Source organism: Roseisolibacter agri (assembly GCF_030159095.1).
GTDB lineage: Bacteria > Gemmatimonadota > Gemmatimonadetes > Gemmatimonadales > Gemmatimonadaceae > Roseisolibacter > Roseisolibacter agri.
The window spans coordinates 1-461373 of sequence record NZ_BRXS01000004.1; the positions used below are offsets into that span (position 1 = coordinate 1).

Genomic DNA, 461373 nt, shown 5'->3' on the forward strand with positions numbered 1-461373 from the left:
CCGGGGCCTTGAGCCCCCTGAAGGGCCGGAGGAGACCACTCCGTCGATAGGGCGCCCGTGGACGGCCAGCAATGGCTTCCAAGCGTAGCGCTCCTAATCGCCCGTGCGGCTTGACTACTCCCCCATACTGCGGGGAAGTACCTCATCTTCGCACAACACGCAGAATCACACCGATCGCGGCGCACTGGCGCCCGATCGATCCCAAACCCTCGTCTGTTCACTCTGTCGTGTCGCACCTCCGGGTGCGTCCACGAGAGAATGCCCGGCGGTCGTGCGCCTCGCGCGCACGACGGCTGGAGACAACTGAAATTCGCTGGCGACTAGAGCGTCAGGGCCACACCCGTTCCCATCCCGAACACGGTCGTTAAGCCTGACAGCGCCGATGGTACTCCGCTCGAGAGAGCGCGGGAGAGTAGGCCGTCGCCGGCACCCCCTTACGAAAGCCCCGCTCAGCACGAGCGGGGCTTTCGTGCGTTCCACCCACGTCGCCTCGGCCGCAGCAGGGCTTCCTGCGCGCGGCCACGGGCGCCGTACGCTTCTTGCCCGAGCGCAGCCGCGTGATGAGAACCGATACCTCACGCATTCCCTCCGTGCTGGCTCCGGCGCTCGCCGCCGTCGGCACCGCCGCGGTCTGGGGCTTCGCCCGCGCGCGACGCCGCACCGCCGAGCGCCTCGCCGCCGCCACGCTCGAGACGCTGCTCAACGCCATCGACGCCAACGATCACGAGACGGGTGCCCACGTGCGGCGCGTCGCCGACTACGCGTTGCTGCTCGCGCGGGCGGCCGGGCTCGACGAGCGTGCACAGCGCGAGGTCGAGCGCGTGGCGCTCTTCCACGACGTGGGGAAGATCCACGAGGCGCTCTTCGACATCGTCCACGACGACGACAAGCTCACACCGGAGGAGCGCGACGCCATCGCCACGCACCCCGGACGCGGCGCCGAGGTGCTCGCCCCGCTCTGCGCGTTCTATCCGGAGCTGCCGGACGGCGTGATCGCGCACCACGAGCGGTGGGACGGCGGCGGGTATCCCAACGGGCTACGCGGTGAGCAGATCCCCCGCGTCGCGCGCATCGTCGCCATCGCCGACACCTTCGACGCCGTGACGCACTCGCGCCGCTACCGCGCCGGCGCCGACCCCGCGCGCGGCGCGCAGGTGATCGCGGAGGGGCGTGGCCGGCAGTTCGACCCCGAGCTGGCCGATCTCTTCCTCTCACCCCGGGTGTACGCGCAGGTGGTGAAGCGCCTCAAGGCGGCGCAGCGCGAGGCCGACCGGCCGCAAGCACCGCGAGCGGCGAGCGCCGAGCGGCGCGAGCGGAAGCGCGAGTCCGGCGTGCCGAGCGTCAGCTTCCGCTGGCGCGGCCGCGGCGCGGCGCGGGGGCAGCCGGCGCGCTAGGCATCGGCCGCGCGAGCGAGTCCTGGCGCGCGGCCTGATCGCGCAGCCGACGCGCCTCGCGCACCGCCTGCGAGTGCTCGGCGAACGTCGTGCGGAACTCGTGGTGGCCGTCGGGATGCGCCACGAAGAATAGGTACGGCACCGCCGCCGGTGAGGCGGCGGCCGCGATGCTCGGCGCGCCCGGCGAGCCGATCGGACCCGGCGGCAGCCCCTTCACGCGGTACGTGTTGTACGGCGACTCGACCTCGAGGTCGCGGTAGAACATCCGCATCCCGCGGCGGCGCAGCGCGTATTCGACCGTCGGATCGGCCTCCAGCCGCATCCCCTTTCGCAGCCGGTTGTAGTAGACCGCCGCGATCACCGGCCGCTCCTCGGGCTTGCGCGCCTCGCGCTCGACGATCGACGCCAGCGTCACGACGGCGTGCCGGTCGAGCGCCATCTCCTGCAGGCGCGCATCCCACTCGGGCCTCCACGCCTTTTCGAAGCGCGCGACCATCTGATGTACCGCGTCGCGCGCGCTCGTCCCCGCGCCGAACGAGTACGTGGCCGGAAAGAGGTAGCCCTCGAGCGTCTCCGTCGGCACGTCGAGCCGGTGCAGCAGCGCGGTGTCGCGCACCGCCGCCTGCACCGAGTCGAGCGGCACCTCGAGCACGCGTGCGAGCTGCGGGACGATCTGCCGCAGCTCCCAGCCCTCGACGACGGTCATCACGCGCACGACGCCCTTGCCGCTCTCCAGCGCGTCGACGAGCGAGGCGTACGACTGCCCCGGGCGGAACTCGTACGTGCCCGGCTTGATCGCGCGGTCACGCCCCTTCCACTTCGCCCACAGCCGCAGCCCGGTCGCGGAGCCGATGACGCCCTTGCTGGCGAGCGAGTCGGCCGCGGCCCCGAACGCGGCGCCGCGCGGGATGACCACGCGGACGGGAGGTCCGTCCGGCGTGCCACCGCACGCCGCGAGCGTCGCCAGCGCCGTCGCCGCGAGGAGGCGGTTACGCATCGTCGGGCAGGGTCAGGGCGTGCTGCAGCAGGACCGTCGCCGCCAGTGCGTCGACGTCGCCCTTCCGGCCGCGGGTCGAGCCGCCCATCTCGTGGATCGCGCGCAGCGCCGCGGCGGTCGTGAAGCGCTCGTCCACCAGGCGCACGGGCAGCCCGGTGCGCTTCCCCAGCTCCTCCGCCACGTGCCGCGCCTCGAGCGCGCGCGGCGTGTCCTCGCCGGCCGCGTCGAGCGGCAGCCCGACGACGAAGCCGCGTGCGCCGAGCGCCTCCGCGCGGCGCACGAGCTCCGCGATGGGGGGACGCTTGCCGGCGCGGCGCTCCACGACGCCGGCGGGCGACGCGATCATCCCCAGCTCGTCGCTCAGCGCGAGCCCGATGCGCCGGTCGCCCCAGTCCACGGCCAGCAGGCGCGCGCGGCCGGGCGGCGTCTGCGTGCTGCCGCTCACCCCTGCGCCATCGAGGTGAAGAACTCGCGGTTGTTCTTCGTGCGCCCCATGCGCTGCAGCAGGAAGAGCATCGCCTCGTCGCCCGGCATCGGCGCGAGGAAGCTGCGCAGCAGGATCACGCGGTTGCCCTCGTCCTTGTCGAACAGCAGCTCCTCGCGGCGCGTCCCCGAGCGATTGATGTCGAGCGCGGGGAAGATGCGCCGGTCGGCGATCTTGCGGTCGAGGATGAGCTCCATGTTGCCGGTGCCCTTGAACTCCTCGAAGATCACCTCGTCCATGCGCGAGCCCGTCTCGACGAGCGCGGTGGCGACGATCGTGAGCGAGCCGCCGCCGTCGATCTTGCGCGCCGAGCCGAAGAAGCGCTTGGGCTTCTCCATCGCCTTCGCGTCGACGCCGCCCGAGAGCACCTTCCCCGAGCTGGGCACGACCGTGTTGTGCGCGCGCGCGAGCCGCGTGATGGAGTCGAGCAGGATGACCACGTCGCGCCCGTGCTCGACCAGGCGCTTGGCCTTCTCGAGCACCATGTCGGCGACCTGCACGTGCCGGTCGGCCGCCTCGTCGAACGTCGACGAGATCACCTCGGCCTTCGGCACGCTCGACTGCATGTCGGTGACCTCCTCCGGCCGCTCGTCGATGAGCAGCATGATCAGCACGACCTCGGGATGGTTCTCCGCGATCGCGTTGGCCAGCTTCTGCATCAGGACGGTCTTGCCGGCGCGCGGCGGCGCCACGATCAGCCCGCGCTGTCCCTTGCCGAGGGGGGCGATGATGTCGCAGAGGCGCGTGCTGACGTCGCCGCTCGCCGTCTCCAGCCGGATCCGCTCGTCGGGATAGCGCGGCTTGAGGTTGTCGAACGCGACGCGCTGCTTCGCCTTCTCGGGCTCGTCGCCGTTGATGCGCTCGACCTTGAGGAGCGCGAGGTACTTCTCCCACTCCTTCGGGGGGCGCACCTGGCCGACGACCGTGTCGCCCGTGCGCAGGTCGAAGCGCTTGATCTGCGACGGCGAGACGTAGATGTCGTCCGGGCCGTAGAGGTAGTTCCAGTCCTGGCTGCGCAGGAAGCCGTAGCCCTCCGGCAGCACCTCGAGCACGCCGTCGCCGCGCAGGAGCACGTCCGCGTCGAGCAGCGACTGCTCGATGCGGAAGATCAGCTCCTGCTTCCGCAGGCCCGTGTAGTTCGAGATGGACAGCTCCTCGGCGAGCGCGTGCAGCTCGGGGAGCGACTTGCGCTTGAGCTCGACGATGTCGACGAGCGGGGCGTCGGCCCCTGGAACTACGTCTCCGGGCACGGCGGGCGAGGCGGGGAGTGAACGACGGGTGGGCGGAGGCGGGACATGCTGGAGGCGCCACGACGCGTCGCGCACCCATCGGGGCGGGGCAGTGGGGAGGACCCGCCCGCGGAGCGGCGCCAGCGCGGTCGCGAGGGACCGCCGGCGCATCGCCCGACGTGTTGCGCGAAACTAACGGACGTCCCGAAAAGGGGGCAAGCGAGGAACGGACGGCCGAACGAGGCGGGGCGCGCCGCGTGACGGCGAGGGATCAGAAGGAGATGTAGCGGAGCGGGTTGCGTCGCAGATCACTGGCCAGTGCTTCCATCTCGGCACGAGTCTGCCCCACCTGACGCACGAGGGCGGAATCGTGCTGCAGCCGGCCGGCCGTTCCCCGCGGCTCGATGAGCGCCGCCTGCACGCGCGCCAGGTCGCGGGTCAGCGCGTCGACGGTGCGGAGCAGGGTCGAGTCGCGGCGGAGGCGGCCGATCGAGGTGGAGGGTCCATCGAGGAGCTGGCGCACCGAGTCCGCGAGCGCCATGGCGTGGCGCACGTTGCCCATCGGCTCGCCGCGGCGCATCAGCCGCCCGACGCTGCCGTCACCGGTGGTGACGCGGCTGACGAAGGACGCGGCCGCGGCCCCGGTGGCGCCGATCTGCTCGGGTCCCTCGATGCCGAACGCGCCGAGGGTGCTGCGGGCCGACTTGAGCTGCGCCGCGAGGACGCGGAGGTTGTCGACGATCTGCGGGACCTCGGCGGTCGCGGCGGCCATGTCCGCGCGCGCCTGGTCGAGCTCCGGCGACCGGTGCGCGACGAGCGTGTCGCCCTCGCGCAGCCGGGGACCGCCGGCCACGTCGCTGGCGATCGCCACCACCGGAGAGCCGATCAGGCTCCCGCCGGCGCGCACCTCGATGGCGGCGTCGCGTCCGATGAGCGGGAGGACCTCCTCCAGCACCTCGAGCCCGAGCAGCACGCGCGCGGTGGTGTCCGCGCTCGGCGGCCGGAACCCGACCTCGCGGACGAGCCCCACCTTGCGGCCGTCGAGCCAGACCTCGCTGCCTGGCAGGATGCCGCGGCCGTGCGGGGTGGCGGCATGGACGCGGACGGTGGCGCCGTGGAGCGCGCCCACGCGCGCGTAGCGCAGCACGCCGAAGACGCCCGCCGCGAGCGCGAGCAGCGCGACGACGCCGATCCGCAGGTCCCGCCAGGAGGTCGCTCGCGCCATACGGTTGAGGTCCGCAAGTGACGGACCACGCGTCCGGCCGCGGCGATGCGCCCCGATGCACGAGCCGGCGCCGCGGGATCGCGGCGCCGGCTCGGGATGACTCTGGATGATCTGGACGCGCGTGGCAGGATTCGAACCTGCGACCTTCGCCTCCGGAGGGCGACGCTCTATCCAACTGAGCTACACGCGCAATCACGACGCAAACGCGAACGGGCGCCGGAGCGCCCGTGGTGGCGTCGAGGGATCGCCGGCTGGCGCCGACCATCCGTCCGCACCCGTGGGGACGGGCACGTCGTAGGGTAACCCGGGCCCCGGAACGGAGCAAGAGGCCCGACCGCGGCATGGCGCTGCACGCGCCGCGGCCCGAGGTTGACGGTTTCCGAACGTTGCGCGCCGCCCCATGCGCGAACCCGCCTGCGAGGATGGGGTAGGGCGCGAACGTGGTGCCCGGTCCCAACGCCGGGACGCGTCCGCGCGTTGGTCGAAGAGCTGGTGCAGTGCTGGTCGCCGTGCAGGTCGAAGAGCGTTCGTTCGCGTCCCCGTCCGCGAGACCTCCATGCTCGCCGCCATCGACTCCGTGCTCGAGCTGCTGCTCAAGTACCGGCCGGCGCTCTTCGCGCAGGGGCGGCTCGCGTTCGACGCGCCGCACCGCGTCGCGATCGCGCTGACGATCGGGGGCGTGCTGCTGGCCGCGCTCGTCGCGTGGACCTACGCACGCGCGCGCGGCGGGGCGACGCGGCGCGACCGGGCGCTGCTCACGGGGCTGCGCGTCGCGGCGCTCGCGGTGCTGGTCGCCTGCCTCCTGCGGCCCGTGCTCGTGCTGGCGGCCGCGGTGCCGCGCCGCAACACGGTCGCGATCCTCGTCGACGACTCGCGGAGCATGCGCGTGCGCGACTGGGACGGCCGCGCGCGCGCCGACGCCGCCGCGCGGCTGTTCGCGCCCGACGCGCCGCTGCGCCGCGCCCTCGAGGCCCAGTTCGGCGTCCGCGTCTACCGCTTCGCGGAGCAGGCCGCGCGCGTCGACAGCCTCGGCGCCATGACCTTCGCCGGCGACCGCACGCGGCTCGGCGCGGCGCTCGACCGGCTGCGCGAGGACCTGGACGGCGTGCCGCTCGCCGGCGTCGTCGTGCTCACCGACGGTGCGGACGGCGCCCCCACCGCGCTCGGCGACGCGGTGCTCTCGCTCCGTGCGCGCGGCGCGCCGGTGTTCACGATCGGCGTCGGCGCACCAGCCGCGACGCGCGACGTCGAGGTGGCGCGCGTGGAGGCGCCGCGCTCCGTGCTGCAGGGCTCCGCGCTGACGCTGAACGTCGTGCTCGAGCACCGCGGCCTGGCCGGCACCACCGTCCCGGTGACCGTGGAGGCCGAGGGCGGGCACCTGATCGCGCGGCGCGAGGTGACGCTGCCCGCGTCGGGCGACGCGCTGCCCGTCCAGCTCAACGTGCCGATGGCCGATGCGGGCGCGCGGCGTCTTACGGTGCGCGTGCCCCGGCAGCGCGACGAGACGCTGGCCGAGAACAACGAGCGCACGCTGCTGGTGGACGTGCGCGACGCGCCGGAGCGCATCCTCTACTTCGAGGGCGAGCCACGCTTCGAGGCGAAGTTCGTGCGCCGCGCCGTCGCGGACGACGAGCGCCTGCGCGTCACCGTCCTCCAGCGCACCGCCGAAGGGAAGTACCTGCGACTCGGCGTCACGGACAGCCTGGACCTGATCGGCGGCTTCCCGACGACGCGCGAGGCGCTGTTCGCGTACCGCGGCGTCATCCTGGGCAGCGTCGAGGCGAGCGCGTTCACCGCGGAGCAGCAGCGCATGCTGGTGGACTTCGTGAACGTGCGCGGCGGCGGGCTGCTCTTCCTGGGCGGGCGCCGCGCGTTCGCCGAGGGCGGCTACGCGGGGACGCCGCTGGAGGAGGCGATGCCGGTGGTGCTCGGCGCGCGTACGCCAGCGTCGGACGACGCGCCGGTGCCCGCGGTCGAGGTGACGGTGCGCCCGACGCCCGCGGGGCTCGCGCACGCGCCGCTGCAGCTGGCCGCCGACGAGAAGGCGTCGGTGGCGCGCTGGGGCACGCTGCCGCCGCTGACGGCCGTCAACACGGTGCGTAGCGTGCGACCCGGCGCGTCGGTGCTGCTGACCGGAACGACGCGCGACGGCGAGCGCCGCGTGGTGCTGGCGACGCAGCGCTTCGGCCGCGGGCGCACGGCGGCGCTGGCGGTGCAGGACTCGTGGCTCTGGCAGATGCATGCCAGCATTCCCGTCGAGGATCAGACGCACGAGCTGCTGTGGCGGCAGATGCTGCGCTGGCTGACGGCCGACGTGCCGGATGCGCTGGAGCTCGCGTCGTCGATCGAGCGGCCGGCGCCGGGCGAGGAGACGGTGCTGCACGCGACGGTGCGCGACTCGCTCTTCGTGCCGGTGAACGGCGCGACGGTGGTGGCGGAGGTCGTGGCGCCGTCGGGCGCGCGCAGCGAGCTGCCGCTGGAGTGGGGCGTGTCGCGCGACGGCGAGTACCGCGCGGCCTTCACGCCGCGCGAGACGGGCGTGCACCAGCTGCGCGTGCTGCATCGCGCGGGCAGCGTGGAACGCGCATCGCGCATCTCCTACGTCGAGTCGGCGCCATCGCGCGAGGAGTATTTCGGGGCCGGCCTGCGCGCCGACCTGCTGCGGCGCATCGCGGCCGAGACCCGCGGACGCTACTACACGCCCGAGACGGCGGGCACGCTCGCCGAGGATCTGCGCTACGCGCGCGCCGGCGTCACGGTGGCGGAGCGGAAGGAGCTGTGGGACATGCCGCTGACGTTCCTGCTGCTGGGCGGGCTCCTCGCAGGCGAGTGGGCGTACCGTCGACACCGGGGGCTCGCATGAGCGCGTGGGCGTTCGCCCGGCGTGCGGCCCTCGCGGCCGCGGGGCTCGCGAGTGCGGCGGCGCTGGCGTCGGCGCAGCGCGCGCCGCGCACGCACGTCGTCGTGATCGCGGGTGCCGCGGGCGAGCCGGCGTACGCCGCGTCGTTCCAGGAGGCGGCGCTGGCGGTGGTAGACGCGGCGCGCACGCGCTTCGGCGTGGCGGCCGAGGACGTCGCGTACCTCGCGGAGGATCCGGCGCGCGCGCCGGGACGCGTCACCGCGCGCTCGACGCGCGAGGAGGTCGCGCGCACGCTCGGCCGCGTGGCGGCGCGCGCGACGCCGGGCGACCAGGTGTGGATCGTCCTCATCGGCCACGGCAGCGCGCAGGGCGAGGTGTCGCGCTTCAACCTGCCGGGCCCCGATCTCACGGCGTCGGACTTCGCGCGCATGCTGGAGCCGCTGGCGCGACAGCGGGTGGCGTTCGTGAACGCGTCGAGCGCGAGCGGCGACTTCGTGAAGGCGCTGGCCGGTCCCGGACGCGCGATCGTGACCGCGACCAAGTCGCCCACCGAGCGCAACGCGACGCGCTTCGCCCACCACTTCGCGACGGCGCTCGCGACGCCGGGGGCGGACGTGGACAAGGACGGCGGCGTCTCGCTCCTGGAGGCGTTCGCGTTCGCGAAGCGCGAGGTCGCGCGCGCCTACGAGACGGAGAACCGGCTGCTCACCGAGCACGCGCAGCTGGACGACGACGGCGACGGCGTCGGGAGCGCGGACCCGACCGTGACCGCCCGCGACGGAAAGCTCGCGGCGGCGCTGGTGCTCGGCGTCGCGGGCGCAGGAGGTGGCGGCGTGCTGTCCGACCGCGAGCGCGCGCTGGAGCAGCGGGTGACGGCGCTGCGCGCCCGTCGTGCGTCGCTCGACTCCGCGGCGTACTGGACGCAGATGGAGGCGGCGCTGGTGGAGCTGGCGCGCGCCTCGCGCGCCGCGCGCAGCGGTGCGGGAGCACGGCCATGAGAAAGCGTGTGCGGTGGACGGTGGAAGGCGCGGTGCTGGCGCTGGGCGTGCTGGCCGCACCGGTGGCGCTGAACGCGCAGGGCGACGCGCTCGCCCGCGGCACCGCCGCGCTGCGCGCGGGCCGGTACGACGAGGCGATCAACACGCTGTCGGGCGTCGCGAGCCGCGACGCCGCGCCCACCGCGCGGCGACTGCACGTGCGCGCGCTGCTCGAGGTAGGGCGTGACGCGGAGGCCGAGGCGGCGGCGCGCCGCTATGCCGCGGATCCTGGCACCGGCGACGCGTTGCAGGGAACCCTGGGCGACGTGCTGGCGCATCGCGGCGCGGTGCGCGACGCGCGCGCGGCCTACGAGCGCGCGCTGGCGCAGCGGGCGTCCGACTCGCTGGAGGTGCGCGTCGCGCTCGCGGCGCTGCTGGACGAGGCCGGCGACCGCGCGGCCGCGCGCACGCACTGGCTGCGCGTGGCGTCTGCGGGCGAGAGCGGGCGGCCGAGCGCGTCGCAGTGGGTGGCGATCGGCGAGGCGCAGCACCGGCTGTCGCGCACCGAGCCGGCGCGCGTGCGCCAGGCGCTGCGTGCGTTCGCCGCCGGGGAGGCCGCCGACGGGGGCGATCCCGAGCCGCGGCTGCGCGCTGGCGCGCTCTTCCTGGAGAAGTTCAATGCGCCCGACGCGCGAACGTCGTTCGAGAGCGTGCTGCGCGCGAACCCGCGCGATCCGCGCGCGCTGCTGGGAATGGCGCGCATCCGGCAGTTCGACGGTGCCCCGGGGGGCGCCGCGCTGGCCGATTCCGCGCTGAAGACCAACCCGCGGCTGCCCGAGGCGCACCTGCTGCTCGCGGGCACGCACCTGGAGGCCGAGGACTACACGCGCGCCGATGCGGCGGTGCGCAGTGCACTGGCGGTGGACTCGACGGCGCCCGACGCGCTGACGATGCTCGCCGCCGTGCGGCGCCTGCAGGGCGACGCCCCGGGCTTCGAGTCGGCGCGGCGGCGCGTGCTGGCGCGCGCGCCGCGCCACGCCGCGCTCTACGCGACGCTCGCGGACCTCGCGGCCAAGCACCGCCAGTACGCGACCGCGGCGCGGTTGGGCGCCGAGGGCGTCGCACTGGACTCGACCTCGTGGCGCAGCCACGCGGTGCGTGGCATCAACCAGCTGCGACTGGGGCACGCCGACTCCGCGCGCGCGAGCCTGGAGCGCGCGTTCGCGGGCGACCCGTACGACGTCTGGACGAAGAACACGCTCGACCTGCTGGACGCGACGCGCGGCTACCGCACCACGCGCACGGCGCGCTTCACGCTGCTGGCCGACAGCACCGAGTCGGCGCTCCTCACGCTGTACCTGGGCGAGCTGCTGGAGGACGGCTACGACAAGCTGTCGCGGCGCTACGGCTACCGTCCGCCGCCCATCCGCATGGAGCTGTACCGGTCCCACGCCGACTTCTCGGTGCGCACGGTCGGCCTCGCGGGGCTCGGCGCGCTCGGCGTCAGCTTCGGTCCCGTGCTGGCGATGGACGCACCGTCGGCGCGCAGCGCGGGTGACTTCCACTGGGGCGCGACGGCGTGGCACGAGCTGGCGCACACGTTCACGCTCGGCGTCACGGACAACCGGGTGCCACGCTGGCTGTCCGAGGGGCTGTCGGTGCTGGAGGAGCGGCGCGCGCGACCGGGCTGGGGCGATGGGCCGTCGCCCGCGTTCCTCTCCGCGTGGCGCGAGGGGCGCGTGCCACCGCCGAGCCGGCTGAACGACGGCTTCGTGCGTCCCGCGTTCCCGCAGCAGGTGATCCTCTCGTACTACGCCGCGTCGCTGGTGTGCGAGATGATCGAGCGCGACTTCGGCGCGGCTGCGGTGCCCGCGCTGCTGGCCGCGTACAAGCAGGGGCTCGGCACCGAGGCCGCGATCGCGCGCGCGTTGCGCCTCGACCTGCCGACGCTCGACCGCCGCTTCGATGCCTACGTGCGCGAGCGCTTCGGTCGGGCGATGGAGGCGGTGGCCGGCGGCACGGGTGGCCAGTACGGCCGCCTGATGGTCGCGGGTGACTCGGCGGCGCGCGCGGGGCGGACCGACGTGGCGATCGCCGCGTTCACGGGCGCGAAGGCGCTCTTCCCCGAGTACGCGGAGGGCGAGAGCCCGTACTGGCGGCTCGCGCAGCTGTACCAGGCGCGCGGCGACCGCGCGCGCGCCGCCGCCGAGCTGCGTGAGCTGACGGCGCGCAACGGTGGCCACCTGCAGGCGCAGCTCGCGCTGGCGCAGCTGCGCGAGCAGCTGGGCGACACCGCGGGCGCGGCGGCCGCGCTGGAGCAGGCGATCTGGATCTGGCCGTACGACCCGCAGGTGCACGCGCGCCTGGCGGCGCACGCCGAGCGGCTCGGCGACACGCGGAAGGTCGTGCGCGAACGCCGCGCGGTCGTCGCGCTGGCGCCGGTGGACCTGGCGGATGCACGCTTCCAGCTGGCGCGCGCGCTGGTGGCGGCCGGCGACCGCGCCGCCGCGAAGCACGAGGTGCTGCGCGCGCTGGAGTCGGCGCCGACGTTCGCGCCCGCGCAGGAGCTGCTGCTCACCCTGGTGGACGGAGGTGCGCGATGATCGGGAGGCGCGGTATCGCGCTGGCGACGGCGCTGACGGTCGCCGCGGTGGCCGGCGGCATGGTCACGGCCCGCGAGGTCGCGGCGAAGCAGCGCCAGGAGTACCTCACCGAGCCGCTGAAGAACACGCCGTACGACGGACGCTACACCTTCGCGCGCATCCGCTTCGCGCCGCGCGGCGGCGGCTCCGACTTCTTCGGGCGCGGCGATCCGAAGTGGAGCCACGACTACCCGACGGCCGAGCACAACTTCGCGAAGATCATCGTCGAGCTGAGCACGATCCGTCCGTACATGGAGGGCGGCAACGTCTTCACGCTCGACGACCCGGAGCTGTTCAGGTACCCGATCGCGTACCTGTGCGAGCCCGGCTTCTGGAACCCGACCGAGGCCGAGGCGGCGGGGCTGCGCGCGTACCTGCAGAAGGGCGGCTTCATCATCTTCGACGACTTCTTCGGGCGCCACTGGCAGAACTTCGAGGCGCAGATGCAGCGCGTGCTGCCGCAGGGCCGCCTGGTGAAGGTGGACCGGTCGCACCCGATCTTCGACGCGTTCTTCCACGTGGACCAGCCGGACCACGGCTTCGGCTCGGGCGGCGGGCGCGGCGCGCCGGAGTTCTGGGGGATCTTCGAGGACAACGATCCCGACAAGCGGCTGCTCGCGATCGTGAACTTCAACAACGACATCGGCGAGAGCTGGGAGTACTCGGACACGGGGATGATCCCGGTGGACGTCACCAGCACGTCGTACAAGCTGGGCATGAACTACCTCGTGTACGGGATGACGCACTAGGGCGCGCGCCCTTCACCTCAACGACGGACTCTCTGGTGACGACGCTGTCGGCCGAGCGCTCGACGCTCGAATCGCAGGACGACGTGGCGCTGGCCGAGCGGCTGCGCGCGGGGCGCGACGCCATCGTCGCCGAGCTGCGGCACCGCATCGTGGGGCAGGATGCCGTGATCGAGCAGGCGCTGGTGGCGCTCTTCTCGGGCGGGAACTGCCTGATCGTGGGCGTGCCCGGGCTGGCGAAGACGCTGCTCGTGTCGACGCTGGCGCGCGTGCTCGACCTGAGCTTCTCGCGCATCCAGTTCACGCCCGACCTGATGCCGAGCGACATCACCGGCACCGAGATCCTGCAGGTGGACGCGGTGAGCGGGCAGCGCGCGATGAGCTTCGTGCCGGGGCCGATCTTCGCCAACGTGGTGCTCGCCGACGAGATCAACCGCACGCCGCCCAAGACGCAGGCGGCGCTGCTGGAGGTCATGCAGGAGCATCGCGTGACGGTGCAGGGGAAGAGCTATCCGCTCGACCCGCCGTTCTTCGTCTTCGCGACGCAGAACCCGATCGAGCTGGAGGGCACGTATCCCCTCCCCGAGGCGCAGCTCGACCGCTTCATGTTCGAGATCGTCGTGGACTACCTCTCGGAGGACGACGAGGTGGCGGTCGTGCGCCAGACGACGGCGGCGCCGACGCACCGGCTGCGGCCGGTGGTGACGGCTGAGGAGCTGGTGGCGTTCCACGCGCTGGTGCGCCGCGTGCCCGTGTCGGATGCCGTCGCGCGCTATGCGGTGGCACTCGCACGCGCGAGCCGCCCGTCGTCGCCCAACGCGCCCGACGAGGTGAAGCGCTTCGTCGCGTTCGGGGCGAGCGTGCGCGCGCCGCAGCAGCTGATCCTCGCCTGCAAGGCGCGCGCGCTGATGCACGGCCGCTACCACGTCGGGTTCGAGGACGTGCGCGCGCTCGTGCGACCCGCGCTGCGGCACCGCGTGATCCTCAACTTCCACGCGCAGTCCGAGCGCGTGACCGTCGACCAGCTGGTGGACCGGCTGCTGCAGGCGGTGCCGGTGCCGTCGGCGCGGATGTGACGATGGCCACCTCCGCCACTCCCGCGCGCGCCGGAGGCGCCGCCACGCTCCTGGATCCCGCGGTGCTCGCGCGCATCGGGAGCCTGGACCTCGTCGCGCGCACGGTGGTGGACGGATTCCTGGGTGGGCTGCACCGCGCGCCGGCGCTGGGCGCGAGCACCGACTTCGCGGAGCACCGCGCGTACCTGCCCGGCGACGACCCGCGGCGCGTGGACTGGCGGCTGTACGCGCGCAGCGACCGCCTGCACGTGAAGGAGTTCGAGGCCGACACGAACGCCAGCGTCACCGTGCTGCTCGACGTCTCGAAGTCGATGGACTTCGCGCGCGGCGGCCGGCCGACGAAGCTGCGCTACGCGAAGATGCTGGCCGCGTCGCTGCTCTGGCTCGCGCGCCAGCAGCGCGACCGCGTGGGGCTGATCACCTTCGACTCCGCCGTGCGCGACTTCGTGCCGGCGAGCGGCAAGCACCTGCCGATGGCGCTGCACGCGCTCGACCGCGCGCAGCCCGGCGGCGCGGGCGAGCTGACGGCGCCGCTGCGCGCGTCGGCGGAGCACTTCCGGCGGCGCGGCATCGTGGTGGTGATCTCGGACCTGTACGTAGAGCCCGAGGCAGCGGTGGACGCGGTGCTGCAGCTGCGCAACCGCGGCAACGAGCTGCTCCTGCTGCACGTGCTCGATCCGGCGGAGCGCGACCTGCCGCTGGACGACGCGACGGGCTTCCGCGACCTGGAGACGGGCGACGCGCTGCCCGTGGTGCCCAAGACCGCGCGCGCCCAGTACCGCGCGCTGCTCGACGCGCATCTCGCCGCGCTGGCCGAGGTGACGAACAAGCGCGGCGTGCTCTACGGGCTGTTCGACACGGGCGAGCCGCTGGAGGCGGCGCTCTTCCGCTACCTGGCCGCGCGGCAGCGGCTGGAGCACCGGCGGTAGCGCGATGGGCTTCCTGACTCCGTGGTTCCTGGGCGGGCTGGCGCTGCTCGCGGTGCCGCTGCTGATCCACCTGACGCGGCGCGACCGCGCGACGCCGGTGCCGTTCCCGTCGCTGATGTTCGTGCGTCGCGTGCCACAGCCGTCGACGGCGCGCCACCGGCTGCGCGACCTGCCCCTGCTGCTCCTGCGCGCGCTGGCGCTGGCGCTGCTGGCGTTCGCGTTCGCGCGGCCGCTGCTCGACCGTGCGCGTGCGGCGGTGGCGGCGCCCGTCGGCGGCCGCGAGCTGGTGCTGCTCCTCGATCGCTCGGCCAGCATGGCGTCGCCCGACCGGTGGTCGCGCGCGCAGGCGGCGGCGCGCCGCGCGCTGGACGCGATCGGCCCGCGCGACCGCGTCACCGTCGTGTACTTCGACGGCGCGCCGACGGTCGCGGCACCGGCGGGCAACATGGTCGCGGCGCGGACCGCGGTGGACACCGCGCGTGCTGGTGCGGGCTCGACGCGCTACGCACCCGCGCTGGCGCTGGCGTCGCGCCTGCTGGCCAACTCGGCGCTGCCGCGGCGCGAGGCGCAGGTCATCAGCGACTTCCAGCGCGCGGGCTGGCGCGACGCACCCGAGGCGCGGCTCCCGGCCGGCGCGTCGCTGACGTGGGTGGACGTCGGCGGCGACGCGGCGCCGGACGTCGGCGTGGTGGGCGTGGACCTGCGCCGCGAGGAAGGCGCGAACGGCGCGACGGTGCTGCACGTCGCGGCGCGGCTGGTCACGAACGGCGGCGCGGCGCGCACGGTGCCGGTGTCGCTGGCGATCGGCGGGCGCGCGACGCGCAGCGTGCGCGCGAACGTCACGCCCGGCCAGCCCGCCATCGTCACCTTCGACTCGATCCCGCTGCCCGCCGGGTGGAGCACGGCGGCGGTGAGCGTGCCGAGCGACGCGCACCCGGCCAACGACCGCCACCACTTCGTCGCCGCGCGCGAGCAGGCGCTGCGCGTGCTGCTCGTCGACGGCCCGTCGCGCCGCGAGGACGCGGGCCTCTACCTCCGGCGCGCGCTCGGCGTCGGCGCGTCGTCGCCGTTCCGCGTGGACGTGGTGAACCGCGACGCGCTGCGCGCGGGCGACCTGGCGGGACACGGGCTGGTGGTGCTGCACGACGCGCCGCTGCGGGGCGCGGTGGGCCGCGCGCTCGCGGAGCACGTGCGCAACGGCGCGGGGCTGCTCGTCGCCCTCGGCGAGACGAGCGCGCCCGAGGCGTGGGAGCCCGCGCTCGGTGCGCTGCTGCCGGGCGCGCCCGGGCCCGTGGTGGACCGCACGGAGGCGGGGGGCGCGCGACTCGCGTCGACGGAGCGCGGGCATCCGGTGTTCGCGCCGTTCGCCGACACGCACAGCGGCGACCTCACCGCGCCGCGCGTGCTGCGTCGCCGCGGGCTGCGCCTGGCGTCGGATGCGCAGGTGCTGGCGCGCTTCGACGACGGCGCGCCGGCGCTGGCCGAGCGCGCCGAGGGGCAGGGGCGCGTGGTGGTGTGGACGTCGACGCTGGACGACTGGTGGACCGACGTCGCGCTGCAGCCGGTGTTCGTGCCGTTCGTGCACCAGCTGGCGGCGCATACGGCGCGCTATGCGCCGTCGCCGGCGTCGTACGTCGTGGGGCAGAGCGTCGATCCCGCGCGGCTGCCCGGGCTGACGGGCAGCGAGTGGGTCGCGCAGGCGCCGTCCGGGCGTCGCGTGCGGCTCGGCGGTGCGGGCGCGGCGAGCGTGCTCGCACTGGACGAGGCGGGCGTGCACCAGCTGCGCGCGACCAGCGCGGCGCCCGGCTCCGGGATTCCGCTGGCGGCGAACGCGGACGCGGCCGAATCGGACGTCGCGCGCATCGAGCCGGCGGCGATGGCGGCCGCGGTGGTCGACAGCGCACGGACCGGCGCGCAGGCCGCCATCGCGCCGCCGATCGAGACGCGCGCCGAACGCGAGGCGCGGCAGGGCTTCTGGTGGTGGTTCCTCGCGGGCGCGCTGCTGCTGCTCGCCGGCGAGACGCTGCTGTCCAACCGGCGCGCGCCCATCGCGCGCTGACCGAATCGGGGAGGACCCCATGACGACCACGCGCGCGCCCGCACGGCCGGCGCACGACGAGCTGCTCGGCATGCTGCGCCAGGTCCGGCGCCGCTGGCGCCTGCGGCTGCTCCTGCAGGGCATCGCCATCGTCGTCGTCGCGACGCTCGTAGCGCTGCTCGTGGGCGCGTGGGCCATGGATCGGCTGCGCTTCACCGAGGCGGCGGTGCTGACCACGCGCGTCGTCGTCTGGCTGGCGCTCGTGGGCGCGGCGGCGCGCTGGCTGGTGCTCCCGCTGGCCCGCCGCGTCACCGACGAGCGCGTGGCGCTCTACGTGGAGGAGCACGAGCCGTCGCTGGACGCGTCGCTGCTGAGCGCCCTGGAGGCGCGCCGCGCGCTCGCGGACGGCGGTTCGCCCTCGATGGCGAACGCACTCGCGGCGCAGGCCGCGGCGCGCGCGCGCGCGGTGGAGTACGGTGCGCGCGTCGAGCGGCCGCGCCTGCGACGTGGTGCCGCGGGCGCGTTCGCGGCGCTGGCCGTCGCGATCGGGCTCGTCGCGCTCGGGCCGACCTTCGTGCGCTCGGGCGCGCGGCTGGTGTTCTGGCCGTGGGGCGGCGCGGCCGCGGAGGCGGCGCCGGTGCTCGCGATCGCGGTGAAGCCCGGCGACATCACGGTCGCGCGCGGCGCCGACCTCGCGATCGAGGCGACGCTGCGCGGCTTCACGGCCGAGGGCGCGGCGCTGCTGGTGCGCCGCGGCGGCGCGACGACGTGGTCGCCCGTGCCGATGACGGCGGGCGCGCGCGCGGGCATCTTCGCCGCGCGCCTGTTCGATCTCGACTCGGCCGCCCAGTACGTCATCGAGGCCGACGGCATCCGCTCGGCCGTGCACGACATCCGCGTGGTGGACCGGCCGACGGTGCGCACGCTCGCCGTCAGGCTGCGCTATCCCGCGTACACCGGGCTCGCGCCGGTCGACGTCGAGGACGGCGGCGACGTCGCGGCGCCGCGCGGGACGCTGGTGCGCGTGCACGCCACGCCGACGCTGCCCGTGCGCGGCGGCCGGCTGGTGATCGAGGGTGGCGCGCCGGTGCCGCTGACCGTCGACAGCACGGGCGCGCTGGTGGGCGCGTTCCGCATCGACAAGCAGGGCTTCTACCGCGTCGAGCTGACGGACACCCAGGGCAACGTCGTCCCGGGATCGCTGGACTACGTCATCGACGTGCTGCCCGACCGCGCGCCGACCATCACCGTCGCGGAGCCCGGGCGCGACATGCAGGCGACGCGGCTGGAGGAGGTCTTCACCTCGATCGAGGCCGAGGATGACTACGGCGTGTCGCGCGTGGAGCTCGTGTACTCGGTGAACGGTGGGCCCGAGCAGACGGTCGTGATGCACGACGGCGGCGCGCGGCGGACGCCGGCGGTGACCGCGGGCCACACGTTCTTCCTGGAGGAGCTGCCGCTCAAGCCGGGTGACGTGGTCTCGTACTTCGCTCGCGCGCGCGACAACGACGCGGTGAGCGGCGCGCACACGGCGGCGACGGACATCTACTTCCTGCGCATCCGTCCGTTCGACCGCACGTACCGCCAGGCGGAGCAGGGCGGCGGCGGCCAGGGCGGCGAGGAGCGCGGCGAGTCGCCGAGCGCACTGTCGGACCGCCAGCGGGAGATCGTGGCGGCCACGTTCAAGCTGACGCGCGACACGGCGGCGGCGACGGCGGCTGGCGCACGGCAGCGGCGCGAGGACCTGGCGACGCTCGCACTGGCGCAGGGCCGGCTGCGCGAGCAGACGGAGGCGCTGGCCGAGCGCGTGAGGCAGCGCGGCGGCGCGATCCCGGATTCGGCGGTGCAGGAGATCGCCGCGGCGCTGCCGCTGGCCGCGGCCGCGATGCGCGAGGCCGAGGAGCGACTCGGCCGGCGTGTGCCCGGTGAGGCGCTGTCGCCCGAGCAGCGCGCGCTGCAGCAGCTGCAGCGCGCCGAGGCCGCGCTGCGCGAGGTGCAGGTGAGCCTCGATCAGCAGGGCGGAGGTGGCGGCGGCGGCGGCGAGCGCAGCCCCGAGGAGCTCGCGGACCTGTTCGGGCTGCAGACCGACCGGCTGCGGAACCAGTACGAGAGCATCCAGCGCTCGGACGCGCAGCGGCAGGCCGCGAGCGCGGAGGTCGATCGCACGCTGGAGCGGCTCCGCGAGCTGGCCGCGCGCCAGCAGCGCGAGTCGGAGCGGCTGCGTCGCGAGGCCGAGGCGCTGCAGCGGCGGCTGCCGCAGTCGTCGCAGCAGCAGGGCGGCGGTGGCGGCGGGTCGTCGTCCTCGTCGTCGCAGAGTGGACAGCAGGGCGGCCAGCAGCAGGGCCAGCAGCAGAACGCGTCTGGCACCGGTGACGCGCAGCGCCAGCTCGCGCAGGAGGCCGAGCAGATGGCGCGCACGCTGGAGCGCCTGGCGCGCGAGAACCCGTCGCCCGAGCTGCAGCGCAGCGCGCGGCAGCTGCAGGAGGCGGCGGACGCGATGCGGCGTGCGGGCGCGTCGGGCAGCGAGCAGGCGGCCGAGAGCGCGGCGAATGCGCGCGAGCGGCTGGAGGCGGCGCGTCGCGCGCTCTCCGAGGCTCGTGCGGGACGCACGGGTGAGGACGCGCGGTCGCTGCAGCGTCGAGCGGACGCGCTCGCGGAGGCGCAGCGGCGCATCGGCGCGGAGGCCGAGCGCGTCGCGCGGGGCGAGGGGCGCGGCACGCCCGCGGAGGCCGCACTCGGCGCGCAGAAGGACTCGCTCGCGGCGGCGGTGAGCGCGCTGGAGCGCGACCTCGATCGCGCGGCGCGCGACGCGCGCTCGACCGCGCCGGACGCGTCGCGGCGGCTGCAGGAGGGCGCGAACGCGATCCGCGACACGCGCGTGCTCGACAAGCTGCGCTTCTCGAAGAACCTCGTGCGGTCGGGCGCCCCGGACTACGTGCGCAGCTTCGAGGAGCAGATCGGCGCCAACCTGGACGACGTGCGGCAGCGCGTGGCCGCGGCGGCGAGCGCCGCGCGTGACGGCGCCAGTGCACGTCCGTCGCAGACGCTGGAGCAGGCCCGCCAGCTGGCGCAGGGGATGTCGTCGCTGGGCGAGCGGCTGCGGCAGCGGCGCGAGGCGCAGTGGCGCCCGGGCGAGGGCACCGACCCGCGCGGCAACGCGTCCGCGCCGTCACGGAACGGGCAGGGGCAGCAGGGGCAGCAGGGGCAGCAGGGGCAGCCGGGCCAGGGTCAGCGGGGGCAGCAGGGGCAGGGACAGAGCCCCGGTCAGCAGGGGCAGGGGCAGGGGCGGGGCGGCCAGGGACAGGGCAACGGTCAGGGCGGCGAGGGCGGACAGAACGCCAACGCGCAGCGCGGCGGCTCGCTGCAGGGCGGCGGCGGCAACGGCTTCGGCGGCGCGCCGACCGGCATGGCCGGCGGCCTGACCGCGGAAGACGTGCGGCAGTTCAGCCGCGAGGCCCGCGAGCGGCGCGCCGACGCCGAGGAGCTGCGACGCTCGCTCGCGCAGCAGGGGATGGGCACGCGTGAGCTGGACGCGCTGATCGAGCGGATGCGCGCGCTCGAGGCGGCGAAGGCGTACGGCAATCCCGAGGCGCTGGAGCGGCTGCAGGCCGACGTCGCGGACGGGCTCAAGGCGCTCGAGTTCGCGTTGCGGCGGCGCCTCGCCGGCGAGACGGGCGACGCCCCACGCCAGGGTGGCGGCAACGACGTGCCGGCCGGCTTCCGTGCGCTCGTCGACGAGTACTTCCGGTCGCTCGCGCGGGCGCGCCGCTAGATCGACGGCGATCCGCGGCCGCGCTCAGTGCGGCCGCGGATCGATCGCGTCGCGGGTCACCAGCTCCGAGTACGTCGGCATCGCGCCCTCGATCTGCGCGGCCGCGAACGCGTCGATCGTCTGCAGCAGCTGCGTGCTCGGATAGCCCGGCACCGCGAAGGGATGCGCGCCGCGGAAGCCCCCGAAGTAGCTGCGGATGATGACGCTCTTCGGATCGCGCGGCAGCTTCGCGACGGTCTGCGCGAAGCGCGCGAACGCGCCGTCGCGCATCAGGTAGTCCTCCGCGTTCGACGTGTAGAGCACCGACACGCGCTCACCGCGCGACGCGACGAGCCGCCCGACGGCCGCCAGCGCCTGCTCGCCACCCAGGTTGCCCGTCACGGGAATCACCAGGTCGCGCGCCTGCAGCGCCTTCACGAACTGGAAGTCCTCGTCGCGCGCGAGGTAGCTGGAGCGCTCGCCCTCCAGGTCGCGCTCCAGCATCAGGTCGCGCAGCGTCGGATAGAACGCACGCGACGGTCGGCCGCGGCTCGTGTAGCGCAGCTCCAGCCCGTTGGCGATGAACTCGCCGTGGAAGCGCGCGAACGTCGCGACGTCCGACTCGCTGAGCGGCACGCGCGTCCGCTCCGCGCCACGACGTGCGATCTCGCGCGCGGCGGCCTCGCTCGCCGGCGTGGCCTGCGTGGAGTCGAGGTAGGCGACGATGGACTCGAGCGACCGCTCGCGCCACGCGTCCACGTCGGCCGGCACGGGCCGCCCGGTGAGCAGCGCGAGGTACTCCAGCCGGTTGCGCGACGCGGCGAACAGCGCCTTGAACAGCAGGTGCTCGATCAGGTTGTCGCGGCGCACGTCGAACATGAAGGCGATGCTCGGCCGCACGTGCGCGATGTACGAGAAGTTCTGGTCCGGGCCGACCCCGATGTACGCGCCGCCGCGCACGCCCAGGCGGCGCAGCGCGCCGATGACGTGCAGGTACGAGCGCTCGTTGGAGATGAGGTTGTCCGAGTCGAAGTAGCCGCCGGGCTCGGACAGGGCTGCCACCTGCGCCGCGAAGTCGATGCGCGGCGGCGCGGTCGCGGTCGCGGTCGGCTCGGCGCCCGGTGCGGCGCGGCAGGCCAGCGTCGCCATCGGCGCCGCCAGCGCCAGCGCGAGGGCGAGCGTCGCGGCGTGGCCGCGGACGAGCGATCGTGAGGGCGATCGTGTGGGGCGGAGCACGGGTCCCTCGCGGGCGGAGGACGGGACGTCGCGCGTGCGGCGCGCGACCAGACGGTACGGCGCGAACGCGCGCCCGGTCAAGACGGATCTGCGATGGTCGAATCGCTCGCGCCCGCTGCAAGCCGCGCGGCGTCGGACGGCGTGTCCACGTCCATCGCGGCCGCGGGCATCGGCACGCGCACGACGTGGTCGCCCAGGCTCCGCAGCCACGCGCCGGCGCCGCGGTCGCCCGACAGTCCGAGCAGCGCGTCCACGTGCTCGCGCGCCACGACCGCGGGCACGCCGACGATCCCGGCATACTCGGCCGCGACGATGCCCCGCGAGTCGGTGAGTCGCGCGACGAGCGCGGCCAGCTCGGGCGCACCGACGAGCGGCTGGTCGGCGAGCGTCAGGAGCACCGCGTCCACCAGCGCTATCGCGAGCAGCGTGCGCACGCCGGACGTCAGCGACGTCGCGAGACCATCCGACCAACGCTCGTTGACCAGGAGCTCGATGCCCGCGAGGCCGTCGAGCGCGGTGCGCACGCGCTCCGATTCCGCGCCCAGCACGACGACGACCGGAGTCGCGCCGGCCTCCAGCACCGCGCGCGCCGCACGTCGCACCAGCGGCTCGCCCTCGTGCAGCAACAGCTGCTTCGGTGTGCCGAGCCGCGTCGACGCGCCGGCCGCGAGCACGACGGCGCCGACGCGCACCGGTGGCCGGTCGCTCACGCGCCGTGCGGCGCCGACCGGGCCGGCGCGGCCGACGCGTGCAGCGGCGCCGTGCGGTCGCGCAGCGAGCCTCCCGTGCGGCCCGCGGTGACCGCGGCCACCTCGCTCACGATCGCGAGCGCGATCGCCTCCGGGCCATCGCCGCCGAGGTCGAGGCCGATGGGTCCGTACAGACGCGCACCCATCGTGTCGGGCACGCGGCCGCGCGTCGCCAGCTCGGCGAGCATGCGATCGGAGCGCGAGCGCGGGCCCAGCACGCCGACGTAGGCGACGTCGGTCGAGAGAAGCGCGCCCACGTACGCCGTGTCGCGCCCGAAGTGGTGCGACATCACGACCACCGCCGTGCGCGCCGTCAACGCGACCGACGCGCCGAGCCGCGACGCGTCCGCGCACTCGACGAGTGCGGCACCGGAGAAGCGCTCGGGGTGCGCGTGCGCGACCGGTCGGTGATCGACCACCGTCACGTCCCAGCCGAGCTGCGTCGCGAGCCGCACCACCGGCACCGCGTCGGGGCCGCTGCCGCACACGACCAGCCGCGTCACCGGTCGCACGAGCTCGAACGCGACGTCGCACGCGCCGACGGTGGCGACCAGCCCGCGTCGCCCCGCGTCGCGCGCGGCGTCCGCATGCGCCTCGAGCCCGGGCAGCGTGGCGTCGTCGCCGAGCAGCGTCTGCCAGCCGACGGGAGGCGCCTCCGCCGAGTCGTCCGTGCGCACGACGGTCGCCAGAATCCGCGGTTCGTCCGCGTGCAGGGCCCGGCGCAGCAGCGTGGCCGTCGCCTGCGCTGCCGCGGGCACCAGCGGCTGCAGCAGGATCTCGATGAGCCCGTTGCAGCCGAGCCCCAGGCCCCACACCGCATCGTCGTCGGCGCGCGTGTCGTACGCGACCAGCTCCGCGCGCCCGCTGGCGTGCACGCGCCGTGCATGCAGCGCCAGGTCCGATTCGAGGCAGCCGCCGCTCACCAGGCCGACCGTCGTGCCGTCGACGCGCACGAGCATGCGCGCACCGACGCCGCCGTAGCTGGAGCCGACGACGCGTACGACCGTCGCCAGCACCACCGACTCGCCAGCGGCCGCCGCGCGCGACAGCGCGTCGACGATCTGCAGCAGCGTGCTCACGCCTGCCTCACGTCCAGCGCAGGTCGGCCTTCGAGAGCGGGAGCGAGCGCACCCGCTTGCCCGTCGCCGCGAACACCGCGTTCACGAGCGCCGGCACAGCCGGCGGCAGCGCGGGCTCACCGAGTCCCGTCGGCGGGAAGTCCGTCTTCTTCCAGAACACCTCGACCGGCGGCGCCTGCCGCATGCGCAGCAGCTGGAAGTCGTGGAAGTTGCTCTGCACCACGCGGCCCTTCGCGATCGTGATCTCCTGCTGCAGCGCCTGCGCGAGCCCGTCGAGCACCGCGCCCTGCACCTGCGTCTCGGCGCCGCTGAGGTTGATGATCTCGCTGCCCACGTCGCCGGCGGCCCACACCTTCTCGACCGTCACCTGGCCGGCGCGCGACACGCGCGCGCGAACCACCTCGGCGAAGTAGCCGCGGTGGCTGAAGTAGAAGGCGACGCCCATGCCGGTGCCCTTCGGCAGCTTCGTCTTCCCCCAGCCCGACTTCTCGGCTACCAGCTCCAGCACGCCGCGCATGCGCTCCGCGTCGAAGACGACCGGACGTGGCCCGTTGGCGGGCGCCGGCGGTCCCTGGTCCACCGGCGTCGCGGCGAGCAGGTCGAGTCGGAACTGGAGCGGGTCCTTGCCGGCCGCGTGTGCGAGCTCGTCGAGGAAGCACTGCGTCGCGAACGCGATGCCGTTGCTGCCCGGCGCGCGCAGCGGGCCGGTCGTGACGCCGAGCGGCATCACCGACGAGTCGACGGTGTAGTTGGCGACGAAGCGCGCCGGGAACTCGCTGCCCGAGCGGCCTGCGCTGGCGTTGAAGCGCTCGCCCTCGCCGAACGACACGAAGTGGTCCCGCCACGCCGTCAGCTTCCCGTCGGCGTCGACGCCGCCCGTGAGGTGGTGGAAGCCCGCGGGACGCAGGAAGTCGTGGCGGATGTCGTCCTCGCGCGTCCACAGCAGCTTCACCGGCACGCCGGCCTGCTTCGCGATCCACGCCGCCTCGACCATGTAGTCGTTGTGCAGCCGGCGCCCGAAGCCGCCGCCGCCGCGCGTGAGGTGGATCGTGACGTCCGTCTCGGCGATGCCGAGCGCCTTCGCGACGAGGCCGCGCCCCTGCTGCGGCGCCTGCGACGGTGCCCACACCTCGAGCTTGCCGTCGCGGAAGTGCGCGGTGCAGTTCTGCGGCTCCAGGGGCGCGTGCGCGATGAAGGGGTAGAAGTAGTCCGCCTTCACCGTCCTCGCCGCGCTGGCGAGCGCCGCGGCGACGTCGCCGTCCTTGCGCAGCGTGCGCTGCGGCGCGCCCTTCGCGAGCTCCGCCGCCTGCCGCGCGAAGCCGGCGCTGCTCTGCGTCGCGGCCGGTCCCTCGGTCCAGGAGACCTTCAGCGCCTTGCGCGCCTTGTTGGCCGCCCACCAGCTGTCGGCGACGATCGCCACGCCCTCCAGCGACCAGCCGTCGATGCCCGTGCCGATGCTGCTCCCCTGCGAGACGACGAACGCGTCGCGCACGCCGGGCTGCCGCTTCACGACGTCGAGGTTCGCGCTCGCGACCTTCCCGCCGAACACGCCGCACTTCTCGAACACGGCGTACTTCATCCCCGGCACCGTGACGTCGATGCCGTAGAGCGGCTTGCCGGTGACGATGGCGCGGTTGTCGACGCCGCGCACGCGCGTGCCGACGATCCTGAAGTCCTTCGCGTCCTTCAGGCGCACCGTCTCCAGCGCGGGCGCGGTCACCGTCGCTGCCTTCTCGACCAGCGCGCCGTACGCGAGCTGCCGCCCGCTCGCGCGGTGGTGCACGACGCCGGCGCTGGTCTCACACTCGGACTCGGGCACGCCCCACGTCTGCGCGGCCGCCGTCACCAGCATCGCGCGCGCGGCCGCGCCCACGCGGCGCATCGGCAGCCAGTGGGTCGGCGTGGCAGTGCTGCCGCCGGCGAACTGGTTGGTGAACTTCGTCGTGTCGAGCCCCGCCTGCTCCACGCGCACCGTCTGCCAGTCGACGTCCAGCTCCTCGGCGATCAGCATCGGGAGCATCGTCTTGATGCCCTGGCCGACCTCGGGGTTCTTGGCGATGATCGTGATCGCGCCGTCGGGCGTGATGCGGATGAAGGCGTTCGGCACGAAGTCCGCCGCCGCAGCGCCCGTCGCGCCGGCGGTGCCGGGCGTCGCGGCCACCGCTTCGGCCACGCCGCCGAGCGGATCGAGGTACGTCGCGAGCAGCATCCCGCCGCCGGCGATCGCGGTGACGCGCAGGAAGTCGCGGCGGCTGACGCCCGTCGTGGTGTGAGTCATGGCGTCGCTCCTCAGTCCTCGCGCGTGCCGGCGGCACGCGTGCGTCCGGCGGAGGTGTCCTCCTGCTTCAGCTCCGCGGCGCGGTGGATCGCCTGGCGGATGCGCAGGTAGGTGGCGCAGCGGCAGAGGTTCCCGCTCATCGCCGCGTCGATGTCGGCGTCGGTCGGCTTCGCGTTGCGCGCGAGCAGGCCCGCGGCGGACATCAGCTGGCCCGCCTGGCAGTAGCCGCACTGCGGCACGTCCAGCTCCTCCCACGCGCGCTGCAGCGCGTGCGTGCCGTCCGGCGACAGCCCCTCGATCGTCGTCACGCTCATGCCCTGCACGGCCGAGACGGGAAGGATGCACGAGCGCGTCGCCGTGCCGCCCAGGTGGACCGTGCACGCGCCGCACTGCGCCGCGCCGCAGCCGAACTTCGTCCCCTTCAGATCGAGCTCGTCGCGGAGCACCCAGAGCAGGGGCATGTCGGCCGGCACGTCCACCGTGCGCGGCGTTCCGTTCACCTTGAAGGTGACCTTCATCGGGATCCTCGTGTCGTGCGACGGCTCGGCGGGTGCGCCGGGTGGGGCGCGAAGGGGCAGGGAGCGGGGGCGCGCTGTCGGCGCAGCGCTCGTGAAATGTGGGCGCCGGCCAGGGCCCGGTCCAGCGATCCGGGAATACCGCGGGCGCTGGGGACGTCAGGGCTTCGTGAACCCGTCGGGGCGCCGCGCTGCCCCGGGCGCGTGCTCGCTTCTTGCCGCCCTGACCGCCATGCCCAGCACCCGCCGCCGTGCACGCGGCGCCCTCGCGCTCGTGATCGCCGCCGCCGGCTGCGGCGCCTCGGCCCGGCTCCGCGTGGAGGATGGCACCGGCCCGCGCCCCACGCTTCCCGCGCCCTCATCGTCGCTGATCCCGACCGTGCACGTGGCCGCGGCGCGCAGCTGGCCCGCCGGCGCCACGCCGACGGCGGCCGAGGGGACGACGGTGCGCGCGTTCGCGACGGGCCTCGACCATCCGCGATGGCTGCACGTGCTGCCCAACGGCGACGTGCTGGTGGCCGAGACGAACGCGCCGCCGCGGCCGGACGACGCGCGGGGGATCCGCGGGTGGCTCTTCAAGCGCTTCCAGAAGAAGGCCGGCGGCGCGGTGCCGAGCGCGGACCGCATCACGCTGCTCCGCGACGCGGACGGCGACGGCGTCGCGGAGGTGCGCTCGGTCCTGCTCGCGGGGCTGCACTCGCCGTTCGGGATGGCGCTCGTCGGCGACGCGCTCCACGTCGCGAACACCGACGCCGTCGTGCGCTTCCCGTATGCCACGGGACAGTTGAAGATCTCGGCCGCGCCCGTGATGGTGACCGCGCTGCCGGCCGGCCGCATCAACCACCACTGGACCAAGAGCCTGATCGCGAGCCCGGATGGCACGCGGCTCTACGTCGGCGTCGGCTCGAACAGCAACGTCGCGGAGAACGGCATGGCGGCCGAGGAGGGGCGTGCGGCGGTGTGGGAGATCGACGCGCGCACCGGCGCGCACCGCGTGTTCGCGTCGGGGCTGCGCAACCCGGTCGGCCTCGCGTGGGAGCCCGTGCGCGGCGCGCTCTGGGTCGCGGTGAACGAGCGCGACGAGCTGGGAAGCGATCTGGTGCCGGACTTCATCACGTCCGTGCGCGACGGCGCGTTCTACGGCTGGCCGTACAGCTACTACGGCGCGCACGTCGACGCGCGCGTTCGGCCCGCGCGTCCCGACCTCGTCGCGAAGGCCGTCGCGCCGGACTACGCGCTCGGCCCGCACACGGCGTCGCTGGGCCTTGCTGCGGCGCGCGGCGGCGACGCACTGCCCGCGCGCTTCGCGAGCGGGATGTTCGTCGGGCAGCACGGCTCCTGGAACCGCCGCCCGCGCTCGGGCTATCGCGTCGTGTTCGTGCCGTTCGTCGACGGCGTGCCGAACGGCATGCCGCTCGACGTGCTGACCGACTTCGTGGACGGCGACGGCCGGGCGCGCGGCCGGCCGGTCGGCGTCGCGGTCGATGCGCGCGGCGCGCTGCTCGTCGCCGACGACGTCGGCAACGTGGTCTGGCGCGTCACCCGGTCGGATGGCGCGCGGTGATGCGGCTCGCGATCAGCGTCGCCACCGCCATGATCGTCTCCTGCGGGTTCACGCCGAGCGCGGTCGGGAGCACGCTGCCGTCGGCGACGTAGAGCCCGGGGACGCCGCGCACCTGGCCGTCGGGCGTGCACGTGCTGCGCCGCGGGTCGGTGCCGAATCGGCACGTGCCGTTCACGTGCGCCGACAGCACCGTGAGCTGGTTCGGCCCGCAGGGCAGCGTCTCGAACAGCGACAGGTCGGCCGCGCTGCGGATGCGATGCTCGCGCGGATGCAGCGCCGTGACCTCGCGCGCGCCCGCGGCGAGGTGCAGCCGCGCGGTCGCGGCCAGCCCGCGCCGCATCGTGCGGAGGTCCGCGTCGCCCAGGCGGTAGTCGATCACCGGACGCCCGCGCCGGTCCACGCGCACCGCGCCGTTCGAGACGCCGGTGTCGGCGCCGTCGCGCACGAGCACGATCATCGCGCCCATGCGCGCGAAGTCCCGCATGCGCGCGCGGTGCGTCGCGCCGAACCCCGGCAGCGCGACCGACGCGATTGCCGGATAGAGCGGCGGGCACTCGACCCAGAAGCCGTAGCCGTCGTCGCCGCGCTGGAACTCGTCGCAGACGCTCGAGAGCGGGATTCCGGCCGCGCCGTACATCTCGCGGTCGTACGTGCCGATCAGCGCGGTCGTCGGATGCAGCCGCAGCCAGCGCCCCACGGCGGCGGCGCCGAGCGCGGAGCGGAGCAGGATCGACGGCGTGCCGACGGCACCGCCGGCGAGCACCACGAGCGGCGCCTCGATGGTCACGCGCCCGCGCGCCGCCCGCGTGTCGCGATCGACGACGGTCGCGTGCACGCGCTTGAGCGGCGCGATTCCGCCGCGCTCCGCCACCTCGACGCGATCGACGCGCACGTCGGTGTACAGCCGCGCGCCGGCGCGCAGCGCGCGTGGGAGGTAGACCGCCTGCGCCCCCTGTCGCGCGCCGTAGCGGCAGCCCAGCCCGCACGTGCCGGCACGCACGCAGCCGCGCGTGTTGATGCGCGCCGCCTGGGCGCTCCACCCCAGCGCTCGCGCGCCGTCCAGCAGCGCGCGGTTGCCCGGCGAGTGCGCGTCGTCGGGCACGCAGCGCGTGTGCGTCTCGCGCTCGATCTGGGCGAACAGCGGCGCCATCTCGTGCGGGCGCATCCCGTCCGCGCCATGGTCGCGCGTCCACTCGTCCAGCACCCATTCGGGCGTCCGCAGCATGACGAGCCAGTTGACCGTCGTGCCGCCGCCCACCGCGCGCCCCTGCAGGATCGAGATCGAGAGATCGGCGGTCGCGCGCGTCGCCGCGTCCGCGTACAGGCGCGGCGTCATCTCGGCCTCGCGCTCGCTGAAGTCGGACGGCTGCCACCACGCGCCCTCCTCCAGCAGCACGACGTCGTGGCCGGCCTCCGCGAGGCGCGCGGCGACCACCGCGCCGCCGGCGCCCGTGCCGACGACGCACACGCCCACGCGCAGCACCGTGTCGGGCGCCAGCCGTGCGCCTGGCGTCACACCGTCGGGGAGGTGCGTGGGCTCCGCCGTGCGTCGCGCGACCGCGTCCCACGGCGCCTCCGTGCGCAGCACCGGCTCGTCGTCCGACGTCACGCCGGGCAGCGGGCCCTCCCACGGCAGCGCCGGCGCGCGGCGGTGCAGGGGACCGTGCACGCCGATCCCCGCGGCTCCCTCGTCGCGCGCGTAGTAGGTCGAGAGGATCAGCCGGCGGAACGCCTGGAACGCGGTGCGCTGCAGCCCCACGCCGCTCGACTCCCACGCACGCAGCACGGCGTCCTGCGTCGCGGCGTCGCATGCGCTGAAGCGGCGCGGCCGTGCCGCCGTGAGCACGCCCGTCAGCGCGCTGTCGAACGCCGTCAGCAGCGTGGCGACGCGACCGGCATCCACCGCGTCGCCGGCGGCGAGGCGCTCCTCCACCGCCGCCGCGAGATCCACACGCGCGTCGGCGTCGCCGTCGTAGGCGGACGGCGCGATGCGGCGGCACAGCGCGTCGAGCGCGCGTCGCTGTCCCGCGGAGAGTGCGAAGGCGGTCATGACGCGGCGGAAGGTGCGCTCCGCGCGCGCCGACGCGCAACGGCGAGCGCCGCTCAGCGGCGCTCGCCGGTCTCCTGGACGCCGTTCCCGTTCTTCGCCGCGCGCTGTGCCGCGGGGCGCAGCCGCGCCGGCATCGCGCGCGCGAGGTTGAACGCCGTCCCCACGACGCCGACGTGCGAGAACGCCTGCGGGAAGTTGCCGACCTGCCGCCGCAGGCGTGGATCGTACTCCTCCGCCAGCAGCCCCACGTCGTTGCGCAGCGCGAGCAGTCGCTCGAACATCGCGCGCGCGTCGTCGTGGCGGCCCTGCAGCACGTAGTTGTCCGCGAGCCAGAAGCTGCACGCGAGGAAGGCGCCCTCGCCCGGCGGCAGGCCGTCGTCGGTCTCGCGCGTGTCGTAGCGCATCACCAGCCCGTCGAGCATCAGGCGCTGCTCGATCGCCGCCACGGTGCCGCGCACGCGCGGGTCGTCGGGCGGCAGGAAGCCGACGAGCGGGATGAGCAGCAGGCTCGCGTCGAGCTGCTGCGAGCCGTACGCCTGCACGAACGTGTTGCGCGACGCGTCGAACGCGCGCTCGCAGACGTCGGCGTGCACGCGCCGGCGCAGCGCGCGCCACCGGTCCACGGGCCCCTCGACCTCGAAGTGCTCGACGGCGCGGATCACGCGGTCCAGCGCCACCCACGTCATGACCTTCGAGTGCGTGAAGTGCTGGCGGCCGCCGCGCACCTCCCACAGCCCCTCGTCCGGGCGGTCCCACACGGTCTCCAGGTGGCCGAGCATCGAGCAGGCGAGCTGCCAGGCCTCGGGGCTCCCGGGCAGACCGCCGCGCCGCGCCTGGAAGAGCGCGTCCAGCACCTCGCCGTAGACGTCGAGCTGCAGCTGGTCGGCCGCGGCGTTCCCCACGCGCACGGGGCGCGAGCCCTCGTAGCCCGGCAGCCACGGCACCTCCCACTCGCGCAGCAGCCGCTCGCCGGCCAGCCCGTAGAGGATCTGCAGCTGCGACGGGCTCCCTGCGGCGGCGCGCAGCAGCCAGTCGCGCCACGCGCCCGCCTCGTCGTAGTAGCCCGCGTCCATGAGCGCGAGCAGCGTCAGCGTCGCGTCGCGCAGCCAGCAGTAGCGGTAGTCCCAGTTGCGCGTGCCGCCGATCTGCTCGGGGAGCGACGTCGTGGGCGCGGCGACGATGCCGCCGGTCGGCTGGTAGGTGAGCGCCTTGAGCGTCAGCAGCGAGCGCATCACCGCGTCGCGCCACTCGCCCTCGTAGCGGCAGCGCGCGGCCCACGTCGTCCAGAACGTCTCGGTGTCCGCGAGCGCGGCGAGCGGGTCGACGGGCGTCGGCGCCACGAGGTGCGACGGGGCGTGCGTCATCACGAAGGCGACCGTCTCGCCCGCGCCCACCGTGAACTCGCCGACGGTGGTCAGGTGCTCGCCGTGCAGCGGCACGTCGGTGCGCAGCACGATCATGTCCGGGCCTGCGATCGCGCGCAGCGCGCCGTGCGGCGAGCCGTCGTTCATCTGCGTCACCCACGGGACCGTCGTGCCGTAGTCGAAGCGCAGCACCAGCTCCGTGCGCATCGCGACGCGGCCGCGCCGGCCGATCACCAGCCGCACGAGGTCCGACTGGCGGCCGCGCAGCGGCATGAAGTCGATCACCGTGACGGCGCCGTCGCCCGTGACCCAGTCGGTCTCGAGGATCAGCGTGTCGCCGCGGTAGCGCCGCCAGCTCCGCGCGTCGGGGTCACGCGGCGCCACCAGCCAGCGTCCGTGCTCCGGGCCACCCAACAGCGCGGCGAAGGCCGCGCCCGAGTCGAAGCGCGGCCAGCAGAGCCAGTCGATCGAGCCGTCGGCGCCCACCAGCGCCGCGGTCTCGCAGTCCCCGAGCAGCGCGTAGTCCTCGATGCGGCCGGCCATGCCTCGTGGGCGAGAGTGGACCCGCCGGCCGCCCGCGGGCGGTCAGGCGCCCCCGAGGCTCCCGAGCGGGGAGGCGCCGCCGCCCGCGACGGGCGACGTACGCGTCCCACGCCAACGCACGATCACGACCATCGCGCCGGCGAGCACGGCGGCGAGCACGGCGGCGAGCGCACCCCCGAGCCCGGTCGACGCGGGGAAGCGAGCCTCCGGCGTCGCCGGCGCGACCACCGTCGCCGGCGCGACCGCCGCGACGGTCACCGGGGCATGCACCTCGGGCTCGGCGCGCGCCGGGGCGGGCGCCGGCTTCGCGGCGTCCAGCTTCGCGACGTACGCCCGGTACGCGGCCGGGAAGACCGCCACGTGGTAGTGCGGGGGGCGCTGCTCGCGCGTCACGTCGAGCACTCCCGCACGCTCCAGCGCCAGCAGCGTGCGCTCCAGCCAGCGGCGGCTCTCGGCGTTCGCGGGGACGCGGAGGTCCATGGCGATGCCGGCGGGGTGCACGGAGAGGCGGTGCGCGTTCGCGGGCTGCTCGTCCAGCGGGCGCACGAGGCTCGTGACGACGAGCGGGTCGCCGGTCGCGGCGCGGTACTGCGCGGCCAGCCGCTCGACGAGCAGGCGCACCTCGGGACGCGCGACCTTGTGGCCGACGCTCTCGAGGACGATGTAGTCCGCGTTCCCGGGCACCGGCTCGAGCGCGCCGTCGGCGACGAGCCGGTCGACGCGCGCCTCGGTGCGCGAGAAGGCGAGCCCCTCCGACTCGGCCACCCGGTGCTGGCGGACCATCGACGCCATCGAGCCGCCGAGGGCGGTCGGGTTCGCCGACGCCACGGCCGGCGCGAGGGCGAGCGCGAGGGCGAGCGCGAGCAGCAGGGCAGGGCCTGCACGGCGGGTGCGGGTCATGGCGGGCGTCGCTCGGAGTCGGGACCCGGCGTCACGGGGCGTGACGCGGATCACATGTTTATACCCGCGGCGGCCGTGGCGTTCCGCCCCGACTTGGTGAAGCGGAGGACGGAACGGCGGAGGACGATGCAGCGGAGGACGGAGGAGCGTGAGACGATACGGCGGCTTCTTCCGGCTTGACGCTGCAGGCCATGGGGGCCGCCGCTCCGTTCCACGCCCCATCGTCCTCCGCCGTTCCGTCCTCCGCGGTTCCGTTCTCCGCCGCAACGAAAAAGTCCCCGCCGACTGCGCAGTCGGCGGGGACTTTTTCGTGTGGTAGTCGGGGCGACTGGATTTGAACCAGCGACCTCCTGCTCCCGAAGCAGGCGCTCTACCGGGCTAAGCTACGCCCCGATCCTGCATGTCCGAAAAGGACAGCGGTGATCGTTCCCCGCGAAGAGAAGATCACCGCAGCGCGCCCGTCAGGACTCGAACCTGAAACCTTCTGATCCGTAGTCAGATGCTCTATCCAATTGAGCTACGGGCGCTCGAACCGTCGTCGGCGCGGAACGCCGGGACGATCGTCGTACGGTGCTGCGACCTGCGGCAGAGGCCGGCGTCAGCCGGTTGCTCCGAGCGACAGAAGCTAGCCGGTCGCCGGGTCGCGCGTCAAGGCGACCGAGTGCAGCACACCGCGGCGCGCCCGGAGGCGCGTGCGGTCGAGTGGGCCGTACAAGACTCGAACTTGTGACCTCCACGATGTCAACGTGGCGCTCTAACCAACTGAGCTAACGGCCCGAATTGTCAAACCCTCGACCCGCGCAGCTGACGGGGAGGGGCAGAGCGGGAAACGGGACTCGAACCCGCGACCCCAACCTTGGCAAGGTTGTGCTCTACCAACTGAGCTATTCCCGCGAACGCCGCTGCCTGGAACAACAAAGGCCTTGGAACCCAAGGCCCAGGCGAGCGGGCGACTCCGCAATCGTTCGGCGCCTCACGCACGGTGCTTGCGACGTACCGTGGGTGACCTGCGACGCCGTGCCGGGTATGGAGGCGAGGGGAATCGAACCCCTGACCTCTTGAATGCCATTCAAGCGCTCTCCCAACTGAGCTACGCCCCCGGCGTCCCGGTAGCGCATGGTGCGGCGAACCGCGCCGATGCGGCGTCCCAGGAACGAAGGATCGTAGTCGCGTGTATCCCTGATGTCAAGCGATCGGCAGGCGTCCTCGGGCTAGCGGAACCGTCAAGGGCAGGTAATTTGCAGCGCCCGCGGATACGTGTTCGTAACGGCTGTGTCGGCCGTTCGTCCCCTGCGGCGAAGGCCGGCGAGTGGCGCGACGGAACGCGCGTGCTGGATGCGAGGAAGACCGCATCGCCGGCCGGCGGAACATCGCGTGAAGGTGCGTCCGCAGCACCGCTGGGCCCAGCGGCGACGTTCCGTCCGATCGGTGTTCGCCACCGGTCGCGATGGATGCCGCACGACCGGGCAACGCTCGACCCGCGCCGTGCGCCACACGGCACAGGCGCGGCTGGTCGATTGGCATTGGTTCGGCTGCTGAACCGTCGCCTCCGCGACGGCCGGCGGCAGGTTCGCGTCCGACTCGAGCGTCCCGGCCCTCGTGCCGCCCCTCGATCCCACGCGCCCGCCGCCGGTCGTGCACCGGAGACCGACGGCTCCCACGCGCCGCGGCGCGCCCCCTGCGGGCGCGACGCACGCTCCCAACACACTTCCTCACGCGAACGCGTCTCAGGATACGCACGATGACTGAAGTCAAGCGGAAGCGCCGCCGGGCCGCCGCGCCCGCGGGCATCGCGCCCAGCGAGCCGGAGCGCGACATCCTCGACCAGTACCTCTACGAGGTCAGCACCTATCCCCTGCTCAAGGGGGACGAGGAGATCCAGCTCGCGCGCAAGATCCGCAGCGGCGACCAGGACGCGCTCCAGGAGCTCGTGAAGCGGAACCTCCGCTTCGTCATCTCCGTCGCCAAGAAGTACCAGAACCGCGGCCTCCCGCTCATCGACCTGATCGGCGAGGGGAACGTCGGCCTGCTCACCGCCGCCCGGAAGTTCGATCCCGACCAGGGCGTGAAGTTCATCTCGTACGCGGTGTGGTGGATCCGCCAGGCGATCCTGTCGTCGCTCGCGCGCCAGGGCCGCACGGTCCGCGTGCCGCTCAACCGCACGGCCGACCTCTCGCGCATCATCAAGGCGAGCGAGATCCTCCGGCAGAAGCTCCGCCGCGAGCCCTCGCCCGAGGAGCTGGCGCAGCTCACCGGCCTCTCGGTCGACGTCGTGCAGTCGCTCGCCGCGCTCAACACCGGCGACGTCCGCCTCGACGCGCCGATGGACCCCGAGGGCGATCGCTCGCTCATCGAGCGCTTCGTCGCCGACGAGATGCCCGACACGGAGGAGGAGGCGATGAACCGCTTCCTCACCGACGAAATCGAGACGGCGCTCAACACGCTGCCGCCGCGCGACGCCAAGGTCCTCCGCCTGTACTTCGGGCTCGAGGGCGGGCGCGAGCACACGCTCGAGGAGATCGGCTCGATGCTCGGCGTCACCCGCGAGCGCGTCCGCCAGCTCCGCGACCGTGCGCTCAAGCGGCTCCGCGAGGGCGACGTCGGCCGCGCGCTCGGCAGCTTCGCCGCCTGAGGCGGCCCGACCGCACGCGCAGTCGCGCGAGACACGCGGGGCCCCGGGACGACGTCCCGGGGCCCCGCGTGCGTTCCGCCCCCTCGGTCGGGCGGTGTGTCGAGCGACCGCCACAGTTGACACGTTACGGCTCGTTCACATTTTGTGGCGTCCGTCACGGTCCCCCGCCGCGACGGCGTCACCGCTCACGTCGAGGGCTTCCGGTCATGCACCGCCGTCTCCTGCAGGGTCTCGCCACCGCCGCCGCCGCATTCGCCATCGCCGCCGCGCCCGCGAGCGCCGAGGCGCAGTGCAGCGCCGGGTTCACGCTCACCAGCTACGCGGGCGGCTCGAGCTGCTTCCGCATCACCTCCGGGTCGACCAGCTGGTCGATCGCCAACGCCGAGGCGACCTCGCTCGGCGGCTGGCTCGCCGCGATCGGCTCGGCGGCGGAGAACGCGGCCGCGCGCAGCTTCATGGACGGCCTCATCGGCGGCAGCCAGTTCCACATCGGCTTCACGGACGCCGCGTCCGAGGGCGCGTTCGTCTGGTCCAACGGGCAGGCGGTGACCTACACGAACTGGAACCTGGGCGAGCCGAACGACGTCAACAACGAGGACGTCACCGAGATGCTGAGCACCGGGGCGTGGAACGACATCCAGGACTCGCCCAACACGATTCGCTATGGCCTCATCGAGACGGCCGCGGTGAGCACCGTCCCCGAGCCGGCGACCGTCGGCCTGCTCGGCGCCGGCCTGGCCGTCCTCGGCGTCGCGGCCCGCCGTCGCCGCCGCGCGGTGGCCTGAGCGACGCTGCTCGACCGACGGAGTGCGGGCCGCGGATTCCACCGCGGCCCGCATTTCGTATCGGGGTGGGCTGTCCGGTGATAAGTTGCCGCGGGGTCATCCGCAGCCCGCAGTCCGCCGCCCAGTCATGATCCAGCTGAAAAACGTTCACAAGGCGTTCGGCCCGAAGAAGGTCCTCCAGGGCTTCACGCTCGACGTGCCCGAGGGGGAGACGATGGTCATCATCGGCTACTCCGGCACGGGCAAGAGCGTCGCCATCAAGCACATCGTGGGGCTGCTGGAGCCCGACGCGGGCGAGGTGTGGGTGGACGGGCAGCGCGTCGACGAGCTGCCGCGGCGCGACCTCTACGCGCTGCGCGCGCGCATCGGCTACGTCTTCCAGTTCGCCGCGCTGTTCGACTCGATGAACATCGGCGAGAACGTCGCGATGGGGCTGCGCAAGCAGGGCGGGCTCTCCGAGGCCGAGATCCGCTCGCGCGTGGCCGAGGCGCTCGACCTCGTGGACCTGCCGGGCGTGGAGGCGCGCTTCCCGGCCGAGCTGTCCGGCGGCATGCGCAAGCGCGTCGGCATCGCGCGCGCGATCGCGCTGCGTCCCAAGTACATCCTCTACGACGAGCCGACGACGGGCCTCGACCCGGTGACGAGCGCGGTGATCGACCAGCTGATGGTGCGCATGCGCGAGAAGCTGGGGGTCACGGGCGTCGTCATCACGCACGACATGCGCAGCGCCTACACGGTGGGGACGCGCATCGCGATGCTGTACGAGGGCCGCGTGCGCTGGCAGGGCACGATCGAGGAGATCCACGAGACGACGGATCCGATCGTGCGCCAGTTCGTCGAGGGGCGCGCCGAGATCGAGGGCGGGCACACCGACGAGTTCCCGGCGGTGCGCGAGCCGACGCCCGGGGCCGCGGCGTGAGCCCGCGAGGCCGCGCGCGCGAGGAGGTGTCGGCCGGCGGCGTCGTGTTCCGTTACGGCGCGGCCGCGGACGGCGCGCGCGAGCCGCTCTTCCTCCTGATCCGGGACAGCTACCGCAACTGGGGCTTCCCGAAGGGCCATCTCGAGGACGGCGAGGGCCCCGAGTGCGCCGCGCTGCGCGAGGTGGCGGAGGAGACCGGGCTCGGCGAGCTGGCGGTGGCGGGCGTGATCGAGACCATCGACTGGTACTTCCGCTTCCGCGGGCGGCTGATCCACAAGGTCTGCCACTTCTACCTCATGCGGACGGACCGGGCGTCGACCTGTCCGCAGCGGTCGGAGGGGATCACGGCCTGCCGCTGGGCGCCGTTCGACGAGGCGGTCGCGCTGGTGTCGTACGCGAACGCGCGCGAGGTGCTGCGGCGCGCGCACGCGATGGTGTGCAGCCTGGACGGAGCGCCCGCGGCGGACGACGGAGTCCCGGACGCCGGGGGCACGGCGGATGCGGCGCCCACCGCCGTCGCCGCGGGCGACGCGGCCGTGGCCCTTTCCCGTGCCGGACGGGCGGACGGGAGCGGCGGGGGCGGTGCCCGGGCAGGCCGGCCGTTGCTGGGGAGTCCCGAGCCGGGGCCCGCCCGCTAGGCTTCCCGGCGGCCCCCGCCGAGGGCTCGCGCGCCCGCCGCGGCGGCGCGGCGGACCCCCGTCCGTTGTGTAAATCGGCGACTTGTGATTATTTTCACAAGCTCTCCTCGACACGACCCACCGCCGCCGGCGTTCGCGGCTTTTTCCCTTCCTGCGCTATGGCTAGCGAAACCACCCTCCGTCCGGGCGAGATCAAGGACATCCTCCTCCGCGAGATCGAGTCGGCCGACCTGCATGCCCTCGACGTCGAGGAAGTGGGGACGGTCCTCGAGGTGAAGGACGGGATCGCGCGCATCTACGGGCTCCAGCAGGCGATGGCCGGCGAGATGCTCGAGTTCACCGCGTCCGAGACCGGCGACGTCATCACGGGCCTCGCGCTGAACCTCGAGGAGGACAACATCGGCGCCGTCATCCTGGGGGACTACCTCGGGCTGAAGGAGGGCGACGACGTCCGCCGCACCTCGCGCGTGCTCGAGGTGCCGGTGGGCCAGGCGCTCGTCGGCCGCGTCGTCGATCCGCTCGGCCGTCCGATCGACGGGCTGGGCGAGATCCGCGCGACCACGACGCGCAAGGTCGAGAGCGCGGCGCCCGGCATCATCGTGCGCCAGCCCGTGAAGGAGCCGCTCCAGACGGGCATCAAGGCCATCGACTCGATGATCCCGATCGGCCGCGGCCAGCGCGAGCTGATCATCGGCGACCGCGGTACCGGCAAGACGGCGATCGCGATCGACACGATCATCAACCAGAAGGGCCAGGGCGTCATCTGCGTCTACGTCGCGATCGGCCAGAAGGCCTCGACGATCGCCGGCGTCGTGCAGCGCCTGAAGGACGCGGGCGCGCTGGACTACACGATCATCGTCGCCGCCGCCGCGTCGGACCCGGCGCCCATGCAGTACATCGCGCCCTACTCCGGCGCCGCGATGGCCGAGTACTTCATGTACAACGAGGGCCGTCCGACGCTGTGCGTCTACGACGACCTCACCAAGCAGGCCGCCGCGTACCGCCAGATCTCGCTCGTGCTGCGCCGCCCGCCGGGCCGCGAGGCGTACCCGGGCGACGTGTTCTACCTCCACTCGCGTCTCCTCGAGCGCGCGGCCAAGCTGCGCGAGGACGACGGCATCGTGGACGGCAAGACGATCCTCAAGCCGGGCGGCTCGCTGACCGCGCTGCCGATCATCGAGACGCAGGCCGGCGACGTGTCGGCGTACATCCCGACGAACGTCATCTCGATCACCGACGGCCAGATCTTCCTCGAGTCCGACCTGTTCAACGCCGGCGTGCGCCCGGCCGTGAACGTCGGCATCTCGGTGAGCCGCGTGGGCGGCTCGGCGCAGACGAAGGCGATGAAGAGCGTCGCCGGCCGCCTGCGCCTCGACCTGGCGCAGTTCCGCGAGCTGGAGGCGTTCGCCGCCTTCGCCTCGGACCTCGACCAGGCGACGCGCCGCCAGCTCGATCGCGGCGCCCGCACCGTCGAGATCCTCAAGCAGCCGCAGTACTCGCCGCTGTCGGTGGAGGAGCAGGTGATGGTCATCTACGCGGTGACCAACGGCTACCTCGACGCGATCCCGGTGAACCGGATCCGCGAGTGGGAGCGCGGCTTCCTCGACTACGCGCGCACGCAGTACCCGCAGGTCGGCGACACCATCCGCACCTCGAAGGCGCTGGGCAAGGACGTCGAGGCCGATCTGAAGCGCGCCATCGAGGCGTTCACGCAGCTCTTCGGCGCCGCGAAGTAACCCGCCATGGCCAAGGGTCGCGAGCTCAAGGGTCGCATCAAGTCCGTCGAGAACACGCGCAAGATCACGCGCACGATGGAGATGGTGGCGACCTCCAAGATGAAGCGCGCGCAGGATCGCGTGGTGGCCGCGCGCCCCTACGCGACGGCGCTCGGGGAGGTGCTCTCGCGCCTCTACTCGCCCGAGCTGGCCGAGCGCTTCCCGCTGCTGCGCCAGCCGGCGCGGCAGCGCCGCGTCGCGGTGGTCCTGCTGACGTCGAACCGCGGCCTCGCCGGCGCGTTCAACGCGAACCTCATCAAGGAGGCGCGCGCGCGCATCGCCGAGCTGGAGGCGCGCGGCGCGCAGGTCGACCTGCACGTGGTCGGCCGCAAGGGCATCGGCTTCTTCAAGTACGTGAACCGCGCGATGCTCACGCAGCGCACGGACATCACCGACCGCCCCACCGCGGACGACGCGGCGTCGCTGGTCGAGGGGCTGATGCAGGACTTCATCGCCGGGACGCTGGACGGCGTGTACGTCGTGTACGCCCAGTTCCGCAGCGCGCTCTCCACGCCGCCGACGACGACGCAGGTGCTGCCCGTGCAGCCGCCCGCGAAGACGGAGGCCGGCATGCAGCGCGACTACCTGCTGTACCCCTCGGCGGAGGAGCTCCTCACCGAGCTGCTCCCCTCGTACGTGCGCAACAGCGTCTACCGCGCGCTCGCCGAGACCGCCGCCGCCGAACAGGGCGCGCGCCGGACGGCGATGAAGAGCGCGACGGACAACGCGAGCGAGATGCTCAACCTGCTGAAGCGCACCTACAACCGTGCCCGCCAGGCCCAGATCACGCAGGAGATCGCGGAGATCGTCGGCGGCGCGGCGGCCCTCTAAACCACACCGGCTTCCATCATGGCTACCGCCGTCGCCACCAAGAACATCGGCAAGGTCGTGCAGGTCATCGGCCCGGTCCTCGACGTCGAGTTCGAGGCCGAGCACCTGCCCGAGATCTACAACGCGCTGCGCATCACCGGCACGGCGCCGGACGGGTCGCAGATCAACGTCGTGGCCGAGGTGCAGCAGCACGTCGGGCGCAACCAGGTGCGCGCCGTCGCCATGTCCACCACCGACGCCGTGGTGCGCGGGATGGACGTGATCGACACGGGCGCCGCGATCTCGGTGCCGGTCGGCGCGCCCGCGCTCGGCCGCATCCTGAACGTGCTCGGCGAGCCGGTGGACAACGGCGCCGAGATCCCCGCCGACGCGCTGCGCTGGCCGATCCACCGCGGGTCGCCGGAGTTCGTGTCGCTCGAGCCTAAGACCGAGGTCTTCGAGACGGGCATCAAGGTCATCGACCTGATCGCCCCGTTCGTGAAGGGCGGCAAGATCGGGCTCTTCGGCGGCGCCGGCGTCGGCAAGACGGTCGTCATCCAGGAGCTGATCAACAACGTGGCGAAGGGCCACGGCGGCAAGTCGGTGTTCTGCGGCGTGGGCGAGCGCACGCGCGAGGGCAATGACCTCTACCTGGAGTTCCAGGAGGCGGGCATCCTCGACAAGGTGGCGCTGATCTACGGCCAGATGAACGAGCCGCCGGGAGCGCGCCTGCGCGTCGGCCTCGCGGGTCTGACGGTCGCCGAGTACTTCCGCGACGAGGAGAACGCGGACGTGCTGGTGTTCATCGACAACATCTTCCGCTTCACGCAGGCCGGCTCCGAGGTGTCCGCACTGCTCGGCCGCATGCCGAGCGCCGTGGGCTACCAGCCGACGCTGGCGACGGAGATGGGCGAGCTGCAGGAGCGCATCACGTCGACGCGCAACGGCTCGATCACGTCGGTGCAGGCGATCTATGTCCCTGCAGACGATCTGACCGACCCTGCTCCGGCGACCGCGTTCGCCCACCTGGACGCCACGGTCGTGCTCAACCGCAAGATCACGGAGCTCGGCATCTACCCGGCCGTCGATCCGCTCGACTCGACGTCGCGCATCCTCGACGCGCAGTACCTGGGCGAGCGCCACTACCGCGTGGCCACCGAGGTGCAGCGCATCCTGCAGCGCTACAAGGAGCTCCAGGACATCATCGCCATCCTCGGCATGGACGAGCTGTCCGAGGACGACAAGCGCATCGTGGCGCGGGCGCGCCGCATCCAGCGCTTCATGTCGCAGCCGTTCCACGTCGCCGAGCAGTTCACGGGCATCCCGGGCAAGTACGTGAAGCTCGAGGAGACCATCAGCTCGTTCGAGCGCCTCACGCAGGGCGAGTTCGACCACCTGCCGGAGCAGGCGTTCTTCATGGCGGGCGGCGTCGAGGACGTGATCGCCAACGCCGAGAAGCTCAAGGGCTGAGGCCAGCCGTGATCAAGGTCTCGGTGATCTCGCCGGAGCGCGTCCTGTTCGAGGGCGAGGTGGACGCGCTCGTGGCGCCGGCGTTCGACGGCGAGGTGGGGATCCTCAGCGGCCACGCGCCGATGATGACCCTCCTCGGCCGCGGCGAGCTGCGGCTCGGCGCGGGAGCGGCGGCGCGCCGCTTCAGCGTCGCCGGCGGCTTCCTGCAGGTGGTGGACGACCAGGTGCGCGTGGTCACCGAGCAGGCGTCGGAGCTGACCGCCGCGCGCTGAGCCGGCGCACGACAGCAGGACGGAACGGAGCGGGGCCCGGGCGCGTTGCGCGCCCGGGCCCCGCGTGCGTTGCGGATGCGTCGTGGCGCGCGTGCAGGGACGAACGGTTCGGCGCGCACATCTTCCGTACGAATACGGAACTTGCGCGCGATGCCGGGGGCTGGCGAGCTTGCGCGCCCGCTCGACATCCCGCCGTTCCTCCGGCCGCCATCGGCAGCAACCTGGCGCCGGATCCCGCCGCCTGTGGCACGTACAGCGCCCGTACCGGGCCGCTCGTAAACCATTCACTGCTGAGATGTGACCGGTCGCCGCGACCACGGGTCCACCCGTAAGCCGCGTGCGTCTCGTCATCGTTTCCGCACGCCGCATCCCGGTCCGCCCTCGTGCGGATCCTTCAAGACCGAGTCGTTCCGCTCTCCGCCCACCGATGGGCTCGAGGGCGGTGACACACGCCGGACCGCGCGCGCGCCCACCGGGGCCCGCGGGGTCGCGGCGCTATAGAAGGACAGGACTTTCTCCTGTCCGGTTCCGCCTTCCGATTTGGGGTGCACGGAGGATGAAGACATGATGCGTGGTACGAAGTGGGCGTTCGCGCTGGTGCTCGGCGCGGCGACCGCACCGACGATGGTCGCGGCGCAGGACGCGTCCACCGGGATCGTCACCGGCAAGGTGACCGATGCCGCCAACGGCCGCCCGATTCCGTCGGCGCAGGTGCAGATCGTCGGCACGTCGCTCGGCGCCCTCACGAACGACCAGGGCACGTACACCATCCGCGCCGTGCCGGCGCGCACGGTGACGGTGCGCGCGCTCCGCGTCGGCTATGCCGAGCGCTCGGGCACCGTCGCGGTGACGGGCGGGCAGACGGCGACGCTGAACCTCGTCATGAGCTCCTCGGCGGTCTCGCTGACGCCGGTCGTGACGACGGCGACGGGCGAGCAGCGCCGCGTCGAGGTGGGCAACGCCGTCGCGACGGTCGATGCCGCCAAGGTCGTCGAGCAGTCGCCGGTCGCGAACATCAACGACCTGCTGAACTCGCGCGCTCCCGGCGTGCAGCTCCAGACGAGCGGCGCGACGGGCGCCGGCGCCCGTATCCGCATCCGCGGCACGAACTCGCTGTCGCTGTCGAACGATCCGGTCTACATCGTCGACGGCGTGCGCATCGAGGCCTCCTCGAACGGTGGCCGCGCGCAGTCCCTCGGCGTCGGCGGCACGGTGACGAGCCGTCTGAACGACATCAACCCCGAGGAGATCGAGAACATCGAGGTGATCAAGGGCCCGTCGGCGGCGACGCTGTACGGCACCGACGCCGCCAACGGCGTCATCGTGATCACCACGAAGAAGGGCCGCGCCGGCCGTCCGCAGTGGACGGCGTACACCGAGCAGGGCGGGATCCGCTACCTCCAGGACTTCCCGACCAACTTCTCGGCGTTCGGGACGAACATCGCGACGGCGGCCAACGGCACCGTGACGCGCACGCCGACCACGACGTGCTTCCTGACCGCGGTCGCGGCCGGCACCTGCACGCGCGACAGCCTGACGACGCTGAACATCCTGAAGGACAAGGATCTCACGATCTTCGGCACGGGCTACCGCAACCAGTACGGCCTGCAGCTCGGTGGCGGCAGCGAGGCGGTGCGCTACTTCGTCGCCGGTGAGCTCGAGGGCGAGCGCAGCCCGCTGCAGCTCCCCGAGTTCGAGCGCACGCGCCTGAACCAGCTCGGCCGCGGGATCGCGGAGATCGTCGACCGGCCGAACCAGATGGAGAAGAAGTCGGCGCGCATCAACCTGAACGCGTCGCCGACCTCCAAGCTCGACTTCGGCCTCCAGACGTCGTACATCGACCTGGATCAGCGGCTGCCGAACCTGGACAACAACCTGTTCAGCCCCTTCGCGCAGGCGCTCTTCGGCTTCGGCTACCGCACGACGGGCGTGACGACGACGGGCGCGACGCTGAACGGCTACCGCAACTTCACGCCGGCCGACATCTTCGAGGAGTCGTACACGCAGGCCGTCAACCGCGTGCTGACGGCGGCGAACGCGAACTTCCGCCCGACGGACTGGCTCTCGTCGCGCGCGAACGTCGGCGTCGACTACATCGGCCGCCGCGAGACCGACATCTGCCGCTTCGCGACCTGCCCGGACAACGGCACGACGCGCCTCGGCTACTCGGTCGACAGCCGCAGCGAGATCTTCCAGTACACGAGCGACGTCAACGCGACGGCCTCGTTCCAGCCGCTCGAGACGCTCGGCTCGAAGACGACGTTCGGCGGCCAGTACATCCGCAACGTGTACACGCGCGGGCAGTCGACGGGCGTGACGCTGCCGCCGGGTGGCGTGACGCCGCCGGCCGGCTCGGTGCAGTCGGTCGCCGCGACGAACGACGAGACGCGCACGCTCGGCTTCTTCGTCGAGCAGGCGCTGGCCTGGCGCGAGCGGCTGTTCATCACGGCCGCGATGCGCTACGACGACAACAGCGCGTTCGGCGCCGACTTCAGCGGCGTGGTCTACCCGAAGGCGAGCTTCTCGTGGCTCGTGTCCGACGAGTCGTTCTTCCCGAAGCCGGCGTGGCTGGACAACCTGCGCATCCGTTCGGCCCTCGGTGAGTCGGGCGTCCGCCCGGGCACCAACGACGCGCTGCAGTTCCTGACGGGCGGCCGTGAGGCGACCGCGCGTCTGGCCGCGGCCGACCTGCCGGGCCTGACGCTCAACGCGCCGGGCAACCCGAACCTCAAGCCCGAGACGACCCGCGAGTTCGAGGGCGGCCTCGAGGCCTCGTTCTTCGGCAACCGCCTGAACACCGAGCTGACGTACTACAACAAGGAGTCGCGCAACGCCCTCATCGCGCGCATCCTGCCGCCGTCGCTCGGCACCGGCGCGACGACGCGCTTCGAGAACCTCGGCTCGGTGACGAACAAGGGCCTGGAGGCGCTGATCAACGCGCAGCTCGTGCAGCGTCGCGCGTTCGGCTGGGACCTGACGATCAGCGGCTCGCAGAACTCGAACAAGCTCGTCGACCTGGGCGGCGTGCCGCCGCAGATCGGCGCGACGATCCAGCAGCGCGCGGGCTTCCCGCTGAACGGCTACTGGCAGCGCCCGTACACGTACTCGGACGCGAACGGCGACAACATCATCGTCGCCAGCGAGGTCACGGTCGCCGACTCCGCGCAGTTCATCGGCTACTCGATCCCGAAGCGCGAGATCACGTTCACGAACGGGTTCGACCTGTTCAACCGCCGCTTCCGCATCCAGGCGCTCGTCGACTACAAGGGCGGCCACTACCTGTACAACAACACCGAGCGGTTCAAGTGCGGTGACGCCACGAACTGCCGCGGGCGCCTCGATCCGACCGCGTCGCTGGCCGAGCAGGCCCGCGCCGTCGCCGGCTTCACGGTCCCGGCCGCGCAGCGCACGCTGGTGGGCTACATGGAGAAGGCGGACTTCGTCCGCTTCCGCGAGCTCTCGGCCACGTTCACCGCGCCGGACGCGTGGGCCTCGCGCTTCCTGCGGGCGCGCGGCCTGAGCGCCACGCTCGCGGCCCGCAACCTCGCGCTCTTCACGGACTACACGGGCATGGACCCGGAGAGCTCGTACGGCCAGACGGACGCCCCGAACGACTTCCTGACGGTTCCGCCGCCGTCGTACCTGTCCCTGCGGCTGAACGTCCGGTTCTGAGGTGTCTTCCGTGCCTATTCCCGCATTCCAGATGAAGAATCGCATGCTGCATCACCGCGCCAGCCAGCTGGCCCGCCGGTTCGCGGTCGTCGCGACCGTCTGCGCCAGCGGCGTGGCGGCCGCCTGCAACCCGAGCGAGGTCCTCGATGTCGTCGATCCCGACATCATCGCTCCCGAGCAGGTGAACGACTCGGCCGGCGCCGAGGCGCTCCGCATCGGCGCGCTCGCGCGCTTCAACGGCGCGACCAGCGGCCTCGCCCTCTCGGGCAACGAGGGGCTGTTCATCCTCAGCGGCACGCTGGCCGACGAGCTCCGCTCGTCGGACACGTTCGTGCAGCGTGACGAGACCGACGCGCGCGGCATCTCGCTCAGCAACGCGAACCTGAACACGGCGATCCGCGACGCCCAGCGCGCGCGGCTCTCCGCGGCACAGGCCAAGCGGGCGCTCCTCAAGTACGCCGTCAGCCGGAAGTCGCAGGCCGCCGAGATGCTGTTCGTCGAGGCGTACATGGAGAACCTGATGGCGGAGACGCTCTGCAGCGGCCTCACCTTCAGCGACTTCATCGAGGGCGCCGAGTCGCTGGGTGAGCGCAACACGACCGTGCAGGCGCTGCAGCGCGCGCTCGCGCACGCCGACTCGGCGATCGCGCTGGCGACCGGCACCGACGCCCTCGCGGGCACGGTGCGCAACGCCGCCGCGGTCACGAAGGGGCGCATCCTGATCAACCTCGGCCGGTTCGCGGAGGCCGCCACGGCGGTCGCCTCGGTGCCGACGACCTTCGTGCTGACCGCGGAGCAGTCGCAGACGAGCCGTGACAACGCCGCCTGGTCGTGGATCAACAACCAGCGCCGCTTCACGGTCGTCGACAAGGAAGGGACGAACGGCCTGGACTTCATCACGGCCAACGACCCGCGCGTCCCGGTCGCGGCGCGCGTCGCGAACGGCGGGTTCGACGCCAACGTCGACCTGTACCGCCAGAACCTGTACCCGACGCGCGAGACGAGCTTCCCGCTCATCACGGGCATCGAGGCGCGGCTGATCGAGGCCGAGGCGGCGCTGCAGGCCAACAACCCGACGCTCTTCCTGAGCAAGCTCAACGACCCCCGCTCGGCCAACCGCACCCTGGGCGCGGTGACGGTCACGCCGGCGCAGCTGCCGGCGCTGGCGGACCCGGGCAACCAGACGGCGCGCGTGGACCTGCTGTTCCGCGAGCGAGCGTTCTGGATGTACCTCACCGGCCACCGCCTGGGCGACCTGCGCCGCCTCGTGCGCCAGTACAACCGCCCGGCGAACTCGGTCTATCCGACCGGGGCGTGGCTCGCGGGCACCGGCAACTACGGGACGGACGTGAACCTCCCCGTCACGCAGGCCGAGGAGAACAACCCGAACTTCACCGGTTGCATCGACCGCAACGCGTGAGGACGGGCCGGGCCGTGGGACGAGTCGGACGCTTCGTCCCACGCCCCCACGTCTGGACCCTGGAAGCGGGGGCGAGCCACGGCTCGCCCCCGCTTCGCGTTCGTCCCGTCCCGCAACGCGTGGACACCGATTCTTCACAAGTTGCCCGTGACCTCCGCGCCTCACGCGTGGGTCTGCATCCTCGGGAACGCAGCCCTTGCCGAACGTCGTGCACGGCTAGAGACTGGCTGCGTTCCGGTCCGGCGCCCGCCTCCTGAGGCTGGTGCCACCCGGCCATCGGTGACGTCCAGCATCCGCGTCGCCGACACGCCAGTCGCGGGCGCCCGCCAGGGCACCCACTCGGGGCGCCGACCGTCGGCGTCCGCACCATCGGTCACCCGTCGTGCGGGGAGCGCGGAGGAAAGTGAGATGAGACGTGTAATGCAGTGGCTGTTCGGGCTGCTGGTGGTCGGCGCTGCGCCGCTCTCCGCCCAGCAGACCGGCGTCATCTCGGGACGCGTGACCGACGCTGCCAGCGCCGCGCCCGTCCCGTCGGCGCAGGTGCAGGTCGTCGGCACCAACCTCGGCGCACTGACCGACGCGCAGGGGCGCTACACGATCCGCGCGGTCCCGGCGCGCGCCGTCACCGTGCGCGTGCTGCGCGTCGGCTACCAGGAGCAGTCGCGGCCGGCGACGGTCGGCGCGGGGGCCACGCTGACCGTCGACATCGCGCTGCGGCAGGCATCGGTCAGCCTGACGCCGGTCGTGACCACGGCCACGGGAGAGATCCGGCGCGTCGAGATCGGCAACGCCGTCGCGACGATCGACGCGGCGAAGGTGGCCGAGACGGCGCCGATCTCCAGCCTGTCCGACATGCTCAACTCGCGCGCGCCCGGCGTGTCGGTGCAGAGCGGGACGCAGGCGGGGACCGGTGCCCGCGTCCGCATCCGCGGCAACAACAGCCTGTCGCTGAACAACGACCCGATCTACGTCATCGACGGCGTCCGGATGACGAGCAACCAGGGGAGCATCAGCTTCGGCACGAACGGCAACAACCCGAGCCGGGTGCAGGACCTCAACCCGGACGAGGTCGAGAACATCGAGATCGTGAAGGGGCCGTCGGCGGCGACGCTCTACGGCACCGACGCGGCCAACGGCGTCATCGTCATCACCACGAAGAAGGGCCGCGCCGGCGCGCCGCGGTGGACGGTGTACGGCGAGGGGGGCCTGATCAAGGACCTGAACAACTACACCACGAACTACACGATCGCCGGCCACTCGCCGGGCTCGACGGCGTACCGTGAGTGCGCCCTGCCGCTCATCTCGGCGGGGACGTGCATCATGGACAGCGTCCGCGTGTACAGCCCGCTGCACGATCCCGACGCGACGCCGCTCGGCACCGGTCATCGGAGCCAGGTCGGCGGCCAGGTGTCCGGCGGCAGCGAGATGGTCCGCTACTTCATCTCGGCAGAGCGCGAGGACGAGACCGGGCTGCTCGAGCTGCCGGACTTCGAGCGCCGCCGCATCGACTCGATCGGCGCGACGCTGCACGAGTGGACCGAGCGTCCGAACGTGCTCGGGAAGAACAGCGTCCGCACGAACCTGAACGCCGCGCTGACGCCGAAGCTCGACGTCGGGCTGAACGTCGGGTTCGTGAACAGCCAGGCGCGCTTCTCGCTCGAGTCGAACGCGACCGCCGGGCTCGGGTCGCACCTGTTCGGTGGTCCGGGCTACAAGAACAACGGCACCATCTCGACCAGCGGCAACATCCCCGTGCCGGCCGGCACGCCGCTGAACGGCTACCGCGCGTGGACGCCGGCGTTCTCGTGGGCCGAGAAGCGCGGGCAGGAGATCAATCGCCTGATCGGCGCGGCGAACATCCAGTTCCGGCCGACGACCTGGCTCTCCACGCGGGCGAACATCGGCAACGACTTCACGGCGCGCACCGACGAGAACATCCGGTACCGCGGCGACGGGCCGCCGATCACCGCGATCTACCGCGACGGCTTCAAGGGGAACGCGCGCACGAGCCTGCGCAACCTCTCCGCCGACCTGGCGGCGACCGCGTCGGCGAACCTGACGTCGTGGGCGAACTCGAAGACGACGCTCGGCACGCAGTACGTCAACTACAAGCTGGACCAGAACAGCGCGACCGGCACCCAGCTCTCGCCGGGCGGCCAGACGGCAGGCTCCGGCGCGACGCCGAACGCCACGGAAGCCACGACGATCCAGAAGACGCTCGGCATCTTCCTCGAGGAGGCCGTGGCGATCCGTGAGCGGCTGTTCCTGACGGCTGCCGTGCGCACGGACCAGAACAGCGCGTTCGGGACGAACTTCCAGCGCGTCTTCTATCCGAAGGCGAGCGTGTCGTGGATCCTCTCCGACGAGTCGTTCTTCCCGCAGATCGACTTCATGGACCTGTTCCGGATCCGCGCCGCGTACGGCGCCTCCGGCGTGCAGCCTGGGTCGAACGACGCGCTGCGCACGTTCGCGACGCAGACGCCGAACGTCCGCCTCGTCGACCAGCCCGGCCTCACCTACGACGCCGTCGGCAACACGAACCTGCGCCCCGAGCGGACCAGCGAGTTCGAGGGCGGGTTCGAGGCGCGCCTCTTCAACAGCCGCGCGACGATCGACCTGACGTACTACCGGAAGCGCACCAAGGACGCGCTCATCGACGCCATCGTCCCGCCGTCGGTCGGCGCGGCGGCGGACGTGCGCCAGAACCTCGGCGCGGTGCGCAACAGCGGCTGGGAGATGCTGCTGACGGGCCAGCTGATCGACCGCCGCGCGGTGGCGTTCGACATCACGCTGAACGGCTCGATCAACGACAACGAGCTGGTGAGCCTCGGGAACACGCCGCCGCAGATCGGCACGTCCACGCGCGCGGTGGAGGGCTACCCGCTGTTCGGCTTCTGGGCGCAGCCGATCACCGGCTGGGACGACAAGAACAAGGACGGCATCCTCACGTACAACGCGAACCCGGCGCTCAACGAGGTGTTCGTCGGCGACTCGGCGATCTTCCGCGCCTACAGCTCGCCGCGCTACATGGCGACGCTGACGCCCGGGCTCGACCTGTTCAACCGGCGCTTCCGCCTGCAGGGGCTGTTCGACTACCGCGGTGGGAACCGGTACTACAACAACACCGAGCGCATCCGGTGCGTCAGCCGCCAGAACTGCAACGGCCTGATGAACCCGAAGGCGTCGTTCGAGGAGCAGGCGATGGTCGTCGCGACGCGCGACCACCCGTCGAAGACGCTCGACGGCTTCTACCAGCCCGGCGCGTTCGTCAAGCTGCGCGAGGTCGCGGCGACCTTCACGGCCTCCCCGGAGTTCGCCCGTCGCTTCGTCCGTGGGCGCACGTTCAGCGTCACCGCCTCGGGGCGTAACCTGGCCCTGTGGACGAACTACCGTGGTGCCGATCCGGAGACCGACTACACGGCGAGCGAGGCGGGCGAGAACACGCCGTCCGACTTCCAGACGGTCGCCCCGCCGAGCTACTTCGTCATCCGCCTCAACGTCGGCTTCTGACGCCGAATCGTAAGGAGCCCAACGAGATGAGATCTATTTTCAACGGGCGCCGTCGGCGCGCGACCGCCACGCTGACGGCGGTCGCGGCCGCGACGGTCCTGCACGGCTGCAGCGACACGGCCGACACGCTGCTCGAGGCGATCGACCCCGACGTCATCAACCCGGCCGCCACGCAGTCGTCGGAAGGCGCGCAGGCGCTCTACATCGGGTCGTTCCACCGGCTGCGCGTCGCCCTCCTCGGCAACACCGACACGAGCGGCGACTACGTGTGGAGCGGCCTCCTCGCCGACGAGTGGTCGACCAGCTCGACGTTCATCCAGAACGACGAGTTCGACCAGCGGAAGATCGTCGACAACAACTCGGCGGCGACGGCTCTCTACCGGAACCTCAACCGCGTCCGCACGGCCGCCAACCAGGCGATCCCCGTGCTGCGCGAGTTCCGGCCGGCGGAGCAGTGGAAGATCGCCGAGATGTACCTGCACCGCGGGCTGGCCGAGATGCAGATGGCGCAGGACTTCTGCAACGGGATGCCGATCAGCGACGGCACGCTCCCCGAGTACGTCGAGGGCCTCGGCCAGCCGCAGTCCGTGGCCCAGGTGTTCCAGCGCGCCGTCGCGTCGTTCGACTCGGCGCTCGCGCTGGCGTCGGGTACCGACGCGAACAACCTGCTCGTGGCGCGCGGGGCGCGCGTCGGGAAGGCGCGCGCGCTCCTCGGCCTCGGCAACGACAAGGCTGCCGAGGCGGCGGCGCTCGTCACCGCGGCCAACGTGCCGACGAACTACGCGTACGAGCAGACGTTCACGCTGACGGCGGGCACGAACAACATCTGGGGGCAGAACGCGAGCAGCCGCCGCTTCACCGTCGGCGACAGCCTCGAGGGCAATGCGCGGAACCTGCGCGTGGCCAACGCCATCCCGTTCTTCTCGGCGCGCGACCCGCGGCTCCCGGTGGTGTACACGGTCTCCTCGAACGGGCGCGACACCACCAAGGCGCAGGACGGCTTCACCTTCTCGCGGACGACCAACCTGTACGGGCAGCTCACGACCGTGCACCTGCTGAGCGGGCTCGACGCGCGACTGGTCGAGGCTGAGGCGCGACTGATCGCGAACGATTTCGCGGGGATGACGACGATCCTCAACGCCCTCCGCGCGGCGCCGCCGCAGTATGGCGCGTTCGGTCAGCAGGGCGGGCCGGCGGCGCTCACGGCCGCACAGCTGCCGCCGCTCACGGCGCCGACCACCCGCGACGCCGCCATCGATCTGTACTTCCGCGAGAAGGCGTTCTGGACGTTCAGCCGCGGCCAGCGGCTGGGCGACCTGCGTCGGCTCATCCGCTTCTACGGGCGCACGGCGGCGAACACGTTCCCGACGGGCACGCACTACCGCGGCGGCGTGTACGGGACCGACGTCAACATCCCGATCACGACGCAGGAGCTGACGAACCCGAACTTCAAGGGCTGCACCGACCGCAACGCCTGACGGCAGTGAGCCCGCGCGCCCGGCGCGCGGGAAGCGACGGGGAGGGCGCACACGACGTGCGCCCTCCCCGTCGCGCGTTCGGGCCGATCGTCGCCGCGGACCGCGCACCCCGCGGGTCGCACGGCCCTTGCACGAGCGCACGGCGCGTCGCCCCACGATCCGCGGACGGCGTACCGACCCGCGTTCCACACCATGCCCGATCGCACGTCCCGCTTCACGGCCGCCGCCGCCGTGCTGCTCGCGCTCGTCGCCGGCGACCCCCTCGGCGCGCAGCTGCCCGGCATTCCCACGGCGCCGGGCGCCTTCATCCGCCCCGGCGTCGCGCTGGCGGCCAACCTCGGCTTCGAGCAGCGCGCCATCCTCGAGGTGGGCGCGGGAGGCACCAGCCGGCGCACGCGCGCGACGTACGGGGGCGCGGCGGCGTTCGCGCCCGCGGCCGGGCGCTGGCAGCTCGCCGGCGGCTTCGCGGCGCAGACGTGGGGGGACGGCTACCGCGATCCGGCGACTGCCTTCGGCGGGCGCGCGTCCTGGGCCGTCGTGCGCGGCGCGCGGCTTGGCGTCGCGGCGATCGGCGGCATCGGCTTCGCCCGCGCCCGGCTCGACGCACCCGCGGACCCGGCGGTCGCCGACAGCGACGACGTGGTCCTCATGCGGCAGGTGCCGCTGGGCGCCGCGGTCGGGGTGCGCGGCGCGTTCGGCGCCCGGGCGTGGGCGCTCTCGCTGGCGCCGCAGTACGTCTGGTACCGGCTCTCGTACGGCGAGGACGCGGTGAGCGCCTCGCGCGCCCGCGTCGGCGTCGTGGCCGAGGCGGCCCTCACGCCGCGGCTCGGTGTGTCCCTAGCTTTGGAGGACGGCGCGCGCGCGGCCGGTGGCGAGCCGGGGCCGCGCGGCACCACCGTCGGCGTCGCGGTGTCGTTCGCGCTGGGCGGACGCTAGCGCGCGGGCGCGCGCCGGCGCGCGAGCGCGCGGACCCGACGCACGTCACGTCGCGTCCGCGCGCGCCCGATCAGGTTGCACGGCCTCCTGCGCCACCCGCGACGCGGGGGCGCGTTTCCGTATCCTCACGTTCACCGCACCACGCCATGTCCGTTCGTCCTCCGTCGTCCGTCCCCGCGTCCCGCCGCCGTGGCGGCGTCGCCGTGCTGGCTGCCCTCGCGGCGCTCGTCGCGTCGCCCGCCGCGCGCACGGCGGCCGCGCAGAGCTGGTTCACGCCGTCGTTCCAGCCGCCGCAGGTCTCGACGCGCGACTTCACGCTGGGGGTGTCCGCCAACGCCGGCACGGCGGCGCTCTTCCAGTGGCGCGAGGGGATCGACGCGAACTCGCACTTCGGGCTCGAGGGCGGGCTCGTGGACTCGGACGGCAGCGGCGGCACGAAGCTGCTGGTGGGCGGCTCGTACGCGTACCAGCTGACGCGCGCGACGGCCGACCAGCCGCTCGCGCTCCTGTTCACGGCGGGTGCGGGGCTGGCGGTCGGTGACGGGCCGGACCTGTTCCGCATCCCGGTCGGCGTCTCGGTCGGCCACCGCTTCGCCCTCGACGGCGGCATGGCGATCACGCCGTACGTGCATCCGCGCCTGTCGCTCGACCTGGTGACGGGCGTGGACGACGACGCCGACAACACCGACCTGTCGATCGACTTCGACATCGGCGCCAGCTTCGAGATCACGCGGCAGCTCGCGCTGCGCGGCAGCCTGGTCGTGAGCGGCGGCCGCTTCTCGGACGACGTGGGCTTCGGGCTGGGCCTGACGATCACGCCGCAGGGCCTCCGCAGCGCCGGGCTGCGCACCGCGCGCCGCTGAGACACAGCCTTCGCGGCGTCACCGGCCATCGCGCCCGCGCGGGCCGTCGTCGCGCCGGGGGATGGCGTACTCCTTGCCCCGGTCGCGGTCGGCGGCCCTCCGCCCGTCCCACTCCTCAGCCGCCTCGTCCGATGTCCGACGCTGCGCCACGTCCGCCGATCCTGGTCGTGGACGACAACCACGACAACACGGAGATCATCGCGCGCTACCTCGGCGTGCGTGGATATCCGATCACCGTCGCGCACTCGGGCGACGAGGCGCTGGCGCTGTTCGAGCAGGTGCGGCCGTCGCTCGTGCTGCTGGACGTGATGATGCCGGGGCGCGACGGCTGGGACGTCTGCCGGCTGATGAAGCAGCATCCCGTGCTCGGCCGCCGCGTGCGGGTCATCATGGTGACCGCGCTGGACGAGTGGGACGACAAGCGGCAGGCGATCCAGACCGGGGCGGACGACTACGTCACCAAGCCGTTCGACCTGCCGGGGCTGGCGGCGAAGGTGGAGCGGAACGCCGCGCTGGTGGCGGCCGCGAGCTGACCCCCACGTCGCGCGGCGTCGCAGAACGGGGCAGGGCCGGTGCGCGCGGGTGCGCGCACCGGCCCTTTTCGCGTGCCGGACTCCGGTCGATCCGGGGCGGCTGTGACGGTCCGGACGCCGCTGTCGACTCCGCCGCGCCGCCTGTTTCGGACGGCAAGGCCGCAGGGGTGAGCCGCAGCAGGGCGGGGCAGGCCGTGGTGGAAGCGTGACGAGAACGTATGACGACTTGCCAACCGCTGTTCCGCGACTAATGTGACCCCGGCGCGCATGCGCGGGTCTGCACCCCCGGCGACCCACATGCCCGACCGCCGTCCGTCCGCCCTCCCGACGCCGGCGTCGACCGCACCCTCGTCATTCCGCTCGTTCGGCTGCGACCCATCGGGGGCGCGCCGCGGGCATTCGTTCAGGTAGTGATCCGTCCTCCTCGATCCTTCGCGATCGAGCGACGGGTGGTCCGATAGAGCGCGATCGCCATTCGCACGCCGCGAGGTGCCCACTTGTGGGCGCGCTACGCGGGGCGTGTGGACGCGCACGCACACACCCTGAACACCGAGGTGCCGCAGTGCGGCCCCGCGGTCGTCTGGTCCATCGTCGCGCGTCGCGCGGCGGGATCCGCGCCGCGTGCCGCCGTCGTGAATGCTCGTTCCGTCCGCTGTGCGTCCCGCGCGACCGGTGCTGGCTCTCCCGGTCGGTGGGTGCTCGAGACGTCGCGGCCCGCGAGGACGCCGCCGGGGCTCCCCAACGCCCCGCGCACGACCGGTTCGACACACGGTTCGACACCGGTCTCCCGCCTACGGTTGCCTCGACGTTCGAGTTTCACGCTGGCTCCGGGGAGCGCCCCCATCTCGCTCCCGATCGCCGGCCGTCGCGGGTTCGCGGTCCCGCGTCACTCCGAGCTCGTCGCCCTTCCCCGGGGCGGCGCCCCAACCGCCGTTCGTTTCGTCGAACCCTCAGGCCCCGAGGATCCCCCATGATGAGGACGAGTTGGTCCCGAGGAGTCGTGACGCTCAGTGCAGCGGCATGTCTCCTCACCCTCGCCGCCGGTACCGCGCACGCGCAGGCAGCAGCCGGCGCCGCGATCGTCACCGGCCGCGTGACCACCGAGGATGGCACGCCGCTCCAGGGCGCCAACGTTTACATCACCGAGATGGCGCTGTCGGTGGGGACGGGCCCCTCGGGCGTCTACACCATCAACGTCCCGGCGGCGCGCGTCAGCGGGCAGGCGGTCCAGCTCCGGGTGCGCTCGGTCGGCTTCGCGCCGCAGGCGCGCGCGCTGACCCTCACGGCGGGCACGCAGACGGTCAACTTCTCGCTCAAGCGCGACGCCCTCCGCCTGACCGAGGTCGTCGTCACGGGCGTCTCCGAGGCCACGGAGCAGGTCCGCACGCCGTTCACCGTGCAGCGCGTCGACACCGCGCAGATGCCGGTCGTCGGCCAGAGCGCGATCTCGCAGCTGCAGGGCAAGGTGCCGGGCGCGAACATCGTCGCCAACACGGGCCGCCCCGGCGCCGCCCCGGTCGTGCTGATGCGCGGCCCGACGTCGATCAACGCCTCCGGCCGCAGCCAGCAGCCGCTCTACATCGTCGACGGCATCCAGCTCAACGGCTCCATCGCCGACATCAACCCGGCGGACATCGAGTCGGTCGAGATCGTGAAGGGTGCCGCGGCCGCGAACCTGTACGGCGCGCGCGCCGGCTCGGGCGTCATCAACATCACGACCAAGAGCGGCAAGAACGCCCGCGACGGCATCAAGTTCGGCTTCCGCACGGAGCTCGGCGCCGGCGAGATCCCGCGCGAGTTCTCGATCGCCAAGCGCCACAACCTGGCGATGGATCCGTCGTCGACGCTCTTCTGCTCGCGCGTCACGACCAACGGCTCGTCGTGCACGCAGCTGATCGACCTCGAGAAGGAGGTCCAGCGCGTCAACGAGGTGGCCGCGCCCAGCTCGCTCACGCCGCAGCTGTTCCTCAACGACGGCGGCATCGGCCTCACGCCGAGCTTCGGCATCCTGAGCGGCCAGTTCCAGACGAACCGCTGGAACGTCACGCGCAACGTCTTTGACGACTTCGTGACGCCGAACGCGTTCGCGAACACGAACGTCGACGTCCGCGGCCGCATCAACAACACGGGCGTGTACGGCAGCGTCGCGAACCTGACCAACCAGGGCTCGCTCCGCTACCTCGGCGGCTACTACCGCAACTCGGTCCGCGCCAACATCGACCAGCGGTGGCGCGACAACCTGAGCCTCGCGCTGCAGACGTTCTACAGCACGCAGCGCTCGCAGGGCGACAACCAGGACTTCGGCGGCGGCAACGGCTTCTTCCGCATCACGCGCATGCCGGCGTTCGCGCAGCTGACGCAGCGCGACGCGCTCGGCCGCCTCTACATCCGCACGGCGATCACGCAGCAGGGCGAGCAGAACGGCAACCCGCTCTACGACTTCGAGAACGCCAGCCAGACGTCCAAGGGCTCGCGCTTCCTCGGCGGCGCGACGCTCAAGTACGATCCGGTCGAGTGGGCGACGCTGGAGGGCAACTTCAGCTACGACCGCAACGTCGGCGACGCGGCGCAGGTCAACGACCTGGGCTTCCGCACCACGCTGCCCGGCCCCGCGAACCTCGGCTCGCTCGGCATGTCGTCCGGTGACGACCAGTCGATGAACTCGAGCGTCACGGGCACCGTGCGCAAGGCGTTCGGCGACCTGCGCACGTCGTTCAGCGCGCGCTACCTCTACGAGCAGCAGTACTCGACGGGCCTGAGCCTGAGCGGCAGCAACCTGGTCGTGCCGGGCCTCATCACGGCGGCCGCGGTCACCGACCAGAACTCGAAGGGCATCGGCTACGGCGAGTCGATCGTGCGCGGCCAGGCCGTCATGGGGTCGCTGCAGCTCGACTTCAAGGACCGCTACCTCCTGCAGGCGAACCTGCGCCGCGACGGCAGCTCGCTCTTCGGCGCCGACCAGCGCTGGGCGAACTTCCCCGGCGTGTCCGGCAGCTGGATCGTGTCGCGCGAGCCGTGGTGGTTCGCGGAGAACGCCCTGTCGCTGTTCAAGCTGCGCGCGGCCTACGGCCAGACGGGCCAGCGCCCGCGCTTCGACGCGCAGTACGCGACGTTCTCGATCGGCGCCGGCGGCGTGCTCTCCCCGACCACGCTCGGCAACCCGAACCTGAAGCCCGAGGTCCGCGCCGAGACCGAGGTGGGCATCGACCTCGAGTTCTTCAGCAAGGTCGGCCTGAACCTGACGTACGCGGTGAACAACATCACCGACCAGATCCTGCCGGTGCCGCTCACCACGGCGACGGGCTTCACGACCCAGTGGCAGAACGCGGGCACGCTGCAGAACAAGTCGTTCGAGGCGTCGCTCGACATCCCGTGGGTGAACCGCTCGAACTTCACGTGGTCGTCGCGCGTGATCTACGACCGGCTGCAGTCGAAGATCACGAAGCTCGGCGTCGCGCCGTTCACGGGCGGCCCGGGCCAGCAGGGCACCGAGGTGATGTTCAAGTTCGCCGAGGGCGAGCGCCTGGGCACGATCTACGGGCGCGACTTCGTGCGGAACTGCAACCAGCTGCCCGCGCCGTTCAACACGCAGTGCGGCGCCGGCCAGCCGTACCAGAAGAACGACGAGGGCTACATCGTGTGGGTCGGCGCCGGCAACACGCCGGGTGACGGCATCACGAAGAACCTCTGGCGCGCGCAGCTCCCGGGCGCGCAGGCGCCGTGGGGCAACATCCCGGGCACGGGCTCGACGTACCGCCTGAGCTGGGGCATGCCGATCCTGCTCCGTGACTCGGTCGGCGCGCCGGCCATCCTGCCGCTCGGCCAGACGCTGCCGAAGTACCGCTTCGGCATCACGCAGAACGTCCGCTACGGCAAGCTGACGCTGTACGGCCTGCTCGACGCGTCGATGGGCACGAGCATCTGGAACCAGGGCTATCACTGGTCGCTCGGCGACCTGCTCACGGGCGACGTCGACATGACGGGCAAGAGCCTCGAGGAGGCGAAGCCGGTGGGCTACTACTGGCGCGCGGGCCCGGGCACGGGCGGCAACGCCAGCGGCCTGGGTGGCTTCTACGACATCCTCGGGCCGAACGGCGAGACGGTGGAGGACGGGAGCTACATGAAGCTGCGCGAGCTGAGCCTGTCGTACCGTCTGGGCCGCGTGCTCAACACGGGCGACTGGACGGTCGGCGTGGTCGGCCGCAACCTCGCGATGTGGACGAAGGACTACCGCGGCTTCGACCCCGAGGTCGGCCTGCCGGGTGGGCCCCTGAACAACGCGGCGCTCAACGGCGTCGACCGGTTCACCTACCCGAACCAGCGCCAGGTCACGTTCTCGATCTCGAGCGCGTTCTGACGCCGACCGCCGCCTAGTCCTGGCGGCCCCCAGGTCCCGGTCCGTCCGGCCGCCCCGCGCGGCCGGACGCCACCGGAGGCCGGCCGCCTTCCGCCTCCGACCCATCCCAGACGAATGCGTCGCCGATTTCTTCCCCTCACGCTCCTCGGTGCGACGGCCCTCGCGGGCTGCGCGTCCGATCCCCTGAGCGTCGGCAACACCAGCGCCCCGACGGTCGAGTCGCTCCTCGGCTCCGCCTCGGGCACCGAGACGCTGATCTCGAAGCTCATGCAGAACGCCTTCGTGGGGCAGTACAACTCCACGGACGCCATGTGGCCGCAGATGCTCGTGATGTCGGGCGAGAGCGAGGCCACGGTCGCGAACTTCGGCATGCTCGCGCGCGGCGGCCTGCCGCGCGCGCTCATCGACAACACGCTCGGCAACGCGGTCGCCATCGGCAACAACCGCGACTTCTCGTTCCTCACGCGCGCCACGCGCATCGCGTCGCAGTCCATCAACGCGCTCGACGAGGCGAAGGCCAGCTTCCCGGTCGCCGACTACACGCGCACGCGCTCCTTCGCGTTCTTCGCGCTCGGCTACTCGCTGGGCCACATGGCGCTCGTGTACGAGAAGGCCGCGATCATCACGCCCGCGACCAAGGACGACGAGATCCCGGAGCTCTCGCCGGCGAGCGCCGTCTACACGACGGCGATGGCGATGCTCGACACGGCGCAGGCGCTCGCGTCCAGCGCCGCGGTCACCAGCGGCGCCGGCACGAGCATCCCGAACACGTGGCTCGCGACGTCGAGCGCGATCTCGATGCCGGACTTCGTCCGCATCGTGCGCAGCTACAAGGCGCGCCTGCGCGCCAACATGCCGCGCACGCCGGGCGAGATGAGCCAGGTCAACTGGACGGCGGTGCGCGACGACGCCACGAACGGCATCCGCACGAACCTCGTGGTGAACCTGTCGCCGGGCACGGGCTGGCAGGTGTCGTGGCTCAACCAGGCCGCGGTCGGCAGCTCGTGGCACCAGATGCCCTACTGGGTCATCGGCATGGCCGACACGACCGGCGCGTACGGCACGTGGCTGTCGACGGGCGTGACCTCGCGCGCGCCCTTTCTGATCCGCACGCCCGACAAGCGCTTCCCGCAGGGCGAGACGCGCGCGGCGCAGCAGTCGTTCCAGGACCCGATCATCCCGAAGGACACCGTCGTCTACTTCCGCAACCGCCCGACGGGCGCGGACGCGGTGGGCGGGCCGACCGGCGGGTCGCAGTACGACTTCTTCCGCTTCTACGACTACCGTCGCAACAACTCGACGGGATCGTGGCCGCTGCTCACGACGGCGGAGATCGATCTGCTGGCCGCCGAGGCGCACATCCGCCTGGGCAACATCGCCGCCGCGATCCCGCTGGTCGACAAGTACCGCGTGCGCGCCGGCCTGCCGGCGATCGGCGGGACGATCACGGCGCTCGGCCAGCCGGTGCCGGGTGGCAACGCCTGCGTGCCGCGGGTGATGATCGGCGGCTCGCTGCGCTGCGGCGACCTGCTGGAGGCGTTGAAGTACGAGAAGCGCCTGGAGACGACCTTCACGGGCTACGGCGTCTGGTACCTGGACGCGCGTCGCTGGAACGACCTCATCGTCGGCACGCCGCTCGAGTGGCCGGTGCCGTACCAGGAGACGGACGCCCGCAAGATGCCGACCGAGCGCAACACGCGTCAGGCGGCGGCGGGCAACACCTACGGCTGGTGACGTGACCGCCTCCGTCGGGGCCGGCCGCGAGGCCGGCCCCGCGGGGGGCGCGCACCCGATGTGACGATGTCGATGATTCGAAACGCTGCACGCTCCACCACTCCGTCCGCCGCACGCGTCGCGACGACCGCCCGCCTGGTGCGGGCGGGCACGCTCGCCGGCGCGCTGGGGCTGTCGACCGGCTGCTACACGACGCGCCCGATCCTGGGGATCCCCGACGCCGGCACGCCGGTGGTGGCGGCCCTCAACGACCGCGGCCGCGTCGCGATGGCCGACAGCCTCGGGCAGAACGTCGACCGGGTGGAGGGCACCGCGGTGCGCCGAGAGGGGGACAGCACGGTCATCCTCGCGGTCAACCGCGTGCGCTTCATCTCGGGCAACGAGAACCGGTGGAACGGCGAGCAGCTGACCTTCCGCGTCTCGTCGCTGCGCGGGTTCGAGGAGCGTCGCCTGTCGCGCGCGCGCACCGGTGCGCTGGTCGGCCTCTCGGTCGGCGCGCTCGTCGCCTTCATCGTCACCCGACAGCTGGTGTCGGGCGGCTCGGGTGGGGACCGCGATGGCGGCGGCACCCCCCAGCCACCCGCCGGCTCCTGATCCTCCTCGCTGGCCCGGCCCGTCGGCGCCCCGCGCGCCGCCCGGCCTCCTCGGCTTCTCCCATCTCGCTCATGGAGTTCGCTCGCATGCGCTTCCCTCGCTTCACGCTCCTCTCGCTCACCTTCGCTGCCGCGGCGCTCGCCGGGTGCGGCAAGGACGGGGCGGTGACGGAGGTCCGCCCGCCGCTGGCCGGCGTGCGCTACATCCACGCGGTGCCCGACACGGGGCGCCTCGACTTCAAGATGGTCGACCAGCTGGAGTACTCGGCCAACACGGTCGAGGGCTCGGGCGGCCTCACCTTCCGCACCGGCTCGCGCTACTACCCGACCGAGGCGAAGGCCCGGAAGATCAAGGTGTTCTCGTTCCAGGACTCGGCCGTCACGACGGTCCAGCAGGTGCTGACCGACACGACGATCACGTTCGAGGCGAACAAGAACTACACGCTGCTGTACGTCGGCAGCGCGCGCGGCACCGGCGCGGCGAAGGCCCGCTTCGTCGTCATCGAGGACACGCCGCCGGCCTCGGACGCGACCAACATCCACTACCGCTTCTTCAACGCCAGCGACGCGCCGATCAGCGGCTACGTGGGCGCGACGGCGGCGGTCAGCGGCACGCCGACCGTGGCCAGCGTCGCGGCGCGGACGGCGAGCGCGTACACGGCCCGCCCGGCGGGCGCCCTCGGCTTCGGCGTCTCGGCGGTCGGCAGCACGACGTCGCTCGGCACGATGGCGGCGGCGGCCGGCGCGGCCGGCACGGCCACGATCAACCCGCAGGCCGGCGCCACGGTGCCCGGCACCGCGTTCAGCGTCTACGCCTTCCCCGGCGCGGTCGCAGGCAGCGGCGCGGTCCGTGGCCTGTCGGCGGCGAACGCGACCGCGCTGCAGGCGCCAGCGATCAACATCTTCGTCGATCGCCTCCCGCCCAACACGGTGCAGTAAGCCACCGGCGAGCACGTGAAACGGGGGCCGGTCTCGTGAGAGACCGGCCCCCGTTCGCATGTCCGGAGCGCCCGGCTACTTCGCGAGCTTCGCGCGCACGGCCGTCGCGATGCGCTCCTCCAGCCGGCCCGTGGACGCGCAGCGCACGGGCTCCCCGCTGGTGAACACGGGCTTCGCGAGCCCCGAGACGACGGTCTTCACCTGCGTCCCCTGGCCGTCGGGCGCCGGCACGGCGACGGTCGCGATGTCGAGCGTGAGCTCGTAGCTGTCGGCGGCGTCGCGGCCATCGGCGGCGGTGCCGCAGGAGACGCTGCGCGCGGCGCGCTCCCCGCCCACCCGGTCGCGGAAGCGGGCGTTCTGACTGGCGATGCGCCGCTCGCTGGACACCAGCGTCGCCACCGGCAGCTTGAACTCCTCGTAGACCGCGGGGAGCACCGCGAACACGGCGTCGGGCGTGCCCGCGACGGTCGTGGCGCGCGCGAAGTCCTCGGTGACCGAGCGCAGCTGCATGCCCTGCACCCCGCCCGCGCCGGTGTCCACGGGGCGCGTGGTCTGGACGACCTCGGGGGAGGCGGACCGGCCGCTGGAGGCGCAGGCTGTGGTCAGGAGGACGAGCGCGAGCAGCGGGCGGTGGTGGGACGTCGGCATGCGGGGAGGGCAGGGCTGGAGGGTCGGGCCGGGAACATCGCGCGGGTCCGCGACGTCCTCCTGTGATCCAGGTGGTCGCGCGCGGTGCGTGTCGCCACTAGCGTGCAGCACGACCGCCGCGTGCGCCAGGGGGCCGGCCGCGGCCGCACCGACGCGGAGCGGGGCGCACGACTTGCTGCTCGTTCCCGGACCTTCCGACCCGCATGCCCGTCCACCCTCCGACGCCCCTCGCCTCGCCGTCCGCTCCGACGCCGCCACGCGCGACCGCCCGCTCCGCCCGCCGACCGGCGGCAGGCGCGAGGTGCCAGGTCCGCCCGTACACCCCGCGTTCGTGAGCGCGACGCCCAGCGGGTCCGCGGAGGCGGTGGCCGGCGAGCGCATGGCGCGGACGACGGCGGCGGCGTCGCCCCGCGCCGCCAGGTCGTCGGAGTACCGGCCGCTGCTGCTGACGGACAGCCAGGACCCCGCGGTCGCGCAGGCGGCGGAGCTGCTGGGCGGCTGGGGCGTCGCGAGCCGCCCGGCGCGCGAGCTGGTGGACGGGCTCTCCGAGCTGCCCGACGCGCGCTGCGTGGTCGTGACCACCGAGAACCCGAACGCGCTGCGGGACGTGTTCGCGGAGGCACGGCGCGGCGGCGTGCCGGTGGTGGTGGGCTGCGTCGACGAGACGATGCGGCGGCGCGCGGCCGAGCTGCGCGCGGACGACTGGTACCGCGTCCCCGCCGACGCCGAGGAGATCGCGGCGCGCGTGCGCACGGCGATCGCGCGCGCGCAGCCCAACGGCGCCGCGCTCGCCGACCGCATCGAGCGCGCGGAGTACGAGCACATGCTCTACGACGCGCGCACCGGCCTGCCGACGCTGCCGGTCGCGATCGAGCGATCGCGCGCGCTGATCAAGGAGCGCGGCGAGGTCGTGGTGCTGTACCTCAACTTCGTGCGCTACTCGAAGCTCGAGGAGATCTACGGCTGGGAGAAGCTGGACGCGGTGCTGGAGACAACGGCCGAGGCGGTGCGCGAGATCCTCGCGGGCAGCTCGCTGTCGGGATCGCGCGCGCTGGTGTCGTTCACGAACGATGCGGACCTCGTGCTGCTCCACGTGCCCACGGCGGGCGGCCGCTCGGCCACCGACACGGAGATCCACGAGCTGGCGTCGCGGCTGGAGGCGCACGTCGCGCAGCGGCTGGAGGCCGCGCACGGCGAGGACGTGGGCGCGCTGTTCGACATCTACGTCGGCGTGGCGCACGTGTACTACAACCCGAAGATGCGCCTCGAGCGGCTCATCTACCGCGGGATCCGCGAGGCGGCCATCGCGGCGAAGAGCGTGGAGGAGCGCGAGCGCGCGCGGAAGGTCGCGGACCTGCGCGTCAGCCTCCGCGACCGGCTGGTGTACGTCGACTACCACCCGATCGTCGAGACGGAGTCGCGCCGCATCTTCGGCTACGAGGCGCTGGCGCGCGGGAACCTGCGGTCGCTGCGCAGCCCCGAGGTCATGTTCGAGGTGGCGGCGGAGGCGGACCTGCTGTGGGAGCTGGGGCGCCTGTGCCGCAGCCGCGCGATCGAGGAGATGCCGCGCCGCCTCAAGCCCGACGAGCTGCTCTTCCTGAACGTCGATCCGCACGACTTCGCGGACCCGCAGTTCAGCGACGTCGCGATCGGCGTCGAGGACCCGCGGCGCGTGGTCATCGAGATCACGGAGCGCACGGCGATCAAGGACTACCCCAAGTTCCGCGAGCGCCTGCGCGCGTTCCGCGACGCGGGCTTCCGGTTCGCCGTGGACGACGCGGGGAGCGGCTACGCGGGGCTGGGCTCGATCGCGAACCTCGAGCCGGACTTCATCAAGCTCGACATGTCGCTCATCAACTGCATCGACACGAACTTCATCAAGCAGAACCTCGTCGAGACGATGGTGAAGTTCGCGAACGACCAGAACGCGATGGTGATCGCGGAGGGCGTCGAGCGGGTGGAGGAGTTCGAGACGGTGCGCGGGTTGGGCGTGCATCTCGTGCAGGGCTTCTACCTGCACCGGCCGCGGTGAGGCGCTGCGTGCGGCGTTGCCAGCATCGGGGCGCCGCACCGGAACGGCGAACTGCTTCGACAGGATGACAGGATGACCAGGAGGCTCCGCGGTGCGCGATGTCCCACGTGCCGGTGCGGAGCCTCCTCGTCATCCTGTCCGATGCCGTTCAGGGGCAGGCGCGCCGGAACTCGTCCTCCGTGCCGCGATGCAGCACGAGGCGCGCGGGCCGGCCGGTGTCGGGATCGCCGCCGTCCCTGATGGCGGAGACGCCGCGGCGGAGCACGAAGCCCGCGTCCGCCTCGATGGTGTCGGCGCCGTCCCAGCGCGCCTCGACGGAGCCGAGCGTGAGCCCGTCGACAGACGGCGAGTCGGCGGGCACCAGCAGGAGCCGGAAGCGTGAGCCGTCGCGTGCGAGCGGCCAGCCCGTGACCGTCAGCGTGCGCGCGCGCCGCGTGGCGTCGCACGTCATCGCCAGGCCGTCGATCGCCTCGCACGGGCCCGCGCCGCAGCGCGTCGGCAGCCCTTCCTGGCGTCCCGATTCGCGGAGCTTCCGCTCGAGCTCCAGGTAGACCGTCTGCGTGCGGCCGCCGCCCGACGTCACGCGGCCCGTCCACTGGCCGGCCAGCGGCCGGTCGCCGTAGGCCCACGGGTGCTCCACCCGGTCCCACAGCCGCAGCAGCGCGCGCGTGCCGCCGATGAGCACGGCGACGAGTGCCGCCAGCGCCACCAGGGAGAACAGCTGCGCCGAACGCGACGGGCGGGGCACGGCTCCTCGGCGAGCGGGGGAGGAAGCGGTGGTGTGACCGCTCCCATTCTCTGGCTCGCCGCGGCGGCGCGCCAGGGCAGCGCTGTTGACGGCGGGTGTCGCCGCTCCTATCGTGGACGCCCCGCGCAAACATCTGATTGTGACCCGCGTCCGGAGAGCCCGCCGGTGTCGAACCCGACCTCGCACGCCACGCGCGGCGCAGCCGTGGCCGTCGCCCTGATCGTGCTGGGCGTGGCGTGCCGCGATCTGCCCGTCCAGGTGGACACGATCCGGCAGTCGCCGTCGCGAGCGCTCGCCGCCGACGCCGCGCCCGGATGCGCGGCGCGCACCCCCGCCGAGCGCGTGCGCGCGCTTCGCGAGATGGTGGGCACGCTGCCGCCAGCCGCCGCGCCTGTGGCCGACGCGCGGCTGCTGCCCGCGATCGCCGACGTGCAGGCGGCGCTGGGGACCGGCAGGGGCGCCGCGGTCGCCGCCGCGGTGCGTGGCTTCGTCGCCGACGTGGAGTCGCTGCGGCTGCGCGCCCCGTTCGAGCAGCGCGAGGCGCTGGCCGCGGAGGCCGAATGCCTGCTCGGCGCCTCCGACGGAGGGCCGTCCGCATGAGCCGCCTCGTGCGCACGCTCGGCGCGCTCGCGCTGGCGGCGACGGTCGTCGCATCGGCGAACGCGCAGGACCCCGTCGGGGTGATCACGCACCAGATGGACGCCAACAGCGTCACGCTGCTGCGCAACGCGAACGTGCGGCACGCGAAGACGACGCTGTACTGGAACGACTGGGTGGCCGACACGGCGTACCGCACCGCGTTCGCGGCCGGGATCCAGCGGCTCGCGGCGGCGAAGCTCGAGATCACCGTCGTCGTGCACGCGCCGCCGCCCGGCAGCTCGTACGACACGCGCGACCAGGTGTACCGCGCGTTCGCCGACTTCATGGCGGCGCGCGCCGCGCAGTTCACCACCGTGCGCAACTGGCAGCTCTGGAACGAGCAGGACGCGCCGGGGTGGACCGACGTGTTCGGCGCGGGGCGCGTGCCGCTGCGCGAGCAGGGGCGCAACTACGCCACCATGCTCAACCTCGCGTCGCCGCGCATCAAGCAGGCGAACCGCCGCGCGAACGTCGTCGTCGGCGGGCTGGCCGGACCGGACGACAGCACGCGCGTCTTCCTGCAGGGGATCTACGACGGCCGCGGGTCGTTCGACGTGCTGGCCGTGCACGCGTACGGGCCGCCCGTCGTCACGGCGGCGCGCGCGCGCGGGAAGATCCTGCGCGACGCGATGGCGGCGGCGAACGACAACCGCCCGCTCTGGCTCACGGAGTTCGGCATCACGGGCGAGGTGATGTCGAGCCTGTGGGGGATGAGCGACCCCGTGGACCAAGACCTCCGCCAGCGCGACGAGTGGCGCGACGTCGCCACGTGGAACGACGCGAGCCGCACCTACCAGCGCATCGTCGGCTACGTGCTCTACGACGTGAGCGACTACGGCTACGGCATCGTGCGGAAGGACAAGGTCACCGTGCGGCCCGCGTACACCTGGCTGCAGCAGCGCAACCGTTAGCCGAGCAGCTCCTGCACGAGCGTCCACGCACGGACGTCGGCGCCGAGCCCGTCGCGCACGACCTGCCGCGCGGACTCGCCGGAGCGCTGCAGCAGCGTCTCGCTCGTCCGCCACCGGCGCAGCAGCTCGGCCAGCGTGCGCGGCGTCGCCACCGTGCTCGCGCCGCCGGCCGCCAGCAGCAGTCCCGCGTCGCGGCTGTCCGTGTGCTGCGGCCCGAACACCACCGGCAGCGCGAACGCCGCCGGCTCCAGCACCGAGTGCAGCCCCGCGTCGTGGAAGCCGCCGCCGACGAACGCCGCGTCGCCGATCGCGTACAGGTCGCCCAGCACGCCCACGCGGTCCACCAGCACGACGTCCACGTCGCCCGAGGCCGAGCCCTCCTCGACGGCCGAGAGGCGCGCCAGCGTGGCGCGCTGCGCGCGCGCCCACTCCTCGATGGGGGCGAGGTGCGCCGGCGTCGGCTCGTGCGGCGCGACGACCAGCCGCGCGCGCGCGTCCTGCCGCCGCATCGTCTGCCACGCTTCGAGCAGCACGCGCTCGTCGGCCGGCCAGGTGGAGCCCGCGACGAGCGTGAAGCGGCCGCCCGAGCGCTCGCGGGCGAGCGGCGCGAGCAGCGCGCTCGCGCGATCCGCCGACTCGGCGCGGCGCCACACCTGGTCGTAGCGCGTGTCGCCGGTGACGCGCACGCGGTCGGGACGCACGCCCAGCGCGACCAGCCGCTCGGCGTCCTGCTCGCTGATCGCGCCCACGAGGTCGAGCCGCGCGTAGGCCTCGCGCAGCAGCCCGCCCGCCAGCCCGCCGCGGCGCGACGAGCCCTCGGCCAGCGTCGCGCTCACGAGGCCCAGCTTCACGCGCCGACGTGCGGCCTCGGCGGCCAGCACGGGCCACACGTCCAGCTTGCTGAACACGAGCGCCTTCGGCTTCAGCGCGTCGAGCAGCGCCGCGGCGTCGCCGCCCGTGTCGAACGGGAGGTAGTCGGCGACGTCGACGTCGAGGCCGCGGCCAAAGCGCTCCGCGCTGGGCGAGTAGAACGAGTAGGCGAGCTGCAGGTCGGGGCGCTCGCGGCGGGCGAGCTCCAGCACCGGGCGCGCCTGCAGCCCCTCGCCCACCGACGGCGCGTGCATCCAGAGCAGCGGACGCGACGCATCGCGATGGTCGCGGGCCCACCCCGTCCAGCGCGCCCGCAGGCCGCGGCGCGCGCGCAGCGTGCGGCGGAGCTTCCCGCTGCCGTCGGGCGTGAGGGCGGCGGCGGCGCGGGCCGCCTGTCCGACGACGGCGTACAGGGTGCGGGCGAGCGGGTTCATGACGGCGCGGGGCGGGCGTGCGATCGGGGGCGCGGAACGATACCCGAGCGCGCCCCCGAACGGGCGAGGGCGCGGTGACTCCGGTCACCGCGCCCTCGTCCCGCCACGCGCGACCCGCTCAGCGGGCCTTCTTCAGCTCCGCCTCGATCGCCTCGCGGAAGACACCCACCGGCTGTGCGCCGGCGATCCCCTGCTGGCCGACGAAGAAGCTCGGCGTGCTGCGGACGCCCGCGCGCGCCATGCGGTCGCGGTCCGCCTCGACGATCGCGCGCATGACGTGCGACTTCGTGCAGGCGCGGAAGCGCGTCATGTCGAGGCCCTGCCCCTGCGCGAGCGAGTCGTAGACGGCGCTCTGGTCGCCGGCCTGGCCCCAGCGCGCGACGGTGCCGAAGAGGGCCGACTGGTACTCCCAGAACTTCCGCTGCACCGAGGCGCACATCGCCGCCTCCGCGGACGGCACCGCCTGCTCGTGCTGGTCGAGGGGATAGTGCAGGTACGCCATGCGCACCTTGCCGGTGGCGACGTACTCGCGGCGCAGCGCCTCGAACGACTGGTCGTGCCACATCTTGCAGTAGGGGCACTGGAAGTCGCTCACCATCAGCACCCAGACCTTCGCGGTCGAGTCGCCGAGGATGCGCCCGCGGTCGGCGGCGGCGCGCATGGCGGTGCTGTCGGCGGGCGTGGCCAGCGCCTCTCCGGTCGCGGCCTCGCCGCCCGCGGTGGCCGTGGTCGTGGCAGTCGTGGCGCCGGCGGACGCGGGCGCCGCCGCCGCGGCACGCTCCTCGCCCGAGGCACGGCAGGCCGCCAGCGCGACGACGGTCGCGAGGGTGGCGAGGAGCGCTGCGCCCCGGGGCAGGGCACGCGTGGCAGGACGGGGCGCGGAGCGAGGCGGCATGAGGACAGGGGAGGGAAGGGCCGCGCGCGGACGCCGGTGACACCCGGTCCGCGAGGGGCGCGTATTAACATACACCGTCAATGATCAGCTTCGCTTCCGCGGTCCTCCTGGCGCTCCTGGCGCTGCTGCAGCAGCTCGACCTGCCGGCGCCGCGCGGCCACCTGAGCGACTTCGCGGGGGTGGTGCCAGCAGACCGCGCGGCGCGCATCGAGGCCGTCGCGCGGGAGGTGCGCGAGAAGTCGGGCGGCGAGATCGCGATCGCCGTGCTGGCGGACATCGCCGGCCGCGCGCCGAACGACGTCGCGACGCAGATCGGCCGCCAATGGAAGGTGGGCGCCGCGACCCAGATCGGCGACCGCACGCGCAACGCGGGCACGGTGATCCTGCTCGTGCCGCGCGAGAGCAGCACGGACGGGCGCGGGCACGTGTTCATCGCCCCCGGCATGGGCGCCGAGGGGTTCATGACCGACGCGCAGGTCGGCGCCATCCAGGACGAGGCGCTGCCGGCGCTGCGGCAGGGGGACTACGGCGCCGCGCTGGAGCTGATGACGCGCCGCGTCGCCGAGCACTACGCGCAGGAGTTCGGCTTCACGCTGTCCGCGCCGGGCGAGTTCGCGCAGCCGCCGCCGCAGTACGAGCGCCGGCGCGTGCCGCAGTCGGGCGGCATCAACCCGATCCTGCTGATCATCATCGTCTTCGTCGTCCTGAGCCTGTTCGGCGGGTTCGGGCGGCGGCGCGGCGGGTGCGGCGGGTGCATCCCGATCCCGATCGTGTTCCCGACCGGCGGTGGCTTCGGCGGCGGGGGCTGGGGCGGTGGTGGCGGCTGGGGTGGGGGGGGCGGCTGGGGCGGCGGCGGCGGAGGTGGCTTCGGCGGCTTCGGCGGCGGGGGCGGCTTCAGCGGCGGCGGCGCGGGGCGCGACTTCTGAGCGCCGGCATCTACTCGAGAACCATCATGGCTCGGATGACCCTGGAGGACCTGGTCGATCAGCTGCGGAAGGCGTACGGCGACGCGCTGCGGGCGGTCGTGCTGTACGGCTCCGCGGCGGCGACGGACCACGTGCCGGAGCGCGCGGATTACAACGTCCTCGTGGTGACGGACGCGCTGGGGATGCCGCAGCTGCGGGCCGTCGCGGCCACCGCGCGCGCGTGGGGCGAGGCCGGCCATCCGCCGCCGCTGACGCTGACGACGGCCGAGTGGCGCGCGTCGGCCGACGTCTTCCCGATGGAGTACGCGGACCTGCTGGAGCGCCACCGCGTGCTGCACGGCGCGCTGCCGCTGGACGGCATCGCGGTCGACCTGCGCGACCTGCGCGTCGAGGTCGAGCAGCAGACCCTGGGCAAGCTGCTGCAGCTGCGGTCGGCCATCATGGCGACCGGCTGGGAGCCCAAGCGTCAGCTGGCGCTGCTGGAGGCCAGCCTGGGGACGTTCATGACCGTGTTCCGCGCCGTGCTGCGGCTGCACGGCGAGCGCCCGCCGGCCGACCGCGAGGCGCTCGCCACCGCGGTGGGCGCGCGGGCCGGCTTCGACGCGGCGCCGTTCGTGCGCGTGGTGCGCCACGCGCGCGGGCAGGCGCGCCTGTCGCCCGACGCCGCGGCGGACGTCCTCGCCGGCTACCTGGCCGGCATGGAGCGCCTGGCCGCGCACGTGAACGGCTTCACGCACGCCTGACGGCGTGCGCCCGATCTTCGCTGGACCTGCCGCACCACACCAACACCAAGAGAGAGGACACGCATGCGTGACCGCATCACGCGCCGTTCGCTGACGCGCCGCGCCCTGGTGGGCGCCCTGGCGGCCGGGCTCGCGCTGAGCACTTCGGGCTGTGGCTACAACCGCATCCAGACGCTCGACGAGCAGGCCGCGCAGGCGAAGCAGCAGATCGAGGTGCAGCTGCAGCGCCGCGCCGACCTGATCCCGAACCTGGTGGCGACGGTGAAGGGCTACGCGCAGCAGGAGGAGACGATCTTCACGCGCGTCGCCGAGGCGCAGCGCGGGCTCACGGGCGCGCTGGCGCGGCCGGGCGGCGGCGACCCGCAGGAGCTGGCGAACGCGAACGACAACCTGTCGCGCGCGCTGATCCCGATGATGACGCTCGTCACCTCGTATCCGCAGCTGCAGTCGAACCAGCAGTTCATGCGGCTGCAGGACGAGCTGACCGGGACGGAGAACCGCATCGCGACGTCGCGCTCGGACTACAACGGCGCGGTGCGCGAGTACAACACGCTGATCCGCACCTTCCCGACGGCGATCACCGCGAAGGTGACGGGCGCGAAGCAGCGGCCGTACTTCGAGGTCACGAACGCCGGCGCGCGCGAGGCGCCCACGGTCGACTTCTCGCGGCCGGGCGCGACCACGCCGGCTCCGGCTCCGGCGCCCGCGCCGGGCGCGCCGACGCCGGCGCCGCGCTGAGCGGACGAGCGCGAGGCACACAGGACGCCCACGCGTGACGAGGGGCCGCCGAGCAACTGCTCGGCGGCCCCTCGTCACGCGTGGGAACGCGGTGCCGGCTCAGTAGCCGGCGTTCTGCGTCAGCCCCGGCGCGACGTCGCGGTCGCGCTGCGGCACTGGATACAGCGCCTGCGTCGTCTTGGCGCCCTTGGCGGCGAGGAAGCTCGTCGCGAGCCCCGTGCGCACCATGTCCGGCCAGCGGTCGCCCTCGAACGCCAGCTCCAGCCGGCGCTCCAGGATGATCGCGTCGATGACGGCCTGCTGCGTCGTCGCCGCCACCGGCGCGACGCCCGCGCGCGTGCGCACCTTGTTCAGCTGCACGACCGCCTCCGCGAGGCGGTTCAGGCGTGCCAGCGCCTCGGCCTCGATCAGCACCACCTCGGCGTAGCGGATGACGTGCATGTGCTCCGTGCCCGAGACGCTGCGGAACTTGGCGCCGTACACGCGCGTGCCGCTCGTCTGGATGTTCCAGGCGAGGCGCGTGTCCGTGGCCGCGTAGGCGCTGCGCAGGTCGGTCGTCGGCGCCACCTCGTACCGCCCGCCGAGCGTCTTCGGGAAGTAGTAGTAGCTCTCGCTGTTCTGGTCCGTGTCGCTGAAGCGCAGGCGGAAGATGTCCTCCGCCGTCGCCGAGCCGGTGAGCGAGAAGAGGTCCGAGTACGTCGGCACGAGCGTGTAGCCCATCGCGTCGACCGACTGCGCGGCGGCGAGCGCGCCCGCCCAGTCGGCGCGGTAGAGCTTCACGCGCGCCCGCAGCGCGCGCACGGCGCCGAGCGAGGCCGTCGTGGTGCGCTTGCCGGAGCCGATGTACTTCTCGGCCGAGTCGAGGTCGGCGAGGATCTGCCGATAGACCGTCGCGGTGTCGGCGCGGGCGACCTGGCCGGCCTCCTCGGCGCTCGTCGTCGGCTGGGTGACGACCGGCACGGCGCCCCAGAGCTTGGTGGCGTTGTGGTGCCCCAGCGCGCGGAGGAAGTAGGCCTCGCCCTTGTACTGGTCGCGCAGCGCCGTCGTGAGGTACGTCGCGTCGGGCATGCGGGCCAGCACGTTGTTGGCCGTGTTGATGCCCGTGTAGATCTGCCGCCAGATGCCGGCCGTCGTGGTGTTGTCGGCGAGCAGCGCGTTCTGGTCGGCGTTGCGGTAGGTGGAGAACGTGCCGCTGTGCGACGTGTTGTCGCTGGACAGGTCGCCGAAGATGACGAAATCGGTGCCGTAGTAGCGGCCGCTTCCGAGGGCGTCGTACATGCCGGCGACGGCGGCGGCCGCGCTCACCGGATCGGTGATCGCGGTGGTGGCGGCGACGGCGGTCGTCGGCGGGGTGGTCAGGATGTCGTCGGCGCTGCAGCCCACCGCCGCGAGGGCGAGGAGGGCGCCGGAGGCCCACTGTCGGATGCGCATGATGGCGTTGGTTTGGATCGCTCGGGTCACGGAGACGTGGGCCGCGCTCAGAAGGCGCCGCTGAGGCCGATCGAGATCGTGCGCGCGCGCGGGTAGGCGTAGAAGTCCTGGCCCAGCGCGGTGTTCGCGTTCGATCCGTTGCTGTTCACGTCCGGATCGTAGCCGAGATAGTCCGTCCACAGCTTCAGGTTGCTGCCGGTCACGAACAGGCGCGCGTTCGACACGCCGCCGCGCCCCACGATCGCGCTCGGGAGGCGGACGCCGAACGTCACGTCCTGCAGGCGCACGTAGGAGCCGTCCTCGACGTAGCGGCTGGAGACGAAGTCCGCGCCGGAGGTGCCGTTGTAGCTGGCGCGCGGCACGTCGGTGACGTCGCCCGGCTTCTGCCAGCGCTTCAGGACGTTCGCGATCTTGTTGTCCGTGTTGTAGCCGGCGTCGTCGGAGTACTCGCGGAACAGGTTGAAGACCTTCGCGCCCTGCGAGAACTGCACGAACGCGTTCAGGTCGAAGGCCTTCCACGTGAAGGAGTTCCGCAGGCCGCCGTAGTACTGCGGATGCGGGCTGCCGACGTACTGACGGTCGGCGGCCACCGGCGACGTGGTGAGCGTGCCGTCCGCCTTGCGGAACTGCGCGTCGCCGGTCTGCGGATCGACGCCGGCGAACTTGTACGTGAAGAAGACGCCGATCGGCTGCCCGACCGCGACGTAGTTCACCGCGCCGATGCCGCTGGCGAAGGGCTGGTTCTGGTACAGGCCCACGACCTTGTTCGCGTTGTGCGAGACGTTGAAGTCCGTGGTCCAGTCGAAGCCGCCCTTCTCGCGCGCGCGGAAGTTCTGCGTCGTCACCTGGAGCTCGACGCCCGCGTTCTTCACGCTGCCGACGTTGTCGAAGATCGTCGTGAAGCCGCTGGTCGTGGGCACGGGGCGCGACACGAGCAGGTCGGTCGTCAGCTTGCTGTAGTAGTCCGCGATGACCGTCACGCGGCCGTCGAGGAAGCCGAGGTCGATGCCGACGTCGCTCTCGCGCGTGGACTCCCAGCGCAGGTCCTCGTTGCCCAGCGCGTCCGGCGCGATGCCCGCCGTGCCCGCGTAGTTGGCGCGCGCGTACGACGTCAGGTAGCCGTAGAGCGTGGGGATCGCCTGGTTGCCGGTCACGCCGTAGCTGCCGCGCAGCTTCATCGTCGCGAAGCGGCGCATGCCCGACAGCAGCGACTCGTCGCTCACGTTCCAGCCCAGCGACACGGCCGGGAAGACGCCGTAGCGGCGGTCCTTGCCGAAGCGCGACGAGCCGTCGGTGCGCAGGCTGGCCGTCACCAGGTACCGGCCGTTGAGCGAGTAGCTCGCGCGCGAGAACGCGGAGAGCAGGTTGGCCTGCGTCGCGCGCCCGTCGTACGTCACGATCTTGCCGGCGGAGCCCGGGTACTGGAACTGGTCGCTCCCGAAGCCCTCGCCGCGCAGGAAGAGGATCTCGTTGTGGTTGAACTCCGCGCTCGAGCCGACGGTGAGCGTCAGCTTCTGCGCCTCGGAGCGGAGCAGGTCCGCGTCGGCGTACGCCTCGCTGACGAACTTCGTCGACGTCGTGGTGCCCTGCTGCGCGACGCCGGTGGCGCCCACGGCGTAGGTGTCCGCGACGCGCGGCGAGTCCCAGCGGCGCTCGTTCAGATCGTACACGTCGGCGCCGAAGCGGCCGTTGATGCGCAGGCGGTCCGTCGCCTCGAACGCCGCCTCGACGCTGCCGAGGGCGCGCAGCGAGTTGCCCGGCGCCTTGTTGTAGGTCGCCAGCGCGACCGAGTTGGCGTACGCCAGCCCGTCGGCCGACGAGGAGAACGTCGTCGTGCCCTCCTTGTAGATCGGCACGTTCGGCTGGTTCGCCTGCGCGTTCGCCTGCGGGCCGACGATCGTGTTGTCGTTCTCCGTGCGGTCGAAGTGCTCGCGCGTGAGCGCCAGCGACGAGCGCAGCGTGAGCTTCGACGTGGCGGTCGCGTCCAGGTTCACGCGCCCGCTGCCGCGGTTGTAGCCGCTGCCCATCACGATGCCGTCCTGCCCGAAGCGCGAGCCCGAGATCAGGTACTGGAACCGGTCGCCGCCGCCGCTCGCCGTGAGGTTGAAGTTCGACACGGGCGCGGTGCGCAGCACGGCGCTCTGCCAGTCGGTGTCGATCGCGTCGTCGGTGCCCGGCGTGAAGAGCGGGTCCTCGCCGTCGTTCGTCGCGGCCTCGTTCATGAAGGCGACGTACTGCTGCGCGTTGAGCATCGGCAGCCGGCGCGCGGACTTCTGCTGCCCGTAGTAGGCGTTGAACGTGAAGCGCGGGCCGGAGATCGCGCCGCGCTTCGTCGTGATCAGGATGACGCCGTTCGAGGCGCGCGAGCCGTAGATCGCGGCGGCCGCGGCGTCCTTCAGCACGTCGATGCGGTCGATCTCGTCCGGGTTGAGGCCCGTGACGGCGGTCATGCCCTGGCCGCCGAAGCCGATCTGCGAGGCGTTCTCCTGGATCAGCGGCACGCCGTCGATGACGTAGAGCGGCTGGTTGCTCGCCGAGATCGACGAGGCGCCGCGGACGCGCACCGTGATGCCGTTGCCGGGGTTGCCGGCGTTCTGCGTGACCTGCACGCCCGGCGCCTTGCCCTGGAGCGCGGCGTCCACGCCGGCCACCGGGGTGTTCCGCACCTGCTCGCCGCCGACCTGCGCGACGGAGCTGCTGACCTCCGCGCGGCTGCGCGTGCCGTAGCCGACGACGACCACGTCGGAGAGCACGGCGGCCTGCGTCGCGAGCGCGATCTCGAGCTCCGCGCCGCTGCCGGACACCGTGACCTGGCGGGTCTGCGGCCGGAAGCCGATGCGCTGGACGCGCACGGTGACGGTGCCCGGCCGCGTGTTGCGCACGACCAGGCGGCCCGCGGCGTCGGTCGTGCCGCGCGCCGCGCCGCCGACGAGGATCTGCGCGTTCGGGACGGGCTGGCGCGTCGCCGAGTCGACGACCGTGACGCGGATGCTCGGTGCATCCTGCGCGTGGGCGGCACGGGCGCCGGCGAGCGCCACCACGGCGCTCGCGAGCACGACGGACGAGGCGCGGCTGCGACCTCTCATGAACGAACCTCCGAAAGGAGAAGGGGCAGCGACCGGTACGGAACGTAGGGTCGCTGGGACGGACCGGGCCCACGTGCACGCAGGCCGTCCCACCAGGAGGTGGGACGTGCGCGCTGCCGCGGAGCACCTCAAAGTGAGCCGGCCCGGGCGAATACACAAATGGCTCGGCCGCCCGGCAGGACGCCGGGCGGCCGAGCCAGTGGCGCGCCGCGCCGGGTGCGGCGCGGCAGGGCGCGTCAGGCCGTCGCGGGCTTCGGCTCCGGCCGCGGGAAGAGGCCCGCGCCCTTCGTCACCGACCATCCCGTCGGGTCGATCGACGGCAGCGTCGCGAACGCGACGCGCGCGGCCGCCTCGTGCCCCGCCGCCGGCGCGCCGAGCGTGGCCCACAGCTCCTCGGCCTTCGCGGGCATGAAGGGGGCGAGCGCGACGCTCACCGTCACGAGCTGGCGCACCAGCGTGCCGAGCACCGCCTCGAGCGCGGCCCGCTGCGCCGGATCCTTGGCCAGCGTCCACGGCTGGCGCTCCTGCACGAAGGCGTTGGCGCGAAAGACGATCTGCCAGATCGCCTCCAGCCCCTGGTGCAGCAGGTAGCCGCGCGATCCGTCCATCGCCGCGTGGTACGCGGCCAGGTCCGCGGCGTCGGCCGCGAGGATGGCGGCGTCGAAGGTCGCGGGCACCACGCCGGCGCAGTACTTCTCGACCATCGCGACCGTGCGGCTCGCGAGGTTGCCGAGCGCGTTCGCGAGGTCCGCGGTGTAGCGCTCCTCGAAGCGCTCCCACGAGAAGTTGCCGTCGCCGTCGAACGGCACCTCGCGCAGCAGGAAGTAGCGGAAGGCGTCGGCGCCGAAGCGGTCGATCGCCTCGCCCAGCTCCAGCTTCACGCCGGCGCTCTTGCTGAACCGCTCGCCGCCCAGGTTGACGAAGCCGTGCGCCCACACGCGCTCGGGGAGCGGCAGCCCGGCCGCCTGCAGCATCGCGGGCCAGATCACGCAGTGGAAGCGCGTGATGTCCTTGCCGATGACGTGCAGCTGCGCGGGCCAGCGCGCCTCGTAGCCCGCCTCGGGGAAGCCCGTCGCGGTGAGGTAGTTGGGCAGCGCGTCGAACCAGACGTACGTCGTCTGCGTCTCGCCGTCGCCGGTGGGGCGGGGGAAGGGCACGCCCCACGCGAAGCGCGAGCGGCTCGCCGAGACGTCCTCCAGCCCCTGCGCGAGCAGGCCGAGGATCTCGTTGCGGCGGCTCTCGGGCTGGCAGAAGTCGGGGCGCTCGCGCAGCAGCGTCTCGAGGAACTGCTGGTAGCGCGAGAGGCGGAAGAACCAGTTGGTCTCCCGCGTCCACTGCAGCTCGCGCGTCGGATGCAGCGGACACTTCCCGTCGACGATCTCGCCCTCGCTCTTGAACGCCTCGCAGCCGACGCAGTACCAGCCCTCGTACGCCTTCTCGTAGAAGTCGTCGGGGCTGCGCTCGAAGATGCGCGCGATGAGCGCGCGCACGCCCGCCTGGTGCGTCGCGGTCGTCGTGCGGATGAACTGGTCGTACGAGATGCCGAGCCGCGCCCACATCGCGAGGAAGCTCTCGGCCACCTGGTCGACAAGCGCCTGCGGCGTGACGCCGCGGTCGGCGGCGGTCTGCGCGACCTTCTGCCCGTGCTCGTCCATCCCGATGAGGAAGTGGACGGCGCGCCCGGCCTGCCGCTGATAGCGGGCGATGGTGTCCGCGCCGATCTTCTCGAACGCGTGGCCCAGGTGGGGCTCGCCGTTCGCGTAGTCGATGGCAGTGGTCAGGTAGAACGGGGCGTCAGGCAATCGGTCGGACCTCAGGCGTGGTGCGGGATGGTGCGGAGCGCTCCCGAAATGTCGCACCCCCCACAAGCCGCGGGCGGCGGTCAGGGCTCGCCGTCGTCGTGCGCGTCGTCCGGCCCGTCGTCGTGCCCCTCGTCGAGGGACTCGTCGTGCTGCGCGTCGGCGCCCTCGTGCCCCTCGTCGCCCGCGCGGCGCCCGCCCCGGTTGCGACGACCGCCGCGCCGCCCGCGACGGCGGCGTGGACGCACCTCGGTGCCGTCGGCCGGTGCCTCGCCACCTTCGGGGACGGGCTGGCCCGGCGCGCCGACCGGCAGGCGCATGATCGGCATCTCCTGCGTGACGCCGTCGAGCGAGACGCCTTCCAGGTCGCCGATGACCAGCGGCGGCGGCATCAGGCGCGGCGCGGCCGGGCGCGCGGGGATCTCGCGCCGCTCGGCCGGGCGGTCGTCGCGGCGCTCACCCTCGCGCCGGTCGCCCTCGCGGCGGTCGGGGCCGCGCCGGTCGCCGCTTCGCGGTTCGCTCCGCGGCTCACCTCGCGGTGCCCGCGACGGCGCTTCGGCAACGTGCCCCTCCTCGAGGTGCGCCGCGTCGTGCGCCGTGTCGTCCCCGTCGTCCCCGCCCGGGCCGGCCGGCGACGCGAACGGGCCGCCCAGCGCCTCCAGCTCGCGCCGCAGGTCGCCCAACGGCACGACGCGCAGCTCGCCGTCGAGGGCGCGCAGCGTCACGCGCTCGCGGAAGATGTCGTTGGCGAGCACCTTCTCCTCGCCCTTCGACGTCGTCAGCACCTTCCCCTCCTTGGGGAAGCGCTTGCGCTGCTGCACGTAGAAGTCGTGCTCGTAGCGCAGGGAGCACATGAGGCGCCCGCACGCGCCGGAGATCTGCGTCGGGTTCAGCGACAGGCGCTGGTCCTTGGCGACGCTGAGGTTCACCGGCCGCAGCTCCGGGAGCCAGGCGGCGGAGCAGTACTGGCGCCCGCAGCGTCCGACGCCGTCGAGCCGCTTGGCCTCGTCGCGCACGCCGATCTGCTTCAGCTCGATGCGCGTGCGGAAGAGCGACGCGAGGTCGCGCACGAGCGCGCGGAAGTCGACGCGCTTCTCGGCCGTGAAGTAGAGCGTGAGCTTGCGGCGGTCCCACTGCCAGTCGGCGTCGGAGATCTTCATCACGAGGCCGTGCGTGCGCACGCGCTCCATCGCCTTGCGGCGCGCCTCCTCGTTCAGCGCCTCCAGCTCGCCCGCGCGCCGCACGTCCTCGACGGCCGCGAGGCGCAGCGCGCGGCGCTGCGGCTGCGTGCCCGCGCCCAGCAGCGCCTCGCCGTGCGCGACGCCGGCCCAGCGCTTGGCGGCCAGCTCGCCGGTCGCGTGCACCTCGCCCAGGTCCTCGCCGCGGTCGCCCTCGACGATGATGGCCGCGTGCGCCTTCGGCGGGTCGTCACCGTCCCAGAGGAAGAACTCCTTGCGGTTGCCCTTGAAGGCGATCTCGACGAGGTGCGACATCAGGTGCGCGGACTCTCCGATCAGCCGACGAAGCGGCCCATCTTGAGGAACTTCTCGCGGCGACGGCGCACGAGCTTCTCGGGCTTCAGGCGCCGCAGCTCGTCGAGGTGCTTGAGCAGCACCTCGCGGACGTTCTTCGCCGTCGCCTCGTGGTCGGCGTGCGCGCCGCCCGTGGGCTCGGGGATCACCTCGTCCACCACGCGCAGCTCGAACAGCTCGGGCGCGGTGATGCGCAGCGCGCCGGCGGCCTTCTCGCGCATCTCGGGGCTCTTGCCGTCCTTCCAGAGGATGGCGGCGCACCCCTCGACCGAGATCACGGAGTAGACCGAGTTCTCGAGCATCAGCAGGCGGTCCGCGACGCCCAGCGCGAGCGCGCCGCCCGAGCCGCCCTCGCCAATGACGGTGGCGATGATCGGCACCTGCAGCGCCGCCATCTCGATCAGGTTGCGCGCGATCGCCTCGCTCTGCCCACGCTCCTCGGCGCCGATGCCGGGCCACGCGCCCGGCGTGTCGATGAGCGTGATGATGGGGACCTGGAACTTCTCGGCGAGCTTCATCAGGCGCAGCGCCTTGCGGTAGCCCTCGGGGTGCGGCATCCCGAAGTTGCGGCGCAGGTTCTCCTTGGTGTCGCGGCCGCGCTGCTGGCCGATCACCATCACCGTCTCGTCGTCCAGGCGCGCCCACCCGGCGACGATCGCGCCGTCGTCGCGGAACTGGCGGTCGCCGTGCAGCTCGATCCAGTCGGTGAAGCAGCGGTCGATGTAGTCCTGCGTGAACGGACGCCGCGCGGAGCGCGCGACCTGCACGCGCTGCAGGGGCGTCAGGTTGCGATAGATCTCGCTGCGCATGTCCGCGAGCTTGCGCTCGAGCGGCTCCAGCTCCGCCTGCACGTCGAAGTCGCGGTCGTCGGCGAGCTGTCGCAGCTCGTCGATGCGACGCTCCAGCTCGACCAGCGGCTTCTCGAAATCGAGGGACGCGGTGGCCATGGGTTTCAACCCCCTCGAACCAGCTTGACGCGCTCGTCGCCGAGCAGCGCGCGCAGTTCGTTCAGGGCGGCGTTGGACGCCGCGACGGTGAGGGAACGCGACCGGAAGCGCGCGGTCTGGCCGGCGCGGGGATCGCGCCAGCGCAGCTCGAGCGCCGCCGTGCCAGGGTAGGCGTCACACGTCGCGCGCACGTCGCGCATGACGCTCGGCGTCAGATCGGCGCCCGCGGCGAGCTCGATGGCGACCGCCACCTGCCCGTTCACGCGCTTCTCCGCCAGGCGGGTCACCTTCTCGACGATGAACGTCGGGCTCTCCGCCCCCTGGTCGCGCTTGGAGTACCCGCCCTCGACGAGCACGGGGACGTCCGTCTTGACCTGGTCGGCGAGCACCGCCCAGGCCTCGGGGAACACCAGCACCTCGGAAGATCCCGAGAAATCCTCCAGTGTCAACCGGGCGAACTCGGCCCCGCTGCGCTTGGAGATCTGTCGGCGAGCCGCCGTGATGACGCACGCGAGCGCGATCGGCGTGGGCGTCCACGTGCCCAGCTCCGAGATCTTGTGCGTCGCGAACAGCTCCGCCTCGGCCCGGAAGGGCTCCAGCGGATGCCCCGACACGTAGAAGCCGAGGATCGCCTTCTCGTTCGCCAGGCGGTCGCTCTCGCTCCACGCGGGCACGTGCGGGAGCGTCGGCTTGGCCTGCGCGGGCGCGCCGCCGCCCAGCACGTCGCCGAACAGCGAGACCTGCCCCAGCTCGCGCTCCTCCTGCTTGAGCAGCGCCTCGCTGATCGCGTGGTCGAGCGCCGTCACGTACTGCGCGCGGTGCCCGCCCAGCCCGTCCAGCGCGCCGGCGGCGATGAGCGCCTCGAACACGCGCTTGTTGCAGGCGCGCAGGTCCACGCGCTCGACGAAGTCGAAGAAGTCCTTGTAGACGCCCTCGGCGAAGCGCGCGGCGATGATGCTGTCGACCGCGCCCTGGCCGACGTTGCGCACGGCGCCGAGGCCGAAGCGGATCCGCTTCTCGCCGACGACCGTGAACTTGTAGCCCGACTCGTTGACGTCCGGCGGCAGCACCTCGATGCCCATCTCGCGCGCCTCGGCCACGTACTTCACGACGCTGTCCGTGTCGCCGATGCAGGCCGACAGCAGCGCGGCCATGAAGTCGGCCGGGTAGTTCGCCTTGAGGTAGGCCGTGTGGTAGCTGACGACCGAGTAGGCGACCGAGTGCGACTTGTTGAAGCCGTAGCGGCCGAACGTCTCGATCTGCCCCGCGAGGTCCTTGATGATGCTCTTGTCGTGGCCCTGCGCGATCGCCTTCGTCTCGAACTTCCCGAGCTCCGCCTTGATGAGCTCCGCGTCCTTCTTGCCCACGGCCTTGCGGAGCACGTCGGCTTCGGCGAGCGAGATGCCGGCCAGGCGCTGGGCGATACGCATCACCTGCTCCTGGTAGGTGATGACGCCCTGCGTCTCGCGCAGGATCGGCTCCAGCTCGGGGAGCGCGTAGCTGACCGGCTCCTCGCCGCGCTTACGGCGGATGTAGACCTTGTGCATCCCGCTGTCGAGCGGGCCCGGACGCAGCAGCGCGTTCGACGCCACGAGGTCGTCGAAGCGGTCGCAGCGCATCTGCCGGAGCACGTCGGTGGCCAGCGGCGACTCGAACTGGAAGACGCCCGCCGTGCGCCCGGAGCGCAGCATCTGGTACGTCTTCTCGTCGTCGAAGCCCATGCCGTCGAGGTCGAGCCACTCGCCGGTGCGCTGCTTGATGGACGTGAGCGCGTCGAAGATGACCGTCAGCGTGGTCAGCCCGAGGAAGTCCATCTTCAGCATGCCTGCCTTCTCGAGGCAGTTCATGTCGTACTGCGCGACCGTGATCTTCTCGTCGCCCCCCTCGCCGCCGGAGCCCTTGGAGCTCTGCGTGCAGACGGGCACGAACTCGTGCACCGGCCCCGGCGCGATGACGACGCCGGCGGCGTGCACGCCCGTGTGGCGCGACAGCCCCTCGAGCGCCGACGCGTAGTCGAGCAGCTCGCGGTAGCGCGCGTCGGTCTCGTAGAAGCGCTTGACGTCGGGGACCTGCTCGATCGCCTCGTCGATGGAGAGCGAGAAGTTCGGCGCGTTGGGGATCAGCTTCGCCAGCGCGTCGGTCTCCGCCGGCGTGAAGCCGAGCACCCGCCCGACGTCCTTGACGACGGCGCGCGACTTCATCGTCCCGAACGTCACGATCTGGCAGACGGACTCCTTGCCGTACTTCTGCCGGACGTACTCGATGACCTCCCCGCGCCGCTCGAAGCAGAAGTCCACGTCCACGTCGGGCATGGACACGCGCTCCGGGTTCAGGAAGCGCTCGAACAGGAGGTCGAACTCCAGCGGGCAGACGTTCGTGATGCCGAGCGCGTACGCGACCAGCGAGCCGGCGGCCGAGCCGCGGCCCGGGCCCACGGGAATCCCGCGGTCGCGCGCGGCCTTGATGAAGTCCGCGACGATGAGGAAGTAGCCGGCGTAGCCGGTCTGCAGGATGACGCCCAGCTCGTAGTCGAGGCGCTCCTGCACCTCGGCCGCCAGCTCGCCGGGCGCGGCGCCGCGCTTGCCGGCGTAGCGCTCCAGCGCGCCCTCCTTCGACAGCTTCACCAGCAGGTCGTTCTCGGTCGCGACGTCGGGCGGGAGCGGGAAGCTCGGGACGTTGTACTTCTTCCCGAACTGCACGTCCACCTCGTCGGCGATCTTCAGCGTGTTCTCGAGGACGTCCGTGCGCCCCGGGAACCGCTCGCCCATCTCGAGGTGGTTCTTGAAGTAGAGGCCCCGGTCGTAGTGCATGCGGTCGGGGTCCTTCAGGTCCTTCCCCAGGCCGATGCACAGCAGCACGTCGTGCGCGGCGTGGTCGTTCGCCTTCAGGAAGTGCGCGTCGTTGGTGGCGACGACGGGCAGCCCCATGTCGGCCGAGAGCTTGAAGATCCTGTCGTTCAGCTCCTTCTGGCCGCCCGAGTCGTGCGCCTGGACCTCGAGGTAGTAGCGGTCCTTGAACAGCTCCGCGTACCAGGCGGCGGCCTCGCGGGCCTGCTCCCAGCGGTCGTCCATGAGGTGGCCCGCCACCTCGCCCGCGAGGCAGGCGGAGGTCACGATCAGCCCCTCGCTGTGGGCCGCGAGCAGCTCGCGGTCCACGCGCGGCTTCACGTAGAAGCCCTCGGTGTACGCCAGCGACGAGAGCTTGACCAGGTTCTTGTAACCGGTCAGGTCCCTCGCGAGTAGGACGAGGTGGTGGTAAGGTTTGGCGCCCGGGGCCGGCCGGGCACGCTCGAGTCGGGAGCCGGGGGCCACGTACGCCTCCATCCCCAGGATCGGCTTCAGCTTCGCCTTCTTCGCCTTCTCCTGGAACTCCCACGCGGCGTGCATGTTACCGTGGTCGGTAATCGCCAGCGCAGGCTGCTCGAGCTCCTGGGCGCGCCGGATCAGGTCCTCGATCCGGTTGGCGCCATCCAGAAGCGAGTACTCGGAGTGGCAATGGAGATGTACGAACGACATTGGACGAGTACGATAGCCACCGCGGGCAGCCCGCGTCAATTCGCGCCGGGAGGCGCGGAGTGCGCGTAAGTCGCGCGGGTGCAATAATTTGGGCCCTGCTCTGGGCCGCCGGTCCGGCCGCCTGCCGGAATCCCGGCGGCCCGGACACGCCCTTCGTCTCGTACACCCTCCAGCCGCGCACGACCGAGGTGCGCAGCGCGCCGGCCGGCGGCGTCCTGGCGGAGCCGCTCGTCGTCCAGGTCACCGACTCGCTGGGGCGCGCGGCCCGCGGGGTGCCGGTCCAGTTCCGCGTCGCCGCCGGCCGCGGCGCCGCCCTGCTCGACTCGCTGGTCGTCTCCGACGCGACGGGCGCCGCGGCCACCCGGCTCCGGCTCGGGCTCGAGGGGGACACGGTGGTCGTCGTCGCCTCGGTCGCCGGCCGCGACGGGGACGCGGTGCGCTTCGCCGTCGTCGCGGGCGCGCCGGCCGCGCTCGTCGAGGTCTTCCCGGTCCGCGTCACCGCCGGCGACACGGTCCTCGTGCGGGGGCGCGGGCTCGCCGGCACCACGAGCGGCGGGGTGCTCGTCGGCGCGGCGCGGGCGCGGGTGCTGGCGGTGGTGGGCGACACGCTGGTGCGGGTGATCGTCCCGCACTGCCTGCCGTCGGGCGACCTGATGGTCGCGGTGCAGGCGGGGGCGACCCTCACCAACGCGCTGCCGGTCACGCTCACCGAGGCGTCGCGCGGGCTGGGGCTACAGCCGTTCGAGGCGTTCACGGTCGCCGGCAGCGACGCGGCCGGGTGCGCGCGCCTCGGCACCGAGGGCGGCCGCTACCTCCTCTTCCCGCAGCTCGCGTCGGCCGAAGACCCGTCGGGGGCGCGGAGCTACCTCCTGACCGCCGAGGCCACGGCCGCCACCACCGCGGACGCCCTGCCGTCGCCGACGCCGAGCCTCACGCGCCGCCCGATCTCCCCGCGCGAGTCGCTGGAGCGCCTGCTGCGCGCGACCGAGCGCGGGCTGGCACGGGCCGGCATCGCCGAGGAGGCCGCGGCGCTCACGCGCGAGGCGCTGGCACGCCGGAGCATGCGGAGCGCCGCCGACCCCGCGCCGCTCGCCGGCCTGCCCGTGCCCGAGCCGCCCGCGCTCGGCACCGAGCGGACGTTCCGCGTGCTCTCGCGCGTGGACGGCACCGCCTACTCCAACAGCACCGCGCGGCTGCGCTACGTCGGCGCCAACGTGCTGGTCTACGAGGACCGCGCAGCGCCGGCGCCCATCGACTCGCTCGCGATGCGGCGCTTCGGCGACCTGCTCGACCGCACGCTGCACCCGCTGGACGTCGAGATCTTCGGCGCCGAGTCGGACATCGACGGGAACGGGCGCGTGATCGTGCTGCTGACGCCCATCGTCAACGGGCTGACGACGGCCGCGCAGTGCAGCGCGGACGGCTTCGTGCGCGGCTTCTTCAACGGCACGGACCTCGGCACGCGCAGCCAGAACTCGAACCGCGCCGAGATCCTCTACGCGCTGGTGCCGGATCCCGCGGGGACGCGGAGCTGCGCGCACTTCGCGACCGACGTCGTGCGCCAGCTGCCGTCGACGTTCCTGCACGAGTTCCAGCACATGATCTCGTACAACCAGCACGTGCTGGTGCGGCGCGGGTCCGACGAGACGACGTGGTTGAACGAGGGCCTGAGCCACATGGCCGAGGAGATGGGCGGGCGCCTGTTCGAGAAGCGCTTCCCGGCGCCGCTGGGCCGCGGGCTGTCGACGCAGCTGCTGCCCGACTCCGCGATCGCGTTCTACCGCGGCGACATCGAGAACGCGCTGCTCTACCTCGGCGCGCCCAGCACGCACTCGGTGAGCGCGTTCGACGCGCTCGGCTCGCTCGAGGAGCGAGGCGCCGCGTGGCTCTTCCTGCGCTGGCTGATGGTGCAGAAGGGGGACGGCATCCTCGCGCGGCTGGTGCAGACCCCGCGCACGGGCAGGCGCAACGTCGAGGAGGTCGCGGGCGAGACGTTCCCGGCGCTGTTCGGCGACTTCGTGATCGCGCTCGCCGCCGACAGCATCAACCTGGTGCCGCGGTCGCGCATCCCCGCGCGCTACCGCTTCGGGGAGCGCGCGCTGCGCCGCCTGCTGACGCAGGGGCTGGGACGCGACTCGCGCTGGCCGCTGCCGGTGCGCAGCGGGCCGTTCGTCGGCGCGCAGCCGGCGATCGGGACGCTGCTGCCGGGATCGTTCGAGGTGTACGACACGCAGCTCCCGCGCGGCATCGGGACCGCGCTCCGCTTCGCAGCGCCGCAGGGCGGGCCGTTCGCCGCGAACGCCGAGGCGCAGCTGGGCATCATTCGCATCTCGCCGTAGGGGGATGCGCGCTAGGTTGCGAGGCATGCTTCCCGTCCGCACCCTGGCCGTCGCGTCGCTGCTGGCCGCCGTCGCCGCACCCGCGCGCGCGCAGGACGGCGGACGCCACGCCGCCGCGGTGCTGTCGCTGCCTGCCGCGCCGCGCGCCGCCGCGCTGGCGGATGCGTTCACGGCCGTCGGTGGCGACGAGGCGTCGCTCTTCTACTCGCCCGCGCAGCTGGCGACCGTGCGCGGCCGCGGCGTCAGCGCGTCCGTCGAGCGCTTCCTGGCCACCACGCTGCTCGGCGCCGCGGTGGGCGCGGTGCGCGTCGCGGGCGGGACGGCCGCCGTCGGCGTGCGCTCGCTGCAGTATCCCGACGCGCCCGAGGCGCAGGAGTACGAGCCGACGGGGCGCACGGTCACGGGCGGCGAGCTGGCGGTGACCGCGGGCTTCGCGCGTGCGCTGTGGGGCGTGCGCGCGGGCGCGTCGGCGACGCTCGTGCGGCAGCGCGTGGCCGAGGCGTCGGGGCAGACGATCGCGGGCGACGTGGGACTCGCGTGGACGGTGCCCGCGGCGTCCGCGACGTCGCCGCTGCCGCGCCGCGCGCTCGCGGGCCTCACCGTCGCGGGCGCGCTGCAGCACCTGGGCGGCGAGCTGTCGCTGCTCGGACGCGCGAGCCCGCTGCCACGACGCATGCGCGTCGGCATCGCGCGGCCGACGACGCTCACGCCGACGCTGTCGCTGCTGACGACCGCCGAAGTCGTGCAGCTGGACGGCGAGGCGGCGCGGCCCGCGGCGGGCGCGGAGCTGCGCTGGCAGCGCGGACACCTCTCCCTCGACGCGCGCGGCGGCGTGCGACGCCGGCTGCTGCGCGACGAGGCGATGCCCGCGCACACCGTGGGCGCCGGGCTCGGCTTCCGCGCGGTGGGGCTGGACTACGCCTACCAGGGCTACGCGGCCCTCGGCGCCACGCACCGGCTGGGCGTGCGGTGGGCGCCATGAACGCGCTGAATGCCATGAACGCCACGGGCGCGCCCCGCCGTCCGCGCCGCCGCCTGCGCCTGGCTGCCGCGCTGGCGGCCGGCCTCGTGCTGCTGGCGCTCACGCCGACGGGCTGCTTCCTCAGCCGCGCGGGCTACGAGCAGGGGCGCATCCTCGCGCGACGCAAGCCGATCGCGCAGCTGGTGGAGCAGGGCGGGGTGGACGCGCGCACGCGCGACAAGCTGCGGCTGGTGCTGGACGCGCGCCGCTTCGCGGTGGACTCGCTCGGGCTGGACGCGGGGCGCAGCTTCACGCGCTACACCGACATCGGGCGCGACACGCTGGTGCTCGTGCTGTCGGCGGCGCACCGCGACCGGCTGGAGGCGTACAGCTGGTGGTTCCCGATCGTCGGCCGCGTGCCGTACAAGGGCTACTTCGACTTCGGGGCGGCGCGGCGCGCGGCGCGCGGGCTGCGCGCGCGCGGCTTCGACGTCTACCTGCGGCCGTCGTCCGCGTACTCCACGCTCGGCTGGTTCGACGACCCGCTGCTGAACACGACGCTGCAGGAGGACTCGGTCGACCTCGCGAACACGGTGGTGCACGAGCTGACGCACAACACCTTCTACGCGCCGGGGCAGGCGGTCTTCAACGAGAGCTTCGCGAGCTTCGTCGGCGCGTACGGTAGCGGGCGGTACTTCGCGGTGCGCGGCGACACGGCGTCGGCGCGTCGGGCCGAGTCGCGCTGGGCGGACGACCAGCTGCTCGCCGGGTTCTGGCAGGCGCTCGCGTCGCGCATCGACTCGGCGTACGCGGCGCATCCGGGGCGCACGTCCGCCGACAGCGCGGCGCGCGTCGTGGCGCGCGACACGGTCTACGCGCGCGCGCGGCAGCTGCTCGCGGACTCGATCGGGCCGCGGCTCTCGGCGCTCGGGCCCACGCGCGCCGCGGCGTGGGCCGCGCGCGTGCAGCTCGACAACGCGTCGCTGCTGGCGCGCCGCACCTACGCGCGAGAGCTGGGGCTGTTCGAGGAGGTGCTGCGTCGCGAGGGCGGCGACGTGCGCCACGCGATCGCGCGCATCGTCGCGGTGGCGAAGGCGTCGCCGAAGGATCCGTACGCCGGGCTGCGGGCGTGGCTCACCGCGCCGCCGGAGCCGCGGCCGCTGCGGTAGGCGGCTGCGTGATCGGGAACTGCAGGACAGGATGACAGGATGACCAGGAGGCTCCATGGAGCGCGACATCCCATGCGCTGCGCGGAGCCTCCTGGTCATCCTGTCATCCTGTCAAAGCAGTTCGTCGTTCAGGGGGCGGCGCGCGCGAGCCCTTTGGCTTCTGGGGGCGATACGGATACTCCGGATGAAGCGGATGCTCCGGATCGCCCCGCCTGACGGCGATGTCCCATGCGCCGGAGCGGAGCGATCCGTTCGATCCGCTCGATCCGGAGCATCCGCGTCCCTCCAAGAGGCAATGTGGCCCGGCGTGTTGGCAGGTGAGCCGTCCGACTATCCCGGCGACTGTCCACGCGACTCCTCGCGCTCGCGCGCCACGCGGGTGGACTCCGCCAGCCAGGCCAGCGAGTCGGCACGACGGCGCACGCGCGCCTGCGTCCGCTCGAACATCGCGCGCACCTCGGCGTCGCTCACCGCCGGTGGGCGCGGTCCGCCGAACGACAGGCGCCGCGAGATCGTGAGCGCGGGGCGCCGTCCCTTCTCCTGCACCTGAGCCGCGGCATCCCGCCGCTGCCAGTCCACGATCGCGGCGCGCGCGAGGTCGCGCCGCCCGTCGGCGGACAGCCCCGTCGCGCCGACCGGGGCGAGCGCCTTGCCCGCGTCGTCGCTGCCGACGGGGATCCGCCCGCGCAACGCGTGCTCCGAGAGGTCGGCGCGCATCGCCGCGAGCGCGGAGTCGCGCCGCGCGCTGTCGAGCGGCGCGTGGTCCGGCCGCGGCGTGCCGAGTCGGAGTGCTCGCGCATCGACGCCGGGCGGGACGTAGCCACGCGGGCGCGCCAGACGCGAGTCCACGCCCGCGCGCGACGCGATGGGCAGGCGGGGTACTGCCGGGAGCGTCCCTGTCGGCGTGGCGCCGGTCGGCGGTTCGGAGGTCGGACCCACGATCGGCGCGGGCGGCGCGACGGCGCCTGATCCCTCCGCGGGACCGTCGGTCGTCGCGCGCGGCGGTGCTGCGGTCGGCGCGGTCGCGTCGGACGAACGCGGCGCCACGAACACAACGCGCTCGCCCGGGATCGGCGCGCGAGGCCCCGGCAACAGCCAGCCGCCGCGCGAGCGCGCGCTCGCCACCACGGCGAGGAGCATGGCGGCCGTGAGCAGCGCGCCGGGCGCCACGCCCGCCGCCCGCGCCAGCCACGGATGGCGTCCTCGCTGCTGCGTCTCGACGTTGGGCATGCGGCACGCGTGGGCGACGGCCGACGCGAGCCCGTCCCGCGTCCGACCACGCGTTGGACACGCGCCGGCGCCGCGGGGATGCCGCCTACGCCGCGCATCCTCCGGTCAGCCCGCGAACTTCCCGCGGAGCAGCGCGCGCAGGTCCAGCCCCGCCGCGGCCGCGGGCGGCGCGGCGGGCTGCGGCTCGCCGGCGGCGTGGCCCACCACGACGCGCTGCATCGTCGCGCGCACGCCGCGGTCGAGGAAGCGCGACAGCTGGTCGATCGAGTAGTCGGCGCCCATGCGCGAGTTGTACGCGTTGAGCGGATAGGTCACGTACAGCTCGTGCCGCGCGCGCGTCAGCGCGACGTAGAGCAGCCGGCGCTCCTCCTCCAGCTGGTCCGGATCGCCCGCCGCGCGCGCGAGCGGGAACATCCCGTCCGCCGCCCAGATCACGAACACGGCGTCCCACTCCTTGCCCTTGGCCGAGTGCACGGTGCTGAGCACGAGCGCGTCGTCCTCGCCTGGCTCGTCCGCGCCCGCGAGGTCCTGCGTCGCGCTCGGCGGCTCCAGCGCGAGCGCGGAGAGGAAGGCGGCGCGGTCCGCGTACCCCGCCGCGATCGTCTGCAGCTGCTCGAGGTCCGCCAGCCGCGGCTCCGCGTTGTCGTAGCGCTCGCGCAGCAGCGCGTCGTACATGCGGCGGATCATCCCGATCTCGGCGCCGAGGTCGGGCGTCGCGCGCCGCACCGCGCGCGTCAGCTCCGCGAGCAGCGTCGCCAGCCGGCCGTGCCACTCGCGCGCCTTGGGCGGCGGCGTGAAGCGCGACAGCCCCGACGCCTCCCACCCCGCTTCGGCCACGGCGTCGATCGCCGCGCGTGCGGTCACGTCGCCCACGCCGGGGAGCAGCAGGAGCAGGCGATACCAGCTCACCTCGTCGCGCGGGTTCTCCAGCACGCGCAGGAACGCCAGCACGTCCTTCACGTGCGCGGCCTCCAGGAACTTCAGCCCGCCCCACTTCTCGTACGGGATGTTGCGGGCGGTGAGCTCGATCTCGAGGTCGGCCGAGAGGTAGCCCGCGCGGAAGAGCACCGCCATCTCGCGCAGCGGCATCCCCTCCTCGTGCAGCTCCAGCACGCGGTCCACGACGAAGCGCGTCTGCTCGCCCTCGTCCTTCGCGCTCACCAGCCACGGCGCCTCGCCGCCCGCGCGCTCGGTCCACAGCCGCTTGCTGAAGCGCTCCTCGGCGCGGGCGATCAGCTCGTTCGACGTGTCGAGGATGGCCTGCGTGGAGCGGTAGTTCTGCTCGAGCGTGACCATCCGCGTGCCGGGGAACTGCTGCGGGAAGTCGAGGATGTTGCGGAAGTGCGCGCCGCGGAACGAGTAGATGCTCTGCGCATCGTCGCCGACGACGGTGAGGTTGCGGTGCAGCTTCGTCATCCCGCGGAGGATGCGCGCCTGCAGCACGTTCGTGTCCTGGTACTCGTCGACGAGGACGTGGTCGTACAGCCCCGCGATCGTCGCGCCCAGCTGCGGCGCGTCGAGCATCCCCGCCCAGAAGAGCAGGAGGTCGTCGTAGTCCACGAGGTTGCGCTGCGCCTTGCGGTCCACGTAGTCGGCGTAGACGCGCTTGAAGTCGTCCACGCGCTCCGCGAAGTGCGGGTAGTCGCGGCCGAGGATGTGCTCCAGCTCGAGGCCCGTGTTGACGTGGCGCGAGTAGACCGCCTGCAGCGTCTCCTTCTTCGCGAAGCGCTTCGTGGGCGGGTCGCCGGCGCGCCGCTTCTGGTCCGCCAGCCCCAGCGCCGCGCGCGAGAGCTGCATCAGGTCCTCGGCGTCGCCCTGGTCCATGATCGTGAAGTCCTGCGCGATGCCGGCCGCCTGACCGTAGCGCCGCAGCAGGCGGTGCGCGGTGGCGTGGAACGTCCCGCCGTGCACGCGCTGGCTCACCGAGCCCACCAGCCGCTCCACGCGCTGCAGCATCTCCTGCGCGGCGCGGCGCGTGAACGTCAGCAGGAGGATGCGCTCCGGCGGCACGCCGCGGGCGATCAGCTGCGCGACGCGGTGGATGAGCGTGCGCGTCTTGCCCGTGCCGGCGCCGGCGATGACGAGCAGCGGCCCGTCGCCGTGCGCGGCGGCCGCGTGCTGCGCGGGGTTGAGCTCCGCGGAGAGGTCGCGCGTCTCGGGCGCGGGGACGGCGCGTGGGCGCGGGACGTAGACGCGGGGCGAGTCCGACATGGCCCCGGAATATAGACCGAAGCCGAGGCCGGGATGAGCCGCGGTGGGGTGGAGCACGCTTGCACCGCACCTCGCATCGTCCCACTGTGGGGCCGACTGCACCCGAGAGGTGGCATGCGACCGCTCACGCTGGTCCTCGCCGCGCTCGCGCTGGCCCCGACGGCACGCGTCCACGCGCCGTCGCTCCCCCGCGATCCGACGCCCACGCCTCCGGCCGTCGCCGAGGCGGCCATCAACCGCAACCTGCGCCCCGCGGGCACGCTGCGCGACGGCGTGCTGACGCTGCGGCTGGAGGCGCGGCGCGCGACCTGGCACCCGGAGGCGGACGACGGCATCGGCATCGTCGTACATGCGTTCGGCGAGGCCGGCCGGCCCACCGAGATCCCCGGGCCGCTGGTGCGCGTGCCGGTCGGCACCGAGGTGCGGCTCTCGGTGCGCAACACGCTCGACTCGACGCTCGTGCTGCGTGGGCTGCACGCGCGTCCCGCCGCGACGGGCGACACGATAGCCGTCGCGCCCGGCGCCACGCGCGAGGTCGCGTTCGCGCTGCGCGAGGTGGGCACCTTCCTCTACTGGGCGCGCACGGGCAGCGACACCTCGCTCGCCGCGCGCGAGGGCGCCGACAGCCAGCTCTCGGGCGCGATCGTCGTGGACGCCGAGGGTGCGCGCACGACCGACCGCGTGCTGGTGGTGGGCGTCTGGGCGCGCACGCGCCTCGACCCGGCCGCCGCCGACGCGCCGTGGGGGCTGGCGACGGTGATGAACGGCAAGTCGTGGCCGCACACCGAGCGCCTGACGTACGACGTGGGCGACACGGTGCGCTGGCGCGTCGTGAACGCCAGCCCGCGCGCGCACCCGATGCACCTGCACGGCTTCTACTTCCACGTCGAGAGCCGCGGCGACGGGATGCGCGACTCGACGTACGCGCCCGCGCGTCAGCGCATGGCGGTGACGGAGTTCCTGCTCTCGCGCAGCACGATGGCGGTGCGCTGGGTGCCGGAGCGGGCGGGGAACTGGCTCTTCCACTGCCACCTGGCGGCGCACGTCGGGAGCAACGCGCGCCTGCACCCGCCGCTCGGCGGCGCATCGGTCGCGGCCGTGCGTGCGGAGGCGGGGGGCGAGGTCGTCCGCGCGGACGCGATGGGCGGGCACGCCGACCACGGCATGTTCGGGCTCGCGGTGGGGCTGCACGTCCGCCCGGCGCCCACGGTTGGGGGCCAGGTCACCGCGGTGCAGCAGCGGGAGCCGCGTCGGCTGCGGCTGCTCGTCACCGAGCGGCCCGCGGTCTACGGCGCGGCGCCGGGGCTGGCGTTCGTGCTGCAGCGCGGCGACGTGGCGCCGGCGGACGACTCGGTAGCGGTGCCCGGCTCCATGCTGGTGCTGGAGCGCGGCGAGCCGGTGCGCATCACCGTCGTCAACCGCACCCGCGAGGCGACCGCGGTCCACTGGCACGGGCTGGAGATCGAGAGCTTTCCCGACGGCGTGCCCGGATGGAGCGGCGCGCCCGGCCGCCTGATGCCGCCCATCGCGCCGCGCGACTCGTTCGTGGCGGAGTTCACGCCGCCGCGCGCGGGGACCTTCATGTACCACGCGCACCTGGACGAGGCGCGGCAGATCGGGACCGGGCTCTATGGCGCGCTGCTGGTGCTGGAGCCCGGGCAGTCGCTCGACCCGGCCACGGACCGCATCCTGGTGTTCAGCCGCGGCGGGCCGCCGGAGCTGGGCGACACCGCGCCGATGCTGGTGAACGGCCGCTCGCCCGCCGACACGGTGGAGCTGACCTCGGGCGTCGCGCACCGCGTCCGGCTGGTGTTCATCCAGCCGAACGGCGCCGCGCGGCTGCGCGTCGTCGGCGCCGGACCCGCGGACACGTCGCTCGTGGTCTGGCGGCCACTGGCGAAGGACGGGGCGGACCTGCCGGCCGCCTACGCGCGGCCGCGCAGCGCGCTCGCGATCGTGGCAGTGGGTGAGACGTACGACTTCGCGCTCACGCCGCGCGCGCCGGGCCTCTACCGCATGGAGCTGTTCGCGCCGCGCGACGGCACGACGCGGACGGTGATGCTGCGCGCGCGCTGACGGCGCGCGTCTACGCGGAGACCGCCGCCGGCACCTCAGCGTCGGCGGGGAGTCGCGCGCGCAGCTCGTCGGGCGTGAGGAACACGGGCACGAGGTCGAACACGCGGCCGAAGCCGCGCGCGACCTCGCGTCCCACGCGCTCGACGCTCGCCTCGCGCCCCGCGCCCAGCTCGCGCGCCACGGACGTCATGTCGACGCCCGCGATCCCGCACGGCACGATGAGGTCGAAGAAGCGCAGCGGCTCCATCGTCACGTTGAGCGCGAAGCCGTGCCACGTGACCCAGTCGCGCGCGTGCACGCCGATCGACGCGAGCTTGCGCGACACGACGGCGCCGGCTGCGTCGCGCGACTCGACCCAGACGCCCGTGTAGCCCGCGCTCCGCGTGCCCGCGAGGCCGAACGGCGCGATCCCCTCGATCAGCGCCTCCTCGACCTGCCGCAGGTACCAGTGCAGGTCCTTGCGGTGCCGCTTGAGGTCGACGATCGGATAGCCGACGAGCTGGCCCGGCCCGTGGAAGGTGACGTCGCCGCCGCGCTCGATCTCGTGCACCTCGATCCCGCGCGCGCGCAGCGCCTCGGCCGGCAGCGGCAGGCTGCTCGCCTTCGTCGAGCGGCCGAGCGTGAACACCGGCGGGTGCTCGACGAGGAGCAGCACGTCCTCGGCGATGGCGCCGGTGATGCGCGCGCGTGCCACAGCGCGCTGCAGCGCGAGCCCCTCGGCGTACGGCATGGTGCCGAGCGCGACGACGAACAGACGGCGGGGAGGCGAGGACATGCGCGGAAATTAACCGAACGCGGATGGCCGGCGCACCGATCGGCGTTTGACAGCCCGCCCGGAAATTCCTAGCGTGCCGGCACATACCGCTTTCACCGCCGGCCGGACGCCAACCCCGTGAACCGGGAGGGTCTCGTGTCGAGAGTGCTCGCGTACGCCATCGCCGCCGTGGCCGCGCTGTCCTCCATCGCGCAGGCCCAGCGCCGCGTGACGGGCCGCGTGACCGATCGCGCCACCGGGGAGCCGCTGCCCGCCGTCTCCGTGACCGTCGGCGGAACGGCCATCCGCACCGTCACCGACGAGCGCGGCGCGTTCGTCCTCCGCCTGCCGACGTCGGCGCCCGCGACGCTCCTGGTGCGCCGCATCGGCTACGGCCGCGTCGACACACCGGTCGGCGCCGCCGACACGAGCGTCGTCATCACGCTCGCGCGCGACGTGCTGCGGCTGGAGAACGTCGTCGTCACGGGCGCCGCGACGCAGGTGTCGCGTCGCAACGCCGCCAACGACATCGCGCAGGTGAGCGCGGAGCAGATGGCGGCCGTGCCCGCGGCCAGCCTCGAGAACGCGCTCGCGGGGCGCATCGCCGGCGCGCAGGTGGTCGCCAACTCGGGCGCACCCGGCGGCGGCAACCAGGTGCGGCTGCGCGGCGTGACCTCCGTCTTCGGCTCGGCCGACCCGCTGTACGTGGTGGACGGCGTCATCGTCAGCAACGACGTCACGCAGACCGGCACGAACGCCATCTCCGTGGCGACGCGCACCGCGGTCGGCTCCAACGCGTCGAACCAGGACAACGGCGTCAACCGGATCGCGGACCTCAACCCGAACGACATCGAGAGCATCGACGTGCTCAAGGGCGCGTCGGCGTCGGCGATCTACGGCTCGAAGGCGTCGAACGGCGTCATCGTCATCCGCACCAAGCGCGGCAGCGGCGCGCGCGCCGGCGGCGACCTGGTGCAGCGCTTCGGCACGCGGCAGCTCTCGGGCAAGTTCGGCGCGCGGCGCTTCACGCTGGAGGAGGCGCGCGCCTTCGGCACGGCGCGCGGCCTCAGCGCCGCCGAGGTCGAGGAGAACTACGCCCGGTGCAACGGCTTCTGCGACTTCGAGGAGCAGCTGTTCGGCGAGACGCCCTTCAACTTCGAGACGAGCCTCGCCGTGCGCGGCGGCACCGAGGGCGGCACGACGTACTACGCGTCGGGGCTGGCGCTGCACGACGGCGGCATCCAGAAGAACACCGGCTACGAGAAGCAGAACGTCCGCCTCAGCCTCGGGCAGACGCTCGGCTCGCGTGCGGTGCTGCAGGTGGGCGCGACGCTGGTGCGCACGCTGACGCGCCGGGGCATCAGCAACAACGACAACGCGAACATCACGCCGTACTTCGTCTTCGCGGGGACGCCGAGCTTCTTCGACATGCGGCCGCGCGACGGCGTGTATCCGCACAACCCGTTCGCGGTCACGAACCTGTTCCAGAACCGCGACCTGATCCGGACGCCGGACGAAGTGTATCGCCTGATTCCGAACGCGCGGCTGTCGTACGGCCTGATGCGCCGCCCGACGCAGACGCTGGAGCTGCGGGCGGACGGCGGGCTCGATCGCTACAACGAGCAGGTGAACGTCGTCTCGCCGCGCGCCCTCTACTTCGAGGCCAACGACGGCCTGCCCGGGACGCTCACCGCGCTGAGCGCGAACTCGCTGGCGGCCAACGTGAACCTGAGCGCGGTGCACGGGTGGACGCCGGCGGACCTCGGCTTCACGGCCACGACCGCCGTCGGCGTGCAGCGCGAGGTGACGCAGCGCCGCTCCACCAACGTCGTGACGCGCGACGTCGTGGCGGGGCAGGAGAACGTGAATCGCGGCTCCGCCTCCGAGGTCTTCGCCGACCGCACGGCGGTGCGCGGGCTCGCGCTCTACGCGCAGGAGGAGGTGCTGGCGCTCAAGGAGCGGCTGCTGGCGACCGTCGGCGCGCGCGCGGAGCGGAGCACGGTCAACGGGGACATCGACAAGTTCTACGTCTTCCCCAAGGCGTCGCTCGCCTACCGCATCCCGGCGCCGCTCGCCTTCGTCGACGAGATCAAGCCGCGCGTGGCGGTGGGGCAGTCGGGGAACCAGCCGCTCTACATCCAGAAGTACTCGCCGGCGCTCGCCAACACGTACCAGGGGCAGAACGCGCTGCAGCCCGGGCCCATCAACGGCAACACCGCGATCCAGCCCGAGCGGCAGACGGAGATCGAGGGCGGCGTCGACCTCTCGCTCGGCGGCGGGCGCGCGTTCCTCGCGCTCACCGGCTACCAGAAGACCATCGACGACGTGATCCTGCACTTCGTGACCGCGCCGTCGCTCGGATACCAGGTCGACATCCGCAACGGCGGCACGATCCGGAACCGCGGCTTCGAGGCGGCGCTCGACCTCACGCCGCTGCGGAGCAACACCGTGACCTGGGTGTCGCGGACGACGTTCGCGCGCAACGTCGGCGTCGTGACCGCGCTGCCGGCCGGCGTGACCGCGTTCAACATCGAGCGCGACGCGACGGGCCAGCGCGTCGCCTTCGGGGCGGGCTACGGCATCGGGCGGCTGGAGGTGGGGAAGCGCGTGACGCAGATCGTCGCCAGCGGCTGCAACGGCGGCTGCGTGGAGCAGAAGGGCGACGCCGCGCCGTCGTTCACGCTCGGCGTCAGCAACGACGTCACGTGGCGGCGGCTGCGCCTCTCGGCGCTGGTGGACTGGCAGCCGGGCGCGGACCTCGTGAACATCACGCAGAACGTCTACGACGGTGGCGGCCTCGCACCCGACCGGCCGGACGGCGGGGCAGGGCGCGCCCGCGAGAACGACGCGGTGGGCAACGCGCAGTACGTGCAGGACGCGTCGTTCGCCAAGCTGCGCGAGGTGGTGGCGTCGCTGGAGCTGCCGGCCGGCCTGACCCGCCGCGCGTTCGGCGGCGCGGTGCGCGTGGCGCGCGTGGAGCTGAGCGGCCGCAACCTCGTCACGTGGACCAAGTACGCGGGCGTCGATCCGGAGGTCAGCAACTTCGGGAGCCAGCAGATCAGCCGCTTCATCGACCTCGCGCCGTTCCCGCCCAGCCGGACGTTCTACCTCACCGTCAGCGCGGGGTTCTGACATGCCCACCATGTCCCGCGTCCGCCGCGCGCTCGTCGCGCTCGCGGCGTCCGTACCGCTCGGCATCGCGTGCTCCGACCCGTTCGTCCCCGACTACAACAACCCCACCATCGGCGATGTGGTGAACGACGCCGCGCAGCTGCAGGGGCAGGCGTCGGGGCTGCTGGCGGGCGACCGCGAGCGCCACGCCTTCCAGATCCTCGTGCTCGAGACGATGGGGCGCGACGCGTACCGCATCGACGTCGCGGATCCACGCTACCTGCTGCAGCCGCTCGGGCAGTTCAGCCCTGGCGCCTTCCTGGTGGACTTCACCTGGAACTCGCTCTACCAGACGATCCGCGGCGCGCAGCTGCTGACGCGCGGCGTCGACGCCTCGACGTCGCTATCGGCGACCGAGAAGGCCGCCGCGCGCGGCTACGCGCGCACGCTGCAGGCGCTCGAGTACATCCGCCTCATCGAGACGCGCGACACGCTGGGCGTGCCGATCCTGAGTGGCTCCGGCACGCTCGATCCCGTGCGCTGCAAGCCGGCCGTGCTCGCGTACGCGGTGGCGCTGCTCGACTCGGCCGCGGCGGACCTGGCCGCGGGCGGCACGGCGTTCCCGTTCACGCTCTCCAGCGGCTTCACGGGCAACGGCACCTTCAACACGCCGACGACGTTCCGCCGCTTCAACCGCGGGCTCGCTGCCAAGGCGCTGACCTACCTGGGCTTCATCGACTACGCACGCAACGGCTCCGTGGGCACCGCGGCGCTGCAGTCGGCGCTGACCGCGCTCGGCGAGTCGTTCGCGAGCGAGACCGGCACGCTGCGCGACGGCGTGTACCACGTCTACAGCACGGCGTCGGGCGACCTCGCGAACGCCAACTACGACCCGTCGGTCTACCGCGCCAACCCCAAGGTGCTGGCGGACGCCGAGGCGGGCGACCTGCGGCTGTCGAAGGTCCGGCGCGACGCGACGGCGCGGAAGGAGAACTCGGACGGCACGATCGCGTCCGACATCCTCTTCACCAACATCACCGGCCCCACCACGCCGCTGCCGATCCTCACGAACGAGGAGCTGCTGCTGATCCGCGCCGAGGTGCTGTGGGGGCTGCAGCGCGACGCGGAGGCGCTGGCGCTGGTGAACACGGTCCGCTCGCGCGCCGGCGGGCTGCCCGCGCGCACCGCCGCGAGCCTCGCCACGCGCACCGACCTGCTGCGGGAGATCCTGCGGCAGAAGCGCTACTCGCTGCTGTTCGAGAGCGGCGCGCGCTTCGTGGACATGCGGATGTTCGGCTTCTTCAACGAGCTGGGCTCGGAGCTCGGCGGCGGCCAGCTGGGCCCGCGCGTGATCCCGTTCCCACAGGCCGAGATCGACGCGCGCGGCGGGATCCTAACCTGTAGCTGACGCGGCGTGCACGCGGACGGGGAAGCGCAGCGTCGCCTCGTGCCCGTCCGTGAAGCGCAGCCGGGCGACGAACGCCCACGCGGTGCGCGGCGCCTCGTCCGCGCGCGTCGACGAGGCGATCGCGTGCGCGGGCAGCACGTACGTCGCCGCGGACGTCGCCTCGGTCGCGCCGCCGCCGGCGTCGAGCGGCGCGTGCGCGTCGCGATGCCGCACCTTGCCCGACGGCATCTCGCGCGTCTCGTGCTCCAGCGTCAGCGTGGCGTCGCGCAGCGCGGCCCGCTCGCTCGCGAACATCGGCTGCAGCGCCGCGCTCACCGCGCTGCCGATGCGCACCGCGGGCTGGTCGAGCAGCACCCGCGCGCCGCGCACGCGTGCTGCCGTCCGCGCCGCGGCCCGCCGCCGCCGCGCGACGTACCACCACGCGCCCGCCAGCACCGCGACGTCGAAGACGAAGAAGCCGTCGCCGAAGGTCGCGCGCCACGCGGCGGCGAGCGTCTCGCGCATCCCCGGCTCGTCGGCCGCGCACCACGCCACCAGCACCACGTGCGCGCCGATGACCGCCAGCGCGGCGGGCCGCCATCGGCCGGCGGCGCGCGCGACCGCATTCGCCTCGCGCGCGGGCGGATCGCGCAGCGCGACCACCCAGCTGCCCGGTCCCGCGGGCGCGGGATCGGGCGGCGGCATCGGATCGTCCCGCGATCCGACCGACCCGTCCACGAGCAGCAGCCCGATGACGGCCAGCGGCGCCGCGATCATCAGCAGCACGCCGGCGCTGGGCTGCCGAACGAGGTACGCGTTCGACGGATCGCGCGGATCGACCCACGCCGTCGTCGAGTCGTTCGGGACGTAGCGCGCGGCGATGCGCTCGGCCCACCCGCGGCCGCGCCCCTCTCCTCGCCCGGGCAGCACCGCGGTGCCGACGTACTCCGAGTCGCCGACGACGTAGCGGTACTCCACCGCCGGCCGGTAGGACGTGCCGCTGCGCCCGCTCGACCGGTCGACCGTCGAGGACACGACGACGGCGGGGGTGGCCCGCCCGCGCACGAGGCGCCAGGCGTTCCACCCCCACAGCGCGATCCCGACGAGCATGAACAGCCCGAGCGGGACCGCGAAGCCGCCGACGCGGCCCGATCGGCTCACGCGCGGCTCACGCGTGGATCATCTTGCCGAGCGAGTCGAGCGCCGCCTCGGCCACCGCCTCGGAGAGCGTCGGGTGCGCGTGCACCGCGAGGTCGATCTCCTCCACCGTGAACTCGTTCTCGCGCGCGACGGCCAGCTCGTGGATCATCTCGGTGGCGTGGGCGCCGACGATGTGCGCGCCCAGGATCTCGCCGTACTTCGCGTCGCGGATGATCTTCACGAAGCCGTCCGTCTCGCCCGCCGTGCGCGCGCGGCCGTTCGCGCTGAACGGGAACTTCCCGATCTTGTAGTCCAGCTTCTGCTCCTTGCACTGCGCCTCGGTGAGGCCGATCGACGCGACCTCCGGGTGGCAGTAGGTGCAGCTCGGGATGTTCTTGTAGTTGACCGGGTGCGTGTGCGCACCGGCCAGCAGCTCGGCCAGCACGTGGCCCTCGCGCGAGCCCTTGTGGGCCAGCATCTGGTTCCCCGCGACGTCGCCGATCGCGTAGACGCCCTTCACGCTGGTCTCGAAGCGGTCGTCGATCTTCACGAAGCCGCGCTCGGTGAGCTGGACGTTCAGCTCCTTGAGGCCGACCTCCTCGACGTTGGGCGCGCGGCCCGCCGCCACCAGCACCTTCTCGACCGCCAGCTGCTGCTTGGCGCCGTTGACCTCGACGCTCATGGTCGCGCCGTCGGCACCGACCTTCACGTCGCTGATCTTGGCGCTGGTCAGCACGTCCATGCCGCGCTTCTTGAACGACTTGGCCACCTCGGCCGAGCAGTCGGCGTCCTCCAGCGGGAGGATCTGGGGCAGCACCTCGATCAGCGTGACCTTGGTGCCGAAGGCGTTGAAGACGTCGGCGAACTCGCAGCCCACCGCGCCGGCGCCGATGACGGCCATCGTCTTGGGCGCCTGCTCGAGGACGAGCACCTCGTCGGACGACAGCACGACCTTCTTGTCGAGGGCGAGGCCGATCTGCGGCAGCCCGCGCACGCGCGAGCCGGTGGCGACGACGATGGCCTTCTTGGCCTCGTGGCGCTCCGACTTGCCGTCGGCGCCGGTGAGCGTGACGCTCTTCGGGCCGGCCAGCTTCGCGGTCCCCTTGAGGTAGGTGACCTTGTTCTTCTTCATGAGGAACTCGACGCCCTTCGAGTTCTGCGTGCTGACGGCGCGCGAGCGCTTCATGGCCGTGCCGTAGTGGAACGACACGTCGCCGACGGTGATGCCGAAGTCGTTGGCGTGGCGGATCTTGTTGGCCAGGGCCGCGCTCTCCAGGAGCGCCTTGGCGGGGATGCACCCCCAGAGCACGCACGTGCCGCCGAGCGCCTCGCGCTCGATGATGGCCGTGGAGAGGCCGAGCTGGGCGCAGCGGATGGCGCACACGTAGCCGGCCGGGCCGCCGCCCAGGATGATGACGTCGTACGAAGCCATGGTCGCGGATCGAGTGGGTGGGCGCGCCCCTCGCGGCCGGCAGGGCCAGCGTGGTCGCGCAGCCGACGAATCTAGGCGGGGCGCGCGGGCGCCCGCCACGTCGCGTCCCGTGTGCGACTCGTCCCACCGGGGCCGTGGGACCTGTGACGATCGGTCGGGACAAGACGCATGTTTGCCGACGCAGGGCGTGCGCAATGTCAGGATTTGTGACGGAACTCGTCATGAGCGTGTGACCGGCGGTTGGCACGCAGGGTCTGAACGCGTTGTGCCGGGTTCCGTCGATGCATCCGGCCGCACGCCCCCGCGCGGCGTCCCTCCCCGGGACGATCCCCCCGCCCGTGGGTGGCCATCCGTGTCGCGACGTCCCCCACCGGCGTCGCGCTGCCGCTGCGGCGCCTGCCCGGGCCACCGCGGCTTGCAGCCGTCCCGCCCCGGGACGGTGCTGATCACCACCCTGTAGGAGGAATTGTGAATCGACTTCGTGCGACGCTCCCCGCGGTCGTCGCGCTCGCCGTCGTGGCGCAGGACGCCGCGGCGCAGCGCCGGATCACCGGGCGCGTCACCGCCTCGACCGGCGAGCCGCTGAGCGCGGTCACCGTCCAGGTCCTCGGGACGACCGCCGGTGCGCTGACGAACGAGCAGGGGCAGTTCACGGTCGTCGTGCCGCAGGCGGGCGCCACGCTCCGCTTCCGCCGCATCGGGTACCAGCAGCGCGAGGTCGCCCTCGCGGCGGGCCAGGCCGAGGTGAACGTGGCCCTCACGCGCGACGTGCTCCAGCTGGAGCAGGTCACGATCACGGGCAACACGACCTCGCTCTCGACGCGCAACGCGACGACGGCGGTGAGCGTCGTCAACGCGCAGGAGGTCACGCGCGCGCCCTCGCAGTCCATCGAGCAGGCGCTCCAGGGCAAGGTCCTCGGCGCCAAGATCGACATGAACTCGGGCGCCCCGGGTGGCGGCGGCCAGATCCAGATCCGCGGCGTGACGTCGGTGCTCGGCAACGGCCAGCCGCTGATCGTCGTCGACGGCGTGATCTTCTCGAACGAGGGCTACTCCTCGGGCGCCAACTCGCTGACCGGCGCCGGGGCCGGCATCGCGACGTCGCAGGACGCCGTCGTGAACCGCCTCGCCGACCTGAACCCGAACGAGATCGAGAGCGTCGAGGTCCTGAAGTCGGCCGCCGCGACCGCCCTCTACGGCTCGCGCGCCTCCAACGGCGTGGTCGTGATCCGCACCAAGCGCGGCATCGCCGGCGCGACGAAGGTCAACCTCGTGCAGCGCGTCGGCACGCAGGGCATGCTGCGCAAGCTCGGGCAGCGGCAGTTCACGAGCGTCGAGCAGATCGTCGACCTGCCGTACGGCAACGGCGAGAGCGCGGAGGACGCGCTCAAGGCGCTCTTCCCCAGCGGCACCATCCCGGCGTCGGCGAACCGCGACATCGAGAGCGAGTTCTACGACAACAAGAGCCCGTCGTACGCGACCATCCTGTCGCTGACCGGCGGCAACGAGCGGACGCAGTTCTTCTCGTCGCTGACGAACGACCACGAGACCGGCCTCGCGCCGCGCACGGGCCGCGACCTGCAGGCCGGCCGCTTCAACGTCGACCAGCAGTTCAGCCAGCGCTTCCGCGCGTCCCTCGGCATCAACGTCACGCGCAACGACCTGAACCGCGGCCTGTCGAACAACGACAACGCGGCGGTCAGCCCGATCTACAACTTCGCCTACTCGCCGTGGGTCATCCCCTACGGCCAGAAGGACGCGAACGGCAACTACCCCGAGAACCCGTTCAATGGCGGCGGCGCGTCGACGTCGAACCCGTTCCAGACGTTCGAGTACGTGAAGGTGAACGAGCAGGTCTACCGCTCGACTGGCTCGGCCAACGTCACGTACAACGCGGTGGAGACGGACAAGAACCGCCTCGCGCTGAACGTCCAGGGCGGCTTCGACCGCTTCCAGCAGGAGGGCGACATCCGCTCGCCCGCGTTCCTGCAGTTCGAGCCGAACGACAACCTCCTCGGCACGCTGGCGTACTCGGACATCCGCCAGCTGAACTACAACTTCAACACCAACCTGACGCACACGTTCACCCCGGGCGCCATCGCGTCGTTCACGACGGCGGTGGGCACCGGCTACGAGCGGCAGGGTGGCAACGTGGGCCGCGTGCGCGCCCGCGGCGTGCAGCCGGGCATCACGAACCCGTTCGTGACGGGCGCCGCGCAGCAGCTGGACGTGGCGGCCGACGGCTTCATCTTCCGCGACCAGTTCGCGACGGTGACCGAGCAGATCCTCGCCTTCGGCGAGAAGCTGGCGATCAACGGCGGCGTGCGCTTCGACCGCTCCAGCTCCTACGGCGAGCGCTCCAAGTGGTACGCGTTCCCGCGCGTCGCGGGATCGTACCTGCTCGAGACGCCGATGGTGACGCAGCTCGACAACATCAAGGTGCGCGCGAGCCTCGGCTTCACCGGCAACCGCCCGCGCTTCGCCGACCGCTTCCTCGTCCTCGGCTCGGGCACGGCCATCGGCGGGCAGACGAGCCTCACGCGCCCGGCCACGGTGAACAACCCGGACATCAAGCCGGAGCGCCTGCGCGAGACCGAGTTCGGCGCCGACCTGCAGGGCTTCGGTGGCCGCGCGGTGCTCGAGGCCACGGTCTACGACCGCACGATCACCGACCTGCTGTTCACGGCACCGGCCGCGCCGTCGAGCGGCTTCACGAACCTCGTCCTGAACACCGGCGAGCTGACCAACAAGGGCCTCGAGCTCGGCCTGCAGCTGCTGCCGATCCAGACGCGCACCACCACCTGGACGTCGCGCATCAACTTCCAGACGAACCGTCAGGAAGTGAACGACCTGCCGGCCAGCATCCCGCGCTTCACGGTGCCGGGGTCGTTCGGCGTCTCGTGGGGCCGCAACTCGCTCGCCTCGGGCTACCGCACGACCTACATCTGGGGCAACGCGCCGCTCAACCCGACGACGCTCCTGCCGCTCGAGGACGGGTACTTCGCCAAGAACCCGAACGCGAAGAGCGGGACGGACTACGTGGTCCGCGACACCGTCATCGGCGACGCGAACCCCGACTTCCTGATGAACTTCAACAACTCGGTGCAGTTCGGGCGCTTCACGGTGTCCGCGCTGGTCGATTGGCGGAAGGGCGGGATGGTCGCGAACATGACGCACACGCTCTATGACGAGGGCGGCACGTCGCGCGACTACGACGATCCGTCGCCGGTCGCCGGCATGCCGAAGGGCGAGTACAACTACGCGGCGTGGAACGGCGGCAACGACGCCCGCGCGTACCTCGAGGACGGCAGCAACGTGCGCCTCCGCGAGGTGCAGGTGGCGTTCGACGCGCCGCAGTCGTTCGCGCGCCGTGTGCGCGCCAACTCGCTCCGCGTCAGCCTGCAGGGCCGCAACCTGCTCATGGCGACCGACTACTGGGGCTACGACCCCGAGTTCAACAACTTCGCGAACACGAACCTGAACCGGTTCATCGACCTGGCGCCGTTCCCGGCGGTGCGCCAGTTCTCGATCCAGTTCGACCTCGGCTTCTAACCGATGCGCGCGACATACATGACCTCCAATCTCACGACGGGCGCCGTGCGCCCGCGCGCCTCGGCGTGGGCCCGCCGGGCCGGCGCGATGCTCGCCTGCGGCGTCCTCGCCGCGTGCAGCGACAAGCAGCTCGTCACGGCCAACCCGATCAGCGTGACGCCGGAGGCCGCCGGGTCCAACCCGCTCGGCGCCCTCCAGCTGCAGGCCACGGGCATCCTCGCGACGGACCGCGACAACACGGACGACTACGTCCGCGACGTCGCGATCTTCGGCCGCGAGGGGTACTTCTTCCAGCTGCAGGACTCGCGCTGGGTCACGGGCTACCTCCGTGACTACAACGACAACGCGAGCTTCGGCACCGGCAACTGGGCGGGCCGCTACAGCAACCTGCGCAACATCGCCAACTTCTACACGGCGGTGGACGCCTCCGCGGCGACGCTCGGCACGCAGCAGGCGGCGGCGGCGCGCGGGTTCGCGCAGACGATGGAGGCGCTCCAGCTCCTCTATCTCATCAACACGCGCCACGACCTCGGCATCGCCGTGCAGGTGCTGCCCGACCCGCAGGCGGTGGCGCCGTTCGTCTCGCGCGACTCGGCCTTCCGCTACATCACCAACACGCTCGACGCGGGCCTCACGAACCTGCGCGCCGGCGGGTCGGCGTTCCCGTTCACGCTGCCGACGGCGGGTGGCGGCTTCACGGGCTTCACGACGCCGACCACCTTCGCGCAGTTCAACCGCGCCCTCAAGGCGCGCGTCGAGGCCTACCGCGGCTCGCTCGGCTGCGGTCAGGCGTGCTACACGGCCGCGCTGGCGGCGCTCGGGCAGAGCTTCATCACCCCGACGCTCTCCAGCAGCAACCTGAACACGGGCGTGTTCAACACGTTCTCGTCGGCGGCTGGCGACCAGGTGAACCTCCTGTGGACGGAGCGCACGAACATCTACGCGCACATGTCCATCACGACCGACGCGTCGGTGCCGCAGAACGACACGCGCCTGTCGAAGATCACGACGGCGCCGTCCCGCTCGCAGGCGGGGTCGGACGCCAGCACTCGCGTCTTCGCGCAGTACCCGGCCAGCAGCACGCCCATCCCGATCATCGACAACGAGGAGCTGTGGCTCCTCAAGGCCGAGGCCCAGTGGTTCACGGGCGATCGCACGGGCGCGCTGACGACGCTGAACACGGTCGCGCAGGTCGCCGGCGGCGCCACGGGCAGCCGCTATGCGGCGCCGGCCAACGACGCGGCCTTCCTGGACGCGCTGCTCGTCGAGCGCCGCCTGTCCCTGCTGCTCGAGGGGCACCGGTGGATCGACGTGCGCCGCTTCGGCCGCCTGGCCTCGCTGCCCCTGGGCGGCACGGGCTTCACGGTCGCGCGCCAGCAGGTCGTCCCGCAGGCCGAGTGCATCTACCGCGACCGCACCGGTGACGCGGCGCTCAAGGGGCCGGGCTGCCCGTGAGTTGCCGCGGCGTCACGGCGACGTGACGACGCACTGACGTGGAGGTGACGGCCGGCCGGTCCCGCTCTGGGGCCGGCCGGCTGTCGTTCCGTCCCATCCGCGCGCATCTTCGCGACGTGTCGATCTCCCGCGCACTCCGCGTGGCGCGCGCCGTCCTGGCGATGGTCGCTCCCTGGGCCCCGCTCGGCGCCCAGTCGCCTCCGGCCGCTGTGCCGACCGGCCCAGGCACGCTCGGCGGCGTCGTGTACGACAGCCTGCTCACCGACGCCGCGCTGCCGGACGTCGAGGTCTGGCTCGACGGCACGACGCTGACGGCGCGGACCGACCGGGCGGGCCGCTTCCGCTTCGACTCGGTTCCGCCCGGGCGGCACCGCGTCGCGTTCCTGCATCCGGCGCTCGACGCACAGCGCATCGGGACGCCGGTCGCGACGGTCGACGTGACGCCCGGCGCGCACGCCGAGGTGCGGCTCGCGACGCCGGCCGCGTCGGCGGTGCACGCGGCCCTCTGTCCCGCGGCTGGCGAGACGCACACCGGCCTGCTGCTCGGCCTCGTCGCCCCACCGGGCGCCCCGGGCGCGGTCGCCGACGTCACGGCGAGCTGGGTCGTGTGGACGATCGGGCAGGGCGGCGTGCGCCAGGCGCCGCGCGAGGTCGCGGTCCGCACGGGCCACGACGGCGCGTTCCGCCTCTGCGGCGTGCCGACCGACGTGCCGTTGCAGCTGCGCGCGCAGGGAGCCGACGGCGCGGTGGCCGTCTCCGAGGTCGCCTTCGGCACGCGCGTCGTCGCGCTGGCGCTGGTGCCGCTTCCGGCCGCTGGAGCCCCGGGCGCGTCGCCGGAGACCGGCGCGCCGGAGGAGAGCGTGCCCGCGCCGACGCACGCCGTGCTGCGCGGCACCGTGCGCACCGCCGCCGGCCTGCCGGTCGCCGGGGCCGAGGTGCGCGTGGTCGACGCCAGCGCGGCCACCGTCACCGCGGTCACGCGCGAGGACGGTGGCTTCGTGCTGCGCGGGCTGCCGCCGGGCGTGCGCAACGTCGAGGCGCGTGCGATCGGCTTCCGCCCCGTGCGCACGCGCGTCGTGCTGGCCGGCGGCCGCGTCACGCCCGTGGCGCTGGCGCTCGGTGCCGACGCGACGGTGCTGGCGACGACGCGCGTGACCGCGCGCCGCGCCTCCGCGATGGCCGAGGGCTTCGAGCGGCGCCTGGCGTCGGGCGCGGGGCACTTCGTGACGCGCGCGGACCTGGAGAGGTGGCGGCCGACGTCGACGCTGGAAGCCGTGGCGATGGTGCCGGGCGTGCGGCTCGTCCCGAACGGCACCGGCACGCAGTTCGGCGCGACGCAGATCGCCATCCCACGCGCGCTCACCGGCCCGCTCACGAACGCCACCTGCCGCGCCGCGATCTACGTGGACGGCGTCCGCTGGATCGCCGACGCCGGGCAGCCGCTCGAGACGCTGGTCCGCCCGGCGGAGCTCTACGGCATCGAGGTGCACACCACGCTCGCGTCGATCCCGCTCGAGTACATGGCGCCCGACGCCGGCTGCGGGGTGGTCCTGCTCTGGACGCGCCGCTCGCGGGACCGCTGACGCCTCGCCCCACGCCTCGCCCCACGCCTCGCCCCACGCCTCGCCCCACGTCCCACCCCGCGCTGGACCGGATCCGGCGCGTGGCGAGCCGAGCGTTGCGCGGGATGAAACGGCCTTCATCTGTGGCGAGACGTGACGAACAGGTGACGATGCACTATTTAGCGGGGTCCAGCAGCGTTGAGCGCATTCCGTTCGCGCGTGTCGCCCCGTCGGGGCGCGCGCCGGCGAACGGGGTTCGCCCGTAGCAGCCCGCTGCGTTCGCCGTGGAGCCATGGTGCCGCGCCTCGCGCCCCGCCGATGTCGGCCGGGCGGACGTCGGGCCCCTCCCCGCGGCGACGCGCGATGCCGGTGTTCTGCCGGCCCCGCGCGGGTCGTTCGGTCCCCAGCACGTCGTCGGCCCGCCCTGGCCCGCGGCGCGCACGCAATTCCACGATGCAGCCACCCCATCTTCACATGCATCGCACTCTGGTCAGGTCGCTGGTCGCCAGCGCCGCTCTCGCCGGCGCGCCGGCGGCGGTGTACGCGCAGGCGCCGATCACCGTCACCGGCCGGGTGACCGTCGAGGGCGGAGAGCCCCTCACGGCCGCCCAGGTCTTCGTCCCCGCGTACAGCGTCGGTGCGTCGACGCGCGACGACGGCCGCTACACGCTGACGCTCCCCGCACGCGCCGTCGGCCAGACGGTCGTCGTCACGGCGCGCCGCATCGGCTTCCAGTCGCAGTCGCGGTCGATCGCCGTGACGGGCCCCAGCATCACCGCCAACTTCACGCTCACGCAGGCGGCCGCGCAGCTGACCGGCGTCGTCGTCTCCGCGCTCGGCATCGAGCGCGAGAAGAGCACGCTCGGCACCGCGCAGCAGCAGGTCACGAACACCGAGCTGACGCAGACCAAGGCGCAGAACCTGGTCAACCAGCTGCAGGGCAAGGTCTCGGGCGTGCAGATCACGGGCGCCGGCACCCCGGGCGGCTCGACCAACATCATCATCCGCGGCCAGAACTCGCTCGCCGGCAACAACCAGCCGCTGTTCGTCGTCGACGGCATCCCGGTGTCGAACGCCAGCCGCGGCGGCACGCTCGGCAACGGCTACGACTACGGCAACGCGATCAGCGATCTGAACCCGGACGACATCGAGAGCCTGACGATCCTGAAGGGCCCGAACGCGGCGGCCCTCTACGGCTCGCGCGCCTCGAACGGCGTCGTCGTCATCACGACGAAGAAGGGGCTCGCCAGCGACGGCCGCATGCGGACCGAGTTCAACTCGTTCCTGCAGTTCGACAAGCCGTCGATCCTCCCCGAGTGGCAGAACCAGTACGGCCAGGGCGCCGGCGGCGCGTTCCGCTACGTGAACGGCGCCGGCCGCGGCACCTGCGACGGCTGCGACCAGAGCTGGGGCCCGAAGCTCGACGGCCGCCTGATCGACCAGTTCACCGGCCCGCAGCAGCCGTGGGTCGCGCACCCGGACAACGTCGACCAGTTCTTCGAGACCGGCCGCACGTTCTCGTCGACGCTCGCCGTCAGCGGCGGCACCGAGCGCGCCAACGCGCGCCTCTCGCTCGGCACCGACCAGATCAAGGGCTTCGTCCCGAACAACGCGTTCCGCAAGGTCTCGTCGCTGCTGAGCGGCAACCTGCAGGTGAACCCGAGGATCGCGACGACGGCGACGCTGCAGTACATCCGCAACAGCGCCATCAACCGCGTCGGCACGGGCTACAGCAACTCGATCCTCGAGCAGTTCTTCTGGTTCGGCCGCCAGGTCGACATGAGCGCGCTCAAGGACTACGCGCAGACCGGCCGCGCCAACGGCGGCCCGACGTCGCGCGAGTACAACTGGAACTACAACTACCACAACAACCCGTACTGGATCCAGTACGAGAACCCGCGCCGCGACAACCGCGACCGCTTCCAGGGCTCCGTCAGCGCGACGTACCAGATCGCCGACGGCATCAGCCTCCTGGCGCGCACCGGCTCGGACATCTACCGGCTCGAGGGCAACCAGAACTTCTCGCCGGGCTACATCAACGGCACGTACGTCAACCAGTCGTACCAGGGCGGGTTCCTCTCGTTCGATGACTACCGCAACGAGAACAACTCGGACCTGATCCTGACGGCCGACCGCACGTTCCTCGACAAGCTGAACGTGCAGACGACGCTCGGCGGCAACCTGCGCCGCGAGCAGTTCAACCAGAAGTCGCAGCAGACGACCGGCCTGCTCGTCTCGGGCATCTACAACATCTCCAACACGGCCGTCGACCCGACGCTCGCGCAGGAGGTGACGCGCCGCCAGGTGAACGGCGTGTATGGCTCGGCCGCCTTCACGTGGGACGGCTGGTGGACCGTCGAGGGCACCGCCCGCAACGACTGGTCGTCGACGCTGCCGAAGGGCGAGAACTCGTACTTCTATCCCTCGGTGAACACGTCCGTCGTCCTCACGGACGCCGTGCCGGCGCTGAAGGACAACAAGTGGCTGTCGTTCGCGAAGATCCGCGGCGGCATCGCGCAGGTGGGCGCGGACGCGAACCCGTACCTGCTGGCGACGACCTTCACGGGCAACTCGGTGAAGTTCGGCACGCTGCCGCAGTACTCGCTCGGCAACACGCTGGCGAACGCGCAGCTGAAGCCCGAGATCACGCGCTCGAACGAGGTCGGTCTCGAGCTCGGCCTGCTCAACGGCCGCGTGACGCTCGACGGCACCGTGTACGACCGCTACACGAAGAACCAGATCTTCAACGTCACGATCTCGCCCGCGTCGGGCTTCACGAGCAAGGCGATCAACGCCGGCCGCCTGAGCAACAAGGGCGTCGAGGCGCTGCTCTCCGTGATCCCGATCCGCCAGCAGGGCGGGCTGACGTGGACCAGCACGTTCAACTACGGCCGCAACCGCAACCGCGTCGACGAGCTGACCGAGGGCGTCTCCTCGATCACGCTCAGCCAGGGCCTCTTCGGTGACATCGCCGTCGAGAACCGCCTCGGTGAGCCGGCCGGCGTGATCCGCACCTACGCGCTCGCGCGCGACGAGCAGGGCCGCCTCATCACGAGCGGCGGTCTGCCGGTGCACGACGACACGCTCTCGACGTTCGGGAACATCCAGGCCGACTGGATCGGCGGCTGGAACAACACCTTCCAGTGGAAGGGCTTCACCGTCAACGCGCTGCTCGACATCCGCCGCGGCGGCAAGATGGTGAGCTACACGAACTACATCGGCGACTACTCGGGCGTCCTCCAGAGCTCCCTCAAGGGCCGCGAGGTGGACTTCGACAACCCGGGCATCACGGTGCAGGGCGTCAACGAGAACGGCACGCCGAACACGACGAAGGTCACGGCGGAGGAGTACTACCAGTCGCTCTTCGGCTCGCTCGAGTACTACATCTACGACGCCAGCTACACGCGCCTGCGTGAGGTCCGCGTCGGCTTCGACCTGCCGAACCGCCTGGCCAGCCGCCTGAACGCGCAGAGCATCAGCGTCGCGCTCACCGGCCGCAACCTGGCGATCTGGAAGAACGTCCCGAACGTCGACCCGGAGTTCGCCTACAACACGGGCAACTTCCAGGGCGTCGAGTACGCGCTCCCGTCCAACCCGCGGAGCATCGGTTTCAGCCTCCGCGTCACGCCGTGATCCGCGGCCCAGGAGAACTCATGACGAAGCTCGCTTCCAAGCGGATCACCGCCGGCGTCGTCGCCGCCCTCGCCCTCGCGGCGACGGCGTGCGACCCCGACAAGCTGACGGAGATCAACACCAATCCGAACAGCCCGACCACCGCGCCGTCCGGCCCGGTGTTCACCAGCGCCGTGCGCAACGCGGCCGTGCGCTGGCTGGGCTCCGACTACAGCCTGCGCGCGACCGAGCTGGTCGCGCAGCACCTGGCCGAGGTGCAGTACCCGGAGAGCGACCAGTACCGCCGCCTCACGGCCAACAGCACGTCGGGCTTCTTCGACGGCGCGTACACGAACGAGCTCAAGGACTTCTCGGAGGTCGTGAAGGTCGGCCTCGAGCTCAAGGAGCCGGGCATCTACGGCCCCGCGATGGCGATGCGCGTGTGGAGCTTCGGCTACCTCACGGACACGTACGGCGACATCCCGTACAGCGCGGCCCTCGCCGGCGACTCCGCCGAGTCGGTCATCTCGCCCGCGTACGACACGCAGCAGGCGATCTACGCCGACTTCTTCAAGACGCTCGAGAAGGTCACGACGGACCTGGCCGCGGCGCCCACCGGCGGCCGTACGCTCGGCACGGCGGACCCGATCTACTCGGGCAACTCGACGCGGTGGCGCCAGTTCGCCAACTCGCTGCGGGCGCGTGCCGCCATGCGCCTGGCGAACGTCGACGCGGCGACCGCCCGCACGCAGTTCGCGGCCGCGATGGCCGCCTCGGGCGGGCTCCTGGCCTCGAACGCCGACAACGCGCGCATCGTCTGGCCGGGCGGCGTCAACGCCAACAGCAACCCGTGGTCGGTGAACTTCCAGAGCCGCGACGACCATCGCATCTCGGACAAGCTGATGACGGTGCTGCGCGACAACGCGGACCCGCGCATCGCGGTGTTCGCCCAGCGCGCCGACAAGGACACGACGTCGAACAAGATCGTGAAGTACTGCACGGCGTCCGCGCCGTGCTACGCGGGGCTGACGAACGCGCTGACGCACGCCGAGGCGGCGCCGCACGTGCCGTACACGTCGCGTCCGGGCCTCATCCTGTACCCGGCGTCGACGACGTACGGCGTCACGGGCGGCACGGGTTCCACGACCCCGTCCTACCTGCTCACCTACGCCGAGGTCTCGTTCCTGAAGGCCGAGGCGGCGGAGCGCGGCTGGATCACGGGCAGCGCGAAGACGTTCTACGAGGACGGCATCCGCGCCTCGATGAACCAGTGGGGCATCACCGACGCGGCGGCGATCAACGCCTTCATCGCGCAGCCGAGCGTGGCCTACACGCCGGGTGCCGCGGGTCTGCGCCAGATCGCGACGCAGAAGTGGGTGGCGCTGTTCACCGACGGCGGGCAGGCGTGGGCCGAGTGGCGCCGCACGTGCCAGCCGGCGACGATCAAGCCGGGTCCGGCCGCGATCATCGCGACGGTGCCGCGCCGCTTCCAGTACTCCACGACGGAGAACCTGACGAACAAGACGAACGTCGATCCGGCGATCGCGCGTCAGGGCGCCGACGACTTCGCGACGCGGATGTACTGGGACAAGAGCCCGACGACGGCTCCGACCTACGTGGCGGGCTGCGGCGCGCGCTGAGCGCCCGCGTCTCCATCGCACGAAACGAAGCGCCCCCCGGCCTCAGGCCGGGGGGCGCTTCGTTCGTACGCCGTGCGCGTCAGGTCAGCGCGTCCACACGATGACCGCGCCGCACGGCTGGCGCATGTCGCGGAACTGCGCGGGCACCGTGCCCGGTGCGATGTAGACCTCCATCGCCTCGACGTCGCCGAGCGCGATCGCGGCGTCCAGCTCGTCGCCGACGTTGCGCACCGCATCGACCCAGACCAGCGGCTGGCAGCCGCGGAAGCGCACCGCCGTCACCGAGCTGTTGGACGACGGCATGAGGCGCACGCCCGGCAGGTCGCGGATCACCTCGCTCAGCCGCTTGCCCGTGCTCGCGTCGAGCTGCTGCCGGTCGATGTAGTGCCCGCGCTTGGAGGCGCGCCGCTCGTAGAAGCCGCGGAGCTTGAGCGGCACCTCGGTCGGCTCGGTGGCCGCGATCGCGAGCGTGTCGCCGGTGGTGCCGGGCGCGGGCGCCGGTGCAGGGGCGGGCGCCGGCTGCTGCGCGCGCGCCTCGTGCGCGACGCCGACCGAGAGGAGGCCGCCGGCGAGGCAGGCGGCGAGGATGGGACGGGAGGTGCGGTTGGCGGTGCGGCTGGCGGTGCGCATGTCGTCTCCTGAGGGGCCGTCGAGAGAATGGACCCATGCAACACGGCCGTCAAGCGAATGCCTGACGGCCGTGTGACGGGCAACCCCCAAGGTCCCTCGCTGCGCTCGGGACTACAGCAGCATCAGCGGGTTCTCGATCAGCCGGCGCAGCGTCTGCAGGAACTTCGCGCCGAGCGCGCCGTCGATGATGCGGTGGTCGCAGCTCATCGTGACGCGCATGCGGCGGCGGATCTGCACCGCGCCGTCCACCACGACCGGCTTCTCCTCGATCCCGCCCACGGCCAGGATCGCGGCCTCGGGCGGGTTGATGATCGCGGTGAACTGGTCGATGCCGAACATGCCGAGGTTCGACACCGAGAACGTCGAGCCGGTGAACTCCTCGGGCTTGAGCTTGCGCTCGCGCGCCCGCCCGGCGAGCGACTTGGCCTCCTTGGAGATCTGGCCCAGGCGCTTCTTGTCGGCGTCGAAGATCACCGGCGTGATGAGCCCCTCGTCGATGGCCACGGCCATGCCGACGTGCACGCGGCTGAACGTGCGGATCCGGTCGCCGAGCCAGTGCGCGTTGACCTCCGGGTGCATCGAGAGCGCGACGGCGGTCGCCTTGATCACGATGTCGTTGAACGACGCCTTGAACTCGTCGCCCATGGCGGCGAGCTGCGTGCGCAGCTCGGCCGCCTTCTCCATGTCGAACTCCGCCGTCAGGTAGAACGTCGGGATCGGCCCGATGCTCTCCGACAGGCGCCGCGCGATCGTCTTGCGGATGTTGGTGAGCGGGACGTCGGTGAAGTCGCCCGGCGCGCCGGCCGGCGCGGGCGCCGCGGCTGGCGCCGGCGCGGCGGCCGCAGGCGTCGCTTCCGCGGCCGCGGCGGGGCGCGGCGCGCTGGCCGCGGCCTCCACGTCCTTGCGGATGATGCGGCCGTTCGGGCCCGAGCCGCGGATGCCGTCCAGCTCCAGCCCGCGCTCGCTCGCCATGCGGCGCGCCAGCGGCGACGACAGCACGCGCCCGCCGGTGTCCGCGGCGTGCGGCGCCTGCTCGCTCTCGTGCGCGTCCACGCTCGGCATCGCGGTGCGCGGGGCGTGCGCGCCGTCCACCTTCTCCTGCGGCGGCGTCGAGGCCTCGCCCTGCGCCTGCGCGGGCGTCTGCGGCACCGACGACGGGCCGCTGGCGGCCGCGCCGATGCTCTCGGGCGAGAGCTGCACCGCGCCGCCGGCCGGCGCGCCGGCCGGCGCGCTCGCAGGCGCGGCCGGGGCGGGCGCCTTGGCACCGCCGGTGAGCGACGAGATGTCCTCGTCGGCCGCGGCGATGACGCCGATCAGCTGGCCGATCGGCGCGCCGTCGCCCTCGTTCAGCAGGCGCGCGCGCAGCACGCCGTCGCCGCGCGCGACGAGCTCCATGATCGCCTTGTCGGTCTCGACCTCGGCGAGCGTGTCGCCCGACTTCACCGCGTCGCCCTCGTTCTTCAGCCACTTCACGAGGCGGCCCTCCTCCATCGTCGGGGAGAGCGCCTCCATCATCACCTTGGTCGCCATGGTCGTGTCGTGTGGAGGGCGCGTCAGTCGCGGTACATGACCTTCTTCACCGCCGCGATCGTCTTCGGCACGTCCGGCTTCGCGGCGCGCTCCAGCTGCTTCGCGTAGGGCATCGGGACGTCCTCCTGGTGCACGCGCAGCACCGGCGCGTCCAGGTGGTCGAAGCAGTCGCGCTGCACGTTGTCGACCACCTGCGCGCCGACGCCGGCCAGCTCCCAGCCCTCCTCGAGGACCACGCAGCGGTTCGTCTTGCGCACGCTGGCGTAGATCGCCTCGGTGTCCATCGGGCGCAGCGTCCGCAGGTCGACGACGTCGGCGCGGATCCCCTCCTTCGCCAGCTGGTCGGCGGCCTGCATCGCCACCAGCGCCATCTTCCCCCACGTGATGATCGACACGTGGTCCCCCTCGCGCTTCAGGTCCGCCTTGCCGAGCGGGATGACGTACTCCTCCTCGGGCACCTCGCCCTTGGTGTTGTACAGCATCTCGCCCTCGAGGAAGCACACCGGGTTGTCGTCGCGGATGGAGGCCTTGAGCAGCCCCTTCGCGTCGTACGGCGTGCCCGGCGCGACGACCTTGAGCCCCGGGATGTGGGCGAGCCAGCTCTCCCACGCGGTCGAGTGCTGCGCCGCGAGCTGCAGCGCGGCGCCGTTGGGCCCGCGGAACACCATCGGGCAGTTGAACTGCCCGCCGGACATGTAGAGCGACTTGGCGGCGACGTTCACCACCTGGTCGATCGCCAGCAGGGCGAAGTTCCAGGTCATGAACTCGATGACGGGGCGCAGCCCCACCATCGCGGCGCCGACGCCGACGCCCGCGAAGCCGAGCTCCGTGATGGGCGTGTCGACGACGCGCATCTCGCCGAACTCCTGCAGCAGGCCCTTCGAGACCTTGTACGCGCCGTTGTAGACGGCGACCTCCTCGCCCATCAGGAAGACGCGGTCGTCGCGCTGCAGCTCCTCGCGCAGCGCCTGGTTCAGCGCGTCGCGGTACGTGATGACTGGCATGAGTGCGTCCGGCGGGTCAGGAGGTGGTGTCGACGTACACGTCCTCGTACAGCGCCTCGAGCGGCGGCTCCGGGCTCGCGTCCGCGAAGTCCCACGAGTCCTGCACGATGGCCTTGATCTCGTCGTCGAGCGCGTGCACCTCGTCGTCCGTGATCTGCCCGGCGTCCTGCATGTGCGCGCGCAGCAGCGCGATCGGGTCGCGCTTCAGGTACTCGTCCAGCTCCGCCTTGGTGCGGTAGGTGCCGCTGACCGCGTCGGACATCGAGTGGCCCATGAAGCGGTACGTGCGCACGTCGATGAGCGTCGGCAGCTGCTCCTTGCGCGCGCGCTCGATCGCCTCGCCGACCGTCTTGCGCACGGCGAAGATGTCCTGCCCGTCGCAGAAGTCGCGGTGCATGTTGTACGCGGCGCCGCGCTCGTGGATGTCGTGGATCGCGCTCGCGCGCTCCAGCGCCGTGCCCATGCCGTAGCGGTTGTTCTCGATCAGGAACACGCACGGCAGCTTCCACAGCGACGCCATGTTCAGCGCCTCGTGGAAGGCGCCGGTGTTCACGACCGACTCGCCCATGAAGCAGACGATGACCTGGTCGCCGCCGCGGTACTTGATCGCGAAGCCGACGCCGGTCGCGATGGGCACGTGCCCGCCCACGATCCCGTGGCCGCCGAGGAAGTTCGTGTTGCGGTCGAAGATGTGCATCGACCCGCCCTTGCCGCGCGAGCACCCGTCGATGCGCCCGAACAGCTCGGCCATCACGCTGCGCGGCGTCATGCCGCGCGCCAGCGCCTGGCCGTGGTCGCGGTACGTCGTGATGACGTAGTCGTCGGGGCGCAGCAGCGAGAGGCTGCCGGTGCTGACCGCCTCCTGCCCGATGTAGAGGTGGCAGAAGCCACCGATCTTGCCGATGGCGTACGCCTCGGCGCACCGCTCCTCGAAGCGGCGCTGCAGCAGCATCGAGCGCAGGAGCTCGCGGTTCAGCGCCGTCTCGTCGTCGGCGGGCCCGTTGGCGACGGCGGTGGCGCCGTTCTGCCCGGGGGCCGCGGGCCGCGCGTCGGCCTTCTTCTTGGTGGCCATGGGGAAGGGAGAGAGGAGCGGGAGCAGCAGGTGGTCGGGAGGTCGCAGAGACCCCTCACGGGCGAATGCCCGCTCGGGGGGCAGGCGGCGGCGTCACACGCCCGCGGCCTGCACCTGCTCCCACGCGTGATAGCTGGAGCGCACGAGCGGGCCGCTCTCGACGTGCCGGAAGCCGAGCGCCATGCCGATCTCGTAGAACCAGCGGAACTCGGCGGGGGTGACGTAGCGGTCCAGCGCCACGTGCCCGTCGGACGGGCGCAGGTACTGGCCCAGGGTGAGGATGTCCACGTCCACCGCGCGCAGGTCCTTCATCACCTGCACGACCTCCTCGTTCGTCTCGCCCATGCCGAGGATGATCCCCGTCTTGGTCGGGATGTGCGGGGCGAGGCGCTTGGCGGTGCGGAAGATCTCCATCACGCGCGCGTACCGGCCGCCGGGGCGGCACTTCTTGTACAGGCGCGGGACGGTCTCGGTGTTGTGGTTGTAGATGTCCGGCTCCGCCTCCAGCACGGCGCGGATCGAGTCCTCCTTCCCCTGGAAGTCGGGGACGAGCACCTCGACCGACGCGTCCGGGAGCCGGCCCTTGATCTGCCGGATGGTCTCCGCGAACGCCCACGCCCCGTAGTCGGGGAGGTCGTCGCGGTCGACGGAGGTCAGCACGACGTGGCGCAGCTGCATCTGGGCGCACGCCTCGGCCACGCGCTCGGGCTCCGCGGGGTCGAACTTGGGCGGGCGGCCGTGGGCGACGGCGCAGTAGGCGCAGTTCCGCGTGCAGACGTCGCCGAGGATCATGAACGTCGCGGTGCCGTGCTCCCAGCACTCGCCGACGTTCGGGCAGTGGGCTTCCTCGCAGACCGTGTGCAGGTCCAGCTCGCGCATCATCTGCTTGAGCCGGAGGTAGTTCGGGCCGCCGGGCGCCTTCACCTTGAGCCACGACGGCTTCCGCTGGGGCAGCGGCTCCGCGCGGTGGCGACCCATGATCTGGTAGAGCGTCTCGGCCATCGGTGGGGCGGGGCAGGGGACGGCCGGTCACCCGCGACAGGAAACGCGAGAGGGGATCGGCGCGAGAAAGGTAGGCGGCGGGCTAGCAGGGGGGTAGCGGACGTAACCGTTCATCGCCAGATAACCGGAACGCGCAACGCCCCGGCCCGCCGCGCGTACTCCGCGCGTACGCGCGGCTGGAGACGCCGCACCTCGTCCGTTCCGGGCGAAACCCTCGCCCCGCCCGCGCCGTAGAGTCGCCAGCACCCCACCCGGCTCACTCGGAGACCCGCCCCATGCTGCGTACCGTCTTCACCATCGGCCTCTTCGCCGTCCTCGGCGTCATCGCCCTGAAGCTGGTCTTCGGCGCCTTCGGCACGCTCGTCGGCCTCTTCCTCTGGCTCGCCTGGCTCGCCCTCAAGGTCGCTCTCGTCGGCTTCGTGATCTACTTCATCGTCCGGCTCGTCAGCCCGGACACCGCGCGCCGCTGGCGCGAGCGCTTCGGGAACGACGTCTGAGCGCGGCGGGGGAGCGGCGCGCCGGTCGCGCCGCTCCCCCGCACGCGGGGTGCCCAGGACTCACGAAACGAACGCACGCGGGGGGCGGAAGCCAGATCGGCTTCCGCCCCCCGCGTGCGTTCTGGCCTGCGCTCGCCGCGCCCGTCCGTCAGCGGCCGGCCGCCTCGGCGCCCCCGGCGGCGTGCGACTTCAGGTACATGTTCAGCGACCCGAACGAGAGCGACGACTTCATCTGCAGCACCACGCGCCGCTCGTCGTCCGACAGCCACACCTCGGCCTTCCCGTTCTCCGAGAAGATCCCCTTCGTCTTGAACGACGGCTGCACGACGATCGCGTCGAACGTCCCCGCCGGCACCTTCACCTTCTCGCGGCGCAGCACGCGGATCCGCACGGGGTTCCGGTCCGGCTTGAAGTAGCGGTGCAGCTCGTACACGTCGCCGACCTTCAGCGGCAGCGTGCGCACGAAGAAGAGGAAGGAGCCGTCGTCCAGCGGCTGCGCCACGGAGGGCTGCTCCTCGCCGTCGGCCTCGCGGTAGACCGTGCGCTCGGGGAAGATCTCGTAGCGCACCTCGCGGTCGCTGCGCCCCTCCTCCTGGTCCTTCACGAAGCGCAGCGACGCCAGGGTCCGCGCGTCGAACCAGCTCTCGAGGACGTCGTTCACCTTGTAGAAGAAGGTGCCGCCGGTCACCCGGAAGCGGGTGTGCCACGCCTCGCGGCCACGGACGTTGTCGAGCTGCACGACCTCGATCGAGCCGTTGCCGACCTTCAGCTTCCCGAAGCGCACCTCGTACTGCGAGCGCTCGCCCACGCGCCACGGCACCTCGGCCCGCTCACCCGCCTCCGCCGGCTGCTGCCCGCCGGCCGCGCGCGTCGCCACGGCCGGCACCGGCGCCGCCGGCGTCTGCACGGCCGCCGCGGGGACGGCAATCAGCGCCGCGCCGACCAGCACGCCCCGCGCGAGGGCGAGCGGGGGCGAGAGCAACCGGGACGGACGCGGGGACACGCGAGGGGCACTCCTCAGTCGGCGGCACGGTCGGGCTCCGGCGCACGCGGGGCCGCCACGCCCACGCCCGTCGCGGCTTGTGCTACCCCGCTCGACGGCTCCGTTCCGCCCTCGGAACCGCCCGGCCCCTCGCCAGCGCCGTCGCCGGCCCCCTCACCACCCGCGCGCTCGCCCCGGCCGCGCCCCCGGCGCCGGCGCCGACTGCGCTTCCGCGCGCGCCCCTCGGTCGCGCCCTCGGCGCCCTCGAGCTCGCCGTCGCCGCCCTCGTCGCTCCCCCCGTCGCCGCCAGCTTCGCCCGCGTCGTCGCGCTCGCTGCCCGGCGCCTCGCTCTCCGGCTCCGCGCCGTTCGCATCGAACGCCTCGGTCTCGCCCGCCGCCGCGGCGGCGCCGCCACCAGCCTTCTTCCGCCGGCGCCGGCGCGACCGCTTCCGTGTCCCCGCCGCCAGCGCCTCGTCGGCCGCATCTTCGGCCGCCTCGATGGCCGCCACGACGGGCGACACGCGCGGCTCCTCGACCTCCGACGCCATGTCCGCCCCCACCGACGTCTCCTCCGCGGCGGGGGCCGCCTCGCGCGGCGGCCGCTCCGGGCGCGCCGGACGCTCCCGACGCGGACGGGGCGGCTTCTCTGCCGCCGGCGCGGCAGCGGCGGCCTCCCCGGTCGCGGCCACCGCGGGCTCCGCCGGCCGCGCACTCTCGTCCCGCTTCGGCTTCGTGCGCTTGCGGGGCTCCGTCTCCGGCGCCCCCGCCGTCTCCCGCTTCGGGCGCTCGGGCCGCTCGGCACGCGCCGGCCGTTCGCCGCGCTCGGCGCGCTCCGGACGCTCGGGCCGCTCGGGCCGACGCTTGTCACGCGCCGGTCGCCCGCCGCGCTCCTCGTCCCCGCGCGCGCCGCGCCCCGGCTCGGCGAGCGTCAGCGCGGAGACCGACCCGATCACGGCGACCTCGCGGTCGGGCATCCGCTCCGGCCCACGCTCGGCCGGCCGCTCGGGCCCCTTCTCGCCCACCCGCTCGCCCGCCGTCACCCGGCGCCCGCGCCGCCGCCACGCGTACCCCGCCAGCTCGCGCAGCTCGCGCCACAGGTCGAGGCGTGAGGCGCGGGGGCGCAGGTCGTAGCGGCCGGGGAGATCGACGACGTCCACGCGGCGCGCGTACGGCGTCACCGCCAGCGTGAAGTCCACGGTGGCGGACCACCCGGCGCCCTCGGCCAGCAGCGCGTCGCCGCGTGCCCGCGCCAGGTCGCGCAGCACCGACACGCGCACCAGGCGGAAGCCGGTCACGAGGTCCTCGACCTCCGCCACCTTCACGAACGGCCGCAGCACCCACGGCGCCATCTGCCGCAGCCGGCGCTCGACCGCGGGCTGCTCCGCGCTCGCGGGGCGGCGCCCCACGACGAGGTCCGCGCCGCCCTCGAAGCGCTTCGCCAGCTCCGGCAGGTCCTCGGGCCGGTCGGTGAAGTCGCCCTGCATCAGCACCACCGCGTCGCGCCTCGGATAGCGCGTGTGGGACACCACGTGGCGGCACAGCGCATCGACGGCGGCCGCGGTGCCACGCCGCCGCGGCGCGCGCAGCACGGTCAGCGGCAGCACGCGCCGGTAGGGCTCGAGCACCTCGGCCGTCTCGTCGTCGCTCCCGTCGTCGTACACGACCACCTCGTACTCGCGCGTGTACTCCTGCAGCACCGTGCGGATGCGCCAGAGGAGCACGCCGATCGTGGTCGCTTCGTTGTGGACGGGAATGCAGACGTAGAGCACGACTCTCCGGGGGTTCGCGCGCGTTCGCGCGTCCGGAAAGGGCCGGCGCGCGCGCGAAAGCTAGGGCGCGTCGGGTGGCCGCCGCCACCCGCGCCGACACCCCTCGTGCCGCCTTGTTGGCACTCGAGCCCGGTGAGTGCCAGCAACGCGTTGGGGCGCAAGCACTTGGCGCTTTCGTTGCGTTGGGATGCGGTCGATACTGGAAGTGGAGAGCACCGCGCCCGGCGCGCATGCCGCGCCGGAGCCGGAGGACCAGTCGCGATTTGCGGAGGCCTGCATGATCGTCGCGAACGTTCGGAGTCGGCTCGACCGGAAGGACGCCCAGCTCGCGGTGCGCCTGATCGCCCGCGACGACCGGGCCGCGCACGAGGAGGCCGAGCGGACGCTCGGCGACCGCGGGCTCGATCCGCTGCTCGACGACCCGCGCCTGCTGCGCGCCCTCATCGGGACCCGCTACGGCGTCTGCGCCTCGCTCCCCCTCTTCTGCTACGTCGTCGTGCGGCAGGCGCTGCGCGAGGTGGGCGAGGACGACCGCGCGCTGGCCGACTACGTCGCCGCGATCGTGCTGCACTTCGGGATGCGCGACCGCGCGATGCGCGTCGGCGAGGTGGACGACGAGCGCTACGACACCCTCGCGGCGCTGCTCGGCGCGGTCGACACGGTGGACGCGCGGCGCAGCTTCCTGGTGCGCGCGCACCTCGGCAACTACGCGCTCTGGCTCAGCGGGCTGTTCCCCGATCGCGTGGAGCACCTGCGCTGGCGGCGCGGCGGCCCGGACCTCGAGTACTACGAGGCGATGGGACGGCGCGGCTTCCAGCTGGCGGCAGACCATCGCCTCGCGGCGGAGCACGGGCTGCGCGGATTGTATGCCGCAGTCGGCGAGCGCTTCGGCGTGGTGCGATGCGCGCTCAACCGCGTGAGCGACCGGCTGCTCTTCCCCCATCACCACACGCCCGAGCGGCTGATGCGGCAGGTGCGCGACGACGTGCGCTACCGGCTCGCGAGCTGACGGCGCGCGACACGCGCGGCGGGCTTGCGGTGCGCGTGGCGGCGGGGTCGATTCCGTGAGCGGGTCAACCGTTGTGGAACGGCTCTTGTCATACGGGAGCCGTCACCTCAGCCGTTGCCCGCGTGCCCGCCGCCGCCCTAACGTACGTCGCCCGCCCCATCCCGCCTCACGCTCCGCGCGCTCGCGCCGCGGATCGCTCCGGGCCCCGCGCGCCCTCCCGCCGCCCGCCGATGTTCGAACAGCTCCGCGCCTCGTTCCGCGCGATGCTCGATGCCGCCCGCTCGCCCGACGACCGGCGCGCCGTGCTCGCCGACATGAAGGACTCCGTCGTGCGCGCGCGCATGGGCATCGACGACCTGAAGCAGGGCGTCGCGCTCGCGCAGCGCCGCCTGGACGAGGGCCGCGCGGAGCTGGAGACGATCCGCCGCCGGCGCACGCTGGCCGCGAACGTCGGCGACACCGAGACGGTGAGCGTCGCGGACCGCTTCGAGGCGCTGCAGGCCGAGCGGGTGGGGGTGCTGGAGCGAAAGCTCGAGACGCAGCAGGCGGAGCTCGCCCTCGTCGAGCGCGAGGTGGCGGAGATGACGACGGACCTGCGGCGCGCGATGGACGGCGTGCCGCTGCGCGCGCCGGGCGAGCCGTCCGCGCGTGCGACCGAGGCGGCCGCGGCGGCGGAGGTGGACGACCTGCTCGACCCCCATGCCGGGCTGCGCGACGAGATCGACGCGCTGGGACGGCAGCAGACGCGCGTCTCCCGCGAGGCCGACGCCGACGCGCGGCTGGCGGAGCTCAAGCGCCGGCTGGGGAAGTAGGGATGCAGGGCACGCGACGCCGCGGCGCCCTCGCGACTCGGGTGGGACTGGGCGCCGCGTGCGCGTGCCTCTGCACGCGCGGGCTCGCGGCGCAGGCCGACTCGAACACGACGGGCCGCGGCATGGCGCTGCGCGACAGCGCCTCGCGCATCACCAGCGACAGCACGCTGCGCGAGTGGGCGGCGCGCCTGCGCGTCGACACGACCCAGCGCAGCGGCGCGCCGCGGGCGCCCGTGCGCTGCGCCGGCCAGCCGATCAGCGACATCGTGGTCGTCACGCAGCCGCCGTACGCGAACGGGCTGCTGGGCCGCTTCCAGTTCGTCGCGCGCGCGGTGCGCCAGCTGCACTCGACGACGCGCTCGGAGGTCGTGCGGCGCTTCATGATCCTCAATCCCGGCGACCGCTGCGACGAGCTGCGGCGCGCCGAGAGCGAGCGCATCCTGCGCGCGCAGCCGTACCTCGTGGACGCGCGCGTGGTGCCCTACGACAACGGCGAGGGCGGCGTGCGCCTCGAGGTCGAGACGCGCGACGAGTTCTCGGGGATCCTCGCGGTCGCCGCGCAGACGGCCGCGCCGCCGGTGACGCGGCTGCGCATCGGGGAGGCGAACCTCGCGGGCGCCGGCATGCACGCGGTCGCGGACTGGTACGACGGCGGCATCGGCTACCGCGACGGCATCGGCGGTCGGTTCACGCACTACCAGTTCCTGGGGCGTCCGTACCAGCTGAACTTCCAGGGGCTGCGCCGCGACGTCGGCAGCCACTGGGACATGGACGTCAGCCACCCGTTCTACACGGACCTGCAGCGCGTCGCGTGGCGCACCTCCGCCGGCGGCGCGGACGAGTACCTCGAACTGCTGCGGCCGCACGCGACGCCCAACACGCTGTTCTACCGGCGCCGCTACGCCGACGTGGGCGGCATCCTCCGCATCGGCGTGCCGGGCCGCCTGAGCCTCTTCGGCGCGTCGATCTCGTCGGAGCTGGCGTCCACGAGCGACCGCGTCGCGGTGCTGAGCGACACGGGGCTGGTGAGGGACGAGGGCCCCGAGCTGGGCTTCGTGCCGAGCGAGCGGTTCCGCGGCCAGCGGACGGCGCGCGTGAACGCGCTGTGGGGCGTGCGCAGCGTGCGCTTCATGCGCGTGACGGGCTTCGACGCGCTCACGGGCGCGCAGGACGTGCGGCGCGGCATCCAGCTCGGCACGATGATCGGTCGCACGATGGGCCTCCTCGGCTCGCACGACGACGACGTGTTCGTCGGCGCGGACGCGTACCTGGGCGTCGGCAGCGCGCGGTCGTTCGCCGCGCTGGAGGTGAAGGGCGAGGGGCGCCAGGACAACGACCGCAACGAGTGGAACGGCATCGTCGGCAGCGGGCGCGCCGCGTGGTACATGGTGCCCGACGACCGCCACCGGGTCGTCGTCGATCTGGAGTACAGCGGCGCGTGGCGCCCGCGCGTGCCGATCCAGCTCGCGCTCGGTGCCAAGGAGGGCGGCGCGCGCGGCTTCGCCGACGCGGAGGTGGCGGGCGCGCGCCGCCTGGTCGCGCGCCTGGAGCACCGATTCGTCGTCGGCCGCCCGTTCAACCTCGGCGACATCGGCCTGGCGACGTTCGCCGACGCGGGCCGCGTGTGGGCGGGCGACGCGCCCTACGGCGTGACGACGCCGATGCGCGCCTCGCTCGGCCTCGGCCTGCTGGCCGCCGTGCCGCCCAACTCGCGGCGCCTGTGGCGCGTGGACGTCGCGTATCCGCTGACCCGCGAGCGCGGCGCCGGCTTCCAGCTGATCCTCAGCAACCGCGACCTGACGCGCACGTTCTGGCGGGAGCCGCGGGACGTGAAGATGGCGCGGGAGAGAGCCGTTCCTGCCTCCGTGTTCTCCTGGCCGTAAAGCGGAACGGCGGAGGACGGAACGGCGGAGAGCGAAGAGGCGGAAGACGATGGAGCGTGAAACGAAGAGGCGGACCCTTCGAGCTTGAAGCATCAAGCCGGGAGGTCCGCCCTATCGTTTCACGCCGTATCGGTTTCCGCCGTTCCGTTCTGCGCCGTATCGTCCTACGCAGTCTTGCTGGTAGTCGCCATCATCTTCCGGATCGGGATCACCATCAGCAGCAGCACGCCCGCCGCCACGAACAGGTAGATCGTCGTCGCGGTGAAGAGCTGCGGCATCTGGTCCAGCTTCTCCGGGTCGACGTGGCCGCCCACCAGGCCGCCGATCAGGTTCCCGAGCGCGGAGGCCGTGAACCAGATGCCCATCATCTGGCCGACGTACTTCCGCGGCGAGAGCTTCGTCATCGACGACAGGCCGACGGGTGAGAGGCAGAGCTCACCGACCGTCTGGAAGAAGTAGCTGCCGACCAGCCACCACGGCGAGACGAGCGCGGTGCCGCCGCTGGCGACGACCCTGTTGGCAGCGACGATCATCAGCGCGAAGCCGACGCCCGCGAGCGCCAGGCCGACCGCGAACTTGCCCGGGCTGGAGAGCTCGCGCCCCGACCGCGCCATCGACACCCAGAGCGCCGCGAACACCGGTGCGAGCGCGATCACGAAGAACGAGTTCACCGACTGGAACCACGTCGCCGGGATCTCGAAGCCGCCGAGGTTGCGGTCCGTGAAGTCGCGCGCGAACAGGTTGAGCGACGTCGGGGCCTGCTCGAACGCGCCCCAGAAGACGATCGCGAACAGGAAGAGCACGAAGATCACGCCGACGCGCTTCTTCTCGTCGGAGCTCAGCTTCCCGGCGACGAACACGAAGGCGAAGAAGGCGACCACCATCGCCAGCGTGATGTTCACCATCGACCGGCCGACCACCTGTGCGTCGATCGTCAGCGCGCCCGACGCCGCGAGCGCGAACACCAGCGCCACGAGCCCGAGGCCGCCGAACACGGCCAGCTTGCCGATGCGCTCCTGCTTCGCCTGGACGGCGGGGTCGGGATTGCGCGTGGGCTCGGTGCCGATGCCGCGCAGCGTCTTGCCGCGCGTCAGCCAGAACACGACGAGGCCGAAGAACATGCCGATGCCGGCGGCGCCGAAGCCCCAGTGCCAGCCCACCTTCTCGCCCAGGATGCCGGTGATCAGCTGGCCGAAGAAGGCGCCGAAGTTGATCCCCATGTAGAAGATCGAGAAGCCGGCGTCGCGGCGCGCGCCGCCCTCGGGGTACAGGTCGCCGACGATGGCCGAGATGTTCGGCTTCAGCAGGCCGGTGCCGAGGACGATCAGGACGAGGCCGAGGAAGAACGGGATCTTGCCCGCGCCCGGGCCGGCCAGCCCCGAGAGGCCGATCGCCAGGTGCCCCGACGTGATGAGGCAGGCGCCGAGGAAGATCGCGCGCTGCAGGCCGAGCAGGCGGTCGGCGACCCAACCGCCCGGCAGCGACGCCAGGTAGACGCTGAAGCCGTAGATGCCGACGATCGCCGACGCCTGGTCGCGGCTGAAGCCGAAGCCGCCCTCCGACAGCGCGGCCGCCATGAACAGCACGAGCAGGGGGCGCAACCCGTAGTACGAGAAGCGCTCCCACATCTCCGTGAAGAACAGCGTCGCGAGGCCGCGCGGGTGGCCGAAGAAGCCGCGGTCGCTGGACGGCGCCTGGCCCGGCCCGGTGCCGGCGGAGCCCCTGGCAGGCGCGGGAGCGATGGTGGATGACAAGGGCGGTCCTCGCGTGAGGGGAGGGGAGGGAACGGCGGGCGAGCCGGGCGGCTCGGGAGGATCAGACCGTCGTGGCGCCGAGGACGGGCAGGTAGCGCGTCGGCGGGTTGGTACCCCCCGCCGCCTGCTGCTGTGCCCAGTCGACGGCCGTCGGCGCCTGCTTGATGCACGCCGCCCAGTGCCCGGGCGCCTTCTCCTCCAGCGGCGGGACGAGGCGCGTGCACGCCGCGTCCCGGGCCGGATGGTGGCACCGCGGATGGAAGACGCACCCGCTGGGCGGGTTGGCCGGCGAGGGGACGTCGCCGGCGAGTACGATGCGCTGCCGCGCGGCGCCCGGCGAGGGGACCGGGATGGCCGACAGCAGCGCCTGCGTGTACGGCATCAGCGGCTCGCGGTACAGCGCCTCGCTCGCCGCCAGCTCGACGATGCGGCCCAGATACATCACGGCCACGCGGTCGGCCATGTGCTCGACCACGCTCAGGTCGTGCGCGATGAACAGGTAGGCGAGGCCGCGCTGCTTCTGGAGGTCCTGCAGCAGGTTGACGACCTGCGCCTGCACCGACACGTCGAGCGCGGACACCGGCTCGTCGCAGACGATCAGCTTCGGCTCCACCGCGAGCGCGCGCGCGATGCCGATGCGCTGCCGCTGTCCGCCGGAGAACTCGTGCGGGTAGCGCGACGCGTACTCGGGGCGCAGCCCGACCTCGTCCAGCAGCGCCCGCACGCGTGCGTCGGCCGCCGCACCTTCCGCCAGGCGATGGATCGTCAGCCCCTCGCGGATCGTCGCGCCGACGGTCATGCGCGGGTTGAGCGACGAGAACGGATCCTGGAAGACGATCTGCAGGTGGCGGCGCAGCGCGCGCAGCTCGCGCGGGCTCTGCGCGCGCACGTCCACGCCGTCGAACGTCACCTCGCCCGCCGTCGGCTCGACGAGGCGCAGGATGGCGCGCCCGGTGGTCGTCTTGCCGCAGCCGCTCTCGCCCACGAGGCCGAGCGTCTCGCCGGGCGCGACGTCGAAGGAGACGCCGTCGACCGCGCGCACGGCGCCGACCTGGCGGCCGAAGAGGCCCTTCGTGATCGGGTAGTGCTTCTTGAGATCACGAACGGCGAGCAATGGTGCGGCGGCAGCGTGAGCGCCGAGCGCCGAGCGCCGAGCGGAGGTCGTCTCGGTCACGGGATCACCTCGGGTCGCACGTTGCCGGCCGCATCGCCTTCTTCCGCGTCGCGAAGCGGAGACTCGCTCGGCGCTCGGCGCTCGGCGCTCGCCACGCCGCCGGGCCCGAAAGCCGCCTCGCTCGCCGGCACGTGCGCCACGCGGCGCTCCGGCTCCTCCGCCAGATGGCATCGGCTCACCCGTCCCTCGCCGATCCGGTAGAGCGGGGGATGCTCCCTCGCGCAGCGCTCCCACGCGTACGGGCAGCGGTCGCGGAAGCGGCAGCCCGTCGGCCACGCGGTCGCGGGCGGGACGGAGCCGGGGATCGTCGTCAGCCGCTCGCGTCGCTCGCCGAGGCGGGGCACCGCCGACAGCAGCCCTTCGGCGTAGGGATGGTGCGGCGCGGCGAACAGCGCCTCGACCGGCGACTCCTCGACCACCTCGCCGGCGTACATCACCACGACGCGGCGCGCGACCTCCGCGATCACGCCCAGGTCGTGCGTGATCAGCACGATCGCGGTGCCCAGGCGGCGCTGCATCTCGGCCAGCAGCTCGAGGATCTGCGCCTGGATCGTGACGTCGAGCGCGGTCGTCGGCTCGTCGGCGATGACGACGGCGGGATTGAGCACGAGCGCCATCGCGATCATCACGCGCTGCCGCATCCCGCCCGAGAGCTGGTGCGGATACTCCTTCGCGCGGCGCTCCGGGTCGGGGATGCCGACCGCCTCCAGCATCGCGACCGCGCGCACCCATGCCTGCTTCGCGCTCGTGCTCTCGTGCACCCGCACCACCTCGGCGATCTGGTCGCCGACCGTGAAGACCGGGTTGAGCGCGGTCATCGGCTCCTGGAAGATCATCGCGATCCGGTTGCCGCGGATCGCGCGCAGCTCGCGGTCGGGGAGCGCCAGCAGGTCGCGGCCCTCGAACAGGACCTGGCTGCCCGCCTCGATGCGGCCGGGCGGGCGGATGAGGCGCAGCACCGACAGCGCGGTGACCGACTTGCCGCAGCCGCTCTCGCCGACGACGCCCAGCGTCTCGCCCGGGTGGACGTCGAGCGACACGCCGTCCACGGAGCGGGCGGTCCCCTGCTCGGTGTGGAACCAGGTGCGCAGGTCGCGGATCGAGAGGATGGGATCGGTCACGCCGCGCAACTTAGGACCGGGGAGCGGGGCGCAGAAGCGGCGGACGCCCACCCGGCGCCCCCCTGCGTGTCAGAAGGGCGCCAGAGGGAGGTCCGACGTCGGTGGACGCCATTCCCGCGACGGTCGCCGCGTCCGAGGTTGCGCCGTCCCTGCCAGCGACCGCCCCTTCCCGACGCGCCGATGACCGCCACCCTCTCGCCGCGCGCGATCAGCACGGTGCCCCGCGCCGCCGCGACCGCCCGTCGGCTGGCAGCCGTGGACGCGCTGCGCGGCGTGGCGATGGTCCTCATGACGCTGGACCACGTGCGCGACTACTTCGGCGACGCGTCCGTGAACCCGACGACCGCCGCGACGACGAGCGTCGCGCTGTTCCTCACGCGCTGGGTCACCCACCTCTGCGCGCCGACCTTCTTCCTGCTCACCGGCACCGGGGCGTACCTGTCGGCGAGGCGGCGCGACCCGGCGGCGCTGTCGCGCTTCCTCGCGTCGCGGGGACTCTGGCTGCTGGTCCTCGACACGGTGGTGCTGCGCTGCCTCGGGTGGCAGTTCAACGTCGACTTCCAGGTGACGCTGCTGCTCGTGCTCTGGGCGCTCGGATGGGCGATGCTCGTGCTCGCGGTGCTGGTGCGCTGGCCGGCGCGCGTGGCGGGCGCGTTCGGCGTCGCGATGATCGTCGGCCACAACCTGCTCGACGGCGTGCGCGCGGAGTCGCTCGGCGCCCTCGGGCCGCTGTGGATGGTGCTGCACCAGCCCGGGCTCCTGTTGCCGCCGCCGCATGCGGTGCTCGTCGCGTACCCGCTCGTGCCCTGGGTGGGCGTGGCGGCGGCGGGCTACGCGCTCGGGGCGGTGTTCGCGTGGGAGCCGGCGCGGCGGCGCGCCTTCCTCGCGCGGCTCGGCGCGGCGTGCGCGCTCGCGTTCCTCGTGCTCCGCGCGGCGAACGTCTACGGCGACCCGCGCCCGTGGAGCGTGCAGGCGGCGCCCTGGCGCACCGTGCTCTCGTTCCTCGACACCACCAAGTATCCGCCGTCGCTGCTCTTCCTGCTCATGACGCTGGGGCCCGCGCTGCTGCTGCTCGCCGCGCTCGACCGCCGCGTGCCGCGATGGCTCCGCCCGGTCGAGGTGCTGGGGCGCGTACCGCTCTTCTACTTCGCGATGCACGTCGTCCTGATCCACCTGCTCGCGGTGGCGGCGTGCTGGTGGCGCTACGGCGCCGTGCACTGGATGTTCGAGTCGCCCACGCCGGATCGCTATCCGTTCACGCAGCCGCCCGGCTGGCCGTCGCCGCTGCCGGTCGTGTACGCGGTATGGGCGCTCGTGGTGGTCGCCCTCTGGCCGCTCTGCCGCTGGTTCGCCGCGGTGAAGGCGCGGCGCCGCGACTGGTGGCTCGGCTACCTCTAGCGGCCGGCGTCGCCGCGCGGGTCGAAGCGGTCGCGGAGCGCGTCGCCCAGCGTGCTGGCCGCGAGCACCGTCGCCACCACGCACGCGATCGCCACCGCAGCGGTCCAGGGCGCGTCGAGCAGGACGGGCGCGCCGTCCATGATCATGCTCCCCCAGCTGGCGCGCGGCGGCCGCACGCCCAGCCCGAGATACGAGAGCCCGGCCTCGAGCGCGATCACGTCGCCGAAGATCATCGAGCCGGCGATGGCGAGCGTGCCGAAGGCGTGCGGCGCGACGTGGCGCAGCAGCACGCGCGTGCGCGACGCGCCCAGCGCGGTGGCGGCGAGCGCGAAGTCGCGGCCGTGCATCGCGCGCACCTGCGTGCGCACCAGGCGGCTGGTGCCGAACCAGCTCACCGCGCCCACGACGGCGGCGAGCATCGGCGGCGAGAGGTTGCCCCACAGCGCGACGATGACGAGCAGCAGGAGCAGGCGCGGGACGCCGAGCGCGACGTCCACGAGGCGCATCATGAGCGCGTCGACGCGCCGGCCCGCCGAGCCGGCGAGCCCGCCCCACGCGGCGCCGAGCGTCACCGCGACCAGCGCCGCGAGCCCGCCGACCGAGAGCGAGACGCGCGCGGCGTGGAGCGTGCGACTGAGCACGTCGCGCGAGAAGGCGTCGGTGCCCAGCGGGTGCGCGGTCGAGGGCCCCTGGTTCTGCAGCGCGACGAGGTCGAACTGCCGCGACGGGTCATGGGGCGCGAGCACCGGCGCGAGCAGCGCGATCACGACCAGCACGAGCAGCGCGGCGAGCGGCACCGCGATCGCCGAGCGCGCGGCGCGCGTCCGTGCCGTCGTCGTCATGCGCGCTCCCGCTGCCGCGGGTCCACGAGCGCGACCAGCACGTCGGCGAGCAGCGAGCCGAGGGCGACCGCCGCGCTGCCGACGATCACCGCGCCGGTCACGAGCGCGTAGTCGCGCGCGGCGACGGCGCGCGTGGCGACGAGCCCCATGCCCGGCCACGCGAACACGGACTCGGTGACGACCGCGCCGCCCACCAGCGCCGGCAGCGCGAGGCCGAGCAGCGTGACGGTGGGCGCGAGCGACGCGCGCAGCGCGTGGCGGAAGAGGACGCGCCGCTCGGAGGCGCCCTTCGCGCGCGCGGTGCGCACGAAGTCGTCGTCGGCGACGTCGCGCAGCGCGCCGCGCTGGTGGCGCGCGACGATGGCGGTCCAGCCGAGCGCCAGCGCGACCGCGGGCAGCACGAGATGGCGCGCGCGGTCCACCACGCGCTCCCACGGCCCCGCGAACGAGTCGAGCACCGGGTCCGCGATGCCGCCCGACGGCAGCAGCGCGAGCTTGAGCGCGAACAGGGTCACGAGCGCGAGCCCGAGCGCGAACTCCGGCGCGGCGTGCAGCGCGACCGCCAGCCCGCCGAGCGAGCGCGCGACGCGTGCGCGCGGCCGCCAGGCCTGCCAGGCGCCGAGCGCGATCCCCGCCACGAGCGAGAGCAGCAGCGCGGTGCCCACGAGCAGCACGGAGCGCGGCAGCGCGTCGCCCAGGACCTCGCGCACGGGGCGCTGCTCGGTGAACGACCATCCGAGGTCGCCGCGCACGGCGGCGCCCACGTAGCGCACGAACTGCTCGGAGGCCGGGCGATCGAGGCCGTACTTCGCGCGCCACGCCGCGCGCACCGACTCGCTGACCGTCGGGTGGTCGAGCGTCGCGGCGATCGGATCGCCGGGCGCGGCGTGCAGCAGCGCGAAGGTCACCGTCGCCGCGAGGGCGACGACGGCCAGCGCGTGGAGCAGGCGTCGGAAGACGAGGGCGAGCACGCGGATCGACGGTCGGTCAGCGCACGCCGATCCGGTCGCGCCCGATCCGCTCGCCGAGCGGGATGGACCACCGGTCGAGCTCCGCCCACCAGCCGTCGGCGCGCAGCCCCTGCAGCCGGATGCGGCGGTGCGCGCCGGCGACCAGCCGCGGCTCGAACAGCCAGATCGCCGGTGCGTCGTCGACGATCGTCTGGTAGGCGCGCAGCCAGTGCGCGCGGCTCCTGGCGGGCGCGCTCGCGTTCAGCGCGCTGTCCACCGCGGCGTCGAAGACGGTGCTCTCGTAGCTGCCGTAGTTCGAGCCGCCCGTCGTGCGGGCGCCGATCATCCCCCACGTCTGGCGGATGTTCGCCGGGCTCGGGTCGGTCTTCCAGCCGCCCATCGCGGCGTCGAAGCGGCGGTCGTTCAGGCGCTCGACGAACACGCCGATGTCGAGCGGCTCGACGGTCACGCGCGCGCCGAGGGCGCGCAGCTGGTCCTGCACCTGGCTCGCGAGGCGCTGGCGGATCTGGCTCGACGTCGGCACCACGACCGAGAACGCCAGCGGCACCCCGCCGCGCTCGCGCACGCCGTCGCCGTCCGCGTCGCTCCAGCCGAGCGAGTCGAGCAGCGTGCGCGCGCGCCCGACGTCGTAGGGGATCTGCTTCAGCTGCTTCCAGTCGGGGAAGATCGCGCGGGGCACCGGGCCGACCGCCGCGTACGCGAGCGAGTCGAAGACGTTGCGCACCACGCGCTCGCGGTCCACGCCCATGGTCAGCGCGCGGCGCAGCTCGCGGTCGGCGAACAGCGGATGCGCCGCGCCCGAGCCGTCGGCCGCGCGCAGGTTGAACTGGAGGAAGCCGTAGTCGAGCGACGGATACGGCACGAGGCGCAGCGCGCGGTTGCGCGACATCTCGCCCAGCGTCTCGGGGCGCAGGTTCTCGAGGAAGTCGGCGTCGCCGCCGAGCAGGCGGATCGTCGCCGTGCCGAAGTCGGGCGCGAACGCCCACACCAGGCGGTCGAGCGACGGACGCCCGCGCCAGTGGTCGGACACCGCCTCCAGCTCGACGCGCTGCGCGCGCTCCCAGCGCCCGAAGCGGAAGCGGCCGCTCCCCACCGGCTGGCGCGCGAACGCGCTGGTCGCGAGCTGGCCCGGCGCCACGCCGCGCAGCAGGTGCTCGGGCAGCACGTACAGGTGGTAGACCGCGTCGAAGAACTGCTGCGGGCTGCGGCGCGCGAACCAGAGCACCGCGGTCGCGCTGTCGGGCGCCGAGATCGAGTCGACGTTGGCGAGCAGCGGCGCGACGGGGCTGTCGAGCCGTGGGTCGGTCGTGAGCCGGAAGCTGAACGCGACGTCGCGCGCGGTGACGGGCTTCCCGTCGTGCCAGCGCGCGCGCGGGTCGAGCGCGAAGCGCACCGAGAGCGAGTCGCGCGCCCACTCCCAGCTCTTCGCGAGCCGCGGCTGGAAGCCTGCGTCGCCGACCGTGTTGAGCGTGCTGTCCAGCTCCGCCAGCCGGTCGAACAGCTGCGTGTAGATCGCGGCGGCCTGCGGCAGCGTCGAGAGCACCGGGAGCAGGCTGCTGGGCTCCGCGGCGGCCGCGATGACGACCGTGCCGCCGGTCGCGGCGTCGCCGCCGGACGGGGCCGCGCGCTCGCAGCCGGCGAGCGGCAGGAGGGCGAGACACGCCGCGCCGGCGGCGCGTGCGAGACGGAACGACCGGGAGGGCCGGGAGGAGAGCGGCGACACGACGGGGCGACGGGCGGCGAGCGGTGGCGGGGCGCGGCGCGCCCTCGCAGGCAGGACGACTGACGGGCCGAACGGCACCGCGCGCAAGCTGCGCGGGCCGCCGGCCCGCCGGTAGTGTGCCGGAGGCGTGCCGTCCAGGTGGGCGTGCGCGGCGATTATCTGCGCCAGGTCCAGCGGCCGTCGCGGTAGTGCGCCGCCCGCGCGCCCGCCGCGGCGTCGAGGGCCGCCAGTTCGCGATCGTCCAGCAGCGTCGCGTCCGGGTCGAGCAGTGCGCGGGCGGCATCGAAGAGGGCGGCCGTCACCTCGTCCAGCGGCGGCATGCGGCCCAGCGCCTCGCCGAGCGTCGCGGGCGGTGGGACCGGAGGCAGCGGGCGCGTCGCCAGCGTGCCCACCGTCGTCTGGTCGTCGGCCAGCAGGATGGAGCCGTGCTGCAGCAGCGCCCCTTCCTCCCGCCACTGGGCGCTGCCGACCAGCTTCCGCGCCCCGTCGGGACCGTCGAGCACCAGCTCGCCGCCGGTCGGGACCTCGAAGCAGGGCGCGCCGTCCGGAAGCGGGGCGCGGCCCGCGGGCACCGCCTCGCGCGCCGGCACGCCCATCGCCCGGAGCGCCGCCAGCAGCACGGCATTGATGCGCGCGTAGGCGGCCTTGAGCGGCGCGTCGGCCGGCGCCAGCACGCCCAGCGGCGCGGTCACGGCGTACGTCACCTCGCGCCAGTGGAGGATCGCGCGGCCGCCCGTGGGCCGGCGCACGACGTCGATCCCGCGCTCGGCCAGCCGGTCGGGATCGTAGAGCCCCGCGGCGCGCTGATTCCGCCCGAGCGAGAGCGTCGGCCGCGCCCACGCGTAGGCGCGCACGTGGACCTCGCCCGTCTCGCGCGCGCGGGCGAGCAGCGCGTCGTCGAGCGCCATGTTCAGCGCGCCCGGCAGGGGTGGGGAGGGGAGGAGGCGGACGCGCACGGACGGGAATCAAGGCGGCGCAGTCGCTTCGCGGAACCTTCGGGCGCCCGTTAGCTTTCCATGCTGTCGCGCCCGACGCCTCGGTCCCCTCGGTCCGCCGAACGGTCTGCCGCTGGCGCGGCGCGCGCTTCCGCGCGATCCCGTCCACCCGGGGCCCAGCGCCCTCGAGCCTTCGCATGACGTCGACCCGCCCCCTGGCCGCCGCACTCGAGCCCGACACGTTCGTCAGCCGCCACGTCGGCCCGAGCGCGGCCGAGCAGCAGGCCATGCTCGCCGCCCTCGGCTACGACTCGCTCGACGCGTTCATCGACGCCGTCGTCCCCGCGAACATCCGCTTCCGCCGCACGCTCGACATCGGGCCCGCGCGCACCGAGCACGACGTGCTCGCCGAGCTGCGCACGATCGCCGACCGCAACATGGTCTGGCGCTCGTACCTCGGCATGGGCTACCACGGCACGCTCACGCCGCCCGTCATCCAGCGCAACGTGCTGGAGAACCCGGGCTGGTACACCGCCTACACGCCCTACCAGGCCGAGATCGCGCAGGGGCGCCTGGAGGCGCTGCTGAACTTCCAGACCATGGTCATGGACCTGACCGGGCTGGAGATCGCGAACGCGTCGCTGCTGGACGAGGGCACCGCGGCCGCCGAGGCGATGGCGATGAGCTACGCCGCGAAGGGGAAGCCGGGGAAGGAGACGTACTTCGTCGCGAAGGACTGCCACCCGCAGACGATCGAGGTCGTGCGCACGCGCGCCGCGGCGCGCGGCGTGACGGTGGTGGTGGGCGACGCGGCGACCTTCACGTTCGGGCCCGAGGTGTTCGGCGCGCTGGTGCAGTATCCGGCGACCGACGGCGCGGTGCGCGACTACCGCGCGTTCTGCGAGCAGGCGCACGCGGCCGGCGCGGTCGTCACCGCCGCCTGCGACCTGCTGTCGCTGACGCTGCTGGTGCCGCCCGGCGAGTGGGGCGCGGACGTGGCGGTCGGCAACTCGCAGCGCTTCGGCGTGCCGATGGGCTACGGCGGCCCGCACGCCGCGTTCCTGGCGACGAAGGACGAGTACAAGCGCATGCTGCCGGGCCGCATCATCGGCGTCAGCCGCGACGCGGACGGCAAGCCGGCGCTGCGCATGGCGCTGCAGACGCGCGAGCAGCACATCCGCCGCGAGAAGGCGACCAGCAACGTCTGCACGGCGCAGGTGCTGCTGGCGGTGATGGCGGGCATGTACGCGGTCTGGCACGGCCCCGAGGGGCTGACGCGGATCGCGCGCCGCGTGCACGGCTACGCCAAGGCGCTGCAGGCGGGGCTCGAGCGGCTCGGCTTCCACGTCACGCACGAGGAGTACTTCGACACCGTCTGCGTCGAGGTCGGGACGCACGGGCAGCAGGACATCCTCGACGCCGCCGCGGCGCGCCGCATCAACCTGCGCGTCGTCGAGCCGGGCGTGCTGGCCATCGCGCTGGACGAGACGGTGGGCGCGCAGGACGTGCTCGACGTGCTGTCGGCGTTCAACGGCGGCGCCGACGTGGACGCGACGGTCGACGCGCTGCTGGAGGAGGCCGACCCGCGCTTCGACGAGCGGTTCGCGCGCACGAGCGCGTTCCTCACGCACCCGGTGTTCTCGACGCACCACAGCGAGACCGAGATGCTGCGCTACCTCCGCAAGCTGGAGGGCCGCGACCTGTCGCTCGCGCACTCGATGATCCCGCTCGGCAGCTGCACGATGAAGCTCAACGCCACCGCGGAGATGATCCCGGTGACGTGGCCGCAGTTCGGCCAGCTGCACCCATTCGTGCCGCCCGCGCAGGCCGCGGGCTACCGCGAGATGTTCACGCAGCTGGAGCACGACCTGGCCGAGATCACCGGCTTCGCGGCCGTGTCGCTGCAGCCCAACGCCGGCTCGCAGGGCGAGTACGCCGGGCTGCTGGTGATCCGCGAGTACCACCGCGCGCGCGGCGAGGCGCACCGCGACGTGTGCCTGATCCCGCAGAGCGCGCACGGCACCAACCCGGCGAGCGCCGTGATGGCCGGGATGAAGGTCGTGGTGGTGGGCACCGACCAGCACGGGAACGTGGACGTCGCCGACCTGCGCAAGAAGGCGGCGGAGCACTCGTCGCAGCTGGCGGCGCTCATGATCACGTATCCGTCCACGCACGGCGTGTTCGAGGAGGCCGTGAAGGACATCTGCGCCATCGTGCACGAGCACGGCGGGCAGGTGTACATGGACGGCGCGAACATGAACGCGATGGTCGGGCTGGCGCGCCCGGGCGACATCGGCGCCGACGTCTGCCACCTGAACCTGCACAAGACGTTCTGCATCCCGCACGGCGGCGGCGGCCCGGGCATGGGCCCGATCGGCGTCGCGCCGCAGCTGGTGCCCTTCCTGCCGGGCCACCCGGTGGTGGACGTCGGCCACGCGCAGGCGATCGGCCCGATCTCGGCCGCGCCGTGGGGGAGCGCGAGCATCCTCCCGATCAGCTGGGTCTACGTCAAGCTGATGGGCGGCGAGGGGCTGGCGACGGCGACGAAGGTCGCGATCCTCAACGCGAACTACACGGCGCACCGCCTGCGCGACGCGTTCCCGGTGCTCTACCGCGCGCAGAACGGCACGGTGGCGCACGAGTGCATCGTCGACACGCGCGTGGTGAAGGCGGCCAGCGGCGTCGAGGTCGAGGACATCGCGAAGCGCCTGATGGACTACGGCTTCCACGCGCCGACGGTCAGCTTCCCGGTGGCGGGCACGCTGATGATCGAGCCGACGGAGAGCGAGTCGAAGGAGGAGATCGACCGCTTCTGCGACGCGCTGATCCAGATCCGCGAGGAGATCCGCGAGATCGAGGCGGGGACGCTGGACCGCGCCGACAACCCGCTGAAGAACGCGCCGCACCCGATGACGCGCGTGATCTCGGACGCGTGGGCGCACGGCTACTCGCGCGAGCGCGCGGCGTTCCCGAGCGAGTTCACGCGCGAGCGGAAGTTCTGGCCGTTCGTCGGCCGCGTGGAGAGCGCGTACGGCGACCGGAACCTCGTGTGCAGCTGCCTGCCGATCGAGACCTACCAGCTGGAAGGCGCGGCGGCGTCGCTGGCGCAGGACACGAACTGACGCGGCGGTTCCGCGAACGGCGAAGGGGGGCTCCGCGCGATGCGGAGCCCCCCTTCGCGTATCCGGTCACCCGCTCTGCTCAGCCGATCAGCGACGAGTACGCGCCGGCGTCCATGAGCGCCGAGCGGTCGGCGTCGGCGGCGACGCGCACCTTGATCATCCACCCGTCGCCGTACGGGTCCGTGTTCACGAGCGCGGGCTCGCCGTCGAGGCGCGGGTTGACCTCGACGACCTCGCCGGCGACGGGCGCGTAGAGCTCGGACACCGCCTTCACCGCCTCGATCGTCCCGAAGACGTCGTGCGCGCCGAAGCTGGTGCCGGGCTTGGGCAGGTCGACGTAGACGATGTCGCCGAGCTCTCCCTGGGCGTAGTCCGTGATGCCGATGACGACGACGTTCGGGTCGTCGGTCGCCTTCACGTACTCGTGCTCCTTGGTGAACTGCAGCTCCTGCGGGATGTTGGCCACGGCGTGCTCCTGGCGGGGATGGCGGGGGGACGATCGCGCGTCAGTCTAGGCGGGACGCGCGGGCGGCGTCAAGGAAGCGCGCGCCTGCTGCGCTCCTGCAGCGCCTCCCACACGGCGTCCACGCGCGCGGCCAGCTCGGCCCGCGTGCCGTCGTTGTCGATGACGTAGTCGGCGCGCGCGCGCTTGAGCTCCGCGGGCATCTGCGCGGCGAGCATCGCCATCGCCTCGGGCTCGCGCAGGCCGCGGTCGTGCACCAGCCGCTCCAGGCGCACCGTGCGCGGCGCGTCCACGAGCACGATGGCGTCGAACTCGCCGGCGAGGTCCTTCTCGAACAGCAGCGGGATGTCGCAGACGACGATGGCGTCGCCGCGCGCGCGCGCGGCCGCGACCGCGGCGTCGCGCAGGCGCCCGACCTCGGGGTGCACGATCCCGTTCAGCGCCTCGAGCTCCCGCGGGTCGCCGAAGACTCGGGCGCGCAGGACGCCGCGGTCCAGGACGCCGTCGGGGGCGAGGACGTCCGCGCCCCACCGCGCGACGATGCGGGCGAGGCCGGGCGTGCCGGGCCGGACGGCCTGCCGGGCGAGGACGTCGGCGTCGACCAGCGTCGCGCCGTGCGCCGCGAGCTGGCGCGCGACGGTAGACTTGCCGCTGGCGATGTTGCCGGTCAGCCCGACGAGCAGCATGCGATCAACATGGTCGTGCACGGAGCGGGAGAGCGCGGGCGGCGGCGCGCGCGAGAAGCTACCGAGCGCCCCCGGGACGTCAACGGCCGAGCGGGCCCGGCGACGTCCGGAGCGTCCCTTGCAGCCCGTGGTGGTACACCGCCGTCCACGAGACCGTCATCCCTCATGTCCGACGACTCCGCATCCGACGCCAGCACCCTCCCGTCCGACCGCACGGCCGAGCTGGAGCGGACCACACGGCGCATGCTCGCGCTGCTGGGGGAGGACCCCGACCGCGACGGGCTGCTCCGCACGCCCCACCGGGTGGCCGAGTCGCTGCAGTGGCTCACGCGCGGGGCGCACTTCGAGGTCGCGGACGCGGTGGGCGACGCGCAGTTCGACGTCGCGCACGACCAGATGGTGCTCGTGCGCGACGTCGAGTTCTACTCGCTGTGCGAGCACCACATGCTGCCGTTCTACGGCCGGGCGCACGTGGCCTACGTGCCCGACGGCCGCATCGTGGGGCTGTCGAAGATCGCGCGCGTCGTCGAGCTGTACGCGCGGCGCCTGCAGGTGCAGGAGCGACTCGGCGAGCAGGTTGCGGACGCGTTGGAGGAGGCGCTGCGGCCGCGCGGCGTGGGCGTGGTGCTGGACGCCGTGCACCTGTGCATGATGATGCGCGGCGTCGAGAAGCAGAACTCGCGCACCGTCACGAGCGCGCTGCGCGGCGAGTTCCGCGACGACGCGCGCACGCGCGACGAGTTCCTGCGGCTGGCGCACGGCGCGCGCTGAGCACGCTCAGCGCGCTCAGCGCGCGCGCCGCGCATGCAGGGTCAGCTCGCGAAGGTCAGCGGCTCGTCGTCCGGCGCCGGCCACGCGCTCGCGGCGAGCGCATCGTCGGGGCGGTGGTCGGACGCCAGCGTCAGCTCGTCGTCCGCGCCCTCCTCGCCGCCGTCGTCGGCACCGTCGTCCGGCCCGTCGTCGATGCCCTCCTCGCCCGTGACCTCGCTCGCGATGCCCGACGCGTCGCGGCGCGCGAACAGCTGCTCGATGACGTACGACGCGCCGCCGCGGGCGCGGATCTCGAGCGGCGTCGCGCCGACGTAGCGGCGGCAGACGTTGCGGAAGGCGCTGCCCGAGGGGAAGTCGAGCGCCAGCGCGACGCCGTCGGCGCTGCGGCCGCCGTCCTCCAGCAGGTGCGCGGCCACGACGAGACGGCCCCACGTCAGCAGCTGGTGCGGCGGCGGCAGCTCCGCCTCCGAGAGGCGGCGGGTGAGCGCGCGGCGCGAGACGGCGATGAGGCGCGCGAGGCGCTCGGGCGTCAGCCGCTCGTGCGCGCGCGTGACGGCCAGCAGCACCGCGTCGCGCACGGCGCGTCGCAGGCCGTTGACGCGCGGGCGCACGAGCGCCGCGGCGCCGCGCGCGGTGGCGCGCGCGATCAGGCCGGCCAGCGCCTCGGGGGCGTCGTTCTCGTCGAGGACGACGAGCGCCTCGAGCCCGCAGCGGCCGGCGTCGAACATGTCGCGCGGCTTCGCGCGCGACGGGTCCACGTAGGCGACGAGGGCGGCGCGCGGCGCGACGCTGCGGAGCTGGCGGATGCGCTCGAAGTCCGGCGCGCCGTCGGCATACAGGTCGAAGATGACGAGCAGCGCGGCGCCCCGGGCGCACTCACGCGCCAGGTCGCTCCAGCCGTCGCACACGACGAGCGCCCGCGCCGCGGGGAGCGCGGAGCGCACGCGCTGCAGGCGTACGTCGGAGGGGAGAAGGGCGGCGATCATGTCGGCAGGGTTGGGGCTGGCTGCATGATGGACGCGCGACCGGCAGAGTGTGTCACGGGCTGGACCAGCAGCTCCGTCCCTGTGACGATCGGGGCCGGGACCGAAACCCGAGATCGGAGGACGAAACGGCGGAGGACGATAGAGCGGAGGACGGAGAAGCGGAGGACGAAAGGGCGTGAAACGAAGAGGCGGACCTTCCAGGCTTGATGCTTCAAGCTCGAAGGGTCCGCCCCATCGTTTCACGCCGTTCCGTCCTCCGCCTCTCCGTCCTCCGCCGTTCCGTCTTCCGCCTTTTCGGTCAGAGTAACCGGGTTTGCGCTGCGTCCCGCGCCGGCACTTCGTGACAAGCCCGGCACCGCGCCTCGTACGCCTCCGTCGCGCCCACCATGATCGTCGGCGAGTCGTAGGGCGCCGGGCGGCCCTGCAGCAGCCGCTGGTTGCGGCTCGCCGGCGCGCCGCACAGCACGCAGATCGCGTGCAGCTTGTCCACCACCTCCGCCACCGCCATCAGGTGCGGCATCGGGCCGAACGGCTCGCCGCGGAAGTCGGTGTCGAGCCCCGCGAGGATCACGCGACGCCCGCGCTCCGCCAGCATCGTCGCCGCCGCGATCACGCCGTCGTCGAGGAACTGCGCCTCGTCCACCGCCACCACCTGCGCCGTCGGGTCGAGCCGCGAGACCAGCTGCGCGGACGAGTCCACCGGCACCGCCTGCACCGTGCGCTGGTCGTGGCTGGAGACCGCGAACAGGCCCGCGTACCGCGCGTCCAGGTGCGACTTGAAGACCTGGACGCGCTTCTTGGCGATCATCGCGCGGCGCACGCGCCGCATCAGCTCCTCGCTCTTCCCGCTGAACATCACGCCGGCGATCACCTCGATCCAACCGCCGGCGGTCTGGAAGCCGTCGGGCATCTCGCCTCAGGTCTCGAGGTCCGCGCCGCCCGCGTCGGGCGCGCCCGCATCCGACGCGCCCGTGTCGGGCGCACCCGGCGCGCGGCGCTTCGCGCGCTGCAGCCGCTCCGCGCGCTCCGCCCACTCGCCGCGCTGCTCGGCGCGCTCGCGCACCGGGCGGTCGTCGGCCGCGCCGAAGCCGCGCGGACCGTCGCGCTGCGCGTCGAACGTGCGGCCACGCGGCCCGCCGCTGCCGCCGGCGCCACCCGGACGCGGCCCGCGCTCCGGACGGTCGCCGAAGGTGCGACGCTCGGGCCCACGGCGCTCGCCGCCGTCGCGCCGCTCGCGCGGGCCGCCACGGTCGCCGCCGCGCTCCGGGCGCGTCTCGCGCTCCGCGCGCACCGCCGCCTTGCGGCCGCGGATCATGATCCCGTTCACCTTCTCGATCACGCGCTCCGCGTCGGCGCTCGCGACCTCCACCAGCGCGAACGACTCGCGCAGCTCGATCTTGCCGATGCGCTCCGAGGTGATGCCCGCCTCGTTGCTGATCGCGCCTACCAGGTCGCCGGGGCGCACGTTGTCGCGCGTGCCCACGGTGATGAAGAGCTTCGTCATCCCGCTCGCCGGCGCGCCCGCGGCCGGCGCCGCGGCGCCCGCCGCCTGCGTCGGCGCGGCCGTCGCGCTCAGCCGGCGCGCGCGCTCGCGCTCCAGCAGCCGCAGCGCGGCCGCGGCCAGCTCGACGCCGTCGTGCGTCTCCAGCAGCTCCTCCAGCACGCGCAGCTCGCGCGCGGGCAGCCCGCGCTGCACCTCGGCGCGCAGCTCGGCGCGCAGCGCGGTGTCGCGCGCCTCCTCGCGCCGGCCCAGGTCGCGCAGCACGAGCGGACGCACCGCGCCGCCGGCCAGCGCGCGCAGCGCCGGCAGCTGCCGCGGCTGCAGCAGCGCGACCAGCTGGACCGCGCGCGCGGCGGCGACGCGATCGCGCTCCTCGCGGCTCGTCGGCAGGTCGTACAGCACCACGAGCGCCTGCTGCGTCGGCAGCGGCGCGGCGTCGTCGGCGCGCACGATGCGCACCTGCGGACCCGTGTTCGCCGTCGGCGTGCCGAGCGCGCGCTGCGCCGCGGCGATCGCGTCGTCGTCGGTCGCGTCGTCGATCGCGTCGGCCGTCGGCACCGCGTAGCCGAGCGCGCGCACCGCGCGCCGCGCCTCGGCCTCCGAGGTGCCGGAGGCGACGATCACCGTCGCCGTGGCGGGATCCAGCTCGTCGAGCACGCGGCGCAGCGTCGCGGGGCGCGCCGACGGCGCCGTGGCGACGTACGAGACGGCGAACGGCGCCGGCGTCGCGGCGGCTGGCGGCGCGATGCGGCGCGGGCGGCGCAGCGCGCGCTCGATCAGCGCCTCGACGTCGTCCGTCATCGTCGCGGCGACGAGCGTGCGCGCGGCCTCCTTCGGCACCTCGGTCAGGACGGCGTCCAGCTCCTCGGCGTCGGGCGAGTCGAGGATGTCGTCGGCCCACGCCAGCACCAGCGTGCGCACCGTGTCCAGCTTGAGGGCCGAGGCGCGGATCAACGCGGTGAGCGCGGCGGGATCGGCGGCGATGGCGGCGGCCGGGCGCGCCTTCAGCTGGCGCACGGCGCGGTCCACGCGCGTCACGGCGAGCACCGGGGAGGCCTCACCCGAGCGGGCGGTACCGCGGCCGGCGTCGCGCAGGGCGAGGGCGGCGTCGGCGACGGCGAGCGCCGTCTCGGCGTCGGGCGTCACGATCACGAGCTGCGTCTCGGGCGCGTCGGCCTCAAGGCGCTCCAGGGCGGAGCCGAGGAACTGGGGGATCGTGCCCCAGTCGTGCGGCAGCGTGTAGACCACGTGCTGGCTGCGCGTGGTCGCGGCCTGCGCCTCGCCGGCCGGCGTGGTGCCCGTCGTGCCGGGCGCGCCGGCGGCGCCACCCGTCTGACCGGCCCCGAGGCCGGCGTCCCGTTCGTCCTGATCCACTGCGCTCTCCGCCGGCCCGGCCGGCTCCATGTGCTCGCGCGGCCGCCGGCGCGCTCGCCGGCGGGCGCCGAGCGCCCTGTCGTTCGTGATGATCAAATAGTTCGCGCGGACATGCGGGCCGCCGGTGCCAGCGCCGTGCCGTGGGCGGACGCGCCGCGCGAGGCGGGAAGTATAGCCGGCCCGCCCCCGGCGCGCGTGATGCGGCCGGGGCCGCGTGTCGGGAGAACCCTTATGTCGCGTGCGCATCCCCGAGCGAATGATTTGGCGCGTCCCTCCCACCCGGAGCGCCCCGGTGCGTGATCCCGACCCGCTCGCCCCGCGCGGGCAGAGCGTCGACGCCGCGCGCGGCCCGTCTCTCGGACCGTCCCTCGACCCGTCGCCGGTCGCCCGCGGCCGGCGCCGCTGGACGCGCGTCGGCGTCGCCGTCGAGCCGCCGGGCGACGGCCCGCCGTCCCGCGTGCGCTACCAGTGGGACGCCGACACGGAGCTCCTGGTGGCGAGCATCGGCGACCGCCGGAACGGCGGCGCAGCCGCGGCCTCGCTGGAGCTGGAGGGGGCAGACGGCTCGTGGCTCACGATCGAGCTGCGCGCGGGGCGCTTCTGCGGGCTGGAGGTGGCGGTGTGGCCGCCCGTGCGCCTGCGTACCGCGGTCGAGCCGCCGCTCGCCACGGAGCCGGGCCACGTCAGCGTCCCCGAGCTGCTGGCGCTGGGCGCGACGACGGACGTGGAGGTGGACACGCAGCTGGTGGTGGAGGCGGACCGGCAGCGGCGGACCTACCACTTCCGTCTCGGGCGGTCGCGGCCGACGCGCGCGGTGCGCGTGGGACGTGATATCTTGCTCGACGTCGACGAGGACGGCGACCTGGCCGGCCTCTGGCTGCTGAACGTCCCCGCGCAGCCCCTCCCGCACTGACGTCGCCGTGATCACCACCATCGTCCTCATCAAGGCGGAACCGAAGTCGATCACGCAGGCCGCCACGCGCATCGCGGGCGTCGAGGGCGTGCACGAGGTGTACTCCGTGTCGGGCGAGTGGGACCTGGTGGCGATCGTGCGCGTGGCGGAGTACGAGCAGATCGCGCAGGTGGTGACCGAGCAGATCGCGGGCGTGCCGGGGATCAACCGGACGCAGACGCTGACGGCCTTCCGCTCGTACTCGAAGCAGGACCTCGAGCAGGCCTGGGACATCGGCGTCGAGTGAGCGAGGCGCGGCACGGCGAGACCGCGCCCGCGCCGCCGGCAGCGCAGCCGGCAGCGCCACCGGCCGCGTCGCTGCACGTCGTCCGCCGCCGGCTGCGCGAGCTGCTGCAGGGCGGGCTGGGTGACGAGGCGGGCGCGCCGCTGGAAGCGCAGTCCCTCGGCACGCCCGAGGCGCCGCGGCTCGTCTCGGCCCAGCCGATCGAGGGTCACGCGCTGCGCGCGGTGCGCACGGACACGGCGCCCGACGCGGCGCCCGCGGTGCTCGTGGCGTTCCTCGACGGCACGCAGGCGAGCCACGTCGCGCACTACGACGACGGCCTGCCGATCGTCCTCGGGCGCGTCGCCGCAGTGGTGCGTGCGCGACGCGGGCGGACGCTGCACACGTGGGCGCGTCCGATCGTCGAGCACCGCCTGTACGCGCCGTGCGCGCACCTGTCGCCGGCAACGCGTGCCGTGCTCGCGTCGGCCGGCGTGCCGGTCGTCGACACGACGGAGCCAGGGCCCGACGGCACGGTGCCCGCGCCGCATCCGCTCGCGCTCCTCGAGCGCGCCGTGCACTTCGTGCAGGCGGACCGCGAGCGGGCCGAGCGCGATCTCGCCGAGCGCTGGTGCCGGCGCGACGGTGACGGGCTGCGCGCCGCGCTGTGCGTCGACGGCAGCATCCAGGGGAGCGAGCAGCTCGCGGCCGCGCCGTGCGTCATCGGCATCGTCAAGAGCCACCGGACGATGTACGCCGAGGGCGCGGCGCTGCGCACCGTGCTGGCGCTCGCGCGCGGGGAGCGGTCGACGGTGTTTCGCGTCAGCGTCGGTCGCCGGCAGCCGGTCGCGAGTTGGTACCTGCGGCTGCGCGATCCCGCGGGCCGCGATCCGATGTGGGGCCTCGTGCGTCTCGAGGCGGCGCTGCCCGACCGCGGCGACGCGCCCGCGGCGCTGACGCAGCGCGCCGACGCGATCTCACGCGCGGTGCTGGCCGAAGTGTCGCCGCTGTCGCTGCCCGACGCGCGGTGGGACAAGCTCGTGTACCCAATCCGCGACTGCGAGCAGTTCCTGCGCGCCGTCTGCTAGCCGCATTCATGATTGCATCGTCGCCCGCTCCGTTCGGCCGCGTCGTCGCCACCGAGCGGCGCCCCAACACGGCGTTCGAGTTCCACTTCTGGACGTCGCTCGACACGCCCATCGGCATCGGCACCATCGTGCGCGTGGTGGGCGACGTGCCGGTCGGCGGCGCACGTCCGACAGTGTATGGCGTGGTGACGGAGGGCTTCGCGTACACGGACCTCCAGACGCCGCTGCACGACGTGCTGGGACACGACGGCTCGCCGGAGAACCCGGGCTACGCCGCCACCGCGCGCGCCGAGATCCGCCTCTACACCGCGGCCGTGCTGCGCCAGATCCCAGAGGAGCCGCTGCAGCCCGTCCCCATGGGCGAGGTCTTCCTGGCCGACGATGCCGACGTCGCCGTCGCGCTGCGCATGGACGGCTACCTCAAGGAGGGCGCGCGCACCGGCGTCCCGGTCGGCGTCTACCGCGCGGGCGGGATGGAGTCGCCCATCTACCTCGACGCCGACTTCCTCGTCGGGCCCGAGGCCGCGCACCTGAACATCAGCGGCGTGTCGGGACTCGCCACCAAGACCAGCGCCGTCGAGTGGCTGCTGGCGTCGCTGTTCGCGCACTTCCCGGCGGAGAAGGGCTCGGTGGCGGCGATCTGCTTCAACGTGAAGGGGCCGGATCTCCTCTTCCTCGACCAGCCCGGGAAGCTCGACGAGGCCGACCTCGCGCTGTACGAGCGGCTGGAGGTTCCGGCGCGGCCGTTCGACCGCGTGCACTACTACGCGCCGTACAGCGCCAAGGGCTACTCGCTGGCCACGCTGCGCACGCACGACGCGCTGCAGCACAACGTGCGGCCGCTGCAGTGGGGGCTCAACGAGGTGCTGCAGTACGCCGAGGTGCTGCTGAACAAGGACGACGTGGACGCGAAGGCGGACGCGCTCATCGACTTCATCGTGGAGCGCGTCGTCAACAAGTCGTTCAGCGACCCGCTGCTGAAGCGCGCCTATCAGGTGAGGACGTTCGCGGAGCTCGAGGAGTGGTTCCGCGACCTGCTGATGGCGGTCGAGGGGAAGGGAAGCGGCGACACCTGGCGGACACACCACGTGGCGACCATCCGCAAGGTGCGGAACCGGCTCACCAACATCGCCCTCCGCTGCCAGGGGCTGGTGACCGACGGCACCAGCACCAGCGACCTCCCGTGGGGCACCTTCGAGGACCGGGCGGTGTACGTGGTGGACGTCGCCAACCTCGAGGAGGACGCGCAGGACCTGATCTTCGCCCGCGTGGTCTCCAAGCTCCGCGAGCACCTCGAGCGCCGCGACCTGGGCGTCAAGCACGTCGTCGTCTTCGTGGACGAGCTGAACAAGTATGCGCCCGGCGACGGCCAGGAGACGTACGTCCGCAAGATGCTGCTCGACATCGCGGAGCGCGGCCGGTACCTGGGGCTCGTGCTCTTCGGGGCCCAGCAGTTCCGCAGCCAGGTGCACCGCCGCGTCGTCGGCAACTCGGGGACGGCGCTCTACGGCCGCATGGACGCCGACGAGCTGGCGACGCCCGGGTACGCGGTGCTCAGCCCGGCCGTGAAGACCAAGCTCGCCACGCTCGCCAAGGGACAGCTGATGGTCCGCCACCCGCACTTCACCCAGCCCGTCTTCGTGCGCTTCCCGCGCCCCGCCGTGATGACGGGCCGCGAGGGCGTCGAGCGCTTCCCGCAGGCGGCCGAGCCGACGCTGGAGGCGGCGGTGACGCGCGCGCTGCGGACGCTCGATCCGGCGGTGACGCTGGCGTGGGTGCAGCAGACGATCGCGCTGCAGGACGAGCGCGCGGTGCTGGCGGCGCGCGACCGCACGCTGCTGACGCGCCCCGACGACGTGCGCGCGTACTTCGCGGCGCAGTTCCGCGGCATCGTCACGCCGCGGGTGGTGCCCACCGCGCCCGCCGCGCCGCCGCTGCGCGCGGTGCCGGCCGACGACCCGTACGGCTTCTGAGCCGCGGCCCGCGCCCGACGCACCGATGATCCGCCGCGTGTCCCGCCCGCTCCGGGGATGGCCGTGATCGCGCGCCACGCGCTCGCCGGGCTGTCCGGTCTGGCCGCGCTGGTGGCGCCCGCCGGCGTGCTGCGCGCGCAGACGGCGACCGCGCCCGGGAGCGCGATGGTGACGCTGCGCCTGCGCCCGCGCGCCGGCGATACGCTGCACCTGCGCTTCGAGCAGACCGTCTCGGGCGCCGCCAAGGCGTCGAAGCCGACGCGGCTGCTCAGCAGCATGATGGTGATCTCGCGCTCGATCGTCGAGTCGAGCGACGCGGCGGGGAGCGTAGTGGTCGCGCACACCGACTCGGTCGAGCTGCGGATGCCCGGCGCGCCGCCCGAGGCGCTGGCGCGCGCGCGGAAGGGCATGCAGGGGCGTGCGACCCGCATGCGCGTGGCGCCCGACGGCGCGATGCGCTGGCTCCCCGAGGGCGGGACCGGCGGCCGCGCGGACGCCGCCAGTGGCGCCTCCACGGGCACCGCGCTCGGGCTCCCCGGTGCGCTGCCCGCGATGCCCGTGGCCATCGGTGCCACCTGGACGCGCACGATGCCGCTGCCCTGGGCCGAAGGGACGCCCGCGCGCGCCGAGGGGGAGGCGCCGCGGCTGGAGGTCGTCTTCCGCCTCGACTCGGTGGGGCGGGGCGGCACGCTCGCGTTCGTGTCGATGCGCGGGCGCCTGCTGGCGGCCCGCGGCGCACCCGTCCGCGTGGGCGGCGCCGCCGTCGACGGCGGAACGGCCGCCGGCCAGCTCCGCCTCGACCTCGGCCGCGGCTGGATCGTCGACTCGCGCGTCGACTTCGCGCTCGACCTCGTGCCGCCGTCGGCCGCGAGCGCCGCGCCGGGCACGCCGCCCGCGCCGCCGATGCGTGTCGTCGTCTCGCAGCGGCTGGTCGCGCGCTGAGCGTTTGCTGCTGAGCGCTCGCGGGGCGCATTGCCGCGTGCCCCGGTCGGGTCTGGCGCTTACCTTCCCCGCATGCGCCTCGTCCACCTGTCCGACCTCCACCTCGGATTCCGCCAGTACCAGCGGCTGACGCCCGCGGGCGCCAACCAGCGGGAGGTGGACGTCGCGCGCACGTTCGAGCGCACGATCGAGCGGGTGATCGCGCGGCGCCCCGACCTGGTGCTGATCGCGGGCGACGTGTTCCACGCGGTGCGCCCGTCGAACCCGGCGATCCTGCACGCCTTCCGCCAGTTCACGCGGCTGCGCGTCGCGCTCCCGGACACGTTGGTGGTGATGGTCGCCGGCAACCACGACGCGCCCAAGACGAGCGAGACGGGGTGCATCCTGCGCCTCTTCACCGAGCTCGGGGTCCACGTCGTCGACGCCGTCGCCGACCGGCTGCACTTCCCCGAGCGCGACCTCTCGATCCTCGCGGTGCCCGACGCGCCCACGGCGACGCGGCCGGTGTTCGCGCCCGACGGGACGGCGCGCTGGAACGTGCTGCTCGTGCACGGGGAGGTGGAGGGCATCCTCCCCAAGGAGGCCGTCGCCACCGACCGCGCGTCGATCGAGATCACGCGCGAGGAGCTGCGCGCGCCCGAGTGGTCGTACGTCGCGCTGGGCCACTACCACGTCTATCGCGCCGTCGCGCCCAACGCGTTCTACTCGGGCTCCATCGACTACACGAGCGCGAACGCGTGGGGCGAGGTGCACGAGGAGCGTGCGGCCGGCATCTCGGGCAAGGGCTTCATCGAGCGCGACCTGGTCACGGGCGAGCACACCTTCCACCCGATCGAGCCCTCGCGCCCGCTGCTGGAGCTGCCCGAGATCGTGGCGAAGGGGATGTCGTCGGCGGAGCTGGACGCGGCCATCCGCGCGACGGTCGAGCAGGCGCCGGGAGGCATCGACGACAAGATCGTGCGGCTCGTGGTGCGCGACGTCCCGCGGCACATCGCGCGCGAGCTCGATCACAAGGCGCTGCGCGAGTTCAAGCGGCGCGCGCTGCACTTCCACCTGCTGACGTACAAGCCCGACGTGCAGCGCGAGGGCGTCGGCGGCGCGCCCGGCCGGCGGCCGTCGCTGCCCGACATCGTGCGCGAGAAGCTGCGCACGCGCCTCCTGCCGAGCGACGTCGACCGCGACGCGCTCGTCGCCCTGGGCCTCCGCTACCTCGAGGAGGCCGACGCGCTGGTCGCCACCGAGCCCGCGCTGGTGACGACGGCGGAGGAGGTCGAGTGAGGCTCGTCGGGCTGCGCATGGTCAACTTCCGTCAGCACGCCGACAGCGCGCTGACGTTCGGCTCGGGGCTCACCGGGATCATCGGCGCCAACGGGTCCGGCAAGACGACCGTGCTGGAGGCGATCGCGTGGGCGCTGTACGGCAACGCGGCCGCGCGCGGCACGCGCGACTCCATCCGCTTCGTGCGCGCGCAGCCGCGCGCCGCGGTGCGCGTCGAGCTGGAGTTCGACCTCGCGGGGCACCGCTACCGCGTGGTGCGCGGGCTCACGAGCGCGGAGCTCTACCTCGACGGCGCGGCGGCGCCGATCGCGAACTCGATCACCGGCGTCGGCGAGCTGCTGCAGCGCCGGCTCGGGATGACGCGGTCGGAGTTCTTCAACACGTACTTCACCGGGCAGAAGGAGCTGAACGTGATGGCGGCCATGGGGCCGTCGGAGCGGGCGCAGTTCCTCTCGCGCGTGCTGGGGTACGAGCGGCTGCGCGCCGCGCAGAACCTCGCCCGGGAGCGCCGCAAGCTGGTCGTCGCCGAGCAGGCGGGGCTGCGCGCGGGCATGCCGGACGCCGACGCGGTCTGGCGCCAGCTCTCCGAGGCCGAGTCGCGCCTCGCCGCCGCGCGCACGCTGGCCGAGGCGACCGAGCGACGCCGCGACGAGTCGTCGGCGCGGCTGGCGCGCGTCGCGCCCGAGTGGGAGCGCGCCCAGGGGGAGCGCGAGCGCCTGCAGGAGATCCTCGGCGAGCTGCGCGTGGCGGAGGGCGAGGAGCAGGCGCTGCTGCGCGAGATGGATCGCGCGGGGCGCGAGCTGGCCGACGTCGCGGGCGCGCGCGCGGACCTCGAGCGGCTGGCGCAGCGTCTCGCGCCGCTCCCCACGCTGCGCGAGACGCTGGCGCGGCTGGACGAGCTGGCGACGGCGGAGGGCCGACGCGAAGCGCTGCGCGACTCGGAGCGCGCGCTCGTCGAGGACCTGTCGCGCCTCGACGAGCGCCGCACGCGGCTGGCGTCGGCCGCCGACTTCGAGCGCGAGACGCTCGCGCAGCTGGAGGTGCGCCGCACCGAGTCGGAGGCCGCGCAGGCAGAGCACGATCGCGAGCGCACGGCGTGGGTGCGCGACCAGCAGGAAGCGCAGACCAAGCGCGAGGCGCTGCGCGCGCAGTTCGCCGACGTGCAGCAGCAGCGCGACCAGCTCGAGAAGCTCGGGCCCGAGAGCCCGTGCCCGACCTGCACGCGCCCGCTCGGCGCGAGCTTCCAGACGGTGCTCGATTCGCTCGACGAGCAGCTCGCGACGCTGTTCAGCACCGGGAAGTACTTTCGCAGCCGCGTCGAGGAGCTGGAGGCGGAGCCCGCGGCCGTGACGCAGCTCGGCCAGCGCCGCCGCGCGCTCGCGACCGAGGTGCAGCAGCTGGAGCGTCGGCTGGCGAAGTGCCAGGCGGCCGTGCAGGAGCTGGCGCAGATCGACCGGGAGCTGGGCCAGCGACGCGAGCGGCTGGACGCCGTGCGCGCCGACCTCGCGGAGCTGCCCACCGGCTACGACGCCGCGCGCCACGCGCTGGTGCGCGACGAGGTGGCGGAGCTGGCGCCGCTGGAGCAGCAGAAGGCGCGCGCGGAGGCGCTGGTGTCGCGCGAGGCGCAGACGCAGGCCGTGCGCGATCGCGTCACCGCCGCGCTGGCGCAGGTGCGCGACCGCATCGCCGCGCTCGGCGAGCGCCGGCTCGGCGTCGCGATCACGGAGGAGCAGTACGCGGAGCTGCGCGGCGCGCACGAGCGTGCGGAGGCGGAGGCGCGCGCGGCGGAGCTGGCGGCGGTGCAGGCGCACGGCGAGGCGCGCGGCGCGCGCGAGGCGCTGGAGACGGCGGAGACCGCGCGCCGCGAGCTGGCCAAGGTGCAGGCGCGGCTCGATGCGCTGCAGGCCGAGAAGCGCCTGCACGACGAGCTGGATCGCGCGTACTCGGACCTGCGCACGGACCTCAACTTCCAGCTGCGCCCCGAGCTGTCCGAGCTCGCCAGCCAGTTCCTCGACGACCTCACCGACGCGCGCTACTCCGCGATGGAGCTCGACGACCAGTACAACGTCGTCGTGCAGGAGGACGGCGTGCCGAAGCCGGTGATCTCGGGCGGCGAGGAGGACCTCGCGAATCTCGTGCTGCGCCTCGCGATCTCGCAGATGATCGCCGACCGCGCGGGGCAGAGCTTCTCGCTGCTGATCCTCGACGAGGTGTTCGGGTCGCTCGACGAGACGCGCCGCGCGAACGTCGTGGAGCTGCTGCGGCGCCTGCACGACCGCTTCGAGCAGGTCATCGTCATCACGCACATCGAGGACGTGCGCGAGGGGCTCGACCAGGTGATCCGCGTGCGCTACGACGAGGCGCGCGGCGCGTCGGTGGTGGAGCAGGACGACGGCGACGAGTCGGACGCGCTGCTCGACTCGGATGCGCCGCTGCTGCTGGAGGCGTCATGACCAACCACACACGCATCATCGAGTTCGGCGCTCCGCGCTCGGCGCTCGCTCCGTCGGACCTCGGAGCGAGCGCCCGGGTGCCCGCCGAAGGTGGGCAGGTCGGAGCGCCGACTACCGCGGAGGCCTGGTAGGGTGGCCGGGCTGCGCACCTGGCGCGCGCCGCGCAGTGCCGAGGGGCCGTTCCCGGCGTCGGTGGACGACATCCCGGCGCTGAACGACGTCTTCAGCGACGCGTTCACGGAGCGGTACCGCCGTGACGGGATGGTGGGCGTGCGCGTGCCCGCGCTCAACCCGCAGATCTGGCGCTACGCGATCGAGGACGCGCAGGACGGCGCGATGCTCTGGCGCGGCGACCGCGGCGAGGTGGCGGCGTTCAACATCGCGCACCGCTCGGGGCGCGAGGGGTGGATGGGTCCCCTGGCCGTGCGTCCGGAGATGCAGGGGCACGGGCTGGGGAAGGAGGTCGTGCGCGCGGGGATCGACTGGCTGCGGCGGCAGGACTCGCGGACCATCGGCCTCGAGACGATGCCGCGCACGATGGACAACATCGGCTTCTACTCGCACCTCGGCTTCGTGCCGGGGCGGCTGACGCTGACGCTGACGCTCGACGCCGCGCCCGCCGACCAGCCGGCGGTGCTCATGGGCCGGCTGCCGAACCGCGACCGCGACGACGCGCTGGCGGAGTGCCGCGCGCTGACGGAGGCGCTGCAGCCGGGCCTCGACTTCACGCGCGAGCTCGCGCTCACCGAGCAGCTCGCGCTCGGCGACACGGTGCTGGTGCGCGGCGCGGACGGCGCGCTGGCGGGCTTCGCGCTCTGCCACTCGGTGCCGCTGGTGGAGGGGCGCGTGCGCGAGGAACTGCGCGTGCTGAAGCTCGCGCTCACGGACCTGTCGGTGCTGCCGGCGCTGGCGCGCGCCGTGACCGACTTCGCGCGGCGGAGCGGGACGCGGCGCGCGGCGTTCCGCGTGCAGGGGACGTACGAGGCGATGTACGGCGCGCTGGTGGCGATGCGCGCGCGCGTGCGCTGGTCGGACCTGCGGATGACGCTCGACGGCTATCCGGAGCCGCCGGTGCGCGCGGGCGCGGTGGTGCTGTCGAACTGGGAGATCTAGGGGCGCCGCCGCATCACCGGCACGCCGGGATCACCGGGCGATTGCCGAGGCAGAAGCCGAACGGGTGCTCGAGCCGCTGCGAGACCTTCCGTCCCTGCCGCTCCGCCGGCATGACGCGCGCGTGTCACGGCCGCTCGAACTCCAGCCGCGCGACCGGCATGCGCACCGTGATCCGCCGCTGCGTGATCGTGCCGGTGAGCACCTGTCGGTCGGGCTCTGTCGTCAGCGTCAGCGTCGTGTCGCTCGCCGTCAGCGCGTAGCGCCCGTTCAGGAACTCGAACTGCGGCCCCGTGACGGAGCCGACGTACGTCTTCTCGAGGCCGAGCGCGAAGCGGCCGTCCGCGTGCAGCTGCATCGTGCCGCGCTGGAGGAAGACCCCGCCGCCGGGCACGGTCTGGACGCCGGCCGGGATCTCGCGGCCGTCCACCGTCGCCAGCGTGTAGAAGCCGGCGGCGCGGTCGTACGCGCTCTTCTCGTCGCCGCACGCGGCGAGCAGGGGGGCCGCGAGCGTGGCGGCGAGCAGCGTGGGAAGCGGTCGGAGGACGCGCATGGACGGGAGCACACGGGTTCGGCGGAGTGACCCTCGCGAGCGCGGCCAAGATGCGCCGGCGCCGGCCGGCTCGACAGGGGAGACCGGAGGCCGCGGCGTGGTACCGCTCGCCGTGCCCGCGGGTACCTTCCCCTGCACGCCCGCCGACGTGGGCGAGCCCATCCCGACCGTCTCACCCCGACACCGATGCGCCGCTCCGTGAAGCCCCTCACGACCCGCGCGACGCCGCTGCTGCGCGCGCTGCCGCTCCTCGCCGCCGCCGCGTGCGCCTCGGGCGGAGCGTCCACCGCCGCCCCACCGGTGGAGGCGACGCGTACCGTGGTCACGTCTACCACGCCCACCATCCCCGACATCGAGCTCAATCGGGACACGCGGCTCGCCGTACACCGCACGACCTCGACGCCGGACCGGGTGTGGGCGGCGCTGCCCGCCGCGCTCGCGGACGTCGGGCTCTCGGGCGGCCCGATGGCGGGCCAGGCGCGCACGTACATCGCGTTGATGCCCAGCGTGCGCCGCCAGCTCAACAAGGTCGCGCTCTCGCGCTACCTGGACTGCGGCACGACCGCGTCCGGCGAGCGCGGGGCGGACACGCACCTGATCCGCCTGCAGGTGACCAACATCGTCGAGCCGGATCCCCAGGGCGCGCGCGTGCGCTTCCAGGTGCTGGCGCGCGCGACGTCCACCGAGGGCTCGGGCGGCACCACCGACTGCGCGACGACGGGCGTGCTCGAGTCGCGCATCGGCGAGGCGCTGGAGGCGCGCCTGCGGAACCCCTGACGCGCCCGCGCCGTCAGCGGCGGTCGGGGTCGCGCGGGTCGGGCGTCGCGCGCACCACGGTGCGCCAGATGAGAATGAAGACTCCCGCCGTCAGCAGCAGGTGGACCCAGCCGGGCGCCGGGAAGGCGAAGGTGCCCGCCGCCCACACGGCGAGCAGCAGCAGGGCGGCGATGGTCCAGAGATCCATGGCGAGGGTGGAGGGAGGCGAGGTCGGTCGGCGCGTGCTCGGGTGCGCGGCGCGGCCGGCGGCGTGAATCTAGCCGGACGACCCCCTGTCCCGCGCGGCGTGCGCGCCGCGGTGGGAACGGGGCGCCGGATCGTGCGTTGACCCCGGGCGAGCGCCGCGGTGCGGCCCTTCTTTCATGGTGACATGCCCCACGTGACCGTCACGCGACGGCTCCGCTTCAACGCGGCGCATCGCGTGCACAACCCCGAGCTGTCGGACGAGGAGAACCGCCGGCTGTTCGGGAAGTGCAACAACCCCAACTGGCACGGGCACAACTACGTGCTCGAGGTGTCGGTGGCGGGCGAGATCGATCCGCGCACCGGCTACGTCGTCGACCTCGGCGAGCTGGCGCGGCTGGTGGAGCGCGAGTTCGTGGATCGCGTCGACCACAAGAACCTGAACCTCGACGTGGCGTTCATGCAGGGCGTGAACCCCACGTCGGAGAACATCGTCGTCCAGGCCTGGCGCGTGATCGAGCCGCACGTCGCGCCCGCCCGCCTGACGCGCCTCCGGCTCTGGGAGACCGAGAACAACTATGTCGAATACGAGGGGGCGTGAGGCCGCGGCGCGCCGCGGCGCGCACGAGACGGACGACGACGAGCCGGTGGTGAAGCTCTTCCCGTGCGACCGGTCGGGCTTCGCGACGCGCGGCGACGGCGACGGCGCCGCGGCCGGCGTCCTGGGCAGCGCCGAGGAGCGCCAGCGCGAGTTCGAGACGCTCGTGCGGCGCCAGCTGGAGCTGCTCGGCGAGGACCCGGAGCGCGACGGCCTGCTGAAGACGCCGAGCCGCGTGGCGAAGTCGATGGCGTGGCTGACGCGCGGCTACGACCTCGACGCGCGCGACGTCATCGGCGACGCGCTGTTCGAGGTGGACAGCGAGGGGATGGTGATGGTGCGCGACATCGAGCTGTACTCGCTGTGCGAGCACCACCTGCTGCCGTTCTACGGCAAGGCGCACATCGCCTACATCCCGGACGGCCGCGTGGTGGGGCTCTCGAAGCTGGCGCGCGTGGTGGAGGTGTTCGCGCGGCGGCTGCAGGTGCAGGAGCGGCTCACCGAGCAGATCGCGCTCGCGCTGGAGGAGGCGCTACGCCCCAAGGGCGTCGGCGTCGTCGTCGAGGCCGCACACCTGTGCATGATGATGCGCGGCGTCGAGAAGCAGAACTCGATGACCGTCACGAGCGCGCTGCGCGGCGCGTTCAAGGACGACGCGCGCACCCGCGACGAGTTCCTGCGGCTCGCGCACGGCAACGCCGCCTGGAGCCGGTGAGCGCGCTCACGAGCGCGCTCGCCGGCCGCACGGCGCTCGTCACCGGGGCGTCGCGCGGGATCGGGCTGGCGGCGGCGCGCGCGCTGGCCGCGGCCGGCGCGCGCGTGGCGCTCCTCGCGCGCACCGCCGACGTGCTGGAGCGCGCGGCCGCCGACATCGCGCGCGACACGGGCGGCGACGCGCTCGCGGTGCCGTGCGACGTGCGCGACGCGGCGGGCGTGGACGCGGCGCTGGCGCGGGTGCGCGCGGCGTTCGGCGGTGCGCCCGACGTCCTGGTGAACAATGCCGGCGCCTTCACGCTCGCGCCGGTCGCCGCGACGTCGCCCGCGGACTTCGCCGCCGCGCTCGATGCCAACCTCGTGGCGCCGTTCCGCCTGGTGCGCGCGCTGCTGCCGGAGATGCTCGCGCGCGGCCACGGGCACGTGGTCACCGTCGGCTCCATCGCCGACCGCTTCGCCTTCCCCGAGAACGGCGCCTACGCGGCGAGCAAGTTCGGGCTGCGCGGCCTGCACGAGGTGCTGCGCGCGGAGCTGCGCGGCAGCGGCGTGCGCGCGTCGCTCGTGTCGCCGGGCCCCGTGGACACGCCGATCTGGGATCCCATCGGCCCCGACGACCGACCGGGCTTCACGCCGCGGGCGCAGATGCTGAGCGCCGACGCGGTGGCGGGCGCGATCGTGTTCGTGGTGGGGGCGCCGGGGGAGCTGAACGTGGACGAACTCCGGCTGTCGCGCGCATAGAATGCGGAGGACGGAACGGCGGAGGACGATGGAGCGGAGGACGGAAGGGCGTGAAACGGGAGGGCGGACCTTCGGCTGACGGGCTTGAAGCGCGATGGTGCCGCCGTATCGTTTCACGCTTCTTCGTCTTCCGCCGTTCCGTTCTCCGCCGTTCCGTCTTCCGCACCATCGCGTGTTCATCGATCTCGTCGACGCCCTCCGCTGTCCCCGCCCGCACGACGCCACCTGGCTCGTCGCCGCGGCGCTCGAGACGCGCGGCCGCTGCCTCGTCCGCGGAACGCTCGGGTGCCCGGTGTGCGAGGCGGAGTTCGCGATCGCGGGTGGGGTCGCGCTGTTCGACGGGGCGGGCGATGCACCGCGCGCGGCGGACGCGACGTCGCCGGCGGGCGACCCCGCCGAGCTGGCGATGCGCCTCGCCGCGCTGCTCGACCTCACCACGCCGGGCGGGATCGTCGCCGTGGGCGGCGCCTGGGAGCCCGCGCTCGATCCGCTGCTCGACGTCACGGACCTGCACGCGCTCGTCGTCGAGCCGGTGGGGCAGTGGGTCCCGCGCGAGCCGTTCGGGGCGATGCGCGGCGACGGGCTGCCGGTGGCCGCCGGCGCCCTGCGCGGCGTGGCGCTCGACGCGCGCACCGCGAGCGCCGACCGCGTCGCGGCGGCGGTGCGCGCCCTGCGCCCGCGCGGCCGCCTCGTCGCGCCCGCCGCGACGCCCGTGCCCGACGGCGTGCGCGAGCTCGCGCGCGACGAGCGGCACTGGGTGGGGGAGCGCGGCGCGGGTGTCATCAGCGAGACGATCCCGCTACGGCGACGCCGATGAAGCGGAGAACGATGAAGCGGAGGACGGTGGGGCGTGAAACGGTGAGGCGGACCCTTCGAGCTTGAAGCATCAAGCCGGAAGGTCCGCCTTCTCGTTGCACGCCGTATCGTCTTCCGCCCTTCCGTTCTCCGCCGTTCCGTTCTCCGTGATCCCTCGCCTATTCGGCGTACAGCTCGTCGATCACGCTCTTGTACGCCGTATCGATCACCTTCCGCTTCACGGACAGCTTCGGCGTCAGCTCGCCGCGCTCGATCGAGAAGTCGTGCTCCAGCAGCGCGATCTTCTTCGGCGCCTCGAACGACGCCAGCCCGGTCAGCTTCCCGCGGACCTCCGCCTCCATCTTCGCGCGCACCTCGGCGCGCGCCAGGAGGTCGCGGCGCTCGATCCACGTCAGCTTCTGCTCGCGCGCCCATTTCTCCAGCGAGTCCCAGTTCGGCACCACCAGCAGCGCCGGGAACTTGCGCTTGTCCCCGATCATCACCGCCTGCGACACGAACTTGTTCGTCTTCACCGCGTTCTCGATCGGCTGCGGCGCGATGTTCTTGCCGCCCGCGGTGACGATGATGTCCTTCTTGCGGTCGGTGATGCGGAGGAAGCCGTCCTCCAGCATGCCGATGTCGCCCGTGTGGAACCAGCCGTCGGCGTCGATCGCCTCCTGCGTCGCCTCGGGCTTGTTGTAGTAGCCCTTCATGATGTTCGGCCCGCGCGCCAGGATCTCGCCGTCGGGCGCGATCTTCACCTCGACGCCCGGGATCGGGCGGCCCACCGTGCCGATGCGGAACGCCTCCGGCGTGTTCACCGCGATCACCGGCGACGTCTCGGTGAGGCCGTAGCCCTCGAGGATCACGATGCCGGCCGCGTAGAAGAACTTGTTGATCTCCGGCGCCAGCGGCGCGCCGCCCGACACGAAGTAGCGCAGGCGGCCGCCCGTGCGCTCCTTCAGCTTCGAGAACACGAGCTTCTGCGCCAGCCCGTACTGCCACGCCAGCGCGCCGCCCGGCGTGCGCCCCGCCAGCTTCTCGTCCGCCCACCGGTTCGCGACGCCGAGGGCCCAGAAGAAGATGCGCTTCTTCAGGCCGCCGCCGGAGACGGCGTTCTCGAACACGCGCGCGTACATCTTCTCGTACAGGCGCGGCACGCCCATCGCGAAGGTGGGCTTCACCTCCTGCAGCGACACCGGCACGTCGTCGATCGAGGCCACGTACGCGATCGTGGTGCCGCACGCCCAGTACATGTAGTCGCCCTCGCGCTCGAACACGTGCGAGAGCGGGAGGAAGCTGAGCGCGACGTCCGTGTCGGTGAACGGCACGCCGCGGCGCGCGGCCGCGACGTTCGAGAAGAAGTTGTCGTGCGTCAGCATCACGCCCTTCGGCGTGCCCGTCGTGCCCGACGTGTAGATCAGCGTCGCCAGGTCGTCCGGCTGCACGGCCAGCGCCTCGCGCTCCCAGCGCGCGTTGCGCTCCGCGCTCTCCACCGCCGCGCCCCTCGCCTCCAGCTCGGCCAGCGTCAGGTCGCAGCCGTCGGCCGCGCCCGCGTCCATGCCGATGACGTGCTGCACGCCCGGGCACTCGGCGCGGATCGACCGCAGCTTGGCCGCCTGCGTGGGCGTCGAGACGAACACCGCCACCGCGCCCGAGTCGTTCAGCAGGTGCGGGATCTGCTCGGCCGGCAGCGTGGGGTAGATCGGCACGCTCGCGACGCCGATCGTGAGGCAGCCGTAGTCGGCCATCGCCCACTCGGGGCGGTTCTCCGACAGGATGGCGACGCGCGCGCCGCGCGGCACGCCCAGCTCCTGCAGGCCGAGCGCGATGCGGCGCACCCGCTCGAGCACCGTCTTGTGCGCGATCGGGCGCCATTCACCGTTCGCCTTGTACAGCATGGCGTTCGGCTTGTCGTACGCGCGCACCGCGTCGAGGAAGAGCCGCGTCAGCGTGCCGGGCTCGGGCCGCGGGCCGCCATGCGCGAACTGCGTGGTCGAGCCGGTCGGCGCCGCGGACGCGGTCCGGCCCTGCGGGTCCTGCACGAGCATCGACGCCTCCGATGCTGGAGTGGATCGTTGGGCCGCGGCGAGGGCGGCGGTGGCGGGGCGCTCGCCGACCGCGACGCGCAGCGGCGGCGTCTCGCGCGGCCCACGCTGCGCGCGCCGGAAGGGGCGCACGCGGGCAAGGTAGGAGCCGGACCGCGAGCCCGACAGGGCGCCGACGGCGCCGTCGTCAGCTCAGGGGCAGCTGCCGGTGCTCGGCGCGCGGCGGGTCAGGAAGACGCGGAAGGGCACGGAATCGCCGACCTGCCTGCCCGCCACGAAGACCCGCGCCTCCACGCGCACGACCGACGGTGCGTTCTGGCTCGTGAGCAGCGTCGGCACCACCCGGAGGGCCGTCGCCGTCTGCCCCGACGCATTGGTCGTATCGTGGCCGATGGGCCGGTCCACGCGGCCGTTCGTCAGGTACAGCGCGGGCCGCACGTCGCCGTACGGTGACTGGCCGCTCGGCACCGTCGCGGGTGCCACGATGCGGTAGCGCACCAGGTAGCTCGGCACTGCCACCGCGCCCCCCGCGCTGTCGCCCGTGAGCCTGACCGCGAGAGCGGAGGACGCGGTCACGAGCGTCGAGTCGGTGCCGCTGCGCAACTCGGCGGAGGCGTCGTTGCACAGGTACGTCATGCGCAGCGAGTCGGTCGTCGCGACGCGCTCCAGCCGCGTCGGACGCCGGACGATCGCGAGCGTGTCCAGGATCTGCAGCCGGTTGCCGAAGCGCGCGCTCACGCGCGCCTGCGCCACGCCCGGCAGCGAGTCCGCGCGCACCAGCCCCGTCGTCGGATCGACCACGAGCGCGGGCCGCGCGTTGGTCGCCGTGTCGCGCCCCAGCGCGAGATAGCCGTACTCGAATGCCGCGCCCGCGATGCTGTCGCCCGACTCGCCGAACGCCACGCCGCGCAGCCGCTGCACGCGGCCCAGCGAGTCGCGCAGCGTGTCGCCCGCGATGATCGACGGCAGGATCGGGTCGAGGCGGATCGCCTGCACGCCGTTCTCGGCGCTCGCGATCTCGACGCACGCGGCGGCCGTGAGCCCCATCGCCGCCAGCGCGCCCAGTCGGAGCGCGGCGGCCCGGCGCGCGCTCACCGGAACCGCTCCGCGAGCTGCGTCGCCAGGTTCACGTACGCCTGGCTCGCCGGGTCGGCCGGGTCGCGCAGCACGACCGGCTGGCCCGCCGCGAACGCGTCCGCCGTCGCCGGCGTGCGCGGCACGACGATGTCGAACACCATGTGCGCCGGCAGGTGGCGTCGCACGTACTGCGACGTGCGCTCGGCGGCGGGGTTGCCCGACTCGAACATCGTCAGCAGGATGCCGTCGAGCGTCAGCTCCTCGTTCACGCGCACGACGTCCTGGATGCCGCGCAGGATCTGCGGCGTCGTCTGCAGCGCCAGCGGCTCCGCCTGCAGCGGCACGATGACGTGCTGGCTCGCCTCCAGCGCGCGCCGCGTGATGGAGCCGAGCCCCGGCGGCGTGTCGACGATGACGACGTGGCACCGCTCGCGCGCCGTCTGCAGCAGGTCCTTCAGGATCGCCGTCTCGGCCACCAGCTGCTGGTAGTGCGCGTGCTCGGCCTCGTCGCTCACCGTGCCGGCGAGGATCACGCGCAGCCAGGGCAGGGCGGTCGGGAGGATGACCTCGCGCAGCGCGCGCTCGCCGTTCAGGTAGTCGGCGAAGCCCCACGACTCGTGGCCACGGCGCAGCCCGACGCCGTAGCGGACGGAGCCCTGCGGGTCGGTGTCGACGAGCAGGGTCTTCAGGCCGCGGCGGGCGAAGGCGGCGGCGAGGTTGACCGCCGTCGTCGTCTTGCCGACTCCGCCCTTCTGGCTGACGATGGAGAGGACGTGTCCCACGCGCGGGGCCCGGTCGCTCAGCCGCGCCCGCCCGGCGCGGTCGGACCGGAGGCGCCGGGCGGCACGTCGGTGCCGACGGACGCGTCCGCGCCGCCGTCCAGGCCACCCGGCGAGCGCATCGCCTCCAGCGTCTGCTGCGCGTGGCGCACCCAGCGCTCGGCGTCGGGGGAGTGGGGCGGCCGCGCGAGGAAGGCCTGCAGGTGCTCCGCCGCGCCCTCGTGGTCGCCCCGCTTCAGCAGCAGGAAGGCGAGCCCGTAGTGCGCGCCGCCGAGGCCGGGATCCAGCTCGAGCGCGCGCCGGTAGCAGCGGATGGCCTCCTCCAGCTGGCCGAGCCGGCTGAAGGCGATCGCCATGTTCTGGAGGACGCGCTGGTCGTTCGGGCGGTCGCGGAGCGCCAGCCGGTACGACGTCAGCGCCGCGTCGTAGTCGCCCTGCCGTTCGAGGGCGAGCGCCTCGCTCAGGTAGTCGACGCGACCGGCCTTGGACTCGCTCTCGGACTTGCCGCCCGTGAGGCGGCTCCACCAGGACATGCGATCGGGGCGGGCTGGATGCGGGCCAACCGGCGCGAGGCGCGGGTCGCGGGACGCGGGCTGGGAGGGGCAAGCTATCCGGGCGGCGGAACGCCTACAAGCCGCGCACGGCCGCACGGGGTGACGGCGCGCACCCGCACGCGTACGCACGCTGTGGGCGTGCTGGCGGCCTCCGTCGCCGCGGCTAGCTTCCTGCGCTGGCGTCCGGCGCCGCAGCGGGACGTCCGCCGCGCAGGTTTCTGACGGTCCTCGACGGTCCTCGACCCCTCGCCGACACCGCCCATGTCCCCGCGTCAGTACGCCCTCGACCCGGCCAAGGGGCTGCTCGTCGTCGAGTGGCCGCTCTTCGGTGAGCTCTCGCGCGCGCTCGCGCTGAAGGTGGCGCGCGCCTACGACCCGGAGATCGTCGTCGGCGTCGCGACGGCCGGCGTCGTGCCCGGCGCGGTGATCGCCGCGATCCTCGACCGCCCGTTCGCCGCGATCACGGTGAGCCGCCGCTTCCGCGCCGAGACGGTGCGCGAGACGCCCGCGGTCATCGGGGCGGCGCCGCAGGACGTGCGCGGCCGGCGCGTGCTGGTGGTGGACGAGACGTGCGACTCCGGCGACACGCTGCGCCTCGCGCGGAGCGCGATCGTCAACGCCGGCGCGCACACGGTGCGCACGGCGGTCGGCTTCAAGACGGGCAGCTACGAGCCCGACTTCCACGCCCTCGCCACCGAGAGCGGCATCGTGCTGCCGTGGGACCGCGAGGTGCTGGTGGGCGGCGAGCTGCTGCCGAATCCGACGTACGCGGGGCGTATCTGAACGCTGCGTGTTTCGTGCTGCGTGCTGCGTGTGGCTCCGTGCCCCCGGCGGCCGACGTCGCACCGAGCCTACACCAACTTCTCGGGGAGGATACGGATCCTTCGGATGAGCCGGATCACGCGGATCGCTCCGCGTGGCGGCGACGTCCGATGCGCCGGTGCGGAGCGATCCGGGGCATCCGTCTCATCCGGAGCATCCGTATCCTCACCAACAGGCGAAAGGATCCGGCGCACCGGCGCGTGCCGAGCGGCCGGACACGCAGCACGCAGCACGCAGCACGCAGCGGCTATCGTCCGAACCGCTCCGCGAACAAGCGCGTCAGCGCCGCCTCGCCGCCCACGACGAACCGGCACGCCGCGTCGCCCGTCGACGCGCACTCGAGCTCCAGCACCGCCAGCGGCTGGCCCGCGAGGCGGCTCAGGAAGCCGGCGAGCAGGCCGGTCGTGAACAGGCAGCTCGGGTAGGGCGCACGCGCGCCGTCCGCGCCGCGCTCGACCTCGAACCAGCCGATCGCGCGCAGCGTCGGCAGGCCGTCGGTGTCGGCGCCGTCGCCCGCCTCCAGCGCCAGCGTCCCCCAGCCGTGCGCGGCGGCGTACGCGCCCAGCGCCTCGCCGAACGCGCCGAGCGAGGCGATCGCGGGATCGGCGACACCCGCGCGCGCGGCCATCCACGCCGCGAAGTCATCGTACAGCGCGCGCCCCGCGTCGAAGCCCGCGTCGCGCAGGCGCGTCTCGCCGTCGTCGGTGGCCAGCACCGCGGCGCGCAGCGCGTGCACGATCGACGGCGGGAGCGAGACCGGCCCCGGCGCCGTGCGCCCCGGGCCCGTCATGCGCCGCCCTCCGCACGCCGCACCAGCTCCGCCTCGTCGATCACGGTGATGCCCAGCTCGCGCGCCTTCGCGAGCTTGCTCCCCGCGTCCTCGCCCGCGACGACGACGCTCGTCTTCTTGGACACGCTGCTCGTCACGCGGCCGCCGTGCTGCTCCACCAGCGCCGTCGCCTGGTCGCGCGACAGGTTGGGGAAGGTGCCGGTGAGCACGAACGTCTGCCCCGCGAACGCCGTCCCCGAGGCGGCGTTCGGCTCGGTCAGGTTGACGCCGCGGTCGCGCAGCCGCTGCACCAGCGCGCGCGCGTCCTCGTTCGCGAACCAGCGCGCCACCGAGTGCGCGATCACGTCGCCGACGCCGCGCACCGCGCCGATCTCCTCCTCGGTCGCGTCCAGCAGGCGGTCCATCGTGCCGAAGTGCCGCGCCAGCAGCCGCGCGGCGATCTCGCCCACGTGGTCGATGCCGAGCCCGAACAGCAGGCGCGAGAGCGGCTGCGCCTTCGACGCCTCGATGGCCTGCACGAGGTTCTCCGCGCTCTTGTCGGCGAACCGCTCCAGCCGCAGCAGGTCCTCCACCGTCAGCGTGTAGAGGTCCGACGCGTCGCGCACCAGCGGATGCAGCTCGTCCTCGCGGTGCTCCGACGTCAGCTGCTCGATGCGCGCGTACGAGAGCCCGCGGATGTCCATCGCGCCGCGCGACGCGAAGTGCACCAGCCCTTCCAGCTGCCGCGCCGGGCACTGGAAGTTGGGGCAGTAGAGCATCCCGCGGTCCTCGCCCGCCTCCAGCGGCGACCGGCACGCGTAGCAGTTCGTCGGCGGCACGTACGGCGCCGGCGGATGCTCGGTGTCGCGCCGCTCGGGGATCGGGCCGATGACCTGCGGGATCACCTCGCCGGCGCGCTTCACCTGCACGCGGTCGCCCACGCGCAGGTCCTTGTCGGCGATCAGCGCGAAGTTGTGCAGCGTCGCCAGCTTCACCGTCGCGCCGCCGATCTCCACCGGCTCCAGCATCGCGAACGGATTCACGGAGCCGGTGCGCCCGATGTTGACCTCGATCGCCGTCAGCGTCGTCTCGGCGATGTCCGGCGCGAACTTGCGCGCCACGGCCCACCGCGGCTCGCGGCCCACGTCGCCCAGCTCCGCCTGCAGGCGCAGCGGGTCCACCTTCACCACCGCGCCGTCGATGGCGAAGTCGAGCTGCGCGCGCACGTTGCGCTCGATCTCGCTCGCCCACGCGTGCACCTCGTCCAGCGTGTCGCACCGCTTCCGGCTCGGCGCCACCGGGATGCCCCACGCCGCCAGCGTCTCCAGCAGCTCCCACTGCGTGCGGAAGGGCAGCGGCGCGAGGTGCGCCGGGCGCACGACGCTGTAGCCGAAGAAGCGCAGCGGGCGCGACGCCGTGATGCGCGGATCGAGCTGGCGCAGCGCGCCGGCGGCGGCGTTGCGCGGGTTCGCGAACACCGGCTCGCCCGCCTGCACGCGCGCCTCGTTCATCTGCTCGAAGCGCGAGAAGGGCATGTACACCTCGCCGCGGATCTCCAGCACGCCCGTCGGCGCCGGGACTCCGTTGGTCGCGTGCAGCCGCAGCGGGATGTCGCGGATCGTGCGCAGGTTCGGCGTCACCACCTCGCCGATCGTGCCGTTGCCGCGCGTCGCGCCGGTCACCAGCACGCCGTCCTCGTACGTCAGGCTCACCGCGGCGCCGTCGATCTTCAGCTCCGCCGTGTAGCCCGCGCGGCGCACGTCCTCGCCCGCCAGCCGCACCGCGCGCTCCTCCCACGCGGTCAGCTCCTCGTCCGAGAACGCGTTGCCCAGCGACAGCATCGGCACCAGGTGCTGGTGCTTGGGCAGCGCGGACTGCGGCTCGGCGCCCACGCGCTGCGTCGGCGAGTCCGGCGTGCGCAGCGACGGATGCTCGGCCTCCAGCGTCTGCAGCTCGCGGAACAGCCGGTCGTACTCCGCGTCGGCGAGCGACGGCCGGTCGAGCACGTAGTACTCGTGCGAGGCGCGCTCGAGCTGCTCGCGCAGGGTGGCCGCCCGTGCGGCCAGGGCCGCGGGCGGGGCGGTCGGGCTGGAGGCGGGGGCGTTCATGCCCGCAAAGCTAACGCGGCGACGCGGACGCGCGACGGTGCAGGCGGTCGCCGGCGCGTCTTTGGCGCGCGGCGTTACGGCGTGGGCACGGCGGCCGTTGCCGCCGTCGCGCGCGCGGCGCCGTCCGGCCGCTCGTGCGCGACGAACTCCGGCGAGCCGTACGCGACCACGCGGTTGCGGCCCGACTCCTTGGCCACGTACAGCGCGTCGTCGGCCGCCTTCACGAGCGCCTCCTGGTGGCGCACGTCGGAGTGCGGCCACGCGGCCACGCCCGCGCTCAGCGTGCGCCGCACGGTGCCGCCGTCGTAGGCGAACTCGCGCGCGTCGATCGCCTGCCGCACCCGCTCGGCGAAGGCCACGGCATCGTGCACGTTGGCGCCCGGCAGGATGACGAGGAACTCCTCGCCGCCGTAGCGGCCCACGCGGTCGATCTCGCGCGCCGTGTCGCGCAGCACGTCGGCCACCTGGCGGAGCACCGCGTCGCCGGCCTGGTGGCCGTGCGTGTCGTTGACGCTCTTGAAGTGGTCCACGTCGCACATCACGACCGCCAGCGGCTCGTTGAGGCGGGCCGAGTGGTCGAACATCTCGGTCAGCCGCTCCTCGATGTGGCGGCGGTTGTCGACGCCCGTGAGGCCGTCGATCTGCGACATGCGCAGCAGCGACTCGTTGGCCTTCGCCAGCTCCTCCTGCAGCGCCTTGATGCGCAGCAGCGACCGCACGCGCGCCTCGAGCTCCGCGAAGTCGATGGGCTTCGTGATGTAGTCGTCGGCGCCCGCGTCGAGCCCCTCGACCTTGTCCTCGGTCAGCTCGAGCGCGGTCTGCATGATGATGGGGATGAAGGGCAGCTTCGGGTTGCCCTTGATCCGCCGCACCACCTCGAAGCCGTCGAGCTTCGGCATCATCACGTCGAGCAGGATGAGGTCGGGCGGCCGCGCGTCGACGCGCTCGAGCGCCTCGAGCCCGTCGCGCGCGGCCTCCACCTGGTAGCCTCGCGCCTCGAGCCGCGCGCGGAGCAGCTCGACGTTGTCCTCGTGGTCGTCGACGACGAGGATGCGCGTCATTGCCGGCGACGGAATCGCGGTCAAGCGCGGCTCGACGCCGCGGACCCCGCGCTCGCGGTGGCGCCCGCGGCGCTCGGCTCGCCCTTGCCGAGGAAGCGCTGCACCTCGGCCACGACGGCGCGCGGCTCGCACGGCTTCGCGAGGTAGCCGTCGCACCCGACCTCCATCGCCTTCTCACGGTCGCTCGCCAGGGCGTGCGCCGTCAGCGCGATGATCGGGATCGCGCGCGTCTCGGGATCGTGCTTGAGGACCTGCGTCGCCTCCCAGCCGTCGATGATCGGGATGGAGATGTCCATCAGGATCAGGTCGGGCTTCTCGCTCTTGGCCTTCGCGATCCCCTCCTCGCCGTTCAGCGCCTCGGTGACCTGATAGCCGAAGTGGCGCAGGATGGTGGAATAGACGATGCGGTTGTCCTCGTTGTCTTCCACGAGGAGGACGGTCTTGCCTGTCGCGCTCATGAGTCCCTCGACGGGGCGGGCGGGCGGTGAAATCGGGGCGGGTGGAAACGGGCCGGAAAGATGCACGATCGAACGCCCGGGGGCGCGCCTCGTCGGACGGGCCGCCTGGACGACGCAGCACCCCCCGCGCCAGCCGAGCCCTCCCGCGACGACTGCCCGAGCCGACGGTACGCGTCGACCGGGCACAGCGCTGACGCATGAGCACGGCAATTTCCTTACCACGACCGATCCAGGAGTCCTTCCCGATGGCCAACCGCTCCAGCTCCTCCGGCGCCCGCGCGCCCGGGGCGACCTCCCGATCCGCCGTCCGCCCCACGCCGCGCACCACGGGGGCCTCCGCCGGCACGTCCGGGCCCCGCGCGGCCGGCGGGAGCCCGCGCTTCGAGTCCGCGACCGCGCGCGCCGCCGTCGTCGCCGGCCGGCTGAGCGCCCTGCCGCGCCTCGCCGCCGCCCGGGCGCGCGACGTCGGCGAGGGCGTCCGCGGCGGGGTGCAGGGCGTGCGCGACGGCGTGCGGGACGGGGTGCACAGCGTCCGCGAGCGCCTCGCCGCCCGCCGGAGCACCAACCGTGAGGAGGGCGAGGGCGGCAGCGGCACCGACTGGCGCCGCGTCGGGGCGTTCGGCGCCGGCCTGGCGATCGGCGCCCTCCTCGGCGCCGGCACCGCGCTGCTGATGGCGCCCACCAGCGGCTTCGAGACGCGCGTCCGCCTCGCGCGCGGCGCCCGCCGCGCCGGCACGCGCGTCGCCGACCGCTTCGACGACTGGAGCGACGCGATGCGCCAGACGGCCCATGCCGGCCGCACGACGATCGAGCGCAAGCTCACGCGAGGGCGCTGGGCGGCCGAGGACGCGTGGGAGGCCCGGCGCCGCGAGGCGCGGGAGCGCGCGCGGGCCCGGATGTACGGGTGAGCCGATTCAGACTCCAGAAATGCCAACTGCTCTGCAAGGATAAGATCTGACAAGGTCGGATAACGACGGATGGCTCCGTGGGGCGGCGAGGGATCTCGCACTCCACCGGAGCCATCCGTCGTTATCAGATCTGTTCAGATTTCATCCTTGCCGCTGTTGGTCCTTCGGGCCCGGCACGATCAGAGCCGCTTCTGCAGCGCCTCCGCCAGCCGCTTGTACCGCGCGTCGTTCAGCTCCGTCGCCGGCGCCTTCAGGATGAACTCCACCTGCTCGCGCGCCTTCGCGGTGTTCTTGCGGTCCGCGTAGACCTCCGCCAGGTCGATGCGGTGCACGAGGCGGTTCGGCTCCGCCGCGACCGCCTGCTCCAGGTAGCGCTGCGCGTCGTTCCAGTTCGCGGAGTCGAAGACCTTCCCGCCCAGGAAGTTCTTCGCCATGAAGCGCGTCACGCCGCTGAGGCGCATGATCTCCGCGTTCCACATCCCCATCACGTGCAGCGCGCCGGGGTGCTTCGGGTCGAGCTTCAGCGCCTCCATGGCGTGCGTGCGCACGTCGCCCGCGTACTTCACCCGCTCGCGCGAGCCGAGCGTCTGCGCGGTGCGCCCCAGCGCGCGCGCGAGCGCGAAGTGGCCCTCGGCGTCGCCGGGCCGCGCCTCGACGGCGCGGCGCGCGTACTGCTCGCCGCTCTTGTACAGCGCCGTGCGGCGCGCGGCATCCGGGCTCGCCTCGCCGGCGTCGATCGCCGTCCCCGACGCCTTCACCAGCGCGTCGTAGCTGCGCGCCTCGGCCGCGAGGGCGGCCTCGTAGTGCTTCAGCGCCGACGCCGGATTGCTGGCGCGCTCGCGGTCGCCCATCGCCACGTGCTCCGCGGCGGGTGCCTGCGAAGCGGGCAGCTGGGCACGCGCGGAGGGGGCGGCCACGGCGAGACCCGCGACGGCCAGCGTCGCGGCGGCGGCCAGAGAACGAAACGTCATGATGCTGCTGCTCCAGTCAGGCGGTGGTAACTTGCGGCCGGTCTCATCAACGGTACCCCGCAACCCGAGCAATGATCGTACTCCCCCTCATCGAGCGGAAGCGCGACGGCGGCCGCATCACGCCCGACGAGTGGCGCGCGCTCGCCGACGCGTACGCCGCCGGCGCGGTGCCCGACTACCAGATGGCCGCGCTGCTGATGGCCATCTATTTCCGCGGGCTCGATCGCGCGGAGACGGGCGCGCTGACGGACGCGATGCTGCGCAGCGGCGCCACGCTGCGCCTCGACCACCTGCGCGTCGGCCGCGTCGACAAGCACTCCACGGGCGGCGTCGGCGACAAGGTCTCGCTGATCCTCGCGCCGCTCGTCGCGTCGCTCGGCGTCGCGGTGCCGATGATGTCGGGGCGCGGGCTCGGACACACCGGCGGCACGCTCGACAAGCTGGAGGCGATCCCCGGCTTCCGCACCGACCTCTCGCTCGCCGACGCGGCGCGGCAGGTCGAGGCGCTGGGCTGCGCGCTGATCGGGCAGACGGGCGAGATCGCGCCGGCGGATCGCAAGATGTACGCGCTGCGCGACGTCACCGGCACCGTCGAGGCGATCCCGCTCATCTCCGCCAGCATCATGAGCAAGAAGCTCGCGGAGGGGCTCACGGGCCTCGTGCTCGACGTGAAGCGCGGCTCGGGCGCGTTCCTCCCGGAGCTGGAGCGCGGCCTCGAGCTCGCGCGCACGATGATCGCGCTCGGCGCGGACCACGGCTGTCCCACCGTCGCGCTCATCACCGCGATGGACCGGCCGCTCGGCCGCGCGTGCGGCAACGCGCTGGAGGTCGAGGAGTCGGTGCTCGCGCTGCGCGGCGAGGGCCCGGACGACCTCATGGCCGTGACGTACGCGCTCGGCGCGGAGATGCTGCTGCTGGGCGGCGCGAGCGCGACGCGCGCGGAGGCGCACGCCGCGATGCGTGCCGCCATCGCCGACGGACGCGCGGCGCGCAAGCTCGAGGAGATCATCGAGGCGCAGGGCGGGAACCCCGGCGTGGTCGCGGACCCCGCGGTGCTGCCGCAGGCCCCGCACACGGCGGTGTGGCGCGCGCCGCGCGGCGGCGTCGTCGCGCAGGTCGAGCCGCGCGCGATCGGGAAGGGGATCATCGCGCTCGGCGGTGGGCGCCGCACGGTCGCGGATCGCGTGGACCCGGCCGTCGGCTTCGTGATCACCGCGCGCCCGGGCCACGCGGTGGCCGCGGGCGAGCCGCTGGCCACGATCCACGCGCGCGACGCCGCGGGGCTGGAGGCGGGGCGTCAGGCGCTGGAGGCGGCCGTCCGCATCGCCGACGAGGCGCCGGCGCCGCTCCCGCTCGTGTCGCACCGCGTCTCCGCGGCGGGAGTCGAGGAGCTCGCCGGCGGCGCGGCGGCCTGACCGCGCGAAGGCGGCGGCGCCGGTTCGCTCCTTGCCATCCGCGCGGGCGGTGCCGGCGCGTCCCGGTTCGGCGCGCTGATCCGGACGTCCCTTCTCCCGCTCCGCTCCAATGGCCGACAAGATCACGAAGGACCAGCTCATCGCGCTGCTCAACGAGGACCTCGCGCGCGAGTACCAGGCGGTCATCACCTACCGCACCTACGCGAGCGCCGTCCCGGGCCGCTTCCGTCAGGAGCTGCGCGAGTTCTTCACGGCCGAGATCACCGACGAGCTGGGACACGCGCAGATCCTCGCCGACAAGATCGTGCACATGGGCGGCAGGCCCGAGACGGTGCCGGCGAAGGTGAAGTACACGGAGGACCCGAAGGAGATGCTGCAGAACGCGCTCGCGGACGAGACGGAGACGGTCGAGCGCTACGTGCAGCGGCGCGAGCAGGCCGAGGCGTGCGGCGAGTACGGGCTGGCGGTGGACTTCGACGACCTGATCGCCGACGAGACCCGCCACCGCGACGAGCTGCGGATGATGCTCAAGCGCTGGGACTGATCGGCGCGTCCCACCGCGTGACGGCCGCACCCGTGGCGCGGCGGCGGCGGCCCGGTCAGATTTCGCGCGCCGCGCCACGCGCTCTCCTGGCCGCCGGGTCGTCCGGCGGCCGCGTCGCCCACTCGCACTTCCGCATCGAGGTCCGTCGTCGCATGCCGTCTCCGCGTCTCGCTCCGAAGGTGGCCCGCCTGCTCTCCCTCCAGATGCTGGTGGTGATCGCGGGGCTCATCGCCGTCTACGCCCTCGTGCTGTGGGGCACGCGGCCGCAGCATCCGGGGCAGACCGGCGGGATCGACACGATCCACTCGCTCATCACGCGCATCGCGTTCACGGGCGTGTTCGTCGCGCTGGGCTACATCCACTTCAACTTCGGGCGGCAGCTGCGCAGCGAGGCGAAGGGCGTGCGCCGCGGCGTGGAGTCGTGGTGAGCTGACGCGCACGGCGCGACGTGGCGACTCCGTGACGGGTCGCTGACACGGGGCGGACGTTCTTCGGGACGTTCGCCCCGTAGTGTGTGCATCGAGGCGTGCTTCGAGGTGTGCTTCGAGGTCGGGCGGGCAAACCATCCGGAGGGATGCCGTGTCAGACCTGGTGCGGGCGCTCCGGCCCCGCCTCGCCGTCCGCCGCCGTCCGTCGTGAGAGGGAGCCATGTTGTACGCCGCCAGCGACATCGCCGACACCACCACCTTCGTGAGCGCCGCCTCGCCCGTGCTGGCGTCGCGCGTCTCCGGTGGCGCGCGCGTCGACGTCGCGCAGCGCCTGCGCGCCTCGCGCGAGCGGCTGCGTGAGGTCGTGCGTGGCGTCGCGCCGGCCGCGTGGGCCGCGCGCCCCGATGCCGGCCGGTGGACCGCGTGCGAGATCCTCGAGCACCTCGCGCTGACCGAGTGGTCGGTCGTCGAGTTCGTGCGCGGCACGCTGCTCACCTGGCCGCGCGCCGGCACGCCGCCCACGCGCACGCCCGACGCCGAGGTGCTGCGCGCGGCCGCCGACCGCACGGTGCGCCTCGAGGCGCCCGAGCGCCTGCAGCCCCTCGGTCGCTCGATCCGGCCGGGCGTGGTGTGCGCCAGCATCGAGGCGGCGCGCGACGAGGCGATCGCGCTCGCGACGACGTCCGCCGAGGCGCTGCGCGGCCGCTTCGCGCCGCACCCGCACTTCGGCATGCTGGACGGGGCCCAGTGGCTGCTCTTCCTGGCCGGCCACACCGAGCGGCACGCGGCGCAGCTCCAGGCGATGGTCGCGGGGCGCCGGGGGGCGTCGATCGCGGCCTGAGCGCGGGTCCCGAAGGGGGAGGGAAGGAGGGGCCGTTCCGCACCGCGGGACGGCCCCTCTCGCATGCGCCCACCGGCCGACGCCGCCTGCCCGGGCACGACGGCGGGCACGGTTCGCGCAACCGTCCGCGCCGTCGCGCCACTCGCCGCCATCGGCCGGGCGCCCCGCCAGAGGAGGAGCCACCGGGTGCAGCATCGCGGATCCACGTCTGCCAGCGCCGCCACGGCGGCCACCCCGACCGACCTTCCCCACCTGCTCGCGCACGCCACCGAGGAGTTCGCGACGCTCGTCGAGCGCGCGCTCCAGCTGCCGGAGCCGGCGGACAGCTGGTGGCACCGCCCCGGCGTCTCGCCGCGCGCCGAGCGCTGGTTGGAGGTCGTGTCGTCGCTCGTCATGGGCACCCTCGCCATCGCCTGGATCTGGAGCCTGGCGGCCGAGCGCGGCGGCCGCTTCTCCCAGGGCGGCGAGGTGGAGCCCGGCCTCACCCCGACCACGCGCGCCGTGAGCGCCGCGCTGACCCGCGCCGACGCGCCGAGCACCGCGTTCCTGACCGACGCGGCGCTGGAGGCCTTCGTGCCGCTGCGGGGCGCGAGCGGCAAGGTGCGGCTGGTGCAGCAGGCGCCGGGCGACTCGCTCCCCGCCGCGCTGCCGGAGGGGGCCACCGTCAGCGTCACCGCCGCCGACACGGTGAGCGGGCTGGCGCGCCTCGCGGTGCGCGTGGGCAACGCGCTGCGCCCGGTGGCCGACCTCGACGTCGTCACGCTGACCCCGCTCTCCGAGCGCAAGGGCGGGCGGATCGGCGGCTACTTCATCGGCCGCTGGCCCACCGAGGGACGCGCCGCCTCGGGCGCCGCCGCGCGCGGCAACTACGCACCGCCGAAGGGGCTGATCGAGGTGACGCCGCAGAACCAGGACACGCGCATCTCGGAGCACTTCCGCCTGCGCGACTTCCTGACGCACGACCAGCAGAACGTGTGGCCGAAGTATCTCGTCGTGCAGACGAAGCTGGTGGACAAGCTGGAGCTGGTGCTGGCGGAGCTCGCGTCCCGCGGCGTGGGCACGCGCGGCGTGCACGTGATGAGCGGCTTCCGCACGCCGCAGTACAACACGGGTGGCGGCGATCCGCGCGGGCGTGCGGGGCTCAGCCGCCACATGTTCGGCGACGCGGCCGACATCTGGATCGACAACGACGGCGACGGGCGCATGGACGACCTGAACGGCGACCGCCGCATCGACATCCGCGACTCGGAGGCGCTGCGCGCGATCGTCGATCGCGTCGAGCAGGCGCATCCCGAGCTGGTGGGCGGCGTCGGCATCTACCCGGGAAACGCGGCGCACGGCCCGTTCACCCACATCGACACCCGCGGATACCGCGCCCGCTGGACGGGCACAGGAGACGGTGGATGACCGAACGAGACGCGACCACGCCCGCCGACCGCGCGGTGACGACCGCGCGCCGCGCCACCCCCTCGGGGACCGACGACGGCGGCGCGCACCGCCGCGCGGGGGCCGATCCGCTCTTCCAGGTGCGCGACGCGGACCTCGAGCCGTACGTCGGGCTGCGCTACCTCTCCAAGCTGTTTCGCCTGATCGCGATCATCCTGGTGCTGTTGCTGGTCGCCGAGGTGGTGACGGGGCTGCTGCAGCAGGGGCTGGACGCGGTGCCGACGCTCGTCGGCGAGAGCAGCCGCCTGATCGTGCTCGCGGGCCTGCTGTGGGGCATCGGCGACCTCGCGCTGGTGCTGATCGACGTCGGCCACGACGTGCGGGCCTCGCGCATCCTCCTCGGGCGGCAGGTCGCGCACCTCGTGCAGCGCGCGCCCGACGCGACGACGGCGACGACGGCGACGGCGGCGACGCCGGCGACCGGGGGCGACTGAGCTGCCACCGGCCCGGACGGCCGAGCCCGGCTAGCTTTCGAGGCTCCGGACCGCGCGACGCGGTCCCGCCTCCCGGTCCCGCCGCTCGCCATGTCGTTCCCACCGTTCCGTGCCGCGCGCCGTCTCGCGCGCGCGGCGCGCCTGCCGTTCTGCGCGCTCGTCCTCGCGCTGCCGCTGCGCGCGCAGCCGGCCGCACCGCCGTCGACGCTCACCTGGGCGCAGCTCGCTGCGGCGCCGGGCGCGTCGTCGCAGGAGGTGGCATGGCTGAAGGCGCACCTCTCGGACGCCGAGCGTGCGGAGGTGTCGGCGCTCGTGGGCGCGCTGTCGGCGCCGGCGGCCGCGCAGGTCATGGGCTCGTACCTGTTCGCGGATGGCAGCGTCCACGTCCCGTTCACGGGTGCGCGCGCGCTCGCGGACAGTCTCTACCTGCGGCCGGCGGACGGCCTCGCGGGGCGCGTCCGCGTCGCGTACCTCGCCGCACGGCTGCGCGTCGCGACGCGCGAGGGCTGGGAACGGCTCGGCGTGTTCGCGACCGAGTTCCGCGGGGCACCGGGCGACGCGCTCGCGAAGGCTCCGACGCTCGACGCGCGCGTGCGCCCGGCGCGTGGCGTCACGCTCGACCTGCGCCTCGACTTCGCGCCGGCCGAGTCGCTGCTCGCGGTCGTGGGGACGCCCGACGTCGCGCCCACGGTCGCGGCGGCGCGGCTGCGCGGCCCCGCGTTCGACGCGCTCGTGGCGCACCGCAACCAGCGCTTCTACTCGCTGCCGTGGACGCGCGAGCTGATGGCGCTCAACGTCGCGCGCGCGGCGAGCACGCTGCCGGTCGATCGCCTGTACGCGTGGGCGAATCCCAAGGGCTTCCTCGACTATGCCGACGTCGCGCGCCATGGCGCGCGGTACCGCGCGCTGCTCGACACGCTGCACGTGCGGGGGCCCGCGCTGCTCGACGGCGTGGTCGCGCGCATCGCGCCCTACCTCCCGGCGGGCACGCGGCTCGATCGCACGGTCTCGCTTTTCTTCGCCGACGGCGCGGACGGCTGGGCGAGCAGCGGCGTCGCCGCCGTCGACCTGGAGTGGTTCAAGGACGACTGGCCGCGGCTGCGCGGGACGCTGACGCACGAGACCTTCCACGCGGCGCAGGCTGCGGTGCGGCGGCCCTCCGCCGTCGCGGTGACGGCGCGCGACTCGGTGCTGCGCCGCGCGGCGGAGGCGCTGTTCAGCGAGGGGACGGCGAACTGGATCGCGCCTGCGCGCGACATGCCCGCCGAGGAGCGCGCGGCCGCCGTGCGGCTCGGCAGCGCGAGAGTCGACTCGGTCGTCGCCGCCGTGGCGCGTGGCGACGTGGCGGGCGCGCACGCGCTGGTCGATCGCGGCATCTCGGGCGCGGGTCCGTTCTACGCGCTCGGCGAGGCGATGACGGCGACGATCGTCGAGGCGCTCGGCCCGTCGGCGCTGGCGGACGTGCTGCCGCGCGGAGGCGTGGCGTTCGTGAAGCGTTATTCACGTGCCGTATCGCAGCGCGGCGGGACGGCGGCGCTGCTGACCACGCGCTCGGTCTCGGCGATCGCGGCGCTGCGCGACTGAGCGGCGTGCTCTGGCGTACGGGGCGCCAACGCGTGCTTGCCAGAGCGTCCTGAGAGCCACAATGTGAGCCACGGCTCTCCGGAGCCACCGAGCGGAACGGCCGCGACGTCGTCACGGCGGCCGTGCGCGCATGATGCGCGTCTGCCAGGCAGGGGACTCCGTCGCTGGCGAGGCAGCTCCAGAGCTGGATGCACCGCAGGACGCTTGCATCGCTCGCGCCGTCGCCGTGCGCGCTGCGCACAACTCCCGAACGCCAGGAGCCGCCATGCGTCGTGGTCTCGCGTTGGTCGCCGCACTCGTGTTCGTCGCGGAGCCGGGCTCCGCGCAGACCCTGAGCCAGCGGGTGCAGGATCTCTTCCGCTTCGGCAGCTGCGGCCAGCCGCTCTGCCTGACGCTTACCGGGAGCCTCGCCATCCACGGCAGCCACTTCACCGGCGCGGCCGTGCAGGCGAACGAGAACCTGCTCGGCTTCCTCACGGGCGCGATCGGCGCGACGCTCGGCAGCATCCCGATCAGCTCCACGACCAGCGGCGCGACCTTCCGCTTCGTCGAGGGCGCGCCCGTCAGCACCGCGACGTCGGCCGGCCCGATCTTCGCCGAGCGCGCGCAGACGCTGGGGCGCGGCCGCATGCTGCTCGGCGTGAACACGACGCGTCTCGCGTTCGACCGCGTGCGCGGCACCGATCTCGAGGACCTGAGCTTCAACTTCTCGCATCAGGACGTGCAGCAGCCAGGCCTGGGCGACGTCGCGGGCGAGTACGACTACATCAACGTGCAGCCGTCGCTGAAGCTCACGCTGCTTTCCAGCGCGGTGTTCGCCACGTACGGCCTCACCGACCGCGTCGACGTCGGCGTGGCGATCCCCGTGGTGCACGCGTCGCTCGACGGATCGAGCACCGCCACCATCCGCAACGTGAACGGCACGCTGAGCGGCTCGCACTCGTTCGGCGCCGAGGTGGGCGGCGGGAACACGGCGACGGCACGCGCGGACGGCAGCAAGACGGGGATCGGCGACGTGGCGATCCGCGCGAAGGCCAACCTGAGTCAGACCGATCGCATGGGGCTCGCGATCCTCGGCGACGCGCGCCTCCCCACGGGCGACGCGGACAACTTCACCGGCACCGGCGAGTTCGCGCTGCGCGCGCTCGGCATCGTGTCGGGGCGCTTCGGCGCGTTCTCGCCGCACGCGAACGGCGGCTTCGCGCTGCGCAGCGGCGACCAGCAGACCAACGCGGTGCTGTTCACCGCGGGCTTCGACCAGCTGCTCTCGCCGCGCGCGACGCTCGCCATCGATGCCATCACCGAGTGGCAGATGGGGGACAGCAAGCTGACGCTGCCGCGGACGATCCAGTTCGCCGGCGCGAACGCGAGCACGCTGCCGGCGACCGACATCCCCGACAGGAAGGACAACATCATCAACCTGTCCGCGGGCGCGAAGTTCACCTTCTCGGGAGCGACCATCATCATCAACGGCATCCTGCCGCTCGGCGACGGCGGCATGCAGTCCAAGACCGGGATGTACACGCTCGGCGTCGAGCGGACGTTCCGCTGAAGCCGCGCTGACCGACGCACGCGACGCGGGCGCCCCGAAGAGTCGGGGCGCCCGCGTCGTCACGTCGAAGGTCAGCCCTGACAGCCGGAGCTGCTGGAGCTGCTCAGCTGCTGGATGGAATTGATCTGCCAGGTCGCGCCGCTGCGCACGAGGCGCATGCGCACGCGCGTGACCTGCGTGCACGGCCGCTTGTTCGCGGGATTGTTGTAGCTCACGGAGAGCGACATCTCGCCGCTGCCCGTCTCGCCGTCGATGGGCGTCACCTGCACGTCGCTCGCCTGCGCGTTCAGGTTGCCGACGGCGCCGAACATCGCCTCCCATCCGCGGCGCACGTTGGTCGGCATCGACGGGAACGCGCGCTGCAGCTCGCCGATGCTCCGCGCGCCGATGGCGCTCACGTACGCGGACATCGCGCGCTGCATCCCGGCACGGGACTCGTTCGCGGCAGCGGCGTTGACGAGCGGCGAGTCCGTGGTGGGCACGCGCGGCGGCGCGGCGGGTGTCGGCGTGGGCGCCGGAAGCGTGGCGGTGGGCGCCGGGCGTGCCGCGGCCGCGGCGAGCGCCGCGCGCCGCGTCGAGTCGGCCACACGTCGGGCTTCGGCCTCGCGCCGTGCGTCCTCCTCGCGGCGTGCCTCGGCTTCACGCTGCGCCTCCGCCCGGCGACGCTCCTGCTCCTCGCGGCGCGTCTCGGCCGCCGACTTGGCCGGCGGCTCCTCCTTCGCCTTCGGTGGGGCCGCGGGCGTGGGCGCCGTGGCGACCGGCGCCGGCGCTGGCGGCGGTGTGGGTGCCGGCGACGCGGCCGGCGCCACGATCGAGTCCGCGGTTGGCGGCGACGCGCTGTCCGCCGTCGCGACCATTCCCGACTGACCTTGCGGCGCCGAGGCGTTCACGGGCGCCTCCGGCTCGCCGCTCGCGAGCCACCAGGCGATGATGGCGACGAGCGCCGCGGCGACCCCGGCGCCGATCAGCCGCGGCGACAGCGGACGCGCGGGCACCGGCGCCTCCACCGTGGTCGGCGGGAGCGACGCGGCGACCGGCTCCGCGACGGGCGCGGGCGGTGTCGGTGCCGGCTCTCGCGGCGCGACCGGCGCCGGCGGCGCGACGGGCATCGACTCGCGCGGCGTCAGGCGCGGCATCACCTGGAACTGCGTGACGTCGAGCTTGTGCGTCGGGCGCGGCGGCGGCTCGTCGGGCACGACGGGCGCCGGCGCGGGCGACGCGGCGACCGGCTCCTCCACGGCCGGCGTCTCGAGGACGGGCGCGGGCGCGACCGGCTCCGGCTCCGGCGTCAGCGCCGCGACCTCCACCGGCACCGTCGGCGGCTCGGGCGTGCGGACGGGCGGGGCGGCGGGTGGCGCGGGCGGTGGCGGCGGGGGCGGGAACAGCTCCGTCACCGACGAGACCATCACGCCCACCTCGGCCGTCGCCTGCTGGCCCTCGCACTCCACCGTGACGACGCCGACGCCGAGCCCGCGCGCCTCGACCTCGCCGTCGGGCGTCACGGTGAGGACCTTCGGGTCGAGCGTCGTCCAGCGCAGCGGGCGGTCGAGCGTCGCACCGCGCCGGTCGCGCACGATCGCCGACAGGCGCGCGCGCTCGCCGACGTGCAGCGCGCCGATCGGCGACGAGAGCGTGAGCGACGCGACCGCGGCCGGGCGCACCTGCAGCGCGACGGTCGCGTCATGGCCCGAGGACTCCGCGCGGATGGTCGCGCTGCCGGCGGCGAGCGCGCTCACCACGCCCTCACGGTTCACGGTCGCGACGTCGGGCGCGCTGGACCGCCAGCCAACCATCGCGTCGTGCAGCACGCGTCCGCGCCCGTCGAGCGCGCGCGCCGTGAGGTGCGAGCGCTCGCCCACCTCCAGCGACGCGTCCGGCGCGGTCACCTCGACCGACGCAACGGCGGCCGGTGCGACGCGCAGCGGCACCTCGTGCGTCAGCGCATCCACCGTGACGCGCAGCGTCGTCGTGCCCGGGTTGACCGCGTCCACGGCGCCGTCCGCGACGACGGCGACGTCGGCATCGTCCACGCTCAGCGTCACGGGCACGTCCATCGCCGCGCCGCGCCGGTCGCGCACGGTCACCACCGGGCGCCACGACTCGCACGCGCGCAGCCGTGCCGGCGGTGCGTCGATCTCGATGCGGTCGGGGCGCGGCGCCTCGACGTCGAGCGCCGTCTCGCCCGTCGCGTCGCCGGCCGTCGCGCGCACCATCGCGCGCCCCGGCGCGAGCAGCGTCACGCTGCCCGTCTCCGCATCCACGCGCAGCACACCGGTGTCGTCCGTCGCCCACTGCACCGCGACGTCGGGCATCGGCTGCTCGTCGCTTCCGATCACGATCGCGGACGCCTGCAGCGCGTCGCCCGCCTCCCAGCGGCCATCGGGCAGCGTCACCTGCACGCTGGCCGGGACCGGAGCCGGCGGCTTGGGCGGCACCGCGCCCGCCATCACCGCGAGCGTCGCACGCAGCGGATCGTCCTCGCCCAGCGGGCCGCCGCCGAGCGCGGCGACCGCCTGCGCGATGCTCGGGAAGCGGTCGACGGGGTCCTTCGCGAGCATGCGCATCACCGCCGCCGCGACTTCCGGCGGACAGTCCGGCGCGAGCTCCTCGAGCGGCGTCGGCGTCTGGCTGATCTGCGCCTGCAGCACGACGAGGCTCGGCCCCGTGAACGGCAGCTGGCCCGCGAGCAGCTCGTACGCCACGAGGCCGAGCGCGTACTGGTCCGCCGACGCCGTCACCTTGACGCCGAGGCACTGCTCGGGGCTCATGTACGACGGCGTGCCGATGAGCACACCCGTCTGCGTGTGCCCCGTCGCCTCCGCGACCTTGGCGATGCCGAAGTCGGTGACGATCGCGTCGCCGTTCGTGTCGATGAGGATGTTCGCCGGCTTGATGTCGCGGTGGATCACGCCGCGGCGGTGCGCGTACGACAGCGCGCTCCCCACCTGGAAGAGCGCCGACTGCACCGCGGCGAGCGGCAGGCGGCGCACCTCGTGGAGGATGCGGTCGAGCGCGCGCCCCTCGACGTACTGCATCACGAAGCAGTGCAGGTCGTCGACGTCGCGCACCGAGTGGATGGTGACGATGTTCGCGTGCGACAGGTTCGCGACCGTCACCGCCTCCTGCTGGAAGCGCTCCACCATGCCGTGGCCGCTCAGCAGCGACGGCGACATCACCTTGAGCGCGACCCAGCGGTCGAGGCGCAGCTCGCGCGCGAGGTACACCGCCGCCATGCCGCCGCGTCCGATCTCGCGCTCGATCGTGAACTCGCCGCGCAGCGCGGCCTGGAGGTGCGCCGCGACGTGGCGCCAGCTCGTGTGCCGTGCGGAATCGGCCGCCGTGTCGGGCGTCGGAGATCGGTCGCTGGTCGCGGGCGTGCTGCCGGCGCCGTAGGCCGGCGTGGACGGGCCGGAGCGCACCGCGACGGGCACGCCGCAGCGCGGGCAGAAGCGCGCTTCCGGGGTGACGGGCGCGCCGCACGACGCGCACTCCGTGACCACGGGTGTGCCGCATTCGCTGCAGAACCGCTGGCCGGGCTGGATGGCCGTCCCGCAGCGGGTGCATCCCAGTGCCGTTCTCATGCGCGCGCACTCTCCCGCCGACCAGTGCGGCCTCGCGACGCGGCTTCGAGGCGATGTGCCGGCGCGTGAAAGGCCCGGGCGCCCGCCCGGTCCCCTCGTCGCGCCGGTCGGACCGTCGCGGACGGCCCTCGCAGATGCTTGCATCCGCACCACGGTTCGGCAAGAGCCGGGTTGCGGCCCACCCGCGGCGGGCCGCGCGGATTACGGTGTCGTCAGCCTCGGCGCGTTCGGGTCGCGGCGCGCTCGCGCCTGTCTTGCCGCCCGGGTCGGAGGCACGTACCGTGGCGCGGTCGACCATCCGGCCACCATCCAGATACGAGGAGCGTGTCGCATGCGCGTCATCCGCCCACTGCTCGCATGTGCGGCACTCGTACTGTCCACCGCGCGTCCGGCCCGGGCGCAGACCCTCACCCTGGTGCTCGAGCAGCCGCTCGTGACGGGCGTGGTCGCGCCCTCCGCGGTGTCGTTCGTCGGCACGCTGACCAATACGGGCACGACGACGCTGTTCCTCAACGGCACGACCGTCACGTCGTCGCTCTCCGTGGACGTCACGCCGTTCCTCGCCAACGCGCCGACGAGCATCGCGCCGGGCGCGATCTTCACGACCGAGCTGTTCCGGGCGCTGGTTCCCGGCGGCACCGCGTCCGGCAGCTACGGTGGGACGTTCTACGTGCTCGGCGGCCCCAGCAACACGGCGTCGAGCGTCCTCGCCAGCGCGTCGTTCGACGTCGGTGTCGGCGCGGCGACCAGTACCGTCCCCGAGCCGGGCACCACGGCGCTGGTGGCGAGCGGCGTGGCCGCGCTCGCGCTGGCACGCGCGCGACGCCGCGCGAGACGCCGCGGCGCCTGACCGCGCAGGCACGACGACGAAGGGCCGGGGAGATTCCCCGGCCCTTCACGTTCTCGATGCCCGTGGCCGCTCAGGGCAGCTTCGCGTTCGGATAGCGGCCCTTCACGTTCGCGAGCGGGCCGAAGCTCGCCCGCTCGACGACCTTCGTGGTCGGCGAGTATGCGACGACGAAGGCGCCCGGCTCCGGCGCCTGCGCGAAGCGCATCGCCACGATGTAGACCTTCAGGTCGCCCTCGGCGAACTGCACCTCGGCGTCGGTGCCCTGCATCTCGCCGAAGCGCGTCAGGATCCGCCCCGACATCTGATTCACCCCGTCGGCCGACTGCATGCTCTCGCGCAGCCGCGGGCCGGCATGGGCGAAGGCGCTGTCGCCCCGGGTCGTGAAGATCCAGTCGACGAACTGCCGCGGGAAGGCGAGCGAGTCCGGCGCGGCGTCCTTCGAGACGGCGATCTTCGAGGCGGCGGCGGGCGCGGCCTGCGCCCGGAGCGCGGCGGGGGCGAGGGGCAGCGCGGCGAGCACGCCGGCGGCGAGGGCGAGGCGGAGGGTTCCGGCCATGGGGCGGGGCGGTGGGGAGGGTGCGACGGTGCGCGTCACCGTGGCGCGCGGAGCCCCTACGGCGGCTGTTGTTCATCCGTTTCGTGTCGGGCGACCGGACGCGACGAGGGGGCGGACCGCATGGCGGTCCGCCCCCTCGCTCACCCCGCCTGGTGCGTCCTCAGACGTCCAGGTTCGACACGAAGCGCGCGTTGGCCTCGATGAACTCGCGCCGCGGGTCGACGTTGTCGCCCATCAGCGTCGAGAAGATCTGGTCGGCCAGCACCGCGTCCTCCATCGTGACCTGCAGCAGCGTGCGGGTCTCCGGGTCCATCGTGGTCTCCCACAGCTGGTCCGGGTTCATCTCGCCCAGCCCCTTGTAGCGCTGGATGTTGATGTTCTTCCCGTCGTTGCCGCCGAGTCGCGTCATGTACTCGTCGCGCTCCTTCTCGGCGTAGGCGTAGTACACCTCCTTCCCCTTGGCCACCCGGTAGAGCGGCGGCTGGGCGATGTACATGTAGCCCGCCTCGATCAGCTCCGGCATCTGCCGGAAGAAGAACGTCAGGAGCAGCGTGCGGATGTGGGCGCCGTCGACGTCGGCGTCCGTCATGATGACGATCTTGTGGTAGCGCGTCTTCGTGAGGTCGAACTCGTCCTTGATCCCCGAGCCGATCGCCGTGATGATCGTCCGGATCTCCTCGTTCGACAGCACCTTGTCGATGCGCGCCTTCTCGACGTTGATGATCTTGCCGCGCAGCGGCAGGATCGCCTGGTACGCGCGGTTGCGCCCCATCTTCGCCGAGCCGCCGGCGGAGTCGCCCTCGACCAGGTAGAGCTCCGAGCGCGACGGATCGTCGATCGAGCAGTCGGCCAGCTTGCCCGGCAGGTTGCCGACGTCGAGCGCGCTCTTCTTGCGCGTGAGGTCGCGCGCCTTGCGCGCCGCCTCACGCGCACGCGCCGCGCTGACCGCCTTCTCGATGATCGCGTTGGCGACCTTCGGCGTCTCGTCCAGGTACTGCGTCAGCAGCTCGTTGACCACCGAGCGCACCGCGCCCTCGGCCTCCGAGTTGCCCAGCTTCGTCTTCGTCTGGCCCTCGAACTGCGGCTCGCGGACCTTCACCGAGAGCACCGCCACCAGCCCCTCGCGGACGTCGTCGCCGGTGAGGCGGATGTCCTTGTCCTTCTTGTTGAGGGCCGACGACTTCTCGATGTACTTGTTGATGACGGTCGTGAGCGCGCTCTTCAACCCCGTGAGGTGCGTGCCGCCCTCGTGGGTGTTGATGTTGTTCACGAACGAGAACACCGACTCGGCGTAGCTGTCGTTGTACTGCATCGCCAGCTCGATCCCGATGTTGTCGCGCTCCGTCTCGATGTAGACGACCTGGGCGTGCAGCGGCTTCTTGTTCGCCGCCTGCGTCAGGTGCGCCACCATCTCGCGCAGGCCGCCCTCGGCGTGGAACGTCTCCTCCTTCTCCTCGCCCGGCCGCTCGTCCTTGAGCGTGATGGTCACGCCCTTGTTCAGGAACGAGAGCTCGCGCAGGCGCGCCTGGAGCGTGCCGTAGTCGTAGATCGTCGACTCGGTGAAGATCACGGGGTCCGGCTTGAACCAGACCTTGGTGCCCGTGTCCTTCTTGGCCACGTCGCGGAGCGTCTTGAGCTTCGTCGTCGTGTCGCCACGCGCGAAGTCCATGTAGTGCTCCTTGCCGTCGCGCTTCACCCAGACCTTGAGCGTCTCGGAGAGCGCGTTGACGCACGACACGCCGACGCCGTGCAGGCCGCCGGAGACCTTGTAGCTGTTCTTGTCGAACTTGCCGCCGGCGTGCAGCACGGTCATCGCCAGCTCGACGCCGGGCAGCTTCTCCACGGGGTGCACGTCCACCGGGATGCCGCGGCCGTTGTCGGTGACGCTGATCGAGTTGTCGGCGTGGATCACGACGTCGACGCGGTTGGCGTAGCCGGCCAGCGCCTCGTCGATCGAGTTGTCGACGACCTCGTAGACGAGGTGGTGCAGGCCGCGGGGGCCCGTCGAGCCGATGTACATGCCGGGGCGTTTCCGGACCGCCTCCAGCCCCTTGAGCACCTGAATCGAGCCCGCGCCGTACTCGGTCGGCGTCGGCTTGTCCGTCGTCTTGGTCATCCGCAACCCCAGTGGTCGAACCGCACCGCGGCACCCCCACGCCGACGCCCCTCGGACGAGGGCGCGCGGGCGCTTGCCGGACGGTACGGGAAGCCTCGAAATGTACCCCGCGGGCGGCCCGAACGCAACCCGATGGTCCCGGCCTAACTGCTTGTTCCCCAACGCATTACCGGCAGCCTCCAGCGGCCGCCGCGAGGCCCCGGGAACGTGACCTCAGTCGCGCTTGAGCGTCAGCCGGATCCGCTGCACGGGCGGCCGCTCCGGGTGCGTGTTCAGCGCCCGCAGGAGCTCCGGCTCCAGCAGCGACAGCTCGGTCATCCAGGCGTGGCTCTGCACCGCCACCCACAGCGTCCCGTCCACGCTCACCGACAGCGGCTCGGTCACCGCGGCGATCTGCGCCCCCACCAGCGTCGGCCACTCGGGGACCACGGACGCCTGCGCCACGCGCTGCTCGATCCCCGCATCGGCGAGCACGCCGGCCAGGAGGTCGCCGAGGAGGGAGGGGCGGGGATTGCGGGAGTTCGGCTGCGACATTACGGCGACTTCGGGACTGCGGGGCGGGAAGGGTCCGGGAAGATACGGCCGCGGCCGGCTCAGAGCGACAGGACGCCGTCCTGGATCCCGGCCCGCGGCAGCCGGGTCAGCTCGGGCGGGACGTCGCTCGCCCGCGGCACCACCAGCAGCACCTGTCCCAGCCCGGCGTCCCCCAGCAGGGCGAGGATCCGGTGGGCGCGGCGGGCGTCCAGCTCCGCGAACGGGTCGTCCAGCAGGAAGAGCGGCGCGCTGCCCACGTGGTCGCGCAGCGTCGCCGCCTCCAGCATCCGGAGCGCGATGGCCGCCGTCCGCTGCTGCCCGGCCGACCCGAACAGCCGCAGGTCGCGGCCGCCCATCGCCAGCTCCAGGTCGTCGCGGTGCGGGCCGGCGTGCGTGAGCCCGCGCTTGAGGTCGAGCGGGCGCTTGTCGGCCAGCGCGCGCTTCAGCGCCTCGCGCGCGCCGTCCACCGAGTCGTCGTCACCCGCGACGTGCGGCACGTCGAGCGCGGTCGCGTAGCGCAGCCGCATCGGCGACCGCTCGCCGATCGCCGCGCACAGCTGCGCGAACGCCTCCGCGTGCTGCCGCACCCAGCGCCGCCGCTCGGTCCAGAGCACGGCGCCGTGCTCCGCGAGCTGCGGCTCCCACACCGACGCCCGCCCCTCGCCGCGGCCGCTGCGCATCGCGTCGCGCAGCGCGGCGTTGCGGCGCACGAGCGCGCCGCGGTAGGCCTGCAGCGCCGACAGGTAGCGGCGCGACGTCAGCGCGAGCGCGACGTCCAGGTAGCGCCGCCGCTCGCTCGGGCTGCCCGCCACCAGCACGACGTCGCCCGGCGAGAAGATCACGCTCGGGACCGCGCCCAGCGCGTCGCTCAGGCGCGGCACCTCGGCGCCGTCGATGCGCACGCGCTTGCGCTTGGTCGCGCGCTCGAAGCCGACGCCGACCTCGCGGTCGATCACGCGGTCGGCGCGCGCGGTGCCCGCCTCGCCCGCGGGCACCGCGACCTCCGCCGACACGTGGAAGCCGACCGCGCCGAAGCGCACGAGGTCCGCGTCGCGCGCGCCGCGCACGGAGCGCAGCAGCTCCAGGTAGTAGACCGACTCCAGCAGGTTCGTCTTGCCGTGGCCGTTCTCGCCGACGATGGTCAGCCCGTCCGGCGGCACCGCGAGGTCGACGCGCTCGAGGTTGCGGAAGTCGCGCACCACCAGCCGCCGCAGCTCCACGCGCGGCACGCGCACGGGCGCGGTGGGCGACGGCGCGTCCTCCACGCGCGGTGCGGCGTCGCCCACGACGGCGGTCAGCGCCCGCGGAACTGCGGCGCGCGCTTGGCCAGGAACGCCGACGTCCCCTCGGCGCGGTCCTCGGTCGCCGCCGCGAGCCCGAACGCGTTGGCCTCGAACTGCTGCGCCTCGTCGAACGCGAGGTCGTAGCCCGCGTTCACCGCCTCGATGCAGAGCGCGAGCGCGAGCGGCGCGTTCGCCGTCATCGCCGTCGCCATCGCGCGCGCGCGGTCCAGCAGCTCGGCCGCGGGCACGATGGCGTTCGCGAGCCCGATGCGGTGCGCCTCGGTGGCGTCGATCATCTCGCCGGTCAGCAGCAGCTGCAGCGCGCGCCCGCGGCCCACCAGGCGCGCCAGCCGCTGCGTGCCGCCGTAGCCGGGGATCAGGCCGAGCTTCACCTCGGGCTGCCCGAACTTCGCGTGCTCCGACGCGAGGCGGACGTGGCAGGCCATCGCCAGCTCGCAGCCGCCGCCGAGCGCGAAGCCGTTGACCGCGGCGATGGTGGGCTTGGGCGACGTCTCGAACTTCCGGAACACCTCCTGGCCGAGGCGCGCGCGCCGCTTGGCGTCGAGCGGGTCGGCCTGGCCGATCTCGGAGATGTCGGCGCCCGCGATGAACGCGCGCCCCGCGCCCGTGAGGATGACCGCGCCCACGTCCTCGCGCTCGCGCAGCTCGTCGATCGCCTGGCCCAGCTCGCGGATCACGAGGTCGGCGAGCGCGTTGAGCTTGTCCGGCCGGTTGACCGTGAGCACGGCGATGCGGTCGGCGACGTCGAGGGTCAGCGTCTGGAAGGCCATGGCGGGGAGTGCGGTCGAGGGGCGCGGGGCGTCCGGCCGGACGCCGATTCTCGGGGGCGGAAAGCTACGCAGGCGGACCGCAATTTGCTTCGGTCCGCCTAAGTCATGGCGCACCAATGGATTCTGCGCAGAGGCACGAAGCGGAGCGGCTTCCGCTACGTGGCGCCGGGCGGGAAGCCGGCGTCGGCGGCCGCGCGCGCGCGCGCCGAGGCGCTGGCCATCCCGCCCGCGTGGACCGACGTGCACGTGGCAACGTCGCCATCGGCCGCGGTGCAGGCGTGGGGCTACGACGCGAAGGGGCGCAAGCAGTACCGCTACCACGAGCGGGCGGCCGAGCGTGGCCAGCTGCGGAAGTACTACCGCGTGCGGCAGATGGCGCGCGACCTCCCGGCGATCCGCGATGCGCTGTCGCGCGACGTCGGAAGCGCCCGCCGCCGGAGCGCCACCGCGCTCACCAAGCAGCGCGTCGCGGCGGGCGTCGTGCGGCTCATCGGCGAGGCGTTCTTCCGCGTCGGCAACGAGCGCTACGCGCAGGAGAACCGCACCTTCGGCATCGCCACGCTGCGCAAGCGGCACGTGAAGCGGCTCGCCGACCGCGTGGTGTTCGACTACGTCGGCAAGGAGTCGATCCGCCAGCGCCAGACGGTGTGCGACCCGACGCTGGTGGCGCTCGTCGACGCGTTGCTCGAGACGCCGGGGCCGCGCCTCTTCCGCTATCGGGACGAGTCGGGTGCGTGGGTGGATCTGAGCGCGCGCGACGTGAACGAGTACCTGCACGACGTGCTCGCGGTGCCGTACACGGCGAAGGACTTCCGCACCTGGGGCGGCACGCTGCGGCTGGCGACGATCCTGGCCGACATCGGGCCCGCCGGCACGGAGCGCGAGGCGAAGCGGAACGTGAACCTCGCGCTGCGGCTGGTGGCCGCGGAGCTGGGCAACACGCCGACCGTCTGCCGGCAGTCGTACGTGCATCCGATGGTGGTCGCACGCTACCTGGACGAGGGCGTGACGATCGCGCCCTTCCTGCCGCGGCGCACCGCGAGTCGCGCCGGCGCGCAGTCGCCCGAGGAGCGCGCGCTCATCGGCTTCCTCGATCGCTACTTCCCGGAGCGGCGCACGACGAAGCGCGAGCGACGGCGCGCGCGGCGTGAGGAGGCGAGCGACCGGCGCGAGCTCGCGGTGTGACGGCGGCCTGCGGACTGCGGACTGCGAATCGTCTCCCGGGGCCCGTCGGCGCGGCGGACCCCGTTGCCCATTGGAGGGACGCGGATGCTCCGGATGCGGCGGATGCTGCGGATCGTTCCGTGTGGCGGCGACGTCCCATGTGCTACAGGGAGCGATCCGCATGATCCGTTTCATCCGGAGCATCCGTATCCTCTCCAACAGTCGAAGGGCCCGGGCGCGACGTCGGCCGCCTAGGTCGTGGAGAATAACCCGCAGTCCGCAGTCCGCAGTCCGCAGTCCGCAGCGCCCGCCTCGCCGAACGCCCGCCCCGCGCGCTAGACTAGCCCGCGTGTCCACCGTCCAATCCATCGGCTGGTCGCCCGCGTGCGACGCCCTCCGCATCCTCGACCAGCGCGAGCTGCCGCACGCGTGCGTCGAGCGCGACCTGCGCACCGTCGACGAGGTGTGCGACGCGATCCGCACGCTCGCCGTGCGCGGTGCGCCCGCCATCGGTGCCGCGGGCGCGATGGGGCTGGCCGCGGCGATGACGCCGCGCGCGGACGAGGCGCGCGACGCGTGGACCGCGCGCCTGCGCGATTCGGCGGCGCGCATCCGCGCCGCGCGGCCCACGGCGGTCAATCTGCCCTGGGCCGTCGACCGCGTGCTGGCGGCCGTCGCGGCGGCGGACACCGACGGCGCAGCCAGTGCGGCGACGCTCGCGGCCGCGCTGCGCGACGCGGCCGACGCGATCCTCGTCGAGGACCGCGCGATGTGTCGCGCCATCGGCGAGCATGGCGTCGCGCTCCTCCGCGACGGCGCGCGCGTGCTGACGCACTGCAACGCCGGCGCGCTCGCGACGTGCGGCATCGGCACCGCGCTCGCGCCGGTGTACGTCGCGCACGAGCGCGGGCAGCGCGTCGCCGTCTGGGCCGACGAGACGCGGCCGCTCCTCCAGGGCAGCCGGCTGACCGCGTGGGAGCTGGCGCAGGCCGGCGTGCCCGTGACCGTGATCGCCGACGGGATGGCCGCGGCGCTGCTGCGTACCGGCACCATCGACGCGGTGCTCGTGGGCGCGGACCGCATCGCCGCCAACGGCGACGCCGCGAACAAGATCGGCACCTATGCGCTGGCGCTCGCGGCGCGCGCGCACGGCGTGCCGTTCTACGTGCTCGCGCCCTCGTCGACCGTCGACGTCGCGACGCCCGACGGCGCGCGCATCCCGATCGAGGAGCGCGATCCGGACGAGGTGCGCGCGCCGATGGGCCGCGCCGCCGCGCCAGCGGGCGTCGCCGTCTGGAACCCCGCGTTCGACGTCACGCCGGCGCACCTCATAACGGGCATCGTCACCGAGTCCGGCGTCGTCCACCCGCCCTACGACTTCTCGACGCTCGGCGCTCCGCGCTCGGCGCTCACTCCGTCGGGCGAACGGGCCGAGCGCCGAGCACCGAGCGCCGAGCGACACGGAGCACAGTCGTGACCACCATTCTCGCCATCGACCAGGGCACCACCGGCACCACCTGCCTCGTCGTCGATGCGGCGGGGCGCGTGCGCGGGCGCGGCTACCGCGAGCTGGCGCAGTCGTATCCCGCGCCGGGACTCGTGGAGCACGACCCGCTGGAGATCCTCGCCACGGTGCGCGCGGCGGCGCGCGAGGCCATCGCCGCCGCGGGCGCGCCGCCGGCCGCGATCGGCATCACGAACCAGCGCGAGACGGTCGTGCTCTGGGAGCGCGACACGGGACGTCCCATGCATCCCGCGCTCGTGTGGCAGGACCGGCGCACGGCGGCGCGCTGCGCGGAGCTCGCATCGCGCGCGGCGTTCATCGGCGAGCGCACGGGCCTCGTCGTCGATCCATACTTCAGCGCCACGAAGCTCGAATGGCTGCTCTCACGCGACGACGCGCTGCGCGCGCGGGCCGAGCGGGGCGAGCTGGCCGCGGGGACGATCGACACGTGGCTGATCTGGCAGCTCACCGGCGGCCGCGTGCACGCCACCGAGCCCACCAACGCGTCGCGCACGATGCTCTACGACCTGGAGCGCCGCGCGTGGAGCGACGAGCTGTGCGCGCTCTTCGGCGTCCCGCGGGGGATCCTCCCCGAGGTGCGGCCGTCGCTCGGCGACTTCGGAACCGCCGTACCGGACGTGCTGGGCTTCGCGGCACCGATCCTCGGCGTCGCGGGCGACCAGCAGGCCGCGCTGTTCGGGCAGGGCGGGTGGGAGACGGGCGTCGCGAAGAACACGTACGGCACCGGCGCGTTCCTCCTGCGCAACTGCGGCGGCGTGCGGCCGGCGGGCGGCGGCGGGCTGCTCACCACCATCGCCTGCGGTCCGACGGGCGAGCCGGTCTACGCGCTCGAGGCGTCGATCTTCATCGCCGGGGCGGCGGTGCAGTGGCTGCGCGACGGCCTCGGGATCCTCGACTCGGCCGGCGAGAGCGAGGCGCTCGCCCGCTCGGTGGCGTCCACCGACGGCGTCTACTTCGTGCCGGCGCTCACCGGCCTCGGCGCGCCCGACTGGGAGCCCGCGGCGCGCGGGACGATCGTCGGGCTGACGCGCGGCACCACGCGCGCGCACCTCGCCCGCGCCGCGCTCGAGGCGATGGCCTACGCCACCGCCGACGTGCTGGACGCGATGCGCGCCGCGGCCGCGGGCGACGGCGCGGTCGACGGCGCGCCGCTGCGCGTGGACGGCGGCGCGACCACCAACGAGTGGCTGGTGCAGTTCCAGGCGGACGTCCTCGGCGCCGTCGTCGAGCGGCCGGCGCAGGTCGAGTCGACCGGGATGGGCGCCGCCGGACTGGCCGGGATCGCGGCGGGCATCTGGCCGGACGCGCCGGCGTTCCTGGCGTCGCGCCGATTCGCCCGCTTCGCGCCAGGCGAGGGGCGGGCGGCCGCGCAGGCCGGGCGTGCAGGCTGGCGGCGCGCCGTGCGCGCGGCGCTCGCCTGGGCGCGCGACGACGCCTGATCCGGGCGGAACCCGCGAGGGGCCGGCGGGGTCTGCCTCGGGCCGCACCACCGCCTCGCATGCCGTCCCTGCCGATCCTCTCCGCCCAGCTCCCCGCCGCGCTCGACGCGCACCGCGACGCCCTGTCCGCCTGCCGGCGCTGCACCGCCACGCTTCCGCTCGGTGCCCGCCCCGTGCTCTCGCACGCCGTCGCGCCGCGCGTGATGCTGGTCGGGCAGGCGCCGGGGCCGAGCGAGGCCGGCGGCGGGCGCCCGTTCATCGGACGCTCGGGGCGGACGCTCTTCCGGTGGATCGCCTCGGCCGGACTGCCGGAAGAGGAGGCGCGCCGCGCGCTCTACATCGCCGCCGTCACGCGCTGCTATCCCGGACCGCACCCCGGCGGCCGCGGCGACCGCGTGCCGTCGCCGGCCGAGCGAGCGGCGTGTGCCCCGTGGCTGGCGGGCGAGCTGGCCATCGTGCGGCCGGCGCTGGTGGTGCCCATCGGCCGGCTGGCGATCGACCGGTTCCTCGGCGGCGAGGCGCTGTCGGCGGTCGTGGGCGAGGTCCACGACGTGGAGGTCGACGGCATCCCGACGCGGGTGCTGCCGCTGCCGCACCCATCGGGCGCCAGCGGCTGGCTGAACGCCCCCGCCCACCGTGCGCTGCTCGACCGCGCCCTGCTGCACCTGGGCGACGCGTTCCGCGCGCTCGGCCTCGTCGCGAACGCGCCGATGCAGGCGCCGGCCGGCGTGGCGGCCTGATGAGTTCGGTCGCGCGGATCGCGATGCTCGCGGTGGGCGTGGCCGGCATCGCGTCCGTGGGAATCGCCCAGCCGCCGACCGACTCCGCGCGCGTCGCTGCGGTGGTGTCGCCGCCCGCGCCGGCACCGTCTGGCGCGCCGGACCCGTGGCTCGGCAGCGACAAGGCGAAGCACTTCGTGCTCGCCGGGATGGTGCAGGGCACCGCGTTCGGCGTCGCGACGGCCGCCGGCGTCGAGGGACGGCCCGCTCTGGTCGCGGCGTCGATCGCCACAGCGGTCGTCTCGGTCGGGAAGGAGGTGCACGACCGGCGGCGCGGCGGCCGCTTCAGCGCGCGCGACCTGGCGTGGGACGCGCTCGGCGGCACCCTCTGGGGCGTCCTGGTGGCGCGCAGCGGGCGCTGACGATCGCCGACGAACGCTGACGAACGCTGACGTGGGCATCATGCCCGACGCCCTCGGGAACGCTCTATATTGTCGGGGCACGACCGGCGCCGCGTTCGGGGCCGGCCCCTCAACACTCGTTATCGGCCGCCCGCGGCCGACGGACGGGGGTCTCAGGTCATGAAAGCGCGCAACAAGTTCCTGATCGGCGGTGCCCTCGTCCTGGGCAGCGCCAGCTATCTGATGGCGAGCTCCATCGAGGACACGGGCCAGTACTTCCTCACGCCGACCGAGCTGCAGGCGAAGGTGGCGAAGGACCCGTCGTTCCGCGACCAGGGCGTGAAGGTCGGCGCCCGCGCGGTGCCGGGCACGATCGTGCGCGACCCCAGCGGGCGCTCGCTGACGTTCGTGATGGCCGACCTGCTCGACTCGACGAGGACGTATCCGGTCGTGTACCGCGGCATCGCGCCCGACACGTTCACGGACGGCGTCGAGGTCGTGGTCGAGGGGCGCCTCGGCCCCGACGGAACGTTCCGCGCGACGACGCTGCTCGCGAAGTGCGCGTCGCGGTACGAGAACGCGCCCGACAAGGACGCGCCCGGCTACAAGGAGTACCGGCAGTACAAGGGCAAGCACCCCGACGGCGTCCCGAAGACCGCCGCTCCCTCGCCACAGACGTGACCCGTGGGTGACTCGATCTCCTCGGGGCTGATCCTCGTCGGTGAGCTGTCGCTCTGGGTGGCCATGCTGATGGCCGCCTGGAGCGCCACCGTGTCGTTCGCCGGCGCCCGCGACGCGCGCGCGGACCTCGTGCACTCGGGCGAGCGCGCGCTGTACGCGACGTTCGGCTTCGTCGTGCTGGCGTCCATCGGGCTGTGGACCGCGCTGTTCACGCACGACTTCTCGATCAAGTTCGTCGCCAGCTACACGAGCGCGAACCTGCCGAAGATCTACACGTTCACCGCCTTCTGGGCGGGGCAGGCGGGCTCGCTGCTGTTCTGGACGCTGATCCTCGCCGGCTACGCGGCGGCCGCGGTGGCCAGCGGGCGCGGCGAGCGCACGCGCGCCTTCCTGCCGTACGTCACCGGGACGCTGAGCGTCGTCACGCTCTTCTTCCTGGCGACGATGTGCTTCGGCGCCAATCCGTACGAGCGCCTCGACTGGACGCCGGCCGACGGGCGCGGGATGAACCCGCAGCTGCAGAACCCGGGCATGGCGATCCATCCGCCGATGCTCTACCTCGGCTACGTCGCCACCGTCGTGCCGTTCGCCTACGCGATCGCCGCGCTGGTGACGCGCAAGCTGGACGCCGAGTGGCTGGTGCCGGTGCGCCGCTGGTCGCTCATCTCCTGGTTCTTCCTCACCATCGGCATCACGCTCGGCATGTGGTGGGCGTACGTCGAGCTGGGCTGGGGCGGCTACTGGGCGTGGGATCCGGTCGAGAACGCGTCGCTGCTCCCGTGGCTCACGGGCACGGCGTTCCTGCACTCGATCATGATCCAGGAGAAGCGGGGGATGCTCCGCAAGTGGAACGTCGTGCTGGTGGCGACGACCTTCCTCCTGTCGATCTTCGGCACGTTCATCACGCGCTCGGGCATCATCCAGAGCGTGCACTCGTTCGCGCAGTCGCCGGTCGGCAACTGGTTCGCGGGCTTCCTCGCGCTCAGCGTCGCGGTGACCGCGTACCTGATCGCGACGCGCCTCAAGGACCTCTCGTCGAAGGCCGAGCTGGAGAGCATGGTGAGCCGCGAGGCCGCCTTCCTCTACAACAACCTGGTGCTCGTCGGGATCTCGTTCTCCGTGCTCTGGGGGACGCTCTTCCCGATCCTCAGCGAGTGGGTGAAGGGCGAGAAGATCACGGTCGGCCCGCCCTTCTTCAACACGGTCAACGTCCCGCTCGGGCTCCTGCTGCTGGCGCTGACAGGCATCGGGCCGCTCATCGCGTGGCGCCGCGCGTCCGTGCAGAACCTCCGCCGCCAGTTCACCGTCCCGGTCGCGGTCGGTCTCGCGACGGGCGCCGCGCTCGTGGCGCTCGGGATGCGCGACTTCTACGCGGTGGTCTGCTACACGCTGGCGGGCTTCGTCTTCGGCACCATCGGGCAGGAGTTCTGGAAGGGGACGCGCGCCCGCATGGCGATGCACGGCGAGCACGCGGCCGCCGCGCTGACGCGCCTGATCGCGCGCAACCGCCGGCGCTACGGCGGCTACGTGGTGCACTTCGGCATGGTGACGATGTTCGCCGCCTTCGCCGGGATGGCGTTCAAGAAGGAGTTCGACGTCACGCTCACCAGCGGCCAGTCGTACGCGGCCACGGATCCGTGGGGCCACCGCTGGACCTTCACGAGCCAGGGCGTCTCGTCGTACAAGGCACTGAACCGCTACGTGACCGCGGTCGGCCTCGACGCCACGCGCGACGGGATGCGGGTCGGGATCATCACGTCGGAGAAGCGCCAGCACGTCGACAGCCGCGACCAGCCCACCTTCGAGCCGTCCACCGAGGTCGGCATCCTCGAGGGCGGGAAGCAGGACGTCTACGTCGTGCTCGCGGGCGTCACGGGTACCGACAAGGCCGAGGTCCGCATTGCCTTCAACCCGCTCGTCTGGTGGGTCTGGTTCGGCGGCATCGTCATGGGCGTGGGTGGGCTGATCGTCATGTGGCCGCAGGCCGAGCGTCGCACCGCGCGCCGCGAGAGCGGCTACGTGGCGGTGCTGCAGCCGGCCGCCGCCGGCGCGCCGCCCGAGCCGGTGGGCGCGCGATGAGTAGCCAACACCCGATGGCAGCGCCGCACTACGTGATCGGCGGCTACGCGCTGTCGCGCCGCCGCTTCCTCGCCGCGCTCGGCGCGGGCTGGGCGACGGCGACGGTCACCGCCGCCGCGACGGCGATCGCGCAGCAGGAGGCGCAGCCGCAGACGCAGCAGTCGGCCGCGTCGAACGTCGCGATGGACCAGGGCGCGGCGAAGACGGTGCGCCGTCCGCCCAAGCCGGGCGCGACGCCGGTCGTCGACGACGCCGCGCGCGACGCGCTGGAGCACCAGATCAAGTGCCAGTGCGGCTGCACGCTCGACGTGTACACGTGCCGCACGACGGACTTCAGCTGCCAGGTGTCGCCCGCGATGCATCGCGACGTGCTGTCGCTCGTGGAGGGCGGCTACTCGGCCGACGAGATCATCGCCGCGTTCACCGACACGTACGGGCAGCAGGTGCTGATGGCGCCCAAGCGCGAGGGCTTCAACCTCGCGGGCTACGCGATGCCCTTCGCGGCGCTTGGCACGGGCGCGGTGGTGGTCGCGGCACTGATCCGGAAGTGGGGCCGCCGCGCGGCGGTGGTGCAGGCGGCGCACGACGCGCGGCTCGCGAGCGCCACGGCCAGCAACGGCGCGTCGCCCATCGGCATCGACGCCAGCGCCGACGAGCTGGCGCGCCTTGAGGCCGCGGTGCGCGGGGACGCGCGATGATGCTGCTCGCGATTCCCGACGGCGCGCTCGCGCTGGGCCTCGGCACCGCGCTCGCGCTGGGCGCCGCGGCGGTCGTGCTGCGGCCGCTGCTGGGCGACATGGTGGCCGAGCCGCCGCGGCCGCCCGCGCCGCCGCGCGCCGATGCCGCGCAGGCCGGTGCGATCGAGGCGCTCCGCGAGATCGAGTTCGACCGCGCCACCGGCAAGCTCTCCGACGCGGACTACGCCGCGCTGCGCGCCACGTACACACGCGAGGCCCTGTCGGAGATGCGCGCCCGTGACGCCGCCGCCGCGGTGGCGACGCTCCCCGCGGGCGCCGAGGACGCGGTGGAGGCGGCGCTGCGCGACTTCCGCGCGCGCGCGGCCCGCTGCCCCGAGCACGGCGCCCGCCCCGAGGCCGATGCCCGCTTCTGCTCGGAGTGTGGACGCTTCCTGGGCGGGCGCTGCCCGGGATGTGGTGCGTCGTGCGACGAGCCCGGTCAGCGCTTCTGCGGCGACTGCGGGACGGCGCTGGCCGCCTGACGACCGTCGCACCGTGAACGAGGAAGGGGCCGGCTCGCGATCGCGGGCCGGCCCCTTCTCACGACGCGATCCGCGCGCAGCTCAGGCGCGTCGCCGCCGCGCCGCGATCCCGGCCATGCCCACGAGGCCGACGCCAAGCAGCGCGACCGTCGCCGGCTCCGGCACGGTGGCCTGCGTGACGCTGAAGCCGTAGCTCAGGATGCGCTGGTCGGCGGCGTTGGCTCCGGTTCCGCCGGTGAACCCGACGTACGCCTGCGGGCCGAGCACGCTGGCCAGGTTCACGTTGCCGCTCACCGTGTAGCTCTCGGCCGCGTCGACGGCGTTGATGGCCGTCGCGGTCAGCACGCCACCGCCATAGCTCAGCACGACGTCGAAGATGTTGCTCGACCGGCTGCCGAGGTTGCCCATCTGCGTGCTCGCGATGTTGCCGATCTGGCCGTTGGTGCCGATCGCGAGATCGTTGTTGAAGTACGTCTGGAGGGTCAGGGCGACGCTCGGCGTGATCGCGCCCGAGCTGGAGTAGCCGATCGCACCGCCGCCAGCGCCCAGCGCGGCCGTCCCGCGCGGGTCGCTCTGCAGGACGAGCGCGATGCCGTCCGCCTGGGTCGGCGTGCCCTGGAGCGACACGCGGAAGCCCGCCGTGAAGGCGGTGCCGGCGTCGAGCGCGAGCGGCGTCGTGAAGAAGGCGGAGCCGGCCTGACTGCCCAGGTTCGGCGTCAGCTGGAGCGTGCTGCCGCCGTCCAGGACGGCGGCGCTTCCGTTGGTGGCGATGCCGGTGAACTGGGCGGCGGCATCGCGCGCGCTCAGGAGCGTGATCGCACCGAGGGCGAGGGCGGCGCTCCGGAGCACGGCGGACGATCTCGACATGGGACGGGTGGCGTGGGTAGACGGTCCCGGCCTGAGGGCGCCGGGGTCGGTCGCGGCGCCACGTTACACATCGTTCATCGAAGGTGCAACGTGGCGCACGCACCACACCCTGACTGCGGGCGAGCCGTCCACTCAGCTCGCGCCGGCGTTCTCGCCCGTCGCCTCCGCCGCGATCCAGCCGAGGTAGCGTGGCAGCCCCGCGTGCACCGGGAGCGCCAGCAGCTCGGGCGTGTCGTACGGGTGCAGGCGGTCGAACGCCTCCTTGAGCCCGTCGAGCCGCTCGCGCCGCGTCTTCAGCAGCACGACGACCTCACGCTCGTCGGCCATCTTCCCCTCCCACCGGTAGAACGACCGCGCCGGCGGGAGGATCGTCCCGCAGGCGATCAGCCGCAGGTCGAGCAGGGTCCGGACGAACGGGACCGCCTCCTCCTCGGAGGCGAGGGTCGTGAGGACCACGACGGTGGCGTCGGGCATGGCGGCGGCGGGGACGGGAAGCCTGCGGGCACGCGCTCGTCGGCAACCTCGCCGGTGGGCCGATCCATCGCTACGGGCACTTCTCGCGGCCGCCCGAAGATTCCCCGATCCCGCCGCTTGTCTGGAGCCCGCCGGGCGGTGAGCTTACGCAGGTTATGGCAGAAGAAGCCCTGATCGTGCGCGGCGCGCGCGCGCACAACCTCAAGAACGTCGACGTCACCATCCCGCGCGACAAGCTCACCGTCATCACGGGCTTGTCGGGCTCCGGGAAGTCGTCGCTCGCCTTCGACACCATCTACGCCGAGGGGCAGCGGCGCTACGTGGAGTCGCTCTCGGCCTACGCGCGCCAGTTCCTCGGGCTGATGGAGAAGCCCGACGTCGACGTCATCGAGGGGCTCTCGCCGGCGATCTCGATCGAGCAGAAGAACACGGGCAACAACCCGCGCTCGACGGTCGGCACGGTCACCGAGATCTACGACTACCTGCGCCTGCTGTACGCGCGCGCCGGTACGCCGCACTGCCCCAACTGCGGGCGCGCCGTGCAGCGCCAGAGCCCCGTCCAGATCGCCGAGACGGTGCTGACGTGGGAGGAGGGGACGCGGCTCGAGATCCGCGCGCCGCTCGTGCAGGGCCGCAAGGGCGAGTTCCGCGAGCTGTTCGAGGGCGCGCGCAAGCAGGGCTTCGTGCGCGCCGTCGTCGACGGGGAGCTGATCGAGCTCGCCGATCCGCCGAAGCTCAACAAGCGCCAGAACCACAGCATCTCGGTCGTCGTCGACCGCCTGGTGGTGCGCGCCGAGGATCGCGGCCGCCTGACCGACTCGCTCGAGACCGCGCTGCGGCTCGCCGACGGGCTCGTGGAGGTCGTCGAGTATTCGGCCGAGGGCGCGCAGCCCGACGTGCACCTGTTCTCGGAGCGCTACGGCTGCCCGGTGTGCGGCATCTCGCTGCCGGAGCTGGAGCCGCGGCAGTTCTCGTTCAACTCCCCGTTCGGCGCCTGCCCGTCGTGCGGCGGCCTGGGCACGCGCAAGGAAGTCAGCGCGCAGCTGGTCCTCGGCGATCCGAGCATCAGCATCCTCGAGGGCGTGGTGCTGCCGTGGGGTGAGCCGGACGGCTACCTGAAGAAGGTGATCCTGCCGGGGCTCGCGAAGGCGCTCGACTTCAACCTCAACACCGAGTGGGGGAAGCTGCCCGCGCGCGTGCAGCACGCGCTGCTGCACGGCGCGGGCGACGCGCCCGCACCCGCGCGCAAGACGGCGGCGAAGGGACGCACGGCCGCGAAGGCCGCGACGACGACCGAGGTGCAGTGGGAGGGCATCCTCCGCAACGTGCAGCGCCGCTACGAGGAGACCTCGAGCGACGCGATCCGCATGGAGCTGGAGGAGTACATGGTGGCGACGCCGTGCTCCTCGTGCGCGGGGCGCCGCCTGAAGCCCGAGTCGCTCGCGGTCACCGTGAACGGCTTCAACATCGGCGAGGTCGTCGAGCAGTCGATCTCGGCCGCGCGCGACTTCTTCGCGTCGGTGCCGGTGCGCGGCGACGGGCGGCCGGGGCTCGACCCCGAGATCGCGGGCCCGATCCTCAAGGAGGTGCGCGAGCGCCTCTCGTTCCTCGTCGACGTGGGGCTCGACTACCTGACGCTCAACCGCTCGGCCGAGTCGCTGTCGGGCGGCGAGGCGCAGCGCATCCGACTGGCGACGCAGATCGGGTCGCGGCTGGTGGGCGTGCTGTACATCCTCGACGAGCCGTCGATCGGGCTGCACCAGCGCGACAACGGGCGCCTGCTGGCGACGCTGAAGCAGCTGCGCGACCTCGGCAACACCGTCATCGTCGTCGAGCACGACGAGGAGACGATGCGCGAGGCGGACCACCTGATCGACCTCGGGCCCGGGGCGGGGAAGCACGGCGGCGAGGTGATCGCGGCCGGCACCGTGAAGGAGGTGCTGCGCAACCCGAAGTCGGTGACCGCGCAGTACCTGAACGGGAAGCGCGAGATCCCGGTGCGGCCGGAGCGCCGCCCGCGCGACGCGCAGCGCGTGATCCGCGTCGAGAACGCGCGCGAGCACAACCTGCGTGGCGTCGACTTCGAGATCCCGCTCGGCTGCTTCGTGTCGGTGACCGGCGTGTCCGGCTCCGGGAAGTCCACGCTCGTCGAGGACATCCTGCATCGCGCGCTGGCGCGGCACTTCTACCGCGCGCGCACGATCCCGGGCGTGCACGACCGGATCGTCGGGCTGGAGCACATCGACAAGGTCATCGACATCGACCAGAGCCCGATCGGCCGCACGCCGCGCTCCAACCCGGCGACGTACACCGGGCTGTTCACGCCCATCCGCGAGCTGTTCGCCGAGATGCCCGAGGCGAAGATCCGCGGCTACGGGCCGGGGCGCTTCTCGTTCAACGTGAAGGGCGGGCGCTGCGAGGCGTGCCAGGGCGACGGCCTGGTGAAGATCGAGATGCACTTCCTCCCCGACGTCTTCGTGCCGTGCGACGTCTGCAAGGGGAAGCGCTTCAACCGCGAGACGCTGGAGGTGCGCTTCCGCGGGCTCTCCATCGCCGACGTGCTCGACCTGACCGTCGAGGACGCGTGCGGGATCTTCGAGAACCAGCCGCGCATCGCGCAGAAGCTCGAGACGCTGCGCGACGTGGGGCTCGGCTACATCCACCTGGGGCAGAGCGCGACGACGCTCTCGGGCGGCGAGGCGCAGCGCGTGAAGCTGGCGACCGAGCTGTCGAAGCGCGACACGGGCCGCACGCTCTACATCCTCGACGAGCCCACTACGGGCCTGCACTTCGAGGACGTGCGCCTGCTGCTCGACGTCCTGCACCGCCTGGTCGACCGCGGAAACACGGTGCTCGTGATCGAGCACTCGCTGGACGTCATCAAGACGGCGGACTGGGTGATCGACCTCGGGCCCGAGGGCGGCACGCGCGGCGGACAGATCGTCGCCGCGGGCACGCCCGAGACGGTCGCCCAGATCGACGCCAGCCACACGGGCCACTACCTGCGGCCGCTGCTGCCGGCGCTGCGCAAGCGCAAGGCGGGCTGACGCCGCAGCGGCTGTCGCGCGTGACGCACGAGGGGCCCGCATCGCGCGATGCGGGCCCCTCGTGCATGCGGTGGCGTCGGAAGCTCAGGGCACGATGCGCAGCACCTGTCCGCGGCCGGCGACGTTCCCGTTGATCGCGACGTAGAACGCGCCGTCGTCGCCGATGGCGATCGCCGTCGCGGCGGGGAGGTTCTCCGCGACGGTGGTGCGCGTGCCGTCGCGCGCGACGCGCCACAGCTTGCCGGGTCCGGCGAAGAACGGGTCGCCCGTCGCGAACTGCAGCACGTACAGGCTGCCGTCCGGGCCGAAGGCGAGGTCGGTGATGGTCTTGAAGCCCGGCGCGAACACCGTGCGTGTGCCGTCCTCCGTGACGCGGTAGACGATCGCCGTACCGGTGGTGAACGGGGCGCCGCTGAGCGTGCTCACGTACAGCGCGCCGTCGGGGCCGCGCACGACCTCGGTCGGCACCGCCTGCGTGGACCCGCCGAACGTCGGCGGCGCGGGGACGCGCGGGAACACGGCGACGAGCAACACGTCGCCCTGCATGTCGACGTGGAGCAGGTCGTTGCCGCCGGCGTCGGTCACGTACTGCCCGCCGCCTTCGGCGAGCAGACCGTACGGGTTGGAGTCGAACACCTCGCCGTCCGGATTGTGGTCCTGCTCGAAGGCGGCGATGTCCGCCACGCGCGTCCAGGCGCCGCTCGGGCGCAGGACGTTGAGCGTCCCGAATGCCGCGCCGAACGGCGCGAGGCCCAGGCGTCCCAGCGGCGGGCCGCCCCAGCCGATGGTGAAGTACAGGCTGCCCATGCCCTGGAAGTCGAGGTGCTGCGGGCCGGTGATGTCCTGCATGTCGGCGTTGTAGTACGATGGCAGGCCGCTCACGACGCGCTCCTGGCCACCACGCCCCCGCCGGCTGATCGCCCCGGTGCCGCTGTAGCAGTACCGCCCGCGGGGCAGCGGCGTGCACGTCGACGTCACCGTCGTGTTGCCGGCCTCCGTCACGTACAGCGCGCCATCGGGCGCGAACGCCAGCCCGCGCGGCGCATCCAGGTGGTCCATCCACACGGTCCGCCCGGGCGCGGGCGGCGCCTTCGCGGCGCGCAGCGCATCGGGACGCGGAGCGGCCACGCGCGCGGCGGGATCCTGGCAGGCGGCGAGCAGCAGGGCGGTTGCGAGCAGGGGAGGGAGCGGAATGCGCATCGGATGGTCCGGGTCGAGGTGGACCTGCCGTGCGCCGCGACCCCCGCGGCGCACGTGCGACCGTCCTGCAGCCGTCCGGCGTCGGATCACGGCACCACCAGATCGCCCGACTCGTCCAGCCGCAGGACCTCCCAGTCGTCGCTGGCCACGATCTGCGCGTCGATGCCCGTCAGCGCCCACCCGACGCGGTACAGCGCGCCCGACCGGGGGAAGGTCGCCGTGCCGATGGCGGTCCATGCGCTGCCGTTCCAGAGGCGGAGCGTCGCGGTGCCGGTGGTGCTGCTGCTCGAGCCGTCCCCGTCCAGGTCGATGACCAGCTCGAAGCGCTGCTTCACGTTCCGGGTCCAGGTCGCGGTCGTGAGCGGAAGGTCGTTCTGGTCGACCGGGACGCCGAACTGGATGGGACCGGAGAATGCGTTGACGCCGTTCGCGAACCGCACGCGCACGAGCGTGTCCGCGAGCACGCCGGTCGACGACGCGGAGTAGAGGTCGAAGTTGACCTTGAACGCACGGGGGCTGGTGATCGCCGACGTCCACCGGACCCGGTACGTGCCCACCGACGAGAGGGGCGTGGCGCCGCTCGTGCCACCGTAGACGAACAGGTTGCCCAGCAGCGAGAGACCCACACGCCCGCCAGCCGCGCCGCCTGCCTGGTTGATCACCACCACCTTGTTCGTCGCTCCGAAGTTCGCGATGCCCTGCTGGACCGTGATCTCGCCGGGTGACTGCTGCGTCGGGAACCAGCTGCCGCGGTTCCGATCGGGGGTGTCGGGCGCCGACCCGATCACGTCGTCCTCGAAGGTGGCCTGGAAGGCGTACGGATCGGTGGGGCCGAACAGCGAGATCTCTTCGGCGAACCCGGGCAGCGTGCCGAGGCCACCATGGCCGGCGTACGCGACCGGCACGGTGAAGGCGCGCCGTGCCGCCTGCGCCAGGCGCGTGAACCAGTTGCCGGAGGCCGCACCGACGCTCGTCTCGTAGCTGTCGATCGGCGCCGTCAGCGCCTTGTCGCAGTCCGCCATGAAGAACCCATTCGGGCCGTAGACGTCGGCACCGTAGCGCGGCATGCGACGCTGCTTCGCGAACGTCTGCGCGCCCGAGAGCTGTGCGAGCTTGCCACGGCGCGTGACGATGGTGCTCGGCGGCGGTCCGGGGATGGTGAGCGACACGGAGTCCGTCAGGTACTCGACCTGGTCGGCGAGCACGTCGTCATCCGCGATGCACACCTGCACGAGCGCTCGTGGGCCGCCAGTCGCCGCGAACTGGAACGACGATCCGGCCTTGGGGTCCACCGAGATCTCGACGCACTGGCCCAGCACGTCCTGCGCGTTCGCCGCGCCGAAGGGTTCGCAGTTGGCGGGGAATCCCGAGACGACGTACCGGGAATCATCCCCGGTCCGCGGCGGCAGCGCGTTCGGGTAGATCTTGATCCCGCTGGTGCGATCGGACGCCATCAGCTCGCACCCGCTCGCGTCGCAGACGCCGAAGAAGCCCTGGCGCTCGAACACGTCGCTCGCGTAGATGCCCGTCGCGAGCGTGCGACCGAGGTAGGGCAGCAGATAGCCGGTGTACCGGAACACCGTCACGAGATGCGCGTGCAGCGCCTTGCTCCGCACCCGGTTGGCGGCGCTCGGTACGACGAAGCCGCGCGCGCGGTAGTCCTCCACCGCGACGACGTAGTTCATCAGCCGGCGCGTGCGCTCGGCGGGAACGTCCGGGGCGGGCGTGGTCGTCGTGCAGACGGCCCGGATGTCCGCGAGGAGCCGCTTCGCCGCCGACTGCACCCGGCTCGCGAACAGCGCCTCCACCTGCGCGACGGCCGTCGCGTAGTCGCTGGCCGCGCATGCGGGCTGGACGTCCGCGGCGGTGAGCCGACGAGGTGGGCCGAGCGTCGTCGCGTCACGCGGCGGAGTGGTGGTGCGCGGCTGGTCGCCGCACGCGGCGGCCAGCAGGAGGACGAAGGCGGCGGCGATCCGCTGGGACGAGGGTCGGGACACGAGGTCTCTCCGCGCTACGAGGTTCGCGGCGGACAGGGTGTCCGCCGTGCGCTCCGAGCGTGCCGCGCCCCGACGTCGGTGGCGCGCTATCGAGCAGCGCCGACCAGCGCGGTGAAGCGCGGGTCGGCGCGCATGCCGCGCCACCACCACGAGCCCTGCGGCGACGCGAAGCCGCCGCGGTGCTCGGGGTGCGCCAGCAGGTACTGCTTCAGCAGATCGAGCGCAACGTCGCGCTCGCCCAGCAGGTCGCGCACGAACGCCTCGACGGTGAGCAGCTCGCGGTCCGGATCGACGTGCGCGTCGGCGCGCGCGGCCCGCAGCACGCGGTCGGCGCTGTCGCGCAGCCCTGCGCGGCCGATCGCCGCACCCACCAGCATCTGCGCCTCGCGCCCGACGTAGCTCCACTGGCCCTCGGGCGTCAGGCGCTGCAGGTCGGCGCGCAGCCGCCACGCCGCCGCGGCGTCGGGCGTGCGCGCGTCCGTCGTGAACAGCCACAGCTGGCAGCGCACGAACAGGTGGCTGTCCGGGAACCGCCGACGCCCCTCGTCGCACCAGTGCGCCGCGTCCACGAAGCTCTCGCCGTCGTACGCCGTCGTGTACAGGCGCCAGAGGATGCGGTCCGCGTCCGCGAGGTAGGCGTCCTCCTCGTAGGCGCGGCGCGCGGCCAGCGTCGCCTCGATGAGGTTCGGCTTCTGGTAGTAGACGCTGGCCAGCGCGCTCCACGCCGCCGCGTCGTGCGGGTCGAGCTCCGTCGCCTGCTTCAGGTCGCGCTCCGCATCGGTGAGCAGCGCGCGCGCGGCGCGCGCGTCGGGCTCCAGATGCCGCGCCCACCGTTCGAGCCGGAGCTGGCCGCGCAGCGCGAGCGCGGCGGGGTGCCGCGCGTCGAGCGCGAGCGCCTCGTCGGCCAGCCGAAGCCCGGCGTCGGTCCAGCGCACGGCCGCGACCGCGCTGCCGAGGCGCGACAGCCGCAGCGCCGTCTGGCCGCGCTGCACCACGGGCTCGGGCCACGCTGCGTCGCGCGTCGCGGCGTTCGCCAGGAGCGAGTCCGCGCGCAGGTACGCCGCCGTCGCGCCCACGGTGTCGCCGCCGCGCGAGAGCTCCGTTCCGCGCTTCGCCAGCCGCTCGGCCTGCAGCGCCATCGTCCACGCGCCCTCGTCGGCGGTGCCGCGCTGCACGGCGCGCACGCGCACCTCCTCGCCCACGCGCGAGCGCAGGAAGCGCGCGACCTGCTCCACCAGGCTGTCGCGCGCCGCGAGCGCGCGCGCCGCCGGCACCGTGAAGCTCGCGCGCTTGGTGTCCGCGCCGCTCGCGCCGTCCACCAGCCGCACGGTCACGCGCAGCGATCCACCGCGCGACTCGACGGCGCCGAGGACCAGCGTGCCCGCCTTCAGCGCCGCGGCGACCGAGTCGGGCGCCGCCGTCGCGCCGCGGAACGCCGCCACGCCGTTGCGCGACACGACGTCGAGCGCCGCGACGCCGCGCAGCTGGTCGATCAGCGACTCGGTGAGGCCGTCCGCGACCGCGCCGAGCGAGCCGTCCGGGCTCAGGTCGTCGAAGTACAGCACGCCGAGCCGCTGCGGGGGCAGCGCGTCGGCCGTCGTCGCCCCGAGCGCGCGCGCGTCGCCGTTGGCGAGCAGCCACCACGCGCCGGCGGCACCCGCGGCGGCGAGGATGCCGACCAGCGCGACGGCGGCCGCCATGCGCAGCGTCCGCACCTTCCGGCCGACCGGCTTCCGCCGGCGCGACCGGTTGCGGCGGTCCGCGCGGCCGAGCGAGCGCCCCGCCGTGGCCAGCGAGTGCTCCAGCGCCTCCGCGAACTCGAGCGCGCTCGCGAACCGGTCCGCCGGCACCTTCGCGAGCGCGCGCAGCACGGCGTCCTCGATCTCGTCGGGCACCGTGCCGCGCACGACGGTGATGGACGGGACGTCGCCGAGCATCTGCCGCGCGATGATCGCCTGCGCGGTCGGGCCCGCGAACGGCGGCTGGCCCACCAGCATCTCGTACAGCACGCAGCCCAGGCTGTACACGTCGCTGCGGCCGTCGAGCGTGCGGTCGGCCATCGCCTGCTCGGGGCTCATGTAGACCGGCGTGCCGAGCGTGACGCCCGTCTGCGTGAGCCGCCGCTCCTCGGCGCCGCTGATCGCGTGCGCGATGCCGAAGTCCGCGAGCCGCGCCTCGCCGTCCTCGAGCAGGATGTTGTCGGGCTTCACGTCGCGATGGATCACGCCGTGCCGGTGGGCGTGGTCGAGCGCGCGCGCCACCTGGCAGGTGATCCGCACCGCCTCCTCGACGCCCAGCATGCCGACCGCGTGGAGCTTCGCGGCGAGCGTCTCGCCGGCGACGTACGGCATGACGAAGAACAGCGTCCCGTCCGCGCCGCCGAAGTCGTCGATCGGCAGGATGTGCGGGTGGCTGAGCCGCGACGCGATGTCGATCTCACGGCGGAAGCGCTCGATGCCCAGCGCGGCGCCCAGCTCCGGGTGCAGCACCTTCACGGCCACGTCGCGTCCCAGGCGCACGTCGTGCGCGAGGTACACGGTCGCCATGCCGCCGCGCCCCAGCTCGCGATCGAGCTGATAGCGCTCGCCCAGTGCCGTCTGCAGATCCGCGGCGCCCGTCGTCATGCCGACTCCTGGCTGCGGGCCGGAGCCCCAGCGGCGCGCGCGGGACGCGTCGGGCGTCGGGCCGCGGCGCGCGGTGAGGCTCGGTGATCGCCGCACCAAACAGGGGGCGGCCTTGCGAAGGTAGGAAGCGTGCGAGAGCCTGTCCATAGCGCGAACGCCCGCGGTGCGCACGCGCTAGATTCGTGAACGAACCGTTCGCCTCGATCCCGCGCCACGCTGCACCACGCTGCAGCACGCCGTCACACGCTGCATCACGCCGCGCCACGCATGGTCTCGCTCCTCGACATCATCGGCCCCGTCATGGTGGGGCCATCCAGCAGTCACACCGCCGGCGCCTGTCGGCTCGGGCTCCTCGCGCGCTGCCTCGTGGGCGGCACTCCCGAGCACGCGCGGATCGAGCTGCACGGCTCGTTCGCGCGCACCGGTGAGGGCCACGGCACCGACAAGGCGATCGTCGGCGGCCTGATGGGCTTCCGCCCCGACGACGAGCGCCTGCGCACGGCGCTCGACATCGCCGATCGCGAGGGCCTCGACTTCCGCTTCGAGAAGACGACGCTCGGCGAGGAGAGCGAGGTGCACCCGAACACGGTGCGCTTCACCGTCGCGCGCGGCCAACGCGAGAGCGTGATGGTCGGCTCGTCGCTCGGCGCGGGGCGCGTGCTCGTCACCGAGATCGACGGCTACCCGGTCGAGGTCACCGGCAACTACCACACGATCGTGCTCGTGGCCGAGGACGTGAAGGGCTCCATCGCGCGCATCGCGACCATCCTGTCCGAGCACAGCCTGAACATCGCGACGCTCAAGGTCTCGCGGCGGCAGCGCGGCGGCGACGCGTTCATGGTGTTCGAGATCGACGAGGCGCCCGACGAGCGCGTGCGCGACGAGATCCGCACGCTGCCCTGGGTGCGCTGGGCGTTCCGGCTGGACAAGGTCGGGGCCTGAGGCCGGCGGCACGGGCGCGCGGTCTGCGCAGCTCGGGACGGCCCGCGTCGATCGACGCGGGCCGTCCGCGTTCCGAGCCTGCCCGCATGCCCGATCGCGCCCCACGCGTGTCCGTCGTCGTCGCCGCCTTCGTCGCCACCGCGCGGCAGGCGCGGCTGCTGGACGAGACGCTCGCCACCGTCGACGCGCAGGAGCATCGCCCGCACGAGCTGCTCGTCGTGGACGACGGGTCGCCGCTGCCGGTGGCGCCCCTCGTCGCGCGCCACGCGCGGGCGCGCTGCCTGCGCCAGGACAACGCCGGGCCGGCGGTCGCGCGCAACGTGGGCGTGCGGGAGAGCGCGGGAGATCTCCTCGTGTTCCTGGATGCCGACGACCATCTGCATCCGCACGCGCTCACGGCGGGGCTGCGCGCCCTCGACGCGCGCCCCGAGTGCGTGATGGTGGTCGGCCCGCGCGACGAGATGTGCCACGACGGTCGGCCGACCGACTTCGTGCCCGTCCTGCCTCCGGTCGACCGCGACCTGTACGCGGTGCTGCTCGACTTCACGTGGTACGTCATCCCGCCGTCCAGCTGCATGGTGCGCCGCGCGGCGTTCGACGCGGTGGGCGGCTTCCGCGATCCGTGGGGCGCGGACGACCTGGACTTCTACCTGCGCGTGGTGCGGCACGGGCCGGTCTGGTGCTACGGTGGTCCGCCCGTCACGCGCTACCGTCGGTATCCCGAGAGCTCGTCGCGCGACGGCGCCCGCATGCTCCACAGCGTGCGCGTGGTGTACGAGCGGCAGCGGCCGATCGTGGCCGGTGACCCGGTGCTGGAGGCGGCCTTCGCGCGCGGGCTCGCGCGGCTGACCGACATCTTCCAGCGCGCGCTGATCGAGAACGTCGCCGTTCGCCTGGCCGCCGGGGACCGCGACGCGGCGCTCGCCAGCGCGCGGCTGCTGGAGCAGGAGAACCCCGCGCTGGCCGCCGCGGCGCTGGACCCGGCGCTCCGTCGCGCGGCAGGCGCGCGCGCCACTGGCTGACCGCCCCGCCGTCGCGCGCGTCCACGATTACCATTCGGGCATGTATCGCTCCCTCGCCGAAGCCGTCCGCGACGCCGAAGCGCGCGGCGTCTCGCTCTCGCACGTCGCGCTCGAGTCCGAGAGCGCCGACTCCGGACGCTCCGTGGCCGACATCCGCGACGCGCTGTCGCGCGCGCTGGCCGTCATGCGCGGCGCCGTCGCGCAGGGGATGACGGGCGACCTGCGTTCCAGCTCGGGTCTCGTCGGCGGCGACGCGGCCAAGCTGCGCACCGGTCCCGATGGCCCGCTCGCCGGCACGCCGTTCCGCGACGTGCTCGCGCGCGCCCTCGCGGTGCAGGAGGTCAACGCCGCCATGGGCGTGATCGTCGCCGCGCCGACCGCCGGCGGCGCGGGCGTGCTGCCCGCGGTGCTCACCGGGCTGGCGGACGCGCGTGGCATCCCCGACGAGCGCGTGATCGACGCGCTGGCGACGGCGGGCCTCGTCGGCGCGGTGGTCGCCGACCGCGCGTCGCTCTCGGGCGCGGAGGGCGGCTGTCAGGCGGAGACGGGCGCCGCCGCCGGCATGGCCGCGGGCGCCGCGGTCGAGATGCTCGGCGGCACGCCACGGCAGGCGCTGCACGCGGTCGCGCTGGCGCAGCAGGGGACGCTGGGCCTCGTCTGCGATCCGCTCGGCGGCCTGGTCGAGCTGCCGTGCGTCTTCCGCAACGCCACGGGCGCGGCGATCGCGATGGCGGCGATCGAGATGGCGCTCGCGGGCATCGAGTTCGCGATCCCCGCCGACGAGGTCATCGACACGATGGGTGAGATCGGCCGCTCGATGGACGTCCGCTATCGCGAGACGGCGGGCGGCGGGCTGGCCGCGACGCCGACGGGCCGACGCCTGGCCCGCGAGCGGCTCGTGCAGATCAAGAAGAGCGCGGACTGAGTCGCGCCGTCACACGAAGCGACGCGGGGCCGGCGGTGAGATCCGCCGGCCCCGCGTAGTCTGGCGATCGTCGCGCGTGTCAGTCGCCGCTGGTCTCGCTCACCGGCTGCGCGGCCGCCACCTGCGCGGTCGGCGACGCGGGCGTCGCGACCGTCGGCGGCACCACGGCAGGCGGCGTCACGCCGTCGCCCTGCATCGTGCCCAGGAAGCCCGGCACCTCCACGCCCGCGATGTCGCGCAGCACCTGCATCATCGGCGGCATCGAGCGCGCGAGGTTCTGGATGAAGCCGGCCGAGCCGCCCACCGCGGCACCGTTGCCGCTCGCGTTGCCGCCCTCCCACACCACGACCTTGTCGAACCGGATGTTCGAGATCGCCCTCGCCGCCGTCTCCGCCAGCTGCGGGAGCTGCTCGACCATCATCAGCTGGAACGCCGCCTTCGGGTCGCCGCCGGCCGCCTCCACCATCCGCGCCATCGCCTCGGCCTTCTTGCTCATGATCTCGTACTGGCCCTTCGCCTCGGCCTCCAGCGTCGCGTAGCGCGCGGCCGCCTCGGCCAGCGCGGCGATGCGCGCCTTCTCGGCCTCGGCCTCCGCCTCGACGATCGTGCGCGCCTTCTCGGCCTTCGCGGGCGCCTCCAGGCGCGCGCGCTGCTCGGCCTCCACGCGCTCCGCCTCGGCCAGCGCGGCGCGCGCCATCGCGCGGTTCTGTGCCTCCTGCACGGCCGCCTCCGCCTCACGCTTGCGCGTCTCCGAGGTCTGGTAGGCCTCGGCGTTCGTCACCGCGAGCGCGGCGTTGGTCGTCGCGATGCGCCCCTGCGCATCCGCCTCGCCGGCGATCGCCTGCGCGTTCGCCTCGGCGATCGCGACGCGCTTCTTCTGGTCGGCCGCGGCCACCGCCGCCTCGCGCTCGAAGCCCGCGGTCTGCTCGGCGATGCGCTGCTCCTTGTCCAGCTGCGCGATGCGGATGGCCTGCGTGCGCTGCGCCTCCTTCACCTGCGCGTCGCGCTCCAGCCCCGCCGTCTGCTCGCCGACCGCCTGCTCCTTGTCCAGCTCCGCCAGGCGCACCGCCTGCTCGCGCAGCGTCTCGCGGAGCGAGATCTCGCGCTCCTTCTCGGCCTGCGCGACCGCGGTCACCTTCTCACGGTCGGCCTGCGCCACGCGGATCTCTCCGAGCTTCTCCTGCTCCGCCACGTCGCCGCGCGCCTGCTGGATGGCCTGCTGCGCCGCCTGCTTGCCGAGCGCCTCCAGGTAGCCCGAGGCGTCGCGCAGGTCCTTGATGTTCACGTTCAGCAGCACGAGGCCGATCTTGCGCAGCTCGGGCTCCAGCTGGTGCTGCACCTTGTGCAGGAAGCCGTCGCGGTCGCGGTTGATCTCGTCGATCTTCATCGACGCGATGACGGCGCGCAGCTGGCCGACGATGATGTCGTGCGCCGTCCCCTCGATCGCCTCGTGCGTCATGTTGAGCAGGCGGATCGCGGCGTTCTGCCGCACCTCCGGCTCGGTGCCGATGGCGACGGTGAACACGGCCGGCACGCTGATGCGGATGTTCTCCAGCGACAGCGCGTCGCCGAGCGGCACGTCCATGCGGATCGGGTCGAGCCCGAGGTACGCGTACTCCTGGATCACCGGCCACACGAAGGCGCCGCCGCCCGAGATGCACTTGGCCGCGTTGCCGCTGCCCACGCTCCCCGAGATGACGAGGATCTTGTTCGCCGGGCACCGCTTGTAGCGGCTGGCGAACAGCACGAGCATGCCGAACACCAGCAGCGCCGCCAGCGCGCCGCCACCGAGGGCGAACGCGTTCTTCGGCAGGGAATCGGCGAGCTGCAACAGGGCCAGGATCACGGGGACTGCTCCGGGTGAGGAAAGGAGGACGCGCGCCGGTCAGCGCGCGGGACCAGCTGTCGGATCGGGGGCGACGACCAGCGTGTCGCCGTCGGTGACGTCCACCACGACGACGGCCTGACCGCTCGCCAGCGGCTGCGGATCGGCGGCGACGGCCGCGCAGTCGACGATGCGCCCCTGCAGCGCGAGCTGCACCTTGCCCGCGCCGCCGCCCGCGGCAGGGATCGCGACGTACACGGTGGCGGGCAGCCCCACCGCGTGCGCCAGCTGCACGACGCCGTCGCTCTCGAAGCGCAACAGCACGCGCGTCAGCGCCGCGACGGCCACGCCGGCGGCGACGCCGGTGCCCACCGCCGCGGCGAGCGACACGCCGCTCCCCGCGCCCGCGGCCAGCAGCCCCGCGCCCGCGAGCCCGAACGCCGCCAGCGCGGCCGCGACGGTGCGCAGGCTCGGGAGCTGGAGCAGCCCCTCGTGTCCGAGCAGCCCTGGCCCGTCGTGGTGGTCGCCGCCGACGTCGTGGTGGCCGGCCTCCGCGCCCATGACGCCGCCCAGCAGCTGGAGGACGAGCAGCAGGCCGCCGAAGACGGCGCACGCGAGATAGAGGGGCATCGGGAGGGGGCGGGGGGACGAGCAGGGGCGGCGGCAAGATGCGACGCCGCGCACGTGGCGGCCAGACGTTTCCTCCGCCGCTCGCCCCTGCTGTCCGCCCTCGCGACGGGCCCTTAACTTCGACGTCGCGCTCGTCGCCCCCGGCGAAACCGCGGTCCCCGGCTCGACCGTAGGGCGAGCGACCCCCCAACTACAGGTGCCCGCATGGTCTCTCGGGAAGAACTCGAGCGCTTTCTGGACCGCCTCAGCGCCGAGGGCGTGACCTACACCGAGGTCGCGCCGGGACTCTGGCGCGTCCGCCCCGGTGGCGCCCTCGACTTCGACATCGCCGTCACCTACGCGCCGCCGGTGGTCGTGCTCCGGGCCAACGTCACCGAGCTCCCCGACGACGACGACCACTGCAACAAGCTCACGCGGCGCCTGCTCGAGCTGAACGCCACCGACCTGCTGCACGGTGCCTACGGCATCGAGCGCGACACCGTGGTGCTCAGCGAGGCCCTGGAGCTCTCGCACCTCGACTACGAGGAGTTCCAGGCCAGCTTCGAGAGCATGACCATCGCGCTCGCCTCGCACCTGCGGGAGCTCGTCGCCATCCGCGACGGCCAGGTGCACACCGGCACCCACCGCGCCGTCTCGCCCGACGCCATCCACGAGGCCCGCTGACGCATGGGCATCTTCGACCGCTTTTCCCGCCTGGTCCGGTCCAACATCAACGATCTCATCTCCTCGGCCGAAGATCCCGAGAAGATGCTGAACACGCTGATCACGGACATGAACGATCAGCTGATCAAGGCCAAGCAGCAGGTCGCCGTCGCGATCGCCGACGAGCGGAAGCTGCGCGACCAGTTCGAGAAGGAGCGGCAGCAGGCCGCCGAGTGGGAGTCGAAGGCGGAGCTGGCCGTGCGCAGCGACCGCGACGACCTCGCGCGGCAGGCCCTCCTGCGGCAGCAGGAGTACGCCGAACGCACCGAGGCGTACTTCAGCGAGTGGCAGGCGCAGCTCGCGCAGACCGAGCAGCTCAAGGTCCAGCTGCGCGACCTCGCCGACAAGATCGAGGAGGCCAAGCGCAAGCGGAACCTGCTGCTCGCCAAGCAGCGCCGCGCCGAGGCGCAGCGCCGCATCCAGCAGACGATGTCCTCGCTGTCCGAGAAGAGCGCCTTCGAGGCGTTCGCGCGGATGGAGGAGAAGATCGAGACGAACGTCCGCATGATCGCCGCCGAGGCGACGCTCGACTCCGAGTTCCAGGGCGACAAGCTGGAGTCGGAGTTCAAGCAGCTCGCGCGCGGCGCCGTCGGCTCGGACGCCGACACGCGCCTGCTCGCGCTCAAGCAGAAGATGGGGATGCTGCCCGCTTCCTCGGCCTCGGCCGATCGCCAGCTGGCGGCAGGTGCCGGCAACGCCACCGCGCGCCCCGCGCTCTCCGCGGGCAGCCAGTCGGCGCCGAACGGCGCGCCCGTGCCGCCGATGAACGCGCAGCAGCAGGGCGGGCCGCAGCAGGGCGGAGCGCCCGCGCCGGGTCAGCCCAACCAGACCACCGAGGCCGAGCTGCTGGCGGAGTTCGAGGAGCTCTCGCACGGTAGGCCCAAGGGGTGACCGCTCCCGCAGTACCCGAGGGCGCGACGCGGCGGTTCCGCTTCGCGCCCCTCCTCGCCGCGACCGTCCTGACAGTCCTGCTCCTCTGGCTGTTCGGGACGGTCGCGGACGTGTTGCTGCTGCTCTTCCTCGCTGTCCTGCTGTCGCTCTACCTCGGCGCGGTGGCCGACGCCATCACGCGCCGCACGCGGCTGCCGCGGCGCGGCTCGCTGCTGATCGCGGTGCTGCTGACGGTCGCCGGCGTCGGAGGCCTCGTCTACCTGCTCGTGCCGCCCGTCGTCGAGCAGACGCAGGCGCTGCTGCGCGTCTTCCCGGCGTACGTGGGCGCGTGGGAGCGCGGCATCTACGAGGCGGTGCGGCGCGTGCCCGGCGTGGCCGAGACGTGGCGTCCGGAGAACCACAAGCTGCTGGTGGCGATCTACGAGCAGGGCGCGGCGCTGTTCGCCGACGTCGTGCCGAAGGTCATCTCGATCGGCCACGCCGGCATCAACGTCGTCTCGGTCGGCGTGATGGCGCTCTACCTCGCGCTGCAGCCCGAGTTCTACCGCGAGTGGCTGATCGCGCTCTTCCCGCCGGTGCACCGCGACCTCGTGCGCGACGTGCTCGGGGACCTCGGCGTGACGCTGCGGTCGTGGATCGTCGGGCAGCTGCTGGGGATGTTCATCCTCGCCGCGCTGACGGCGGTCGGCCTCTACGTGCTCGGCGTGCCGTACTGGCTGACGTTCGGCGTCTTCACCGGCGCGGTGGCGATCATCCCGTTCTTCGGCACGCTGATCTCCACCATCGTGCCGGCGCTCTTCGTGCTCGCGGGCCCGAACGGCGGCACGCGCGCGATGGCGGTGATCGCGCTCGGCGTCATCATCCACGTGATCGAGGGGCAGTTCGTGCTGCCGCTCATCACGGCGCGGCGCATCCGCCGCGTGTCGGTGCCGCCGGTGCTGTCGATCATGGCCGTGCTGGTGGTCGGCAAGGTGATGGGGCCCGCGGGCCTGCTCGTCGCCGTGCCGACGCTGGCGTCGATCCTCGTCGTGATCCGCCGCATCCTCAGCAACCGGATCTACGAGGGGCAGGGCTTCCGCCGCGCCACGCGCGACCAGCCGCTCGTGCTGCGCGTGCCGCCCGCGGACGGCGAGGGCGTGCTCGTCGCGCCCACGCCGCGCGTCGATCTCATCGCGCTCGCCGAGCGCGCGCGGATGCGCCGGACCGCCTAGCTTTCGGGCGCGCCGGCGCACCGGGCCGGCGCCGGCACGCCGCGCGTCGGATCGTCAGGCTCCGCGCGGCGGCGCGCCGCGTCCGCTCATCGACCGCTCGCCGCCATGTCCGTCGATTCCGCCGCCGCTGCTGCCGGCGCGTATGCCCTCGCCGACGACCGTCCCGTGCGCTTCCTCGTGCTCGCGGACGGCCACTTCGGCCCGATGACCTCCAAGACCGCCAACGCGTGCATCCGCTACTCGCCGGATCGCGTCGTCGGCGTCGTCGATTCGGTGACCGCCGGCCGGACCACGGAGCAGGTGCTCGGCTTCGGCGGCGCGATTCCCGTCGTCGCGACGCTCGAGGAAGGGCTCGCGCTCGGGCCGACCGCGGTGCTCGTGGGCATCGCGCCCGCGGGCGGCCAGCTCCCGCAGCCGTGGCGCGAGACGATCGCCGCCGCGGCGCGCCGTGGCCTCGACGTGTGGAGCGGGCTGCACTACTTCCTGAGCGACGACCCGATGCTCGCCGACGCGGCGGCCGCCGGCGGCGCGCGCATCCTCGACCTGCGCCGTCCGCCTGCGGACCTCGTGGTGTCGACCGGCCGCGTGCGCGACGTCGCGTCGACGGTGATCCTGACCGTCGGCTCCGACTGCAACATCGGGAAGATGACGACGCAGCTGCAGCTGCGCGACGCGATGCGCGCGCGCGGCCAGCGCGTGGCGTTCGCGCCCACCGGGCAGACGGGCATCCTCGTCGAGGGGTGGGGCATCGGCGTCGACGCGGTCGTCGCCGACTTCATCGGCGGGGCGGCCGAGCGGCTGACGCTGCAGGGCGCGACGCAGGGCGACATCGTGCTCGTGGAGGGCCAGGGCTCGATCGTCCACCCCAGCTACTCGGGGGTGACGTACGGGCTGCTCCACGGCTCGCTGCCGCACGCGATGGTGCTCTGCCACCAGCCGTCGCGCACGACCATCTACCGCAACGACTGGGTGCCCATCCCGCCGCTGAAGGACCTGATCACGCTGCACGAGGCGGTCGCGGCGCCGCTGCGCCCCGCGCCGGTGATCGCGATCGGGTTGAACACCTTCGACCTGTCGGATGAGGATGCGCGCGCGGCGGTCGAGCGCGCGCAGGACGAGACGGGGCTGCCCGCGACGGACCCGGTGCGCTTCGATCCCGCGCCGCTGGTGGACGCGATCACGCGCTTCCACGAGGCCCGCATCGCGGCGCGCGGCTGATCCGCGCATTCGCGCGCCGGCACGCGCGACGGTGGTACGGCCAGGAGGCACGCCCCACGCGATCGTGGAGCGTGCCTTCTCGTTCGTGCGTCACGACCCGATCCAGCGCCGCGCCCGGGATGCGGCTGCCCCGCGCGCCCCGCGCGCCCGCGCTGCTCGACGCGCGCGGCGTCTGGGTGCCCGGTCCCGACGGCGCGTGGCGGCTGCGCGGCGCCACGCTCGCGGCGTGGGGCGGGGAGGTGGTGTGCATCGCCGGCGCGGATGCCGGCGCGCTGCGGGCGCTGCTCGCCTGCCTGCGCGGCGCGCCGACGTGGGGCGGCGTCGTGCGCGCCCGGCCGGGGTGGTGGCGCGCCGGCCGCGCGCTCGGGCCGCTCGACGTGCGCGGCCGCTCCGCCGCCTGGCTCGCGCGGGCGGTGCGCGCCCGCGCACGACGCACGCTCGGCGGCGCGCTGGTGCTCGCGCTCACCATCGACGACCGCGCGGAGTGCTCGGCCACGGTGCATCAGGCGGTGGCGCTCGCGGCGCGGCACGTGCCGGTACGCTGCGTCGCGCTCGTCGGCGGGCGCATCGTGCCGCCGCCGCGTTCCGTTGACCCCCCTCCGGGGCGGTCCTAGCTTCCGGGACCCCGCCGCCCAGGCGTGGGCCCGCACGTCCTTCCCGCGCCGATGACCAACGCCACGCCGTCCGCACTGCCGGAGACCCGGATGCCGGAGTTCCGGCTGTACAACACGCTCACCCGCAGCGTCGAGCCGTTCGTGCCGACGGACGGGCGCACCGTGCGCATGTACACCTGCGGGCCGACGGTCTACAACCCGGCGCACCTCGGCAACTTCCGCACGTTCCTGTTCGAGGACCTGTTCCGCCGCGCCATCGCCCTGCAGGGCTGGACGGTGCAGCAGGTCATGAACCTCACCGACGTCGACGACAAGATCATCAAGCGCGCGCTGGAGCGCGGGCTGACGATCCAGGCGCTCACCGACCCGGTCGTCGAGACGTTCCACGCGGACCGGAAGTACCTGCGCATCCAGGACGCGGAGTCGTATCCGCGCGCGACGGAGTACATCCCGCAGATGATCGCGCTCGTCGAGCGCCTGATCGCCAACGGCGTCGCGTACCAGGCCGACGACCAGTCGGTGTACTTCGCGATCGACCGCTTCCCGGGCTACGGCAAGCTGTCGCGCCTCGACCGCCGCGAGGTGAAGAGCGGCGCGCGCGTCGCGCAGGACGAGTACTCCAAGGAGAACGCGCAGGACTTCGCGCTCTGGAAGGCGGCCAAGGAGGAGGACGAGCGCACGGGCGCCGCGTGGGACTCGCCGTGGGGCCGCGGGCGCCCGGGCTGGCACCTCGAGTGCTCCGCCATGGCGATGGAGCTGCTCGGCGAGACGCTCGACGTGCACTGCGGCGGCGTGGACCTCGTCTTCCCGCACCACGAGGACGAGATCGCGCAGAGCGAGGGCGCGACGGGGAAGGAGTTCTCGCGCTTCTGGTGCCACGGCGCGTTCCTGCTCACCGAGGGCCAGAAGATGGCCAAGCGGCTCGGAAACGTGAGCAACGTGCAGGGGCTGCGCGACGAGGGCGTGACGGGCGCGGCCTACCGCCACGTCGTCTTCTCGACGCACTACCGCAAGGAGCTCAACCTCTCCGCCGACGCGCTGGAGGCGAGCCTCACGGCGGTGCGCCGCGTGGGCGAGTTCGCGGCCCGGCTGGCGTCGGCGACCGGTGGCACGCCCGAGCTGGCGCAGGCGGCCGCGGAGGCCGAGCGCGAGTTCCGCGCGGCGCTGGCGGACGACCTGAACGCCCCCGAGGCGATGGCGGCGCTGTTCGTCTTCATCAAGCGCGCGAACGCGGAGCTCGACCGCCACGGCGACGACGCCGCGGCGCTGGAGGCGGCGCGGCGCGTCTTCGGGATCATCGACGGCGTGCTGGACCTCGTGCCCGAGCGCGGGGACACGGACGCCGAGCTGGCGGCGTGGGTGGACGAGCGGCTGGCGGCGCGGAAGGCGGCGCGCGCGGCGCGCGACTTCGCCGGCGCTGACGCGATCCGCGACGAGCTGCTGGCGCGCGGCATCGAGCTCAAGGACACGCCGCAGGGCACGACCTGGCAGCGCCGGTAGGCGCGCTACGGTAGAATCAGGCAGGGAAGCGCTGGCGTAGCTCAGTTGGCAGAGCAGCCGCCTTGTAAGCGGCAGGCCGTGGGTTCGATCCCCACCGCCAGCTTCCGCCGCCACGCCCGGCCGGGCTTCGGAGCGCCGGCGTGGCGGTCGCGGCTTGAACGAGGCGCCGGGCGCGGTTACACTCCGCGTCTCGCGCGGTGACACGCAATGGCGCGCGACTGGGTGGGGTACCCAAGTGGCCAACGGGAGCAGACTGTAAATCTGCCGGCGACAGCCTTCGAAGGTTCGAATCCTTCCCCCACCACTCCAGGACATTCGAGCAGGGCACGGCCCCGGCAGGCGGCACGCCGGGTGACGCGGGAGTAGCTCAGTTGGTAGAGCGCGAGCCTTCCAAGCTTGATGTCGCGGGTTCGAGTCCCGTCTCCCGCTCTCGATGATCGACGAAGCCCGCCGGCGCTGATGCGCCGGCGGGCTTCGTCGTTCGACCACCCACGTTGTCGTCGTTGTGGTCTGGGGCCGGTCTACCGGCGCGCCCGACGCCCGCGCGCGAGCGCGCCGACGCCCGCCAGCCCGAGCCCGAGCAGCGTGACCGTCGTCGGCTCCGGCACCGTCGTCGGCGTCGGCGACGCCACGCCCACCACGCCGACCGTGAATCCGTGCCAGGTCTCCGGGGTCGGCACGGTCCAGCTGATCGACGAGAACGTCCCCTGGAACTGGATCACGCCGTTCCCCTCGACGCCGGTGAGCACGTTCGGCTGCAGCTGGCTCAGCGTCCCCGGGCCGCCGAACGCGCCCGGCCCGAAGCTCAGGATGTTGAACGGCTGGTTGAAGTTGTACGTGATGACGGTCGACGGCTGGCCGAGGCTCAGGATCGCCATCACCGGGTTCACGATCGCCTGCGAGAAGGTCACCGTGTTGGTGCCGAACGTCGGCCCGCCGGTGAGCGCGATCATGTCGCACGGCGGCGGAGCGTTGGGCACCGTCGCGCTCTGGTACGTCGCGACCGGGAGCCAGTACGACGCGCCGCACCCCAACTGCGACGTCGTGTACACCTGGCCGCTGTACGACACGCCCACCGGACCGCTCGGCGCCGCGATCGTCCCCGTCGCCGAGCCCACGTTCCCGAGCGTGAGGCTGGTCCAGTCGGTCCACAGGATCTGCGCGTGCGCCATCGCCGGCAGCCCGACGCCGCCCAGCGCGCCCGCCACCAGCAGTGCGGCCCATCTCGGCACCCTGCGTCTCCGAATCATCGGAACGACCCTCCCCGATAGAGGTGAGTGCCCGTGGCGTCCTGTCGTCACGCCACGGCGCCGGAGCGCGGACGGATGACGGCCGCGCCCGGCTGGAGCGCGGCATCCGGTCGGTGGCACCGGCCGGCTGCCGTCGCAGCATCAGACGCGCCAGCGCGAAGCGTACGGAAGCGCACGCATGGCGAACGCCGCCGTCCTCCGGCGCACGCGCGCATGCCACGAGTCACCAACTGCTACTTGCACGACCACGGCTCGCGCTGCATGTCGGGACGTGCGCACGCGTCGCGCGTTCGCGGACGGGAGCTCAGCGTGTTCCCTGATACCGCACGCGCGCGCGGCCCTGCACCATTCGTCGAGCGCTGTTCCGCCGAGACCGGAGGAAGTCATGAGTCCATTCCCGCCCGATCGCCCCGACGCGTTCGCGTCCAATGCGTTCGCCACGGACCGACCGATCGATCCGCGGCCGTACACGCTCGCCGACGTGAGCCCCGGCGACACGGTCGTCGTCCGCAACGTCTCGCCTGCGATGCGCGACCTGCTCGCGGACTTCGGCGTGCGCGAGGGAGAGCGGCTGCTCTGCGAGTCGACGATGGAGCACGTCGTCGTGCGGACCGCGGACGGCAGCGTCCCGCTCGAGCGCGGCGTGCTGCCTTCGGTGTCCGTCAGCCGCGTCGACGACGCTCCGGCCGCGGGCGCCTGACCCGCGGCCGCTCGCCGATCACGCGGCGGCGCTCCTGGGCGTCGCGGCGTCGCGCGACGTCTCGCGGCGCAGTCGCCCGTCGGCGACCCACGCTTCGACGAGCGCGGGCGACATCGTCGCCGAGGCCGGCGGCTCTCCCGCGCCGGCGACGTGGCCGACCCATGCGTCGCGCCCCAGCTGCTTGGCGGCGTACGTGCCGTGGTCCGCGAGCGCGACCAGCGACTCCCAGCTCCACGGCCGGCCGTCGCCGGGCGCCGCCGCCAGCGCGAAGCCGAGCGAGCACGTCACGGACAGCGCGCGCCCGTCGTCGAGGCGCGTGACGTGCGCCGCGACCGCGGCGCGGATCCGATCGGCCAGCTCGCGCACCTCCGCGCTGGTGCTGCAGCGGGCCACGACGAGGAACTCCTCGCCGCCCCAGCGCACGACGACGTCCGAGGGTCCGCAGGTGCGCTCCAGCAGCCGCGCGAGGTCGGTCAGCAGGCGATCGCCGGCCGCGTGGCCGTAGTCGTCGTTGACGCACTTGAAGTGGTCGACGTCCAGCAGCAGGAACCCCGGCCCGCTCCCGCCCGCGCCGGTCGGCCGGCGGCGATCGCCGAGCTGCAGCACGCGATCGTCCTCCATCGTGCGCGCGACGATCTCGCGGACGTAGCGGCGGTTCCGCGCGCCCGTCAGCGGATCGGTGAGGCTGAGCGCTTCGGCGCGCCGCGCGTCGCGCACGCGGCGGCGATAGGCGGCCGCCCCGGCGATGCCCGCCAGTAGCGCCACGCCCGCGATCGCGTTGCGCTGCGTCGCGCGCTGTCGCGCCTGGAGCGCGCTCATCGCCTGCGCGCTCCACAGCCGCTCGATCTCGCGCTCGCGGCGCTCGGCGGCCCGGCGCTCCTCGAGTCCCGCGATGCGCCGCGATGTCGTCTCGTCGAAGATCGAATCGCTCTCGGCCTTGAACTGTCGGTACGACGCCAGCGCGTCGGCCGGGCGCCCGTCGGCCTCCTGCGCGCCCGCGATCGCCTCCCACGAGCGCCGCACCAGCTCGCGCGCGCCCATCGCGCTGGCGACGGCCAGCGCGCCGCGCGCCGCCGACTCGGCCGCCGCGGGACGGCCGCGTGCCCGCTCGACCGCCGCCTGCGCGAGCAGGTTGCGGACGGTCAGGCCCCGGTTGCCGGTCCCGGCGCCGAACTGCATCGCGGTCGCCAGCTCGCGCTGCGCTGCTTCGGGGCGGCCCATGGCCAGCTGCGCGAGCGCGAGGTTGCGGTGCGCCAGCGAGAGCGACCAGCGGTCGCCGACGCGCTCCCGGATCGCCAGCGAGGCGCGGTGCCGCTCGAGCGCACCCGCGGCGTCGCCCTGCGCCAGCAGCTCGTCACCCATGTTGCTGAGCGTGGAGGCGGCACGCGCGTCCGCCCCCACGCGCCTGTACTGCGCGAGCGCGCGCTCGAACAGCTGCATCGCGCGCGCGCCCTGCCGCAGCCTCCCGTAGATGACGCCGAGGCTGTTGAGCGTGGACGCCAGCGCCTCGGCGTCGCTGCCGATGCGCTCGTGGATCTCCAGCGACTCCAGCTGGTAGGCGAGCGCCCGATCGTACTCGGCGAAGTCCGTCGCGTAGACGAAGCCGAGGAGGTTGAGCGTGAAGGCGACCGCGCTGTCGCGGCGCAGCGCACGCTGTCGGGCGAGCGCGTCCTCCAGCAGCGCCGCGGCGCGCCCCGGGTCGCCCCGCCGCTGCGCGAGCGCGCCCTCCCGCGTGAGCATGGTGGCGAGCCCGGCGCGATCGCCTGTCCGCTCGGCCTCCTGCCGACCCGCGGCCACGGCGGCCGCCGCGCTGTCGTAGCGCCCCATGGCCGTGTACGCGGCCGCCAGCGCCGCGTGCCCCGCGACGCGGGCCGGTGCCTCTGTGGGCGGCCGGCGCAGCGCGGCGCTCGCCAGCTCGACCGCGCGGGCGGGGTGCTCCAGCTGCGCCAGCGTCGCCTCGCGCACCAGCGTCGCCGCGTCGGCGTCCCGTGCCGGGGGCTGCGCCGCGAGCCGGCCGGAGGCGGCGATCGCCAGCAGCAGACCCGCGAGCATGCGAGTCAGGCCGGTGCAGGGAAGTCGGCGGTCCCGCGCCCTGGGCGCGGCGGGCGTACGACGGGGGAACGACATGCGGAGGGGGCTGCGGGAGGCTGCACCGCCTAGACGACGCAGTTCGGCGCAGGTCAATCGATGCGCGGCCTCGGAGCGCGGCCGACGAGGGCGCGCCGGGCAGGGTCGCCATGACTCAACCGTCGGTGGGGCGCGGGCTTGCATCCCCCCAGAGCCGCCGCTAGGTTGGTGGTCTGCCCGCGCCAGCCTGCCTTGGTGTCGCGGGCGTCTGTCAGGGCCCGCTCGCGTAGCTCAGTTGGTAGAGCACATCCTTGGTAAGGATGAGGTCACCGGTTCAATCCCGGTCGCGAGCTCTTCGACGCGCCGTCCGCGCAGTTGCAGAACGCGTCCCGTCGGTGGGACGGCGGCAGCTCCGTCGACCCGCACCGCCCGCCGGCCTCGCGCCGGGCCGCGGTGACGGACAACTCCACGTGCAGCGCCCGGTGACACGACGGCGCGCCGCGCGATCTGCGGGACGACGGTGCCCCGGGCAGCAGTGTGCCCGCGGGCGCCGCCAGTGCTGACCAACCCTCTCAGCTTTCGAACGGGCATCTCATGGGCAAGGCAAAGTTCGAGCGGACGAAGCCGCATGTGAACGTGGGGACGATCGGCCACGTCGACCATGGCAAGACGACGCTGACCGCGGCCATCACCACGATCCAGGCGCAGAAGGGGTTGGCGCAGAAGATCGCGTTCGACCAGATCGACAAGGCGCCCGAGGAGCGCGAGCGCGGCATCACGATCTCGACGGCCCACGTCGAGTACGAGAGCCCGCTGCGTCACTACGCGCACGTCGACTGCCCCGGCCACGCCGACTACGTGAAGAACATGATCACGGGCGCCGCGCAGATGGACGGCGCGATCCTGGTCGTGTCCGCGGCCGACGGCCCGATGCCCCAGACGCGTGAGCACATCCTGCTCGCCCGCCAGGTGAACGTGCCCTACGTCGTCGTGTTCATGAACAAGGTGGACATGGTCGACGACCCCGAGCTCCTCGACCTCGTCGAGCTCGAGGTGCGCGAGCTCCTGAGCCAGTACGACTATCCCGGCGACGACACGCCGATCATCCGCGGCTCGGCCCTCAAGGCGCTCGAGTCGATGGATCCCAACTCGCAGTACGGTCTCAAGATCGGCGAGCTGATGGACGCGCTGGACAGCTACATCCCGCAGCCGCAGCGCGAGATCGACAAGCCGTTCCTGATGCCGGTCGAGGACGTGTTCTCGATCACGGGCCGCGGCACGGTGGCGACGGGCCGCATCGAGCGCGGCGTGGTGAAGGTGCAGGAGGAAGTGCAGCTGGTCGGCTTCGGCGCCGAGAAGAAGACGGTCGTCACGGGCGTCGAGATGTTCCGCAAGCTGCTCGACCAGGGCGAGGCCGGCGACAACGTCGGTCTGCTGCTCCGCGGCGTGGCGAAGGAGGAGATCGAGCGCGGGATGGTGCTGGCGAAGCCCGGCAGCATCAAGCCGCACACCAAGTTCGCCGCCGAGGTGTACGTCCTCACGAAGGAGGAGGGCGGCCGTCACACGCCGTTCTTCAAGGGCTACCGCCCGCAGTTCTACTTCCGCACGACCGACGTGACGGGAACCGTGGAGCTGCCCGAGGGGATGGAGATGGTGATGCCGGGCGACAACGTCCAGATGGTGATCGAGCTGATCATCCCGGTCGCCATGGACGAGGGCCTGCGCTTCGCGATCCGCGAGGGCGGCCGCACGGTCGGCGCCGGCGTCGTCGCCAAGATCATCCAGTAACTTCAGCGCGCAGCGATGAGCGCGGAGCGTCGGGCTGCAGGTCGGCCGCCGACGCTCCGCGCATCACATCGGAGCTCCGCGCCGCTACGACTCGCAGGCGCGACTCCGCGCTCCTCGCTTCACGCTTTCCCGTAGAGCACCATGCCGCGCGACAAGATCATCCTCGGCTGCACCGAGTGTAAGAGCCGGAACTACTTCACCACGAAGAACAAGCGCCTCCACCCGGAGCGCGTCGAGTGGAAGAAGTACTGCCCGCGCTGCAACAAGCATCAGCTCCACAAGGAAACGAAGTGACCATGGCGACTCCCGTCGCCCCTCAGCCTTCGTTTCCGGCCAAGGTCACGCGGTTCTACCACGACGTGACGGCGGAGATGAAGCGGGTCACGTGGCCCGACCGCGCGCAGCTCCAGGACGCGACGATCAAGATCATCGTCTTCGTCCTGGCGCTCGGCGCGGTGATCGCGCTGCTCGACCTCGCCCTGCAGTTCGTCCTGGTGCAGCTCCCCGCGCTGCTGCTCGGGCGCTGACCGAACCATCGGAGAGCGCAATACCGTGGAGCACCGCTGGTACGCCATCCAGACGACGTCCGGGCACGAGAACAAGGTCCGCAATCTCATCCAGCGGAAGATCGACGCCGACGGCAAGGCCCCCGAAGAGCGGGCCATCCGCCAGGCGCTCGTCCCGACGCAGGAAGTGGTCGAGCTGAAGAACGGGAAGAAGGTCGCCGTCGAGCGGAAGATCTATCCCGGATACGTGCTCGTGGAGATGGTGATGAACCAGGACACCATCCACGTCATCAACGGCATCCAGGGCGTGATCAAGTTCGTCGGGCACGAGCGCTTCCCGATGCCGCTGCGCCCCGACGAGGTCAATCGCCTCCTCGGCGTCGCCGAGGAGGCGGAGCAGGCGCCGAAGGAGGAGATCCCGTTCCTCGTCGGCCAGGCGGTCCAGATCACCGAGGGGCCCTTCACCGACTTCAACGGCACGGTGGAGGAGGTCATCGCCGACAAGGGCAAGGTGCGCGTGAGCGTGTCGCTCTTCGGCCGCCCGACCTCGGTGGAGCTCGACTACCTGCAGCTCAAGGGGTACTGAAAAAGTCTGCGGACAGCGGGCGGCGGATTCACCGCACGGCCCGAAGTCCGCAGTCCGCAGCGATCCGCGAGGATCGCCCGATATCGTCGCCGACCGCTGCGACGCGAAACAATCAGCGGGAGTGACGGGGGCGCGACGGTTCCCCCACCACGACAGGAGAGTGCATGGCCAAAAAGGTAACCGGGTTCGTCAAGCTCCAGATCCCGGCCGGGAAGGCGACGCCTGCCCCGCCGGTCGGTACGGCGCTCGGCCCCCAGGGGATCAACATCATGGCCTTCGTCAAGGAGTTCAACGCCAGGACGCAGGGCCAGGACACGATCCTTCCGGTCGAAGTCACGATCTACGCGGACAAGTCCTTCACCTTCATCCTCAAGACGCCGCCGACGGCGGAGCTCATCAAGAAAGAGCTCGGTCTCGCCAGCGGCTCGGGGACGCCGAACAAGACCAAGGTCGGGGCGGTGACGAAGGCGCAGGTTCGGAAGATCGCGGAGATCAAGATGCCCGACCTCAACTGCGACAGCATCGAGAGCGCGATGGCCATGGTGGCCGGCGCCGCTCGTTCGATGGGTGTGACGGTGAGCGACTGATGCGCACGCACGGGAAGAAGTATCGCGCGGCCGCGCAGAAGCTCGACCAGACGACCGCCCAGCCGGCGCGTCAGGCGATCGAGGCGGTCAAGGGCGCCGCGTTCGCCAAGTTCGATGAGACGGTCGAGGTGGCGGTCCGCCTCGGCGTCGACCCGCGTCACGCCGACCAGGTCGTCCGCGGCACCGTGGTGCTGCCGGCCGGCACGGGCAAGAGCGTCCGCGTGCTCGTGATCGCCCAGGGCCCCAAGGTCGCCGAGGCCGAGCAGGCCGGGGCGGACTTCGTGGGCGTCGAGTACGTCCAGCGCATCAAGGACGGCTTCCTCGACTTCGACGTGATGATCGCCACCCCGGATCTCATGGGGCAGGTCGGTCAGCTCGGGCGCGTGCTCGGCCCCCGCGGCCTGATGCCGAACCCGAAGGCCGGCACGGTGACGTTCGACGTCGGCCGCGCGGTCCGCGAGGTCAAGGCCGGTAAGATCGAGTTCCGCGTCGACAAGGGCGGCAACGTGCACGCCCCGATCGGCAAGGTCTCGTTCGCCGCCGACGCGCTGGAGTCGAACTTCGCGGCGCTGATGGATCAGATCGTCCGCTCGAAGCCGTCGGCCTCGAAGGGCGTGTACGTGCGGAACGTCGCGATCTCGAGCTCCATGGGGCCCGGGGTCACCGTCGACACCACGCCCTACCGGTAAGGGGTCGCCGAGATGAAGCGTACCGAGAAGGAGCAGCTCGTCACCGAGCTGACCGACAAGATCAAGGGCGCGCAGGCGCTCTACTACACCGACTTCACGGGCCTCAACGTGAAGCGGATGACCGAGCTGCGCCGCCAGCTCCGTCGTGCGGGCGTGGAGTACGTGGTCATCAAGAACACGCTCGCCCTCCGCGCGGTGAACGAGAGCGGCCTGGTCGCCGATCGCCTCAAGGGGCCGACGGGGATCGTGGTCGCCGCGGACGCCCTCGCGGGCGCCAAGGTGCTGTCCGACTTCGCGAAGGCGAACGACCAGAAGCCCGCCATCAAGGGTGGGATGTTCGACGGTCGCCAGATCGATGCGGATCAGGTCAAGGCGCTGGCCAACATGCCCTCGCGCGAGCAGATGCTCGCCGAGCTCGGCGCGGGCCTCATGGCGCCGCTCGCCCAGATGGCGGGCGTCATGAACGGCATGCTCACGATGATGGTCGGCGCGCTCGAGGCCCTGCGGGTCCAGAAGGAAGGCGCGCAGTAACCCCAGGCGGTTAGCCTGTTCAACCTGCCCCAGCGGTTCAGCCGCCTGGGTTTCCTACGGAGAATCACGGTACCATGGCTATGAGCAACGACGAGATCCTCGACGCGATCGGCAACAAGACGGTCTTCGAGCTGGCCGAGCTGATCGAGGCGTTCAAGACCAAGTTCAACGTCACGATCGCGGCCGCCCCGGTGGGCGGTGGCGCCCCGGCGGGCGGCGCGGCGGCTCCGGCGGCTGCGGCCGAGGAGAAGACCGAGTTCGACGTCATGCTGAAGGACGCCGGCGCGAAGAAGATCCAGGTCATCAAGGTCGTGCGCGAGATCACCGGTCTCGGCCTCAAGGAGGCGAAGGACCTGGTGGACGGCGCGCCGAGCGCGGTCAAGTCGGGCGTCTCGAAGGACGAGGCGAACACGATCAAGACCAAGCTCGAGGCCGAGGGCGCCGCGGTCGAGGTGAAGTAAGGTCCGGGCGGGGCGGTGGCCGGATGCGTCCGGCCATCGCCTTCGCCGCGGCCCTCACTTCCACCTCGGCGCGCCTGTGAGTACAGTACGTCTACACAACAACTGAGCAGCTCCATCGCTCCGCCCCGCCCCGCAGCATTTTTGCGCGGGAGCCGGGGGCGGGGCTGTTTTCGCCTGTTCGCGGGTGATCCCCCTCTGCGGGTGAGTCATGGCTGAGACGATAAAGGAAATCTCGTTCGGGAAGCTCGACGCAGGCATGGGCATGCCCCACCTGCTCGACATCCAGACGCGCGCGTTCGAAGCGCTGCTCCAGACCGACGCCGCCGCGCACGAGCGCGAGGACGTGGGCCTCGAGCGCGTGTTCAAGGACCTGTTCCCCATCACGGACGTCCACGAGAACTTCTCGCTGGAGTTCGTCCGCTACTCGCTCGGTGAGCCGAAGTACTCCGTCGAGGAGTGCATCGAGCGCGACATGACCTTCTCGGCTCCCCTCAAGGCGACCCTGCAGCTGGTCATCTTCGAGGAGATCAACGGCGAGAAGCGGCCGCGCAACATCATCGAGAAGGAGGTCTATCTCGGCGAGCTGCCGCTCATCACGAACCTGGGGACGTTCGTGATCAACGGCGCCGAGCGCGTCATCGTCTCGCAGCTGCACCGCTCCCCCGGCGTGGTCTTCGAGGAGTCGACGCACCCCAACGGGCAGCGCCTGATCTCCGCGCGCATCATCCCGTTCCGCGGGTCGTGGGTCGAGTTCACCGTGGACATCCACGATGTGATCTACGTCCACATCGACAAGAAGAAGAAGTTCCCGGCCACGGCGCTGCTGCGCGCGTTCGGCTACGGCGAGAACCGCGACATCCTGCGGCTCTTCTTCGCGGAGCGTGACCTCGACCTGACCAAGGCGCGCGAGACGCGCTCCGACCAGCGCGAGGTCCTCGGCGCCGTCATCGCGCAGGACATCACGCTCGCCGGCGAGGCGACCGACCCCGACGCGCCCAAGGCCAAGACCAAGAAGGCGCGCGCGGAGCAGGAGCGCCGCGAGAGCGAGCTCCTGGTCAAGGAAGGCGACGAGCTGACGGAGGAGGTGTACAACCGCCTCCGCCGCCAGGGCGTCGAGAGCGTCAAGGTCTTCGCCAGCTACACCACGATCGACCTCCGCGACGAGCTCGATGCGATCGAGCGCGGCGAGCGCCCCGAGCGCCGCGCGCTCTCGCACGACGTCGTGTCCGAGGACGGCGAGGTGATCGCCGAGGCGGGCCAGCTCCTGACCGACGCGCTGATCAAGAAGATCCGCAAGGCGGAGATGAACAAGGTGCAGGTGTTCGTCGCCAGCGGTCGCGCCGAGTCGCTGCTGATCAAGAACACGCTCGCCAAGGATCCGACCAAGCACGAGGACGAGGCCCTCAAGCAGATCTACGCGCTCCTCCGTCCGGGCGACGCCCCGAACAAGGAGACGGCGAAGCAGGCGCTCGAGCGCCTGTTCTTCAGCCCGAAGCGCTACGACCTGGGCCGCGTGGGGCGCTACAAGATCAACCAGCGCCTCAGCCTCAACACGCCCGCCGGCACCACGGTGCTCACGAAGGAGGACTTCGTGGCCATCGTGCGCTACCTCGTGGAGCTGCACGAGGGCCGTGGGCACACGGACGACATCGACCATCTCGGCAACCGCCGCATCCGCTCGGTCGGTGAGCTGATCGCGAACCAGTTCTCCGTCGGTCTGTCCCGCATGGCGCGCCTGGTGAAGGAGCGCATGTCGATCAACACCGACCCGGAGAAGATCTCGCTCGACGACCTGGTGAACGCGCGCACCGTGAGCGCCGTCATCCAGGCGTTCTTTGGCAGCTCGCAGCTCTCGCAGTTCATGGATCAGACCAACCCCCTCGCCGAGCTGACGCACAAGCGTCGCCTCTCGGCGCTCGGGCCGGGCGGTCTGACGCGCGAGCGCGCCGGCTTCGAGGTGCGCGACGTGCACTACTCGCAGTACGCGCGCATGTGCCCCATCGAGACGCCGGAAGGCCCGAACATCGGCCTCATCACGTCGCTCGCCTGCTACGCGCGCGTGAACGATCTCGGCTTCATCGAGACGCCGTACTTCGTCGTGAAGGGCGGCCGCGTGACGGGCGACCTCGCGTGGCTCGACGCCAACCGCGAGGAGGGAGCGATCATCGCGCAGGCGAACGCGAAGCTCAACCCGGACGGCACCTTCATGGAGGAGCTGGTGCTCTGCCGTGACGGCGGCGACGTCCCGCTCGTGCCGACGGACCGCATCGACTACATGGACGTGGCGCCGGAGCAGATGGTCTCCATCGCCGCGGCGCTCATCCCGTTCCTCGAGCACGACGACGCCAACCGCGCCCTCATGGGCTCGAACATGCAGCGTCAGGCCGTGCCGCTCCTCAACCCGCGCACGCCGCTCGTCGGCACGGGGCTGGAGAGCGTCGTGGCGCGCGACTCGGGCGCGGTCATCATCGCCAAGCGCGCGGGCGTCGTGACGCACGTGACGGCCGACGAGATCATCGTCGACGCCGGCCCGGCGGAGCGTCTGGGCAGCGAGGACCGCCGCGCGGCCAGCCGGCCGCTGCAGCGCCTCACGCAGCTCGACCGCTACCGCGTGAAGAAGTACTGGCGCACCAACCAGGACACGGCGATCAACCAGCGCCCGCTGGTCCGCCTCGGGCAGCGCGTCAAGCAGGGCGACGTGCTCGCCGACGGCGCGGCGACGGAGATGGGGCAGCTCGCCCTGGGCTCCAACGTCACCGTGGCGTTCATGACCTGGTACGGGCACAACTTCGAGGACGCCATCGTCCTCAGCGAGCGCCTGGTGAAGGACGACGTCTACTCGTCGATCCACATCCAGGAGCTCGAGCTCCACGTGCGCGACACCAAGCGCGGCCAGGAGGAGATCACGCGCGAGATCCCGAACGTGTCCGAGGACGCGCTCGTGGACCTCGACGAGCGCGGCATCGTGCGCATCGGCGCGCACGTGAAGCCGGGCGACATCCTGGTCGGCAAGATCACGCCGAAGGGCGAGACGGAGCTCTCCCCCGAGGAGAAGCTCCTCACCGCGATCTTCGGTGAGAAGGCGAAGGACGTGAAGGACAGCTCGCTCAAGGTCCCGCCGGGGATGGAGGGCGTGGTCATCGACGTGAAGATCTTCTCGCGCATCGAGGACCAGGTCGTCGAGAAGGACCGCGGCGAGCGAATCGGCGAGGTGCGCCGGCTCGAGGGCGAGGAGAAGATCCGCGTCAACGACGTGCGCGACGAGGAGCTGCGCGACGCGCTCGAGGGCGAGGTCGTGGCGCTGGCGCTGAAGGCCGGCACCGTCGAGGAGGCGATCGCCGCCGGCACCGCGCTCACGCGCGACGTGCTGCGGGGCGTCAAGTTCGCGACGCTCGACCTGAAGACGTTCCGCGTCGAGAGCAAGGCCGCCAACGACCGCGTGCGCGCGATCATCGAGGCCGCCAACGAGGAGAAGGCGCGCCTCGAGGAGCGGGCCGAGGAGCGCATCGACCGCATCCTCCAGCCGGACGAGCTGCCCCCGGGCGTCATCCAGCTGGTGAAGGTCTACCTGGCCGAGAAGCGCAAGATCTCGGTCGGCGACAAGATGGCCGGCCGCCACGGCAACAAGGGTATCGTCGCCCGCATCGTGCCCGAGGAGGACATGCCGTTCCTCCCCGACGGCCGTCCGGTCGACATCGTGCTCAACCCGCTGGGCGTGCCGTCGCGCATGAACGTCGGGCAGATCCTCGAGACGCACCTCGGGTGGGCCGCGCGCATCCTCGGCTTCTACGCCAAGACGCCGGTCTTCCAGGGCGCCAACGAGCGCGAGATCGGCCTGCTGCTGAAGTTCGCCGGCCTCACGACGGTCTCGAAGACGCTCAACCTCACGCACCCGGCCCCCGAGGTCGGGCAGGCGGAGGTCGTGCAGCTCGTGTCCGACCTCAAGCCGTCGCTCGAGGAGCGCGACAAGGTGTTCCTGCTCGCCGACGCGTCGTTCGCCGACCTGTCGAGCAAGAAGATGTCGGAGGGGACGCGCGCGCTCGGCCAGAAGGTGCGCGACTTCCTCGTCGCCGCGGCGAAGGAGCTCGTGCAGCGCGAGCTGACGGAGCTCGATCACCAGATCGCCGTGCACAAGGGCGAGGCGTCGCAGCACGTCGCCGACCGCGAGTCGGTCGTGGCGGAGCTGGAGGCGCTGAAGGCGCGGCCGGCGGCCGACCACCTGCTGCGCCAGGAGCTGCCGGCGCTCGGCGCGCTGGTGGGCGGGAAGAAGGGTGAGGGCGACCTCGATGCCGCGGCGGCGGAGCTGGCGCGCCTCGCGGGCATCACGACCTCGGGCAAGATCCGCGTCCGCGACGGCCGCTCGGGCGAGCCGTTCGCCAACCCGGTGACGGTGGGCGAGATCTACATGCTCAAGCTCAGCCACCTGGTCGACGACAAGATCCACGCGCGGTCCATCGGGCCGTACTCGCTCGTGACGCAGCAGCCGCTCGCCGGCAAGGCGCAGTTCGGCGGCCAGCGTTTCGGAGAGATGGAGGTGTGGGCGCTGGAGGCGTACGGCGCCGCGCACGTCCTGCAGGAGATCCTCACGGTCAAGTCGGACGACGTGAACGGCCGCAGCCGCGTCTACGAGGCGATCGTGAAGGGCCAGAACCTGCCGGAGCCGGGCATCCCCGAGTCGTTCAACGTGCTCGTGAAGGAGCTGCAGGCGCTGGGCATCAAGGTCACGCTCGGCTCGACCCACGACCACGGGTTCGGCGGGCTGGGCGACCCCAACGCGGCGATCAGCGGGATCCTGCCGGATCCGGGCTCCGGGCATGCCGGACCCGCGACGGCGGTGGATGGCGGCCTTCCGGGGCTGCGTGCCGACCTGCTGGCCGACCGGCTGGGGGACCTTCGTGACGCTGGCGGGCGCGACGCCCGCGGCGGCAACGACGACGAGGAGTAATCCATGATCGACTTCCGCTCGACGCGCGAGACGCGCGCCTCGGCGTTCGACTACATCTCGGTCCGCATCGCCTCGCCGGAGGAGATCCGCGGCCCCAAGGACCCCAAGGAGCGCGAGCGGCTGGAGATGGCCGGCCTGCGCACCTGGTGGTCGTGGGGCGAGGTCCTCAAGCCGGAGACGATCAACTACCGGTCGTTCAAGCCGGAGAAGGATGGGCTCTTCTGCGAGCGCATCTTCGGCCCGGTGAAGGACTGGGAGTGCCACTGCGGCAAGTACAAGCGCATCCGCTACCGCGGGGTCATCTGCGACCGCTGCGGCGTGGAGGTCACGCTCTCGAAGGTCCGGCGCGAGCGCATGGGCCACATCGAGCTGGCCGTGCCGGTGGCGCACATCTGGTTCTTCAAGACCCTGCCCAGCCCCATGGGCAACCTCCTCGACCTCACGCTCCGTGATCTCGAGAAGGTCATCTACTACTCGAACTACGTCGTCGTCGACCCGGGCAACCAGGACGTCCGGGTCAACCAGCTGCTGGACGAGGACGAGTACCTCGCGCTGCGCCAGAAGTCGCGCGAGGAGGGCGACAGCGCCTTCCTCGCCGACATCGGCGCGCCCGCGGTGCGCGAGCTCCTCAAGCGCCTGGACGTCGACAAGCTGGCCGACGAGCTGCGCGCGGCGGTGGTGACGGAGAACAGCCAGCACCGCAAGAAGCAGCAGCTCAAGCGCCTCAAGATCGTCGACGCGTTCCGGAACTCGGGGCAGGGCGGGGAGATCCGCAACCGCCCGGAGTGGATGATCCTGGACGTCATCCCGGTCATCCCGCCCGACCTGCGGCCGCTCGTGCCGCTCGACGGCGGGCGCTTCGCGACGTCCGACCTCAACGACCTGTACCGCCGCGTCATCAACCGCAACAACCGGTTGATGAAGCTCATCATGCACCGTGCGCCGGAGGTCATCCTCCGCAACGAGAAGCGCATGCTGCAGGAGGCGGTCGACGCGCTGTTCGACAACGGCCGTCGCTCGAAGGCGATCCGCGGCCGCGGCAAGCGTCCGCTCAAGTCGCTGTCGGACATGCTGAAGGGCAAGCAGGGCCGGTTCCGTCAGAACCTGCTCGGCAAGCGCGTGGACTACTCGGGCCGTTCGGTCATCGTCGTCGGCCCGGAGCTCCGCCTGCACCAGTGCGGCCTGCCAAAGGCGATGGCGCTGGAGCTGTTCAAGCCCTTCATCATCCACAAGCTGGTCGACAAGGGCATCGCGGAGACCGTCAAGCGCGCGAAGAAGATCGTCGAGCGCGAGAGCCCCGAGGTCTACGAGATCCTCGAGGAGATCATCAAGGACCACCCGGTCCTCCTCAACCGCGCGCCGACGCTGCACCGCCTGGGCATCCAGGCGTTCGAGCCGGTGCTGGTCGAGGGCAAGGCCATCCGCATCCACCCGCTCGTCTGCGCGGCGTTCAACGCCGACTTCGACGGCGACCAGATGGCCGTGCACGTGCCGCTCTCGTTCGAGGCGCAGACCGAGGCGCGCGTCCTCATGCTGTCCAGCAACAACGTGCTCAAGCCGTCGGACGGGCGTCCGGTGGCCGAGCCGTCGCAGGACATCGTGCTGGGCTGCTACTTCGCGACCAAGGCCCCGGCCGACTTCGACACGTACCTCAAGGACCCGGTGAAGGCGCGCGCGCTCAAGGCGTTCGGCACCGTCGGCGAGGTCGAGATGGCGATGGCGCTCGGCCGCCTGAAGTACGCGTCGGTCATCCGCTTCATGATGGACGACGAGGGCGGGCGTCGCTGGGAGCCCACGACGGCGGGGCGCGTGCTGTTCAACGCGATCATCCCGTCGGCGCTGCCGTTCCAGAACCGCGACATGAAGAAGAAGGCCCTCGGGGAGCTCGTGTTCCAGAGCTACCGTCGGGCCGGGCTCGCGGAGACGGTCCAGTTCCTCGACCGCCTGAAGGCGTTCGGCTTCGCGAACTCCACGCGCGGCGGCGTCTCGATCGGCATCGAGGACCTGCACATCCCGGCCGAGAAGGAGGTCCTGCTGCGCGAGGCCGAGGAGCGCGTCGAGCGCTTCCAGCGCGCGTACTCGACCGGCAACATCACGAACGGTGAGCGCTACAACAAGGTGATCGACACCTGGACGCACGCGAACACGGACATCGCGGACGCCATGGTGAAGTCGCTCCGGCAGGACAAGGGCGGCTTCAACCCGGTGTTCATGATGTTCGACTCCGGCGCCCGTGGTAGCCGCGACCAGATCCGCCAGCTCGCCGGGATGCGCGGCCTCATGGCCAAGCCCCAGAAGAAGCTGACGGGTGGCATCGGCGAGATCATCGAGAACCCGATCAAGTCGAACTTCCGCGAGGGCCTCTCGGTCCTCGAGTACTTCTCGTCGACGCACGGCGCCCGGAAGGGGCTGGCCGATACGGCACTGAAGACGGCCGACGCCGGCTACCTGACGCGCCGCCTCGTGGACGTCGCGCAGGACGTGACGATCACCGAGGAGGACTGCGGCACGATCATGGGCCTCGAGGTCGCCGCCCTGAAGGAGGGCGAGGACATCATCGAGGCGCTGAGCGAGCGCATCGTCGGCAACGTCGCCGCCGAGGAGGTCTACGATCCGCAGATGACCGACGAGAGCGGCCGTCCGCGCCTGCTGGCCGAGGCGGGGCAGCTGCTCGACGAGGACACGGCGCACGAGATCGAGGAGGCGGGGATCGAGACGATCCGCATCCGCTCGGTGCTGACGTGCGAGGCGAAGCGCGGGCTGTGCCGGATGTGCTACGGCCGCAACCTGGCGACGATGGCGATGGTGGACCTCGGCGAGGCGGTGGGCATCATCGCCGCCCAGTCGATCGGCGAGCCGGGCACGCAGCTGACGCTGCGCACCTTCCACATCGGTGGTACGGCCTCCCGTATCGCCGAGCAGACGGCGCGCAAGTCGAAGGTCGCGGGCACCATCGAGTTCGGCGACCGCCTCGTGTTCGTGAAGAACCCGGAGGGGCAGCGCATCGTGACGTCGTACGAGGGCGAGATCATCATCCGCACCTCGAACGACCCGAACGCCGCGGTGGGCGCGCGCCTGCAGGTGCCGCTCGGCGCGATCCTGATGGTCGAGGACAAGCAGCCGGTCACGCGCGACGAGGTGATCTTCAGCTGGGATCCGTACTCGAACCCGATCATCGCCGACGTGTCCGGGACCATCCGGTTCGTCGACCTGGTCGAGGACGAGACGGTGTCCGAGGAGCTCGACGAGCTCACGGGCCTGCGCCAGCGCGCGGTCATCGAGGACCGCGAGAAAAAGCTCCACCCGCACATCGAGATCTGGCAGGACGTGGGCGGGAAGGAGAAGCGCGTGCGCGACTTCGTCATCCCGGTGGGCGCCGTGCTCACCGTCGACGACGGGGAGCAGATCTCGGCCGGCACCATCATGGCCAAGATCAGCCGCGAGGCCTACAAGACGCGCGACATCACGGGCGGTCTGCCGCGCGTGGCCGAGCTCTTCGAGGCGCGCAAGCCGAAGGATCCGGCGACCATCTCCGAGATCGACGGCGTGGTGCGGTTCGGCGACATCAAGCGCGGCAAGCGCGAGATCTACGTGCACCCGATCGAGGCCAACGGCGCCACGATCGAGGGCGCGGAGGCGCACCTGTACGAGGTGGCGTCGGGCAAGCACCTGCGCGTGCACGAGGGCGACCGCGTGCGCGCCGGCGACCGTCTGTCCGAGGGGCCGGTGAACCCGCACGACATCCTGCGGATCAAGGGCCCGCGCGCCGTGCAGGAGTACCTCCTGAACGAGGTGCAGGAGGTCTACCGCCTGCAGGGCGTGAAGATCAACGACAAGCACATCGGCGTGATCGTGCGCCAGATGCTCCAGAAGATCCGCATCGTCGAGAGCGGGCAGACGGAGTTCCTGGAGGCGGAGCACGTCGACAAGGGCACGTTCCGCGAGGTCAACGAGCAGTCGAAGACGGAGGGGCTGGAGCCCGCGACGTCGGAGCCGCTGCTCCTCGGGATCACGAAGGCGTCGCTCACGACGCAGTCGTTCGTCTCGGCGGCCTCGTTCCAGGAGACCACGCGCGTGCTGACCGACGCGGCCATCCGCGGCGCGAAGGACGACCTGCTGGGCCTCAAGGAGAACATCATCATCGGCCACCTCATCCCGGCGGGCACGGGGATGTACCGGTACAACGACATCGACGTGGAGAGCGGGTCGCTGCCCGAGCTCCCGGCCGAAGTCGGGGCGCCCGCCGATGGGGCGGGGATGCTCGACGCCCTCGGGCTCCCGAGCTTCGCGGCCGAGAAGGACTGAGCACCGCCTGCGGCTCTGATCGCGGGAGACACGAGGGGCCGGCGAGACGATGTCTCGCCGGCCCCTCGTGCGTCCGGTCGTGCGTCCGGTCGTGCGTCCGGTCGTGCGTTGCGCGCGTGTGACACATGTCTCACGACGGCCCGACGTTTGCTGCTGTGTCGGCCGACCCGCGGCACAGGGCGGATCGAGGATTGAGGCAGCAGGTGTTGCAGCAACGCCACGGAAGTTGGCGCGACGGCGCTGCACTCCGGCCTCGATCGAGGCGCGATCGCGTCACGCAGCGGGCGGCACGGGAACGGCGGTTTGGTCGCTAACTCGATGTCTGGTTGCGAGTTAGGACCTACCGATGACACGCGTCTCACGGCTGTGGTCGCGTGTCTTGCAATAGGAGTTTTGCACGGCGTAAGTTGGTCGCGCGTTGGGGGAAACCTGAAACCAAGGACGAGGGAGACATGAAGAACATGGTGCGAAAGATCGCTTCGGCGCTGGGCGTCGTTGCGATGAGCGCGTCGATGGCCGGCGCGCAGGTTGGTAGCATCGCGGCCACCTGCGGCGTCGCCACGATCGCCGACACGGACGTGTGCTACAGCACGCAGTTCAGCTTCGACGGCGTCACGTTCAGCAACGAGGTGTTCAAGGTCTTCTCGAACGCGACGGCGTCGTACGAGCTGCGCTTCGCGGGTCAGCCGACGACGACCGTCTCGGGCGTGCCGTTCTCGTTCATCGACTACGGCACCGTGACGGCGAGCGGCACGAGCAGCGCCAGCCTGAATCTGTCGGGCCAGCAGGTCTGGATGCGCATCATCCAGTCGTCGCCGACCACGGGCACGGGCGACGTCGGTGGTCTGTTCGGCGGCACGATCAGCGGCACGGCGTCGCAGGCGTTCATCAACTGGAACAACCCGGACCGCTTCGAGGTCATCGGCCCGGTGACGTACGAGGTCGAGCGCTTCGGCCAGGGCTTCACGTCGATCAACGCGCCGTCGACCGGCGCGCAGACGATCCGCGGCGCGGTCGTCAACAGCGTCGTCCCGGAGCCGTCGACCTACATGCTGCTCGCCACGGGCATGGGCGCGCTGGGCCTCGTCGCCCGTCGCCGCCGCACCAACGTCTGAGCGACCGGACGCTGATCGACGCCTGACGCGCGGCACGCCGCGCTGCAGGAGGCAGGAAAGGGCGGGGCGGCACCTCCGGGTGCCGCCCCCTCGTGCGTTCTGGTCCCCCCGACCGCTGCCCCCGCAGGCGGCCCCGCCGGGCAAGTCCTCACATCCATCGGCGGCACCGGCATTTACGGGACGGGGCCCGGTTGACCGGCCCTTCCGGATGGGCTACCTTCATCGGTCTGAGGCGCCCCAGCTCTGGGGGCGTCAGAATCCGTTGTCGATCCATCTCCATGCCGACAATCAACCAGCTGGTCCGGCGCGCCCGTCAGGGCGTCGTCGACAAGTCCAAGTCGCCCGCGCTCAAGAACAACCCGTTCAAGCGTGGCGTCTGCACGCGCGTCTACACCACGACGCCCAAGAAGCCGAACTCCGCGCTCCGCAAGGTCGCCAAGGTCCGCCTCACGAACGGGTTCGAGGTCATCGCCTACATCCCCGGCGAGGGCCACAACCTGCAGGAGCACTCGATCGTGCTCGTGCGCGGCGGCCGTGTGAAGGATCTGCCGGGCGTGCGCTACCACATCGTGCGCGGCACCCTCGACGCCTCGGGCGTCAACGGCCGCAACCGCAGCCGCTCCAAGTACGGCACCAAGAAGCCGAAGCCGGGCCAGGCCGCCGCGGCCGGCAAGGGAGGGAAGAAGAAGTGAGCCGCCGCAAGAGCGCCGTGAAGCGTCCCGTCCTGGCGGACGCCCGGTACGACAGCCAGACCGTCTCGAAGTTCATCAACTCCCTGATGTACCAGGGGAAGAAGTCCACCGCCGAGCGCATCTTCTACGGCGCGATGGACCTCGTCGAGGCGCGCACCAGCCAGCCCGGCGTGAACGTCTTCAAGCAGGCGCTCGCCAACCTCAAGCCGGTGGTCGAGGTCAAGAGCCGCCGCGTCGGCGGCGCGACCTACCAGGTCCCCGTCGAGGTGCGCCCGGAGCGCCGCAACGCGCTCGCGATGCGCTGGCTGATCTCCTACTCGCGCGACCGCAACGAGAAGTCGATGCCCGAGAAGCTGGCGGCCGAGGTGATCGCGGCCTCGCGCGGCGAGGGCAACGCGGTCAAGAAGAAGGAGGACACGCACCGCATGGCCGAGGCGAACAAGGCCTTCGCGCACTACCGCTGGTGAGCCGACGGCGCGTCGCGCCGTCTCGCACCACGCAGCAGACACGAACGGGCGCCCGCATCGCGGGCGCCCGTTCGGCGTTCCGGATCTGACGGCCCTCGAGAGGTCGTCTCAGGCCGCGGTCTGGCGCCGCGTCGCCGCACGCGTCCCGGGGGCCTCCACCGCGCCGTCCGCCGTGTTGATGGCGCCGTGCACGGTGACGCCCGGTGCGAGCCGCACGCGCGGCGCCGCGATGGTCGCCGGCCGGTCGGGGCAGCCCACCTGCACGCGTGCCGCCAGCTCCACCGCACCCTCCGCGATCACCACGCCCAGCAGCCGCGCGCCGGCGTCCACGTGCACCTCGCGCTGCGCGACCACCGCGCCGTCCACCACGACGTCGCGCCCGACCGTCACCGAGCCGTGCGCCTTCACCGCGCCCTGCACGCGGCTGCCCGCCTCCAGACGGAGGTCGCCGCGGACGATCAGGTTCGCGCGCACCAGGGAACAGGGCGGCACGACGAGCGAGCCATCCACGCGCAGGTAGCCGTCGCCCAGGCGCGTTGCACCCGTCGGCACGAAGGGCGTGAGCGCCGTGTGCTCCTCCGCCGGCAGCGGCGGCAACGGCTCCAGGCCCGAAGCACCCTCCGAGGCGATGCGCGGCGCACGTAGGCGCGCGAAGCGCACACCCGGGCGGAGCTCGATCGCCTCGTGCGACGTCGCCCGACCATGCAGCGTCGCGTCCACACCCGCACGCAACACTCCCTCGGCGTGCACCCACCGCAGCACGTCCGAGCCGTCTCCGAGCTCGCACGCACCGTCGGCGAGCAGCGCGCGCACGACCGTCCGCGCGCCGCAGGTCAGGTCGCCGCGCGCGAACAGCTCCATCGTGTACACGCCGTCGGACGGCAGCCACGTGTCCGGATCCGCCAGCACGACCGCGTCGACGCGCGCGGCCGCCGACCCGTGCTCGGCGAGCGGCATCCGCACCCACGACGTGCCGTCGGCGAAGCGCCCCGTGGCCGCGGTCGACGCGTCGGCGGAGCGCGCGAGCTGCTCCTGCAGGTAGCCGCGGAACCGGTCAGCGAAGTAGGTCAGCTCTCCCGCATCCTGGCCGACCATCGCCAGCGGCGTCGCGTCGGTGGGGCGCAGCAGCTCCAGCAGCGCCGGGATGAGCGGCAGCAGCATCCACGCGACGAATGCGAGCAGCAGCAGGGCGGCGGCCAGTCCCTCGCTCACGACGGCACCCCGCCGAGATCGGGCACGCCAGCCGGGATCTCGTCCACGCGCGGCCCGGCCGGCGATGCGTCCCGCGTGCTCGCGAGCAGCGTCGCGAGGTCGGCGGACGGATCGCGATAGCGCTCCGTCTTGTCCCACTGGATGGGCCCGTGCCGCCGACGCCACGAGCCGCGCGAGAACGTCGCACGCAGCGACGCCGCGAAGCTGACGAGGAAGCCCATGAACAGCAGTGGCAGCAGGCGCACGCGATGGCGCGAGCCGTCGAGTCGCACCGCGGCCGCCACCTCGAAGAAGGCGGCGAAGTTGCCGATGGTGTTGAACGACGAGACGACGAGGAACGCGAGCGGCAGGTAGCCCGGCGGATGGCCGGCGTAGAAGAGCAGCAGCGTGCACACCCAGCCGAGCAGCATCACGACGGGCACGAGGTACACGCCGAGCAGCAGCAGGCCATCGACGACCGTCCACCACGGCAGGCGGCTCGGATTGCGCAGCAGGCGACCCGCGTAGCGCGCGAAGGCCTGCGTGTGCCCACTCGCCCAGCGGCGGATCTGCCGCTCGCGCGCCGGCCACGACTCGGGCACCTCCTCGTAGCACTCCGAGCGGTTCTGGTAGACGACGCTCCACCCTTCGAGCACGAGGCGCAGCGTCATGTCCGTGTCCTCGGCCAGCGTGTCGGTGCGCCATCCGCCGACCTGTCGCAGGGCGGCCACGCGCACGCCGCCGACCGTACCGCCGTACTGCGGCACCAGGCCGAGGTTCATGCGTGCCTGCTGGTCCACCTGGTAGCCCGCGGAGCGCTCCAGGTCGAGAAGCCGTGGCAGCAGCGCGTCGCCGACGTTGAGCGGCACCACGCGCCCCATCACCGCGCCCACCTCGGGATCGAGGAAGGGCGCGGCGAGCTGCCGCAGCAGGCGCGGGCCGGGCACGTAGTCCGCGTCGAAGACGATGTGCACGTCGCCGCCGGCCTCGCGGCTGACCTCCTCCAGCCCGGCGGCCTTCCCGGGCATGCTGCCGGTCGTGCGCCGCCGCGGCAGCACGCGCCCCGGAAAGCGCGCGGCGTAGTCCTCGAGGATCGGCCACGTGCCGTCCGTCGACCGATCGTCGATCGGCACGACGACGAAGCGATCGGCCGGGTACTCCGAGGCGAGCAGCGCGTCGAGCGCGTGCCCGATGACGCGCTCCTCGTTGTGCGCCGGGACCAGCACCGTGAGCACGGGCCAGTCCGCGAACGCGATGTCGATGTACGGCTGCCGGTGGCGGCCGAAGAGACGATTGAGCGTGAAGAGGTAGTGCCGCACGGTGTAGACCGCGAGCACCATGAGGCAGACGAACAGCCCGAACGACGCCGCGCGGACGATCACGGCTGCACCTGCCGCCCGAGCAGGACCCGTCCGCCGCGCGGACCGCGGCGCCGCTCGGCGCTCGAGAGCCAGCTCATGCCCCACCCGTAGAGCGCGACGAACACCGTCACGTCGAGCAGCAGCCCGAACGCGATGAAGAGCAGCGGCAGCATCACCAGCGACGCACGCGCCGCGATGTAGACGTGCAGCATCAGCTGCAACGGGAGCAGCACCGCCAGATGCGCGAGCAGCAGCACCGAGAGCAGCAGCTTCTCCACCAGCGGCACGCCGAAGATGAAGAACGTCAGACCGAGGAGGAACGGCGCGACGGTCAGCACCACCAGGCCGCAGAGCAGGAAGTCGGTGGCGTACTGCGCGAGCGGATACGGGAACGGACGCGTGCCGAGCAGGAAGAACGTGACCGACGTGGCGTGGAGGATGGCGAGCGCGCGCAGCAGCAACGCGGCAGGATAGAGGCGGCGCGGCAGCGCGAACGACATCAGCGCGATGCCGACGACGAGCCCCGCGTGCCCCAGCAGCTGCATTCGCGTGGGCCACGCGGCCTCGATCGTGAACTGCGGCAGCGCGACGGTGAGCCCGCCGAACAGTGTGACGACGCTCGTCTCCACCTGGCCGGGCAGGCCCAGCGCGCGCGTGCCGAAGCGGAAGAAGTCCTGCCAGAGCGCGAGCAGCTCCGGGAAGAGGAGCAGCACCGCGCCCGCGACGAGGGCGGGCACCAGCAGCAGCTCGAACGCGATGGTGGGCGTGAGCCGCAGCCGGATCATCGCGCGGTGCTGCGGGATCAGCCCGCCGCGAACGCCCCGGCGGCGCAGATCGTCGACGAGCTGGGCACGGCGCGCGTCGCGCGGCGGCGCGAGCGCCGCCTCACCAGAAGCGGAGCGCGCCGACACGGACACCGGTCCTCGTGTAGTACGGATTGTGGTACGACTCGGCCTGCAGCGACGCGCCCCACGCCTCCGACGCGCGGTGGCGGAGGCCGGCGGCGACGAGCGTGCTCCCGAAGTCGCGCGCGACCGGCGACGCACCGGCCAGCAGCTGGTACGCCTCGGTGCCGACGTCGGCGCGCAGCGTCAGCGCCTGACGACCGCCGTTGAGCAGCCGCGTCAGCGACGGCGCGATGCGGAACGACCGCACGTCGCCCGGCGTGCTGGCATTCACGCGTCCAGCGAGCTCCGCGACCACGTTCGGCGATGCATACCACGCGACGGTGGCGACCGCGGCGCGGTCGGCGTACAGCGCCTGGGCGTCGACGTAGCTGGCGCCGACGCCCACTACCACCGCGCGCCGCGCGCCCAGCGCGCGGCCGACGAGGATGTCGGCGCGCGCCTGCGGCAGCGCGAAGCGGCCGGACCCGGCGCCACCCGACGCGACGACGAAGAGCGACGGCGTGAGCTCGTGGCGCAGGGAGAGCGCCGCGTACTGCCCCTCATCGCGGAACGCGCGCTGCGCGACGAGGTCGAACGCCAGCTGGTCGCGGCGGCCGGCGGGCGTCAGGGCACGCACGTAGCCGCCCTGCCAGCCGCCGAAGCCGCCAGTCACGGCATGCGCGAAGCCACCCACCTCCAGCGAGCGCTCGCGCGCCGGGAGCGCTCCCGGCGCGCGCACGTCGGACTGCGCGGCGAGGTGCGCGGGACGCGCGACCAGCGTCGTGGCGGCGAGGACGAAGGCCGCCGCTCGAGGGATGTGCGCGCTCACGGGTGCGTGATGCCGCGCAGCGAGCGCGGCGTGCGACGCGACAGCGTCGGCGGCATGACGCGCGTCGACAGCCGGCGGCCGAGCGCCGCGGCGATGCGCACGCTCGCGCGGCCGTCGCCGAACGGGTTGCGGCCGCCCAGCATCGCGGCGTACGCGTCGTCGGAGGTCAGGAGACGCGACGCGGCGTCGACGATGGTGCGCGTGTCGGTGCCGACCAGCACGCCGAAGCCCGACGTGAGCACCTCGGGGCGCTCGGTGCACTCCCGGAGGATCAGGATCGGCTTCGCGAAGCTCGGTGCCTCCTCCTGCAGGCCGCCCGAGTCGGAGAGCACCAGATGACACCGGCGCAGCACCTCCAGCAGGTCGCCGTACTCCAGCGGCTCCAGCAGGCGCACGCCGCGCACCCCGCCGAGGCGCGCGCGCACCACGCGGCCGACCATCGGATTGCGGTGCACCGGGACGAGCAGCTCGAGATCGGGGAAGCGCGCGGCCAGCTGCACCAGCGCGTCGCATACGTCGGGGAGGCGTCGCCAGTTCTCGCGGCGGTGGGCGGTCACGAGGACGATGCGGCGTGCGGCCCAGTCCACGTCGTGGAGCGACGGATCGGCGAAGCGCTCGCGGGCCGGCATCATGCGCAGCGCGTCGACCACGGTGTTGCCGGTCACGAGGACGTCCTCGGCGCCCACCCCTTCGCGCAGCAGGTTCTCAGCCGCGCGCTGGGTGGGCGCGAAGTGCAGGTCGGCGACGCAGCCGATCATGCGCCGGTTCAGCTCCTCGGGAAACGGCTCCTGCAGCGATCCCGAGCGGAGTCCGGCCTCGACGTGTCCGAGCAGGAGCGACGAGCCGTAGGCCGAGACGGCGGCGGCGGCGGCGGAGGTGGTGTCGCCCTGCACGAGCACGGCGGCGGGGCGCACCTCGTGGAAGCAGGAGCCGAGGGCCTCCGCGACGCGGTCGAACAGGGTGCCGATGCCGGCGGCGGTGTGCGCGACGCCGAGCTGCACGTCGGGACGGAGGCCAAAGCTGCGGAGCGCCTGGTCCACCATCTCCCCGTGCTGGCCCGTCGTGACGACGAACGGCGACAGCTCCCCGCCCGTCGCGCGGAGGGCGGCGGCGACGGGCGCGAGCTTGATCACCTCGGGGCGCGTGCCGAGGACCAGGCAGACGCGGCGCGGGGGCATACGGGGAGGGAGGCGGAGCGGGGACGGCGGGCGGCCGCGTGGCGCGGGCCCGATACCGGTCACAGCCGACGACCATGCACCGCGCGCCGTCACCGAGAAACGGTGACGGCGCGCGGTGAAACGGCGACCGGGTCGAGCAGCCGCTGCCGGCCGCGGTGCTCAGTCGGCCTTGACGGCGCGACGTCGACGACGGGCGATGCCGGACAGACCGGCCAGGCCGCCGAGCATCAGCGTGACAGTGGTCGGCTCGGGCACGACGTTCTGGGCGGGCAGCTCGAAGTTCGCGCTCACGGCGGGCCGTCCGTCCTCGCCAGCGAAGGCGAGGTTCACGTTGTCGACGAAGCCCGTGTACTCGAGGGGCCAGTTGCTGCCGACGCCGATGCTGAGCCCCCACACCTGTGCGTTGGGGGAGCCCATGCAGAGCGCGTTGCTGGCCCAGTCCGCCGTCGAGCCGACGAGCAGCGGCTTGGCGGGGTCGATGACACCGGCGGTGCAGTCGGTCGCGGCGTACGTGCGGCCGTCCGCGTTGGCGCCGACGCCCGTCCCCGGCACCGCGGCGCCGTAGACGCGCCAGAGCTGGGTGTAGTCGCCGTTCACCAGATCTTCATGGACCCAGGTGTCGGTCTGGACAGGGAGGTTGGAGCTGTACCAGCGCTCCCAGATCAGCTCGCTGTAGATCGGGGCGCCGTCGCCCGTGTCCTCGCGCAGGTGAAGCCGGAGCACCGGCGTCTGAGCGAGCCAGGGGGCGTCCGCGCCGTCCATCGACGGCTCGCCGCTGCGGCGCCAGTCGAAGCCGAGGGAGGCGACGTCGATCAGGCGTCCCCAGCTCTGCGTGGCCGGGTCGGCGACGGCCGTCAGCCAGAACGCCCAGTCCGTCATCCCGCCCGACGTCGAGAGCTCCAGGGAGCCGTTGCCGAGGCGGGGCGCGGTGGCCGTGATCGCGCCCGTGCCGCCGGCGCGGCTGTCGTTGTACCAGGCGGGGTCGCCAGGGTAGACCGTCGTCTGGGCACCAGCGGGGGCGGCCACCGCCAGGGCGAGCGCTGCCGCGGTGGCGACCCGGAAGAGGGTCATCCGGGCCGGAGTCGATCGGGGGAGGCGCATGAGGGCTCTCGAGCGTCGGGGACGACGCGAAGCTGGCAGGTGGGTCGGCCGCCCGAACGAGCGGCCGCAGGCAGGAGCAGGGCACCGCGCATGCCATGCGGCCGAGCCCGGTGTCGCGACGGCTGCGTGGGGGAGCAGCGGCCAGGGCGCCGGCACCTGTGGCGCGCCCGCCACCCTCGGGTGTGGGGCCGGTGCGACAGCCACAGTAGGGGTCGCCGACGCTCCAGTCCAGACCGGCAGGCCGAAAAGTTACGCCTCTGACAGCTTCGTCACGGCATCCGGGACCCTGCAGCGACCGATCGGCGCCAGCCTCAGCCCCTGCCCGGCGGCGATTTGCGCCCAGCTGGTGCCGGCGGCCCGGCGCCTGCTGCACCCCGCGCGGCCGCGACACCTCGGGTGTTCCGCGGTGCCGCTCCACGCAGCGCTCCCGTCGTCGACACGCCGCGTCGCGGGCGCCGGCGGAGGGCTAAGTCCGCGCCGCGCGACCACTTCCCGTTGACATCAGGGCACGGCGGGTTAGCTTTGACAGGCTACAGGCGACCCAGCGCATCCGATCTCCGGACGGGGCGGGCCGGTCGCGGACAACTCGACGTCGAGGCACCGGGCGTTCGCGCCCCCGCTTTCCCGAGCGGCCCCGACGCGCCATGGGTCCCCGTTCGCGCAGCAGTGGCGAGCGTACCCGGCGAGGGCGGATGGATACCAGTCCCGTTTGGGGCGTCGGTCCACCCGCATTTTTGCTGTCTGGCCGGTCGCGTGCCGTTGCGCGACGGGCCCTCCAAGAAACCGGATTACGCGACGACGCGGCGCGAGGCCTCACGGCCACCGCGCGCGACCAGAGCAGACGAGCCCCGATCATGCCACGGACGACCCCGCTCGAGCACTATCGCAACATCGGCATCATGGCGCACATCGATGCCGGGAAGACGACGACGACCGAGCGCATCCTCTACTATACCGGCAAGTCGCACAAGATCGGCGAGGTGCACGACGGCGCCGCGACGATGGACTGGATGGAGCAGGAGCAGGAGCGCGGCATCACGATCACGTCGGCCGCGACGACCTGCTTCTGGCAGCGCCACGGCCAGAGCGACAAGCAGGGCGAGGGGCCGGAGTACCGGATCAACATCATCGACACGCCGGGCCACGTCGACTTCACCGTCGAGGTGGAGCGCTCGCTGCGCGTGCTCGACGGCGCGGTGACGCTGCTGGACTCCGTCGCCGGCGTCGAGCCGCAGACGGAGACCGTGTGGCGCCAGGCCGACCGGTACCGCGTGCCGCGCATGATCTTCTCGAACAAGATGGACCGCACCGGCGCGAACTTCGAGCGCTGCATGCAGATGATCAAGGATCGGCTGAGCCGGAAGGCGTTCGCGCTCCAGCTGCCGGTCGGCTCGGGTGAGCTCTTCACGGGCCACATCGACGTCATCGAGCGGAAGCAGTACATCTTCGACGAGGCCACCCTCGGCAAGACGTTCACCGTGGTGGACGTGCCCGAGGAGTTCCGCGACGCCATGGAGCAGGCGCGCCACGACGCCATCGACGCGGCCGTGGAGCACGACGAGGCGCTGCTCGAGAAGTACCTCGCCGGCGAGGAGCTGACGATCCCCGAGATCCGCCAGGCGATCCGCAAGGCGACGATCGCGATGGAGTTCGTCCCCGTCTTCTGCGGCGCCTCGTTCAAGAACAAGGGCGTGCAGGCGCTGCTCGACGCGGTGATCGACTACCTGCCGGCGCCGATCGACGTGCCCGCGATCCAGGGTCACCTGCCGCACCACGACGAGACGTTCGTCGAGTGCCCGGTGACCGACGACGCGGCGTTCGCCGGCCTGGCGTTCAAGATCGCGACCGACCCGTTCGTCGGTAAGCTGACGTTCTTCCGCGTCTACTCGGGCGTGCTGAACTCGGGTTCCTACGTCTACAACTCGACGAAGGACAAGCGCGAGCGCGTCGGCCGCCTGCTGCAGATGCACGCGAACAAGCGCGAGGAGATCACCGAGGTGCGCGCCGGCGACATCGCCGCCGCCATCGGCCTCAAGGACACGCGCACCGGCGACACGCTCTGCTCCGAGGACAACCCGCTGATCCTCGAGGCGATGAAGTTCCCGGCGCCCGTGATCGACGTCGCCATCGAGCCGAAGACGAAGGCCGACCAGGACAAGCTGGCGATCGCGCTGCAGAAGCTGGCCGAGGAGGATCCGACCTTCCGCGTGCACACGGACGCGGAGACGGGCCAGACGATCATCTCGGGCATGGGCGAGCTGCACCTCGAGATCATCGTCGACCGCATGATGCGCGAGTTCAAGGTGGACGCGAACGTCGGCCGCCCGCAGGTGGCCTACCGCGAGACCATCAAGCGCCGCGTGGAGAAGGTCGAGGGCAAGTTCATCCGCCAGTCGGGCGGCAAGGGCCAGTACGGGCACTGCGTGATCAACATGCAGCCGTCCGACGCGGGCCAGGGCTTTGTCTTCGAGGACAAGATCGTCGGCGGCGTGATCCCGCGTGAGTACATCGGGCCGATCGAGCAGGGCATCAAGGAGGCCCTCGAGAACGGCGTGCTGGCGGGCTACCCGATGGTCGATGTGAAGGTCGAGCTGGTGTTCGGCTCGTACCACGACGTCGACTCGAGCGAGATGGCGTTCAAGATCGCCGGCTCGATGGCCTTCAAGGAGGCCGCGGCCAAGGCGTCGCCCGTCCTGCTCGAGCCGGTGATGAAGGTCGAGGTGGTCTGCCCCGAGGCCTACATGGGCGACGTGCTCGGCGACATCTCGAGCCGCCGCGGCAAGATCGGCGGCATGATGCAGCGTGGCGAGGCGCAGGTGATCGCCGCCAACGTCCCGCTCTCCGAGATGTTCGGCTACTCGACCAAGCTGCGCTCGATGTCGCAGGGCCGTGCGGTGTACTCGATGGAGTTCTCGCACTACGAGGAAGTGCCGAAGTCGAAGGCGGACGAGATCATCAACAAGGTCAAGGCGTGAGTTCGCGCCCGGACTGCCCGCCACCCGGCGGGCGGCCCGGGCTCACCACGACGTTCATTACAGCACGAGAGACGCGACCATGGGCAAGGCGAAATTCGAGCGGACGAAGCCGCACGTGAACGTGGGCACGATCGGCCACGTCGACCACGGCAAGACGACGCTGACGGCGGCGATCACGACCATCCAGGCCAACAAGGGCCTGGCGCAGAAGATCGCGTTCGACCAGATCGACAAGGCGCCCGAGGAGCGCGAGCGCGGCATCACGATCTCGACGGCCCACGTCGAGTACGAGAGCCCCAAGCGCCACTACGCGCACGTCGACTGCCCCGGCCACGCCGACTACGTGAAGAACATGATCACGGGTGCGGCGCAGATGGACGGCGCCATCCTCGTGGTCTCGGCCGCGGACGGCCCGATGCCGCAGACGCGTGAGCACATCCTGCTCGCCCGCCAGGTGAACGTGCCGTACGTGCTGGTCTTCATGAACAAGGTCGACATGGTCGACGACCCCGAGCTCCTCGACCTCGTCGAGCTCGAGGTGCGTGAGCTGCTCTCGCAGTACAACTACCCGGGCGACGACACGCCGATCATCCGCGGCTCGGCCCTCAAGGCGCTCGAGAGCGGCGATCCGAACTCGGAGTGGGGCCAGAAGATCGGTGAGCTGATGGACGCTCTCGACTCGTACATCCCGCAGCCCGAGCGCGACATCGACAAGCCGTTCCTGATGCCGGTCGAGGACGTGTTCTCGATCACCGGGCGCGGCACGGTGGCGACGGGCCGCATCGAGCGCGGCGTCGTGAAGGTGCAGGAGGAGGTCCAGCTGGTCGGCTTCGGCGCCGAGAAGAAGACGGTCGTCACGGGCGTCGAGATGTTCCGCAAGCTGCTCGACCAGGGCGAGGCCGGTGACAACGTCGGCCTGCTGCTCCGCGGCGTCGCCAAGGAGGAGATCGAGCGCGGGATGGTCCTCGCGAAGCCGAACTCGATCAAGCCGCACACGAAGTTCACCGCCGAGGTGTACGTCCTCACGAAGGAGGAGGGCGGCCGTCATACGCCGTTCTTCAAGGGCTACCGCCCGCAGTTCTACTTCCGCACGACCGACGTGACGGGCACGATCGAGCTGCCCGAGGGGATGGAGATGGTGATGCCGGGCGACAACGTCCAGATGACCATCGAGCTGATCATCCCGGTCGCCATGGACGAGGGCCTGCGCTTCGCGATCCGCGAGGGCGGCCGCACGGTCGGCGCCGGCGTCGTCGCCAAGATCATCCAGTAAGCGTCGAGTGCCGAGCGACGGGCGACGAGGGCGTTCCTCGGGATGCTCTCGTCGCTCGCCCCTCGCTGCTCCACTCTCCTCTCAGAAACTGACATGGCTGGCCGCATTCGCATCCGCCTAAAGGCGTTCGACCACGCGGTGATCGACCAGGCGTCGGCGGACATCGTCCGCACCGCCGAGAAGACCGGCGCCCAGGTGTCGGGCCCGATCCCGCTCCCGACGAAGACCCAGCGCTGGACCGTCCTCCGCTCGCCGCACGTCGACAAGAAGTCGCGCGAGCAGTTCGAGCTGAAGACGCACAAGCGCGTGATCGACATCCTCGACAGCCGCGCGCAGACGGTGGACGCGCTGACGAAGCTCGATCTGCCCGCTGGCGTGGACGTCGAGATCAAGGTCGAGTAGTCCGCACGGCAGGATGCGCCCCTTCGGGGGCCCTCCCGGGCGCGAGGGCCGCGGCGACGCGGCGAGCGCCCAGCGGGTGCGGGACATCGGGGCCGCTGACAGCCGCTGACAGAGCGGGATGGGTCAAGCCCCGGCGTACGCGCCCACAGTCCAACGGCCAGGAACGCACGGTGCGCACAGGGGCCACCGGCGGGCCGCGACTACACTGAGGTTCGCTTCATGATCGGCATCATCGGGAAGAAGCTGGGCATGACCCAGATCTTCAACGAGCAGGGGCAGCAGATCCCCGTGACGGTGATCGAGGCCGAGCCGAATCCCGTCACGAAGGTGGTCGACAAGGCCGCCGCGGGGTTCGCCGCCATCGAGCTGGGCTACGGGAAGCAGCGCACCGCGCGCGAGAACGCGAAGGGTGAGCGCACGCCGAAGGGCGCGCGCGCCACGAAGGCCGCGCTGGGCCACGCCGCGAAGGCGGGGCTGGACGCCGCGCCGCGCGTGCTCCGCAGCTTCCGCCTGGACGACGCGCCCGGCAAGGGCGCCGAGATCCCGTCGTACGCGGTCGGCCAGACGATCGGCGTCGACATCTTCGCCGCCGGCGAGCGCGTGAAGGTGACGGGCACGACGAAGGGCCGCGGGTTCCAGGGCGTGGTGAAGCGCTGGGGCTTCGGCGGCGGCGCGAACACGCACGGCAACACGAAGCACCGCAAGCCGGGCTCCATCGGCCCCGGCACGGATCCGTCGCGCGTGATCAAGGGCAAGAAGATGCCCGGTCACTACGGCGCCGAGCGGCACACGCAGGCCGGTCTCCGCGTCGAGAAGATCGACACGGAGCGCAACCTGATCTACATCCGCGGCAGCGTGGCCGGCCCGACCAACGGGATCGTCCTCGTCCGCAAGCAGGGCTGATCCCATGGCCGAGACGACGAATTCGATGCAGGCGGCGGCGTTCGGACCCGATGGGTCGGCCCGTGCGCGCGTGACGCTGCCGGGCGGGGTGTTCGACGGCACGGTGAACGTGCCGGTGATGCACCAGGCCGTGAAGGCGTTCCTGGCCAATCAGCGCCAGGGCACGCACGCGACCAAGGGCCGCTCGATGGTGACCGGCGGCAACCAGAAGCCGTGGCGCCAGAAGGGCACGGGCCGCGCCCGCCAGGGCTCGACCCGCGCGCCGCACTGGCCGGGCGGTGGCACCTACGGCGGTCCGCAGCCGAACCGCGACTACAGTGAGAAGCTCCCGCGCAAGGTGAAGGCGCTGGCGCGCAAGAGCGCGCTGAACGCCCGCGCGCGCGAGGATGCGCTCCTGGTCGTGGACGCGATCACCATGGACGCGCCGAAGACGGCCACGCTGCTCGCGCTGCTGGGCAAGCTGGGCGTCGCCGAGCGCAAGGTGCTCATTCTGACGGACGGGACGAAGGAGGCGGTCTTCATGAGCGCCCGCAACCTGCCGGCCGTCCACGTGATGCCGTACACGGACGCGTCGACGTACCACATCCTGTGGTCGGACGTGGTCCTCGTCGAGTCGGGCGCGCTCAACAGCGCGACGGCCGACGCCAGCGAGGGGGACGCCTAAGATGCCGACGCTGCACCGCGTCATCGTGCGTCCGGTCATCACCGAGCAGACGTCGCTCGCCTATCAGGAGAAGGGCGAGTACGTGTTCGAGGTGCACCCGGACGCGAACAAGCAGGAGATCAAGCAGGCCATCGAGCGCCTCTTCAACGTGAAGGTGGGCCAGGTCTGGACGATGAACGTTCGCGGCAAGACGCGCCGGGTGGGCACGTCGATCGGCCGTCGACCGCACTGGAAGAAGGCGATCGTCACCCTCAAGGAGGGCACGATCGACACCTTCGGGTTCGAGGGCTAAGCCGCCATGGGCATCCGTCAATTCAAGCCCGTCTCCAAGGGCACGCGCTTCCGCACGGTCTCCGACTTCTCGGAGATCACGCGCACGACGCCGGAGAAGTCGCTGACCGAGCCGCTCAAGAAGAGCGGCGGGCGCGACAACCACGGCCACATCTCGATGCGCCGCATCGGCGGTGGCGAGAAGCGGAAGTACCGCATCATCGACTTCAAGCGGAACAAGCACGGCGTCGCCGCCGTGGTCCGCCACATCGAGTACGATCCGAACCGCTCGTCGCGCATCGCGCTGGTCGAGTACGCGGACGGCGAGAAGCGCTACATCCTGCACCCGAAGGGCCTCGCGGTGGGTGACACCGTGATGGCCGGCCCGGGCTCGGACGTGCGCCTCGGCAACGCGCTGCCGCTGGGCGAGATCCCGCTCGGCACGGCGGTGCACAACGTGGAGCTGAAGCCGGGGAAGGGCGGCCAGATGGCGCGCTCGGCCGGCACGTCGCTCCAGGTGGTCGCGAAGGAGGGCGAGTACGTGACGCTCCGCCTGCCGTCGACCGAGATGCGCATGATCCACCGCCGCTGCCTGGCGACGATCGGCGAGGTCGGCAACGCCGAGCACGAGCTGATCTCGTGGGGCAAGGCCGGCAAGACGCGCTGGATGGGCAAGCGCCCGAAGGTGCGCGGCGAGGTGATGAACCCCGTCGACCACCCGCACGGCGGTCGCACGCGCGGCGGACGCAACGTCGTCAGCCCGTGGGGCAAGAAGGAGGGCGTCAAGACGCGCAACACGAAGAAGGCGTCGCAGCGTCTGATCGTCCGTGGCCGCAAGCGCGGCCGCGCCACGACGTAACCGCCTGGACGAGGACTAGGAGACTATGGCTCGCAGCATCAAGAAGGGGCCGTTCGTCCAGGACGCCCTGCTGGACAAGGTCACCGCGATGAACGGTCGCAACGAGAAGAAGGTCATGAAGACCTGGTCTCGCGCGTCGACCATCCTGCCCGAGTTCGTGGGGCACACGTTCGCGGTGCACAACGGCAACAAGTTCGTCCCGGTCTACGTGACCGAGAACATGGTCGGCCACAAGCTCGGCGAGTTCTCGCCGACGCGTCTGTTCCGCGGCCACGTGGCCGCGAAGTCGGACAAGAAGGCCGGCGGCGTGGGCAAGAAGTGAGAGCTGACAACATGCCGACCAATCTTCCGACCCACCGGCTGCCGACGCACCGGAAGCCCGGCCTCGCCGGCTCGCTGAGCGCCGAGCGCGCCCTCGGGCTGCCGAACGCCGCGCGGGCGATCCAGCGCACGACGCGCCAGTCGCCCTACAAGGTGCGCCTGGTGATCGACCAGATCCGCGGCCTGAGCGTGAACGAGGCGCTCGCGCTGCTCAAGTTCAGCAAGAAGCACGCGGCCGACGAGATCGAGAAGGTGCTCTCGAGCGCCGTGGCGAACGCGGAGGACGCGGCGCGTCGCAACAACGCGCACGTCGACGTCGACCGCCTGTACGTCGCGCACGCGATCGTGAACGAGGGGCCGAAGCTCAAGCGCTTCACCCCCGCCGCGATGGGCCGCGCGACCCCCGTCCACAAGCGCACGAGCCACATCGAGATCGTCGTGGCCGAGAAGGAAGGGCGATAATGGGACAGAAGACCAATCCGATCGGCTTCCGCCTCGGGATCTCGAAGGCGCACCGCTCCAACTGGTACGCGGGCGCGAAGGACATGCCGGGCCTCCTGAAGGAGGACGCGCTGCTCCGGAAGTACCTGAAGCAGCGCATGGGCCACGCGGCGATCGCGGACATCACGATCGAGCGCAAGCCGGGCAAGGTCGTCGTGACGATCCATACGGGTCGCCCCGGCGTCGTGATCGGCAAGAAGGGCGCGGAAGTCGACAAGCTCCGTGACGAGCTGGCGCAGCTGACCGGGAAGGAGGTCGGCGTCAACGTCGAGGAGATCAAGCGCCCCGAGATCGAGTCGCAGCTGGTCGCGGACTCGATCGCCCAGCAGCTGGCGGGCCGCGTGTCGTTCCGCCGCGCGATGAAGCGCGCGGTGCAGAGCGCGATGCGGTCGGGCGCGCAGGGCATCAAGGTGAAGGCGGGTGGCCGTCTGGGCGGCGCGGAGATCGCGCGCGTCGAGGGCTACCACGAGGGCCGCGTGCCCCTTCACACGCTGCGCGCGGACATCGACTACGCCACGTCCACGGCGAAGACCACCTACGGCACCATCGGTGTGAAGGTGTGGATCTTCAAGGGCGAGGTCGTCGAGAGCCGCCGCAACAACACGTACTCGACCGGCGCCTGAGGCACTGACCCATGCTGAGTCCGAAGCGCGTCAAGTTCCGCAAGATGTTCAAGGGCCGGATGACCGGCCTGGCCCACCGTGGCTCCGAGGTCTCGTTCGGCCATTTCGGCCTGCAGGCGATGGAGCCGGGCTGGGTGTCGAACCGTCAGATCGAGGCCTGCCGCGTGGCCATCAGCCGCAGCGTGAAGCGCGGCGGCAAGATCTGGATCCGCATCTTCCCCGACAAGCCGATCACGAAGAAGCCGGCCGAGACGCGAATGGGGAAGGGCAAGGGCTCGCCCGAGCAGTGGGTGGCGGTGGTGAAGCCCGGTCGCATGATGTTCGAGCTCGAGGGCGTGCCCCGCGACGTGGCCGAGAAGGCGATGGCGCTGGCGGCGGCCAAGCTGAGCGTGAAGAGCAAGTTCGTGGTCCGTGAGGAGGCGCACACCAATGAAGGCTGACGAATTCCGGAGCCTGAGCGACGCCGACGTGAAGACGCGCGTGGCCGAGCTCCAGGAGGAGCAGTTCCGCCTGCGCTTCCGCAGCGCGACGGAGACGCTCGAGCAGCCCCTCCGGCTGCGCACCATCCGTCGCGACATCGCGCGGCTGCTGACGGTCCTGCGCGAGCGCGAGCTCGAGGCGCAGGGTCCGAAGCCGACGCCGAAGGCGCGCCGCCGCGCCAACCGCCGGACGACGAAGGCGACGCCGGCGGCGGCTGCGGCGCCGGCGAAGACCGCGGCGAAGGCGACCAAGGCCGCCAAGACGCCGACGCGCAAGGCGCCGACCCGCAAGGCGGCGACCAGCCGCGCGGCCCAGTAAGCCGGAGCCCGAGATCCCATGGCTGACACGATGAACAACCAGACGGCCGCCCAGGGCGCCGGCGAGCAGCAGGCGGCCAAGCGCGGCGCGCGCAAGGTGCGCACGGGCCTGGTCGTGAGCGACAAGATGCAGAAGACGGTGGTCGTGCAGATCGACCGCCGCGTCCCGCACCCCGTGTACGGGAAGATGGTCACGCGTTCCAAGCGCCTGAAGGCTCACGACGAGGAGAACTCGGCGAAGCAGGGCGACACGGTGCGCATCCAGGAGACCCGTCCACTGTCGAAGGACAAGCGGTGGCGCGTGGTCGAGATCATCGAGCGCGCGAGGTAACGGGCCATGATCCAGCAGGAATCGATGGTCAAGGTGGCGGACAACTCGGGCGCCAAGCGCGCCCTGGTGATCCGCGTCCTGGGCGGCACGCGCCGGCGCTACGCCGGCCTCGGCGACACGGTCGTGGTCGCGGTGAAGGACGCGCTGCCCAACGGCACGGTGAAGAAGAGCGACGTCGCGAAGGCGGTCGTCGTGCGCACCGTGAAGGAGACCCGCCGCAAGGACGGGAGCTACATCCGCTTCGACGAGAACGCGGTCGTCATCATCAACGACAACGGGGAGCCCCGCGCGACCCGTATCTTCGGGCCGGTGGCGCGCGAGCTCCGCGAGAAGAAGTACATGAAGATCGTCTCGCTCGCGCCCGAGGTGCTCTAAGCCATGCGCATTCTCAAGTACCGCAAGACCGACGGCCGCCGCCTCGGCGCCGGGCGCCACGCGCGCAAGGCCGAGCGGCAGAGCCTCCACGTCCGCCGCGGCGACACCGTCCAGGTGCTGCGCGGGGACGACAAGGGCGCCACCGGGAAGGTCCTCAAGGTCTTCACCAAGACCGGGCGCGTGCTGGTCGAGGGCGTCAACATCGTGAAGAAGCACCGCCGGGCGCGTCGCCCGGAGGAGCAGAGCGGGATCATCGAGATGCCGGCGCCGATCGCCGCGTCGAACGTGATGCTGCTCGACCCCAAGACCGGGTTCCCGACGCGCACGCGCACGCGTGTGGACGCGGACGGCACCAAGGAGCGCGTCAGCGTCAAGAGCGGCGAGTCGATCGCCGTCACGCGCTGAGCGGGAGCTGACCGATCATGGCCAAGGATACGAGCAAGGGCGGGAAGGGCGGCAAGGGCGCGCCCGCCAAGGGTGGCAAGGGCGGCAAGGGCGCGCCGGGGAAGGGCGGCGCCCAGAAGGGCGGTCCGGTCGCCAAGGGCGGCAAGACGGCCAAGGCGGCGGGTGGCAAGAGCGAGCGCCAGTCGATGGCGCCGAAGAGCCACGCGGGCGCCGGGCTGCCGGTGCCGGCGCCGCGCCTCAAGCTGTACTACGAGCAGACGGTGCGCGGGCGGCTGGCCGAGCAGTTCGGGCTGACCAACCCGCATCAGATCCCGGGGCTCGAGAAGATCGTGATCAACTGCGGCGTCGGGGCGGCGATCAAGCAGCCGCGCGCGCTGGACACGGTCGTCGAGGAGCTGGCGCTCATCACCGGCCAGAAGCCGGTGCGCCGCAAGGCGAAGAAGTCGATCGCCAACTTCGGCCTCCGCGAGGGGCAGGAGATCGGCGCGATGGTGACGCTGCGTGGCGCCCGCATGTGGGAGTTCCTGGACCGCCTCATCTCGGTCTCGCTCCCCCGCGTGCGCGACTTCCGTGGGCTGGGGACCCGCTCGTTCGACGGGCGTGGGAACTACTCGATGGGCGTCAAGGAGCAGATGATCTTCCCGGAGATCAACTACGACATGGTCGAGGCGGTCCACGGCATGGACATCACGTTCGTGACGACCACGAACAAGGATGACCAGTCCTTCGCGCTCCTGCGCGAGCTCGGCATGCCGTTCCGCGGCGACATCAAGCCGCTCGTTCCGCGTCCCGACCAGATGGCCGGGCAGCTGACGGAAGCCGGGGCAGCCGCTTAAGTTACTAGGCTGCCCGCAGATGGCGGCCCGGACTCCGGTCCGGGCCGCCATCTGCCGGGCGTCGATCCACGCATCGCATCACAGAGCCCGACATGGCCAAGACGAGCAAGATCGTCAAGAACGAGGAGCGCAAGGTGCTGGCCGCGCGCCACGCCGAGAAGCGCGCCGCGCTGAAGAAGACCATCAGCAGCGTGACCGCGACGCCGGAAGAGAAGGAGGCCGCCGGCAAGGCGCTCCGGAAGCTCCCGCGCAACTCCTCGAAGATCCGCATCCGCAACCGCTGCGCGATGACGGGGCGCCCCCGGGCGTTCCTCCGCCAGTTCGGTCTCTCGCGCGTGACGTTCCGCGAGATGGCGCTCAACGGGCTGATCCCCGGCGTCACCAAGGCCAGCTGGTAAGGCCGGCGGCCGCGGCGCACGCCGCGGTCCTGGCTCCTGCGGGGTAGGCGGTCTCCGGACCGTACCCCCCGCCCCTCTCCACTTCCTACCGGTCCCGCGGTGCGGGATACCCTAGGAGCACAAGCATCTCATGAGCATGACTGATCCGATCGCCGACATGCTCACGCGGATCCGGAACGCTTGCGGCAGCAAGCACCGGCGCGTGGACATGCCGGCGTCGAAGATGAAGGTCGAGATCGCGCGCCTGCTGAAGGAGCACAACTTCGTGCAGGACTACCGCCTCGTGGAGTCCGAGGAGGGCCGCCCGGTCCTTCGCGTGATCCTGAAGTACGCGGCGGGCGGCACGTCGGTGATCCGCGAGCTGCACCGCGTCTCGACGCCCGGCCTGCGCAAGTACGTGGGCGTCACCGAGATCCCGCGCGTCCGCAACGGCCTCGGGATCGCGATCCTCAGCACCTCGCAGGGGATCCTCAGCGACCGCCAGGCGCGCCAGAAGCGCGCGGGTGGCGAGCTCCTCGCCCTCGTCTGGTAAGGAGACCCCATCCATGTCGCGAATCGGCAAGCTGCCGGTGACCGTCCCCAACGGGGTGACGATCACGCAGAACGGCAATGTCATGACGGTGAAGGGCCCGCGGGGGGAGCTGACGCGTACGCTGCCCGCGGACATCACGGTCACGCTCGAGAACGGCACGATCACGGTCACCCGGCCGTCGGACGAGCCGCAGCACAAGGCGCTGCACGGCCTCACGCGCACCCTCGTGGCCAACATGGTCGAGGGCGTGACGAAGGGCTTCCAGAAGACGCTCGAGATCGTCGGCGTCGGCTACAAGGCGGAGACCCGCCCCTTCGGTCTGCAGATGGCGCTCGGCTTCTCGCACCCGATCGAGGTGCGGGCCCGTGGCGGCGTGAAGCTGACGGCCACGAACCCGACGACGGTCGTGGTGGACGGCGCGGACAAGGAGGTCGTGGGCCAGATCGCCGCCGAGATCCGCTCGCTGCGGCCGCCCGAGCCCTACAAGGGCAAGGGCGTCAAGTACCAGGGGGAGACCATCCGCCGGAAGGCGGGCAAGGCGGGAGGTAAGTAATGCCGAAGATCGCGATTCCGAGGACGCGCGCGGAGAAGCGCACGCGGCGCCACCTGCGCGTCCGGAAGACGCTGAGCGGCACCGCCGAGCGCCCGCGTCTGGTGGTGTTCCGTTCGCTGAAGCACATCACGGCGCAGCTCGTGGACGACGTGCAGGGGCGCACCCTGTTCACCGTCACGGACACGAAGCTCGACGGGAAGAAGTCGGAGAAGTCCGCGCAGGTCGGCAAGCTGGTCGCCGAGCGGGCGAAGGAAGCCGGGATCACGCGCGTCGTGTTCGACCGCGCCGGGTACCAGTACCATGGCCGCGTGAAGGCGGTTGCCGACGGCGCCCGTGAGGGCGGTCTGGAGTTCTGACATGGCCGATAACACGAATTCGAACGAGCCCCGCACTCAGAGCTTCGGCGGGAACACCGGGGGCGGCCAGAGCCGCGGCCCGGGTGGTCCCGGGCGTGGTCCGGGCGGTGGCGGCGGCTTCGGCGGCGGCGCGCCGCGTGGCCCGGGTGGCGGCGGCTTCGGCGGCGGGCGCGGGCGTGGGCCCGGCGGCCCGGGTCGCGGTCCCGGCGGCCCTGGCGGGCGCGGTGGTCCGGGCGGCGGCCGTGGTCCTGGTGGTGGTCCCGGCGGCCGTGGCGGCCCGGGTGGCCCCGGTGGGCGTGGTGGCCCTGGCGGCCCCGGTGGCGAGCGTCGTGGCCGTGACGGCGGCCGTGGTGGCGATCAGCGGCAGGAGCGCGAGGGCAGCGACCTGACGGAGAACGTGATCGCGATCAACCGCGTCGCGAAGGTGGTGAAGGGTGGCCGCCGGTTCTCGTTCAACGCGCTCGTCGCGGTGGGCGATGGCCAGGGCCGCGTGGGCTTCGCCACGGGCAAGGCGAACGAGGTCTCGGAGGCGGTCCGCAAGGCCGTCGACGCGGCGCGTCGCAAGATGGTGCTGATCCCGCTGACGGGCGGCACGATCCCGCACGAGATCGTCGGACAGCACGGGGCCGGCAAGGTCCTCATGAAGCCCGCGGCTCCCGGTGCCGGCGTGATCGCCGGCGGCGCGGTGCGCGCGATCATGGAGTGCGCCGGCATCTCGGACATTCTCACCAAGAGCCTCGGTTCGACGAACCCGCACAACATGGTGCTGGCGGCGCTCGACGGGCTCACGCAGCTGACCACGGTCGACCAGATCGCGCGCGAGCGCGGCGTCGAGCCGGACCAGATCGGCTACCGCGCGCGCGTGCTGGCGCGCAAGGTCGAGAAGGCGCCGGCGTCCGCGGTGGAGGTCGTCTAATGCCGCGCACGTTCGTCTGGCACCCGTCGAAGGGGCCGAAGACCACGCCGAAGCCGCTCGCGCCGACGCTCGGGCAGCTGAAGATCACGCAGGTGCGCAGCGGCATCGGGCACCCGCACTGGATGCGCCGCACGCTGGCGGCGATCGGGCTCAAGGGGCACCAGCAGTCGGTGATCCAGGCCGACACGCCGTCGCTCCGCGGCCAGATCAAGCAGGTGCGGCACCTCGTCGAGGTGACGCCGGTGGAGGGTTCGACCAATGGCTGAGCAGAACACGGCCGAGCGCACGGAGCGCATCGGCCTGCACAACCTGACCCCGGCTCCGGGCTCGCACCGGGCGCGCAAGCGCCTGGGCCGCGGCCCGGGCTCGGGCACGGGCAAGACGTCCGGCAAGGGCCACAAGGGCTCGAAGGCGCGCGCGGGTCACCACGGCCCGGGCGGCAACAAGCCGCACTTCGAGGGTGGCCAGATGCCGATGACGCGTCGTCTGCCGAAGCGCGGCTTCAACAACGCGCAGTTCCGCGTGGAGTACCAGGAGGTCCGTCTGGGCGACCTGGAGCTCCTGGGCGCGAACGCCGAGGTGTCGCTCGAGTCGCTCGTCGACGCGGGCCTCATCAAGGCGCGCAAGGGCCCGGCCAAGATCCTCAGCAACGGGGAGATCTCGGTGCCGGTGACCGTGCGCGGCGTGAAGGTGAGCGAGGGCGCGAAGGCGAAGATCGAGGCGGCCGGCGGCCGCGTCGAGGCGTAACCCGCACGTCCCGAGGCCCGTTCATCGATGGCTGAGACGAACACCGCGGCAGCGCTGCAGAACGTCTACAAGACCCCGGAGCTCTGGCAGAAGATCGTCTTCACGTTCCTCTGCCTGCTGATCTACCGGGCCGGCGCGCACGTGACGGCGCCGGGCATCGACGTGCAGGCGCTGACCGACTACTTCCAGAGCCAGACGGGGGGCGGTGGCCTCCTCGGGCTCTACGACCTGTTCGTGGGCGGCGGCCTGTCGCGGGCGACGGTGTTCGCCCTCGGCATCATGCCGTACATCTCGGCCAGCATCTTCGTCCAGATCGCCGGGGCGGTCGTCCCGACGGTCGACAAGATGCAGAAGGACGAGGAAGGTCGGAAAAAGCTGAACCAGTGGACGCGCTACCTCACGGTGGCGCTGGCCGCGGTGCAGGGCTACGGCTTCGCGCTGTTCACCCAGTCGCTGCCGAACGCGGTCGCCAACCCGGGCATGGGCTTCATCCTCTCGATGATGCTCGTGCTGACGACGGGCGCGATCTTCGTGATGTGGCTCGGCGAGCAGATCACGGAGCGCGGCCTCGGCAACGGCGCCTCGCTCCTGATCTTCTTCTCGATCATCGAGCGCTTCTGGCCGGGCATCCTGCAGACGTTCAACTTCGTGAGCACGGGCGCCGTGGCGCCGCTGGCGCTGGTGGTGCTCGCGATCGTGATGGTGGCCGTCGTGGCCGGCGTGGTGGCGATCACGGTCGCCGCCCGCCGCGTGATGGTGCAGATCCCGCAGCGCACGATGGCCCGCGGCCGCATGCGCGAGGCGACGAAGAACTTCATCCCGCTCCGCATCAACACCGCGGGCGTGATGCCGATCATCTTCGCCCAGTCGGTGATCGTGGTGCCGGGCGCGATCGCGCAGTTCAGCGGCTCGCCGCGGGCGCGCGAGATCGCGGCCTACTTCGATCCGGGCACCGTCTGGTACTTCATCCTGATGGCGATCCTGATCGTCGTCTTCACGTACTTCTACACGTCGATCATCTTCAACCCGGTCGACCTGGCGGAGAACCTGAAGAAGCAGGGCGGCTTCGTGCCGGGCGTGAAGCCCGGCGCCAAGACGGCGGAGTACATCGAGCAGGTCGTCGAGCGCGTGACCTTCCCGGGCGCCATCTTCCTGACGGCGATCGCGCTGCTGCCGATCGTCATCGCGAAGATCATGAACGTCCCCTTCCAGTTCGGCGGCACCTCGCTGCTGATCGTGGTGGGCGTGGCGCTCGACACGATGGCGCAGGTGCAGCAGCACCTGCTGCTCCGGAAGTACGACGGCTTCATGAAGAAGGGACGCGTGCGCTTCCGCGGCCGCCAGGCCACGAGCGGCGGGTTCTGACGCCACAGCCGGACCGGCGGGCGCGCAGGCGCCCGCGCGGTCCGGGACACTCCGGGTTGCGGAGGCCGCCACGAGGCACGAGTGTTCCGACGCTCGTGCCTCGTGGCCCGTTTCCGGCCCCATGGGCCCTCGGACGCGTCCGGGGCCACTCCACGCTCCATCCAGTCATGGTCATCGTCCTGTTCGGCAAGCCCGGCGCAGGCAAGGGCACGCAGGCGCCCCGCCTCGCCGAGGCGCTCGGCGTCCCGATCCTGGCCACCGGCGACGTGCTGCGCGCGGCCCTGCGCGAGGGCACGCGGCTCGGCCTCGAGGCCAAGTCCTACATGGATCGCGGGGCGCTCGTGCCCGACGACGTGATCCTCGGCATCGTCAAGGAGACGCTGCAGTCGCCGCACTTCGCGAACGGCGCGGTGCTCGACGGCGTCGTGCGCACGGTCCCGCAGGCCGAGGGGCTGGAGCGCGTGCTGGCCGAGCTGGGACGGACGCTGAACGCGGTCCTCGTGTTCGACATCGACGACGAGGAGATCGTGCAGCGCATCAGCGGCCGCCTGGTGTGCGACGTCTGCCAGACGCCGGTGACCGGCGGCGAGGTGGGCGCGCCGTGCCCGAAGCCCGGCACGTCCGACGGCGGGCACCTGGTACGCCGCAAGGACGACGAGCCCGCGGCCGTGCGTACGCGCCTCGACGTCTACCGCGCCCAGACGCTGCCGGTGCTCGACTGGTACCAGGCGCAGGGCGCGAACGTCCGCATCATCGACGCGGTGGGCGCGGTGGAGGACGTCACCGACCGCGCGCTGGCCGCCGTCGGCCTCCCGACCGGGGGCTCGGGGCGCCCCGCGTGATCGCGCCAGCCTTCCGACACACTGCCGCACCGCAGGTCGCTTCGTGATCCAACTCAAGTCGCTCCGCGAGATCGACGCGATGGCCGAGGGCGGCCGCATCCTCGGGCGCACGCTGGCCACGCTGCGCGCGGCCGTGCGGCCCGGCATGACCACGCTCGACCTCGATCTGATGGCGGAGGAGTTCATCCGCTCGCACGAGGGGGCCACGCCAGCGTTCAAGGGGCTGTACGGCTTCCCCGGCAGCGTCTGCATCTCGGTGAACCACGAGATCGTGCACGGGATCCCGTCGAAGAAGCGCACGCTGGTGGAGGGCGACATCGTGTCGCTGGACGTCGGCGTGAAGTACGACGGCTTCTACACGGACGCCGCGGAGACCGTGGCGGTGGGCGCGATCAGCGCGAACGACCAGCGGCTGCTGGACGTGACGCGCGAGTCGCTGGAGGCGGGGATCGCCGCCGCCGTGCCGGGCAACCACGTGGGCGACATCGGCCACGCGGTGCAGACGGTGGTGGAGCGCGCGGGCTTCAGCGTGGTGCGCGAGCTGGTGGGCCACGGCGTGGGCCACGGCCCGCACGAGGACCCGCAGGTGCCCAACCACGGGAAGCCGAAGCGCGGCACGAAGCTCGTCGCGGGGCTCACGATCGCGATCGAGCCGATGGTGAACGCGGGGCTGCCGGGGACGCGCACGCTGCCCGACCGCTGGACGGTCGTCACGGTGGACGGCAAGCGCTCGGCGCACTTCGAGCACACCGTCGCGGTGACGGAGGACGGCCCGCGGATCCTGACGCTGGCCACCTGATCGCGCGGCCGACGACACGCGAAGGGCCCGGACGGGAGCACATCCCATCCGGGCCCTTTCGCGTGTCGCGCGATCCGCTCAGTCGCCGAGGGTGCGCTCCACGGCGGCCTGCGCGGCCTGCGCGGCGCGGGCCGCGCGCTCGACCAAGGCGCGCGCCTCGGCCGCGAGTGGCGCACCGTCGGTGCGGTCCTCCAGCGCGACGACGTTGACGCGCACGTTGTACGCGGCGCCGCGGCACGCGGCCTCCGCGAGCATCGCCGCGACGCCGGCGTCGGTGACGGCGTTGCTGTTGCCGCGCTCCGCGACCGCGGCGGCCAGCTCCGCGACGTCGGCGGCGGCGCGCGCGGTCTCGAGGGGCACCGCGGCCGCGCCGAGCAGCGCCTCGTGGATCGCGCGCGCGCGTGCATCCGCGGCGTCGGCGGGCTCCTTCGGCAGCCTGTAGGCGGCGCTCACCTGCTCGTAGGCGTGCGCGTCGCGCGCGACGAGCGCGGCGAGACGGTTCCCCAGGTCCGCGGCGCGCAGTGCGGCCTCGCGCATCTCGGCGTCGACGGCGGCGTACTTCTTCTTGCCGACCGTGAGGCCCGCGACCATCTGCGCGAGCGCGGCGCCGAGCGCGCCCGCGTGCGCCGCGACGCTGCCGCCGCCGGGCGTGGGCGACGCGGATGCGACGTCGGCGACGAAGCCCGACAGCGACGCGCCGCCCTGCACGGCGTCGCGCACCTGCTGCTCCAGCAGCATCGAGGGGCCGAAGCCGCGCAGCTGCACGTGGCGGGCGCCGGCCTCCATCAGCGCCCGTTCGGGGACGAGGCCCACCAGCTCGCTCCACGTGGGCGTCACGCCGTGCGCCGCGGCCTCGCTGCGCACGGCCTCGTACGCGCGGTGCAGCGGCGTCTTCTCGGTGTCGACGAGGTTCATCGAGACCTGCGCCTGCCCGTCGACCTCGAGGCCCAGCGCCTTCACGTAGCGCAGGCCGCCCGACGAGCCGCGCACGGCCTTCGCGACCTCCTTGGCGACGGGGACGTTGGACGCGGGGCCGAGGTAGACGTTGTACGCGACGAGGAACGGGCGCGCGCCGATGACCGTCGCGCCCGCGCTCTCGTGGATCGCGTCGGGCCCGAAGTCGGGGACGCGGTTGGGGTTCGTGCCGAGCTCCGTGCGCAGCCCCTCGAACTCGCCGCGGCGGATGTCGGCGAGGTTCTCGCGGTCGGGGCGCGTCGCGGCGCGCTCGTAGAGATAGACCGGGATCTGCAGCTCGCGTCCCACGCGCTCGCCGAGCGTGCGCGCGAGCGCGATGCAGTCCTCCATCGTGCTCCCCCAGGCACCGAGGGGCACGAACGGACAGACGTCGGTGGCACCGATGCGCGGATGCTCGCCGCGGTGCTCGCGCAGGTCGATGCGCCGTGCCGCCTCGGCGATGCCCGCGTACGCCGCGTCGACGGCCTGCGCGACGGGCGCCACGAACGTCACGACCGTGCGGTTGTGCGACGGGTCGGACGAGACGTCGAGGATGGTGACGCCCTCGACGTGCGCGATCGCGTCACGGATGGCGGCGATGACGTCGGGGCGGCGGCCCTCGCTGAAGTTCGGGACGCATTCGACCAGCTTCATCTTCGGGGCAGGATTGAGAGTGAGCTGCGGGCTGCGAACCTTGAAGCCGGCTGCGTGCATCGTGCTGCGTGCGGCGTGAGGAGCGTCCCGAGGTCGGACACGCAGCACGCAGCACGATGCAGCCGTTCAGGTATTCGATCGCACGACGTCGAGCATCCACGCGTGCATCGCCGGATTGCCGACGAGCAGCGACGTGTGGTCGACGCGGGCGGCGTCGCCGGCGAGGTCGCTGGTGACGCCGCCCGCCTCGCGGACGATCAGCAGGCCCGCGGCGATGTCCCAGGGCGCGAGCGTGTGCTCCCAGAAGGCGTCGAAGCGGCCGCACGCGACGTCGCATAGGTCGAGCGCCGCGGCGCCGGCGCGGCGGATGCCGGCGGTGCGCGCGGTCACGACGGCGAACTGCCGCTGGTAGCTGTCCAGGTGCGCGAGGTGCTTGAACGGGAAGCCGGTGCCGACGAGCGCGCGCGCCGGATCGGTCGTGGCGGAGACGTGGATGCGCGCGTCGGCGCCTCTCGCGTCGCGGCGCCACGCGCCCGCGCCGGCGGCCGCGTGGAAGGTCTCGCCCGTGGCGGCGTTGCGCACGACGCCCGCGACCAGCTCGCCGGCGTGCAGCGCGCCGATGGAGACGGCGTACCACGGGAAGCCGTGCAGGAAGTTCGTCGTGCCGTCGAGCGGGTCGACGACGAACGCGAGCCCCTCGCCGAGCACCTGCGACGGATCGTACGTCTCCTCGCCGAGGAAGACCGCGTCGGGAAAGGCGGCGAGCAGCACGTCGCGGACGATCGCCTCGGCGCCGCGATCGACGTCGCTCACGAAGTCGGCCGGGCCCTTGTGCTCCCACGTCAGCGCGCCGAGCTGCGCGGCGTGCGTGGCGATGAAGGCGGCGGCGCGGGCCGCGGCGTCGTGCATGGCCGCGAGCAGGGGACCGCCGGGCGCCGCGAGAGCGTCGCCTTGCTGTGCTCCGGAGCCGTCTCTAGGTTGGGCGAATGGCACGGATCTTCAGCGGCATCCAGCCGTCGGGTGAGCTGCACATCGGGAACTACCTGGGCGCAGTCAAGAACTGGGTCCAGCTCCAGGACCAGCATCCCGACGCGATCTTCTGCATCGTCGACTACCACGCGCTGACGGGGAACTACGACCCGGCGGCGCTGCGGCAGCGCACGCGCGAGATGGCGGTGTCGCTGCTCGCGGCGGGCATCGATCCCGCGAAGGCGACGCTCTACGCCCAGAGCACGGTGCCGCAACATACCGAGCTGGCGTGGATCTTCAACACGATCACGCCGCTCGGTGAGCTGGAGCGCCAGACGCAGTACAAGGACAAGGCGTCGCGGCAGGAGAGCGTGGTCGTCGGCCTCCTGACTTATCCGGTGCTGCAGGCCGCGGACATCCTGCTCTACCGCGCCGACACGGTGCCCGTGGGCGAGGACCAGGTGCAGCACCTGGAGCTCTCGCGCGAGGTGGCGCGCAAGTGGAACCTCCGCTTCGCGCTGGAGGACGCGCCGTACTTCCCGGAGCCCCAGCCGCTGCTGACGCCGACGCGGCGCATCATGGGGCTCGACGGCAAGGCGAAGATGTCGAAGTCGATGGGGAACACCATCGGCCTGCTGGAGTCGGGCGACGAGATCTGGGCGAAGCTGCGCCCCGCCGTGACCGATCCGGCGCGCGTGCGGAAGACGGATCCGGGCACGCCCCAGGTGTGCAACATCTACCACCTCCACAAGGCGTTCAGCCCGGCGCCCGTGGTGGCCGAGGTGGCGGAGAAGTGCAGCACGGCGGCGTGGGGGTGCATCGCCTGCAAGCAGGTGCTGTTCGAGCACATGGAGGCGGAGCTGGTGCCGATCCGGCGCCGGGCGGCCGAGCTGCGCGACCAGCCCGACCTGGCGAGCGAGGCGCTGGCGGCGGGGACGGCGCGGTGCCGGGCGATTGCGGCGGAGACGATGACCGCCGTGAAATCCGCCATGGGGCTGGAGTGAGCCCAGCCGCGGAGGACGGAAGGGCGGAGGACGGAACGGCGGAAGACGATGGAGCGTGAAACGAAAGGGCGGACCCTTCAGGCTTGAAGCTTCAAGCCCAGAGGTCCGCCTGTCCGTTTCACGCCGTTTCGTCCTCCGTTCCACCGTCCTCCGCCGTTCCGTCCTCCGCCGTTCGGCTCCAGGCCTACGCACGCTCCTTGCACCCCTCGGGGACCCATCAGACCGCACAGTCCCCGATCAGGAGATCGCCTCATGGCAGCGAAGCCCCGCCCCGAGAAGTCCGGCGCCAACGCCGAAGAGACGCACAAGCCGGCGCGCGGCGCCGCCGGCGGGCGGCACGTGCCGGAGAGCGACCGCGAGGTGCGCGGCCAGGCGCTGCGCGACCAGATGGCGCAGCCGACGATCGAGTCCGTCACGACGATGGTGTGCGTCACGTGCGGGGCCGAGCAGTTCTTCGACGACGTGCCCCCGGCGAACCTGAAGTGTCAGCGGTGCGGCAGCTCGGTGTTCCGCGCCTTCGACACGCCCACCGTGCGCGACGAGGCGACGATCGCCCACCTCGAGGAAGAGGCCCGCAGCATCCAGCTCGGCGACGCGTCGCCGCAGACGACGCCCGAGGACGTGCGCGACCTCGAGATGCAGTGACGCGGGGCTGATGGGCCGACACGCGTCGCGCGGACCCGCCGCGCGGCGTCACGGCTCGTGAGGGCAGGGCGCGATGGTTAGCGTTGGCGCATGTCTGAACCCGCGCCCTCCCGCGTCCTCGTCGTCGACCTGAACTCCAGCGCCCGCGTCTGGGCGCTGCCGCCGTCGGCCGCCGCCCGCCTGCGCGAGGCGACGCCCCCCGACTGGGAGGTCCGCGTGGTGGACGCGCCCACCGTCTCCGACGGCGACGGCGGGCGGGCGCCCAGCGGCGAGGCGCTGGCCGCGGTGCGCGACGCGGAGGTGTACTTCGGGTTCGGGCTGCACCCCGCGCTGCTGGCCGGCGCGCCCCGCCTCCGCTGGGTGCAGAGCGCCGCCGCCGGCGTGCGCAGCCTGCTCTCGCCCGAGCTGCTGGCGCGCGAGATCGTGCTCACCAACGCCGCCGGCGTGATGGCCATCCCGATGGCCGAGTACGTCCTCGCGGGCGTGCTGCACTTCCTGCGCGGGTTCGACGTCGCGCTGGCGCAGCAGCGCGCGGGCACGTGGGACCGGGCGCCGTGGGTCGAGCCGGCCGCGCCGCCGGGCGGCTTTTCGGGGCCGCGCGAGATCGGCGAGTGCCGCGCGCTGATCGTCGGCGTGCGCGGGATTGGCGCCGCGGTCGCAGAGCGGCTGACGGCCTTGGGGGCGACGTGCGTGGGAGTCCGCCGACGCCCCGCCGCGGAGGCGCCGCCGGGGTTCGCGGCGGTCATCGGCCAGGACGGGCTGGACGCGGAGCTGGCGCGGGCCGACCTCGTCATCCTGGCCGCACCCAGCACACCGGAGACCGAGCGGCTCCTGGACGCACGGCGGCTGGGGTTGCTCCGGCCGTCGGCGATCGTCGTCAACGTGGGCCGCGGCGCGCTCGTGGACGAGGGCGCGCTCGTGGACGCGCTGGCCGCGGGCCGGCTGCGCGGGGCGGTGCTCGACGTCATGGACGTGGAGCCGCTGCCCGGCGACAGCCCGCTCTGGCGCCTGCCCAACGTGCTCCTCACGCCCCACGTCTCCGCGACCTCGGCCGCCGGCTTCTGGCCGCGCATGCTGGACGTCTTCCTCGACAACTGGACGCGCTGGCGGCGTGGTACGCCGCTCCGCAACGTGGTCGACCCGGCCGCCGGCTACTGACGGCGGGCGACCGCGGGCATCGCGCCCTCCGCCCGTCTCCGGCCCGACTCCCCGATGGAAAAGATCCTGCGCGCCGCCGTCGAGCGCGGCGCCTCCGACCTGCACATCAAGGCCGACGACGTCTTCCGGGCGCGCGTCGACGGGCGCCTGGTGCCGCTGACCCGGCAGGCGCTGACGGCGGAGCAGACGCGCGCGATCGCGCAGTCGCTGATACCGGTGGAGGCCGACCGCGCGCGCCTCGACGAGCTGTCCGACTACGACTGCTCGTACGCGCTGCCGGGCGTCGGGCGCTTCCGCGTCAACATCATGCGGCAGCGGGGCGCGTTCTCGGTCGTGATGCGCGCCATCCCGTACGACGTGCCGACGCTCGAGAAGCTGCGGCTGCCGCCCGCCGTGTCGCGCATCGCCGACGCGGAGCGCGGGATGATCCTGGTCACCGGCGTCACGGGCTCGGGCAAGTCGAGCACGATGGCCGCGATGGTGCGGCAGATCAACGAGCGCTCCGAGAAGCACATCGTCACGCTCGAGAACCCGATCGAGTTCCTGCACGCCGACGTGCGCGCGAGCGTGACGCAGCGCGAGATCGGCGTCGACACCGACAGCTTCCGCAGCGGCCTGCGCGCCGCGCTGCGCCAGGATCCCGACGTGATCCTGATCGGCGAGATGCGCGACGCCGAGACGGTCGACACCGCGATGAAGGCGGCCGAGACGGGCCACCTGCTCGTGTCGACGCTGCACACGCCGGACGCGCAGAGCACCATCCTGCGTACGATGGCGATGTTCCCGCCCGAGGAGCAGGAGGTCGTGCGCATGCGTCTCGCGGAGTCGCTGCACGCCGTCATCTCGCAGCGCCTGCTCCCGCGCGCGAGCGGCCAGGGGCGCGTGGTGGCGGCCGAGATCATGATCAACACGGCCGCGATCCGCGACCTGATCGCCGAGGGGCGCGTGAGCGAGATCCGCGACCTCATGACCGAAGGCCGCATGCAGTACGGCATGCAGACGTTCGACCAGCACCTGACGGACCTCGTGCGCTCGGGCGAGGTGACGTACGAGGTGGCGCTGGGCGCCGCGACGCGGCCGGCCGACTTCGCGCTGCAGTTCAAGATGCTGGGGGCGTCGATCCCGGCGCCGGCGCCGGCCGCCGCGGCGGAGGCGAGCGTCCCCGAGCCGGCGGGCGCCGGCGCCGGCGCGAAGGGGATGGACGGCTTGCAGGGCGCCGGGGAGTTCGACTTCTTGAACGGGTGACGGCGCGCGGGCGCGCGCCGGCAGTCTCGCAGTCGCCCCGCACCCGGAGCCCCGCATGACCCGAGTCCTCGCCGGCGCAATGGCGCCGGCCGTCACGCCGTTCGACGCCGACGGCGCGGTCGCGCGCGCGTCCTTCGAAACGAACGTGCGCGCGCACGTCGCGGCCGGCCTGTCCGGCGTCGTGGTGGCCGGATCGAGCGGCGAGGCCGCGCTGCTGGACGAGGGGGAGCGCGCGGCGCTGCTGACGTGGGCGCGCGCGCTCGTGCCGTCGGACCGCTGGCTGATCGCGGGCATCGGCGGCGAGAGCACGCGGCAGGTGATCCAGCGCGCGCGCGTGGCCGCCGACGCGGGCGCCGACGCGGTGCTGGTCGTATCGCCGCACTACTACGGCAAGCGGATGAGCGAGGCGGCGCTGCACGCGCACTTCACCGCCGTCGCCGACGCGAGCCCGCTGCCGGTGCTGCTGTACAACATCCCGGTGTACGCGCACCTCGTGCTGTCGCCGGAGCTGGTGGCGCGGCTGTCGCGCCACGGCAACGTCGTCGGCATGAAGGACAGCGCGGGCGACCTGGCGACGCTCGCGCGCTACGTCGAGTCGCAGCGCGACGACTTCCGCGTCCTCACCGGCCACGGGGGCACGTGGGCGCAGGCGCTCGCACTCGGCGTCTCGGGCGGCATCCTCGCGGTCTCGCTGTTCGCGCCGGCGCTGACGCTGGCCGTGTGGGAGGCCGCGCGCGCGGGCGACGCCGACGGCGCCGCGGCGCTGCAGGCGCGGCTGGTGCCGCTGGCGCGCGACGTGGTCGCGGCGCTGGGGCCCGCGGGGCTCAAGGCCGCGATGACGATGGTCGGGCTGGAGGGCGGCGTGCCGCGCGCGCCGCTGCTGGCGCTGGACGACGCGGAGCGCGAGCAGGTGCGCGCGGCGTTCGCGGCGGCCGTGGTGCCGCTCGTCGGCGCGCCGCCGACGCCGGTCGCGGCGCGAGGGCTCGCGGCGGCGCACTGACCCGTCGGGTCACGTGAGCGACGCGGCCGCGCGTGCCCACCTGCGCGCGCTCGCGCATGCGCCGCGGCCCGCGGGCGGCGCGGCCGAAGCGGTGGCGCGCGCGCACGCGGCGGACACGCTCCGTCGCCTCCGCTTCGACGTGCAGGAGGTGCCGTTCACCTACTCGGCACTCGTCGGCCGGTGGGGGACGCCGATCGCGGGCCTCGCGTCGATCACGGTGCTCGCAGCGGCCGCGTCGTTCGGCGCCGCGGGACGCGCGAGCGCGGCGCTGACGCTGATGTCCGCGGCGCTGGTCGTCGGCGGCATGATCGGCTGGTGGGCCGCGCGGCGCGGCGTGCTGAGCGCGCCCGTGCTGCGCCGCCGCGGCGTGAACCTGGTCGCGACGCGCGGCGACGCGCGGCCGACGGTGTGGCTGGTGGCGCACCTCGACTCGAAGTCGCAGCCGGTGCCGATCGGCGTACGCGCGGCGGGCGTGACGGGAACCATCGTCGCCTGGCTCGCCGCCCTCGTCCTCGCCGGGGCGCAGCTGGCCGGCGCGACGTGGGCGACGCCCGCGGTCTGGTGGGCGCTGGCCGCGTTCGCCGCGGTCGCCGGCGTGCCCGTGGCGGCGAGCGTCGTGACCGCGCGCTCGCCCGGCGCGCTCGACGACGCGTCGGGCGTGGCGACGGTGCTGCTGGCGGCCGAGGCGCTGCGCGACCTGCCGGAGGCGCCCGGCGTGCTGCTGACGAGCGCGGAGGAGCTGGGGCTGGCGGGCGCGCGGGCGTGGTGCGCGCAGCGGCATGCAGCGGGCGAGGTAGCCGGCGTCGCGCTGAACGTCGACGGCGTGGACGACGTGGGTGCGCTGACCGCGATGACGGGCGCGCGCGTGCCGACGGCGCTCGTCGCGGCGCTGGAGGCGGCGGCGCGCGACGCGGGGGCGACGCTCGGCGTGCGCCGCCTCGTGCCCGGGATCCTCGTGGACGCCGTCGCGCTGGCGGATGCGGGGTGGGCGACCCTGACGCTGAGCCGCGGCACGTGGGGGACGCTGACGCGCATCCACTCGCCGCGCGACAGCGCGGACCGGCTGGATGGCACCGGCGTGGCCGAGGCGGCACGCGTGCTGGCGGGCGCGGCGCGCGCGCTGCTGGGCGCCGCTCGCGGCGGCGCTCGGGGCGGCGAACCGGGCGTCCGGGTACCCCCGGCGGGGCGGACGGCCTAGATTCACCCCACGCCCCGGGTGCCCCGGGGCGTTTTTCGTGTCCGCCGGCCAGCGACCCATGAGGCGCGGCCGCCCATGACCGCGCCGCGCCCGGCCTGCCGGAGCGCGCGCTCGCAGAGATCATGTTCGATTCGACGACGCGCACGCTTGTGGTGGTCGGCGCCCAGTGGGGCGACGAGGGGAAGGGCAAGCTGGTGGACGTCCTGGCGGAGCGGGCCGACTGGGTCGTGCGCTACCAGGGCGGCGCCAACGCCGGGCACACGGTGCACATCGGCGAGGTGTCGTTCGTCCTGCACCAGATCCCGAGCGGCATCCTGCATCCCGGCGTGCGGTGCGCGATCGGCAACGGCGTCGTGCTCGATCCCGAGACGCTGTTCCACGAGATCGACGAGCTGGTGACCGACGGCATCGACGTCGAGGGGCGGCTCTACGTCAGCGAGCGCGCGCACCTCGTGCTGCCGTACCACAAGCTGGTGGACGCGGAGAGCGCGGCCAGCAAGGCGATCGGCACGACGGGGCGTGGCATCGGCCCCGCGTACGAGGACAAGATCGCGCGGCGTGGCGTGCGCGTGCTCGACCTGCGCCACCCGGAGCGGATGCGCGAGCTGGTGGAGCGCGGCGCCGCGCACGCGAACGCGCAGCTGGCGACGTTCGGGTCGGCGAAGCGCGTGGACGTCGAGCAGACGCTGGCGATGCTGGCCGGCCTCGCGCCGCGCCTGCTGCCGCTGGCGGAGGACGTCGGGCTGTGCATCCACCGCGCGCTGAAGCAGGGCGCCGCGGTGCTGCTGGAAGGCGCGCAGGGCTCGATGCTCGACGTCGACCACGGCACGTATCCGTTCGTGACGTCGAGCAGCACGACGTCGAGCGGCGCGGCGGTGGGCGTGGGCATCGCGCCGACGGCGATCGACGCGGTGTTGGGCGTGGTGAAGGCGTACACGACGCGCGTGGGCAACGGCCCGCTGCCGACGGAGATCCCCGGCGAGCTGGGTGAGGAGGTCCGCCGCCTGGGCAACGAGTTCGGCGCGACCACCGGCCGCGCGCGGCGCTGCGGCTGGTTCGACGCGGTGGTGGTGCGCTACGCGACGCGCGTGAACGGGCTCACGGGGCTGGCGATGACGAAGCTCGACGTGCTCGACACGCTGGACCGCATCGCGCTGTGCGTGGGCTACGAGGTGGACGGGGAGCTGTACACCGAGTTCCCGGGCGACCTGACGATGCTGGACCGCGCGGTGCCGAAGTACGAGTGGTTCGAGGGGTGGCAGCAGCACACGGGCGACGCGCGCACGATGGAGGATCTGCCGCCCGCCGCGCGCCGCTACCTGGACCGCATCCAGGATCTGGTGGAGGCGCCGATCGCGTTCGTGAGCGTGGGGACGCGGCGGGATCAGATCATTGGAGTCACGCCGTAACCCTCGGCGATCGGCGCTCGGCGCTCGCTCCGTCGCCGCGACGCCGTGAGCGCCGAGCGCGGAGCGCCGAGGGCCGAGGAGATCCATCGCATGGAGTACGTGGACGTGGTCGTGGTCGGCGCCGGTCCCTGCGGTCTCGCGGCGGCGATCAGCGCCATGCGCGCGGGGCTGACGGTGGCGGTGATCGAGCGCGGACCGGTGTGCTCCACGATCGTCGAGTACCCGCTGTACGCGACCTTCTTCTCGACGGCGGAGAAGCTGTCGATCGGCGGGCTGCCCTTCCTGATCGCGGACACCAAGCCGACGCGGCGCGACGCGCTGGCGTACTACCGCGGCGCGGTGCGGCACTTCGGCATCCCCGTGCGGCAGTACGAGACGGTGGTCGCGATCGAGGGGAAGTCGCCGCAGCTGCACGTGCGCAGCGTGCGCCGCTCGGGCGAGTCGCGCACGCTGCGCTGCCGCGCGGTGATCGTCGCGACGGGCTACTTCGGCACGCCGAACAAGCTGCACGTCCCGGGTGAGGATCTCCCGCACGTGAGCCACGTGTATCGCGAGGCGCACGAGGCGTTCGACCAGGACGTCGTCGTGGTCGGCGGCGGCAACTCGGCCGCCGAGGCGGCGCTGGACCTGTACCGGACGGGCGCGCGCGTGACGCTGGTGCACTTCGGCCCGACGTGGGACAAGCGCATCAAGCCGTGGGTGCTGCCCGACGTCGCGAACCGGATCGCCGAGGGGAGCATCACGGCGTGCTGGAACTCGCGGGTGACGGAGATCCGGCCGGACGTGGTGGTGATCCGCGGCCCGGACGGCGAGCAGGAGCTGGCCGCCGACCACGCCTACCTGCTGACGGGCTTCGCGCCGGACACGGCGCTGCTGCAGGCGAGCGGCGTGCGCGTCGACCCCGCCACGGGGATCCCGGCGCACGACCCGGCGACGTTCGAGACGAACGTGCGCGGGATCTACATGGTGGGCGTGCTGGTGGCGGGCTACGACGCGAACCAGGTCTTCATCGAGAACGGGCGCTTCCACGGGGACCGGATCGTGGCGCACCTCACGGGGAGCGGGCGGGTCGGCGAGGCGCTGATCTCGGAGGACCCGGACTCCTGAGGCGGCTGCGTGTGACGTGCTGCGTGCTGCGTGTGCAGCCTCGGGACGCCCCTCACGCAGCACGCAGCACGCAGCCCGGTGACGGCCGCCGCCTCCCCGCCGCGACCCGACCCGCATAGAATTCCGGGTTCACACCGAAACCCAGCCCAGCCATGCCCGCCAGCAACCAGCCCGACGTGATGGACAAGCTCGTGTCGCTCGCCAAGCGGCGCGGCTTCATCTTCCAGTCCTCCGAGATCTACGGCGGGACCGGGTCGGTGTGGGACTACGGCCCGCTGGGCGTGGAGCTGAAGAAGAACATCAAGGACCGCTGGTGGCACGCGCTCGTGCGCATGCGCGACGACGTCGAGGGGCTCGACGCGGCGATCCTGATGCATCCCAAGGTGTGGGAGGCGAGCGGCCACGTCGCGGGCTTCGTCGATCCGCTCGTCGACTGCAAGGCGTGCAAGGGCCGCTTCCGCGCCGACAAGCTGCAGGACGCGCGCTGCCCGCGGAAGCCGAGCAAGCAGCCGGGCGAGCACACGGAGTGTCAGCTCACCGAGCCGCGCCAGTTCAACCTGATGTTCAAGACGTTCATGGGCGCGCTCGAGGACTCCGCGAGCGTCGTCTACCTGCGCCCGGAGACGGCGCAGGGGATCTTCGTGAACTTCCTGAACGTGCAGCAGTCGACGCGCCAGAAGGTCCCGTTCGGGATCGCGCAGATCGGCAAGGCGTTCCGCAACGAGATCACGCCCGGGAACTTCACGTTCCGCACGCGCGAGTTCGAGCAGATGGAGATGCAGTTCTTCGTCGACCCGAACGCGGACCACATGGAGTGGTTCGAGTACTGGAAGGCGCAGCGCATGCAGTGGCACCTCGACCTCGGCCTCAAGGAAGACCGGCTGCACTTCCACCAGCACGGCGCCGGTGAGCTGGCGCACTACGCGCGCGCGGCGTTCGACATCGAGTTCGACTTCGGCGGCACGCTCGGCTTCCAGGAGATCGAGGGGGTGCACCACCGCGGCGACTTCGACCTCGGGCGGCACCAGGAGTACTCGGGGAAGAAGCTCGAGTACTTCGACCAGCCCAACAACCGCCGCTTCGTGCCGTTCGTGATCGAGACGTCGGTGGGCGCGGACCGCGTGACGCTCGCCGCGCTGGCCAACGCCTACCGCGAGGAGGAGGTCGCGGGCGAGAGCGAGGGCCGCGTGGTGCTCGGCCTGCATCCCGCCATCGCACCGATCAAGGCGGGCATCTTCCCGCTCGTGAAGAAGGACGGGATGCCCGAGTTCGCGGAGAAGCTCGGCAACGAGCTGCGCCGCCGCTTCCCGGTGTTCTACGACGAGACGGGCGCGATCGGCCGCCGCTACCGCCGCCAGGACGAGGTCGGGACGCCGTTCTGCCTCACGGTCGACGGGCAGACGCTGGAGGACAACACGGTGACGGTGCGCGACCGCGACTCGCTGACGCAGGAGCGCGTGGCCGCCGATCGCGTGGGCGCGTTCCTGGACGAGAAGCTGGCCGGCTGAGTCGCCCGGCGCCTCCGCGATGGGGGAGCTCACGGTCGACCGCCTGCGGCGTGCGGCGGAGGCGCTGAGCGAGGACGTCGCGCGCGCGCTCTGGCAGGTGCACGCGGGGCTCGCGCGCGACGTCGCGCTCGCGTCGCTGTACGCCCGACACGCCGCGGCGCTGGACGACGAGGCGGTGTCGCTCGCGCGCGAGCTGCTCGACGCGCCAGACGCCCCGCAGCGCGCGCTGGCCGAGTGGGTGGCGGAGACACGGGTGGCGCGCGCGCTGGCGCCGCTGGACGAGCGCGAGATCGCCTGGGAGCGCGCGGCCGTCGTCCGCCTGTCGGATGGGCGCGCGTTCGCGTTCGGCGACGTGCCGCGCGCGCTCGCCGACACGCGCGACCGCGCGGCGCGCACCGCGATCGAGGCGGCGCGCGCGCGCCTGGTGGCCACCGAGCTCGCGCCACGCCGCCGCGAACGCCTGCAGCGCGAGCACGACGCGACGGCCGGGCTGGGGATCGCGGACGGTTACGTGGCGACGTTCGCGCGCACGAGCGGCATCGACGTGCAGGCGCTGGACGCGGCGGCCGCGCAGCTGCTGCGCGACACGCAGCCGATGTGGGACGACGTGCTGCGCGAGGTCGCGCGGCGGCGCCTGGAGCTGCCGGCGGGCGAGCCGACGCGCGCCGACGTGCTGGCGCTGCTGCGCGCGCCGGAGTTCGACGGCGGCTTCGCGCCCGGCGGGATGCTGGCGACGGTGCGCACCCAGCTCGCCGCGATGGGCGTCGACGCGTCGGCGGGTGGGCGCGTGCGCTACGACGTGGGCGAGCGGGCGGGGAAGCGGGCGCGCGCGTTCTGCGCGCCCGTGCGCATCCCCGACGTGGTGCACGTGGTGCTGCAGCCGACGGGCGGCGCGCACGACTGGCGCACGCTCCTGCACGAGGTGGGACACGCGCTCCATCTCGCGCACGCGCGGCGCGACCTGCCGTTCGAGGCGCGGTGGGCGGGCGACGCCTCGGTGGGCGAGGGGTACGCGATGCTGTTCGACCAGCTGCCGCTCGATCGCGGCTGGCTGCGCCGCTACTCCGATCTCGACGCGTCGCGCGTGCCGGCGTTCCTGCGCGCGGCGGCGTTCGCGGAGCTGTACCTGCTGCGCCGCCACGCGGGGAAGCTGCGCTACGAGCTGGCGCTGCACGCGACCGCCGCGTGGGACGACGCGCCGGCGCTCTACGTGGAGACGATGGAGGCGGCGACGTCGGTGCGGCACGCGGCGGCGGACGCGCTCGTGGACGTCGATCCGCGGCTGTACGTCGCGCGCTACCTGCGCGGCTGGCAGCTGCGGGCCGTGCTGGCCGACGCGCTGCGCGAGCGCTTCGACGAGGACTGGTGGTGGAACCCGCGCGCGGGGCCGTGGCTGACGGAGACGCTGATGGCGGAGGGCCAGGCGCTCGACGCCGAGCAGGTCGCGACGCGTGCGACGGGCGGTGGCGGATCCGCGCTCGCGTTCGCGCCGGTCGTCCGCGTGCTCGAGCGACACCTCGGCTGAGCGGTCCGGGCATCGGGCGCTCAAGTTCCCGCGGTCCCGTGCCGACAATCACCTCCGGGGGCGTGCGGCCGCGAGCGGCCCGCGCCGGGACCGAACCGGAGACAGGGAGAGCGCAGATGGCGGGACCGATCGGCAGGACCGGCGTGGTGGGCGGCGTCGCGCCGGTGCGCGACCCCGAGCGCGACGGCGTCCGCGAGGGTGGCCGCACGCGCACGCGCGACGGCGCGGCGCGCCCCGGTCACGAGGCCGCCGATCAGGTGACCATCTCGCCGGACGCGCTGCGCGGCCTGCGCGGCGGCGCCGGTGACGACGCGGACGCGACCGGCGGCGACGCGACCAGCGAGGGAGGCGACATGACGACCGAGGGCGCGAGCGGCTTCCGGAACGTCGGCGAGGCGCTGCTGGTGGCGCGCGGTCTGGCGAACGCGCTGCGCGACGACGCGCCACGCGCGGCGCTCGTGCACGACCTCGTGAGCCCGCAGCGCGCGATCGCGCTGCTGCGGAGCTGAGGGCGCGCCGGACCCGGACGGCGAACGGCAATCTGCAAGGATGAAAGTCTGAGAAGATCCGAGAACGACGGATGGCTCCGCGTGGCGCGAGGTTCCTCGCACTCCACCGGAGCCATCCGTCGTTCCCGGATCTAGGCCGATCTTCATCCTTGCCGCCGTCGTAGTTCGCGTCGGGCTCACGTCGCGGTGGCGAGCGCCTCGCGCAGCGCAGGCACGCTGACGCATCTTGTCCAGGCCCGCCGCTCGACGAGAAGGATGTCCACGAGCTCACCGCCACATGCCCACCGCCCTCGTCACGGGTGCCTCGCGCGGCATCGGCCGCGCGATCGCGCGGCGCCTCGCCGCCACGCACGACATCGTCGCCGTCGCCCGCTCGGGTGACGAGCTGCAGGCGCTCGCGGACGAGATCGCGCGCGAGGGCGGCCGCTGCCGCGCCATCCCGCTCGACGTCACCGACGCCGGCGCCGTGCATGCCGCGCTCGATGGGCTGGAGGTCGACGTGCTGGTGAACAACGCCGGCATCGGCGTGCTGAAGCCGTTCCTGGAGCTGACGCCCGACGAGTGGCGGCGCATGGTGGACGTCAACTTCAACGCGCTCTTCCACGTCACGCGCGCCGTGCTGCCCGGCATGGTGGCGCGCGAGGCGGGACACGTCGTCATCATCGGCTCGATCGCGGGGCGCAGCGCGTTCGTGGGCGGGACGTGCTACGCCGCCACGAAGCACGCCGTGATGGGCTTCGCCGAGTCGCTGATGCTGGAGGTGCGCGACGCGGGCGTGAAGGTCTCGGTCGTGAGCCCGGGCTCCGTGGCCACCGACTTCTCGCCGCCCAGGGCGCGCGACGTCGCGTGGCAGCTGCTGCCCGAGGACGTGGCCGAGTCGGTGGCGCACCTGGTCGCGACGCCGCCGGGCGTGCTGGTGCACCGCCTGGAGGTGCGCGCGCTCTCGCCCAAGCGGCCGCGGGGCTGAGGCCCCACGTCGCGCGTGGCCGGCGCATCACCCGCGCGTAACCCGGACGCGGGCGAACTCGTCTGGTCCGAGGGCGGTCCGCCCTGCAGATTGGTGGCCACTTCGTCTCGGCGTGCGCCGAAGTCGGCGGCACCGGTCGTGCGCCGCCCCGCTCCCCGATCCGTGGTCGCCGTGCGCGTCTTCCCGGAAGCAGAGCCCGACCTGTTCGGCCCACCGGCCGCGCCGCCACCCGCGGCGGGGCCGGGCGACGGCGTCGCCGAGGACGTCGCCGAGTCGGCCCCCGAGGTCGTGGTCGAGCCGTACTTCGAGCGCGCCTCACCCGTCGAACGAACCATGGCCAAGGTGGCCGACGAGGCCGCGGCGACCGCGCAGCTGGCGCTGCGCGAGCTGGCGGCCGTGCGCGAGATCGCGCGCGCCTTCCACACCGCGGACCGGCTCGAGGAGCTGTACCAGTTCGCGCTCGAGCGCATCGTGCCGCTGCTGGGCGCGTCGTTCGCGTCGGTGTACGTGCGCGAGGGCCACGGCGACACGATGCGCCTGGCGGCCGCGCACAACTGGCCCGACCGCTACGCGCGCTGGATGGGCGACGCGCGCGTCCGCCTGGGCAGCGGCCCGAGCGGCGAGGCCGCGGCCGAGCGGCGCATGGTCGAGGTGCCGGACGTCTTCGCGGATCCGGCGCTCGCAGACTGGCAGGACGTGGCGCGCGAGCTGGGCTTCCGCGCGCTGGTGGCGCTGCCGCTGGCCGGGAACGGCGCGGGGAGCGGCACGCCGCACGTCTTCGGCGCGATCGCGTTCTACTTCGCCGACGAGAGCCGCCTGGCCGACGACCAGCGCTGGCTGCTGCGCGTGGTGGCCGACCAGCTGGCCGCGGCGGCCGAGAAGGCCGACCTGATCGACGAGCTGCGGCGCGCCAACGCGGCCCTCGTCGAGAGCAACGCGGAGCTGGAGCGGCAGTACGTCGCCGTGCTCGAGGCGCGGCGCGTGAAGGACGAGTTCCTGGCGAACATGAGCCACGAGCTGCGCACGCCGCTGGCCGCGGTGCAGGGCTACGTGGCGCTGATGCTCGACGAGCTCTCGGGCCCGCTGACGGAGGCGCAGCGCGAGGACCTGGTGCGGGTGCGCGGCGCCGGCAGCCGGCTGCTGGAGCTGATCGACAACCTGCTGGAGCTGACGACGCTCAAGCGCGGCGGGCTGGAGGTCCACGTGGACGAGTGCGATCCGCGCGCGCCGCTGCAGGACGCGATCGCGCAGGCGACGGGCCGCGCGGGGACGGTCGCGCTGCGGGTGGAGGAGCCGACGACGCTCCTGCCGCCGCTCCGCAGCGACCGCAAGAAAATCGCGAAGATCCTCGTTAGCTTGCTGGCCAACGCGTACAAGTTCACCGCGGCGGGCGAGGTCATCGCCTCGGTGGAGGTGCGCGACGGGCGGGTGGCGTACCGGGTGCAGGACACCGGGATCGGCATCCCGCCCGATGCACAGCAGATGGTCTTCGACGAGTTCCGGCAGGTGGACGGCTCGGCGGTGCGGCGGTACGGCGGCTCGGGGCTCGGCCTGGCGCTCGCCCGGCGGATCGCCCGACTGCTCGGCGGCGACATCGCGCTGGAGTCGGCGGTCGGGCAGGGATCGACCTTCACGGTCGAGCTGCCGCTCGACTTCTACCCGCCGGTCGATCCGAACAGCGCGCTGGGCACGCCCGCCCTGGGGGTGCCCGCGATCCCGTGGCACGGGTGAGCGCGCGCCGGCGCGTCGCGGACCCGACCGACGTCCCGTTCCGCCGCCCCGCGGCCCTCCGATGAACTACCAGCTCGGCCGGACCCTGCAGGAGACCCACACCACCCTCGCGCCGGCCGAGGTGCTGGCCGCGGCCAAGCGGTTCTTCGCGGGGCGCCAGGGGATCTACGCCGCCTTCGTCGAGAAGGAGGGCCCGACGTACGTGAACCTCCGCGGCCAGGGCGGCGAGGAGCTGATCATCGGCGTCCAGCCGGCCGAGAACGGCACGCGCGTCAGCGGGTCGACCTACATCTTCGACCAGCAGGTCGGCCGCTTCTTCGCGACGCTGCCGCCGTACCCGACCGAGGACCGCACGGACGGGTCGCACGACGCCACCGGCACGGAGACGCAGCCGTGAGCGCGCCCTTCGTGACGACGCTCCGCTCGCGCGCGACGGAGCTGCGCGTGGGCGCGCCAGACGCCGCGAACCGCTGGACGGTGCGCGTGCAGATGGCCGAGGTGTGGGACGCGGTGCGCGTCAGCGCGCCCGCGACGGAGCCGGTGCTGGCGGTGAAGGTCGCGGCGCTGGAGGCGCTCTTCCCCGAGGCCACGTACCACGACGACTTCGTCGTGAAGCTGGGCGGGATCGAGGTCCTGGACGAGAACGCGACGCTGGCCGAGGCGGGGGCGCGGGACGGCTCGATCTTCCTGCTCGCGCACCGGCGCCGCCGCCCGATCCGCTGACGCGGCTCCGGCCGCGCGTCTCATGTCGCAACCCGTCCAGCCCGTCCCCACGCAGGCGCCCGTCGCGTTCGTGTCCCACTCCGACTGCGGCCGGCACGACACCGGGTGGGAGCACCCGGAGCACGTCGGCCGGCTGCGCGCCGTGCTGCGCGCCGTCGGGCGCGACATCCCCCTGTTCGAGGCGCTTCAGCACGTCGAGGCGCGCCACGCGACCCCCGAGGCGCTCGCGCTCGCGCACGACCCCGGCTACGTCGACGTGGTGCGCACGATGGCCGGGTCGGGCGGCGGGCGCCTGGACGCGGACACGGTCGTCAGCGCGGGCTCGTGGGACGCGGGGACGGCAGGCGCCGGCGCGGTGCTGGACGGCCTCGACCTCGTGATGGCCGGGAGCGCGCGACGCGCCTTCGCGGCCGTGCGTCCGCCGGGCCACCACGCGCTGCGCGCCTCGGGGATGGGCTTCTGCCTGTTCGGGAACGTCGCGCTGGCGGCGCACCACGCGCGCCGGCGGCACGGGCTGGAGCGCGTGCTGATCGTCGACTGGGACGTCCACCACGGCAACGGCACGCAGGCGCTGGTGCAGGACGACCCCGGCATCCGCTTCGTGTCGATGCACCAGTGGCCGTGGTATCCGGGGACGGGTGCGGCCGACGACCGCGGGCCGCACGGCACGGTCTGGAACGTCCCGCTGCCCGGCGGCCTTCCACGGGAGCGCTACGTGGACGCGTGGGAGCGCGCGGTCGACGCCGCGACCACGGGCTGGACGCCCGAGCTGCTGATCGTGTCCGCCGGATTCGACTGCCTCGCGGGCGACCCGCTGGGCGCGTTCACGCTGGAGCTGGACGACGTCGACCGGATGACGCGGGCGCTGGTGGCGCGCGCGACGGACTGGTGCGGCGGGCGCGTGGTGAGCGCGCTCGAGGGCGGCTACGCTCCCGACCGCGTGGGCGAGGCCTGCGTCGTGCACCTGCACGCTCTGCAATGAGCCGGACGACGCCCGATCGGGCGACGTGCCGATCCCTCCCGCGATGAACGCGCTGCCTCACGTTTCCCCGGCGGTCCTCCGCCTGGTCCAGGAGCTGGTCTTCGGGCGCTGGCGCGCCGCAGGAGAGGAGCTGTACCGCGAGGTCGGCGAGCTGCTGGAGGTGCGCGCGGGACAGGAGGTGCTGGTGTCCGGCTGCGGCGACGGCACGAGCTGCGAGTGGCTGGCCGAGCGCACGGGCGCGGCGGTGACGGGCGTCGATCCCGAGGCCGAGCGCATCGAGGCGGCCGACGAGCGCTTCCGCGAGCTGCTGGACGCGGGCACGCCGCTGCCGCTCTCGTTCCAGCAGGCGCCGCTGGACGACCTGCCGCACGAGACGGCGGTGTTCGACGCAGCGGTGGGCGAGCCGGTGCTCGCCGCGGCGGCCGACCCGGCGCGCGCGGTGGCCGAGCTGGCGCGCGTGGTGAAGCCGATGGGCGCGGTGGTGCTGCTGCAGCTGACGTGGAGCTCCGACATCTCGCCGGCGGCGCGCGCGCTGCTCGTCGAGCGGCTCGGCATGCGCCCGCAGATGCTGATGGAGTGGAAGCAGATGCTGCGCGACGCGGGCGTGGTGGACCTCCAGGTGCAGGACTGGACCGACGAGGCGGCCGAGGGCCCGAACGACGGCGAGGCGCCGCAGCTCACCTGGCAGCAGAAGGTGCAGATCGTCGGGCGCGCGTTCCGCCGGCGCGGGTGGCGGGAGGCGCTGGACGCGCTGGGGCGCGAGGAGTCGCTGCTGCGCGAGCTGTCGCGCGAGCGGGCGGTGGGCTTCCAGGTGATCCGCGGCGTGAAGTGGCCGCACGCGCGGGGCGCATGAGGGACGCATGACGACCGACGCGCGCCTCACCGGCGCGGTCGCCGCGGCGACCGGCACGCACGCGACGCAGCCCGGGTCGCGCACGCCGTTCAGCGTGTGGCGCGCGCCCGACGGCACGGTGCAGCGCAACCTGTCGCTGCAGGAGCTGACGCGCGCCTTCGCGTCGGGGGAGGGGCAGCTGTGGCTGGACGTGGACCTGTCGCAGCGCTCGCAGCACGCGCTGCTGGAGAAGGTGTTCCACTTCCACCCGCTGACGATCGAGGACACGCTCAACCCGCAGAGCCGTGTCAAGTACGAGGAGCACGACCAGTACCTGTTCGTCGTCGCGCGCGGCGTGCGCTTCTGCGACGACACGAGCGACCCGTACGACATCGAGACGCTGAACCTCTACGCGTACCTCGGCCCGAACTGGCTCGTGACCGTGCACGCCGAGGGCGCGACGGCGATCTCGCAGGTGCGCGCGCGGGTGGACCAGGGGATCGACGTGCTGGCGCGTGGCCCCGCGCGCCTCATGCACGCGGTGCTCGACGAGGCGGTGGACGAGTTCTTCCCGATCCTCGACCGCGTCGACGAGTTCCTGGACGGGCTGGAGGAGCGCGTGTTCGTGCGCTTCGACCAGAGCGCGCTGCGCGACATCTTCTCGGTCAAGCGGCTGGTGCTGCAGCTGCGCCGCCACCTCGCGCCGCAGCGCGAGATGCTGAACCAGCTCACCAACCGGCCGAACGAGCTGCTGCCGCCCAGCACGCAGCTCTACTTCCGCGACGTGTACGACCACGTGCTGCGCATCAACGACTCGCTCGACGCATACCGCGAGCTGCTCTCGAGCACCCTGGACAGCTACCTGTCGCAGGTGTCGAACCGGCTCGGGCAGTCGTCGAAGGCGCTGGCGGTGGTGGCGACGGTGACGCTGCCGTTCGTGATCGTGAGCGGGATGTGGGGGATGAACTTCTCGCACATCCCGCTCGCGCACCATCCGCACGGGTTCTGGCTCCTGCTCGGCGCGCAGCTGCTGATCGCGGCGTGCATCCTCGCGGTGCTGCGCTGGCGCCGGATCATCTGACGCGCCACCAACTCGTGACGATGCCGCCCGAGACGCGCCCCGGCCCACGCCCCGACGCGACGCCGGACGCCGAGCCGCCCGCGACCGCCGAGGTCACGGTGCCGCGCACGACCGTCGAGTATCCCGTGCCGCGCGCGACCGCGGAGCACGCGGTGGTGACCGAGTCGTCGCGCCTCACGCCGGGCCCCGGCCGCGCGGTGCCCGGGCGCGCGGCGCGCGTGGGGCTGCGGCTGTTCGGCCTCGTGGGGCTCGACACGGCGCACCACGACGTGCCGCAGGCGGTGCTGCCGGACACGGAGCTCGTCGTCTACCGCGACGTCGGCGCGGTCGTCGAGCCGTCGCCGTACACCGCCGAGCCGCTCGGGGCGGTCGCGCTGGAGCGGCACCGCAGCGTGGTGGACGACGTGTTCGCGCGCCGCTCCATCGTGCCGGCGCCGCCGGGCACGGTGTTCCGCTCGCGCGAGGCGCTCGCCAGCTGGCTGGAGCTGCACTACTTCTCGCTCGTCGAGGCGCTCGGCTTCGTGGAGGACCGCGCGGTCGCGCGCGTGACGGTGTCGTGGGCCGCGGACGCCGACGCCGCCAACCGCGCGACGCCGCTGCATCTCGATTCCGGCGCGCCCGGCGAGGAGCGCGCCGAGTCGGACGCGCTGGTGGCCGAGGCGGCGGAGCCGTTCCGCGCGCTGCGGCGCGAGGCGGTGTCGCTGCTCGTGCTGCGCGCCGAGGAGCTGGGCGAGCCGGCCGCGGCGTACGCGTCGTTCCTGGTGGAGCGCGCGCGCTGGACGCAGTTCGAGCAGGCGGTCGCGCGCGAGGCGCAGCTGCGTCCAGGGCTGCAGCTGCGCGTGAGCGGGCCGTGGCCGCCGTACGACTTCGTGCGCATGCAGTTCCGCGGCTGATCGGACGCCGCGCCCGCCGTTCCTCCCTCGCCCGCCGCTCCCGCCACCCCGCCTCCCGCCAGCCGCCATGTTCTGTCCCGACTGCGGCACCTGGACCCGCGCCAGCCTCCCGCGCTGCACGCGCTGCAACGGCGTGCTGCCGACGCTGCCCGCGCGCGCCACGGAGGAGCCGCCCGACGAGGAGCTCTCGGCGCTGCGGCGCGCGACCGGCAACCGCATGGTCGTCGTGCGGCGGCTGGGGAGCGGCGGCATGGCGAGCGTGTTCCTCGCGCGGCACGCGGTGCTCGACACGCCGCTCGCGATCAAGGTCCTGCATCCGCACCTCGCGCGTGAAGCCGAGATGCGCGAGCGCTTCCGCCGCGAGGCCGAGGCGGCGGCGCGGCTGCGGCATCCGCACATCTGCCCGATCCTCGACTACGGGTGGGGACCAGGCGTCGAGTACCTGGTGATGCCGTACCTCGGCGGCGGCTCGCTGGCCGACGCGATGGCGGGGCGCCGCACGATCGCGGCGGAGCGCGCCGCGGCGGTCGCCGCGCAGGCGGCGCAGGGGCTCGACTACGCGCACCGCCACGGCGTGGTGCACCGCGACGTGAAGCCGGACAACGTGCTGTTCGACGAGGAAGGCCACGCGATCGTGACCGACTTCGGCATCGCCAGCGCGCGCTTCCACGCGCGGCTGACGGCGACGGGCCGCGCGATGGGCACGCCGCACTACATGAGCCCCGAGCAGGCGATGGGCCGGCTGCTCGACGGCCGCAGCGACGTGTACGCGCTGGGCGTGCTGCTGTACGAGATGCTCTCGGGCGATCCGCCGTTCGACGGCGCGGACTCGTACGCGGTGGGCTACAAGCACGTGCACGAGGCGCCGGTGCCGATCGAGGTCGCGGCGCCGGGCGTGCCGCCGGGCCTCGCCGCGATCGTGATGCGCTGCCTGGCCAAGAGCGCCGACGAGCGCTTCCAGCGCGCCGACGACCTGTCCGATGCGCTGCTCGGCTTCCTGATGGACCGTGGCGCTCCCGAGCTGCGGAGCGCGTGGCGCGCGCGGCGCGGAGGGTCGACGCCCTCGCGAGCCCGCTAGAGCGGAGGACGGAACGGCGGAGAACGATGAAGCGGAGGACGAGACGGCGTGAGACGAAAGGGCGGCGTCTTGCCTGAAGCGTCGAGCCGGAAGGTCCGCCCCACCGTTTCACGCTCCATCGTCCTCCGCCGTATCGTTCTCCGCTTCACCGTCCTCCGCTCCATCCAGCCTTCCCATGTTGAAGCTCGCGACCGAGATCGTCCCCGTCCACACGACGCACCCCTTCGTCATCTCGCGCGGCGGCGCCAGCGAGTGGCGCACCGTCACCGTGCGCGTGCGCGACGCCGACGGCGCGGAAGGGTGGGGCGAGGCGGCGCCGAGCCGGTTCTACGGCGAGACGCCGGAGAGCGTGGTGGCCGCGGTGGAGCGCTTCCAGGACGCCATCGGCGACCTCGACGCGTGGTCGCTGGAGGAGGCCGAGGCGCGCATGCACCGGGCGCTGCGCTTCAACGGCGCGGCCAAGACGGGGGTGAGCGCCGCGCTGCACGACCTCGCCGCGAAGCGCGCGGGGCTCCCGCTCTGGAAGCTGTGGGGGCTCGATCCGGCGAAGGCGCCGCCGTCCAGCTTCACGATCGCCATCGCCGACGACGACGCCGTGCTGCGCGCGCGCATCGCCGAGGCGGCGCAGTACCCCGTGCTGAAGGTCAAGCTGGGGAGCCCGCGCGGGCTCGCGCGCGACCAACAGATCATCCGCATCGTGCGCGAGGAGGCGCCGGACAAGGTGCTGCGCGTCGACGCGAACGCGGCGTGGACGGCGAAGGGCGCCCTCGAGATCGGCGAGCTGCTCGCCGCGCTCGGCGTCGAGTTCATCGAGCAGCCGCTGCCGCCGCACGACCTGGACGGCATGCGCTTCGTGCGCGACCGCTCGCCGCTGCCGGTGGTGGCCGACGAGTCGTGCGTGATGGCGAGCGACGTGCCGCGCCTGGCCGGCGTCGTGGACGGCGTGAACCTCAAGCTCGCGAAGTGCGGCGGGCTGCGCGAGGCGATGCGCCTGATCGCGACGGCGCGCTCGCACGGCCTGCTCGTGATGGCCGGCTGCATGATCGAGACGAGCCTCGGCATCACGGCGGCCGCGCACCTGGCGCCGCTGCTGGACTGCGCGGACCTCGACGGCGCCGCGCTGCTGTCGGACGACCCGTACGCCGGCGCGACGATCACCGGCGGCGCGATCCGGCTGCCGGACGGTCCGGGGCTCGGCGTGACGCGCCGGTAGCCGCCGAGGTTCGCGGGCCTGTTATCGTTCGGCGTGTCCGCTCCGCCGCTCCTCGACGACGCGCTCGCCGAAGTCGCGCTCGCGCTCCCGCTGTTCCGCACGTTCACGTACGCGGCGCCCGAGTCGTCGCGCCACGCGCTCGTGCCGGGCGCGCGCGTCGTCGTGCCGTTCCGCGGCACGACGGAGATCGGCGTGTACCTCGGGCCCGGCGACCCGGCGACGCTGCGCGGGAAGAACGGCAAGGCCGTCACGCCGAAGGCGATCCTCGACGTGCCGGACGCCGAGCCCGCGCTCGGGCCGTCGCTGCTGACGCTGTGCCGGTGGATCGCGGACTACTACGTCGTGCCGATGGGCGTCGCGCTGCGCTGCGCGCTGCCGGCGCTACTCACGGGCGCCGCGGCGCCCACGCCGTCGCAGCGCACGCACCGCGTGGCCACCATCGCGCGCCACATCGAGTCGCTCCTGCATCGTGACCGCATCTTCGCGCGCTCGCCGCAGCAGCGTGCGCTGTACGAGCTGCTGGAGGCCAACGGCGGCCGCGCGGCGGTGCACCAGCTGCTGGAGCAGCTGAAGTTCTCGCCGTCGGTGCTGAAGGGGCTCGTGGCGCGCGGGCTGGCCGTCGTCGACGACGAGGTGGTCGCGCGCGATCCGTTCGCGACGCGCGCGGTCGCGGCGCATCCATCGCACGTGCCGAGCGCCGCGCAGCGTGGCGCGGTGGACGCGATGGCGGCCGGCGGGGCGGGGGAGACGTTCCTCCTGCACGGCGTCACCGGCAGCGGCAAGACGCTCGTCTACATCGAGCTGCTGCGCCGCGTCGTGGAGCAGCGCGGGCGCAGCGCGATCGTGCTCGTGCCCGAGATCGCGCTCACGCCGCAGACGGTCGATCGCTTCCGCGCCGCGTTCGGCGACCAGATCGCGGTGCTGCACTCGGCCCTCTCGGACGGCGAGCGCTACGACGCGTGGCTCGCGCTGCGGCGCGGCGAGAAGCGCATCGCGGTCGGCGCGCGCTCGGCCGTCTTCGCGCCGCTCGAGGACCTCGGCGCGATCATCGTCGACGAGGAGCACGAGTCGAGCTACAAGCAGGGCGAGTCGCCCCGCTACCACGCGCGCGAGGTGGCGATCGTGCGCGCGCGCGCGGCCGGCGCGGTCGTGGTGCTCGGCAGCGCGACGCCGAGCCTGGAGAGCTGGGCGAACGCCCAGGCGGGGAAGTTCCGGCTGCTCACGCTGCCCGCGCGCGTGGGCGGCGCGCAGCTGCCGTCAGTGGAGGTGGTGGACCTGCGCGTGGGGCGCGCCGCCGCGTGGAAGGCGTCGCAGGAGGGCCCGAAGTCGCCCGTCGATCAGGTGCTCAGCGCGCCGCTGCAGCGCGCGCTCGAGGAGACGCTGGCGAAGGGGGAGCAGAGCATCCTGCTGCTCAACCGGCGCGGGTACTCCGCGTTCATCCAGTGCGGCGACTGCGGCGACGTCTCCGTCTGCCCGAACTGCTCGATCTCGCTGACGTACCACCGCGCGCCCGAGCGGCTGGTGTGCCACTACTGCCAGCACCAGGAGTCGCCGCGGGACCGGTGCGCACGCTGCAGCGGCGAGACGCTGAAGCAGCGCGGGCTCGGCACGCAGCAGGTGGAGCGCATCCTCGCGGAGCGCTATCCGTTGGCGCGCATCGCGCGCATGGACGTCGACACGACGGGCGCCAAGTGGGCGCACGCCGAGATCCTCGACCGCGTGGGCAACGGCGAGGTGGACGTGCTGCTCGGCACGCAGATGATCGCGAAGGGGCTCGACTTCCCGAACGTCACGCTGGTGGGCGTGATCGACGCGGACACGGGGATCAACCTCCCCGACTTCCGCGCGTCGGAGCGCTGCTTCCAGCTCCTCAGCCAGGTGGCCGGGCGCGCCGGGCGCGGGCCGAAGGGTGGGCGCGTGCTGATCCAGACGCGCGTGCCCACGCACCACGCGGTGCGCTGCGCGCTGTCGCACGACTACCACGGCTTCGTGCGCGAGGAGGTCGAGGGGCGCGAGTCGCCGCCGTATCCGCCGATGGTGCGGCTGGCGAACGTGATCGTCAGCGGCACGCGCGAGGACACCACGGCCGCGGTGGCGCAGCACGCGGCCGCGTGGGTGCGCGCGCTCATGACGCGCCGCGGCACGGCCGGCGTGACGCTCATCGGGCCGGCACCGTGCCCGGTGGAGCGCGTGAAGCAGCGCTGGCGCTGGCACTTCCTGCTGAAGGCCGAGCAGCCGGGCGAGCTGACGCGCGTGGCGCGCTACTTCGTGGAGCGGTTCGAGGTGCCGAAGCGCGACGGGCTGCGGGTGGCGGTCGACCGCGACCCGGTGGCGCTGCTCTGATCTCCGCTGGTCCCGTCTTCGGCGTCTGTTCAGGCGTGAGAGACGCCCGGGGCTCCGAGTCCGGCCGCCGCGCCTGTACGCGGCCCCGCGCTCCGGCGAGATTCGTCGCGTGCACACCTTCCACCACCCGGACTTCACCGCGGCGCGCTTCGCCGACGTGCCCGACGCGCGCTTCGTGCCCGCGCCGGCCGACGGCGTCCTGCCCGACGGCTTCTTCACGACCACCAACCTGCCGACCTACGTCCGCGTCGCCGGCCAGTGGCGCCTGCCGGCCGAGCCGCGGATGGACGCGGCGCTGGTGCTCGACCCCGCGGGCGACCTGTGGGCCCGCGAGGGGCGGCGCGTCCGCGCCGGCGATCGGGTGGCCGTGGGGCGGGCCGAGGACGGGTCGGAGGGGATCTTCGTGCACGCGGCCGTGTTCGCGGGCGACGTGGACGGCGACGACGAGTTCCAGTTCATGACCAGCGAGGTCTCGCGCGAGAAGCCGATCGACTACGGCCAGATGGCGCGGCTGCTGGTGGACGAGCGCGAGCGCGGCGGCTACGTCGTGTGGGTCGCCGGGCCGGCGATGGTGCACTCGCGCGCGCGCGCCGACATGACCTGGTTCGTGCGCCACGGCTTCGTGAGCGCGTTCCTCGCGGGGAACGCGGTCGCGGTCCACGACATCGAGGCGTCGATCTACGGCACCACGCTCGGCATGACGGAGCGCGGGCAGGCGAGCGCCGGCGGGCACGGGCTGCACATGCGCGCGATCAACAGGGTGCGCGCGGCGGGCTCGATCGCCGCGGCGGTGCGCGAGGGCACGGTGACCGACGGCATCATGCACGCGATCGTGGAGCAGGGCGTGCCGTTCGTGCTGTGCGGCTCGATCCGCGACGACGGGCCGCTGCCCGAGGTGCTGACCGACGCCGTCGCGGCGCAGGACGCGATGCGCGCGCACACCACGCGGGCGACGATGGCGGTGCTGGTGGCCACCGCGCTGCACGCGATCGCGACCGGCAACATGCTGCCGGCGTTCGTCATGGAGGACCGCGCGACGGGGCGTCCCACGTCGCGGCCCCGCGGCACGTCGCCGGCCGACTGGCCGGCGCTGCACGAGCTGCCCACCATCTGCGTCGATTCGTCGGAGTTCGTCGTGAGCAAGCTGAAGGACCGAGGCACGCACCAGGCGTTCGGCGTGGTGACCAACGCGCAGGACTTCCTGCACATCCTGCGGCTGTACGTCGAGCGCGAGCTGGACGCGCGCGTCGCGACGACGGCCACGCGCACCGCGGCGGAGGCCGCGCGCGCATGAGCGCCGCCACCGGAGGGAGCGGCGGCGATCAGCGCCCGACGTTCGGCGTCGCGCGACTGGCCGAGGAGACGCGCGAGCGCTTCGTGCGCGAGGTGACGGCGCGCGTGCCGCTGTCGCGGCTGGTGGAGCTGCACCTGTTCGCGCCGATGCGGCAGGGCGGGATGGAGAGCGGCGTGGCGGTGCTGGCGGCGACGCCGGACCTGCCGCCGGAGGCCGCGGTCGAGTCACCGATCGAAGCGCCTGCGGACACGCCCGTCGAGGCGCCGGTCGAGACGCAGGAACCGATCGTCGAGGAGACGGAGGCGCCGGTCGGCGATCCGGTGCCCGATGGCGACCCGACGGAGGAAGCCGCGGGTCCGCCGCCGGAGGCGGTCGTCGATGCGGAGGCCGAGTCGGAAGCCGGCGAGTCCGAGGCGGTCGAGCCGGTGGCCGAGCCCGCGTCGGTGGAGGAGATCCTCGAGGCCGTGCCCGAGCAGGCCACGCCGCCCGTCGCGTCGCCCGCCACGCGGCGGCGGCACACGGTGTTCACGGCGCGCTACCGACTGGTGCTCAAGGGCCCCGACCGCGGCAAGTGGGACGTCGAGGTGCGCGAGGAGGCCGACGCGCCGCTCATCACGGTGGAGGCGGTCGTGCGCGGCGTGCAGCAGCGCTCGGGCGACGCGTCCGATCCCGAGCGCCTCGACGCCGCGGGCGTCGCGCGCATGCTCGGCGTCCCGCTGCCCGTCCCGGGCGAGGCGGCGAACGAGCGGTGATCGACGCCTTCCGCCGCTACCTGCGCGAGCACGGCCTGCCCGTGACCGCGCCGCGCCTGGCGGTGGCGGACGTGGTGCTGGGGTCGGACCGGCACCTGTCGGTGGACGAGATCGAGCGCGCCCTGGCGGCGCGCGGCGCCGCGCCGGGCACCGCGACCGTGTACCGCACGCTCGACCTGCTGGTACGGAGTGGGCTGGCGGTGGAGCGCGACTTCGGCGAGGGCTTCCGGCGCTACGAGCCCGCGCGCGGCGAGCCGCAGCACGAGCACCTGCTGTGCACGACCTGCGGCACCGTGATCGAGTTCCGCGACGAGCGGCTGGAGCGCATGACGACGCTCATCGCCGAGGACCACCGCTTCGCGCGACAGCGGCACCGGCTGGTGATCTACGGCGTGTGCGAGCGGTGCCAGCGAGGAGAGCGCAACTGACTCCCACTGCGTGCTGCGTGCTGCGTGCACGACTTCGGCACGCGTCGTCGCGCCGCGGAGGCGGTGCCTGTGGGGGAGGATGCGGATGCTGCGGATCGGAACGGATCATTCGGATCGCTCCGTGAAGCGCGTGGGACGTCGCCGCCACGCGGAGAGATCCGGAGCATCCGAGTCATCCGGAGCATCCGCATCCTCACCAACCGGCAAAAGGGCCGGCGCGCCGACGCCTGCCGAGGCCGTTCACGCAGCACGCAGCTACGGCGTTGCGGTCTCCCGCTCCCGCACGAACACTCGCTTCCCATCGTCGCCGGCGATCAGCGCGCCGCGCATCTGCACCACCAGCGTGTCGCCGCGCACGTCGCCCTCGATGAGGCGGTTCGCGACGCGCGCGTCGCCCGCCTCCACCGCACGCAGCCGCAGGCGTGTGCCGTCGAGCGTCCCGAGCACGCCGTACTGCTCGTCCGTCGGCAGGCGATAGGCGCCCGTGACCTCGGCCAGCGTGCCGCTGCGCGTGTCGATCCAGAGGCGCAGCTGCTCGCGGCCCTGCGGGCCCGCCGCGAAGTAGCGTCCGTCGAACGGATCGCGCGGGTTCGCGCGCACCGTCACCGCGACCGACAGCGTCGGCACGTACGCGCCGAACACGCCGATGCCGCCGCTCAATCGATTGATCAACCCCGAGCCGGTGAACGGGCTGTTCCCGGACCGGTAGTAGTCGAAGAAGTTCGTGTCGACGGCGGCGATCGTCACCCACTGGGTGAAGCCCGCCTGGAAGACGCGCGGCAGCCGGTCGGCGAACAGGTTGCGCAGGTCGCCGGTGAGCTGCACGGCGGCCGAATCCGAGAAGAGGAAGAACGCGCCGTACGGCGTCTCCGCGCGCACCAGGTACGCGCGTGCACCCGGCACCTCGTCCCAGCGCAGCCGCAGCGTGTCCACGTCGCGCAGCATCGTCACCGCCTGTGCGCGCGGCTCGACGACGGTCGTCGCGACGCCGGGCACGCGCGTCTGGCCCGTGATCACGGCGCCCTCCGGCGTCTCGACGCGCAGCGCGACGCGCGCGCCCGGCACGATGCGCAGCCCGCGCCGCGGCTGCCCGAACACGCTCCCCGGCAGCGCGAGGTTGTCGAAGCGGTACACACCCGTGCCGCGCGCGGTGCTCGCGCCGCGCGGCACGACCTGCGTCTCGGTCGCGATCGCGGACGCGCCCTGCTCGTCGGTCACCACCACGCGCGCGCCGTTCACGGGCACGCCCCCGCCGGTGGCGATCGGGTCGTTCGCGTTCCCCAGCGAGTCGTCGCTCACCGACACGCGCCCCGAGAGCGTGCGCTCCACCAGCACGAGCTGCTCGGGCGACCCGGGGTTCAGCACCGCGTGCACGACGGTGCGCTCCGTGCCCGGCGCGATGGCCTGCTCGCCGAAGGTGCACGCCTGCAGCGACGACAGCAGCAACGCGCACGCCGCGAGCAACCGCGCGATGGCCCTGGGTCGCACGCTCAGAACTCCACCGCCAGCCCCACGCTGGGCAGCAGCGGGAACTGCGAGACGGCCTGGCGGGTGGGCGGCTGCGCCGTGTAGTCGAACGTGTACACGAAGGTGTTGCGGCGGTTGTAGGCGTTCACCAGCGACAGCGACGGCGTCCACGTCGTCGCGCCGCGCTGGAAGCTGCGCGACAGGCCGAGGTCGAGGCGGTGGAACACCGGGTAGCGGACGCCGTTCCGCAGGCCGCCGATCGCCTCGGGCTCGCGTGTGCGCGTGCCGGTGTCCCACGAGTTGCGCATCCCGTCGTAGACGCGCCGCACGAGCTGCCCCTCGATGTCGGTGAAGGGCGTGCCGGAGCCGAAGCCGAAGCGCGCGCTCGTCACCCACGCGCGTCCCGCGCGCCACGTGCCGACCACGTTCAGCGTGTGCCGGCGGTCCTGCGCGGGCCAGAACGATCCGCCGCGCAGGAACGAGACGCCCGTCGCGCCCGGCGACGCGCCCGACGGCTCGCGCGTGCTCACCGCGTAGCCGTACGCGACCCAGCCCGCGACGCGCGTGCCCTCCAGCCGGCGGAGCAGCACGTCCACGCCGTACGCGCGGCCGCGCAGGCGATTGAACTCGTCGCCGCGCACCGCGGGGTCGTCGCCGTCGTTCGGCTCGGGCACGTCGGTGAAGCCCTTGCCCCACGCCTCCACCCGCGCGAACGCGAGCGCCCCCATCCACCGCTCGGCGCCGAGGACGAGATGCGTGGCGCGGCTCGGACGCACGTAGCGGTCGCTGCCGACCCAGAAGTCGAAGATGCGCACCGGCGCGTCCTCGTTGCGCACCGCGTGCATCGCCTGCGTGTACTGGCCGCCGGCGAGCGTGAGCGCGAGGTCCGGCGTCGCGAACCAGCGCACCGACGCGCGCGGCGACAGCGCGCCCCAGCGCGCGCCGCCCACGCCCTCCAGCCGCGCGCCGACGCGCGCCAGCAGCCGCGGATGCACGCGCCACGTGTCGTCCACGTAGGCCGCGAGCACGGTCGGCTGCTGGCGCAGCGTGAACAGGTCGGACGGCGACGCGTTGCTCCCCGCATCGTACGCCACCGACACGCGCGCCGCCTCGTAGCCCACGCGCGGCGTGTGGCGGCCGCCCCACGCGCCGGTGGCCGAGAGCTGGCCCGCGACGCGTGCCTCGGTCACGTCGTTCACGAAGCGGACCGTCCCGTCGCCCAGGTCGAGCGTCGTCGAGAAGCGCGTCACCGACGCACGCTGCACGAGCTGCGCGCTGTCCGCGCCGCCCACCGTTCGCGCGAGCCGGGCCAGCGGCTGCCGCCACGCGAGCCCCGCCAGCGCGTTGCCCCACGTGAACGCGAAGTCGCCGCCGCCCGCGCGCGCCGAGTCGCCGAACTGCGCGAAGCTGCCATCGAGGACGTCGGCGCCCGCGTACGCGGTGAGCGCCAGCGTCCCGCTGCCGACGCGCTGCGCCACGTGCAGCTGCGCGTCCTGGAAGTGGTAGGGCAGGGTGCGCTCCGACAGCGCGCCCACCAGTGCGTCGAGGTAGGTGCGGCGCGCGGCGACGTTCCACGAGGTGCGCGCGTCGCCGTCCGGCGTGCGGCCGAACGCGCCGCCCACCGCGCCGCTGGTGGAGACGAGCGAGACCTGCGCGGCGCCGTGCACGCCGCGGCGCTCCTCGGCCTTCGGCCGCACGTCGAGGACGCTGGAGAGCCGCCCGCCGTGCTCCGCCGGGAAGCCACCGACCGACAGGTCGACGCTCGCCACCGCCTGGTCGACGAAGGTGCCGAACAGGCCGCCCAGGTGGAACGGGTTGTACACGGGGATCCCGTCGAGGAGCACGAGGTTCTGGTCGCTCTCGCCGCCGCGGACGTTGTAGCCCGCGCTGAAGTCGTTCCGCGCGACGACGCCCGCCATCAGCTGCGCGGTGCGCAGCACGTCCGGCTCGCCGATGCTCGGCAACGCGCGCAGCGCGCGCCCGGTGATGGTGACCTGGCCGACCTCCGGCACCTGCTCGAAGCGCGCGCGCTCGCCCACGCGCTCGCGGGCCTGCACCGCGGCCAGCTCCTGCACGGCCGGCTCGAGCGTCAGGCGCACCGTGACGGTGTCGCCCGCGCGCACGGTCACCACGCGCGAGACGGGGCGGTGCCCCAGCGCGCGCGCGCGGACGACCACCGGACCCTCGGGGATCGCGTCGGCGAGGAAGGCGCCCGCGTCGTCGGTCGCCGCGCGCCGCAGCTCACGGCCTCCGGGATCGCCCGCCCGCTCGACGGTCACGGCGGCGCGTGGGAGCGGCTCGCCGGCGCGGGCGGACACCACGACGCCGCGGACGGCGCCCGTGGCGGCGGGCGGGACTACGGCGGGCGCGCCCGGACGCGCGTCGCGCGGCGGCTGCGCGCCGGCGCCGCCGGCGCCGACGAGGGCCAGCAGCGCCGAGAGGGGTCGAACGACCGATGAAGGGAACCGCACGGGGGAAACATACTACCCGGTGTGGCGGCACACCCGACGGTGACGGCCGGGGCGCCCGGTCATACTTTCAGGGTCTCCCACCGTCTCCATGGAAACCTCCGTCGGCTTCATCGTCGCGTTCACCGCGGGGCTGCTCAGCTTCCTGTCGCCCTGCGTGCTGCCGCTCATCCCCAGCTACGTCACGTTCATCACGGGGCTGAGCCTCGACGACGCGACGCGCGCGCGGCGCGCGGCGCTCGTGCACTCGCTGCTGTTCGTGCTGGGCTTCTCGCTGATCTTCATCGCCCTCGGCGCCGGCGCGACCGCGCTGGGCCGGCTGCTGATCGCGTATCGTGGCGCGATCACGAAGATCGGCGGGGTGCTGATCGTCGTCTTCGGCCTCTACCTGCTGGGCGTGTTCAACGTCGCGCTGTTCGCGCGCGAGCGCCGCGTGCACCTCGCCGACAAGCCGGCCGGCTACCTCGGCACGGTGCTGGTGGGGATCGCCTTCGGGGCGGGGTGGACGCCGTGCATCGGGCCGATCCTGGGCGCGATCTTCACGTACAACATGAGCAACCCGGACCTGGTGCGCGGCACCGGCCTGCTCGCGTCGTACTCGCTCGGCCTCGCGGTGCCGTTCGTCGCGTCGGCGCTGGCGCTGCAGCACTTCCTCGACTTCTTCGCGCGCATCCGCAGCAAGCTGCTGGTGCTGTCGCGCGTGTCGGGCGCGCTGCTGATCGTGGTCGGCGTGCTGATGGTCACCAACCAGTTCACGCGCCTCGCGACGCGGCTGCAGGCGCTGACGCCGGACGCCATCTACAATCGCATCTGAGCGGCGGCTGCGGACTGCGGGCCGCGGATCTGAACGACGAACCGCAAGACAGGATGACGGGATGACCAGGAGGCTCCATGCCGGCGCACGGAACCACGCGCCACACGGAGCCTCCTGGTCATCCCGTCATCCTGTCCAATCCCGTTCAGGGTCCCACGCACCCGAGCCCTTCGGCTTTTGGGAGGGATGCGGATGCTTCCGATCAAGACGGATGCTGCGGATCGCTCCTCGTGACGCATGGAGCCTCGCACCGGTGAGGAGCGATCCGGAGCATCCGCCGCATCCGGCGCATCCGTATCCTCCCCAATAGGCAAGGGGTTCCGGCGCGAACGGGAAGGCCGCGCGGCGCGCGGCACGCGTGCACGCAGCCGCCTCACTTTCCGATCGCGTGGACGGCGCGAGCGCCGCCGCTATTCCTCCGGCCTCGCTCGCTACGCGCTACGCCGACGCGTCCGGGGCGTCGGGCGCGGTCCACTCGCGCAGCCCGCGCAGCAGCGTCATCGCCGGCACCGGCTTGCCGAGCACCGCCCGGCAGCCCGCCTCCAGGCAGCGCGCGGTCGTCAGCGCGTCGTCGTGGCCGGTGAGCGCGACCGTCGCGCGAGGCGCGATGCCTTCCGCGGCCAGCGTGCGCAGCACCTGCAGCCCGTCCCCGTCGGGCAGCGTGAGGTCCAGCAGGATCACGTCCGGACGCTCCGCGCGCGCGGTCTCCACCGCCTCGCGCACGCTGCCCGCCGTCGCCACGCGGTGCCCCGTCTCGACGAGCAGGATGCCGAGCGCCTCGGTGACGAGCGGGCTGTCGTCCACCAGCAGCACGAGCGGCGCGGTCATCGCGACGTCGGCAGCGCGGGCCGGTCACGCATCCGCGTCGGGCGCGCGCGTCTCGAGCGGGATCGTGAAGTAGAAGCGGCTGCCCTGCGAGAGCGCGCTCTCGACCCAGATCCGGCCGCCGTGCAGCTCCACGAGCTTGCGCGCGATCGCGAGGCCGAGGCCCGTGCCGTGGTGCTGCCGCGACGTGGACGCGTCGACCTGCGCGAACTCGCGGAAGATCAGCTCGTGGTGCTCGGGCGCGATGCCGATGCCCGTGTCGCCCACCTCGACCAGCAGCTCGCGCGTCGCGCGGGCGCCTTCGCGCTCGCGCGCGGCGATCCACACGCGTCCGCCCTCCGGCGTGAAGTGGATCGCGTTGCCCAGCAGGTTCCCGAGGACGTGCGACAGCTTCTCGCGGTCGGCGCGCAGCAGCGGCAGCGTGCCGACCACCTCGGACGTCAGCGCGACCTTCTTCTTCGCGGCGAGCGGCTGGTTGAGCGCGATGAGCTGCTCCACCACCGCCGACAGCGCGAAGTCGCTCGGCGACAGCGCGAGCTGGTCGGCCGCGCCGCGCGCGTAGGTGAGGATCTCGCCCACCATCTGCAGCAGCTGGTGGCCCCCCTTGATGATGCCGAGGATGCTCGTGCGCTGGCGCTCCGACAGGTCGCCGAGGATCCCGTCGCGCATGATCTCGGCGTGCGTGATGATCGCCGTCAGCGGCGTGCGCAGGTCGTGCGAGATGTTCGCCAGGAACTGCGTCTTCAGCCGGTCCCGCGCCTGCAGCTCGGCGATCAGTCGCGCGGCCTCGCCCGTCTGGGCCTCGAGGAGCGCCAGCCGCGCCTCCAGCATCTCGGGAAGGCGGCTCTCGGGGGCCTCGGGCGCGGGCGTCGGCCCGTCCGAAGGCCCGGGAGCCATGGTCGGCGCGCCCGGGGCAGGGGACAGCTGGGTCATGGGGCCAAACCTACCGTTTGTCGGAGGCCCCTGCCACCGGCCGCGGCCCCGATCACGACCTCCGGGTGCGGAATTCTGAGGCGCTGGTGACGCCTCAGCTCGGGCTCGCCGGGTCGCCCACCAGGGCGTCCGCGTCCGAGAGCTCGCTGGCCCGCTGCTCCACGTCCTCCTCCAGCCGCTGCCGCCGGACGATGGCGGCGTAGCGCCCGCCGAGCGCGACCAGCTCGTCGTGGCGGCCCTGCTCGACGACCTGCCCCTCCTCCAGCACGAGGATCCACGACGCGTCGCGCACGGCGCTGATGCGGTGCGAGGCGATGAGCGTGGTCCGCCCCGCCAGCGCGCTGCGGAGCGCGCCCAGGATCGCGGCCTCGGTGTGCGTGTCGACCGCCGAGAGCGCGTCGTCGAGCAGGACGACGCTCGGATGGCGAGCGAGGGCGCGCGCGATCGCGGCGCGCTGCTTCTGTCCGCCGGAGAGGTTCACGCCGCGCTCGCCGAGCATCGTCGCGTAGCCGGCCGGGAAGCCCGCGACCGTCTCGTCGAGCTGGGCGACGTCGGCGGCCCAACGGACGACCGGATCGGGATCGGAGACGCCGCTGGTGGCTTCTTCCGCCGCCGTGACAGCGCTCGGCTCCTCCGAGTTCGGCGCTCGGCGCTCGGCGCTCGCCTCGTCGGTCCGCGAAGCGAGCGCCGAGCGCCGAGCGCCGAGAACCGATGATTCACGATCGTTTGCCTCGAGGCCGTAGGCGATGTTCGCGCCCACCGTGTCGCTGAAGAGCAGCGACTCCTGCGGCACGAAGCCGATCTCGCGGCGCAGCACGTCCAGCGGCAGCGCGCGCAGCGGCACGCCGTCGAGCAGGATCTCGCCCTCCTGCGGGTCCCACAGGCGCGGCACGAGCTCCAGCAGCGCCGTCTTGCCGCTGCCGATGGCGCCCACGACGCCCAGCAGCCCGCCGGGCGGCAGGTCGAACGAGACGTGGCGCAGCGCCCAGCGCGTCTCGCCCTCAGACTCAGACCCGACCTGTCCCGAGCGCAGCGAGGGAAAGTGGAAGCCGACGTCGCGGAACTGCAGCCGGCGCCCGGTGCGCGCGACCGCCCCGTCGGCGAGCGGCGGCAGCGCGGCCGGCGTCGCGGCACTCGCGATCGTCGCGCGCGTGTCCAGCACCTCGACGATGCGCGCCATCGACGCGGCACCGCGCTGGAAGAGGTTCGTCACCCAACCCAGCGCGATCAGCGGCCAGGTGAGCATGCCGAGGTAGAGGCCGAAGGCGACGAAGGCGCCGACGCTGATCGTGCCGCGCACCGCGAGCCCGCCGCCGACGCCCAGCACGACGACCGAGCCGAGCCCCGCGAGCAGGCCGAACGCGGGGTTCATCACGCCGTTCAGCCGCGCGAGCGCGAGGTTGCGCCGCACGTACTCCGCGTTCGCCGCGCCGAAGCGCTCCTCCTCGGCTTCCTCCTGCCGGTAGGCGCGCACGACGCGCGTCCCCGAGAGGTTCTCCTGCACGCGCGTCGTCATCGCGCCGAAGTGCTCCTGCACCGCCTCGAAGCGGTCGTGGACCAGGCGGCCGAGGCGGATCATCACCACCGGCAGGAGCGCCATCGGCAGGAGCGCGAGGCCCGTGAGCCGCGCGTCGATGCGCAGCATGAACACGAGCGCGAAGGCGCCGCCCGCGATCGTGTTCGTGAGGTACATGATCGCCGGGCCGGCGGCCATGCGTACCGCGCTCAGGTCGTTCGTGAGGCGCGCCATCAGCTCGCCGGTGCGCCACGGCGCCAGCGCGGCCGCGTCGAGGGACAGCAGGTGTCCGAAGACGGTGTCACGCAGGTCCGTCTCGACCTCGCGGCTGATGCCGTTGAGGATCTCGCGCATCCAGAAGCGGCCGAAGCCGCCCACGAGCGAGAGCCCGACCATCGTGCCCGCGAGCGTCCAGAGCCGCGCGGCCGGCGCGCCCGCGCGCAGGGCGTCGATCGCGGACCGCAGCAGCCACGGCACGACGCTGCCCATGGCGGCCGAGGCCACCACGAGCACGAGCCCGACCGCCAATCGTGTGCGGTAGGGCACGAGAAAGGGCACGAGGCGGCGCAGAGCGGCCGAGGCTGGCATCGGCCTTGCCCCCTTGCGAGCTTGCCCGCGGTCGCGGCCGGCAGCAGCCGCAGGGGCGCTCACTCCGGCACTCCCCCCGCCAGGGCGGGTACGACAGACCGGCACCTCCGCACCATGGACACCACACCACTCCGGAGTCGTCGCATGCCCCAATATATCCGTCGCCGTCTGCCGCTCGTGCTCGCGCTGTCCGCCGCCGCGTCGATGGCCGCCTGCGGTGGCAGCGAGAAGACCGACGCCGCGCTGCAGGACTCCGCGCTCAACCGCGACCTCGCGCTGGCGAACGCCGACAGCGCCGCGCAGCCGCAGCTGACCGACGTGCCGGCCACGACCCCGGAGCCCGCGCCCGTGACGCCCGCGCCGGCTCCCGTGACGCCCGCGCCGACCCCGCGGCCGACGACCTCGCGCCCGGCGCCGCGGCCCACCGCGCCGCGTCCGTCGACGCCGGCTCCCGCGCCGGCCCCCACGACGCCCACGCGCACGGCGAGCGGCAACACGGTGACGCCCGCGACGGGCGGTGCGGGCACCGCGGAGCGCACCGGCACGGGCAGCCTGCCCGCCGGCACGCAGCTCTCGCTGACGTCGAACAGCCGCGTGTGCACCAACACGCACAAGGTCGGCGACCGCTTCACGGCCACGGTCAGCGACGCGGTGACGGGCGCCAACGGCGCGCGCGTGCCCGCCGGCGCGACGGCGACCGTCGAGGTGACGAAGCTCGATCGCAGCGAGAACGTGCGCGACAAGATCGAGATGGGCTTCCGCGTCGTCGCGCTGACGTTCGGCGGGCGCACGTACGCGGTGGACGCCGCGACCGAGAGCGCGGACGTGAGCCGCGTGCGCAACCAGCCCGCGAGCAAGGACCGCCAGAAGGTGATCGGCGGCGCGGTCATCGGCGCCATCGCGGGCCAGGTGATCGGCAAGGACACGAAGGGCACGATCATCGGCGCGGCGACCGGTGCGGCGGCGGGTGCCGCGACGGCGGCGGCGACCGCGAACTACGAGGGGTGCCTGAACGACGGCGCCCGGATCGCGGTCCGGCTGACGGACGCGGTGCAGGTGCGGCTCTGAGATCGAGCTGAGGGCAGGGAGCGCGGGGGGCGGCCGATGGCCGCCCCCCGCGTCGCGTTCGGGGGCCTCCGGCTGGCGTCCGGCCGGTGTCCTCTTGCGCTGGAGGGCCGGCGCCACAGCCTTGCGCCCGTGCGGCTCGGGCCGCATCGTGGCGCGGCTTTCCACCCGCCCGGAGGGGCGTTTGCCGCAGACCGCGCGTTCCTGCCCCAGCTGCAAGACCCCGCTGCCGACGTACGCCGCGTTCTGCTACGCGTGCGGCACGGCCACCCCCGCCGGCATCGACCGCCAGACGGGGGAGTACGTCGTCCCCGAGATCAGCGGGATCACGATGGACGAGGTCCTCCCCAAGCTCCGCCGGCTGCTCGGGCCGACGTACGAGCTGGGAGAGCGCATCGGCTCGGGCGGCTTCGCGGAGGTCTTCCTCGCGCGCGACCTGCGGCTGAAGCGCGAGGTGGCGGTGAAGGTCACGCGCCCGGACTTCGCGGTGAACGCGCAGATGATGCAGCGCTTCCGCCGCGAGGCCGAGGTGATCGCCGCGCTGCGCCATCCGCACATCATGCCGATCTACGACCTCGGCGAGGCGGACGGGATCGCGTACATCGTGATGCCGTACATCCGCGGCGAGTCGCTGAAGGCGCGCATGGACCGCGTCGGCCGGCTGCCGGTCGAGTCGGCGCGCGCGATCCTGATGCAGGCGGCGGACGCGCTCAGCACGGCGCACGAGGCGGAGATCGTGCACCGCGACGTGAAGCCCGACAACATCATGCTCGACCGCCGCGACGACCAGGTCCTGCTGATGGACTTCGGCATCGCGAAGGCGATCGAGGCGGGTGCGGACGGGCACTCGATCTCGCTCACGAGCACCGGGCTCGTGATGGGGACGCCGCACTACATGGCGCCCGAGCAGGCGGCCGGCGAGCGCACGATCGACGCGCGCGCCGACCAGTACTCGCTCGCCGTCGTCGCGTACCGCATGCTCGCGGGCGTGCTGCCGTTCGACGGGCCGTCGGTGCGCGCGATCCTCGCCAAGCAGCTCGTGGGCGCGGCGACGCCGCTGCACAGCATCGCGAAGGACGCGCCGCCCGCGCTCGTCGCCGCCATCGAGCGCGCGATGGCCAAGGACCCCGAGGACCGCTTCCCGTCGGTGCGCGCCTTCATGGACGCGGTGAAGAGCGATCCGTCGTATGCGGCGGAGGTGCTGCGCACGACGGGAAGCGTGCCGCCGTACACGCCGCACCTCGCGATCCCCGCGCAGCCCGCGCCCGCGACGTCGAAGACGCGCGCGGCGGCCTGGCTGGCGGCGACGCTGGTGATCGTCGGCGGCGTGGGTGCGACGGTGTGGAGCCGCACCTCCGCGGGCGCCGCGGGCGCCGCGGGCGCGGCCGGCGGCATCGCGTCCGACAGCGCGCTGCCGCTCCCCGTCGAGAACGTGATCCCGCCGACCGGCACGCTGCGCGCGAGCGGCGACAGCGCCGCGGGCGCGCTTGCGGACTCGGTGTCGCCGGCCGACTCGCTGGCGCGCGCGCTCGCCGCCGACAGCCAGACGGTGCGCCGTGCGGGGCTGACGATGGGCACGCCCGCGGCCACGGCGTACCTCAACGGCGTGCGGCTGCTGAAGCGCCGCTCGTGCGAGGCGTGGGCGGCCAACCCGCGCTGGACCGCCGACGCGAGCGTCGCCTGCGCGGCCAGCGCGCGTCAGGCGCCCGACCGGCCGGCGACGCTGCGCACCCTCGGCACGCTGGCCGAGCGCGCGGGCCGCATGGACTCGGCGGCCGCCTGGTTCCAGCAGGCGAGCGAGAAGGGGGACGTCGAGTCGTCGGCGCAGCTGGCGCGCATGCTCGACGAGGGGCGCGGCGTGCCGGCGGATCCGGCGCGCGCGGCGACGCTGCTGCGCCGCGCGGCGGACGGCGGGCACGTCGCGTCGCAGCGCACGCTCGCGGAGCGGCTGGCGCGCGGCGCCGGCGTGCCGCGCGACGAGGCGAGCGCGATGGCGTGGTACGGGCGCGCGGCCGGCAGTGGCGACGTGACGTCGATGCTCGCCCTCGGCAACGCCTACAAGGACGGGCGCGGCGTGAAGAAGAACGAGGGCGAGGCCGTGACCTGGTGGCAGAAGGCCGCCGCGCAGGGCGACTCCGCGGCGCAGTACCGGCTCGGGATGGCGTACCTGGGCGGGCGCGGGGTGCCGAAGTCCGACAGCCAGGCGATCGAGTGGCACCGCAAGGCGTACGCGCAGGGGCACAAGGGCAGCGAGTACGAGCTGCGGAAGCGGAAGCTCATTCCTTGAGCCGGGACGGGCCGGCGCGCCGGACCCTGAACGGCATCTGCAAGGATGAAGATCGGATAAGGTCTGATAACGACGGATGGCTCCGGAGTGGCGCGATCGACATCGCACCCACGCGGAGCCATCCGTCGTTATCAGATCCTGTCGGATTTCATCCTTGCTGCCGTTGCCGTTCGGGTCCGGCGCGCCTCAGTACCCGACCGCAGCCCCCACCGAGCGCGGCTCGCTCACGCCCTCCCAGCCGCCGCGCACGCGCATCACGGCGTTGACGTTCACCATGCTGCCGCGCTGCTCGAGGCCGTGCCCCATCGCCTTCAGCGAGTCCAGCGCCGCCGGCGTCAGCCCGTTGCGCTCGTAGGCGATCGAGTCGGGGCGCGCCTGGTGGTGCAGGCGCGGCGCACGCATCGCGTCGGCGAGCGTCATCCTGTGGTCGATCACGTTCAGGATCACCTGCGTCGTGCCCGAGATGATCGTCGGGCCGCCCGCGGCGCCGGCCACGAGCAGCACCTGCCCGCGCGGGTCGAGCACGATCGTCGGCGTCATCGACGACAGCGGCCGCTTGCCCGGCTGCACCGCGTTCTGCTCGCCCTCGATCAGGCCGAACGCGTTCGGCTTGCCCGGCGCGGCGGCCAGGTCGTCCATCTCGTCGTTGAGGAAGAAGCCCGCGCCCGTGACGTACACGCCCGAGCCGTAGCCGAGGTTGAGCGTCGTCGTCGTGCTGACGGCGTTGCCCTGGCGGTCCACCACCGAGTAGTGCGTCGTGTGCAGCCCCGTCGGCGCCTGCATCAGCGCGCCCGTGCGCGACGCGTGCTGCGGGTCGATGGTCGCCGCCAGCTTCCGCGCGTAGTCCTTGCTCGTCAGCTCCGCCACCGGCACGGTGCAGAACGCCGGATCGCACAGCTTCGTGTTGCGGTCGATGAACGCGCGGCGCTCGGCCTCCGCGAACAGGTGCGCGTACGCGGCGCTGCCGAACGTCGGCAGCGTGTCGCGCGTCTCGAGCATGTGCAGGATCGCGAACGACGTCGTGCCGCCGCTCGACACCGGCGGCATGCCCAGCACCGTGTGCCCGCGGTACGTCGTGCGCAGCGGCTCGCGCCAGATCGCCTTGTACTGCGCGAGGTCCTGCTTCGTGATGAGCCCACCGCCGCGCTGCATCTCGGCCACCAGCAGGTCGGCCGTCTGCCCTTCGTAGAACTCGCGTGGCCCGCGCTGGGCGATGCGGCGCAGCGTCGCGGCGAGGTCCTTCTGCACCAGCCGCGTGCCGGGGCGCAGCGGCGCGCCGCCGGGATAGAACAGCGCGGCGCCGCCGTACTTCACGTTCTTCGCGCTGTCGCTCCGCAGCCCGCGCCAGAACGCGCTGTCGATGACGAAGCCCTCATCGGCCAGCCGGATCGCGGGCGCCATCACCTCGGCCAGCGACTTCGTGCCGAACTTCGCGAGCGCCTCGGACATGCCCATCACCGCGCCCGGCACGCCGACGGCCAGGTGGCCGACGCGGCTGCGGTCCGTCGGCTGCCCGTTCGCGTCGAGGTACATGTTGCGCGTGGCCGCGAGCGGCGCGACCTCGCGGTAGTCGATCGTCGCCGCGCGGCCGTCGGCCAGGCGGATCACCATGAACCCGCCGCCGCCGATGTTGCCGGCGACCGGATACGTGACCGCCATCGCGTAGCCCACCGCGACCGCCGCGTCCACGGCGTTGCCGCCCGCGCGCAGGATCTGCACGCCCGCCTCGCTGGCCTCGCGGCTGTTGCTCGCGATCATCGCCTCGCGCCCGAACTCGGCGCGCGCGCCGGGGCGGAAGCGCCACTCGGCGGGGAACGTGGGCGTGCGGCGCGCGCCGAGCGCGTCGTCGCCGCGGTTGGTCGTCGCGCGCGGCGCGCATCCCGCGGCGAGCGTGAGCAGCACGGGCAGCGCGAGGGCGCGGCGGGCACGGAGCGACGAGGGCGCTGGGGCGGTCATGCGAGCGAGAGGGGGAAGGAGAGGGGCGCGGCTCAGCGCCGCGCGCCCGAGCCGAAGCGGACGGTGAGGCGCGTGGCGCGCTGCTGCGTGATGCCGTTGCGATCGCGCGGGATGAAATCGCGCTGGTGGCTGACGATCCCGAACTCCTGCACGATCGCGACCGACGCGCGTGACGAGAACCCGAAGCCGATGCCGTAGCCGAGCGAGGCGTGGAGGTCGCTGTCGCGCTCCGGCGCGAGCGGGGCGCCGCCCTCGAGCCGCAGGTTGCGCAGCTGCTGGACGCCCGCGGTCAGCTCGATGACCTGATGCAGCCCCTGGCCGCCGCCCAGGCGCCCGATCGCCTCGACGCCGAGCAGGTCGGCGCTGGCGGCGCAGCCGTTCTCGCAGCCGACGAGCACCGGTCGGTCGGCGAGGCCCAGGCTGCGCACCGCGGTGGCGACGGAGGGCGCCCACGAGACCTGCGCGCCGAACGTCATCCCCGGCGCGAAGGCGGTCTCGAGGGTCGCGCGGTACTGCAGCGTGTTGTCCGCGAAGTCCCACGACGCGTTCGTGCGGCCGTCGAGGATCGTCTCGGCCTGCAGCAGCCCGGCGGTGGCGGAGACCCACACGCTCGGCTCGCTGCGGAGGCCGCGCGACCGCGGCTGCGCGTGGGCCGCCGGTGCGGCCAGCGCGAGCGACGCGAGCACGAGGAAGGTCGGCAGCGAGCGGCCGGAAGCGCGAAGCACGGGGGGCACGGATCCTCTCGACGTGTGCGGGGCGTCACGCATGGCGAGGGGCCACGGCGCGGTCGGCTTGCCGCTCTCGGGACGCGGTGGGTAACTTAGCGCCGCGTCTGCCACCTCGACACCAGCGGAGATCCGCGCGCGGTGGCCCTTCCTCCCACGCCGCGCCCCCACAGCGTGACCGTTCGCGAAAGCCGCGTCACCGAGCAGCGCAACCCGCGCACCGTCGACATCGACCTCGCGTCGCCGCTCGGCATCGTCGACCTCATGAACGCGGAGGATCGCACGGTGGCGGACGCGGTGGCCTCGCAGCGCGAGCAGATCGCGCAGGCCGTGGCCGAGACCGAGGCGACGTTCCGCCGCGGTGGGCGCCTGTTCTACGCGGGCGCCGGCACGTCGGGCCGCCTGGGCGTGCTGGACGCGAGCGAGTGCCCGCCGACCTTCGGCGTCGGCTTCGACCTCGTGCAGGGGATGATCGCCGGCGGCGAGGCGGCGATGTTCCGCGCGCAGGAAGGGGCCGAGGACTCGCCCGAGGGCGGCGCGCGCGACGTGGACGCGCGCGGCGTGCGCGCGGGCGACTTCGTCATCGGCATCGCGGCCAGCGGTACCACGCCCTACGTGCGCGGCGTGCTGGCCCGCGCGAAGGAGCTCGGCGCGCGCACGGCGATCGTCGCCTGCTCGCCGCCGCCGGCCGCGACGCTCGAACACGTGGACGTGCCGATCGTGACGATCACCGGGCCCGAGGTGCTCACCGGCTCCACGCGGCTCAAGGCCGGCACCGCGACGAAGCTGGTGCTCAACACCATCACGACGGGCGCGATGATCCGCGTCGGCAAGGCGTACGGCAACCTGATGGTGGACCTGCGCGCGACGAACGTGAAGCTCGTCGACCGCAGCGAGCGCATCGTGATGGAGGTGTGCGGCGTGGCGCGCGAGGACGCGCGCGCGCTCATCGAGCGCTCGGGCGGCAGCGTGAAGACGGCGATCGTGATGCAGAAGCTCGGCGTCGATCGCGACGCGGCCGAGCGTGCGCTGGAGGAGGCGGGCGGGGTGATCCGGCGCGTGGTGCCCGACGCGCCACCGCCCGTGACGGCCGGCGCGGGAGCGGACGGAGCGTGAGCGCCGCGCGCGGTCCCGACGTCTACGTCGGCCTGATGTCGGGCACCTCGACCGACGGCATCTCGGCGGCGGCCGCGCGCTTCCTCCCCGACGGCGACGTGCTGGGCGTCGAGCTGCTGGGCTTCGTGCAGCAGCCGTACGACGCATCGCAGCGCGCGCGCCTGCTGGCCGCGATGGAATCGGGCAGCGCGCGCGACTACTGCATGCTCGGCGCGGACCTGGGGGGCTGGCTCGCCGACGCGGCGGCCGCGCTGCTGGCCGAGAGCGGCGTCGCGCGTGCCGACGTGCGCGCGGTCTGCTCGCACGGGCAGACGCTCTGGCACGAGCCGGGGCACTCGACGTGGCAGGCGGGCGAGTCGGCGGTGATCGCGGAGCGCCTGGGCGTGGACGTCGTGAGCGACTTCCGCGTGCGCGACGTGGCCGCGGGCGGGCAGGGCGCGCCGCTCGTTCCGATCGCCGACGCGCTGCTGTTCGCCGCGCCGGAGCACTGGCGCGCGCTGCAGAATCTCGGCGGGATCGGCAACGTGACCGTGGTGCCGCCGTCGCGCGGCGCGGTGGATCCGACCGCCGGCGTGCGCGCGTTCGACACGGGGCCCGGCGTCGCGGTGATCGACGCGGTCGCGCGCCGCGTGCGCCCGCAGCTGCCGTACGACGTCGACGGCCAGCTCGCGCGCGCCGGCACGCCGGTGGCCGCGGTCGTGGACGCGCTGCTCGCGGAGCCGTACTTCGCCGCGCCGCCGCCCAAGTCCACCGGACGCGAGCTGTTCAGCGCCGCGTACACCGCGCGCCTGATCGACGACTGCCGCGCCGCGCGGCCGACTGCGACCGACGAGGACCTCGTCGCGACGGCGGTGTCGCTGACCGCGCGCAGCGTCGCCGACGCCTATCGACGCTTCCTGCCCGAGCCGGTGCGCGAGGTGCTGCTCTCGGGCGGCGGCGCGCGCAACCCGGTGCTCGTCGAGTCGATCGCGCGCGAGCTGGCGGCGCGCGCGGACGCGCCCGCGGTGCGCGCGTTCGACGCCGTCTTCTTCGACGGCGAGGCGAAGGAGGCCGTGGCGTTCGCGCTGCTCGGCTTCCTGCACGTGGAGCGGCGCCCGGGCAACGTCCCCGGCGCCACCGGCGCGCGCGGGCCGCGCGTGCTCGGCAAGCTCACCCCGGCCGGCTGACGCGACGTGAGCGAGACCGCACGCCTCCTGATCCCCGCCGTCGTCGCGGACCCCAACGGCCGCTTCGAGAGCGCGCGTCCCGCGATCGCGGAGGCGCTGGCGCTGGGCGTCGGCGGATTCGCGCTGTACGGCGGCGAGCAGGACGCCGTGCGCGCGCTGACGCGCGAGCTGCAGCAGAAGTCGCGCGTGCCGCTGCTGGTGGGCGCCGACATGGAGCGCGGCGCGGGGCAGCAGTTCGGCGGTGCGACGGGGCTGCCGCCGCTCGCCGCCATCGCGGCGCTCGACGACATGGAGGCGCTGCGCCGCGCCGCGCGCCTGACCGCGCGCGAGGCGCGCACGATGGGCGTGAACTGGACGTTCGGCCCCGTCTGCGACCTCGACCTCGAGCCGGACAATCCCGTCCTCGGCACGCGCGTGCTGGGGAGCGATCCGGAGCGCGTGGGGCGTCTCGCCGTCGCGTGGATCGAGGCGTGCCAGGCCGAGGGCGTGGTCGCGTGCGCGAAGCACTTCCCGGGACACGGCCGCACGACCGTCGATCCGCACCGCGCGCTGCCGGTCGTGAGCACCGACCGCGACACGCTGCACGCCACCGACCTCGCGCCGTTCCGCGCCGTGATCCAGGCCGGCGTCGCGTCGATGATGGCGGCGCACGTGTCGTATCCGTCGCTCGATCCGAGCGGGCTGCCGGCGACGCTGTCGCGCGAGCTGCTGACGTGGCTCCTGCGGCAGCAGATGCGCTACGACGGCCTGCTGGTCGCCGACGGGCTGCAGATGGGCGCCGTGATGCAGGTCGCCGGCAGCGAGGGCGACGCGGCCGTGCGCGCGATCTCCGCGGGGTGCGACGTGCTGCTGGCGCCGCGCGACCTCGCGGGCACCGCCGCCGCGCTGGAGCGCGCGCTCGCCGACCGCGTGCTCGATCCCGTGCGCGTGCAGCAGAGCGTGCGCCGCCGGCTCAAGTGGGCGCAGTGGGCCGCGCCGCCGAACGACTGGCGCCGGCCCATCGCCGCCGACGCCGCCTGGGGCGCGCAGCTCGCCGACCGGGTCGTGCACGTCGCGCGCGGCGCCGAGCCGCGCATCGGCGGCGCGATGGAGCTGGTGGTCGTGGACGACGACGCGCTGGTGGCGACCGACGGCGTGCCCGCGAGCGCGAGCCGGCTGCCGAGCCGCGAGCCGCTGGCCGAGGCGCTGCGGCGCGCAGGCGTCGAGGTGCGCGCCGCGGACGCGGACGCGGGCGCGGGTGCGGGCACGACGGCGCGCGTGGTCGCGCTGTTCGGCGAGGTGCGGCCGTGGAAGGGGCGCGCGGGCTACGCGCCCGAGTCGCTCGCGGCCGTGCGCGCGGCATGCGACGAGGCGCGGGCGGCCGGCCGGCAGGTCATCGTGCTGCAGTTCGACCATCCGCGCCTCGTCGGGACGATCCCGGGCGACGCGCCGGTGGTGTGCGGCTGGTCCGGCGACCGCGCGATGCAGCAGGCGGTCGCGCGCTGGCTGCTGGCGCGGCGCGGCTAGCGCGCCGCGGGCGGGGCGCTCAGGGCTTCAGCAGCCGCCAGGCGAGCAGCGCGGCCAGCACCACGGCCAGCAGCGCGAGCCCCGCGTAGACGACCTTCGCGCGGTCCTGCCGCTCGGCCAGGTCCACGGGCGGCACGGCGGGCGCCACCGGCGCGGGCGTGGGCGGCACGACGGCCGGCATCTCGAGCGACTTGGGGCGGTCGGGCATCCGCCCCACCACGGGCGACAGCGGCGTCTCCGGCGTTGGCGTGCCGATCGGGAAGCGCTGGTGCCCCACGGCGTCCTGGACCGACGCATCGGCCAGCCCGTCGCCGTCGAAGCGGGCCGCGACGACGGTGATGTTGTCCGGGCCGCCCGTCGCGTTGGCGCGCGCGATCAGCTCGCGGCAGAGCGCCGCGAGGTCGGGCGCCTGCGTGGTCGCGTCGGCCAGCTCGGGCGTGCGCACCTGGCCCGAGAGCCCGTCGCTGCAGAGGAGCAGCAGGTCGCCGCGGCGGATGGGCTGGTGCGTGAGGTCGACCTTCACGCTCGCCTCGGGCCCCAGGGCCTGAAGGATGATGTTGCGGCGCACGCTCGTCTCGGCCTGCTCGGGCGTGATCTCGCCGGCCTCCACCAGCTTCTGCATCAGCGACTGGTCCTTCGTCAGCTGCTGCATCACGCCGTCGCGGAGCAGGTACGCGCGGCTGTCGCCGACCTGCGCCAGGAAGAGCGTGTCGCCGTAGAGCGCCGCGGCCGTCAGCGTCGTGCCCATGCCGCGCAGCTCCGCGTGCTTGGCCGCGTGCTGGTGGATGGCCGAGTTGGCCGAGAGCACCGCGTCGCGGAGCGCGATCGCGAAGTCCTCCGCGCTCTCGCCGGCCTCGGGGAGGCGCACGCGCATGGCGTCGAAGACGGCCCGCGCGCCCATGCGGCTGGCGATCTCGCCGGCGGCCGCGCCGCCCAGCCCGTCCGCCACCAGGAAGAGCAGCCCCGGCCCGCTCGGCTCGATCTCGCGGACGCGCACGTCCTGCGTCCCGCTGATGGCCGCCGCGTCGTCGAGGAAGGTCAGCGGCTCGGGCTGGCCCAGGTCGCCCACGAGGAACGCGTCCTCGTTGTGCTCGCGGGTGCGGCCGACGTCGGTCAGCGCGCACACCTGCACGGAGACGACGCCGTCGCGCATGCGAGCCTCGGACGCGCGCGTCTCGTCGGGGGCCTGCTCGGCCTCCGGCAGCGAGGAGTGGGGAAGACCGGTGCTCACGCGTCCGGTCGGCTGGGAGTCGGCTGCATGAGCCCACTACGGCAGAGACGCGCCGAGGTTCCGCGGCTGCGTGGGAGAGCGCGCGGCCCGTGAGCGGGACGCGGCTCGCCCCTCCGGGAGATCCCGGAGGCACGCGGGGCGGCGGGGCGGCGGACGTCGAACGATGCCATGCGTGGTCGAAGGTAGAGACCCGCCGAAGGGGAGGCAATCAGTCGCGACGCTCGGGTGTGCGCCCCTTCGCCGCGTTCACGGCCGCCGAGTACCTTCCGCCGATGATCCGCCGCCCCGCTCGCGCCCGCCACGTGGCCCTCCACGTGGCCCTGCCGCTGCTCGCTCTGCTCGCCGCCTGCGCGCCCGGACGGGGCGCCGCGCCCGGCGCCACGCCCGCCCCCGATGCCGGTCCCCTGGGCCTGCCGCCCATTCCGGCCGTGACCGGACGGCCGCTCGACATCCGTGTCGTGTCGCCGGGCGCGCAGGCGTCGGTCGGGCCGCGCGACTCGACGTTCATCTTCGGGTCGGTCGGCAGCGGCGACGCGACGCTGACGATCAACGGCGCGACCGTTCCCGTTGCTCCCAACGGCGCCTTCCTCGCCTTCCTCCCCGTGCCGCCGGCCGCCGCGCCGCGCTACGAGCTGGTGGCGACGCGCGGCGCCGAGTCGGCGCGCCGGACGGTGCCGGTGCGCGTGCCCGCTCGCCGCATCCTCGCGGCGACCGGCCGCCTGGCGGTCGACAGCGGCAGCGTGAGCCCGGCGGGGCGCAGCGTCCTCCGCGCCGACGAGCCGGTGCGCGTGACGGTGCGCGCGCCGCGCAACGCCACGGCGTGGCTCGCGCTCGACGGCGATCGGCGCGTGCCGCTCGTCGACGCGGCGGCCGCGCGCGGCAGTGTCGGCGCGACGGGCGACGACGCGGCGACGACCTGGGTGACCGAGGTGCCGGCGCGTGCGCTCGCGCAGGCGCCCGAGGCGCGCGTGCTGATCGCGCGCGACGCGGACACGGTGCGGCTGCGCGTGGGACGGATCTCCGTCGCGGACTCGACTGCGCTCGCGCGCGACTGGGTGCAGCTCGGGCGCGTGACGGCGGTCCCCGACACCGACCGCGTGGTCGTCGGCCGCCCGACGCCCGACGGCACGTACAAGTGGTTCTTCGCGCCCGGCACGCCCGTCGAGCGCACGGGCATGCAGGGCGGCATGACGCGCGTGCGGCTCGACCAGCAGCTCGAGGTGTGGGTCGACAGCAGCGAGGTCATCGCGCTGCCCGCGGGCTGGTCGCCGCCGCGGCGCGTCGCCGGTGGCGCGCGCGTCGCGCCGGCCGCGGAGTGGGTGGACTTCCTGGTCCCGCTGGCCGAGCGGCCGCCGTACCAGATCGTCGAGCGCGGGCGCGAGATCGACCTCGTGCTGTACGGCACGACGCTGTCGCCCGACATCCTCCCGCTCTGGGGCACGGCGACGGACTCGCTCGTGCGGCAGGTCGTCTGGGAGCAGGAAGCGACCGACCGCGTCCGCGTGACGCTGCGGCTGTCGGAGGATCCGTTCGGCTACCTGGCGATGTGGGATCCCGCGCGCGGCTTCGTGCTGCGCGTGCGGCGCACGCCCGCGGTCGATCCCGCGCGTCCGCTGCGGGGCATGCGGATCGTCGTCGACGCCGGCCATCCGCCGGGCGGCGCCACGGGCCCGACCGGATTGTGGGAGCCGGTCGCGGTGCTGCCCGTGGCGGAGCGCGTGCGCGACCTCCTGCAGCAGCGCGGCGCGACGGTCGTCATGACGCGCACGACGGCCGACCCGGTGCCGCTCGGCGACCGCGGGATCATGGCGCGCCGCGCGAACGGCCACGCGTTCGTGTCGATCCACCTCAACGCCTTCCCCGACGGCGTGAACCCGTACGCGAACGCGGGCACGAGCACGCTGTTCTTCCACCAGCACTCCGAGCCGCTCGCGCGGCTGGTGCAGCGCGAGATGGTGCGCCGCTTCCGCGTGCGCGACATCGGCATCCACTACCAGAACCTCGCCGTCGCGCGTCCGCCGTGGATGCCCGCGATCCTGACCGAGGGGCTCTTCCTGATGTTCCCGGAGCAGGAGGCGTCGCTGCGGTCGCCGGAAGGGCGCGAGCTGTATGCGCGCGCCGTGGCTGACGGAGTGGAGGAGTACTTCCGCGGGTTGGCGAAGCGGCAGGCGCCGTGAGCGCGACGCTCGGACGACTCGCTCGCACGATCCTCATCGCGAGCCTCGCGCTCGGCGCGCGCGACGTCGCCGGCCAGGGCATCGACCCGCGCGGTGACTGGCGCACCCTCTCCACCACGCACTTCCTCGTCCACTTCCGCGCCGAGCACGAGACGCAGGGCCGGCGCGCGGCGGCGGACGCGGAGCGCGCGTGGGCGCGGCTGGCGGCCGAGCTGACGCCGCCGCGCGGGCCCGTCGATCTCGTCGTCGCCGACAACGTCGACTTCAGCAACGGCTACGCGAACACGTTTCCGTCGAACCGGATCGTCGTCTACGCGCAGCCGCCCGTGGACGTCTCGTCGCTCCGCTTCTACGACGACTGGAGCGCGCTGCTCATCACCCACGAGCTGACGCACGTCTTCCACCTGGACCGCTCGCGCGGCGTGTGGCGCGGGCTCCAGCGCGTGTTCGGGCGGAACCCCGCGCTCTTCCCCAACGCGTACGCGCCGTCGTGGCTGACGGAGGGCCTCGCGGTCTACTTCGAGTCGAAGATCACCGGCGCGGGCCGCATCGTCGGCAGCGAGCACCGGCTGCTGGCGCGCACCGCGGCGGCCGAGTCGCGCCTGCCGCGCCTCGACCAGCTGAGCCTCGAGAGCTCGGTGTTCCCGGGCGGGTCGCAGGCGTACGTGCACGGCTCGCTCGTGGTGGACTACGTCGCGCGCCACGGCCCGCCCGACGGCATGCGCCGCTTCGTCGAGCGCACGAGCGGCATGCTGATCCCATACCGCCTGAACCACGCGTCGCGGCTCGGATTCGGGATGTCGTTCGAGCGCGGGTGGCAGCGGTGGCGCGACTCGCTGAGCGCGCAGCTGCGCGCCGACTCCTCGGGCAGTGCGACGCGCGACGCGTCGTGGCGGCTGCTGACGCGCGAGGGATGGTACGCGGCGTACCCGCGCTGGCAGGACGCGCGTACGATCGTCTACGCCGCGAGCGAGGGGCGCGCGGTGGCGGGCGAGTACCGCGTGACGCTCGGCGGCGCGCGCGAGCGGCTGGGGCGGCGCAACGCGCTCTCGCCGAACGTCCTGCTGGCGGCGGGACCGTTCGCGGGGGGGACGCTCTTCTCGCAGCTGGAGTACGCGGACCCGTTCACCGTGCGCGGCGACCTCTGGGTGCAGACCGGGCGCACGATCGACTTCGGCGCGGCGTCGCGCGGACAGCGGCGGCTGACGCACGGCCAGCGGCTGTCGCATCCGGACGCGCGCGCGCGCGACGGCGCGATCGTCGCCGTGCAGAACGTGGCGGGCACGACGCGGCTCGTGCGCGTCAGCGCGGACGGCTCGACCGTCGCGGCGCTGACGCTCGCGGCGGCGGACACGCAGTGGGCCGAGCCGCGCTGGTCGCCCGACGGCGCGCTCGTCGCGGCGGTGCGGCTGACGCGCGGCGGACGATCGGCCGTCGTGGTGCTCGACACGACCGGGCTCACGCGCCACGTGCTAAGCGACGAGCGCGCGGTCGTCTCCGCGCCATCGTGGGCGACCGACGGGCGCACGATCGTCTGGTCGTCCGACCGCAGCGGCACGCCGCAGCCCTACGCCGCGACGCTCGACGACGCGCGCCCGCGCCGCGTGGACGTGACCGCGCTCGGCGTCACGCAGCCCGTCCCGTCGCCCGAGGGCGGTCGACTGGCCGCGATGCTGCTGCGCGCCGACGGGCTGCACCTCGCGGTGCGGGAGATCGGGCGCGATACGGCCGACGACGCGGCGCTCTCCGCGCCGGCGTTCGCGCAGACGTCCACCGTCGGCGACGTCGCCGCGGCGCCCGGCGCAACGCGCGCGTACCGCGCATGGCGCTCGCTGCTGCCGCGCTACTGGACGCCGCTCGGCGCGCAGGCCGACGGCGGCGGCACGCTGCTCGGCGCCGCGACGAGCGGGCAGGACGTGCTCGGGCGCCACTCGTACGACGCGTCGCTCAGCATGAACGTCGAGACGCGCGATCTCGAGGGCGACGTCTCGTACCGGCTGGTGCGCGCCGCGCGGCCGTACGTCGACCTCTTCGCGACGCAGGGCTGGCAGTACGACACGCTGGCCGTGCAGCGCAGCAGCGGCGCGCGCGAGGAGCGCCCGCTCGACCGCCGCACGCGGCAGGTCGGCGCGAGCCTCGTGTTCGCGCGCCCGCGCTACCGCACCAGCTCCTCGCTCTCCGTCGGCGCGTTCTGGGAGACGCGCGCGTATCGCTCGACGCTGCCGGCGCTCGCCGCGTTCGCGGACTCGGTGATCGGCGCGTCCTTCCCGACGCTCGGCGTCAGCGGCGCGTGGACCAACGCGCGCCGCCCGCTCCTCAGCATCTCGCCGGAGGACGGCGTCGCGCTGTCGTTCAGCGCGCAGCAGCGCTGGCAGGATGGCGCGGGCATCGCGTCGGGCGCGTCGCGCCGCGCGGTCGGCGTCGCGCGCGCGTACCGCTCGCTCGACCTGCCGGGCTTCTCGCACCACGTGATCGCCGTGCGCGCCGCCGGTGGCGTGACGGACCGGCGCACCGCGACCGAGTTCTCGGCGGGTGGCGTGAGCGGGAGCAGCGCGGTGCTCCTGCCCGGCGTCTCGGTGGGCGATCCGGCGCGCACGTTCGGCGCGCGCGGCTTTCCCGCGGGCGCGCAGCGCGGCCTGCGCGCGGCCGCCGCGTCGGTGGAGTACCGCGCGCCGCTGCTGCTCCCCGCGCGCGGGCTGGCGCTGCTGCCCGCCTTCCTCGACCGCGTGTCGGTGAGCGCCTTCGCCGACGCGGCGACCGCGTGGTGCCCCGCCGATGTCGATCGCGCCGAGCAGACGCTGTGTCGCCGCACGTCGAGCGGGGCGCCGAACCTGGTCGTGTCGCCCGACGCGCCACGCTGGCTCACGTCCGTGGGCGCGGAGCTCAACCTCGACGCGGCGCTGCAGTACGACCAGGGCTACCGGCTGCGCGTGGGCGCCGCCGCGCCGGTGCGCGAGACCGAGCGCGCGTCCAACCGCGTGACGGTGTACGGAACGCTCGGCCTCTCCTTCTGACGGATGGTGCGCGCATGATCGACCCTGCTGCGTTCGTCCACCCCCTCGCCTTCGTCTGCGGCGACGTCACTCTGCATGACGGCGCGAGCGTGTGGCCGTACGCGGTGCTCCGCGGCGACAACGAGCGGATCGTCGTGGGGGAGGGGAGCAACGTGCAGGACGGCGCCGTGCTGCACGCGGATCCCGGGCTGCCGTGCGTGCTCGGCGCGCGCGTGACCGTCGGGCACCGCGCGGTGGTGCACGGCGCCACCGTGGAGGACGACGTCCTCGTGGGCATGGGCGCGCTCGTGCTGAACGGCGCGGTGCTCGGCGCCGGGAGCCTCGTCGCGGCGGGCGCCGTGGTGCGCGAGGGGATGGCCGTGCCGCCCGGCTCACTCGTGGCGGGCGTGCCCGCGCGGCTGATGCGCGCGACGACCGACGAGGAGCGTGCGCGCATCCGCCGGACGGCGGAGGCGTACCTGCGGCTCCAGGCGCGGCACCGCGCGGGCGAGTTCCCGGCGCATCCTCCGACGCCTGGTCCGACGCCGTAGCCGGCGCCCGGCCAGCGCGCCGCCAGCGTCACGCCGCCATGCGCGCGGCGCTCATGGCGAGGGAGTGACGCGCGGTCTGCGGGGTATCAGGAGTGGCAGCGCGACGGAGGCGCGGGCCACGAATGTCCCGCGACGCACGTTTGTCGTGGCCCGCTCCATGCCATTCGTGCAAGCGAGCAAGTCGGACCGGAAGCGCGTGGGTGTGGCGCTCCCGTCCGACGTCGGACAGGTCGCCGAAGGTGCCCAATTCCACGGTCGCCGCACACATGCTTACGCGTTGTCCCATCGACGTTTACGACCTGTCCTGCCGGACTGGCGCGGGGTGGCAGTACCCGCGTCCGTCGCGGAGGGCGGGACGGGAACGAATGGGTGGCCGCGGGAGACATTGTGCGTGCGAGCAAGCACCTGTAGGTTGCCCCTCCCCTCCACTCGCAGGCCCCCGCCACCGTCGACTCCGTCCGGTGGTGTGAGACCTCAGTCCCGCCCCGAACGCCCCCCCGTTCCGGGCACGTCGTCCGCGTCGAAGGAGCCCTTCATGCCTCTGTCGTCCACGCCCCCGTCGGTCCCGGCCGAGCTGTCGCAGAACGCGCGCACCGTTCTCGAGAAGCGCTATCTGGTCAAGGACCGGTCGGGCAAGCCCACCGAGCGCCCGGAAGACATGTTCTGGCGCGTCGCCACGGTGGTCGCCGAGGCCGACCGGCGCTACGGCGCGTCGGACGCGCAGACGCAGGCGCTGGCGGAGGAGTTCTACGCGCTGATGACGCAGCGCCGCTTCGAGCCGAACTCGCCGACGCTGATGAACGCGGGCCGCCCGCTGGGCCAGCTCTCCGCGTGCTTCGTGCTGCCGGTCGAGGACGCGCTCTCGAACGGGCAGAACGGCATCTACGACACGCTGCGCTCGATGGCGCTCATCCACCAGTCGGGCGGCGGCACGGGCTTCAGCTTCAGCCGCCTGCGTGGCAAGGGCGCGATGGTGCGCTCGACGACCGGCGTCGCCAGCGGCCCCGTGTCGTTCATGCAGCTCTACGACTCGTCGACCGACGCGGTGAAGCAGGGGGGCACGCGCCGCGGGGCCAACATGGGCATCCTGCGCGTCGACCATCCGGACGTGCTGGACTTCATCGCCTGCAAGGAAGACCTGACGAAGGTCACGAACTTCAACATCTCGGTCGGCATCACCGAGAAGTTCATGCAGGCGCTGAAGGCGGGGGGGAGCTACGACCTGATCGAGCCGTCGACGGGCGCGGTCGCGGGGCAGCTGGACGCGAAGCTGGTGTGGGACAAGATGGTGCTCGGCGCGTGGCGCACGGGCGAGCCGGGCGTGTTCTTCATCGACGAGGCGAACCGCTACAACCCGGTCCCGCACCTCGGCGCGTACGAGGCGACCAACCCGTGCGGCGAGCAGCCCCTGCTCCCGTACGACGTCTGCAACCTCGGCTCGGTGAACGTCGGCTACTACGTCCGCGACGGGCAGCTCGACTGGGAGGCGTTCGGCCGCGACATCCGCACGTCGACGCACTTCCTCGACAACATCATCGACGTCAACAAGTACCCGCTGCCGGAGATCGACGCGCTGTCCAAGCGCATCCGCCGCATCGGGCTCGGCGTCATGGGCTTCGCGGACGCGCTGATCAAGCTCGGCATCCCGTACGACACGCCGGAGGGCGTGGAGATGGGCCGCCGCGTGATGGAGTTCCTCGACGTCGAGGGGAAGAAGGAGAGCGAGCGCCTGGCCAAGGAGCGCGGCCCGTTCCCCGAGTGGGCGCGGTCGATCTGGGGCCCGGACGAGACGTGCGCGCGCGACGCCGACGGCAAGCGCATCCGCCCGATGCAGATGCTGCGCAACTGCAACGTGACGACGGTCGCGCCCACGGGCACGATCTCGATCATCGCCGGCTGCTCGTCGGGGCTGGAGCCGCTGTTCGCGGTGGCGTTCATGCGCAACCAGGCGGGCGTCATGATGCCCGACGTCAACGAGGACTTCGTCGCGATCGCCAAGCGCGAGGGGTGGTACTCGGACGAGCTGATGGAGCGCATCGCGAAGACGGGCACCGTGCAGCACCCGGAGGTCCCGGAGCGCTGGCAGAAGGTGTTCGTGACGGCGAACCTGATCGCGCCCGAGTGGCACGTGCGCATGCAGGCGGCCTTCCAGCAGCACTGCGACTCGGCCATCAGCAAGACGACCAACTTCGCCCACACGGCGACGGTCGACGACGTCCGCGCGATCTACGAGCTCGCGTACCAGCTGAACTGCAAGGGCGTGACGGTCTACCGCGACGGCTCGCGCGACGGCCAGGTGCTGTCGACGGGTGCGACGGAGACCGCGAAGAAGGAGCGCGAGAAGGCGGCCGCCGGTGGCGGCGACGCGGCGGCGGACAAGGGCGAGGCGACGGCGCTGCGCCGCCAGGTGGGCGAGCTGCAGGGCACGATCGCGGAGCTCGAGGCCGAGATGGAGCGCACGAAGAAGGCGCTCTACGACGCCGAGGCGGAGAACCTCCAGCGCCGCGCCAAGCGCGCGCGCCCGGACAAGCTCCGCTCGACGTCGATGCGCAAGGAGACGCCGCTCGGCACGATGTTCGTGCACATCTCCGAGGACGACCGCAGCCAGCCGTTCGACGTCTTCCTGAGCCTGGGCAAGGCGGGCGGCAGCGCGATGGCCGACGCCGAGGCGCTGGGCCGGCTGGTGTCGCTGGCGCTGCGCTCGGGGATCCCGATCCAGGAGATCATCCGCCAGCTGCGCGGCATCTCGTCGGATCGCGCGGTGGGCCTGGGCCCGAACAAGGTGCTGTCGATGCCCGACGCGGTCGGCATCGCGCTCGAGGAGTGGTGGCGCGACAAGCAGGGCGTGCAGCAGGACCTGCTCGCGAGCCCGGCACCGCAGTCGTCGGCACCCGCGCGCGAGGTCGTGACGCCGGCGCCGGCGGGGAACGCGATGCAGGCGCAGCCCGCGTTCGAGAGCTTCCACGGCGGCGAGGTGTTCATGGGCACGTGCCCGGACTGCGGCAGCCAGCTGGAGTTCGCCGAGGGCTGCGTGAAGTGCCACGTGTGCGGGTTCAGCGAGTGCGGCTGAGCTGAACGCTCCAACGGCAGACGGAACGGGGGCGCGTCGACGACGCGCCCCCGTTCGCGTTCGTGCGCGTCGCGCGGTTACGGCGCCGGCGCGTGGATCAGCCGGAAGACCGTCTCCAGCACCGGATCCTCGCCCGCGAAGTGCGCCGCCGCGGTGAGCTGCACGGGCACGTCGGGCACCAGCTCGCGCCGCGCGTCGTAGACGTCCGCGCTCAGGTTCCAGCGCACCGACGTCAGCTCGGCCGCGAGCCGGCTGTACGGCAGCGTCGCCGCGTTCGGGTCGCCCGTGAAGCTGCAGCACGCGCTCGTCGGCTCGCCGACGAACGTCGGGCGCGCGAGCCGCTCCAGGTCCGTCACCAGGTTCGCGGTGGCCGAGAAGACGCGCCGGCCGATGAGCACGAAGACGCGCGCGTCGGGCTGCGTGCTGAACGCGACGACCGTGCGCAGGAGCTCGGGATAGTTGCCCGTCGCGCCGCCGTTGTTGTGCCGCAGGTCGAGGATCAGGTTCCGCGGCCGGCGCTCGGCGAGCACGCGCCGGATGCGCGTCCCGAACTGCGCCACCGTCTCGTCCGGATCGGGGCGCACGAGGTTCATCTGCACGTAGAGCGCGTCGTGCTCCGGCATCGCCTGCTCCCGGTGCGACTGGTCCATCTCGCGGAGGTAGAGTGGCGTCGGCACGCCCGGCGGCGGCGCGAGGCGGTCCTGTCACCCCGGCATCGCGGCTCCGCGCGTGGGCACGCGCACGGTGCGGATCGCGCCGCCGCCGCGCGGCTGCAGGGTGAGCGTCGTCGAGTCGCCGCCGTCGATGGCGTGCACGCCGCGCAGGTGCGGCGTGGACGCGAGGTCCGACGCGCCCCAGAGGTGCTGCATGTCGCCCGACACGCTGCGGTGCGCCGCGAGCCGCTTCAGGATCTCGTCGACGGGCGTGCCGCCGATCGCGAGCAGCCTCGCGCCGACGAGCGCGCGTTGATCGGGCGCCGCGTCGATGACGTGAATGCCGTCGGCGAAGGCGTACGGACGGATCGGCAGGCGCCCCGACGAGGCGGTGGGAAACACGCCCAGGTGACCCTGGCCGAGCACCGCGAGGACGTGGTTCATGCGCACGAAGATCTCGTCGTCGGTGAGACGCGGGATCTCCGCGCGCAGCCGCTCGACGCGCCGCGTGAACTCGGCGGGGAAGGGCGCATCGTGGTAGTCGGGGTTCACGCGCTTCACTTCCGCGACGAGGAAGTCGAGATCGGATCGCCAGGCGTCGTCGCGCGAGGGCGCGGGCCCGACGGGCCTGCCGGTGAGGCGGAGGAACTGCGTGTCCGCCTGCAGCGCGGCGAGCCCCGGCCAGCCGAAGACCGCGGAGCGCACGTAGAAGTTGCGGCGCTCCTCGACCTCGCGGCGCAGCTCCTCCAGAGCGCCCGCGCGGTCGCCGGCCGCGAGCCGCTGCACGGCGGTCATCACGCCGGGGTAGAAGTACGGCGAGCGCCATCCCACGAGCGCGCCGACGCGTTGATAGGCCGCCGCCGATTCCTCGTGGCGGCCGAGCGCGGCCTTCACGCGCGCGAGGAGATGCCAGTTGCGGACGTCGCGCGGATAGGCGCGGGCGAGCGAATCGGCGATCGGCTCCGCCTCCGCGTGGCGTCCCGCCGCGAACGCCGCCTCGGCGCGCCGTCGCGCGGCGTGGTAGGCGATCGCGTCGTCGGGCACGCGCGGCCCGTCGAGCAGCGCCAGAGTCGACACGGCGGCGTCGGTGTCCTGCGCGCCGCCGATCGCGGGCGCCAGCGCGACGAGTGTGACGAGCGCGGCGACGGCCCACGGGGCGGGCCGCGCGAGGCGAAGGCGAGTGGACATGGGGCGGGGCGAGGGTGTTTCTACAAAGTAGAAGTCCCGCGCGCCACGCGGACGACCACGGCTGCAAGGGGATTGTCAACGCGACGCGGGGGCGCCGCGGCCGAACGGCCGCGGCGCCCCCGCGAGGCGCGCCCTCGGGCGCGCTCGGGCGCGCTCGGGCGCTCTCGGGCGCTCAGTCCTTCTTCACCTTCGCGCCGCCACCGGCCGCCGCCGGCGTCATGCCGAAGCCCGTCACGATCGCCTCGGTGTTGTGGCCCATGCGGATGCCGTACACGCCGTCGGTCGACTTGAGCTTCCCGGCGCCCACGAGGTCCGCCTTCGCGTACGTGCCGACGACGGTGCCGTTCACCGCGCACGTGACCTGGTCGCCCTTCACCGTGATCGCGATCTCCTGCGTCACCGGGTCGCCCTTCGCGGCCGCCTTGTGGATGGCGGCGTTGGCCTCGCCGCGCGGGCCGTTCAGGCGGAACGGCTCCGGCCCGAAGCCGCGCATGATGAAGTTGCCGTTGCCGTACGCCGCGCAGTACGCGTAGCTCTGCGTGTCGGTGCCCATGTCGCTCCCGCCGATGAAGACGCCGTACGGGTGCGGATGGTTGTTGAGCCCCATGTACTGCGGCTCGCGGAACGTCGCCTTCACGGTGTAGTCGCCGCTCGCCGTGTTGCCGGGATTCCAGTAGGCGATGGCGGGACCAGTGGTCGCGTGCAGCGCGTCGCCTTCCTGCACGAGCTTCGCGTTGTTGACCGTCTGGCCGGCCTTGGCCTCGTTGGCGTCGACCTTCCCGGCCCAGCCGGCGACGCTGATGCCGCCGCCGGCGACGGCGCGCGACGAATCCTGGGCGCGGACGGCACTCGCGCCGCCGGCGAGCGCGATGGCCGCGGTCGCCGTCATGGCGACGGCCAGCGCGGATGCGGGGATGCTGCGCATGCTGGGTGTCCTCTCGCGATGAGTGTGGAACTGCGCGACAACGATACGGCCGCGTCGCGCGGTTCGGCCACCCGTCGGCGCGTCGGCGATCGTCAGCGACGCGTGGGGAGCTCGAGCGCGGCGTCCGGATGCGCGCGGGGCCGGCCGTCGACGACGGCCGGCCCCGGGTTCGCTGCGTCAGCCGCGCCGCGAGGCCGAGCGCTTCTTCGACGCGCGCGACTTCGCCGGCTTCTCGGGCGCCGGTGGACGGTCGCGCCAGTGCCGGCCCGCGTACGTCAGCATGCGGAGTCCGTCCACGGAGTCGGGGATCGCGCCGCCGCAGGTCGTCAGCTCCTTCGGCGTCTGCCACGTGATGCACAGCTCCACGGCCGTGAGCCCGCCGTAGCGCATCTCCCACCGCCCGTCGAACTGCTCGCGCGCGAGCATCCAGCTGTTGCGGGGGTCGAGCGAGTAGCGCCGCCGGATCTCGCGCGCGGTGCCGTCCTCGCGCAGCACGAGCGTCAGCGAGTCGCCGAGCCGCGAGCGGCGGTCGCCATGGTGCCACGCGCCCACCAGCTCCGCGCGCCGCGGCGCGCGCGAGAGCGCGGAGTCCACGACCACCTCGCGCTCGGGCGCCGCGCCCACCGGCACGGGCTCGCCGCCCGCGACGCCGCGCACCCGCTCGGCCACGCGCCACACGGCGTCGCGCGCGGTGGCGACGAACGTCGGCGCGGCGTCGGCGCGGGGCGCGCCCTCGGGCGCACGCACGAGCACCGGCGCGTGCACGTGCACGGTGCCGCTCGCGCCACGCGTCCCGCGCGCGCCGTCCGTACGCTCGGTCTTCCGGCTGCGACGCTCGGCCGACGCCGTCGTGGCGGCGGGCTGCGGCTTCGTGCCGCCGCGGGCCTGCGGCTTCTCCGTGCCGGCCGTGGCGACGACCGCCAGTGCGGCCACGCGCGGCCCGACCGTCGGCGACCACACGAACGCGTGCTCCAGCGACGCCGGGGCCTGTGCACGCGTGACGCCGAGGCGCGACGGCGTCTCGAGCAGGTGCGGCGCGGCCGGCGCCACCTCGCCGCGCGCGGCCCGCGTGGCGCGCGCGCGCGGCAGCTCCTCGCCGCTGCCGGTGGAGCGCACCACGAGCGCGATCGTCGTCGCGGTGAGCGCCGTCGCGCTGGCGACCGCGATGCGGGTGCGCGCCGCGCGGCGCAGCGGCGGCCGCGCGGCCCACGTGGGGGCGTGGTCGGCCGTCACCGGCGCCGCGGTGTCCGCGTCCGTCTCCAGCCGCGCGCGCGAGAAGCGGAGCGTCGTGAGCGCGGTCGTGAGGCGTCCCAGCGCACCGACGCGCGGCGTCGCGGGCGCGCGCCGCGCCTCCTCGACGCGGCGCTCGTGACGGCGGCGCCACGCCGTGAAGTCCATCGGCAGGATCGGCTGGGTCAGCTGCGCGCCGACCGCGCCCGCGTCGGCCCAGCGCGCGCCCGGCGCCTTCTGCAGCATCCGCTCGACGATGTACTGCAGCTCCAGCGGCACCCGCGGCAGCTCCGGCGGCCGCACCGCCTCGATGGGCGGCAGCTCGTCGTGCTGCTGGCGCTGGAGCACGGTCAGCAGCGACTCGCCCTCCCACGGGCGGCGGCCGGCGAGCATCTCCCAGCCGACGAGCCCCAGGCTGTAGAGGTCCGCGCGCCCGTCGAGCGCGCGCCCGTCGATCTGCTCGGGGCTCATGTACGCCGGCGTGCCGATCGCGACGCCCGTCTGCGTGAGCGCCGCGTCCGCGTCCTGCCACCGCGCCACGCCGAAGTCGGCGAGCAGCGCGCGCCCCGTGTAGTCCTCGACGAAGATGTTCTCGGGCTTCACGTCGCGGTGCACGACGCCGCGCGCGTGCGCGAACTCCAGCGCGGCCGCGACGTCGCGCAGGATCGCGGAGGCGTGGTCGGCGTCCAGGGGCCCGACGACGGCCAGCATCTGCTTCAGCGTCTGCCCGGCGACACGCGGCATCTCCAGCGCGAGCCCGTCGCGCAGGTGGTGGATGGCGTGCAGCCGCACGATGTGCGGATGCTCCAGCTGCGCGACGGTGCACGCCTCGCGCGCCAGCCGCGCCAGCGCCTCCGCCGCACGCCCGTCGGCGCGGCCGTGCGGCGCGCGCACGACCTTGAGCGCGACCTCGCGGCCGAGCCGTCGATCGATCGCGTGGTACACGACCGCGCTCCCGCCGCGTCCCAGCTCGCCGAGGATCTCGTAGTCGGCCGCCAGCTCGTCCGGCGCCTCGCAGGAGGCGTCGGGCGTCAGGGACTCGGGGGAGGTGATCTCCGCCGGATCGACGGCGGGAGGGACGCGGGGGGGATCGTCCGGCGGCGGGGCGCCGGGCCGCTCGTCGCGCATGAGGGCAGCCTTCGCGGAGCGCGTGCGGAGGGGGGCGCGCCACGCAACGTCGACGCGGCGCGCGTCATCTATTGCACATGCGTCACGCCGACGCCAGCCCGAGTTTCGCGCGCCGCGTGTCGCACGGCACGGCCCGATGCCGAGCTCTGCGCGCACCGTACCCGATGGCCGCTCCCGCTGCTGCGACAGTGTGCAGCAGCGAGGTCACCTGACCCGCGCCGGGCGGGGCGCCACGCATTACGTTCTGCGGCAGGCGCGGCCGGCAGCGGCCGACGCATCGCACCTCCATCTCCACCGCACGCATGAGCAGCAGCCCCGACGATCTCCACACCTTCGGTGACTCCGCGCAGGCGCTCGAGGCCCAGATCGCCGAGGCCGAGGCGCGCGGCGCGCCGGTGCCACCGGAGGCGCACGCGATGCTCGAGTCGCTGCGGCAGCTCGCGCGCGCGATCGAGGACCTGCAGGCCAGCCTCGGCGTCGAGCCGCCCGCGACGGACGAGGCCGACGCGCCGCGTCCCGACGACGCGCCCGGCGCATGAGCGAGGCGCCGGCCGATCCGAACGTCGCGACGTACGAGTATCCCGGGGACGACGCCGGCTACGGCTGGTGGCGCAACTCGCATCCGCGCGGGTACGTCCTCGGCGTGCGGGCGAAGACGGGGGCGACGCTGCACCGCGTGTCGTGCGCCGAGATCGACCGGGGTCGGCATCCGGGCCGTCTGAACGCGAAGGGGAGTCGGCAGGTGTGCGCCGAGACGACCGCGGCGCTGCGCGCGTGGATCGCGCGCGAGCTGCCGGAGCAGGGGCCGGTGCTGGTCCGCTGTCCGAAGTGTGCGCCCTAGACAGCGTGTCGTAGCACGTCACCTCGAGAGAGACGCATGCAGCCACAGCTCGCCGACGTCGCGGCCGACCTGGAGCGCGCGCGGACCCGCCTGCATCGACTGGCGGACACACTCCCGGAGGACCGCTGGGCGCGCCGCGCCGATCCCGCACGCTGGTCGGTCGCGGAGTGCGTGGCGCACCTCAACCTGACCGCGCAGGCGTACGCGCCGCTGCTGCGCGCCGCGCTCGACGAGGCCGCGGCGATGGGCCGCACCGCGGCCGCGCGCTACCGGCGCGATCCCGTGGGCTGGCTGATCTCGCGCATGGTGGGCCCGCTGCCGCGCGTCGGCGCGTTGCGCGTGGGCCGCGTCCGCTCGCCGGCTTCGTTCGTGCCCACGGGCGACCTCCCACGCGACGCGACGCTGCGCGAGTTCGACGCGCGGCAGGACGAGCTGCTGGCGTTCGTGCGCGCGGCGGACGGCCTTCCGCTGGAGCGCGTGCGCGTGACGTCGCCGTTCGACGCGCGGGCGCGCTACAACCTGTTCGCGGCGCTCGCGATGCAGGCGCCGCATCAGCACCGCCACCTGCAGCAGGCCGAGGAGGTGTGGACGTGAGCGGCGCGGCGCGCATCCGCCTCGCGACGGCGGCCGACGGCGCGGCGCTGGCCGCGATCTACGCGCCCGCGGTGGACGGGCGCGCGACCTCGTTCGAGCTGACGGCGCCCGACGCCGACGAGATGGCGCGGCGCGTCGAGCGGCTCACCGCGCGCACGCCGTGGCTCGTGCTGGAGCGCGACGCGCGCGTCCTCGGCTACGCGTACGCGAGCCCGCATCGCGACCGCCCGGCGTACCAGTGGTCGGTCGAGGTGTCCGCGTACGTGCACGCGGACGCGCACCGCGGCGGCGTGGGGCGCGCGCTGTACACGTCGCTGTTCGCGCTGCTCGCGCTGCAGGGCTTCCGCAACGCGTATGCGGGCATCACGCTGCCCAACGACGCGAGCGAGGGGATGCACCGCGCGCTCGGCTTCACGCCGGTGGGCGTGTTCCGCGGCGTGGGCTACAAGCTCGGCGCGTGGCACGACGTGGTGTGGCTGGAGCGCGCGATCGCGCCGCACGACGTGGAGCCGGCGCCGCCGGTGCCGCTGCCCGAGCTGCGCGACGCCGCCGCGCGGCAGGCCGCGATGGACGCGGGGCTGGCGTGCCTGCGCCCGGACGCCGCGCAGTAGGCGCGACGGCGTGCGGCGCGTCTCGATCATCGGCTCGGGCGGGGCGGGCAAGTCGACGCTCGCGAAGCGCATCGCGGAGCGCACGGGGCTCCCCGTCGTGCACTTGGACGCGCGCTACTGGCGCGCCGGCTGGGTGGAGACGCCGGCCGACGAGTGGCGCGGCGCGGTCGAGGCGATGATCGCGGAGCCGGCGTGGGTGATGGACGGCAACTACGGCGGCACGCTCGACGTGCGGCTGGCGGCGAGCGACACGGTCGTCTTCCTCGACCTGCCGCGCGTCGTCTGCGTGTGGCGCATCGTGTCGCGCGCGGTGCGCTACCGCGGCCGCACCCGGCCCGACATGGCCGCGGGGTGCAACGAGCAGGTGACGTGGGAGTTCGTGCGCTGGGTGTGGGGCTATCCGCGCACGCGCCGCCCGGGCGTGCTGCGCCGGTTGGCCGCGCTCCCGCCCACGACGCGCGTGGTCGTGCTGCGCTCGCAGCGGGCGGTGGACGCGTGGCTCGCGACGCTGACGTCCGGAAGGAGATGACGCGTCCGCGCGCCGGGGCGTTCGCCTTTGGGGAGGACGCGGATGCTTCGGATCTGAACGGATCATGCGGATCGCTCCATGTGGCGCACGGGACGTCGCTGCCACGCGGCGCGATCCGCAGCATCCGCCTGATCCGGAGCATCCGCATCCCTCCAAGAGTTGAAAGGGGCCGGCGGGCCCGGGCCCGTCGACACATTCCGTCGTCCGACCGTGCGCCGCGCGGCCCGGCGGCGCAGATTGCCCCCATGCCAGACCCGCGCTTCACCGACGACGAGCGCGCGCTGATCCTGCGGCGCGCGGCCGAGCTGCAGCAGCGCCAGGGCGACGCGGTGCACGCGCTGTCGGAGCTGGAGCGCGACGCGGCCGCCGCCGGCATCGACCCGCTGCTGGTGCGCCGCGTGGCGCGCGAGCTGGCGCCCGGCGCCGGCGCGGAGACGGATACGCGGCAGGACGCCACGAGCGACGCGCGCGTCGTCGTGCGCCGCCGCGTCGAGGAGGCGCGCACGCCGCTCGCGTCGGGCGCCGTGCTCGGCGCGATCCGCCGCCACTCGCCCGTGCTGGGCGAGGTGCGCGCCCTCGGCCACGGCTTCGAGTGGCGCTACGACACGGGCTACAGCGCCTCGTCCGTCGTGCTCACCCCATCGGGCGCGGGCGGCGTCGACGTCGAGGTCACCGGGCGCTTCGAGGGGCGGCAGATCGTGATGCACCTCGTGCCCGCCGCGGCGGCCGCGCTGGCGACGCTCGGGGGCCTCGGCGAGCTGTCCGGGCTCGCCGTCGCGGCCATCGGCGCGGGCACGCTCGCCGCCGGCCTCACGGCATCGCGTCTGCTCTGGCGGCGCGTGGCGCGGCGCGAGCAGGGTCGGCTGGAGCGCATGGCCGACGCGGTCGCCGACGCGCTCGCGCACGACGCCACCTCCGACGACACGCCCGTCCTCCCTCGCGAGCCGCGCTGACGCCCGCATGCACCTCGTCCAGCTGCTGATCCCCGTCCGCGACGATGCGGGCCGGCCCTTTCCCGCGTCGCACTACGCCGAGCTGCGCACGACGCTCACCGGGACGTTCGGCGGGCTCACCGCCTACACGCGCGCGCCCGCGGAGGGCGTGTGGGCACCGGACGGCGAGCCGCCGGCGCGCGACGACGTCGTGGTCTACGAGGTCATGGTCGACGCGCTCGACGCCGACTGGTGGCGCACGCTGCGCGCGACGCTGGAGGAGCGCTTCGCGCAGGACGAGCTGGTGATCCGCGCGCACGAGATCCGGCGGCTCTGACGCGCCGGCGTGCACCGCGGTTGACGCCGCGTGCGGGGCGTGCGAGCGTTGCCGGCGTTCGCCGTCACCGACGTCTCCTCCAGCTCCCGCCGCCGTGCGTCGTCTCCTCGTCGCCCTCGCGTGCCTCGGTTCGGCCGCCTGCTCGTCCGCCACCCGCGCCGGCGCCGGCACGCCCGAGTTCCTGACGCCGTACGGCACGCCCCAGTACCCGTTCTCGCCCGCGGTGCGCGTGAACGGGATGCTCTACCTCGCCGGCCAGATCGGCACCGACAGCAGCGGCCGCCTGGTCCCCGGCGGCATCGAGGCCGAGACGCGCCAGACGCTCGAGAACATCCGCGACGTGCTGCAGCGCACCGGGTCGTCCATGGAGCGCGTCGTGAAGTGCACCGTGATGATGGCCGACATGAAGGAGTGGCCAGCGATGAACGCGGTCTACGCGCGCTACTTCCCGCGCAGCTTCCCCGCGCGCAGCGCCTTCGGCAGCACGGGGCTGGCGCTCGGCGCCCGCGTCGAGATCGAGTGCCTGGCGGCGGCGTGACGCGCGCGGCGGCCTCGATCGTGCGATTCCCGGCGGCGTGACCGTCCGCGCGCCCGACTCCGACGACGCACCCGCGGCCGCGCCCCCCGGCTCGTCCGACGCGGGGCGCGACACCTTCGCGCGCACGCTGGAGGTGGCGGAGTCGGACCTCGACGAGCAGGCGCACGTCAACAACGTCGTCTACGTGCAGTGGGTGCAGGACACCGCGACCGCGCACTGGCTCGCGCTGACGACGCCCGAGGACCGCGCGCAGGTCGGTTGGGTCTGCACGCGGCACGAGATCGACTACCTCGCGCCCGCGTTGCTCGGCGACGCGGTCGTCGTGCGCACGCGCGTGGGCCACGCGAAGGGGCTGATCTTCGAGCGGCACACCGACGTGCGGCGCGTGGACGACGATCGCGTGCTGGCGCGCTCGCGCACGCTCTGGTGTCCCGTGGATCCCACGACCGGCCGTCCGCGCCGCGTGCCGCCGCACCTGCGCGCGCTCTTCTCGATCGGCGAACCCGCACGCGAGGTGACCGATGGCGACGCGCCCGCCCGTTGATGCGTCCTTGGAGCCGGTGGTGGGAGAGGTGCTCACCGGGCCCGTGCACGGCAGCCGGATGCACCATGCCCAGCGCGTGCGCGCGATGGCGCGCCTGCTGGACACCGCGGTGCGCGTGCCGGGCACGCCGGTGCGCTTCGGGCTCGACGCGGTGCTGGGGCTGATCCCGGGCGTGGGTGACGTCGTCGGCGCCGCGGCGTCGGGCTACATCGTGCTCGCGGCCGCGCGCCTCGGCGCGCCGGCGACGGTGCTCGTGCGCATGCTGCTCAACGTCGGCATCGACACGCTGGTGGGCGCCGTGCCGCTGTTCGGCGACCTCTTCGACCTCGGCTGGCGCTCCAACTCGCGCAACGTCGCGCTGCTGGAGCGGCACCTCGCCGACCCGCGCGGCGCGCGCGCCGCCAGCAGCCGCGTGGTGCTCGGCGTGCTCGCGGGCATCGCGCTGCTCGCGGTCGCCGGCGCGGTGCTCGTCGTCCTGCTGGTGCAGAGCCTCCTCCGCGCCTTCGGCTGACGCCGCTCCGCCGCGCTTCCACCCCTCCAACTCGCGCCACCATGCACGTGCAACCCTTCCTGCTCTGGATCGAGGCCGAGGAGTGGGCGCCCGGTCGATGGACCCCGTCGGACGACGTGACCGACGTTATCGTGACGCTCGCCGACGGCTCGCGCTGGATCGCCAGCTTCTGCACCTTCGACCACCTCGCCACGCTGCGCGCGAACTGCGCGGCGAGCGGCGAGAACCTCGGCGGCCGCTACCTGTGGGCGTCCGACCTCGTGCTCGTGGACGACACGTCGCGCCCGAGCATCGAGGCCATCGTGCGCGACCTGCTGGTGAACGACGAGCTGCAGTCGGCGTTCTCGCCCGCCGACGAGGCGGAGGAGGAGGGCGACGAGGAAGACCCCAGCGCCAACTGAGCGACCCGCCGGGGCGCGCGGCGGGGGATGCGCGCGCGGCCCGGCGGTGACATCGTAGGGCAGGGCGGAGCAGCCGGACCGCGCACCCGCAGCGGTCCCGGTCCGCTCCCGATGCTCCGGGGGGAAGCCATGGTCGACACCGCCGTCCGTCCGGACGCAGGGCTCGCGGAGCTGCTCACGCTGCGCGCCCGCACGGCCTCGCGCCGCCGGCTCACGCTCGACGTCGTGCTGGGGCTGTCGGTGGCGCTGCTGATGGCGCTCTGGCGGCCCGTGGCCTGGCCCGCGCTCTTCTCGGCCGCGCTCTGCTTCGCGGCCTTCGGGGCGTGGGCCGCCGCCGACCGCCGGCTCGTCGCGCTCGCGGCTCACGCGCGGGCGGAGCTGATCCTCCGGCCGCCGGTGGCGCCGCTCGCACTCTGGCGCACGGTCCGTGGGCTGGCGGCCGTCGTGGGCGTGTCGGCGGCCGTCGTGCTCGTGTTCACCGGGCTGTTCGGGATCGTGGGGCGCTGGATCAGCTGACGTGGACGCCCACCGCCGCCCCGACTCGCTGCCGGCGCGGACGCGGCTCGCCCGCGCCCCGCGGCGCCTGCGCGTGATCCGCGGTGGCGGGACGGGTGCGCCCACCGCGCCGCGCGACGTGCCGGCGGCGCTCGCGAGCCTGCTGCTGCCCGGCCTCGGGCAGCTGATCCAGGGGCGCCGTCGCCCGGCGCTGGTCCACGCGGCGATCGCGGCGGTCCTCCTCGCGGCCTGGCTGCTCGACCCCGCGCTGCGGCCGGTGGCCACGATGCTCCTCGCGGCGTGCCTGCTGACGTCCGCGACGGACGCCGCGCGCCACCGCCCCCGCCCGCCGCTCCGCCGCGCGTGACGGCCGGCGATGCGGTCCCGCACGTCCGCCGCGCCACGCTGGCCGACGTCCCCGAGCTGCAGGCGATGATCGCGCGATCCGCGCGCGGGCTGAGCGAGGGCTTCTACACGCCCCAGCAGATCGAGAGCGCGGTGCGCCACATGTTCGGCGTCGACACGCAGCTCGTGCACGACGGCACGTACTTCGTCGTCGAGGCGGATGGCGCGCTGGTGGCGGGGGGCGGCTGGAGCCGACGGCGCACGCTCTTCGGCGGCGACCAGTTCAAGCAGGGCGAGGACGCGTCGCTCGATCCCGCGCGCGACGCGGCGCGCATCCGCGCCTTCTTCGTCGATCCGTCGTGGGCGCGGCGCGGGCTCGGCCGGCTGCTGTTCGAGGCGTGCCGGAGCGCCGCGGCGGCGGCGGGCTTCACGACGCTCAAGCTGCTGGCGACGCTCCCGGGCGAGCCGCTCTACACGGCGCTCGGCTTCACGGTGCGGGAGCGCGTGACGGTGACGCTCCCCGACGGCGTCGCGGTGCCGGGCGCGGTGATGAGCCGGCCGGTGTAACGGGTGTCACGGTCTCGCTCGCCGGAACGGCGCTTGCCCTGTTCCAGGCAACGCCAACGGAGACGCCTTGATGAGCGACGGACTGCGGGAAGCGCGCGAGACGGTGAAGCGCGCGCGAGCGCGCGAGGAGGCGGAGCGGAACGAGCGTAGCACGGGAGCGGCCGAGCGGGCCGCGGTGATGCGCGTGCGGACGATGCGCGGGAAGAGCGGCGTGCATCGCTTCCTGCTCGAGAACGGGCTGAGCGTGGCGTCGTTCGCGCTGTTCCTCGCGACGCTGGTGGGGCTGGTCTTCACCGGCGCGGCCGTCCAGTCGGAGGAGCAGCGCGACCATGGGCAGCCGCCGGTGACCGTCGTGGAGTACCTGCGCACGGGCGCGTTCGTGGAGACGCTGACCGAGAACTGGGAGTCCGAGTTCCTGCAGATGGGGATCTTCGTGCTGCTGACCGCGAAGCTGTACCAGGTCGGGTCGGCGGAATCGAAGCATCTCGAGGAGCCCGAGGAGACGGACGAGGATCCGCGCACGCACCGCTTCGATCCCGAGGCGCCGTGGCCCGTGCGCGCGGGCGGCGTCGCGCTCGCGGTGTACCGCCACTCGCTCAGCCTCGCGCTGATGCTGCTCTTCGCGGCGAGCTTCGTCCTGCACGCGATGGGCGGCGCGCGCGCGTACAGCGAGGAGCAGCTGCAGCACGGCGGCGAGGCCGTCACGACGCTGCAGTACCTCGGCACGAGCCAGTTCTGGTTCGAGTCGCTCCAGAACTGGCAGTCCGAGTTCCTGTCGGTGGGCGTGCTGGTGCTGCTCAGCATCTGGCTGCGTGAGCAGGGCTCGACGCAGTCCAAGCCCGTCGCCGCCCCGTCGCACGAGACGGGTCACTGATCACCTCGCGCATCACCTCTCACCGCGCCCCGCCCATGCTCGTCGTCACGACTCCCGCCATCGAAGGCCGCCCCGTGCGCCAGTACCTCGGCCTCGTGTCGGGCGAGGCGATCCTCGGCGCGAACGTCTTCCGCGACTTCTTCGCCGGCATCCGCGACATCGTCGGCGGCCGCTCGGCCGCGTACGAGGAGGAGCTGCGCAAGGCGAAGCAGATCGCGCTCGACGAGATGGTCGCGCGCGCGCGCGACCTCGGCGGCGACGCGGTCATCGGCGTCGACCTGGACTACGAGAGCATCCAGATGGGCAGCGGCGGCGGGATGCTGATGGTCAGCGCGAGCGGCACGGCGGTCCGGCTGGGCTGACCGCAGGGGGCACGCGGCCTGCGCTCACGGCGCCCCCACCTTCGCAGGAGGCACCATGAGCGGAAGTCCCGGCAACAGCAGCGCGGGCACGCAGGGCGGCCGCACGCCGCGCAACGACAACGCGGACATCGTCGAGCGGCACGGCCGTCCCGGCGGCCGGAACACGGGCGGCACCGACGCCGAGGCGCACGCGCGTCCGACGCTGACCGGCGAGCGCGACTCGCGCCGCGCCGATCCCGATCGTCCGGACGCGTCGGAGGAGGACGACTCGCGCGACGAGGACCGCTAGCTCGTCGCGCGGTCCGTCAGGCCGGCACGCGCGCCGCGAGCTCCGCGAGCCGCGCCACGGCCTGCGACAGCACGGGGGCCGGCTGGACGAGCGAGATGCGGAACCAGCCGGCGCCACCGGGGCCGAACGCGAGGCCGGGCGTCACCACCACGCCCACCTCGTCGAGCGCCGCGCGCACCCAGCCCCAGTCGTCGAACCCCTCGGGGACGGGGAGCCAGGCGTACATCGCGGCGCGCGGCGGCGTGACGTCCCAGCCCGCCTCGCGCAGCGCCGTGTAGACCGCGTCGCGGCGCGCGCGGTACTCCGCGACGATGGGCGCCGCGAGCGTCGCGTGCGCGTCCAGCGCCGCGGCGCCGGCGGCCTGCGCGACCCACGGCGTGCCGTAGCCGACGTTCGTGCGGTAGGCGCCGAGCGTCGCGATCGCCTCCGCACTGCCGGCGGCGAAGCCGATGCGGAGGCCGGCCATGTTGAACGCCTTGGAGCACGAGTGCAGCTCGACGGCGACGTCCATCGCGCCCGGCACCTCGAACACGCTCGGCGCGCGGTAGCCGTCGAACGACAGCTCGGCGTACGCGAGGTCGCTCAGGAGCAGCAGCCCGTGGCGCCGCGCGAACGCGACACAGCGCGCGAGGAACGCGACGTCGCACACCGCGCCGGTCGGGTTGTTCGGGTAGTTCACCACGAGCACCTTCGCGCGCGACAGGACGTCCGCGGGGATCGCGTCCAGGTCGGGCAGGAAGTCCGGCGCCGGCGTCGGGATGAACCACGCGTCCGCGCCGTTGAGCATGGGCGCGCGCGCGTAGACGGGGTAGTAGACCGCCGGCACCAGCGCGACGTCGCCGGGTCCGCAGTAGGCCTGCAGCAGCTGCGCGACCCCCTCCTTGGACCCGCTGACCGCGATCAGCTCCTGCGCCGGGTCGAGCGCGACGCCGAAGCGCGCCGCCATGTAGCGCGAGGCCGCGCCCAGGAACTCCGGCGTCCCGCGGAACGGCGGGTAGCCATGGCGCGACGTGTCGCCGGCGGCGCGACGGACGGCCTCCATCACCGGCGCGGGCGTCGGCTGGTCCGGGCTGCCGATGCCGAGGTCCACGAAGGTCCGGCCCCGGGCACGGGCGTCGGCCTTCAGCCGGTCGAGCTCCGCGAAGACGTAGGGCGGGAGGCGGTCGAGCGAGGGGATGGGGCGGGGCAGCACGACGGGGCGGGACGGGGACGACGGGGGCGTGGGAGCGCGGAATCTAGCCGGGACCGCGTCCGGACTGCGGTCCCAGCCCCGGGACGCGCCGTCGCGCCCGTCGGTCACCGCCGCCGAGTCGGGACTCGGATCCGCAGCCCGTAGCGCGCAGCCCGCAGCCCGCCGTCCGCAGCGCCGCTCAGAAGAGCTGCGTCCACGCCCGGTCGCGGGCCCGCACGAGGATGGCCGAGCCGCGCAGGGCGCTCTCCACCGCGCACTTCGAGTAGCGCACGGTCTGGTTGCCCGTCCACAGGCTGCCGTTGTTGCTCAGGTTGACGTTCCGGGCCATGACCGCGCCCGTGATGTTCGCGGTGCCGTTGCCGCGCTCCACGTCGTCGCGCACGATGATCAGCCCGACCCAGTCGAAGGTGCCGCGAAGCTTCAGGTTCCCGTTCACGAGCAGGATCCCCTGGCCGCGTCCGTTCGACTGCAGCTCCAGGTCGCCGTCGACGTAGATGATCGGGAAGTAGTTCACGCACGACGCCACCGAGCCCGCGCCGCGGAACGGCTCGCCCCAGTTCTGTGTGTTGCTGTACCGGCACGTGCCTGCGCTGTCGACGGGCAGGATCGTCATGCCGGGTGCCGCGCCGTTCAGGTACTTGATCGTCGCGTTCGCCGTCAGCGTGTTCCACGACTCGGTGCCGAAGCGCACGTAGGTGTTCGAGTCGCCGGCGGCGGGATCGAAGATGACCTTCGGCGCGCCCGACGGGATGTTGCGGTCCGAGGAGTCCGACTGCGCGGTGCCGGGCGGCACCGCGATCGCCGGCATCAGCGTGCCGCGCATGCCGTTGCAGATGGAATCCGCCCACGCCACGTCGCTGTCCCACGAGTACGGGACGTAGTCACGGCCGTCGACGATCGCGGAGCCCTGCAGGTCCACGCGTCCGCCCGCCGTGATCGCGCCGCGCGGCTCGATGGTCGGATACGCCAGGCGCAGGATCGCGCCCACGCTGCGCTGCGCCGTCAGCGCCGGGTTCGGGATGCTCGCGCGCCCGACCGACTCCACGTGGTACAGCATGTTCGTCAGGCGCGTGATGCGCACCTTCGACGTGTCGCCGGCGGCGACCCACACGTTGGTCGAGTCGACGCGGCCGACCGCGAGCCCGCGCGGCGCCGGGAGGTTCAGCTCCGTGCGCCAGTTCGCCACCTGCTGGTTCAATCCGTACTCGGCCACCGACATCGCGCGCTGCTCGATGAGCGTGTTGCGGCCGCCGCGGAACGTCTGCCGCGAGGCGGTGAACGAGCTCGCGGCGAGGGTGCTGAGCACGACGAGCAGCATCAGCGCGATCGGCAGCGCCATCCCGCGGCGCGGCGCCGACAGCCGGCGCGCGCGACGCCGGGCGGCGAGGCGGAGTCTGGGCATGCGCATGTGGGTCTCGCGGGTGCGGGAGGCGTGCTGCGCGATCAGGCGGCTACAGCCGGTTGCGGAGCGCGACGCGCACCGCCACCGAGTCGCGGAGCACGATCGTGTCGCGCGTGCCGCCGCGGATCAGCGCCCGCGCGCGGAAGGTGAGGTCCACGCGGCCGACGTTCGTGCCGGTCGGGGCGGCGAGCGCGACGCCGAGCGTGTCGAAGTAGCTGAACTTGATGCCGACGCGCGGACCGCCCGCGGCCTCGAACGGCCCGGCGATCGGCTCCGTCTGGCCCCACCCGCCGGTCAGGTACTCGCGGTAGCCGAGGTACCACGCGTCGCCGCCGTTCGGCTTGTAGAGCGAGTAGCGCACGGAGCGCAGGAAGCGCACGGGCGCGCCCGCGACCGTCGTGATCGGCGGATCGCCGTTGAGCGTCAGGCGCCAGCGCGGCTTGCTCGCCGGCGGGTCGAGCACGGGATCCGTGAAGGGCGCGCCGGCGCAGCTCGCGGCAGGCGCCGGCGCGATGCTGACCAGCGCGTACGGCAGCCAGCGGTCGTCCTCGGGGCCGGTGCGCGTGTTGTCGTCGTAGACGAGGACCGTGTCGCCCGGCAGCGGCGACGTGTGCCACTGCGTGAGCGCGTTGCGCGCGGCCATCAGCGGCGGCAGGTCCAGCTGGTTGGCCGCCGGCCGCACGCAGATGATCGACGAGCCGATCGTCGCCCGCAGCTGGATGGCCGAGTCCTGCAGGGCGGTGATGTCGCCGCCGGCGCGCGACGCCGCGCGCAGGTCCAGCGGCAGCAGCCCGAGGCCCGTGCGGAGGTCGCGCTGCATCTGCGTCGCGCCCTGCGTGCGGTTGAACATGCGGTACTGGCTCGTCAGCATCGTGCCGAGCGTGGCGCCGACGACCACGAGCAGCGTCATCGCGACCAGCAGCTCCGGCAGCGTGAAGGCCGCGCGTGCGGACAGGCGTGCGCGCATGCGCGCGGGCATGTGCGGGGTCACTGCTCGCGGCATGGGATCACGCTCTGGTAGACGAGGGTGTTCGCGCGACCCGGCACCGTCAGCGAGTCGGTGAGCCGCTTCACGTTCCAGCCGTCCACCACCCGCCACTTCTCCACCACGCCACGCGTGGTGGACGTGCCCGACGTCGCACCCGCGGTGGCCAGCGTGGCGCAGGGAAGGCTCGACAGCGAGTCGAAGCGCGACTGCGCGATGGCCGCCGCGAGCGTCTGCGTCGAGCCGCGCCGCGTCGTCTTGGCGGCCACCACGCCCAGGCCGGCGACCGCGAGGAGGCCGATCGACAGCAGGATGATCGCGGCGATGACCTCGATCAGCGTGAAGCCGCGGCGATCGGCCGCACGGCGCGGCGCGTTCGCGCGTGCGCGCCCGCGCGCCATCACGGCGTGCACCCGCGCGGCAGGATCATGCCGAAGTTCGTCACGCACACGGAGTCCTTGCGGAGCCCGCGCGTGACCACGAGGCGCGCCGTGTGGAGCAGGCGCGGGTTCGCGAGGCCGCGCGAGTCGTACGCGATGACGGTGTCCGCCGGGTCGGCGCGCGTCAGCGTCACGTTGAACGCGGTGTCCAGGCGCAGCGGGCCGAGCACGGTGTAGCGGCCGCTCGCCGCGGCGCCGGGCGCGCCCGTGTCCACGGTGACGAGCAGGCTGTCGGTGCGCAGGTGCACGCGCGCCGTGCGGCCGCGCTGGATGGCGGCGGCCCGCGCTGCCTCGATGGCCGTCGCCAGCTCCTGCCGCGCGCCGCGCACCGAGGCGCCCTCGCGGAAGGCGCGCGCCTTCGGGCCGGCGATGGCGATCATGATGCCGGCGACCGCGATCGTGAGCAGAAGCTCCACCATCGAGAAGCCGGCACGCCGAGCGGCGCCCCCGGGGGGGCGCGTGGCCGGCCGGTGAGGGCGGCAGGGGAGGGCGCTCATCATACCTCCTACGGTCTCGGCAGTGGGCGACCAGGGCTTGAGTCGACGGGACATGCGCCCGACTGCGAGGTGGACGCGGCACCGAGAAGCGCGGCAACGCGTTTGCGCCCGTCGGCGCGTCACGGCGCCGGCCGCACTCATTCCGTCATCGGCCCGCGGCTTGCCGGCCTCGCGCGTGTCCGCACGTCCACCTCGACCACGAAGGAGCCCGCCCCCGTGCCCGATCCGCATCGCCGCTTCCCGTCGCGCGTCCCGTTCGCCGTCCTCGCCGCGGGCGCGCTGCTCGCCACCGCGTGCGGGGCCGACTCCGCGCAGGAGCGCACCGCCACGGGCGAGGTGGAACGGTCGGCCGCCGCGCCGGGCGATACGCCGCCGGGCGATTCCGCGCCGGCGTCCACCGCGACGACCGCGAAGCCGGCCTGCGCGCCGGACGACGCGGGCATCACGCTGCCCGCGGGCTTCTGCGCGACGCTGTTCGCCGACAGTGTGGGCGGCGCGCGACATGTGGCGGTCGCGCCCAACGGCGACGTCTTCGTCGCGCTGCAGTCGCCGCGGCGCCGCGGCCCCGACGAGACGGGCCAGACGCCGTCGGGCGGCATCCTCGCGCTGCGCGACCGCGACGGCGATGGTCGCGCCGACACGCGCGAGACGTTCGGTGGGCGCGGCGGGTCGGGGATCGCGCTCGCGCCGGGCTGGGTCTACGCGGACCAGGGCACGACGATCGTGCGGCACCCGGTGCCGGCCGGCCAGCTGCGCCCCAGCGGCGCGGCCGAGACGATCGTCGAGGGGCTGCCGACCGGCGGCCACGCCGCGCACAGCATCGTGCTCGACGGGCGCGGGACGCTGTTCGTGAACGTCGGCTCGCTCAGCAACTCGTGCCAGCAGAAGGACCGCGGCAATGGCTCGCCGGGGGCGGACCCGTGCACCGAGCTGGAGACGCGCGCGGGCGTGTGGCGCTACCGCGCGGATCAGCCCGGCCAGAAGTTCGCGCCCGCGGCGCGCTTCGCGACCGGCATCCGCAACGCGGTCGCCATGACGCTCGCCCCGGACGGCCAGCTCTGGGTGGCGCAGCACGGGCGCGACCAGCTCTTCCAGAACTGGGGCGAGAAGTTCACGGCCGCGCAGAGCGCGGAGCTCCCCGCCGAGGAGCTGATGCCCGTGCGCCAGGGTGACGACTTCGGCTGGCCGTACTGCTACTACGACCCGACGCAGCAGAAGCTGGTGCTGGCGCCGGAGTACGGCGGCGACGGGAAGACGGTCGGGCGCTGCGCGCAGAAGAAGGCGCCGGTCGCGGCCTTCCCCGCGCACTGGGCGCCGATGGCGGTGCTCTTCTACACGGGACGGCAGTTCCCCCCGCGCTACCGCAACGGCGTCTTCGTCTCCTTCCACGGCTCGTGGAACCGCGCGCCGCTCCCGCAGGCGGGCTACCAGGTCGCCTTCCTCCCGATGAGCGGCGGCCGCGCGGCGGGCGCGCACGAGACCTTCGCGGACGGCTTCACCGGCGGCGCCGACCGCCGGCAGCCGGGCCAGGCGCTCCATCGCCCGGTCGGCCTCGCCCAGTCGCCCGACGGCGGCATCTACGTCACGGACGACGTGCGCGGGCGGATCTGGAAGATCGTGTACGTGGGGGTGAACTGAGCGTCGAGCGGTGAGCGGCGAGCGTCGAGTCGGCTCCCGTCGCGGAGCCGGCCGCCGCGCCGTCGTCCCGGACGATTAGCTTTCAGCCTCGGCTCGACGCTCGCCGCTCGCCGCTCCCGGTTCGCCGCTCACCGCTCGACGCTCCCATAGACCCATGGCTCCGCGCCTCAAGGAACTCCACGCCGCCGGTCAGTCGCTCTGGCTCGACTACATCGACCGCGCGATGCTCCAGAACGGCGATCTCGAGCGCCGCATCCGCGAGGATGCGCTGACCGGGATGACGTCCAACCCGACGATCTTCGAGAAGGCGCTGGCCGAGGGCGCGCACTACGACACGCAGCTCGCCGCCGCCGAGGCGGGGCTGACGCCGTGGGAGCTGTTCGAGCTCGTCGAGACCGAGGACGTGCGCCGCGCCTGCGACCTCTTCCTCCCGGTCTACGAGGCCACGAAGGGGAAGGACGGCTACGTCTCGATCGAGGTCTCGCCCGGCGTCGCCGAGGATCCCGACGCGACGATCGAGGAGGGGCGCCGCCTGTGGGCGACCGTCGCGCGGCCGAACGTGATGATCAAGGTGCCCGGCACCGAGAGCGGCGCGCGCGCCGTGCGCTCGCTCCTGGCCGAGGGCATCAACGTCAACGTGACGCTGCTCTTCTCGGTCGAGGCGCACCGCCGCGTGATCGAGGCCTACCTCGACGCGCTCGACGAGCGCGTGGCCGCGGGCAAGCCCGTCGACCGCATCGCCAGCGTCGCGAGCTTCTTCGTGAGCCGCGTCGACTCGGAGATCGACAAGCGCCTCGACGCGATCATCGCGCAGCTGCCCGAGGAGCGGAAGTCGTACGTCGCGTCGCTCAAGGGCCGCGCCGCGATCGCCAACGCGAAGCTCGCGTACCGCCTGTTCCAGACGATGTTCTCGGGACAGCGCTGGGATGCGCTGGCCGCGAAGGGCGCGATGGTGCAGCGCCCGCTCTGGGCCAGCACGAGCGTGAAGAACCCCGCGTACCGCGACGTGCTCTACGTCGAGCAGCTGATCGGCCCCGACACGGTGAACACGCTGCCGCCCGCGACGCTCGAGGCGTTCCGCGATCACGGCGAGGTGGCGCGCACGGTGGACCAGGACGTCGACGGCGCCGAGCGGCTCCTCGCCGACCTCGAGGCGCTCGGCATCTCGATGCCGGCGGTGACCGACAAGCTGCTCGTCGAGGGCATCGCGTCGTTCCAGAAGTCGTTCGACGGGCTGCTCGCGGGGCTCGAGAAGAAGATGAGCGCGCTCGTCGCGCGCTGACCGCGCGCCGACTCTGTTCGCGTCCCTGCCCGCGAGGTATCGTAGCGGCCGCGCTCGTCCGTCGAGCGCGGCCGCTGCCCCTTTCGCCCTCCGATGACGACGCGCTCCCTCCGCACCACGGCCGCCGCGCTCGGCCTGCTCGTCGCCACCGTGGCCGCCGCGCGGCCGGTGGGTTCGCTGCCCGCGCTCGGCGACTTCCTCGACCCGACGCGCGGCGTGTGGGCGAACGCGCGCGCGCACGACGCGCCGCCGACGCTCACGATCGCGGGGCTCGCGGGACCGGTGCGCATCGTCTACGACGATCGCCGCGTCCCCCACATCTTTGCCGGCAGCGAGGAGGACGCGTACCGCGCGCTCGGCTACGTCGTCGCGCGCGACCGGCTGCTGCAGCTGCACGTGCAGACGCTCGCCAGCAGCGGGCGGCTGACCGAGCTGGCCGGCGAGCGCGCGCTGGCGCTCGACCGCGAGATGCGCGGGCTCGGCATGCCGCGCGCGGCGGAGGCGAAGCTGCGCGCGGTCGGCGAGGACACGCCGAGCGGCCGCGTGCTGCGCGCGTACGCCGATGGAATCAACGCGTGGATCGACGGTCTCACGCCCGCGCGCCTGCCGATGGAGTTCAAGCTCCTCGGCGTGCGGCCCGAGCGGTGGACGCCGCTGCACTCGCTGCACGTCATCAATCGCATGGGCTACACGCTCGCGTACGACGCGCCGGAGATCGACCGCGCGGCGGTGGCGGCGCGCGTCGGCGTGGCGGCGGCCGCGGCGCTCTTTCCCGAGCGCGCGCCCATCGTGGAGCCGATCCAGCCCAACGGGCAGAGCGCGCCGCGCCTGGATTCCACGCGCCTCGCGCCGCCCGGCGCGCCCGATCCCGAGGCGGCCCGCCTCGTCGCCACGCACGACGCCTTCTTCCCGCTGCGCGACCGCGCGATCCCGCCCGACGAGCGCGCACACCTCGCGAGCAACAACTGGGCGGTGGCGTCGCGGCGCACCGCGGGCGGTCACGCGTTGCTCGCCGGCGATCCGCACCTCGAGCTCACGCTGCCGTCCATCTGGTACGAGGCGCACCTCGTCGTGCCGGGAAAGCTCGACGTCTACGGCGTCACGATCCCCGGGTTGCCGGGCGTCGTGATCGGCTTCAACCGCGACGTCGCGTGGACCTTCACCAACACCGGCGCCGACGTCCTCGACTTCTTCGCCGAGGAGGTGGACGACGCCACGCGGCCCACGCGCTACCGCGTGGACGGGCAGTGGCGCGCGGTGGAGCAGCGCGTCGAGACCTACCGCGGCAAGGACGGCGAGATCGTCGAGGTGGACACGCTGCGCTTCACGCACCGCGGGCCGCTGCGCCGCGACACGGCGTTCGCGGCCGGCGGTGCGCCGCGCTGGCTGTCGATGCGCTGGACGGTGCTCGATCCGTCCGATCCGCTGGCGGCGTTCCGCGAGGGCTCGCACGCCACGTCGGCGCGCGGATTCCTGGACGCGCTCGCGGCGGGCTACTTCGCGCCCGCGCAGAACATGCTCGCCGCCGATCGCGCCGGCACCATCGCCATCCGCTCGACGGGGCACTATCCGATCCGCGCGGGCGACGGCTCGGGCTACGTCGTGCGCGACGGTCGACGGTCGGACAACGACTGGCGCGGCTGGATCCCGGTGTCGCGCTACCCGCAGGCGTTCGACCCGCCGCAGGGCTTCCTCGCGTCGGCCAACCAGCAGCCCATCGATCCGCGCGCGACGACCGACTTCTGGGGAGGGGGCTACGATCCGTGGCGCGCGCTGCGCATCAACGCGCTGCTGCGCGCCGACTCCGCGGTGACGCCCGACGTGATGCGCCGCTGGCAGACGGATCCGGGCAGCGAGCGCGCGAACCTCTTCGTTCCATTCTTCCTGGGCGCCGCGGAGCGCGTCGCGGCCGCTGGCGGCGCGAATGCAGCGCGGCTGCGCGAGGCCGCGCGCCTGCTGGGCGAGTGGGACCGCCGCTACACGCGCGAGAGCACGCGCGCCGCGCTGTTCGAGGGCGCGATGCGCCAGCTCGCCGACCGCACGTGGGACGAGCTGCTCGCGCCGCGCCCGCGCGCCGGCGACGGCGCGAGCACGTGGCCCGACGGCGCGGCCAGCGGCCGCCGCGTCGCGACACCCGCGAGCGCGATCCTCGCCACGCTGCTGCGCGACTCGGCCAGCGCGTGGTGGGACGACCGCCGCACGCGCGACCGCGTCGAGGACCGCGACGCCATCCTCGCCGCGAGCCTGCTGGCCGCGCACGACGCGCTGGTGCAGCGCAGCGGCGCACCCGACGCGGGTGGCTGGACGTGGAGCCGGCAGCGCCACGCGAACATCAACCACCTCCTGCGCCTGCCCGCGCTCTCGCGGCTCGAGCTGCCGGTGCAGGGAGGCACGGGCACGCTCAGCCCGTCCTTCGGGAACGGGACGCACGGCGCGAGCTGGCGCATGGTCGTCGAGCTGGGCCCCGAGGTGCGCGCCTGGGTGACGTATCCCGGCGGCCAGTCGGGCGACCCGGCCGATCCGGGCTACACCGACCGGCTGCCGCGCTGGCTGGCGGGCGAGCTCGACGAGGCCCGCGCCCCGCGCACGCCGGAGGAGCTGCCCGCCGCCCGCCGCTCGCCCCGCCTGGACCTCACCCTCAGCCCGCGCTGACCATGCGCCTCGTGCCCTTCCTGCTCTGGGCGGCCCTCACGGCGCTGACGACGCGCCTGCTGGGCTGGTGGTCGGTGCCGCTGGTGGCGGCCCTCATGGTGGTCGCGAGCGCGCTCGTCGAGCCGCGGCTCGCTGCCCGCGTGCGCGGCTCGGCCGCCCTCGGCGCGGGCCTCGCGGCCGCCCTCGCGTGGGCGGCGCTCATCGCGTGGGACGCCATGGGGCCCGGTTTCGGGGCGGTGCGGGGGATCCTCGCTCGCCTGTTCGCGCTGCCCTGGCCGGCCGTCCTGGTCGTGACGCTCGCCCTGCCGGCGGCGCTGGCATGGTGCGCGGCCGCGGTGACCGAGGGCGCCCTCGCGCTCTGGCGGCCTGCCGGCGACGCGCCGGCGTCTCGCGCCGCGCTCGCCCTCGACGAGCCGCGCTCGGCCACGCTGGGTTGACGGCGTCGGCCGGCTCCGGCCGGCGCGCGCCCGGTGGTGATTAACTTGCCTGCGCTTCGCGCGCCGCGGGAACGTTCCCGCGGCACGGCGCGACCCGCCCTGCGTCCGTCCAGCGCCCGTACAGCCGCCCAACGTCTCGTGGCCACGTCATATACCCCGCGCACCAAGATCGTCGGTACCCTCGGCCCCTCGAGCACGTCGCGCGAGGCGATCCGCAGCCTCATCGAGGCGGGCCTCAACGTCGCCCGCATCAACTTCTCGCACGGCACGCACGAGCAGCACGCGGAGCGCATCCGCATCGTGCGCGAGGTCGCGGCCGAGCTGGAGAAGCACGTCGCCATCCTCGGCGACCTGCAGGGGCCGCGCATCCGCATCGGCGACCTGCCCGCGCCCATCGAGCTGGCGCCGGGCGACGACCTCTGGCTCGTGCCCGAGACCGAGGCCCACGACGTCGCCGCGCGCGAGCTGCCGGTCACCTACGATGCGCTCGGCGACGACGTGCACGAGGGCGACCGCATCCTGATCAACGACGGGCTGATCGAGCTGGTCGTGCTCGACGTCGTCGGGCGCAGGGTGCACGCGCGCGTCATGCACGGCGGGCGGCTCTCCAGCCACAAGGGGATGAACCTCCCCGGCGTGCAGGTCTCGGCGCCGTCCATCACCGACAAGGACCGCGCCGACGTCGTGTTCGCGGTCGAGCACGAGCTGGAGTACATCGCGCTCAGCTTCGTGCGCCGCGCGGAGGACGTGCACTCGCTGCGCGCGCTGATCCCCAAGCGCACGCTGATCGTCGCCAAGATCGAGAAGGACCAGGCGCTGGACGCGATCGAGGAGATCGTGCAGGCGACCGACGCGGTGATGGTGGCGCGCGGCGACCTGGGCGTCGAGCTGCCGTTCGAGCGTGTGCCGCTGGCGCAGAAGCAGATCATCCAGGTCGCCAAGCGCCTCGGCAAGCCGGTGATCACGGCGACGCAGATGCTCGAGTCGATGGTCGAGCACCCGCGGCCCACGCGCGCCGAGGCGAGCGACGTCGCCAACGCGATCCTCGACGGCACGGACGCGGTGATGCTGTCGGCGGAGACGGCGGCGGGCGCCTATCCGCGGCTGGCGGTGGGCGCGATGCGGCGCATCATCGCCGAGATCGAGGCGCACCCGTCGCCGATGATGCTGCGCGACGAGCGCCGCGCGCGCGGCGTCTTCGTCACCACCGAGGAGGCGATCGCCGCCGCGACGGTGGCCGCCGCGCAGCAGCTCGGCGCGCCGCTGGTGATCGTGTTCACCAAGAGCGGCTTCACGGGCCGCATCGTCAGCTCGCACCGGCCGCCGGTGCCCGTGCTCGCGCTGACCGACAACCCGCAGGTCGCGCGGCAGCTGGCGCTCGTGTGGGGCGTCGTGCCGGCGCTCGTGCCGCACCAGGACTCGTACAACACGATGGTCGTGGTGGCGCTCAGGGCCGCGGTGGACCTGCAGCTGGCGTCGCCGGGCGATCGCGTGGTGGTGACGGCGGGACATCCGTTCGACCAGCCGGGCACCACGAACCTGATGAAGGTCGAGGTGGTGCCGTGAAGGGTGCCGTGACGCGGCGCCGCGTGCGCGCGCGGTGCGGCTGACCTTCCTGGGCACGGGGACCTCGTTCGGGGTCCCGCAGATCGGCTGCGACTGCGCGGTGTGCCACTCGGCCGACCCGCGCGACCGGCGCACGCGCGTCGGCGCGCTGGTGGAGACCGACGCCGGCCGCCGGCTGCTGATCGACACGCCGCCCGAGCTGCGCCTGCAGCTCGTGGCGGCGAACGTGTCCGGGGTGGACGCGGTGCTGTTCACGCACGACCATGCGGACCACACGCACGGCATCGACGACATCCGCGCCTTCACCGCGCGCAGCGCCGGGCCGCTGGCGATGTGGGCGTCGCCCGCCACCGCGTCGGCGCTGGCGCGCAAATTCCCATACATCTTCGACGACGCGATGCGCGCGCTGCCGGGCACCTTCAAGCCCGAGGGGCGCCTGCACACCGTCGAGGAAGGGGAGACGACGACGATCGCGGGCGTGGACGTGACCGCGGTGCGCGTGCCGCACGGCTTCGCGGAGGTCCACGCCTATCGCATCGGGCCGCTCGCCTACGTCACCGACGCGAAGGCGATCCCCGACGCGGCGGTGGCGGTGCTGCGCGGCGCACGCGTGCTGGTCGTGAACGCGCTCTTCCGCACGCCGCATCCGACGCATCTCAGCATCCCCGAGGCGATCGACGCGGCGCGCGCGATCGGCGCCGAGCGGACGTACCTCACGCACCTGACGCACCGCTACTCGCACGCCGAGCTGGAAGCCGAGCTGCCGGCGGACGTGCGGCCGGCCTACGATGGACTGACGGTGGAGATCTGATCAACCTCACACGCTCGACGCTCGACGCTCGACGCTGCCCCCTCGCCTGGGTGGAGCGTCGAGCGTCGAGCGTCGAGGGGAGCGAACCGTGGCACTGAGCCTGGACTTCACCAACATGTTCCTCCCCGGCGTCGTCACCGACGCCGAGTGGAGCGAGAGCGCCGGGCGGCTCCGCGGCGCGCACGACGCCGTGATGGAGAGGCACGCCCGCGGGGAGCTGGGCTTCATCGACCTTCCCGAGGACCAGGCGCTGCTGGAGCAGACGACGCGCTACGCCGAGCGTGCGCGCGGGCGCTGGACGGACGTCGTCGTCCTCGGCATCGGCGGCTCGGCGCTGGGCCCCATCGCGCTGCGCACGGCGCTGCGGCCGTTCGGCTGGAACGGGCTGTCGGACGAGGCGCGCGCGGGCAACCCGCGGCTGCACGTCCTCGACAACGTCGATCCGGACACGATCACCGCGACGCTCGCGACGCTCCCGCTCGACCGGACGCTGTTCCTCGTCATCTCCAAGTCGGGCGGCACGGCCGAGACGATGGCGCAGTACCTCCTGGTGCGCGGCGCGCTCGACGCGCGCTTCGGCGCGCGCGCGGTCGAGCACCTGGTGTTCGTGACCGATCCGGCCAAGGGCTCGCTGCGCCCGATCGCGACGCGCGAGAGCATCGCCGCCCTCGACATCCCCGCGAACGTCGGCGGCCGCTTCAGCGTGCTGTCGCCGGTGGGGCTGCTGCCGGCGGCGCTGATCGGCATCGACGTCACCGCGCTCCTCGCGGGCGCGGCGGACATGCGCCGCCGTTGCGTCGACGGCGACCTCGCGACCAATCCGGCGGGCACGTTCGCGGTGCTGCAGTGGCTCGCGCACGCGCGGCACGGGCGCGGCATCCACGTGCTGATGCCGTACGCCGATCCGCTGCGCGACTTCGCCGCCTGGTTCGTGCAGCTGTGGGCGGAGTCGCTCGGCAAGATCCTGCCGGACGGGACGTCCGTGGGCCCGACGCCGGTGCCCGCGCTCGGCGCCACGGACCAGCACTCGCAGGTGCAGCTGTTCATGGAGGGGCCGGCCGACAAGACGGTGACCTTCGTGGCGGTCGCGGGGCGCGAGGCGCGCGGGCCGATCCCGGCGCTGCACGCCGACGTGCCCGACCTCGCCTACCTCGGCGGCCACACGCTGGGCGAGCTGCTGGAGATCGAGCGCCGCGCGACGGCGGGCGCGCTCGCGGCACGCGGCCGCCCGAACATGACGCTCACGCTCGACACGGTGGACCCGTGGCACGTCGGCGCGCTGATCCAGTTCCTCGAGCTGGCGACCGCGTACGCGGGTGAGCTGTACGGCGTGAACGCGTTTGACCAGCCGGGCGTCGAGCTGGGCAAGCGGTTCACGTACGGCATGATGGGCCGCCCGGGCTTCGAGGCCGCGCGCGACGAGTTCGCCGCGCTGCCGCAGAGCGACGCCAGCCGGCGCATCTGAACGGCGGGCGGCCCCTGGTCCGCCCTTGCCCCTTCACCGGCAGCCGTGGGAGATTTCCCGGCTGACCGCATCCGCTCCTCTCTCGATTCCAGCTTTCCCATACCTATGGAACCGCAGCTCGCAACGGCGTCCTCCAAGCTCTTCGGCGGCGCCGTCACCGTGCAGGACGGCCGTGTGACCGTCACAGACGAGGCGGCGCTCGCCACCGAGCAGATGGACGCGCTGGTGCGGCACGCCGTCTTCGGCAGCGACCACGAGAAGGAGTGGGCGCGCTGGGTGATCTGGGAGCTCGGGCAGGCGGTCGGCGTCCGCCCGGCGTCGATCCACGACCTCTACATCGCGCGCGGCCGCGGCGAGGTGGGCGGCTTCACGGTGCCCGCCATCAACGTGCGCGCCTCGTCGTACGAGACCGCACGCGCGATCTTCCGCACCGCCATCAAGCTCGACGCGGGCGCGTTCATCCTCGAGATCGCGCGCTCCGAGATCGCCTACACCGAGCAGCGGCCGGCCGAGTACGTGACGGTGATGCTCGCGGCGGCGATGCGCGAGGGCTTCCGCGGCCCCGTGTTCATCCAGGGCGACCACTTCCAGGTCAACGCGAAGAAGTTCGCCGTCGATCCCGTGACCGAGGTCAACGCGGTCAAGCAGCTCGTGACCGAGGCCGTGCACGCGGGCTTCTACAACATCGACGTCGACACGTCGACGCTGGTGGACCTCAAGCAGCCCGACCTCGACGCGCAGCAGCGCCCGAACTACGAGACGGCGGTCGACATCACGCGCTACGTGCGCTCGGTGGAGCCGGCGGGCGTGACGATCTCCATCGGCGGCGAGATCGGCGAGGTGGGCACGGAGAACTCGACGCCGGAGGAGCTGCGCGCCTTCATGGGCGGCTTCGACCGCGTGCTGCAGGCGCAGGCGCCGGGCACCGCCGGGCTCTCGAAGATCAGCGTGCAGAGCGGCACGTCGCACGGCGGCGTGGTGCTGGCCGACGGCTCCATCGCCGACGTCGCGCTGGACCTCGAGACGCTGCGCATCCTCGGCGAGATCGCGCGCGACGAGTACGGCCTCGCGGGCGCGGTGCAGCACGGCGCGTCGACGCTCCCGGACACGGCCTTCAACAACTTCCCGAAGACCGAGACGGCCGAGATCCACCTCGCGACGAACTTCCAGAACATGATGTACGACCACATCCCGGCCGCGCTGCGGACCGAGATGTACTCGTGGCTGGACCTCAACGCGCGCGACGAGCGGAAGGCGACCGACACCGACGAGCAGTTCTACTACAAGTCGCGCAAGAAGGCGATCGGGCCGTTCAAGCAGCAGCTCTGGGGGCTCGACGCGGACACGAAGGCGCGACTGGGCGCCGCGTACGACGCGAAGTTCGAGTTCCTCTTCACGCAGCTCGGCGTCGGCGGGACCAAGGCGGCGGTGACGAAGTTCGTGCACCCGCCCGAGCAGCGCCGCCCGATGCCCGAGGGGGGCCGTCCGGCCGTCGAGGCGGCGCCGGACGACGCCGACCTGAGCGACTGAGCCCGGCGGGCAGTGCCGACGCGCCCGGCGGGCCGTCGCCTCCGGGCGACGCGCTCGCCGGGCGCTGGCTTTCGGCGCTCCAGGCGCTGGTGGGCCACGCGGCACACGAGGTCAACAACGCGCTCAACGGCGCGGTCGTGAACGTCGAGGTGGTGCGGATCCGCGCGCGGCCCGGCGCCGACGGCGGCGGGGCGGCGCCGTTCGCCGAGTCGGCCGCGGGCGAGCTGGAGCGGGCGGCGGCGCTGGTCGGCGCGCTGGTCGGGCTGTCGCGCGGCGCCCGGCAGGCCGGCGACGGGCCCGTGGACGTGGGCGCCGTGCTGCACCAGGTCGTGACGCTGCTGGCGCCCGCGCTGGCGCACGGCAGGCTCGCGCTCACGGTCGAGCCGGGCGTCCGCCACGCGGCGACCGGGGCCCCCCTCACCGGGGTGCGCCTCGCCGTCGCGAGCGCGCTGTTTGCGGCCGCCGGCGCCCGGGATCCGGCGACTGGCGCCGGCCGTTCCGGAGGCGTACCGTCGGGCGGTGCGGCAGAGGTCGTCGGCGCGGATCCTGCGGATGAGCCAGACCGGAGTCTGCGGTGTACCCTGCGCCTCGACCCGACCGCCGAGCTCCGGCTCGACGCGGGGGACGGACCGGGGACCACCACAGGTCCGGGGGGCAGGCCGCCGCTGGCGCTGCCGGACGAGGAGGATCTGGAGGCGCTCGCCGCCGTCGGGATCCACGTCGTCCGCGACGGCGACGCGGTGGTCATCCGCTTCCCGCCCACGGGGACCGCCGCGTAGGCCGCCCGGGCACTCGAGGCACGTCGCACGGCTCCGCGCATCATCGCGATTCACGTCGGCTCCGCCGGCGCCGCTCCACTCCGCAGACTTCCATGCAGCCCAAGATCCTGATCGCCGACGACGACCAGAAGGCCCGCGCGCCGCTGAGCGCGATCCTCGAAGCCGAGGGGTTCGCCGTCGACACGGCGGACGACGGGCAGAAGGCGCTCGACATGCTCTCCGCCGGCACCTACGGCCTCGTGCTCGCCGACCTGAAGATGCCCAAGGTCGACGGCATCGCGCTGCTGCAGGCGATGCGCGAGCGGCAGATCCCCACCGAGTTCGTGATGATCACGGGCGAGGGGAACACCGACGTCGCGATCGAGGCCATCCGCGCCGGCGCCGCCGACTACCTCGAGAAGCCGCTGACGGCCGACCGCCTGAGCAAGCTCAAGGCGCAGATCCCGAAGCTGCTCTCGCAGTTCACCGTCCAGCAGAAGAACCGCGAGCTGGAGACGAAGCTCGAGGGGCTGACGTCGTACGGGGAGCTCGTCGGGCAGTCCGAGGGGATGCGCGCGGTCTACGAGATGATCGAGCGCGTCGCGCCCTCCACGGCCTCGGTGCTCATCCTCGGCGAGAGCGGCACGGGCAAGGAGCTCGTGGCGAACGCGCTGCACCGCAAGAGCGAGCGCGCGAAGGGCCCGTTCTTCGCGCTCAACTGCGCGGCGCTGCCCAAGGAGATCCTGGAGAACGAGCTGTTCGGCCACGAGAAGGGCGCGTTCACCGGCTCGACGAACGAGAAGCCGGGCGCGTTCGAGATGGCGAGCGGCGGCACGATCTTCCTCGACGAGGTGGCCGAGATGTCGCCCGACATCCAGGTGAAGCTCCTGCGCGCGCTGGAGACGCGCATGGTGCGCCGCCTGGGCGGCAAGAAGGAGATCGCCGTCGACTTCCGCATCGTCGCCGCGACCAACAAGGACCTGCAGAAGGCGATCGCCGACAACGAGCTGCGCGAGGACCTCTACTACCGCCTCGCGGTGGTCGAGCTCGACCTGCCGCCGCTGCGCGAGCGGGGCGGGGACGTGCAGCTGCTGGCGCTCGAGTTCCTGCGCCGCTTCGCGAAGGCGAACGGCAAGAAGCTCGAGGGCTTCGACGAGACGGCGCTGGAGTGGATCAACAGCTACCAGTGGCCCGGCAACGTGCGCGAGCTGCGCAACGCGATCGAGAAGGCGGTGATCATGGCGCGCGGCTCGCGCGTCACGCTCGAGGACCTGACGTCGCGCCGCCACCGCGCCACCAGCGAGTACGCGTCGGTGGTGTCGGTGCCCGTGGGCTCGACGCTGGCCGAGGCGCGCCGGCAGCTGGTGTTGAAGACGCTCGCGTCGACCAGCGGCGACATCGACAAGACGGCGAAGACCGTCGGGATGTCGGTGCTGGAGGTGCGCGCGGAGCTGCAGGCGCTCCTGGAGCGCCGCTCGCGCGACGGCGCGGAGGCGGGCGGCGAGGGGGAGGAGTCGGCCGACGCCGACGCCCATCCTGCCGAGCCGCCGGTCGCGATGCCGCCGGATGCGCCCTCCCCGGTGGGGAAGGCGGCGACCAAGCCGGCCGCCGTCGGCCGCGCACGGAAGGCCGGCTGACCCCACGACACGGCCCGCCACGCGGCGGTCCGACCTGACGGTACGACACGTGCCCCGCCGGCGACCTGCCTGCGGGGCACGCGCACGGTAGATTGTCCCGCGGCCATCCCTGCCAACGCACTGGAGAGTCCGACCGCCCATGCGCCACGACGAGTACGACGACGAGCCGACGGTCGTCATCGAGAAGCACAGCGGGAGCGTAGGCTCCTTCCTGATCGGCCTCGCGGTGGGGGCGGGCGTCGCGCTGCTGTTCGCGCCGCAGCCCGGCATCGAGACGCGCCGACAGATCTCGCGGCGCGCGCGCGATGCGCGCGACCGCGCGATGGACCTCGCCGACGACGTCACGAACCAGATCACGGACCAGATCGACCGCACGCGCGAGGTGGTGACCGAGCGCGTGGATCGCGCGCGCGAGGCGGTGGACCTGAAGCGCCGCCAGGTGCGGCGCGCGATCGACGCCGGCCGCACGGCCGCCACCGAGGCGCGCGTGGACCTGGAGCGCCGGATCGCGGAGACCAAGGCCGCGTACCAGGCCGGCGCCCGTGTCGCGCGCGAGGAGCTGGAGCGCGGGCGCGTCGGCAGCGGCCTCGAGGCGGGCGCCGATGCCGGTGTCGCCGATCTCGACGACGACGTCTGACACGACGTCCGACCGCACCCCGGTCGAATCCGTCGACGGCGTGAGCCGTGCGACGCCGCGCCGGCCGGCGCGCCCCTGGGACCGCCGGGCGCGTCGGCCGGCGCTCGTGCAGCTCTGGTGGACGCTGCGCGACTACGCCACGCGCGTCTGGGACAACTCCGGCGAGGACAACGTCTTCTTCCTCGCCGGCGGGATCGCGTTCAACCTCCTGCTGACCGTCGTCCCGTTCGCGCTGCTGCTCGTCACGGGGCTCGCGTACCTGCTGAACCAGTCCGCGGAGTCGTCGACGCAGACGGTGTCGCAGCTGCTCGACCAGCTGCTCCCCGGCACGCTCACGGCCGGCCGGGAGCTGATGCACGGCGTCATCGGCGAGGCGATCGCCACGCGCGGCCGCGTCGGCGTCCTCAGCGCCGTCGGCTTCATCTGGTTCAGCACGCGCCTCTTCGGGTCGCTGCGCAGCGTGCTCGCCGACGTCTTCGACATCGAGCAGGAGCGCGGCATCGTCGCGGGGAAGATCTTCGACGTCCAGATCACCATCATCTCGACGCTGCTGGTGGTCGTCTACACGGCGCTCTCCGCCTACCTCGCGATCGCCACCACGCGGGGCGTCGCGATCCTGCAGCGCGCCGGCGTGCGCTCGGACCTCATGGGCGCGTTCGAGTACTGGGTGGGGCGCGGCGTCGCGTTCGCGTTCATCGCGGCGATGTTCTACGGCCTGTACAAGTACCTGCCGAAGCGCCGCATCCGGTGGCAGTCCGCGCTGCTGGCGGCGATGTTCGCGGGCGCGGGGCTGGAGCTCGCGAAGGCCGCGTTCGGCGCCTACATCCGCTCGTTCGATCCGGGGTCGCTCTACACGGGGACGCTGGCGGCGTCGGTGATCGTCGTGTTCTGGGTCTACTACGCCGCCCTCATCTTCATCCTCGGCGGCGAGGTGGGGCAGGTCTACGAGCTGCGGCGCACGCGGCGCCTCCAGCGCGCGGTGCTCGAGGACTGAGGCGCCGGCGCCGGCCCCGGCCGGCGATCTCCTTGTGCCGCCGGCACTTCAGCGCCGAAAGCCGAGTTCGCCGGGGTGGCCCGAAGGTTGCCCTTACCGGCCGCGCCACCCACCCACAGCCCAGGAGGCCACCGTGCGCAAGCTCGCTCTCGTCCTTTCCGTCGCCGCCGCCACGACCCTCGGCGCGTGCAAGAAGACCGGGGAAGGGGAGTTCCAGGTCAAGACGCCCGACGTCGACGTCAGCACCGACACGACGACGATCAAGACGCCGACCGTGGACGTCGGCACCAAGGTCGACACGATCAACACGCCGGTCGTCGGCACCAAGAAGGACACGCTGATCATCGATCGTCCGACCGCCGGCACCAAGCAGACCGAGGTCAAGGTCCCGACGGTCGACGTCAAGCGTCCGTGATCGACGCGTAGATCGACGCGTAGGCTTCCTCGATCGGCTGTAGCACGCGCGGCCCGCATGATCTGCGGGCCGCGCGTGTTTAGCTTGCCGCCATGCCGACGACCAACGCCTCCGCCGCTGCACGCATCGACCTGCGCAGCGACACCGTCACGCGCCCCACGCCCGAGATGCGCCGCGCGATGGCCGACGCGGAGGTGGGCGACGACGTCCTCGACGGCGATCCGACCGTCCAGCGCCTGGAGGCGCGCGTGGCCGAGCTGCTGGGGAAGGAGCGCGCGTACTTCTTCCCGAGCGGCACCATGGCCAACCAGGCCGCCGTGTGGCTGCTCGCGCGCCGCGGGACCGAGGTGCTGCTGGACGCGGAGTCGCACCTGATCCAGTGGGAGCACGCGGGGCTCGCGGCGCTCGCGGGCGTGCAGATCCGTGCGGTGCCCGCCGGCGCGGGACGCCGCGTGATGGACGCTGCCTCCCTCGCGGCGACGATCCGCCCGCCGTCGCTGCACGCGCCGAAGGCGAGCCTCGTCTGCTTCGAGAACACGCACAACGGCGCGGGCGGCGTCGTGACGTCGGCGGCCGATCTGCTGGCGATGGCGGAGGTCGCGCGCGCGCACGGGCTGCCCGTGCACATGGATGGCGCGCGCCTGTGGAACGCGGCCGTCGCCACGGGGACGCCGATCTCGCACTTCGCCGACTGCGCCGACACCGTCATGGTCTCCTTCTCGAAGGGACTCGGCGCGCCGGTGGGCGCGGTGCTCGCCGGATCGTCCGACGCGCTGGCCGACGCGTGGGTGGTGCGCAAGCGGATGGGCGGCGGCATGCGGCAGTCGGGCATCCTGGCCGCGGGCGCGCTGCACGGGCTGGAGCACCAGTGGCCGCGCCTCGCGGACGACCACGCGCGCACGCGCGCGCTCGCGGACGCGATCGACGGCGTCGGCGGCGCGCGGGTGGTGCCGCCGGACACGAACATCCTGATGGTCGACCTGCCGCACCCGGTGGTGCCCGCGGTGGTGGCGCGCGCGGCCGCGCAGGGCGTGCTGCTCTCGCCGTGGACGACGACGCGGCTGCGCGCGGTGACGCACCGCGACGTGGACGACGCGATGGTCCACCGCGCGGGCGAGGTGATCGTCGCCGCGCTCGAGGCGGAGCTGCACGCGGCCGCCTCGGCCTGACGCACGCGGGCGGATGGGCGAATGCGACGAGGGCGCCGGGACATCGTCCCGGCGCCCTCGTGCGTCATCGGTCGCCTGCGTCGCTCAGGGGCGCGGCTTGGCCGTGCGCCCGGATCCGGAGGACGAGCTGCCGGACGACGAGCCGCCGCTGGACTGCGAGCCGCCGCTCGAGCCCGACGACCCGCCCGACGAGCTCCCGGAGCGCGTGGTGGCGCGCGGCGTCGCGCCGGGCGTCGCACTGCCGGAGCTGCCGCCGCGCGTGTAGCCGCGGCCGTTCACCGCGCGCGCACGCTCGGTAGGCGCGGCGTTGGGATCGCGCACGACGACCACGACCGGCACGCTGCCCGGGAACCATCCGCTGCCGTAGAAGCCGTTGCCGTAGTACCCGCCGTAGTAGCCGTTGCGGTAGTAGCCGTTGTTGTACGCGTTCCAGCCGTACGCCCCGTAGCCGAACGGGCTGCCGTACAGCCACACCGACGGCCCGACGGTCTGACCCGGCAGGCGCGCGTCGCTGGACGCGAGCGTGCGGCGCTCCTGGTCGCCCGTGGCCGGGTTGAGCGCGAAGACCTTCGGGTACGAGAGCGCCACCATCACGTCGATCACCCGCTCGGGCACGCCGCGGTCGGCGAGGCGCGCCAGGCGGCGGGCGTCGAGTGCGAAGCCCTGCCCGCGCGCGGCCAGCCACGCCTCCACGACGGGCGCGTCCGACAGCCGGACGGCGTCCGCGACCTCCTCGGTCGTGATCGGGGCGCCGAGGGCGAGGCGGACCTCCTCGTCGCGGCGGGACGCTGAGAGCGCGGCCGCGACGTCGGCGGGCAGGGCGCTGCTCGCGGGGGCGGGCCGGAAGCGCGTGACGCGGACGCCCGCGCCGGTGCCGACGCTCGCGCTGCGGACCTCCAGCCAGTCGCCATCGGGCGCGAAGGCGAGGATCCCGCTGGACGCGCGGGTCACGCCGCCCGCGCAGGTCGCGGCGCTGCGGAGGTGCAGCCGCCGGCCGTCGGCGGACCACTGCGCCTGCTCCCAGCCGTCGCAGCCGTCGATCTGGCGCGGCTGGCGCGCAGCGGTGGCGTCCAGGCGATCGCGCGACGCGACCTTCCCGTCGGCGACGGTGAGCACCTCGACGCCCGTGCCGCCCGTGGCCGGCACGACGCAGTTGAGCGGGGCGTTCATCGGGACGACACCGCTGGCGTCGACCGGGGACCAGCAGCCCAGCCAGGCGCGCCAGCGCGGGTCGGCGCCGGTGGCTTGGGCGTTCGCGACGCCGGCGCCGGCCAGCACCAGGGCCGCCGCGCCGAGCACGTGGCGGAAGGGAGTTGCCATGCGCATGGGGGATCTCATCAGAAGCGGAGGGAGAGCCCGGCGGTGGCGACGAGCCCCGACAGGTCGATCCGATCGAAGTTCGTGAAGTCGTCGCTCATCGCCGCGCGCGCCCAGGTGTAGCGGGCCTCGGTGGAGAGCGCGACGTGCGGCGAGAGCGAGAGCTCGACGCCGGCGAGGCCGTGGGCCGTCGGCGTCCAGCCGGAGGAGCGGAGCGTCGCCGGGAAGACGTCGAGCGTCTCCTCGTCGACGAAGTCGCCCTCCTGGGAGAAGCGGTACCAGAGCGCGCCGCCGCCCGCGCCGACGTAGGGCGCGACGCGGCTCGGGATCCAGGCGAAGCGCCCGATCGAGCGGCCGCGCGGCGTGAGGTACGCGCGCACCGAGGCGGTGATCGGAGTACGCGCGAGCGCCGTCGTCTGCTCGATCGGGAGGTCGTCCTGATCGACGAAGCGGCGGAACTCCGACTTCGCGCTCGAGCGGGCGTGGCTGGCCCCGAGCACGACGTCGACGCGGTCCGACAGGTTGATCGACAGATCCACGCCGACGTTGAAGCCCGTGAAGGCGTTCGAGCCGAGCGTCAGCCGCTCGCGCGCGAAGTCGAACACCTCGCTGTTGCCGAGGGCGCGATCGACGCCGCCGCGCAGCGTGATCGCGCCGATGGGCGGCCTGAAGAGGAAGCCGTCGCCGCCCTGCTGCGCGCCGGCCGCCGGCGCCAGGGCGAGGACGGCGGCGAGCGCCAAGCCGGCCCTGCGTGCGACTCCGGGGGCGCGTGATCGGGTCATCGACGCCTCTCCGGCGTGCGGGTCGTGAGCGTGCCGCGCCGTCATCGGCGCGCCCAGCGGGTGGAGCATCCCTCGGGCCGGTCCGTGACGCTGGTCACGAACGCATGCTCCACGACGAGGCGATCGCGCACGGGCTTCGGATGCTGCGCTCAAGTTGCTACGAATCAAGGGTTTGCGGTGTCGTGGCGCGCTCGCGTCTGTCCCGCGCTGCTGCCGCATCGACGCCGCAGGACACCACGAGCGTCACCCGCGGTGGGCAGCCGGTGTCCACGCCGATGGGCGGTCCCCGCGCGCGCCCGCCGCTCGCTCAGTGATACGGCGGCGGCTTGAGAATGGTCCCCGCGCGGGCTAGCTTGCGGGTGCTCCAGGTCCCGGAGGGCGTGAGCCCGCTAACCGCGTCAGGACCCCGCAGGTAGCAGCGCCGTGTGGTGTCTCGCGTTGCTCCGTCAGGCCTGGAGTATCCGGCCGGCGATCGCCCTCAGGGCGATGCCGGCCGGATCTGCGTTCCGGACGCACGCTCGCCGGCCGACCGGTACCAGTAGCCCACGGCCAGCAGGAACGCGCCGACCAGCAGGTAGCTGCCGACGCGCAGCCCGACCGACCGCAGCTCCGATGCCTGCGCCAGCGCCTTGAGCGCCGCGTAGATCGCGAGCGCGAGCCCGACCTGCCGCGCGCCCGCGACGCGCCGCGCGCGACCGACGGCGAGCGCCGCGACGCCCGCCGCGGCGAAGTAGCCCACCAGCAGGAAGGTGGAGAGCTCGGGCGAGCCGGCGCGCGCGAGCTCCTCGCGCCCCCACGCCAGCGCCGCCAGCGCGGGGAGCGCCGCGAGCGCCGTCCGCTCGCCACGCGTGAAGACCGCCGCGCCGTCGCGCCGCACGCGCCAGGCGAGCACCGTCAGCGCCACCACCACCGCCGCCGCGGCGAGCGACGCCGACGTGAGGAACGGCGCGTACGCGAAGGCGGGACGCTCGCTCAGGAGCATGGCCGCGCTGGCCGCCGCGAGCCCCGCCGCGGCGAGGCTCGGCAGCGCCGCGAGCCGCTGCCGCACGGGCCCGAGCAGCAGCGCGCACGCGGCCGCGTACGCCGACAGCGCCACCGTCTTCAGCACCACCCGACCCTCGAATCCCAGCAGCGGCGCGATCGCGCCCGCCAGTCCCGCCGCCGCGACGTGCGCCCCGAGCAGCGGCGACGCCGACGCGTGTGGACGGCGAGCGGCCAGCCCCGCGGCCAGCGCGGACCCGGCGGCCCACGCCAGCGCGACGAGTCCTCCCGCGGGCGAGGTGGCGTCGGGCAGCGCGAGCAGCGCGGCCACGAGCAGCGCGAGCGGCAGCGCGAGGCCGCCGAGCACCGCGTCGCGCCGCGCGCCGCGACTCGGCGGGCGATCCACGGGGACCAGGCACCGCACCGCGACGAGCGCGCCCAGCGTGGCGGCGAACGCGTACGCGGCGAGCATCGGCGCGCCGAGCCGCGTCGCCAGCGCCAGCGTCGTGATCGCGCCGAGTGCGGTCGTGAGGTGCATGAGCGCGACGCCCGCTCGCCGCGCGCGGCCGGGCAGCGCCAGGGGCACCACGGCGCAGGCGAGCGCGAACAGCACCGGCAGCTCGCGTCGCAGCTGCCACGCGGGGAGCCAGATGCCCGCGGGGTTGCCGATCGCCGCGACCGCCGTCGCGTCGCGCAGCAGCGCGCTCGCGAGCAGCGCCCCGCCGATCCCCAGCACGCGCGCGGCGAGCCGCCAGCGCACCGGCCGCGCGTGCGCATCGGTGTCGTTGCCGTGCGGCAGCGCGAGCACCCCCGCGCTCAGCACCAACCAGCCGTACGGCGCGAGCACCATCGCGTGACCCGTGTCGGCGCCCGTGACGAACGGCGCGACTACCGCGCCGCCCACGCCGACGACGAACAGCGCCTGGTCGCGCTCCCGCCACGCCAGGAACGCGACCGCGCCCGACGCGGCCGCCGCGATCGCCAGCGCGACGCCGGCCGACACCAGGCCGAGCGCTGGACCCGCGCCCCACGCGTCCACGTGCACCGCCGCCAGCGCGAGCGCGAGCAGCACGTCGCCGAACCGGCGCGTGCCCGTGCCGCCGCCCTCGTCGCGCACTCGCAGCCGCCAGCCGCCGGCGGCCAGTGCCGCGGCGCCCACCGCGCCGAGCGCGACGCGCGTCGTGGGCGTGAGCGTGACGGCAGCGATCGCCCACGTCAGGAACGCGCCGAGGCCCATGAGGATGAGCAGCACCGCGAGCGCCACGGTGCCGTAGCGGCCGACGAGGGCCTCCAGCTCCGCGCCGTCCGCCGGCACCGGGCCGAGTCCGAGCCGCATCGAGAGCGTGCCCAGGCCGCGCCGCAGCGACCAGGCGCGCCGCGCCGATGTCGAGGGCGCGCGACGCACGACGGACGGCGCGGCGGGCGGCGCCTGCGATGCACGCAGCGCCGCGACCTCGCGCTGCAGCTCGGCGACGGTGCGCTCGAGCTGTGCGAGGCGCTCGGAGTCGGGCGGGAGCGTCAGCGGAGGAACCGCTCGGCCAGCTGCGCGAGCCGGTCGTCGCCGGCGGCGCGCGCGCGCAGCAGCAGTGCGCGCACCGGCGCGTGCAGGCGCGGCTCGCCCCAGTAGTAGCCGGTGGCCTCCTCGGCGCTCGCGGTCTCGCCGGCGCGCGCGGCCTCCAGCAGCGCGGCCGCCGCCGCCTCGTCGAAGCGCGGGTCGTCGCGGGCGGGCAGCCCGTAGCCGCGGCGCGGCGTGGCGCCGCCGGCGTCCTCGTTCACGAAAGCGCGGGACATGCCCAACGGTGGTGCACGGGGCGGGCCGCCGCCAGCGTCGCGCTGCACAGGTGTCGCGGACGCGCGCCGCGCAAGCCGCTGGCGACGCGCCGGGGCGGCCGCGAGATTCCGGCGTCGGCGCCGACCGACCCCGGCCGCCGCGCGTCGCGGCAGCACCGGGCCGCGCTCAGCGCCGCGCACCGCGTCTCCCGCCGATGTCCCTCGCCCTCGCGCGCAAGTACCGCCCCAAGAACTTCGCCTCGGTGGCCGTGCAGTCGCACGTGTCCAACACGCTCAAGGGGGCGATCGCCCGCGGGCGCGTGGCGCACGGCTACCTGCTGTGCGGGCCGCGAGGCACGGGCAAGACGACGCTCGCGCGCGTGCTGGCGATGGCGCTCAACTGCGAGGTGCGCGGCGCGAAGGCGGACGGCGAGCCGTGCGGCACCTGCGCCAGCTGCCTGCGCATCTGGAGCGGCAGCTCTTCGCTCGACGTCGTGGAGCTGGACGCGGCGAGCAACCGCAGCGTGGACGACGCGCGCGAGCTGCGCGAGCGCGCGATGTACGCGCCCACCGGCGACGACCGCTACAAGGTCTACATCGTCGACGAGGCGCACATGCTCACGCGCGAGGCGTGGAACGCGCTCCTCAAGATCCTCGAGGAGCCGCCGCCGCGCGTCGTGTTCGTGTTCGCGACCACCGAGCCGCAGAAGATCGCGCAGCTCGCGGCGCCGATCCTGAGCCGCCTGCAGCGCTTCGACCTGAAGCGCATCGGCCCGGCCGAGATCCGCGAGCGGCTGGCCGCGGTGCTCGACGCGGAGGGCGTCGCGTACGAGCCCGATGCGCTGGGCATGGTCGCGCGCGCCGCCGACGGCGGCCTGCGCGACGCGCTGTCGCTCACCGACCAGGTGCTCTCACTCGGGGAGGACGCGCACGTGACCGCGGCGCGCGTGCAGGAGGCGCTCGGCCTCGTGCCGGAGGACGAGTACCTCGCGGTGCTCGACCTCGTCGCGGAGCGCCGCGCGGGCGACGTGTTCGGCGCGGTCGCGCGGCTCGCGGAGGCGGGCATCGACTTCTCGCTCTTCCTCACGGGGCTGGGCGACATGCTGCGCGCGCTGCTCGCGCTGTCGCTGGGCGGCGCCGTGCCCGAGCTGAGCGAGCGCGCGCGCGAGGCGCTCGCCGCGCGCGTGGGCGCGCTCACGCCCGCGGACCTGCTGCGCATGCTCCACGTGCTGGTCGAGACGGAGCCACGATTCCGCAAGAGCGGACAGCAGCAGCTGCTGCTGGAGACGCTGCTCGTGCGCTTCGCCCTGCTCGATCGCAGCGTGGAGCTGGAGTCGCTGCTGCGCGAGCTGGGGAGCGGCGGCGGTGGCGGTGGTGGCGGTGGTGGCGATGGTGGCGGTGGTGGCGGCGCGCCCGCAATGCCGCCGCGTCCACCCGCGCGTCCCGCGCCCGCGCCGGCCGACGAGGCGCGCCGGCCGGCGCCGCCGGGCGCGAGCCTGCGCGCCGCGTTCGACGCCGCGGTGGCCGAGCAGTCGCAGGTCGTGCAGCGCGCCGCACCCGCGGTCGCCGTCGCCGATCGTCCTGTCGAGCGTCCCGTCGATCGTCCCGTCCCGACGCGACCGGCGCCCGTCGCGGCACCCGCGCCCAGTGCCGCGCCGAGCGCCGTCGCCGACGCGCCGCGCGGCCCGACGATGGACGTCGCGGTGCTCGCCGAGCGGTGGGACCAGGTGGTCGACTTCGCGCGCGCGGCGCGGCCGCTCATCGGCTCCGCGCTCGCGGACGCCCTGCCCATCGCGGTCGCGGCCTCAGGCGCGGTGACGATCGAGCTGCAGGAGGCGAACCCCGCCTACGTGCAGGCGCTCGAGAGCGCGCGCGACGACGTGCTGGTCGCGGTGCAGCGCGCGCATCCCGGCGCGACGCGCGTGATCGTGCGGGCGCCCGAAGCCAGCGGCGCGCCCGCCGAGCGGCTCACGACCGAGACGGTGCGGGCCGAGCGCATGACCGCGCTGAGCCGGCGCGATCCCGTCCTCGGCGCAGCGATCGACGCACTCGACCTCGATCTGCTCGAATAGGCGGAGGACGATACGGCGCAGAACGAGAAGGCGGAGAACGGAACGGCGCGATACGGTGGAGCGGAATCGCGCCTGAAGGTTCGAGCTGCCAGCGTCCGCCCTTTCGTATCACGCCTCACCGACTTCCGCCGTTCCGTTCTCCGCGGTCACGTCTCTCGCATTAGGTTTTCGGTCATGGATATCATGAAGCTCATGCAGCAAGCCCAGGAGATGCAGGGGCGGCTGCAGCAGATCCAGGACGAGCTCGCGCAGCGGACCGTGACCGGCACCGCCGGCGGCGGCATGGTCACCGTCGAGGCGGACGGCAAGGGCGCGGTGCGCTCGGTGAAGATCGACCCGAGCGTCGTCAGCGCCGACGACGTCGCGATGCTCGAGGACCTCGTCACCGTCGCGGTGCGCGACGCGCAGGCGAAGGCGAAGGCGCTCGAGGAGGCGGAGATGGGGAAGGCGGCCGGCGGGATGAACCTGCCGTTCCAGCTCCCGTTCTGAGCCGGACGCGCCGAGTCCCGACGTCGCCGTGTCCGCGATCGACGAACTGGCCGCCGAGCTGTCCAAGCTGCCCGGCATCGGCCGCAAGACCGCGCTGCGGCTGACGTACTACCTGCTGAAGCAGCGCCCCGAGCAGAGCCGCCGTCTGGCCGACGCGCTCACGACGCTGGCCGAGCGCGTGCGCCCGTGCGCCGAGTGCTTCAACCTCACCGAGGAGGAGCGCTGCGCCGTGTGCCGCGACCAGCGGCGCGACCGCAGCGTGATCTGCGCCGTCGAGGAGGCGTCCGACATCGGCGCCATCGAGCGCACGGGCGAGTACCGCGGGCTCTATCACGTGCTCGGTGGGCGCCTGTCGCCGCTGGACGGCGTGATGCCCGAGGACCTGACCATCGACCGCCTCGTGACGCGGGTGCGGGACGGGGAGATTCGCGAGGTGATCGTGGCCACCAATCCGAGCCTCGAGGGCGAGGCGACCGCGCTGTACGTGCAGCGCCAGCTGGCGGGGCAGGTGAGCGGCGTGGCCGTCACCCGCATCGCGCGCGGCCTGCCGGTGGGCGGGGACCTGGAGTACGCCGACGGCGTGACCATCGCCCAAGCCATCGCCGCGCGGAGGGAGATGTGAGGCGGCGTCGCGCGCGGCTCCTCATCGACGATGGGCCGGGCGTGTTCGAGCGCCGCCGCAACGAGCGCCGCGACCACGACCGCCGGATGCGCCGCCGCCGCGAGGAGGACGCCGGCGCCGGGGCGCTGGCGCTGCTGGCTGCCGGATTCGCCGGTGGGCTGGTGCTCGGGACTGCCGTCTGGGCGGGGATGCTCGATCGGAGCCGCCAGGGGCTGTTCAGCCGCCAGCCGGTGCGCCGATTCGCGGCGGTGAGTTACCTCGCGACCCGTCCGAGCGTAGATACGGCGAGGCTCCTCCGCGACTACGTCCGGTGGGAGCCGCTCCCTCTGCTGCGGCGGCGGGGCCGGCAGGCCCTCGCTGCGGTGGAGGCGTCGCTCGCGCGCTAGCGGGCCGTCCTCGTCGCCCGCCGGCGCGGGCGGCCCGGACCTCCTTCGCTTCTCGGCATGCCCCCTGGTGCGGTCAGCTGGTCGTTCACGGACGACGACTTCCAGGCGATCAGCGGATCGCTGCAGCGGTTCCTGTACGACTCGAACGCGCGCTGCGCCCTGCTCGTGGACCGGGCCGGGCAGCTCGTGGCGACCGTCGGCGAGCCGCCCGCGTTCGACGCGACCGCGTTCGCCTCGCTCACCGCGGCCGACTTCAGCGCCAACGACCAGCTCGCGAAGCTGATCGGCGAGAAGGACTTCACGACCCTGTTCCACCAGGGCGAGAAGGAGTCGATGTTCCTCGCCGACGTCGCGCGGCGGATCATCCTCGTCGTCCTGTTCGACGACCGCACGACGCTCGGCCTGGTGCGCCTGAAGCTCAAGGGCGTCGTCGACGAGCTGGCGCGCCTGTTCGAGACCGTGTTCGCGCGCGGCGCGACGCCCGCCGGTGCCGCCGGCGGCTCGGGCGCGCGCGGCATGACCGGCGCGCTCGGCGCCGAGCCGGCGCCCCTCGACCTGCTGGCCGGGGCCGAGGACGAGATCGACCGACTCTTCTCCTGAGGGCCGGCCGATGTCGATGATCAACTACGCGTCGCGCGAGATCAACTGCAAGATCGTCTACTACGGCCCGGGCCTCGGCGGCAAGACGTCGAACCTGGAGTTCGTGTACGAGAAGGTGAGCCCCAACACGCGCGGGAAGCTCATCTCGCTCGCGACCGAGACCGAGCGCACGCTCTTCTTCGACTTCCTCCCGGTGGACCTGGGCGAGATCCGCGGCTTCCGCACGCGGTTCCACCTCTACACGGTGCCGGGGCAGGTCTACTACAACGCCTCGCGCAAGCTGATCCTGAAGGGCGTGGACGGCGTCGTGTTCGTGGCCGACTCGCAGGTCGATCGCGCCGAGGCGAACATGGAGTCGATGCAGAACCTGTACGACAACATGGCGGAGCACGGGTACGACCTGACCCGGATGCCGTTCGTGCTGCAGTACAACAAGCGCGACCTCCCGAACGCCGCGCCGCTCCCCGAGCTGGAGGCGATGCTGAACCCGGGCTGGGAGGTCACCGAGCCGGCGAAGCAGAAGCCGTCGGAGAACCCGTTCCGCCCGGGCGTGCCCCTGGTCGAGAAGCTGCCGACCGGCGAGTGGTGGGAGCGCGTGCCGAGCTTCGAGGCGGTCGCGACGACGGGCGCGGGCGTGTTCGACACGCTGAAGGCGGTCTCGAAGCTCGTGGTGCGGGCGCTCGGATGACGGACGGCACGGGCCGGTCCGCCAGGCCGCGGGCGGACCGGTCCCGTCGCCCCCGGCACGCCGGTTATCTTCCCGGCCGACGCCACGCTCATCCCCGCCCGTGAACCTGCCGAACGCGATCACCGTCGCACGCATCGCGGCCGCGCCCTTCATCGCCGTCCTGCCCTTCGTGCCGACGGCGACGGCGCGGATCGCGGCGTTCGTGCTGTTCATCGTCGCGGCGGTGACGGACTACTGGGACGGCCACCTCGCGCGCACGCGCAACCTGGTGACCGATCTCGGCCGGCTGCTCGATCCGCTCGCGGACAAGCTGCTCCTGGTCGCGACCTTCGTCCCCATGGTCGTGCTGATGGGCGGGCCGCTCCTGCGCCCGCTGAGCAGCCTCCCCAGCGCGCGCCCCGGGTTCGCCTTCATGACGCCGGTGGGCTTCGTCGGGCTGCCCTGGTGGGTCGTCGCGGTGGTCGTGGGGCGCGAGGTCTTCATGACCGTGTTCCGCCAGATCGCCGCGCGGCGCGGGCTTGTCATCGGCGCCATCGGGCCCGCGAAGTGGAAGACGGGCTTCCAGTCGACGTGGGTGGGCGCCGCGTACTTCTGGTTCTTCGCGCAGACGCTCGCCCAGCGGTCGGGCTGGGAGGGCACCGCGGGCTGGCGCGCGTGGGCGTACTTCAACGGCATCGCCGGCGCGCTGGCGATGGTCGGCGCGGTGGGGCTGACGCTCTACTCGCTCGCGCTCTACCTGCACCGCTACGGCGGGATCCTGCGCGCGCCCGCGCCCGCGCGGCGCTGAGCGGCGGCCGGGCACGCGCCTCGCGGGCACTCGGCGCGCGGCGGCGCGGTTAGCTTACCGCCATGCGCATCGAGATCCTCACGATCGGCGACGAGCTGCTGCTCGGCTTCACCATCGACACGAACGGCGCGCACCTCGCGCGCGAGCTCGCATCGGTCGGCATCGAGATCGTGCGGCGCAGCTCCGTGGGCGACGGCGCGGAGGACATCGCGGCCGCGGTGCGCGAGGCGCTCGACCGCACGGGCGCGGTGATCACCACCGGCGGGCTCGGTCCCACCGCCGACGACCTCACCAAGCCGTCGATCGCCGCGCTGTTCGGCCGCGCGATGGTGATGGACGCCGAGCATCTCGCGTGGCTGGAGGAGCGCTGGCGCACGCGCTTCGGCGGCGAGCTGCCGCACTCCAACCGCCAGCAGGCGCTGATGCCCGAGGGCGCGCGCAAGCTCGTGAACCGCCACGGCTCCGCGCCCGGCGTGTGGCTCGAGGACGAACGCGGACGCTGGGTCGCGATGCTGCCCGGCGTCCCGCGCGAGATGCGCGGCATGCTCGCCGACGAGCTGGGACCGATCCTGCGCGAGCGCGCGGCGCGCGAGCAGGCGGCGCGCGGCGCGACGGGCGAGCCGACCGTGGTGCGCTCGCGCACGCTGCGCACGACGGCCATCGCCGAGAGCGCGATCGCGGACCGACTCGGCGACCTCGCGCGCGGCATGGACGGCCTCTCCCTCGCGTACCTGCCCGGGCACGAGGGCGTCGACCTGCGGCTCACCGCGCGCGACCGCACCGCCGCCGACGCCGACGCGGCGCTGGCGCGCGGCATCGACGCGCTGCGCGCGCACGTCGCGCAGTGGGCGTACGGCGAGGACGCGACCGACATGGCGCAGGTGATCCTCGAGCGCTGTCGCGCGGACGGCCTCACGCTCGCCGTGGCCGAGAGCTGCACGGGCGGCCTGCTGGGCGCGCGGCTCACGAGCGTGCCGGGGTCGAGCGACGTCTTCCTCGGCGGCGTCATCTCGTACGCGAACGCGGTGAAGGTGGACGCGCTCGGCGTGCCGGCCGAGATGCTGCGGGAGCACGGCGCGGTGAGCGAGCCGGTGGCGGCGCGGATGGCGCGCGGGGCGCGCGAGCGGCTGGGCGCGCGCATCGGCGTCGCGATCACCGGCGTCGCGGGGCCCGGCGGCGGCACGGAGGAGAAGCCCGTGGGCACGGTGTGGACGGCCGTCGACGTCGACGGCGAGGTCCGCACGCACCGCAGCGTGTTCATCGGCGACCGCGCCGAGATCCGCTTCCGCGCGAGCCAGTTCGCGCTGGAGCTGGTGCGTCGGACGCTCGCACGTCCCGCGGCCGACTAGCCCCCGCTCCGCACCCTTCGCGATCTTCCGCGATCGCCCGAATCCTGCCGGATCGGCAGCCGTAGGGGGCATGTCCGTTGCACCCCTCCGGAGCGTCCGGCCTTCCGTGGCTCCGCCGCCACGCATGCCGTCCTCACGCTCTCGCCGCACCTTCGATCATGACCGCTCCCGACCAGATCACGCCTGACGACCAGCCTGCCGCGACGACGACCGACGCGGAGGCCGGCACCCGCGCCGACGCGGAGGCCGCCGTCGGCACCGACGACCTCGCGCGCCAGCTGGAGGAGCAGCGCGATCGGTACCTGCGCCTGGCCGCGGAGTACGACAACCATCGCCGGCGCTCGCAGCGCGAGCGCGCCGAGGCGGGCGGGAAGGCGCAGGCCGACCTCGTGAAGCACCTCGTCGACGCGCTCGACGACCTCGCGCGCTTCGCGCACGTCGATCCCGCGACCACGGACGCGACGACGATCGTCGAGGGCGTGGCGATGGTCGAGCGGAAGCTGCTCAAGACGCTCGGCAACGCCGGGCTGCAGATCGTCGATCCGGTGGACCAGCCGTTCGATCCCGCGCTGCACGAGGCGCTCGGCACCGAGCCCGCGCAGAGCCGCGATGCCGACCACCTGGTCGCGCGCGTCTACCAGCCGGGGTACGTGTTCGCCGGCCAGCTGCTGCGACCCGCGCGCGTCGTCGTGCGTCAGTACAACGGCTGACCGCGCGCCGTCAGCCGCACCCGCGTCCGACCGCACCTCCCGCCTCTCCTCTCCCTCCCGCCGCCACGCATGCCGCAGGGCAAGGACTACTACGCCGTGCTCGGGGTGACGCCCACGGCCACGCAGGACGAGATCAAGAAGCAGTACCGGCGTCTGGCGAAGCAGTACCACCCGGACGCCAACAAGGACGATCCGAAGGCGTCCGATCGCTTCAAGGAGATCTCCGAGGCGTACGGCGTCGTGGGCGACGCGGAGAAGCGGAAGCAGTACGACGACATGCGCCGGCTCGGCGCGTTCACGAACTTCGGCGGCGGCGCGCGCCCCGGTGCGCAGCGCCCCGGTGCGAGCGGCCCCGCCGGCGCGCCGGGCGCGGGCGGCGCGGGCTTCGACTTCTCGAACATCGACGTCGGCGGCATCGGCGGCTTCGGCGACATCTTCAGCACGCTGTTCGGCGGCGGCGCGCGCCCGGGCGCGCGTGGCGCGCCGGAGGCGGGGCAGTCGCTCGAGGTCACCATCGAGATCCCGTTCCGCACCGCGGCGCTGGGCGGCAAGGTGCCCGTGGAGCTCGAGGTCACCGAGGAGTGCGGCACCTGCCGCGGCAGCGGCGGCGCGCCCGGCGCGTCGATGAAGCAGTGCCCCGAGTGCAGCGGCCGCGGGACGATCTCGTTCGGCCAGGGCGGCTTCGCCGTCAACCGGCCGTGCCCGATGTGCCTCGGCCGCGGGCAGATCCCCTCGGAGCCGTGCCCGACGTGCAAGGGCGCGGGCCAGGTGCGCACGCGCAAGAAGGTGCTCGTCACCGTGCCCGAGGGCGCGGACACGGGCACGCGCCTGCGCCTGAAGGGGCAGGGCGGGAAGGGCCCGCACGGCGGGCCGCCGGGCGACCTCGTGATCAACTTCGCCGTCACGCCCGACCGCTTCTTCAAGCGCGAGGGGCTCGACGTCATCGCCACCGTGCCGCTCAACGTCGCGCAGGCCACGCTCGGCTCGAAGATCAGCGTGAAGACGCTCGACGGGAAGAAGGCGACCGTGCGCATCCCGGCCGGCACCGCGAGCGGCCGCCGCTTCCGCATCCGGGGGCAGGGCATCCCGAAGGGCGAGCATCGCGGCGACATGATCGTCGAGACGACGATCACCGTGCCCGAGTCGCTGAGCGACGAGCAGCGCGCGCTGATGGAGAAGTTCGCGGAGGCGGCGAACCTCCGGCACTGAGCGCCGCGGCGCCGAACGCGCCGAACGCGCCGTGAACTCCCGGGCGGTGTGCTCGTCCTGAGGAGGGCTCACTCCTTCTCGGGAACATGCACGCGCACTCGTTAGACACCGCACGACCGAACGTCCTCCGCTCGCTTCGCACGCTCGCCTGCGCCGCCATGTCGGCGCTCGCGGCGTGCACCGATCCCGCGTCCGCACCCGCCGCGCCACTCGCGGTTTCGGTCACGCCCGCCACGATCACGTGCGCGGCGGGGCGCTCGGTCACCATCCGCGCGACCGTCACCGGCGGCGATGCGACGCCGGGCCACGCGACGCCGAAGGTGGCGTTCGCCGCGGCCGACGGTCACACGACGGTCGCGAACGGCAGTGGCGGCACCGCGGAGGTGCGGTGCTCCAGCCGCGGATCCGGATCGGTCGTCGCGTGGGCCGTGGACGGCTGGCGGCACACGATCGTCCGCGTGCCGGTGGTGGTGGCGCCACGGCCCACGAGCATCGTGCTCTTCGCGACGCCCAAGATGCTGGCGGACTTCGAGAACCCGCGGCCGGGCGTCGCCGCGTTCCTGCGGCACTACGAGGCGCTGACGGCGCGCGCGTCCGAGGTCGTGGTGATCTTCGCCGTCGGCAACAGCGAGCACATGCTGATGTACCGCGGGCCGCGCTTCGCCGACGACTCGGTGATGTGGGCGCGCTACACGAACGGGAAGGACGTCCCCGCGTTCGACCGCAAGCTGCGCTTCCGGCAGATCGCGGGGATCGTGCGTGCGTTCCGCGAGGAGGGCGCGGCGCAGGGCCTCACGGTGAAGGTGTTCGACCAGATCGATCCCGGGCCGGAGATGGCCTGGGAGTACTGGAAGTACACGCGCCATCCGGAGTGCATGGACCTGCGCTTCGACAGCTTCGACATCCGCGGGCGGCTGCGCCCCGACTCGCTGACGTACGCGAGCGCGCCCGACGGCGCGCCGGCGGGGAAGCTGTGCGGGGAGTTCATCGTCGACCAGGCGGCCGCGTACCTGCGCGACCTCGGCTTCGACGGCATCCTGTACGGCAACCAGTTCGGCACGCGCGGCAAGTGGGAGCCGGGGCGTGGCCCGGGCTACAGCGCGGCCGAGGCGGCGGCGATCCAGTCGTTCCTCGACTACTCGCGCCGCGCGTTCGGAGCGCGCGAGATCATGTGGTTCGACTCCTACAACAACGTCGACGTCGAGCGCACCACGTTCAGCTTCCCCGCGACCGGATACCAGGCGTTCGACTACCTGATGGCGTCGGGCTTCTGCGTCATCACCGACACGCCGCGCTACCTCGACAACCTGAAGAGCAAGCTGACGCTCGTGCCCGGGCCGCGCATCCTCGCGACGCTGGACTACGTGGACCCGTGGTACACCTACGCCTCGATGCGCGACTTCCCGGACGAGTCGCGGCGTCTGGAGGACATCGCGGTGCAGTACCGCGATCGGATCGACGGGCTGGTGTTCTTCGCGAACGGTCCCGACGGCGCACCGGTGCCGCGCGGCACGATCGACGCGTTCGCGGCGCGCTTCTACGGCAACTAGGCCGCGAGCACGGGCAGTGCGAGCCGCTGTCCCACCGCGGCGTCGATGAAGCCGCCGCCGAGGAGCTGCGCGCCGTCGTAGAACACCGCGGACTGGCCGGGCGTGATCGCGGCCACCGGCTCCTGCAGCGCGACCTCGACGAGGTCGCCCGCCGCGCGCACCAGCTCCGCGGCGACGGCGCGCGCGCGGTGCCGCACCTGCACGTCGAGCATCGTGCCGACGGCGGGTGCGTCGACCAGCCAGTTCACGCCGCGCGCGACGAGCCCGCGGCCCAGCAGCTGCTCGCGCGGGCCGATGACGACCGCGCGCTCGGCGGGGCGGATCGCGACGACGTACATGGGCTCCGCGAAGCCGCCCGGCAGCCCGCGCCGCTGGCCGATGGTGAAGCGCGCATGTCCGTCGTGCTCGCCGACCACGCGGCCGTTCGCCGTGACGATCGGACCGCGCGACAGCGATGGCGCGTCGGCGCCGAGGCGCTGGCGGATGATCTTCGTGTGGTCGCCGTCGGGAACGAAGCAGATGTCCTGGCTCTCGACCTTCTCGGAGACGACCGCGAGGCCCAGGCGCCGCGCCATCGCGCGCGTCTCGGCCTTCGTGCCGTCGCCGACGGGCAGCAGCATGCGCGACACGACCGCGCGGTCGACGCCCCACAGGAAGTACGTCTGGTCCTTCGACAGGTCCTGGCCGCGCAGCAGCCGGCCGTCCTGCACGCGCGCGTAGTGGCCCGTCGCGATCCACCGCGCGTCGATCGCGTCCGCCTTGCGCAGCAGGTCGCGGAACTTCGTGAACGTGTTGCAGCGCACGCACGGGATCGGCGTGCGCCCGCGCGCGTACTCCTGCACGAAGTCGTCGACGACGTCGGCGCCGAACCGGTCCTCGAGGTTCAGCACGTAGTGCGGCACGCCGAGCTGCTGGCACACACGCCGCGCGTCGTCGATCGAGTCGAGCGAGCAGCACGGGCGGTCGGGGACCTCCTCGCCGTAGCAGAACAGCTTCATCGTCGCGCCGACGACGTCGTAGCCCTGCTCGACCAGCAGCGCGGCGGCGACCGAGGAGTCCACGCCGCCGCTCATCGCCACCAGCACGCGCTCGGGCGTGCCCGCGGGCGAAGTCACCTGCGTGCTCACCACTCCGACGTCGCGCTGGCCGCGGCGCGCGCGCGCTCGACCAGGCGCGGGAAGACCGTTGCGACGCGCTCGATCTGCTCGGGCGTCGAGAGGCAGCCGAAGCTGAGGCGGATCGCGCCCGACGCGAGGTCGGGCGGCACGCCCATCGCCGTCAGCACGTGCGACGGCGCGGCGTTGCCGGTCTGGCACGCGGACCCGCCCGACGCCGCGATCCCCTGGAGATCCAGCGCCATCAGCAGCGACTCGGAGTCGATGCCGGGGATCGAGACGTTGCACACGTGCGGCGCACGCTCGCCGCCGCGGCCGTGGATCACCGCGTCGGGCACCGCGGCCAGCAGGCGCGCCTCGAACGCGTCGCGCAGCTCGCGCAGCCGCGTACACTCGGCGCCGTGCTCGCCCAGCGTCAGCTCGCACGCGACCGCGAGCCCGACGGCGAACGCGACGTTCTCGGTGCCGGGGCGGCGGCCGCGGTCCTGCGCGCCGCCGTAGAGCATCGGCTCCAGCGGCGTGCCGCGGCGGATGAAGATCGCGCCGATCCCCTTGGGCGCGCCGATCTTGTGGCCCGAGATCGTGAGCAGGTCCACCGGCAGCGTCGCGACGTCGATCGGCAGCTTGCCGAACGCCTGCACCGCGTCCGTGTGGAACGTCGCGCCGGCGCCCTTCGCGCGCGCCCCGAGCTCCGCGATCGGCTGCACGACGCCGACCTCGTTGTTGACCCACATCACGGAGCACACGGCGACGTCGTCGCGCAGGGCGGCCGCGTAGGCATCGCGATCGATCTGTCCGTTGCCATCGACCGGGACGATGCGCTCGTCCGCGCCGTCCTCGGCCGCGTGGTGCACCGCCGCCAGGATCGCCTTGTGCTCGATGGGCGACGTGACGATCGCGCGCCGGCCGCTCGCGCGCCGCGCGCGCCACGTGCCGAAGATCGCGAGGTTGTCGCCCTCGGTGCCGCCCGAGGTGAAGCACACCTCATCGGTGTGCGCGCCGAGGCACCGCGCCACGCGCTCGCGCGCCTCGTCGAGCGCCGTCCGGGCCTCGCGCCCCCAGCGGTGCGCGCTCGACGGGTTGCCGAACCGGGGGCCGAGGAACGGCTCCATCGCGGCGCGCACTTCGTCGCGCACCGGCGTGGTGGCGGCGTGATCCAGGTAGATGGGCTCGGGCATGCCGAAAGATACGCCCCCCCGGCGCCTGCGGAATCGCTCGGGGCACTTCGGACGGCGCCCCCTTCCGCGCTGCCGCGACGGGAGTCCATCGTCTGCGCGTGTACGCCACGTGCCTCTTCTGCCACGCCTCCCTCGGCCGCAACGAGGTGCTGGAGGCGTTCCCCGTCGGCCGCCGCCTGGCGTACGACGCCGAGAAGGGCCGCCTGTGGGTCGTCTGCCGACGGTGCGAGCGCTGGAACCTCACCCCGGTCGAGGAGCGCTGGGAGGCCATCGACGCAGCCGAGCGGCTCTATCGGGGCACGCGGCTGCGGGCGGCGACCGACCAGGTGGGCCTGGCCCGCGTCGGCGACGGGCTGGAGCTGGTCCGGATCGGGCGGCCGCTGCGTCCGGAGTTCGCGGCCTGGCGCTACGGCGACCAGTTCGGGCGCCGCCGCACGCGGATGGCGGCGGCGGCCGGCTTCGGCATGCTCGGCGTCGGCGCGCTGATCGCCGGCGGGGTGGCGGCCGGCGTCGGTATCGGCGCCTTCGTCTGGCTGGGAGCGCAGACGGCCCAGCGCCTGGTGCGCGGCAACCCGGACGCCGTCGTGGCGCGCGTCCCGTACCTGCCCGATCACCCGGTCGTGGTGACGCGGCGGATGCTGGCGGAGACGCGCATCGTCGACGCGGCCGACGGCGCCCTGGGGCTCGAGGTGCGCGCGAACCGTGCGCGCTGGTACTTCGAGGGGGACGAGGCGCAGCGCGCGCTCGCCCAGCTCATCCCGGCGGTGAACCGCTTCGGCGGGTCGCCGGACACGGTGCGCGGCGCGGTCGCGCGCATCGAGGAGGCCGGAGGGCCCGAGGGCTACCTCGCGCGGCTGCGCGGCATTGGCGCGCTCACGCGTCTGCCCGCGCGCGAGACGGAGTCGCACTGGTGGGGGAAGGACGAGATCCCGCAGACGGGGCTCTACGCGCTGCGGCCGGTCGACCGGCTGGCCGTCGAGATGGTCGCGCACGAGGAGCGGGAGCGGAGAGCGCTGCTCGACGGCGAGCTGGCGTCGCTGGAGCGCGCGTGGCGCGAGGCCGAGGAGATCGCCGCCATCGCCGACGGCCTGCTGGAGCCGCAGGGACTTGGCGCGCGGATCGCCGCGCTGCGCGGCCGCTAGCCGTCGGCGACGAGCACCGCGCGCGCCGGCGCGCCGTCCAGCCCCTCGACGCGCAGCGGCGGCGCGATCAGCTCGTAGCGGCCGGCGGGCACCTCGCGCAGGTCGAGGTTCTCCAGGTTGAACGCGCCCGCGTCGAACAGCGCGTGATGCGTCGCCAGCGTCTTGCTCTCGCGCGCGTCGATCGACGGCGCGTCCACGCCCAGGAGCCGCAGGCCCAGCGCGGCGAGCGCGCGCACGGCGTCGGGCTCCACCCACGGCCAGCCGGCGGGGAAGTCGCCGCCCGCGATCGTCCGACCCGTGCGCAGCAGCAGCCGCGGCGCGTCGCGCAGCGCGTCGGCCAGCACGATGCCGCTCGCGCGCGCGCTCGCCTCCAGCGTCGCGAGCGAGAGCGCGCCCGGCCCGTCGGGCTCCGCACCCGCCGATACGTCGCCGACGTCGACGACGATCGCCGATCCGATGAAAACCTCGAGCGGCAGCGCGTCCGTCGCCGCCCAGCCGTCGCGCACGTGCAGCGGCGCGTCCGCGTGCGTGCCCACGTGCGGGCTGAGCGTGATCGCCGACAGGTTGATGCTCGCGCCGCTCGCGATGCGGCACGCCCACCCGCAGCTGAACGGGGTGTCGCCCGGCCACACCGGCGTCGTGGCGCCGAGCAGCACGCTCGCGTCGATCAGCCGCCGCACGTCGCGCTCAGGCGCGGCCCGTCGCCGCGCCGTACAGGCGGCTGCGCACCTCCCACAGCACCGGGAAGAAGCGCTGCGTCACGGTCCGCGCGAGGTACTTGGCGCCGAGCGTCCCACCGGTGCCCATCGTGCCGGGGCCGATGATCCGCTCGACCAGCTGCACGTGCGCGAAGCGCCAGCGCGCGAACTGCTGCTCGTACTCCAGCAGCCCCTCCGCCAGCAGGAAGAGCGTCGACGGACCGGGGCCGGTGTACAGCTCGTCCGGCGCGACGCCCGCGTGCTCGAGCAGCGCGAGGAAGAGGTCCTGCAGCGCGGGCTTGCCCAGCTCCGCCTGCACCAGCGCCGGGATCTCGCCATGCTCGCGCAGCACCTGCACGAAGTGCGGATCGCGCAGCCCGCTCGCGGCCTCGATGGCGCGGAACTGCACGCTCTGCGAGCCGCTGGAGCTGCCCAGGTAGCCGCGGAACTGCAGGAAGCGCTGCGGCGGCAGCGTGTCGAGCGCCGAGAGCTGCGCCGAGACGATGCGCGTGAGCGCGTTGAGCCGCTGCACGCGCCAGAGCGCCGACTCCGCCTCGCGCGCGGCCAGGCAGCCGCGCAGCGCCTCCAGCTCGGCCAGCAGCACCTTGAACCACAGCTCGCTCGCCTGGTGCACGACGATGAACAGCAGCTCGTCGGGGTGCTCGGGCGCGCCCTGCTGGCTGCCGCGCGGATGCTGCAGCGCCAGCAGCTGATCGAGCTCGAGGTAGGAGCCGTACGTGACGGGCGTGTCGGTGCTCATCGGACGGTCAGAACGTGGAGACCTGCAGCGTGGTCACGTCGTCGACGCGCATCGTCTCGAGCGTGAGGAACGGCTCGCCGTAGCGCGCGCGGATCAGCGAGCCGTAGTGCGCCGCGTGGTGGCGCACGATGTCGTACAGCGGCTCGCCGTTCGGCATCACCTCGCCGGCCTGGATCGCGCCGTCGAACTGCGAGCCGTAGCAGCGTACCGCCTCCAGCTTGCGCTCGAACTCCTCCGAGACGTCCACCACGAAGGTCGGCTTCACGAAGTCCTCGCGATAGGCGATCGCGTGCAGGAGCTTGCGCGGGCGGTGCGCGGGCAGGCTCGGCGCGAACTTCACGATGCCGGCCAGGAAGCACGCGTCGCGGATCAGCTCCGCAGCCAGCCGGTGGTCGGGATGCCGCCCCACCGGCGACGGGCCGATGACGATCGTCGGCCGCAGGCGCCGCAGCACCTGCACGAGCGCGGCGCGCGTCTCCTGCGTGTTGGAGATGCCGGCGTCGGGCAGCCGCAGGTTCTCGCGCACCGCGAGCCCCAGCACGCGCGCCGCCGCCTCGGCCTCCGCGGCGCGCAGCTCGGCCGAGCCGCGCGTGCCCATCTCGCCCTGGGTCAGGTCGAGGATCCCGGTGCGATGCCCCTGTGCGGCCGCCTTCACCAGCGTCCCGCCGCAGGTCAGCTCGACGTCGTCGCGGTGCGGGCCGATCGCCAGCACGTCCAGCGGCGCGTCCAGCGCCGTCGCGTCGGGGCCGCCTTCCGGAGGTGGTTGCATGGCGCGGAATGTAGACGCCCGCCCCCCGGGATGCGGAGGGCGGGCGTCGGCGGTCGAACGGAGCACGCGGCTATGCGCTCACGGTCCCAGGCTGCCGCAGCGGGCCAGCACCGCGTCGCGCGCCTCGGCCACGCGCAGCGAGGGCTGCGTCGCCTGCCAGAGCGTGCCGTCGTTCGGCGTGTCGTCGGCGACCGCCGGACCGGCGCTCACGTTCGCCGCGGGGCGCACGACCGCGGGCGCGGCCGCGGACGCCACGGCACCGGATGCCGCCGGTTGGCCGCGCACGACGAACGTCTGCGCCAGCACCTTCAGCCCGCGGCCGAGCTTCTTGAACGAGACGGTCAGCATGTCGACGCGGCGCGGATCGGCCGACTGCGGCGCGTCGAGCGCCGTGCTGCGGGCGAACAGCGTCGGCTCGTCGGCCTCCGCGCGCTGCTCGATCACCGGCAGCCCGCGCTCCGCCGCCACCTCGGCCACGCAGCCGAGGAGCGTCGACGGCGTCATCGCGTCGGAGATCGGGCTGATCTTGAACGGACCCGCGCTCCGACACCCGGTACCCGCGAGGGCGGCGACGGCGACGAGAGCGGGCAGGGCGCGACGCAGCTGCGGCGCGCGGCGGGCGAGGGGACGGTGCGACACGATGTCCCTCCGGGACTGCGGAGACGGCGGACGGCGGCGACGCACCAGAGGGGCGCGTCGCGAGGGGGGTCGCGGAACATGCGTATCCGCGCGGAGCATGCGCAAGACGACCCGCCTTCCGGTGCCGTCACCGGCCTGGAGCGTAAGCGAACGGGGCGCCCGCGCATCGCGCGGGCGCCCCGTTCGGCGGCCTCGTGAGTCGGCCGCCGCTACTCGTACCGCAGCGCCTCGACCGGGTCGAGCTTCGCGGCGCGCACCGCCGGCACCATCCCGAACGCGACGCCGGTGAGCGCCGACACCACCAGCGCGCTGATCACCGCCTGCGGCGGCACCGCCGCGGGGATCGACGCGAAGACGTTGCGGATCAGCGCCGCCGCGCCCCAGCCCAGCAGCAGCCCGAGCGCGGCGCCGATGCAGGTCAGCGTCACCGCCTCGACGAGGAACTGGAAGAGGATCGTCCCCTTCGTCGCGCCGAGCGCCTTGCGGACGCCGATCTCGCGCGTGCGCTCGGTCACCGAGATCATCATGATCGCGACCACGCCCACGCCGCCGACCAGCAGGCCGACCGCCGACAGGCTGAGGCCGATGATGAAGAGCGTGCCGAACAGCTTGTCGAACGCCTCCATCATCCGGTCGGAGGTGACGAGCGCGAAGGTGTTGGGCTGCGACGGGCGCAGGCCGCGGCGGCCGCGCAGCGCGGCGGTCACCTCGTCCATGACGTCGGCCTGCACGGTGCCCTCGCGCGGCTTCACCATCATCATCACGCCGCGCGTCCACAGGTTCAGGTGGCGGCGCGCGGTGCCCATCGGCACGATCGCGCGCGGCCGGTCCGGGCCGCGGCCGTCCATCGACTTCAGGAAGCCCGCCGTCGTGTGGTAGACGCCGATGACCGTGAACGGCTCGTCGTCGATCGTGATCTGCTTGCCGATCGGATCGGAGTCGCCGAAGAGGCGCGCCTTGAGCGTGTCGTTGACGATGACGACGCGCGCCGCCGCGTTCTCCTCCTGCGCGCTGAAGTTGCGGCCCGGGGAGATGTCGCCCTTGTCGGTCTCCATCCACTCGGAGCTCAGCGCGTCGTAGCCGACCGACGGCAGCTGCTTGTCGCGGTAGCGGAACGGCTTCTGGTCGCCCCAGATCTCCGTCACCGCCGCCACCGACGGCAGCGCGCGCAGCATCGCCGCCTCGTCGCGCGTCAGCGGCGGGTTGCGGCGCGTCGGGTCGTCCTCGTTGGGGCCGAAGCTGACGTTCAGGGGGCGGCGGCGCACCTGGAACGACGTCGCGCCGAAGGCCTCGACGTCGCTCTGGAAGCTGCGCGTCATGCCGTGCACCGCCGCCGCCATCGCGACGACGACGAACACGCCGATGGCGACGCCGAAGATCGTGAGCGCCGCGCGCACCTTGTTGGCGCGCAGCGCCTCGAGCGCGATGCCGATGCCCTCGACGGTCTGGAGGACGCGGGTGAAGATCGACATCAGGGCCTCACTCGGAGCGCAGGGCGGTGATCGGATCGAGCCGCGCGGCGCGGCTGGCGGGGTACGCGCCGGACACGATGCCGACGCCGGCGCCCACCACCAGCGCGACGGCGATCGACCAGGGCGCGACGCCGGCGGGCAGGAACGGGAAGGCCATCGCGAGCAGCTTCGCCGCGCCCAGGCCGAGCGCGATGCCGATCGCCGCGCCGACGAGGCTCAGCGTCGCCGACTCGACGAGGAACTGGCGCAGGATGTCCTTCCGTCGCGCGCCGAGCGCCTTGCGGATCCCGATCTCGCGCGTCCGCTCGGCCACCGCGACGAGCATGATGTTCATGATCACCATCGAGCCGACGATGAGGCCGATCGCCGGGAGCGCGGTGCCGAACATCAGCATCTTCCCCTTGAGCTCATCGAAGAACTGCAGGGCGGAGTCGGAGGTCTCGAAGGAGAAGTTGTCCTCCTGGCCCGGCCCGAGGTGGCGCCGCGCGCGCATCGCCTCGCGCACGACCTCCTGCAGGTCCTCCAGCATCTCGCGCGTCGGCGCCTGCACGATCAGCCCGTCCACGTCGCCGCGCGGGTTCGTGACGCGGCGCAGCGCGCTGTTGAACGGCGCGATCGCCAGCCGGTCGAGCGAGAAGCCGAACACGTTGCCCTGCTTCTCGATCACGCCGATGACGGTGTACGGCAGCCCGCCGATCCGGATCTCGCGGCCCAGCGGATCGAGGTTCGGGAAGAAGTCGCGCGCGACCTCGTCGCCGATCACGACCACCGAGGAGCCCAGCTCCGCCTCCTGCGGCGTGAAGGCGCGCCCGCTGGACAGGTCGTACTTCTTGATGCGGAAGTAGTCGCCGTCGGTCGCGACCGCGTTCACCTGGCGGCGCCGTGCGTACGGCGTGACCGCGTAGGGCCGGTCCTCGCTGTGGATCGCCGTCTGCGTGCCGGGCGGCAGCGCGTCGCGCATGATCTTCACGTCCGCCGGATAGATGCGCGGCCGCCGCTGGATCCGGCGCCACTCCTCCTCGGAGTAGTCGCCGCCGATGAAGTTGAAGCGGCGCACGGTGAACGTGTTCCCGCCGATCAGCTTCCCGGCGAAGTCGTTCTCCATGTAGTTGCTCATCCCCTGCACGATGGAGATGACGGCGATCAGGAACATGACGCCGATGAGCACGCCGAGCACGGTGAAGAAGCTCTTGAGCTTCTGCACGCGGATCTGCTGCAGCGCGAGCCGGACGGCTTCGAGCAGGGGCATTGGGGGGTGGGGCAGGGAGGAGCCGTGTACTGCGGGGGTACTTCAGGGTGCTGCGTGCTGCGTGTGACGTGCTGCGTGAGAGGCGTCTCGAAGTCGTTCACGCAGCACGCAGCACGCAGCACGCAGCGTCATTCGTATCTCAGCGCATCCACCGGATCCAGCCGCGCCGCGCGGATGGCGGGCAGCATGCCGAACGCGATGCCGGTGAAGGCGCTGGCGACCAGGGCGGCGACGACTGCGGTGGGCGGGACGGCCGCCTCGATGGGCGTCATGTTGCGCATCACGGCCGCGATGCCGGTGCCGAGCACGAGCCCGATCACGGCGCCGATGCCCGTCAGCGTCGCCGCCTCGACGAGGAACTGCCAGAGGATGATCGCCTTCGTGGCGCCCAGCGCCTTGCGCACGCCGATCTCGCGGGTGCGCTCGGTGACCGAGATCATCATGATCGCCACCACGCCCACGCCGCCGACGATCAGCCCCACCGCGGAGAGGACGATCATCACCAGGAAGAAGGCGCCCACGACCTTGTTGTACATCTCGAGGATCTTCTCGGGCGTCGAGATGTGGAAGTTGTTCGCGTCGCCCGGGCGCAGCCGGCGCTCCGTGCGGAGCAGGCCGAGCACCTCGTCCATCGCCACGTCGCGCGTCACGCCGTCGCGCGGCTTGACGGTCATCTGCATCCAGTTCACGCCGACGTCGAGGCGCCGCTTCGCCGTCTCGAAGGGCATGTAGAGGCGCCCCTTCTCGCCCGAGTCGAACGCCGTCGCGATGGGCTCGAACACGCCGATGACGGTGAACTGCTGGCCGCCGAGCCGGATCTCCTTGCCGATCGCGCCGCCGTCGCCGAACAGCCGCTCGCGCAGCTTGCCGTTGATCAGCACCACGGGCGCGGCGGCGTCGTTCTCCGCGGCGGTGAAGTCGCGACCGTCCACCAGCGCGCCGCCCTCCACCTCCAGCCACCCCGGCGTGTAGGCGTTCAGCCCCACGCTCGGCAGGTCGCGGTCGGCGTACTTCACCGGCGTCGACGATCCGATCTGCGACACCACCAGCTTCACGCTCGACAGCCCCTCGATCCCGCGCGCCTGGTCGATGGTGAGCGGCGGGAAGCGGCGCCACGGGCACGAGTCGGCGGAGCCGTTGCAGCTCACCAGCTCCCCCGGCCACTTGGTGACGAAGAAGGTCGTCGGGCCGGCGGCGGCGATCGCCTTGGAGACGCCGCTGTTGATGCCGTGCACCGCGGCCGACATGATCGTGACGACGAACACGCCGACGGCGATGCCGAGGATCGTCAGCCCCGCGCGCACCTTGTTGGCGCGGATCGCGTCGACGGCGATGACGACGCCCTCCAGCAGGGCGAGCAGACGGTCGAGGATGCGCATCGCTCCGGTCACTCCTGGCGCAGCGCCATGATCGGGTCCAGGCGCGCGGCGCGGCTGGCCGGGTATACGCCCGCGAGCACGCCGACGCCGGCGCCGAGGCCCACCGAGACCCATACCGACCACATCGCGATCCCCGTCGGCAGCGGCGTCGTCATCGCGACCAGCCGCGCCAGCCCGATGCCGAGCGCCACGCCCAGCGCGGCGCCGAGCACCGAGAGCGTCGTCGATTCCGCGAGGAACTGGGCGAGGATGTCGCGGCGTCGGGCGCCGAGCGACTTGCGCACGCCGATCTCGCGCGTGCGCTCCGCGACCGCGACCAGCATGATGTTCATGATCACGATCGCGCCCACCACGAGCCCGATCGCCGGCAGCACGATGCCCGCGAGCACGAGGTACTTCTTGATCGACATCCACTGCGTGAGCGCGCTCTGCGAGCTCTCCAGCGCGAAGTCGTCCTTCGCGCCCGGGCGCAGCTTGTGGCGGCGCCGCATCGTCTCGCGCACGATCTCCTGCAGCACCGCCTGCTCGGCGGCGTTCTGGCCCTGCACGACCACGCCGTAGAGGTTCACGCGCGCGTGCGTGATGCGGCGCATGGGCGAGAGGAACGGGCCGAACACCTGGCGGTCGAGGTTCAGCCCGAAGACGGAGCCCTGCTTCTCCAGGATGCCGATCACCTGGAACGGCACGCGCTCGATCAGCAGCTCGCGGCCGATCGGGTCGAGGCCCGGGAAGTACTCGGCCGCGACGCTCTCGCCGATGATCACGACCGGCGCGCCGATCGCGGCTTCCTGCTCGTTGAAGATGCGGCCGCGCGAGACGACCAGGTCCTTGATGCGGAACAGGTCCGTCGTCACCGCCTGCGCGACGACCTGCGGGCCGCCCGCGACGTACCTGGTGGTCGGGTTGACCCAGCGCAGGTCCTGGATCGCCCAACGCGCGCCGGCGGGCAGCGCGTCGCGCACCGCGTACGCGTCCTCGACGGTGATGGGCGGTCGCCGCTGCAGCGCGCGCCACTGCGCCTCCGTCATCTCGCCCATGTTGATGTCGGGCGTCTTGCGCAGCGAGAACGTGTTCACGCCGAGGAACTTGCCGGCGAAGTCCTGCTCCACGTACTGCGCCATCCCGTTGACGACCGAGACGACCGCGATCAGGAACATCACGCCGATCGTCACGCCCAGCAGCGTGAAGAAGCTCTTGAGCTTCTGCACGCGGAGCTGCGTCAGGGCCAGGCGAATGGCTTCGAGGACCGGCATCGGCGGGAGGGCGCGGGGCGGCGATGCGAAAGGCGGGAGGGGTGCGTCGGGGATCCGTACGCACCCCTCCCGCCGCTCGTTTCGCGCGGACTCAGTGCGCCGGCTGGGTCAGGATGCGGCTGGCGAACTGCTCGCGGCGCTCGTCGCTGGCGATCACGCCGTCGCGCAGCACGATCACGCGGCGCGCGTGCGCGGCGATGTCGGGCTCGTGCGTCACCATGACCACCGTCTGGCCCTGGCTGGCGAGCCCCTCGAACACGCGCATGATCTCCTCGGACGTGTTCGAGTCCAGGTTACCCGTGGGCTCGTCGGCGAGGAGGATGGCCGGGTCGTTCACCAGCGCGCGGGCGATCGCGACGCGCTGGCGCTGGCCGCCCGAGAGCTCGTTGGGCCGATGCCCGAGGCGGGCGCCCAGCTGCACCTTCTCCAGCGCCTCCGTCGCGCGGCGCTTCCGCTCCGCCGCCGGCACGCCGGCGTAGACGAGCGGCAGCTCCACGTTCTGCAGCGCGGTGGAGCGGGGCAGCAGGTTGAACGTCTGGAAGACGAAGCCGATCTCGCGGTTGCGCACGTGCGCCAGCGAGTCGTCGCTCATCTGCGAGACGAGCTGCCCGTTGAGCCAGTACTCGCCCGAGTTCGGGGTGTCGAGGCAGCCGATCAGGTTCATCAGCGTCGACTTGCCCGAGCCGGAAGGGCCCATGATGGCCACGTACTCGTTCCGCCGGATGGCGAGGTCCACGCCCCGGAGGGCGCGGACGATCTCGCCGCCCATGTCGTACTCGCGCTTCAGCCCGCGGGTGACGATCACCCACTCCTTGCCCGGCGCCTGGCCCGTCACGCCGACGACGGCCCGCCGCTCGGCGGTGGTGCTGATCGGCGCTTCCGCCTCGGTGTCCTGCTCGAGGGGCGCGCTCACGACTTGGCTCCCTTCGGCGCCGGCTTGCCGTCCTTGCCCGTGGGCTGCTCGGCCTGGCGCACCAGCGCGCCGTCCTTCAGCTCCCGGATGGCCTGATAGGTCCCCGCCACGATCTTCTCTCCTTCCTTGAGGCCGCTCACGACTTCGAAGTACTTCTCACCCGCGATACCCACCTTTACGGGCTTGAACTGCACCTTGTTGTCGGCCCCCACGATGAAGACCCCCTCGACGTCCTTCTTGCCGACCTGCTTCTGGGGCTGGCGGTTGCCCAGGGTCGGGGCGGTGTCGGTGTTGGCGATCGCCTCGTCCTCGCGCACCGTGAGCGCGATGATCGGCACCGAGAGCACCTTGCTGCGCGTGTCGGTGATGATCTTGGCCGTGGCCGAGAAGTCCGGGCGGGTCTCCGCCGGGGCGTTCACGAGCTGGATCGTCACCTCGTAGTCGATCGCCTGGTCGGCCGCCTGTGCCGTCGCGCCCGCGGCCTTGAGCGAGCTGTTGGAGATCTCGGTCACGCGGCCGATGAAGGTCGTGTCCGGGAAGGCGTCGATCTGGATGATGGCCGAGTCGCCGAGCGAGATGCGCGCGACGTCGGTCTCGTCGACCTTCACCTTCGTCTCCATGATGCTCATGTTGCTGATCGTCAGGAGCGTCGCCGCGTCCTTGTTCAGCGTGCCCTGGATGGCGGTCTCGCCCTCCTCGACGTTCAGGCGCGTGACCTTGCCGCTCATCGGCGCGACGATGGTCGTGCGCTCCAGGCCCCGGCGCGCGTCGCGCAGGCCGGCGATGGCCTGGTCGACCTGGTGCTGCGCCGCCTCGTAGAGCGCCTGGTTCACCTCGGCCTGCGTCTTCAGCTGCTCCAGCTCCTGCGCCGAGACGAGCTGCGGGTTCTGGCGGACGATGTCGTTCTGGCGCTTGTAGGTCGCCTGCGCCTGCACCCAGTTCGCCTTCGCCTGCGCCGCCTGCGCGCGCGCCGACGACACGGCGGCCGTGGCGCGCTGCACCGCGGCCTCCGACTGCACCGGGTCGATCTGCAGCAGGAACTGCCCCTTCGTCACCAACTGCCCTTCCTCGACCGCGAGCCGCACGATGCGCCCGGTCACGTCGGCGCTGACGTCGACCTTCGTGTGCGGGATGATCTGCCCGCTGGCGGTGACCGAGGCCACGAGGTCGCGGCGGCCGACGGCCTCCATCTTGACCTCGGTGGCCTTCGTGCCGCGCTTCGACGCGCCCACGGCGGCCACGCCGGCCAGGGCGGCGATCGCCACGCCGGCGATGGTCAGCTTCATGCGCTTGGACATTCGGGACTCCGGAAGGGGAGAGGTAGGACTGGGGTGCGAGGCGCCGTGCGGCGCCCGGTCGCGAAGGGGGAGAGGCGGGGCCCGCGCGTCAGCGCAGCGGGCGCCCGACCGCGTTCTCGAGCGCCGCGAAGGCGCGGTGATACTCGTAGATGGCGTTCACGTAGTCGGTCTGCGCGCGCGCGTACTCGTCGCGCGCCGTGGCGACGTCGATGAACGTCCCCGCGCCCACGCGGTAGCGCTCCTGCGCCAGGAACAGCGCCTCGCGCGCCGTCGCCGCGCTCTGCTCCTGCAGCGCGACCGTCTGCCGCTGCGCCGTCAGCGTGCGGAAGGCGCCCGTGACGTCGGCCACCAGCTGCAGCTCCTGCGCACGCACGCGGTACGCGGCGTCGTTGCGGTTCGCGACCGCCTCCTGCACCCGCTGCTCGCGCGTGAAGCCGTTGAAGATCGGGAACGAGAGCGTGGCCGTGATGCTGTACGGGTTGCGCGTGTAGTCGTACAGGCTCCCGTTGCGCGCGCGCGCCGCCTGCACCTCGGTCGGCGTCAGCGCGACGTTGGCGCACGCCACCTCGGGATCGACCTGCTGGCCGGTCGCGATGTTCCGGATGCCGACCGTCGTCTCGCACTGGCCGACCTTGCTGTTCAGCGCCGACTGCACCAGCCCGCCCGTGCTCGTGAACTGGTTGCCCACGCCGCTGACGCCGGCCGACAGGTTGAGCGTCGGCAGGTAGTCGCCCTTCGCGCCCTTCACGTTCAGCCCCGCGACGTCCTCGCGCGTGCGCAGGGCGTTCAGCGTCGGGTTGGCGCGGCGCGCCTGCTCCAGCAGCGCGGGCAGCTCGACGCCGACGTCGGCGACCGCGAAGCGCGTCGTCAGCTGCACGTTCTCCGGCTGCGTCACGCCCACCTGCTGGAAGAGGCGCAGCTTCTCGACCTCGGCCTGGTTGCGCGCCTGGATCCCCGCGACCTGCGCCTGCCCGAGCGCCACCTCGGCGCGGCGGACGTCGAGCACGGTGGCGGCGCCGACCGCGACGCGCGCCTTCGCCAGCTCCAGCTGCGACTGCGCGGTGGCGATCAGCGAGTCCTGCAGCTGCGCGCGCGCGGCCTGCTGCAGCGCGAGCAGGTACTGCTGCGTGACGTTGGTGCGCAGGTTCTGCTCGGAGCCCGTGATGTCCGCCTCGACGGCCTCCTGGTTCGCGCGCTGCAGCCGCGGCGCCGTCAGGGCGGCCACGCTGTAGCTGACGTCCGCGCCCACGCTGAGCTGCGAGTTGAACTGGTCGGCCTGCGCGCCGAGGGCGGTGCCGGCGAAGAACTGCTGGCGGCCCTCGCGATACTGCGTGCTGAAGTTCGTCTGCAGGCTGGGCAGCAGGCTGCCGTACGCGGCGCGCACCTGGGCGCCGGCGCGCCGGCGATTGTTGACCGCCTGCTGGAAGAGCGGGTTGTTCTGCCGCGCGAGGCCGATCGCCTCTTCCAGCGACAGCGTGGGACCGACGGACGCCGTGGGCGCGGGCGTCTGGGCGGCGAGCGCGGAGGGAAACGCCGGAGTCACCGCGCCGATGGCGAGCGCGCCCGCGAGCAGGCGGGGAGACACCGCGCGAGCGGTGCCGGCGACGAGCAGCGGAAGTCGCATGGAAGAGGGGTCCTCGTGGAAGTCTGGCCGCCGTACGCGCCCCTCCTGATCCGGGTTTCACCGGAGGACGGGGGCGTCACGCCCTCGCGTCCGAGGGGCGCACCTGCGGCTGGCGGCCCAGCGCGCGGGAGGGAGGCGCGCCGGTCGAAGGGCTCGGGCGAGAGTCCGGAGGGGAGCGCCGGCGCGCGTCAGCGCGGCGGGTCGTCGCGCTGCGCGACCAGCCCCTCGGACGGGCTGGCGACGCGCAGCACGCGGCCCGCCGCGTCCACCCACACCGTGCGGGCGCGCCCGCCGGGCTCCGTCACCTCCAGGCGCGTCGCGTCCAGCGTGCGCGCCCCCAGCGTGAGCCGGTCGGCGCCCGCCTCCTGGACGCGCATCCGCCCGTGAACGTTGCGCCGCGGCACGAGCACCGGCACGCGCGCCTCGCCGCCCGGCTTCCGGTGCAGGGCGAGGAAGAAGTACTGGTGGAAGAGCTCGTCGTCCACGACGACGGTCGTGTCGCCCACCAGGTACGTGCGCGCCGCCTCGCTGCTCCCGGTCTGAGTCTGCGTCGCGAAGTGCGCGCGCGTCAGCTGCCCGGTGAGCCGCTGCTCCACCACGCGGCCGTTGCGGACCTCGACCTGGTAACGCAGGGGCAGCCCCGCGGCGTCGGTCTGCAGCGCGGGAGCGATGCGGCGGTCGCCGTAGGCGGCCAGCGCGCGCGCCATGTACTCGCTGCCACCGCCGGCCGGCTGGCGGAGGATGCGGAACTCCTCGCGCCCCACCGTCGCGCCGCCGCGCACGATCGTGAAGCTTCCCTCGTCGACCGTGGTCACCTGCGCCCGCGCGCCGTGCGGCGCGGCCAGCGCCAGCACGCCGGCGACCAGCGCGAGCGCGGAGAGGCGCGCGCGCCGTGGACCGCGGCGGAGGGCGGGCGGGGCGGAGGGCTCGAGGAGGGGCATGCCGGAAGGATAATACCCTCCGGCTCGCCAGGCGGCCCCGGCCCGTCTACGGCCTGGCCTCGTCCGGGGCGCCATCGGGCGGCCCGGCCGTCAGCGTGACGGTCGGCGTGACCGCGCCCTCGCTCGTCGCCGCGCCCAGGTACTCCGCCACCCGCTCGTGCGGGACGTCCAGCACCCGCGTCGCGACGCGGCCCAGGATCCGGTGGTACAGCGCGCGTCCGGTGGCCTCCGTCGCCAGCGTCGGCCGGCCGAGGACCGTCAGCGCGGAGCCGCCGTGATCCTTGAGGCGCCCCTGGCGGAAGCGGCGCAGCGCCGCGCGCTCGACCATGTAGTCCTCCGCGCGATCGACGCGGACCAGCTCGGGCGCGAGGTGCAGCAGGAGCGAGGTGTCCACCTCGTCCGCGTGCATCGGCTCGTCCTGCCCGTGCAGGAGGTCGTGGACGTCGACCGCGAACACGTCGACCACGCGCACGCGGGCGCCGCCCGTGACGACCGTCGCCAGCGCCTCCTGGTGGGGATCGTGCGCGTGGGCGGTCAGCAGCACGAACTCGCGCACCCCGCACCCCTCCCACGACGACAGCAGGTCGTTCAGCAGCCGGTGCAGCGTCTTCTTGCGGACGCCGGCGCTGCCCGCCGCGGGGTCGCCATGAGGGGCGTTCACGCCGTACTCTACGGTCGGAGCGCGCAGCACGCCCGAGAGTCGCGACAGGTCGTCCGCCAGCCGCTCGGCGATGATCGAGTCGCAGCCGAGCGGCAGGTGACGGCCGTGCGGCTCGCAGGCGCCCACGGGCACCAGCAGCCGCGGGTCGGCGCGCAGCAACGCCCGCACGTCCTCGGGCCACATGTCCTTCAATCGCCGCGGTCGCGCCGCGGGGAGCTGGTCGGTCATCTCGCGAGCGAAAGCGTTGGACGACGTCGACGGCGCCGCGGCGTCGCGCAGGGCGGGGCGGCGACGGATGGCGGCGCTGCTGCCGGCCGCGGCCGCGGTGCTGGGCGCCGCCTGGTGGCTGCGCGATCCGCGCGAACTGTACCTGGCGCTCGTGGCGGCCGCCACGGTGCTCGGGCTGGCGGTCGCGCTCTGGCCCGCGGCCGGCCGCGGCGTGCGCCCGTACCTCCGCGCGACGATCTTCGCGCTGGCGGTCCTCGCGTTCCTGGTGCCCGCGTGGACCGCGCAGCGCGGCATCGACGCGCTCGACGCGGACGGCGACGCGGTGCTGCGACAGGCGCGCGCGCAGGCCGTCGCGCGCCTCGACACGCGCGTGGCGGAGCTGACGGGCGAGGCCGAGACGCTCGCGCGGGCGGCGCTCGACGCGGTCGGACCGCCGTCGGAGGAGCCGCTGTCCGGTGAAGGAGCCGCCGCGGCGCGCGCGGCCGCGTTCGCGCGCCTCGCGCCGCTCGTCGAGGGCACGCCCGAGCGCGCCGTCGCGGTGCTGCGGCGCGGCGTGCCGGTCGCATGGGCCGGCGCGATGCGCCTGCGCCCCGATTCTCTCCCGATCGAGCACGGCGTCGCGTCGTCGCCGCTGTGGACGGTGCTGCATGCCGACGTCGCGGACGGTCGCGACCGCGCCGTCGCCACGGTGCTGCTGCACGCCGCGCAGCCGGCCGACACGCTGAGTGCGCCGCTCGACCGCGAGATCGCGCACGAAGCGGGCGTGCGCGCGTTCGAGTTCACGACGCGCGCCGACGCGGCCGCCGATTCGGCCGCGCGCGTCGAGGCCGGGCTGCCGCCGCTGCCGGCCGATTCCGCGTGGTCGGTCGTGGACGGCGCGGCGTCCGGCGTCCTCGCGCGCCCGTTGGTGCCCTCGCTCGGCGAGGCGCGCCAGCGCGCGGTGGACGAGGGGCGCCGGCGCGGCACGCCCGCGCTGCTGCTGACGGCGTTCGTGCTGGTGGTGCTGGCGTGGCAGGGGCCTGCCGCCCTCGGACGGCGGCTCGCCGTGCTGCTCGTGCCGCTCGCCGCGATCGCGATCGCGCCGCTCAACGCGCTCTCGAACGCGACGCTGCTGTTCGACCCGGCGCTCTACTTCGCGGCGGTGGGTGGCCCGTTCACGGCCAGCATGGGCGCGCTCGCGCTCACCAGCGCGGTGCTGCTGGTCGGCCTGTTCGCGATCCTCCGCACCGGTCGCGCGATCGCCTCGCGCGCGATCGCGGCCGTCGCGGTGCTCGCGATCGCCGGCGTCGCGCCCTTCCTGCTGCGTGCCGTGTCGCGCGGCATCACGCCGCCCGCGCTCGGCGCGCCGGTGGGCCTCTGGGTCGCGTGGGAGGTCTCGCTCTTCCTCGCCGCCGCGGTGATCCTGGTCGCCGGCGCGGCGGCCGGACGCGCGGCCGTGCGCGCGGGCCGCGGACTGCATCCGCTGACCGCGCCCGTGCTCGCGGGCATCTCCGCGCTCCTGGGGCCCGTGCTCTGGGCCGCGCCCGTGGGCTGGCCGCGCTGGTATCCCGCGCTCTGGATCGTCGCGGTGGTCGCGCTCACGCTGACGCGTCGCACGAATGCGGTGCTCGTCGCCGCGGCGGCGGTCGCGGGCCTCGGCGCGTCCACGCTGGTGTGGAGCGCGACCGCGCGGAAGCGCGTCGATCTGGCGCTGCGCGACGTGCAGGGTCTCGCGACGCCGGACCCCGACGCGCTGCTGCTGCTCGAGCGGCTGGGGCGCACGCTCGCGCCCGACGCCGCGCTGCGTGCGCGCCCGTACGCGCCCGGCGACCTGCTGCGGAAGTTCGCCGAGTCGCCGCTGGCGGCCGCGGGGTTTCCGGTGGCACTCGCGAGCTGGACGCCCGTCGACTCGCTGGCGGAAGACTCCGTCGTCACGCGCGTCGCGACCGCGGTCTGGCCGGTGGACACGATGCTGCTGCGCGCGGCCGTGCGCGCGGCACGCGACGAGCGCGCGCCGGTGCTGCGCGTCGTCGCGGCCGACCAGGGCGTCGCGCCGGTGCTCGCGGTGCCGCATCCCGGTGGCGTCGTGACGACGGTGCTGCTCTATCCGCGCACGCGCCTGCAGCCCGAGAGCCCCGTCGCGACGCTGCTCGGCCTCCCGCGCCCGCCGGCCGGCGACCCGCCGTACGCGCTGTCGCTGCTCGGCCGCGTCGCGCGTCCCGACGCGAGCCCGCGCCGCGCGGCGGAGGCGGCCGGCGTCGAATCCGTGCGGCCGCGCTGGCAGCGTGAGGGGACGGAGGTGCACGGCGACTGGCTCGTGCCGCTGCCGAACGGCTGGACGCGCGCGCACGCCGAGATCGAGCTGCGGCCGTTCAGCGTGCTGGTGCAGCGCGGGGCGCTGCTCGTCCTGTTCGACCTGCTGCTCATCGGCGCGCTGTGGGCGCTGCCCGCGCTGGCCGACGGCGCCGCGCCGCGCTGGTGGCGGTGGTGGCGCGGCGCGTGGCGGCGCAGCTACCGCGCGCGGCTCACGCTCGCGCTGTTCGGCTTCTTCGCCGTGCCGACGAGCGCGTTCGCCGTCTGGTCGTACCGACAGCTGCAGGCGGGCGACCGCCAGTCGCGCGAGCTGCTGGTGCGCGAGACGCTGCGCGCGACGGCGACCGCCGACGTGTCGTCCGATGCCACGCCGCTGCGCACGCTCTCCGAGCGACTCGGCACGCCGCTGCTGGTCTACGAGCGCGGCGTCCTGGCGCGCGCGAGCGATCCGGCGATCGTGGAGCTGGCGCCGTTCGGCCGCCTGCTGCCGCCGGCGCAGATGCTCTCCGTCGGCGTCGGTGAGGAGGTGACCGCCAGCGACGAGCTGGATATCGGCGATGCGCAGACGCTGGTGGGCTTCCGTGCGGCGCTGACGTCGCCCGAGGAGCGCGTGGTGTTCGCGGCGCCGGCGCGCGACGACGATCCCGCGCTCGCGCAGCGGCGGCGCGACCTCGGCTTCCTCGTCGCGCTGGCCGTCATGGGCGGCGCGCTCGCGGCGCTCTGGCTCAGCGGGCTGGCGGCGCGTGAGCTCGAACGGCCCGTCGGCGCGCTGCGCGTGGCGGCGCTGGCGATCGCCGGCGAGGAGCGCCGGCGTCCGCCCGGCGGCGCGATCGAGGCGTCGGCGACGTCGGCGGCGGACGTGCTGCAGGCGGCGCTCGCCGCGCGGCCGCCCGCGGAGTTCCGGCCGGTGTTCGGCGCGTTCCGTCGCATGGCCGCGGATCTCGCGGCCAGCCGCGCCGCGCTCGAGTCGGCGCGGCGCCGCACCGCCACCGTGCTGCGCGACGTCGCCAGCGGCGTGGTCGCCGTCGACGCCGATGGCTGCGTCACGCTCGCGAATCCCAGCGCCGAGGCGCTGCTGGAGCGCGCGCTGCCGCCGGGCGCCACGCTCGAGGAGACCGCGCCCGCCGCGCTCGCGGCGCGCGTGCGCGCCTTCCTCGCCGGCGGCGGCGCCGGCGACGAGGAGGCGTTCGATCTGGAGCTGCACGGGCGTCAGCTGCGCGCGCGCCTGACGCAGCTCGGCGGCGCGGAGCGACGCGAGCCCGTGGGCGCGGTGCTCACGCTCGACGACCTGACGGAGCTCACGCGCGCGCAGCGCGTGCTCGCGTGGGGCGAGATGGCGCGCCAGGTCGCGCACGAGATCAAGAACCCGCTCACGCCCATCCGCCTGGGCGTGCAGCACCTCCGGCGCGCGTTCCGCGACGGGCGCGCCGACTTCGACGTGATCCTCGAGCGCAACGTGGACCGCGTGCTCGACGAGATCGACCGGCTCGACGAGATCGCGCGCACGTTCAGCCGCTACGGCATGGCGCCCGAGCACCGCGCGCCGGCCGAGCCCGTGGACGTCGCGGCCGTCGCGCGCGACGTCGTCGCGCTGGAGCGGATGGGGCAGGGCGCGGTCGCATGGGAGCTGTCGGGTGCCGACCACGCGACGCTCGCGCTGGCGCGCGACGCGGAGCTGCGCGAGGTGCTGCTCAACCTCCTCGAGAACGCGCGGCTCGCCCACGCGCGCCACGTGCGCGTCGCGCTCGCGTGCAGCGACGGCGAGGTGGCGCTGCGCGTCGAGGACGACGGGCACGGGATCCCCGAGGACGTGCTGCCGCGCATCTTCGAGCCGCACTTCTCGACGCGCACCAGCGGCAGCGGGCTGGGGCTCGCGATCAGCCGGCGCATGGTGGAGGCGTGGGGCGGCACGATCGCGGTGCGGAGCGCGCCCGGCGCCGGCACCACCCTCACCGTCACGCTGCGCGCCGGCTGACGCGCGGACGCCGCCGGCGCTGGCCGCGGAGGCGTGCGCGTCTTTCCGGGGCGCGGCGGCGCTGGTAGACTGCCCACGCCACCGCCGCCCTTCGCTCCGCTCCGTGCCCCCGACCGCCCGCCCCGTTCCACTTCCGCCGCACCTCGCGCACTGGCAGCTCCCCATCGGGTGGAGCTGGGGCGGCGACGCGCTGCAGGAGGACCATCGCCACTTCCAGGAGGTGGTCGATGCGCTGGGGCGTTCGCTGTCGCTCGTGAGCGCGCCCAACCCGGCGCACCAGGAGTGGCTGCACGAGGAGGCGCGCGCGCTGGCGCACCGCAACCACCCGTCGATCCCGACGACGTACCACTACTGGGCGTCCGCGCCGCGCGAGTCGCGCCGCGGCCCGGGGTACCTGCGGCGCTGGATCGCCGGCGAGACGCTCGCGGCGCGCGTGCGCCGGCTGGGAGCCGACGACATCCCGGCCGCGCTCCGCCTGCTGCGCGAGGCCGGCTCCGCGATCGGCTACCTGCACGACAGCGGCGCGACGCACGGCGCGCTCGCCGGCCGCACCACCTGGCTCACGCCGTCGGGCCGCATCTGGATCCTCGGATGGCAGTGGGCGATCGCGCGCGAGCGCGTGCCGCCGGGCCTCATGCCCGATCCGACGGCCGTCCCGCCGGCGCCCGAGTGGCGTGGCCGCTGGGTGCCGACGCCGGCCAGCGACCAGTTCCAGCTCGGCGCGCTCGCCTTCCTCGCGCTCACGGGCGAGCAGCCGCCGTCCACGGACATCCCGCCGCTGCGGCTCGTGCGGCCGGACTGCCCCCGCAGCCTGGCCGACGTCATCGAGCGCGCGCTGCGCGAGGATCCGGCCGAGCGCTACTCGTCGGTGACCGCGCTCGTGCGCGCGCTCGATCGCGGCGTCTCCGTCCGCACGCCGATCATCGGCGGGCCCGACTCCACCGGCGAGGTGGTCGCGCAGACGCCCGAGGCGCGCCTCCGCTGGGCCACCGGCGACGACTACGACATCATCGCCAAGCTCGGTGCCGGCACCTTCGGCTCCGTGTGGCGCGTGCGCGACCTCGCGCTCGGCCGCGAGGTCGCGCTCAAGATGCTGCACCCGCACATCGCGCGCGACGCGGCGGCGGTGCAGCGCTTCCGCCGCGAGGCGCAGCTCGCGGCGCAGCTCGCGCATCCGGCCATCGTCCCCATCTTCGACTTCGACACGCGCGCCAACGTGTCGTGGTACACGATGGAGCTCGCGGAAGGCGGCTCGGTCGCGGAGCTGGTGCGCCGGCAGGGCCCGCGCCCGCTGCGCGACGTCGCGCCGCAGGTGGAGTTCGTGCTCGAGGGGCTGGCCGCCGCGCACGCGATCGGCGTGATCCACCGCGACCTGAAGCCCGAGAACCTGCTGATCGATCGCTACCGTCGCTGGCGCGTCGCCGACTTCGGCATCGCGAACGCGCTCGGCGAGGAGATCGCGGGCGCGTCGGGCACGCCCGCCTTCGCGCCGCCCGAGCAGCTGCTCGGCGAGGCGCAGAGCCCCGCCAGCGACTGCTTCTCGATCGCGGCCATCGTCTACTTCGCGCTCACGGGCGAGACGCCGTTCCGCGGCAACGACGGGCCGACGGTGCTGGCGTCGCAGCTCGCCGGCCGCGTGGACTTCTCGCGCTTCGCCGCGCCCGTCGCCGCGTGGCTGCGCAAGGGGCTCGCGGTCGATCAGGACACGCGCTGGAACGACGCGACGGCGATGCTGACGGCGTGGCGCATCGCGCGCACCACCGCGCTGCGCACCGAGCAGCGCAGCCGCTGGTGGCGCCGGCTGCTCGGCGCGCGCTCGCGCGGCTGAGCGTCGCGCGCTACTCGGTCGTGCCGCCCGACGCCTCGGCGGCGCGCGCGGTGCGCACCGTCTTCACGTTGACGAACTCGCGCAGCCCGATCGCGCTCAGCTCGCGCCCGTGGCCCGAGCGCTTGATCCCGCCGAACGGCAGCCGCGGGTCCGACACGACCATGCCGTTGAGGAAGACGCTGCCCGCCTCGAGCTCCCCCTCGAGGCGACGCATCTCCTCGGCGTCGCGCGTCCACGCGCTCGAGCCCAGGCCGTACGGCGTGTCGTTGGCGATCGCGATCGCGTCGTCCAGGTCGCGCGCGCGGAACACCGCGGCGACGGGCCCGAACACCTCCTCGCGCGCCGGCACGCCGTCGCGCGTCACGTCCGCGAGCACCGTCGGCGCGTAGAAGAAGCCGTCGCCGCCCAGCGACGCGCCGCCGCACATCAGGCGCGCCCCCTCGTCCACCGAGCGGCGCACCTGGTCCGCGACGTCGTCGCGCACCTGCGCGGTCGCGAGCGGTCCGATCTGCGTCGCGGCGTCCATCGGATCGCCGACCTTCAGCGCGCGCATCCCCGCCACGAAGCGCTCGAGGAACGCGTCGTACACGTTGGTGTGCACGACGAAGCGCTTCGCCGCGATGCACGACTGCCCGTTGTTGATCGTGCGCGCCGTCACCGCCGTGCGCGCCGCCGCGTCGAGGTCCGCGCTCGGCATCACGACGAACGGATCGCTGCCGCCCAGCTCCAGCACGACCTTCTTCAGGTGACGCCCCGCGGCCGCGCCCACCGATGCGCCCGCGCCCTCGCTGCCGGTGAGCGTCGCCGCCGCGACGCGCGGATCGGCGATGATCGCCTCGACGCGCCGCGCCTCCACGAGCAGCGTCTGGAACACGCCCGCCGGCGCGCCCGCTCGCGTGAAGATCTCCTCCAGCGCGAGCGCGCACTGCGGCACGTTGGACGCGTGCTTCAGCAGCCCGACGTTCCCCGCGACCAGCGCGGGCGCCGCGAAGCGCACGACCTGCCAGAACGGGAAGTTCCACGGCATGATCGCGAGCACGACGCCGAGTGGCTGCAGGATCACGCGGCCGGTGCCCTGCGCGTCGTCGACGAGCGTCTCCGGCGCCAGGATGCGCGCGCCGTGTTCGGCGTACCAGCGGCACGCGGTCGCGCACTTGGCCGCCTCGTCGCGCGCGGCCTGCAGCGGCTTGCCCATCTCCAGCGTCATCAGCCGCGCGAAGCGCTCGCGATCGGCATCGAGCACCTCCGCCGCGCGGGCGACCACCGCCGCACGTTCGGCGAGCGGCGTCCGCCGCCACGAGCGCGCGGCATCGGCGGCACGCGCCAGCGCGGCCTCGACCTGCGCGTCGTCATGCGCGGGGAACGTCTGCAGCGTCTCCCCGGTGGTCGGGTTCACGGTCGCGATGGGCATCGCAGCGACGGAGGGGGCAAAGGTGAGGAGGCGGCGCCGTGTGCCGTGAAGGCACCGCCGCGGCACGCGCGGGTAAGTTGCGACGAGGCGCGCGCCGGTCGCTACCGGCCGCGCTCCGCCCCTGCCGGCACGCCGACGCCTCCCTTAAGCTGCCGGCGGACCCCTTTCCGCTCCCACCGCATGCTTCGCACGTTCCGCGCGCACCTTCGCGTGCCGCTGCTCGCCCTCTCCGCCGCTGCCGCGATCACCGTCGCCGCCTGCGAGGAGGTGACCGCGCCCCTCGAGGACCCCGCGTCGACGACCTACGCGCCCGCGCTCGGCGTGAACATCGGCCAGATGACGCGCACGGCGTCCGGGCTCTACGTGCAGACGCTGGTGAGCACCTCCGGCGCCGTGGCCGACACGGGCCACACGGTGACGGCCTACTACGTCGGCTACCTCACCAACGGGCGCCAGTTCGACAGCAACCGCGGGACCGGCCGCCCCATCACCTTCCAGCTCGGGCGCGGCCAGGTCATCAAGGGGTGGGACGAGGGCGTCCGAGGCATGCGCGTGGGTGAGCGCCGCCGGCTCGTCGTCCCGCCCCAGCTCGGCTACGGCGGCAGCACCAGCGGCATCATCCCGGCCGGCTCGGTCCTCGTGTTCGAGATCGACCTCGTGAGCACGACACCACCGACGACGACCACGTCAGGCAGCTGAGCACCGGCAGTGCCGGCGGGTGAACGAGCGAAGGGCGCGCCGTGGCTGGCGCGCCCTTCTCCGCATTCAAGCGGCGACGTGGTTGCTCAGGCGGTCTGCAGCCGCTGCTGCCGCTTGCTGGCGTAGAGCGCGGCGTCCGCTCGCTGGAGCATCTCGTCCAGCTCCGCGCCGCGGTCGTCGTCGAAGCGCGCCGCGCCGATCGCGGCTTCCAGCCGGTAGCGACGCTCCGGAACGGCGTTCCGCTGCGCCAGCGCCCGCGCGAGCCGCGTGATCACCGCGCGCTCGGTGGCGTCGTCGGCGTCCACGACCAGCACCGCGAACTCGTCGCCGCCGAGGCGCGCCACGACGTCGGTGTCGCGGACGGTGGCCCGGAGCAGCGCCGCCATCTCGCACAGCGCCCGGTCGCCCTCCGCGTGCCCGTAGCGGTCGTTGATCGGCTTGAACCGGTTGAGGTCGAGGAAGAGCAGCAGCACGTCGCCGCCGTTGCGCCGCACGATCCGCAGTTGATGCTCGGCCAGCGCCCGGAAGCCGCGGCGGTTGTAGAGCCCCGTCAGCTCGTCCGTCAGCGCGGCGGCCCTCGCCTCCGCCTCGGCGCGCGTCCGCAATGCCACGGCGTGGCGCAGCGTGCCGTAGCTGCGCAGCAGCGCCACCACGGCGCCCGCGGCCGTCCCCGCGGCCAGCAGTCGACCCAGCGCCACGTGTCCGTCAGGCCCCACGACGTAGCCCTCGGCTCCGGGCGCCGATACCGCCGCGAAGGCGCCGAGGAGCGCGGTCGCGAGCAGGAGGGCGAAGGCCGGGGTGCGGAGCACGGGCCGATCCGTCAGCGATCGGTCGACGAGGGCGGGAACGAACATGAGGAGGCGCGAATGGAGGCGGCCGCAGCCGCTGATGACGAGAGGGACAAGGGCAGGGGTCGTGCCCAAGCCGACCTCGACCATTCACGGGTCAGGCGCTCCCCGGCGACCTGGACCGTAAGGCGTTGCTGCGTAACGTGATGCTGGTCACTGTCGCCGGCGTCGGCGACTGCCCGGCAGAAGTTGCAGGCTGTCCAGGATGATGACAGAGGGGCGGCAGGATCGACCTCGCTCGGTCGATTCTGCCGCCCGCGTCCATGCTTCCACGCCTTCCCCGGCGCCGAGTGGCGGCAGGATCTTCCGATCAGCCCGTTCCGAGCCGGTTCCGGACCTTGGCGGCCATCTCCTCGAGCACCGCGAGCGTCGCCCGCGCCTCGTCCACGCTCATGCGCTCCGGCGACGTGCGCACGGTGAGCGTGAAGCCGCCGCCGCGACGCGGCACGTGCTCGCAGACCGACCGCGGCGTCCGCTCGACCGCCGCGACCCCGAGCCCGGTCACCTCCCGCGCCGCCGCCAGCCGATCGTCCGCGTTCGGAAGCGTCGCGACCTCGCGCAGCGTCCGGAACGTCAGCCGCGCCAGCGCCTCCTCCGCCAGCTCCGGGTCGCCCGCACCGAGCGAGGACAGGAGCTCCGGCGAGAAGGCGCGGGCGATCGAGAGCAGGTCGCCGGCACGTCCATGGCTCGAGCCGAGCGCACGCGCCACCGCCCGGACGCTGTCGGGAAGCCCCGCCTCGCGCCGGTTGCGCTGGATGGCCGAGAACGAGACGGCCTCCTGCCAAGCGGTGAAATCCTTCCGCAGCAGGTTGCGGCGGTAGACGATCGCGGCCGCCGCATGGTCGGGGATGGCGCCCCGGTCGACCACGGGAACGTCAGCCAACCCCGCCAGGTTGGCGGCGGCAAGGCGTCGGTGACCCGACAGCAGCTCGAAGCCGTCGCCAACGCGGCGCACCTCGAGCGGGGTCTCGACCCCGTGCTCGTCGATGTCGGCGACGAGCTCGACCAGCGCACGCGCCTCGGCGTCCAGGCGCGCGAGGTCGCGGGCACCGGCCTCCTCGATGAGCACGGAGGGCGCGCCGGACTGCGCCAGCGCCGCGGCCACCGCCGCGACCGCCCGCGCCGACGGTCGCCCCTTGGGCTGGAACGGCGAGGCGTGGATGCTGGCGACGGGCGCTCGCACGATGACCTCGGTCGCCTGCGGCGCCCACTGCTTGAGCACCGCCAGCTCCGACTCGTCGACGGCGTAGGCGGCCGCGAGCTGCGACGGGTCGATGCGCCCGCGTCTCATGCCACCCCCTCCGCCACGAGCTCGTCGGCGAGCGCGCGGATGGCCCGGCCCGGCGGCGAATCTGGCGCATACGCGGTCACCGGCAGCTGGCGCTCGTGCGCCTCGGCCACCGCCGCCCCGCGCTTGATCACGACGTCCGACATCTCCGTGCCGAAGCCGGTCGAGAGGAACTCCAGGGCCCGCTTCACGGGGCGCCGGTTCTCCTCCTTGTTGCCGACCACGCGGAAGGGAATGCCGCGCGCCTCCGCCATCGCCGCGAGCTTGCGCGCCTCGGGAATCGACTCGGGGTTGAGCTCGGGCACGACGAGCAGGAAGACGCCGGGCGTCGACAGCACGACGGCGTGCCCGGGATCGTCCAGCATCGGTCGCATGTCCACGACGATGGTGCGGCCGGGCCGCGACGCACGTCGGAGATGCTGCGTGAGCGCGCTCGGGCTCACGCCCGCCAGCGTCGCGCCACCCCGGTACAGGGTCATCCCGAGGATCTCGACGGGTTCGGCCTGGAGCGGGTCGGCGACGGCGCGCTGTCCGGTGAAGCGCGTGAGCGAGCCCTGGGGATCGAAATCGATCAGCGCGACGTCGCGCGCGTGATCGTTGGCGAGGGCGAACGCGAGGGCGGCGGCGACGGTGGTCTTGCCCGTGCCTCCCTTGCCACTGCCGACGGCGATGATGCGGGCGGTGTCCGACTGTCGGACGCTCATGCGGGCCAGCGGGGAGGGTGATGCAGGTGGTGCGGGCCGGCGCGGCCTGTCCGACTGTCGGACGGGCGCTCGGCGCTGGAGGCGGGGGAGCGCGCAAGATAGCGAGTGGTCGCGTCCGCGTGGACCGTCGTGCGTCGCCGCGGTTGTGCGGCCGACGGCGCGCTCGCGCATCGTCGCGCATGCTCGCCGCCGTCCGCGCCGCCGCCGTCCTCGGAGTCGAGGCGTTCGAGGTCACGGTGGAGGTGCATCTGGCACCCGGGCTCCCGCAGTTCACGGTCGTCGGACTTCCCGCCGGCGCCGTGAAGGAGAGTCGCGAGCGAGTGGTCGCCGCCCTCGCGAACAGCGGCTTTCCGCTGCCGCCGCGGCGCATCGTCGTGAACCTCGCGCCCGCCGACGTGCGGAAGGACGGCACCGCCCTCGACCTCCCGATCGCTGTCGGCATCCTGCGCGCGCTCGAGCTGCTGCCGACTCCCGCGGTCGATCGCCTGGTGCTCGTCGGCGAGCTGGCGCTCGACGGGGCGCTGCGCGCGGTGCGCGGCACGCTGCCGATCGCGCTCTGGACCGCGCGTGCGGGGCACACGCTCGTGCTGCCGCCCGCGAACCTCGCGGAGGTGGTGCGGCTGCGGGAGCTGCCGCGCGCGGCGCCAGCGACGCTCGCGGAGCTGGTGGAGTGGCTGCGCGCGGACGCGCTGCCGTCGCCGCCCGATCCCGCGCCTTCGCTCGCGGCTCCCGTGCACGACGACCTGTCCGACGTCATCGGACAGCCCGTCGCCCGGCGGGCCCTCGAGATCGCCGCGGCAGGCGCGCACAACGCGCTGTTCGTTGGACCGCCCGGGGCGGGGAAGACGATGCTCGCGCGCCGGCTGCCGTCCATCCTGCCGGCGCTCGAGGAGGCCGAGGCGGTCGAGGTGCTGGCGGTGCGGTCCGTGGCGGGGCTGGCGAGCGATGCCGGCGGCGAGGTGCTCCGGCCGTTCCGGGCGCCGCATCACACGGTCTCCGCACCGGCGCTCGTGGGTGGCGGTACCCCACCCAGGCCCGGCGAGGTCACGCTCGCGCACAACGGCGTCCTCTTTCTCGACGAGCTGCTCGAGTTCCCGCGCCACGTGCTCGATGCGCTGCGGCAGCCGATGGAGGACGGACGCGTCCAGGTGTCGCGGGCGAGCGGCTCGGTGATCCTGCCCGCGCGGTTCACGCTCGTCGCGGCGTCCAACCCGTGTCCCTGCGGGCATGCGGGCGACCCGACGCGCTCGTGCGCCTGCGCCGCGGTCGAGGTGGAGCGCTACGCCTCGCGGCTCTCCGGTCCGCTCGCGGATCGGATCGACATGCACATCCGCGTCGCGGCGGTGCCGCCGCGCGACCTCGCCGGCGGCGACCGGCCGGAGTCGTCGGCGGCCGTGCGGGCGCGGGTGGAGGCGGCGCGGCTGCGGCAGCAGCGGCGCTCGCGTCAGGCCGGCGCGTCGTCGAACGCGCGGCTTTCCGGCAGGTCCCTGGAGCGCGACGGGGCCGTGATGCCCGAGGCGCGCGCGTTGCTCGTCTCCGCCGCGGACCGCCTCGGGCTGTCGGCGCGCGGCTTCTATCGGGTGCTGCGGCTGGCCCGGACGATCGCGGATCTCGAGGGCGAGGCGCGCGTCGCGGCGCCGCACGTGGCCGAGTCGCTGCGGTATCGCCCGGTCCCTGCGCGAGGAGTGGCCGTGCCGGGGCCGTGAGGGCGGCTGCCGCGCCGCGATTACGTTAGAGCCATGACGCTACCCGTCCAGCCGTCTCAGCGCGCCAGCGCGGCCTCCTCTGCGGCGTCCGGGGAGCCGCTCGGGCGTGAGCGCGCGCTCATGGCCTGGCTGCGGGAGCACGGGCCCGTCCTGCTGGGCTTCTCGGGCGGCGTCGATTCGGCGTACCTGGCGAGCGTTGCGGTCGAGGTGCTGGGCGCGGGCAGCGTGCTCGCCGTCATCGGGCGCAGCGCCTCGTACCCCGAGGCGCAGTGGCGGGCCGCGCGGGAAGTGGCGGCTCTGTGTGGCGTGCCGGTGCAGGAGGTCGCGACCCACGAGCTGGAGGACCCCGACTACGTCGCGAATCCGAGTGACCGCTGCTTCTTCTGCAAGCGGGAGCTCTGGAGCCGGCTCGCGCCGCTCGCGGACGCGCGAGGGATGCTCCTGATCGACGGGACGAACGCCGACGATCTCACGGACTGGCGGCCCGGCGCCCGCGCCGCGGCCGATCACGCGGTGCGATCGCCGCTGGCGGAGCTGGAGTTCACGAAGGCGGACATCCGGTGGCTGTCCCGGCGCCGAGGGCTGCCGACCGCCGATCAGCCGTCCGCGCCGTGCCTGGCGTCGCGTCTCCCGTACGGGACGCCCGTGACGACCGCGCGCCTCTCCCAGGTCGAGCGGGCCGAGTCCGCGCTCAGGGCGGTCGGGATCCCGGGGGACCTGCGGGTGCGGCACCACGGCGCCATCGCACGCGTCGAGCTGACCCCGGACGTGATCGAGGCGTGGTCGTCGGCGGAGCGGCTGGAGGTGCTGCGCGAGGCTGTCGTTTCCGCCGGCTTCGCGCGCGTCGTCGTGGACCTGCGGGGCTTCCGCTCCGGCTCCCTGAACGTGCTCGGAGGGATCGTTGCCGGGTGACGCCCGGGCGCTCCTCGCAGCGCTGGCGCAGATGGGTGTGGCGTGCGACGTCGAGACGGAGGGTGGTCTGGCCATCCTCGTCCCACGCGCGACCGCGGGCTTTCCAGGAAGCGATCTGCGGGTGGAGCTCGTGCGCGCCGCGCGTCAGGCGGGCTTCGCGAACGTCGCCCTCGAGCTGCGCGGGGCCGAGCCGACCAAGGCGCTCTCCGAGTCGTGAGCGATCCGGCCGGGAGTGAGAGAACGCCGCGGCTGTTCGTTGCCCTGAACCTGCCGGCCGAGCTGCGTGCGACGCTGCACGCGGCTGTGCGTCAGGCGGTGGCGCCGCTGGTGGAGGAAGCGCCGCGCGCCGTCGCCTGGGTTCCCGAGCCGAACCTCCACGTCACGGTGCGCTTCGTCGGCGAGCGTCCGGCGGCGCTCGTCGATCCGCTGCGCGAGGCGCTGGATCTGGCGGCCTCCGCCGTGCATGTACACGACCTCGCGATCGGCGGACTCGGCGCGTTTCCGAATCTCCGGCGGCCGCGAGTGCTCTGGATCGGCGTCGCGATGAACGTCGCGCTCGCTGCGCTGTATCAGAAAGTGGACGACGCCTGCTGGCGCCTGGCGATTGGGCGGGAGGCGCGGCCGTTTCATCCGCACGTCACCATCGGGCGCATCCGCATGGGGGCGAGCGTGCCGGCCGGACGCCTCGAGGAGGCGGTGCAGGCCCTCACGACCTACCGGTGGACCATGCCCGTCGAGACCGTCGATCTGATGTCGAGTGAGCTGGCGAGTGGCGGATCGCGCTACGCGCGGCTGCACGCCGCGGCGCTGTCTCCCGCATCGGGCGGCCGCTGATGTTCGGATGCCTGCGGCGGCTCGGCTGCCTCGTCGTGCTGCTGATCGGCGTCGGGCTCTGGTACGTCCGTGACCTCTGGTGGCCGCGGCTCCGCAGTGCGGTTGGTCCGGAGCCCACGGTCGTCGCCGCCGCGGACTCGAACGGGTGGGAGCCGCTGGATCAGGAGCGCGCCGAGCGGGGCGAGCGCGCGGTGCGGGCGCTCGCGGCGCGGAGCGGGCCGGTGTACGTGAACCTGCGCGCCGGCGAGCTCGCGTCGTACGCCTTCCTCTCGCTCTCCGACGCGCCGCCGCTGCCACTCCGCGACGCGCAGGCCGCCGTCGTCGGCGACCGGGTGTACGTGCGCTCGGTGGTGTCGCTGAAGGACCTGGGCGGGGCGCTGGGGGCCGCGGGCGGCCTGCTGCCCGAGCGGGACACGCTCCGCCTGGGCGGGACCTTCGAGGTGCTGCGTCCGGGCGTGGCGCAGTTCCGGGTCGCGGACATCAGCGTCGGGTCGCTGCCCGTCCCGGCGTCCGTCGTCCCGACCATCCTGCGACGCACCGGGGCGCGTCGCATGGACGGCGTCGCCGAGGGGGCGATCGGCATCCCCATCCCGCGCTACATCGGCGACGTGCGCGTCGCCCGTGGGCGCATCACGCTGTACAAGTCGACGCCCTGACGACGGGCGTCCCTCTCTCTCCCGGACCTTCCGCACCCATGGCCCGCCGCATCCTCGTCGTCGACGACGAACCCGGCATCCGCAGCGCCCTCGGGCAGCTGCTCGAGTACGAGGGCTACGACGTCCGCACCGCGTCCAACGCCACCGAGGGGCTGAGCGAGTACGAGCGCTTCCGCCCGCACCTGGTGTTCATGGACATCAAGATGGCGGGCCTCGACGGCCTGGAGGCGCTGCGGCAGCTGAAGCAGTCCGACCCGGGCGCGCTGGTCGTCATGATCAGCGGCCATGCGACCATCAAGACCGCCGTCGAGGCGACGCAGGCGGGCGCCTACGACATCCTCGAGAAGCCGCTCGACACCGATCGCATCCTCGTGCTGCTGCGCAACGCGCTGGAGCACGTGGACCTCGCGGCCGAGAACCAGCGCCTGCGCGAGACCATCGAGACGCGGTTCGAGATCGTCGGGAAGTCGTTCGTCATCCGCTCGCTCACCGACCAGATCGAGAAGGTCGCGCCGACGCCCGCACGCGTGCTGATCACCGGGGAGAACGGCACGGGCAAGGAGCTGGTCGCCCGCGCGATCCACAAGCACTCGCCCCGCAAGGCGAAGCCGTTCGTGGAGGTGAACTGCGCCGCCATCCCGTCGGAGCTGATCGAGTCGGAGCTGTTCGGCCACATGAAGGGCTCCTTCACGGGCGCCGTGCAGGACCGCCCCGGCAAGTTCGAGCAGGCCGACACGGGGACGCTCTTCCTCGACGAGATCGGCGACATGAGCCTGAACGCGCAGGCGAAGGTGCTGCGCGTGCTGCAGGACGGCGTCGTGACGCGCATCGGCGGGCAGCGGCCGCTCAAGGTCGACGTCCGCGTCGTCGCCGCGACAAACAAGGAGCTGGAGGAGGAGATCGCGAACGGGCGGTTCCGCGAGGATCTCTACTACCGGCTCAACGTCGTCCCGCTGCGTGTGCCGCCCCTGCGCGAGCGGCGCGAGGACGTGCCGCTGCTGGTGCGCCACTTCCTGGCGCTCCTGGCGCGCCAGGACGGCCTGGCCCCGCGCGAGATCGAGGACGCGGCGCTGCAGCGGCTGGCGGAGCTGGAGTGGCCCGGCAACGTGCGCGAGCTGCGCAACACGGTCGAGCGGCTGCTGATCCTGGCGTCGGGGCCGCGCATCACGCTCGGTGACGTGGAGCGCCTGGTCGGGCGTCGGGCGCTCGAGTCGGGCGGGCTGGGCGCGCTCACCGACATCGGCACGTTCGAGGAGTTCAAGTACGCGGCCGAGCGGGCGTTCCTCGTGGCCAAGCTGCGGCAGTACGACTGGAACGTCTCCGAGACCGCGCGGGCGCTCGACATGCCGCGCTCGAACGTCTACAAGAAGATCGAGCGCTACGGGCTGAAGCGCGAGGAGGCGTGAGCCTCGCCTGACGATTGCTCGAACGGCCGACGGGCGGCGGGTACGCTTGACACCCGCCGCCCGTCGGCGCGTACGTCCCCGTGGCCACGCGGCGGCGCGGGGCCGCGACCCTCACCCCTCTGGGATGTCGAACCGCGACTGGGACAAGGAGCTGGCCGAGATCGACCGCCGTCTGGCCTCCGTGCCCGACGAGCCCAAGGCCCCGGCGCGGCCCGCGCCGCCCGCCATGGCGGCGCCGACCGCGCCAGCTGCGGGGGCAGCCTCCGCGGCTCCCGGACGCCGCCTCGGGACGCCGGCGGAGGCCCCTGGCCGCCGCTCGATGCGCACCCAGCTCGCGCTGCTCCTGCGGCTGGCGTTCGGTGCGGCGGTGGTGGCGGCGCTCATCTACTGGCCGTACCCGTCGCGCTGCGGCCTCGGGCTGGGGTACTACCTCGCCCTGGTCTCCGTCCTCGGCCTCGCCGGCCTCGCGACCAGCGTCTCGGCCTGGCGACACCGGGCGGCGTTCGTCCACGCCCTCGGGATCGCGATGATCGTCGGCGCCGGCGTCCTGGGCGCGCGTGAGGTGCTGCCGAAGGTCGGCTACGCCTTCCCCACGCCGACGCACCCGGCGTCGTGGGCCTGCGGCTGACGCGGTCGCGTCAGCCGCAGGAGGCGGGCGCGCTCAGCGCCCGCGCTTGGTCCAGATCGCGACCACGCCGCAGCCGCCGCCGCCACCCGCGCCCATGAACTGCGCGGGCACTGCCGCGGCGCCGTTGTAGATCTCGACGCCCGCCACGTCCGTGGGGCGCACCAGCTGGTCGAGGTCCGTGGCGCCGTCAAATACGCGCATGCCGTCCACCCAGACGTCGGGCGCGCAGCCCCCACGGCCCTGGATCGCGTAGCCGAACCCCGTGCCGTTGGGGACGACCGAGATGCCGGGCGTGGTGCGCAGGGCGTCGGTCATGACGATCGGGCTGCGCTTCGCGAGGTCCTCCTCGGTGAGGAAGCGGCCCCCCATCCCGCGCTTCGCCCGCTCGGAGAAGCCCGTGAAGTCCTTCTGCAGCTTCGTGCGGTCCGCCTGCACGACGACGCTCTGGAGCGTGTTGAGGCGCTCGTCCAGGACGACGCCGACGCTGCCCGTGCGCCGCGCCGCGAGCGTCACCGGCACGCGCTTGGGGGCGTAGCCGATCGCCCGCACCTCGAGCGCGTAGGTGCCCGCGGGGAGCCCGCTGAGCGCGAAGTTGCCGGCCTCGGTGGTCGTGCCCATGACGTCGCTGCCCCAGAGCTGCACGCGGGCGCCCTGCAGCGGCCGGCCGTCGCGGGTGCGCACGGTGCCCGTGAGGCCCGCGTTGCCGCGGGCCACCGTGATGGGCTGCTGCAGCCGCCCCTCGCGCGCCGCGGCCGTGTCCGGGAGCACGACGGTGATGACGCTCGTGGAGTCGCCGAGGGCGAAGTCGCGCCGCGTGAGGCTGCGCGGGGGCAGGTGCAGCTCGATCAGCCCACCGCGGCGCTTCGGCGCCTCGGCGTTCGCCACGAGGTCGACGTCGGCCGGCAGGTCGCAGACGAGGTAGCCGCCATCGGGGCGCACACGGACGGGGAGGCGGCGCTTCACGTTGCGCACGCCCTCCTCGCTGATCCGCATCTCCGACCACGTGATGACGATCTTCGCCTCGGGGATCGGGTCGCCGTCGTCCGCGTCGCCGACGCTGCCCAGGAGCACCGCGCGGTCGGAGGGCGCCTGCGGGCAGACCTTCGCGCGCACCGCGAGCGGACCCGGCGTGCCGAGGTCGAGGCGCGCCGCCGTGTCCGGCATGATCTGGACGAGGTGCACCGGCGGCTCGATCCCGAGGGCGTCGAGCGTGGGGTGGAAGAAGCCCGCGAGGTAGCGCCCGGGCTTCACCGCCGGGATGCGCCACCGCCCCGTCGAGTCGGAGACCGCGGTGTGCGTGATCGTCCGGTCGGCCTCCGCGGCCAGCTGCACCGTGGCGCCAGCGAGCGGCGCGCCCGCGACGCTGTCCATGACGATGCCGCCGACCGGAAGCGGCCGCGCCGAGTCGGCCGGAAGTGGCGGCGGCGCGGTGCGGGCCGGCGTCGCCGGGCGCGCGACCGGGCCGGTGGGCCGGGCCGTGCCGCCGAGCGTGCCCGGACGGGGCTTGGCCTGGCCGAGGGCGAGCGACGGCGCGAGCGCGAGGAGGCTCGCCGCGAGGGCGACGAGCGGTCGCCGGGCGGTGCGGGAGGCGGTGGGGTGGGTGGAGCGAGGCACAGCCAAACGGGAAGGAGGAGGGCCTGATGGATCAGCGCTTGGTCCAGACGATGATCGCGCCGCAGGCGTTGGCGGAGACGCCGCCGAACTGCGGAGGGACGGAGCCGAGCGCGGTATAGATCTCGATCGCCATGACGGACGCCGGCGTCACGAGCTGGTCGAGATCGTTGGCGCCCTCGACGACGGGCGTGCCGTCGAGGTAGACCGTCGGGACGCAGCCGGCGCGGCCTCGGACGATCTGCCCGAAGCGCCGCCCCGGTGCGACGCGGATGCCCGGCGCCGCGCGCAACACGTCGCTGACGTATAGCGGGGCGCGACGCTCGAGCTCCGCCGGCCCGAGGAAGGTACCACCGGCGGAGCGCCGGCGACGCTCGGCGAACTCCTCGAGGAAGCGCGACGAAGAGCTCCGCTTGCCGCGCACCACGACCGACGAGAGCGCGGTGGCGCGCTCGCGGAGCGCGACGGACACCGTCGCGGCGCGCCGACGCGTGAGGTCCACGGCGACGCGCACCGGCGCGAAGCCGAGGGCACGGACGTCGACGCCGAACGTCCCGCCGGGGAGGGAGTCGAGGGCGAAGGTGCCGGCGGCGCCCGTGGTCGCGCCGCGGCCGATGCCCGCGACCGAGACCTGCGCGCGCGGGAGCGGCTTGCCGTCGGGGCCCACCACGGTGCCCTGGAGCCGGGCGCCGCCGGCGACGCGGACGCCGGCGGGCGAGGCGGTCGAGTCGGTCGCGACGGCGGCCTTGGGCCCGTCGGCGACCGCCGCCGTGGCCGAGTCGCCGAGGAGGAGGTCGCGCCGCACCAGGCGATGCGGCGGCACCTGCAGCTCGACGAGTCCGCTGCTTCGGCCGGGGGCCGCAGCGTCCAGCTCGACCGGGGTGTCGGTCGGTACGCCGCAGGCGAGGTACAGTCCGCCGCCGCGCGCGGCGACCGGGACGCGTCGCTGCACGTTACGGATGCTCCCCTTTTCGATGATCACTTCGCGCCACCCGACGGACAGTGTCGCGCCGGCGATCGGATCCTCGGAGTCCGCGTCGCGCAGGACGCCCACGATGCCCCCCGTCGAGTCGCGCCCGGTGGTCGGTCCGCAGAGCAGCCCGAGCATGCGCTCCGGACCCGGGATGCCGATGTCGAGGCGCGTGACCGAGTCGCCCTGGACGAGGACGCGGAAGGTCGGCGGCTCGATCTCCAGGGCGTCGAGCGCGGGGTGGAAGTAGCCGGCGAGGTAGGTCCCCTGCGGCACCGAGTCGAGCTGCCAGCGGCCGGCCGAGTCGGCGACGGCGGTGCGGGCGGGCGCGCCGGGCGTGGACTCGGACGCGAGCTGCACGACGGCGCCGACGAGCGGGACGCCCGACAGGCTGTCCCAGGCGACGCCGACGAGGCGGAGCGGGCGGCTGGCAGGAGCGGCGGGCGGCGGCGACTGGGCCGACAGGCGCGACGTCGGCAGGGCGAGTGCGCCGAGCGCGCACAGCGCGAGCGCGCCGGCCGTCGGGGCGGCGCGGAAGGGGCGGCGAGACATCGCGAGGGGCAGGGGTGGACGCGGACCGCCGTCGGACAGTCGTCGACTACCCCTCGGCGCCCGTGCAGGTTCGTACCGGGCGCAGCGACGGGCAAGCGTGGAGGCGCGCGCTGCTAGATTGCGCCTCGCGGCGCCTGATCGGCGACGCACGACCACCACCGTCCTCCCGGGCACATGACGACCTTCCAGAACTTCATCGCCGGAGCGTGGTCCGCTCCCTCGACCGGCGAGTACTTCGACAACGTGAACCCGGCGGATGCGCGCGATCTGGTCGGGCGCTTCCCGAAGTCCGGGCGTGACGACGTGGAGCGCGCGGTGGAGAGCGCGTGGCGCGGCTTCGCGGTGTGGAGCCGTACGCCGGCGCCGGCGCGCGGCGACGTGCTGCGCCGCGTGGGCGATCTGCTGTCGGCGCGGAAGGAGGAGATCGCGAGCCTCATGACCCGCGAGATGGGCAAGCCGCTGCAGGAGACGCGCGGCGACGTCCAGGAGGGCATCGACACCGCGTACTACGCGGCCACCGAGGGGCGCCGGCTGTTCGGGCACACCGTGCCGAGCGAGCTTCGGAACAAGTGGGCGATGACGTACCGCCGCCCGATCGGCGTGTGCGGGCTGATCACGCCGTTCAACTTCCCGCTCGCGATCCCCACCTGGAAGGCGTTCCCCGCGCTGCTGTGCGGCAACGCGGTGATCCTGAAGCCGGCCGAGGACGTGCCGCTGACGGCGACCGTGCTGGTGGAGGTGCTGCTGGAGGCCGGGCTGCCGCCCGAGGTGATCCAGCTCGTGCACGGCATGGGCGAGACGGTGGGCGCCGCGCTGGTCGAGCATCCGCGCGTGCCCGTGATCTCGTTCACCGGCTCGACGGAGACGGGGAGCATCGTGGGCGCGGAGTGCGGGCGCCGCCACAAGCGCCTGTCGCTCGAGATGGGCGGGAAGAACGCGCAGATCGTCCTCGACGACGCGAACCTCGACCTCGCGCTGGAGGGCGTGCTCTGGGGCGCGTTCGGCACGACGGGGCAGCGGTGCACGGCGACGAGCCGGCTGATCGTGCAGGCGGGCGTGCACGACCGCTTCGTGTCGATGCTCGAGTCGCGCGCGAAGGCGCTGCGGCTGGGCGACGGCCGGAAGGCGGGCACCGACGTCGGGCCGCTCATCCACGCCGCGTCGCGCGAGAAGGTGGAGCGCTACGTCGAGGTGGGGGCGGAGCAGGGCGCCGAGCTCGTGACCGGCGGTCGCCGCGCGACGGGCGAGGGGCTGGAGCACGGCTTCTTCTTCGAGCCGACGATCTTCACCGGCGTGACCGCGGGCTCGCGGCTGGAGCAGGAGGAGATCTTCGGGCCGGTGCTCTCGGTCGTGCGCGTGGCGGACGCGGACGAGGCGTTCCGCGTCAACAACGGCGTGCGGTACGGGCTCTCGTCGAGCCTCTACACGCAGGACCTCAACATCGCCTTCCGCGCGATGCAGGAGCTCGACAACGGGATCACGTACGTCAACGCGCCCACGATCGGCGCCGAGGCGCACCTGCCGTTCGGCGGTGTGAAGGAGACCGGCAACGGGCACCGCGAGGGCGGCTGGGAGGTCTACGAGTTCTACTCGGAGACGAAGGTCTGCTACGTGGACTACTCGGGCACGCTGCAGCGCGCGCAGATCGACAACTACTGAGGGAGCTGCGTGGCCTGTGCTGCGTGCGGCGTGTCCGGCGCCGGGACGCCTCGCACGCAGCACGCAGCACGCAGCACGCAGCACGCAGGCGATCGTGACGCCCGGGTGACGGCTTCGTCCCTTTTCGGGTCTGTACCGCGGCGTCCTTGCGCCCCTGTCGGGCCACAGTTAATTGGATCTGGTCGCCCCCCGCTTTCCCGCCTCGCCAGCCGTCCGCCCGCTCATGGATCTCGGGACTGGAGCACTGCCCTCGGACGCGGCGTCGCCGGCGATCGTGGCGGGCGCCGCCACGGGCGTGGTTCCGGGCATGGCTCCTGGCCTGCTGCCCGTGCGCGACGTGCCGCGGGCATCGGACGCGGCCCGCGCGGCGGCGCTGGACTCGATCAACCGCAGCTCGTCGCTGCGCCTCGGCTGGCTCTGGGAGTGGGCGAAGATCTTCCAGTTCGCGGTCGTGCTGTTCCTGCTCGTCCGCGCCTTCCTGGTCGAGGCGTACAAGATCCCCAGCGGGAGCATGGAAGGGACGCTGCTGGTCGGCGACTTCCTGCTGGTGAACAAGCTGGTCTACGGCGCGGAGGTGCCCCTCACGGGACAGCACCTGCCGCGCCTTCGTGCGCCGGCCCGCGGCGAGGTCGTGGTCTTCCAGTGGCCGTCGGACACGCGGAAGAACTTCGTGAAGCGCCTGGTGGGGCTGCCCGGCGACACGCTGGCGATGCGCGGCGGCACCCTGTACGTGAACGGCGAGGCGCAGGAGGAGCGCTACGTCACGCACACGGAGCCGGGCACCGATCCGACGTACGAGGACTTCCGCTGGCAGCGCGGCCACGTGGTGCGCACCGCGTCGGCGGCGGCACCGGCGGCGGGCTTCGACTCGCTCGATGCGGCGGGCGCGATCGCGGGCGCGGAGCGGAATCCTGGCGACCATCCGTCCCGTAACAACTGGGGACCGCTGATCGTCCCTGCGCACAGCTACTTCGTCCTCGGCGACAACCGGGACAACTCGCTCGACAGCCGCTACTGGGGTTTCGTGCCCGATTCGCTCTTGCGGGGTCGCCCGATGGTCGTCTATTACAGCTACGCTCCGGACAGTGCCCGTCGCATGGCCTGGCTGACCGCCGTTCGGTGGTCTCGGCTGGGCGTGCGTGTGCGATAGATCGCCGAAGCTCGCGTCGCGCGGGGACTGCTGGTCCTCGCGACCGTGAACGGGCGGCCGCCTCCCTCGCGACCGCCGACCTGCCCGCAGGGCGTCCCACGCTGCGCGACGAGGCGCGGCCGGACGGAAGCATCGAGGTTCGAGGAGCAGGCCCCCCATGGCCGTCCAAGGCGTCCCCCGCAAGCATCACGGTTCCGAGGAAGGGTCTCTCGACCAGTACCTCCGGGACATCAGCGCCTACCCGCTCATCTCGCGCGACGAGGAAGCGGAGCTCGCGCGACGCATCCGCGTCGGCGACCAGGGCGCGCTCGACAAGCTGGTGCGCTCGAACCTGCGCTTCGTCGTGTCGGTCGCGAAGAAGTATCAGAACCAGGGCGTCTCGCTCTCGGACCTGATCAACGAGGGGAACCTCGGGCTCATTCGCGCCGCCCACAAGTTCGACGAGACGAAGGGGATCAAGTTCATCTCCTACGCCGTCTGGTGGATCCGGCAGGCGATCCTGCAGGCGCTGGCGGAGCAGTCGCGCATCGTGCGCGTGCCGCTCAACCGGGCGGGGACGCTGCACCGCATCGGCAAGCGCGCCAACACGCTCCTCCAGGAGCTGGGCCGCGAGGCGACGCACGCCGAGATCGCCGAGGGGATGGAGCTGAGCGAGGAGGAGGTGGCGAAGACGATGGCCATCTCGCAGGGCCACCTCTCGCTCGACGCGCCGCTCACGCCGGGTGAGGACAACCGCCTGCTCGACTACCTCGCGGACGACGTCTCGGCGCCGCCCGACGAGCAGACGTTCGAGAAGGCGCTGACCGAGGCGATCGAGGAGTCGCTGGCGAGCCTGAAGGAGCGTGAGGCGAAGATCCTGCGCCTCTACTTCGGTCTCGACGGCGAGGAGCCGATGACGCTCGAGCAGATCGGCGCGCTGCTGGGCATCACGCGCGAGCGGGTGCGGCAGATCAAGGAGAAGGCGCTGTCGCGGCTGCGCCACGTCTCGCGGGCGCGCGCGCTGGAGTCCTTCCTCGGCTGACGGCCGATGGCCGACGGCGCGCGGTGGCGCGCCGTCGGCGTGGTTTCCCTCCGGTTCCCCCACGCGCGGTCGGTCGATCGCCGATCGCGCGTCTCCCTCCCCGGCCGCACCCTCCTCTTCCAATCGAGTCGTCGCCCGGTGCCGCGCATGGCGATTGCGCGGGGACGCGGACCGTTCCGTCTTCGGACCGTGTTCGGTGTGACCGCTGGTGGGCGCCGCAGGTATGGTGGGCGCTCGGTGACGCGCGCCGCATCGGTGATGAATCCTCCGCCCGTCTCGATCGTCCCGGTATGTCGGCCGCAGGCAGCGTCGCATCGCGCAGGAAGTCCCGGGCATCGTGCATGATGCCAAGCTTGACAATCGGGACCTCCGGGCTAGGTTGCGGCGACCGTGCCACAGTGTCCCCTCGTGGGGCGAAGTGTGTCCTTCCGCAAGGAGGTGCCTTCGACGACGAGTTCTGTGAGAACGCGCAGCAGTGCAGGCAAGACCCCATTGGCATCTGGGGCGTCGACGTGACGGGCATCGCCCCGCTGCGCCGACGCGCTGCGTGTGATGGGGGCACGATCGCAGGACGGCTCAATCGCAGGATGCACGACCGCAGCACCGCACGACGCAGGTGATCCACGCAGGTGCAGTACCCCTCCCGAGGGCAGCTCGCCCTCAACGTCTCCTGAAGCAACAGAGGATCTAACGAATGAGACTCGTCAATTGGCGTTCGCTCGCCATCGGCGTCGCGGGGCTGAGCCTCGCGGCGTGCGGTGACGACGTCAGCGTCATCCAGCCGCAGTCGCAGCTGACGGTGAACCCGTCGTCGGTGACCTGCCAGCAGGGCCAGCAGGTCGCGATCGGCGCGTCGCTGAACCCGTCGGTGACGGGCGCGACGTTCACGTACACGGCCAGCGGCACCGGCGTCACGGTCGCCGGCAACGGCGCGACGGCGACGATCACCTGTAACACGGTCGGCGCGTCGTCGGTCACGATCACGTCGGGCAACCAGACGTTCACGCTGCCGGTGACGGTCACGCCCGGCTCGGGCGGCGTCACGGGCGTCATCATCACCCCGTCGGCCGCGTCGGTGACGGTCGGTGGCACGGTGACCCTCTCGGCCACGGTCCTCGGCTCGGGCACGCTGCCGGCCGTTCGCTACCGCTCGGCCAACACGGCGATCGCCACGGTCGACTCGATCAGCGGCGTCGTCACGGGCCGCGCGGTCGGCTCGGTCGCGGTCTTCGCGAGCCCGGCTGGCAACACGGCGGTGACCGCCTCGGCCACCATCACGGTCGTCGGCGCCGGTCAGATCGTCCAGTCGATCTCGGCCAACCCGTCGGTCGTCGCGCTGCAGTCGGGTCAGACGCAGCAGGTGACGGCGAACGTCACGCTGCAGCCGAACGCGCCGGCTGGCGCCTCGCGCGCGGTGACCTACACGTCGTCGAACAACGCGATCGCCACGGTCTCGTCGACGGGCCTCGTGACGGCCGTCGCGAACGGCTCGACGTCGATCATCATCCGCTCGGTCGCCGACACGTCGTTCACGGTGGCGGTCCCGGTGACGGTGACGGCGCCGGCGCCGGTCACGATCACGATCGCGAACGTGACGACGCAGACGACGAACCAGCTCGTCGACATCACGCAGCCGATCGGTACCGACTTCGCGAACGTCGGTAACAACAACACGGGCTCGATCTTCGTCACGCTGAACCTCGATCCGGGCGCCGCGCGCGTCTCCCGCGTCGACGTGTTCCTCGCGCCGGCGGCCAGCCCGAACGACACGACGAACCGCGTCTGCAGCCAGATCTTCTCGGCCACGGCCGCGGAGGCGCTGCGCATCGCGCAGGTCAGCTCGTCGGCGGACGTCCAGCCGATCACGTGCCCGATCAACCTCGCGGCGTTCGACACGCTGACGGGTATCCCGGGCATCCGGAACGGCCAGGCGGTCCTCCGCGCGCGCGTCACGGGCACGTTCCCGGGCACGACGCAGTCGGCCACGCAGATCGCGCAGTTCACGCAGACGCTCCAGATCCGCAACCTGAGCGGCTTCTTCGTCCGCGTGACGAACACGCCGTCGGCGGCGCAGGCGGCCGTCAACGCGCGCGGCACGGCGCAGGGCCCGGATGGCCGTAACTGGCTCGCCGGCTCGCTGACGTTCACGATCCTGCCGGTCTCGTTCGAGGCGCCGGGCACGGGCAACAACCTGACGCCGGAGATCACCGTCACGCTGACGGACAACACGACGGCGTTCGGTCCGCTCTCGCGCACGCAGACGGTCACCGCGTCCACGACGGGTGCGACGACCGTGACGTTCCCCGGCCAGACGGCCACGCAGCCGGGCGGCATCGCCGCGGGTGCGGCCGGCACGACGGCGGGCAACATCACGCCGCGCTCGCTGACGGCGTCGGCGTCGTTCCAGAACATCGACGGTTGGACGTCGGGCCCGGGCAACGCGGGCAACCCGGCCGGCACCACGGTCTCGGTGAGCGGCATCGGCTTCAACACGACGGCCGCGTTCCAGACGCTGTCGGCCCAGGTCAACGGCGCGATCCAGCCGCTGAACACGGGCGCCCAGAACCAGTTCCCGGGCTCGTTCCAGCTCAACATCGACAACACGGCGCCGCAGCCGGCGACGTCGTTCAACGTGCTCGCCGCGAACTTCACGGCGATCCCGGGCTCGCAGGTCGGCTTCATCGGCGGCGCGTTCAACGTGAACGACCCGGCGGTGACGTTCGCCAGCCGTAACTTCGGTCCGACGTTCGCCGGTGGCGTGACGGTGAACAACGACTTCGGCGGCGTGGACCGCGTGACCACGACGTACTTCGCGCAGCTCATCGCGAACCTGTCGTCGCTCACGGCTGCGAACGTCTTCACGGGCGGCACGCAGTTCTCGAACGGCTCGCAGCTCGCGGCGGCGAACCAGAACACGGCCTACGCGGCGATCGCCCGCTTCACGGACGTGCTCGGCAACAGCCGCAACCAGCTCGTCGAGCAGGGCGCCATCACGCTCGACGCGAACGGCCAGATCGCCGCGCAGGGCACCCCGGTGACCTTCGGCGTCGACCTGTCGGCTCCGACGATCTCGGTCCCGAACGCGTCGACGATCAACGGTGTGGTCGTCAACGCGGCCAACCAGGGCACGGCCCCGAACTCGATCAGCCTCGCGTACTCGGACGACATCGGCTTCGGCGCGACGCCGATCCAGGTGCTCGGCACGCAGATGCGCCGCGCGAACGAGAACCCGGCCAACGGCGTCAGCACGTACTGCTTCACGGGTGTCGACGGCGCGGGCAACGCGGTGTTCAACACCCAGAGCACGGCCCAGACGGGTCTGGCTTGCGGCTTCGTCTCGATCGCCGGGACGGCGGCCATCAACCTGAGCAACACGGCGACCGGCCAGTACGACTTCCGGATCCGCACGCGTGACCAGGCTGGCAACCAGAGCACCGAGGTGAACGTCACGCGCTACGTCGACATCATCCAGCCGGTCGTGGGTGGTGTGTCGCTGCCGCAGACGCTCACGGGCAACGCGCCGGCCACGTTCACGACGGCCGCGACGGACAACCTGGAGCTCGGCTCGGGCTACGCCCAGATCGCCTACGCGGCGAACGCGGCCTACGGCACGGGCAACTTCCAGATCAGCTACACGCAGTCGCGCGTCACGCTCGGCTCGCCGTTCGGCACGATCACGGCGTCGGTCAACAACTCGATCGCCCTGAACGTCCCGTCGTTCATCCGCTCGGTCACGTTCGCCACGGGTGGCGTGCCGGCCGCGGTGAGCACGGCGAACCTGGCCCAGGCCATCGTCGCGGTCGTCGACGACGCGGCTGGCAACCAGGGCTCGCAGTCGGTGAACATCCCGCAGGCGAACATCTCGCTCGCGAACTTCGGGACGGGTGCGGCGGCTGGCACCGGTGCGAACATCTTCGACACCGGCAACCAGACGTCGGACATCAACGGCTTCGCGCTGACGTTCGCGAACAACGCGGCGGCCTTCCCGAACCAGCTCTCGCTGGGCGCCACGACCAACGCGCCGACCACCGGCACGTTCTCGGTCACGACGACGGGTCAGGTCAACGCCTTCATCAACCCGTTCGTCCGCGTGGAGCTCTACTACGCGCAGGTCGGCGGCCAGGCGACGTACCAGTTCCTCGGTACGGCTCCGGTGGGTATCGTGACCGACGTGCCGGCGAACGGCGCGACGGGCCGCACGATCACGTCGAACTTCGTCTTCACGCCGGTCGGCACCGCGCTCGCGCGCGGCGTGACCGCGAACACGTCGGTCCAGTACAACGTCATCGCGGTCGGCATCACGGCCAACGGCGACGCGCTGGTCTCGGCGCCGGTGACGGTGACGGTCATCCAGTAATCCCTCGCGGGATCGCTGAGTGACGGGGAGGGGCCCCGCCTTCGGGCGGGGCCCCTCTTCGCATCCCTGCCTTCCAACGACGAGCCCCCGGGCGCCACATGGCACCCGGGGGCTCGTCGTTCACACCGTCGCCGCGTCGTTCGGCGCTCGTTCACGCGCGGCGCCGCCGGGCGCAGCGGGTGGCGACGGCCCTGGCCCGCGGATAGCTTGCCGCCCGGGCGCCTCGCGTCGTGACGCCGCCGTCACGGCCGTTCGAATCGACAACGCCACAGCCAGCCCGCCTCGCGTGCCTCCGCAGCACTCCTTCGACGTCACGACCTCGGTCGACCTCCAGGAGGTCGACAACGCCGTCAACCAGGCGCAGAAGGAGGTCGGGCAGCGCTACGACTTCAAGGGCACGATCACCGAGATCGACTTCTCGCGAGCCGAGGCACACATAGTGCTCCGCGCCGCGAGTGACTTTCACATGCAGGCGCTGTTCGACGTCCTGCAGACGAAGCTGATCCGGCGTGGTGTGCCCGTGAAGAACCTCGACGTCGGGGAGCTGCGGCCCGCCGGTGACGACACCGTGCGCCGCGAGGTACGACTGAAGATGGCGCTCGACGCCGACACCGCCCGCAAGGTGGCCGCGGCGGTGAAGGCCGCGAAGCTGAAGAAGGTCCAGGCGAGCATCCAGGGCGAGCAGGTGCGCATCACCTCGCCCTCGCGCGACGAGCTGCAGGAGGTCATCGCCCTCCTCCGCCGCGAGGACTTCGGCGTCGAGCTGACGTTCGGCAACTTCCGATGATGCTCCGATGATGGCCGCCGGGAGTGGCGCGAGGATGCGCCGCGCCCGGCGCCTTACGGTCCCGTTCCGAGCTGGCGGCAGGACGGGCACTTCCACACCCCGCCACCCGAAGCACCCATGCGCCTGATTCGTCGTCCCTTCGTGGCGAGAACGCTCGCCCCGCTCGCCTTCGCGCTCGTCGCGGCGGCGTGCGACAACTCGTCCGAGCCGAGCACGCCCAGCGCGGTCACCTCGGTCACCACCAACCCGATCGCGGCCCAGGCGCGCGGCGTGGTGCCCGTGACGGTGCGCGTCACGGCCTCCAACGGCCGCGCGCTCGCCGGCCAGACGGTGACCTTCACGGTCGCCGGCGGCGGCGGCGCCGTCGCCCCGGCCACGGCCACCACCAACGACGCCGGCGACGCCACGACCCAGTGGACGCTCGGCGGCACGGTCGGCGTCCAGACGCTGAACGCGCAGGTGGGCAGCCTGACCCCGCTCACCATCACGGCGAACGTCACGGCGGGTGCGCCGGCGAGCGTCGCGGTGTCGGCCGGCAACACGCAGACCGGCGCGGTCAACTCCGCGCTCGCCACGCGCCCGGCGGTCGTCGTGCGCGACGCGGCGAACAACCCGGTCGCGGGCGTGACGGTCAACTTCACCGTCACCAGCGGCGGCGGCTCGGTCCCCGCCGGCACCATCATCACCGACGCGTCGGGCGTGGCCACCGGCCCGCAGTGGACGCTCGGGCCGACCGCGGGCGCGCAGACGCTGCAGGCGACCGTCCTCGCGAACGGCGTGACCGGCAACCCGGTGACGTTCACGGCGACGGCCACCGCGGGCGCGCCCTCGCAGATCCAGGCTACCCCGGCGACGCAGACGCAGACGGCGACCGCCGGTGCGGCGCTGGCGAGCGCGAACCTGCCCTCGGTCACGATCCGTGACGCGGCGGGCAACCCGGTGCCGAACGTCGCGGTGACGTTCGCCATCACGGGCGGTGGCGGCACGGGCACCGGCCTGACGGCGACGACGAACGCGCAGGGCGTGGCCACCATCGGCGGCTTCACCCTCGGCAACACGGCGGGCCCGAACACGATCACGGCGACCGCCGCCGGCGTCACCGGCAGCGCGACGTTCGTCATCAACGGGACCGCCGGCACGGCGGCGTCGGGCACGGTGGCGAGCGGCAACAACCAGGCGGTGCGCGCCGGCAGCACGCTGCAGGTCGGCCCCAGCGTCCGCGTCGTCGACCGCTTCGGCAACCCCGTCTCGGGCGTGACCGTGAACTTCGTCGTCACCAGCGGCGGCGCGAGCCTGCTCGGCGCGACGCAGACGACCAACGCGCAGGGCATCGCGACGGTCGGTGGCGTGACGCTCGGCGCGACGCCGGGCACCGCCACGATCGAGGCCCGCATCGCGGGCGTGACGACGCCGGTCGTCTTCACGGCCGTCGGCTTGGCCGGCGCGCCGGCGAGCATCACGCTCGTGAGCGGCGACTCGCTGACCGTGCAGGCGTTCAAGACGGCGACCGCGCCGTTCGTCGTGCAGCTGCGCGACAGCGCCGGCTTCCCGGTGCGCAACGCGACGGTGACGTTCACGATCGCGCAGGGTGGCGGCGGCACGCTGTCGTCGCAGACGGTGCAGACCGACTCGCTCGGCAACGCGCGCGTGACGTACACGGGCACGGGCATCGTCGGCACGACGACGGTCACTGCGGCGGTCGCCGGCTCGACGCTGACGCCGGTCGTCTTTACGGTGACGACGGTGCCGAACACGCCGGCGAGCGTGACGGCGACCACGCCGACGACCGTGACGGCCACCGCCGGCACCGTCGTCGCGAGCAGCCCGACGATCGTGCTGCGCGACGCCTCGGGCGCTCCGGTGCCGGGCGTGCAGGTGCTCTTCAACACGATCGGCGGTGGCGTGCAGTACCCGGTCGACACCACGGACGCGCAGGGCATCGCCAGCGCCGGCCAGTGGCAGCTCGGCGGCCAGCCGGGCGAGTACGTCGTCTCGGCGGTCGTGTCGTACCCGGGCGGCAACATCGCCGGCAACCCGGTGCGCTTCACGGCCAACGCGATCGCGGTGCCGACCAACATCGTCATCACGAAGAGCGCGGGCGACGCGCAGACGGCGGTCGCGGGCTCGATCCTGCCGACGCAGCCGGCGGTGCTCGTGACGTCGAACGGCGCGCCCGTCGCCGGCGTGACGGTGCAGTTCATCGCCAGCGGCGACGGCGTCGCGACGCCGATGTTCGTGCAGACGGACGCCAGCGGCATCGCGCGCACGTCGTGGCGCCTGCAGACCGGCGCCGGGCCGAACTCGCTGTCGGTGGTCGTGCCGGGCACCAGCGGGTCGGTCGTCTTCACGGCGACCGGCCAGTGATGCCCTAGCCCTCGCCGAGGGCAGGCCACGCGACGGGGCGGCACCGAGAGGTGCCGCCCCGTCGTGCTTTCGTCGCGTGCGGTGGCGCCTTGCCCGACGACTCGTGGCGGGCCAGCTTGCGCGGACGGGCAGGCGCGCGACGTGGTGTGCGGTCCGACGTTCCGCTCGGTCGCACCGTTCGATGTCACAGCTCCGCTCCGTCTCCGGACGCCTGCTCGCGGCACTGCTGCTCCTGACCGTCGCGGCGTGCGACGACGCCGAGATCCGGCCCGACTACCGCCTGGCGTCGAATCCGGCATCCGTCGCGATGAGCGTCGGTCAGCAGGTCGCGGTCGGCGTGCGCTGGGAGGGCCAGCCGCTACCCAACGCGGTCGTGACCTGGCGCGCGTCACCCGACTCGATCGTCGGCGTGGTCATCGGCGCCGGCGAGGTCGCGACGCTGATGGGGCGGCGAGCCGGCGCCACCGTCGTGACGGCGACGGCGACCGACGGACGCCAGCTGGTGAGCGCTCCCGTGTCGGTGACGGTCGCTCCGCGCGCATGCCAGCTGGGCGGCATCATGGTGTCGCCAGCGGCGGCAGCGGTCGTCGTCGGGGGGCGCGCCCACTTCACCGTGCCGCTGGTGCCGCCGCCGCCCTGCGGGTCCGCGGATGGACGCGTGGACTTCCGCATCGTGGATACGACCGTGGCATCGGTCGACACGCTGGGATCCGTGACGGGCCGCCGGATCGGCGTCACGACGCTGCTGGTCTCCCCACGCGGGAACCCCGGTATGACCGCGGCGGCGACCATCACCGTGGTCGGCGGCGGCAGCATCGATCCGACCCCTGTCGTCACGCCGAGCATGGTCGACGTCGTGGTGGGGGACACCGTGCGTCTGCGCGGCACGTTCCCGCGGTTCCCGAATGCTCCCACGGGATCCTCGGAGCTGCACTACCGGAGCGCGGACACCACCATCGTGACCATCACTCCCGACGGCCTGCTGCGAGCCGTACGGGTCGGTCAGACGCACGTGCGCGCGATCGCGGTCGCCGACAGCGCGTACTGGACCGCGGTGCCGGTGACGGTCCGCGCGCCCTGAGCCGCCGGCCATGCCGCGGAGCGGTTGAGCACGCGCGCGAAAACGGCTAAGTTGCGGATCCACCGCGACTTCCGGACGAGATCGGCAGCCTGCCGGTCCCGTCCGGCCCCGCCTGCTGCCGGTCCCGCCTTGAAGGTCGCCCTCCTCACCCTCGGCTGCGACAAGAACACCGTCGACTCCGAGCGCTACCTCGCCCAGCTCGTCGCGCACGGCGCCACGCCCACCGACGACGCGTCGGAGGCCGAGGTGATCCTCGTCAACACGTGCGGGTTCATCGACGCCGCCAAGCAGGAGTCGATCGACGCGCTGGTGCAGGCGGGGCAGCTGAAGATCGACGGCGCGTGCCAGGCGGTGGTCGCGGTGGGCTGCATGGTCCAGCGCCACAAGCAGGAGCTGGTGGAGGCGCTTCCCGAGGTCGATCTCTTCCTCGGCGCGTCCGACGTCGATCGGCTGGTGCCGGAGCTGGCGGCGCGCGGCGTCATCGCGCCCGATCCGATCGCCGAGCATCCGGGCGTGCGCCAGTACGCGGGCGACCTGCCGCACGTGCGCTACCTCAAGGTCAGCGAGGGGTGCGACCACGGCTGCGCCTTCTGCGCGATCCCGCTGATGCGCGGCAGGCACCGCTCGTTCTCGGGCGAGGACGTGGTGCGCGAGGCGCAGCTGCTGGAGCTGCAGGGCGCGCGCGAGATCAACCTCGTGGCGCAGGACCTGGCGCACTACGGGCGCGACCGCCGCGACGGCGTCCGCCTGCCGGAGCTGCTGGAGGCGCTGCTCCGCGAGACGTCGGTGAGCTGGTACCGCAACCTGTACCTCTACTCGACCGGCATAACGCCGCGGCTGCTCGAGGTGATCGCGGGCAATCCGCGCATCGTGCCGTACCTCGACATGCCCATCCAGCACGCGAGCGACGCGGTGCTGACGCGCATGCGGCGCCCCGAGCGTCAGCGCACGATCCGCGAGAAGGCGGCGCGCTTCCGCGAGGCGGTGCCCGGCGTCGCGATCCGCACGACGTGCATCGTCGGCTTCCCGGGCGAGACCGAGGACGACTTCCAGCAGCTGCTCGACTTCCTGGAGGAGACGCGGTTCGACCGCGTGGGCGCGTTCACGTACTCGCCGCAGGAGGGCACGCGCGCGTACGACCTGCCCGACGACGTCCCCGAGGTCGTGAAGCGCGAGCGCCTGGAGCGCCTGATGGAGCTGCAGCGCGAGATCACGGCCGAGCGCTACGAGGAGCGCATCGGGCGCGTGGTGCCGGTGCTGGTGGACCGCGCGGCGACCGACGAGGAGCCGGCGATGACGCGCGCGCCCTGGCAGGCGGACGACGTGGACGGCGTCACCTGGGTGGACACGGACGCGGCGCCCGGCAGCTTCGTCGAGGTGGAGATCGACGAGGTGGTGGACGACTACGACTTCGCGGCCACCGCACGTCGGGTGCTCGACGCGCCGGCGCCGGCCGCGCGGCGGTCGCGCGCCCTGCCGATGGTGGCGGTCGGCTCGTCGGTGGGTAGCTTCGGGCGGTGAGCCCGCGCTGAGCGTACGTCGAGCACGGGGCGGGTAACCGCCCGCCGATCACGGTCGTCCCTCCCGCTGGACCCCTCCAGCAACGATCGATGCCACACCACCCCCACCCGCGGCCGGCGCAGCGCGCGCCCTGGCGCCGCGTCCGCCCCCAGTCGCCGTCCCGCCGCCTGACTGCGGCCCTGGGCGGAGCCTGCGCGACCGCGCTGCTGACCGTCGGCCTGCTGCAGGGGTGCGCCCAGCGCGCCGCGGCGCACGGGGCCTCCGCGCGTCGTGCGCCGGCCGCGGCTCGCCGCGACGAGGGGAGCCGCATCGTCCGCATCGCGCTCGCGGTGGGCGCGGCGTCGCCGCGCATCGCAGCCACCGGCGAGTGGCGGCTCTCCGACGCGAGCGGGCGCGCGGTGCTCGCGCGGGCGACCGACGGCGCCGCGTGGACCTTCGAGCGGCAGGGCGCGATGCTGCGCGCGGTGGGGCCCGACGGCAACGCGTCGGTGTGGCGTGAGGGGCCGCTGGTGGCACGCGCGGTGGGGCTGGGCGCGGCGCTCTCGGTCGGCGGCAAGCGGTATCGTGGCGAGCTGCGGGTGTACGCGGCCGACGGCGGCGGCGTCACCGTCGTCAACGCGCTCCCCATCGAGGAGTACCTGCGCGGCGTGGTGCCGCTGGAGCTCAACGCGTTCGCGCCGGCCGACGCGGCCGCGCTGGAGGCGCAGTCCGTCGCGGCGCGCAGCTACACGTACAGCCGGCTCGCCGAGTACCTGCCGCGCGCGCAGGCCGAGGCGCGCGCCCGGCAGCCCTACGACATGCGGGCGACCGTCGCCGATCAGGTCTACGGCGGCATGGACGCCGAGCGCCCCGCGTCGGACCGCGCGATCCGCGCGACGGAAGGATTGGTGCTGCGCTACGGCGGATCCGTCGTGTCCGCGCCCTACTACTCGGCGTGCGGCGGCGCGACCGCGGCCAGCGTCGAGGCCTTCGGGCCGAGCCAGGAGCCGTACCTGCGCAGCGTGAGCGACCGCATCCCGGGCACGGACCGCCACTACTGCGACGCGGCCCCGCGCCACCGCTGGACGCGCGAGTGGGACGCCGACGGGCTGCAGGTGGTGCTCGAGCGCTACCTGCGGCGCTACGCGAGCGGCGAGGCCGCGCGCGCGGCCGGCGCGCCGGTGGGCGTCGTGCGCGCGCTGCAGGTGCAGGGGCACAGCGAATCGGGGCGCGTCGCGGCGCTGGCCGTCTCCACGGACGGCGGACGCTACGTCGTGCGGAGCAACGACATCCGCTACGTGCTGCGCTCCGTCGGTGGCGAGATCCTGCCCAGCACCTATTTTTCCGTCGATGCCGCGGTCGACGGCGACGGCCGCGTGTCGCGCCTGACGCTGCGGGGCAGCGGGAACGGCCACGGCGTCGGCATGTGCCAGTGGGGCGCGATCGGACGCGCGCGCGCCGGCCAGGACTTCCGCACCATCCTCCGCACGTACTATCCAGGGACCTCGGTTGAGCCAGCCGAATGACCGTGCGCGCGCCGGCCGTCGCGCCGGCGCGCGCACGGTCGTCGGCATCGCGGCGGCGATCGTCGCGCTGACGGCGGGACGGGCCGCCGGTGCGCAGACGCCGGTGCCGGCCACACCGCCCGCGCCGCGCGACACGGTGCGCGCGGACTCGGTGCGCGCGGACTCGATCCGCGCCGCGCGCGCCGACTCGCTGCGACGCGCCCCCTCCGACTCGGCCGCGCGCGACAGCGCGGTCGCGCGGGCGATGCGCGCGGGGCGCATGGGCGGGTCGGTGTTCGACCAGGTGGGCGTCGACCGGCTGCGGCTCTCGACCATCGGCGCATCGATCGGCATCGCGCTGCCGCGCCGCGTGGAGCCCACGCAGCTGTACGCGGTGTACGCGGACTACGGCGAGATCGCGCGCGGCGTGCGCGTGGTGTTCGAGACGTCGTACTGGACCTCGCGCTACACGGACGCCGAGGTGCGCGGGCTGGAGCGGGCGATCGGACGCGCGGTCGGCACGGACACGCTGCACTTCGGCCGCATCCGCACGTCGGACCTGACGCTCGCGACCGACGTGCGCTTCTTTCCGGGCGAGCGGCGCGCGGCCCGGCGCGGCGCGCGCGGCGACGCGGCGGTGCTGCGGCCGTTCGTCGGCGGTGGCTTCGCGCTGCACTTCCTCGACATCGAGGGCGTGCCGATCAACGATACGTTCGTCGAGCAGTCGCTCGACGGCGTGGGACTCGGCCTCGCCGCGACGGCGGGGCTGGACGTGGCGCTCCTCCCGAACGTGAGCCTGACGATGCACGCACGGTACGACCTGTTCAGCGGCGCGCACTTCGCGTCGCTGCGCGGCGGCGGCAGCTACCGCTTCGACGCCTCGAGCGCCACGAGCGCGGCGCGCGCGCTGTTCGCGCCACGGGGGCGTCGATGACCCAGCCGCTCCGACTCGCGGTCGCCGGCTGCGGCGCGATCGCGCAGCTCGCGCACCTCCCGGTGCTCGCCAAGATGCGCGGCGTGCAGCTGGTCGCGCTGTGCGACAACGAGGGCGCCCGCGCGCGCGCGCTCGCCGACCGCTTCGAGGTCCCCGACGTCTTCACCGACCTCGAGGAGCTGCTCGAGGCGGACTCCGTCGACGCGCTGATCGTCGCGACGCCCAACCACCTGCACGAGCCGCACGTGCTGAGCGCGCTGCGCGCCGGCGTCGACGTGCTGTGCGAGCGCCCGCTGGCGCTGACGTCGCGCGGCGTGGAGCGCGTGCTGGCCGCGGCGCAGAAGAGCGGGCGCAAGGTGCTCGTGGGGAACAACCACCGCTTCCGCAGCGACGTGCAGGGGCTGTCGCGCTTCGTGAGCACGGGCGAGCTGGGACGCGTGGTGGGCGTGCGCGCGGGCGCGTACGCGCCGCGCCCGCCGCAGGGCTGGCGCCAGCGGCGCGCGGAGGCCGGCGGCGGCGCCTTCCTGGAGCAGGGCTTCAACCTGCTGGACCTCGCGCTCTGGCTGTCGAACTTCGCCCAGCCGGTGCGCGTCTCGGCCCACATGACGCGCGGCCGCGGCGCCAACGCGGTCGAGGAGACGATGCTGGTCGGGCTCGAGCTGGAAGGCGACCTCGCCGTCGGGCTGGACGTCTCGTGGGCGTACGTCGGCGAGCGTGAGCGCAGCTGGTTCGAGGTGCTGTGCTCGCGGGGCAGCGCGCGACTCGCGCCGCTGCGCGTGGTGAAGGAGCTGAACGGCCGTCCGGTGGACGTGTCGCCGTCGGGCGCGTCGGCGCGCGACAGCGCCTTCCTGCAGTCGTACCGCAGCGAGCTGGCGCACTTCGTCGCGGTGCTGCGCGGCGAGACGCCCTACGAGCCGCCGACCGACCAGGTGATCGTCGCGCGCGTGCTGGAGGCGATCTACAAGGCCGCGGACGAGCGCAAGGAAATCCGCCTGTGAGGCGCGTGCGCGCGCTCGCGATGGCGCTGGCCGTCGCGCTCGTCGGACCCCGGACGGCGTCGGCGCAGGGGACGACGGTCACCGTACCGGTGCCGGCCACGCAGGCGGGCCGCGGCGCGGGCGATCGCGCGGACGCGGCGGCCGACGAGGACGGACGCGCGAGCGGTCGCCTGACGGAGGCCGCGCTCGCGGGCGCCGCGAGCGCCGTGGGTGCGGCGGCGCCGGGGCCGCCGGAGCCCACGCCCGCCGACGTGCAGGCTGCCGCCGGGATGCGCGTCTACCTGATGACGATCGGGCAGGGTGACGTCGTGTGGGAGCGCTTCGGGCACAACGCGCTCTGGATCCAGGACCCCGCGCGCGGCACCGACGTCGCGTACAACTGGGGGATGTTCGACTTCGCGCAGCCGAACTTCCTCGGCCGCTTCCTCACCGGCGACACGAAGTACTGGATGGAGGGGTTCGACGCGCGCGCGATGGTGGACCACTATGCGCGCAACGAGAACCGCACCGTGGTCGCGCAGGAGCTGAACCTGACGGCCGAGCAGAAGGCGCGGCTGCGCGCGTACGTCGAGTGGAACGCGCGCGAGGCGAACAAGTTCTATCGCTACGACTACTATCGCGACAACTGCTCGACGCGCGTGCGCGACGCGATCGACCTCGCCGTCGGCGGCGCGCTGCGTCGCGCCATCGGCGGCGCGCCGACGGGCACGTCGTACCGCTCCCACACGCGTCGCCTGGTCGCCGGCAGCGCCGCGACGTACACCGGCATCCAGCTCGCGCTCGGCCGCCCCGCCGACGCGCCGATCGACGCGTGGGAGGAGAGCTTCGTCCCGATGCGCCTGATGGAGCACGTGCGCCGCGTGCGCGTGCCGACGGCTGGCGGCGCGCCGCAGCCGCTCGTGCTGCGCACCGACACGCTCTACGCCGCGCGTCGCGAGGCGGAGCTGGCATCGGCGCCGAGCTACGTCATCGGCTACGCGCTCGCGGGGCTCGCGATCGGCGCGCTGCTGCTGGTGCTCGGTCGCGCGGGCGCGGCGGGCCGCCGCGGCGCGGACGCGGGCTTCGGGGTGGTCGCGGGGCTGTGGACGCTGATCGTAGGGCTCGCGGGGACCGCGCTGCTGCTCGCCGGCACGGTGACGAAGCACGTCTTCATGGGCCGCAACGGGAACCTGCTCGCGGTCAGCCCGCTGGGGCTCGTGCTCTTCATCGTGCTGCTGCTCGCGGTCGGGTACCGGCAGCCCGCGCCGCGCATGCGGTGGCGCGGCCGCGCGGCGAAGCTCGCCGCGCTGCTGGCGGTGCTCACCGTCCTCGGCGCGATCATCACGCTGCTGCCGCGCGTGGGCCAGGAGAGCACGGAGCTGTTCGCGCTGCTGGTGCCGGTGCACCTCGCGCTCTGGTGGGCGCTGCGCCCGGCGACCGGCGTCACACGGCCGCGCTCCGCCGCATAGTTGCGCGCGCGGCGCGTCGGGCGTCCGCCCGACGTGACCGCACCACCCACCGAACCGCGGCGCAGACGGCGAGATCCAGCCCGTCGCGCCGCCAGGCCGCCCGCGCCGAAGGCCGCGCCTCGCACGCGTCTCTCCGCAGATGACGCGCGGGACGTGGGCCTAGCGCTATTGGCCGCTGCGGTGTTCGCGGTCGCGTTCCCGCCGTTCGACTGGCTCTGGCCGGCGATCGCCGCGCCGGCCATCGTCGCGGTGCTCGTCGCGAAGGCCGCCGAGCGCGATGCGCCGCGCCGCGCGGTGGCGCTCGCCGCGCTGTTCGCGACCGTCGGATACGGTGCGAACCTGCTCTGGCTGTGGCGCGGGCTCGCGCTCGTCACGTGGTGGGCACCGGTGGGCTTCGTGTTCGCCGCGCTCTGGCACGGCCTGCTGTTCGGCGCCGTCGTCGGCGGCGGGGGCGCGCTGCTGCACCGGCGCTGGCGCGTGCCGCCCGTCGGCTGGCTCCCCGTGTGCTGGATCGCATGGGAGACGCTGCTGGCGCATTTCGGCGCGCTGCGCTTCCCGTGGCTGCCGCTCGGACTGGCGACCGCCGCGTGGCCCACCCTGGTGCAGGCGGCCGAGCTCGCGGGCGTGAGCGGCCTGAGCGCCGTGCTCGTGCTGTGCGCGGCGCTGCTCGCGTCGGCGTGGCGGCATCGCGGCCAACGTGTGCGCGGCGCCGTGCACGCGGCGCTGGCCGTCGGCGTGCTCGGCGCGCTGGCGGGCTACGGCGCGTGGCGCGCCCCGCGCATCCCGCTGCGTCCACTCGGCCGCGTCGCGGTCGTGCAGCAGAACATGCCGCAGGCGCTGAAGATCCGCGGCGGCGCCGAGGCGCAGTACGTCGGCGTGCTGACGGCGATGACGCGCGACCTCGCGACGCGGCGCGACGCCCGCCCGCTCGGCCTCGTGCTCTGGCCCGAGACCGCGATGGACGGCTTCCTGGCGGAGCATCCGGAGTGGCGCGACTCGCTCGCGGTGGCGGCACGCGTGGCGCGCGCGCCCGTGCTCGCGGGCCTCGTCGACCTGGAAGTCATCGGCGACGGCCGCTTCCGCATGTACAACGCGGCGACGCTCGTGCGGGCCGATGGAACGCCCGCGCCGGGCGCACCGTACCGCAAGCAGCACCTCGTGCCGATGCTGGAGCGCGTGCCGCTGCTCGCCGACGCGTCCGACGCGCTGTACGGCGCGGGCTCGGGCCTCGGCGGCTTCTCGCGCGGCGCGGATGCGCGACCCATCACCATCGCGGCGGGGCGCGTGGGCGCGCTGATCTGCTTCGAGTCCGTGATCCCCGAGGCGGCGCGCCGCGCGCGCGCGGCCGGCGCCGACCTGCTGGCCGTGCTGACGAACGACGCGTGGTTCGGCGTCAGCGCGGCGCCGCACCAGCATGCGGCGCACGCGGTGCTGCGCGCGGTGGAGACGCGCGCCGCGGTCGTGCAGGCGGCGAACTCGGGACCGAGCCTGGTCGTCGACGCGCGCGGTCGCATGTCGCGCGCGACGCCGCTGCTCGCGACGGCGACGCCGGTGTTCGACGTGGCGACCAGCGACGTCCGCACGCCGTGGGTGCGCTACGGCGACTGGCTCGGCGCCAGCTCTGCGCTGCTGCTCGCGCTGGCGGTGGCCGAGCGGCTCGTGGCGCGGATGGGGCGCTCGGCGGCGAACCCTGAATGACGACGCGGGCGGCGCGCCCGTGAGAGCGTGCCGCCCGCGTCGCGACCTCAGCTCCGGTGCCCGTCAGCTCGCGCGGCGCCGGCGCAGCGCGGAGGTCCCGGCGAGCACCAGCAGGCCCGTGCCCATGAGCGCGTAGGTCGCCGGCTCCGGCACCGTCGACGCGGTCGTCACGGCGGCGACGTCGATCCCTGTCACGACGGTCGGGCGCGCATCGGTCGTGATCGTCACCTGATTGATCGTCGACGACGAGAGGATGCCGTCGCGCAGCACGACGCCGAAGAAGCCCGTCTGCTCGCCGCCGAGCTGATACTGGACCGTCCGGCCGGCGGACGGCGTGCCGTCGCTCGCCGACTCCTCGGTGGCGCCGAACGGGAACGGGTCGTTGAAGCTCACGGTGACCGTGGCCGCGCCCGGGTTGTCGGCGCCGAGGAAGGAGAGGCCGAAGCCGAGCGCCGCAGCGCCCGGGGCGAAGCTGAACGCGTTGCCGCCTTCCGTCTGGTGGAGGAAGAGCGCCGGCGCGCTGCCGAACGTGCCGAGCTCCATGAAGGCGTTCGTCGACACGCCCACGCCGCCGATGCTCGACGGGTTGCTCGCGCCGCCGATGTTCGCCTGCGTGTTCGTGTAGCCGCTGGCGCTCACCTGCGCCAGGTACTTCGCGCGGTCGGTGAACGTCGTGAAGTACGAGCTGGCCTGTGCGGACGACGGCGCGACAGCGAGCAGCGCGACGACGGTGGCGATCGGCGAGACGCGGGCGAGGACGGCGGAGAGCAGACGCATCGTGGCGGTGCGGGAGGGAGGGCGCAGCGGGGTCGGCGCGGTGGGAGGGCAGGTGACGTGCCCAACCGTTCATGTTCGCCGTGCGGCGCGCCAAGCCGAGTGCGAGCAACGACTTGCCGGCACGGAGCGGCCGCTCGTGCACGCGCACGAGGGCGCATGAGGCAAGCGCGGCGTCGGACGAACGCCGCACTCTGTGGCCGTCGCGCGACACCGCGCCGACTGCCAGCGCGCGCGCCCACGCGCTAGTTTCGCGGCGATCGCCGACGGCGCGTGACGCGCCGCGCCGTGCACCTTCGACACGCGCCCTTCCTCATGTCCGGACTCTCCGTCGGCGTCGACGTGGGCGGGACGTTCACCGACCTCGCCGCCATCGCGCCGGACGGCGGCGTGCGCATCACCAAGGTGCTGACGCAGCCGTGCGACCAGAGCGGCGGCGTGATGGACGCGCTGGCCGCGCTCGGCGAGCCGGGTGCGCGCGTGCAGCGGCTGGTGCACGGCACGACCGCCGTCACGAACCTGCTGCTGGAGCGCACCGGCGCGCGCGTGGCGCTGTGCGCGACGGCGGGCCACACGGACGTGCTGCACCTGCGGCGGCAGGACCGCGCCGCGCTCTACGATCTCTCGGCGCACCATCCGGCGCCGCTGGTGGAGCGCGCGCACGCGGTGGCGGTGCCCGAGCGCATGGGGCCCGACGGCGTCGTGCGCGCGCTGGAGCTGGACGCGATCGCGGAGGTGGTGGAGGCGGTACGCGCGCTGGCGCCCGAGGCGGTCGCCGTCTCGCTGCTGCACGCGTACGCGCACGACGCCCACGAGCGTGCGCTGGCCGACGCGCTGGAGGCCGCGCTGCCGGACGTGGACGTCGTGCGGTCGAGCGTCTTGCATCCCGAGATCCGCGAGTACGAGCGCACGTCGACGACGGTGGCCGAGGCGTACGCGCGTCCGCGCGTGCGGCGCTATCTCGAGCGGCTGGGACAGCGCCTCACGGAGGGCGGCTTTCCCGCGCCCGGGGTGATGACGTCGGGCGGCGGCGTCCGCGCCGCGCACGAGGCCTCGCGCTCCGCGGCGGCACTCGCGCTCAGCGGCCCCGCGGGCGGCGTGGTGGGCGCGGCCGCCGTGCTGCGCGCGCTCGACCTGCCGCTCGGCCTCACGATCGACATCGGCGGCACGAGCGCGGACGTCGGCCTGGTGATGGACGGCGAGGCGCTGGTGGAGAGCGGCGGCGAGGTCGCGGGCGTGCCGATCGCGCTGCCGCGCGTGCTCGTCGAGACGGTGTCCGCGGGCGGGGGCAGCATCGGCTGGGTGGACGATGCGGGCGCGCTGCGCGTGGGGCCGCGCAGCGCGGGCGCGGAGCCCGGGCCGGCGGCGTTCGGACGCGGCGGCACACAGGCCACCGTGACCGACGCGCACCTCCTGCTCGGCCACCTCGGCGCGGTGCGGCTGAGCGGCGGCGTGCATCTGGACGTTGGCGCTGCCACGACCGCACTGCGCGCGCTGGCCGAGCGACTCGGGCAGGCGGCCGACGGCGCGGCGCGCGTCGCGCGCGCGATGCTCGCTGCCGCCGACGCGGCGATGGCGCGCGCGCTGCGGCGCGTGAGCGTGGAGCGCGGGCTCGATCCGCGTGGCATGGTGCTGGTCGCGTTCGGCGGCGGCGGGCCGCTGCACGCGTGCGCGCTGGCGGAACGGCTAGGGATGCGCCGCGTGCTCGTGCCGCCGCACGCGGGCGTGCTGAGCGCGGTCGGTCTCGCGTCCGCGCCCGAGCGGCGCGAGGCGCTGACGAGCGTGATGCGCGACGCCGCGACGCTCGACGGCGCGGCGATGGCCGCGCTGGTGGGCGAGCTGACCGCGCGCGCCGGAGCGGGCGCCGAGCATCGCACGTGGGCGCGCGCGCGGTACGCGGGGCAGGGGCACGAGCTGGAGATCCCGGTGCAGGCGGGCGACGACGGCGCGGCGCTCGCCGCGCGCTTCTCCGAGGCGCACGCGCGGCGCGTCGGCTTCACGCTGCCGCGCGCCGTGGAGATCGTGAGCGCGCGCCACGCGGCGTCGACGGTGGGGCCCGCGGCGCGATTCGCGCGCACGGACGCGACGGCGACGGAGAGCGTGCAGCGCGCCGACGGCGCCGCGGTGATCGTCGATGCGGGCGGCCCGGTTCCCGCGCTCGTGCGCGGCCCGGCGACGATCGTGCTCCCGGACGCGACGGCGCTCGTGCCGGCCGGCTGGACAGCGCGCGCGCTCGACGTGGGCGGCTGGATGGTGGAGGCCGAATGACGACGCGACGCGAGGAGCCGCGCGTGACGCTGCCGCGCGAGGGGGCGGCGACGATCGACGCGCTGGAGCTGACGGTGTGGGCGCACGCGGTCGCGATGATCGCGGAGGAGATGGGGAGCGTGCTGGTGCGCGGCGCCATCTCGCCCAACATCCGCGAGCGGCGCGACGCGTCGTCGGCGCTGTTCGACGCGGCCGGGCAGATGGTGGCGCAGGCGGCGCACATCCCCGTGCACCTGGGCGCGATGCCCGATGCCGTGCGCGCGGTGCTGGCGCGCGGTCCGCGCGCGGGTGACGTCTTCCTGCTCAACGATCCGTTCCGGGGCGGCTCGCACCTGCCCGACCTGACGCTCGTCGAGGCGATCGGCGATCCGGACGACGCGGCGCGCATCATCGGCTACGCGGCCGTGCGCGCGCACCACGCCGACGTCGGCGGGATGAGCCCCGGCAGCATGCCGCAGGGCGCGACGGAGCTGGTGCAGGAAGGCCTCGTCGTGCCGCCCGTGCGCCTGGTGCGCGCCGATGGCGACGGCGGCGCCGCGATCGACGACGACCTGCTCTCGCTGGTGCTCGCCAATGTCCGCACGCCCCAGGAAAGGCTGGGCGACCTGCGCGCGCAGCTCGCGGCGTGCGCCGCGGGGCGAGACGGCTGGCGCGCGCTCTGGCGGCGCGAGGGGGCGGCGCGCGTCACCGCCGCCGTGGACGCGCTGCTGTCGTACGCCGAGCGGCGCGCGATCGCGCGGCTCGCGTCGCACGAGGGCGCGGTGGGGCGCGCGGCCGACGCGCTGGAGGGCGACGGCGTCTCCGACGCGGAAGTGCCCGTGCGCGCGGCGGTGCGCGTCGTGGACGGGCGGCTGCGCGTCGACCTCGCGGGCACCGCGGCGCAGGTGCGCGGCAACGTCAACTGCCCGCGCGGCGTGGCGATGGCGGCGGCGGTGTTCGTGCTGCGCACGCTGCTTGACGACGACGTGCCGACGAACGACGGCATCGCGCGCGCGATCGTGCTCGACGTCCCCGAAGGGAGCGCCGCCAACGCGCGCTGGCCGGCCGCGGTGGCGGCGGGCAACGTCGAGATGTCGCAGCGCCTCGCCGACACGATCTTCGCGGCGCTCGCCGACGCGGGGCTCGCGGTGCCCGCGCAGGGGCAGGGCACGATGAACAACGTCACGTTCGGCGGCACCGACGCCCACGGGCGTGCGTGGACGTTCTACGAGACGCTCGGCGGCGGCCAGGGCGCGAGCGCGCGCGGGCCAGGGCCGAGCGGCGTGCACGTGGGCATGAGCAACACGCGCAACACGCCGGTCGAGTCGCTAGAGGTCGCGTACCCGCTCCGCATCGAGACGTACGCGCTGCGCGGCGGCTCCGGCGGCGTGGGCGCGCACGCCGGCGGCGAGGGCGTGGTGCGCGCCTACCAGGCGCTGGTCCCGTGCACCGCGACGCTGCTCACGGAGCGGCGCGCACGCGCGCCGCAGGGCGCGGCCGGCGGCGAACCGGGCGCCCCGGGCGCGAACCGCCTCGACGATCAGGCGCTGCCCGCGAAGTGTCGCGTCCCGCTGGTGGCGGGGCAGGTGCTCCGCGTCGAGACGCCCGGTGGCGGCGGATGGGGCCCGGCATCCCCCGGGTAACCTGACCCACGCCCCGGGTGCGGCGGCCACGCATCATGTGGCCGCCGCGCGGCAAGGCCCTGCCGCAGCACGCGTTGCGAAAGGTGGGGGGTGACGAGCGCGGCCGCTGGACGTCATTATGGTCTCGCGGCTGACGGCGCGTTCATCTGAGCGTGCCGGCCGCGACGCGCGTCCCGCCGTCGAGGGCGAGCGCGCGACTCCGATCCCTTTCTCGCGGAGCTGTACGGCATGCGCGCTCGCATCGCGGCGGCACTCTCGCTCTTCACGCTGGTCCTCGCGGGCTGCGGCGCCGATCCGACGGCGACCGGCCCCTCAGCCGTCGACGCCCCGACGAAGGTCGCGGTGCGCATCGTCGCCGGCGACGTGCAGGTGGGCGAGGGCGGCAAGGAGCTCGCCGAGCCGCTGCGCGTCCAGGTGCTGGACCAGGCCAACCGGCCGGTCCCGAACTACGTGGTGAACTTCCGCGTCGTCAACGGCGGCGGCTCGGTGTACGCGGGCGCCGCGATGACCGACGCCAACGGCCGCGCGGCCGACTACTGGACGCTCGGTCCCGTGAGCGCGGACACGCAGCGCGTCGAGGTGCGGGCGGTCGATCCCGCGACCGGCGCGCGGCTCGTCTACGCGACGTTCCGCGCCGTCGCGGTGGCGGCGAACGCGCCGGTGCCCGTGGGTTCCGACACGCTGCGCATCGTCCTGACCTGGACGCGCGGCCCGAACGACCTCGACGCGGTGCTCGAGGGGCCGACTGTCGAGGGCACGCGCTTCGAGATCAGCTCGGCCACCTTCGGCAACTGCAACGTGCAGCCGTTCGTCTGCAAGGACCGCGACGACACCGCGACGCCGGGCACCGAGACGATCACGCTCGTGCGGCAGATCGCGGGCACGTACAAGTACCACGTCCTGAACTACACGAACGAGATCGCGATCGACCCCGCGGCGACCAAGGTCGAGGTGTTCTCGCGCGGCCGGCTGCTGCGCACGATCGCGCCGCCGCCGGTGACCGGCCGCGTGTGGACGGTGTTCGAGATGTCGAACGGCGAGCTGACGATCCCGCAGACCTCGACGCCGTCGTCGGGCGTCGCGAGCGTGACGGTCACGCCGTCGCCGTCGAGCATGGTGGTGAACGCGACGCAGCGCTTCGCCGCCGAGCTGCGCGACGCGAGCGGGCGCGTGCTCGAGGGGCGCACGGTGACGTGGAGCTCCAGCGCGTCCTCGGTGCTCACGATCGACGCGACGGGCCTCGCGCGCGCCGTCGCCGCCGGCACCGCCGAGGTGACCGCGACCAGCGAGGGCCGCACGGGCACCGCGACGGTGCGCGTGGTCGCGGGCGGCTCGCGCTTCCTGTCGATCATCACCGAGAACCCGACCAGCACCACGGTCGGCGCGCGCGCCGTGATGCGCGCCCGTGTCACCGACGGCACGAACCCTGTGCCCGGCGCGACCGTGCAGTGGATCCAGGAAGGCTTCCTGCCGCTGACGACGACGACCGACGGGTCGGGCGAGGCGGGCATCGTGCTGCCGACCGACCGCGCGGGCACGTTCAGCGGCCGCGCGCAGCTGATGAGCGGCACGACGACGGAGCGCACCGCGACGTACGCGTACACGGTGAACCCGGCGTCGGCGTCGAACGACCGCTACGGCGTCGACGTGCGCTTCGTCGGCAGCGTGCCCACGAGCGTGCGCACGGCGGCCACGCTCGCGGCCGAGCGCATCGGCCGCATCATCACGAAGGGCGTGGGCGCGCTGACGCTCGCCGCGCAGGACATGTCGTCGTGCGGCTCGTGGGTGCCGACGCCCTACAGCGGCCCGGTGAACAGCCACCTGATGTTCGTCACCGCGCGCAGCATCGACGGGCCGGGCGGCACGCTGGCGCAGGCCGGTCCGTGCCTCATGTCGACGACCGGGCTCGCGGTGATCTCGTCGGTCGAGTACGACATCGCCGACGCCGGGATGCCGCAGTCGGAGCTGAACGCGATCGTGCTGCACGAGGCGCTGCACACCGTCGGCGTGGGCACGTTCGACCGCTGGAGCAACCTGCTGGTGGGCGCGGGCGGCAGCGCGCCGATCTTCTCGGGCGCGCGCGCGAACGTGTCGTGGCGCGCGCTGGGCGGCTCGCGCTTCGCCTTCGCCGGCGTGCCGGTGGAGAGCGGCGGCGGCGAGGGCACCGCGGGCGGCCACTGGAGCGAGGACGTGCTGGGCGTCGAGCTGATGACGGGCTACCACAACTCGGGCCGTCCGACGCCGCTCAGCCAGCTGACGATCGCGGCGCTGGAGGACCTGGGCTACCAGGTGGACATGACCGCGGCCGAGCCGTTCACGCTCGGCGGCGGCCTGGCGCTCGACCGGCTGCCGGACGCGACGCCGCGTCGCACGAATTTCGAGGTGCTGCGCCGGCCGCGCATGATCCCCGACCGCACGCTCGGCCTGCCGCGCCTCACGCGCCGCGGCTGATCGCCGCGACCGGCGGGCGGCGCGCGCTCAGTCGTCGCGCGCCGCCGGCTCGTCGGGCATCCGGTGCTCGTCGGTGCGCGTGAGGCGCAGCGCCAGCTCGCGCAGGCTGCGGTGGTCGGCCTCGGACAGCGCGCGGTGCAGCGCCTGCCCGAAGCGCGGGATCGGCGCGACGACGGGTTCGGCGGCGATCAGCGACGACGGGGACACACGACCTCCGGCACGGGGTGAGGTCCTGCATTACGGCTCGTTCACGTAATGATGCACCCAGTCGACGCCGGATGCCATGGGCCGGCGGGTCCGGTGCCTCGCGCTCAGAGCGTCTGGACCAGCCCCTCCGACGCCATCACCACCTCGGGGGCGCCGCGGGCCGCGCGCCCCATCGCCTGCGCCAGCGTCGAGAGCCGGTCGAGCGCCGCGTCGTCGCGCTCCGGGTGGTGGTGGAAGAGCGTCAGGCGCGGCACCTCCGCGTCGGCCGCCAGGCGCACCGCCTCCGCGTACGTCGAGTGCCCCCACCCGCGGTGGTTCGGCAGCTCGCTCGGGAGGTACGTCGCGTCGTGGATCAGCAGCGACGCGCCCGCGATCGCGTCGAGGAGCGCGCGCCGCCGTCCGCACTCGCCCTCCGCGGCCGCGAGCTCGTTGTCGGGCAGGTAGACGGCCGCCCGCCCGGAGGCCGGGTCCTCGAGGCGGAAGCCGGCCGCACCTCCCGGGTGCAGCGCCTCGATCGCGCGCACGCGCAGCCCCGCGATCGTGACCGGCGTGCCGTCGGCCGGCAGCGGCGCGAACGTCACACGCGCGGGCCGCTCGAACAGCGGCACCGGGAAGAGCGGCGGCGACGCCAGCGCGAGCGCCGCCGCGCGCACCGCGTCGAGCACGTGCGCCGCGACGTGCACCGTGACCTGCGCGCCCGTCACGTCGAGCGCCGTGAGGAAGGGGAGGCCGAGCAGGTGGTCCGCGTGCGCGTGCGTGACCAGCACGTCGAGCGGGTCGGCGAGGCCGCCGTTGGCCCGGCTCGCTTCCCCGAGCGGGCGCAGGCCCGTGCCCGCGTCGAGCACGAGTCGGCCGCCGGCGTGCGTCACCTCGACGCACGGGGTGTTGCCGCCGTAGCGCAGCGTCGCGGGTCCCGGCGTCGCGATGCTGCCGCGCACGCCCCAGTAGCGGAGCGTGAGGCTCATGCGCGCGGGCCCGCGGTCAGAGCCCGTCCGCCGCGGCGGACGACGAGCGCGTCCCGCCCGAGTCCGCGCCGCGCTCGGTGCCGCTGTCCGTGCCGGACTCCTCGCCGCCCTCGCCGCCGTCCTCGGCGGCGAGGCCCTCGTCGCCGCGGCCGTCCTCGCGTGCGCCGCGCGCGGCGGCGCCGCGCGAGCCCGCACCGGGCGCGGCGCGCCGCTCCAGTCCCGCGGCGTCCACGATCTCGATGGCGCGGCGCTGCACCGTCACCAGGCCGCCCTCCTGCAGCTCCTTCATCGCGCGCGACACGGTCTCGCGGCTGGCGCCGATCATCTGCGCCATCGTCTCGTGCGTGGGCGCCTTCTCGATGCGCGGCGGCGTGCCGGTCGCGCGGTCGAGGATGAGGCGCGCGACGCGCCCCGGCACGTCCAGCAGCACGAGGCCCGTGATCTTCGCGTCGGCCAGGCGCAGGCGGCGCGACAGCTCCTCGAGCAGCGCCCACGCGACGCGCGGCATCTGCTCCACCTGGCGGCGGAACTCGTCGCGGCGCAGCACGAGCAGCACGGTGGGCTCCATCGCGACGACGTGCGCGGAGCGCGGCTGGCCGTCGATCAGCGCGAGCTCGCCGAAGTGGTCGCCCTGCCCGAGCGTGCCGAGGATCACCTCGCGCCCGTCCTGGCCGACGACGGCGACCTTCACGGCGCCGGAGCGCACGACGTAGAGCGCATCTCCCGGGTCGCCCTGCCGGACGATCAGCGCGCCGCGCGGGTAGCGCTGCTCGCGGACGAGGGCGGCGAAGCCGCGGCGCTCGTCCGGCGTCAGGCGCTGGAAGAGCGGAACGTAGCCGAGGAACTCGGTGACGCGTGGTAGGTGCATAGTGCGGTACGCTGCGGCGTGGACCCGGGCCCCGTCAACCCCGCGCGGCATGGCAAGCCGCGCGCCGCCTGGAGCACACGCATGGTTGCCGCGCTTTGTTCGGGTGCCGGTGGCGGCTAGATTGGGCGCGATGTCCCGCCACCCTGCCGCCCTGCCGTCGCTCGCGACGACCACCGTCCCGCGCGCGTGAGCACTCCGTCCGCGGGGCTCCCGATGCTGCGCGAGCGGCTGGCGGAGGCGGTGGCGCGCGCCGACGAGGTGGAGCTCGCGCTGGGCGATCCGGACGTCGCGCGCGACGCGAAGCGCCTCGCGGAGCTGGGGCGCGAGCACCATCGCCTGTCGGCGGTCGTGGACGTGGGCCGCCGCCTGGAGCGCGCGGAGCGCGAGCTCGCCGAAGCGCGCGAGCTGGCCGACGTCGACGACGCGGAGCTGGCCGCGGAGGCGCGCGCGGAGACGACGCGTCTCGAGGCGGAGATCGCGGCGCTGGAGCAGGCCTTGAAGCCGCTGCTGATCCCACGCGATCCGCTCGACGACCGGCCCGCGATCGTGGAGATCCGCGCCGGCACCGGCGGCGACGAGGCGGCGCTGTTCGCCGCGGACCTGGTGCGCATGTACACGCGCTTCATCGAGCGGCGCGGCTGGCGCATCGAGCCGATCGCGTGGTCCGACGGCACGCTCGGCGGCGTGAAGGAGTCGGTGTTCAAGGTGCTCGGCGACGGCGCGTACGGGATGCTCAAGTGGGAGAGCGGCGTGCACCGCGTGCAGCGCGTGCCCGCGACCGAGGCGCAGGGCCGCATCCACACGTCGGCGGCCACGGTCGCCGTGCTCCCCGAGGCCGAGGAGATCGATCTCAAGATCGATCCGAACGACCTGCGCATCGACGTCTTCCGCTCGTCGGGGCCGGGTGGCCAGAGCGTGAACACGACCGACAGCGCGGTGCGCATCACGCACCTGCCGAGCGGCATCGTCGTCAGCCAGCAGGACCAGAAGTCGCAGCTGCAGAACAAGCTGAAGGCGATGGAGGTGCTGCGCGCGCGGCTGCTGGACCGCATGCTGGCGGAGCGCGACGCGGAGCGCGCGCGCATGCGCAAGACGCAGGTCGGCACGGGCGACCGCTCGGCGAAGATCCGCACGTACAACTTCCCGCAGAGCCGCGTCACGGACCATCGCATCGGGCTGACGCTGCACGACATCGCGCGCGTGCTCGACGGCGACCTGGCGCCGCTGGTGGACGCGCTGGCGCTGGCGGACGTCGAGGAGCGGCTCGCGAATGAGTGAGCGCGCGAGCGATCCTGACGCGACGGCGGTCGACGCCCCCGCCACGGTCGGCGCGCTCGTGCACGCGCTGGCCGCGCTGCTGACCGACGCGCACGTGCCCCAGGCGCGCGCCGAGGCGCGCGATCTCGTCGCGGCGCTGCTCGACCAGCCGCGCTTCTGGCCCAGCCTGCATCGCGACGAGCCGGTGGACGAGGCGTTCGTCGCGCAGGCGCGACGCGCGGCGGCGACGCGCGCGCGCGGCGCGCCGTTCGCGTACGCGGTGGGCCGCGCCGCGTTCCGGCACCTCACGCTCGACGTCGACGAGCGCGTGCTGATCCCGCGGCAGGAGACCGAGGTGCTGGTGGACGAGGTGCTCGCGCGCCTCGCCGGCCGCAGCGGCGGCACGATCGTGGACGTCGGCACGGGCTCGGGCGCGATCGCGCTCGCGCTGGCGTGCGAGGGCCGACCCGATCGCGTGATCGCCACCGACGTCTCGCTCGACGCGCTGGCGGTCGCGGGGCGCAACGTCGCGCTGCTGCGCACCGCGCTCTGCGCGCCGGTGGAGCTGCGTCACGGCTCGCTGCTCGCCCCCGTGCAGGACCTCGGCGCGGGCGCGCTGCGCGCGGTCGTCTCCAATCCGCCCTACATCGCGTTCGCCGAGGCCGAGCAGCTGCCGCCGAGCGTGCGCGACTGGGAGCCCGCGCTCGCGCTGTACGCCGGGAACGAGGGCATGGCGTGCATCGCCGCCATCGTGCGCGACGCGGCCCCGCTGCTGGAGCCGGACGGCGTGCTCGCGCTGGAGGTGGACGCGCGCCGCGCCGCGCTCGCGGCGGAGCTGGCGGCCAGCGACGGCCGCTACACCGACGTCGCCGTGCGCCTCGACCTCGCGGGCCGCGAGCGCTTCGTGCTCGCCACCCGCCGCTGACCGTCGCAAGACGCCGCACCGCAGCTGCACCCCACACCCAGCCCCGCGCATGCTACAGGACAAGGCGACCGAGCTTGGCCGACTGATCGGCCAGAGCGACGAGTACAAGACGGTGAAGCGCACGAGCGACGCGCTGAACGGCGACCGCGAGGCGGTGGACGTCATCCGCCGGCTGGAAGGGCTCCGTCAGGAAGCGCAGGCGATGATCTCGCGCGGCGAGAACCCGACGGCCGAAATGGAGCAGCAGCTCGACGCGCTGCTGGAGCAGGTGCAGGGCAACGCGACGTACCAGCGCGCGATCGCGGCGCAGGACAACTTCGACAAGCTGATGCTGCGCGTGAACGAGTGGATCTCGGAAGGGATCCGGAAGGGCGCGCAGAGCTCGATCATCACGCTCGGCTGACGCACGTGGCCGACCGCGGCTTCCTCCTCGTGCTCGAAGGGCCCGAGGGGGTGGGTAAGACGACGCAGGTGCAGGCGCTGGTCGCGCGGCTGCAGCGTGGCGACGCGCCAGTGCATGCGTTCCGCGAGCCCGGCGGCACGCCGCTCGGCGACGAGATCCGCGCGCTCGTGCTGTCGCAGCAGCACATGGCCGTGGCGCCGCGCGCCGAGGCGCTGCTCTTCATGGCGGCGCGCGCGCAGCTCGTGGTGCACCTGCAGGCGTTGCTCGCGGAGGGCGCGATCGTGATCCTCGACCGCTTCTTCCTCTCGACGTACGCCTACCAGATCGTGGGGCGCGGACTGCCCGAGCAGGAGGTGCGGACGGCCAACGCGCTGGCGGTCGGCGGGCTGCGGCCGGACCTGACGGTGCTGCTCGCGTTCGAGGACGCGGCGATCGCGCGCGCGCGCATGCTCGCGCGCGGCGGTCTGGACCGGATGGAGCAGGAGAGCGCCGATTTTCACGCGCGCGTGACCGACGCCTTCCTGGCGGCGGCGGACCCGACGTGGCAGCATCAGCACCCGGAGGTCGGCCCGGTCGCCCGCATCGACGCCGACGGCCCGCCCGACGTCGTGACGGGCCGGATCCTCGCCGCCCTCGAGACCCGGTGGCCTGAAACATTCCGCGGGCTGACCGAGTCTCAGTAGGGCGCGTCGCCCCGGCGCGCCCTTCCACCCGAGTTCTGCGTCGCATGCGTTCCAAGGCGGTCGTGGTGATGGCGTCGCTCAGCGCCGTCCTGGTCACCGGTGGGTGGATGGTCGGGCGTGGCCTGGAAGGCCAGCGCGCCGCCGCCACGCCGACGAATGGCGCGCGCCTCTTCGACGAGGTCGTGTCGCACGTCCGCCGCTTCTACGTCGATTCGCTGGCCGGCGACTCGCTGTACGCGAAGGCGCTCACGGGCATGGTCCGCGAGCTGGGCGACCCGCACAGCGCCGTGCTCTCGCGCGAGCGCCTCAGCCGCCTCTCCGAGACGACGTCGGGCAACTACGCGGGCGTGGGGCTGCGCGTGGTGGCGCGCGACGGCTGGCTCACGGTCGTCGACGCGCTTCCGGGCGGGCCGGCCGAGCGTGCGGGCATCCGCACCGGCGACCGCCTGGTCGAGATCGAGGGCGAGTCCACCAAGGGCTGGACGCAGGACGAGGGCACGCGTCGCATGCGCGGCGAGCCCGCGACGCGCATCGCGTTCCTGGTCGAGCGTCCCGGCGTCGAGGGGCGCATCCCGTTCCGGCTGACGCGCGACGCCGTGCACGTCCGCGCGGTGCGCCGCGTGGCGCTCTTGCGCGACGGCGTCGGCTACCTCGACGTGACGGCCTTCTCGGGCGCGACCGCCGAAGAGGTCCGGCAGGGTGTGGACTCGCTGCGCGCGCTCGGCGCGCGGTCGGTGCTGCTCGACCTGCGCTCCAACCCGGGCGGGCTGCTGGACCAGGGCGTGAGCGTCGCGGACCTGTTCCTCGAGCGCGGCGCCGAGATCGTGCGCATCAAGGGCCGCACGGCCGACGCGAACCACACCTTCCTCGACCAGTCGGCGCAGCGGTGGGCCGGCCTGCCGCTCGTCGTGCTGGTGAACGAGGGGAGCGCGAGCGCCGCCGAGATCGTCGCGGGCGCGCTGCAGGACCATGACCGCGCGCTGGTGGTGGGCTCGCCGACGTACGGGAAGGGGAGCGCGCAGAGCGTCTTCCCGCTCCCCGACGGCGGCGCGGTGAAGCTCACGACGGCGCTCTGGTACACGCCCGCGGGCCGCTCCATCAACCGCCCCATCGAGGCGGCGGGCGACGACGACGAGGCGCTGGACGACGACGGCGCGACGCCGACCGACAGCACCAAGCGCGAGACGTTCCGCACGGACGCGGGCCGCACGGTCTACGGCGGCGGCGGCATCACGCCCGACGTGCAGGCCGGCGACACCGCCGCGCCGCCCGCGGAGATGGCCTTCCTGCGCGCGCTCGGCCGGCAGGTGGGTGCGTTCCGCGACGCGCTGACGTCGTACGCGATCTCGCTCAAGAAGAGCGGCGCGCCGACGACGCCGGACTTCCAGGTGACGCCCGAGATGCGCGACGCGCTCTGGCGCGCGATGCTGGCGCGCAACGTGGCGATGGACCGCGGCACGTACGACGCGGCGGCGGCGCTCGTGAACCGCCAGCTCGCCTACGAGATCACGCGCTACAACTTCGACGGCGAGGCCGAGTTCCGGCGTCGCGCGACCGACGACTCCGTGATCCAGCTCGCGCTGCGCCTGGCGAGCGGCGCGAGCACGCAGCGCGAGCTGTTCGCGCGCGCGGCCGGGCTGCCGAAGCCGGCGGCCGACCTGCGGACCGCACGACGCTGACACCCGCCGCCATGTCCGACGCGCCCCGCGTCTTCGTGCTGGGCGCGGGCCGCGCGGGGACCGGCATCGCGCAGGCGGTGCGCGTGGCGGGGGGGGAGCTCGTCGGCCTGCACGGCCGCCGCGAGATCACGCTCGACGCGCCGCTGGGCGCGGTCACCGCGGGGCTGATCCCCGACACCGTCGCGCGCGCGACCATCGTCCTCGTGGCGGTGCAGGACCGCGCGCTGGAGGCCGCGCTCGCGGAGGTCGACGAGCGCGCCGCGGCGGGCGCGATCGCGCGCGGCACCGCGGTGCTGCAGGCCAGCGGCAGTGCGGAGCCCACGGGCTTCGACGCGCTGCGCGTCCGCGGGCTGACGTGCGGCACCTTCCATCCGCTCGTGCCGCTCGCGGTCGCGAGCCACGCGCCCGGCCTGCTGCGCGGCGCGTGGATCGGCGTCGACGGCGACCCCGAAGCCGAGCACGCGGGGCGCGCGCTGGCCGCGATGCTGGGCGCGCACACGCTCCGCATCCCGGGCGGGCAGAAGGGGCGCTACCACGCGGCCGCCGTGTTCGCGTCGAACTTCCCGATCGTGCTCGCCGCGATCGCCGAGCGGCTGCTGGCCCACGCGGGCGTGGAGGCGTCCGAGGCGCGCCCCGCCGTGCGGCATCTGCTGTCGTCCGCGGCGGTGAACCTCGCCCGCGGCGACGACGCCGCGCTCGCGCTCACGGGTCCGATCGTGCGCGGCGACGACACGACCGTGCGGCGTCACCTGGCCGCGCTGGCCGACGATCCGGGCGCCGACGCGGCCTACCGCGCGCTGGCGCGCGAGGCGGTGGCGCTGGCGCGCGCGGCGGGCGCGCCAGCGGATGGACTCGACGCCGTGGCCGCGCTGCTGATCGGCGGCTGAGCCGCCAGCGTCGTCAGCGCGAGCCGACGAGCGCCGAGCGGTCCACCACGCGCACGCCCTTCGGCACCTCGAACCTGAAGGTCGAGGCGGGCACGCTCGCGTTCAGCGTCCACGTCGTCATGCGCAGCGTGCGCACGAGACCGTTCGCGTCGGTGATCTCGACCTGCCGCACCGCGTCGTCGGCGTCGTCCACCCACACCTTCGCGCGCTCGATGGGCTGGCCGTCGACCTTCGGGACCAGCGTGACGACGCGCGTCGCGCGACCGCCCACCGTCGCCGCCGTGCCGCCCGTGACGGTGTAGCGCGTGCGCGGCGCCGTCAGCAGGTCGCCCAGCGCGTCCACGCCCGTGACGCCCTTGCCCTTCGCCGGCAGCTTGATGACCTGGTTCGGCGCCGCGCTCGGCATGTAGACCCAGAGCCAGGTGCCGTCGCCGATCACGCGGTCGCCCGAGGGCTGCGTGAAGCGCACCGCCACGCGGTTCGGCTGCGAGAGCAGGATCTCGCCCGAGGCCTTCGACTCGTTGCCCGTGACCGGGTTGTTGAGCGTCTGCTCGAACGTCGCGCGCACCGTCTTCGCCTTCGAGAAGGCGCGCGACGCCCGGTCGATCACGGATGCGGCCGTGGGCTCCTGGCGCGGCGCGCGAGGCGCGAAGGCGGTCAGCGCGGCGCCGAGCGGGAGGGCCGCGAGCGCGGCGAGGCGGACGGACACGGGCATCTATGCGGGCTCCTGCGGCGCGGGGCGCCGCGGTCGGGGCGAACGGCGTGGCGGACGGTCGCGTGACGTCCAAGCGAACGGGGAGCGGACCGTCCGGTCTGCTCCCCGTGTGCTACCCGATTCTCGCAACCAGCGTTCCGGTCAGCCGGCCCCGACCGTCTGGTGCGCCGGCGCCGGCGTGATCGTGCGGCCGATCGCCTCGGCGATGGTGCGGACCTCGCCCATCAGGCGCCCGAACTGCTCGGTGTAGAGCGTCTGCGCGCCGTCCGAGACCGCCTTGTCGGGCGTCGGATGCACCTCGATGATCAGCCCGTCGGCGCCCGCGGCGATCGCGGCGCGCGCCATCGGCGGCACGTGCTCGCGCACGCCCACGCCGTGGCTCGGGTCGGCGACGATCGGCAGGTGCGACAGCTTGTGCACGAGCGGGATCGCCGACAGGTCGAACAGGTTGCGCGTCGCCGTGTCGAAGCCGCGCACGCCGCGCTCGCAGAGGATGACGTGCGGGTTGCCGGCGGCCAGCACGTACTCCGCGGCCAGCAGCAGCTCCTGGATGGTCGCCGACATGCCGCGCTTCAGCAGCACCGGCTTCCTCAGGCGGCCGAGCACCTTGAGCAGCGAGAAGTTCTGCATGTTGCGCGCGCCGAGCTGGATGCAGTCGGCGTACTCGGCGACGAGGTTCGCGCCCTCCTCGTCCATCGCCTCGGTGACGATGGCGAGCCCCGTCTCCTCGCGCGCCTTGGCGAGCAGCTTGAGCCCCTCGAGGCCCATGCCCTGGAAGGAATACGGCGAGGAGCGCGGCTTGAACGCGCCGCCGCGCAGCGCGCTCGCACCGGCCGCGCGCACGGCGCGCGCGACGGCGAGGATCTGCGGCTCGCCTTCGACGGAGCAGGGGCCGGCGATGACGGGGACCTCGGTGCCGCCGAAGCGCACGCCCGGCGCGATCTCGACCACCGTGTTCTCGGGTCGCCACTCGCGCGAGACCTGCTTGTACGGCTTCGAGACGTAGATGACCTGGCCGACGCCCGCCATCCCGCTGATGTGCGAGCCGTCCACCTGGCCGTCGTTGCCGATCAGCCCGACCGCCGTGCGCTGCGCGCCCGGCATCGGAGCGGGCTGGAACCCCATCTCCCGGATCGCGTCGCACACGGCGTCGATCTGCGCCTGCGTCGCGTCCGACTGCATCACCACCAGCATTGCTACTCCTTGTCAGGGCGTGCGCGTGGCGCCGCGCGGCAGCGCCGCCACGTCCACGCTCCAGCCGTCGTGCGCGAGCACCGTCGGGCCGGTCCAGCGCGCGGCCACGATCGCGGCCACGTCCACGTGCTCCACGGGGGGATAGAAGTGCGTCAGGGCGAGCAGCCCGGGGCGCGCCGCCGCGGCCAGCTCGCCCACCTGCTCGGGCGTGAGGTGCGTCGGCACCGCCATGTCCGCCGGCAGCGAGCACTCCGCCAGCAGCACGTCGCAGCCGGCGGCCCAGTCGCCCAGCGCGCGGTCGGGCGCCGTGTCGCCCGTGTAGACGAGGCGCCGCCCGCCGTGCTCGACGGAATATGCCACACTCTCGGGCGTGTGTGGTACGGGGTGGCTGGCCAGCGTGACCCCCTCGGCCAGCGCGACGGGCGTGGCGGGCGTGAGCTCGACCACCTCGACCGGGAAGCCGGGCGCCAGCAGCGAGGGCCAGAGGGCGGCGGCATGGCGCGTCAGCAGGTCGCGCAGCCCCGGCGGCCCCACGAGCGTGATGGGCTCGGTGCGCGGCGCCAGCTGGCCGTAGCGCCACGCGACGATCAGCGTCGCGAGGTCGCTGACGTGGTCGGCGTGGAAGTGCGTGATCGCGACGTGGGTCAGCGTCTGCCACGCGAGCCCGAGCCCCGCCATGCGATGCACCACGCCGCTGCCGCAGTCGAGCAGCAGGCGCACGCCCGCGACCTCGACGAGGTGTCCCGCCTGTACGCGGGTCGCCGACGGCGCCGCCGTGCCCGTGCCGATCGTCGTCAGCCGCATGCGCGCCTCCGCTCGCTCACGGGCTCGTTCACCGGCCGCGGAAGACGACCTTCTTCACCGTCTCCACGCCCTGGGCCCGGAAGCGCAGCAAGTACACGCCCGCGGGCACCGTCTCGCCGCGATCGTCGCGCCCGTCCCACTCGAACGCGGGATCGCACCCGCGCCCGCTGCCGGGCACCTCGCGCCCGTAGCGGCGCGGCGCGAGCAGCTCGCCGAGGGCGGCGTTGGGGAGCAGGCGCCGCACGCGGACGCCGCGCAGCGTCCAGACGTCCAGCGACACGCGCGTCGGCTGCGCGATGTCGACCCAGATGCAGGTCGCGTCGCGCGCCGCGTTCGGGAACGGGTTGGGGAAGTTCTGGTAGACGATCGTCGCCGTCGGCACCACGAGGCTGTCGAGCACCGTGAACGTGCCCGGCGTGATGCTGAAGCTCTGGCCCGTGCGCGGCAGCCGCGCGGTGACGGTCCACGTGTAGCCGGCGTTCGTCTCCAGCTCCGCGCCCTCGGGGACCTGGAAGACGGTGTCGCGCGTCGAGCGCGAGACGACGCCGACGCCGAAGTTCGACACGTCGATCTGGTACTCCCACGGCCCCGGCGGCTCGGCCACCTGCGGGCTGCTCCACACGAAGCGCGGGCGCCGCGTGTAGACGATGGTGCCCGCGAAGCCCGACGGCTCCAGCGGCGTGACCCAGCGCGGCACGCGGCGCGGGCCACCGATCGGCGACGACGTCGCGAGGCCCGCGGGGTTGATGACGGTCGCGCGCCACCAGATGCGAACGCCGCCGTCGATCGCGCGCGTCGGCCGCACCGAGATGGTGCTGTCGCCGGTCGTGATGAGCGTGTCGAGCAGCGGCCGCGTGAAGCGCGGTGTCGTGTCGAGCTCGAAGCGGAAGCGCAGTGGGCCCGGGCCCGTCGCGACCGCCTGCAGCAGGAAGGTCGGCGTGACGGTCTGCAGCGAGTCGCCGCCCGCCGCCGGCGGGACGACCTGCACGCTCTGCGACTGCGCGCGCGCGACGCCGGCCGGCACGAGCAGCGCGGCCGCCGCCAGCGCGAAGAGCGCGCGCGCGACGACCGCGAGCCGGAGCGACCTGCGCCGCTCCCGTGCGAACGTGCGATGCACCGTGCGCGACCGCGCGGTCAGGTCGCCGCGGTCGCGGGCTCCGGCTCCGCGCCGTCGCTCTCCGCGTCCACCGCCGCATCCGCGGCTGCATCGGCCGGGGCCTCCGTCGGCCCCGCATCCACCTGCGGCCCGCCACGCAGCCGCACGCTCACCAGCGAGCTGACGCCCGGCTCCTGCATCGTCACGCCGTACACCGCGTCCGCCGCCTCGGTGGTGGTGCGCGGGTTGTGCGTGATGATGATGAACTGGGTCTTCGTCTTGAACTGGTTCAGCATCCGCACGTAGCGCCCGACGTTCTGGTCGTCGAGCGGCGCGTCCACCTCGTCCAGCAGGCAGAACGGGCTGGGCTTCGTGAGGAAGATGCCGAACAGCAGCGACAGCGCGACCAGCGCGCGCTCGCCGCTGGAGAGCAGGTGGATGCGCTGCGTGCGCTTGCCGCGCGGGCTGGCGTGGATCTCGATGTCGCAGTCGAGCGGCTGGTCGGGGTTCTCGAGGCGCAGGTCGCACTCGCCGCCGCCGAACAGCGTCATGAAGATCTGACGGAAGTTCTCGCGCGCCTGCGCGAACGTCGCCAGAAACAGCTCGCGCGCCGTCGTGTCGATCTCCTTGATGGCCTGCTGCAGCGACGCGCGCGCCTGCGCGAGGTCGGTGCGCTGCCCGGTGAGGAAGTCGAGGCGGCGGACCTCCTCCTCGTGCTCGTCGATCGCGAGTGGGTTCACGACGCCCAGCTGCTCCAGCTGCCCGCGCAGCTCGTCGAGCTCCGTGCGCAGAGTGTCCGCCTCCACGTCCACCGGCTCGAACGACGCCAGCAGGTCGTCGAGCGGGCGGCGCCACTCGGTCTCCAGCCGCTCGCGCAGCGCATCGCGCCGCCCCGCCAGCTGCGTGTGGCGCAGCGACGCGGTGTGGAACTCGTCGGCCAGCGCGCCGTTGCTGCGGCGCACGTCGGCCAGCGCCTGCTCGGCGGTGCGCAGCGCCTCGTCGGCGCCCTGCACGGCCTGCTCGGCGTCGGCGAGCCGCTCCTCGACGTCCTGCAGCTGCTGCCGCTTGGACTCGAGGTCGAGCGCCCACACCGACATCTGCTCGGCGAGCGCGCTGTCGGCCGTCGCCAGCGACGACAGCTCGCGCTGCAGCGACTCGAGGCGCTGCGCCTGCGTCTGGATCTCGTGCGACAGGCGGCGCTCGCGATCGACCGCGACCTGCAGGCGCGCCTGCGCCTGCGCCTGCTCCACCTGCCAGACGGTGCGCTCCTCGCGCGCGGTCTCGAGCTGGTGCTCGCTCTCGGCCAGCGCGCCGCGCGCGTCCGCGGCCTCCTGCTCGCGCGCCTCCGCCTGCGCCAGCGCCTCGCCCGCGCGCGCTTCCAGCACCCGCGCGCGTTCGGCCAGCTCGTCGACGCGCTGCGACAGGCGCGCGGCCAGCTGCTGCGCGTCGGCCAGCTCGCGATCGGCGCGCTGACGGCGGCGCTCGAGCTCCGCGCGCTGGTCGTCCGCGCGTCGCGCCTCCTGCTGCGCGACCGTCGACGCCTCGGCGGCGACGGCCTGCTGCGCCTCGGCGGCGGCCAGCGCGGCGCGCGCGCCCTCCAGCGCCTGCCGCGCCTCCTCACGTCGCGCGTCGCTCTGCTCCAGCTGCGCGCGCAGGTCGCTCAGCTCCGCGCGGCGGCGCAGCGGACCGGGGCCCGACGTCTGCCCGGGGAGCAGCATCGCGCCGCGCGCGTCCACGAACGCGCTGCCCTCGCCCAGCACCTCGACGCCGCCGAGGAGCGCGCGCACCCAGCTGCCGGCCGGCTCCGCGGCACGCACGCGCGCCGCGAGGCCCGTCGCGTCCACGGCCATGCCGTCGGGCGTCGTCGCGCTCGCGAAGGGCGACGTCGCGGGAATCGCGTCGGCCGGCAGGAGGAGCAGGGGACCGAGGTTCGCGGCCGCGTGCCAGCCGCGGATGCGGTCCGCGACGTCGCGGTCACGCACGACCACGGCGTGCACGGTTGCACCGAGGAAGCGCTCGACGAGCGCGGCCGCCTCGCTGCCCGCGGTCACGAAGTCCGACAGCGGCCCGAGCACCGCGCCGTCGCCGAACTGCTGGCGCTCCTTGAGCAGTCGCGCGGCGGCGGGCGCGAGGCCCACGCGGTCGCGCTCCAGCGCCTCGAGCCCGTTGATCTTGCCCTGGATCGACGTACGCATCTCGTCGGCGCGCGCGAGCTCCGCGCGCGCGCCCGCCTCGGCGTCGCGCGCCGCGCGCACCGCGAGCCGCGCCTCGTCCAGCTCGAACTGCGCCTGCGCCACCTGCTCGCGCGCCAGCTCCAGCGCCTCGGCGGCGGCGGCCATCTCGCGCTGCACGCTCTCCATGCGGTCGGCCAGCGCGGCGAGCTCGGTGTCGAGCGCCGCGCGCCGGAGCCCCACCTCCTGCTCCTCGCGCTGGGTCGCCTCGCGGTCGATCTCCAGGCGGCGCGCCTGCTCGCGCAGCTCGCGCGCGGCGCGCTCGGCCTGCTCCACGCGCTGGCGCGCGGACGCCACCGCGCGGCGCGTCTCCTCCTCCAGCGCTGCGCGCTCGGCCAGCTCCTGCGCCGCGCCCGAGAGCGTCTCCTCGCACTGCGCGCGCTCGGCGATCGCGCGCTCGCGCTCCTCCGCCACGCGCAGGCCGAGCGCCTCACCCTCCTTCTGCTCCTCCTCGGCGCGGCTGCGGCGCGACGTCGCGTTGCGCTGCCGCTCCTCGGCCACCGCGAGCTCGCCCTGCAGCTGCAGCACCGTCTGGCGCTCGGCGGCCACGATGCGCGCCAGCTCCGCGCGCTGCGCCTCGGCGTTGGCGCGCGTCTGCTGCGCCGTCTCGCGCGCGCGCTCGAACTCCGCGAGCGTCGCCTCGGCCTGCGGGTTCAGCAGCTGCAGCTCCGCCAGGCGCGCGTCGAGGCGCGCCAGCTCGTCCTTCCACTCCGCCATCTCGCGGCCGGCCAGCGTCAGCTCGACGTTGAAGCGGCGCGCGGTCAGCTCGGCGTGCCGCTCGGCGCGCTTGCGCTGGCGCGCGAGCGCGCGCGTCTGGCTCGCGACCTCGTTGATCAGGTCATCGAGGCGCGACAGGTCGACGCTCGTCTCCTCGAGGCGGCGCTCGGTGCTGCGGCGACGGTCGCGGTAGAGGCCCACGCCCGCCGCCTCCTCGAACAGCTCGCGCCGGTCGTCGGGACGGTCCGAGAGCAGCGCGTCGATCATCTTGCTCTCGATGACGACGCCGCTGTCCGCGCCCAGGCCCGTGCCGCGCATCAGGTCCTGGATGTCGCGCAGGCGGCACGCGGTGCGGTTCAGGAAGTACTCGCTCTCGCCCGAGCGCGACAGGCGCCGGGTGATGACGACCTCCTTGAACGGGACCGGAAGCGTGCCCTCGCGGTTGTCGAAGTGCAGCGAGACCTCGGCGACGTTCACCGGACGGCGCGCCGACGAGCCCTGGAAGATGACCTCGGTCATGCTCCCACCGCGCAGCATGCGCGCGCGCTGCTCGCCGAGCACCCAGCGGATGGCGTCGGAGACGTTCGACTTGCCGCAGCCGTTCGGTCCGACGATGGCCGTGGCGCCCTTGTCGAACTGCAGGAACGTGTGGTCGGCGAAGCTCTTGAAGCCCTGCAGCTCCAGCTTGGTCAGGCGCACTTACAGACTTCTCCCGGTTCGATAGACCAGCCGCGGCCGGATCCCCGCCGACTGAAGGGTACGGGCGTGGAACGCCGCCTCGTCCTGCGTGCGGAACGCGCCGGAGTACAGCGCCACGAGCCCGTTGCCGCGTGCGAGCGGATACGACGGGATGTCGCGGCGCTCCAGCTCCGCGATGCGGCGCGGCGCCTGCGCGGCGGGCACGCTGTCGGCGATGAGGAACGCGAACGGCGTGCGCTCCACGACGCCCGACTCGTCGCCCAGCACGCGGCGCGACGCGAGGCTGTCGCGCAGCGCCTCGGCCTCCTCGCGCGTGCGGAAGGCGCCCACGTACGCGTAGAACCACGGCCGGTTCTCGAGCAGCACGGGCGCGATCACCTGCGCCGGCAGCGTCGCGCGGTCGACGTTCGCGGGCAGCTGCACCGACGTCTCCGTGCTCGCCGAGTTGGTCTGCACGGTGTACATCGCGCGGTCCACCGTGTCGGCCGCGTTCTCGACGGCGAGGCTCGGCAGCGTGTCGGGCGGCGGCGGCGCGGCGGCCGCGCGTGCGGAGTCGGCCGCCGCGCGGCGCGCGGAGTCGCTCACCGCCGCGGCCATCCGCGGGCCCGCGTCGCCGCGCGCGCGCTGGCGCGCGAACAGCACGCCCGCGGCCACGAGCGCGAGCAGCGCGACCGCCGCGACGACATAGGCCGCGAGGCGGTTCGGCGGCGTGCGCGTGCCGTCGGCGATCGTCTCGGATTCCGCGGCGTCGGCGCGCGACTCGCGCGCCTCACGCACGTCGCGCGCGTCCTTCGCGCCGCCGATCGCGCGGCCCACCGACGGCCGCGGGCGGCGCGTGGGGGCGCCGACGACGGCGAGCGGCGGCGCGGCGTCCGGCAGCGCGCCCGAGGCGTCGCCCGCGAGCACGACGCCGTCCACCGACGTCGCGAGCGCGTCGAGCCCCGGCGTGTCCGCATGCGCGACCAGCAGCAGCAGCGCGCCCACCTCGCGGAAGCCGCTCGCGAGCCGGCGCCAGCGATCGCTGCGGAAGATCTCCTCGACCGCCACCGCCTCGCTGCCGCTCGGCAGCACGAAGAGGTTGCCCGCGGCGTCGGCGGGCCGCGCGATCTTGTTCAGCGAGACGCCGTAGAGGAAGCTGTCGGAGATGCCGTGCGGATCCTCGTCGCGGTCGACGAGCGCCTGCAGCGGCGCGACCTCGCCGACGAGGTCCGCGACCGCGACGCGGCGCTGCTCGGCCTGCGCGCGCGCGATGCCGAGGGCGACCCAGGCGGCGATCTCCGGATCACGGCCGACGACGAGCGCGGAGCCGACCGCGTCCAGGGCCGACGCGACGCGGCGCCCCTCGTCGTGCCAGACGGGGAGCGTACCGGCAGCGGATTCCGTCACGGCGCGCCCTCGTAGACCCAGAAGCGCATGCCGGTCGTCCGCGCGGCGCGCTCGGCGTCCGAGCGCGAGGCGAACGGCCCGCTGACGACGCGGTAGAAGCGGCGGCCGCCGCGCGTCGCCGGCACCACCCGCAGCGGGCGGCCCGGCAGCGTCACGCGGCGCACCACGGCGCGCGCCTCGCGCTCGTCGTCGGCGGCCGCGAACTGCACCGTGTAGCCCTCGCCGGGCGGGAGCGCGACCTCGCCGGGCGACGCGCCGTTCGGCGGCGGGACCGTGGGACGGGCGGGGCGGGGCACCGACGTCGTCTCGGGCGGCGTGGGGGCGGGCGTCGCGGTGTCGGGGGGCGGCGCGAGCGTGTCCGCGGGCATCGCGGTCGTGTCCGCGGCCGCGGTGTCCGCGGCGCTCTCGCCGCCGCCGAACGTCACCGGCTTGTCGAGCTCCGCGGAGCGCGGGCGGAAGCCGTTCCAGAGCACGACGTGCCAGAAGTCCGCGGCGCCCTTCGCGACCGTGTCGCGCGGCTGCAGCGATGCGCCGTCGAGGAGCGTGACGTCGTCGCCGGTGGCGGTCGCGATCGCGCCGTCGGGCATCACGAGGGGCAGGTCGTCGCGCCAGGCGCCGGCGACGCTGCCCACCACGCGGTCGGTGCCGACCGCCACGACCCAGGCCGAGTCGCCGCGCGCGGGGCGCGCCAGCAGGTAACGCCCGAGCGCGTCGATGCGCAGCTCGCGGACCTCGCCGGGCAGCGTGATCGTGCGCGCCACGGCGTCGCGGAAGCGGTCGACGACGGCCACCTCGCCCGAGCCCTCGAGCGCGACGTACATGCGGTCGCCGCTGGGCGTCGCGACGATCGCGCGCACCGGCCCGTCGAGCGAGACCGCCGGCACCGCGGCGAGGTCGCGGCTGCGGACGCCGTGCAGCTCCGAGCCGGCCGCGAAGTAGACACGCTCCGCGGAGCCGGTGCGCACCGCGCGCCCGCCGCCCGCGACCGTGGCCGAGTCGCCGATGCGCGTCGTGGGCGGGCGCAGGCGCCAGACGTAGCCCGTGCCGCCGCGGACGCCGGCCGCCAGGACGCTGCCGTCGCGCTGCGGGTACAGCTCCTGGGCCGGGACGCGGAGCGGGAGCTTCCACGCGTCGCCGCTGGGAGTCAGGCGCGTGACGCTGCCGTCGGCCGCGAGCCCGAAGAAGGTGCCGCCCTGGCCGGCCGCGAGCGCCGTCAGCGGCGTCTTGGACGCCGTGCGGACGGTGCCCAGCCGCAGGTCGATGCGCGTCGGCCGGCCGGCGGTGTCGATCACGGCCAGCATGCCGCTCTCGACGTCGAAGGCGAGGACGCGGGCGAGCGCGGGCGCGGGCTCGCTGGAGCGCCAGACGACCGAGTCGAGGCGCGGGAGTATCGCGGCCGTCACGCGCCCGCCGCTGCGCGGCACGCGGAGCAGCACGGGATCGGGCCCGCGGGAGGCTACGGTGGAGGCGCCGGGCTCGGAGGCGGGGGCGCGGTCGGAGCGACCGCAGGCGGCGAGCACTGACGCCGCCAGGAGGATGACGGGCGGGCGCACGGCGACAAAGCTAGGGGCCGGCGGGAGTTACGGGAACCCCGGGAGCGTGACGTACCCCTCAACGCTCGACGCTCCACGCTCGACGCTGTCCCCGTCCCGAGGGCGGAGCGAGCGGCGAGCGTGGAGCGTCGAGCGGCGAGCGTGCCGGCAGGTCAGAACGACGGCCCGAAGAACCAGGTCCCGAACGGCTTCCGGTTCGGCGAGTCGAGCGGCCACGCGTAGTCCCAGCGCAGGATCGCGAAGCCGAACAGGTTGAAGCGGATGCCGTAGCCGTAGCTGCGCAGCGGGTAGCGCTGGGTGAACAGGTTGTACTCGGCCGGCCGCTTGAGCGAGACGGTCTGCGACTGGCCGCCCGGCGGCGCGTTGCCCGTCCACGCCACGCCCGCGTCGTAGAACACCAGCGCGTCCACCGGCGGCAGCGCGATCGGCAGCACGCCCAGGTCGAAGCGGCGGATCAGCGGAAAGCGCAGCTCGGCGTTGAACATCGCCAGGCGGCTGCCGAACAGCCGCGCGGCCCCGCAGGCGCTCTCGATCACCGACGGATCGGTGCCCGGCGGCGGGGCGCCGCAGCCCTCCGCGTAGTTCTCGCGGTTGTAGCCGCGGATGAAGTCCGGGCGGCCGAGGTACTTGTTCCACTGGTACTCGTCGCGGCCGGCGGTGATGCTGGCGAACGCGCGCGTCGAGACCGTGAGGAAGTTGAACAGGATCGGATCGTAGCGCCGGTAGTCGAGCAGGTAGTCGACCCACCGCCACGTGCCGAGCTGCGGCTCGACCTGGAAGCGCAGGCGGGAGCCCATGATCGGCGCCGTGTAGCCGAACAGGGCGTTGTCGCGCACGAAGGCGAACGACGGTGCGACCATCGACGCCGACGCGATGCGCCGCGAGTTGCCGCGCACGATGTCGACGATGTTCCCGCCCTGATCGTAGATCGTGTTGATCGGGAGCGTGGAGCTCGTGATGTTCGTCAGCCGCGCGCCGGCCTCGATGCGCGTGAAGCGGTCGAACGGGTAGAGCGCGCGCCAGAACGCGTCGCGCCACGTCTGCCGGACGAAGTTGTCCTCGACCGCCGCCAGCCCGCCGCCCACGTCCTGGATGCTGCCCTGGCCGCTGTAGTAGTAGACGGGGAATTGCGAGATGCCCGTCGTGTACTGCAGCCGGCGCGCGAGGTTCGTGTAGCCCACGAACACCTGCGCGTCGGAGATCTGCCCGTTCACCGCGGCGCTGATCGCGAGCTGCTGGTTGCCCAGCAGGTCGCCGAGCACGATGGTCGTGCCGCCGTAGAGCTGCTGGCCGTAGTTGGCGTTGGTGCCGACACCGACCTGCGGCTGCGAGATGTACTCGGGCTGGAAGCCGGCCTTGTAGCGCGTGTCCTTGAAGCGCGCCGTGTCGGGGAGCGAGAGCGCGGCGCTGTCGAGCATCGCGCTGACGCTCAGCGGCGCGGCACCCGTGCCGGCGCCCGCGGGGAGCGCCTCGGACAGGCGGAAGGTCGCCGCCGGCGTGCGGTAGAGCGAGCGGCTCTCGGGCGTCGTGTCGGCAGCCGGCGCCTGGGCCTGCGCGACCGTCGGCGTGCCCGCGGCCGCGACGCCCGGCGTGGCGCCCGGCGCACCCGGCACGCCGCCGGCAATCGTCGGCGTGACGGCGCGCTCGCGGAACGGCTGCTTCTTCAGCAGGCGCGGGTTGCGGATCGACCAGACGTTGTTGGTGCCCTTCTCGTAGTAGACGAAGGCCAGCAGGTCGGCCTGGTGGGCCCAGCTGATCGCGGGCGAGAACTCGGTCTGCGAGTTCACCGCGCCGACGACGTTCGTGAGCTGGTAGTGCTCCTTCGCGTCGAGGTCGTACAGGAACAGGTTCGCCGTCCCCGTGCGATCGGAGACGAAGATCAGCGACCGGCCGTCCGGCGCCCACTGCGGGTTGATGTTGAGGCCCGCCTGGCCCGGGATCTCGGTGACGGTGTTCGCCGCCAGGTCGTAGAGCGACACCTTCCAGCGGCCCAGCCGCAGCACCTCGAAGTCGGTGTCGCGGTCGCTGGCGAAGGCGATCGTCTTGCCGTCGGGCGACCACGACGGCTGCATGTCGCCGTAGCGGTCCTTCGTCAGCTGCCGCAGGCCGGTGCCGTCGGCGTTGATCAGGTAGAGGTCCGTGATGCCGCCGACGTTGCCGGTGATGACCAGCTGCCGCCCATCGGGCGACCAGCTGGGGCTCAGCACCTGCTCGATGCCGGGGATGTCGATGAGCCGGATCGTCTCGCGCTTGCGGACGTCGAGGATGTAGAGCACGTCCTTGCCGCGGCGCTGCGCCGTGTAGGCGAGGAAGCGGCCGTCCGGCGAGAAGCTCGACTGCGAGTAGAGCTGGCGCAGCTCCTCGACGTCGGAGTTCGTCGTGCTCTTGACCAGGCGCTTGATGCGCTTGCCGGTCTGCGCGTCGGCCAGGTACAGGTCGGGGAAGACCTCGCCGCGCAGGAAGTTGCCGTACGAGATGAACGCGATCTGCTTGCCGTCGGGCGACAGCGCGGGCGCGATGTAGAGGTCCGCGATGCCGCCGGTCCGCCGCTGCGTCAGCATCGGCTGCGCGAACTTGCGCGCGCGGTCGAGCTCCGCGATGCGCGGCAGGTGCTTGAGCTGCATCGCCTCCTTCCACTCGTCCGAGAGCTCGTCGAGGGAGAGGCCCAGCTCGCGCTTGAACGCGCGCTCGATGCCGAGGTTCGGCACCGCGTTCATGATCTCGCCGATGGCCTGGTCGCCCCAGCGCTGCCCGACGTACTGCCAGAGCGAGAAGCCGTAGCGGTACGGGAAGAACTGGTCGGGGCGCTCGGTCATCTCCCGGATGCTCGGGAGATTCCCGTTGATCGCCGCGTCGCGCACCCAGGCGTCGGTCTGCGGGTGGTCGTAGCCGAGCGAGAAGAACTCGGCCATGCCCTCCATGTACCAGAGCGGCGGGTTGACCTGCGCCAGCGTCTGGAGGTTCGCGCCCGCGCGGCCGCGCGAGAAGATGTCGAACTGGAACGCGTGCACCATCTCGTGCATCAGCACGTGCTCGAACGACCGGTAGTCGCCCGTGAACGGCTGCGCCATGCGCTGGCGGAGCGGGTCGGTGACGCCGCCCGTGCCCTCGCCCAGGTCGCCGAAGACGTTGCTCTGCGCGAAGTCGCCGCGGCTCGCGAACAGGATGATCGGCTTCTTCTCGCGGAACTGGTGCTGCATCAGCCGCGACAGCCGCGCGTACGAGCGCTCCGCCATGCGGGCGGCGTCGTAGGCGGCCTCCTTCTCCACCGGGTAGTAGTGGAGGAGGAAGTGCTCGGTCTCGAGCACGCGCCAGTTCAGGCGGTCGTACTGGACCAGGTTCTGGCCGAAATACAGCTGCGCCCCGGCCGGCACGCTCGTGAGCGTGCTGGCCAGGGCGGCGACGGCGAGCGGCGCGGCGCAGGCGGTGGCGCAGGCCATCGCGCGCCGCACCACGCGGGCGGCAGTGCGCGTGGCTGCGGCGCGGACCCGGTTCCCGAGTGTCACGGTGCCCCCTGGGGTGCCGGGGCGCCTGCCCCGGCGGTCTGGTCGAGCGGGACCTCCCGCGCGTCGCTCCACAGCCGCTCGAGCTGGTAGAACGTGCGGAGAGTGGGGTGGAACACGTGGACCACGAAGTCCACGAAGTCGAGCAGCGCCCACCGGCCCTGCGTGAGCCCTTCCACGTGGTGCACCGACACCCCCTCCTTCTTCAACTCCGCGATCACGTGCTCGGCCACCGCGCGCACGTGCGTGTCCGAGGTGCCGCTGGCGACCACGAAGAAGTCGGTCATGTCGGTGACGCCCTTCAGGTCGAGGAGCATCACGTCGTTGGCCTTCAGGTCGAGGGCCAGCAGGGCAGCACGGCGGGCCGCCGCGGCGGCCGGGAGCTTCGAGGTCGTCGCCATCTCGGATCGAAGGGGCTGTAGCGGGCAGAACCGCCGGGCTTACCCGGGGCTTCGGGCAATGTTCCGGTCGGGCCAGGGGCGCGCAAGCGGCAGGCGAACCACGCCTGCACCACGCGTGTTCGCGCGGCGGCGACGACGCCGCGCCGGTGCTCCTCGGGAGAACACCGACGCGCGCACCGTCCCTACCGGACGCCGCACGCCACTGGCGAACGATGCAAGACGGGGGCGAGCGTCGATGTCGACGCGCGCCCCCGCCGGACGTGCTGGTCGGGCAGATCATGCGCGACGCCGCGGCCGGAGCCGCGGCGCGCGACTCACTGCTTGATGACCCAGACCTTACCGTCGGTCGAGTTCTGCAACTCCGCGTGTACTTGTAACTAAGTCCGACTTCGATCTCCTCAGGCAGTACTATCTCAGTGCGGCGTAGACACTTACACGACGATGGTTCGCACGCGGCGTCACCAGCGGCGAGCGCTGTCCTGCGGCAGCGAAAGTTGAGGTAATCAGTAGGAGGGCTCGCCCGTCCAGCAGCCCCTCAAGTCTGTGTCCGAGCAGGCCCGTCCAGCCTGTCAGTGCTCGCGGGGCAAGTCCGTCCAACTTGCTCCGCCCGCCGCTTGGATCCGCCAAGTACAATTCAATCAACAAGTTCCGTCCCGAAAACCGATCTGATCAGAGAATGGCTCAGGACCCGGCGTTTGTGTCGCGGCGCATGGCCGCCGTCCGGTCAACAAACAACGCCGCGGAGGTAGCTCTCCGGAAAGCGCTGCACCGTCTCGGTCTGCGATACAGACTCTACGATTCAGCGCTTCCCGGAAGACCGGATATCGTTTTTGCCTCTGCCCGCGTTGCCGTGTTTGTGGACGGCGACTACTGGCACGGTAGAGTGCTGGTGGAGCAGGGGAGCCGGGCGTTTCGCCGGAGCATAGGTCCGACGAATCGCGCCTACTGGCTCGTCAAGATTCGCAGAAACGTGGCGCGTGACGCCGAGCACGCCG

Annotated in this window: 382 protein-coding genes, 10 tRNA genes, 2 rRNA genes, 1 other RNA gene and 2 pseudogenes (1 of these 397 only partly in view); 255 read left to right on the plus strand and 142 right to left on the minus strand. The window is 73.4% G+C overall.

The features are described 5' to 3' along the window. From rosag_RS12220 to rosag_RS12230, 3 genes are all read left to right on the plus strand, one after another. Positions 1-118: ribosomal RNA gene (locus tag rosag_RS12220) — 23S ribosomal RNA — on the plus strand; the annotation flags it as partial. Positions 119-312: 194 nt separating this feature from the next. Continuing rightward, a 5S ribosomal RNA gene (gene rrf, locus rosag_RS12225) occupies positions 313-429 on the plus strand. A gap of 161 nt (positions 430-590) precedes the next feature. Continuing rightward, positions 591-1394 (plus strand): HD-GYP domain-containing protein, encoded by an 804-nt coding sequence (locus rosag_RS12230; protein ID WP_284350429.1) that lies wholly within the window; start codon positions 591-593, stop codon positions 1392-1394. Here the strand turns inward: rosag_RS12230 and mltG are convergent. The 5 genes from mltG to rosag_RS12255 form a co-directional block, all read right to left on the minus strand. Continuing rightward, entirely contained in the window at positions 1342-2391 is a 1050-nt protein-coding gene (mltG, locus tag rosag_RS12235) for an endolytic transglycosylase MltG (RefSeq protein WP_284350430.1), read from the minus strand. The genes rosag_RS12230 and mltG overlap by 53 nt on opposite strands. Next, positions 2384-2836: a Holliday junction resolvase RuvX gene (gene ruvX, locus rosag_RS12240; protein WP_284350431.1), complete on the minus strand. Its 453-nt coding sequence runs from the start codon at positions 2834-2836 to the stop codon at positions 2384-2386. The genes mltG and ruvX overlap by 8 nt, the downstream gene beginning before the upstream one ends. Then, on the minus strand, positions 2833-4125 hold the full coding sequence (rho, locus tag rosag_RS12245) for a transcription termination factor Rho (protein ID WP_284350432.1): 1293 nt from the start codon (positions 4123-4125) through the stop codon (positions 2833-2835). Before rho ends, ruvX begins: the two co-directional genes overlap by 4 nt. A 250-nt stretch (positions 4126-4375) precedes the next feature. Then, positions 4376-5329 (minus strand): MlaD family protein, encoded by a 954-nt coding sequence (locus rosag_RS12250; RefSeq protein WP_284350433.1) that lies wholly within the window; start codon positions 5327-5329, stop codon positions 4376-4378. 116 nt (positions 5330-5445) lie between these two features. Beyond that, positions 5446-5519, minus strand: a tRNA-Arg gene (locus rosag_RS12255). Between the two features lie 366 nt (positions 5520-5885). On the opposite strand from rosag_RS12255, the gene rosag_RS12260 reads away from it, so the two are divergent. The 8 genes from rosag_RS12260 to rosag_RS12295 are packed head-to-tail and all read left to right on the plus strand — an operon-like array spanning position 5886 to position 20369. Next, positions 5886-8192, plus strand: a complete 2307-nt coding sequence (locus rosag_RS12260; RefSeq protein WP_284350434.1) for a hypothetical protein — start codon at positions 5886-5888, stop codon at positions 8190-8192. Next, positions 8189-9187, plus strand: coding sequence for a hypothetical protein (locus tag rosag_RS12265; protein ID WP_284350435.1), 999 nt, complete (start codon positions 8189-8191; stop codon positions 9185-9187). The genes rosag_RS12260 and rosag_RS12265 overlap by 4 nt, the downstream gene beginning before the upstream one ends. After that, positions 9184-11769, plus strand: coding sequence for a tetratricopeptide repeat protein (locus rosag_RS12270; RefSeq protein WP_284350436.1), 2586 nt, complete (start codon positions 9184-9186; stop codon positions 11767-11769). The genes rosag_RS12265 and rosag_RS12270 overlap by 4 nt, the downstream gene beginning before the upstream one ends. Continuing rightward, a complete protein-coding gene (locus tag rosag_RS12275) occupies positions 11766-12557 on the plus strand; it encodes a DUF4159 domain-containing protein (RefSeq protein ID WP_284350437.1) in 792 nt (263 codons plus the stop codon). Before rosag_RS12270 ends, rosag_RS12275 begins: the two co-directional genes overlap by 4 nt. Positions 12558-12601: 44 nt before the next feature. Further along, entirely contained in the window at positions 12602-13630 is a 1029-nt protein-coding gene (locus tag rosag_RS12280; protein WP_345784841.1) for an AAA family ATPase, read from the plus strand. 2 nt (positions 13631-13632) lie between these two features. Next, positions 13633-14559 (plus strand): DUF58 domain-containing protein, encoded by a 927-nt coding sequence (locus rosag_RS12285; protein ID WP_284350439.1) that lies wholly within the window; start codon positions 13633-13635, stop codon positions 14557-14559. A 4-nt stretch (positions 14560-14563) separates the two neighbouring features. Beyond that, positions 14564-16618, plus strand: coding sequence for a BatA domain-containing protein (locus rosag_RS12290; protein WP_284350440.1), 2055 nt, complete (start codon positions 14564-14566; stop codon positions 16616-16618). Positions 16619-16637: 19 nt separating this feature from the next. After that, positions 16638-20369 (plus strand): DUF4175 family protein, encoded by a 3732-nt coding sequence (locus tag rosag_RS12295; protein ID WP_284350442.1) that lies wholly within the window; start codon positions 16638-16640, stop codon positions 20367-20369. A gap of 24 nt (positions 20370-20393) precedes the next feature. Here the strand turns inward: rosag_RS12295 and rosag_RS12300 are convergent, their stop codons facing one another. The 5 genes from rosag_RS12300 to rosag_RS12320 all read right to left on the minus strand — a co-directional run bounded on the left by rosag_RS12300 (position 20394) and on the right by rosag_RS12320 (position 26208). Continuing rightward, entirely contained in the window at positions 20394-21584 is a 1191-nt protein-coding gene (locus rosag_RS12300) for an LIC_10091 family protein (RefSeq protein WP_284350443.1), read from the minus strand. A gap of 77 nt (positions 21585-21661) precedes the next feature. Continuing rightward, on the minus strand, positions 21662-22294 hold the full coding sequence (locus tag rosag_RS12305; RefSeq protein ID WP_284350444.1) for a nucleotidyltransferase family protein: 633 nt from the start codon (positions 22292-22294) through the stop codon (positions 21662-21664). Next, on the minus strand, positions 22291-23412 hold the full coding sequence (locus rosag_RS12310; protein ID WP_284350445.1) for an XdhC family protein: 1122 nt from the start codon (positions 23410-23412) through the stop codon (positions 22291-22293). The genes rosag_RS12305 and rosag_RS12310 overlap by 4 nt, the downstream gene beginning before the upstream one ends. A 7-nt stretch (positions 23413-23419) precedes the next feature. Further along, on the minus strand, positions 23420-25690 hold the full coding sequence (locus rosag_RS12315) for a xanthine dehydrogenase family protein molybdopterin-binding subunit (protein WP_284350446.1): 2271 nt from the start codon (positions 25688-25690) through the stop codon (positions 23420-23422). 11 nt (positions 25691-25701) lie between these two features. Next, entirely contained in the window at positions 25702-26208 is a 507-nt protein-coding gene (locus rosag_RS12320) for a (2Fe-2S)-binding protein (protein ID WP_284350448.1), read from the minus strand. Positions 26209-26437: 229 nt separating this feature from the next. Between rosag_RS12320 and rosag_RS12325 the strand changes: the two genes are divergently transcribed. Further along, positions 26438-27769 (plus strand): PQQ-dependent sugar dehydrogenase, encoded by a 1332-nt coding sequence (locus tag rosag_RS12325; RefSeq protein WP_284350449.1) that lies wholly within the window; start codon positions 26438-26440, stop codon positions 27767-27769. Here rosag_RS12325 and rosag_RS12330 read toward each other — a convergent pair. The 8 genes from rosag_RS12330 to rosag_RS12365 form a co-directional block, all read right to left on the minus strand. Further along, positions 27744-29819 carry a GMC family oxidoreductase N-terminal domain-containing protein gene (locus rosag_RS12330; protein ID WP_284350451.1) on the minus strand — a complete coding sequence of 692 codons (2076 nt, stop codon included), beginning with the start codon at positions 29817-29819 and terminating at the stop codon, positions 27744-27746. The genes rosag_RS12325 and rosag_RS12330 overlap by 26 nt on opposite strands. A gap of 53 nt (positions 29820-29872) precedes the next feature. After that, a complete protein-coding gene (locus tag rosag_RS12335) occupies positions 29873-31726 on the minus strand; it encodes a glycoside hydrolase family 15 protein (RefSeq protein ID WP_284350453.1) in 1854 nt (617 codons plus the stop codon). Between the two features lie 42 nt (positions 31727-31768). Further along, positions 31769-32626, minus strand: coding sequence for a DUF5715 family protein (locus rosag_RS12340; RefSeq protein WP_284350454.1), 858 nt, complete (start codon positions 32624-32626; stop codon positions 31769-31771). A gap of 319 nt (positions 32627-32945) precedes the next feature. After that, a tRNA-Pro gene (locus rosag_RS12345) sits at positions 32946-33019 on the minus strand. 60 nt (positions 33020-33079) lie between these two features. Continuing rightward, positions 33080-33153 (minus strand) — tRNA-Arg (locus rosag_RS12350). Between the two features lie 176 nt (positions 33154-33329). After that, a tRNA-Val gene (locus tag rosag_RS12355) sits at positions 33330-33403 on the minus strand. A 44-nt stretch (positions 33404-33447) separates the two neighbouring features. After that, a tRNA-Gly gene (locus rosag_RS12360) sits at positions 33448-33520 on the minus strand. A 133-nt stretch (positions 33521-33653) separates the two neighbouring features. After that, positions 33654-33726, minus strand: a tRNA-Ala gene (locus rosag_RS12365). 641 nt (positions 33727-34367) lie between these two features. On the opposite strand from rosag_RS12365, the gene rosag_RS12370 reads away from it, so the two are divergent. From rosag_RS12370 to rosag_RS12460, 19 genes are all read left to right on the plus strand, one after another. After that, a complete protein-coding gene (locus rosag_RS12370) occupies positions 34368-35258 on the plus strand; it encodes a sigma-70 family RNA polymerase sigma factor (RefSeq protein WP_275834174.1) in 891 nt (296 codons plus the stop codon). Between the two features lie 206 nt (positions 35259-35464). Continuing rightward, on the plus strand, positions 35465-36043 hold the full coding sequence (locus tag rosag_RS12375) for a lectin-like protein (protein ID WP_284350455.1): 579 nt from the start codon (positions 35465-35467) through the stop codon (positions 36041-36043). 127 nt (positions 36044-36170) lie between these two features. After that, complete coding sequence (locus rosag_RS12380) at positions 36171-36962, plus strand: ABC transporter ATP-binding protein (protein WP_284350456.1); 792 nt, start codon at positions 36171-36173, stop codon at positions 36960-36962. Further along, positions 36959-37600: an NUDIX hydrolase gene (locus tag rosag_RS12385; protein ID WP_284350457.1), complete on the plus strand. Its 642-nt coding sequence runs from the start codon at positions 36959-36961 to the stop codon at positions 37598-37600. Before rosag_RS12380 ends, rosag_RS12385 begins: the two co-directional genes overlap by 4 nt. Before the next feature lie 158 nt (positions 37601-37758). Continuing rightward, complete coding sequence (gene atpA / locus rosag_RS12390; RefSeq protein ID WP_284350458.1) at positions 37759-39336, plus strand: F0F1 ATP synthase subunit alpha; 1578 nt, start codon at positions 37759-37761, stop codon at positions 39334-39336. Between the two features lie 6 nt (positions 39337-39342). Then, positions 39343-40206 carry an ATP synthase F1 subunit gamma gene (gene atpG, locus rosag_RS12395; protein ID WP_284350459.1) on the plus strand — a complete coding sequence of 288 codons (864 nt, stop codon included), beginning with the start codon at positions 39343-39345 and terminating at the stop codon, positions 40204-40206. A gap of 18 nt (positions 40207-40224) precedes the next feature. Beyond that, a complete protein-coding gene (atpD, locus tag rosag_RS12400) occupies positions 40225-41655 on the plus strand; it encodes a F0F1 ATP synthase subunit beta (protein ID WP_284350460.1) in 1431 nt (476 codons plus the stop codon). Positions 41656-41663: 8 nt separating this feature from the next. Next, on the plus strand, positions 41664-41927 hold the full coding sequence (gene atpC / locus rosag_RS12405; RefSeq protein ID WP_284350461.1) for an ATP synthase F1 subunit epsilon: 264 nt from the start codon (positions 41664-41666) through the stop codon (positions 41925-41927). Between the two features lie 564 nt (positions 41928-42491). Beyond that, the gene (locus rosag_RS12410; protein ID WP_284350462.1) at positions 42492-45599 is read left to right on the plus strand and encodes a SusC/RagA family TonB-linked outer membrane protein; all 3108 of its coding nucleotides are present in this window, start codon (positions 42492-42494) and stop codon (positions 45597-45599) included. Positions 45600-45609: 10 nt separating this feature from the next. Next, complete coding sequence (locus tag rosag_RS12415; protein WP_284350463.1) at positions 45610-47019, plus strand: RagB/SusD family nutrient uptake outer membrane protein; 1410 nt, start codon at positions 45610-45612, stop codon at positions 47017-47019. Positions 47020-47427: 408 nt separating this feature from the next. Next, the gene (locus rosag_RS12420; RefSeq protein ID WP_284350464.1) at positions 47428-50529 is read left to right on the plus strand and encodes a SusC/RagA family TonB-linked outer membrane protein; all 3102 of its coding nucleotides are present in this window, start codon (positions 47428-47430) and stop codon (positions 50527-50529) included. 26 nt (positions 50530-50555) lie between these two features. After that, positions 50556-52007: a hypothetical protein gene (locus rosag_RS12425; protein WP_284350465.1), complete on the plus strand. Its 1452-nt coding sequence runs from the start codon at positions 50556-50558 to the stop codon at positions 52005-52007. Between the two features lie 192 nt (positions 52008-52199). Next, entirely contained in the window at positions 52200-52943 is a 744-nt protein-coding gene (locus tag rosag_RS12430) for a hypothetical protein (protein WP_284350466.1), read from the plus strand. A gap of 146 nt (positions 52944-53089) precedes the next feature. Further along, complete coding sequence (locus rosag_RS12435) at positions 53090-53806, plus strand: hypothetical protein (RefSeq protein WP_284350467.1); 717 nt, start codon at positions 53090-53092, stop codon at positions 53804-53806. A gap of 131 nt (positions 53807-53937) precedes the next feature. Continuing rightward, positions 53938-54339 carry a response regulator transcription factor gene (locus rosag_RS12440; protein WP_284350468.1) on the plus strand — a complete coding sequence of 134 codons (402 nt, stop codon included), beginning with the start codon at positions 53938-53940 and terminating at the stop codon, positions 54337-54339. 1000 nt (positions 54340-55339) lie between these two features. Further along, positions 55340-58696: a SusC/RagA family TonB-linked outer membrane protein gene (locus rosag_RS12445; RefSeq protein WP_284350470.1), complete on the plus strand. Its 3357-nt coding sequence runs from the start codon at positions 55340-55342 to the stop codon at positions 58694-58696. Between the two features lie 114 nt (positions 58697-58810). Then, positions 58811-60430, plus strand: a complete 1620-nt coding sequence (locus tag rosag_RS12450) for a RagB/SusD family nutrient uptake outer membrane protein (RefSeq protein ID WP_284350471.1) — start codon at positions 58811-58813, stop codon at positions 60428-60430. A 66-nt stretch (positions 60431-60496) separates the two neighbouring features. Continuing rightward, complete coding sequence (locus rosag_RS12455; protein ID WP_284350472.1) at positions 60497-61024, plus strand: hypothetical protein; 528 nt, start codon at positions 60497-60499, stop codon at positions 61022-61024. 86 nt (positions 61025-61110) lie between these two features. Continuing rightward, positions 61111-61962, plus strand: a complete 852-nt coding sequence (locus rosag_RS12460) for a DUF4397 domain-containing protein (protein WP_284350473.1) — start codon at positions 61111-61113, stop codon at positions 61960-61962. 75 nt (positions 61963-62037) lie between these two features. Here the strand turns inward: rosag_RS12460 and rosag_RS12465 are convergent, their stop codons facing one another. Further along, positions 62038-62610 carry a hypothetical protein gene (locus rosag_RS12465; RefSeq protein WP_284350474.1) on the minus strand — a complete coding sequence of 191 codons (573 nt, stop codon included), beginning with the start codon at positions 62608-62610 and terminating at the stop codon, positions 62038-62040. Positions 62611-62941: 331 nt separating this feature from the next. Here rosag_RS12465 and rosag_RS12470 point away from each other — a divergent pair, with 331 nt between their 5' ends. Continuing rightward, positions 62942-64642 (plus strand): EAL domain-containing protein, encoded by a 1701-nt coding sequence (locus rosag_RS12470; RefSeq protein WP_284350475.1) that lies wholly within the window; start codon positions 62942-62944, stop codon positions 64640-64642. A gap of 148 nt (positions 64643-64790) precedes the next feature. Here the strand turns inward: rosag_RS12470 and rosag_RS12475 are convergent, their stop codons facing one another. Beyond that, positions 64791-65390 carry a hypothetical protein gene (locus tag rosag_RS12475; protein ID WP_284350476.1) on the minus strand — a complete coding sequence of 200 codons (600 nt, stop codon included), beginning with the start codon at positions 65388-65390 and terminating at the stop codon, positions 64791-64793. A 165-nt stretch (positions 65391-65555) separates the two neighbouring features. Between rosag_RS12475 and rosag_RS12480 the strand changes: the two genes are divergently transcribed. Together rosag_RS12480 and rosag_RS12485 are read left to right on the plus strand one after the other, a co-directional pair. Continuing rightward, a complete protein-coding gene (locus rosag_RS12480; RefSeq protein WP_284350477.1) occupies positions 65556-65990 on the plus strand; it encodes a hypothetical protein in 435 nt (144 codons plus the stop codon). Next, entirely contained in the window at positions 65987-66940 is a 954-nt protein-coding gene (locus rosag_RS12485; RefSeq protein WP_284350478.1) for a glycoside hydrolase 5 family protein, read from the plus strand. The genes rosag_RS12480 and rosag_RS12485 overlap by 4 nt, the downstream gene beginning before the upstream one ends. Here the strand turns inward: rosag_RS12485 and rosag_RS12490 are convergent. Beyond that, positions 66937-68244: a 3-deoxy-D-manno-octulosonic acid transferase gene (locus tag rosag_RS12490; RefSeq protein ID WP_284350479.1), complete on the minus strand. Its 1308-nt coding sequence runs from the start codon at positions 68242-68244 to the stop codon at positions 66937-66939. The genes rosag_RS12485 and rosag_RS12490 overlap by 4 nt on opposite strands. A 118-nt stretch (positions 68245-68362) precedes the next feature. Then, the gene (locus rosag_RS12495) at positions 68363-69139 is read right to left on the minus strand and encodes a DsbA family protein (protein ID WP_284350480.1); all 777 of its coding nucleotides are present in this window, start codon (positions 69137-69139) and stop codon (positions 68363-68365) included. 80 nt (positions 69140-69219) lie between these two features. Here rosag_RS12495 and rosag_RS12500 point away from each other — a divergent pair, with 80 nt between their 5' ends. The 3 genes from rosag_RS12500 (at position 69220) to rosag_RS12510 (ending at position 71546) form a co-directional block, all read left to right on the plus strand. Then, complete coding sequence (locus tag rosag_RS12500) at positions 69220-70065, plus strand: TPM domain-containing protein (protein ID WP_284350481.1); 846 nt, start codon at positions 69220-69222, stop codon at positions 70063-70065. A gap of 26 nt (positions 70066-70091) precedes the next feature. After that, entirely contained in the window at positions 70092-70808 is a 717-nt protein-coding gene (locus tag rosag_RS12505; RefSeq protein WP_284350482.1) for a hypothetical protein, read from the plus strand. Positions 70809-70871: 63 nt separating this feature from the next. Then, positions 70872-71546, plus strand: a complete 675-nt coding sequence (locus tag rosag_RS12510; protein ID WP_284350483.1) for a LemA family protein — start codon at positions 70872-70874, stop codon at positions 71544-71546. Between the two features lie 99 nt (positions 71547-71645). On the opposite strand, the gene rosag_RS12515 is transcribed toward rosag_RS12510, so the two are convergent. The 6 genes from rosag_RS12515 to dnaE all read right to left on the minus strand — a co-directional run bounded on the left by rosag_RS12515 (position 71646) and on the right by dnaE (position 83856). Continuing rightward, entirely contained in the window at positions 71646-72977 is a 1332-nt protein-coding gene (locus rosag_RS12515; RefSeq protein ID WP_284350484.1) for a RagB/SusD family nutrient uptake outer membrane protein, read from the minus strand. Positions 72978-73024: 47 nt separating this feature from the next. Further along, positions 73025-76063, minus strand: a complete 3039-nt coding sequence (locus rosag_RS12520) for a SusC/RagA family TonB-linked outer membrane protein (RefSeq protein ID WP_284350485.1) — start codon at positions 76061-76063, stop codon at positions 73025-73027. 236 nt (positions 76064-76299) lie between these two features. Then, positions 76300-77865 carry a methionine--tRNA ligase gene (locus rosag_RS12525; protein ID WP_284350486.1) on the minus strand — a complete coding sequence of 522 codons (1566 nt, stop codon included), beginning with the start codon at positions 77863-77865 and terminating at the stop codon, positions 76300-76302. An 80-nt stretch (positions 77866-77945) separates the two neighbouring features. Beyond that, on the minus strand, positions 77946-79355 hold the full coding sequence (locus tag rosag_RS12530) for a PSP1 domain-containing protein (protein ID WP_284350487.1): 1410 nt from the start codon (positions 79353-79355) through the stop codon (positions 77946-77948). Between the two features lie 20 nt (positions 79356-79375). After that, positions 79376-80341 carry an acetyl-CoA carboxylase carboxyltransferase subunit alpha gene (locus tag rosag_RS12535; RefSeq protein ID WP_284350488.1) on the minus strand — a complete coding sequence of 322 codons (966 nt, stop codon included), beginning with the start codon at positions 80339-80341 and terminating at the stop codon, positions 79376-79378. 5 nt (positions 80342-80346) lie between these two features. Further along, a complete protein-coding gene (gene dnaE, locus rosag_RS12540) occupies positions 80347-83856 on the minus strand; it encodes a DNA polymerase III subunit alpha (protein WP_284350489.1) in 3510 nt (1169 codons plus the stop codon). Positions 83857-83915: 59 nt separating this feature from the next. Here dnaE and rosag_RS12545 point away from each other — a divergent pair, with 59 nt between their 5' ends. Genes rosag_RS12545 through rosag_RS12555 form a run of 3 tightly spaced genes read left to right on the plus strand, consistent with a single transcriptional unit; the run spans position 83916 to position 88325 of the window. Beyond that, positions 83916-86195, plus strand: coding sequence for a hypothetical protein (locus rosag_RS12545; RefSeq protein WP_284350490.1), 2280 nt, complete (start codon positions 83916-83918; stop codon positions 86193-86195). Positions 86196-86220: 25 nt separating this feature from the next. Next, positions 86221-87177, plus strand: a complete 957-nt coding sequence (locus rosag_RS12550) for a hypothetical protein (protein WP_284350491.1) — start codon at positions 86221-86223, stop codon at positions 87175-87177. Then, on the plus strand, positions 87174-88325 hold the full coding sequence (locus rosag_RS12555) for an aminopeptidase (protein ID WP_284350492.1): 1152 nt from the start codon (positions 87174-87176) through the stop codon (positions 88323-88325). The genes rosag_RS12550 and rosag_RS12555 overlap by 4 nt, the downstream gene beginning before the upstream one ends. Positions 88326-88655: 330 nt before the next feature. Here rosag_RS12555 and rosag_RS12560 read toward each other — a convergent pair whose 3' ends face one another. Beyond that, the gene (locus rosag_RS12560) at positions 88656-89555 is read right to left on the minus strand and encodes a hypothetical protein (protein WP_284350493.1); all 900 of its coding nucleotides are present in this window, start codon (positions 89553-89555) and stop codon (positions 88656-88658) included. Positions 89556-89660: 105 nt separating this feature from the next. Next, on the minus strand, positions 89661-91766 hold the full coding sequence (locus rosag_RS12565; protein ID WP_284350494.1) for an ATP-dependent helicase: 2106 nt from the start codon (positions 91764-91766) through the stop codon (positions 89661-89663). Positions 91767-91880: 114 nt separating this feature from the next. Between rosag_RS12565 and rosag_RS12570 the strand changes: the two genes are divergently transcribed. Continuing rightward, positions 91881-93842 (plus strand): multicopper oxidase domain-containing protein, encoded by a 1962-nt coding sequence (locus rosag_RS12570; protein ID WP_284350495.1) that lies wholly within the window; start codon positions 91881-91883, stop codon positions 93840-93842. A gap of 10 nt (positions 93843-93852) precedes the next feature. Here the strand turns inward: rosag_RS12570 and lipB are convergent, their stop codons facing one another. Continuing rightward, on the minus strand, positions 93853-94617 hold the full coding sequence (gene lipB, locus rosag_RS12575; RefSeq protein WP_284350496.1) for a lipoyl(octanoyl) transferase LipB: 765 nt from the start codon (positions 94615-94617) through the stop codon (positions 93853-93855). 135 nt (positions 94618-94752) lie between these two features. On the opposite strand from lipB, the gene rosag_RS12580 reads away from it, so the two are divergent. Further along, the gene (locus rosag_RS12580) at positions 94753-97728 is read left to right on the plus strand and encodes a SusC/RagA family TonB-linked outer membrane protein (protein ID WP_284350497.1); all 2976 of its coding nucleotides are present in this window, start codon (positions 94753-94755) and stop codon (positions 97726-97728) included. Position 97729: 1 nt separating this feature from the next. Continuing rightward, a complete protein-coding gene (locus rosag_RS12585) occupies positions 97730-99115 on the plus strand; it encodes a RagB/SusD family nutrient uptake outer membrane protein (protein ID WP_284350498.1) in 1386 nt (461 codons plus the stop codon). On the opposite strand, the gene rosag_RS12590 is transcribed toward rosag_RS12585, so the two are convergent. Both rosag_RS12590 and lpdA read right to left on the minus strand, forming a co-directional pair. Continuing rightward, a complete protein-coding gene (locus rosag_RS12590; protein WP_284350499.1) occupies positions 99101-100255 on the minus strand; it encodes a DUF3592 domain-containing protein in 1155 nt (384 codons plus the stop codon). The genes rosag_RS12585 and rosag_RS12590 overlap by 15 nt on opposite strands. 7 nt (positions 100256-100262) lie before the next feature. Then, positions 100263-101666, minus strand: a complete 1404-nt coding sequence (lpdA, locus tag rosag_RS12595) for a dihydrolipoyl dehydrogenase (RefSeq protein WP_284350500.1) — start codon at positions 101664-101666, stop codon at positions 100263-100265. 468 nt (positions 101667-102134) lie between these two features. On the opposite strand from lpdA, the gene rosag_RS12600 reads away from it, so the two are divergent. From rosag_RS12600 to rosag_RS12620, 5 genes are all read left to right on the plus strand, one after another. Next, complete coding sequence (locus tag rosag_RS12600) at positions 102135-105218, plus strand: SusC/RagA family TonB-linked outer membrane protein (RefSeq protein WP_284350501.1); 3084 nt, start codon at positions 102135-102137, stop codon at positions 105216-105218. A gap of 18 nt (positions 105219-105236) precedes the next feature. Then, positions 105237-106673 carry a RagB/SusD family nutrient uptake outer membrane protein gene (locus rosag_RS12605; protein ID WP_284350502.1) on the plus strand — a complete coding sequence of 479 codons (1437 nt, stop codon included), beginning with the start codon at positions 105237-105239 and terminating at the stop codon, positions 106671-106673. A 116-nt stretch (positions 106674-106789) separates the two neighbouring features. Further along, positions 106790-108256 carry a carboxypeptidase-like regulatory domain-containing protein gene (locus rosag_RS12610; RefSeq protein ID WP_284350503.1) on the plus strand — a complete coding sequence of 489 codons (1467 nt, stop codon included), beginning with the start codon at positions 106790-106792 and terminating at the stop codon, positions 108254-108256. 453 nt (positions 108257-108709) lie between these two features. Beyond that, entirely contained in the window at positions 108710-111868 is a 3159-nt protein-coding gene (locus rosag_RS12615; RefSeq protein WP_284350504.1) for a SusC/RagA family TonB-linked outer membrane protein, read from the plus strand. A 20-nt stretch (positions 111869-111888) separates the two neighbouring features. Continuing rightward, positions 111889-113487, plus strand: coding sequence for a SusD/RagB family nutrient-binding outer membrane lipoprotein (locus rosag_RS12620; RefSeq protein WP_284350505.1), 1599 nt, complete (start codon positions 111889-111891; stop codon positions 113485-113487). Positions 113488-113571: 84 nt separating this feature from the next. On the opposite strand, the gene rosag_RS12625 is transcribed toward rosag_RS12620, so the two are convergent. The 5 genes and pseudogenes from rosag_RS12625 to lipA all read right to left on the minus strand — a co-directional run bounded on the left by rosag_RS12625 (position 113572) and on the right by lipA (position 118725). Next, entirely contained in the window at positions 113572-114117 is a 546-nt protein-coding gene (locus tag rosag_RS12625; RefSeq protein ID WP_284350506.1) for a TonB-dependent receptor plug domain-containing protein, read from the minus strand. A 111-nt stretch (positions 114118-114228) separates the two neighbouring features. Continuing rightward, positions 114229-115647, minus strand: a complete 1419-nt coding sequence (locus rosag_RS12630; RefSeq protein WP_284350507.1) for a pyruvate dehydrogenase complex dihydrolipoamide acetyltransferase — start codon at positions 115645-115647, stop codon at positions 114229-114231. Between the two features lie 23 nt (positions 115648-115670). After that, positions 115671-116678: pseudogene (locus rosag_RS12635) on the minus strand (pyruvate dehydrogenase complex E1 component subunit beta); the annotation flags it as partial. After that, positions 116668-117723, minus strand: a complete 1056-nt coding sequence (gene pdhA / locus rosag_RS12640; protein WP_284350508.1) for a pyruvate dehydrogenase (acetyl-transferring) E1 component subunit alpha — start codon at positions 117721-117723, stop codon at positions 116668-116670. The gene pdhA and the pseudogene rosag_RS12635, both read right to left, overlap by 11 nt. A gap of 93 nt (positions 117724-117816) precedes the next feature. Beyond that, positions 117817-118725, minus strand: a complete 909-nt coding sequence (gene lipA, locus rosag_RS12645) for a lipoyl synthase (RefSeq protein WP_284350509.1) — start codon at positions 118723-118725, stop codon at positions 117817-117819. A 275-nt stretch (positions 118726-119000) separates the two neighbouring features. Here lipA and rosag_RS12650 point away from each other — a divergent pair, with 275 nt between their 5' ends. Next, positions 119001-119222, plus strand: a complete 222-nt coding sequence (locus rosag_RS12650) for a hypothetical protein (protein ID WP_284350510.1) — start codon at positions 119001-119003, stop codon at positions 119220-119222. 148 nt (positions 119223-119370) lie between these two features. Here the strand turns inward: rosag_RS12650 and rosag_RS12655 are convergent, their stop codons facing one another. Beyond that, positions 119371-120225: a DUF3108 domain-containing protein gene (locus tag rosag_RS12655; protein WP_284350511.1), complete on the minus strand. Its 855-nt coding sequence runs from the start codon at positions 120223-120225 to the stop codon at positions 119371-119373. 14 nt (positions 120226-120239) lie between these two features. Then, positions 120240-121973: a glycosyltransferase family 2 protein gene (locus rosag_RS12660; protein WP_284350512.1), complete on the minus strand. Its 1734-nt coding sequence runs from the start codon at positions 121971-121973 to the stop codon at positions 120240-120242. Positions 121974-122250: 277 nt separating this feature from the next. Here rosag_RS12660 and rosag_RS12665 point away from each other — a divergent pair, with 277 nt between their 5' ends. The 3 genes from rosag_RS12665 to rosag_RS12675 all read left to right on the plus strand — a co-directional run bounded on the left by rosag_RS12665 (position 122251) and on the right by rosag_RS12675 (position 125677). Continuing rightward, positions 122251-122982: a hypothetical protein gene (locus tag rosag_RS12665; protein ID WP_284350513.1), complete on the plus strand. Its 732-nt coding sequence runs from the start codon at positions 122251-122253 to the stop codon at positions 122980-122982. Positions 122983-123212: 230 nt separating this feature from the next. After that, entirely contained in the window at positions 123213-123794 is a 582-nt protein-coding gene (locus rosag_RS12670) for a hypothetical protein (protein ID WP_284350514.1), read from the plus strand. Between the two features lie 2 nt (positions 123795-123796). Further along, the gene (locus tag rosag_RS12675) at positions 123797-125677 is read left to right on the plus strand and encodes a BamA/TamA family outer membrane protein (RefSeq protein ID WP_284350515.1); all 1881 of its coding nucleotides are present in this window, start codon (positions 123797-123799) and stop codon (positions 125675-125677) included. A 164-nt stretch (positions 125678-125841) separates the two neighbouring features. Here rosag_RS12675 and rosag_RS12680 read toward each other — a convergent pair whose 3' ends face one another. The 3 genes from rosag_RS12680 to rosag_RS12690 all read right to left on the minus strand — a co-directional run bounded on the left by rosag_RS12680 (position 125842) and on the right by rosag_RS12690 (position 129726). Further along, on the minus strand, positions 125842-127431 hold the full coding sequence (locus rosag_RS12680) for a peptide MFS transporter (protein WP_284350516.1): 1590 nt from the start codon (positions 127429-127431) through the stop codon (positions 125842-125844). A 61-nt stretch (positions 127432-127492) separates the two neighbouring features. Further along, the gene (locus rosag_RS12685) at positions 127493-128605 is read right to left on the minus strand and encodes an ABC transporter ATP-binding protein (protein ID WP_284350517.1); all 1113 of its coding nucleotides are present in this window, start codon (positions 128603-128605) and stop codon (positions 127493-127495) included. Beyond that, on the minus strand, positions 128602-129726 hold the full coding sequence (locus rosag_RS12690; RefSeq protein ID WP_284350518.1) for an ABC transporter ATP-binding protein: 1125 nt from the start codon (positions 129724-129726) through the stop codon (positions 128602-128604). The genes rosag_RS12685 and rosag_RS12690 overlap by 4 nt, the downstream gene beginning before the upstream one ends. Positions 129727-129906: 180 nt before the next feature. On the opposite strand from rosag_RS12690, the gene rosag_RS12695 reads away from it, so the two are divergent. Next, positions 129907-131124, plus strand: coding sequence for an acetyltransferase domain-containing protein (locus tag rosag_RS12695; protein ID WP_284350519.1), 1218 nt, complete (start codon positions 129907-129909; stop codon positions 131122-131124). On the opposite strand, the gene rosag_RS12700 is transcribed toward rosag_RS12695, so the two are convergent. The 4 genes from rosag_RS12700 to rosag_RS12715 form a co-directional block, all read right to left on the minus strand. Next, on the minus strand, positions 131121-131966 hold the full coding sequence (locus rosag_RS12700) for an ABC transporter permease (protein WP_284350520.1): 846 nt from the start codon (positions 131964-131966) through the stop codon (positions 131121-131123). The two genes, rosag_RS12695 and rosag_RS12700, sit on opposite strands and share 4 nt — an antisense overlap. After that, positions 131963-132937 (minus strand): ABC transporter permease, encoded by a 975-nt coding sequence (locus tag rosag_RS12705; RefSeq protein WP_284350521.1) that lies wholly within the window; start codon positions 132935-132937, stop codon positions 131963-131965. The genes rosag_RS12700 and rosag_RS12705 overlap by 4 nt, the downstream gene beginning before the upstream one ends. A gap of 16 nt (positions 132938-132953) precedes the next feature. Further along, entirely contained in the window at positions 132954-134660 is a 1707-nt protein-coding gene (locus rosag_RS12710) for a peptide ABC transporter substrate-binding protein (RefSeq protein WP_284350522.1), read from the minus strand. A gap of 155 nt (positions 134661-134815) precedes the next feature. Next, the gene (locus rosag_RS12715; protein WP_284350523.1) at positions 134816-135616 is read right to left on the minus strand and encodes a lipoate--protein ligase family protein; all 801 of its coding nucleotides are present in this window, start codon (positions 135614-135616) and stop codon (positions 134816-134818) included. Between the two features lie 176 nt (positions 135617-135792). Between rosag_RS12715 and gcvP the strand changes: the two genes are divergently transcribed. Beyond that, a complete protein-coding gene (gene gcvP / locus rosag_RS12720) occupies positions 135793-138717 on the plus strand; it encodes an aminomethyl-transferring glycine dehydrogenase (RefSeq protein ID WP_284350524.1) in 2925 nt (974 codons plus the stop codon). Between the two features lie 79 nt (positions 138718-138796). Here the strand turns inward: gcvP and gcvH are convergent, their stop codons facing one another. Further along, on the minus strand, positions 138797-139183 hold the full coding sequence (gcvH, locus tag rosag_RS12725) for a glycine cleavage system protein GcvH (protein ID WP_284350525.1): 387 nt from the start codon (positions 139181-139183) through the stop codon (positions 138797-138799). Between the two features lie 68 nt (positions 139184-139251). Next, a complete protein-coding gene (gene coaE, locus rosag_RS12730; RefSeq protein WP_284350526.1) occupies positions 139252-139866 on the minus strand; it encodes a dephospho-CoA kinase in 615 nt (204 codons plus the stop codon). Between the two features lie 165 nt (positions 139867-140031). Between coaE and folE (rosag_RS12735) the strand changes: the two genes are divergently transcribed. Continuing rightward, the gene (gene folE / locus rosag_RS12735; protein WP_284350527.1) at positions 140032-140637 is read left to right on the plus strand and encodes a GTP cyclohydrolase I FolE; all 606 of its coding nucleotides are present in this window, start codon (positions 140032-140034) and stop codon (positions 140635-140637) included. Positions 140638-140678: 41 nt separating this feature from the next. Here folE (rosag_RS12735) and rosag_RS12740 read toward each other — a convergent pair whose 3' ends face one another. From rosag_RS12740 to rosag_RS12750, 3 genes are all read right to left on the minus strand, one after another. After that, positions 140679-141623: a helix-turn-helix domain-containing protein gene (locus rosag_RS12740; RefSeq protein ID WP_284350528.1), complete on the minus strand. Its 945-nt coding sequence runs from the start codon at positions 141621-141623 to the stop codon at positions 140679-140681. A gap of 298 nt (positions 141624-141921) precedes the next feature. Beyond that, positions 141922-142533 carry a thymidine kinase gene (locus tag rosag_RS12745; RefSeq protein WP_284350529.1) on the minus strand — a complete coding sequence of 204 codons (612 nt, stop codon included), beginning with the start codon at positions 142531-142533 and terminating at the stop codon, positions 141922-141924. Between the two features lie 6 nt (positions 142534-142539). Beyond that, positions 142540-144498, minus strand: coding sequence for a DbpA RNA binding domain-containing protein (locus rosag_RS12750; RefSeq protein WP_284350530.1), 1959 nt, complete (start codon positions 144496-144498; stop codon positions 142540-142542). A gap of 292 nt (positions 144499-144790) precedes the next feature. On the opposite strand from rosag_RS12750, the gene rosag_RS12755 reads away from it, so the two are divergent. The 8 genes from rosag_RS12755 to rosag_RS12790 all read left to right on the plus strand — a co-directional run bounded on the left by rosag_RS12755 (position 144791) and on the right by rosag_RS12790 (position 154520). Further along, complete coding sequence (locus rosag_RS12755) at positions 144791-145411, plus strand: hypothetical protein (RefSeq protein WP_284350531.1); 621 nt, start codon at positions 144791-144793, stop codon at positions 145409-145411. A 7-nt stretch (positions 145412-145418) separates the two neighbouring features. Beyond that, positions 145419-145697 carry an Lrp/AsnC family transcriptional regulator gene (locus tag rosag_RS12760; protein WP_284350532.1) on the plus strand — a complete coding sequence of 93 codons (279 nt, stop codon included), beginning with the start codon at positions 145419-145421 and terminating at the stop codon, positions 145695-145697. Then, positions 145694-146761, plus strand: coding sequence for a hypothetical protein (locus rosag_RS12765; RefSeq protein ID WP_284350533.1), 1068 nt, complete (start codon positions 145694-145696; stop codon positions 146759-146761). The genes rosag_RS12760 and rosag_RS12765 overlap by 4 nt, the downstream gene beginning before the upstream one ends. An 8-nt stretch (positions 146762-146769) precedes the next feature. Next, on the plus strand, positions 146770-148734 hold the full coding sequence (locus rosag_RS12770; RefSeq protein ID WP_284350534.1) for an ATP-binding protein: 1965 nt from the start codon (positions 146770-146772) through the stop codon (positions 148732-148734). A 63-nt stretch (positions 148735-148797) separates the two neighbouring features. Further along, positions 148798-149676 carry a hypothetical protein gene (locus rosag_RS12775; RefSeq protein WP_284350535.1) on the plus strand — a complete coding sequence of 293 codons (879 nt, stop codon included), beginning with the start codon at positions 148798-148800 and terminating at the stop codon, positions 149674-149676. Positions 149677-149748: 72 nt separating this feature from the next. Next, positions 149749-150954: a metallophosphoesterase family protein gene (locus rosag_RS12780; protein WP_284350536.1), complete on the plus strand. Its 1206-nt coding sequence runs from the start codon at positions 149749-149751 to the stop codon at positions 150952-150954. After that, a complete protein-coding gene (locus rosag_RS12785) occupies positions 150951-153407 on the plus strand; it encodes an AAA family ATPase (RefSeq protein WP_284350537.1) in 2457 nt (818 codons plus the stop codon). The genes rosag_RS12780 and rosag_RS12785 overlap by 4 nt, the downstream gene beginning before the upstream one ends. Positions 153408-153539: 132 nt before the next feature. After that, positions 153540-154520, plus strand: a complete 981-nt coding sequence (locus tag rosag_RS12790) for a GNAT family N-acetyltransferase (protein WP_284350538.1) — start codon at positions 153540-153542, stop codon at positions 154518-154520. 124 nt (positions 154521-154644) lie between these two features. On the opposite strand, the gene rosag_RS12795 is transcribed toward rosag_RS12790, so the two are convergent. Then, the gene (locus rosag_RS12795) at positions 154645-155070 is read right to left on the minus strand and encodes a hypothetical protein (protein ID WP_284350539.1); all 426 of its coding nucleotides are present in this window, start codon (positions 155068-155070) and stop codon (positions 154645-154647) included. A 186-nt stretch (positions 155071-155256) separates the two neighbouring features. Between rosag_RS12795 and rosag_RS12800 the strand changes: the two genes are divergently transcribed. Beyond that, the gene (locus rosag_RS12800) at positions 155257-155847 is read left to right on the plus strand and encodes a hypothetical protein (protein WP_284350540.1); all 591 of its coding nucleotides are present in this window, start codon (positions 155257-155259) and stop codon (positions 155845-155847) included. Between the two features lie 13 nt (positions 155848-155860). Here rosag_RS12800 and rosag_RS12805 read toward each other — a convergent pair whose 3' ends face one another. Beyond that, on the minus strand, positions 155861-156034 hold the full coding sequence (locus rosag_RS12805; RefSeq protein ID WP_284350541.1) for a DUF5670 family protein: 174 nt from the start codon (positions 156032-156034) through the stop codon (positions 155861-155863). Between the two features lie 183 nt (positions 156035-156217). On the opposite strand from rosag_RS12805, the gene rosag_RS12810 reads away from it, so the two are divergent. The 4 genes from rosag_RS12810 to rosag_RS12825 all read left to right on the plus strand — a co-directional run bounded on the left by rosag_RS12810 (position 156218) and on the right by rosag_RS12825 (position 158897). Further along, positions 156218-156631 (plus strand): 6-carboxytetrahydropterin synthase, encoded by a 414-nt coding sequence (locus tag rosag_RS12810; protein ID WP_284350542.1) that lies wholly within the window; start codon positions 156218-156220, stop codon positions 156629-156631. Next, positions 156609-157343, plus strand: a complete 735-nt coding sequence (folE, locus tag rosag_RS12815; RefSeq protein ID WP_425607505.1) for a GTP cyclohydrolase I FolE — start codon at positions 156609-156611, stop codon at positions 157341-157343. The genes rosag_RS12810 and folE (rosag_RS12815) overlap by 23 nt, the downstream gene beginning before the upstream one ends. After that, positions 157340-158080: an SDR family oxidoreductase gene (locus tag rosag_RS12820; RefSeq protein ID WP_284350543.1), complete on the plus strand. Its 741-nt coding sequence runs from the start codon at positions 157340-157342 to the stop codon at positions 158078-158080. The genes folE (rosag_RS12815) and rosag_RS12820 overlap by 4 nt, the downstream gene beginning before the upstream one ends. Positions 158081-158252: 172 nt before the next feature. Continuing rightward, the gene (locus tag rosag_RS12825) at positions 158253-158897 is read left to right on the plus strand and encodes a hypothetical protein (protein WP_284350544.1); all 645 of its coding nucleotides are present in this window, start codon (positions 158253-158255) and stop codon (positions 158895-158897) included. Positions 158898-159054: 157 nt separating this feature from the next. On the opposite strand, the gene rosag_RS12830 is transcribed toward rosag_RS12825, so the two are convergent. Genes rosag_RS12830 through rosag_RS12845 form a run of 4 tightly spaced genes read right to left on the minus strand, consistent with a single transcriptional unit; the run spans position 159055 to position 163312 of the window. Beyond that, the gene (locus tag rosag_RS12830) at positions 159055-161055 is read right to left on the minus strand and encodes an AMP-dependent synthetase/ligase (protein WP_284350545.1); all 2001 of its coding nucleotides are present in this window, start codon (positions 161053-161055) and stop codon (positions 159055-159057) included. A gap of 60 nt (positions 161056-161115) precedes the next feature. After that, positions 161116-162018, minus strand: coding sequence for a hypothetical protein (locus rosag_RS12835; protein ID WP_284350546.1), 903 nt, complete (start codon positions 162016-162018; stop codon positions 161116-161118). Then, positions 162015-162782: a ParA family protein gene (locus tag rosag_RS12840; RefSeq protein ID WP_284350547.1), complete on the minus strand. Its 768-nt coding sequence runs from the start codon at positions 162780-162782 to the stop codon at positions 162015-162017. The genes rosag_RS12835 and rosag_RS12840 overlap by 4 nt, the downstream gene beginning before the upstream one ends. 17 nt (positions 162783-162799) lie before the next feature. After that, positions 162800-163312, minus strand: coding sequence for a tetratricopeptide repeat protein (locus rosag_RS12845; RefSeq protein ID WP_284350548.1), 513 nt, complete (start codon positions 163310-163312; stop codon positions 162800-162802). A gap of 282 nt (positions 163313-163594) precedes the next feature. On the opposite strand from rosag_RS12845, the gene rosag_RS12850 reads away from it, so the two are divergent. After that, positions 163595-164116, plus strand: a complete 522-nt coding sequence (locus tag rosag_RS12850; protein ID WP_284350549.1) for a phosphoribosyltransferase — start codon at positions 163595-163597, stop codon at positions 164114-164116. Between the two features lie 286 nt (positions 164117-164402). Here the strand turns inward: rosag_RS12850 and rosag_RS12855 are convergent, their stop codons facing one another. The 4 genes from rosag_RS12855 to rosag_RS12870 all read right to left on the minus strand — a co-directional run bounded on the left by rosag_RS12855 (position 164403) and on the right by rosag_RS12870 (position 168551). Continuing rightward, entirely contained in the window at positions 164403-164945 is a 543-nt protein-coding gene (locus rosag_RS12855) for a 4-vinyl reductase (protein WP_284350550.1), read from the minus strand. Further along, entirely contained in the window at positions 164942-167032 is a 2091-nt protein-coding gene (gene ligA / locus rosag_RS12860; protein ID WP_284350551.1) for an NAD-dependent DNA ligase LigA, read from the minus strand. The genes rosag_RS12855 and ligA overlap by 4 nt, the downstream gene beginning before the upstream one ends. A 74-nt stretch (positions 167033-167106) precedes the next feature. Beyond that, a complete protein-coding gene (locus tag rosag_RS12865) occupies positions 167107-168093 on the minus strand; it encodes a diguanylate cyclase (protein WP_284350552.1) in 987 nt (328 codons plus the stop codon). A gap of 20 nt (positions 168094-168113) precedes the next feature. Then, on the minus strand, positions 168114-168551 hold the full coding sequence (locus rosag_RS12870; RefSeq protein WP_284350553.1) for a response regulator: 438 nt from the start codon (positions 168549-168551) through the stop codon (positions 168114-168116). Positions 168552-168796: 245 nt separating this feature from the next. Between rosag_RS12870 and rosag_RS12875 the strand changes: the two genes are divergently transcribed. Beyond that, positions 168797-169459, plus strand: coding sequence for a YtxH domain-containing protein (locus rosag_RS12875; RefSeq protein ID WP_284350554.1), 663 nt, complete (start codon positions 168797-168799; stop codon positions 169457-169459). Positions 169460-169638: 179 nt separating this feature from the next. Here rosag_RS12875 and rosag_RS12880 read toward each other — a convergent pair whose 3' ends face one another. Next, positions 169639-170430 carry a tetratricopeptide repeat protein gene (locus rosag_RS12880; RefSeq protein WP_284350555.1) on the minus strand — a complete coding sequence of 264 codons (792 nt, stop codon included), beginning with the start codon at positions 170428-170430 and terminating at the stop codon, positions 169639-169641. 71 nt (positions 170431-170501) lie between these two features. Here rosag_RS12880 and rosag_RS12885 point away from each other — a divergent pair, with 71 nt between their 5' ends. From rosag_RS12885 to rosag_RS12920, 8 genes are all read left to right on the plus strand, one after another. Continuing rightward, entirely contained in the window at positions 170502-171845 is a 1344-nt protein-coding gene (locus rosag_RS12885; RefSeq protein WP_284350556.1) for a thymidine phosphorylase, read from the plus strand. Between the two features lie 109 nt (positions 171846-171954). Then, positions 171955-172389, plus strand: a complete 435-nt coding sequence (locus rosag_RS12890; protein ID WP_284350557.1) for a ferritin-like domain-containing protein — start codon at positions 171955-171957, stop codon at positions 172387-172389. A 152-nt stretch (positions 172390-172541) separates the two neighbouring features. Further along, a complete protein-coding gene (locus rosag_RS12895; protein WP_284350558.1) occupies positions 172542-172817 on the plus strand; it encodes a hypothetical protein in 276 nt (91 codons plus the stop codon). A gap of 220 nt (positions 172818-173037) precedes the next feature. After that, positions 173038-173658: a DinB family protein gene (locus rosag_RS12900; protein WP_284350559.1), complete on the plus strand. Its 621-nt coding sequence runs from the start codon at positions 173038-173040 to the stop codon at positions 173656-173658. A gap of 186 nt (positions 173659-173844) precedes the next feature. Beyond that, positions 173845-175065 carry a hypothetical protein gene (locus tag rosag_RS12905; RefSeq protein ID WP_284350560.1) on the plus strand — a complete coding sequence of 407 codons (1221 nt, stop codon included), beginning with the start codon at positions 173845-173847 and terminating at the stop codon, positions 175063-175065. Beyond that, a complete protein-coding gene (locus tag rosag_RS12910; protein WP_284350561.1) occupies positions 175062-175538 on the plus strand; it encodes a hypothetical protein in 477 nt (158 codons plus the stop codon). The genes rosag_RS12905 and rosag_RS12910 overlap by 4 nt, the downstream gene beginning before the upstream one ends. A gap of 90 nt (positions 175539-175628) precedes the next feature. Continuing rightward, positions 175629-177122, plus strand: coding sequence for a DUF5700 domain-containing putative Zn-dependent protease (locus rosag_RS12915; RefSeq protein WP_284350562.1), 1494 nt, complete (start codon positions 175629-175631; stop codon positions 177120-177122). Positions 177123-177387: 265 nt separating this feature from the next. After that, entirely contained in the window at positions 177388-178674 is a 1287-nt protein-coding gene (locus rosag_RS12920; protein WP_284350563.1) for a hypothetical protein, read from the plus strand. A 71-nt stretch (positions 178675-178745) separates the two neighbouring features. Here rosag_RS12920 and rosag_RS12925 read toward each other — a convergent pair whose 3' ends face one another. Further along, positions 178746-182105 carry a serine/threonine-protein kinase gene (locus tag rosag_RS12925; protein ID WP_284350564.1) on the minus strand — a complete coding sequence of 1120 codons (3360 nt, stop codon included), beginning with the start codon at positions 182103-182105 and terminating at the stop codon, positions 178746-178748. A gap of 12 nt (positions 182106-182117) precedes the next feature. Further along, positions 182118-182399, minus strand: a pseudogene (locus rosag_RS25460) (zinc ribbon domain-containing protein); the annotation flags it as partial. Between the two features lie 187 nt (positions 182400-182586). Here rosag_RS25460 and rosag_RS12930 point away from each other — a divergent pair. After that, on the plus strand, positions 182587-183105 hold the full coding sequence (locus tag rosag_RS12930; protein WP_284350565.1) for a PEP-CTERM sorting domain-containing protein: 519 nt from the start codon (positions 182587-182589) through the stop codon (positions 183103-183105). Positions 183106-183175: 70 nt separating this feature from the next. Here rosag_RS12930 and rosag_RS12935 read toward each other — a convergent pair whose 3' ends face one another. The 5 genes from rosag_RS12935 to rosag_RS12955 all read right to left on the minus strand — a co-directional run bounded on the left by rosag_RS12935 (position 183176) and on the right by rosag_RS12955 (position 188385). After that, a complete protein-coding gene (locus tag rosag_RS12935) occupies positions 183176-183661 on the minus strand; it encodes a hypothetical protein (protein ID WP_284350566.1) in 486 nt (161 codons plus the stop codon). Between the two features lie 160 nt (positions 183662-183821). Further along, positions 183822-185777, minus strand: coding sequence for a DNA topoisomerase (ATP-hydrolyzing) subunit B (gene gyrB, locus rosag_RS12940; RefSeq protein ID WP_284350567.1), 1956 nt, complete (start codon positions 185775-185777; stop codon positions 183822-183824). 213 nt (positions 185778-185990) lie between these two features. Continuing rightward, the gene (locus rosag_RS12945; RefSeq protein WP_284350568.1) at positions 185991-186311 is read right to left on the minus strand and encodes a DUF721 domain-containing protein; all 321 of its coding nucleotides are present in this window, start codon (positions 186309-186311) and stop codon (positions 185991-185993) included. Positions 186312-186370: 59 nt separating this feature from the next. Next, positions 186371-187597 carry a DNA replication/repair protein RecF gene (gene recF, locus rosag_RS12950; RefSeq protein ID WP_284350569.1) on the minus strand — a complete coding sequence of 409 codons (1227 nt, stop codon included), beginning with the start codon at positions 187595-187597 and terminating at the stop codon, positions 186371-186373. 8 nt (positions 187598-187605) lie between these two features. After that, positions 187606-188385: an enoyl-CoA hydratase-related protein gene (locus rosag_RS12955; protein WP_284350570.1), complete on the minus strand. Its 780-nt coding sequence runs from the start codon at positions 188383-188385 to the stop codon at positions 187606-187608. Between the two features lie 105 nt (positions 188386-188490). Here rosag_RS12955 and rosag_RS12960 point away from each other — a divergent pair, with 105 nt between their 5' ends. From rosag_RS12960 to rosag_RS13000, 9 genes are all read left to right on the plus strand, one after another. Continuing rightward, a complete protein-coding gene (locus rosag_RS12960) occupies positions 188491-189570 on the plus strand; it encodes a DNA topoisomerase IB (RefSeq protein ID WP_284350571.1) in 1080 nt (359 codons plus the stop codon). Positions 189571-189898: 328 nt separating this feature from the next. Beyond that, a complete protein-coding gene (gene mtnA / locus rosag_RS12965; protein ID WP_284350572.1) occupies positions 189899-191026 on the plus strand; it encodes an S-methyl-5-thioribose-1-phosphate isomerase in 1128 nt (375 codons plus the stop codon). Continuing rightward, positions 191023-192513: an FGGY family carbohydrate kinase gene (locus rosag_RS12970; protein ID WP_284350573.1), complete on the plus strand. Its 1491-nt coding sequence runs from the start codon at positions 191023-191025 to the stop codon at positions 192511-192513. Before mtnA ends, rosag_RS12970 begins: the two co-directional genes overlap by 4 nt. A gap of 59 nt (positions 192514-192572) precedes the next feature. After that, positions 192573-193253, plus strand: coding sequence for a uracil-DNA glycosylase (locus rosag_RS12975; RefSeq protein ID WP_284350574.1), 681 nt, complete (start codon positions 192573-192575; stop codon positions 193251-193253). After that, positions 193253-193654, plus strand: a complete 402-nt coding sequence (locus rosag_RS12980; protein ID WP_284350575.1) for a YfiM family lipoprotein — start codon at positions 193253-193255, stop codon at positions 193652-193654. The genes rosag_RS12975 and rosag_RS12980 overlap by 1 nt, the downstream gene beginning before the upstream one ends. 159 nt (positions 193655-193813) lie before the next feature. Then, positions 193814-194314 carry a cytochrome c maturation protein CcmE gene (locus rosag_RS12985; RefSeq protein ID WP_284350576.1) on the plus strand — a complete coding sequence of 167 codons (501 nt, stop codon included), beginning with the start codon at positions 193814-193816 and terminating at the stop codon, positions 194312-194314. Between the two features lie 3 nt (positions 194315-194317). Continuing rightward, on the plus strand, positions 194318-196393 hold the full coding sequence (locus tag rosag_RS12990; protein WP_284350577.1) for a heme lyase CcmF/NrfE family subunit: 2076 nt from the start codon (positions 194318-194320) through the stop codon (positions 196391-196393). A 14-nt stretch (positions 196394-196407) separates the two neighbouring features. Next, positions 196408-197091: a cytochrome c-type biogenesis protein gene (locus rosag_RS12995; RefSeq protein ID WP_284350578.1), complete on the plus strand. Its 684-nt coding sequence runs from the start codon at positions 196408-196410 to the stop codon at positions 197089-197091. Then, positions 197088-197612 (plus strand): zinc ribbon domain-containing protein, encoded by a 525-nt coding sequence (locus tag rosag_RS13000; RefSeq protein WP_284350579.1) that lies wholly within the window; start codon positions 197088-197090, stop codon positions 197610-197612. Before rosag_RS12995 ends, rosag_RS13000 begins: the two co-directional genes overlap by 4 nt. Before the next feature lie 81 nt (positions 197613-197693). Here rosag_RS13000 and rosag_RS13005 read toward each other — a convergent pair whose 3' ends face one another. Beyond that, entirely contained in the window at positions 197694-198479 is a 786-nt protein-coding gene (locus tag rosag_RS13005) for a PEP-CTERM sorting domain-containing protein (protein WP_284350580.1), read from the minus strand. 132 nt (positions 198480-198611) lie between these two features. Beyond that, a complete protein-coding gene (gene cutA, locus rosag_RS13010; RefSeq protein ID WP_284350581.1) occupies positions 198612-198953 on the minus strand; it encodes a divalent-cation tolerance protein CutA in 342 nt (113 codons plus the stop codon). A gap of 155 nt (positions 198954-199108) precedes the next feature. On the opposite strand from cutA, the gene uvrA reads away from it, so the two are divergent. Then, positions 199109-202000, plus strand: coding sequence for an excinuclease ABC subunit UvrA (gene uvrA / locus rosag_RS13015; protein ID WP_284350582.1), 2892 nt, complete (start codon positions 199109-199111; stop codon positions 201998-202000). Between the two features lie 84 nt (positions 202001-202084). On the opposite strand, the gene rosag_RS13020 is transcribed toward uvrA, so the two are convergent. The 3 genes from rosag_RS13020 to rosag_RS13030 all read right to left on the minus strand — a co-directional run bounded on the left by rosag_RS13020 (position 202085) and on the right by rosag_RS13030 (position 207821). Beyond that, positions 202085-203200: a ScyD/ScyE family protein gene (locus rosag_RS13020; RefSeq protein ID WP_284350583.1), complete on the minus strand. Its 1116-nt coding sequence runs from the start codon at positions 203198-203200 to the stop codon at positions 202085-202087. Between the two features lie 86 nt (positions 203201-203286). Next, entirely contained in the window at positions 203287-205197 is a 1911-nt protein-coding gene (locus tag rosag_RS13025) for a hypothetical protein (protein ID WP_284350584.1), read from the minus strand. Between the two features lie 86 nt (positions 205198-205283). Further along, complete coding sequence (locus tag rosag_RS13030; RefSeq protein ID WP_284350585.1) at positions 205284-207821, minus strand: protein kinase domain-containing protein; 2538 nt, start codon at positions 207819-207821, stop codon at positions 205284-205286. Positions 207822-208088: 267 nt separating this feature from the next. On the opposite strand from rosag_RS13030, the gene sdaAB reads away from it, so the two are divergent. The 3 genes from sdaAB to sdaAA all read left to right on the plus strand — a co-directional run bounded on the left by sdaAB (position 208089) and on the right by sdaAA (position 210710). Further along, complete coding sequence (gene sdaAB, locus rosag_RS13035) at positions 208089-208763, plus strand: L-serine ammonia-lyase, iron-sulfur-dependent subunit beta (protein WP_284350586.1); 675 nt, start codon at positions 208089-208091, stop codon at positions 208761-208763. Between the two features lie 86 nt (positions 208764-208849). Then, positions 208850-209785 carry a glycosyltransferase family A protein gene (locus rosag_RS13040; RefSeq protein ID WP_284350587.1) on the plus strand — a complete coding sequence of 312 codons (936 nt, stop codon included), beginning with the start codon at positions 208850-208852 and terminating at the stop codon, positions 209783-209785. 40 nt (positions 209786-209825) lie between these two features. Beyond that, complete coding sequence (sdaAA, locus tag rosag_RS13045) at positions 209826-210710, plus strand: L-serine ammonia-lyase, iron-sulfur-dependent, subunit alpha (RefSeq protein ID WP_284350588.1); 885 nt, start codon at positions 209826-209828, stop codon at positions 210708-210710. A gap of 79 nt (positions 210711-210789) precedes the next feature. Here the strand turns inward: sdaAA and rosag_RS13050 are convergent, their stop codons facing one another. Together rosag_RS13050 and rosag_RS13055 are read right to left on the minus strand one after the other, a co-directional pair. Next, positions 210790-212556, minus strand: coding sequence for a flotillin family protein (locus rosag_RS13050; protein ID WP_284350589.1), 1767 nt, complete (start codon positions 212554-212556; stop codon positions 210790-210792). Between the two features lie 39 nt (positions 212557-212595). After that, positions 212596-213165, minus strand: a complete 570-nt coding sequence (locus rosag_RS13055; RefSeq protein WP_284350590.1) for a hypothetical protein — start codon at positions 213163-213165, stop codon at positions 212596-212598. Between the two features lie 204 nt (positions 213166-213369). Between rosag_RS13055 and rosag_RS13060 the strand changes: the two genes are divergently transcribed. From rosag_RS13060 to rosag_RS13100, 9 genes are all read left to right on the plus strand, one after another. Continuing rightward, positions 213370-213828, plus strand: a complete 459-nt coding sequence (locus rosag_RS13060) for a type III secretion system chaperone family protein (RefSeq protein ID WP_284350591.1) — start codon at positions 213370-213372, stop codon at positions 213826-213828. Between the two features lie 3 nt (positions 213829-213831). Beyond that, positions 213832-214758 carry a PspA/IM30 family protein gene (locus rosag_RS13065; RefSeq protein WP_284350592.1) on the plus strand — a complete coding sequence of 309 codons (927 nt, stop codon included), beginning with the start codon at positions 213832-213834 and terminating at the stop codon, positions 214756-214758. Then, the gene (locus rosag_RS13070) at positions 214755-215969 is read left to right on the plus strand and encodes an AI-2E family transporter (RefSeq protein ID WP_284350593.1); all 1215 of its coding nucleotides are present in this window, start codon (positions 214755-214757) and stop codon (positions 215967-215969) included. The genes rosag_RS13065 and rosag_RS13070 overlap by 4 nt, the downstream gene beginning before the upstream one ends. A 105-nt stretch (positions 215970-216074) precedes the next feature. Beyond that, positions 216075-217187 carry an N-acetyltransferase DgcN family protein gene (locus rosag_RS13075; RefSeq protein ID WP_284350594.1) on the plus strand — a complete coding sequence of 371 codons (1113 nt, stop codon included), beginning with the start codon at positions 216075-216077 and terminating at the stop codon, positions 217185-217187. Between the two features lie 119 nt (positions 217188-217306). Further along, positions 217307-217801, plus strand: a complete 495-nt coding sequence (locus rosag_RS13080) for a hypothetical protein (protein ID WP_284350595.1) — start codon at positions 217307-217309, stop codon at positions 217799-217801. Between the two features lie 51 nt (positions 217802-217852). Then, the gene (gene cysS, locus rosag_RS13085; RefSeq protein WP_284350596.1) at positions 217853-219301 is read left to right on the plus strand and encodes a cysteine--tRNA ligase; all 1449 of its coding nucleotides are present in this window, start codon (positions 217853-217855) and stop codon (positions 219299-219301) included. Positions 219302-219331: 30 nt separating this feature from the next. Beyond that, positions 219332-219404, plus strand: a tRNA-Thr gene (locus rosag_RS13090). A 118-nt stretch (positions 219405-219522) separates the two neighbouring features. Continuing rightward, a tRNA-Tyr gene (locus tag rosag_RS13095) sits at positions 219523-219605 on the plus strand. A gap of 52 nt (positions 219606-219657) precedes the next feature. Next, positions 219658-219730, plus strand: a tRNA-Gly gene (locus tag rosag_RS13100). Between the two features lie 92 nt (positions 219731-219822). On the opposite strand, the gene rosag_RS13105 is transcribed toward rosag_RS13100, so the two are convergent. Next, a complete protein-coding gene (locus rosag_RS13105) occupies positions 219823-220533 on the minus strand; it encodes a PEP-CTERM sorting domain-containing protein (protein WP_284350597.1) in 711 nt (236 codons plus the stop codon). Positions 220534-220936: 403 nt separating this feature from the next. On the opposite strand from rosag_RS13105, the gene rosag_RS13110 reads away from it, so the two are divergent. Beyond that, entirely contained in the window at positions 220937-221251 is a 315-nt protein-coding gene (locus rosag_RS13110) for a FeoA domain-containing protein (protein ID WP_284350598.1), read from the plus strand. Positions 221252-221269: 18 nt separating this feature from the next. Here rosag_RS13110 and rosag_RS13115 read toward each other — a convergent pair whose 3' ends face one another. Next, positions 221270-223303, minus strand: a complete 2034-nt coding sequence (locus tag rosag_RS13115; protein ID WP_284350599.1) for a tetratricopeptide repeat-containing diguanylate cyclase — start codon at positions 223301-223303, stop codon at positions 221270-221272. A gap of 295 nt (positions 223304-223598) precedes the next feature. Here rosag_RS13115 and rosag_RS13120 point away from each other — a divergent pair. From rosag_RS13120 to rpsG, 14 genes are all read left to right on the plus strand, one after another. Beyond that, a tRNA-Thr gene (locus rosag_RS13120) sits at positions 223599-223671 on the plus strand. Positions 223672-223912: 241 nt separating this feature from the next. Beyond that, a complete protein-coding gene (gene tuf, locus rosag_RS13125; RefSeq protein ID WP_284350600.1) occupies positions 223913-225106 on the plus strand; it encodes an elongation factor Tu in 1194 nt (397 codons plus the stop codon). 141 nt (positions 225107-225247) lie between these two features. Further along, a complete protein-coding gene (gene rpmG / locus rosag_RS13130) occupies positions 225248-225400 on the plus strand; it encodes a 50S ribosomal protein L33 (RefSeq protein ID WP_284350601.1) in 153 nt (50 codons plus the stop codon). Between the two features lie 2 nt (positions 225401-225402). After that, a complete protein-coding gene (secE, locus tag rosag_RS13135; RefSeq protein WP_284350602.1) occupies positions 225403-225633 on the plus strand; it encodes a preprotein translocase subunit SecE in 231 nt (76 codons plus the stop codon). Positions 225634-225658: 25 nt separating this feature from the next. Beyond that, positions 225659-226198, plus strand: a complete 540-nt coding sequence (gene nusG / locus rosag_RS13140; RefSeq protein WP_284350603.1) for a transcription termination/antitermination protein NusG — start codon at positions 225659-225661, stop codon at positions 226196-226198. Positions 226199-226362: 164 nt separating this feature from the next. Further along, positions 226363-226785 carry a 50S ribosomal protein L11 gene (gene rplK, locus rosag_RS13145; protein ID WP_284350604.1) on the plus strand — a complete coding sequence of 141 codons (423 nt, stop codon included), beginning with the start codon at positions 226363-226365 and terminating at the stop codon, positions 226783-226785. Further along, positions 226785-227474: a 50S ribosomal protein L1 gene (gene rplA / locus rosag_RS13150; protein ID WP_284350605.1), complete on the plus strand. Its 690-nt coding sequence runs from the start codon at positions 226785-226787 to the stop codon at positions 227472-227474. Before rplK ends, rplA begins: the two co-directional genes overlap by 1 nt. 12 nt (positions 227475-227486) lie before the next feature. Then, positions 227487-228005 carry a 50S ribosomal protein L10 gene (gene rplJ, locus rosag_RS13155; protein WP_284350606.1) on the plus strand — a complete coding sequence of 173 codons (519 nt, stop codon included), beginning with the start codon at positions 227487-227489 and terminating at the stop codon, positions 228003-228005. Positions 228006-228079: 74 nt separating this feature from the next. Beyond that, entirely contained in the window at positions 228080-228466 is a 387-nt protein-coding gene (gene rplL / locus rosag_RS13160) for a 50S ribosomal protein L7/L12 (protein ID WP_284350607.1), read from the plus strand. A gap of 208 nt (positions 228467-228674) precedes the next feature. After that, positions 228675-233411 carry a DNA-directed RNA polymerase subunit beta gene (gene rpoB, locus rosag_RS13165; protein WP_284350608.1) on the plus strand — a complete coding sequence of 1579 codons (4737 nt, stop codon included), beginning with the start codon at positions 228675-228677 and terminating at the stop codon, positions 233409-233411. A 3-nt stretch (positions 233412-233414) separates the two neighbouring features. After that, positions 233415-237716, plus strand: a complete 4302-nt coding sequence (gene rpoC, locus rosag_RS13170; protein ID WP_284350609.1) for a DNA-directed RNA polymerase subunit beta' — start codon at positions 233415-233417, stop codon at positions 237714-237716. Between the two features lie 452 nt (positions 237717-238168). Continuing rightward, positions 238169-238831, plus strand: a complete 663-nt coding sequence (locus rosag_RS13175; RefSeq protein ID WP_284350610.1) for a PEP-CTERM sorting domain-containing protein — start codon at positions 238169-238171, stop codon at positions 238829-238831. Between the two features lie 278 nt (positions 238832-239109). Further along, entirely contained in the window at positions 239110-239523 is a 414-nt protein-coding gene (gene rpsL, locus rosag_RS13180) for a 30S ribosomal protein S12 (RefSeq protein ID WP_284350611.1), read from the plus strand. Then, the gene (gene rpsG, locus rosag_RS13185; protein ID WP_284350612.1) at positions 239520-239990 is read left to right on the plus strand and encodes a 30S ribosomal protein S7; all 471 of its coding nucleotides are present in this window, start codon (positions 239520-239522) and stop codon (positions 239988-239990) included. The genes rpsL and rpsG overlap by 4 nt, the downstream gene beginning before the upstream one ends. 108 nt (positions 239991-240098) lie before the next feature. On the opposite strand, the gene rosag_RS13190 is transcribed toward rpsG, so the two are convergent. The 6 genes from rosag_RS13190 to rosag_RS13215 all read right to left on the minus strand — a co-directional run bounded on the left by rosag_RS13190 (position 240099) and on the right by rosag_RS13215 (position 246507). Continuing rightward, the gene (locus tag rosag_RS13190) at positions 240099-241202 is read right to left on the minus strand and encodes a polymer-forming cytoskeletal protein (protein WP_284350613.1); all 1104 of its coding nucleotides are present in this window, start codon (positions 241200-241202) and stop codon (positions 240099-240101) included. Next, positions 241199-242563 carry a glycosyltransferase family 2 protein gene (locus tag rosag_RS13195; RefSeq protein ID WP_284350614.1) on the minus strand — a complete coding sequence of 455 codons (1365 nt, stop codon included), beginning with the start codon at positions 242561-242563 and terminating at the stop codon, positions 241199-241201. Before rosag_RS13195 ends, rosag_RS13190 begins: the two co-directional genes overlap by 4 nt. Continuing rightward, on the minus strand, positions 242560-243453 hold the full coding sequence (locus rosag_RS13200) for a hypothetical protein (RefSeq protein ID WP_284350615.1): 894 nt from the start codon (positions 243451-243453) through the stop codon (positions 242560-242562). The genes rosag_RS13195 and rosag_RS13200 overlap by 4 nt, the downstream gene beginning before the upstream one ends. Next, complete coding sequence (locus tag rosag_RS13205; protein WP_284350616.1) at positions 243428-244258, minus strand: YaiO family outer membrane beta-barrel protein; 831 nt, start codon at positions 244256-244258, stop codon at positions 243428-243430. The genes rosag_RS13200 and rosag_RS13205 overlap by 26 nt, the downstream gene beginning before the upstream one ends. After that, positions 244255-245436, minus strand: a complete 1182-nt coding sequence (wecB, locus tag rosag_RS13210) for a non-hydrolyzing UDP-N-acetylglucosamine 2-epimerase (RefSeq protein ID WP_284350617.1) — start codon at positions 245434-245436, stop codon at positions 244255-244257. Before wecB ends, rosag_RS13205 begins: the two co-directional genes overlap by 4 nt. Before the next feature lie 159 nt (positions 245437-245595). Next, positions 245596-246507, minus strand: coding sequence for a PEP-CTERM sorting domain-containing protein (locus rosag_RS13215; protein ID WP_284350618.1), 912 nt, complete (start codon positions 246505-246507; stop codon positions 245596-245598). Positions 246508-247391: 884 nt separating this feature from the next. Between rosag_RS13215 and fusA the strand changes: the two genes are divergently transcribed. The 27 genes from fusA to map all read left to right on the plus strand — a co-directional run bounded on the left by fusA (position 247392) and on the right by map (position 264580). After that, positions 247392-249512 carry an elongation factor G gene (gene fusA / locus rosag_RS13220; protein ID WP_284350619.1) on the plus strand — a complete coding sequence of 707 codons (2121 nt, stop codon included), beginning with the start codon at positions 247392-247394 and terminating at the stop codon, positions 249510-249512. 79 nt (positions 249513-249591) lie between these two features. Beyond that, the gene (tuf, locus tag rosag_RS13225) at positions 249592-250785 is read left to right on the plus strand and encodes an elongation factor Tu (protein WP_284350620.1); all 1194 of its coding nucleotides are present in this window, start codon (positions 249592-249594) and stop codon (positions 250783-250785) included. Between the two features lie 93 nt (positions 250786-250878). Then, complete coding sequence (gene rpsJ, locus rosag_RS13230) at positions 250879-251187, plus strand: 30S ribosomal protein S10 (protein ID WP_025411782.1); 309 nt, start codon at positions 250879-250881, stop codon at positions 251185-251187. A gap of 219 nt (positions 251188-251406) precedes the next feature. Next, the gene (gene rplC, locus rosag_RS13235) at positions 251407-252090 is read left to right on the plus strand and encodes a 50S ribosomal protein L3 (RefSeq protein WP_284350621.1); all 684 of its coding nucleotides are present in this window, start codon (positions 251407-251409) and stop codon (positions 252088-252090) included. A 4-nt stretch (positions 252091-252094) separates the two neighbouring features. Beyond that, complete coding sequence (gene rplD / locus rosag_RS13240) at positions 252095-252754, plus strand: 50S ribosomal protein L4 (RefSeq protein ID WP_284350622.1); 660 nt, start codon at positions 252095-252097, stop codon at positions 252752-252754. 1 nt (position 252755) lies between these two features. Continuing rightward, on the plus strand, positions 252756-253046 hold the full coding sequence (locus rosag_RS13245) for a 50S ribosomal protein L23 (RefSeq protein ID WP_284350623.1): 291 nt from the start codon (positions 252756-252758) through the stop codon (positions 253044-253046). Positions 253047-253052: 6 nt separating this feature from the next. Continuing rightward, positions 253053-253883, plus strand: coding sequence for a 50S ribosomal protein L2 (gene rplB, locus rosag_RS13250; RefSeq protein ID WP_284350624.1), 831 nt, complete (start codon positions 253053-253055; stop codon positions 253881-253883). 25 nt (positions 253884-253908) lie between these two features. Next, positions 253909-254205 (plus strand): 30S ribosomal protein S19, encoded by a 297-nt coding sequence (gene rpsS, locus rosag_RS13255; RefSeq protein ID WP_284350625.1) that lies wholly within the window; start codon positions 253909-253911, stop codon positions 254203-254205. 11 nt (positions 254206-254216) lie between these two features. Beyond that, the gene (gene rplV / locus rosag_RS13260) at positions 254217-254666 is read left to right on the plus strand and encodes a 50S ribosomal protein L22 (RefSeq protein ID WP_345784836.1); all 450 of its coding nucleotides are present in this window, start codon (positions 254217-254219) and stop codon (positions 254664-254666) included. Continuing rightward, positions 254666-255328 carry a 30S ribosomal protein S3 gene (gene rpsC / locus rosag_RS13265; protein ID WP_284350626.1) on the plus strand — a complete coding sequence of 221 codons (663 nt, stop codon included), beginning with the start codon at positions 254666-254668 and terminating at the stop codon, positions 255326-255328. Before rplV ends, rpsC begins: the two co-directional genes overlap by 1 nt. Positions 255329-255339: 11 nt before the next feature. After that, entirely contained in the window at positions 255340-255768 is a 429-nt protein-coding gene (gene rplP / locus rosag_RS13270) for a 50S ribosomal protein L16 (RefSeq protein WP_284350627.1), read from the plus strand. Continuing rightward, the gene (gene rpmC, locus rosag_RS25415) at positions 255758-256126 is read left to right on the plus strand and encodes a 50S ribosomal protein L29 (RefSeq protein WP_345784837.1); all 369 of its coding nucleotides are present in this window, start codon (positions 255758-255760) and stop codon (positions 256124-256126) included. The genes rplP and rpmC overlap by 11 nt, the downstream gene beginning before the upstream one ends. Positions 256127-256144: 18 nt before the next feature. Further along, a complete protein-coding gene (gene rpsQ / locus rosag_RS13280; RefSeq protein WP_345784838.1) occupies positions 256145-256456 on the plus strand; it encodes a 30S ribosomal protein S17 in 312 nt (103 codons plus the stop codon). A gap of 6 nt (positions 256457-256462) precedes the next feature. Next, positions 256463-256831, plus strand: a complete 369-nt coding sequence (rplN, locus tag rosag_RS13285; protein ID WP_275833026.1) for a 50S ribosomal protein L14 — start codon at positions 256463-256465, stop codon at positions 256829-256831. A gap of 9 nt (positions 256832-256840) precedes the next feature. Beyond that, a complete protein-coding gene (rplX, locus tag rosag_RS13290; RefSeq protein WP_425607510.1) occupies positions 256841-257236 on the plus strand; it encodes a 50S ribosomal protein L24 in 396 nt (131 codons plus the stop codon). 185 nt (positions 257237-257421) lie between these two features. Then, positions 257422-258072: a 50S ribosomal protein L5 gene (gene rplE / locus rosag_RS13295; protein ID WP_284351072.1), complete on the plus strand. Its 651-nt coding sequence runs from the start codon at positions 257422-257424 to the stop codon at positions 258070-258072. A 92-nt stretch (positions 258073-258164) separates the two neighbouring features. Beyond that, positions 258165-258470: a 30S ribosomal protein S14 gene (gene rpsN / locus rosag_RS13300; protein ID WP_284350629.1), complete on the plus strand. Its 306-nt coding sequence runs from the start codon at positions 258165-258167 to the stop codon at positions 258468-258470. Between the two features lie 130 nt (positions 258471-258600). Then, positions 258601-259002, plus strand: coding sequence for a 30S ribosomal protein S8 (gene rpsH / locus rosag_RS13305; RefSeq protein ID WP_284350630.1), 402 nt, complete (start codon positions 258601-258603; stop codon positions 259000-259002). A 13-nt stretch (positions 259003-259015) separates the two neighbouring features. Next, positions 259016-259555 carry a 50S ribosomal protein L6 gene (gene rplF, locus rosag_RS13310; protein WP_284350631.1) on the plus strand — a complete coding sequence of 180 codons (540 nt, stop codon included), beginning with the start codon at positions 259016-259018 and terminating at the stop codon, positions 259553-259555. After that, positions 259555-259911, plus strand: coding sequence for a 50S ribosomal protein L18 (gene rplR, locus rosag_RS13315; RefSeq protein WP_284350632.1), 357 nt, complete (start codon positions 259555-259557; stop codon positions 259909-259911). The genes rplF and rplR overlap by 1 nt, the downstream gene beginning before the upstream one ends. A gap of 95 nt (positions 259912-260006) precedes the next feature. Beyond that, on the plus strand, positions 260007-260300 hold the full coding sequence (locus tag rosag_RS13320) for a hypothetical protein (protein WP_284351076.1): 294 nt from the start codon (positions 260007-260009) through the stop codon (positions 260298-260300). A gap of 8 nt (positions 260301-260308) precedes the next feature. Continuing rightward, a complete protein-coding gene (gene rpsE / locus rosag_RS13325) occupies positions 260309-260827 on the plus strand; it encodes a 30S ribosomal protein S5 (protein WP_345784839.1) in 519 nt (172 codons plus the stop codon). Continuing rightward, positions 260827-261093, plus strand: a complete 267-nt coding sequence (rpmD, locus tag rosag_RS13330) for a 50S ribosomal protein L30 (protein WP_284350633.1) — start codon at positions 260827-260829, stop codon at positions 261091-261093. Before rpsE ends, rpmD begins: the two co-directional genes overlap by 1 nt. A 28-nt stretch (positions 261094-261121) precedes the next feature. Further along, positions 261122-261574: a 50S ribosomal protein L15 gene (rplO, locus tag rosag_RS13335; protein WP_284351073.1), complete on the plus strand. Its 453-nt coding sequence runs from the start codon at positions 261122-261124 to the stop codon at positions 261572-261574. Between the two features lie 27 nt (positions 261575-261601). Continuing rightward, positions 261602-262939: a preprotein translocase subunit SecY gene (secY, locus tag rosag_RS13340; protein WP_284350634.1), complete on the plus strand. Its 1338-nt coding sequence runs from the start codon at positions 261602-261604 to the stop codon at positions 262937-262939. Positions 262940-263106: 167 nt separating this feature from the next. Continuing rightward, positions 263107-263781, plus strand: coding sequence for an adenylate kinase (locus rosag_RS13345; protein ID WP_284350635.1), 675 nt, complete (start codon positions 263107-263109; stop codon positions 263779-263781). A gap of 43 nt (positions 263782-263824) precedes the next feature. Beyond that, positions 263825-264580 (plus strand): type I methionyl aminopeptidase, encoded by a 756-nt coding sequence (gene map / locus rosag_RS13350; RefSeq protein WP_284350636.1) that lies wholly within the window; start codon positions 263825-263827, stop codon positions 264578-264580. Positions 264581-264658: 78 nt separating this feature from the next. Here map and ftcD read toward each other — a convergent pair whose 3' ends face one another. After that, positions 264659-266188: a glutamate formimidoyltransferase gene (gene ftcD, locus rosag_RS13355; RefSeq protein ID WP_284350637.1), complete on the minus strand. Its 1530-nt coding sequence runs from the start codon at positions 266186-266188 to the stop codon at positions 264659-264661. Positions 266189-266314: 126 nt separating this feature from the next. Further along, on the minus strand, positions 266315-267097 hold the full coding sequence (locus rosag_RS13360; RefSeq protein WP_284350638.1) for an inositol monophosphatase family protein: 783 nt from the start codon (positions 267095-267097) through the stop codon (positions 266315-266317). Positions 267098-267174: 77 nt separating this feature from the next. Here rosag_RS13360 and trpS point away from each other — a divergent pair, with 77 nt between their 5' ends. The 25 genes from trpS to rosag_RS13485 all read left to right on the plus strand — a co-directional run bounded on the left by trpS (position 267175) and on the right by rosag_RS13485 (position 293782). Further along, positions 267175-268161: a tryptophan--tRNA ligase gene (trpS, locus tag rosag_RS13365; protein WP_284350639.1), complete on the plus strand. Its 987-nt coding sequence runs from the start codon at positions 267175-267177 to the stop codon at positions 268159-268161. 252 nt (positions 268162-268413) lie between these two features. Then, positions 268414-268806: a hypothetical protein gene (locus tag rosag_RS13370; protein ID WP_284350640.1), complete on the plus strand. Its 393-nt coding sequence runs from the start codon at positions 268414-268416 to the stop codon at positions 268804-268806. Between the two features lie 90 nt (positions 268807-268896). After that, positions 268897-269964, plus strand: coding sequence for a D-2-hydroxyacid dehydrogenase (locus rosag_RS13375; protein WP_284350641.1), 1068 nt, complete (start codon positions 268897-268899; stop codon positions 269962-269964). A 54-nt stretch (positions 269965-270018) separates the two neighbouring features. Next, positions 270019-271209, plus strand: coding sequence for a type IV pilus twitching motility protein PilT (locus rosag_RS13380; protein WP_284350642.1), 1191 nt, complete (start codon positions 270019-270021; stop codon positions 271207-271209). A 55-nt stretch (positions 271210-271264) separates the two neighbouring features. Beyond that, on the plus strand, positions 271265-272209 hold the full coding sequence (locus rosag_RS13385; protein ID WP_284350643.1) for a dihydrodipicolinate synthase family protein: 945 nt from the start codon (positions 271265-271267) through the stop codon (positions 272207-272209). A 13-nt stretch (positions 272210-272222) separates the two neighbouring features. After that, positions 272223-273407, plus strand: a complete 1185-nt coding sequence (locus tag rosag_RS13390) for a M28 family peptidase (protein WP_284350644.1) — start codon at positions 272223-272225, stop codon at positions 273405-273407. A 122-nt stretch (positions 273408-273529) separates the two neighbouring features. After that, the gene (locus rosag_RS13395; protein ID WP_284350645.1) at positions 273530-274816 is read left to right on the plus strand and encodes an adenylosuccinate synthase; all 1287 of its coding nucleotides are present in this window, start codon (positions 273530-273532) and stop codon (positions 274814-274816) included. A 45-nt stretch (positions 274817-274861) separates the two neighbouring features. Further along, complete coding sequence (locus rosag_RS13400) at positions 274862-275923, plus strand: YpdA family putative bacillithiol disulfide reductase (RefSeq protein ID WP_284350646.1); 1062 nt, start codon at positions 274862-274864, stop codon at positions 275921-275923. 152 nt (positions 275924-276075) lie between these two features. Continuing rightward, complete coding sequence (locus rosag_RS13405; RefSeq protein ID WP_284350647.1) at positions 276076-277431, plus strand: glycine--tRNA ligase; 1356 nt, start codon at positions 276076-276078, stop codon at positions 277429-277431. A gap of 19 nt (positions 277432-277450) precedes the next feature. After that, positions 277451-278956, plus strand: a complete 1506-nt coding sequence (locus tag rosag_RS13410) for a gluzincin family metallopeptidase (RefSeq protein ID WP_284350648.1) — start codon at positions 277451-277453, stop codon at positions 278954-278956. A gap of 116 nt (positions 278957-279072) precedes the next feature. Continuing rightward, on the plus strand, positions 279073-279465 hold the full coding sequence (locus rosag_RS13415) for a hypothetical protein (protein ID WP_284350649.1): 393 nt from the start codon (positions 279073-279075) through the stop codon (positions 279463-279465). Between the two features lie 277 nt (positions 279466-279742). Further along, a complete protein-coding gene (locus tag rosag_RS13420) occupies positions 279743-280432 on the plus strand; it encodes an SDR family oxidoreductase (protein WP_284350650.1) in 690 nt (229 codons plus the stop codon). A gap of 162 nt (positions 280433-280594) precedes the next feature. Continuing rightward, positions 280595-282163 (plus strand): sensor histidine kinase, encoded by a 1569-nt coding sequence (locus rosag_RS13425; protein WP_284350651.1) that lies wholly within the window; start codon positions 280595-280597, stop codon positions 282161-282163. Between the two features lie 61 nt (positions 282164-282224). Beyond that, complete coding sequence (locus tag rosag_RS13430; RefSeq protein WP_284350652.1) at positions 282225-282560, plus strand: hypothetical protein; 336 nt, start codon at positions 282225-282227, stop codon at positions 282558-282560. Then, on the plus strand, positions 282557-282886 hold the full coding sequence (locus rosag_RS13435) for a hypothetical protein (protein WP_284350653.1): 330 nt from the start codon (positions 282557-282559) through the stop codon (positions 282884-282886). Before rosag_RS13430 ends, rosag_RS13435 begins: the two co-directional genes overlap by 4 nt. 22 nt (positions 282887-282908) lie before the next feature. Further along, entirely contained in the window at positions 282909-283868 is a 960-nt protein-coding gene (locus rosag_RS13440) for a histone deacetylase family protein (RefSeq protein ID WP_284350654.1), read from the plus strand. 25 nt (positions 283869-283893) lie between these two features. Then, positions 283894-284721, plus strand: a complete 828-nt coding sequence (locus rosag_RS13445; RefSeq protein ID WP_284350655.1) for a class I SAM-dependent methyltransferase — start codon at positions 283894-283896, stop codon at positions 284719-284721. Positions 284722-284728: 7 nt separating this feature from the next. Further along, on the plus strand, positions 284729-285781 hold the full coding sequence (locus rosag_RS13450) for a magnesium transporter CorA family protein (protein WP_284350656.1): 1053 nt from the start codon (positions 284729-284731) through the stop codon (positions 285779-285781). 20 nt (positions 285782-285801) lie between these two features. Continuing rightward, positions 285802-286674 carry a GvpL/GvpF family gas vesicle protein gene (locus rosag_RS13455; protein WP_284350657.1) on the plus strand — a complete coding sequence of 291 codons (873 nt, stop codon included), beginning with the start codon at positions 285802-285804 and terminating at the stop codon, positions 286672-286674. A gap of 67 nt (positions 286675-286741) precedes the next feature. Next, positions 286742-287752 (plus strand): serine/threonine-protein kinase, encoded by a 1011-nt coding sequence (locus rosag_RS13460; protein WP_284350658.1) that lies wholly within the window; start codon positions 286742-286744, stop codon positions 287750-287752. Between the two features lie 175 nt (positions 287753-287927). Continuing rightward, on the plus strand, positions 287928-288965 hold the full coding sequence (locus tag rosag_RS13465) for a dipeptide epimerase (RefSeq protein WP_284350659.1): 1038 nt from the start codon (positions 287928-287930) through the stop codon (positions 288963-288965). Between the two features lie 33 nt (positions 288966-288998). Continuing rightward, a complete protein-coding gene (gene priA, locus rosag_RS13470) occupies positions 288999-291308 on the plus strand; it encodes a replication restart helicase PriA (protein WP_284350660.1) in 2310 nt (769 codons plus the stop codon). A 109-nt stretch (positions 291309-291417) separates the two neighbouring features. Beyond that, positions 291418-292602, plus strand: coding sequence for an ornithine cyclodeaminase family domain (locus rosag_RS13475; protein ID WP_284350661.1), 1185 nt, complete (start codon positions 291418-291420; stop codon positions 292600-292602). Then, complete coding sequence (locus tag rosag_RS13480; protein WP_284350662.1) at positions 292599-293354, plus strand: hypothetical protein; 756 nt, start codon at positions 292599-292601, stop codon at positions 293352-293354. Before rosag_RS13475 ends, rosag_RS13480 begins: the two co-directional genes overlap by 4 nt. Next, positions 293351-293782 carry a Fur family transcriptional regulator gene (locus rosag_RS13485; protein ID WP_284350663.1) on the plus strand — a complete coding sequence of 144 codons (432 nt, stop codon included), beginning with the start codon at positions 293351-293353 and terminating at the stop codon, positions 293780-293782. The genes rosag_RS13480 and rosag_RS13485 overlap by 4 nt, the downstream gene beginning before the upstream one ends. A gap of 255 nt (positions 293783-294037) precedes the next feature. On the opposite strand, the gene rosag_RS13490 is transcribed toward rosag_RS13485, so the two are convergent. Further along, complete coding sequence (locus tag rosag_RS13490; protein ID WP_284350664.1) at positions 294038-295270, minus strand: DUF4249 domain-containing protein; 1233 nt, start codon at positions 295268-295270, stop codon at positions 294038-294040. A gap of 2 nt (positions 295271-295272) precedes the next feature. Continuing rightward, positions 295273-297720: a TonB-dependent receptor gene (locus rosag_RS13495; protein ID WP_284350665.1), complete on the minus strand. Its 2448-nt coding sequence runs from the start codon at positions 297718-297720 to the stop codon at positions 295273-295275. Between the two features lie 88 nt (positions 297721-297808). Between rosag_RS13495 and rosag_RS13500 the strand changes: the two genes are divergently transcribed. Beyond that, positions 297809-298531 (plus strand): cytochrome c biogenesis CcdA family protein, encoded by a 723-nt coding sequence (locus rosag_RS13500; protein ID WP_284350666.1) that lies wholly within the window; start codon positions 297809-297811, stop codon positions 298529-298531. Between the two features lie 438 nt (positions 298532-298969). Here the strand turns inward: rosag_RS13500 and rosag_RS13505 are convergent, their stop codons facing one another. The 3 genes from rosag_RS13505 to rosag_RS13515 all read right to left on the minus strand — a co-directional run bounded on the left by rosag_RS13505 (position 298970) and on the right by rosag_RS13515 (position 302351). Continuing rightward, on the minus strand, positions 298970-299359 hold the full coding sequence (locus rosag_RS13505) for a response regulator (RefSeq protein ID WP_284350667.1): 390 nt from the start codon (positions 299357-299359) through the stop codon (positions 298970-298972). A 24-nt stretch (positions 299360-299383) separates the two neighbouring features. Then, positions 299384-300289, minus strand: coding sequence for a sensor histidine kinase (locus rosag_RS13510; protein WP_284350668.1), 906 nt, complete (start codon positions 300287-300289; stop codon positions 299384-299386). 94 nt (positions 300290-300383) lie between these two features. Then, positions 300384-302351, minus strand: a complete 1968-nt coding sequence (locus tag rosag_RS13515; protein ID WP_284350669.1) for an ABC transporter ATP-binding protein — start codon at positions 302349-302351, stop codon at positions 300384-300386. A 186-nt stretch (positions 302352-302537) separates the two neighbouring features. On the opposite strand from rosag_RS13515, the gene rosag_RS13520 reads away from it, so the two are divergent. Further along, the gene (locus rosag_RS13520) at positions 302538-303461 is read left to right on the plus strand and encodes a YMGG-like glycine zipper-containing protein (RefSeq protein ID WP_284350670.1); all 924 of its coding nucleotides are present in this window, start codon (positions 302538-302540) and stop codon (positions 303459-303461) included. 181 nt (positions 303462-303642) lie between these two features. After that, positions 303643-305745 (plus strand): serine/threonine-protein kinase, encoded by a 2103-nt coding sequence (locus rosag_RS13525; protein ID WP_284350671.1) that lies wholly within the window; start codon positions 303643-303645, stop codon positions 305743-305745. Positions 305746-305931: 186 nt separating this feature from the next. Here the strand turns inward: rosag_RS13525 and ggt are convergent, their stop codons facing one another. Continuing rightward, positions 305932-307701 carry a gamma-glutamyltransferase gene (ggt, locus tag rosag_RS13530; RefSeq protein WP_284350672.1) on the minus strand — a complete coding sequence of 590 codons (1770 nt, stop codon included), beginning with the start codon at positions 307699-307701 and terminating at the stop codon, positions 305932-305934. 32 nt (positions 307702-307733) lie between these two features. Beyond that, entirely contained in the window at positions 307734-308426 is a 693-nt protein-coding gene (locus tag rosag_RS13535) for a hypothetical protein (protein WP_284350673.1), read from the minus strand. 174 nt (positions 308427-308600) lie between these two features. Here rosag_RS13535 and murQ point away from each other — a divergent pair, with 174 nt between their 5' ends. From murQ to rosag_RS13550, 3 genes are read left to right on the plus strand one after another with little or no spacing between them, the layout of a single operon-like run. Further along, positions 308601-309542 (plus strand): N-acetylmuramic acid 6-phosphate etherase, encoded by a 942-nt coding sequence (gene murQ, locus rosag_RS13540; RefSeq protein ID WP_284350674.1) that lies wholly within the window; start codon positions 308601-308603, stop codon positions 309540-309542. Next, positions 309539-310708 (plus strand): anhydro-N-acetylmuramic acid kinase, encoded by a 1170-nt coding sequence (locus rosag_RS13545; RefSeq protein ID WP_284350675.1) that lies wholly within the window; start codon positions 309539-309541, stop codon positions 310706-310708. The genes murQ and rosag_RS13545 overlap by 4 nt, the downstream gene beginning before the upstream one ends. A 6-nt stretch (positions 310709-310714) precedes the next feature. Then, positions 310715-312214, plus strand: coding sequence for a glycoside hydrolase family 3 protein (locus tag rosag_RS13550; protein ID WP_284350676.1), 1500 nt, complete (start codon positions 310715-310717; stop codon positions 312212-312214). A gap of 19 nt (positions 312215-312233) precedes the next feature. Here rosag_RS13550 and rosag_RS13555 read toward each other — a convergent pair whose 3' ends face one another. Further along, positions 312234-313445, minus strand: coding sequence for a PP2C family protein-serine/threonine phosphatase (locus tag rosag_RS13555; protein WP_284350677.1), 1212 nt, complete (start codon positions 313443-313445; stop codon positions 312234-312236). 302 nt (positions 313446-313747) lie between these two features. On the opposite strand from rosag_RS13555, the gene rosag_RS13560 reads away from it, so the two are divergent. The 4 genes from rosag_RS13560 to rosag_RS13575 all read left to right on the plus strand — a co-directional run bounded on the left by rosag_RS13560 (position 313748) and on the right by rosag_RS13575 (position 322236). After that, positions 313748-315622 carry an N-acetylmuramoyl-L-alanine amidase gene (locus rosag_RS13560; protein ID WP_284350678.1) on the plus strand — a complete coding sequence of 625 codons (1875 nt, stop codon included), beginning with the start codon at positions 313748-313750 and terminating at the stop codon, positions 315620-315622. Further along, complete coding sequence (locus rosag_RS13565) at positions 315619-318636, plus strand: hypothetical protein (protein WP_284350679.1); 3018 nt, start codon at positions 315619-315621, stop codon at positions 318634-318636. The genes rosag_RS13560 and rosag_RS13565 overlap by 4 nt, the downstream gene beginning before the upstream one ends. A gap of 14 nt (positions 318637-318650) precedes the next feature. Next, the gene (locus rosag_RS13570; protein WP_284350680.1) at positions 318651-319166 is read left to right on the plus strand and encodes a gamma carbonic anhydrase family protein; all 516 of its coding nucleotides are present in this window, start codon (positions 318651-318653) and stop codon (positions 319164-319166) included. A gap of 535 nt (positions 319167-319701) precedes the next feature. Beyond that, positions 319702-322236, plus strand: coding sequence for a vitamin B12-dependent ribonucleotide reductase (locus tag rosag_RS13575; RefSeq protein ID WP_284350681.1), 2535 nt, complete (start codon positions 319702-319704; stop codon positions 322234-322236). Between the two features lie 77 nt (positions 322237-322313). On the opposite strand, the gene rosag_RS13580 is transcribed toward rosag_RS13575, so the two are convergent. The 4 genes from rosag_RS13580 to rosag_RS13595 form a co-directional block, all read right to left on the minus strand. Beyond that, complete coding sequence (locus rosag_RS13580) at positions 322314-322913, minus strand: S41 family peptidase (RefSeq protein WP_284350682.1); 600 nt, start codon at positions 322911-322913, stop codon at positions 322314-322316. 27 nt (positions 322914-322940) lie between these two features. After that, positions 322941-324077 (minus strand): BTAD domain-containing putative transcriptional regulator, encoded by a 1137-nt coding sequence (locus tag rosag_RS13585; protein WP_284350683.1) that lies wholly within the window; start codon positions 324075-324077, stop codon positions 322941-322943. Between the two features lie 172 nt (positions 324078-324249). Beyond that, positions 324250-325002: a hypothetical protein gene (locus tag rosag_RS13590; RefSeq protein WP_284350684.1), complete on the minus strand. Its 753-nt coding sequence runs from the start codon at positions 325000-325002 to the stop codon at positions 324250-324252. 177 nt (positions 325003-325179) lie between these two features. Beyond that, positions 325180-327360, minus strand: coding sequence for a serine/threonine-protein kinase (locus tag rosag_RS13595; RefSeq protein WP_284350685.1), 2181 nt, complete (start codon positions 327358-327360; stop codon positions 325180-325182). A gap of 302 nt (positions 327361-327662) precedes the next feature. Here rosag_RS13595 and rosag_RS13600 point away from each other — a divergent pair, with 302 nt between their 5' ends. The 17 genes from rosag_RS13600 (at position 327663) to rosag_RS13680 (ending at position 336130) form a co-directional block, all read left to right on the plus strand. Next, complete coding sequence (locus rosag_RS13600) at positions 327663-327899, plus strand: hypothetical protein (protein WP_284350686.1); 237 nt, start codon at positions 327663-327665, stop codon at positions 327897-327899. Continuing rightward, positions 327896-328201 carry a hypothetical protein gene (locus tag rosag_RS13605; protein ID WP_284350687.1) on the plus strand — a complete coding sequence of 102 codons (306 nt, stop codon included), beginning with the start codon at positions 327896-327898 and terminating at the stop codon, positions 328199-328201. The genes rosag_RS13600 and rosag_RS13605 overlap by 4 nt, the downstream gene beginning before the upstream one ends. A gap of 36 nt (positions 328202-328237) precedes the next feature. After that, on the plus strand, positions 328238-328795 hold the full coding sequence (locus rosag_RS13610) for a DinB family protein (protein ID WP_284350688.1): 558 nt from the start codon (positions 328238-328240) through the stop codon (positions 328793-328795). Continuing rightward, positions 328792-329406: a GNAT family N-acetyltransferase gene (locus rosag_RS13615; protein ID WP_284350689.1), complete on the plus strand. Its 615-nt coding sequence runs from the start codon at positions 328792-328794 to the stop codon at positions 329404-329406. The genes rosag_RS13610 and rosag_RS13615 overlap by 4 nt, the downstream gene beginning before the upstream one ends. Before the next feature lie 10 nt (positions 329407-329416). Beyond that, positions 329417-329935 (plus strand): DNA topology modulation protein, encoded by a 519-nt coding sequence (locus rosag_RS13620; RefSeq protein WP_284350690.1) that lies wholly within the window; start codon positions 329417-329419, stop codon positions 329933-329935. Positions 329936-330180: 245 nt separating this feature from the next. Beyond that, the gene (locus tag rosag_RS13625; RefSeq protein ID WP_284350691.1) at positions 330181-330888 is read left to right on the plus strand and encodes a hypothetical protein; all 708 of its coding nucleotides are present in this window, start codon (positions 330181-330183) and stop codon (positions 330886-330888) included. 7 nt (positions 330889-330895) lie between these two features. Continuing rightward, positions 330896-331204, plus strand: a complete 309-nt coding sequence (locus tag rosag_RS13630) for a hypothetical protein (RefSeq protein ID WP_284350692.1) — start codon at positions 330896-330898, stop codon at positions 331202-331204. A gap of 94 nt (positions 331205-331298) precedes the next feature. Then, entirely contained in the window at positions 331299-331742 is a 444-nt protein-coding gene (locus tag rosag_RS13635; RefSeq protein WP_284350693.1) for a RidA family protein, read from the plus strand. Positions 331743-331779: 37 nt separating this feature from the next. After that, positions 331780-332286, plus strand: coding sequence for an acyl-CoA thioesterase (locus rosag_RS13640; RefSeq protein ID WP_284350694.1), 507 nt, complete (start codon positions 331780-331782; stop codon positions 332284-332286). Continuing rightward, positions 332264-332797 (plus strand): DUF4112 domain-containing protein, encoded by a 534-nt coding sequence (locus rosag_RS13645; RefSeq protein WP_284350695.1) that lies wholly within the window; start codon positions 332264-332266, stop codon positions 332795-332797. The genes rosag_RS13640 and rosag_RS13645 overlap by 23 nt, the downstream gene beginning before the upstream one ends. 41 nt (positions 332798-332838) lie before the next feature. Continuing rightward, positions 332839-333198, plus strand: a complete 360-nt coding sequence (locus tag rosag_RS13650) for a hypothetical protein (protein ID WP_284350696.1) — start codon at positions 332839-332841, stop codon at positions 333196-333198. A 129-nt stretch (positions 333199-333327) separates the two neighbouring features. Next, a complete protein-coding gene (locus tag rosag_RS13655; RefSeq protein WP_284350697.1) occupies positions 333328-333714 on the plus strand; it encodes a hypothetical protein in 387 nt (128 codons plus the stop codon). Between the two features lies 1 nt (position 333715). After that, positions 333716-334060: a hypothetical protein gene (locus tag rosag_RS13660; protein WP_284350698.1), complete on the plus strand. Its 345-nt coding sequence runs from the start codon at positions 333716-333718 to the stop codon at positions 334058-334060. Next, a complete protein-coding gene (locus tag rosag_RS13665; RefSeq protein WP_284350699.1) occupies positions 334057-334605 on the plus strand; it encodes a GNAT family N-acetyltransferase in 549 nt (182 codons plus the stop codon). Before rosag_RS13660 ends, rosag_RS13665 begins: the two co-directional genes overlap by 4 nt. A gap of 70 nt (positions 334606-334675) precedes the next feature. Next, positions 334676-335479: a DUF6766 family protein gene (locus rosag_RS13670; RefSeq protein WP_284350700.1), complete on the plus strand. Its 804-nt coding sequence runs from the start codon at positions 334676-334678 to the stop codon at positions 335477-335479. A 35-nt stretch (positions 335480-335514) separates the two neighbouring features. Further along, the gene (locus rosag_RS13675; protein ID WP_284350701.1) at positions 335515-335841 is read left to right on the plus strand and encodes a heavy metal-binding domain-containing protein; all 327 of its coding nucleotides are present in this window, start codon (positions 335515-335517) and stop codon (positions 335839-335841) included. Positions 335842-335896: 55 nt separating this feature from the next. Next, positions 335897-336130, plus strand: a complete 234-nt coding sequence (locus rosag_RS13680; protein WP_284350702.1) for a hypothetical protein — start codon at positions 335897-335899, stop codon at positions 336128-336130. A 16-nt stretch (positions 336131-336146) separates the two neighbouring features. Here rosag_RS13680 and rosag_RS13685 read toward each other — a convergent pair whose 3' ends face one another. The 5 genes from rosag_RS13685 to rosag_RS25465 form a co-directional block, all read right to left on the minus strand. Then, positions 336147-337322, minus strand: a complete 1176-nt coding sequence (locus rosag_RS13685) for an aminotransferase class I/II-fold pyridoxal phosphate-dependent enzyme (protein WP_284350703.1) — start codon at positions 337320-337322, stop codon at positions 336147-336149. 178 nt (positions 337323-337500) lie between these two features. After that, a complete protein-coding gene (locus rosag_RS13690) occupies positions 337501-338724 on the minus strand; it encodes a pilus assembly PilX N-terminal domain-containing protein (protein WP_284350704.1) in 1224 nt (407 codons plus the stop codon). 49 nt (positions 338725-338773) lie between these two features. Beyond that, the gene (locus rosag_RS13695; RefSeq protein ID WP_284350705.1) at positions 338774-339703 is read right to left on the minus strand and encodes a PulJ/GspJ family protein; all 930 of its coding nucleotides are present in this window, start codon (positions 339701-339703) and stop codon (positions 338774-338776) included. 8 nt (positions 339704-339711) lie between these two features. Next, a complete protein-coding gene (locus rosag_RS13700) occupies positions 339712-340122 on the minus strand; it encodes a type IV pilus modification PilV family protein (RefSeq protein ID WP_284350706.1) in 411 nt (136 codons plus the stop codon). After that, positions 340110-340877, minus strand: coding sequence for a pilus assembly FimT family protein (locus rosag_RS25465; RefSeq protein ID WP_425607506.1), 768 nt, complete (start codon positions 340875-340877; stop codon positions 340110-340112). The genes rosag_RS13700 and rosag_RS25465 overlap by 13 nt, the downstream gene beginning before the upstream one ends. Here rosag_RS25465 and rosag_RS13710 point away from each other — a divergent pair. From rosag_RS13710 to rosag_RS13775, 14 genes are all read left to right on the plus strand, one after another. Next, on the plus strand, positions 340863-342284 hold the full coding sequence (locus rosag_RS13710; RefSeq protein ID WP_284350708.1) for a PQQ-dependent sugar dehydrogenase: 1422 nt from the start codon (positions 340863-340865) through the stop codon (positions 342282-342284). The genes rosag_RS25465 and rosag_RS13710 overlap by 15 nt on opposite strands. Before the next feature lie 154 nt (positions 342285-342438). Further along, positions 342439-343566, plus strand: a complete 1128-nt coding sequence (gene tal / locus rosag_RS13715) for a transaldolase (protein ID WP_284350709.1) — start codon at positions 342439-342441, stop codon at positions 343564-343566. Between the two features lie 93 nt (positions 343567-343659). Continuing rightward, positions 343660-346218: a penicillin acylase family protein gene (locus tag rosag_RS13720; protein ID WP_284350710.1), complete on the plus strand. Its 2559-nt coding sequence runs from the start codon at positions 343660-343662 to the stop codon at positions 346216-346218. A 2-nt stretch (positions 346219-346220) separates the two neighbouring features. Further along, on the plus strand, positions 346221-346655 hold the full coding sequence (locus tag rosag_RS13725) for a hypothetical protein (protein ID WP_284350711.1): 435 nt from the start codon (positions 346221-346223) through the stop codon (positions 346653-346655). Positions 346656-346793: 138 nt separating this feature from the next. Then, positions 346794-348221: a pyruvate kinase gene (gene pyk / locus rosag_RS13730; protein WP_284350712.1), complete on the plus strand. Its 1428-nt coding sequence runs from the start codon at positions 346794-346796 to the stop codon at positions 348219-348221. A 34-nt stretch (positions 348222-348255) separates the two neighbouring features. Next, entirely contained in the window at positions 348256-349032 is a 777-nt protein-coding gene (locus rosag_RS13735) for an MBL fold metallo-hydrolase (RefSeq protein WP_284350713.1), read from the plus strand. Positions 349033-349120: 88 nt separating this feature from the next. Next, complete coding sequence (locus tag rosag_RS13740; RefSeq protein WP_284350714.1) at positions 349121-350497, plus strand: glucose-6-phosphate isomerase; 1377 nt, start codon at positions 349121-349123, stop codon at positions 350495-350497. 105 nt (positions 350498-350602) lie between these two features. Then, a complete protein-coding gene (locus rosag_RS13745; RefSeq protein ID WP_284350715.1) occupies positions 350603-352027 on the plus strand; it encodes a class II fructose-bisphosphate aldolase in 1425 nt (474 codons plus the stop codon). 89 nt (positions 352028-352116) lie between these two features. Next, positions 352117-352806 carry a sensor histidine kinase gene (locus rosag_RS13750; RefSeq protein ID WP_284350716.1) on the plus strand — a complete coding sequence of 230 codons (690 nt, stop codon included), beginning with the start codon at positions 352117-352119 and terminating at the stop codon, positions 352804-352806. A 92-nt stretch (positions 352807-352898) separates the two neighbouring features. After that, on the plus strand, positions 352899-354422 hold the full coding sequence (locus rosag_RS13755) for a sigma-54-dependent transcriptional regulator (protein ID WP_284350717.1): 1524 nt from the start codon (positions 352899-352901) through the stop codon (positions 354420-354422). A gap of 139 nt (positions 354423-354561) precedes the next feature. Further along, complete coding sequence (locus rosag_RS13760; RefSeq protein WP_284350718.1) at positions 354562-355059, plus strand: YtxH domain-containing protein; 498 nt, start codon at positions 354562-354564, stop codon at positions 355057-355059. Between the two features lie 40 nt (positions 355060-355099). Next, positions 355100-356053: a YihY/virulence factor BrkB family protein gene (locus rosag_RS13765; RefSeq protein ID WP_284350719.1), complete on the plus strand. Its 954-nt coding sequence runs from the start codon at positions 355100-355102 to the stop codon at positions 356051-356053. Between the two features lie 133 nt (positions 356054-356186). After that, positions 356187-356468, plus strand: a complete 282-nt coding sequence (locus rosag_RS13770; RefSeq protein ID WP_284350720.1) for a hypothetical protein — start codon at positions 356187-356189, stop codon at positions 356466-356468. A 92-nt stretch (positions 356469-356560) separates the two neighbouring features. Next, positions 356561-357637: a threonine aldolase family protein gene (locus tag rosag_RS13775; RefSeq protein ID WP_284350721.1), complete on the plus strand. Its 1077-nt coding sequence runs from the start codon at positions 356561-356563 to the stop codon at positions 357635-357637. A gap of 84 nt (positions 357638-357721) precedes the next feature. Here the strand turns inward: rosag_RS13775 and rosag_RS13780 are convergent, their stop codons facing one another. After that, a complete protein-coding gene (locus rosag_RS13780) occupies positions 357722-358957 on the minus strand; it encodes a hypothetical protein (RefSeq protein ID WP_284350722.1) in 1236 nt (411 codons plus the stop codon). Positions 358958-358974: 17 nt separating this feature from the next. Further along, complete coding sequence (locus tag rosag_RS13785; RefSeq protein WP_284350723.1) at positions 358975-359694, minus strand: outer membrane beta-barrel protein; 720 nt, start codon at positions 359692-359694, stop codon at positions 358975-358977. Positions 359695-360099: 405 nt separating this feature from the next. Between rosag_RS13785 and ffs the strand changes: the two genes are divergently transcribed. Then, an RNA gene (gene ffs / locus rosag_RS13790) (signal recognition particle sRNA small type) lies at positions 360100-360196 on the plus strand. Positions 360197-360214: 18 nt separating this feature from the next. On the opposite strand, the gene rosag_RS13795 is transcribed toward ffs, so the two are convergent. Both rosag_RS13795 and rosag_RS13800 read right to left on the minus strand, forming a co-directional pair. Then, positions 360215-362122 (minus strand): DUF2339 domain-containing protein, encoded by a 1908-nt coding sequence (locus rosag_RS13795; protein WP_284350724.1) that lies wholly within the window; start codon positions 362120-362122, stop codon positions 360215-360217. 113 nt (positions 362123-362235) lie between these two features. Continuing rightward, positions 362236-362508: a hypothetical protein gene (locus rosag_RS13800; protein ID WP_284350725.1), complete on the minus strand. Its 273-nt coding sequence runs from the start codon at positions 362506-362508 to the stop codon at positions 362236-362238. Between the two features lie 194 nt (positions 362509-362702). Between rosag_RS13800 and dnaX the strand changes: the two genes are divergently transcribed. From dnaX to rosag_RS13855, 11 genes are all read left to right on the plus strand, one after another. Further along, positions 362703-364559: a DNA polymerase III subunit gamma/tau gene (dnaX, locus tag rosag_RS13805; protein ID WP_284350726.1), complete on the plus strand. Its 1857-nt coding sequence runs from the start codon at positions 362703-362705 to the stop codon at positions 364557-364559. A 174-nt stretch (positions 364560-364733) separates the two neighbouring features. Continuing rightward, entirely contained in the window at positions 364734-365048 is a 315-nt protein-coding gene (locus tag rosag_RS13810; protein ID WP_284350727.1) for a YbaB/EbfC family nucleoid-associated protein, read from the plus strand. A 28-nt stretch (positions 365049-365076) separates the two neighbouring features. Beyond that, positions 365077-365670, plus strand: coding sequence for a recombination mediator RecR (gene recR / locus rosag_RS13815; protein WP_284350728.1), 594 nt, complete (start codon positions 365077-365079; stop codon positions 365668-365670). Further along, the gene (locus rosag_RS13820; RefSeq protein ID WP_284350729.1) at positions 365667-366056 is read left to right on the plus strand and encodes a hypothetical protein; all 390 of its coding nucleotides are present in this window, start codon (positions 365667-365669) and stop codon (positions 366054-366056) included. Before recR ends, rosag_RS13820 begins: the two co-directional genes overlap by 4 nt. 57 nt (positions 366057-366113) lie before the next feature. After that, positions 366114-366656 carry a roadblock/LC7 domain-containing protein gene (locus rosag_RS13825; RefSeq protein WP_284350730.1) on the plus strand — a complete coding sequence of 181 codons (543 nt, stop codon included), beginning with the start codon at positions 366114-366116 and terminating at the stop codon, positions 366654-366656. A gap of 10 nt (positions 366657-366666) precedes the next feature. Continuing rightward, positions 366667-367344 carry a GTP-binding protein gene (locus tag rosag_RS13830; RefSeq protein WP_284350731.1) on the plus strand — a complete coding sequence of 226 codons (678 nt, stop codon included), beginning with the start codon at positions 366667-366669 and terminating at the stop codon, positions 367342-367344. Between the two features lie 100 nt (positions 367345-367444). Further along, positions 367445-368131, plus strand: coding sequence for a CDP-alcohol phosphatidyltransferase family protein (locus rosag_RS13835; protein ID WP_284350732.1), 687 nt, complete (start codon positions 367445-367447; stop codon positions 368129-368131). Between the two features lie 62 nt (positions 368132-368193). After that, on the plus strand, positions 368194-369480 hold the full coding sequence (locus rosag_RS13840; RefSeq protein WP_284350733.1) for a competence/damage-inducible protein A: 1287 nt from the start codon (positions 368194-368196) through the stop codon (positions 369478-369480). A 158-nt stretch (positions 369481-369638) separates the two neighbouring features. Further along, on the plus strand, positions 369639-370190 hold the full coding sequence (locus rosag_RS13845; RefSeq protein WP_284350734.1) for a nucleotide exchange factor GrpE: 552 nt from the start codon (positions 369639-369641) through the stop codon (positions 370188-370190). A gap of 69 nt (positions 370191-370259) precedes the next feature. Then, positions 370260-371399, plus strand: coding sequence for a molecular chaperone DnaJ (dnaJ, locus tag rosag_RS13850; protein ID WP_284350735.1), 1140 nt, complete (start codon positions 370260-370262; stop codon positions 371397-371399). Positions 371400-371557: 158 nt separating this feature from the next. Continuing rightward, on the plus strand, positions 371558-372949 hold the full coding sequence (locus rosag_RS13855) for a hypothetical protein (RefSeq protein WP_284350736.1): 1392 nt from the start codon (positions 371558-371560) through the stop codon (positions 372947-372949). Here the strand turns inward: rosag_RS13855 and mnmA are convergent. Further along, entirely contained in the window at positions 372946-374076 is a 1131-nt protein-coding gene (gene mnmA, locus rosag_RS13860) for a tRNA 2-thiouridine(34) synthase MnmA (protein WP_284350737.1), read from the minus strand. The genes rosag_RS13855 and mnmA overlap by 4 nt on opposite strands. After that, positions 374073-375242 (minus strand): cysteine desulfurase family protein, encoded by a 1170-nt coding sequence (locus rosag_RS13865; protein ID WP_284350738.1) that lies wholly within the window; start codon positions 375240-375242, stop codon positions 374073-374075. Before rosag_RS13865 ends, mnmA begins: the two co-directional genes overlap by 4 nt. 98 nt (positions 375243-375340) lie before the next feature. Here rosag_RS13865 and rosag_RS13870 point away from each other — a divergent pair, with 98 nt between their 5' ends. Next, positions 375341-376384, plus strand: coding sequence for a hypothetical protein (locus tag rosag_RS13870; protein ID WP_284350739.1), 1044 nt, complete (start codon positions 375341-375343; stop codon positions 376382-376384). Here rosag_RS13870 and rosag_RS13875 read toward each other — a convergent pair. The 13 genes from rosag_RS13875 to rosag_RS13935 form a co-directional block, all read right to left on the minus strand. Beyond that, positions 376381-377064, minus strand: a complete 684-nt coding sequence (locus tag rosag_RS13875; protein ID WP_284350740.1) for a cyclase family protein — start codon at positions 377062-377064, stop codon at positions 376381-376383. The genes rosag_RS13870 and rosag_RS13875 overlap by 4 nt on opposite strands. 7 nt (positions 377065-377071) lie before the next feature. Beyond that, positions 377072-377842, minus strand: a complete 771-nt coding sequence (locus rosag_RS13880; protein WP_284350741.1) for a tryptophan 2,3-dioxygenase family protein — start codon at positions 377840-377842, stop codon at positions 377072-377074. 7 nt (positions 377843-377849) lie between these two features. Next, on the minus strand, positions 377850-378611 hold the full coding sequence (gene bshB1 / locus rosag_RS13885) for a bacillithiol biosynthesis deacetylase BshB1 (protein WP_284350742.1): 762 nt from the start codon (positions 378609-378611) through the stop codon (positions 377850-377852). A 78-nt stretch (positions 378612-378689) separates the two neighbouring features. Beyond that, positions 378690-379250 carry a hypothetical protein gene (locus rosag_RS13890; RefSeq protein ID WP_284350743.1) on the minus strand — a complete coding sequence of 187 codons (561 nt, stop codon included), beginning with the start codon at positions 379248-379250 and terminating at the stop codon, positions 378690-378692. Positions 379251-379459: 209 nt separating this feature from the next. Further along, positions 379460-380722 (minus strand): ABC transporter permease, encoded by a 1263-nt coding sequence (locus rosag_RS13895; protein WP_284350744.1) that lies wholly within the window; start codon positions 380720-380722, stop codon positions 379460-379462. Positions 380723-380729: 7 nt separating this feature from the next. After that, positions 380730-381971: an ABC transporter permease gene (locus tag rosag_RS13900; RefSeq protein WP_284350745.1), complete on the minus strand. Its 1242-nt coding sequence runs from the start codon at positions 381969-381971 to the stop codon at positions 380730-380732. A gap of 128 nt (positions 381972-382099) precedes the next feature. Beyond that, on the minus strand, positions 382100-383350 hold the full coding sequence (locus tag rosag_RS13905; RefSeq protein WP_284350746.1) for an ABC transporter permease: 1251 nt from the start codon (positions 383348-383350) through the stop codon (positions 382100-382102). A gap of 8 nt (positions 383351-383358) precedes the next feature. Further along, positions 383359-384603: an ABC transporter permease gene (locus tag rosag_RS13910; RefSeq protein ID WP_284350747.1), complete on the minus strand. Its 1245-nt coding sequence runs from the start codon at positions 384601-384603 to the stop codon at positions 383359-383361. A 91-nt stretch (positions 384604-384694) separates the two neighbouring features. Further along, positions 384695-385474 carry an ABC transporter ATP-binding protein gene (locus tag rosag_RS13915; RefSeq protein WP_425607511.1) on the minus strand — a complete coding sequence of 260 codons (780 nt, stop codon included), beginning with the start codon at positions 385472-385474 and terminating at the stop codon, positions 384695-384697. A gap of 38 nt (positions 385475-385512) precedes the next feature. Next, entirely contained in the window at positions 385513-386814 is a 1302-nt protein-coding gene (locus rosag_RS13920; protein ID WP_284350749.1) for an efflux RND transporter periplasmic adaptor subunit, read from the minus strand. 88 nt (positions 386815-386902) lie between these two features. Next, the gene (locus tag rosag_RS13925; RefSeq protein WP_284350750.1) at positions 386903-388438 is read right to left on the minus strand and encodes a TolC family protein; all 1536 of its coding nucleotides are present in this window, start codon (positions 388436-388438) and stop codon (positions 386903-386905) included. Positions 388439-388626: 188 nt separating this feature from the next. Continuing rightward, positions 388627-389379, minus strand: a complete 753-nt coding sequence (locus rosag_RS13930) for a hypothetical protein (RefSeq protein WP_284350751.1) — start codon at positions 389377-389379, stop codon at positions 388627-388629. 46 nt (positions 389380-389425) lie between these two features. Next, positions 389426-390268 (minus strand): creatininase family protein, encoded by an 843-nt coding sequence (locus tag rosag_RS13935; RefSeq protein ID WP_284350752.1) that lies wholly within the window; start codon positions 390266-390268, stop codon positions 389426-389428. Positions 390269-390284: 16 nt separating this feature from the next. Between rosag_RS13935 and rosag_RS13940 the strand changes: the two genes are divergently transcribed. Together rosag_RS13940 and rosag_RS13945 are read left to right on the plus strand one after the other, a co-directional pair. Beyond that, a complete protein-coding gene (locus tag rosag_RS13940; RefSeq protein WP_284350753.1) occupies positions 390285-394535 on the plus strand; it encodes an ATP-binding protein in 4251 nt (1416 codons plus the stop codon). A 103-nt stretch (positions 394536-394638) separates the two neighbouring features. Beyond that, positions 394639-396363 (plus strand): protein kinase domain-containing protein, encoded by a 1725-nt coding sequence (locus tag rosag_RS13945; protein ID WP_284350754.1) that lies wholly within the window; start codon positions 394639-394641, stop codon positions 396361-396363. A gap of 10 nt (positions 396364-396373) precedes the next feature. On the opposite strand, the gene rosag_RS13950 is transcribed toward rosag_RS13945, so the two are convergent. Then, positions 396374-397774, minus strand: a complete 1401-nt coding sequence (locus rosag_RS13950; RefSeq protein WP_284350755.1) for an NAD-dependent succinate-semialdehyde dehydrogenase — start codon at positions 397772-397774, stop codon at positions 396374-396376. Positions 397775-397954: 180 nt separating this feature from the next. On the opposite strand from rosag_RS13950, the gene rosag_RS13955 reads away from it, so the two are divergent. Next, on the plus strand, positions 397955-398473 hold the full coding sequence (locus tag rosag_RS13955) for an FKBP-type peptidyl-prolyl cis-trans isomerase (RefSeq protein ID WP_284350756.1): 519 nt from the start codon (positions 397955-397957) through the stop codon (positions 398471-398473). A gap of 86 nt (positions 398474-398559) precedes the next feature. On the opposite strand, the gene rosag_RS13960 is transcribed toward rosag_RS13955, so the two are convergent. The 3 genes from rosag_RS13960 to rosag_RS13970 form a co-directional block, all read right to left on the minus strand. Continuing rightward, the gene (locus tag rosag_RS13960) at positions 398560-399282 is read right to left on the minus strand and encodes a GGDEF domain-containing protein (RefSeq protein WP_284350757.1); all 723 of its coding nucleotides are present in this window, start codon (positions 399280-399282) and stop codon (positions 398560-398562) included. A gap of 349 nt (positions 399283-399631) precedes the next feature. Beyond that, a complete protein-coding gene (locus rosag_RS13965) occupies positions 399632-400612 on the minus strand; it encodes a ParB/RepB/Spo0J family partition protein (RefSeq protein WP_284350758.1) in 981 nt (326 codons plus the stop codon). Next, positions 400609-401313: a ParA family protein gene (locus rosag_RS13970; RefSeq protein ID WP_284350759.1), complete on the minus strand. Its 705-nt coding sequence runs from the start codon at positions 401311-401313 to the stop codon at positions 400609-400611. The genes rosag_RS13965 and rosag_RS13970 overlap by 4 nt, the downstream gene beginning before the upstream one ends. 179 nt (positions 401314-401492) lie before the next feature. Here rosag_RS13970 and rosag_RS13975 point away from each other — a divergent pair, with 179 nt between their 5' ends. From rosag_RS13975 to rosag_RS14005, 7 genes are all read left to right on the plus strand, one after another. Continuing rightward, positions 401493-403019: a YifB family Mg chelatase-like AAA ATPase gene (locus tag rosag_RS13975; protein WP_284350760.1), complete on the plus strand. Its 1527-nt coding sequence runs from the start codon at positions 401493-401495 to the stop codon at positions 403017-403019. A 120-nt stretch (positions 403020-403139) separates the two neighbouring features. Continuing rightward, the gene (gene larE / locus rosag_RS13980; protein WP_284350761.1) at positions 403140-403931 is read left to right on the plus strand and encodes an ATP-dependent sacrificial sulfur transferase LarE; all 792 of its coding nucleotides are present in this window, start codon (positions 403140-403142) and stop codon (positions 403929-403931) included. Beyond that, complete coding sequence (locus rosag_RS13985; RefSeq protein ID WP_284350762.1) at positions 403921-404148, plus strand: hypothetical protein; 228 nt, start codon at positions 403921-403923, stop codon at positions 404146-404148. The genes larE and rosag_RS13985 overlap by 11 nt, the downstream gene beginning before the upstream one ends. Next, positions 404145-404765 carry an RNA 2',3'-cyclic phosphodiesterase gene (gene thpR / locus rosag_RS13990; RefSeq protein WP_284350763.1) on the plus strand — a complete coding sequence of 207 codons (621 nt, stop codon included), beginning with the start codon at positions 404145-404147 and terminating at the stop codon, positions 404763-404765. Before rosag_RS13985 ends, thpR begins: the two co-directional genes overlap by 4 nt. Continuing rightward, positions 404765-405421, plus strand: coding sequence for a hypothetical protein (locus tag rosag_RS13995; RefSeq protein ID WP_284350764.1), 657 nt, complete (start codon positions 404765-404767; stop codon positions 405419-405421). Before thpR ends, rosag_RS13995 begins: the two co-directional genes overlap by 1 nt. A gap of 38 nt (positions 405422-405459) precedes the next feature. Further along, the gene (locus rosag_RS14000; protein WP_284350765.1) at positions 405460-406827 is read left to right on the plus strand and encodes a sigma-54-dependent transcriptional regulator; all 1368 of its coding nucleotides are present in this window, start codon (positions 405460-405462) and stop codon (positions 406825-406827) included. 124 nt (positions 406828-406951) lie between these two features. After that, complete coding sequence (locus rosag_RS14005; RefSeq protein WP_284350766.1) at positions 406952-407455, plus strand: hypothetical protein; 504 nt, start codon at positions 406952-406954, stop codon at positions 407453-407455. Positions 407456-407488: 33 nt separating this feature from the next. Here rosag_RS14005 and rosag_RS14010 read toward each other — a convergent pair whose 3' ends face one another. Beyond that, complete coding sequence (locus tag rosag_RS14010) at positions 407489-409069, minus strand: carboxypeptidase regulatory-like domain-containing protein (RefSeq protein ID WP_284350767.1); 1581 nt, start codon at positions 409067-409069, stop codon at positions 407489-407491. 31 nt (positions 409070-409100) lie between these two features. After that, positions 409101-410588, minus strand: coding sequence for a carboxypeptidase regulatory-like domain-containing protein (locus rosag_RS14015; RefSeq protein WP_284350768.1), 1488 nt, complete (start codon positions 410586-410588; stop codon positions 409101-409103). Positions 410589-410762: 174 nt separating this feature from the next. Here rosag_RS14015 and rosag_RS14020 point away from each other — a divergent pair, with 174 nt between their 5' ends. From rosag_RS14020 to lnt, 13 genes are all read left to right on the plus strand, one after another. After that, positions 410763-412247 (plus strand): aldehyde dehydrogenase family protein, encoded by a 1485-nt coding sequence (locus rosag_RS14020; RefSeq protein WP_284350769.1) that lies wholly within the window; start codon positions 410763-410765, stop codon positions 412245-412247. A 307-nt stretch (positions 412248-412554) separates the two neighbouring features. Next, on the plus strand, positions 412555-413397 hold the full coding sequence (gene lepB / locus rosag_RS14025) for a signal peptidase I (protein ID WP_284350770.1): 843 nt from the start codon (positions 412555-412557) through the stop codon (positions 413395-413397). Between the two features lie 157 nt (positions 413398-413554). Beyond that, positions 413555-414418: a sigma-70 family RNA polymerase sigma factor gene (locus rosag_RS14030; protein ID WP_284350771.1), complete on the plus strand. Its 864-nt coding sequence runs from the start codon at positions 413555-413557 to the stop codon at positions 414416-414418. Between the two features lie 694 nt (positions 414419-415112). Beyond that, a complete protein-coding gene (locus rosag_RS14035) occupies positions 415113-418775 on the plus strand; it encodes a beta strand repeat-containing protein (RefSeq protein WP_284350772.1) in 3663 nt (1220 codons plus the stop codon). 286 nt (positions 418776-419061) lie between these two features. Continuing rightward, positions 419062-419562: a YajQ family cyclic di-GMP-binding protein gene (locus rosag_RS14040; protein WP_284350773.1), complete on the plus strand. Its 501-nt coding sequence runs from the start codon at positions 419062-419064 to the stop codon at positions 419560-419562. A 141-nt stretch (positions 419563-419703) separates the two neighbouring features. After that, positions 419704-421926, plus strand: a complete 2223-nt coding sequence (locus rosag_RS14045; RefSeq protein WP_284350774.1) for a beta strand repeat-containing protein — start codon at positions 419704-419706, stop codon at positions 421924-421926. 181 nt (positions 421927-422107) lie between these two features. Beyond that, positions 422108-423007: a hypothetical protein gene (locus rosag_RS14050; RefSeq protein WP_284350775.1), complete on the plus strand. Its 900-nt coding sequence runs from the start codon at positions 422108-422110 to the stop codon at positions 423005-423007. Positions 423008-423136: 129 nt separating this feature from the next. After that, positions 423137-424528 carry a 30S ribosomal protein S12 methylthiotransferase RimO gene (gene rimO / locus rosag_RS14055; protein WP_284350776.1) on the plus strand — a complete coding sequence of 464 codons (1392 nt, stop codon included), beginning with the start codon at positions 423137-423139 and terminating at the stop codon, positions 424526-424528. An 89-nt stretch (positions 424529-424617) separates the two neighbouring features. Next, positions 424618-426033, plus strand: coding sequence for a SpoIID/LytB domain-containing protein (locus rosag_RS14060; protein ID WP_284350777.1), 1416 nt, complete (start codon positions 424618-424620; stop codon positions 426031-426033). Continuing rightward, positions 426017-426946, plus strand: a complete 930-nt coding sequence (locus rosag_RS14065; RefSeq protein ID WP_284350778.1) for a hypothetical protein — start codon at positions 426017-426019, stop codon at positions 426944-426946. The genes rosag_RS14060 and rosag_RS14065 overlap by 17 nt, the downstream gene beginning before the upstream one ends. Beyond that, entirely contained in the window at positions 426943-427944 is a 1002-nt protein-coding gene (locus tag rosag_RS14070; RefSeq protein WP_284350779.1) for a Gfo/Idh/MocA family protein, read from the plus strand. Before rosag_RS14065 ends, rosag_RS14070 begins: the two co-directional genes overlap by 4 nt. Before the next feature lie 5 nt (positions 427945-427949). Continuing rightward, complete coding sequence (locus tag rosag_RS14075; RefSeq protein ID WP_284350780.1) at positions 427950-429392, plus strand: Lnb N-terminal periplasmic domain-containing protein; 1443 nt, start codon at positions 427950-427952, stop codon at positions 429390-429392. 180 nt (positions 429393-429572) lie between these two features. Beyond that, entirely contained in the window at positions 429573-431090 is a 1518-nt protein-coding gene (gene lnt / locus rosag_RS14080) for an apolipoprotein N-acyltransferase (protein WP_284350781.1), read from the plus strand. A gap of 63 nt (positions 431091-431153) precedes the next feature. On the opposite strand, the gene rosag_RS14085 is transcribed toward lnt, so the two are convergent. After that, positions 431154-431867: a PEP-CTERM sorting domain-containing protein gene (locus tag rosag_RS14085; protein WP_284350782.1), complete on the minus strand. Its 714-nt coding sequence runs from the start codon at positions 431865-431867 to the stop codon at positions 431154-431156. A 312-nt stretch (positions 431868-432179) separates the two neighbouring features. Between rosag_RS14085 and rosag_RS14090 the strand changes: the two genes are divergently transcribed. The 3 genes from rosag_RS14090 to rosag_RS14100 all read left to right on the plus strand — a co-directional run bounded on the left by rosag_RS14090 (position 432180) and on the right by rosag_RS14100 (position 438205). Beyond that, positions 432180-434132, plus strand: a complete 1953-nt coding sequence (locus rosag_RS14090) for a hydantoinase/oxoprolinase family protein (RefSeq protein ID WP_284350783.1) — start codon at positions 432180-432182, stop codon at positions 434130-434132. Continuing rightward, positions 434129-435754, plus strand: coding sequence for a hydantoinase B/oxoprolinase family protein (locus rosag_RS14095; RefSeq protein WP_284350784.1), 1626 nt, complete (start codon positions 434129-434131; stop codon positions 435752-435754). Before rosag_RS14090 ends, rosag_RS14095 begins: the two co-directional genes overlap by 4 nt. 228 nt (positions 435755-435982) lie before the next feature. Then, positions 435983-438205, plus strand: coding sequence for an Ig-like domain-containing protein (locus rosag_RS14100; RefSeq protein WP_284350785.1), 2223 nt, complete (start codon positions 435983-435985; stop codon positions 438203-438205). Positions 438206-438232: 27 nt separating this feature from the next. Here the strand turns inward: rosag_RS14100 and rosag_RS14105 are convergent, their stop codons facing one another. The 3 genes from rosag_RS14105 to rosag_RS14115 form a co-directional block, all read right to left on the minus strand. Further along, positions 438233-438412 carry a hypothetical protein gene (locus rosag_RS14105; RefSeq protein ID WP_284350786.1) on the minus strand — a complete coding sequence of 60 codons (180 nt, stop codon included), beginning with the start codon at positions 438410-438412 and terminating at the stop codon, positions 438233-438235. A gap of 104 nt (positions 438413-438516) precedes the next feature. Further along, the gene (locus tag rosag_RS14110; protein WP_284350787.1) at positions 438517-439377 is read right to left on the minus strand and encodes an MBL fold metallo-hydrolase; all 861 of its coding nucleotides are present in this window, start codon (positions 439375-439377) and stop codon (positions 438517-438519) included. A 16-nt stretch (positions 439378-439393) separates the two neighbouring features. Further along, on the minus strand, positions 439394-440245 hold the full coding sequence (locus tag rosag_RS14115) for a Crp/Fnr family transcriptional regulator (RefSeq protein ID WP_284350788.1): 852 nt from the start codon (positions 440243-440245) through the stop codon (positions 439394-439396). Between the two features lie 213 nt (positions 440246-440458). Between rosag_RS14115 and prfA the strand changes: the two genes are divergently transcribed. From prfA to rosag_RS14145, 6 genes are read left to right on the plus strand one after another with little or no spacing between them, the layout of a single operon-like run. Continuing rightward, positions 440459-441523, plus strand: coding sequence for a peptide chain release factor 1 (gene prfA, locus rosag_RS14120; protein WP_309298184.1), 1065 nt, complete (start codon positions 440459-440461; stop codon positions 441521-441523). Further along, positions 441516-442427 (plus strand): peptide chain release factor N(5)-glutamine methyltransferase, encoded by a 912-nt coding sequence (gene prmC / locus rosag_RS14125; protein ID WP_284350790.1) that lies wholly within the window; start codon positions 441516-441518, stop codon positions 442425-442427. Before prfA ends, prmC begins: the two co-directional genes overlap by 8 nt. A 49-nt stretch (positions 442428-442476) precedes the next feature. Then, on the plus strand, positions 442477-442830 hold the full coding sequence (locus rosag_RS14130; RefSeq protein ID WP_284350791.1) for a YlbF/YmcA family competence regulator: 354 nt from the start codon (positions 442477-442479) through the stop codon (positions 442828-442830). A 5-nt stretch (positions 442831-442835) separates the two neighbouring features. Continuing rightward, entirely contained in the window at positions 442836-443513 is a 678-nt protein-coding gene (gene tmk / locus rosag_RS14135; RefSeq protein ID WP_284350792.1) for a dTMP kinase, read from the plus strand. Positions 443514-443557: 44 nt separating this feature from the next. Next, positions 443558-445192, plus strand: a complete 1635-nt coding sequence (locus rosag_RS14140) for a S41 family peptidase (RefSeq protein ID WP_284350793.1) — start codon at positions 443558-443560, stop codon at positions 445190-445192. A gap of 11 nt (positions 445193-445203) precedes the next feature. Continuing rightward, a complete protein-coding gene (locus rosag_RS14145; protein ID WP_284350794.1) occupies positions 445204-446079 on the plus strand; it encodes a Rossmann-like and DUF2520 domain-containing protein in 876 nt (291 codons plus the stop codon). 13 nt (positions 446080-446092) lie between these two features. On the opposite strand, the gene rosag_RS14150 is transcribed toward rosag_RS14145, so the two are convergent. The 9 genes from rosag_RS14150 to rsfS all read right to left on the minus strand — a co-directional run bounded on the left by rosag_RS14150 (position 446093) and on the right by rsfS (position 460378). Beyond that, positions 446093-446794: a LolA family protein gene (locus rosag_RS14150; protein WP_284350795.1), complete on the minus strand. Its 702-nt coding sequence runs from the start codon at positions 446792-446794 to the stop codon at positions 446093-446095. Between the two features lie 141 nt (positions 446795-446935). Further along, entirely contained in the window at positions 446936-447988 is a 1053-nt protein-coding gene (gene aroF, locus rosag_RS14155) for a 3-deoxy-7-phosphoheptulonate synthase (protein ID WP_284350796.1), read from the minus strand. 12 nt (positions 447989-448000) lie between these two features. Beyond that, a complete protein-coding gene (locus rosag_RS14160) occupies positions 448001-448792 on the minus strand; it encodes an MBL fold metallo-hydrolase (RefSeq protein WP_284350797.1) in 792 nt (263 codons plus the stop codon). Between the two features lie 28 nt (positions 448793-448820). Next, positions 448821-449909 (minus strand): hypothetical protein, encoded by a 1089-nt coding sequence (locus tag rosag_RS14165; protein ID WP_284350798.1) that lies wholly within the window; start codon positions 449907-449909, stop codon positions 448821-448823. A gap of 17 nt (positions 449910-449926) precedes the next feature. Further along, positions 449927-453535 (minus strand): chromosome segregation protein SMC, encoded by a 3609-nt coding sequence (gene smc / locus rosag_RS14170; protein ID WP_284350799.1) that lies wholly within the window; start codon positions 453533-453535, stop codon positions 449927-449929. Then, positions 453536-454921 carry a hypothetical protein gene (locus rosag_RS14175; protein WP_284350800.1) on the minus strand — a complete coding sequence of 462 codons (1386 nt, stop codon included), beginning with the start codon at positions 454919-454921 and terminating at the stop codon, positions 453536-453538. Beyond that, positions 454918-456474, minus strand: coding sequence for an SPOR domain-containing protein (locus rosag_RS14180; protein ID WP_284350801.1), 1557 nt, complete (start codon positions 456472-456474; stop codon positions 454918-454920). The genes rosag_RS14175 and rosag_RS14180 overlap by 4 nt, the downstream gene beginning before the upstream one ends. Positions 456475-456626: 152 nt before the next feature. After that, positions 456627-459914, minus strand: coding sequence for a hypothetical protein (locus rosag_RS14185; protein WP_284350802.1), 3288 nt, complete (start codon positions 459912-459914; stop codon positions 456627-456629). Between the two features lie 62 nt (positions 459915-459976). Continuing rightward, on the minus strand, positions 459977-460378 hold the full coding sequence (rsfS, locus tag rosag_RS14190; RefSeq protein ID WP_284350803.1) for a ribosome silencing factor: 402 nt from the start codon (positions 460376-460378) through the stop codon (positions 459977-459979). A gap of 676 nt (positions 460379-461054) precedes the next feature. Here rsfS and rosag_RS25420 point away from each other — a divergent pair. Then, positions 461055-461373 carry the 5' portion of a very short patch repair endonuclease gene (locus tag rosag_RS25420; RefSeq protein ID WP_345784840.1) on the plus strand. The gene runs 125 nt beyond the window's last position, so the window shows 319 of its 444 coding nt (coding positions 1-319); it begins with the start codon at positions 461055-461057; its stop codon lies off the right edge, out of view.

Excerpts from the sequence above, each read along its gene's own strand:
- mltG (WP_284350430.1), bottom strand. The coding sequence starts at position 2,391 with ATGCGTAACCGCCTCCTCGCGGCGACGGCGCTGGCGACGCTCGCGGCG.
- rosag_RS12250 (WP_284350433.1), bottom strand. The coding sequence starts at position 5,329 with ATGGCGCGAGCGACCTCCTGGCGGGACCTGCGGATCGGCGTCGTCGCG.
- rosag_RS12260 (WP_284350434.1), top strand. The coding sequence starts at position 5,886 with ATGCTCGCCGCCATCGACTCCGTGCTCGAGCTGCTGCTCAAGTACCGG.
- rosag_RS12265 (WP_284350435.1), top strand. The coding sequence starts at position 8,189 with ATGAGCGCGTGGGCGTTCGCCCGGCGTGCGGCCCTCGCGGCCGCGGGG.
- rosag_RS12270 (WP_284350436.1), top strand. The coding sequence starts at position 9,184 with ATGAGAAAGCGTGTGCGGTGGACGGTGGAAGGCGCGGTGCTGGCGCTG.
- rosag_RS12275 (WP_284350437.1), top strand. The coding sequence starts at position 11,766 with ATGATCGGGAGGCGCGGTATCGCGCTGGCGACGGCGCTGACGGTCGCC.
- rosag_RS12285 (WP_284350439.1), top strand. The coding sequence starts at position 13,633 with ATGGCCACCTCCGCCACTCCCGCGCGCGCCGGAGGCGCCGCCACGCTC.
- rosag_RS12290 (WP_284350440.1), top strand. The coding sequence starts at position 14,564 with ATGGGCTTCCTGACTCCGTGGTTCCTGGGCGGGCTGGCGCTGCTCGCG.
- rosag_RS12295 (WP_284350442.1), top strand. The coding sequence starts at position 16,638 with ATGACGACCACGCGCGCGCCCGCACGGCCGGCGCACGACGAGCTGCTC.
- rosag_RS12315 (WP_284350446.1), bottom strand. The coding sequence starts at position 25,690 with ATGACTCACACCACGACGGGCGTCAGCCGCCGCGACTTCCTGCGCGTC.
- rosag_RS12320 (WP_284350448.1), bottom strand. The coding sequence starts at position 26,208 with ATGAAGGTCACCTTCAAGGTGAACGGAACGCCGCGCACGGTGGACGTG.
- rosag_RS12325 (WP_284350449.1), top strand. The coding sequence starts at position 26,438 with ATGCCCAGCACCCGCCGCCGTGCACGCGGCGCCCTCGCGCTCGTGATC.
- rosag_RS12330 (WP_284350451.1), bottom strand. The coding sequence starts at position 29,819 with ATGACCGCCTTCGCACTCTCCGCGGGACAGCGACGCGCGCTCGACGCG.
- rosag_RS12335 (WP_284350453.1), bottom strand. The coding sequence starts at position 31,726 with ATGGCCGGCCGCATCGAGGACTACGCGCTGCTCGGGGACTGCGAGACC.
- rosag_RS12340 (WP_284350454.1), bottom strand. The coding sequence starts at position 32,626 with ATGACCCGCACCCGCCGTGCAGGCCCTGCCCTGCTGCTCGCGCTCGCC.
- rosag_RS12370 (WP_275834174.1), top strand. The coding sequence starts at position 34,368 with ATGACTGAAGTCAAGCGGAAGCGCCGCCGGGCCGCCGCGCCCGCGGGC.
- rosag_RS12375 (WP_284350455.1), top strand. The coding sequence starts at position 35,465 with ATGCACCGCCGTCTCCTGCAGGGTCTCGCCACCGCCGCCGCCGCATTC.
- rosag_RS12380 (WP_284350456.1), top strand. The coding sequence starts at position 36,171 with ATGATCCAGCTGAAAAACGTTCACAAGGCGTTCGGCCCGAAGAAGGTC.
- atpA (WP_284350458.1), top strand. The coding sequence starts at position 37,759 with ATGGCTAGCGAAACCACCCTCCGTCCGGGCGAGATCAAGGACATCCTC.
- atpG (WP_284350459.1), top strand. The coding sequence starts at position 39,343 with ATGGCCAAGGGTCGCGAGCTCAAGGGTCGCATCAAGTCCGTCGAGAAC.
- atpD (WP_284350460.1), top strand. The coding sequence starts at position 40,225 with ATGGCTACCGCCGTCGCCACCAAGAACATCGGCAAGGTCGTGCAGGTC.
- rosag_RS12410 (WP_284350462.1), top strand. The coding sequence starts at position 42,492 with ATGATGCGTGGTACGAAGTGGGCGTTCGCGCTGGTGCTCGGCGCGGCG.
- rosag_RS12420 (WP_284350464.1), top strand. The coding sequence starts at position 47,428 with ATGAGACGTGTAATGCAGTGGCTGTTCGGGCTGCTGGTGGTCGGCGCT.
- rosag_RS12425 (WP_284350465.1), top strand. The coding sequence starts at position 50,556 with ATGAGATCTATTTTCAACGGGCGCCGTCGGCGCGCGACCGCCACGCTG.
- rosag_RS12430 (WP_284350466.1), top strand. The coding sequence starts at position 52,200 with ATGCCCGATCGCACGTCCCGCTTCACGGCCGCCGCCGCCGTGCTGCTC.
- rosag_RS12435 (WP_284350467.1), top strand. The coding sequence starts at position 53,090 with ATGTCCGTTCGTCCTCCGTCGTCCGTCCCCGCGTCCCGCCGCCGTGGC.
- rosag_RS12440 (WP_284350468.1), top strand. The coding sequence starts at position 53,938 with ATGTCCGACGCTGCGCCACGTCCGCCGATCCTGGTCGTGGACGACAAC.
- rosag_RS12450 (WP_284350471.1), top strand. The coding sequence starts at position 58,811 with ATGCGTCGCCGATTTCTTCCCCTCACGCTCCTCGGTGCGACGGCCCTC.
- rosag_RS12455 (WP_284350472.1), top strand. The coding sequence starts at position 60,497 with ATGTCGATGATTCGAAACGCTGCACGCTCCACCACTCCGTCCGCCGCA.
- rosag_RS12460 (WP_284350473.1), top strand. The coding sequence starts at position 61,111 with ATGCGCTTCCCTCGCTTCACGCTCCTCTCGCTCACCTTCGCTGCCGCG.
- rosag_RS12465 (WP_284350474.1), bottom strand. The coding sequence starts at position 62,610 with ATGCCGACGTCCCACCACCGCCCGCTGCTCGCGCTCGTCCTCCTGACC.
- rosag_RS12485 (WP_284350478.1), top strand. The coding sequence starts at position 65,987 with ATGAGCCGCCTCGTGCGCACGCTCGGCGCGCTCGCGCTGGCGGCGACG.
- rosag_RS12490 (WP_284350479.1), bottom strand. The coding sequence starts at position 68,244 with ATGAACCCGCTCGCCCGCACCCTGTACGCCGTCGTCGGACAGGCGGCC.
- rosag_RS12495 (WP_284350480.1), bottom strand. The coding sequence starts at position 69,139 with ATGCCGCCTCGCTCCGCGCCCCGTCCTGCCACGCGTGCCCTGCCCCGG.
- rosag_RS12500 (WP_284350481.1), top strand. The coding sequence starts at position 69,220 with ATGATCAGCTTCGCTTCCGCGGTCCTCCTGGCGCTCCTGGCGCTGCTG.
- rosag_RS12505 (WP_284350482.1), top strand. The coding sequence starts at position 70,092 with ATGGCTCGGATGACCCTGGAGGACCTGGTCGATCAGCTGCGGAAGGCG.
- rosag_RS12510 (WP_284350483.1), top strand. The coding sequence starts at position 70,872 with ATGCGTGACCGCATCACGCGCCGTTCGCTGACGCGCCGCGCCCTGGTG.
- rosag_RS12515 (WP_284350484.1), bottom strand. The coding sequence starts at position 72,977 with ATGCGCATCCGACAGTGGGCCTCCGGCGCCCTCCTCGCCCTCGCGGCG.
- rosag_RS12520 (WP_284350485.1), bottom strand. The coding sequence starts at position 76,063 with ATGAGAGGTCGCAGCCGCGCCTCGTCCGTCGTGCTCGCGAGCGCCGTG.
- rosag_RS12530 (WP_284350487.1), bottom strand. The coding sequence starts at position 79,355 with ATGTCGCACCTCGTCGAGATCGCCTTCAAGGGCAACCGCAAGGAGTTC.
- rosag_RS12535 (WP_284350488.1), bottom strand. The coding sequence starts at position 80,341 with ATGGCCACCGCGTCCCTCGATTTCGAGAAGCCGCTGGTCGAGCTGGAG.
- dnaE (WP_284350489.1), bottom strand. The coding sequence starts at position 83,856 with ATGTCGTTCGTACATCTCCATTGCCACTCCGAGTACTCGCTTCTGGAT.
- rosag_RS12550 (WP_284350491.1), top strand. The coding sequence starts at position 86,221 with ATGCTTCCCGTCCGCACCCTGGCCGTCGCGTCGCTGCTGGCCGCCGTC.
- rosag_RS12555 (WP_284350492.1), top strand. The coding sequence starts at position 87,174 with ATGAACGCGCTGAATGCCATGAACGCCACGGGCGCGCCCCGCCGTCCG.
- rosag_RS12560 (WP_284350493.1), bottom strand. The coding sequence starts at position 89,555 with ATGCCCAACGTCGAGACGCAGCAGCGAGGACGCCATCCGTGGCTGGCG.
- rosag_RS12565 (WP_284350494.1), bottom strand. The coding sequence starts at position 91,766 with ATGTCGGACTCGCCCCGCGTCTACGTCCCGCGCCCACGCGCCGTCCCC.
- rosag_RS12570 (WP_284350495.1), top strand. The coding sequence starts at position 91,881 with ATGCGACCGCTCACGCTGGTCCTCGCCGCGCTCGCGCTGGCCCCGACG.
- lipB (WP_284350496.1), bottom strand. The coding sequence starts at position 94,617 with ATGTCCTCGCCTCCCCGCCGTCTGTTCGTCGTCGCGCTCGGCACCATG.
- rosag_RS12585 (WP_284350498.1), top strand. The coding sequence starts at position 97,730 with ATGCCCACCATGTCCCGCGTCCGCCGCGCGCTCGTCGCGCTCGCGGCG.
- lpdA (WP_284350500.1), bottom strand. The coding sequence starts at position 101,666 with ATGGCTTCGTACGACGTCATCATCCTGGGCGGCGGCCCGGCCGGCTAC.
- rosag_RS12605 (WP_284350502.1), top strand. The coding sequence starts at position 105,237 with ATGACCTCCAATCTCACGACGGGCGCCGTGCGCCCGCGCGCCTCGGCG.
- rosag_RS12615 (WP_284350504.1), top strand. The coding sequence starts at position 108,710 with ATGCATCGCACTCTGGTCAGGTCGCTGGTCGCCAGCGCCGCTCTCGCC.
- rosag_RS12620 (WP_284350505.1), top strand. The coding sequence starts at position 111,889 with ATGACGAAGCTCGCTTCCAAGCGGATCACCGCCGGCGTCGTCGCCGCC.
- rosag_RS12625 (WP_284350506.1), bottom strand. The coding sequence starts at position 114,117 with ATGCGCACCGCCAGCCGCACCGCCAACCGCACCTCCCGTCCCATCCTC.
- rosag_RS12630 (WP_284350507.1), bottom strand. The coding sequence starts at position 115,647 with ATGGCGACCAAGGTGATGATGGAGGCGCTCTCCCCGACGATGGAGGAG.
- pdhA (WP_284350508.1), bottom strand. The coding sequence starts at position 117,723 with ATGGCCACCAAGAAGAAGGCCGACGCGCGGCCCGCGGCCCCCGGGCAG.
- lipA (WP_284350509.1), bottom strand. The coding sequence starts at position 118,725 with ATGGCCGAGACGCTCTACCAGATCATGGGTCGCCACCGCGCGGAGCCG.
- rosag_RS12650 (WP_284350510.1), top strand. The coding sequence starts at position 119,001 with ATGCTGCGTACCGTCTTCACCATCGGCCTCTTCGCCGTCCTCGGCGTC.
- rosag_RS12665 (WP_284350513.1), top strand. The coding sequence starts at position 122,251 with ATGATCGTCGCGAACGTTCGGAGTCGGCTCGACCGGAAGGACGCCCAG.
- rosag_RS12670 (WP_284350514.1), top strand. The coding sequence starts at position 123,213 with ATGTTCGAACAGCTCCGCGCCTCGTTCCGCGCGATGCTCGATGCCGCC.
- rosag_RS12675 (WP_284350515.1), top strand. The coding sequence starts at position 123,797 with ATGCAGGGCACGCGACGCCGCGGCGCCCTCGCGACTCGGGTGGGACTG.
- rosag_RS12695 (WP_284350519.1), top strand. The coding sequence starts at position 129,907 with ATGACCGCCACCCTCTCGCCGCGCGCGATCAGCACGGTGCCCCGCGCC.
- rosag_RS12700 (WP_284350520.1), bottom strand. The coding sequence starts at position 131,966 with ATGACGACGACGGCACGGACGCGCGCCGCGCGCTCGGCGATCGCGGTG.
- gcvP (WP_284350524.1), top strand. The coding sequence starts at position 135,793 with ATGACGTCGACCCGCCCCCTGGCCGCCGCACTCGAGCCCGACACGTTC.
- coaE (WP_284350526.1), bottom strand. The coding sequence starts at position 139,866 with ATGCTGCTCGTCGGGCTGACCGGCAACATCGCCAGCGGCAAGTCTACC.
- folE (WP_284350527.1), top strand. The coding sequence starts at position 140,032 with ATGTCCGACGACTCCGCATCCGACGCCAGCACCCTCCCGTCCGACCGC.
- rosag_RS12740 (WP_284350528.1), bottom strand. The coding sequence starts at position 141,623 with ATGATCGCCGCCCTTCTCCCCTCCGACGTACGCCTGCAGCGCGTGCGC.
- rosag_RS12745 (WP_284350529.1), bottom strand. The coding sequence starts at position 142,533 with ATGCCCGACGGCTTCCAGACCGCCGGCGGTTGGATCGAGGTGATCGCC.
- rosag_RS12770 (WP_284350534.1), top strand. The coding sequence starts at position 146,770 with ATGATTGCATCGTCGCCCGCTCCGTTCGGCCGCGTCGTCGCCACCGAG.
- rosag_RS12780 (WP_284350536.1), top strand. The coding sequence starts at position 149,749 with ATGCGCCTCGTCCACCTGTCCGACCTCCACCTCGGATTCCGCCAGTAC.
- rosag_RS12795 (WP_284350539.1), bottom strand. The coding sequence starts at position 155,070 with ATGCGCGTCCTCCGACCGCTTCCCACGCTGCTCGCCGCCACGCTCGCG.
- rosag_RS12800 (WP_284350540.1), top strand. The coding sequence starts at position 155,257 with ATGCGCCGCTCCGTGAAGCCCCTCACGACCCGCGCGACGCCGCTGCTG.
- rosag_RS12805 (WP_284350541.1), bottom strand. The coding sequence starts at position 156,034 with ATGGATCTCTGGACCATCGCCGCCCTGCTGCTGCTCGCCGTGTGGGCG.
- rosag_RS12810 (WP_284350542.1), top strand. The coding sequence starts at position 156,218 with ATGCCCCACGTGACCGTCACGCGACGGCTCCGCTTCAACGCGGCGCAT.
- folE (WP_425607505.1), top strand. The coding sequence starts at position 156,609 with ATGTCGAATACGAGGGGGCGTGAGGCCGCGGCGCGCCGCGGCGCGCAC.
- rosag_RS12845 (WP_284350548.1), bottom strand. The coding sequence starts at position 163,312 with ATGTCCTGGTGGAGCCGCCTCACGGGCGGCAAGTCCGAGAGCGAGTCC.
- rosag_RS12850 (WP_284350549.1), top strand. The coding sequence starts at position 163,595 with ATGTCCCCGCGTCAGTACGCCCTCGACCCGGCCAAGGGGCTGCTCGTC.
- rosag_RS12855 (WP_284350550.1), bottom strand. The coding sequence starts at position 164,945 with ATGACGGGCCCGGGGCGCACGGCGCCGGGGCCGGTCTCGCTCCCGCCG.
- ligA (WP_284350551.1), bottom strand. The coding sequence starts at position 167,032 with ATGAACGCCCCCGCCTCCAGCCCGACCGCCCCGCCCGCGGCCCTGGCC.
- rosag_RS12865 (WP_284350552.1), bottom strand. The coding sequence starts at position 168,093 with ATGACGCGCATCCTCGTCGTCGACGACCACGAGGACAACGTCGAGCTG.
- rosag_RS12870 (WP_284350553.1), bottom strand. The coding sequence starts at position 168,551 with ATGAGCGCGACAGGCAAGACCGTCCTCCTCGTGGAAGACAACGAGGAC.
- rosag_RS12875 (WP_284350554.1), top strand. The coding sequence starts at position 168,797 with ATGGCCAACCGCTCCAGCTCCTCCGGCGCCCGCGCGCCCGGGGCGACC.
- rosag_RS12880 (WP_284350555.1), bottom strand. The coding sequence starts at position 170,430 with ATGACGTTTCGTTCTCTGGCCGCCGCCGCGACGCTGGCCGTCGCGGGT.
- rosag_RS12885 (WP_284350556.1), top strand. The coding sequence starts at position 170,502 with ATGATCGTACTCCCCCTCATCGAGCGGAAGCGCGACGGCGGCCGCATC.
- rosag_RS12890 (WP_284350557.1), top strand. The coding sequence starts at position 171,955 with ATGGCCGACAAGATCACGAAGGACCAGCTCATCGCGCTGCTCAACGAG.
- rosag_RS12895 (WP_284350558.1), top strand. The coding sequence starts at position 172,542 with ATGCCGTCTCCGCGTCTCGCTCCGAAGGTGGCCCGCCTGCTCTCCCTC.
- rosag_RS12900 (WP_284350559.1), top strand. The coding sequence starts at position 173,038 with ATGTTGTACGCCGCCAGCGACATCGCCGACACCACCACCTTCGTGAGC.
- rosag_RS12910 (WP_284350561.1), top strand. The coding sequence starts at position 175,062 with ATGACCGAACGAGACGCGACCACGCCCGCCGACCGCGCGGTGACGACC.
- rosag_RS12915 (WP_284350562.1), top strand. The coding sequence starts at position 175,629 with ATGTCGTTCCCACCGTTCCGTGCCGCGCGCCGTCTCGCGCGCGCGGCG.
- rosag_RS12920 (WP_284350563.1), top strand. The coding sequence starts at position 177,388 with ATGCGTCGTGGTCTCGCGTTGGTCGCCGCACTCGTGTTCGTCGCGGAG.
- rosag_RS12930 (WP_284350565.1), top strand. The coding sequence starts at position 182,587 with ATGCGCGTCATCCGCCCACTGCTCGCATGTGCGGCACTCGTACTGTCC.
- rosag_RS12935 (WP_284350566.1), bottom strand. The coding sequence starts at position 183,661 with ATGGCCGGAACCCTCCGCCTCGCCCTCGCCGCCGGCGTGCTCGCCGCG.
- gyrB (WP_284350567.1), bottom strand. The coding sequence starts at position 185,777 with ATGACCAAGACGACGGACAAGCCGACGCCGACCGAGTACGGCGCGGGC.
- rosag_RS12945 (WP_284350568.1), bottom strand. The coding sequence starts at position 186,311 with ATGTCGCAGCCGAACTCCCGCAATCCCCGCCCCTCCCTCCTCGGCGAC.
- rosag_RS12955 (WP_284350570.1), bottom strand. The coding sequence starts at position 188,385 with ATGGCCTTCCAGACGCTGACCCTCGACGTCGCCGACCGCATCGCCGTG.
- rosag_RS12960 (WP_284350571.1), top strand. The coding sequence starts at position 188,491 with ATGGCGCACCAATGGATTCTGCGCAGAGGCACGAAGCGGAGCGGCTTC.
- rosag_RS12975 (WP_284350574.1), top strand. The coding sequence starts at position 192,573 with ATGCCGTCCCTGCCGATCCTCTCCGCCCAGCTCCCCGCCGCGCTCGAC.
- rosag_RS12980 (WP_284350575.1), top strand. The coding sequence starts at position 193,253 with ATGAGTTCGGTCGCGCGGATCGCGATGCTCGCGGTGGGCGTGGCCGGC.
- rosag_RS12985 (WP_284350576.1), top strand. The coding sequence starts at position 193,814 with ATGAAAGCGCGCAACAAGTTCCTGATCGGCGGTGCCCTCGTCCTGGGC.
- rosag_RS12995 (WP_284350578.1), top strand. The coding sequence starts at position 196,408 with ATGGCAGCGCCGCACTACGTGATCGGCGGCTACGCGCTGTCGCGCCGC.
- rosag_RS13000 (WP_284350579.1), top strand. The coding sequence starts at position 197,088 with ATGATGCTGCTCGCGATTCCCGACGGCGCGCTCGCGCTGGGCCTCGGC.
- rosag_RS13005 (WP_284350580.1), bottom strand. The coding sequence starts at position 198,479 with ATGTCGAGATCGTCCGCCGTGCTCCGGAGCGCCGCCCTCGCCCTCGGT.
- cutA (WP_284350581.1), bottom strand. The coding sequence starts at position 198,953 with ATGCCCGACGCCACCGTCGTGGTCCTCACGACCCTCGCCTCCGAGGAG.
- uvrA (WP_284350582.1), top strand. The coding sequence starts at position 199,109 with ATGGCAGAAGAAGCCCTGATCGTGCGCGGCGCGCGCGCGCACAACCTC.
- rosag_RS13020 (WP_284350583.1), bottom strand. The coding sequence starts at position 203,200 with ATGCGCATTCCGCTCCCTCCCCTGCTCGCAACCGCCCTGCTGCTCGCC.
- rosag_RS13030 (WP_284350585.1), bottom strand. The coding sequence starts at position 207,821 with ATGACGACGGGCGCCGCGGATCTGCAGACGGCACTGGGCGAGCGCTAT.
- sdaAB (WP_284350586.1), top strand. The coding sequence starts at position 208,089 with ATGGTCTCGCTCCTCGACATCATCGGCCCCGTCATGGTGGGGCCATCC.
- rosag_RS13040 (WP_284350587.1), top strand. The coding sequence starts at position 208,850 with ATGCCCGATCGCGCCCCACGCGTGTCCGTCGTCGTCGCCGCCTTCGTC.
- sdaAA (WP_284350588.1), top strand. The coding sequence starts at position 209,826 with ATGTATCGCTCCCTCGCCGAAGCCGTCCGCGACGCCGAAGCGCGCGGC.
- rosag_RS13055 (WP_284350590.1), bottom strand. The coding sequence starts at position 213,165 with ATGCCCCTCTATCTCGCGTGCGCCGTCTTCGGCGGCCTGCTGCTCGTC.
- rosag_RS13060 (WP_284350591.1), top strand. The coding sequence starts at position 213,370 with ATGGTCTCTCGGGAAGAACTCGAGCGCTTTCTGGACCGCCTCAGCGCC.
- rosag_RS13065 (WP_284350592.1), top strand. The coding sequence starts at position 213,832 with ATGGGCATCTTCGACCGCTTTTCCCGCCTGGTCCGGTCCAACATCAAC.
- rosag_RS13075 (WP_284350594.1), top strand. The coding sequence starts at position 216,075 with ATGTCCGTCGATTCCGCCGCCGCTGCTGCCGGCGCGTATGCCCTCGCC.
- rosag_RS13080 (WP_284350595.1), top strand. The coding sequence starts at position 217,307 with ATGCGGCTGCCCCGCGCGCCCCGCGCGCCCGCGCTGCTCGACGCGCGC.
- cysS (WP_284350596.1), top strand. The coding sequence starts at position 217,853 with ATGACCAACGCCACGCCGTCCGCACTGCCGGAGACCCGGATGCCGGAG.
- rosag_RS13110 (WP_284350598.1), top strand. The coding sequence starts at position 220,937 with ATGAGTCCATTCCCGCCCGATCGCCCCGACGCGTTCGCGTCCAATGCG.
- rosag_RS13115 (WP_284350599.1), bottom strand. The coding sequence starts at position 223,303 with ATGCTCGCGGGTCTGCTGCTGGCGATCGCCGCCTCCGGCCGGCTCGCG.
- tuf (WP_284350600.1), top strand. The coding sequence starts at position 223,913 with ATGGGCAAGGCAAAGTTCGAGCGGACGAAGCCGCATGTGAACGTGGGG.
- rpmG (WP_284350601.1), top strand. The coding sequence starts at position 225,248 with ATGCCGCGCGACAAGATCATCCTCGGCTGCACCGAGTGTAAGAGCCGG.
- secE (WP_284350602.1), top strand. The coding sequence starts at position 225,403 with ATGGCGACTCCCGTCGCCCCTCAGCCTTCGTTTCCGGCCAAGGTCACG.
- rplK (WP_284350604.1), top strand. The coding sequence starts at position 226,363 with ATGGCCAAAAAGGTAACCGGGTTCGTCAAGCTCCAGATCCCGGCCGGG.
- rplA (WP_284350605.1), top strand. The coding sequence starts at position 226,785 with ATGCGCACGCACGGGAAGAAGTATCGCGCGGCCGCGCAGAAGCTCGAC.
- rplJ (WP_284350606.1), top strand. The coding sequence starts at position 227,487 with ATGAAGCGTACCGAGAAGGAGCAGCTCGTCACCGAGCTGACCGACAAG.
- rplL (WP_284350607.1), top strand. The coding sequence starts at position 228,080 with ATGGCTATGAGCAACGACGAGATCCTCGACGCGATCGGCAACAAGACG.
- rpoB (WP_284350608.1), top strand. The coding sequence starts at position 228,675 with ATGGCTGAGACGATAAAGGAAATCTCGTTCGGGAAGCTCGACGCAGGC.
- rpoC (WP_284350609.1), top strand. The coding sequence starts at position 233,415 with ATGATCGACTTCCGCTCGACGCGCGAGACGCGCGCCTCGGCGTTCGAC.
- rosag_RS13175 (WP_284350610.1), top strand. The coding sequence starts at position 238,169 with ATGAAGAACATGGTGCGAAAGATCGCTTCGGCGCTGGGCGTCGTTGCG.
- rpsL (WP_284350611.1), top strand. The coding sequence starts at position 239,110 with ATGCCGACAATCAACCAGCTGGTCCGGCGCGCCCGTCAGGGCGTCGTC.
- wecB (WP_284350617.1), bottom strand. The coding sequence starts at position 245,436 with ATGCCCCCGCGCCGCGTCTGCCTGGTCCTCGGCACGCGCCCCGAGGTG.
- rosag_RS13215 (WP_284350618.1), bottom strand. The coding sequence starts at position 246,507 with ATGACCCTCTTCCGGGTCGCCACCGCGGCAGCGCTCGCCCTGGCGGTG.
- fusA (WP_284350619.1), top strand. The coding sequence starts at position 247,392 with ATGCCACGGACGACCCCGCTCGAGCACTATCGCAACATCGGCATCATG.
- tuf (WP_284350620.1), top strand. The coding sequence starts at position 249,592 with ATGGGCAAGGCGAAATTCGAGCGGACGAAGCCGCACGTGAACGTGGGC.
- rpsJ (WP_025411782.1), top strand. The coding sequence starts at position 250,879 with ATGGCTGGCCGCATTCGCATCCGCCTAAAGGCGTTCGACCACGCGGTG.
- rplC (WP_284350621.1), top strand. The coding sequence starts at position 251,407 with ATGATCGGCATCATCGGGAAGAAGCTGGGCATGACCCAGATCTTCAAC.
- rplD (WP_284350622.1), top strand. The coding sequence starts at position 252,095 with ATGGCCGAGACGACGAATTCGATGCAGGCGGCGGCGTTCGGACCCGAT.
- rosag_RS13245 (WP_284350623.1), top strand. The coding sequence starts at position 252,756 with ATGCCGACGCTGCACCGCGTCATCGTGCGTCCGGTCATCACCGAGCAG.
- rplB (WP_284350624.1), top strand. The coding sequence starts at position 253,053 with ATGGGCATCCGTCAATTCAAGCCCGTCTCCAAGGGCACGCGCTTCCGC.
- rpsS (WP_284350625.1), top strand. The coding sequence starts at position 253,909 with ATGGCTCGCAGCATCAAGAAGGGGCCGTTCGTCCAGGACGCCCTGCTG.
- rplV (WP_345784836.1), top strand. The coding sequence starts at position 254,217 with ATGCCGACCAATCTTCCGACCCACCGGCTGCCGACGCACCGGAAGCCC.
- rpsC (WP_284350626.1), top strand. The coding sequence starts at position 254,666 with ATGGGACAGAAGACCAATCCGATCGGCTTCCGCCTCGGGATCTCGAAG.
- rplP (WP_284350627.1), top strand. The coding sequence starts at position 255,340 with ATGCTGAGTCCGAAGCGCGTCAAGTTCCGCAAGATGTTCAAGGGCCGG.
- rpmC (WP_345784837.1), top strand. The coding sequence starts at position 255,758 with ATGAAGGCTGACGAATTCCGGAGCCTGAGCGACGCCGACGTGAAGACG.
- rpsQ (WP_345784838.1), top strand. The coding sequence starts at position 256,145 with ATGGCTGACACGATGAACAACCAGACGGCCGCCCAGGGCGCCGGCGAG.
- rplN (WP_275833026.1), top strand. The coding sequence starts at position 256,463 with ATGATCCAGCAGGAATCGATGGTCAAGGTGGCGGACAACTCGGGCGCC.
- rplE (WP_284351072.1), top strand. The coding sequence starts at position 257,422 with ATGGCGCCGAAGAGCCACGCGGGCGCCGGGCTGCCGGTGCCGGCGCCG.
- rpsN (WP_284350629.1), top strand. The coding sequence starts at position 258,165 with ATGGCCAAGACGAGCAAGATCGTCAAGAACGAGGAGCGCAAGGTGCTG.
- rpsH (WP_284350630.1), top strand. The coding sequence starts at position 258,601 with ATGAGCATGACTGATCCGATCGCCGACATGCTCACGCGGATCCGGAAC.
- rplF (WP_284350631.1), top strand. The coding sequence starts at position 259,016 with ATGTCGCGAATCGGCAAGCTGCCGGTGACCGTCCCCAACGGGGTGACG.
- rplR (WP_284350632.1), top strand. The coding sequence starts at position 259,555 with ATGCCGAAGATCGCGATTCCGAGGACGCGCGCGGAGAAGCGCACGCGG.
- rpmD (WP_284350633.1), top strand. The coding sequence starts at position 260,827 with ATGCCGCGCACGTTCGTCTGGCACCCGTCGAAGGGGCCGAAGACCACG.
- secY (WP_284350634.1), top strand. The coding sequence starts at position 261,602 with ATGGCTGAGACGAACACCGCGGCAGCGCTGCAGAACGTCTACAAGACC.
- rosag_RS13345 (WP_284350635.1), top strand. The coding sequence starts at position 263,107 with ATGGTCATCGTCCTGTTCGGCAAGCCCGGCGCAGGCAAGGGCACGCAG.
- ftcD (WP_284350637.1), bottom strand. The coding sequence starts at position 266,188 with ATGAAGCTGGTCGAATGCGTCCCGAACTTCAGCGAGGGCCGCCGCCCC.
- rosag_RS13360 (WP_284350638.1), bottom strand. The coding sequence starts at position 267,097 with ATGCACGACGCCGCGGCCCGCGCCGCCGCCTTCATCGCCACGCACGCC.
- trpS (WP_284350639.1), top strand. The coding sequence starts at position 267,175 with ATGGCACGGATCTTCAGCGGCATCCAGCCGTCGGGTGAGCTGCACATC.
- rosag_RS13370 (WP_284350640.1), top strand. The coding sequence starts at position 268,414 with ATGGCAGCGAAGCCCCGCCCCGAGAAGTCCGGCGCCAACGCCGAAGAG.
- rosag_RS13375 (WP_284350641.1), top strand. The coding sequence starts at position 268,897 with ATGTCTGAACCCGCGCCCTCCCGCGTCCTCGTCGTCGACCTGAACTCC.
- rosag_RS13380 (WP_284350642.1), top strand. The coding sequence starts at position 270,019 with ATGGAAAAGATCCTGCGCGCCGCCGTCGAGCGCGGCGCCTCCGACCTG.
- rosag_RS13385 (WP_284350643.1), top strand. The coding sequence starts at position 271,265 with ATGACCCGAGTCCTCGCCGGCGCAATGGCGCCGGCCGTCACGCCGTTC.
- rosag_RS13395 (WP_284350645.1), top strand. The coding sequence starts at position 273,530 with ATGTTCGATTCGACGACGCGCACGCTTGTGGTGGTCGGCGCCCAGTGG.
- rosag_RS13405 (WP_284350647.1), top strand. The coding sequence starts at position 276,076 with ATGCCCGCCAGCAACCAGCCCGACGTGATGGACAAGCTCGTGTCGCTC.
- rosag_RS13410 (WP_284350648.1), top strand. The coding sequence starts at position 277,451 with ATGGGGGAGCTCACGGTCGACCGCCTGCGGCGTGCGGCGGAGGCGCTG.
- rosag_RS13415 (WP_284350649.1), top strand. The coding sequence starts at position 279,073 with ATGGCGGGACCGATCGGCAGGACCGGCGTGGTGGGCGGCGTCGCGCCG.
- rosag_RS13420 (WP_284350650.1), top strand. The coding sequence starts at position 279,743 with ATGCCCACCGCCCTCGTCACGGGTGCCTCGCGCGGCATCGGCCGCGCG.
- rosag_RS13430 (WP_284350652.1), top strand. The coding sequence starts at position 282,225 with ATGAACTACCAGCTCGGCCGGACCCTGCAGGAGACCCACACCACCCTC.
- rosag_RS13440 (WP_284350654.1), top strand. The coding sequence starts at position 282,909 with ATGTCGCAACCCGTCCAGCCCGTCCCCACGCAGGCGCCCGTCGCGTTC.
- rosag_RS13450 (WP_284350656.1), top strand. The coding sequence starts at position 284,729 with ATGACGACCGACGCGCGCCTCACCGGCGCGGTCGCCGCGGCGACCGGC.
- rosag_RS13455 (WP_284350657.1), top strand. The coding sequence starts at position 285,802 with ATGCCGCCCGAGACGCGCCCCGGCCCACGCCCCGACGCGACGCCGGAC.
- rosag_RS13460 (WP_284350658.1), top strand. The coding sequence starts at position 286,742 with ATGTTCTGTCCCGACTGCGGCACCTGGACCCGCGCCAGCCTCCCGCGC.
- rosag_RS13465 (WP_284350659.1), top strand. The coding sequence starts at position 287,928 with ATGTTGAAGCTCGCGACCGAGATCGTCCCCGTCCACACGACGCACCCC.
- rosag_RS13480 (WP_284350662.1), top strand. The coding sequence starts at position 292,599 with ATGAGCGCCGCCACCGGAGGGAGCGGCGGCGATCAGCGCCCGACGTTC.
- rosag_RS13500 (WP_284350666.1), top strand. The coding sequence starts at position 297,809 with ATGGAAACCTCCGTCGGCTTCATCGTCGCGTTCACCGCGGGGCTGCTC.
- rosag_RS13505 (WP_284350667.1), bottom strand. The coding sequence starts at position 299,359 with ATGACCGCGCCGCTCGTGCTGCTGGTGGACGACAGCCCGCTCGTCACC.
- rosag_RS13510 (WP_284350668.1), bottom strand. The coding sequence starts at position 300,289 with ATGACCCAGCTGTCCCCTGCCCCGGGCGCGCCGACCATGGCTCCCGGG.
- rosag_RS13520 (WP_284350670.1), top strand. The coding sequence starts at position 302,538 with ATGCCCCAATATATCCGTCGCCGTCTGCCGCTCGTGCTCGCGCTGTCC.
- ggt (WP_284350672.1), bottom strand. The coding sequence starts at position 307,701 with ATGACCGCCCCAGCGCCCTCGTCGCTCCGTGCCCGCCGCGCCCTCGCG.
- rosag_RS13570 (WP_284350680.1), top strand. The coding sequence starts at position 318,651 with ATGATCGACCCTGCTGCGTTCGTCCACCCCCTCGCCTTCGTCTGCGGC.
- rosag_RS13575 (WP_284350681.1), top strand. The coding sequence starts at position 319,702 with ATGCCTCTGTCGTCCACGCCCCCGTCGGTCCCGGCCGAGCTGTCGCAG.
- rosag_RS13585 (WP_284350683.1), bottom strand. The coding sequence starts at position 324,077 with ATGTCCACTCGCCTTCGCCTCGCGCGGCCCGCCCCGTGGGCCGTCGCC.
- rosag_RS13590 (WP_284350684.1), bottom strand. The coding sequence starts at position 325,002 with ATGCGCAGCATCCCCGCATCCGCGCTGGCCGTCGCCATGACGGCGACC.
- rosag_RS13595 (WP_284350685.1), bottom strand. The coding sequence starts at position 327,360 with ATGCGCGACGAGCGGCCCGGCGCCCCGCCGCCGGACGATCCCCCCCGC.
- rosag_RS13600 (WP_284350686.1), top strand. The coding sequence starts at position 327,663 with ATGAGCAGCAGCCCCGACGATCTCCACACCTTCGGTGACTCCGCGCAG.
- rosag_RS13605 (WP_284350687.1), top strand. The coding sequence starts at position 327,896 with ATGAGCGAGGCGCCGGCCGATCCGAACGTCGCGACGTACGAGTATCCC.
- rosag_RS13610 (WP_284350688.1), top strand. The coding sequence starts at position 328,238 with ATGCAGCCACAGCTCGCCGACGTCGCGGCCGACCTGGAGCGCGCGCGG.
- rosag_RS13625 (WP_284350691.1), top strand. The coding sequence starts at position 330,181 with ATGCCAGACCCGCGCTTCACCGACGACGAGCGCGCGCTGATCCTGCGG.
- rosag_RS13630 (WP_284350692.1), top strand. The coding sequence starts at position 330,896 with ATGCACCTCGTCCAGCTGCTGATCCCCGTCCGCGACGATGCGGGCCGG.
- rosag_RS13645 (WP_284350695.1), top strand. The coding sequence starts at position 332,264 with ATGGCGACGCGCCCGCCCGTTGATGCGTCCTTGGAGCCGGTGGTGGGA.
- rosag_RS13650 (WP_284350696.1), top strand. The coding sequence starts at position 332,839 with ATGCACGTGCAACCCTTCCTGCTCTGGATCGAGGCCGAGGAGTGGGCG.
- rosag_RS13655 (WP_284350697.1), top strand. The coding sequence starts at position 333,328 with ATGGTCGACACCGCCGTCCGTCCGGACGCAGGGCTCGCGGAGCTGCTC.
- rosag_RS13670 (WP_284350700.1), top strand. The coding sequence starts at position 334,676 with ATGAGCGACGGACTGCGGGAAGCGCGCGAGACGGTGAAGCGCGCGCGA.
- rosag_RS13675 (WP_284350701.1), top strand. The coding sequence starts at position 335,515 with ATGCTCGTCGTCACGACTCCCGCCATCGAAGGCCGCCCCGTGCGCCAG.
- rosag_RS13680 (WP_284350702.1), top strand. The coding sequence starts at position 335,897 with ATGAGCGGAAGTCCCGGCAACAGCAGCGCGGGCACGCAGGGCGGCCGC.
- rosag_RS13690 (WP_284350704.1), bottom strand. The coding sequence starts at position 338,724 with ATGCCCAGACTCCGCCTCGCCGCCCGGCGTCGCGCGCGCCGGCTGTCG.
- rosag_RS13695 (WP_284350705.1), bottom strand. The coding sequence starts at position 339,703 with ATGCCCGCGCGCATGCGCGCACGCCTGTCCGCACGCGCGGCCTTCACG.
- rosag_RS25465 (WP_425607506.1), bottom strand. The coding sequence starts at position 340,877 with ATGCGGATCGGGCACGGGGGCGGGCTCCTTCGTGGTCGAGGTGGACGT.
- tal (WP_284350709.1), top strand. The coding sequence starts at position 342,439 with ATGGCTCCGCGCCTCAAGGAACTCCACGCCGCCGGTCAGTCGCTCTGG.
- rosag_RS13720 (WP_284350710.1), top strand. The coding sequence starts at position 343,660 with ATGACGACGCGCTCCCTCCGCACCACGGCCGCCGCGCTCGGCCTGCTC.
- rosag_RS13725 (WP_284350711.1), top strand. The coding sequence starts at position 346,221 with ATGCGCCTCGTGCCCTTCCTGCTCTGGGCGGCCCTCACGGCGCTGACG.
- rosag_RS13745 (WP_284350715.1), top strand. The coding sequence starts at position 350,603 with ATGGAACCGCAGCTCGCAACGGCGTCCTCCAAGCTCTTCGGCGGCGCC.
- rosag_RS13755 (WP_284350717.1), top strand. The coding sequence starts at position 352,899 with ATGCAGCCCAAGATCCTGATCGCCGACGACGACCAGAAGGCCCGCGCG.
- rosag_RS13760 (WP_284350718.1), top strand. The coding sequence starts at position 354,562 with ATGCGCCACGACGAGTACGACGACGAGCCGACGGTCGTCATCGAGAAG.
- rosag_RS13775 (WP_284350721.1), top strand. The coding sequence starts at position 356,561 with ATGCCGACGACCAACGCCTCCGCCGCTGCACGCATCGACCTGCGCAGC.
- rosag_RS13780 (WP_284350722.1), bottom strand. The coding sequence starts at position 358,957 with ATGGCAACTCCCTTCCGCCACGTGCTCGGCGCGGCGGCCCTGGTGCTG.
- rosag_RS13800 (WP_284350725.1), bottom strand. The coding sequence starts at position 362,508 with ATGTCCCGCGCTTTCGTGAACGAGGACGCCGGCGGCGCCACGCCGCGC.
- dnaX (WP_284350726.1), top strand. The coding sequence starts at position 362,703 with ATGTCCCTCGCCCTCGCGCGCAAGTACCGCCCCAAGAACTTCGCCTCG.
- rosag_RS13810 (WP_284350727.1), top strand. The coding sequence starts at position 364,734 with ATGGATATCATGAAGCTCATGCAGCAAGCCCAGGAGATGCAGGGGCGG.
- rosag_RS13825 (WP_284350730.1), top strand. The coding sequence starts at position 366,114 with ATGCCCCCTGGTGCGGTCAGCTGGTCGTTCACGGACGACGACTTCCAG.
- rosag_RS13830 (WP_284350731.1), top strand. The coding sequence starts at position 366,667 with ATGTCGATGATCAACTACGCGTCGCGCGAGATCAACTGCAAGATCGTC.
- rosag_RS13840 (WP_284350733.1), top strand. The coding sequence starts at position 368,194 with ATGCGCATCGAGATCCTCACGATCGGCGACGAGCTGCTGCTCGGCTTC.
- rosag_RS13845 (WP_284350734.1), top strand. The coding sequence starts at position 369,639 with ATGACCGCTCCCGACCAGATCACGCCTGACGACCAGCCTGCCGCGACG.
- dnaJ (WP_284350735.1), top strand. The coding sequence starts at position 370,260 with ATGCCGCAGGGCAAGGACTACTACGCCGTGCTCGGGGTGACGCCCACG.
- rosag_RS13855 (WP_284350736.1), top strand. The coding sequence starts at position 371,558 with ATGTCGGCGCTCGCGGCGTGCACCGATCCCGCGTCCGCACCCGCCGCG.
- rosag_RS13865 (WP_284350738.1), bottom strand. The coding sequence starts at position 375,242 with ATGCCCGAGCCCATCTACCTGGATCACGCCGCCACCACGCCGGTGCGC.
- rosag_RS13880 (WP_284350741.1), bottom strand. The coding sequence starts at position 377,842 with ATGAGCACCGACACGCCCGTCACGTACGGCTCCTACCTCGAGCTCGAT.
- bshB1 (WP_284350742.1), bottom strand. The coding sequence starts at position 378,611 with ATGCAACCACCTCCGGAAGGCGGCCCCGACGCGACGGCGCTGGACGCG.
- rosag_RS13895 (WP_284350744.1), bottom strand. The coding sequence starts at position 380,722 with ATGTCGATCTTCACCCGCGTCCTCCAGACCGTCGAGGGCATCGGCATC.
- rosag_RS13900 (WP_284350745.1), bottom strand. The coding sequence starts at position 381,971 with ATGCCCCTGCTCGAAGCCGTCCGGCTCGCGCTGCAGCAGATCCGCGTG.
- rosag_RS13905 (WP_284350746.1), bottom strand. The coding sequence starts at position 383,350 with ATGCGCATCCTCGACCGTCTGCTCGCCCTGCTGGAGGGCGTCGTCATC.
- rosag_RS13910 (WP_284350747.1), bottom strand. The coding sequence starts at position 384,603 with ATGCCGGTCCTCGAAGCCATTCGCCTGGCCCTGACGCAGCTCCGCGTG.
- rosag_RS13920 (WP_284350749.1), bottom strand. The coding sequence starts at position 386,814 with ATGTCCAAGCGCATGAAGCTGACCATCGCCGGCGTGGCGATCGCCGCC.
- rosag_RS13925 (WP_284350750.1), bottom strand. The coding sequence starts at position 388,438 with ATGCGACTTCCGCTGCTCGTCGCCGGCACCGCTCGCGCGGTGTCTCCC.
- rosag_RS13930 (WP_284350751.1), bottom strand. The coding sequence starts at position 389,379 with ATGCCCCTCCTCGAGCCCTCCGCCCCGCCCGCCCTCCGCCGCGGTCCA.
- rosag_RS13935 (WP_284350752.1), bottom strand. The coding sequence starts at position 390,268 with ATGACCGACCAGCTCCCCGCGGCGCGACCGCGGCGATTGAAGGACATG.
- rosag_RS13950 (WP_284350755.1), bottom strand. The coding sequence starts at position 397,774 with ATGCCCATCGCGACCGTGAACCCGACCACCGGGGAGACGCTGCAGACG.
- rosag_RS13955 (WP_284350756.1), top strand. The coding sequence starts at position 397,955 with ATGCTTCGCACGTTCCGCGCGCACCTTCGCGTGCCGCTGCTCGCCCTC.
- rosag_RS13965 (WP_284350758.1), bottom strand. The coding sequence starts at position 400,612 with ATGAGACGCGGGCGCATCGACCCGTCGCAGCTCGCGGCCGCCTACGCC.
- rosag_RS13970 (WP_284350759.1), bottom strand. The coding sequence starts at position 401,313 with ATGAGCGTCCGACAGTCGGACACCGCCCGCATCATCGCCGTCGGCAGT.
- rosag_RS13975 (WP_284350760.1), top strand. The coding sequence starts at position 401,493 with ATGCTCGCCGCCGTCCGCGCCGCCGCCGTCCTCGGAGTCGAGGCGTTC.
- larE (WP_284350761.1), top strand. The coding sequence starts at position 403,140 with ATGGCCTGGCTGCGGGAGCACGGGCCCGTCCTGCTGGGCTTCTCGGGC.
- rosag_RS13995 (WP_284350764.1), top strand. The coding sequence starts at position 404,765 with ATGTTCGGATGCCTGCGGCGGCTCGGCTGCCTCGTCGTGCTGCTGATC.
- rosag_RS14000 (WP_284350765.1), top strand. The coding sequence starts at position 405,460 with ATGGCCCGCCGCATCCTCGTCGTCGACGACGAACCCGGCATCCGCAGC.
- rosag_RS14005 (WP_284350766.1), top strand. The coding sequence starts at position 406,952 with ATGTCGAACCGCGACTGGGACAAGGAGCTGGCCGAGATCGACCGCCGT.
- rosag_RS14015 (WP_284350768.1), bottom strand. The coding sequence starts at position 410,588 with ATGTCTCGCCGCCCCTTCCGCGCCGCCCCGACGGCCGGCGCGCTCGCG.
- rosag_RS14020 (WP_284350769.1), top strand. The coding sequence starts at position 410,763 with ATGACGACCTTCCAGAACTTCATCGCCGGAGCGTGGTCCGCTCCCTCG.
- lepB (WP_284350770.1), top strand. The coding sequence starts at position 412,555 with ATGGCTCCTGGCCTGCTGCCCGTGCGCGACGTGCCGCGGGCATCGGAC.
- rosag_RS14030 (WP_284350771.1), top strand. The coding sequence starts at position 413,555 with ATGGCCGTCCAAGGCGTCCCCCGCAAGCATCACGGTTCCGAGGAAGGG.
- rosag_RS14035 (WP_284350772.1), top strand. The coding sequence starts at position 415,113 with ATGAGACTCGTCAATTGGCGTTCGCTCGCCATCGGCGTCGCGGGGCTG.
- rosag_RS14050 (WP_284350775.1), top strand. The coding sequence starts at position 422,108 with ATGTCACAGCTCCGCTCCGTCTCCGGACGCCTGCTCGCGGCACTGCTG.
- rosag_RS14060 (WP_284350777.1), top strand. The coding sequence starts at position 424,618 with ATGCCACACCACCCCCACCCGCGGCCGGCGCAGCGCGCGCCCTGGCGC.
- rosag_RS14070 (WP_284350779.1), top strand. The coding sequence starts at position 426,943 with ATGACCCAGCCGCTCCGACTCGCGGTCGCCGGCTGCGGCGCGATCGCG.
- rosag_RS14085 (WP_284350782.1), bottom strand. The coding sequence starts at position 431,867 with ATGCGTCTGCTCTCCGCCGTCCTCGCCCGCGTCTCGCCGATCGCCACC.
- rosag_RS14090 (WP_284350783.1), top strand. The coding sequence starts at position 432,180 with ATGTCCGGACTCTCCGTCGGCGTCGACGTGGGCGGGACGTTCACCGAC.
- rosag_RS14095 (WP_284350784.1), top strand. The coding sequence starts at position 434,129 with ATGACGACGCGACGCGAGGAGCCGCGCGTGACGCTGCCGCGCGAGGGG.
- rosag_RS14100 (WP_284350785.1), top strand. The coding sequence starts at position 435,983 with ATGCGCGCTCGCATCGCGGCGGCACTCTCGCTCTTCACGCTGGTCCTC.
- rosag_RS14110 (WP_284350787.1), bottom strand. The coding sequence starts at position 439,377 with ATGAGCCTCACGCTCCGCTACTGGGGCGTGCGCGGCAGCATCGCGACG.
- rosag_RS14115 (WP_284350788.1), bottom strand. The coding sequence starts at position 440,245 with ATGCACCTACCACGCGTCACCGAGTTCCTCGGCTACGTTCCGCTCTTC.
- prfA (WP_309298184.1), top strand. The coding sequence starts at position 440,459 with ATGCTGCGCGAGCGGCTGGCGGAGGCGGTGGCGCGCGCCGACGAGGTG.
- prmC (WP_284350790.1), top strand. The coding sequence starts at position 441,516 with ATGAGTGAGCGCGCGAGCGATCCTGACGCGACGGCGGTCGACGCCCCC.
- rosag_RS14130 (WP_284350791.1), top strand. The coding sequence starts at position 442,477 with ATGCTACAGGACAAGGCGACCGAGCTTGGCCGACTGATCGGCCAGAGC.
- rosag_RS14140 (WP_284350793.1), top strand. The coding sequence starts at position 443,558 with ATGCGTTCCAAGGCGGTCGTGGTGATGGCGTCGCTCAGCGCCGTCCTG.
- rosag_RS14145 (WP_284350794.1), top strand. The coding sequence starts at position 445,204 with ATGTCCGACGCGCCCCGCGTCTTCGTGCTGGGCGCGGGCCGCGCGGGG.
- rosag_RS14150 (WP_284350795.1), bottom strand. The coding sequence starts at position 446,794 with ATGCCCGTGTCCGTCCGCCTCGCCGCGCTCGCGGCCCTCCCGCTCGGC.
- aroF (WP_284350796.1), bottom strand. The coding sequence starts at position 447,988 with ATGCTGGTGGTGATGCAGTCGGACGCGACGCAGGCGCAGATCGACGCC.
- rosag_RS14160 (WP_284350797.1), bottom strand. The coding sequence starts at position 448,792 with ATGCGGCTGACGACGATCGGCACGGGCACGGCGGCGCCGTCGGCGACC.
- rosag_RS14185 (WP_284350802.1), bottom strand. The coding sequence starts at position 459,914 with ATGGCCTGCGCCACCGCCTGCGCCGCGCCGCTCGCCGTCGCCGCCCTG.
- rsfS (WP_284350803.1), bottom strand. The coding sequence starts at position 460,378 with ATGGCGACGACCTCGAAGCTCCCGGCCGCCGCGGCGGCCCGCCGTGCT.